A 459824-nucleotide genomic window follows, 5' to 3' on the forward strand; every position below is an offset into this window, starting at 1 on the left:
AGGGAAATCGCGAAGAATCCGCGCATCTATCTGCTGGCGATCGCGTACTTCTGCATCATCTTCCCGATCTACGCGATCAGCTTCTGGTTGCCGACGCTCATCAAGGAGCAAGGCGTGAGCGACACGATGCATCTCGGCTGGTACGCCGCGATTCCCTATGTCGCCGCCGCGATCGCGATGTACGCGGCAGCACGACGCTCCGACAAGGTCGGCGAGCGCCGCTATCACAGCGCGCTGCCCGCGCTCGCCGCCGCCGCGCTGCTGGTGATGACGCCGTATGCATCGGGCAATCTCGTCGCCACGCTCACGCTGCTCACGCTCGCCACGGCCTGTATGTGGATGGCCTACACGGTCTTCTGGGCGATTCCGTCCGAAACGATTTCCGGCCCGGCCGCGGCGGGCGGCATCGCGCTCATCAACACGATCGGCCTGTCGGGCGGCTTCTGGGGGCCGGCGATGATCGGCTGGGTGAAGTCGGCGACCGGGAGCACGAACGGCGGCCTCGTCGTGATGGCGTGCATGGCGGCGCTCTCATGCGTGCTGATTCTCTCGAACAGGCGCAGGGTCGCAGCGGCCGAGGCGCGCACTGCCTGAACATCAACCGACACTTTCAAGGACAACGATCATGAAGATTTTGATCGCAGGATTCCAGCACGAAACGAACACCTTTGCGCCGACGAAGGCGAGCTATCAGAGCTTCATCCAGGGCGAAGGATTTCCGCCGATGGCCCACGGCGACGATGTGCTGAAGCTGCGCGACGTGAACGTGCCGATCGGCGGTTTCATTCAGTGGGCCGAGGCGAATGGGCACGAACTGATTCCCGTGATCTGGGCGGGCGCGAGCGCATCGGCGCATGTGACGGAAGATGCGTACGAGCGCATCGCGGGCGCGATCGTCGATCGAATTCGCGCGGGCGGCTTCGATGCGATCTATCTCGATCTGCACGGCGCGATGGTCACCGAGCATCTCGACGACGGCGAAGGCGAGTTGCTGGCGCGCGTGCGCGGCATCGTCGGCGATGACATGCCGCTCGTCGTGTCGCTCGATCTTCATGCGAACGTCACCGCGCGCATGGTCGAACTCGCGGATGCGCTCGTCGCGTATCGCACGTATCCGCACGTCGATATGGCGGAAACCGGCCTGCGCGCGGCGCATCTTTTGGCAAAGCGAATCGAACATGCGAGGCCGTTCAAGCGCGCGATGCGTCGCGTCCCCTTCCTGATTCCGGTGAACGGCATGTGCACGCTCGTCGAGCCGGCGCGCGGCATGTACGGCACGCTCGAATCGCTCGAAAGGGATGATGTCGTGTCGCTGTCGTTCGCGCCGGGCTTTCCCGCGTCGGACTTCGACGAATGCGGCCCGGTGTTCTGGGGCTACGCGCTCGATCAGCAAGCCGCCGACGCAGCCGTCGATGCGCTCTACACGACGCTCGTGAACGACGAAGCCCGCTGGGACGTGCCGTTTCTTTCGCCCGACGAAGCCGCGCGCGAAGCGATCGATGCGAGCCGCGACGCGACGAAGCCCGTGATCATTGCGGATACGCAGGACAACCCCGGCGTCGGCGGCGACTCGAACACGATGGGCATGGTCCGCGCGCTATTGCGCAACGACGCGCGCGACGCTGCGGTGGGCGTGATCTGGGACGAGCAGGCGGCGCGGGCTGCACATCGCGCGGGCGTCGGCGCGCGTATCGCGCTCGCGCTCGGCGGCGGCTCGAACGTGCCGGGCGACGCGCCGCTTGAAGGCGAGTTCGAAGTCGAGTATCTGTCGGATGGGCGCTTTCGCTTCGATGGCCCGATGCTCAACGGCATGTCGGGCGAACTCGGGCCGACCGCGTGCCTGCGCATCGGTGGCGTGCGCATCGCGGTGAGCAGCATCAAGATGCAGGTGTTCGACCGCAATCTCTTTCGCGTCGCGGGCATCGAGCCAGAACGCATGAAGATTCTGGTGAACAAGAGCTCGGTGCATTTTCGCGCCGATTTCGAACCGATCGCGGCGCGCATACTCGTCGCGAAGTCGCCCGGTCCGATGGCCGCCGATCCGGCCGATCTGCCGTGGCGCAATCTCGATGCGCGCATGCGCGTGCGCCCGCTCGGACCGACGCTTGCCGCGTTGCGCGCATCGGCCGCATGATCGATCGCGCTAATTTCCGCTCATTGAATACGTCGAAGAAAGGAGAATCCCACTATGCCGGATGATCAGATCAACACATGGCGCCGCCGTTTTCTCGGCACGACGATCGCGAGCGTCGGCGTCATGCAGCTCGGGTTGAGCGACCTCGTTCATGCCCAGACCGCCGCACCCGCGAAGCCGCCTGCCGGCTTCGCCCAGATCCGCCAGATCGATGCGGGCGCGCTCAACGTCGGCTATGCGGAAGCGGGCCCGGCGAACGGTCCCGTGGTGATCCTCGTGCACGGCTGGCCGTACGACATCTACAGCTTCGCCGAAGTCACGCAGTTGCTCGCCGCGCAGGGTTATCGCGTGATCGTGCCGTATCTGCGCGGCTACGGATCGACGCGCTTTCTCTCCGCCGACACGCCGCGCAACGGCCAGCAAGCGGTGATCGCGGTGGACATCATCGCGCTGATGGACGCGCTCAAGATTCAGCAAGCGACGTTCGGCGCGTTCGACTGGGGCGCGCGCACCGCGAACATCATCGCGGCGCTGTGGCCCGAGCGCGTCAAGGCGATGGTCTCCGTGAGCGGCTATCTGATCGGCAGCCAGCAGGCGAATCGCGCGCCGCTGCCGCCGAAGGCCGAGTTCGCGTGGTGGTATCAGTTCTACTTCGCGACGGATCGCGGCCAGGCGGGTTACGAAGCGAACCGTCACGATTTCAACAAGCTCATCTGGCAACTCGCATCGCCGAAATGGAAATTCGATGACGCGACCTATGACCGCTCGGCGAAATCGTTCGAGAATCCCGATCACGTCGCGGTGGTGATTCACAACTATCGCTGGCGTCTCGGGCTCGTGCAGGGCGAGGCGCAATACGACGCGCTGGAGCAGCGTCTCGCGACCGCGCCGACCATCGGCGTGCCGACGATCACGATGGAAGGCGACGCCAACGGCGCGCCGCATCCCGATCCGTCGGCGTATGCGAAGAAGTTCACCGGCAAGTACAAGCATCGGAATGTCGCGGGCGGCATCGGCCACAATCTGCCGCAGGAAGCGCCCAAGGCTTTCGCGGATGCGGTGATCGAAGCCGACCGGATGTGAGCGCGGCGCCGCGTTTCTGACTGTGCGGGCGGGCGCGGCGCGGCCGCCCGCGACCTCGAATCGAACCTTCCCACGCTTTCAGGCAATAAACCAAACAATTACATCAGCCTGTCAAACGCATTTCACATTCATTTCCTAAAGTAGCGCGTCAACCGGCGCATCAGGCCGCAATGGCCTGAAGCAGGGACTTTCATCGCCGGTACAAACCCACAATCAAGGACTTGAAACCACACATGGCGCAGCGACTCGACCTTTCCCGCCGCAAAGCCCTCAAGATTCTCGCCGGCGCGCCGATGCTGCCGCTCGGCGGCGCGGCCACCGCTTCGCTGCTCGCCACCGCATGCGGCGGCAGCGACAGCAACGCAGCCACGCCCGCGACCGCACCCGCGCCGACAGCCGCCTTCACCACGGCGACGTTCACCGGCATGGCCGCGCCGACGCTCGCGGATCCCAGCGCGATGGCCAAGACCACGGTTGCCTCGACGATGACCGTGAACTTCAGCGACGGCAGCAACCGCGCGTACAAGCTCGCGTATCAGCCGTTCTTCATGACGGGCGATGTCGTGCCGAACACGACCGGCGGAACAATCGTCGCGGGCGGCTACTTCGATATCGCCAATCAGCCGATCATCGACCGCTCGACGCCGGGCAAGGAGCGCCAGTTCTTCTCGGATTGTCCGGACGGGACGTCGCTCATCAAAATCGACAATCCGACGGTGAAGGGCGTGAAGGGCAACGCCGTGTTCGCGGTCGTGCAGTTCGAATACACGACGCGCGATCAGAGCGCGGCCAGCATGTACGGGCGCCTGCCGTCGCCGATCGCCGTGCTCACGCTCGATCAGGATCCGGCGACCGGCAAGCTCTCGCTCGTGAGCTACGCGAACGTCGATACGTCGAAGGCGAATGGCCTGTGGATCACGTGCGGCGCGAGCCTGTCGCCGTGGAACACGCATCTGTCGAGCGAAGAGTACGAGCCGGATGCGGCGATTTCATCGACGGATGCGCAGCTCAAGGCCTACAGCAAGAATCTCTACGGCGACGAGACGAAAGCGCGCCCGTATCACTACGGCCATGTGCCCGAAGTGACCGTGCATCCCGACGGCACCGGCACGATCAAGAAGCACTATTGCCTCGGCCGCATCTCGCACGAACTGATTCAGGTGCTCCCCGACAAGCGCACCGTGATGATGGGCGACGACGCCACCAACGGCGGCGTCTTCATGTTCGTCGCCGACAAGGAGGCCGATCTTTCCGCGGGCACGCTGTACGTCGCGAAGTGCGCGCAGACGTCGTCGGCGGGCGCGGGTTCGGCCACGCTCACGTGGCTCAACCTCGGTCACGCAACCAGCGACGAGATCGAGAATCTCGCCAACACGCTGACGATCGCCGACATCATGGACGTCGTCAACGACGAAAAGGTCGGCCCGACGCTGGATGCGAGCTACACGCGCATCCACTTCGGCGGCAAGTTCAACTGGATTCGCATCAAGCCCGGCATGGAGAAGGCGGCCGCGTTCCTGGAGACGCACCGCTACGCCGCGCTGCGCGGCGCGAGCATGTGCTTCACGAAGCTCGAAGGCACGACGGTCAACGCGAAGGACAAGATCGTCTATTCGGCGATGTCGCAGATCGTCAAGTCGATGGTGAAGGGCGACGCGCATTCGACGGACATCGCCGTCGATCGCGCCATCACCGCCGGGGCAGTCTACGCGTTCAACCTGAAGGCTGGACAGCGCGATCTCGGCGGCGCGGCGATCGACAGCGAATGGGTGCCGGTCGATATGGCCGCGCCCGCTGCGCTCGTCGGCGAGGATATTTCGTCCGATACGCTCGGCAATCTCGCGAACCCGGAGCGCGTCGCGAATCCGGACAACGTCAAGTTCTCGGAGAAGCTGCGCACGCTATTCATCGGCGAGGACAGCGGCGCGCACGTCAACAATTTCCTGTGGGCGTACAACGTCGATACGAAAACGCTGTCGCGGATTCTGTCCGCGCCTTCGGGAGCTGAATCGACGGGTCTGCACGCGGTCGACGAGATCAACGGCTGGACCTACATCATGAGCAACTTCCAGCACGCGGGCGACTGGGAAGCGGCGCTGCATGGCAAGGTTCAGGCGACGCTCGATCCGCTTATCCGCGCGAACTACAAGGATCGCTTCGGCGCGGCAGTCGGTTATCTGACCGCCGATCCGGCGTCGATCAAGCTGAGCTGATAAAAAGCAAACGCCGCGATCGGTGGTCGCGGCGTTGTCGTTTTGGCCGAGCGAAAGCGCGCGGGCGCGCGCTTCGCGTGAAATCAGCAGCGCTGATCGCAGTCGATATATTCGAAGCCCGCCGCGATCGCGAAGCGGATCGCTTCTTCCACGTTGGGAAACTCGCCCGGCAGGCGCACGGAACGCTCCATTCCGTTCAAATCCTGGATGCGCGCCGTCGCGGCAAACACATTGCCCTGCCGAACCGCTGCCGGCGTGACCATCATGTCCCTGTAGCTGAAGACCATTCTCTCTCTGCCCGATGTTGTCGGCCCGCGCAGTGCGGCTGCGGGACACTCGTCTTAAATGTCGAAAGGCCCGAACGATCGTCCGGCACCTTCTGTTACAGGTTATCGGCACGGGTAAACGTTTCTTTACGGGGAGCGTTCAAGACTCGCTGGAGGAAGGCCTCGAACCGCTGACCTGGTGTCCGGGGAACGGCGCGAACGCCCGGCCGCAATCGACCGGCGCGGCGCTCGCCGAGCCCGCGGCGGCGCGCGTGACGCTCACGCCGCCGCCCGGCGCGAAGGGCAGCGATGTGCCGCCATCGCCGATGCTGACGAGCGCATCCGCGACCGTGAAGCTCGACGGCGCGACATCGGCGACGACGTTATTCAGCGAGATCGTCAACGGATTGACGACGGGCGGATTCGGCCAGCCGGCCGCACCCTGCAAAACCGGACTCGCGGAATCGAAGCCCTGAAACGTAAAACCCGACGCATTGACGATGCGCACGCCATCGAGCGCGATATTCTGGAAGCTCGGATAGAGCGCGCCGTTCTTCGTCGCGCTGTAGTACGGCGAGAAGATCAGCGCTTGCGGCGCACCGTCCGACGACGACTGCGGCATGCGGATGCACACGTTCGAATAACGGATGTTCGACACCAGCCCGCCGCGGCTCCAGTCCGACTTGATGCGAAGACCGTTGTCGGCGCCATCGATCACGAGATCGTAGACGTTGACATTGCTCAGGCTTGGCAGGATGCCGTTCACCGGCGTGACGTCCGGATTCGCCGCGCCGTTGTCCGTGCCCGCCGTCTCGCTGCCGATCGACATGCCGTGCCCGGAATAGAAGCGGCTATGCGCGACGGTGATGTCGTAAGTGCGGCCGTTTGTCGTGCCGGTGCCGCCCTTGATCGCCATGTTGTCGTCGCCGGTGCGGATCGACGTGTACGCGATCAGCATGTTGCTCGCATCGCCCGTCAGCTTGCCCGGATTGCCCGGATTGCTCGTGATCGGGCCGGAGCTGCCGGGATCGATGCCGTCGGTGTTCTTCGCCGTCTCCGGGCTGTAGGGCATGCCGAGATAGTTGTTCATCGCTTCATAGGCGGCGGTCGGCGTGTAGATCTTGACGCCCCACGCCGTGAAACCTTCGACGCCGCTCGGCACGACGTGAAACTTGGGCGCGTTCTGCAGCGTCACGCGATACAGCGTGAAGTTGCGGCCATTGCTGATCTGGATGAGGCGCGGATTGTTCTGCGCCTGGTTCAGCACCTTGTTCGCCATCCAGCCGATATCCCACCAGCTCATCGTGCCGTTGCCGTCGGGGCGCTTCATCAGATTCGGATCGTTCGCGACGCTGCTGATCAGCGGACTGCCGCCGCGTCCATCGATGACGCCATCGCCGACCACCGCGCCGTTCGCGATCTTGCTCGCGTTGATGAGCGCGAGACAGCCGTTGTCGCTCGGCGTGATGATGCCGCAACTCGCGGTGCCCTTGACCTTGTCGTACTGGCGCGGATCGCGCGAGGCGAACAGCGTGACGCCCGTGTCGATCCAGAGCGTCACGCCGCCGGGCAGATTCAGCGCCCCGGCGATGAACGCGTTCGCGCCGTTCGGGCCGGTCACGAGCCGCACGGCCTTGTTGGTCGCGAGACCGGTGCTCGATGGGTTCCTGCACGCGTCGAGCGCCGTCTGGATGCGTGCGGTGTCGGGCGCGGTGTCGGTGGCGTCGGCGCTATCGGGCAGAAGACCGTTCGCTTGCGCCGTCAGCGCGGCGGGCAAGGTCGCGCAGATCTGCGGCGCGAGCGGCAGCGCGGGCTCGGGCGGCAATGCGGCGTCATAGGTCGTCGCACCGACCGGAAATCCCGAGGGCGCATCGGACTTCTGTACCGACGCGGGTGACGCATCGGCGCCGCCGTCGCCGCAAGCGTTGAGCGTCAACGCGATCGAAGCGGCGGTGAGCCAGGCGACGCCGGCTCGGGCCAGCGCGGAAAGAGCGGGGTTCTTGTTCAATTAGTCAGCCTCTTGAAAGCGATCGAATCATCGATGTCGTATGACATCGTTCGAATATTAGGCATCCGAATGAAAATGCCGATACTTGGTGTTCGCCCTTAAGCCATTTCGACAACCGATGCGGCACTGATTTCTGCCGACTTCATCGGATGGTGCTAAGGTGCAGCCAATCGTTTTCTCTCAACCGGGCAGGGCCAACATGGAGTTCAGTCGGCCATGAAAGTTCGTCTCTGGAAAGCGGCAGGCCTTCTTCTCGTCACCTCGGGCGCATGGGCGCAAACGAGCGTCACGATGTACGGGCGTATCGATGGCGGCATCGAATATCTGAATCACATCGCGAACGGCACGGGCGGCAGCGCCTCGCGATGGAGCGCCGAAGGTGGCGACTGGGGCACCAGCATGTGGGGCCTCAAGGGCAACGAAGATCTCGGCGCCGGCCTGAGCGCGGTCTTCGACCTCGAAACAGCCATCCAGATCATGAACGGCACCACCGGCGGCGGACGCCTGTGGTCGCGCCGTGCCTATGTCGGACTGAACTCGAAGACGTGGGGCCAGTTGCAGGCGGGCCGCAACCTCTTCATCGACAGCGACGGCGTGTGGGAATTCGATCCCTTCGTGCAACAGGCGGTGTCGTCGGCGTCGCTCGTGCGCGGGCGCAACTGGCAGCAGACGAGCAATAACGTCGAGTACCACAGCCCCGTGTTTCATGGCTTCGACGTGCAGGGGCAGTATGCGTTCGGCAATCAGGCGGGCGCGTTCAATTCGGGCGCGCAGGGCGAGTTCGGCCGCTCAGAAGGCATCATGCTGACTTATCATTCGCCGGTGCTCGACGTGCGCGGCATCTACGACGAACTGCGCAGCCAGGACGGCAAGCTCGACAACATTTTTCAGGCGTCGCGCGAGTACTTCGTCGGCGCGAACCTGAAGGTGGACAAGTGGAAGGTGCAGGCCGCCTACACGCACTACGCCGCGCCGGATTCTCCCGCGGGCGTGGCCGACAGCGCCGATCACTACTGGCTCGGCGCGACGTATCAGGCCACACCCGCCTGGGCCGTCACCGCGGCGGGCTTCTATATCCACGTGGGTCAGGGCGCGGGCGACGCGGCGCACGATCCCGCGAGCCACGCGATGCTCTACGCGCTCGGCACGACCTACAACTTCACCAAGCGCACCTTCCTGTACGGCACGGTGGCATACGTGCGCAACAGCGCGAACGGCACGTTCTCGGTCTTCGCGACGCCGCGCGACGCCGAACCCAGTACGAGTCCGATAGCAGGCGAGTCGCAGACCGGCGCGTACATCGGGATGATGCACGTGTTTTGAAACGCCTCGCGCCGATTACGCCCGCGCCTGCTTCAGCCAGTCCGCGAGCGCGGTGTTTCCACGGCGCGCAACGCCGGTCGGCACGAGCGAGTCTTCGACGATGGTGCCGCCGAAGTACGTCGCTTTCGGATCGACGACGATCTCGCGCGCATCGGCCCGTGCCTTCAGATACTGGCCGACGATCCGATGCAGCGGCGCACGCTCCGGCCCCGCGATATCGACAATGCCATTCGACGGCGGCGCGAGCCCGACATCGGCGACGATGGCCGCGACGTCATCCGCCGCGATCGGCTGGAACTGTCCTGTCGAGAGATGCACGCGGCCGTCCTGCGTGCCCGCATCGGCGATGCCGCCGAGGAACTCCATGAACTGCGTCGCGCGAATGATGGAATACGGCACGCCCGATTCCGCGATCAACTGCTCCTGTGCGACCTTCGCGCGGAAATAGCCGTTGTCCGGCATGCGGTCCGTGCCGACGACCGACAGCGCGACATGATGCTGCACGCCCGCCGCGACTTCGGCCTTCACGAGATTCGTGGTGGACGTGCGGAAGAACGCCATCACGTCGTCGGGCGCCCATGAAGGCGCGTTCGATACATCGATTACGACTTGCGCGCCGCGAAGCGCTTCATTCAATCCTGCGCCGGTCACCGAATCCACGCCGTTGCGCGGCGACGCGGCGATCGCCTCGTGACCCTTCGCACGCAGAATCGCGACGGTTTTCGCGCCGATCAAACCCGAACCGCCAATGACGACGATCTTCATGATGCACCTCTCGGTCAAGTGAAAGTGAAGTCATTGTGTGACAATGATGGCTTAGCAGAAAGGGACAAGAATCATCGATTGGACTAGTCCATGCCGCAAACCAGAAATGCACTGACGATAGCAATCGACCGGCAGGAAGCATCGCCAATTTATCTGCAGATTTGCGAGCGCTTCAAGGCCGCGATCGCGGCGGGTCATCTGAAGCCGGGAGATCGGGTGCCCGCGTTGCGCGGCCTCGCGACGCAACTGAATACGGCGCGCGGCACCGTCGAGATGGCGTATAACATTCTCGTCGATGAAGGCTACTTGCAGATGCGCGGCGCGGCGGGCACGTTCGTGTCGTCGTCACTGCCAGGCGCGGTTACGCGGTCCGCCACGCGCAAGAGCCGCGAGCGCGCGGATGCGCCGCGCGCGAGACGCGTCGAGCCCGCCGCCGATATCGGCAACGATGCGAAGCCCTTGCGCCCCGGCCTGCCCGCGCTCGATGCGTTTCCGCGCAAGGTATGGAGCAGGCTCGTCGCGTATCGGGCACGCAGCGGCGATCTCGCCGCACTCACGTATCCCGACCCTTCCGGTTATCGCCCGTTGCGCGAGCGCATCGCGACGTATCTCGGCCTGTCGCGCGGCGTGGAGTGCGTGCCGGAGCAGGTGTTCGTGACGAACGGCTATCGCTCGACGCTCGAACTCATTCTGCGCAGTCTCGCGAAGCCCGAAGACCGCGCGTGGTTCGAAGAGCCGGGCTATCTGCTCGCGCGTAACTTTCTCGTCGAAGCAGGCGTGCGGCTCGTGCCGGTGCCGATCGATCACGAAGGGCTCGACGTCGATGCGGGCATCGCGCTCGATGCCGATGCGCGCTTCGCGTTCGTCACGCCATCGCATCACAGTCCGCTCGGGGTCACGCTGACGCTTTCCCGACGCATGAAGCTGCTCGACTGGGCGAGCCGTGCGGGGAGCTGGATCGTCGAGGACGACTACGACAGCGAGTTTCGCTATGTCGGCCGTCCGCTGCCCGCGCTGAAAAGCCTCGATCGCGACGATCGCGTGATCTATTGCGGCACGTTCAGCAAGGTGCTGTTTCCGGGCCTTCGTCTGTCTTATGTGGTGGCGCCCGAGCGGGCCGTCGCGCGCTTCGGGCAGCTCACGAAGAGCATGAATGCGGGATCGCCTTATCTGTTGCAGGCGGCGGTGGCGGACTTCATCGCGCAAGGGCATTTCGCGCGGCATCTGAAGCGCATGCGCGCGCTGTACGCCGAGCGGCGGATGCTGCTCGCGAATGCGATTCTGAAGGCGTTCGGCGATGACGTGACCATCGACCTGCCGACCGGCGGCATGCATCTCGTCGCGCTCTTCCGCAAGGGACGCGCTGGTCCCATCGACGACTTGGCGATGGCCGCACGCGCGCGCGAAGCCGGGCTCGCGGTGCTGGCGCTGTCGGCGTGGTATCTGAACGGGCGAACGAAGCATACGTTGCGCGGGATCGTCGTCGGCTTCGCGAATGTCGCCGATGCCGCCGAAGCAACGCGACTCGCGCGCATGCTTCGACGGGCCTACGACGGTTAGAGCGTGATGGCGTCGTCAGAAGCAAAAAGCGCGTGCCGCGCGATCTCATCGCGTGCGCATTGCAGCGCTTCGGCCACGGCTTCATCGCCGCGCACGAGTCCTTGCAGCAGGAGAAAGTGCAGGCTTCGCAAGCCGATCGAGCCGAGCGCGTAACGCAGATACGGCGTGAGGAAATCCGGCTGACGCGCGTGCTCGCCGCAATGAAAGCCGCCCGATCCGACGATCACGAACGCGGGCCGGTCGCGCATCAGACCGACCTTGCCTTCGGGCGTGGCCGCGAATGTGCGATGAATGCGCAGCACGTAGTCGATCCACAGCTTCAACGCGGCGGGCACGGTGAAGTTGTGCATCGGCGTGTTGATGATGAGGGCATCCGTGGTTTCGATCTCGCGGACCAGTTGCTCGGATATGTCGAACGCGCTTGTTTCCGGATGACGCGACGTGACCGCGCGCGCATAGTCCCGCGTGACGGGCGGCAACGGCTTCGCGGCGAGATCGCGTTCGACGATTTCCACGCGCGCGGTCTTCTGCAACATCTCGATCATCTCCAGCGCGAGCCGGTAGCCGTTGCTCGCGTCGCCGTGCGGGCTTGCGTTGACGAATAGCACTTTCATCGCGCAGCCTCCTTGCCGTTGCCGGCGAGCGCCTCGACGAAATGCATGCCCTTAGCGAGCAGGCCATTGCGATAGTAGAAGCGCTGCGCGAGCGCCATGTGCAGGCCGGTATCGAGCACGAAATGCGCGCAGCGCGAATGAAGCGCGATCTCGCGGACCTTGCCGAGCAATTGCTTGCCGATGCCGCTGCGTTGCAGCCGCGCCGTGACGACGAGATCGTCGAGATAGACGAAACGTCCGTACAGCGTGTTCGTTTGCGTTCGATAGCCCGCGAGACCGAGGATCGCCCCATCTTCGTCGCATGCGGCGAGCAAACGATAACTTTCTTCGCGTTGACGGCGCATTTGCGCGGCGAACGCGTGCGCGTCGGTGAGATGCGGGCGCAGTTCCTTCATGACGTCGAAGGCGCGCGTCCAGTCGTCGGGCGTGTCGAGATGCCGAAAGGCGATCGAGGTGTCCATGCGTGTTCTCCACGTTGCATGACACCTACGATATCCGCGCGATGACCCAGGCTGAAGGGCCAAGAAACGATCTTTCGACCAGGCCATCCATTTACGCCAGCAGCCGCGCGATCAGGTCTTGCGTCGCTCGCGCGCCGTATTTGCGCAGCAGGCTCGCGCGATGGATATCGACCGTGCGCGGACTGATGTTCAGCTCCTTGCCGATCTCCTTGCTCGTCATGCCGTGAACGAGCAGGGCGGCGACGTCGCGCTCGCGTTCGGTCAACGTGTTGGCGTTATCGGATTGCTTCGTGCCCTGCGACAAGTCCGTGAAGGTCCAGACCGCCAGTTCGAAAGGCCGCTTCGGGTTATATCCGAAGCCGCAGACGGTGACCCAGAAATGCGTGCCGTCGATGCGCCGCATGATGCGGTCGTCGCTGAAGAACTCATGCTTGGCGAGCAGCGGCGCGAGACGACGGCCGGTGGTGGAAAAGTCCTTGCGCTGCGGATAGAGCTTCGAGAACGATTGATCGATGATGTCGCCGCGTGTCGCCCTGAAGAGTTCCAGCGCCCTCGAATTGCAATCCACCATGACCCGCTCTCTCGCAACGATGACGGCAACGGGCAAATGCCGGAACAAATCCTCGTAGTCGAGTTTGGGCGTCGGGTCGGTCATGTCGGGAAGCTTGCCGCGTCTGGCGAAAAGTTATCGTAACACCGAGGTCAGATAACTTTTCGCACTGTCGGCGCCGACGCGAATCAGACGTTCCACACTTCGCCGAATACGCGCAGCCAGTTCTCGCCCATCACTTTCTTTATGCGCGATTCGCTCCAGCCCGCCTTCTCCATCGCGGCGGTGAGATTCGGGAATTCGCCGATCGTGCGGATGCCTTCCGGATTCACGACCTTGCCGAAGTCCGTCAGACGGCGATAGCGGCCCTTGTCGTGCGTGATCCAGTCGAAGAATTCGGTGCTGTAACCTTGCGTGAAGTCGGTGCCGATGCCGACCTTGTCTTCGCCGATCAGATCGATCGTGTACTCGATCGCTTCGAGATAGTCGTCGACGGTCGCGTCCGCGCCTCTTCTCAGGAACGGCATGAACATCGTCACGCCGACGAAGCCGTTCGCATCGGCAATCTCTTTCAACTGCTCGTCCGTCTTGTTGCGCGGATGCTCTTTCAAACCAGAAGGGCAGCAGTGCGAGTACGTGACAGGCTTTTTCGAGCAGGCGATCGCATCGGAAGAAGTCTTCGCGCCGACATGCGAAAGATCCACCATGATGCCGACACGATTCATCTCCTGAATCACTTCGCGGCCATATCCGGACAAGCCGCCATCGGGTTCATAAGAGCCGGTGCCCACGAGATTCTGCGTGTTATAGCAAAGCTGAACCACGTTGACGCCGAGTTCCTTGAATACCTCGATATAACCGAGGTTATCCTCGAACGCATACGAGTTCTGAAAGCCGAAGATGATGCCGGTCTTGTTCTCTTTCTTCGCGCGCAGGATATCGTCGGTGGTGCGCACGAGCGTGAGAATCTCGCTGTACTCGCGGATCTGCTGCTTCATTTCCGCGATATTGTCGATGGTCTTCTGAAAGTCGTCCCACACCGACACGGTGCAGTTGACCGCCGTGACGCCGCCCTTTCTCATGTCCTCGAATACGGAGCGCTCGAACTTCGAGATGTTCAGTCCGTCGATGATGATGCTCGAATCGTGAAGGCTACTCATTGCGTCGATCCCTTCGGTATCGTGGTTGAGCGCGCCGCAGCGCTTGCGCCTGCGCTTGCATGGCCTGCTTCCTCGAGCGCGGTCTTCGATGTCTCGCGCAACGAGAGGCCGCCGATCATCGCGAAGATCGACACGGCGATCAGGTAATACGCCGGCGAGAGATTCGTTCCCGTCGCGGAGATCAGCCACGTCGCGACGAGCGGCGCGGTGCCGCCGAAGATCGTGTACGCGAGGTTGTAGGTGATGGCCGAGGCGGTGTATCGAGTCTTGGTGGCGAATACTTCCGACAGCAGCGGAGCCGTCACGACGCCCGAGAGCACGGCGCCCACGGCGAGCAGCGCGACGCCGAGCAGTGAGCGCGACAGTTCGCCCGATCCGCCGAGCGTGAAGGCGGGATAGACCGAGACGATGATGAAGATGCAGGTGGTCGCGATCGTCGTGCGTCGGCCGACGCGGTCGGAGAAAAGACCGGCCAGCGGGCACAGCGCCGCGGCGAAGAAGAGTGCGAGCACGGTCACGAGCAGTGAGGTTCCGCGAGACAAGTGCCCCGCCACCTGCATATAGGTCGCGAAATACGTGGTGAACGTATAGAAGGACAGCGCCGTGACCGAGACGAACGCGCCGAGTCTCAGGATGTTCCCGGACTGCGAATGCAGCGTTTCCATCAAGGGCGCATGAGCGACTTCCTTGTTGCCTTCGAGCGCCTTGAATGCGGGCGTCTCATGCAGATTCACGCGCAGATAGACGCCGATGAGACCGACCGGAGCCGCGATCAGAAACGGGATGCGCCAGCCCCAGTCGACCATCGCCGCGGGCGACAGCGAAGATTCGAGCGCATAAGCGACGACCGCCGCGCACGCGAACGACGAGAATGTCGAAACCGGAACGAAGCTGCCGAAGAACGCGCGACGGCGGCGCGGCGCATGTTCCATCACGTAGGCGCAGGCGCCCGCATACTCGCCGCCGGCGGAGAAGCCTTGCACGCAGCGGATGATCGTGAGCAGCAGCGGCGCCCAGTAGCCGATGCTCGCGTACGTCGGCAGCAGCCCGATCAGCGTGGTGGCGCCCGCCATCATCAGGATGGTGAAAGCGAGGGTCCGCTTGCGGCCGATCCGGTCCCCGACGACGCCGAAGAAGAGGCCGCCCAGCGGCCGGAACGCGAAGGCAACCGCAAAGACCGCGAACGTCTTCAGAAGCCCGACCGTCGGGTCGCCGCTCGGAAAGAACTCGCGAGTCAGGATGGTCGCGAGAAATCCATACGCGGCGAAATCGAACCATTCGACGAAGTTGCCGATGGAAGCCGCGGCTATGACGCGTCTGAGCGTTCTGGTATCGACCTCTTGGGCTGCTTGATTCGGCATGGCGCTTGACCCCTTTCTCTTGTCGGATTCCTTCCGAGTTGAAAAAGAGCGTAAGCGCTCAAATTACTTAGGTCCATACGTGTCAATTACCTAGGTAATCGGTCAGCCGCGTCACGGTCGGCGCGGCCGGACGCTTTACTGCTGGAGCCACGCCTGCACTTTCTCGGGATGCGCATCGACGAACTTCTTCGCCGCCACGTTCCAGTCGTTCGTGGCATTGCCGTCGAGTTCGATCGCTTCGACATCCGCGAGCGTCAGCTTGAAGTGCCGGACGAAGACATTGGCGCGAGGAAATTTCTGCGCGAACTGCTTCGACCCGAAACCGTGAATCTGCTCGTCGCCACCCAGTACGCCTTTGGGATCCTTCAGATACCGCATCTTGTACTTCTGCCACAGCCAGTGCGGGCTCCAGACGGTCGCAACGATCCAGTTCTTCGCCGGATAAGCACGCGACACAGCCGTCAGCATGCCGGCCTCGCTCGCCCTGACCAGGTTATAACCGGCGAGGTCGTACTCCTTGAGCGCTTTCTCCGAGGCGACCATCTCGCCCGCACCCGGCTCGATGCCCTGAATCGTGCTGTTCAGCTTCGTCTTGACATCGGGCTTGTTGAGATCGGCGATCGAGGCCACCTCGCTCTCGGGCACGTAGTCCGGAACCGCCCATCCGATCTTCGCCCCCGAGTAGATGGTGCCCAGATCCTCGATGTCGTTCTTGTAGCGAGCGAAGTAAGCCGCGTGCGTGACCGGAAGCCAGGCGCCCAGCATCAGATCCACATCGCCGCGGGCGAGGCCCTGAAACTGAATGCCGATATCCGCGTTGACCAGCGTAACGGGCTGTTGCAGCTTGGTTTCCAGAACGTACTTCGCGGTGTAGACGACCGCCTGGGTATCGGCCCAGTTGGTTAGCGTGATCTTGAGCGGGTCCGCGGAATGCGCGGACATGGCGAACGTGACCGCGGACACGGCGGCGGCAGCCTTCATGACGAAGCGTACGGACAAGGCATTCTTCATTCTACGTTCCTTGTATCGGGTGGGTTTGATGAAGACCGGGTGCGCTAAAGTCTCCTGACGAATACGCATCGCTGCAAGCGACGCCCTCCAGTCGGCAGTATTCGGGCGCATTAACCCGCCGTCAATGCTCTTCGACTCGCCGGGCGCATCGAATCACTCGTGCACGGGGTGATGTGCGAGAGGGTTTACATGTAGAAAAGCGGGTCGATGTTTTGCTAAGCAGCGAGGGGATATGTCAGCGCGCATCCACGCTGTGCTGCTTGCAAAAGATGATCGCGCAAACGATCAGACACATCGTCGTATTGCCGACGTTGAGCCAGAACATCGCTTCAGGTACGCCGTCGTTTCGTTCGAGCAGCATCAGCGCGAATGTCCCGTTGCTCAGCACCCAGCATAGCCAGGTCAACAGGCTATGACTTCGCGCGTCGGTCGGCGCGCAGACGAGTCTGACGATCGTGGGAACGTAGGTCAGCACGCGAGCGGCGTTCCAGAAAAGGAACATGCCCGTCAGGATGTTCATGTAAAGATCGTGACCCATCGCGCGCACCCGGAACGACAGCCTCATCCGGAAGAACGAATCAGCACGCGCGGATTGAACGGGGCTGCGACCGCCCAGCTTCCGAATGCATGCGTCGCGCGCAATCGCGTGCGGACCTTTCCCGCGCCTTCCCGGGAGATTTCAGCAGCGTTCCAGATCCCTCGAAAAGCCGGCCATTTGCAAGGCTGATCGGCCATGCCCGCGTGGGTCGCCGCAAAGCCACGAATAGTCGCCTCTTTGGCGCTCTTCTCGGGCTTTTGTCCGCGCCGGCCATCGATACACTTTCCGACGTAATTTCGAACTCAAAGCAAAAACAAGGAACGGCGATGGCCGACGCTGTGGATCATTACTTCGTGGGCCTCACGCAGCAGGCCTCGGCCGGCGGGCTCGCGCGTCTGCGCGGTCATGGCGCGACGACGATTCCGGCATCGCGCGTGTATCCGGTCGGCGCGCGCTTCAAGGCGTTCGTGCATCCGCTCGTCACGTTGTTGAGCGACGACGAACGCGTGAGGGACATCGTGCTGCGCCCCGTGCTCGGGCGTTATGGATCGAGCCAGGAACTCTCGGTCGGTCTCGAAGTGAAGGCGGCAATCGGCTTCGATGCGGCCGCGCTCGCCGCCGCCGTGTTCTCGCTCGCCGATGCCGCCGCGCAAACCGATGCCTTCGTCGGCCGCGTGCTGCCGCCCGGCGAATGGACCGACAACGCGCGGCCCGGTCTCACCGTGATGTTCCGCGAGCCGCGGCGCATCGCGGATACGGTCGAGCTGGTGCGCCGGATCGTCGAGTTTCCCGGCGAAGGCTGGGCCATCGACGGCTTCACGATGATTCCCTCGGTGCACAGCCGGATCGGCATCGTGCAGGGGCTGCGCTATATCTTTCTCCCCGAAATCAGCATTCGCTGGGACGTCGATTTGCGCGAACGCCTCGGCTCGGACGAGCACGAGATCGACGTGATCCTGCTCGATCAGGCGACGCGCATCGGACGGCTGTGCAAGGAGCTGCAGCAGAACCCGACGATCTCCGCCGCGTGGCTGAGCTGGTTCGACATCATGGTCGCGGGCATCGAGGATTACCGCGAGGTCATCGGCGTATTGAAGGCGGAGCAGGGCGCGCGCATCGTCGATCCGAAGTCGATGACCCGCATGGTCTTCTCCGAAATCCTTCAGTTGACGAGTTCCGGCGTGCTGCAAAAGCGCCTCGAACAGCTCGGCTACGCCGGCACGCGCGAGGCACGCGCGGGCAGCGTCGCGGCCTGAGCGGGTGATTCGCCATGACCACAATCCGCATCAACGTTAAACGAAAGAGCGTATGTCCGATCTGACGGCGGCCTTGTTCGCCCGCTACAACCGTGTGATGCGCATCGCGTTCGTGGGCGTGCTCATCGTCGCGTGCGCGCTCGTTTATCTGCAATACACGATGACGCTCGCGGCGCAAACGTCGAGCGTCAGTCAGCGCATGCAGGAACAGGCGATCGCGCTCGATGCGCTCGTGCGAAGCAGCACCGACGCCGTCAACTCGATGCGCATTCAGGGCGAGACATGGTTGCGCCTGCATCCGCAAGGCGCGGCCGATTCGCCGTTGCTCGCCGCGCTGCGGCCGGGCAAGGAGCCGGACAGCATCCAGCTCGACGCGTTGCCTGCACCGTGGACCGCCGCCGATGCCGGCAATCTCACGGGCCTCGTCGGTGCGCGCACGCCCGCGCTCGATCGCGAGCTCGAGATGGCGCTGAGCCTGAACGGCACGTTCAAGACGATCATGGCCAACCTGCCGGGCGCGACGTGGGTCTACTACACGTCCGCGCGACGCTTCATCAATATCTATCCGTGGGTCGCGTCGAAAGACTTCTTCTACGCGGACTCGCTCAAGCAAAAGGAATTTTTCACGGAAGTGCAAACGGCCACCGATCCCGATCACGCCGTCGTGTGGACGCCCGTTTATGTCGATGAAGCGGGCAAGGGCGTGATGGTCACCGCATCGGCGGGCGTGTTCGATGCGGGCCAGTTTCGCGGCTCGGTGTCGCTCGATCTGACGCTCGGCTGGCTCAACCAGTTCGTGCGCACCTGGCCGCCGGGACTGGGCCGCATGTTCATCGTCAACGATCGCGGGCAGTTGCTCGCGGACCCGGAACTGGTGCGCGATGGCGCACAGCAGGTGCGATCGGCCGAGGAAGCCTTTCCGCCTTCATTGCGTAGCGACCTGCAAAGCGTGCTGAACGATGCGGACGGGCGTCTTTCGATTCGCGACGGCTATTACATCGAGGCGGTCGGCATCCGGCATGCGCCGTTTCGCCTCGTGCTGCTGCTGCCGCGCTGGAACCTTCAGCGCGTGGCGCTGGAGACCGGCGTGCCGAGCGTGCTGGTGCTCGTGCTGAGCCTGACGCTGATGCTCATGATCGCAAGCCGGATGACGTACCGGGATGCGATCGTGCCCGCGCAGAAGCTGGTGCGTTACATCCAGGACGAAGACCGCGGCTCCGTCAAGTCGATTCCGGATATTCCGCAGGCATGGCGTCCGTGGTTCCTCACGATCCAGAACGTGTTCAACGCGCATACGAAGCTCGTGTCGATCCAGCAGGAACTCGACGTCGCACGACGCATGCAGCAATCGATCGTGCCGACGCGCTTTCCATCGCGGCCCGACTTGCAGATGTTCGCGCGCATGATTCCGGCGCGGGAAGTCGGCGGCGACTTCTACGATTACTTCTGGCTGTCCGATCAGAAGATCGGCATGGTGATCGCCGATGTGTCGGGCAAGGGCGTGCCCGCCGCATTGTTCATGGCGGTGGCGCGCACGCTGTTGCGCGCGATCGCGCCGAGCGCCGCGAGCCCGGGCGCGTGTCTCGCGCTCGCCAACGATCTGCTCGCGCAGGACAATGAAGCGACGATGTTCGTGACGCTCTTCTACGGCATCCTCGATACGGCGACGGGCGAACTCGAATACGCGAACGGCGGGCATAATCCGCCTTATCTGATCGGTCCGGACGGCGAGGTGTCGCAATTGCCGGGCACGGGCGGCATGGCGCTGGGCGTCATCGAAGGCACGCCGTTCAAGGAAGGGCGCGCGCATCTCGAAGCCGGTTCGACGCTGCTGCTCTATACCGACGGCGTCACCGAGGCGTTCAATCCCGCCGACGAGGAATACGGCGAACTGCGCCTCGCGCGGCATCTCGCGGGGTCCAATGGCGCGGATGTCGAAGTGCTGCTCAAGCGTCTCTTCGACAGCGTCAATCAGTTCGCCGACGGCGCGCCGCAATCCGACGACATCACCTGCCTTGCGGTTCACTACGGGGCTTCCGGGTCGAAGACAGCATGAACGCGACCGACACGCTCGACACGCAACTGGATCCGAAAGCGCCCGACATCGATGCGCTGGTGAATCGCTTGCAAGCGCTCTTCGATGCGCGCGGCCTGCCGCCCGCGCTGTTCCAGAGCTTCGCGATGGCCTTCGACGAAGTCATCTCGAACATCGCGGCGTACGGTTCGGCGCACGGCGCGATCCGCGTTCACGTGACGATCGGCGCGGACGAAGTGCATGCCGAAGTCATCGACGACGGCGTTGCCTTCGATCCGTTGACGCTGCCCGATCCCGATGTGACGAGCGAACTCGACGATCGCGCGATCGGCGGGCTCGGCGTCTATCTCGTGCGCAAGATGATGGATCGCGTGGCTTATGAGCGTCGTGAAGAATTGAACTGCCTGAGCTTTCACAAGCGCATCGCCGCGAAGCCGGACGCTTGAAGATCTACCGAGGAAACCGATGAATATCAACGAAACGCATGAAGGCGAAGTACTGGTCATCGCCGTGGATGGACGCATCGACAGCACGACCTCCCGGCAACTCGAAGACGTGTTGCCCGAGCGTGTTCAGGCGACGCCGCGCGTGCTGCTCGATATGAGCGACGTGCAATACGTCAGTTCGGCCGGCCTGCGCGTCTTGCTGAAGGCGGCGAAGAGCGCGCGCAGCACGGGGCATGATCTGGTGCTGACGGGACTTTTACCGCAGGTTCATGAAGTGTTTCAGGTGATCGGCTTCGATTCGCTGTTTCGCATTCTTCCCGATCGCGCCGCCGCGATGGCCGCGCTGACGGCGTGACGATTCGGTGTTGCATCGCGATAAGCCATCCGAAGCAATCGGGGATCTCTGTCTGCTATGCCACACAACCGCGCCGGTTCTGGTTTCGTATCGTGTGAGCGCCACCTATTCTGAAGCGTTCCGAAGCCGCGGGAGATGCACATGCCGACGATTGCATACGATGCAAGACGTGTTGCCCTGTACTCGCCGCAAAACGATGACACGATCTTCGATGATCGTGTCGAGTACAAGGCTTCGGCGCTCGCTGCGGAATTCGCACGACTCGCCTATGTCCATGCCGAAGACGCCCAACCTCAACTCGACCGGCTACGGCAGGCACTCTCGAAGGTGCGATTCGGCGAACCCAAGCTGTTCGATAACCCGGACACCGACACTCAGGGTTTCGGGGCACTCCGCGAAGCAGACGGCCTGGCCGTCGTGTCGTTTCGCGGAACCGAACCCGCGGAACTCACGGATATCGCGGTCGATCTCGTAGCGAGCCTGACGCCCTGGAACGAAACCTCAGGGCGGGTTCACGATGGCTTCGCTGCCGCGACGAGAAGTATTCTTCCCGCCGTGCTGCAATGGCTGGATGAGACGAAGAACGCGAGAAAGCGGCTCGTGCTCACGGGCCATAGTCTCGGCGCCGCGATTGCGACGCTGGCCGCGAGCGTATGCCGCCCGGACGAGCTCATTACGTTCGGATCGCCGCGAGTCGGAAATGCGGACTTCGCCGCGACGCTGGCCGAGACCGCCATCAAGCGATTCGTCGATTGCTGCGACCTCGTCACCGAATTGCCTCCCGAACTGGGCGGATACGTCCATGCGGGGTCCATGACGTTCATCGACGCCGACGGCACGCTGCATGCTGCGCCCGAGCCGTCGTTCGTGCAGGCCGACCGCGAGGCGGCGCGCATCGCTTATCTTCGCGAGTATGCGTGGAAGAAGGGCACCGTCATGATCAGGGATCTCGCCGACCATGCGCCGATAAACTATATCCGGAGCCTCATTCCCTGATAAGCCGACGAGCGCCGCAACGCGTCAGGACTTCGGCGCGAGCCACGAATCTTCGGCTTCGATGCCGTCCGGCTCATACGTCCACGTGATCTTCTCGTACGTGAACGACACGTCTTCCATGTGGCCCATCTGCTTGTTGTCCGGCGACAGGCAGTTCGGCGTCCACGACTTCATGTTCGTCAGAATCGCATTCGACAGCTTCACGGTGTAGTACTTCTCTTCCGTGCCCTTCGGCGAAATGCGATAGAACTCCAGCGACACGTCCTTCATCTGCTCGCCGGAAGTCAGCGCCTGATACAGCTTCGGCGAGGACTTGTCGATTTCCTTCGTGAGCGTCATCGCCTGGTGCACGCGCTTGCCGGTCGGCAGACCCGTTTGCGGGCTCTTCGGGATTTCGATGGTGTGATCGACAGCCTGAACGAGGATCTTTCCTTCATGACCCTGAACCTTGGTCGAGCCTTCGATCTTCCCTTGATTCTGGCCTTCGAGTGAGAGGTAGCACGGCATCGGCATGATTTTTTTCTCCGGTTGTTTGGCGCAGTTCGTTCTGCGCATGGGATGAATTCTCGGCGCGCGCCGTTACGGCCGCGTTTCAGAAAAACGGGCTCAGGTTACAAACGAAACATGAGGCTTACGCCACCTCGTTGAAGCGCCCGAGCGCGGACGCGCGGGTGTCGGTGACGTTGAGAATGTTGAGAAATCCGCTGACTTCGAACACTTCGCGGATCTGGTCGTGCATGCCGCACAGGACGAGCCGTCCCGCGGATTGTTTGAGGCGCTTCGCGGCGATGAGCACGACGCGCAATCCCGCGCTGGAGATATAGCCGAGCGCGCTCAGATCGAACAAGACCTGGTTGGTGCCCTGATCGAGACGGCGCTGGATTTCGGCCTCGACCTGCGCCGAGTTCGTGCTGTTCAGCGCGCCTTCGAGGCTCACGATGAGCACGTCGCCCTGGACTTCATACTGGTTTGCCACAATGGTCTCTCACGCAATGGCGATGCCGCTGTCCGCCTGGCTTCAGAAGTTCTCGAAGCATTAACGGCAGAAATCAAAAGAACCTTATGGATCGGTGAAGCGCATTGCCGCATTTCGGGCGCCCTAAAAACAGCTTCAAGAATCCGAAAGCGCGGTCGTTAATGCCCTGAGCGACAGGAAGTTCAGCGTAGCACGCAGGCCATGCGCCCAATGCGCGAAAAGAGCCCGGAATCCGGTTCTCTTTGCGGCAATGACCCGCTATACGCCGTGAGATCGTTCCGTGTCGCCAGCAGCATGCAATGAATGAGCGGCGACGGCATTCGCGCACGATCGTGCTGACGCTGTTCAAAGCGGCTTGAATATTTCATCAACACTTTTGGTATTGGGTTAGGGGGTAGGCATGGCATCTGACGGTTCAGTCGCTCCTAAGGAGCGGGTCAATATTGTGTATCGTCCGGCCACCGGAGATGCCAAGGCGGAAGTCGAACTGCCGCTGAAATTGCTCGTGCTCGGCGACTTCACTTTGCGCGACGACGACACGCCGATCGAAGACATGAAGCCGGTCAACGTCGACAAGGACAACTTCAACGAAGTGCTCAAGGGGCAGAAGCTCTCGCTCGATCTCGCGGTGCCGAACCGCCTCGACGCGAACGCCGATCCGGAAGCGCAGATCGCGATGAACCTGAAGTTCGAGTCCGTCGACGATTTCTCGCCGGATGCGATCGTCGAGAAAGTCCCCGAGTTGCGCCAGATGATCGCCTTGCGCGACGCGCTCAAGGCGCTGAAGGGCCCGCTCGGCAACATTCCGGATTTCCGCAAGCGCGTTCAGGAACTGATCGAAGACGAAGGCGTGCGTGCGCGTCTGATGAGCGAACTCGGCATCGAGGAAAAGTGACATGAGCGACATGGAAAAGCAACAGACAGCGACAGCCGCACCCGAATCCGACGCAAGTCTCTCGCTGCTCGATTCCCTGATCGAGTCGGCGCGCATCAAGCCGGGCGACGAAGCCTATTCGATCACGCGTCAGGGCATCCAGGCTTTCATCTCGCAACTGCTGGAGCCGCAGAACGCAGTCGAGCGCATCACGCAGGCGACGGTCGACAGCATGATCGCCGACCTCGACCAGAAGCTGTGCGCGCAGGTCGATGCGATCCTGCATCACGCCGACTTCCAGAAGATGGAGTCGGCATGGCGCTCGCTCAAGTTCCTCGTGGACCGCACGAATTTTCGCGAGAACGTCAAGATTCAGTTGCTGAGCGTAAGCAAGGGCAAGCTGCTCGAAGACTTCGAGGACGCGGCGGATATCACCAAGTCGGGTCTCTACAAGAATCTCTACACGGCTGAATACGGCCAGTTCGGCGGCCAGCCGTTCGGCGCGATCGTCGCGAACTACGAGTTCGGTCCGGGCACGCAGGACGTGAAGCTGCTGCAGAACGTGGCGAGCGTATCGGCGATGAGCCATGCGCCGTTCATCGCCGCGGCGGGCCCGCATTTCTTCGGCGTCGATACCTATGATCAGTTGCCGAACCTGAAGGACCTTTCGTCGATTTTCGAAGGCCCGCAATTCGTCAAGTGGAATGCGTTCCGCGAATCGGAAGACGCGCGTTACGTCGGTCTCACGTTGCCGCACTTCCTGCTGCGCGTGCCGTACGGCGCGGATACCGTGCCGGCCAAGAAGTTCAACTACAAGGAAGACGTGTCGGGCGGCAACAGCCAGTTCCTGTGGGGCAACGCGGCGTTCGCATTCGCCTCGCGCCTGACGTCGAGCTTCGCCGATTACCGCTGGTGCGCCAACGTGATCGGACCGCAGGGCGGCGGCACGGTGGGCGACCTGCCGGTGTACACGTACGAGTCGATGGGCGAGCTGCAAAACAAGATTCCGACCGAGGTGCTCATCTCCGAGCGCCGCGAGTTCGAGCTTGCGGAGCAGGGCTTCATCGCGCTGACGATGCGCAAGAACAGCGACAACGCCGCGTTCTTCTCGGCGAACTCGGCGCAAAAGCCGAAGTTCTTCGGCAACACCAAGGAAGGCAAGGAAGCCGAGCTGAACTACAAGCTCAGCACGCAACTGCCGTACATGTTCGTCGTGAGCCGTCTCGCGCATTACATCAAGGTGATCCAGCGCGAGAACATCGGCACGTGGAAAGAGCGCGTCGATCTGGAAAGCGAACTCAACACATGGATTCGCCAGTACGTCGCGGACATGGACAACCCCGCCGAAGGCGTGCGCAGCCGTCGTCCGCTGCGTCAGGCGGAAATCGTCGTGGCCGATGTCGAAGGCGATCCGGGCTGGTATCGCGTGGATCTGAAGGTGCGCCCGCACTTCAAGTACATGGGCGCGTCGTTCACGTTGTCCCTGGTCGGCAAGCTGGACAAGAAGTAAGCGGCGCATCGCCGGAAAGCGCGCCGTGTTTCATCTGTAACGCAACGCGGGAGAACTGAAACCGACCGGTAACGGGCCTCCTGCAACATGTGAAACATGCGCAGCACACAAGAGCTGAGCGAAACGCCGGGGCCGCGAGGGCCCGGCGAAACAACCGAAACCCAAACACAGTTTGCTACCCAACAGGGGAATTATCATGCCGATGCCGTGCTACCTCACTCTCGAAGGCCAGAACCAGGGCAAGATCGAAGGCTCGACCAAGGTTCAGGGTCATGAAGGAAAGATTCTCGTCCAGGCTGTCGATCACACCATCGAAATTCCGAAGAGCCCGCAAACGGGCCTGCCGACCGGCAAGCGCGTGCATCTGCCGATGACGCTCACCAAGGAAATCGACAAGTCGTCGCCGAAGCTGTTCCAGGCGCTGACCTCGGGCGAGCAGATGAAGAACGTCACGCTGGAGTTCTACCGCATCTCGCCGAAGGGCACGGAAGAGAAGTACTACACCGTGAAGCTGTCGAACGCGATTCTGACGAACATGAAGTCGTGGACGCCGAACTGCCTGTCGCCGGAAAACAAGCAGATGGGTCACATGGAAGATATCTCGTTCACGTACGAGAAGATCACGTGGACCTTCGATCCGGACGGCATCGAAGCCGAAGATTCGTGGCTCGCGCCGAAGTCCTGATTCGCCTCTGAGCGGGAGCAATCGTGAGAGAGCGCCGGCTGCTGGAACGGATCGCGAGCTGGAGCGCGGGTGAAGCGCGCACCAACGAGACCCAGGTGGATGTGCTCGTCGATTCCGTGATGGGCCATCTGAGCCGGCTGCTCAACACGCGGCAAGGCAGCGTGCAGATCGATCCGCAATTCGGCGTGCCCGATTTCACGAACCTTGCCGGCACCACCGCGATGGGCTCCACGCGCGAGATCGAAGAGGAGATTCGCCGCATGGTCCTGCGCTACGAGCCCCGCATCAAGTCGCCGCGCGTCACGCTCAATCGCGAGGAAACCGATGTGCTGTCGATCCGCTTCGCGCTCGAAGGCTCGCTCGAAGTGGACGACCGCGAGATTCCGCTGCGCATCTCGACGACCGTGGGCGCGAATGGGCGCGTCAGCGTCGACTGATTTCACGCCGTCACTCTCTTTCTTATCCGGATTCAGCCGAGTCGGTCACGCATGTTCAATCGATACTATCAGGATGAGCTGAACAAGCTGAAAGGCCTGGCCGCCGAATTCGCCCGCGCGAATCCGGCGATCGCGCCGATGCTCTCGGGCACGTCCGCCGATCCGGATGTCGAGCGCCTGCTCGAAGGCGTCGCGTTTCTCACGGGCCTCACGCGCCAGAAGCTCGACGACCAGTTTCCCGAGTTCGTTCAGGAACTCACCAATCTGCTGTTTCCGCATTATCTGCGGCCCGTTCCGGCCTCGACGCTGATCGGCTTTGCGGCCAAAGGTCCGCGCACGCAGGCGTCGCGCGTGGCCGCGGGCACCGAGCTCGCGTCCGTGCCGGTGGATGGCACGTCGTGCCGCTTTCGCACCGCCTGGGATCTCGATGTCGAGCCGTTGCGCATCGCCGAAGTCAATCTGCTGAGCCACGCGGGCGCGGCGCCCGTGCTGATGATCGACTTCGAAATGGACGGCGGCGCGAGCATCGCGCAATGGAACGGCGATTCGATTCGGCTCTTCCTGAACGGCGGTCATGTCGATGCCTCCAAGCTGCTCTTGCTGTTGATGAATCACGTCACCGACGTGCGCATCGCGAGCGGCGGCGAGCGCCTGTCGCTCGGCGCGAAAAGCCTGCGCACGAGCGGCTTCGACGCCGGCTTGCTGACTTATCCGGGCCACGCGTCGAGCGGCTATCGCACGATCCAGGAATTCTTCGCGCAGCCGGAAAAGTTTCTCTTCATCGACATCACGGGAATCAGGCGCTGGACCGCGAACGCGAACGGCACGAGCTTCAGCATCGTGATGACGCTCGATGCGCTGCACGACTGGATGCCCGAGATCGACGCCGAAAGCTTCATGCTCAACGTGGTCCCGGCGATCAACGTGTTCGCGCATGTCGCGGACCCGATCACGCACGATCATCGGGCGACGGAATATCGCGTGATTCCCGAAGGCCGCGATCGCCGTCACTATCAGGTGTATTCGGTCGATCAGGTGCTGGGCTATCAGCAGGGCCGCGCGCAGGAGCGCGTGTATCAGCCGTTCAGCATGTTTCGTCACGACGGGCGCGGCGCGCAACTGAGCTACCGCACGACGCTGAAAAGCGCGAACGTCGAGCGCGGCAGCGACGTGTATCTGTCGCTCAACTATCCGCCTTCGGAGACGCCGCTGCCGGAGACGCTGTCGATCCGCGTCACCTGCACGAACCGCGCGTTGCCGGAAGGCCTGAAACCGGGCGACATCAACGTGCCGACCAGCTCGTCGCCCGATCAGATGAGCTTCACCAATATCCGCGCGATCACGCCCGCGCAGGACCCGCCCGCAGGCGAGGAACTGCTGTGGTGCCTGCTGTCGCACGTATCGCTGAATCTGCTGTCGCTCGCCAGCGCCGACAACCTGCGCAAGCTCCTCGGCCTTTACGTGTTCGCCGGGCGGCAGGGCCAGGAGCTGTCGAACCGGCGTCGTATCGAAGGCATCGTCGATGTGACGGTCACGCGCGAAACGCGGCTCGTCGGCCGTGGCGGCATGCAGCGCGGCCAGTTGATCCGCATCCGTTGCCGCGAGGACCATTACGCCGGGATCGGCGATCTGTATCTGTTCGGTTGCATGCTCGAGCGATTTCTCGGCGATTACGCCGGCATCAATTCCTATACGCGCGTCGAGCTCGAAGACACGCTCTCAGGGAAAGTTTTCAAATGGCCGCCGAGACTCGGACAACAACCGATGCTGTGAAGGCGCTGCTTCTCACCAACGGCGAGAAGTATTCCTACTTCCAGGCGATCCGGCTGCTGCGGCTCTACGACCGTCACACGGGTCTGAACCAGGAGAACCTGCGGGTGCGGCCGCGGCTCGGGCTCGGCTTTCCCGAGAACGATATCGACCGCATCGAGGCGATGCCCGAAGGCGGTTATCGCATCACGGCGAACTTCTTCGGCCTGTACGGCGTGGCATCGCCGCTGCCGACGTACTACACCGAAGACCTCTTCGAGGAAGAGCGCGAAGGGCATCACGTCACGCGCGATTTCCTCGATATCGTGCATCACGCGCTGTATCCGCTGCTCTTCGACGGATGGGCGAAATATCGCGTCGAGCAGCGCATCGTCGAGGATCGGCACGAGGCGTCGCTCAATCAGTTGTATGCGTTCGTCGGTCTGCACGATCCCGATCTGCGCGTCGATCTGTTGCCGGGCAGCGCCGAACTGCTGCGTTACGCGGGCCTGTTCAACCAGCGGCCGCGCTCGGCGCTCGGCCTGAAAACCCTGCTCGCCGATGCCTTCGCCCCCGCCGATGTGAACGTGGTGTGCGGCGTGCTGCGCGTGGTGCCGATTCCCGCCGATCAGCGCTGGCAACTCGGGCGTCAGCAAAGCTGTCTGGGCGAGGACGCATGGCTCGGCTCGGAGATCGACGATTACGAAAGCGCGATCCGCATCGAATTCGCGAACGTGCCGCATGCGCTTTTTCATCAGATGCTGCCGGGCGGGACCGCCCATGCGCGCCTGCGCTTTTTCACGCGTTTCTATCTGACCGATCCGCTCGATGTCGAAGTCGGGCTGCAACTGCGCGATGACGAAGCAGGCGCGGCGCGCACGGGGCGCGGCGCGTGGTCGCGGCTCGGTTTCGATACATGGCTCAACCCCGGCGAGGCGAAGCTGCCGACGCGGGTTCACTACGCTCTTTAAACCCACTGCTGGCCGTTGCTGGAAAGACTAAGAGGAAAACTAACATGCTGCTGGTCGAACTGAAGCCCCTGGTGGGCCGCCTCAACGGCTTTTGCAAACAGGCGCTCGAAGATGGCGTCGGGTTGTGCGTGTCGCGCGGTCATTACGAGATCACGGTCGAGCATCTGCTCGTCAAGCTGTTCGACGATCAACAGGCCGATATCGCGCTCCTGCTGCGTCAGCACGACGTCGAGGCGGCGCTGGTGCAACGCTCGATCAACCTGTCCCTCGAACAGATGAGGACGGGCAACGCGGGGCGTCCCGCGTTCTCGCCGCTCCTGCTCGAACTGCTGCAGGACGCGTGGCTGATCGCATCGGTGGACTTGCAGGAGCCGCGCATCCGCTCGGGCGCGGTGCTGCTCGCGTTCCTCGCGCGCCCGACCTATTACGCGACCGGCGACTACGCCGCGCCGTTGCGCGCGCTGAATCGCGAAACGCTGATCCGTTCGTTCGACGCGGTGTGCGGCGGTTCCGTCGAAGCGGGCACGCGCGAGGCGCTCGGCGACGGCGCGAGCGATGCGTCCGCGCCCGCCGGCGGCGACGGCAGCGCGATCGCGCGCTTCTGCGAAAACTTCACCGAGAAGGCGCGTGCGGGCAAGCTCGATCCGGTGTTCGGCCGCGATGCCGAGATTCGCCAGATGGTCGATATTCTCGCGCGACGCCGCAAGAACAACCCGATTTGCGTCGGTGATCCGGGCGTCGGCAAGACGGCGGTCGTCGAAGGGCTGGCGCTGCGCGTGGTCGAAGGCGACGTGCCCGATTCGCTCAGGGACGTGACGATCCTCGGTCTCGACATGGGCCTGCTGCAAGCAGGCGCGAGCGTGAAGGGCGAGTTCGAGAATCGCTTGAAGGGTGTCATCACCGAGGTGAAGGCGTCGGCGAAACCGATCATTCTCTTCATCGACGAAGCGCACACGCTGATCGGCGCGGGCGGTCAGGCCGGTACGTCGGACGCGGCCAATCTGCTGAAACCGGCGCTCGCACGCGGCGAGCTGCGCACGATCGCCGCGACGACGTGGGCCGAATACAAGAAGTACTTCGAAAAGGACGCGGCGCTCGCGCGGCGCTTCCAGCTCGTCAAGCTCGACGAACCGGATCTCGATACCGCCGTGCTGATCCTGCGCGGCCTGAAGGAGAAGTACGAGGACGTGCACAAGGTCGTGCTGCGCGACGACGCGATCGTCGCGGCGGCCGAGTTGTCGAGCCGCTACATCATGGGCCGCCAGTTGCCGGACAAGGCCGTCGATCTGCTCGATACCGCCTGCGCGCGCGTGAAGGTGCTGCAAAGCGCGAAGCCCGACGTGCTGGAGAACACGGAGCGCCGCATCCAGGCATTGCAGCGCGAGAAGAGCGGACTCGAACGCGATGCGGACAACCAGCAGCCCGTCGACCTCGCGCGTCTTCGCGAGATCGACGAGGAATTGCCGAAGCTCGGCGCGCAAGCCGAAGAACTCCGCGCCTTCTGGCAACGCCAACGCGACGCCGCCCGCGCGTTGCTCGATGCGCGCGCGGCGCGTCACGAGGCGAAGGCTGCCGGCGCGCCCGCCGACACGCTGGAGGCGCTGTCACGCGACATCGCTTCCGCGGCCGACGCGTTCAAGGCGGCGCAGGGCGATCAGCCGCTGGTTCATATCGATGTCGATCCGGATGTGGTCGCGCGTGTGATCTCGGACTGGACCGGCATTCCGGCGGGCAAGATGCTGCGCGATCAGGCGCAGAGCGTGATGCGCATGGCCGACACGCTGAAGGCGCGCATCCGCGGCCAGGACCACGCGATGGAGCAGATCGCCGAAGTGCTGAAGACCGCCAAGTCGGGCCTGAAGGACCCGGATCAGCCGATGGGCGTGTTCCTGCTCGCGGGCCCGTCGGGCGTCGGCAAGACGGAGACGGCGCTGTCGGTGGCGGACATCATGTTCGGCGACGAAAAATCGACCACCGTCATCAACATGAGCGAGTTCCAGGAGAAGCACAACGTGAGCCGGCTGATCGGCTCGCCGCCGGGATACGTCGGTTATGGCGAGGGCGGCGTGCTGACCGAAGCGGTGCGCCAGCGTCCGTATTCGGTCGTGCTGCTCGACGAAGTGGAAAAGGCGCATCTCGACGTGATGAACCTGTTCTATCAGGTGTTCGACAAGGGCATGCTGTCGGACGGCGAGGGCAAGGAGATCGACTTCTCGAACACGGTGATCTTCCTCACGTCGAACCTCGCGACCGATGTCATCACCGAAATGACCGCGGGCGATGACAAGCCCGACGCGGCGACGCTGCTTTCCGCGGTGCGGCCGATCCTGTCGAATCACTTCAAGCCCGCGCTGCTCGCGCGCATGACCGTGATTCCGTACTTCGCGCTGGCCACCGACGCCCTCGCGGGCATCGTGCGCCTCAAGCTCGACAAGATCGTGCGGCGCGTCGCGCACAACAACAAGATGCGTTTCACCTATACCGACGCGGTGGTCGCGCAGATCGCGGCGCGCTGCACGGAAGTCGAAACGGGCGCGCGCAACATCGATTTCATTCTGCGCGGCACGGTGCTGCCGCTGATGTCGCAGGAAATCCTCACGCGCATGGGCGAGGGCATCGCGCTGCCGGAAGTGGCGCTCGACGTGAACGAGAGCGGCGATTTCGCCGTGACGTTTCCCGGCGCGCCGGCCTGAGGTTTCAAACGTAACGCGGCTGAAATCATGCGGTGACCGCGCGCCGCAAGAATAACGAGCATCACCTGTACGGAGATTCAAACATGAACGCACTGTCCGACCGGATTCTCGCCAACAAGCGCTTCGATTTCACGTCCGAAGCGTTCGGCGCGGACAAGTTCGCGGTCGTCGTAATGGAAGGCTTCGAGGCGATCTCGCAGCCGTTCCGCTTTGTCCTCACGCTGGTGTCGGACGATGCATCGATCGATTTCGACACGATGCTGAGCCATCGCGCGTCGTTCGTGATCTACGGTCCGGAAGGCGGCATCCGCGCGCCGTATCACGGCATCCTCGCCGAGTTCGAGCAACTGCATCGCGCGGACGGTTATGTGTTCTATCGCGCCGTGCTGGTGCCGCGCCTGTGGCGGCTGTCGCTCTTTCGCATCTCCGAGGTGTATCTCGACGAACGCCCGATCACCGATACCGTGCGCGGCGTGCTCGAAACCGGCCGCCTGAATTCCGCCGATTATGAATTCCGGCTCACCGGCGATTACCGGCCGCGCACCTTCGTCTGCCAGTATCAGGAGACGTATCTCGACTTCGTGTCGCGCTGGCTGGAGAAGGAGGGCGTGTACTACTACTTCGACCATGCAGGCGACGCGGACAAGCTCGTCGTGATCGATGACAAGATCATGCACGCGGCGGACGCGCTCCCCGTCGCGTACCGTCCCGACGATTCCCTCGACACCGGTCTCGCCGCCGATTCGGTGCGCGACTTCGTGTGCCGGCAAAAACCGCTGCCGCATGAAGTGGTTTTGCAGGACTACAACTATCGCAAGGCGACGGTGCAGTTGAAGGCTCGCGCGACCGTGTCGGATGCGGGTATCGGCGAAGTCATGCTGTACGGCGAGAACTTCCGCGACCAGCAGGAAGGCGACCGCTATGCGAAGCTGCGCGCGCAGGAGCTCGTCTGCGGCGGCAAGGTGTATTCGGGCGAAGGCACCGCGCTCGGCTTGCGCAGCGGCTTTTTCTTCACGCTCGGATTTCACTATCGCGACGACTTCAACGGCCGTTATCTCGTTACCGAAGTGCATCATCAGGGCTCGCAGGCGGGCGCGCTGCTCAACGGCGTGACGAGCCCGTACAGCGAGGGCGCGCGCGGCGGCGAGATCGTCTACCGCAACAGCTTCCGTGCAATCCCGGCCGCGACGCAGTTCCGTCCCGAGCGCACGACGGCCAAGCCGCGCGTGGCCGGCACGATGAACGCGACCATCGACAGCGAAGGCAGCGGCGAGTACGCCGAGCTCGACGAGTACGGCCAGTACAAGGTGCAACTGCCGTTCGACAAGACCGACAAGAACGCCAACAAGAGTTCCGCGCGTCTGCGCATGGCGTCGCCGTACGCGGGCACGGACCACGGCATGCATTTCCCGCTGCACAAGGATGCGGAAGTGCTGCTGTCGTTCATCGACGGCGATCCGGATCAGCCGGTGATCGTCGGCAGCCTGGCGAATTCGGAGAACAGCAACGTCGTCACGCAGCAGAACGCACAGGCGAACCGCATCGCGACGGCGGGCGGCAATCAGTTGCACATGACCGACAGCAAGGGCAAGGAAGCCGTGTGGCTGCATTCGCCGTTTCACAACAGCACGATCGGCATCGGCTCGACCGACGTGAACGGCGGCGGCAGCCTGTGGACCAGCACGGCGGGCAGCTCGGAAAGCGTGACGGTCGGCGTCAGCAACTCGCTGTTCGCGGGGACGAAGAATTCGCTCACGTTGTCGTACGAAGGCTCGCTGTCGGCGTCGATGACCACGAAGGCGTCGTTCGGCGCGAACGTGTCGTTCGGTCTCAGCACCAACGTGAGCTGGAACAAGGGCAAGAGCATCACCGTGGACGATTCCGACACGGTCTCGCTCAAGACCTCCGGCAAGCTGCAGGGCGCGGAAACGGTGCTGATCTCGGGCGGTCAGGACCCGATCATCAAGACGACGGTCGATGGCGTGAAGGACTCGATCAAGGGAGCCGTCGCGCTGAGTCTCGCGGTGAACGCGGTGATCGCGGCGGAAGCGGGCCTCGCGATCAGTGCGGCCGACGACGCCGGCGGCGGCTCGGGCAAGGTCGCGCCGTGGACGCCGGGCAGCTACGGCGTCACGGCGGCGCAGACCGCATTGGGCGGCGCGCTCACGTCGATCCTCGCGCACAAGGTGCTGTTCGACGGCGCGAAGGCGATCGCCGCCGCGAGCGAGGCCAAGCCGCTCTATGCCAGCAACATCGAGCTCGGCATTTCGGGCATCAAGGCGACTGTATTGCCGTTGCCCGGCATCGGCTCGACGCTGAACATGTCGCAGTTCGGCAGCGAGCTGTCCGTGGCGAGCGGGCCGGGGGTGTCATCGAGCGTGGAGGTCGATAGCCTGCAAGTGGTGCTCAAGGCCGGCGGCGCCAATACGACTTGGGTCGATGGCGACGGCGCCGGCACGCGCGCCGCGACCATCAAGATGACGGCCGTGTCGAACCTGACGGCCACTGCCGGCGCGGACCTCGGCCTCAAGGCGACCGGCGCGCTCTCGGCGCAGGCAGCCGGCAACGTATCGATCAAGGGCGCGCAGGTGACCATCGACGGACTGGACAAGGTCGCGACCATCTCCACGAACGTGAACGTGGAAGCCGCCAACGCATTCAGCGTGACGGCCTCGCAGGTGAAGTTCAACGGCTCGACGGTGAAGTTCAACAGCGCGCTGATCCAGTTGGGATGACGGCATGAAGATCCTCAAGCCCGACAATCTCGCGCTCGTCTATCGCGGCCTGCGGCTCGCGCGGCGCGACGTGCTCTCCATCGGCATGATTGCCGGCTTTCGCTTCGACGACGCCGGTCTCGATGGACTGATGCCCGAACCCGACGTGTGGGCCGCTGTCGCCGGCGCGCTCGGCAAGAACGCGATCCTCGACGAAGGCTATCCGAAGCCCGTCGGCGAATATCTCATCCACGGCGCGGCGCATGCGCCGGCGGGCACGCAGGTCGTGCAGCAGTGGGTCAGCGCGCGGATCGGCGTGCTCGGCAAGTCGCTCGTGGTCAGCGGCGAACGCCGGTTCAATGCGCTCGGCCTGATCTCGGCGGCCACGCCTTATACGCAGATGCCGATCGAACCCGCGACCGCATTCGGCGGCACGGGCTGCGCCGACAATCCGGCCGGCAAGGGTTACGCGGAAATCGACGACGCCGACGGCACGCGCATCTGGCCGCTGCCGAACGTCGAGAGCGAAACGCGGCGCATCGCGAGCCGTGGCGACCGTGCGGCACCGGCGGGCTTCTGGGGATTCGGTAGCGACGCGCCCTTGCGCCGGCAGCATCTGGGCGCGTGCGACGAGCGCTGGCTCAAGAGCGAGTGGCCGCATCTGCCGTCGGACACGCGGCCCGAGTTCTTTCTGAGCGCGCCGTCCGATCAGCGTCTGCCCGGCTATTTCATCGGCGACGAGCGCTTCGAGATCGTCAACATGCATCCGCGTGCGAGCGTGCTTCAGGGCGTGCTGCCGCGTTTGCGGGCGCGCTGCTTCGTCAACGCGAACGATACGCTGACCGAAGTGGCCGCCCATGCGGAGACGCTCTGGCTCTTTCCCGAGCTGGAATGTGGCGTGGTGCTGTACCGCGCGCTCGCCAATATCGCCGATACCGACGCGAGCCAGGTGACGCACGTGATGGCCGAATGGGAGCGTCAGGGCGATGCGCCGCTGCCGTTCGAGCATTACCGCGATGTGTTCCGCGAGCGGATCGCCGTGGCGGTGCCGGCGCGCGCGGCGGCTGCCGTCGAACCGGCCGAGGCTGCTGCGCCTGTCGCGATGCCGCTAGCTGCGGTGGCACCGCAGGCGGCGGCGGTTTCGTTCGACGCCTCCGCGCTGTCGGCCGTACAGACGCAGACCGCGGCATTGAACAGCGAGAGCCGCGCGCTGATGGCGAAGTTCGGCAAGACCGACGCCGATATCGCGCCGTATCTGAAGGACGCCGCGCCGGAACGCGTGCCGACGCTGGCCGAGGTGAAGGCGAGCGTCGCCGAACTGAACGCGGAAACCCGCGCGCTGATGCAGAAGTACGGCGTGAAAGATGCCGACGCGGCGCGCTATCTGAACCAGCCCGAAGCCGACGCCAGCGCCGCCGATCTGCCCGGCATGCTCGCGCGGCTTCAGGCGGAAACGCAGCAGCGCCTGCGCGACGCCGGGTTGTCGGAGGCGGATGTGCGTCGTCAGCTGGCGAGCCGTCCCGAACTGGCCGAAACGTTGCAGCATCTCGCGCCGCCGGGCGTCGTGTCGGCAGCCGATTTCGCCGCGCTCGCCGCGCTGGCCGCGAAGCCGCCCGCGCCCGCCATCGAGATGCCCGCCATCGACATGCCCGAGGCCGAAGCGCCCGCCGTCGTCCAATTGACGCGCGAAGAGGTGATCGCGCGGCACGCTGCGCGCGCGAGCCTCGCGGGTTACGACCTGGGCGGCGTCGATCTCTCGAAGCTCGATCTGTCCGGCGCGGATTTCTCCGGCGCGGTGCTCGACAAGACCTCGTTCGCGGGCAGCCGTCTCGCCGACGCCGATTTCACGCGAGCGCTGCTGCACGGCGCCGACCTGAGCGAAACCGATCTGCAACGCGCGCAATTCACGCAATCGAGCGCGGCGGCGAGCACGTTCGCCAAAGCGGACCTGCGCGGCGCGCAACTCGCCGACGCCGACTTCACGGGCGCGGATTGCTCCGCGTCGAAGTTGAACCAAGCCGATCTGAGCGGCGCGATCTTCGATCAGTCGAAGCTCGCTGGCGCCGATTTGTCGGCGTGCCGCGCGCACCACGCGAGCTTCACCGATGCCGACCTGAGCGGCGCGAAGTTCATCGGCGCCGATCTCGTCGCGGCGAGCTTCAGCGGCAGCCGTCTTGCGGGCTGCGATTTCTCGGCATCGGCGTGCCGTCAGGCGGAGTTCTACGGCGCGCAGGCGCAGCAAGCCGTCTTCACCGATGCCGACCTGAGCCAGTCTCGCGCCGACGCGAAGACGTGTTTCGACGACGCACGCTTCACGCGCACGCGCCTCGTCCGCGCCGCATGGGACGGCGTGCAGATTCGCCGCGCGAGCTTCGAGCGCGCCGTCATCGATCACGCCGATCTCGGCAATGCGCAGGCGCAGGCGGCACGCTTCGGCGCGTCGTCGGCGAAGGGCGCGCGCTTCGACAAGGCCGACCTGAGCGGCGCCGATCTCGATGCCGTCAACCTGTTCGGCGGCTCGCTGCGCAAGTCGAACCTCAAGGGCACGCTGCTGCGCCACGCGAATTTGTACGGCGTGGACTTCGACGGCGCGCAGCCGACTATCGCGAGCCTCGAAGGCTCGAACATCGATCGCACCATTCTTCAATTCAGGCCGCCCGTCATATGAGCACGACGACTCCCGCCACCCGCATGCGCATGAGCGCCGACGAAGCGCGCGCGACGCTCGCCGCGCAGCGTCTGCTCGCCGACGCCGATCTGTCCGGCGCCGATTTTTCGGGCATCGATCTGTCCGGATGCCGGCTGCAAAACGTCGCGTTCGCAGAAGCCAATCTGACGAACGCCGTGTTCGCCGATGCCGATTTCCAGGACGTGTCGTTCGCGCGCGCAAAGCTCGATGGCCTGCGCGCGCAGCAGACGCGCTTCGAGAACGCCGACTTCGGCGGCGCGAGCGTGCGCGACGCGGACTGCGCGTTCGCCGCGTTCGACCGCTGCGACTTCGGCGGCGCATCGTTCGCGGGCGCGAGCTTCGTGCGCGCCGACGCGCACGGCTGCCGCTACGCCCAGACCGACTTCACCGGCGCGAACCTGCATCGCTTCACCGCGATGGACGCGGACCTCACGAGCGCGCGTCTGACCGGCGCATCGCTTGCGCAAGCGTATCTGCGCGGCGCCGACCTGAGCGGCCAGGATTTGCGCGGCTGCGATCTGACGATGACGATCCTCGACGGCGCATCGCTGCGAAAGGCCGACCTGTCCGGCATCGCGCTCGATCGCACGAGCTTCGTCGGCGCGCAGTTGCAGGACGCGACGCTACGCGGCGTGCGCGCGAGCTTCGCGGCGCTGCTGAACGCCGTTTTCGAACGCGCCGATCTCACCGACGCGGTCTGCGAGATGGTCAACGCGAGCGAGGCGAACTTCGCCGCCGCGCGCGCCGATGCGTCGCGCTGGAATCAGTCGGTGCTGGGCGCGAGCGTCTGGCAGCGGGCATCGCTGAAAGCCGCGCGCTTTGCGTACTGCGATCTCTCGCACGCGGACCTGTCCGGCGCGGATTGCACGCGCGCGGACTTCGGCGGCGCCAATCTGCATGCGCTCATCGATCAGGGCGCGCAACTGAGCGGCGCGTCGTTCGACGGCGCGCGCCGCACCGATCCCGCGCTCGCGCGCGCCGAGCAATGGCAGCCGCGCGTCTGACATGAACCTCATCCAAGGAAACACGGCCATGAACCGTACGCTCGTCACGATCGCCCGGCCCGGCGACGATCCCGCCGTCCAGCTCACCTACGCGACCGTGACCGGCCGCGCCGACCGCTGGTTTCTGTTCGACGCCGCCGGGCGCGCGCCGCTGCGCGCGTTGCGCGCGGAAAGCTGTCTCGTCGAGCCGGAGTGCGGCGATACCGTGCTCGTCGCCGCGAGCGGCGCGAACGCGATTTCGTACGTGCTGGCGGTGCTCGCGCGGGCGCAGCCATCGTGCGCGGCGCTCGTGCTGCCCGGCGATGTCGCGCTGCACACGGATCGCGGCGCGCTGCGCGTGGAAGCCGACAGCGTCGATATGAAAGCCGCGCGCAGCCTGACGATGCAGGCGCCCGAAATCGCGATGACGGGCGTGCGCGGCGAGATCACGTTCCATCGCATGGAGGCGGCGATCCAGCAGTTGCAGGGCCGCTTCGGCGCGGTAAGCACGGTCGCGCAGCAGATCACGAGCACGGTCGGACGCCTGATCCAGCGCGCGCGCGACAGCGTTCGCCGGATCGACAACGCCGACGAGACGCACGCCGGCCGCGTGCGCATGCACGTCGAGGAGCGCATGCACATTTCCGCCCGCCACGCGACGATTCTGGCCGAAGGCCAGGTGAAGATCGACGCCGACAAGATCGATCTCGGATAGGAGCCGACATGTTCGCAGTCACCAAAGCGGGCGGCCAGTGCATGGCGATGCCCGATGTATGCAAGACGCCCGCGCCGCCCGCGCCGCCGATTCCGATTCCGTATCCGAACATCGGCATGCCGCCGATGGGCAACCCCGCGACCGTCAAGGTGCTCGTCGGCGGCATGCCGGCGCTCACCAAGTCGTCGGAGATTCCGCTGAGCTCGGGCGACGAGGCGGGCGTCGCGGGCGGCGTCGTGTCGGGGAAGATGATGGGCAAGGTCCAGTTCATGATGGGCAGTGTCACCGTGAAGTTCGAAGGCTCGCCCGCCGTGCGGCTCAGCGATCCGACCCAGCACAACGAAGGCAACATGGTCGGCGCGGTGCTCGCGCCGAGCCAGTCCGTCGTGATGGTCATGAGTTGAACGAGAGGAAAAAACCATCATGAAAACTGTCTGGATCACCGCGTTCGACAAGGAAAAGGACGCCGCGCGCGTCGCCGCCGTGTCGCAGTTGCTCAAACGTTACGGCCTCGCGACGCAAGGCCACTTCTGGGTCGATGAACCCGCGAAGCTCGCATGGCGCGCCGGCCTCGACGCGCTGAACGCCGCGCGCGCCGATCTCTGGCTGATCCTCGCCGACGATGCCGCGCTCGCGAAGCCGTCGATCCGCTACGGCCTGTCGCTGTTCGCCGCGAGCCTGCGCGAGGCGCGCGGACTCGGCTTTCCGATGGTGCTGTCGGGCGCGGCGGGCATCGAGAGCATGCCGGCGCTGCTCGGCGGCGCGACCGTGCTGGTCGAGAACCATCCGTCATGGCCGGCGAAGATCGTCGCGCGCGCGAATCTCGCGAAGGCGGGCGATCCGCAGGATCACCGCTTCGAGGTGGTCGGCGAGGAGCAGCTCGGGCAATGGTTCGCCATCGGGCCGCGCGGGGGCGAATGGCAGGGCGTCGTGTTCGGCGTTCATGGCGGCGGCGCGACGATCGATTTTCAGGCGGTCGGCCCGCGCGGCAAGCTGCCGGAGAAAACCGTGCTGGAGTTCGCGCAGGAAGGGCTGACGCTGCAGGTCGGCGAGCGCGAATTCACGGCGTGGGCGGTGCGCAACCGCCTCGGCGCGGACGATGTCTATTACGCCCGCGTAAAGGGTACGCCCGAATCCATCCTCTTCATGCCGTACACCGAAGACAGCGAAGCCAGCGCGACGATCCTGCCGCTCGTCTGACGCCGTTTTCCCGGCAGCCTTCGAATAAGGCCGGAAAACCGCCTTTTTTCGCCGCATGAGCGCGACGCAATATCCGGAGAATGGGTGGCAGTGGGTAATGCTCGACGGCACATGAAAGAGGCACCGGCAATGGCTGTGGCTGTTATGAAAAACGATGCCGCGACGCGCGGCAAAAATCGCGGGCGCGCAATGCGGCGGATGGCGTCGCTGGCATGCGCGGCGGCCGTGCTCGCGCTGACGGGATGCAGCAGCGCGCCGCCGAAAGACCCGCTCGCCGACGTCACCTGGAGCTACGCGACCGACGCGGTGATGTTCGAGATCACCGCCGATCCGGGCCTCAACCAGTACGACGGCCAGTCGCACACGCTTCTGCTGGGCGTCTACGAGACCGGCGATGCGCAGGCGTTCCGCAATCTCTCCGCCGACCCGAACGCGCTCGCCGAAACGATGGCGACGGGCAAGGTGCCGCAGACTTTCTCGCAGTTCTCGCGCTATGTGGTCGCGCCGGGCCAGCATTCGTATCTGATTCTCGATCGCGCGCAGAGCACGCGCTCGATCGGCCTCGTCGCGGGCTACGCGCAGTTTGGCGTGGCCAACGCGGCGCGCCAGTTCGACGTTCCCGTTGTCACGAAGACCTCGGGCTTCATCTTCCGCACGCATACCAAGCTGCCGGGGCCGCTCGTCGTGCGCCTCAACCTCGGCGCCCAAGGCATCCTCAACGCCGAAGTGCAGCCCGGCGGCCCGGATGCCGCGACGCTGCAGCGCGCGCAGCAGCTCGAAGGCGGCGGCAAGGAAATCCGTTTGAGCGACAAACCGGCGGGCCAGGACGGCTCCGGCGCCACGACCGGCGTCGTGGGCGCGGCCAGTTCGCAGGACACACCCTTGCGCAAGCTCAGCAACTAGACATCGATCCCATCGCATGGACCATAACAAGGGCATCTACTGGCATCAGGGCATGTTCATGCAGCCCCAGCACTTTCAGCTGGCGTCGCTGCACGAGCAGTTCCGCAACAAGCCGGTCGTCGAGACGGGGCTGCCGCATTTCTGGGGCGCGGGCGCGCTCGATATCGCGACGGGCGCCATCGCGAGTCAGACCATCGAAGTGCGGGCGGCCAGGCTGATCTTTCCGGATCGCACGTATGTCGAGTTTCCCGGCAACGCGGTGCTCGCGCCGCGTTCGTTCGACGCGAGCACGATCGGCGAGGGACGCGCGCTGACGGTCTATCTCGGCGTGCGCAAGTTCGCCGCCGAAGGCAACAACGTGACGATGTGCGCATCGCCCGATGACGCCGCCGCCGCGCCGACCCGCTACGCGAGCCTCGAACGCCCCGCCGACGTGCCCGATCTGCATTCGAACGGACCGGCCGCGCCGGTGCATACGCTGCTGCACGTGCTGAAGGTGTTCTTCGAGGGCGAGACCGCCAATCTCGGCCAGTACGACCTGATTCCGATTGCGCAACTCGCGCGCATCGGCGATACGGTGACGCTGTCGGAGCGCTTCATCCCGCCCGCCTACGCGCTTGCCGGCTCCGACGCGCTGCTGCGCATCGTGCGCGAGATTCGCGACGATGTCGTCGGCCGCGCGCATCATCTTCAGGAGTTCAAGAATCCGCGCGAGCTGCAGAAAGCCGAGTTCGATCCCGGCTTCATGATGCTGCTGCTCGCGATGCGCACGCTGTCGCGCGCCGCGCCGAACCTCGTGCATCTGACGCAGACGCCGACGCTGCATCCGTGGCATCTGTACGGCGAACTGCGCAATCTCGTCGGCGAGCTGAGCGCGTTTTCCGAGCGCTTCGACATGCTCGGCGAGGCGCAGGACGGCACGCCGGGCCTGCCCGCCTACGATCACGCCGATCTCTACAACTGCTTCTCGCGCGCGCAGGCGCTGATCGGTTTTCTGCTCGGCGAGATCGCGATCGGACCGGAGCATCTCGCGGTGCTCGACTATCGCGACGGCATGTTCGCGGGCGATTTGCCGCGCGCGTTCTTCGACCGGCGCAACCGCTTCTATCTCGTGCTGCGCACGGAGCAGGCGGCGGCGCAGGTCGTCGATGGCGCGCTCTACGATGCGCGTCTCGCCAATGCCGCCGATGTCACGCGGCTCGTCGCGCACGCGCTGCCGGGGCTGGAGCTGATCCATCTGCCGAACGCGCCGCAGGGCATGCCGCGCCGCGCGTCGTCGAACTACTTCCGGATCGAGCAGGTGAGCGAACTTTGGGACGCCGTCGAGCGCGACGAGAACATCGCGCTGCAATGGCCGGACGCGCCGCAGGATCTGCGCGCCGAAATCGTCGTGCTGCGGAGATAGCATGACGCTCGCCGATACCCTCATCCCCCTTTTCGCGCAGGTCCGGGCGTTCTCGCGCTCGCCGATGGGCGATGCCGCGAGCCTGACCGCGCAGCTCGACGGCGCGATCGCGGCCGCGCGGTTGCGCGCGCACGACGCGGACTTTTCGCAGACCGACATCGACGAGGCGCTGTTCGCCTTCAACGCGTGGGCCGACGAACTGCTGCTCACCACGCGCTGGGACGGCGCGGCGCAGTGGCAGCGTCATCTGCTGCAACGCCGTTACTCGAATGTGAGCAATGCCGGCGTGGTGTTCTACGAGCGCCTCGCGCAACTCACGCCTTCGCAGTTGGCGGTGCGCGAAGTGTTCTATCTGTGTCTCGCGCTCGGCTTCGGCGGGCGCTATGCGTACGACCGCAACCAGAAGACGCTCACCGATATCCGCCGCACCAATCTCGCGATGTTGCTGCCCGACGCCGAACAGCTCGGCGCATCGGCGCGCGCGTTCCTGTTTCCGGACGGCTATCACGTCGCGGGCGATGACGCCGCGGCCCGCAAGCCGACCGCGCGCGCGCGTTTCGCCACGCGCCTCACGCGCGGCAAGGTGACCGCCATCCTGTTACCGCTCTTCCTGCTGGCGCTGCTGTATGGCGTGTATCACACCGTCGTCGCGCAGTCCGTCGATACGCTTCTCGCGCAGATCCATCTATGAAAACGCTGGGCATCGCATTGCTGTGGCTGTTGACGCTGATCGTCGTGGCGCTGGTCGGCTGGGGCGTCGTCCTCTATTTCGGCTGGCCGCTGTGGGTCGCGCTCGCGATCTTCGTCGGCGTGTTCGCGCTGTACTTCTTCATCGCGTTCGCGCGCCGCATGATCGTGATGATGCGTTCGCGCAGCCGGCTCGCGGCTCAGAGCGCCGCCATCCATGTCGAAGCGCCGGCCGCGTCGCCGGAAACGCTCCTGCGGCGCAAGTGGAAGACGGCCGTCGCCACGCTGCGCCAGTCGAACTTGCGCAGCAAGGGCGATCCGCTCTACGCGCTGCCGTGGTTCATGGTCGTGGGGCAATCGGGCACCGGCAAGACCACCGCGCTCACGCGCGCGCGGCTTTCGTCGCCGATCCAGAAGATCAGCCAGCAGGCGAACATCGGCCAGACGGCCAATTGCGACTGGTGGTATTTCGATCGCGCTGTCGTGATCGATTGCGCGGGCCGTTATGTGCAGGCGGAGGACGTCGAGCAGGATCGGCGCGAATGGGAAGTCGGTCTCGATCTGCTCGGACGCTACCGGCCGCGCGAAGGCCTCGACGGACTCGTGCTCGCGGTCAGCGCGGACCGGCTGATGGCGCCCGACGCCGATACCTTCGCCGATGAAGGACGCATCGTGCGGGCGCGCATCGAGCAGTTGATACGCATGTTCGGCAAGCGCTTTCCGGTGTATGTGCTGGTCACCAAGTGCGACCGTCTCTACGGCTTCGAGGAATGGGCGAAGACGCTGCCCGCCGATGCCCTCGATCAGGCGATGGGCTATCTCGCCGAAGAGAGCGAGGCGGGCGTGGCGGGCGCATCGGGCGAAAGCGCGTTCGTCGCGCGCGCATTCGAATCGATCGGCGCGCGGCTGCAGGCGCTGCGTCTCGCGCTGGTATCGCGCGAAGCGCAGGCGTCGCCCGAACTGCTGATGTTCCCGAACGAACTGGCGCAGTTGCGAAACGGCCTCACGATGTTCCTCGGCACCTGCCTCGCCGATAGTCCGTATCTCGAACGGCCGCTGTTGCGCGGCATCTTCTTCAGCAGCGGCCAGCAGGAAGGCGGCGCGATGTCCGCGCTGATGGGCTCGCTGTTGCCGGCGTCGCCGTCGCATGCGGGCGACACGGCGGGCGTGTTCCTGCACGACTTCTTCGGCCGCATCCTGCCGCAGGACCGCAACGCCGCGAAGCCGACCTTGCTCGTGCATCACTGGCGGCGCGTCACGCAGAGCGTGGGCGTCGTCGCGTGGGTGCTCCTGCTCGCGATGTTCGGCATCCTGCTGTCGGTGTCGTTCGCCGGGAACAGGCAGACGCTCGCACTGGTGCAGAGCGCGCGGCCCGACAAGGTTTCGCTCAATGGCAACCTGTTCCACGACGCCGCCGCGCTCACCTATTCCAACGACGTGCTGACGCAGGTCGCGCAGAACGACCGGCGCTGGATGTCGGGCCTGCTCGGCAACGGCGCGGGCCTCGCCGCGCTCGAAGCGCGTCTGCATGACGTGTTCGTGCAGCAATATCGGCAGGCGATCCAGCCCGCGGCCGACCAGAGCCAGCAGACCTCGCTCGCGTCATCGGGAGGCCAGGCGGGGCAGCCGGTCGAAGCGGCGCGGCAGGTGCTGAATCTGGCGCGCTCGATCGCGCTGTTGCGCGCGCGGCTCGACGGCGCGGATCGCGCGACGCTCGAAGCGATGCCGCAGCCGGTCGCCTCGCCGCTCTATCCGGCGCAACTGAACGCGCAGCTCAATCCGCTCACGATCTCGTATCTCGTCTGGTCGCCGAAGGACGCAAGCTATCTGCGCGATCGGCTGAAGGATCAACGCGCGCTGCTCGATCAGGCGGTCGCCGCCGATCCGCAGATGTCGTGGCTCGTCGGTCTCGTGCCGGACGGCGGCGATGTCGCGCCCGTGCGTGCCGCCGATTTCTGGGGCGGCAGCGCGCAATCCGCGACCACGAGCATGCAAACGGCGAACGGCAGCGTGATGGGTGCCACCGCGGGCGCCAGCGCGGGTGCGAGCGCCACGAACATGACCGGCGCGACCGTGCCCGCCGTGTACACCGTCGCGGGCCGCAAATCGCTCGACGATCTCGCGAAGCAGATTCGCGCGGCGCTCGTCGATCCCGCGCAATTCGACCGGCAGCGCGCGGCGTTCGACGACTGGTATCGCACCCAGCGCGTGATGGCATGGCAGAACTTCGTCGAGGCATTCACGAGCAACGCGACGCCGTATTCGGGCGAAGCGGGCTGGCGCTCCGCGCTCGGCATCGTGAGTGGGCCGGCGAGTCCGTACTTCCGTCTCATCGCACGGCTCAACGAGGAATTCGACGGCGAACGCGCCGATGCGCCGCTGCCCGGCTGGATCGTCCTCGCGCGGCAATTCCAGCAGTTGCGCGAGCAGACGACCCGCACGGGCGCGGCGAATCAGGCGGTCAGGATGGCGGGCGCGATCAATGCGGTCGGGGCATCGGCGATCAAGGACGTGCTCGCGGGCGCGCCGCAACGCGGCAGCCAGACTGTCGCCAACAACCTCGGCGCGGTCGATGCGCTGACGCAGTATCTGTCGGGACTGAACAAGCTCGCGATGGACAGCAGCGCGGGCAGCGGCAAGAGCTATCAGCTCGCGGCGGACTTCGCTCAACTGGCGACGAGCGCACAGCCGCAGCCGTCCGAGATGATGAACGCGCTGCAGCCGCTCACGCAGTTGCGCACGCTCATCGGCACCGGCGATGGCTCAGACATGCTGACGTGGCGTCTGATCCGCGGTCCGTTCGATTTTCTCGCGGCCTATATCGAGCAGCAGGCGTCGTGCGAATTGCAGCGCGGCTGGGAATCGGGCGTGGTGTTTCCGTTGCAGGGCGCGACCGACAAGAGCGCCGCGATCGATCAGCTTTTCGGCGCGAAGGGCGCGGTCTGGGCGTTCGCGGACGGCGCGGCCAAGCCGTTTCTGACGCGCAATGCGAGCCGCTACGGCATCGTCGAGACGCAGGGTTTCAGCGTGCCGTTCACGTCGGGTTTTGTGCCGATGCTCAATGGCGCGTTCGGACGTCAGCTCGCGCAACAGCAATCCGCCGCGCGCAGCGCTGCCGACAAGCAGGCACAGCAGCTTCAGGCGCAGAAGGCGCAACTGGACGCGCAACAGGCGCTCGATCAGCTCGACCGCACGCTCGCGACGGCGAAGCAGCAGGCCGATGCGGCCCGCGCGCTGTCGGTGCCGCTCACGCTCACGGCGCAGCCGACCAACGTCAACGCCGATGCGCAGGCGAAGCCCTACGCGACGATTCTCACCGTGCAATGCGCGGCGGGCGTTCAGACGCTGAACAACTACAACTTTCCGGTCAGCACGAGCTTTGCATGGACGGCGGGACAATGCGGCGATGCGCGTCTGCAGATCAAGATCGGCAATCTGACCTTGAATCGCAGCTATGCGGGGCCGCTGGGCGTCGCGGCGTTCCTGAAGGATTTCGCGGACGGCCAGCGTCAGTTCACGCCCGCCGATTTTCCGGCGAGCGAGTCGGCGCTCAAAGCGCTCAACGTGCAGTCGCTGACGGTGAGCTTCTCGGTGACGGGCGGCGATCAGGTGACCGATGCCGCGCACAGGATCGAGCTTTACGAGACCTTGCAGAAGACGACGGCGCAACAGAAGCAGCAGATCCAGGACGCGCAGACGCAGCGTCAGCAGATGAACATCGTCGATCAGCTCGCGGTGATGAGTCCCGGCATGCCGCCGCTGCCGGCCATCGTGCCGACGGTGGCGAGCACGCCGGTGACGCTGGCCGAACTGGGCTTGCCGGCGACGATCGGCGCGTGCTGGCGCGGTCAGACGCCGTCGATGATGATGACGGGGCTTTGAGGGCGGCGGTTTGAAAGAAATCGCGCGAGATGTGAGTCGCGCATATCCATATCGAATCGTTGCCTGTCGTCGCGTGAACCCTGCTCAATGACGATGAGTTTCCTACCTGCTCACTTTGAACAGAGCGAGTTTGGTTAGTACGGAACCAGTTGTTCCAATGACTCGGATTGATCCGAAAATCTCTCTCGTCGTAGTTGGGTGTGGTTCTACATTGAGGAAATCGAAGCACTATCGACGGCCCAGCACGATTTATATTGTTCGTTGTACTTTAAATACTCGATCGACCTGGCGATAATCAGGCGCTCCTACGCGCAGCCGTTGATTCATGATTATTAGCCCACCATTCCTTCCAGCCACAGGCCTGATCGCTGGCGACAATGCGGCCGATCCGCCGAAGCCCGATCCCATGATGGATCTGGTCGACACATTTGAACTTGCTCACGGCATCTATCCGATAGCGTTCGATCGGCGCTGGCACTGCGGCGTGCATCTGATGCCATCGACACAAAACGAGAAGGTTCACGCCATCGCCGATGGCGACGTCGTAGCCTATCGCGTATGTCAGAAGGCCTACGACGGCGGCGACGGCGCACGCGACAGCCACGCGGGCTTCGTGCTGCTCAGGCATACGACCGAGACCGGCGAAGGCCGCACGATCGCGTTCTATTCGCTCTACATGCATCTGCTGGACCTGAGCAGCTATACGTCGATGAGCGCGGACGGGAACCTGCTCCCGGAGTTTTTGCGCATGTCGTCGCCCGGTGGCGACTTCGATCCAGCGCCTGCGCAGACGGGCGGTAGTTTCAAAGTGCGCCGAAAGGATGTGCTCGGCTGGATCGGTGGATGTCATGGTCAGCGGCATTTGCACTTCGAAATATTCATGACTGAAGCGGATCACGACGCGTATTTCGGACGGACTCAGCTTGGTCGTTCAACGGCGAGCATGGCCACGGGCGGCGATTGCTGGGGGCATAGTTATTTTGTGATTCCTGCAGGCAAATTGTTTTTGAGATTACCGGATGGCGCTGGGCCGGATGGCAAGCTCAAAGGCATCGCCTTCGACTCACTACAAGCAGGGCAGAACGCCGGGCCACTTTTTGTGGAGATGTTCTTCCACAAAGGCAGCAAGTACACGAATGCCTGGACGGTGGCGAGCGACGGCAAGCGCACTTTACTGACGTCGACGCCGGTGAAGGAACAAGACTACGAATACGACATGTACAAGCGGGCTACGGCTCTTTATCCCGCATGTGCAAGCGACGGATATGAATTGCTGCGCTTCGGGCGGATTCTGTCGATGCCAGTTACGCTAGGTACGGCTGCGGCGCGCGCAACCTGGATGCGCGTGACCTTCGCGGCCCGTCAAGAGGGTTACATCGACGTGAGCGATGACGGCATCTTGAAGCTGTCCGACGCGGATTTCTCGACATTCACGGGCTGGCAGAAGATCGCCGAGGGCAACACGCCTTTCAGCGCAGACGGCTTGTGTGATATCGACGCGCTAAAGAAGATCATCAAAGACGTGAAAGATCATCAGACGCAAGAGGATGCGGCGCTGAAGCAGGAGTACAAGAAAGAGGATGTACTTGCGCAGTACGTCAAGTCGAATGCATCCGTGCGCGAGCAATTGCGGGGGTTTATCTGCGAGGCGCCGAGCGAATGGGACAGCTCGCAGAACGAGGCCCGGTACAGCAAACTTAAGGACGAAGGTGAGTTCTACCATGGCGACGAGGCGGGCTATGCCGCGTTCATGAAGCGGCTGAAGTCGTTTCAGTTTTGGGATAAGACGGGACTCGCCTCGGAGCAGAAGCTTTGGTTTTTTCATCCGCTGGCGTTTATTCGTCAATTCAGAAAGTGTGGGTGGCTCAGCAAAGCGGAGTTCTCACACGTCTACCCTGATCAACTGTATTCGAGAAAAGAGACACCTGAACCCGGTGTGAAGAGAGAACAGTATCGCGCTTTCATTAATCAAACGACGCGGAAACATTTGGTGAATACGGCGAGAAGGATGGCGCACTTTTTTGGTCAAGGCGCGGTGGAGTCGTTCATGCTCGCTCGTATGATGGAAGCATCGGCAACACATTTCAATGCGAGCCTTAAGCCGGAAGCTGAGGGCTATTACGATGATAAGAGCGATCGTTACTATAGTTATCTCGACGGGCGTCTTGGAAACATTGATAGCGGCGATGGAATCAAATTCCGTGGTCGTGGTTTTAAACAGCTTACGGGCCGAGAAAATTACGCGAAATATTGGGTCTATCGTGGATGGTTAAGTTCGTCATCTTATGATCTTTACTGGTGGACGGACAAAAAACGCCGTCGTCCAGAAATAACTGAACCGCAGAAGCTCAGCACAATTCCATTTAATTGCATCGATGCGGGTGGGTGGTACTGGGAGGCAGGTGCTCAACCCAACGGGTTTAGAACCATTAACACGATTGCAACAACAGCATCTGTCTCAGAGATCGATGTGAAGAAAATCACGTTTGCAATTAATGGTGGTTACAATGGCCTGGCTGAAAGAATAAAACATACGCAACGCATCTGGAAAATACTCAATGATGAAGCGAATTGAATCATTTATATGTCACATAGCGGTTTTCGTGCTTGCCGGGTTTTGCAATGATACATTCGGCAGGGTTTTCGAAACTGAGCACTTTAGCGCGTGGGTGCCTGATTCATGGCGAGCCTTTGAAGGTAACGATTTTAGCTCTTTCGATAAGCTGCCGACACAATGTAAGTATTTTAAAAATCCAAAAAACAAATATCAAAGCATAGCAATCTCGTTGTGCGTGGTAAACATGAATCCAGCCGAGATATTGCATCGTATCGGATTCCGGAGAATCAATGATGATATTGTTCGGGTCGGCTCAATGGATTCGCAGGTGGCTCGTATCGAATATCGATCAAATTATCTAATGATTTCGGCAGCCGCATCATGCGGGATCACAGATAATGCGGGATTTCACGCTGCGAAAGGTAATTGCTATTCGGCAGCGATTTTTGGTAGGGATTATGACGTTGCAGTTGAAACGGACGGCACCGAGCCATTGGCCGTGGTGCGTAGGGTGACTAACTCAATGACCCTTCACACGCCTGCGGGCAATAAAATGTCGAGAAAAGAATTAGAAACCGTTAATCTTGACGAAACCAACAATGAGTTGCCTCATCGATGAGTTGATGTTCGGCCACACCAGTCGCGAATCTGGTGTGAGTCCGCATTAATTGCTTTCGTTGTTCGAATCTGACAAATCGTACTTAGACAACCCCGGTCACGTAATCAACCGCACCGCGATCGCCACATCCAGCGGTGCGATACGCGCGAGCAGCGCCGCCGTCTCCGCTTCGTTCTGATCGTTGCGGCTCAGGATCGCGAAGGCGGCGCGCAATGCGTCGGCGGTGAGTTCCGGATCCCACGACGCCACGCCGTATCGATCCACTTCCGCCACGAGCGCGCGCGCGAATGCATCGAGGCGCGCGCCCGGTCGATGCTCCAGCAGCAGATCGCACAAAGCCGTCCGCAGACGCAGGCGCGTGCCGACCGCGGCGGTTTTGTCGATGGCGTCCTGCAGACATTGCGCGGCGGCGCCGAGATCGTTGTCCGCGGCGAGCGCACGCGCACGCGAGAGCACCGCGACGAGCGGATCCGGCGCGGCGGCCGCGCCCGCATCGCCACCCGACGACGCCAGCGAGCCCAGCCATTGCACCGTGTCGGCGTTTGCGAACGGCACGCCGTTGGCGAATTTCAGACGCTCGATGCCTTCCATCCGCGAGACGAATTTTGCAGTCTCGTTGCAGACTTCGCGGCGCGCGGCACTCCACGCATCGCCGAGCTGGGCGAGGGCCATCGCGGCGGCATGGTTCAGATCGAGCCAGAACGGATACGTCAGCACCTGCGTTTCGGCAAAACCGACGATATCCATGTGCGCCGCACGCGACTGCAAATTGCGCAAGGCATCCTGCAACGGTGCGATCGGGCCGGGAAGCCGCGTCTCCGAGCCCTGGGCGTTCGGCGCGTGCTCGACGCCGGCCCACACGCCCACGCGCCGCAACCTGAAGCCGAGCGCGCTCGACGGCTCGTTCTGCGCGTACCAGTTGCCGATGGCCGCGAGCCGCTCGAGCGTTTCGTCGGTGGCGTGGACGGCGCTGTCGGATGAATCGACGGCGAGCGGCGCGAGCGGATCGGCCTGGATCGCGGGCGCGGCGGCGGGCGCTGGCCGGGGCGCAGGAGCAGGAGCAGAAGCCGCAACGACAGGCTCCGGCTCGACCACAGGCTCGACGACAGCCACAGGCTCCGGCTCAGCAACCTGCACGGTGCCGAGCAGCGCCCGCAGCGGCTGCATCGAAGGCGCGTCGGCGTCCTTGTCGGCGAGCACGCTGTCGATGCCCGCGAGCGCCGCGCGCAGAGCATCGACGAGCGCGGCATCCTGCGGCGGCCAGCTCGACCAGTCATGCTCCTCGCCATGCGCGCGCACGCGGTCGATCAGCCATTGAATCGCGTTGCGCCGCGCGCGCAGCCGCGCGACCGGCGGATAGAGCTGATCCCAATGCGTGGCGAGCAGTGCTTCGAGCATCTGCGCGCCGTCGTTCAGACCGGGCAATCCGCGCGTGATCAGGAGCGCGCCCGTCAGATAGCTCGCGACGAGAATGTCCTTGCCCTTGCCCGCCAGCAGCCCCGACGACAGCTTCACCACCTGTTCCCAGTCCGGCGCGCCGCTCGCGGCCGGATTGGTCAGTTTGGCGATTTCGTTTTGCAGCAGATCGAAGTCCGGATCGTCGCGCACGTCGACGCCGCAGGGCTGCGCGTCGCTGATGGGTTGCAAGCCAAGGCTCTTGAAGTCGGTCACGGCGTTCATTGCAGGCTGATGAGAGTGAAGGGACGCGTTCAGGTCCACAGATGTTCGATATCGGTATCGAAGATATAGCCCGCGCCGCGCTCGGTGCGCAACAGCGCCGGCTTCTTCGGATCGGTCTCGATCTTGCGCCGCAGCCGCAGAATCTGCACATCGATGGCGCGATCATAGATGTCATCGAAGGCGCGCGTGCTTTCGAGCAGCTTTTCGCGCGTGATGATGCGGCCCGGCGCGTTCAGAAACGTGACCAGCAGATTGAACTCGGAATTGGTGAGCGGCACCGTCGATTGATCCGAGGCGCTCAGGCGGCGCGTGTTCAGATTCAGCGTCCATCCCGCGAAGCGATACGCGTTCGGCAGCTTGCCGCGCGTGAGCGGCGCGGCGGTCGTCGCGCCCGCGCGACGCATCACCGCGCGCATGCGTGCGAGCACTTCGCGCAGCGAAAACGGCTTCACGATGTAATCGTCCGCGCCGAGTTCGAGTCCCATCACGAGATCGGCTTCGTCCTTGCGGCCCGTGATGTACATGATCGGCACTTGCCCCTGCGTTTGCATCTGCTCGCGCCAGCGGCGCGCGAGGTCGGTGCCGTCGCCATCGGGCAGGCCGAGATCGAGCAGCACGAGGTCGTAGCGTTTCGCGGCGTACATGCCGATCGCCTCCTGCGCGCTCGCGGCGCCGTCGGCCTTGTAGCCGTGTCCGGAGAGATATTCGATCAGCAGGATACGCATCGAATGATCGTCGTCGACGACGAGGATGCTGTGTTGCGGCTGCAGGGTCATGAGAAGTCCTTCAGGGCTGATGCGGCGGCGCGTGCGAGCGAGTCGCGGTCGATGGGCCGGCTCAGGACGACGACACGCGCGGCGAATGCGATTTCGTTCGCGGGCAGGCTGTCGGCGGCGGCGATCACGAGCGCGAGGTCGTCGTCGGCGTGGGCGTCTGCGTCGAACGCTTCGTGCGCGTCGGCGTAACCGATCGGCTCGAAGCCCATTTCGGCGAGCCAGTCCTCGCAGCGTTCGCGCGAGCCGGGATCGGCGTCGATCAGCATGACGCGTTCGCCATTGCCGAGCGGTTCGGGGGTTTCGTGACTTTCGTGCGAAGGCGAGGGCACAGGCGCCTTCGTCAACAGCGGCAGCACGAGCCGAAAGCGCGTGCCGTCCGGTCCCGTCGCGATGGCGACGCCGCCCTGATGCTCGCACGCGACGCCCGCGACGATCGCGAGGCCGAGGCCCGAGCCGCCGCCTTTCGCGCGCACCGAAAAGAAAGGCTCGAAGAGATGCTGCAGATGTTCGGCGGGAATGCCGGGGCCGTCGTCTGCGACGTCCACCCATGCGATCGCGCCCGGCGGCGCATCGCCGATGGCGAGCGGCTCGTCCATTGCGAACGCGCTGCCGACGCGCAGCACCACGCGCGAGCGCGCCGCGAGGCTGGCGTTGCTCGCGAGGTTCAGCACGGCGCGCACGAGCTGGCCGCCGTGCGCCGCGACGAACAGGCGCGAATCGGCGCCCTCGAACTCGATGACGACACTATTGCGGCACAGCGGCCGCGCAAGCGTGACGCTTTCACGCACGATCGCCATCAGATCGAGTGATTCGCGCACGCGATCCCCGCGCCGCGCCGCCAGCAGGATTTCCTCGGTGAGTTCGTAGCCGCGTGCCGATGCGGCCTGCACCTCGCGCAGCGGCTTGCGGGCGGCGGAGTCGTGCGCGAGACGGTCGCGGGCGATTTCGGCGTAACCGTCGACGGCCGCGAGGATGTTCTTGAAGTCGTGCGCGACGCCGCCCGCGAGCAGCCCGAGCGATTCCATCCGTCGTCCGCGCTCGAGGCGCAGCGCGAGCTGCCTGCGCTCGCGCACGGTGACGGCCACGAAGAACGTGAGGATCGCGAGCCCGGCCATGTCGATCTGCAGGTTCCACGCGCTTTCGGCGTTCTCGTAGTGATACGGGCCGAGCTTCATCAGCGTCAGTCCGACGCCGAGCACCGCGGCCGTGCCGAGCGTCGTCGCGGCGGCGGCCAGTCCGCCGTAGAGGGCGGTGCCGGCGAGCAGCAGCGAGACGACCGCGCGCTGCACCTGTTCCGACACATGCAGCGCCGCCGCGCCGAGCAGCAACGCGACGACCGCGACGCTGCACGCGAGCGCGAAGAGCGGCTCGGCATGGCGCGCGTTGCCCGTGTCCGCCGGTGAGCGCGCGCGCCACGCGAGCACCGCCGGCACGAGCACCAGCACCGCGACGCCGTTGCCGACGAAGAGCGTGCGCCATTCGCGCCACCAGCCGTCGTGACCGAGGTCGCTGGCGAGCGTCGCGCCGAGCATCGACGTGACGCCGATGCCCGCGAGCGGAAGCAGCAGCAGGAAGCGCATCAGGCTCGTGGTGGTGACGATCGTGCCGCCGGCATCGACATAACGCCGGCCGAGCCACGCGCACAGCGCCACTTCGAGCACGTTCAGCACGCAGAAGCCGAGATCGCTGCGCCATGACGTGCTGCTGAAATCGCCCGTCGCAGCGATCGCGATGAACACCGCGAGCAGGTGGATGGGCCAGCGTCGCGGAGCCATCGGCCAGAGTATCGCGATGGCGATGGCAGGCGCCGGCCACGCGATCGCGGCGAGCGTGCCCGCGCTTTCCAGATGCGCGACGGGCCGCGCGAGCAGATAGCAGAGTATGCCGAGCACGACGGGATCGGCGAACGTGCGCAGCGTGCTCGTCGACGGAGCGGGAGCCGGTGTCGGGCGAGGCATGTGCGGATCGCGCCCGCTGGTTCCGCGAAAGAGATTCGCTAGAAAGTTCTGCCGGATGGAGAGTGACATGAGCAGTGAACGAGCGGGCAGGGGCGATGTTTTACGTCGATGAAGGCTTCATCGAATGACGATTCCTCCGTGATTATTTCGGCAGAAACAGGAGGAACTTGAATGGGTAGTTACCGCGCCGGCGACGCTTGCAATTCACCCGACCGTCGGATAAGGTCACCAGCGCCTTCGCTCAGGACCGCCTGGGCGAGTCGGAAAACAGCGCCGCATCGCGCGAGCGAAACATCCCGCGCCGACGCAATGAAAACGGCACATGCGTTCGAACAAGTCATCACCTTCGATGGAAAAAAACGCGATGAACGATTCGACCCGCCCGCCGGCGACCGCGATCACGACGAACATCACGTTGCGCGCGGGCATGGAAGAGCCGTTCGCCGCCTGGCAATCCCGTTTCACGCACACGGCCACGCAGGCAGCGGGATTTCTCGCGCTCGATATCGCGCCGGCGTTCGCCGGTTCATACGACTGGCGGATCATCCAGCGATTCCGCTCGCCCGAGGCGCTCGAAGGCTGGCGCACGTCCGTGCTGCGCGCGCATCTGTTCGCCGAACTCGTGCCGATGCGCGATCCCGCGGCCGCCGCATTCGACGACGAAACCGTGCACTCGCTCGATCCGCTCTCCTGCGTCACGGAAGTCATCATGACCGTCGTGGAACCGGGCAAGGAAGGGGTTTTTCGGGCGTGGGCGGAAACCATCCAGGCGAACCAGTCGAACTTCCCCGGCTACATGGGAACGCTGGTTCAGGCGCCGGTATCGGACGAGATGCAGTACTGGACGACGCTCGTGCGCTTCTCCACGCCCGCGCAACTCGATGCGTGGCTCGGCTGTCCCGCCCGCAAGCGGTTGCTCGAACAGGTCGAACCGCATATTGCCAAGTGGAAAAGCTACCGGATGGCAAGCCCTTTCGCCGGCTGGTTTCCGGAGACGGGCAAGCGGTCGCCGGCGGCCTGGAAACAGTCGGCGCTCGTGCTGCTGGTGCTGTTTCCCGTCGTGATGCTCGAAATCAAGTTCCTGAGCCCGCTGCTCGCGGGGCAGCATGTGGCGATCGCCACGTTCATCGCTAATGCGATCAGCGTGTCGCTCGTGTCGTGGCCGCTCATGAAGATCGCAGTCCTTTGCATGGGCTGGTGGCTGCGTCCATCGCCTGCGCGGCGCTGGCGTCGCGAAGCGCTCGGCGCCTGCACCATGCTCGCGCTCTATATCATCGAACTGGCGATATTCATGCTCGTGTTCTGAAGCGTACTGAGACTCGAACGTCTACTGCTGCTGACGTTTGATGTAGATGCGGCGGTAGATGATCGTCCAGACCGTCAGTCCGCCATACACGACGTACCGCACCCACGTGGAGAGCCGGCCCGCGTCCGGCTCGGTCAGCGCGAGCGTGATCCACAGACGGGCCAGATTCTCCCCGACGAGGCCGATGCCCCACACGACCGTCATCAGCCGGATGGATCTGGCGAGCGCCGGGCGCGATTGCCATCGCGCGTCGAATTCCGCCTCGCCGCCCTGCTTTTCGCGCGACATCGTCGAGCGCGCGAGATAGAACACGAGCGGCCGCTCCAGAAAGAGCGAAAGCAGAAACAGCACGCCGATGATCCCGCTCACGGCGGGGTCGCGCGCTTCGCCCATCCAGCGCGACGCGCCGGACAGCAGCACCATCAGCGACATGGCGACGCCCGCCAGCACCAAAGCGCTCAGCGCATCGAAGTGCCGGTAGCGCACGACATCGATGATCATCCACACGACGAGCGGCGCGGCCGAGGCGATGAGCGCGTCCACCACGCCGTAACGGCCGATCGTGATCCGGTAAGCGAGCGCCGGCAATGCCACGTTCACGACGAACGCGAGCGCATAACGTGCGGACGGAATCATCATCGACCTCTCCCGGTCATGCCGTTTCTTCCGACGGATCATCGATACGTCCCTGATCCGGGATCGTGTTGCGGTATCGGCGCGAACGACTATGCTTAGCGATGCATCTCCCCCGACGTTTTCGTGGCATTCCCAGCTCACGTCAAGAAGGAAACGATCATGTCCACGCAGGCTTTTGGCTACGATATTCTGCACAATCCCCGGCTCAATCAGGGTTCCGCTTTCTCGCAGGAGGAGCGCCGGAAATACCGCCTTGAAGGATTGCTGCCGCCCGGCGTGACTTCGCTGGAGATTCAGATCGCGCGCACGCATGCGCAACTGTCGAATCTCGACAACGACCTGCAACGATACCTGTTCCTGTCCGACCTGCAGGCGCGCAACGAGACGCTTTTCTATGCGCTGCTCATGTCCGACCCGGCGGCGTTCATGCCGATCGTCTATACGCCGACGGTCGGCGAAGCGTGCCAGAAGTTCGATCATGTGTTCAGGGCCACGCGCGGCCTTTATGTTCCGATCGACGCGCGCGGCCGCGTGAAGGAATTGTTGCGCAACTGGCCGGAACAGGATGTCCGGTTCATCGTCGTGACGGACGGCGAGCGCATTCTCGGACTGGGCGATCTCGGCGTCGGCGGCATGGGCATTCCTATCGGCAAGCTCGCGCTGTACACCGCCTGCGCGGGCGTGCCGCCATCGGTGTGCCTGCCCGTCACGCTGGACGTCGGCACGAACAACGCGTCCCTGCTCGACGATCCGCTCTATCTCGGCCTGCGGCACGAACGCGTGCGCGGCGACGACTACACCGCTTTCGTCGATGAATTCGTGGAGGCGGTGCAGGCGCTCTATCCGAAGTGCTGCATCCAGTGGGAGGACTTCGCCAACTTCAACGCGGTGCCTCTGCTCGCGCGCTTCAAGGACAAGGTGTGCACCTATAACGACGATATTCAGGGCACCGCCGCCGTGGCGCTCGCGGGCATCTACGGCGCGCTGCGCATCTCGAAGCAGAAGCTGACCGACCAGCGCTTTCTGTTTCTCGGTGGAGGATCGGCGGCGACGGGTATCGCCGAACTGATCAGCGCGGCCATGGCGCTGGAGGGTCTGGATATCGACTCGGCTCGCAAGCGCAACAGTCTCTTCGACATCAACGGGCTGATGGTGCAGTCACGCACCGATCTCGCCGATTTTCAGAAGGTCTTCGCGATCGATCACGCGCCGATCGACAGCTTCGTCGATGCGGTCCGGACGCTGAAGCCGACGGGCATCATCGGCGTGAGCACGGTGCCGAAGCTCTTCAGTCAGGCGGTGATCGAAGCAATGAGCGAAATCAACGAGCGCCCGATCATCTTTCCCTATTCCAATCCGACGTCGCGTTCCGAGTGCACGGCGGAAGAGGCGTACCGATGGTCCAACGGCCGCGCGATCTTCGCGAGCGGCAGCCCGTTCGAACCCGTGCAGATAGAAGGCCAGCAGTTCGTGCCGGGGCAGGGCAACAACGTCTATATCTTTCCCGCGATGGGCATGGCGGTCTTCGCCACGGAGGCCACGCGCGTGACGGAGGACATGTTCATCGTCGCGGCGAAGGCGGTGGCCGAGCAGGTCAGCGACGAGAGCCTCGACAAGGGCCTCATCTATCCGCCGCAAAGCCGCATCCTGGAGGCGTCGATGCACGTCGCGGCATCGGTGGCGGCGTACATCTTCGATCATGGCTTCGCGCGGGTCGAGCGGCCCGCCGATCTCGCCGCGCATATCAAGTCGGCCGCGTATGCGCCGGCTTACCGGCCGCTCTAGCCGGAGCGTGCGAATCAGCGATTCGGCAGCGCGGCTGTTGCGATCTCGCTCGCGCTGTCCAGTTGCTCGACATGCCAGCACTTGTCGATCAGCGCGCGCGTCTGCTGCTGCGTGAGAATGCCGTCCGCCAGATCCGAGAACTTCGTTTCGAGCTGCTGATCGGTCATCGGCACCTGTGTGCTGCCGATCGCGTGCTCGATGTACTTATGCAGCTTGCGCCCGTCCTTCAACGTGATGGTCATGTCGACCTGTTCCGGCTTGATGTTCGGATCGACGATCGCATTCACCTTGTCGCGCAGTTCGACGGTCTTCGGGTCGCGCACCTTGGCGTCGCTGAACTGCTTCTCGCCGGCGGCGCCGTCGATGATGGCGATCGCTACCGCGTGATAGATGCTGAACTTGCCTTCGAGACCGATCTGCGGCGTCTTCTTGCCCGTCAACTCGATGACGAGCGGATGCACGCGAAGATCGATGCGCTCGATCTGATCCGCGCTCAGATGCTCCTGATTGCGTAGCTGGATCGCCGCATCGATCGACGGATGAATGACGATGCCGCACGCGAACGGCTTGTACGTGTTCAGCGTCGATTCCCAGTGCGAGCCGAGAGAGTCTGTGATCTCGCGGTAGTCCTGCTTCGTGCTGATGGTGTTGGCCCAGCCGCGTTTCGCTTCGATCATGCCGTCCGAGCTTGTATAGTTCTGGGCTGCGAGCAAAGCCGCGAAGATGCCGTTCGCGGCGGCGCGCCCCGGATTGAAGCTCTTGTTCATCGAACCGAAGGACTCGCGCAGGCCCACCGGCTGCGACGCGGCGAGGCCGAGCGCCCACACCATCTGTTCGACGCTCAGTCCCATCAGTTTGCCCGTCGCCGCAGCGGAGCCGAACACGCCGCATGTGCCGGTGATATGCCAGCCGACATCGTAATGATTCGGATACACCGCATTGCCGATGCGCAGTTCCGTTTCGACGCCCAGCACGAGCGCGTTCAGAAAGTCCTTTCCCGTGACCGGGCGATATTGCGAGTACGCCAGAATCGCCGATGCGACCGGTCCCGCCGGATGAATGATGGTCTTCAGATGCGTGTCGTCGTAGTCGAAGATATGACTGCTCACGCCGTTGATGAACGCCGCGTTCATGATGTCGAAGCGCTCGGTGCGGCCCAGCAGATTCGCCTGCGGCGGACCGGAGAACGGCGTGAGCGCGGCGACCGCGCGATTCACGGTCTCGTCATGCGATCCGCCGACAGCGACGCCGACCCAGTTCATCAAGGTCCGCACGCCTTCCTTGCGCACTGGCGCGGGCAGGTCCCGATAAGCGGTTTTGACGATGAATTCCGCGAGGATGCGCGTGACTCTGGGTGGCCGTGCATTCGCGCCGCCGCCGGAGGATGCGGGCGAGGCGGCGGCGTTGCTTGCCTGCGCAAACGCCGCGTTGCCGGCCGCCGCCGACGCGAATGCGCCCGCGGCGCTCGTCACGAGAAAGCCACGGCGATCGATGATGGGCATGGGATATATCTCCTTGTGCGGGCAGTCCGCCGGAGCGGAAGATGTGATCCGCGAGCAAGTATCATTCCGCGCGACGACAGGCATCGAGGGTTTTCCCCGACGCCCGCCCGTGTCGATTAACACTGCGATGCATCGTCGTAGAGATGTGTCCAGTTTCCCACGTCGAAGGAGAACCCAGCATGACTACCGGCACCATCCGACTTCACCGTGTCTTGCGCACGACGCCCGAACGCCTCTATCGCGCGTTCCTGGAACCCGATGCGATCGCAAGGTGGCTTCCGCCTTATGGCTTCACCTGTCAGGTCCATCATATGGATGCACGCCAGGGCGGAACTCACAAGATGTCGTTCCGCAATTTCGGCACGGGCAATGCTCATTCGTTCGGCGGCGAGTATCTCGAACTGGTGCCCTTCGAAAGGATCCGCTACACGGACCGCTTCGATGACCCGAATCTGCCCGGAGAGATGCAGGTCACCGTCTCGTTGCGGCAGGTATCGTGCGGAACGGAACTGAGCATCGTGCAGGAGGGCGTGCCCGAAGTCATTCCGGTGGAGATGTGCTATCTCGGCTGGCAGGAGTCGCTGGTGCAACTCGCAAGGCTCGTCGAGCCCGAGATTCCCGACTGACGACGACTGCGACCGATCGGCTAAGATACTGCGCCCCGCATCATCAATTCATAACGTGGAGTGCTTTCCGTGATCCAGCCGAACAACGTATTCAAGGACAACCTGGCCCAGATGCCCGCCATCGATGGCATCGAGCGTATCGATCTGGTCGACGGCAAGGGCGAAGTGGCCGCGAGCATCGAAAACAAGCCGGGCAAGCAGGGCTCGCTCGCGGTCTACAACTATCTGAAGCAGACGTTCGGCGCGCTCGACGCGAAGGCCGCGGCGCACGGTCTCGCCGTGTTCGCCGAACATACCGCCGATGCGCGCAATCGTCCGGGCGCGCATCCGAATGTCGATCGCCTGCTCGCGGTCGCCGATGGCGGCGAAGCGCTGCGTATCGACGTGATTCAGGCGAAGTAAAGATCAGGCCCGTTCCGCCATCGACGGAACGGGCCTTTCAAACGAATCAGACGCGCAACTCGACGCGCTTGATGTCCTTCACGATCACGAGATAACTGAACACCGTGATCAGCGCATTGATGCCGACGAACGCCAGCGCGCCGTTGAACGAACCCGACTGCGCGACGAGATAGCCGATCACGATCGGCGTCACGATGCCCGCGACATTGCCGAACATGTTGAAGATCGATCCCGAAAGCCCGATGGCTTCCTTCGGCGACGTATCCGCGACCACCGCCCAGCCCAGCGCGCCGATGCCCTTACCGAAGAACGCGAGCGACATCAACGCGACCACGACCCAGTCCGTATCGACATAATTGCAGCCGATGATGCACGACGACAGCAGCATGCCGCCGACGATCGGCGCCTTGCGCGCCAGCGTGAGCGAGCATCCGCGCCGGATGAGGCCATCGGAGATGACGCCGCCGAGCACGCCGCCCGTGAAGCCGCAGATGGCCGGCAGCGAGGCGACGAAGCCCGCCTGCAGGATCGTCATGTGGCGCGCCTGCACGAGGTAGATCGGGAACCACGTCAGGAAGAAGTACGTGAGCACGTTGATGCAGTACTGCGCGAGATACACGCCGAGCAGCATGCGGTTCGTGAGCAACTGCTTCACGACCGGCCAGCCCACGCTGTTCGATGCCGCCGCCGATGTGGCGCCCGCGCGCCGGTGACCGCGCACGAGACCGCCGCCTTCCTCGATGTACTCCAGTTCCTGCCTGTTCACACGCGGATGGTCCGCCGGGTTCTTCATCACGGAGAGCCACGTGAGCGCGAGCACCAGACCCGCGATACCCATCACGATATACACCTGATGCCAGCCGAACGCGTGCGTGAGCCACGCCATCAGCGGCGTGAAGATGACCGCCGCGAAATACTGCGCGGAGTTGAAGATCGCCGATGCCGTGCCGCGTTCCTTCGTCGGGAACCAGCTCGCGACGACCTTCGCATTGGCCGGGAACGCGGGCGCTTCCGCCGCGCCCATCGCGAAACGCAGCACGAAGAGCGCCGTCACGGCGGTCGCCGCGCTGCCGAGCAGGCCGATGGAGCTTTGCAGCAAGGTGAAGAGCGACCACAGGAAGATGCTCGCCGCGTACACGCGCCGCGCGCCGAAGCGATCGAGCAGCCAGCCCGCGGGCATTTGCGAGAGCACATACGCCCAGCTGAAGGCCGAGAAGATGTAACCCATGCGGATCGCATCGAAACCGAATTCGGCGCGCATCGCCGAGCCGGTCACGGACAGCGTCGCGCGGTCCGCGTAGTTGAACGTCGTGATCACGAAGATCAGCAACAGAATGAGATAGCGCACGCGGGTGCGCTTCATGACGTCCGCGGGATTCGCGGTGCGGCTCAGCGACATGGACTTCCCCTTCATTTCGATCGTGCCGATGCACGGAGGGCCGCGTGTGCGGCCCTCATGTGCGAAGCGGTTTCCGCGCTTCGCCTGTCTCCTGCGTGCCGCTTACTGCGCGCCGAGCTTCTTGATCAGCACGTCGAGCTGTTCGAGCTCTTCTTCGGTCAGATCGGTCAGCGGCGCGCGCACCGGACCCGCGTCGTGGCCGACGAGCTTCGCGCCCGCCTTGACGATCGACACGGCATAGCCCGCCTTGCGGTTACGGATCTTCAGGTACGGCAGGAAGAAATCGTCGATCAGACGGCCGGTGGTCGCGTGGTCTTCCGCGGCGATCGCGCGGTAGAACTCCATCGCCGTCTTCGGGATGAAGTTGAACACCGCCGACGAGTACACCGGCACGCCCAGCGCCTTGTAGGCGGCTGCGTAGACTTCGGCTGTCGGCAGGCCGCCGAGGTACGAGAAACGCTCGCCGAGACGGCGGCGGATCGTCACCATGTTTTCGATCTCGCCGACGCCGTCCTTGAAGCCGATCAGGTTCGGGCAGCTATCCGCCAGTTGCTCCAGCATGTCGGCGTTGAGCTTCGAGTTCGCGCGGTTGTAGATGATCACGCCCATGTTCGGCACGGCCTTGCACACTTCCTCGGCGTGCGCGCGGATGCCGTCCTGCGACGCTTCGGTCAGATAGTGCGGCATCAGCAGCACGCCTTGCGCGCCTTGCTTCTCGGCTTCCTGCGCGAACGCGATGGCCGTGCGGGTCGGGCCGCCCGCGCCCGCGAGAATCGGCACCTTGCCGCGGCACACTTCGGTGGCCGTCTTCACGATCTGCGAATATTCGGGTTGCGTCAGCGAGAAGAACTCGCCCGTGCCGCCCGCGACGAACAACGCTGAAGCACCGTACGGAGCGAGCCATTCGAGGCGTTCCGCGTAGGTGTCTGCGCGGAAGTTGCCTTGCTGGTCGAAGTCCGTCACGGGGAAGGAGAGCAGGCCTTCGGAAACGATTTGCTTCAGTTCTTGCGGTGTCGTCATGATGTGAGTGTCTCGTTGGTCAGCGACCGGCGATTGCCGAGCTTATAGGTCATCGTACAACATGAGATGACATCGGACAACTGTTTTAAGCCAATAGAATCAACGGATACGGGTAAATACTAGCCAAATGTGACCGGCTATGTTGTAGGATGACATAACTCCAGCCGCAGCCGCGCGGTGCGTTCGCTCAAGGATTCGTCAGAATGAACCAGTCCCCTCTCTATATTCGCGTCCACCCGGACGACAACGTCGCGATCGTCGTCAATGACGGCGGGCTCGACGAAGGCGCCACTTTCTCCGATGGCCTCGTGCTGCGCGAGCGCGTGCCGCAGGGCCACAAGGTCGCGCTGAAGGATCTCGCGGAAGGCGACGCGGTGATGCGCTACAACGTGGTGATCGGCTACGCGACCAAAGCGTTGCCGAAGGGAAGCTGGGTGAACGAGCACGTGACGCGCATGCCGGCGTCGCCCGAGCTGCACGACTTGCCCATCGCGACGATCAAGGCGCCCGACGAGTCGCCGCTGGAAGGCTTCACGTTCGAGGGTTATCGCAACGCGGACGGCTCGGTCGGCACGCGCAATATCCTCGCGATCACGACGACCGTGCAGTGCGTCGCCGATGTCGTGCAGCACGCGGTCACGCGCATCAAGGCCGAATTGCTGCCGCAATATCCGAATGTCGATGATGTCGTGAGCCTCGGCCACACTTACGGCTGCGGCGTGGCGATCGACGCCCCCGACGCGATGGTGCCGATCCGCACCGTGCGCAACATCGCGCTGAACCCGAACTTCGGCGGCGAAGTGATGATGGTGAGTCTCGGCTGCGAGAAACTGCAGCCCGAGCGCCTGATGCCGCCGGGCACCATTCCGATCGCGGCTGCATCGGCGCAAATGGAAGACGTGGCCGATATCGGCGACAACACGCACGACGACAACGGCGGCGCGGTCGTGCTGCAGGACGAGGCGCACGTCGGCTTCGGCTCGATGATCGATTCGATCATGCGCATGGCCGACACGCATCTGAGGCGGCTGAACAATCGCCGTCGCGAGACGTGTCCGGCGGCGGATCTCGTCGTCGGCGTGCAATGCGGCGGCAGCGATGCGTTCTCAGGTCTGACGGCGAATCCGGCGGTCGGCTTCGCGACGGATCTCATCGTGCGCGCGGGCGGGACGGTGATGTTCTCGGAAGTCACGGAAGTGCGCGATGGCGTCGCGCAACTCACGGCGCGCGCAGCGAACGGCGAGGTGGCGCAGGCGATCATTCGCGAGATGCAGTGGTACGACGATTATCTGAAGCGCGGCGGCGCGGACCGCAGCGCGAACACGACGCCGGGCAACAAGAAGGGCGGGCTGTCGAACATCGTCGAGAAGGCGATGGGGTCGATCGTCAAGTCGGGCAGCTCGGCCATTTCAGGCGTGCTGTCGCCGGGCGAGAAGGTGAAGCAGAAGGGCTTGATCTACGCGTCGACGCCCGCGAGCGATTTCATCTGCGGCACGCTGCAACTGGCGTCGGGCATCAATCTGCATGTGTTCACGACGGGGCGCGGCACGCCTTATAGCCTCGCGGAAGTGCCGGTGCTCAAGGTCGCGACGCGTTCGGATCTCGCGCGCCGCTGGCACGATCTGATGGACGTGAACGCGGGCACCATCGCGACGGGCGAAGCGACCATCGCCGATGTGGGCTGGGAGTTGTTCCGGCTGATGCTGGATGTCGCGAGCGGGAAGAAGCAGACGAAGGCCGAGGCGCTCAAGCTGCATAACGCGCTCGTGCTGTTCAATCCGGCGCCGGTGACGTGATCATCGGAGCCCGCGTCGCAGCGATGGTCGGCCTGGCGTGCCGTCGAGGCCGATTCACCGCATGCGCTCCAACTCGTTTACAACGCGCTCAAGAACCTCATTCCAGTTCCCGCGTTCCTTCTGCGTGAAGATGCGCACGCTCGGATACCACGGACTGTCGTCGCGGTTGCGCAGCCATCGCCAGCAGCCGGCGAAGCGATTTAGCAGCCACACCGGTTTGCCCATCGCAGCGGCGAGATGAACGACGGATGTGTCGACCGAGATGACGAGATCGAGACTTGCGATGAGCGCGGCCGTGTCGGCGAAGTCCTTCATCTCGTCCATCCAGTCGATAACCTTCGCGCGTTGCTCAGGCTTGAGACGCTTCTCGTCGTTCTCCGGCTTTTGCAGGCTCACCCAGCACGCATGAGGCCAGTCGATGAGTGGACTCAGTTGGTCCGGGGGAATGCTTCTCCATTGATCGTAAGCCAGCTCCGAGTGTCCGCCCGCCCATACGAGTCCGATGCGGGGCAACGATGGGCATCCGAGCTTTTTCAAACGAGGTATGAATCGCTGCGTGGCGCGTGGCTCCGCCGACAAATAGGGAATCGTCGCGGGTATGGTTTCGAGATCAGTTCGGAAAGCCATGGGCATCGACATAAGGGGGATGTGCCGATCCCACTCCCAGAAGTCCTTCGGTACCTCTTCGTACAGAACCAGATTTGACCAGCGCGTACCCAGCGACTGAGCGAGCAACCGGTGCAACGGCCGAGGACAGGCGAATCCGACTCTGGCGAATCGCTCCAGGACCATCGGAAGGTAGCGACAGAACTGCAATGTGTCGCCTAACCCTTGCTCGGGAGTCACGAGCAGATGCTGACCGCTGCTATTCTCGAACGTTCCTTCCCACCGTCGAATGGGTATCGCCGGTTTCGAGGTCATATACTGCCCCGACGGAAGCATCGTGAGTGACCAGCGATGCTCGAAGTGAGGCCACGCTTCTTCGAAGCGACCCGCAACCAGCAAGCCGTAGCCCAGAGCTGCGCCCCTTGCGGGAATATTTGGATCGAGCCTTGCAGCATGTTCAAGATGTTCGATTGCCGCGTCGACCTGATCCAGAATTCGCAGGATGCATGCGAGGTGTTGGTGCGCGGCGCCATGATCGGGCGTCAGGCTGATCACGTTCCGAAACGCTTCCGCCGCTTCTTCGTAGTTTTGAGTGTGCCGCAGCGCTTGTCCCAGAGAATCGAACAGCGCCGATACTGTCATCAGCGACGTTTCTTCGGTGGACAAAGCAAACCCCGCGCGCGCCTCCGTTGCGGCGCGTTCGAATTCGCCGCAGCTTAAGAGTGCGAAAGACAGGGCCATATAAGACTCAGGACTGGGGAGGATGTGCGTGAGTTCCTCAAAACATGTCTTGGCTTCTCCGTCGCGCTTCAACTCGTGCGCGATCATCCCTTTAAGCAGTAGTGCGAGGCCGCGCTCCTCGATACCGATGCACTCTGCGACGCACAAGTCGATGTGCGCCATTGCCACTTGCCACGATTTCTTCTGAACCGCGTCAACAGACCGCATGTAGTGGTCGCGACTATTTTCACTGAAACAATCTAAAACGCTCATACATTGACAGGTCGCGGGGGTGATATGGAGTCGCGACATCGCGCGCCGGGTACCGCGAATTTTAGGCAATATTCGCCAAGTAAGTGTGGTAAACAGCCGCAATGCATCCGAAATTCAGTGTTGCGCCGCTTCCTACTGTCCGTGAACCAAGATGCATCTCGCCGCATGGCACGATGGAGCCGATCCAGCCAATGACATCCCGCCCCACCTCGTCCCAACTATCCTCGGCGCTCTAGCTTCCACATAGAAGTTCAGCGGTTGCAAAGCAGTTCGCCGCGTTTCCGCGTCATTTGGCGGGGAATCGCGGCGAAAGAAAGAACTGCCCGACTTGCTGAGACCTCCGATGATTTAACTGTCGAAATCTCCCCGAAAATCGCGGCGCTTCAACTCATTCAAGACTTGCTCAAGAACCTCACTCCAGTTCCCGCGTTCCTTTTGCGTGAAAATACGCATCGTCGGATACCACGGACTGTCGTCGCGGTTGCGCAGCCATCGCCAGCAGCCGGCGAAGCGATTTAGCAGCCACACCGGCTTACCCATCGCAGCGGCGAGATGAGCGACGGATGTGTCGACCGAGATGACGAGATCGAGACTTGCGATGAGCGCGGCCGTGTCGGCGAAGTCCTTCATCTCGTCCATCCAGTCGATAACCTTCGCGCGTTGCTCAGGCTTGAGACGCTTCTCGTCGTTCTCCGGCTTTTGCAGGCTCACCCAGCACGCGTGAGGCCAGTCGATGAGCGGATTCAGTTGGTCCGGAGGAATGCTTCTCCATTGATCGACACCCAGGCCCGCGTGTCCGCCCGCCCATACGAGTCCGATCCGAGGCAACGATGGGCATCCGAGCTTTTTCAAACGAGGTATGAATCGCTGCGTGGCGCGTGGCTCCGCCGACAAATAGGGAAGCGTCGCGGGTATGGTTTCCAGGTTGGTCTGGAACGCCATGGGCATCGACATCAGCAGAATATACGAATCCCACTCCCAGAATTCCTTCGGTTCGTCGTCGAGCAAGATGAGGTTAGGCCAGTGTCTACCCAGCGAGTGTGCGAGCAACCGCCGCAATGGCTTCGGGCATACGAAGCCTACCTTGGCGAACCGTTCCAATACCATTGGAAGGTAGCGACAAAACTGCAACGTGTCGCCTAGACCTTGCTCGGCAACCACGAGCAAGTGCTGATCGCTGGTATTGTCGAACGTTCCCTCCCACCGTCGAATGGGCAAAGCCGGTCTTGATGTCATGCGCTGCCTTGACGTGGATAGCAGGCTTACCCAACGATGCTCGAAATGAGGCCACGCTTCTACGAATCGACTTGCCGACAATAACGCATAGGCCAGATTCGACCGCTTCAAGAGATCATTTGGATCAAGATTCAGCGCTTGCTCATAGTGTTCGATTGCCGCGTCAATCTGATCGTGAAAGTGCAGGATGTATCCAAGGTTGTGGTGCGCGGCGCTATGCCCGGGCATCAAGCTGATCACCTGCCGATACGCCTCGGCCGCTTCTTCATACTTTCGATCGTGCCGCAGCGCATCGCCCAGGTTATTGAACAGCAATGTTGCTTCCGCAGGGGATATCTGCCCGGTCGACAATGCGAGACCCGCACGCGCCTGCGTCGCGGCGCGTTCGAATTCGCCACAGCGTCTGAGTGCTTCGGACAAGAGTGAATAAGACGTGGGACTTGGGAAGATCTGCGTGGCTTCCTCGAAGCATGCCGCCGCTTCCGCGTTGCGCTTCATCTCCCGCGCGATGATTCCCTTGAGCAATAAGGCCTGACAGCGCTCTTCAATTTCGATGCAGTGCGAAAGGCACGCTTCCACGTGCGCCATCGCAGAATCCCACGCTTGCTTCTGGTATGCCTCGACGGAGCGTGTGTAGTGCATACGACTATGTTCATTGAAACGATCTAGAACGCTCATACATTGACAAGTCGCGGGGGTGATCTGGAGTCGCGACATCGCGCGCCGGGTACCGCGAATTTTAGGCAATATTCACGAAGTAAGTGTGGTAAACAGCCGCAATGCATCCGAAATTCAGTGTTGCGCCGCTTCCCTCTGTCCGTGAATCAGGATGCATCTCGCCGCATGGCACGATGGAGCCGATCCAGCCAATGACATCCCGCCCCACCTCGTCCCGACCATCCCCCATCCCTCGCACAATCTGGGCGCTCGGCTTCGTCAGCCTGTTCATGGATCTGTCGTCCGAACTGGTGCATGCACTGCTGCCGATCTACCTCGTCACCAGCATGGGGATGAGCGTCGCCGCGCTCGGCGCGCTCGAAGGCGCAGCCGAAGCGACCGCAATGATCGTGAAGGTCTTTTCGGGATCGTTGAGCGACTGGCTCGGACGCCGCAAGGAACTGCTGCTTTTCGGCTACGGTCTCGCCGCATTGACGAAGCCGCTGTTCCCGCTCGCCGATACCCCCGCGATGGTCGTGACGGCGCGTCTCATCGACCGTTTCGGCAAGGGAATACGTGGCGCGCCGCGCGATGCGCTCGTCGCCGATATCGCGCCGCCTGCCATTCGCGGCGCGTGCTTCGGTCTGCGGCAATCGATGGACACGATCGGCGCGTTCGCCGGACCGCTCGCCGCCATCGTGCTGATGCTGGCGTTCTCCGATCACATCCGCACGGTGCTTTGGTTCGCAACGGTGCCGGCGTTCATCGCCATCGTCATCATTCTGTTCGGTGTTCGGGAGCCCGAACGTGCTCCCGTGAAAGGCGCATTCCGCACGCCGCTGCACTGGCGGTCGATGCGCGAATTTTCCGGGCGCTACTGGTATGTCGTCGGCATCGGCGCGACGTTCACGCTCGCGCGTTTCAGCGAAGCGTTTCTGGTGCTGCGCGCCCAGCAAACCGGACTCGACATCGCCTGGATTCCCGGCGTGATGGTGGTGATGAGTCTCACGTATTCGCTGAGCGCGTATCCCGCGGGCGTGTTGTCGGACCGCTGGGACCGGCGTGCGCTGCTCGCGTGCGGCCTCGTTCTCCTGATCGCAGCCGACGTGCTGCTCGGCGCGGGATCATCGATGCTCACGCTGTTCGCGGGCGTCGCCGTCTGGGGGCTTCACATGGGCTTCACGCAGGGCATTCTCGCGGCGATGGTCGCCGAATTCGCGCCGCCGTCGCTGCGCGGCACCGCATTCGGCGTGTTCAATCTCGCGAGCGGCGTCTGCATGCTGCTGTCGAGCGCGATCGCGGGCTGGCTCTGGGATCGCAGCGGCGCGCCGACGACGTTCTTCGCGGGCGCGGCCATCGCCGTGATACCGCTCGTCATGTGCGTGCTCGCGCCGCGCTCCGAATGACGCGTCAGGCGGCGTAACGCGCAGCCGGCGTGTCCGTGGACAACTCCGGCGCCATCGCCTGCCGCGCGGCTTCATACGCATCCCACTTCGCGCCGTCGTGCAGCGATGGAATCGTCACGAACTCGCCGCGATCGAAGCCGACGAGCGCCGCATCGACCATATCGCTTGCGGACATGACGATCGCCTTGTCGAGATTCTCCAGCGGCAGGCCGCCCGTTTCCCAGAAGTCGGTGGCCGTTGCGCCCGGCAGCACCGCCTGAACGTGCACGCCCTTGTCCGCCAGTTCGCGCTTCAGCGACTGGCTGAACGCGAGCACGAAAGCCTTGGTGCCGCCGTACACGCCGTTGAGAATCTCCGGCGCGATGCTGACGATCGACGCGATATTGATGACCGCGCCCTTGCCGCGCGCAACGAAGCCGGGCACCGCCGCATAAGTGAGGCGCGTGAGCGCGGTCACGTTCAGATCGATCATGCGCGTCATCGCGTCGACGTCGCTGTCGAGCAAGGGCGTATGCGTGCCGATGCCCGCGTTGTTCACGAGCAGCGTGATGCTCGCGTCTTCCTTCAGCTTCGCTTCGACGGCGGCGAGGGCGTCGCGGTCGTTCAGGTCGGCATCGAGAATCTCGACGCTGCGGCGCGTCTCGTTCGTGATGCGCCCGGCGAGCGTCGCGAGGCGATCGCGATTGCGGGCGACCAGAATCAGGTCGTAGCCGCGCCGCGCGAGCCGTTCCGCATAAACCGCGCCGATGCCGGAAGACGCGCCCGTGACGAGCGCCGTGCCGAGATGTGTCTGCGTCATGATTTCACTCCGTCAGAAAACTGGTTGGATTGCGTGAGTGAATTCTGAGCCCGTTTGACGGTGGCGCAAATGACGTATAAGGTATGGATTCAGGACATCGGACGGACAAACGGACATGCATCGCGTCGGCTATTTGTTGAGCGAAGGCTTTCAGGTGATGGCGCTCGCGTCGCAATCGGTGTTCGAGTACGCGAACATCACCGCGGGCGAAGCGTTCTACCGCATCGAAAATCATTCGATCACGGGCGGCGAAGTGCGCTCGTCGCTCGGCATGAAGATCGACACAAGGCTGGTCAGCACGCGCATCGCCGTGGACACGTGGATCGCGGCGGGCGTCAACGACCCGCTCGACACGCCGACGCCCGCCGACATGCTCGCGTTCCTGCGCCGGTCGGCCGGGCGCGCGCGGCGCATCGCGGGCATCTGTACGGGCGGCTTCGTGCTGGCCGAAGCGGGCCTGCTCGCGAACCGGCGCGCGACCACGCACTGGGCCTACGCGCGCGAGATGCAGCAGCGTTTTCCGGATGTGCGCGTGGAGGAAGACCGCATCTTCATCGTCGATGGTCCGGTCTGGACCTCGGCGGGCATGACGGCCGGCCTCGATCTCGCGCTCGCGATGGTCGAAAAGGATCTCGGCGCGGAGATCGCGCGCTCGGTCGCGCACAAGCTCGTGATGCATCAGCGGCGCGCGGGCGGCCAGTCGCAGCATTCGGAAATGCTGGATCTCGCGCCGAAGTCGGATCGCATCCAGAACGCGCTGAACTTCGCGCGCAAGAACCTCAACCGTCCATTGACGGTCGAGGAACTCGCGGGCGAGGCGCATCTGAGCCCGCGTCAGTTCAGCCGCGTGTTCGCGCTGGAGACGGGGCAGTCGCCGGCGAAGGCGGTCGAGGGCTTGCGGCTGGAAGCGGCGCGCCTCCTGATCGAAAAGAGCCGCCATTCGCTCGAAACGATTGCGCAGGAAACGGGTTTCAGAGACCGGCGGCACATGCGCGAGGCGTTCATGCGCGGCTTCGGCGTGCCGCCGCAGGAAGTGCGGCGCGAGGCGCGGACGGAGGGCTGATGCGCCGCTTTTACAGGCACTACAACGTCGAGGACAAGCCGTGTTGAAGATCGACCCCGAGCGCCTGCTAGGCGACCTCAAACATCTGCGCACGTTCGGCGCGACGGGGCCGGGCGTCGTGCGCCTGTCGCTGTCGCCGGTCGATATGGCCGCGCGCCGCTGGCTCGCCGGTCGCATGAGCGACGCAGGCCTCAACGCATCGATCGATGGCGTCGGCACCGTGTTCGGTCGCTCGGGCAACGCGGGTCCGGCGCTCCTGATCGGCTCGCACACCGACACGCAGCCGACGGGCGGCTGGCTCGACGGCGCGCTCGGCGTCGTCTACGGTCTGGAGATCGCACGCGCGCTCGCCGAATGCGACGAGACGCGCCATTTCGCGGTGGACGTCGCATCGTGGATCGACGAAGAGGGCACGTTCTCGGGCTTTCTCGGCAGCCGCAGTTTCGTCGGCGAAAACGTCGATGAAGCCGTGCGCGGCGCGCGCAATCGCGATGGCCTGCTGCTCGGCGATGCGCTCGAGCAAGCGGGACTCGCGCAAGCCGCGCGAGTGCGCATCGACAAAACGCGGCACAAGGCGTATCTGGAGCCGCACATCGAGCAGGGCGGGCGGCTGGAGGCGCACGGCAAGTCGATCGGCGTGGTGACGACGATCGTCGGCATACGCGAGCTGAAGCTGCATTTCACCGGCCAGCGCAATCATGCCGGCACGACGCCGATGTCGATTCGCCGCGATGCGGGCGCGGCGCTCGTCGCGTTCATCGCGCGCATGGACGAAGCGTTCCGCCAGCTCGCCGATGCCGATACCGTGTGGACGGTCGGGCGCATCGAGCTCGATCCGGGTTCGTTCAGCGTGGTGCCGGGCGCGGCGGACCTCTATCTGCAATTCCGCGACGCCAGCGCCGCCCGTCTGCACGCGATGGAAGCCGCGCTCGCCGCGCTGATCCGCGACTTCAACGCCGAAGGCCGGGCGAGCGTCGTGATGACGGACAGCGAGCCGCCCGAAGAACCCGTGACGATGGACACCGCATTGCAGGCGCATCTCGCGAACGCGGCCGAAGCGCTCGCGCCGGGCCAGTGGGAGCGCATGCCGAGCGGCGCGTCACACGATGCGCAGGTCATCGCGCATCATGTGCCGGCGTGCATGCTGTTCGTGCCGAGCATCGGCGGCGTCAGTCACGACTTCATCGAAGATACGACCGAGGCGCATATCGTGCTCGGTTGCGAAGTGGCGGCGCGGGCCGCGGCGGACATCCTGCGGGACCTGCTCAGCCGATCTCCGCGATGAACCGCTCGGCATCGCGCCATACGCCGAATCCCGACGCCGGGTTCATGTGCCCGACCTTGCCGAGATCGACGAGCCGCGCGCCCCAGTCGCGCGCCATGCCTTCGACGCGCTCGAAACGCGCAAGAGGATCGTCCTGGCTTGCCGCGACGACGCACGGAAACGGCAGGCGCTCGCGCGGACTCGGAAGCCATCCGTTCGCACGAAGCTCATCGAGCGTCGGATAGCCTTCGGGCAGCGGCGCATCGAAATCGGGCGGCGTGACGAAGAGCGCGCCCTGAATCTCGCGCCGCTGGCGCTGCGCCCAGTGCACGGTGATCATCACGCCCGCGCTGTGCGCGACGAGCACGACCGGCCCCGTGATATGCGACAGCTCCGCGTCGAGCGCGGCGACGCGCGCGCTGCGATCGAGCTTGTCGCGTTGCAGCGGCGGTACGGTGCGCACGTTCGGATGCGCCTTCGCGAAATGCGTCTGCCAGTGATCCTCGACGTGATCGCGCAGGCCAGGAACCATGAGAATCGTCGGCGCGTTCGGTGATGCGTTCATGCGATGAATATCCTTGTCGGTCACGAAATTGGTGCTGCGTTTCAGCGCGCGTTTTCTGCGAGCGCGCTCCAGTCTTCGTCGCGCAGATAACGGCGCGCAGCGGGCAGCACGACGCCTTCGATGCGTCCCATGCGTTCCCACGCGAACTGCGCGCACGCATGCAGGGTGTGGTCGACGGGCTCGTCGTTCATGATGGATTTCGCGACGCGCGCGAGCATGTCGGCTTCGCGCCCGGCGAGGCGTGTGAGTTCGTCCAGTTCGGCATCGAGCGACGAGGTCCGCTCGCGCAATGCCATCGTGAGCGCGTGCTCTTCGCCATGTGCTTCGCGAAGACGTTCGATGGCGCGTGTATCGGGCCGCGCCGTGCGCAGCGCATCGTCGTAAGCATCCGAGCGCGTGCGATGCACGTCGAGCAATGCGCCAAGCGCTTTCGCGACCATCGGGCGCGCGTCGCGCGGGCACACGAGCACGGCGACGCCGGGCACGGGCGGCACCGCGCCGCCGTGCGCGATACACACGAGGTCGTACTCGCGCGCAGATTGGCTGCCGCCGCCTTCGGAGGTCGCGCCGCCGAGCGCCGCCAGCACCGACGCCGGCACGCCCTGCGCGCGGGCCGCCGCTTCGGCGCGGGCCAGCAGCGAAGCGGCTTGCCGATGCTGCGCCGCATCGTCGTTTGCGCCCGCCTGCGGGCAAAAGAACGTGATGCGGGCGCCGAGCGATCGTGCGAGCTCGGCCGCATGGCCGATCGCCTCGACGCACGCGTCGCTGCGTTCGATGGGCACGAGCAGATGTCGGTACATGGTGAATCCTTCGGCTTGCGGTTGCACTGATGAATGCATCGTAGTGCGGGCATCGCTCGCGCGCCCCTCCCGTGTCGGGAGGGGGCTTGACGCGTGTGCGCCATCCGAACCATGCTAGGCTGATCACAAAAATTATCCGATGCCCACCGACTCCCCATCCACCGAACTCGTATTGAAGACTATGGCGCCGCGCGCGCCGTCGGGCCTGCTCGCGCGCGCGCGTCTGAACGCGGAAAGCGCCCGCAGCCAGATCGTGCTCGTGCAGGCGGGCGCGGGGTACGGCAAGACCTCGCTGCTCGCGCAATGGCGGCGCGAGTTTCTGGCGCGCGGCGCGGCCGTCGCGTGGCTGCTCGCCGACGATCGCGACGACGCCGAACGCTTTCTGCGCGCGCTCGTCCACGCGATCCGCACGGGCTGCGCGCGTCCCGGCTTCGGGCGGCTCATCACCGAAGGCGCGGGCGCGCCCGGCCCGTTCGATCTCGCCACCGCCTGGCTCGCCGAGCTCGCGCAGTTGTCGCTCGATGTCGTGCTGATCGTCGATGAAGCGGACCGGCTGCCCGCCTCGGGCGCGCGCATGCTCGATTACGTGATGCACAACGCGCCGCAGAATCTGCGCATCGTGGCGGCGGGGCGGCAGGGGCTCGACAAACCGGCGGCGGAATTGCTCGCATACGGGCAGGCGGAACTCATCGGTCCGGAGGCGCTGCGCTTTCGCGTCGACGACACCATCGCGCTCGTCACGCAGCGTTTCGGCGCGCGCGTGGATGCCGATGCCTGCGCGCGCCTCTTCGAAATCACCGATGGCTGGCCGCTCGGCCTGCAACTCGCGCTCACCGCGATGGCGCGCGCGCAGGACCCGCGCGCGGCGCTCGATAACCTCGCGGCGGGGCCGCGCGGCCTGCGCGAGCCGCTCGTCGCGGCGCTGCTCAGCGAACTGTCATCGGACGACGAACGCTTTCTGGTCGAGATCAGTGTCGTGGACGTGCTGCATCCCGAGCTGTGCGCGGAGCTGACCGACGCCGCCGATGCGCCGCAGCGCCTGGCGCGGCTCGTGCGCGACACGCCCGTCTTCGTCACGGCGGAGGAAAGCGACTGGTGCCGTCTGCATCCGCTCGCGCGCGACGTGCTGCAGACGCGGCTCGGCGCGCTCGCGGACGACGAGCGCGCGGCGCTGCACCGGCGCGCGGCGCGCTGGCTCGGCGCGCGCGGCATGCTCGAACAGGCGGCGCGTCACGCGCATGCGGCGGGCGAGCGCGAGCACGCCTACGAACTCGCGGAGCGCTCGCTGCACGATGCCGTGAAGCAGGGCCAGCTCGGCACCGTGCTCGACTGGCTGGAGCGTCTGCCGGAAGACGAGCTGGAACAGCGCCCGCGCCTGTGCCTCGCCGTCGCGTGGGCGCTCGCGCTGGGCGAACGTCATCGCGAGGCGGAGCGGCAGGTGCAGCGCGTGCTCGCATCGCCCGGCGCCGACGACGCCCTGCGCTACGAATGCGCGCTGATCACGAGCGCGGCCGCCTGGTACGCCGACGATCCCGACCGTTTCGTGGCGATCTTCGAGCCGTGGGCGCAAAGGCCGCCCGCCAAGGATTCATGGCTCTCGCAGGCGCACGCGAACCGACTCGCCGCGCGCGCGATGCTGCTCGGCGAACCCGCGCAGGCGCGCAGGCTCCAGCAGGCCGTGACGCGCGCGCAGATCGGCAAGGGACTCGGTTATGTGGTGCGCTGGGGCGATCACATGGTCGGCCTGACGTGGCTGCAGGAAGGGCAGGTGAAGCTCGCCGAAAGCGTGCTGCTGCCCGCGCTTGCGAGCGCCGAAGAGGATCTCGGCCGGCGTCATCCGCTGACGTGCATGTTCGCGGCGACGTGCGCGTCGATCGCCTACGAGGACGATCGCATCGACGAGGCCGGCGCGCTGCTCGCCAATCGCCTCGACGTGCTCGAACACGCGGCGATGCCGGAGACGGTGATGCTCGCGTATCGCACGGCGGCGCGCATCGCGGCCTTGCGCGGCGACGAGCATCGCGCGCTCGATCTGCTCGAAATGCTTCACGCGATGGGCGTCGCGCGCAACCTGCCGCGTTTGTGCGCGACGAGCCTTGCCGAGCAGGTGAGCGCGCATGCGGGCCGCTACCGCGCACAGACCTGCGACGCGCTGGTCGAGCGCATCGATGCGATCGTCGATGAACATGCGCCCGCGCGCGGACCGATCTGGCGCCGCTCGATGCACATGCTCCAGTCGATGGCGCACGGCGGCGCGGCGCTCGCGCGTCAGGACTGGCAGGCTGCGATCGAACCGCTCGCGCAGGCCGAGCAGATCGCCGTGGCGATGAAGCTCGGCCGCCAGCGCATCGAACTGATGGCCTTGCGCGCGTTCGCGCAGGAACGCGCGAGCGGCGACGGACACGCGCCGTTTCTCGAAGCATTGAACCTCGCGCGCACGTATCACCTTGGGCGCGTGCTGATCGACGCGCACCCGGCGCTCGCCGACTGGGCGCGCCGCCTGAGCGAAGCCGGCGACATGAATCCGGGCGAGCGGCCGGTCGTGCCGCCGCATGTCGTGCGCGTGCCGCCGCGCTCCGGGGAGGGCGGCCCGCGCGCGTTGCCGAGCGTGATCCTCACGCCGAAGGAGCGCGAGATTCTCGAACTGCTCGCGCGCAACCTGAGCAACAAGGAGATCGCGCTCGCGGCGGCGGTCGGCGAAGGCACCGTCAAGTGGCATCTGAAGAATCTCTTCGGCAAGCTCGACGCGAGTTCGCGCAAGCATGCGGTGCGTCGCGCGCTCGCGCTCGGGCTGCTCGAAGGCGTGCAATAGCGCTGCGCGGCGTGTCGATTGCGCAAATGGAAACAATGAGACGTTCGACGCCTGTGGATGCAACGGACGTGCGCCGCTTGTAATCCCCGCCGCCTAACATATTCTTGCTCAGTGTGATGACCCTAACCGGGGAGCGACCATGAGCGATGTACCCGCATTCGATGCAGGCGCGAACGTCAGAGCCGCCGCGAGCGACGTACCCGGCTATGCGTTCCAGCATGACGTCGTGAGGAATCTCATCTGCCGTCAGGCGCGCTATCCGGACATCGCGACGCAGCAGGACTGGTACATGGCGCTCGCCTATAGCGTGCGGGACCGGATGCTCGCGCGCTGGGCCGCGTCGATGAAGACCTATGCGGCGAAGGACATCAAGGTCGCCTGCTATCTTTCGGCGGAATTCCTGATCGGCCCGCAGCTCGGCAATAACCTGCTCAATCTCGACATGGAAGCCGAAGCGCGCGAAGCGATGCACGCGCTCGGCCACGATCTCGACAGCCTGCTCGCCATCGAAGAAGAGCCGGGGCTCGGCAACGGCGGCCTCGGACGGCTTGCCGCGTGCTATCTGGACTCGCTCGCGACGCTGCAGATTCCCGCAATCGGTTACGGGATACGCTACGAGTTCGGCATCTTCGATCAGGAGATCCGCGACGGCTGGCAGGCCGAGACCACCGACAAGTGGCTGCAAAAGGGCAATCCGTGGGAAATCGTGCGCCCCGATGTCAGCTACTACGTTTCCTTCGCCGGACACACGGAAAGCGAAACGGATGCCGATGGCCGGCTGCGCGTGCGCTGGATTCCGAGGCGGCAGGTAAAGGGCGTCGCGTGCGACATGCCGATGCAGGGTTATCGCGTCGATACCTGCAACATCCTGCGCCTGTGGAAGAGCGAGGCGGTCGAGTCGTTCGACTTTCAGGACTTCAACGCGGGCGAATACTACGAGGCCGTGGAGGAGAAGGTCATCTCGGAGACGCTGTCGAAAGTGCTTTATCCGAACGATGAGCCCGAAGCCGGCAAGCGCCTGCGTCTCGCCCAGCAGTACTTCTTCGTCTCATGCTCGCTTCAGGACATGCTGCGCATGATGGATGCGAAGGGCACGTCGATCGACCGCTTCGCGGACCTTTTCGCCGCGCAGCTCAACGATACGCATCCTTCCGTCGCGGTGGCGGAGCTGATGCGTCTGCTCATCGACGAGCGTGGACTTTCATGGGATGCCGCGTGGGACATCACGCGGCGCACGCTTGCTTATACGAATCACACGCTTCTTCCCGAAGCGCTCGAAACATGGGGCTTGCCGCTCTTTCAGAGCCTGTTGCCGCGCCCGCTCGAAATCATCTACGAAATCAATCGCCGCTTTCTCGACGATGTGCGCCGCAAGTATCCCGGCGACGATGCGCGCGTCAAGCGCATGTCGCTGATCGACGAAACCGGCGACAAGAAAGTGCGCATGGCGAATCTCGCGACGGTCGGCAGTCATGCGGTCAACGGTGTGGCGGCGCTGCATTCGGACTTGCTGAAGCAAACCGTGCTGCGCGATTTCGCCGACATGTTCCCGGAGCATTTCCTTAACGTGACGAACGGCGTCACGCCGCGCCGATTTCTGATGCTGAGCAATCCGGGACTCGCGCGTCTGCTCGACAAGACCATCGGCGATGGCTGGCGCAACGATCTCGCACGTCTCGATGCGCTTGCTGCGCACGCCGACGATGCCGCCTTCCAGGAGGCATGGCGCGCGATACGGCGCGACAACAAGACCGCGCTCGCGGCGCGCATCAGAACCTCGACCCGCATCGACGTCGATCCGGCTGCGCTTTTCGATATCCAGGTGAAACGCATCCACGAATACAAGCGTCAGCATCTGAATGCGCTTTACATCATCACGCTGTATAGACGCCTGTGCCGTGATCCCGATTCCGATACGGCCTCGCGCTGCTTCATCTTCGGCGGAAAGGCCGCGCCGGGCTATGCGATGGCGAAACTCATCATCCGCCTGATCAACGGCATCGCGGAAGTCGTGAACAACGATGCGAGCATCAAAGGCCGCATGAAAGTGGTCTTTTATCCGGACTTCAACGTGAAGAACGGGCACTGGATCTACCCCGCCGCGGACCTCTCCGAGCAGATATCGACGGCGGGCAAGGAAGCATCGGGCACCGGCAACATGAAGTTCATGATCAACGGCGCGCTGACGATCGGCACGCTGGACGGCGCGAACGTGGAGATTCGCGAGGAAGCGGGCGCGGAGAACTTCTTCCTCTTCGGCCTCACCGCGCAACAAGTGGACGAGTTGAAACGCACCGGATATCGCCCCACGGATTACGCGCAACAGAACGACGACCTGCGCGATGCGCTCGATCAGATCGCGCAAGGCCGCTTCTCGCGCGGCGACAAGGACATGTTCCGCCCTCTGCTCGATAACCTGCTGCACCACGATCCTTTCCTCGTGCTCCCCGATTTCGCCGATTACGTCGCGTGTCAGGATCGCGTGAGCGAGGCATGGCGCGACGCGCGGCAATGGACGCGCATGTCGATCATGAATACGGCGCGCTCGGGCAAGTTCTCGTCGGACCGCGCGATCGGCGAGTATTGCGAGCGCATCTGGAAGACGCGTCCCGTGAGGATCGATCTTGCCCAGTCCTGACGCGCACGCCCGGAAAAGCTATCGCACGCAGCCGGGCTCGCGCTTTCCGCTCGGCGCCACGGTCGTGCCGGGCGGCGTGAACTTCTGCGCGTTCTGCCGGCGTGCGACGCGTGTGGAACTGCTGCTGTACGCATCGGAGGAGAGCGCCGAGCCGTTTCAGGTCGTCGCGCTGACGAGCGAGGCGAACCGCACGTATCTCTTCTGGCATGTGTTCGTCGAGGATCTTCCGTTGCGCTGCTGCTATACGTGGCGCGCATATGGCCCGCTCGGCGTGCCGCAGATGAGCGACGAGCACGCGAGCCGCAAGGAACTGCTCGATCCGCACGCGCGCGGCGTGAGCGACCGCTTCTATCGCCGTCAGCATGCCGCCGATGCGCACGCGGCCGGTCACGCATCGCTCAGGGGCATCGTCACGGCGCCGCTCGACCGGGCCGACGACGACATCGAAATCCGCACGCTCGACGACGCGATCATCTACGAGCTGCATGTGGGCGGCTTCACGCGGCATCCGTCGAGCGGCGTGCGCCATCCCGGCACGTTCGCGGGTCTCATCGAGAAAATCCCTTATCTGAAGGCGCTCGGCGTCACGCACGTCGAACTCTTGCCGGTGATGGCCTTCGATGAACAGGACATTCCGCCGTTCGCCGCGGCCCGTGGCCTCAGCAACTACTGGGGCTACAGCACGCACAGCTTCTACAGTCCGCATCCGCGCTATTGCGTGGAGCCCGCGCGAGCGCCGCAGGAGTTCCGCGAATTCGTCGATGCCTTGCACGCGGCGGGCATTCGCGTATTGCTCGATGTCGTGTTCAATCACACGTCCGAGGCGGGCAAGAACGGACCGGTGATCCATTTCAAGGTCTTCGCCAACGAGGCGTTCTATCAGATCGATTCGAACGATGCGCGGCTTTATCGCGACTACACCGGCTGCGGCAATACGCTCAACTGCAATCATCCGCTGGTGTCGGCGTTCATCATGCGCTGCCTCGAATACTGGGTTCGCGAGCTCGATGTCGATGGATTCCGCTTCGATCTCGCAAGCGTATTCGTGCGCGGCGAGCATGGGGAGTTGCTGCGCACACCGCCTTTGCCGTGGGCGATGGAGGCATCGCCGGTGCTCGCGCGCGTGCCGTTGATCGCGGAAGCATGGGACGCGGGCGGCCTCTATCACGTCGGCTCGTTTCCGGGCATGACGTGGGCCGAATGGAACGGGCGTTACCGCGATGTGATCCGGCGCTTCGTGCGCGGCGATCCGGGCATCGTGGGCGAGGTGTGCACGTGCATCGCGGGCAGCGCGGATCTCTATCAGAACGATGGCCGGCTGCCTGCGAACAGCATCAACTTCGTGACCTGTCACGATGGCTTCACGCTGAGCGATCTCGTCAGCTACGAGGCGAAGCATAACGAAGCGAACGGCGAGGACAACCGCGACGGCAGCAACGACAATCTGTCGTGGAATTGCGGCGCGGAAGGCGAGACCGACGACCCGGCGATCATCGGCCTGCGGCTTCGACAGGCGCGCAACTTCATGGCGATCCTGCTCCTGAGCCAGGGCGTGCCGATGCTGCTCGCCGGCGACGAAATCCTGCGCAGCCAGCGCGGCAACAACAACGCGTTCTGTCAGGACAACGCGCTCTCGTGGATCGACTGGCAACTCTCCGGCGACGCCCTCGACATGCTGCGCTTCGTGCGCGAGATGATCGCGCTGCGCAAGCGTCACGCGAGTCTGCGCCGCCGGCGCTTTCTGACGGGGCAGCCGTCGAACGGGCAGACCCACGCCGATGTAGCATGGCATGGCGAACGGCTCGATGCGCCCGCGTGGCACGATCCCGGCGCGCGCCTCGTGGCTTTAACGCTCGCCGGCCAGACGGCGGGCGAGCCGATGCTGCACATCGTCTTCAACATGAACGACGACGCACGTGATATTGCTCTTCCTGTGGTCGATAGCGGAAGCTGGCGGCGTATCGTGGACACGGCGGCGCAAGCACCGGGGGATATCGTTGCCGATGTCGACAGGGCATCGATCGAACGCGGTGCATGCCGTGTCGGCGCGCGCAGCGTCGTCGTGCTCGAATCGCGTTGATGTAAGGTGTTGCTGGACTGCGCGGAGTAAAGCGCCTTTAATGTTCGTGTACTGCTGAGTTGCTTTGTCCACCCACAGGAGGCGGCATGGATGCAGTCAGGGCCTTTCTCGAGAATCAGTCGCTGTTCGCGCTCTTCCTGACGATCGCGCTCGGGTATCTGATCGGCGAGATCAATGTCAAGGGCGTGGCGCTCGGTTCCGGCGCGGTGCTGTTCGTGGGGCTCGCGATCGGCGCATTTGCGCCGAAGTCCGCGCCGCCGCCCTTGCTCGGCACACTCGGGCTGCTGCTGTTTCTCTATGGCATCGGCATTCAATACGGCGCGCAGTTCTTTCGCGGGCTCACCAGCCGCGATGGCGTGAAGGCGAACCTGGCCGCATGCATCGGCGTGGTCGTCTCGGGCCTCGTCGCCTGCGGCCTCATTCACTTCGGCATCTCGCTCGCCGATGCGCTCGGCATGTTCGCCGGCAGCGGCACCAGCACGGCGAGTTTGCAGGTCGCGATCGCATCGATGAAAAGCAACGATGCCGCCGTGGCCTACAGCATCTCGTATCCGTTCGGTGTCGCCGGTCCGATCCTCTTCATTTACCTGCTCAACGTCACGCTGAAGGTGAAAATCCAGAAGCCGCCGGCGAAGCTGATCGAAACGGCGGAGATCGCGCTGAGAAACGCGAGCCTCTTCGGTCTGAAGCTCTCGGAGCTTGCGAGCCGCCTGCCTTCCGGCGTGGTGATCGCCGCGGTGCGGCGCGCGCATCACAATCAGTTGCCCACGGCCGACTTCACGCTGCGGGCCGACGACGTGCTCCTCGCGACCGCCACCGACCGGCGTCTGCTCGACGAAGCCACCGCGCTGTGCGGCGAATTGCAGCCGGGACGCATGGCGAGCCATCGCGAAGACCTCGACTACATGCGCGTGTTCGCGTCGAATCCGGCGGTCGTCGGCATGGCGCTCGGCGATATCCGCTTCCCCGACGGCGTGAACTGCGCGGTCGCGCACGTGCGCCGAGGCGACGCCGACATGGTCTCGACGCCCGATCTGATCCTCGAAGCGGGCGACCGGGTCGGCCTGCTCGTCAATCGTGCGCATCAGGCGACGATGCGCACGTTCTTCGGCGATTCGATCAAGGGCACGGCCGACCTGAGCTTCATCTGCCTCGGGATCGGCGCGGCGCTGGGCCTGCTCGTCGGCGCGATTCCGCTGCCGGTTCCCGGCATCGGCGCGTTCAGCCTCGGGCTCGCCGCGTTGCTGCTGGTCGCGCTGTGTCTCGGCAAGGCGCGGCGCAACGGGCCGTTCGTCTGGGTGATGCCGCTGTCGGCGAATCTCGTGCTGCGCAACCTCGGCCTCACGATCTTCCTCGCGCAAGTGGGCATTTCCTGCGGGCCGAAGTTCGTCGCGACCGTGGCCACGGCCGGGCCGATCCTGCTGGTCTACGGTGTGATCACGCTGCTGGTTCTCGTGAGCGTCACGGCGGCGTGCTGCCTATGGATCTTCAAGCTGCCCTTCGATACGTCGATCGGCGTGATCTGCGGCGCGACCGGCAATCCGGCGATCCTCGCGTTCGCCAATCGCGTCGCGCCGACGGATCAGCCCGACATCATGTACGCGATGATTTTCCCGTCGATGACCATCGTCAAAGTGCTTTTCGTGCAGATTGCCATATCGCTTGCCGCGGGTTAGACCTTGCGTCACCATGCCATCAAAATCTGAAGGAGCGCATCATGGAAGTGGCGATCTACAGCTCGACGCCCTACGAGCGGGAGTATCTCGACGAAGCAAACAAGATCGAGAAGCATAAGCTCAGATACCACGACATGTCGCTCGATATGGACACGGTCGAGCTCGCGGCGGGCTATGGCGCCGTCTGCATCTTTGTCAATGACAAGGCGGACGCCGAGGTGCTCGAAGCGCTGCACAAGGGCGGCACGCGTCTGGTCGCGCTGCGCTGCACGGGCTTCAACAATGTCGATCTCGCGGCCGCCGCGAAGCTCGGCATCAGGGTCGTTCGCGTCGTCAATTATTCGCCGAACTCGGTGGCGGAGCACGCGGTTGCGCTCTTGCTCGCGATCAATCGCAAGGTGCATCGCGCGTACAACCGCACGCGCGATTCGAACTTCTCGCTCGACGGCCTCATCGGCTTCGATCTGTACGGCAAGACGGTGGCTGTCGTGGGCACGGGCAAGATCGGCTGCGTCTTCGCGAAGATCATGCAGGGCTTCGGCTGCAACGTGATCGGCTACGATCCGTATCCGTCGAAGCAATTCGAGGCGCTGGGGCTGCATTATGCGACGCCCGGCGAGATCGGCGAGCGCGCGGATATCGTCGCGCTGTTCTGTCCGCTGACGCCGCAGACGCATCACATCATCAATTCGGAGTCACTCAGGCGTGCAAAGCGCGGCGCGTTGCTCGTCAACACGAGCCGCGGCGCGCTGATCGACACGGAAGCCGTCATCGAGGCGCTGAAGACCGGCCAGCTCGGCGGTCTCGCGATCGATGTCTACGAACAGGAAGCGGATCTTTTCTTCCGCGATCTGTCGAGCGAAATCATCACCGACGACATTTTCCAGCGGCTCGTCTCGTTTCCGAATGTCATCGTGACGGGACATCAGGCTTACCTGACCCGCGAAGCATTGACGACGATCTGCGAAACCACGCTGCAGAGCATTACGGCTTTCGAAAAGAACGCGCCTCTGGAAAACGAGGTGAAGGTCAAATAGCGGCGCGTGCCGATGGACACCGGAGAGTCGCCGAAAGAACGCGCGCGCGAGCCCGTGCTCGACACCGTCGATCGCGTGTCGGAGCTATGCTTCGGCCTGTTCATGGCGTTGACGTTCGTCGGCACGGTATCGGCGGCGACGGGCGGCGAGGCCGCGGGGCACAAGATGCTGTACACGGCCATCGGCTGCAATCTCGCGTGGGGTCTCGCCGATGCCGTCATGTATCTCGTGCGCACGATCGCGAACCGCGCGCGCAGGCATGCGCTCGCGCTCGCCATACATCGCGAGCGCGATGCGGCGGCGGGCGTGCGCGCGTTGCGCGAGCGCCTGTCCGCGGCGCTCGACCCGTTCGTCTCCGACGCCGATCTCGAATCCATCCGCAAACGTATCGCCGCAAGCGGCAGCCTGCCCGAGCATGCGCGTTTCGTGCGCGACGACTTTCTCGCGGCGCTCGGCATTTTCATCATCATCGTGCTGTCGACTTTTCCTGTCGCCGCGCCTTTTGTGCTCGTCAGGCATGTGCCTACGGCCTTGCTGATTTCGCGCGTGCTGACGCTCGCGATGCTGTTTTTCTGCGGCTTCGCGCTGGGCGGCTATGCGGGCTGGAAGGGCTGGAAAGCAGGGCTTTCGATGATGGCGCTGGGCGTGCTCCTGACGATGGCGATCATCGCTTTAGGCGGGTAGTTAATAGCGCGAAGTGTGCGACGAATGATCGAAATAAACACCTACGCCACCATTCTTGCAATCGATGAAAGGTTCGCATATCTTCGAGAAGTCAATCGATTCCCAAGGCCGGAATCGCCGCCGCCGAATCCCGAAGTCGTCCACACCGCAGCACAGCCTGTCGACAGGCGTATTTCACATCCTCACGAAACACGGAAAGCATGCGAGAGCCGCTTTCGCGATGACATTCATTGCGAACAACCACGGTGTCGTGTATCAAAAGAATTGCGGTGCGTCCGCGCAACCGCTCGCGAATCCGATCCGACGCATGCTCTCGAATCGCCCGAACCAAAGCAAGGAGTCGCCATGAATGCAAACAGATTGCGTGCGGGTTGCGCCATCGTGATCGCCGTGATGGCGCTCGATGCCGTTGCGCAGAGCAAGCCGATCGCTTACCCGTCCAAAGGTCAGAGTGCGCAGCAACAGCAAAACGACGACGGCGCGTGCTATAGCTGGGCGAAGAGCAACACGGGCATCGACCCGGCGACCGCATCGGCGGCGCCGCCACCGCAAGGCGGCGCCGCCGTGGGCGGCGGCCAGCGCGTGGGCGGCGCGGCGCGCGGCGCGGCGGGCGGTGCGGCGATCGGCGCGATCGCGGGCGATGCGGGCAAGGGCGCGGCCATCGGCGCGGTAACGGGCACGATGGCGGGCGGCGCGCGTGCGCGACAGGAGAAACGCGCGCAGCAGTCGAATGCGCAAGCGCAGAGCCAGGGCGCGATGTCCACGTACTATCGTGCGTGGGCGGCGTGCATGCAGGGACGCGGTTACTCGATTCAGTAACGTCGTGGGGCGCAACTAGAACAAGGAGCGCGATCATGAAGCGCATGAGCTTCGTTGTCTTGTCGTGCCTTGCGATCTCCGCAAGCGCGCTATCCGCCGAGCCCGAAAACGACGTGACCGTCACGCGCGATGCGAACAGCGCCACGGTGCAGGGCGTCGTGAAGGTCACGGCGACGATCGTCGGCATCGATCCGGCGACGCGCACCGTCACGCTGAAAACGCAGGCGGGCAAGGTGATCGAGCTCGAAGTGACGAACGAGGCGCGCAACTTCGATCAGCTCGCGCTCGGCGATGTCGTGACGACGCAGTATCGCGAATCCCTGACGCTGAGTCTCGTCGACAAGAAGACACAGCCGTCGCGCTCGGAGAACGACACCGCCGAACGTGCGCCGCGCGGTGCGAAGCCGGGCGGCGAGTTAGGCCGCGAGGTGACGGTCATCGCGGATGTGATCGCCGTCGATCGTCAAGCGAAGATCGTCACGTTGCGCGGGCCGCGCGGCCAAATCGTGGACTTGCACGTGCAGGACCCGGAACGCCTGAAGCGCGTGAAAAAGGGCGATCAGGTGAAGGCGGTCTATACGGAAGCGCTCGCGATCTCCGTGGAGCCCGCCACGACGAAATAAGCGCAAACGCGGGAGAGACCCAATGAAAAGACGCGTCGCATTCACGTTGACGCAGGGCGTGTGCATCGTCGCCGTCGCACTCGCCGGCTGCGCGCAGCCCGAACAGCGCGTGCAGCCCGGCATGGACCAGCAGGCGATCGTCGCGAAGCTCGGACCGCCCAAGGAAACCTACGACCTGCCCAACGGCGGCAAGCGCCTCATGTGGCCCACGCAGCCGATGGGATCGACGACCACCGCCGTGGATCTCGATGCGGCCGGCAATACGGTCAGTGTTCGGCAAGTGCTTCAGGAAAACGAGTTCTACCGGGCCGAAGTCAACAAATGGACGCGCAACGACGTGCTGATCGCATTCGGCCGTCCGTTCGAGACAGCGTATTTCAAGCGCATGGATCGGGAGGTGTGGTCGTATCGGTACACGCAGAACAATATCGACCACATGCTGTTTCATTTTTATTTCGACGCTCAGGGCGTCCTCAGGCAGACGCAGAAGCAGCCGGACCCGAAATACGATCCGAGCCAGCGCAACGTGCTGTGACGCGGCGCGCTAGAAGCTGACGGCGAAGCCGAACGACACGCCGTGCACGTTGTGGCCGAACACGTAGCGCACCATCGCCCGCGTGCGCGTGATGACGACGGGATATCTGCTGCTGTCGAGTTCGAGGCCCACGCCGAGCGACGTCAGATCGTTGAAGCCGAGCACGCCGGCGCTGTCGCCGAAGTAATGCGAGTACGCGGTTTCGAGCACGTAGCGCACCGGCCGGTCGAGCGCGGCAAAGCCCGTGGGCGCACGCCAGCGCGCCCACAGGCTGAATTGCTGCGCGGTCGCCGATCCCTGCACCGCGTCGGACGAGCTGCCGAAACTGCGCAGATAGATATCGGTTGCGCGGAGTTCGACATCGATCTCGTAGTGCTCGCGGTAATGCTCCAGATCGAGCATCAGCGAGCCGCCGAGACCGTACGCGTTGAGCGCGCCGTCTTCGAGGAACTGCAGATTGGTGTTGGCGACATGATTGAACACGGTCTGCGCGACACGCAGATCGCTCGCCACCCGGCCGACCATGCCGTTGAGGATCGGCCGCAGGCGCAGCTCGTCGGTGATCGGGAAATCCCAGCCGATGCCGATGGTCGTGCTCAGCGTGTTCCATTTCGCCGGCACCGGGCGTTGCTGATTGCCGTCGGTCGCGATGAAGGTCGGATCGTAGCGGCTGTACGCGACGGTGCCTTCGAGATAGAGCGGAAACGACCGGCTGAGGGTAAAGCCGCCGCCGAGCTGCGTCTGGCCGAAACCCGGATTGCCGCTCGCGCCGCTGTTGATGGAGAGCGAACTCGTCGTGACGTCCGGCACCGCGGTGTACGACATGATCGCGAGCACGGCGTTCGCGTAGTTCTTGACGTTGGTGCCGACGACGGCTCTTTCCGGCGCGGCCTGCGCGTGCGCGATGGCAGGCGCGACGGCGAGCAGGACGAGCGCCGCAAAGTTGCGCAACCGGCTCGAAGACAGGATCGGCTTTCGCATGTGCGCAGCGCCCGGACGTTGAACGGCTGGTTGGTCGTACGTTGCATTCGGCCGCTCCGCCGATGCGTCATTGCATGCGCGGAGCCGTTGACCGATCCCACGGTCACAAGCAGAGAATGTAGTCTAACGATGGCCGCGCGCCAAGCCCGATGCATACGCGCGCGTACATACGTCCTAAACTGAAATCATTCCGCGCAATGTATCGGGAGACATCGATGAGACTGAACGAGCCGCGCATGGTGGTTGCCTCGATCGGCGTGTTCATCTGGCTCGCCGGCCTCTACTTCACGATGCACGGCGTGCTGTATGACATCAAGCCCGAATTCCGCTACGGCATGTGGGCGCTCGGCATCGGCATCGTGATCTTCGTGGTCGCGTTGAATCCGCTCGCGCAGCGCAGATCGGGAAAGCGCGATCGATCGACCTGATCGGCCGTTCGTGTACTAGGCTATAGAAGCATCACAGAACTCAACGGAGAACTTTGCAATGGGTGACCTCTGGATAGGCAATGTAGACGAGTCCACGACCGACGACGAAATTCGGCAGTTTCTCTGCAATTACGGCTTTCCTCCGTACGATTCGATTCAGCGCGTGCCCGGCACCGGAGAACATCCGGCCGCGGTCGTGACTTTCGATAAGGTCGAGCCGCACGTGCTGCGCACGTTTCAGCCGCGCATCCACAACATGTTCTGGAAAAATCGCACGCTCATGGTGCAGGTTGTGCCCGAGCGCAACGAAACCTGATGGACCACATGGGGAGCCAGCATTGAAAGAAGACAAGGCTGTCAGCGAAACGCGGGGCGTGCGCGAAGGCGCGAGCGTGCATGAGCGCCTGAGCCGGAAACAGTACGACAAGGAGCTTGCGCGTCTGCACGCCGAGCTCGTCAGGCTGCAGGAATGGGCCGTCTATACGGGCGCGAAGGTCTGTATCGTGTTCGAAGGGCGCGACGGCGCGGGCAAGGGCGGCACGATCAAGGCGATCACCGAGCGCGTGAGCCCGCGCATCTTCCGCGTGATCGCGCTGCCCGCGCCGACCGAGCGCGAGAAGTCGCAGATGTACGTGCAGCGCTATCTGCCGCATCTGCCCGCGGCGGGCGAAATCACGCTGTTCGACCGGAGCTGGTACAACCGCGCGGGCGTCGAACGCGTGATGGGCTTCTGCACCGACGAGCAGGCGACCACCTTCCTGAAAGGCGTGCCGCTCGTGGAACGCGCGATCATCGACTCGGGCATCATCCTGCTCAAATACTGGCTCGAAGTCGGCCAGGACGAACAGACGCGGCGTCTCGAAGAGCGCATCCACGACGAGCGCAAGATCTGGAAGCTCTCGCCGATGGACCTGCGCTCGTACAGCCGCTGGTACGACTATTCGCGCGCCCGCGACGACATGTTCGAAGCCACCGACACCGATCTCGCGCCGTGGTACGTCGTGCGTTCCGACGACAAGCGCCGTGCGCGCCTCAACCTGATCAGCCACTTGCTCGCGAGCATTCCCTACACGGCGGTGCCGCGGGAAAAGGTGAAGCTGCCCAAGCGCCAGAAGGCGGAAGGCTATCGCGAGAGCGACCGGCCGCTGCGTTACGTGCCCGAGCGCTTCTGAGCGCGATATCGGCGCACGGATATCGACATGCCGCCACGCGCGCCCATCGCTGCCGAATGGCTGTTTCATTACGAGAAACGATGGGCGCGCGCCGATACGCTCGCGGGTCTGACGGCGGCGGCCGTCGTCATTCCGAAGGCGCTCGCCTACGCGACGATCGCCGGCCTCCCGGTTCAGGTCGGTCTCTATACGGCATGCGTGCCGATGATCGTCTACGCGTTCACCGGATCGTCGCGCGCGCTTTCCGTCAGCACGACGACCACGCTCGCGATTCTCGCCGCGAACGCGCTGAGCATGACGGTCGGGAGCGACGACGCGCACGCGCTCGCCGTCGCCAGCGCCACGCTCACGATGCTCGTCGGCGCGATGCTCGTCGCGGCGGCGTGCCTGCGCCTCGGCTTCGTCGCGAACTTCATTTCCGAGCCGGTGCTCGTCGGCTTCAAGGCGGGCGTGGCGATCGTCATTGTCATGGATCAGTTGCCGAAGCTGTTCGGCATCCACTATCCAAAAGGGTCGTTCTTTCATAACGCGGGTGCGTTCGTCGCGGGCTTGCCGCATCTCTCGGCGAGCACGCTCGTGCTCGCATTGCTGACGCTCGCCGCGCTGGTGCTGCTCGAACGCTTCGCGCCGCGCGCGCCGGCGCCGTTGTTCGTCGTCGCGGCGGCGATCATCGCGGTGGCCGTCCTCGATCTGCGCGCGCATGGCGTCGAAACGGTCGGCGCGGTGCCCGCGGGTTTGCCGTCGTGGACAAAGCCGGATCTGGCGCTCGCGCTGAAGCTGTGGCCGGACGCGCTCGGCATCGCGCTGATGAGCTTCACCGAGAGCATCGCGGCGGCACGCGCTTTCGCGCGCAACGACGAGCCGGTGCCCGACGCCAACCGCGAACTGCTCGCGACCGGTCTCGCGAACGCGGGCGGCGCATTGCTCGGCGCGATGGTCGCGGGCGGCGGCACGAGCCAGACGGCCGTGAACCGGCAGGCGGGCGCGCGCACGCAACTCGCGGGACTCGTGACGGCGCTGATCGCGCTCGCGGTGATGCTGCTGTTCGCGCCGCTGATGGCGTTGATGCCGCACGCGACGCTCGCCGCCGTCGTCGTGTTCTATTCCATCGGGCTTTTCAGCCCCGCCGAGTTCCGCGCGATCCTGAAGATTCGCCGCACCGAGTTCGTCTGGGCGCTGACGGCATGCGCGGGCGTCGTGCTGCTGGGCACGCTGGAAGGCATCGTGGTCGCGATCGTCGTGTCGCTCTTCGCGCTCGCGCATCAGGTGTCGAATCCGCCGGTGTATGCGCTCAGGCGGATGCCGGGCACGAACGTGTTCCGCCGCGATTCGTCGAAACATCCCGACGACGAAGCGTTTCCCGGCATGTTGCTGCTGCGTCCGGAAGGACGGATATTCTTCGCCAATGCGCAACGCGTCGCCGAAAAGATCCGGCCGCTCGTGCGCGAGTCGGGCGCGAAAATCGTCGTGCTGGACCTGAGCCGCGTCTTCGATGTCGAATACACCGCGCTCAAGATGATGATCGAAGCGGACGAGCGCCTCGCCGCGAGCGGCACCACGCTGTGGCTCGCGGGCCTGAATCCGGGCGTGCTCGCGGCGGTGCGGCGCTCGCCGCTCGGTGAACGGCTCGGCGAAGCGCGCATGTTCTACAACCTCGAACATGTTGTGATGAAGTATCAGGAGATTGCTTCATCCGATGGCGACGCCGGCGCGCGACGTTGAGTCGCCCCTATTTGCCACTTCCCTGTCGCACATTGCGCATATATTTTAATGATGGTATTCAAGTCTTCGGTCCATGCTTTCATCTTGCCGGCCGATGCATCCGCTTTCAGCGCCATCCCTTGCACGTTCTCTTCGCGGAGGTCACGTCATGCCGTATGCAGATCAACTGGCGCGCAGCCAGGAAATCGCGGATAAAGTCGCGCGCGTGTTCCAGAAGCGCGCTGAACTGGCGCAACAGCAGTTCAGCGAGCGCGCACACGATGCCGGCACGCGTCTTGTCGGCAACGGCAACGCGGATCATTTCAACGGCTACGGCTACGCGCTCGATCTCATGCAGCGCTCGATTCTCTTCTGGGACACGCTGCGTCAGCGCGGCAACAATTTCATCGAGCAGACGAAGCGCGGTCTCGAACCGGTGCTGCATTTCGCTCATGAAATGCTGATCGATGGCCGCACCTTCGCGCGGCCCGTGAACTATGCGCTCTTGCGCATCGTGCCGCCCGAGGGCGTGATCATCGATCCGCTGAAGCGTCCCTATCTCATCATCGATCCGCGCGCGGGGCACGGTCCCGGCATCGGCGGCTTCAAGGACGATTCGCAGGTGGGCGTCGCATTGCGCGCGGGTCATCCGGTGTACTTCGTCACGTTCTTCCGCGACCCGCAGCCCGGCCAGACGCTGCTCGACGTATGCGCGGCCGAGCAGCAGTTCGTCAGGCACGTGCGCGAGCTGCATCCCGACAGCGCGAAGCCCGCGATCGTCGGCAACTGTCAGGGCGGCTGGGCCGCGATGATGCTCGCAAGCTCGCAGCCCGACGATACCGGCCCGCTCGTCATCAACGGCGCGCCGATGTCGTACTGGAGCGGCGCATGGAGCGAAGGCGAGGGCGACAACCCGATGCGCTATTCGGGCGGCATGCTGGGCGGCACCTGGCTCGCGTCGCTGACGGCGGACCTCGGCAACGGCAAGTTCGACGGCGCGTATCTCGTCGAGAACTTCGAGAACCTGAATCCCGCGAACAGCTTCTGGGACAAGTACTACACCCTGTTCGCCAACATCGACACCGAGCCTCCGCGCTTTCTCGACTTCGAACGCTGGTGGGGCGGCTATTACCTGATGAACCGCGAAGAGATCGAATGGATCACGCGCAATCTTTTCGTCGGCAACAAGCTATGGTCGGGTGAAGTGAGCGGCGTGTCGGGCGCATCCTTCGATCTGCGCGCGATCAAGTCGCCGATCATTCTCTTCGCTTCGATGGGCGACAACATCACGCCGCCGCAACAGGCGTTCAACTGGGTCGCGGATATCTACGGCAGCACGGACGAGATCAAGGCGCGCGGACAGGTGATCGTCGGGCTGATGCACAAGAGCATCGGGCACTTGGGCATCTTCGTGAGCGGCAAGGTCGCGAAGAAGGAATACACGCAGATCGCATCGGTGCTGGAGGCGATCGAGTCGTTTCCGCCGGGCCTGTACGGCATGGAGATCGCGGAACGCAAGGGCGAAGGCGGCAAGACCGAATACGACGTGAGCTTTCACGAGCGCCGCCTGGAAGACGTGACGGCGCGCTTCAACCGCTTCGAACGCGTGGACGAGTTGCCGTTCGAAGCGGTGAAGCAGGTATCGGATTTCAATCAGCGCGCCTATGAACTGTTCGCGCAGCCCTTCGTGCAGGCGATGGCCAACGACACCACCGCGAGCATGCTGCGCGCGTTTCATCCATTGCGCGCGCAACGCTGGATGTTCTCGGATTACAACCCGTGGCTCGCATGGCTCGGCCCCGCGGCGGATGCGGTCAGAGCTGTGCGCAAGCCCGCCGCCGCAGACGAACCGCTGCGCCGTGCGGAGCATTGCGGCTCCGACATGATCAGTGCGGGTCTCGACTTCTATCGGGCGATGCGCGATGCGGCGACCGAAGCGATGTTCTTCTCCGTCTACGGCAACATGTTCTCGGCGCATCCCGCGCAACAGCACGAGCCCCGCGAGCATGTCGCCGATCCGCGCGAACTGCCTTTCGTCCAGGAAGCGCTCGCATCGATCGGGCACGGCGGATATGCGGAGGCCGTCGCGCGCGTCGCGTGTCTGCTGATGCGGCATGACGAGCCGCTGCCGCTCACGCGCATGGTCCTGCGTCAGACGCTCGCGGCCGACTACGCGGAATATCTGCCGCAGATGCCGCGCGATGAATGGCGGCGTATTCGCGGCGAACAGGAAATCGTCGTGCGCTACGAGCCGGAACAGGCGCTCTCGACCTTGCCCGATCTGCTCGACGATAACGACGACCGCAAGAAGCTCCTCACCCTGTTCGACAAGCTGCACGCGGATAGCCGCATGCAAGGCTTCGAGCCGACGGCGGCGCAGCACGAGATGCTCGCGCGCATTCGCGCGGCGCTGCCCGTGAAGGCCGCGCGCGCGCCGAGACGTTCCGCGCCCGCGCACTGAGGCTTGGGCGGCGCATCGCACGTTCACACGGAGGCGGTATGAATCATACGCACGAGAAGTATGAACGGCTCATCGAGGTTTGCAGGACGCTGCCGCCGCTCGTGGTGGCGGTTGTGCATCCGTGCGACCGGACATCGCTGGAAAGCGCGGTCAAGGCGCACGAGATGGGCCTGATCTCGCCGCTTCTCGTCGGGCCGCGCGAGCGCATCCGCGAGGTCGCGGAGGAATGCGGGCTGAACATCGCGGGCTTGCCGATCGTCGATGCGCCGCACAGTCACGCGTCCGCGGAAAAGGCGGTGGAACTCGTGCGCGAGGCGAAAGCAGAAGCGCTCATGAAAGGCAGCCTGCATACCGACGAAGTCATGGCCGCCGTCGTGAAACGCGAAGGCGGCCTGCGCACGCAGCGGCGCGTGTCGCACTGCTTCATCATGGATGTGCCGGGCCACGAGAACGTGCTCATCATCAGCGACGCCGCGATCAATATCGCGCCGACGCTCGCCGACAAGGTCGACATCGTGCAGAACGCGATCGATCTCGGCCACGCGCTGCGTCTCGAGGAGGTCCGGGTCGCGATCCTCTCGGCGATGGAAACGGTGAACCCGAAAGTGCCGTCGACGCTGGAGGCAGCCGCGCTCTGCAAGATGGTGGATCGCCATCAGATCACCGGCGCGCTCGTCGATGGTCCGCTCGCGCTCGACAACGCGATCGATCTCGAAGCGGCGAAGACGAAGAAGATCGATTCGCCCGTCGCGGGGCGCGCGAACGTGCTGATCGTGCCGGATCTCGAAGCGGGCAACATGCTCGCGAAGAGCCTCTCGTTTCTGGCGGGCGCGGATGCGGCGGGCATCGTGCTCGGCGCGCGCGTGCCGATCATCCTGACGAGCCGCGCCGATTCGCTGCAATCGCGGCTCGCGTCGTGCGCCATCGCATCGCTCGTGGCGTCGAAACGCCGCGAAGAAGCGCAGGTGGCGGGGTAAATCATGGCCGACGTCATTCTGGTTCTCAACGCGGGTTCATCGAGCATCAAGTTCAGCGCGTTCGATGTCGAAGGCAAGGCGCTCGAACTCGTCATGCACGGACAAGTGGAAGGGCTCTTCAGCTCGCCGCATTTCGTCGCGTTCAATGCGAACGGCGAAAAGACCGGCGAGCATGCGTGGGGCGAAGGCGTCAGGCTCGAACATGCCGAAGCCATCGCGCATCTCGGCGCGTTCCTGCGCGGGCATGGCGCGGGGCATCATCTGATCGGCGTGGGGCATCGCGTCGTGCACGGCGGCGCGCATTTCACGAAGCCGGTGCTGACGAGCCCCGAAGTGCTCGACGAACTCGACAAGCTCACGCCGCTCGCGCCGCTGCATCAGCCGCACAACATCAAGCCGATTCGCATCATCGCCGAGCGCAATCCGGGCCTGCCGCAAGTCGCCTGCTTCGATACGGCGTTTCACGCGACGCAGGCGCCGCTCGCGCAGGCGTTCGCGCTGCCGGAATCGATCACGAAGAACGGCGTGCGGCGCTATGGCTTTCATGGCCTCTCGTACGAATACATCGCGAACGCGCTGCCGGATATCGCGCCCGATGCGGCGAGCGGACGCACGGTCGTCGCGCATCTGGGCAACGGCGCGAGCCTGTGCGCGATGCACGCGGGCAAGAGCGTCGCGAGCACGATGGGCTTCACCGCCGTCGATGGCCTCATGATGGGCACGCGCTGCGGCAATCTCGATCCGGGCGTGATCCTGTATCTGCTCGACGAACTCGGCATGAACGCACGCGAGATCGAAGACCTGCTGTATCGCCGCTCGGGCTTGCTGGGCGTATCCGGCATCTCGGGCGACATGCGTGCGCTCCTCGCGAGCAGCGACGAACGCGCGCGTTTCGCCGTCGATCTCTACGTGTATCGCATCGCCCGCGAGATCGGCTCGATGAGCGCCGCGCTGCAAGGGCTCGATGCCGTCGTGTTCACGGCGGGCATCGGCGAGCATTCGAAAGAGATACGTCAACGCGTGTGCGAGCAGGCGGCATGGTGGGGCATCGGACTCGATGCGCAAGCCAACGAGAGCGGCGGCCCGCGCATCAGCGCGGCGTCGAGCAAGGTGAGCGCGTGGGTGATTCCGACCAACGAGGAACTGATGATCGCGCGTCACGCATTGACGTTGATCGAAGGAGCATCCGCATGACGCTCACCGTGCCACAGCCCGTGCTGAAGGGCGCGAAGGCGCTCGTCACCGGAATCGCCAACGAGCATTCCATCGCGTATGGCTGCGCGAAGGCGTTCCGCGAACTGGGCGCCGATCTCGCCATCACCTACGCCGACGACAAGGCGCGGCCGTATGTCGAGCCGCTCGCGAAGGATCTCGAAGCGCCGATCTTCATGCCGCTCAACGCATCGAGCGAGGCCGAACTCGACGCGGTGTTCGAGCGCATCGCGAGCGAGTGGGGCACGCTCGATATCCTCGTGCATTCGATCGCGTGGGCGCCGAAGGACGATTTGCAAGGCGGCTTGCTGAACTGCTCGGCGGACGGCTTCGCGAAGGCGATGGACATCTCCTGCCATTCGTTCGTGCGGATGGCGCGGCTTGCGGCGCCGCTCATGAAAAACGGCGGCGCGATGTTCACGATGAGCTATCACGGCGCGAACAAGGTCGTACCCAATTACAACGTGATGGGCCCGGTGAAAGCCGCGCTCGAAGCGTGCGCGCGCTATCTCGCCTACGAGCTCGGGCCGCAGGGCATTCGCGTGCATGCAATCTCGCCGGGCCCGCTCAAGACGCGCGCGGCGTCGGGGTTGAAGGACTTCGACCTGCTGCTGACCGAAGCCGCGGAGCGCGCGCCGCTCGGCGAACTGGTGGACATCATGGACGTCGGCTTCACCTGCGCGTTTCTCGCGACGCCTTTCGCGCGGCGGATGTCGGGCGAAACGCTCTATGTGGACGGCGGCGTGCACATCATGGGATGAAGCATGTTCAACTGGCTGTTCAGGCGCGAGGACACCACATCGCGCGAGGACGTCCGGCAGGCGCTCGATCGCATCGTCGCGGTCGCGCCTCAGGTGAAGCTCGCGAATCGCTACGAGTCGCGGATCAAATCGGTCATCGGCAAGACGCTCGACCATGCGCATGAACTCGTCGCCGCGCTGCCCGCGCCGCGCGATGCGACGCCCGGCGCATGGGCGGACGATCCTTATCTGCGCGCGAAGTTCGCGACGCCCGACGACATCACGACGGTCATCGGCGAGTCCCGCGACGTGCGCGACTGGTTCGACGGCAACATCGCCGCCGACTACGCCTTCGCGGTGCTGGGCGCGACGCTCGTCGAACGAAGCGTGCTCGTCTCGGCCGTCGAGAACGGCGCGATGCGCTCGGATGTCGCGCGCACGGCGGTGAGCTTCGAAGACAAGCGCATGCGCTTTTGCAGCGACACGGACGCAGCGCTCAGGCAGGAACTCGTGCAGCGGATCGTCGAGCAGTTCGCGCTCGAAGCGATGTCGCGCGTCGCCGGTCAGGAGGCGCGGCGCGACGCGCTGCAGGAACATCGCGCGCTGCTGAGCGCGCGCATGCACATGCTCGGCCGGCGCGGCGCGGGCATGAGCCGCCTGACCGCCGCCGCCGATGTTGCGGGCGACGCCACGCGGCTCCAGCGCGATTTCGAGGAAAACGAAGCCGCGCTCTCCGCGCTGGGCTCGCCCGCCGATTCCATCGAGACGCAGCTTCAGACGATCGTCGATCTGCTCGCCGATCCGGCGGCGCTCATCTCCATCGCGCACCGCGAGCTGTGCCTGAACCAGATGAATCTGCTGATGGACGCGCGCTGCGACGAACCTCATGCGGATATCGCGATCATGCTCGCGCGCCTGCCGACGCAGCCGCCGCAGACGCGTGCGGTGGAGATCGTGCGCATCGCGCGGCGCGATGTGCCGCCCGCCAGCGCCGCGTTCGACGAGGCCGCGCGTTTCGTGCTGTGACACCCCGGATTTACTGAGGCATGCCGCCCAGAATCGCCTTCGCGATGTCGCGGCTCACGCTCGCGAGCGCGCGGCTATGCGCCGCCACGAGCGCATTCCAGTCGCCGCCGCTGACGGGTTCGCGCACGAGCGAGCGGCCCGTTAGCGCGTTGTCGTCGCCGAAGCGGCGCACGGACCAGTGCGCGTCGACCGTGACGGCATCGCCGGGAACGGATTCGAACTGCTGGATATCGACGCGCACGCGCCAGGCCTGCGGGTCCGCCAGCGCACGCGAAGCCGGCGCCACGCGATCGGAGCCGAGCAGCAGCGTGAGATCGCCGGCGATGGCATCCGCGATGCCGCTGTTGAGCGGCGCGCCCCAGCGCGCGTATTCGTTGAACGCGACTTCGTTGTTCGTATTGCGCGTGACGATCTGCGGCCGGTCGACGAGCTCGGGCACCGTCACCGGCCCGACGATCACGGGCCGCGAGTTCGTGCGCGCGGCCGTCGCGGCGAGCGAGGGATCGGCGCTCAGCCGGTAGAAGCTCGCTTGCGGCGAGGCGCATGCCGCGAGCAGAACCGCGAGAAAGAGAGAGAGCAGAGCGGGCCGCATCACTTTTTGTCCTCCGGCTTGCCGCGCAGCAATGCTTCCGGATGCTGCTGCAGATAGTCCGCGAGACTGCGGAACGAGGCCGCCGTGCGCGTCAGTTCGCGAACCGCTTCCGCCGTGTCTTGCTGCAGGCCAGAATCGGGCATGAGCGTCGAATGCGCCGCATCGAGCGCGGCGCGCGCGGCGGCGAGCGTGGTCGCGGCTTGCGGCACGACTTGCGTGTTGAGGCCCTGCATCAGCGCGGTCGTGCTGTTGAGCGTCTGCCGTGCGCTCGCGGTGAGTTCCTCGATCGGCAGCTTGTCGATGCGCGTCATGATGCGGTTCATCGAATCCTGCAGCGATTCGAGGCCGCTCGGGGTCGTCGGCAATTCGGGCGGCGTGCGGTTCCAGTCGATGCTCGCCTTCTTCGCGGTCGGGAAGAAATCGAGCGAAACATACAACTGGCCGGTGAGCAGGCTGCCCGTGCGCAACTGCCCGCGCAGGCCGCGCGACACGAGCACGTCCGCAAGCGCGCGCCGGTCGGACACGACGCGTCCGCTCTTCGGCTCGACCGCGAAGCGCGACGTGAAGCGCTCCGGATAGAGCCTGATTTCGACCGGTATGCTGATGCGCTTCGTGACCGGATCGAAGCGCGTGTTGATGGCCGCCACCTCGCCGATCTGGATGCCGCGGAATTCCACCGGCGCGCCCACGGCGAGCCCGCGCACCGAGCCTTCGAAGTTGAACACGTAGGTGTCGACGATGCGCTCCTGCACGCGCAGCGCTTCGGCGCGCGTCGGAAACAGGTTGAAGGTCGTGTCGGGCGGCGCCTCGGACCAGCTGAGCGACACCGCGGGTGTCTCGAACGCGAGCCCGCCGATCAGGATCGACACGAGCGATTGTGTGTTGACCTTGAGGCCGTCGGTGCCGAGCGTCACGTCGATGCCGCCCGCCTGCCAGAAGCGCGAGTCCGCGTTCACGTAACGGTCGTAGGGCGCGTTGACGAATATATGCAGCGTGACGCCGCTGCCGTCCTTGTCGAGCTCGAAGGCCGTCACCTGGCCGACCTGCAGGCGGCGGAAATACACCGGCGTGCCGACATCGACCGAGCCCAGATCCGTCGCTTTCAGGACGAACTGCCGTCCGGGAACATCGCTCGCGAACACCGGCGGTGTTTCGAGGCCGGTGTAATCGCGCCGGTCCTGCTTCGCGTGGCCGATATCCATGCCGATATACGCGCCCGACAGCAGCGTGCCGATGCCCGACACCGAGCCGCCCGCCACGCGCGGCCGGACGACCCAGAAGCGCGTGTCGTCGACGAGCATGTTGGTCGCGTCGCGCGTCAGCTCGGCCGTGGCGACCACGTGCTTGTAATCCTTCGAGAGCGCGACCGACTTCACGAGGCCGATGTCCACGTCCTTGAACTTGATCTTGGTCTTGCCGGCTTCGATGCCTTCGCCCGTCTTGAAGGTGATCGTGACGGTCGGGCCCTGTTCGAGCACGGCTTTCGCGGCGAGCCAGACGCCGATCACCACCGCGATGGCCGGCACGACCCACACCCAGGGAATGCGCCAGCGCTTTTTCGGCGCGACTTCCGCATCGGGGATATCGCCGGGCGTGTTCATCGTCGTTCATCCCGAGGCGGCGCGAAGTCCCAGATGAGGCGCGGATCGAACGACATCGCCGCGAACATCGTCAGCACGACGACCGCGCCGAACGCGATCGCCGCCGGACCGGCCTCGATCGTCGCCATCGCGCTGAACTGCACGAGCGCGACGAGCACGGCGATCACGTAGATATCGAGCATCGACCAGCGGCCCACCAGCTCGACGATGCGGTAGATGCGCGCGCGCCGCAGACCTTGCTGCGTCATGCGCAGATTCGCGGTCGCGGCGAGATAGCCGATCGCGAGAATCTTGAGCATCGGCACGGCGATGCTCGCGATGAACACGATGATCGCGAGCGGCCACGATCCCGAATGCCACAGATACGCGACGCCGCTCATGATCGTGTCCTTCTGCGCGCCGAAGAGCGAGCTCGTGTTCATCACCGGCAGCAGGTTCGCGGGGATGTAGAGGATCGCCGCGGAAATCAGGTACGCCCACGTGCGCGACAGGCTCGCGGGCTTGCGCAGATGCAGGTGCGCGCCGCAGCGCGGGCAGCACAGATGGTCATGACGCAGCGTGCCGCGCGTGGAGAGCCCGCAATCGTGACAGACGCAGATGCCGCTCGCCGCCGCCGTGCGCCCGTGAAGCGGCGTGTCGGCGGGCATGCCGGGCGGCGCGCCTTCGATGCGCATCCACATCGCGCGCTCGTCGAACGCGGACGTCGCCGCGACGAGCAGCAGCATCAGCGCCGCGAGCGACCACAGCGCCGGCCCCGTGACCACCGACGCGATATGCGCGAGCTTCACGACCGCGACGAGAAGGCCGAGCATCAGCACTTCGGTCATGCCCCAGTTGCGCGCGACGCGCAGCAGACGGAAGACGGCGTCGGCGTGCCACGGCCTGCGGTTCAGATAGAGCGGCAGCAGCAGCCACACCATGCCGAGCGCCTGCAGCGCGGGCATCAGGATCGTCGTGATGAAGATGAGGCCGGCGAGCGGCCACATGCCGTCGCGATAGAGCACGCGCACCGCGCCGATCAGCGTCGTTTCGACGACATCGCCGTTCACCGCAAGGCCGACGATCGGAAACGCGTTCGAGATCAGCCACAGCACGAAGGCGGCGAGCGCAAAGGCGAGCGCGCGGTCGAAACCGCGTCCGCGGCGGCGATAGAGCACGGCGCGGCAACGGCAGCAGCGCAGCGTGCCGCCGGGCGGCACGACGCCTTCGCGCTGCATCAGATCGCATTCGTGGCACGCAATGAGCGGCCGCGCTGCGCGATCGTCGGATGTGACCGTGTTCATTGCACTGTCTGGGAAGCGGGCTGGTCCGGCTTGGCCGTATCGGCGGATGGCGTCGCGGATTGTTGCTGCGTCGTCATCTTGTCGGCCGCGACGACCCAGCCGCCGCCCATCACCTTGTAGAGCGTGACGAACGACACGAGCGCGGCGGCCTGCGTCTGCGCCTGCGAAAGCTCGGCGTTGAAGAGGCTGCGCTCGGCGTCGAGCACTTCGATATAGCTCGTGTAGCCGCCTTCGTAGCGCGCCCGCGCGAGCCGCGAATACGTGGCGAGCGCGGTGACCTGGCGGCCCTGCACTTCGAGCTGCTCGTGCAGTTTCTGCGACGCGATCAGCGCATCATCGACTTCCTGGAACGCGACCTGGATCGACTTCTGATACGTGAGCAACGCCGCCTGCTGCTGCGCTTCGGCCGACTGCACCTGGCCGGAGATATTGCCCGCCGTGAAGATCGGCTGCGTGATCTGCCCCGCGAACGCCCACACGCGCGCCGGCCCCGTGAAGAGCGACGAGAACTGGCCGCTCGCGGTGCCGAAGAGGCCGGTCAGCGAAATCTGCGGGAAGTAGAGCGCGCGCGCCGCGCCGATGAGCGCATTGGCCGCGACCAGATCCTGTTCCGCCTGACGCAGATCGGGACGCCGCTCCAGCAGGTCCGATGGCAAGCCCGCCGGGATCACCGGCGTCGCGAGTTCGTTGAGCGTCCGGCCGCGCACGATCGGCCCCGGATTCGCGCCGAGCAGCACCGAGAGCGCGTCTTCCTGCTGCGCGATCTGGGTTTCGAGTTGCGGAATCACTGCGAGCGAGGCTTCGTATTCGGACTGGCTTTGCGCGAGTTCCATCTGCGAGACTTCGCCGCCTTCGAAGCGCAGCGTGAACACGTGCACCGATTCGGCGCGGCTCTGCGTCGTCGCCTTGGCGATTTCGAGCTGTTTGTCGAAGCTGCGCAGATTCAGATACGCCGACGCCACCGACGCCACCAGCGACAGAATGGTCGCGCGCCGTCCTTCCTCGCTCGACAGCAGGTTCGCGCGCGCGGCCTCGGTGAGCCGCCGGTTGCGGCCAAAGAGATCGAGTTCCCACGACGCCGACACCGACGCCTGGAAGTCGTTGTAGACCGGCCCGAAGCCGTTGAGCGGCTGCGGCCCCGCCGCCGACGCGCGCTGCCTCGCCGCCGACGCCCCCGCCGATATCTGCGGGAACAGCGCGGCGCGGGTCGTCACGAACTGGCCCATGAACTGATCGACGCGCGCCGCCGCGATCTTCACGTCCTTGTTGTTCGCGAGCGCCGTCGAGATCAGCTCGTTGAGCACCGGGTCCTGAAACTCCTGCCACCATTCGGTGTTCGCGGTATCGGCGACTTCGGCTGTGGCGAAGCGAAACGTCGCCGGCGTATCGACCGGCTGACGCGAATAATTCGGACCGAGCAGGCAGCCGGAGAGCGCTAGCGCGGCGGCGAAGCTGGCGAAAGTGCGCCGCATGTCAGTCTCCCTTGTCCGGGGCGGACGGCGAGGCATTCGAACCGCTTCCCGATGCGTTCTGGGACGGCTTCGCATCGGTGGCGGCGGGCGCTTCGTCGGCTTTCTTTTTCTTCGAACGCGAGGACATCGTTTCCAGTCCCCAGAAGAACATCGGGATGAAGAACACGGCGATGACCGTCGCGCCGAGCATCCCGCCGATCACGCCCGTGCCGATGGAATGCCGGCTGTTCGCGGACGCGCCCGTCGCGATCGCGAGCGGCACGCAGCCGAGAATGAACGCGAGCGAGGTCATCACGATCGGGCGCAGGCGCTCTTCGGCGGCGGTCATCGCAGCGTCGTAGACGGACGCGCCCGCCTCGCGGTTCAGCACGGCGAACTCGAAGATGAGAATCGCGTTCTTCGCGGCGAGCGCGACGAGCATCGTCAGGCCGATCTGGAAGTACACGTCGTTGTTGAGGCCGCGCAGGAGAATGGCGAGCAGCGCGCCGAAGATCGCGAACGGCACCGCCATCAGCACGCCGAACGGCAGGCTCCACTTCTCGTATTGCGCCGCGAGAATCAGGAACACCATGATCAGGCCGAACACGAAGACGAGCGCCGACGAACTGCCCGACTGCTTCGCTTCGTAGGCCTCGCCGCTCCACCCGACGCCGTAGTCCGTTGGCAAGCCCCGTGCGATATCTTCCAGCGCGTCGATGACCTGTCCGGACGCGTACCCTGGCGCGGCGTTCGCCGTGATCTTCACCGCGGGGAAGTTGTTGAAACGCGTGATGAGATCGGGGCCCGTCACATAGCGCGTCGTGACCATCGCCTTGAGCGGCACCATCTCGCCGGACTTGCTCTTCACGAAAATCTGCGTGAGATCGTCCGGCTTCAGCCGGTATTGCGGCTCCGCCTGCAAGATCACCTGCCAGAGCCGGCTCGACCGGTTGAACTGCGACACGTAGAGCGAGCCGAACATCGTCTGCATCGCGCTATAGACGTCCTCGACGGGTACGCCGAGCGTTTCGGCCTTGTCGCGATCGACATTGGCGAGCATCTGCTGCGACGACGCGTTGAAGGTCGAGGTGACGCCCGTCAGTTCCGGGCGCGCCTTGGCCTTGGCGACGAAATCGTCCACGATGGCGGCGAACTGGCCGATGGTCGCATCGCCCTTGCTCTGAATCCACATCTCGGTGCCGCCGGTCGTGCCGAGACCCGGAATCGACGGCGGATTCAGCGGCACGACGATGCCTTCCCTGATCTGCGACAAGTGCTTGTACGCATCGACGAGCACCGCGCGCGCGTTCTGCGTGCGAATATTGGCCGACTTGTAGCGTTCCTCGAAACTCTTGAAGCCGACGAAGAACGTCGACGAGTTGTTCTTGTTCTGGCTATCGAGAATGCTGAAGCCATCGACGGTCGTAATGCTGCCGACCGCCGGCTGCTTCATGAAGTACTCGGTCACGCGATCGGACACCGCGCCGGTGCGGTCGAGCGACGCGGCATCGGGCATGATCACCGCGCCGAGCAGATAGCCCTGATCCTCGGGCGGCAGGAACGCGGTCGGTATGTCGCGCATCATGACGACGGCGAGCGCGATCATGCCGATGAAGAGCAGCAGCGCAATCGCGAAACGCTTGATGATGAGCCGCACGACGCTCGTGTAGCCATGCGTCATGCGCAGGAACTGGGCGTCGAACCAGCGGAAAAAGCCTTTTTTCTCGTGATGCCCGGGTTTGAGCAGCAGCGCGGCGAGCGCGGGCGACAAGGTCAGCGCGACGATGCCCGAGATCACCACCGAGATCGCGATTGTGATGGCGAACTGCTTGTACATCTGCCCCGTGATGCCGGAGAGGAACGCCACCGGCACGAACACCGCGCACAGCACGAGCACGATGGCAACGACCGGCCCGGCCACTTCGTCCATCGCCTTCTTGGCGGCGGTCTTCGGATCGAGCTTGTGCACGGTCATGTTGCGCTCGACGTTCTCGATCACCACGATCGCATCGTCCACGACAATCCCGATCGCGAGCACCATGCCGAACAAGGTCAGCATGTTGATCGAGAAGCCGAGGGCCTCCATGCCCATGAACGTGCCGACGATCGACACCGGCACCGCGATCACCGGAATCAGCGTGGCGCGCAGGCTTTGCAGGAACACGAACACGACGATCACGACCAGCACGACCGCTTCGAAGAACGTATGCACCACGTCGGAGATGGACGCGCGCGTGAACTCCGTCGTGTCCATCGCGACTTCGTAGTCGATGCCCTGTGGGAACGTCTTCTTCATCTCGGCGAGCGACGCGCGTACCTGCTTCGCCACGTCGAGCGCGTTCGCGCCCGGCTGCTGATAGACAGCGAGCACCGTCGCCGATTTGCCCTGGAAGCGGCTGCGGATCGAATAGTCTTTCTGCCCGAGCTCGGCGCGGCCCACGTCTTTAAGGCGCACGATCGCGGCGCCGCCAGATTGCGCGCGGATGATGATGTTCTCGAACTCGGAGGGCTCGGTGAGCCGCCCGGTCGTCGTCACCGCGAAGGACTGCTCGACGGCAGCGCCGGTCGGCGATTGTCCGAGACGGCCCACGGCGAACTGCTGGTTCTGGTTCGCGACCGCGCGCTGCACGTCCGCGGCGGTGATGCCGAGCTGCGCCATGCGATCGGGTTTGAGCCAGATGCGCATCGCGTAATCGGGCGTGCCGAAGATACTCGTCTGGTTCGCGCCGGGAATGCGCTTGAGCGCGTCGAGGACATACACGTTCGCGTAGTTCGCAATGTACGTCGCGTCATAGCGTTCGTCGGGCGAATAGATGGCGATGACCATCATGAAAGCCTGCGACTTCTTCTGCACCTGCACGCCCTGCGCGGTCACCGATTGCGGCAGTTGCGGCAGCGCGAGATTCACGCGGTTCTGCACGTCGACCTGCGCGAGCTCCGGGTTGGTGCCGATCTGGAAGTAGGCGTTGATCGTCAGATTGCCCGTCGACGAACTCGACGAGCTCATGTAGATCATGTTGTCCGCGCCGTTGACCTGCTGCTCGATCGGCGCGGCGACGTTGTTCGCGACCACGTCCGCGCTCGCGCCCGGATAGGTCGCGGAGATCGTGATCTGCGGCGGCGTGATGTCGGGATACTGCGCGGTGGGCAGCGCAAGCATGCACAGCGCGCCGCCCAGCGTGATGACGATCGATATGACCGACGCGAAAATCGGACGGTCAATGCAGAAATGTGAAATGTTCATTGGCCTCTTCCGCGCGACATGCTTCCGATAGACGTCAGATCAAATCACTTTTCGCCTGCGCTCTTCGTTTGCCCGGCCGACGCCTCCTGCGCGCCCGACGCCGGCGCCGCGGGTGCGGCCGAAACGCGAATCTGCGAATCCGCGCTGACCCGGATCGCGCCATCGACGATGACGCGCTCGCCCGCCTTCAGGCCGCTCGTGATGAACCAGTCGTCGCCGTGCCATTCGCCGACTTCGACCACACGCTGGTGCGGCTTCGATTGGTCGTCGAGCACCCACACGAAGTGGCTCTTCGCGCCCTGCAGCACGGCGCGTTGCGGCAGGAGAATGGCGTTGGGCCGCACCGCGCCCACAACGCGCGCCTTCACGAACTGCCCGGGCCGCAGCGTGCCCTGCGGATTCGCGAATACCGCGCGCACGAGGAACGTGCCCGTCTCCGTGCTGAACGCCGGATTCGTGAAGTCGATACGGCCAGTCTGCGGAAAGACCGAGCCATCGGCCTGAATGACGACCACATCGAACTTGTTGTCGGGCGGAAAGTGCAACTGGCCTGTCTTGATCTGCTCGCGATACTTCAGCAACTCGTTCTCCGAGATGCTGAAGTTCACCCACATCGGGTCGAGCTGATAGACGGAGGTGAGCAGGCCCGATTGCGTCGGCGTCACGTAGCTGCCTTCCTGCACGTGCGCGAAGCTGGACAGGCCCTTGAGCGGCGAGCGGATCGTCGTGTAGCTCAGATTGAGCTCCGCGGTCTGCACCTCGCCTTTCGCGGCGATGACGGCGGCCTGCGCGCTCTTCTCGTTGCCGACGGCGTCGTCGAGATCTTTCTTGCTCAACGCGTTCATCGCGGCGAGCGGCTTCACGCGCGAGAGATTCTGCTGGGTGACGAGGAGCCGCGCATCCTGCTGCGCGAGCGAACCCTTCGCGGTCTGCAGCGCGGCTTCGAAGGGGCGTTTGTCCATGAGGAACATCACCTGTCCGGCCTGGACGAGCGAGCCTTCCGTGTACATGCGCTTTTCCAGGAAGCCGTCGACGCGTGCGCGTATCTCGACCTCGCGCGAACTCTGCGTCTGCGCGGTGAATTCGAATTCGACGGGCGTCGACTGCGCGGCGACGGTCACGACAGTGACATCGACGGCGGGCTTCTGCGCTTCGGGCGGCGGCTTCTTGCACGCCACGAGCGCAAGCGACGCCATCGTGGCGACAGCGACGAGACGCAACGCGCGCATCGGGCGCGACGGTTGAGCGAACGAGCAGCAGTCCAGCATCTGTTCCGACACGAACGCCATAGGCGCCTCCCTCTTGGGATGGCCGATCGTTGATGAGCGAGCGCGCCCGGGAAGGCGCCTCGCCACGACATGCTCGCGGTTGCGTTTCAGCGAAGGCGTGCCTTCGCCGTGCGATGAAATCGCGGGACAGGAATCTTTGGCGACGTCAGCGAGCGCGAGCCTGATGCTTTTGATGTGTCGTAGCTGCCTCCGGTTTTGGCGGTCGAGTTATAGCCAGAGATGCTCATTGTTTCGCCACTGTGTTGCGTGACGTGTCTACTAATAGCCGAATACGGATGAAAACGCTATAGCGTTTAATGCCATTTCGACTGAGGCGGCGGATCGGGACGCGCAGCAATTACTGCTGGCTTTGGTTTGCAGGCCGACGGGATCGCCGGCTGCGGCGGGAAGCTATGGATTGCTTGGCAGTCTGTCGAACGGGCGTGCCGGAATTTGGCCGGCGTGCTGCTTGTCACAGGTGCCCGAACAGCGCCCGCGGCCGGTCCCTCAACGTACCCGCCAGCATTCTCAACCCGCTGACGAGCTGATCGCGGCTTTCGGCGCACGCGAGATTGATGCGCACGCCATGCTCGATCTCCGAGCGGTCCACCGCGAACGCCGACGACGGCATCACCACCACGCCGCGCGCCTTCGCGTTCGCCGCGAAATCGTCGGCGCGCCACGGCAGCGGCAGCTTCAGCCAGACGAACATGCAGGCCGGATCGGACTGCAGGAGATCCTGCGGCAGCAACTCGCGCGCGAGATCATGCCGCGCGCGAATTTCGGCGAGCTGCGCATTCATGATGTGCTGCGCGGTGCCATCCTCCATCCAGACGGCGGCAATCAGCATCGATAGCGGAGCGGGCATCCATGCCGTCGTGCGCACGGCCTCCGCACAAAGCGCCGAATTGTCCTGCGGGCTCAGCAGATAGCCGAGCCGCAAGCCGGGCGCGAGTATCTTCGATGTCGCCGAGATATGAAACGTCAGCTCGGGGCACAGGCTCGCGAGCGTCGGCAGGCGTTGCGCGACGAGCGGGCCGTACACATCGTCCTCGATGATCGCCACGCCATGCCGCCGCGCGACATCGACGAGCGCCATGCGCCGCTCCAGGCTCATGGTCGTGACGGTGGGATTCTGCAGATTCGGCACCGTGAAGATCGCCTTCACCTGCACGCGTTTGCACACGCGCTCGACCTCGTCGATGAGCAGGCCGTCGCGGTCGCTCGGAATGCCCACGATCTCGAACTGGAACACCGGCGCGAGCGCTTTCAGCCCGTAATACGTGAGCTGATCCGCGAGGATCACGCCATCCGTGCCGATCAGGCTGTTGAGCACCGCGTACAGGCCGTGCTGCGCGCCGCTCGTGACGACGACCTGATCCGCGGTGGGCGCGAAGCCCGGCGCGCTCATCCAGCGCGCGCCGGCGGCGCGCGCCCACGAAGGGCCCTGCGGCGGCTGATATTCCTGCAACTGCGCGAAGCGCGGATCGCGCGGCAACTCGCCCAGCGTGCGCGCGAGGCACGCCAGGAATTCGCCGGTCGCGGGCCGGTTCACCGTCAGGTCGATGACCGCGCTGCCCGAGCTCGCGGGCGGCGTCTCGACGCTCGGCATCGCGCCGCCGGTCACGAGCGAGCCGCGCCGCTTGCTGCCGATCACGAGGCCGCGTAACTGCAATTCCTTGTACGCGCGCGACACCGTGGACACATTGATGCCCAGGTCGCTCGCCAGTTGCCGTTGCGGCGGCAGACGGCTGCCGGGCGGATAAATGCCGCTGCGGATTTCCTTCTCGATGGAGCTGGATACCTCGATGTAGGTCGATCGCTTGGTCGCGCCGTCGCCTTCGCCGTTCGCGGTCAGCGTCTGATCCTTGTCGGAAGCCATGAATCTCTGTCTCCATACAAACGATGCTTTGTCCGCGATTTGTGCGGAAGTCAGGCGATTCTAACCCAGAGTGGCCGCGATGCAATGCTTGCGTAAGCGCCAACGCGTGTTGAAGCGTGTTGGAGCGCTTCTGCAAGACCCGCTCCAGCCGCACTCAGGGAAAATCCCATCACCACACAATAGCGTTTTTAATTGCACACAAAAAAATCTTGTGTGATTCTAGTATCAGAGTTTGTCTGGTGTGCGCTGTGTTTTTGCATCAGCCGCGCGTCCGATTCATCCGATCTTTGTCCGCAGGAGATTTCCCCGATGTCCTTGCCTCAAACCTCTCAACCCAAGCTCGGCGCGGCGCTGCGCCAGCGTCACGTCACGATGATCGCGCTCGGCGGCATCATCGGCGCCGGGCTGTTCGTCGGCAGCAGCGCGACGCTCGCGACAGTCGGCCCGGCGGCGTGCGTGTCCTATCTCGTCGCCGGCATCGTCGTGCTGATGGTCATGCGCATGCTCGGTGAAATGGCGCTCGCCGTGCCCGGCGTCGGCTCGTTCACCGAATACGCGCGCATCGGCCTCGGCAACTGGGCCGGCTTCACGAGCGGCTGGCTCTACTGGTACTTCTGGGTCATCGTCGTCGCGGTGGAGGCCGTCGCGGGCGCCGCGATATTGCAGCGCTGGATACCGGCGCCGGTCTGGGTCATCGGCCTCGTGCTCTTGTCCGTGATGACCGTGATCAACCTGCTCTCGGTCAAGTCGTACGGCGAATTCGAGTTCTGGTTCGCGTCGATCAAGGTCGCGGCGATCATCGTGTTCATCGCGATCGGCGCGGGCTATCTGCTCGGCTTCGGGCACACGGGCGGCGCGGTTACGCATCTCACCGGCAATCGCGGCTTTCTCCCGTTCGGCCCGATGTCCGTGTTCGCCGCCGTGCCGACCGTGATCTTCGCGGTCGGCGGCGCGGAAATCGCGACCATCGCCGCTGCCGAATCCGACGATCCCGCGAAGAGCGTCGCCGCCATGACGCGCTCGGTGATCCTGCGCGTCATCACGTTCTATGTCGGCTCGCTGTTCCTGATCGCGTGCATCGTGCCGTGGGGCAGCATCGTGACGGGGCATTCGCCGTTCGTCGCCGCACTGGAGACGATGCGCATTCCCTACGCCGCCGACATCATGAACGCGATCGTGCTCGTCGCCGTGTTGTCCGCGCTGAACTCGGGCCTGTATGTGTCGTCGCGCATTCTGTTCCGCCTCGCCGAACGCGGCGATGCGCCGAAGTCGCTGCTCAGGCTCACGCCGCAGAAGGTGCCGCGTCTCGCGGTGCTGCTGTCGAGCGTGGTCGGCTATGTCGCGATCGTCGCGGCGATCGTGTCGCCGCAGGGCGTGTTCCTGTTCCTCGTGAACGCATCGGGCGCGGTGATGCTGTTCGTCTATCTCGCGACGGCGCTCGCGCAGATCCGCATCCGCCGACGCATCCAGAAAGAAGCGCCCGAGCGTCTCACGCTCAAGATGTGGCTCTTTCCGTGGCTGTCGTATGCGGTGGTCATCGCGATCGTCGGCGTGCTCGCGGCGATGGGCGCGGACCGCGAACTGCGTCCGCAACTGATGGCGAGCCTCGCGAGTCTCGCGGTGGCCTCGGCGGCTTACCTGTTCGCGGCGAAGCATCATCGTCGTCAGGAAGAGAGCGAGTCGGCGACGGGCTTCCTGTCGCATGAAGGCGAGCTTGCATGGAAGGGGCGTGACTGATGTCGAACGTGGCGATCATCGGCGCGGGGTTCATCGGCATGGCGAGCGCCGCCTGGCTCATGCGCGACGGTCACGGCGTCACGCTGTTCGATCCGTTGGGCGTGGCGCAGGGCGCGTCGTTCGGCAATGCGGGGACCTTCGCGCCGTACGGATGCGTGCCGGTGAACAATCCGTCCGTGTTCCGCGATATCCCGCGCTTTTTGTTATCGAACGACAGTCCGTTCAGATTGCGCTGGAGCTATCTGCCGCAACTGGCACCGTGGCTCGCGCGCTTTCTGATGAGCTCGCGGCGCGCGAACTTCGAAGCGAGTGCGCAGGCGCTGGCGGCGCTGCTCTCTCGTGCGCAGGAAGGCTATGCGCCCTTGCTCGAAGAAGACGGTCTCGCGCGTTTCGTGAAGCCGCGCGAGTGTCTGTATCTCTACTCGAGCGCCGCATCGTTCGATGCATCGCGCGATTCGCTCAGCCTTCGCGAACGGCTCGGCGTGAGCTTCGACGTGCTCGAAAGCGGCGCGATCCGCGAACTCGAACCGCAGCTTGCGCCGATCTTCGCGCGCGGCGTGCTGTTTCGCGATAGCTGGCATTTCACCGATCCCGCCGGCTTTCTGGAGGCCTTGTATGAACGGCTTGCCGCGCGCGGTGCACAACTGGAGCGCGCGAAGGTGGACGCGATAGTACCGGACGCGCAGGGCGTTTCATTGCGTGTGAACGGCGATGCGCGCCGCTTCGATCATGTCGTCGTCGCGACGGGCGCGCGCTCGCGCGAGTTCGCGCATCAATGCGGCGACGACGTTCCGCTCGATACCGAGCGCGGTTATCACGTTCGTTATGCGTCGGCGTCGAACCTGATATCGCGGCCGTGCGGCTGGGCGGAGCGCGGCTTCTACATGACGCCGATGAGCGATGGCATCCGCGTAGCGGGCACGGTCGAGCTCGCGGGCTTCACCGAGACGCGCAACCGCGCGCTGCTCGATCTCGTGACCGTGTCGTCCAAGCGCGCGTTGCCCGCGCTCGGCGCGCCCGATCGCGAATGGCTCGGCTTTCGTCCGACATTGCCCGATGGCGTGCCGGTGATCGGCGCGTCGAAGGCGAGCGAGCGCGTCGTGTATGCGTTCGGGCATCAGCATCTCGGGTTGACGCTCGCGGGCGTGAGCGGACGCATCGTCGCCGATCTGATCGCGCGGCGCGCACCGCCGCTCGATCTCGCGAGCTATCGCGCGTCGCGCTTTCACTGAGCGCGGCACGCATTCGCATGAGACCTGTTCGCGGTGTCGCGCCGCGAGCGGGCCGTATGAAAACTGGCGCGACGTCCAACCATGTGGAGCACGAACATGAACCGCCGCTTTTTGCTTTCGAGCCTTGCCGCAGGCGTGCTTGCCGCGTATATGCCGATGTCGTGGGCCGCCGATCCCGAAGTCGTGAAGATCGGCTTCGTCGGGCCGTTGACGGGGCCGGTCGCGCGCGTCGGCAAGGATTTGCAGTACGGTGCGCAACTCGCGATCGATGAAGAGAACGCGAAGCATCCGACCGTCGGCGGCAAGCCCGTCAAGTTCGAACTGGAGGTGTACGACGATCAGGCCGATCCGCGCGTCGCGATTCAGGTCGCGCAGAAAGCGGTCGATAGCGGCATCGTCGGCGTGATCGGGCATTACAACTCCGGTTGCAGCATTCCGGCGTCGACGGTCTATCATCAGGCGAATGTCGCGATGATCACGCCCGGCTCGACGAACCCGCAACTCACGAAGCAGGGCTTCAAGAACGTGTTCCGCACGATGGGCCATGACGGCGTGGGCGGCGTGGTGGCGGGGCGCTTCGTCGTGGAGCAGATGAAGCCGAAGCGCATCGGCATCATCGACGATCGCACCGCGTTCGGGCAAGGTCTCGCCGATTCGTTCGAGAAAGGCGTGAAGGAGGCGAACGGCAAGGTCGTCGCGCGTGAATACACCAACGACAAGGCCGTGGACTTCCGCGCCATTCTCACGACGATGAAGAGCCAGAACGTCGATCTGATTTTCTTCGGCGGTCTCGACGAACAAGGCGCGATGCTCGTCAAGCAGATGCGCTCGCTCGGCATGACGACGCAACTCTTCGGCGCGGGCGCGCTGAAGAGCAATGCGTTCCTGCAAATCGCGGGCACGTCGGGCAACGGCACGCAGGATCTCGAACCCGGTCCCGCGCTCGACAAGCTGCCGTCCGCGCAGGAGTTCGGCAAGCGCTACAAGGCGCGCTTCAATCAGGATGTGGAGCTGTATGCGCCTTTCGCCTACGATGCCGCGCTCGCGATGATCAAGGCCATCCACGATGCGAATTCGCTCGATCGCGGCAAGATCGTCGAGGCGCTCGCGAAGGTCAACGTGACGGGCGTGACCGGCAAGATATCGTTCGACCCGTACGGCGATCTGATCAAGCCGCCCTATACGCTCTTTCAGGTCGAGCAGGGCCAATGGAAGAGTTTGAAGACAGTCGGCGGAAGCGGCGTATGAGCTTCAGCGAAACCGTAGGCGTTCGCACGTATCGTTTCGACGATCTCGCGACGCTCCTCGCGAAGGCGAGTCCGCGACGTTCCGGCGATGAACTCGCGGGCATCGCCGCGGCGACGGAAGAAGAGCGCGCGGCGGCGAAGCTGGCCTTGTCGGCGGTGCCGCTGCGCGCGTTCATCGAAGAAGCGTTGATCCCGTACGAAGACGACGAAGTCACGCGCCTCATCATCGATGAACATTCGAAGGATGCATTCGCCGCCGTGTCGCATCTCACGGTCGGCGAGTTCCGCGAATGGCTGCTGGCCGATTCGACCGATACGGCCGCGCTCGTCGCGGTGTCGCAGGGACTCACGCCGGAGATGGTCGCGGCGGTATCGAAGCTGATGCGCAATCAGGACCTCATCCTCGCCGCGAAGAAGCGCCCGGTCGTCACGCGTTTCAGGAACACGGTCGGCTTGCCCGGACACATGTCGGTGCGCCTTCAGCCGAATCATCCGACCGACGATGTGCAGGGCATCGCCGCATCGATGATCGACGGCCTCATGTACGGCTGCGGCGACGCGATGATCGGCATCAATCCCGCGTCGGACTCGCCGCAGGCCATCGGCAAATTGCTCGCGATGATGGACGCGTTTCGCGAACGCTACGACGTGCCGACGCAGACCTGCGTGCTGACCCACGTGACCAACACGCTCGCGGCGATGGAACAGGGCGCGCCGGTCGATCTCGTGTTTCAGTCGATCGCGGGCACGCAGAAGGCGAACGCATCGTTCGGCATCTCCATCGCGTTGCTGCAGGAAGCGTATGAGGCGGGATTGTCGTTGAAGCGCGGGACCGTCGGCGAGAATCTCATGTACTTCGAGACGGGGCAGGGCAGCGCGTTGTCCGCGAACGCGCATCACGGCGTGGATCAGCAGACGTGCGAAGCGCGCGCCTACGCGGTGGCGCGCAGGTTCAATCCGTTTCTCGTGAATACGGTGGTCGGCTTCATCGGTCCGGAGTATCTCTACGACGGCAAGCAGATCATTCGCGCGGGCCTCGAAGATCATTTTTGCGCGAAGCTGCTCGGCGTGCCGATGGGCTGCGACGTGTGCTATACGAATCACGCGGAAGCCGATCAGGACGACATGGACACGCTGCTCACGCTGCTCGGCGCGGCCAACGTGAACTTCATCATGGGCGTGCCCGGCGCCGACGACGTGATGCTGAACTATCAGAGCACTTCGTTTCATGACGCGCTCTATGTGCGCGATGTGCTCGGCCTGAAACGCGCGCCCGAATTCGAAGCATGGCTGCAGGCGATCCAGATCACGAATGCGCGCGGCATGCTGAGGGAACAGACGCAATGGCCCGCGCTGATCGACTGGATGAGGGCGTGATGAAAGTCAGCGCGAATCCGTGGGAAGCGTTGCGCCGCTTCACCGATGCGCGTATCGCGCTCGGACGCGCGGGCAGCAGCGTGCCGACCGCGCCGCTGCTCGCGTTCAATCTCGCGCACGCGCAGGCGCGCGACGCGGTGCATCGGCCGCTCGATGTCCGGGCGTTGGAGGAAGAACTGACGTCGAAGGGATTCGAGAGCGCCACGGTTTGCAGCGCCGCGCCTTCGCGCGATGTCTACCTGCGGCGTCCCGATCTCGGACGCCGCCTGAACGAGACGAGCGCGACACAGCTCGAATCGCACACGAAGGACACGGACCTCGTGTTCGTCATCGCCGATGGACTGTCGTCGAACGCGGCATCGACACACGCGATCGCGCTCATCGAAAGAACCGTCGCGCGGCTCGACGGCTGGCGCATCGGTCCTGTCGTCATCGCGACGCAGGCACGCGTGGCGCTCGGCGATTGCATCGGGTCGATGCTGAAAGCGCGCATCGTTGCCGTGCTGATCGGCGAAAGACCGGGGCTCAGTTCTCCGGCGAGTCTCGGCGTGTATGTCACCTACGATCCGCTTCAGAGTCGCAGCGATGCGGAGCGCAACTGCATATCGAACGTGCGCCCCGAAGGACTGGCCTACGATGCAGCCGCGTTCAAGCTCGCCTGGCTCCTGAATGAAGCGCGCTCGCGCAAGCTGACGGGCGTCGGCCTGAAGGACGACAGCGCGATAATCCTGCCCGGGCGAACGATCGATCGCCTGTCGCGCGCATGACTGCGCACCCGATGCTTCGCGTAAACCCCGTCGAAAGAAAGTGCCCCGCGTAAGAAACGGGTAAGCGGACGCTTTTACCTTAGTCTCCAGCGCATCGAAAGCAAAAACTCGCCTGAAAAGTATGCGCGAGGGCATTGCACGACGTCCCCGTCCGGGGATGTTCTTATTCATACGCATCGCTGACCGTTCGCGCGCCGCGCCGAACGCGGGCGTTTTCGCACGCAGAAAAGAGACATTCATGCAGGAGACGGAAATGGATCTCAAGATCGTAGAAAAAATCAAGTCGAGCGCCGCGTACGGCGAACTGGTGCGAAAACGCTCGAAGCTCGGCTGGACGCTGACGGCCCTCGTGCTGGTCGTGTACTACGGCTACGTGTTGCTGATCGCGTTCGACAAGGATCTGCTGGCCGCGAAGATGGGCGCGGGCGTGATGACCTGGGGCATGCCGATCGGCCTGTTCGTGATCGTCTTCACGGTCGTGATAACGGGTCTCTACGTGCGCCATGCCAACAGCACGTACGACGAACTCACGGACAAGATCAAGCGGGAGGCCGCATGAAGCCGCAACATATCCTCGCATCGGGCGCGCTTGTCGCGGCTTCCACCAGCGCCTTCGCCGCAGGCGGCGATCTCGGTCAGGCGGTGAAGCAGGCGACCAACTGGACCGCGATCTGCATGTTCATCGCGTTCGTGATCGCGACGCTCTTCATCACCAAATGGGCCGCGAAGAAAACGCGCTCGGCCGCCGAGTTCTACACCGCGGGCGGCGGAATCACCGGCTTTCAGAACGGCCTTGCGATCGCGGGCGATTTCATGTCGGCGGCCTCGTTTCTTGGCATTTCGGCGGCGGTCTACAGCAATGGTTACGACGGCCTCATCTATTCGATCGGCTTTCTCGTCGGCTGGCCGATCATCACGTTCCTGATGGCCGAGCGCCTGCGCAATCTCGGCCGCTTCACCTTCGCCGATGTCGCTGCATACCGCTTCAAGCAGACGCCGATTCGCGCGTTCGCCGCGTCGGGCACGCTCGTCGTCGTGGCGTTCTATCTGATCGCGCAGATGGTCGGCGCGGGACAACTCATCAAGCTCTTGTTCGGCCTCGAATACTGGATCGCGGTGGTGATCGTCGGCGCGCTGATGATGGTGTACGTGCTCTTCGGCGGCATGACGGCGACGACGTGGGTGCAGATCATCAAGGCGTGTCTGCTGCTCGCGGGCGCTTCGTTCATGGCGTTCATGGTGCTGTGGCAATTCCACTTCAGCCCCGAGGCGCTCTTTGCGAAGGCAGTCGAGGTGCACGAGAAGAAGGAATCGATCATGGGTCCGGGCAACTTCATCAAGGACCCGATCTCGGCGATCTCCTTCGGCATTGCGCTGATGTTCGGCACGGCCGGTCTGCCGCACATCCTGATGCGCTTCTTCACCGTGCCGAACGCGAAGGAAGCGCGCAAGTCGGTGTTCTGGGCGACGACGTGGATCGGCTACTTCTACATTCTCACGTTCATCATCGGCTTCGGCGCGATCGTGCTGGTGAGCACCAACCCGATGTTCAAGGATGCGGGCGGCAAGCTGCTCGGCGGCACGAACATGGCGGCGGTGCATCTTGCTAATGCGGTCGGCGGCAACGTGTTCCTCGGCTTCATCTCGGCAGTGGCGTTTGCAACCATTCTCGCGGTCGTCGCGGGGCTGACGCTCGCGGGCGCGTCGGCGGTGTCGCATGATCTCTATGCGACCGTGTTCAAGAAGGGTCAGGCGTCGAGCAAGAGCGAGCTGAAGGTGTCGCGTATCACGACGATCGTGCTCGGCATCGTCGCGGTGGTGCTCGGCATCGTGTTCGAGAAGCAGAACATCGCGTTCATGGTGTCGCTCGCGTTCGCGGTGGCGGCGTCGGCCAACTTCCCGGTGCTGTTCATGTCGGTCCTGTGGCGCGGCTGCACGACGCGCGGCGCGGCGATCGGCGGCTTCCTCGGCCTGTTCTCGGCGGTCGCGATGACGGTGCTCTCGAAGGCCGTGTGGGTCGATGTGTTCCACTACGCGAGCGCGCCGTTCCCGTATGCGTCGCCCGCGCTGTTCTCGATGGCGATCGGCTTCATCGGCATCTGGCTCTTCTCGGTGACCGACAAATCCGCGCGTTCGCGTATCGACAAGGCCGGCTTCGAAGCGCAGACGGTGCGTTCCGAAACGGGCATCGGCGCGGTGGAGGGCGCGAGCCACTGAAGTCCTGACGGCGGCGCGTTCTCCGATGCGCCGCCGCCGGCGCGATTCGTATACCGGAGATGCCGGGCGCGTCGCGAATGGCGAGTAAAAAATGCGTTAAGCTCGATGCAACTGAAAGCACGAAGCTTCTTACGCATTGGAGCGAGCCATGGAATTGCAGTGCCCCAGTCTTTTCGAGCAATCGGCGTATATCGGCGGCGCGTGGGTAGACAGTACTTCGCTGCCGCGCGTGCCCGTCACCAATCCTTCCACCGGCGAGATCATCGGCACCGTGCCGCAAGTCACGGCGGAGCAGGTGACCGAGGCCATCGACTGCGCGAACGCGGCCTTGCAGGACTGGCGCAACTGGAGCAGCCGCGAGCGCGCGTCGGTGCTGAGGGAATGGGCGCGGCTCGTCGAACATCATCGCGACGATCTCGCCATCATCCTGTCCACCGAGCAAGGCAAGCCGCTGCACGAAGCGCGTTCCGAAATCACGCAGGCCGCCAACTATCTCGACTGGTTCGCCGAAGAAGCGCGCCGCATCTACGGCGACAACATTCCCGCGCCGCGCCGCAATCAGCGTATCCGCGTGCTGCATCAGCCGGTAGGCGTGTGCGGCGCGATCACGTCATGGACGTTTCCCTCTTCGATGGTCGCGCGACGCGTCGGCGCCGCGCTCGCGGCGGGCTGCACGGTCATTCATCATCCGGATCCACAGACGCCGTACTCCGCGCTCGCGCTGTGCGCGCTCGGCGAGAACGCGGGCTTGCCGCGCGGCGTGCTGTCCGTGCTGACGGGCGAGGGCGAGCCGATCAGAAGCACGCTGCTCGCGAGCCCCGGCGTGCGGAAAGTGTCCTTCACCGGTTCCATCGACGAAGGCAAGCGGCTGATGACCTTGTGCGCATCCACCGTGAAGAAGATGTCGCTCGAACTGGGCGCGAACTGCCCTTTCATCGTGTTCGACGATGCGGACATCGACCTTGCCGTGAAAGGCGCGCTCGATGCGCGATTCCGTCACTCGGGTCAGGCGGCGATGTGCGCGAACCGCTTTTTCGTGCATGAGGACGTGTACGAGACCTTCGTCGCGAAGCTCGTTTCGAAGGTCGCGCTGCTCAAGGTGAGCGACGGACTGGACGAAGGCGCGCAGATCGGTCCGCTCATCGATGACGCGGCGGTGGTGCGCATCGAAAATCTCGTCGATGAAGCGGTGAGGCTCGGCGCGAAGATCGCGGCGGGCGGATCGCGTGTCGCGCCCGGATCGAACTTTTTCAGGCCGACGGTCCTAACGGGCGTCGATCCGTCAATGGGCGTGTGCGGCGACGAAGTTCTCGGGCCGATAGCGAGCGTGCTCCAGTTTCGGGAAGAGGACGACGTCATCACGCTCGCGAACGATACGCGCACCGGGCTCGCGTCTTACTTCTACACGGCGGATATCAGCCGCGCGTTCCGCGTGATGGAGGCGCTCGAATGCGGTGTCGTCGGCGTGAACGATAGTCTCGTGTTCAACGAGGTCGCGCCGTTCGGCGGCATCAAGGAATCGGGGATGGGGCGCGAGGGGGCGTCGTCGGGCGTGGAGGAGTATCTGGAGGCGAAGTATGTTTGTTTCGGGAATCTGGAGGGCTGAAGTCTCGACCCGCCATCACTCCGGCGGCCTCACCACCAGAATCGGCAGATGACTATGCGTCAGCACCTTCTGCGTCTCGCTTCCGAGCAATAGCCCGCGAATTCCGCCGTGACCGTGCGAGGCCATCACGATGAGATCGCAGTGCCGCGTCTTCGCCGTATCGAGGATCACTTCATAGGGATGCGATCCCGTGGGCGCTTCGGTATCGCACTCCACGCCCGCCTGTACCGCGATATTCCGGAGATTTTCGAGGTACACGCGAGCGCGCGCCTGATCGGCGGCCTGAACCTCGTCCTGATTCGCGCCCGCCATCTCGGCGCTATAAACGGTCATATGAAACGGCCGCATCATATAAAGACCGGTGATGCGCGCGCTGTTCTCCTTGGCGAGCGCAACGGCCATGCGCACCGCCGCCTCCGATAGCGCGGACCCGTCCGTTGGAACCAGCAAATGGTTGAACATGATGACGTCCTCCGGTTCTCTGGGGACACGAAAGAGAGAGTCGAATCGACGATTCCAGTATAGGCGAGTTCTAGCGCCCCATCGCCGCGATAGCCTCCTCGTCCAGACGCACGGACATGACGGGCGCTTCGGGCCCCACGTGCGACAACTTCATCAGACGCGGCTGCAGCAGCAACGCCACGAGACCGCTCCATCCCGTCTGATGCGAAGCGCCGACACCGCGCCCGCTGTCGCCATGAAAGTACTCGTGAAAGAGGATGAGATCCTGCGAGCGCGGATCGGCTTGCAGCATCGGATACGCGGCCATCACGGGACGCTTGCCCTCGGCGTCTTTCAGGAAGAGCGTGCTGACGCGCCGCGAGAGGTCGTCGGCAATCTCGCTCAGCGAATGCATCTTGCCCGAGCCCGTCGGATGCTCGACGCGAAATTCATCGCCATAGTAGCGATGAAACTCGTAGAGCGATTCGATCAGCAGATAGTTGACCGGCATCCAGATCGGTCCACGCCAATTGGAATTGCCGCCGAATACACGCGAATCCGATTCAGCAGGCAGGTACCTGATGCAGACCTTCACGCCATCGTGGTCGAAGATATAAGGTTTCTCGCAATGCACGCGGGACAATGCGCGCACGCCATAGTCGGAAAGGAATTCGCACTGATCGAGCGTGCGCCGCAAGAGCGCTTTCATGCGATGTCCGCGCAATAGCGAAAGCAGGGTGGTGTTGCCCTTGCCCGGCTCCGTCCAGCGCGAGACGAGCTTCGCGAGATTCGGCCGATGATCGAGAAACCACGCGAGCCTTTCGCGCAGTCCCGGCAAATCGCCGTACACGCGCTCTTCGAGCACATGCACCGCGAAGAGCGGTATCAGGCCGACGATGGATCGAATGCGCATGGGCACGCGCGTGCCGTCCGGCAGATGCAGCACGTCATAGAAGAATTCGTCGCTGCGGTCCCACAAGCCCGTGTTGCAGCCTTCGCCGCAACTCACCGCTTCCGCGATATACAGGAAGTGCTCGAAGAACTTCACCGCGATCTCGACATACGATTCGTTGGCCATCGCGAGTTCGAGACCGATCTGCATGAGGTCGAGCGCATACGAGGCCATCCACGCGGTGCCATCGGCCTGATCGATGCGTCCGCCCGTCGGCAGCGGCTGCGAGCGGTCGAAGATGCCGATGTTGTCGAGCCCGAGAAAACCGCCCTGAAAGATGTTGCGGTCGTCGGCGTCCTTGCGGTTGACCCACCAGGCGAAGTTGAGCAGCAGCTTGTGGAACATCACTTCGAGGAAAGCGTGATCGCCGATGCCGGTCATCTCGCGATCGAGCTCGAATACGCGCCATGTCGCCCACGCGTGAACGGGCGGATTCGCGTCGCCGAATGCCCACTCATAGGCGGGCAATTGCCCGTTCGGATGCATGTAGCGTTCTTTCACGAGCAGCGATAACTGCTTCTTCGCGAAGTCCGGATCGATCGTCGCGAACGCGACCGCATGGAACGCGAGATCCCACGACGCGTACCACGGGTACTCCCATTTGTCGGGCATCGATACGATGTCGCCGTTGCACATGTGCCGCCAGTCCGCATTGCGGCCCTGTCGGCGTCCTTTCGGCGGGATGGGCTGGCCCGGATCGCCGTCGTGCCAGCGCGTGACGTCGAACTGGTAATACTGCTTCGTCCATAACATGCCCGCGAGCGCCTGACGCTGCACGAGACGCGCATCGGCTTCATCGATATCGTGTTGCAGCGTCGCGTAGAACTCGTCGGCTTCCGCCAGGCGTTGCGCGAAAAGCTGTGCCATGTCGAGCGGCGGATCATCCGAAACCGATGCCGGACGCCAGCGCAGATACATCACGGAGCGTTCATGCGGTCCGAGTTGCAGACACGCATGCGCGGCGCTGCGCGTGCCATGATCGCGCCGGATAGCGTGATCGTCGCCTTCGACGAGATAGTCGTTGAAGCCGTCCTTGAAGGGGCCCGCGCCCTCGATGCCGAAGATGCGACGAACGTTCGTTTCGTTCTCGCAAAAGAGCCATTCGACGGGCGTTTCCGCCGAGGCCGTCACCAGCATCGCGCCTTGCGACGGATTGTGCGCGACGACGCGCGCGCCTTCCCGCGCATCCTGTTCCAGCGTCAGCGAAGGCTTGCCCCATTTGCTCGACCACGACCAGCGGTTGCGCGCCCAGAACTGCGGCAGCACATGAAGCGTCGCGGCCTCGTCCGCGCGATTTTCGACGGTCACGCGCATCACGACGTCATCGGCCGTGTGCTTCGCATACTCGACGCAGACATCGAAGTATCGATCGTTGTCGAAGACGCCGGTATCGAGCACTTCGTATTCGGGAAGCTCGGGGCCGCGCCGCTTGTTTTCGTCGATGAGTTGCTGATACGGATACGCATCGTGCGGATACTTGTACAGCATCTTCATGTACGAATGCGTCGGCGTGCCGTCGAGATAGAAGTACAGCTCCTTCACATCCTCGCCGTGATTGCCCTGCTCGTTCGTGAGGCCGAAGAGCCGTTCCTTGATGATCGGATCACGCCCGTTCCACAGCGCGAGCGACACGCACCAGTCGAGCGGGTCGTTGCCGAATCCGGCGATACCGTCCTCCCCCCAGCGATACATGCGGCTGCGCGCATGGTCGTGCGGAAAGTAATCCCAGGCGGTACCGCATTCGCTGTAATCCTCGCGGACCGTGCCCCATTGACGCTCGCTCAGATACGGTCCCCAGCGTCGCCACCGGTCGAGATCGGCGCCATGCAGGCGAGAGCCTTCCCTGGTTTGCAGCAAATGGATTGCGCGTAGCGGTGGCATGCGACCTCCGGTCCGGATGACCATCCAATATGTTCGATGCGCGGCTTTCCGATGATAAGCGAAGTGAAAAAAAGCGCGGCGATTGCCGCGCTGCAAAAACTCATCGTGCTCATTTCATCGCGTTCCCGCGCTTCTCAGCGAGATTCCGTCCGGATGAGGATTCGCGTCGTTCATGTCTTCCGGAAGGAGATTGCCGTCCGCGAGCCGCCGGTCCGCTTCCGCGATCTCCGGATAACGCTCCGGATAGAGATGCCGTTCACTGACGGCGGCATCGAAGGTGCGCGACCATTTGGCGATCACGACGGTCGCGAGACTGTTGCCGATGGTGTTGCACGTCGCGATCGCCATCGACATGAAGCGGTACACGCCGAAGATCAGCGCGAGGCCTTCGACCGGAAGGATGCCCGTCGACGTGACGGTCGCGGCGAACACCACGAACGATCCGCCCGAGACCGTGGCCGCGCCCTTCGACGTCAGCAGCATCAGCAACAGAATGCCGATCTGATGGTCCAGCGTGATCGGCACGCCGTACGCATGCGCGATGAACATCACGCCCATCGACATGAAGATCGACGTGCCGTCGAGATTGAACGCATAGCCCGTAGGCAGCACGAGACCGACGGTCTGCTTCGCGCAGCCGAGCCGTTCGAGCTTGATCAAGAGACGCGGCAATGCGCTTTCCGAAGACGCCGTGCCGAGCACGATGAAGATTTCGTCCTTGATATAGCGCAGAAAGCGCCAGAGGCTGAAGCCCGCGAGCTTCGCGATGATGCCCATCACCACGACGATGAACAGCGCCACCACCGCATAGAAGCTCACCACGAGTTGTGCGAGCGCGACCAGCACGGCCGTGCCGTTGCTGCCCACCGAATACGCGACCGCGCCCAACGTACCGAGCGGCGCGAGCTTCATCACGAGGTTGATGAACGAGAACAGCACCTCGGAAACGAGATCGAGCCCTTCGTTGATGCGCACGCGGCGGCGCTCGGGAATGGCGAGAATGCCGATGCCGACCATCACCGCGAGCACGACCACCTGCAACAGCTCGCCCTTCGCGAACGCGCCGATGAAGTTGTCCGGCACCACATGCATCACGAACTCGGTGAAGCCTTGCGGCGCAGCCTTTGCGGCCGTCGCGGGCACGGCGCCGACAGCGACGGAAGTCATCGCCTTGCCCGTTTGCAGCAGATTGCCCGCGAGCAGGCCGACCGCGAGTGCGATCGTCGATACGACTTCGAAGTAGACGATCGCTCTCCAGCCGACGCGCCCCGCGCTCTTCACATCGCCCGCCGACGCGATGCCGTGCACGATCGTGAGAAACACGAGCGGCGCGACGCCGGCCTTGATGAGCGCGAGAAAGATATCGCCGAGCACCTTCAGTTGCGCGCCGAACTTCGGAAAGACGAGACCGACCGCAATGCCGATCGCGAGCGACAAAAGCACCTGCATGCCGAGCTTGCGATACCACGGCAGCTTCTTCGGCGGGGCGACGGTCGTGTCGTCGTGTGATGCGGGTTCGTTATGCATCGCATGCTCCTCCATGTTCTTTACGTTCAGACTTCGCTCGACAGCGCGATGGCGCGATCCACCATCTGCGGCGCGAGACCGAGATAGTTCGCGGGATCGGTCATGCGATCGATCGCGGCGCGGTCGAAGTGCTTCGTTACGTCGGGCAATGCCGCGAGCGCTTCCGCGAGCGTGCCGCCTTGTTCGTTCACCGTGCGGCATGCGTCATACACGATGTCGTGCGCCTGCTGACGTCCGGTGTAAGGGGCCATGCCCATCATCACGGCTTCCGCCACGATCAGGCCGCGGCTGATGCCGAGGTTGTGCTTCATGCGCGCTTCATCGACGATCAGACCGCCGAGCATGAACTTCGCCTGATGCAGCGCACCCGACGTGAGAATGAAGCTCTCGGGAATCGCGATCCATTCCGCGTGCCACGGGCCGGTGGCGCGCTCGAAGTCCTGGATCATCGCGTCGACCATCAGGCCCGCGTGCTGGCGCACCGCTTTTGCCGCGGCCAGCATGAGCTCGCTCGAAATCGGATTGCGCTTTTGCGGCATGGTGCTGCTCGCGCCGCGTCCTTTCACGAAGGGCTCGTACACTTCCGCGAATTCCGTCGACGCCATGATCATGATGTCGATCGCGATCTTGCCAAGCGAGCCCGTGACGAGCGCGAGCAGGTTCACCGCTTCGGCAAAACCGTCGCGCGCGACATGCCAGGTGGTTGCGGGTACGCCGAGCTTCAGTTCTTCGGCGAGCGCTTTCTGCACCGCGAAGCCCTTGTCGCCGAGCGATGCCAGCGTGCCCGCCGCGCCCGCGAATTCGACGACGGCCACGCGCTCGCGCATCTGCGCGATGCGTTCCTGATGGCGATCGAACATCGCGAGCCAGATCGCGACCTTGTAGCCGAACGTCACGGGCAGCGCCTGCTGCAAATGGGTGCGGCCGGCCATCGGCGTATCGCGGTGCTTCTTCGCCAGGTCCGCGAGAATCGCCCGCAATTCGCGTATATCGCCGTCGATGGATTCGAGCGCATCGCGCACTTGCAGCGCGACGGCGGTATCCATGATGTCCTGAGTCGTCGCGCCCCAATGAACGTAACGTCCGGCGTCGCCGCACATGGCGACCATCTGATGCACGAGCGGCAGGATCGGATAGCCGACGATGTCCGTTTCCTCGCGCATGTGATCGAAGTCGATGCGCTCGATCTTCGATTCACGCGCGATCACTTCGGCGGCTTCGGCCGGAATCACGCCCGCGCGCGCCTCGGCTTTCGCGAGCGCCACTTCGACATCGATATAACGCTGCACCAGCGCGTGATCCGAGAACAGCGCGCGCATTTTCGCGGTGCCGAACGCGTCGCGAAACAGCACGGAATCGAACACGGTGCTGGCCAGGGGAGAAACGGAACTCGTCATGTTGACCTCTTGCGGAAGCGAAATTGATCGGGGCAGGACAGGCAAATATGTCCGGACATATTCAGACTAATATGTTCGAACATATCGGGCAAGCTATGATTTACCCTGACCACCGAAAAACACCGCCAGAGCAGCAATGAACAGACCGCATTTCGCCGATATCGCGCGCGAGCTGACCGAAGGCATCGCGTCGGGCCGCTTTCCCGTCGGCTCCTATCTGCCGACCGAACTGGAACTTCGCGACCACTATCAGACGAGCCGGCATACCGTGCGCGCCGCGCTGCACGAGTTGCAGCAACTGGGCCTCGTGTCGCGGCGCAAGAATGCGGGCACGCGTGTCGAGTCGATGCAGCCGCGCAACGACTTCCGTCCCTCGCTCGCGTCCGTCGACGATCTCGTGCAGTTCGGCTCCGAGCACTTGCGTCTCGTGCAATCGACGCAGCATATCGAGGCCTCGGCGAAACTCGCGAAGACCTTGCGTTGCGCGCAGGGCACGCCGTGGCTGCGCGTATCGAGCCTGCGTATCGATGGCGACAAGGACAGCCCGCCCGTCGGCTGGACGGACGTGTATATCGATCCTGCATACGACGACGTCGCCGAAGCCGCGAAGGAGAATCCGGATACGCTCATCAGCTCGCTGATCGAAGCGCGCTATGGGCGCTGTATCGACGAGATTCAGCAGGACGTGCGCGCCATCAACGTGTCGGCGGACATGGCGAGGCGTCTGCGCGTGGAGGCGGGCACGGCGGCGCTGGAGATCGTGCGCCGCTATCTCGATGCGAGTGGCGCGACATTCGAGGTGTCGGTGACGGTGCATCCGGCGGAGCGCTTCTGCGTGTCGATGCGGCTCAAGCGCTCGCCTGCCTGAGCGCATCCTCCGCGATCCGGGAACGCCGTCTTTCGACGTGACATCCAAGCCGGTATCCAGAACGGAATGCCGGGAGACGTCACATGAAACTCATCCACGCCGCATTGAGCGCGATAGTCGCATTCGCAGGCATCGCGGCTCATGCGCAAAATGCCGGACCGACCGATCCGCAGATCGCGGCTATCGTCGTGACGGCCAATCAGGTCGATATCGACGCGGGAAAGCTCGCCGAATCGAAGACGAAATCGAGCGACGTGAAGGCGTTCGCGCAGCAAATGGTCACGGACCATAGCGGCGTCAACAAGGCCGCGACCGATCTCGTGAAGAAGCTCAACGTCACGCCCGAGGACAACCCGACGAGCCAGAGCCTGAAGCAAGGCGGAGACGCGAATCTCGCGAGGCTCAAAGCGCTTTCAGGCGGGAGCTTCGACCGGTCGTACATCGATCACGAGGTCGCCTATCATGAAAGCGTGCTCGATGCGCTCGACAAGACCTTGATACCTGGCGCGCAAAGCGAAGAACTGAAGGCGCTGCTCGTCAAGGTGCGGCCCGCATTCGTCGCACATCTCGAACATGCACGGCATGTGCAGGCGGAACTGAAAAAGAGCGGAGCGTGAGATGCGCTGGCTTCTTTGCGTAGGCGCGCTCGTTTTGTGCGGCGAGGCGAGCGCCGCGACGTATGTCGTCGTGATCGAGCAAATGCGTTTCGAGCCGCCTGTGTTGACCGTTGCGCCCGGCGATCGCATCGTGTGGGTGAACAAGGATTTGTTTCCGCACACCGCGACCGCCGATAAAGCGGCCTTCGATTCGCACGATATTTCGCCCGATGCGTCGTGGAGTTACGTCGCGCGCGAGGCGGGAAGCTATGCGTATTCGTGCAGGCTGCATCCGACGATGCACGCGACACTGAACGTTCGATAGAGACGACGATGAGCGACACCGCACAAACCCTCATAGCCGACGATGATCTGAGCATTGCACGGCGCATCGTCGCGGGCGATCGCGCGGCGTTCGAATTGCTGATGCGTCGGCATAACCGGCGTCTGTATCGCCTCGCGCGCGCGACCTTGCGCAATGATGCTGAAGCCGAGGACGCATTGCAGGACGCTTATTTGCACGCGTATCGGTCGATGAGCCAGTTTCGCGGCGACGCGCAGCTTTCCACGTGGTTATCGCGACTCGTGCTCAATGAGTGTTTCGCGCGCATCCGGCGTTCGGCGCGGCGTCAGAACGTGATTCCCATCGTGGATGCGCCCGATTGGGTCGAACAGGCTGAAGCAATGACCTCGCACGACAATTCCGCGCCCGACGATGCGCTCGCGCGTTCGCAGGTTCGGGCACTGCTCGAACGCAAGCTCGACGCATTGCCGGAGCTATTTCGCATTGTGTTCGTGCTGCGTTCGATCGAGGAGATGACGGTCGAAGAGACGGCGCAGTGTCTGAACATTCCCGAGGCGACGGTGCGCAGCCGGCATTTTCGCGCGCGCGGCATGTTGCGTGAATCGCTGGCGCAGTCGTTCGATCTCGCCGAACGCGACGTGTTCGAATTTGGCGGCGCGCGGTGCGATCGGATTGTCGAGCGGGTGCTATTGAAACTAGACGATGGCGGCGTTTGATGACAATAAACAGGGCGGCTGCTCGCGCAATAGCGGGAATCGTCATGCTGGCGGGCATTTCGGGCGCTGAGGCAAGGACGATCAAGGTCATATCCGGAACTTATGGCGCGAATTGCGGCGCCGCGAACGGCAACGCGACGCGCGATCTGACGTTTCAGTGCGATGGCCTCGATACGTGTCAGTACGTGCCGGACAGAAAGCGCATCGGCGATGCGACACGCGCTTGCAGCAAGGATCTTCAGGCCGACTGGCGCTGCACGGACAGCGAATTCCATACCGCGATGCTCAGCCCCGAAGCGGGCATGAACAGCACGCTCGTGCTGAGCTGCGTCGAACAAAACGGACCAGGGCACTGAGCGGTCCTAGGTTGAGCCTATGACCGGCAAAGTTATCTGATATTTGCGCGCTTTCCGGACAGGCATTCAAATAGAGGTTAGGCCCTAGCCTCTTTCTGAGAGCTTGTCATTATTCGGAGACGCAAGTGAAGATTCTTGTCCCAGTCAAGCGCGTGGTCGATTACAACGTGAAGGTCCGAGTGAAGTCGGATAACACGGGCGTCGATATCGCCAATGTGAAAATGTCGATGAATCCATTCGACGAAATCGCCGTCGAAGAAGCGGTGCGGTTGAAGGAAGCGGGCGTTGCGGCGGAAGTAATTGCCGTGTCGTGCGGTGTGACGGCGTGTCAGGAAACGTTGCGTACCGCGCTGGCCATCGGCGCGGATCGTGCTGTGCTGATGGAAACGTCGGAAGAGTTGCAGCCTTTGGCCGTCGCGAAGTTGTTGAAGGCGCTGGTCGATCAGGAGAAAGCTGATTTGATCATCCTCGGCAAGCAGGCTATCGACGACGATTCGAATCAAACCGGCCAGATGCTTGCTGCATTGGCAGGTCTGCCGCAGGCGACGTTCGCATCGAAAGTCGTGGTCGCGGATGGCAAGGCGACTGTTTCGCGTGAAGTCGATGGCGGCGCGGAAACGCTTTCTTTGAAGCTTCCCGCTGTGGTCACGACTGACCTGCGCCTGAACGAGCCGCGCTATGTGACGCTGCCGAACATCATGAAGGCGAAGAAGAAACCTTTGACGACGATGAAGCCCGCTGATGTGGGCGTCGATGTCGCGCCGCGTCTGAAGACGCTGAAAGTTGTCGAGCCGCCGAAGCGCAGCGCGGGCATTACGGTTCCCGACGTGAAGGCATTGGTAGAAAAGCTGAAGAACGAAGCGAAGGTAATCTGATGACGACTCTTGTTATTGCGGAACACGACAATGCGTCGATCAAGGCAGCGACGTTGAATACGATTGCGGCTGCGGCGAAGATCGGTGGCGATGTGCATGTGCTGATCGCCGGTTCGAACGCGCAGGGCGCGGCGGATGCGGCGGCGAAGATCGCGGGCGTCGCAAAGGTACTGCTCGCCGATGCGCCTCAACTCGCAGAAGGTCTTGCGGAAAATGTCGAAGCGACGGTACTGAACATCGCGAAAGATTATTCGCACATCTTCGCGCCCGCGACGGCTTACGGTAAGAACATCGCGCCGCGCATCGCTGCACATCTCGATGTCGCGCAAATCAGCGATATCACCGCCGTCGATAGCGCCGACACGTTCGAGCGTCCGATCTATGCAGGCAATGCGATCGCAACGGTGCAATCGAGCGATCCGATCAAGGTGATCACGGTGCGCGCGACGGGTTTCGATCCGGTTGCGGCCGAAGGCGGTAACGCTCAAGTCGAAAAGATCGAAGCCGCAGCCGACGCGGGCATCTCGCAGTTCGTGAGCCGTGAAGTGACGAAGCTGGATCGTCCGGAACTGACGAGCGCAAATATCATCGTGTCGGGCGGACGTGGCCTCGGCAGCGGCGAGAACTATACGAAGACGCTCGAACCGCTCGCGGACAAACTCAACGCGGCGCTGGGCGCATCGCGCGCGGCAGTCGATGCTGGCTATGTCCCGAACGATTATCAGGTCGGTCAAACCGGCAAGATCGTCGCGCCGCAACTGTACGTGGCAGTCGGCATCTCGGGCGCGATTCAGCACTTGGCCGGCATGAAGGACTCGAAGGTCATCGTCGCGATCAACAAGGACCCGGAAGCGCCGATCTTCAGCGTGGCCGATTACGGCCTCGTCGGCGATCTGTTCACGATGGTCCCCGAACTGGTCAACGAACTGTGATGCGAACGCCCGCCAAAACGAACGCCGATCGATATCGTTCGTTCCTGTTCGTGCCGGGCAATCGCCCCGAGCGTTTCGCGAAGGCGCTGGACAGCGGCGCCGACGCGATCATCATCGATCTGGAAGATGCCGTCGCGCCCGCGAGCAAGGACGAGGCGCGCGATGTCGTGGCCGCATGGCTCTCGCCCGAGCGTCCCGTGCTGATTCGCGTGAACGCGCGCGATACGCCGTGGTTCGATCGCGATGCGCAACTAGGCAAACTGCGCGGCGTGGCGGGCATCGTGTTGCCGAAGGCGGAAAGCGCTGCGGATATCATCGCACTCGTCTCGCGCACGAAGAGCAGAATGCCGGTGTTTCCGTTGATCGAAAGCGCGAAGGGCATGTTCAACGCGCTAGAGATCGCGAAAGCACCGTACGTGCATCAGTTGATGTTCGGCACGCTCGATTTCTGCGCCGACATGAACATGGCCACCGACGACGATGTTCTCGATCCATTCCGCGCGAATCTCGCGATGATATCGAGGGTCGCAGGCATCGGTGCGCCAATCGACGGCGTGACGCCCGCGATCGACGACGAACACGCGTTGAAGCACGAAACGCTCAATGGAAAGCGCCGCGGCTTCGCGGGGAAGCTGTGCATTCATCCGAAGCAGGTTCGGACGATCAACGAATGTTATGCGCCGAGCGAATCCGAACTCGCGTGGGCGAAGCGCATACTCGATGCGTTTTCGAATGCGAACGGCGCGGCCATCGCCGTCGATGGAAAAATGGTGGACCGGCCAGTCGTGCTTCGCGCGCAAACAATACTCGAAGGCACGCGCGCATAGTTCATGTGGACCCGCGAGTTATAGAATAGGCGACCGGCGCCGGACATTCACGCGCGCGCCTGTCATCGACTCTCGCCATTCCACATGGACGTCCGCCAGCTTCGCTACTTCGTCAGCATCGTCGATTACGGCAGTCTCGGCAAGGCGGCGGAAAAGCTATTCGTCGCGCAGCCTTCGCTCAGCCAGCAAATGGCGCGGCTCGAAGAAGAACTCGGCGTCACGCTCCTTCTGCGCAGCAATCACGGCGTCACGCCGACCGCCGAAGGCGATGCCCTCTATCGCCATGCGCGTCTCGTGCTGCGGCAGATGGAACAACTCAAGCAGGAAGTGACCAAGGGCGCGGGCGCCGAATCCGGCACGGTGGCGGTCGGCTTGCCGACGACGATGGCCTCCGTGCTCGCGGTCCCGCTATTCGAGCGCATCCAGGATCAATACCCCGGCATTCGCCTGCAATTCTTCGAAAGCATGAGCGGCTATCTGAACGAGCTGCTCGCCAATGGCCGGCTCGATCTCGGCATCCTGTTTCGCGAATCGGATACACCCGGCATCACGGCCTTGCCCGTGCTCGATGAAACGCTTTATCTGTTGGGCGATCCGGGCGGCGAAATCTCGCCGCGCGCATCGACATGCCCGCTCGCCAAGCTTGCGGGCGTCAAGCTCGTCGCGCCCGGTGCGTCGAACGGCTTGCGTCTTCTGATCGAGCGCACGTTTGCGAGCGAGAAGGTCGAATTGAATATCGTCGCGGATATCGACTCGTTGCCCGCGCTCTTGCTGATCGCGAATTCGGGCCGTGCCTGCACGATTCTTCCTTCATCGGCAATCGCGCAATGGAACGAGGCGCTCTTGCCGAAGATGCGAAGAATCGTCGAGCCGACGATCAGGCGGCCAGCGAGCATCTGCTGGCCCAATGGCGCGCCGATGAATTCGGCGACGGTCGCGGTGCGCGAGACGCTGATCGAGTTGATCGCGGAGCATATTGAACACGATAGCTGGCAAGGCGTGACGATGCGCAAGCGGGGACCGCAAAACTAGATCGCATTCGCGGCGCGCAAGCGCCCGATGGCGTTATCGTCGAGACCGAGTTCACGCAAGACCGCATCGGTGTGCTGGCCGAGCGCGGGCACGGCGTCCATGCGCGGTTCATCGGCGCTGCCGAGTCCCGGCGGATAGAGCGCGGGAATCGCACCGGCCGGCGTTTCGACGCGTGTCCAGCGATGCCGCGCTTCGAGTTGTTCGTGTTTCCACACATCGTGCATGTCGTTCATGCGCGCATTCGCGATGCCCGCTTCCTCCAGCCGCTCGATGACTTGCGCGGCGGTCAGCGAAGCGAACGCTTCGACGATGATGTGCGTCAACGCTTCGCGATGCTGCGTGCGACGGCTGTTCGCGCAGAAGCGTTCGTCGTCCTGAAGCGCGGGCTGGCGAATCACGATCTCGCAGAACTTCTTCCATTCGCGCTCGTTTTGCAGACCGAGCATGACGGTCTTGCCGTCTCCTGCCTGGAACGGGCCATAAGGAAAGATCGTCGCGTGCGATGCGCCCGCCTGACGCGGCGGCGTCTGCCCGTCGATCGCGTAGTAGAGCGGATAGCTCATCCACTCGACCATGCTTTCTAGCATGGAGATGTCGATGCGCTTGCCGCGCCCCGTCTGCCCACGCTCGATGAGCGCCGCGAGGATATTGGTGTAGCCGTACATGCCGGCGGCAATATCGGCGATCGAGCAGCCTGCCTTCGCGGGTTCGCCTTCCGAACCCGTGATGCTCAGAAAGCCCGATTCGCTTTGAATCAGCAGATCGTAGGCTTTCTTGTCGCGCATCGGGCCATCCGAACCGTAGCCCGAGATATCGCACACGATGAGGCGCGGATAACGCACCTTCAACGTGTCGTAGTCGAGCCCGAGCCGTTGCGTCGCGCCGGGCGCGAGGTTCTGCACGAATACATCGGCATCGGAGAGCAGCTTGTGCACGACATCGAGCGCTTCAGGATGCTTGACGTCGAGCGTCACGCTCTCCTTCGAGCGGTTCGTCCACACGAAATGCGATGCGAGCCCGGACACGCGTTCGTCGTAGTTGCGAGCGAAATCGCCTGTTCCCGGACGCTCGATCTTGATCACGCGCGCGCCCAGATCGGCGAGCTGACGCGTGCAGAAGGGCGCGGCTATGGCATGCTCGAACGTGACGACCTTGATGCCTTGCAGTGGACGCATGATCGGCCTCCTTCAGAACGAGCGCGGCAGGCCGAGGATATGCTCGGCGACATACGAGAGAATCAGGTTGGTCGAGATCGGCGCGACCTGATAAAGACGCGTCTCGCGGAACTTGCGTTCGACATCGTATTCCGCCGCGAAGCCGAATCCGCCGTGGAATTGCAGACATGCGTTGGCCGCTTCCCATGAAGCATCGGCGGCGAGGAGCTTCGCCATATTGGCCTGCGCGCCGCAATGCTGGTGCGAATCGAAGAGCTCGCACGCCTTGAAGCGCATCAGGTTCGCCGCTTCGACATTGACATAGGCGCGCGCAATCGGAAACTGCACGCCCTGATTCTGGCCGATGGGACGCCCGAACACGACGCGATCCTTCACATACTGCGAAACCTTGTCGATGAACCAGTAGCCATCACCGATGCACTCCGCGGCGATCAGCGTGCGCTCCGCGTTCAGGCCGTCGAGGATGTACTTGAAGCCCTTGCCTTCCTCGCCGATCAGATTCTCGGCGGGAATCTCGAGATTGTCGAAGAACAACTCGTTGGTCTCGTGATTCACCATGTTGAGGATCGGCTGCACCGTGAGGCCGTGGCCGATCGCCTCGCGCAGATCGACGATGAAGATCGACATGCCTTCGCTCTTCTTCTTCACATCCGCGACAGGCGTGGTGCGCGCGAGCAGGATCATGAGATCCGAATGCTGCACGCGCGAGATCCATACCTTCTGACCGTTGATCACATAACGATCGCCCTTCTTTTCGGCGGTCGTCTTGATCTTGGTCGTATCGGTGCCGGTGGTCGGCTCGGTCACGCCCATCGATTGCAGACGCAATTCGCCCGATGCGATCTTCGGCAGATAGCGCTTCTTCTGTTCCGCCGAGCCATGACGCAGCAGCGTGCCCATGTTGTACATCTGGCCGTGACACGCGCCCGAGTTGCCGCCCGAGCGATTGATCTCTTCCATGATGACCGACGCTTCGGTCAGCCCGAGACCCGAGCCGCCGTACTCTTGCGGAATCAGCGCGGCGAGCCAGCCCGCTTTCGTGAGGGCATCGACGAATGCTTCGGGATAGCCGCGCGCTTCGTCGATCTTGCGAAAGTATTCGCCGGAGAACTGACCGCAAAGATCACGCACGGCTTCGCGGATGTCCTGATAAGCGTCGGGAGTGGATTCGATCATGATGTGCTTGGCTATTGGGTTCGTATCGTCAAACGAGTCAAACGTGTCAGGCGAGCGTGGCGCGCGCGGTCATGCCGAGCCAGCCTTCGTGATCTTTCGACCACAGCTCGACGGTCTTGCCGTCCGCCGATGGCTGGCCGCACAGATGCAGCGTATTGCCGGCGAAACACGGACGCTGCGCCTTGAAAGAGAAGTCGATGACAGTCGCATCGGGCAACTGGCGGCGCAGCAGATCCATCAGCAACGTCGCGATGAGCGGCCCGTGCACGACGAGGCCCGGATAGCCTTCGACCTGCGTCACGTAAGGCTTGTCGTAGTGGATGCGATGCGCGTTGAAGGTCAACGCCGAATAGCGCAGAAGCAGCGTTTCGTCGGGCACGATATCGCGTTGCCATTGCGCGTCCCGGGGCGCGGGAGTCGGGGCCGGCGCGGGTGCGCCGGGCGCGGCCGGTTCGCGATACACGATGTCGTGCTCCTCCTCGATCGCGGTGACATCGCCGCAGCAAATGCGATGCCCGACCGTCACGAAACCGAGCTTGCCCGTGCGGCCTTGCTTTTCGCTGACATCGAGAATGGTCGATTCGCGCGTGATGCGTTCACCGACGACCACCGGCGCCGGAAAGCGCAGACGCCCGCCGGCCCACATGCGTCGCGGCAGGCCGAGGTCGGGCAGAAAGCTGCCTTTCTGCGGATGCCCGTCCGCCGCGATGAGCGACTGCCTCGCGATCGGCCTGAAGAATATCCAGTGCCACAAGGGCGGAAGCGCGTCGCCTTCGTTCGGCGCGGCATCGTAATCGAGCGTGGCGGCGAGCGCCGCGACGGAGGTGGGCGCGACGATATCGGCGGCGCTTTCCGTTTGCATGGTGTCGTCTCCGTTGCTGGACCGGCCAGCGAATCCTGGTTGGATAAGGAGACTTTAAGGAAATGTTCCGTGGAGTGGAAATACCAGTTTCATGTGCCGGGCATAGGGCGAACCTATTGCGCTCGTGCGGTGCGATCAATGACGCCGGATCATCAATCCAATAACCCGCGAGTCATTTGTCGCGGACAGTCCGCGCCCTAACATGCAATCCATCGCAGGCAGACGAATTGCACAAGGAGTCGGACCATGTATGTCATCACTGGAATCACAGGGCAAGTCGGCGGGGCGCTCGCAAACGCGCTGTTGAAAGCGGGGAAACCCGTTCGCGCCGTCGTGCGTGATGAGAAGAAGGGCGCGGTCTGGGCGGCGCGCGGTTGCGAGATCGCCCTCGCCACCATGACCGATGCCAACGCACTCGCGCACGCCTTCGAAGGCGCCGAAGCCGTTTTCATTCTTCCGCCGCCCGAATTCGATCCCGCGCCGGGCTTTCCGGAAGCGCGCGAAGTCATCGATACGATCGTCGCGGCCGTGGCGCGTTCGAAGCCGCGCAGGATCGTGTGTCTGTCGACAATCGGCGCGCAGGCCGCGCAGACCAATCTTCTGACGCAGCGCTCGCTGCTGGAAGAAGCGCTTCGCAAGCAAGCGATCCCGGTCACGTTTCTGCGTCCGGGCTGGTTCATGGAGAATTGCGCATGGGATGTCGACTCTGCGCGCAACGAAGGCATCGTTCGATCGTTTCTGCAACCGCTCGATCGCGCGATTCCGATGATCGCCACCGACGACATCGGCGAACTCGCGGCGACGCTCATGCAGGAGCGCTGGCCGGGCGTGCGCATCGTCGAACTGGAAGGGCCGGGTCGCACGAGCCCGGACGATATTGCCGCCGCATTCGCGCAAGTGCTCGGCAAGCCGGTGCGCGCGCAGGCGGTTGCACGCGACACATGGGAAGCGCTGTTCGTGAGTCAGGGCATGAAGCATCCGACGCCGCGCATTCAAATGCTCGACGGCTTCAACGAAGGCTGGATCGACTTCGAACGGCAGCGCGAACATATCGTCAAAGGCGCGACGCCGCTCGTCGATGTAATCCGCAAGCTCGTCGCGCGTTGAGCGGAATGCTTCAGGCTATGTTGCTGATGTGCGGAATCATCGCCGCTTGGCCGCGATAGACGCCGTCCCGATCGAACATTTGCCACACGGTCGCGCGTTCGATCCAGAAGCGCTCGCCCGATTTCGTGACACGAACGCCGCGATAGCCATCCACATAGCCATCGCGCGTCACCTGTTCGAGAAACGCCTGACGTTCGCTGCGCTCGGGCGCTTCGGCCGACAAACGCGACGGCAACGCGGTCAGCTCGTTCCATGTATAGCCGAAAAGACGTTGCGCGCGCAGGTTGCCGTAGACGAAGATGGGATCATCTTGGGTATCGTGCGCGAGGACGCCGAAGGGCGCGTCTTCGTAAAGCCAGCGCGCGGCTTCAGCGGGCGTCAGTTCTTCATCGGGAACCAGCGGCTTGCCCAGCAGGCGCGCATAACTTTCGCCAAGAAGCGTGAAGAAGTCGGGATTGGTTGGCTGCATCGTGCGGAGTGTCTTGAATGAGCGGAAAACAGCACCTTACTCGTTCGCTTCCGTTTGCGCACGTTCGAGCTCGGCATGGGCTTCATCGACCTTGTGCTGGCGCTCCGCGATCTTCTTCGCGCTCTTGCCTTCGTCCTTTGCTTTCTGCAAGTCGTGCTCGCGTTCGGCCAGCTTCTTTTGCGCCGCCGTGACCTTACGCTGGCTCTCGCTTCGCAGCGACGCATCCGTGCAGTTCGCGTTCAGCCGCGCGAGCGCGGTTTCCAGTCCATCGACGCGATTTGCGTTGCCATGCGCACGCGCATAGGCAATTTCCTGTTCGATCGAACTGCGCTTCGCATCGCATCCCTTCGATTGAGCCACGCAATAGAGGGGACTTGCGATCGAAACGAGCAGCAGTGCCTTGAATGCGAGTTTCATGTGTGGCCTCACGAAAGTCCATGCAGGACGATTCATTCGATGGACACAGCATACTTTACAGGCACTGACTGCGCTGACGGCAAGTCATATCGACTTGACTTCGCCTCCGTCCATTCTCAGCGTGCTGCCCGTCATCCATTTCGCGGCGGGCGACACGAGGAACGCCATCAACTCGGCGATCTCTTCCGGCGTGCCGTAACGCGCGATGCCCGCTTCGACAGGGAAACGCGCGGTCGCTTCCTCCACTGTCATATCGTGCAACGGCGCCCAGTGCTCCAGATACGAACGCCGTCGGCCCGTCATCACAGGACCGGGCAACACGCTGTTGACCTGCACGCCATCCGCGATGCCGCGATCGGAAAATGCCTTCGCCAAGGCGACAATCGCAGCGTTGATCGTGCCGACCGCCGCGTAGGGCGCTTTGGGGAACAGCGCCGAATTGCCCGACATCAGCACGACCGATCCCGATGTCGCTTTGAGCGAAGGCCACGCCGCGACCGTCAGGCGGCGCGCACCGTGAAGCTTCAGCGCGAGGCCCGCGTCCCATTGTTCGTCGGTCATGTCGAACAGATCGATTTGCGGCACCGCGCCCGCGATGTTCAACAACGCGTCGATGCGGCCGAACGCTGCGAGCGCGCCATCGACGACCTCTTGCGCGGCGTCGGGTTGCGAGAGATCGACATCGAGCGTCAGCGTTTTTGCGCCGGCTTGCTCGACCATCGATGCGGTTTCTTCGAGATTCGCGCGATTGCGTGCAACGAGCACGATCGAATCGAAATCGCGTGCGAGGCGGATTGCGGTGGAACGTCCGATGCCCTGGCTCGCGCCCGTGACGATCGCTACTTTCGTGGACATGTCATGTCTCCAGTTCAATGAACGACGACCATCTTTCCGTTGGCTTCATTCGCTTCCATCACGCGATGCGCTTCGTGAATGTCGTCGAACGAAAACACGCGGGAAGGCTTCACGTTGAAACGTCCCGCGGCGATATCGGCGGCGATTGCTTGCAGCGGCACATCGGAAAGCGGAAAGGCGGGCGTGCCGAAAACGAAGCTGCCGAAGAAGGTCAGATTCACGCCGCTGGGCATCTGCAGCAGGGGATTGAAATCCGCGATCGGCGCGAGGCCGCCGAGCCAACCCGCGAGGCACGCGCGGCCGCCGCGACGCAGCATCGCGAGCGAATCGAGGATCGTGCTGTTGCCGACGAGATCGAGCACCGCATCGATCTCTTTCGTTTCCGCGATGCGCTTGCTCAAGTCCGGTCCTTCGACTTCGACACGCGACACGCCCAACGCTTCGAGCTTCGCGAAGCGATCGCGATTGCGCGTCGTCGCGATGACCTTCGCGCCCGCGTTCACCGCGAGATTCACCGCTGCCTGTCCGAACGACGACGTCGCGCCGCGAATCACGATCGTCTGTCCTGCTTCGATCTCGAGATTGCGAAAGACGCACGTCCATGCTGTCGCATAAGTTTCGGGAATGGCCGCCAGTTCGGCCCACGACAGATCGGATTCGATCAGCGCAACATTCGACACCGGCGCGCGCGTGAATTGCGCATAACTTCCGTTGATCGTGCGCCCGAGGCCGCCCATCAATGCAGCCACTTTCGCGCCGACGGGAAACTCGCCGCCCGGACACGACTTCACGATGCCCACGCATTCGATGCCGCTCACTCTCGCGGCTTCGGCCCATTCACCGCGCCGCATATGCATCTCCGCATGGTTGATGCCGAACGCCTTGATCTCGATGACGACATGTCCCTCCAGCGGTTCCGGCTCCGGAATCTCGGTATAGACGAGGCTGTCGATTCCGCCGAACTTGTCGAGCACGATTGCACGCATGATGTTTCTCCTGTGATGGATGAGCGCGGTGATGGTCCGCGTTTTATTGAGCGAGGAATTCGGTGATGGCCGCCGCGATCTGCGTCGCGTGCGTTTCGAGTGCGAAGTGGCCTGTATCGAAGAAGTGCACGTCCGCATGCGGGATATCGCGCTTGAATGCTTCCGCGCCCGGCGGAAGGAAAAACGGATCGTTCTTGCCCCACACGGCGAGGAACTTCGGCTGATGCTCGCGGAAGTACGCCTGAAACGCCGGGTACAGCGCGACGTTGTTGCGGTAGTCGCCGAAGAGATCGAGCTGCACTTCATGCGCGCCGGGGCGATTCAGGTAGTAGTCGTCGAGCGTATAGCCATCGGGCGAAATCGCGGATGCGTCGGGCACGCCGTGCGTGTATTGCCACTTCGTCGTGTCCTTCGTGAGCATCGCGCGCAATGCATCGCGGTTCGCTTGCGTGGGCGCTTGCCAGTACGCGCGGATCGGATTCCAGCCGTCGCTCAATCCCTCTTCATACGCGTTGCCGTTTTGCGAAACGATCGCCGTGATGCGCTCGGGATGCTTGAGCGCGAGTCGAAAGCCGGTCGGCGCGCCGTAGTCGAAGACATAGACCGCATAGCGATCGAAGCCGATCACTTCGGTAAAGCGATCGATCACGTTCGCGATGTTCTCGAACGTGTACGAGAACGCATCGCGGCTCGGCATATCGGACAGGCCGAAGCCGGGAAGATCGGGGGCGACGATATGAAAACGCCCGGCGAGCAGCGGAATCAGATCGCGGAACATGTGGCTCGAACTCGGAAAGCCATGCAGCAACAGAAGCTTGGGGCCGTCGGCCGGACCGGCTTCGCGATAGAACACATTGAAGCCGTCGACGTCGATATGACGATGCGCAATGGTGGACATGGGCGTTTCTCCGCTGGTTGAGGGGGAAATCTGTGTAACCGTTAAAAGCATGTGAAGCAGGTTACAAACTGATCGTGTAACTTGTCAAGATGTTTTTTAGCGGTTACGATGAAGCTATCGTAGAAACATGTCTGGATTGCAAAATGGACTACCGCCCGATACCGGCGATCTTCGTGGCCGACGCGCCCGGCCTCGATTTCCTTAACTCGATCGCGACGCCGGTCGATGAACCCGTCGACTGGATCGGCGATGGCGAAGGCTTGCTGTCATGGCTGGAACAGGCGCAACTGGTGCCCGCCGACGTGCTGGCGCACATGCGTTCGCAAACCGCGCCTGCCGAACTGGACGAAGTCGCGGCGAAGGCGCGCGGACTGCGCGAATGGTTTCGTGCGTTCGTGCGGAAGAGGAAGGGACGGCCGTTATCGGCGAAGGATCTGGCCGAGCTCGAACCGCTGAATGGCGTGTTGCAGCGCGACGAGCAACATGCGGTGATCGTCGCCGATGCGAATGCCGCGAGCGGTCTTGCGTTCGCGATGCAGCGACGCTGGCCGAACGCCGAATCGCTGTTGATGCCGATTGTCGAAGCGCTCGCGAAGCTCGTCTGCGAAGAGGACTTTACTTACGTGAAGGCGTGCGAAGGTCCGAAATGCACGCTGCTGTTCGCGGATCACACGCGCGGACATGCGCGTCGCTGGTGCAGCATGGCGATCTGCGGGAATCGCGCGAAGGTGGCCGCGCACCGGGCGCGGCTCAAGGAAGGAAAGTTGTAATCGCGCGGCGGGGCGTTATTCCGCGCTCTCGGCTCGCGATGCGCACATGCGCCACGATGAAGCCGCCTTCGGCGCATCGGCCACTTCGCGCCACCAGCGCTCGCCGCGCTGCGGCGCTTCGAGATCCAGCCGCTCACCCATGCGCGGCGTCGCGACTGCAACGCCGCGTGCGAGCGCCAGCCCCGTCACGCGCTCGAACGGCTCCTGCCACGGATGCATCGCGAGATCGAATGTGCCGTTGTGAATCGGCGCGAGCCAGCGTCCGCGCAGATCGATATGCGCCTGCACCGTTTCCTCGGGCTGCATGTGGACATACGGCCATTGCGCATCGTAGGCGCCGGTTTCGATCAGCGTGACGTCGAATGGGCCGAGGCGTTCGCCGATCGTCCTGAAGCCGTCGAAATAACCCGTGTCGCCGCTGAAGAACACGCGCAGCTCATCGTCGATGATCACCCACGAAGCCCACAACGTGCTGTTGCCATCGAAGAGGCTGCGGCCGGAGAAATGCTGCGCGGGCGTCGCGGTAAAGAGAAGGCCGCCGACTCGCGCGCTTTGCCACCAGTCGAGCTGACGCACCTTCGATGCATCGATGCCCCATTCGATCAGCCTGTCGCCGACGCCGAGCGGCGTGAGAAAGACTTCGGTCGTCGCGGCGAGCGCGAGCACGGTATCGCGGTCGAGATGATCGTAGTGGTCGTGCGACAGGATCACGCCACGCAATGGCGGAAGATCGCCGAGTGCGATGGGCGGCGCGTGAAAACGCTTCGGTCCCATGCGTCTGAACGGCGACGCGCGCTCGCCGAAAACCGGGTCCGTCAGCCAGTATTCGCCGCGCAGCTTGAAGAGGATCGTCGAATGGCCGAGCCGATAGAGACTGCGATCGGGCGCGGCGTCGAGTTGCGCGCGCGTGAGCGTATCGACGAGGGGCGGCTGCGTCGGCACGGTATTGCGCGGCTTGTTGAACAGCACGTTCCAGATGATGCGCAAGGTCTTGCCGAGTCCTTCTTCCGGACGTGGCTTCACATTGCGAAAGCGCGCGCCGTCATGTTGCGGCGACGCGTTCGACAACGCGCGGCCGCGTTCCGCGGCGGCAAAACCCAGGGCACGGCTGATGCGATCGGTGAACGAAGTCATAGGGCGTGACGGGTCGCGAGCCCGAAGCGGAAAGTAGACTGTACAGTGTAGTTTAATTTTGAGAAAAAAGTAAACCGGACGGTGTAAAATATAGGGATGGATTCGAGCGATATGAACGACCTTCCCCAGCGGCTGACCGACCGCAAGCGCGCCGCGATCGTGGATGCAGCGGTGGCGGAGTTTATTGCGGCGGGCTACGACGCGACCAGCATGGACCGCATCGCCGCGCGCGCGGGCGTGTCCAAGCGCACGGTCTATAACCACTTCGAGAGCAAGGAAGCGCTTTTCGCCGCGATCCTGCATCGCTTGTGGGATGCGAGCGAAACCGGCGACGCGCCCGTCTATAGCGCCGATGAACCGCTGCGCGCGCAACTGCTCGCGCTGCTCACGCGCAAGCTGCGGCTCATGACCGACGAGGCATTTCTATCGCTCGCGCGCGTGGCGATCGCGGCGGGCATTCATTCGCCGGATCGCGCGCGGGACATGGTGGCGCGCATCGGCGAGCGTGAGGAAGACGTGACGGCGTGGATCAGAAAAGCCGCCGCCGATGGCCGTCTCGCGGTCGCCGACCCGGTCTTCGCCGGGCAGCAACTGCATGGCATCGTGAAGGGTTTCGCGTTCTGGCCTCAGGTCACGATGGGCCAGCCGCCGCTTTCGAAGCACGAGCAAAAAAAAGTAGCGGAAGCGGCCGCCGACATGTTCCTCGCGCGCTATGAACGCGCCGCGCCGAAGCGCTCATAAAACGGCTTCCGCGACGAGCTGCAACGCCGGCGCGAGCTTCACGCAATCTTCGGGGCGCTCCAGCGCATAAGCCAGATTCCGCTGCGCGATCTGCACGTGCTCGGTCGCGAGCGCCTGCGCGCGCGTGCCTTCGCCGCGTTCCAGCGCATCCACGAGACTGTGATGCTGCTGATGCGCGATGAAGAGCCATTGCCGTCCTTCATCGATGGCCGATTGCATCGGCAGCATCGCGCTCGCGGCGGCGAACGGCAACCGATTGTTCATGTCGATGGCGCGCATCAGCGCCGCATTGCCGGACCCGTCGACGATCAGCTTGTGGAAGCGATTGTTCATGTCGGTGTAGGCGGCGTAGTCGTCGAGATCGAGCTCGGATTTCGCGAGCAGGCGGTCGCCCGCGCGTAGACATTCGGCGAGCGCATTCGACAACTGGCGCGGCACGCCATGCTCCGCGACGAGACGCGCGGCCATGCCTTCGAGATGACCGCGCACCGCGATGGCATCGGCGATTTCGGCGGCCGTGATGCGCCGCATCACGTATCCGCCCGCCGGCGACGGCTCGACGAGACCTTCCTGTTCGAGCGTCGTGAGCGCGAGCCGGACCGGCGTGCGCGACGCCTTTAGCCGCTCCGCGAGCGCGACTTCGCCCAGGCGCTCGCCCGGCGCGAATTCGCCTTTCAGGATCAGATCGCGCAGATAGACCAACACGCGTTCTTGCTGGGATTCCATGGTTTTCTCCGCTTGCCGTTGTGGGCGATTCTAGGCCAACGGCTGCTTGCTGTGCTCGAAAATCGGACATCGCTTCCTAGAATGTTTTTCGATGTATGCAACGAGGCTAAAAATGGCTGAGTAGGATCGATAAGGGTAAATCCTTATAAATTCAGGAAAACGTATATATAACAGTAAGATAAATGAGCTTAACAAATCGCAGGCCAGTGGATCCGCACAGGCGTGCTGCATACATCGTTTGTACATTTGAGTTCGAAAAGCTATTCTCCGTCTCAAGAACACGTCGCGCTGCATGCAATCAGCCGACGTCTGAATTCAACGAACCGGAGACATCGCCATGATGAGTTCGCAGCAAAATGAGACCATTACCCGCGTCGGCAAGGGCACGCCCGCCGGCCAGTTGCTGCGCCGGTACTGGCAGCCCGTCGCGCTCGTCGAGGAGTTGCCCGCCGAACGCCCCGTCAAGGCGGTGCGCCTGATGGGGCAGGACTTCGTCGTGTTCAAGGACGAACAAGGCCGCTACGGGATGCTGGATCGCGATTGCCCGCATCGTGGCGCCGATCTCGCGGCGGGGCGTCTCGAAGGCGGCGGACTGCGTTGCGCCTTTCACGGCTGGCTCTTCGATGCCAGCGGACGTTGCCTCTCGACGCCGGGCGAACCCGTCGGCAGCACGCTGTGCAACAAGGTGCGCCAGTCGGCGTATCCCATCATCGAGAAGGCCGGCGTGCTGTTCGGCTATATCGGCAAGGACGAGCCGCCCGCGTTCCCCAACTTCGATTGCTTCGCCGCGCCCGATGCCTACACGTTCGCATTCAAGGGACTCTTCGAATGCAACTGGCTACAGGCGCTCGAAGTCGGTATCGATCCGGCGCACGCGTCGTTTCTGCATCGCTTCTTCGAGGATGAAGACGTGAGCGAAAGCTATGGCAAGCAGTTTCGCGGCGCGTCGGCGGATTCGAACATGCCGATCACGAAAGTGCTGCGCGAATTCGAATCGCCGGAAATTCTCGTGAGCCCGGCGGATTACGGCCTGCGTCTCATCGCGAAACGCACGCTCGACGAAGCGCATACGCATGTGCGTGTGACCAATGTCGTGTTCCCGCAAGCGTTCGTGATTCCGATGAGCTCGGAGATGACGATCACGCAATGGCACGTGCCCGTCGATGATGAAAACTGCTACTGGTATGCGATTTTCACGAGTTTCGGCGCGCCGACCGACAAGGCGCAGATGCGCGAGCAGCGGCTCGAACTGTATGAACTGCCCGATTACACGTCACGCAAGAACAAGCGCAACAACTACGGCTTCGATCCGCGCGAGCAACTGAGCGAAACCTACACGGGCATGGGCTTCGACATCAATGTGCACGATCAATGGGCGGTCGAATCGCAGGGCGCGATACAGGACCGCACGCGCGAGCATTTGGGCACGACCGACAAGGGCATCATCGCGTATCGCCGCCTGCTCGTCGATGCGATCGAGAAGACGCAGGCGGGCGAGAAGACGCTGATGCTGATTGACGAGAGCGAAGCCGCGAACTTCACGGGCCCCGCATCGATCGACGGAATCGGACCGGCGGACCGCTGGGACGAGTACTGGAAAGAGTCCGACGTGAAGCGCCGCGTAAGCGCGCCGTGGCCCGCGCCCAAAGCCTGAAAACACCGACCCGCAACCTGAATGGAGCGCGCGGCGCATGATGCTGCCGCGCGGAACGCACATGTCTTTTGTAGAGACTCATGGTTTGTGGACGGACGCGCAGCACGCTGCGTATGCCGAACTCGTCGAGCGGATGAAGCAAAGCGATGTGAAGGTCGTGCGCTTTTCGTTTCCCGATCAGCATGGCTTGCTGCGTGGCAAGACGCTCGTCGTCGATGAAGCGATCAAGGCGATGAAAAGCGGCGTCACGCTGACGACGACGCTCTTCGCCAAGGACACATCGCATCGCACGGTGTTTCCCGTGTTCACGGCGGGCGGCGGCTTCGACATGCCCGAGATGCAGGGCGCATGCGACACGCTGATGATCGCCGATCCCGAAACGTTTCGCGTGCTGCCGTGGGCGCCGCATACGGGATGGGTGCTGTGCGACGTGCACTTCGCCAACGGCGCGCCGGTGCCGTTCGCCACGCGGCATCTGTTTCACCGCGCGCTGAATCAACTGTCGAATCACGGTTATGAATTCGTATCGGGACTCGAAGTGGAGTTTCATGTCTTCAAGGTGACGGACCCTCACATGAAGCCCGAGCATTCGGGACAACCCGGCTTGCCGCCCGATGTCGAGTTGCTGTCGCATGGCTATCAGTATCTGACGGAGTTGCGCTACGACGCGGTCGATGACGTGATGGAAATGCTTCGGCGCAATATCGAAGGGCTTAACCTCGACGTGCGTTCGCTCGAAGTCGAATACGGCCCGAGCCAGTTCGAGTTCACGTTCGCGCCGACAAAAGGCATCAAGAGCGCCGACGACATGATCCTCTTTCGCAGCGCGGTGAAGCAGATCTGTCAGCGCAATGGTTATCACGCGACCTTCATGTGCCGCCCGCGCATTCCGAATGTCGTGTCGAGCGGATGGCATCTGCATCAATCGCTCGTGCATGCGGGCGAGGGCACGAACGCCTTCATGCCCTCCGATGCATCCGAGCCCTTGTCGATCACCGGTCAACGCTATCTCGCGGGCCTGCTCGCGCACGCGAAAGGCGCGACTTCATTGTCGACGCCGACGATCAACGGTTACCGGCGCTATCGGCCGTATTCGAACGCGCCCGATCGCGCGATCTGGGGGCGCGACAATCGCGGCGTGATGCTGCGCGTGCTCGGCGGCGTGAACGATCCCGCGAGCCGCATCGAGAATCGCGTGGGCGAGCCGACTGCGAATCCGTATCTGTATTTCGGCTCGCAGGTGATCTCGGGTCTCGACGGCATCCGTCGCAAGCTCGAACTCCCGCCTTCCGCCGATACGCCTTATGAAACGCAGGCGGAAGCACTGCCGCGCAGCTTGAGCGATGCACTCGATGCGCTGCGCACCGACGAATGCCTGCGCGAAGGCTTCGGCAGCGCGTTCATCGATTACTTCTGCAAGCTGAAGCAGGCGGAGATCGACCGCTTCAATCTCGAAGTCACCGAGTGGGAACACCGCGAATATTTCGAAGCGTTCTGACGGCGCGCTCACAGAGGAGAACTGTCATGCCTATGGTTACCTATATCCTGCGCGACGGCGCGCGCCGCGACATCGACGTGCCCGATGGCACGAGCGTGATGGAGGCCGCGATCCACAACAACGTGCGCGGCATCGACGCCGAATGCGGCGGCTGCTTGTCATGCGCGACGTGTCATGTTTATATCGATGCATCGTCGACGGCGGATCTGCCATCGCCCGACGAATCGGAACTGGAACTGCTCGACGGCGTCGCAGCGGAGCGGCGTCCCGAAAGCCGGCTCAGTTGCCAGCTCGTGATGAGCGCCGCGATGAACGGCCTCGTCGTGCAGATTCCGCAAGCACAGGGATAAGACCATGCATAGCACGCTCGTGATCGTCGGCGCATCGTACGCGGGTGTTCAGCTCGCGGCGGCTGCGCGCGAAACCGGCTTCGAAGGACGCATCGTGCTCATCGGCGACGAAGCCGATGCGCCTTATCAGCGTCCGCCGCTTTCGAAGGGATTTCTCACCGGAAGCTTCAGCGAAGCGCGCCTGCCTTTGCGCTCGCAAGCCTTCTTCGACGAAGAGAAGATCGAATGGCTGCCCTCGATGCGCGCAACGCATATCGATCGCGAGCGTCGTGAAGTCGGGTTGCAGGATGGCTCGCGCATCGCATACGACCATCTCGCGCTGACGACGGGCGCGCGCGTGCGCAAACTCGACTGCCCCGGCGCGACGCTCGATGCCGTGCATTACCTGCGCGATCTGCGCGATGCGCGGCGTCTCGCGCAAACGGCGAGCACGGCGCGGCGCGCGGTCGTGATCGGCGGCGGTTATATCGGTCTCGAAGCGGCGGCCTCGCTGCGTCAGAAGGGCATCGATGTAACGGTTGTCGAAACGGAGCCACGCCTGCTTGCGCGCGTCGCATCGCCGTGGATGTCGGCATTCATGCAGGATGCGCACGCACGGAACGGCGTCGCCTTCGAGTTCGGTCGCAAGGTGATCGAGTTGAAGCAAACCGGGGATGCGGTGTCCGTCGTGCTCGACGATGACACGCATCTGTCGTGCGATCTCGTCGTGGTCGGCATCGGCGTGATACCGAATACGGAGCTGGCGGCGGAATGCGGACTGACGGTGGCGGGCGGCATCGTCGTCGATGAATGCGCGCGCACGAGCGATCCGGCGATCGTCGCCGCGGGCGATTGCGCCGCGTTCGTGCCGCACTGGGCGCCGAGCGATTCACGCGCGTGCCGCATCGAGTCGGTGCAGAACGCGAACGATATGGCGAAAGTCGCGGCGCTCGCGATTGCGGGCCGGCCGCAGCCGTATCGGACGGTGCCGTGGTTCTGGTCCGATCAATACGATCTCAAGCTGCAGATGGCGGGCATTCATTCGGGATTCACGCATCATGCGTTGCGCGGTGCCGTGGACGAAAGGAAGTTCTCCCTCTTCTACTTCCGGGACGAAGCATTGATCGCGGTGGATAGCATCAATCGTCCGCAGGAACACATGCTCGCGCGCAAGCTGCTTGCGAACGGCGTGCATCTGTCGGCGCGCGATGCGGAAGATCCCGCGTTCGATCTGAAAGGAGCGGTGCAATGAGGCCGCTCGTCGGTGTCGTGTGCGACCGGTTTTTCGTCGGCGATCACGATCTGCATAGTGCAAAACAAAGCTATGTCCGCGCGTTGATGACGTGCGCGCAGTTAAGCCCGGTGCTGATTCCGGCGTCGCGCGATGTCGAATCGGTCGCGGACTATCTCGATGGCGTGAGCGGGCTGTTGTTTCCCGGCGGCGCATCGAATGTCGAATCGCACCTGTACGGTGGTGTGAGCGATGCCGCGATGCTCGTCGATCCCGACCGCGATCATGTCGCGCTCGCGCTGATGCGCGGTGCGGCGGCGCGCGGCATGCCGTTTCTCGGCATTTGCCGCGGCTTTCAAGAGATGAATGTCGCGTTCGGCGGAACCCTGCACGCCGATATCCATGCGTCGGGGCATTCGGAAGATCATCTCGAAGACCTGAGCGAGGATTTGCTTGCGCGCTATCGCTATCGGCATGAAATCGCGCTGACCGACGGCGGCATGTTATCGACGCTCGCGGGCGGCGTGCAGCATGTGCGTGTGAACTCGCTGCATCGTCAGGGCGTGGCGCAGCTTGCATCGCGTCTTGCCGTCGAGGCGCGCGCGCCGGATGGTCTTGTCGAAGCGATTCGTCTCGATGAACATCCGTTCGCGCTCGGCGTGCAATGGCATCCCGAAGCGATGGTCACGAGCGACGCGCTTTCGCGTGCGCTGTTCGAATCGTTTGGCGCGAGCTGCAGGCGCTACGCGACGCGCGACGAAGGTTGATGTCATGTCGGCCGACCGCATCGATCTCAATCTGCTGCGCGTTTTCGACGCGATTTTCGAGGACCGCAATCTCGCGCTCGCGGGCAAGCGCCTGAATCTCAGTCAATCGGCGATCAGCCATGCGCTCGGACGCATGCGCGACGTGCTCGGCGACGATCTCTTCGTGCGCACCGGGCGCGGCATGGAACCGACCGTGCGCGCACTCGCGATGGCGACGCAGGTGCGCGGCGCGCTCGCACAGATCAAGGCGGCGCTGGGCGTCGACAAGTTCGATCCGGCCATCGCGCGACGCACCTTCGTGCTGGCCGCGAACGATTACATCACGGCGCTGCTGCTCGGGCGGCTCAGTCAGCGCCTGCGCGCGGAAGCGCCGCTCGTGGATATCGTCGTGAGACCGTCGACGCGGCTCGATCTCGCGGGGCAGATCGATGTCGGCCGTATCGATGTCGCGATCGGCATTTTCGCGGATGTGCCGCGCCGTTTTCACTCGGTGAGTCTCTGGGAGCAAACCGACGTGTTGTTGTTGCATCGCGAGCATCCGCTCACCGACCGGCCGCTTGCGCGCGAGGACTTGCTGAACTATCCGCTCGTCGCGGTCTCGCAGGGCGGCGAGGAAGAGGGCGCGGTGAGCGGCTTCATCGTCGAACGCGGGCTCGCGCGGCAATCGGAGATGTTCGATCGCGAGGCGCTCGATCGCGGTTTCGCCGGCAGCGACGAAGCGCCGCGCGTTCGCATGGCCGTGGCGCATTCGCTTGCGATTCCCGCGCTCTTGCGTCATAGCGACATGCTCGCGCTGGTGCCGTCGTCGCTCGGCCGCGAACTCTCGCGCGACGGCGAACTGACGATGCGTCCGACGCCCTATGCATGTCCCGACGTCACCGTGCGCGCCGTCTGGCACGAACGCAACGATCTCGATCCTGGGCTGCAATGGCTCAGACAGCAACTCATCGACGTATCCCGGCAGGTGCGATGCCGCTGATGCGCGGCATTCAAGCTCGTCATGCAGAAGATTCACTGCGTTCGCAGCGCTGAAGGCGAACGCGTGAACATCGTCGAAAGTCCCTGAAACAAGGGCTTTTTCAATAGAAAAGGTGACATCGCGCGCGACGTCGAAAGACAGTCGCGGCCGATGCGCGCCTCGCGTTCGTAACTTACCCGGTTGTTTGCCCGCATGCGCGCTCTTAATCTGGGCGCCCGTCGATCAGAGAGGATGCAATGGAAGAGACAAAGGTTATCGATGTACAGGCGCTCGTCAACGCGCACCCGTTTTCACGCTATCAATGGCTCGTGTTCGCGATGTGCTTCGTGATCGTACTGATGGATGGCTTCGACACGGCCGCGATCGGGTTCATCGCGCCATCGCTCGTCGGCGAATGGCATTTGAGCAGAGCGGCCCTCGCACCGGTGTTGAGCGCCGCGCTCTTCGGGCTCGCGTGCGGCGCGCTGTCGTCGGGGCCGCTGGCGGATCGCTGGGGCAGGCGCGGCGTGCTGATCGCGGCCGTGCTGATATTCGGCCTCGCGTGTCTGGCTTCGGGCTTCGCGAGCAATCTCACGGAGCTGACCGCGCTGCGCTTCGTCACCGGCGTCGGTCTGGGCGCGGCGATGCCCAACGCCGTCACATTGATGAGCGAGTTCTGTCCGAACAGCCGCCGCGCGACCATCGTTAATCTGATGTTCTGCGGCTTTCCGCTGGGCGCCGCGTTCGGCGGATTCCTCGCGGCATGGATGATTCCGCAGTTCGGCTGGCGCGGCGTGCTGCACTTCGGCGGCGCGGTGCCGTTGGTGCTGACCGCAGTGCTCGTGATCGCGTTGCCGGAATCGGTTCAGTACATGGTGTCGAAGAAGAAGCCTGTCGAACGCATTCGGAAGGTGATGGCGCGCATCGCGCCGGAAGCGGCATCGGCGGAATCGTTCGTGATGCGCGAAGCCACCGTGCGCGATACGAACGGCGGCGGCGCGCGCATCGTGCTGTCGCGCGGCTATGTCTTCGGTTCGCTGATGCTGTGGCTGTGCTACTTCATGGGCCTCGTCATCTTCTACGGCCTGATCAACTGGATGCCGGTGCTGTTGAAGGACGCGGGCCTGAGTCCGCAACGCGCCGCGCTGATTTCCGCGCTCTTTCCGCTCGGCGGCGCGGGCACGGTGCTGTGCGGCATGCTGATGGATCGCTTCAATCCGAACGGCGTCGTGGCGGCCGCGTATGCGCTCGGCGCGGTGAGCGTGATTGCGATCGGACAGGCGATCGGCAATGTCGGCCTGCTGGTGTGTGCGGTCTTCGTCGCGGGCCTGCTCGTGAATACGGCGCAGGCGTCGATGCCCGCACTCGCCGCCGCGTTCTATCCGACAGCGGGACGCGGCACCGGCGTCGCGTGGATGCTCGGCGTCGGGCGCTTCGGCGGCATTGCGGGGTCCTTTCTCGTCGCGGAGCTGTCGCGGCAGCGGATGAGCTTGCCGGGCATCTTCACCGTGGTGGCGATGGCCGGCGCGGCATCATGCGTCGCGTTGTTGCTCAAGCAGATGGCGAGCCCGCGTATCGTGGCGGACGTCGCGGATGGGCAGCCGGTCGCACATTAGCGCGCGAATCAAGATTCGGCCGAACGTTCATGCGACGCGACGAGCATCGGATTTAACTTCGCGTCGGCTTGGGTATATGTTTGATATGTGCGCAGATTCTTGCGCACCTGGTTCACCTGGCGGTTGGTTCGTCAGGCAGCGGTAAGTCTTCGTTGAAGGAGAACATCATGAAGACCTTCCTCGTTACGACCACGCTAGTGGCCGCGTTTTCACTCGGAAACCTGACTCAGGCACAGGAACCCACCGATACCCTGCAGTCCATCCCCGCACCCCGTCAACAAGAGGCCCAGACTGCGCCACCTTCCGGCGACACCGCTTATGGCGGCGCGGCAATGGGCCAGAGCGCGAGCGGGAGAACGTCGAACTGGGCCGGGAGCATGTCGAACAACTGTGCTCCGCGACCCTTCTGCAACATCTATTCGGGCGGGCAGTAAGCGCAACGCCGGCGAGGCGGTCTTTTCGGTTTTGGATGCCTGTCCGATGAGGCCGCCGCCGCCCGCAACGAGGTCGTCACCGGAGGCTGTTAAAATCCGGATACGTTTTCTACGGGCACGATGTGATGGGCTTCGAACAACTCGCCGGACTGAAAGAGCAACTCGCAAAACAGGCTGCAAGCAACGCAGCGAAGAAAAAGGCGCCGCGCGTGCGGCGTCCCGCGCCGGCGGCCGCGTCGAAGCCGGCTGAACCTGCTAAATCGGCCAAACCGGCCCAATCCGCCAAACCCGCGGTTCCATCGAAACCGGTGGATCCTGTCGTGCATACGATCGGAAAGCTGCAGAAGCGTTTTCCTCTCGCATTTCCGAAGAATCCCGCGCCCAAGGTTCCCTTGAAGGTCGGTATTTTCGAGGATCTGATGAAGCACGCGGAGGAGCTCAAGCTCAACGAGAAGGAACTGCGCAGCGCGATCAAGGTATGGTGCCGCGGCAACCGCTACTGGACCTGCCTCGTGCAGGGCGCGTCGCGAATCGATCTCGCGGGCGAAAAAGCAGGTGAAGTGTCGACGGCCGATGCGGAACGCGCCGTGTATCTGGAGACGAATCGCCTGGCGCGATCGGCTCCGGCTCCGGCTCCGGCTCCGAAGGCCGCGGAAGCCGCCGAATAACGCGACTCACCGCGCGTTTTGATGTCCAAGTGCTTCAATGCGCGGGCGCTTGGATGTCGTACGCGATTCGCCCCGCAGGCAGAAAGAACAGTGCGATCACCGCGCCGCCCTTCGCTTCCGGATAGTGATGGCTGCCCGGCGCGGGCGCTGTCCATCCGCCATGACACCATCCGTTGGGACCAGCGAGCGCCGCGCCTTCGTCGAGCGGCACGACCATGTTGAACTCGCCATACGGGTGCGCGTGATAGTCGCCACGGAAGCTGTCTTCCGGATTGTTCTGCTCGTTGCCGGTGCTGTCCATCAACACAGCCGTGATGCTGAAAAAGAACGTCTCCGGACAGGGCGCGACAAGACGTGCGCGTCGATATCGCGGTCCGGAGATTTCGACATCCGCCGCCCATCCTTCTTCGACGCCGAGCCTGATCAGCCGCGCCAGAACCTTGTAGAGCGCGCTATCCACGCCGTATTTCGTATTGAGCCATTGCTCGACGTTCGGGTCCGTTGTCATGTTCCTGACCTCTTCGAGAAAGGGCAGGCATCGCGCGACGAGTTCTTCCTTGCTGGTTTGCTTCGGGGACATGGGTTCGTTTCCTTCGCTTGATTGAAGATCGATAGGTGAAGTCAAAGATGCCATATCGACTTGCGCGCCAGAAGCGAAGTAGTTGCAAGTGAAACATGAATGCCATGCAACTCGCGCGACGCCGAAATGAGCACGGCATCGATCCGTCTCGTTCAAGAAAGGCTTGAACATATTTCATCCCCATGAACGCAGCGCCATTCCTGCAATTTTTCTTGCGATTCGAGTCGCAGAAGAAAAGAGAATGCGTGCAGTCGAGCGCTTCATGGAAACAAAACGCTTCGCTTCACTTTTCGACGCCGGCGCTTCCGTCGTCCGCCCCGTTGCCGATATCGGCCTCAATCCCTAAGCTCGCCACGATGGTTTCATTCATCGGCATAAGATTCGTCATCCGAACGAATATATGGAGACACGGGAGAGTTCATGAGATTTGGCCGAATCGCGGTATCGATCGCAATGTTATTCAGTGTTTCTGCGTTCGCGCAGAGCAGCGTCACGTTGTATGGCGTGATGGACACGGGCGTCGAGTACGTGTCGCACGCAAACGCCGCGGGCGATCATGTCGTGCGCATGCCGGGCATCACTGGCGAAGTGCCATCGCGCTGGGGCATGCGCGGCGTGGAAGATCTCGGCGCGGAGCTCAAGGCCGTATTCGTGCTCGAAAGCGGCTTCAACGTACGCGCGGGCGATTCAGGGCAGGGCGGGCGGCTCTTCGGCAGGCAGGCGCTCGTCGGGCTGGAAGGTCCGTGGGGCACGCTGTCGTTCGGGCGGCAATACACGATGACCTACTGGGCCATGCTCGACGCCGACATCCTCGGGCCGGACATCTACGGCATCGGCGCGCTGGATGCGTTCATCCCGAACGGACGTAGCGACAACACCGTCGCCTATAAGGGCAAGTTCCACGGCGTCACGGTGGGCGCGTCGTACTCGTTCGGTCGCGACAGCGCGGGCACGGGCAACTCGCCAGGGCAGGGCACATGCTTCGGACCCGTGCCGGGCGACGCGAGCCAATGCCGCGAATGGAGCGCGATGTTGAAGTACGACAGCACCTACTTCGGCGTCGCCACCGCTTACGACGAGCAGCATGGCGGCACGAATGCCGCAGCGAATTTTTTCGATGGCGTGGCGCCCTTTCCGATCGCATCGAGCGGCGACAAGGACGCGCGCCTGCAGGCGAACGGCTATGTCAACGTGATGGGCGTGAAGCTCGGCGGCGGCTGGGTCGGACGCCGCGTGGAATCGGACGGGCCCGGTGGCAGCGTGCGTTCCAATCTCTTCTATCTCGGCGCGCAATACTTCGTGACGCCGGCATTCGCGCTCGATGGCGAGGGCTATCGCGTGATCGTCCAGCAACACGATACGCGCGCGACGATGGCAAGCCTGCGCGCCACCTATTTCCTGTCGAAGCGAACGGCCGTCTACGGCAACGTCGCTTACTTGTGGAACAGCGCGAAGGCGCGCTATTCGGTGAGCGCGGGCGGCGGCGGCACGACACCCGGCGCGGGCATGGGACAACTGGGCGCGATCGTCGGCGTGAGGCACTCGTTCTGACTGGCGCATGTCAGGCAATGCCGGCGGGCCTACGGTGCCTATGGAATGGATGAAAAAAAGCGCGATGCCGCTGCGGCATCGCGCTTTCATCGAATCAGACTTCGATCAGAACTTGTGACGCAGACCGACGCGCGTCACGAGCTGCGTGTTCGCGCCCGCATTGCCGATGAACGACGACGACGAGCCGATCTCCGCCTGCACCGGCACGCCGCGGTTGCTGCCCGACGCCTTCTGATATGCGCCGATCACATAGACATCGGTACGCTTCGACAGCGCGTAATCCACCACGCCGTTGATCTGATGCCACTTGCCGTCGAAGTTGCCGCTCAGGTCCGAGAACGTGTAGCCGACGCCCGCGCTCAATGCCGGCGTGAACGTGTACTTGCCGCCGATTTCATAGTTGTTCAGCGTCGACGATCCGGTCGTGATCTGATGGAACATCGTGTGCGTCCAGTTTGCCCAGATCACGGCGGCGGCGATCGAGTAACGCGCGCCGACGCCATAGGTTTCGAGGTCGTGCAGACCGAGCGTGTTCACGTTGGCGATGCTCACGCTGAAGGCCGGCGTCGCGGCGTTCGGATAGCGCAGCTTGGTGTACGCCGCGCCGATGCCGAGCGGCCCTTGCGCGTAGTTCAAACCGAAGCTATACGCGCTCGACGAGCCTTGCACCGCAGTCGCGCCGGTTCCGGTCGTGGGCGAGCCCGCGAAGTTCGTCGAGTTCGAGAAGCCGTACATCGCGCCGAACGTGAGGCCGTAGAAATTGGCGCTGCTGAACTTGACCGCGTTGTTGATACGGCTCGACGTCAACTGGTCCAGATCGTTGATGTGATACGCGTAGTTGCCGGCGGGCGTCTGGCTGCCCATCGTGTAGCTGCCGCCGAGATAATCGGTGGAGAACGAGTATTGACGACCGAACGTGAGCGAGCCGTATTCGTTCTTCGCGAGACCGACATACGCCTGACGGCCGAACAGCGCGCCGCCCTGGCCGAGGGTGCCGTCGCCGCTGTTGAAGCCGCTTTCGAGCACGAAGATCGCCTTGAGACCGCCGCCCAGATCTTCCGTGCCGCGCAGGCCCCAGCGGCTGCCTTGCGCGACGCCGTCGCCGTACTTCACGAGGCTGTCGTGGCCGCCGGGCACCGCGACCTTGTTCGCGTACGTGATACCGGCGTCGATGATCCCGTACAGCGTGACGCTGCTTTGCGCGTGCGCCGCGATGCCGAACATGCCGAGTGCCGCAGCCGCTACGATGTGCTTCTTCATTTTTCTTTTCCCAGGTGTTGTCCGCATGACGCGGATGCCGCTCGACGCGGCCCGATCGAGGGACGGCGCAGCGCTTTTAAAGGCGCGAACGCGGCCATCCCGGCTTCGCGAGTAACCGCGCGAAGGTCGAGTCGTGCGTGATGTCATTGAAGCCACTTCTTGCGAGAGAAGTGGCAAGAGGTCCCACCGCGATGAAGCCGCAGAACGCCGCTTCACGTTATAGCGATGGGAATATAGCGTGTCGTCAGGGATTGGTAAATTTCCGTTGCGTTATTTGTAGCATTTCTCCCACATTACGGTCGTGCTTAACGCAACTAACTGTCGATCCTCGCCGCGTACTTTGATCAGGCGCAGTCATTGCATATAACGAAAAAACGCAAAGGAGATGCCATGCCGGAAAACCGCCATCCAGACGCTTGCAGAATTGGCGTCGCTTTCATCGAAGCGCAACTGACGACGCTCCATGCCTATGCGAGCCTGCTGTCCGACTGGATCGAGCGCGGCGCGCCGCCGCCCGATTTCGCGAAAGCGCAGCCGTTACTCGCGCGCAAGCATTCGCACCCTGAAGCGCATACGCATAGCGAAGACGGCACGCCGATGAAAAGCTCGCCGCCGGAGAACGCGCCGTCGTGGCCGTCGTTTGACACTACCGAGAAGCGCATCGCTTTCGCGCTGACCGTGCCGTGCACGAATGCGATTCTCGCGGTCGCCGAATACTTCGATATTCATCGGCTTTCCGCATCGCGCGCGCCGGAAGTGCAATTCCTCATGCGTCTGCGCGATGCCGTCGCGAACGGCAACACGTTCAGCCTCGCCGCCGACGAATACAGGCCGCACGCCGCGTATGCCGGCCTGATCGTCGATCACGCGCTTGACGGCACGCTGCTCTTCAGCGATGGCGTCGAGCCCGGTTTTATCGAATTCGGCGATACGGTCGGCTTGCTTCGCTATCTCGCGAAGCTATTGAAGAGCATGCAATCGGCGATCAGCGCGGGCGATGCCGGATAACCTCGCGATGACTTTCATCGCGTCTAGCTCGCGGCGCGCTCCTGTCCAGGCGTTTTTGCAAAGCATTGCTTGTAGCAGCGCCCGAGATGCGACGCGCTCGCGAAGCCGCACTGCATCGCGACATCGAGTAAAGAAAGCGACGATTCGCGGATCAGCTTTTGCGCGGCCTTGAGCCGAAGCTCCAGATAAAACTGCGACGGCCGCACGTTGAAGTGCTTGATCCACATGCGCTCGAACGTGCGCGGCGAGATGCCCGCGAGCGATGCGATCGTCTTCATCGGGATGGGACGCTCGATGTTCTGCTCCATCAGCGTGACCGCATGCACGATGCGGCGATCTTCCACGCCGTAGCGCCATTGAATCGCCATCTTCTGGCTTTCCTGCGCGGTGCGCATGCGCGTGTGAATGAACTGATCGGCGACTTCCGCCGCGAGCTGATGCCCATGCTGACGCGCGATCAGATCGAGCATCATGTCGATGGCGGCGGTCCCGCCGCTGCATGTCATGCGATCGCCTTCGATGCAATAGAGATCGCGGCTCACGTCGAGCGTCGGAAATTCGTCGGCGAGTTCCTTCAGTGCTTCCCAGTGAATCGTGCAACGGCGCTTGTCGAGCAATCCCGCGCGCGCGAGGATCATCGTGCCGAGACTGATGCCGCCGAGCGTCGATCCCTTCGCGGCATAGCGCCGCAAAAAATCGAAGACCTGTGCATTGCGATAGTTCGACACGCCGATACTCGCGACGACGAACACATGACTCAATTCCGGCGACGACGTGATCGCGAAGTCGGGCAGCAGCGCGAAGCCCGAGCTCGAAGAGACAGGCTCGCCGTCCGCGCTGATCAGGTGCCAGCTATAGAGCGCCTTGCCGCTCACGCGATTGGCCGCGCGCAATGGCTCGGTGACGGAGCTGAGCGCCATCATCGAGAAGTGCGGCACGAGAAAGAAGCCCATGCGCTGGGTTTTCGTCTCTCCATCGACGATGGACGCAGGCGCGCGCACGGCCCTGATCGAGCGTGTGGTCGGCGGGATGTCGTTCGCGTTCATGCGCTAGACGCGAATCGATTCAAGCACGAGATCGAGCAGGGGCGTCACATCGTCTGAGTCCAGCGAGTCAACGGTGCGTTCCAGTTCGCGCGCCCTGTTCGCGCCGCACGCGGGCTCGGCGAACGCGCGGAACTTGGCGCGGATCGCGTTCGCGTCGAGCGGCAAGTCGGGATCGCCCAGCGCTTGCGTCGCACCGGAATCGAAACGCCTGCCATCGAATAGTTCGATGCTCACTTCGGCGAAGCGCTCGCCCGGAAAACGGGACGTGTACTCCGCGCCTTCCTTGACGCGAATGAGATGGCTCAGACGAAGGACTTGCTGATCGCGAAGGGCATCGCCGTGAAGCGCGTCGAAGCGCACTGCGCCATGTTTCAACGCGACCGCGACGGGAAAGAGCAGACTGTACTGCGCCTCTTCAGTCGATGCCGGCGCGGCGTGCGCGAGGCGCGTCGCATGATGGAACGTGCGCACGTTCACCGCGCGAATCTGCTCGCTCGTGAAGCCGTGTTCCGACTTGAGCGCGAGCGCCGCATCGATAGCGGGATGCGCCCATCGGCAGACGGGTTGCGGTTTGAAATATTGCTCCATGATGCGCCAGCGTTCGCCCAGATCGCTCCATATACCGCGGGTTTCGTCCTGCTCGATGGTGATCGCCGGCGCGCCGGTAAAGCCGCGCTGCGCGAGAAACGCGGCGGAGAGACCCGCCATGCAGCCCCAGCCGGAACCGTCCTTCACCATCGTCGGGTGATCGATGCAGCGCATCATCTGACTGCGCGGCCCGTGATACTCCGCGATGCCGAGCGCCTCGCGCGTTTGCGGCATGTCGAGCGGCAGCACGCGCGCGGCGAGCGCCGCCGCAGCCAGGGCATTCCATGCGCCCGACGTATGATAATCGCAGGCGCTCGCGTGCAGCGCAATGCCCGCGCGCGTGCCGAGCTCATAGCCGAGCACGACGCATGCAAGAAACTCGCGGCCGCTCATGCCGGGCCGCATGTCGGCGAGCGCGAGCAGCGCGGGCAGCACGGTCACGCCGACATGGCCTTTGGTCTGCGCGTGGCCGTCGTGGCCGTCGCAGCTATCGATGGTCATCGCGCCTGCGAGACCCGCGCCGATCGGGCTGGCGGCGCGGCCATCGAACAACATGCGCGAGCGCAGCGCGCCGGGCGCGAAGAACTCGAAGGCGTGATCGCTCGCGATACGCGACAACTCGGTCTTTCGTCCGGCAAGCGCGACGCCGAGCAAATCGAGCACGCATAGTTTGGCCTGTTCGATGACGCGCTCAGGCAAGACATCGAACGTCAGTTCATGAATGAACGCGATGGCGGATGTGCCCATCCATCAGTCTCCGGTATAGGAGGGCGCGCGGCGCTCGAACGTGGCGGCGATCGCCTCGCGATGATCCGCCGTGCGATGCGCGATGCCCTGAAACGCCGCCGACATTTCCAGCAGGCTCGGCAGGTCCATGCGTTGACCTTCGCGCACGAGGCGCTTCGACATGCGCAGGATATCGGGCGCATTGCTCGCGATCTCGCGTGCGAGCGTGAGCGCCGTTTCCATCAGTTCCGCATCGGGCACGACGCGCGACACGAGTCCCCATGCCTCGGCGCATTTCGCGTCAATCGCCTTGCCGGTAAAGATCATTTCATTGGCGCGCGACAGTCCGACCGCACGCGGCAACAGCCACGCGCCGCCATCGCCGGGAATGATGCCGACCTTCGCGAAGCTCTCGGCGAACAACGCGCTTTCGCCCGCGAGACGGATATCGCACATCAGCGCGAGATCGCAGCCGGCGCCATGCGCGGGACCGTTGACGGCGGCGATGCACGGCACGTCGAGTTCATGAAACGCACGCGGGATGCGCTGAATGCCGCGCCGATAGTTCTCACGAATATGCGCCGACGTTCCCGAAAACGTGCCGACTTCATCGCGCATATGCTTGATGTTGCCGCCCGACGAGAACGCCGGACCCGAACCCGTCAGCACGATCGCGCGCACGGACATGTCGCCTTGCGCGCGCTCCAGACACGCGATGATCGCATCGACGACTTCTTTTTCGGTAATGGCGTTGCGCGTTTCGGGGCGGTTCAGCGTCATCGTGACGACGTGGCCGTCCTGTTCGTACAGTACGGGTTCGCTCATTGCGAGGCTCCTGAAAGCATGCTTTGATAAACGGGTCCGGCGAGTTCGTGACGCAGCACCTTGCCGCTCGGATTCAGCGGCAGCTTATCGACGAAGAAGACCTTCTTGGGACGCTTGTAGGGCGCGAGATCGTCGCCGGTTTTGCAGAACGCGACGACATCGTCTTCGGTCAGCGTCGATACGCTGCGCACGATAAAGGCGGTCACCGCTTGCCCCCACTTTTCGTCGGGCACGCCGATCACCGCGGCTTCCTGCACGCCGGGGCAGTGATACAGCACTTCCTCGATCTCGCGCGGATAGATGTTCTCGCCACCCGACACGATCATGTCGTCGGCGCGGCCCTGAAAGTGGAAGTAACCTGCTTCGTCGATGCTGAAAAGATCGCCCGTATAAAGCCAGCCCGACTTGAATTTCTTGTCGGTCTCGACAGGGTTATTCCAGTAGCCCGATGCAAGCTGCGGTCCCTTGACGATCAACTGGCCGACTTCGCCCGCCTCGACGGTTTCGCTCGGCGTCACGACGCGCTCCGGATCATTGCGGATCACGCGACAGGTGCTGATGAGCGTGGGCTTGCCGCACGAGCCGAGATACGTGAGCGCATCGCGCGGATGCAGCAGCAGCGTGAGGCTTGCTTCGGTCATGCCATAGCCGTTGAAGATGCTCGGGCAGAACTCGTCGATCACGCGCCGCATCGTTTTCGCGGGAATCGCCGCGCCGCCGGTCGTGATCATGCGCAGGCTGTGCGTATCGATGGATGCGAAGTCCGGATGAAACAGCATGTCCTGTATCTGCGTCGGCACGGCGAAGAGCGTCGTGATGCCGTAATGCGCGATGGCTTGCAGCGTCGCGTGCGGCTCGTAACGCGGCAGGATCACGTTATGCGCGCCGACCATCAGATGCGGCACGAAATACGCCTGCATGCCGCCGACGTGATAGAGCGGCGCGATATGCAAGGCCGCATCCGTGCTCGTGAGGCTGTACTCCATCACGCAGTTCGTCGCGATGGAAACATCGTTGCCGTGCGTGTGGATCGCGCCCTTCGGACGCCCCGTGGTGCCGGACGTGTAGACGAGCGCCGAGATATCGTCAGGCTTGAGGCGCGGCAGCGGCGCATCGAATTGCTCTACGCGCGCGATCAACGCTTCGAACGCGTGATGGTGCGCGGGCATGTCGGAGCCATTGTTCACGCACACATAGGTGCGCAGATCCGGCAGCGACTGCTCGATCTTCGCGACCACCGGCAACATCGAGTCGTCGTAAATCAAAGCCCGCGCGCCCGCGTCGCGCAGAATGAACGCGGCTTCGTTGGCGGAGAGACGGAAGTTCATCGGCACCGCGATCGCGCCGAGCAACTGGCACGCCATGTACGCAGTGGGCGTCGCGTCGGAGGTCTTTTGCAGAATCGCGACGCGGTCCATCTGGCGCACGCCCAGATCGAAGAGCGCCTGTGCGAGACGGCGCACGCGCGCATTCCATTGCGCATACGTGAGTGAAACGGCGCCGCAGGTCAGCGCGGGACGGTCCGGATATTTGGCGACCGTGTTTTCGAAAAGCGACGTGATCGTGAGCATGATGCGTGTTGCTCTCTAGAGAGTGATCCGGATGTCGGGAAGATCGCGACCCGCGATCAGATACTTGGCGACTTCTGACGTGCCGCCGACGATGGTGAGCGCCCGCGCATCGCGATAGAGCTGCTCGGCGCGACCGTATTCCTTCGTGAGGCCGTCGCCGCCGAGAATCTGCACGGTCTCGTCGGCGCAATAGTTCGCGGTTTCGGTCGCGACGAGCTTGGCCATCGCGGCTTCCTTCATCAGCGCCTTGCCGTCGGCGCCCGCGTCGTACATCTTGGTCGCGCGATAGGTGATGAGCTCCGATGCGTCGATGCGCCAGCTCATCTGCGCGATCTTGTCCCAGATGAGTTGCTTGCAGCCGAGCGCCTGACCGAAGGATTTGCGCGTCTGCGCGTGCGCCGTCGCGATATCGAATGCGCTGCGCGCGACGCCGAGACCCGAGCCGCCGAGGATCGCACGCTCGAAGTTGAACATGCCGCGCATGATGCGAAAGCCGCCGCCTTTGTCGCCGAGCAGATGATCGGCAGGCACGCGGCAATTCTCGAACCTCACCTCGCCGACGATGCAGCCGCGACGCCCCATGAACGTATAGTTGCGAGGGAAACTGATGCCCTTCGCACTCTTCGGCACCGCAACCGCCGTCATGCCGTCGCCGGTCAGTCCATAGACGATATAGACGTCCGCGACGGATGCATTCGAGATATAGCGCTTGAAACCGTTGATGACCCATTCGTCGCGCGTTTCATCGAAGTCGATGCGCGTCTCCATGCCCGCCGAATCGCTGCCGACGTTCGGTTCGGTCACACAGATTGCGCCGATGGCCGTGCCTTCGAGTATCGGCGTGAGATAGGTATCGCGCAGGCGCTCGCTCGCATGACGATGCAGCGGATACGCGCATGACAGGGCAGTCGCGATGGTCGTCTCGAACGCGTAGTTGATGTACGACGCTTCTTCGGAAAGGATCGTCGCGTGCGTGAGGCCGGGGTGTTCGAGCTTGCCTTTGTACAGATCGGGGAACATCAGCTTGAGATAGCCCGCCGCCCCGAGTGCGCGGACTACATGCCTGACCGCATCCCAGCTCTGACGGTCTTCGATATCTGCTGCGCGCGGTGCAAGCTCGCGTTGCAGGAAGTCGCGGACTTCGGCGCGAAAGGCCCGGTCCGCATCGTCTAAAAGAAAATCGCGCATGATCGTGGTGTAGGTTCGTTCAGATTCGCTGCGCATAGACGCGTGCGTCGCGCACGGTCGGCAGAAGAAAGCGGGCGCGGCGGATCGCTTCGTAATCGATCTCGCCGACGACGAGGCATTCCGCTTCGCCTTCTGCCTGCGCGATGGTTTTGCCGAAAGGATCGAGGATGCGCGAGCCGCCCCAGAAGGTCATCATGCCCTCCGTGCCGACGCGATTCGCCATGACGATCGGCACGCCGTACGTGAGCGCGTAGAAGCGCAGATTGAGGTCCCATCCCGATGGATTGTCGAAGCCTTCGCCCACGGCCTCGCGCGCGGAGCTGATCGGTGCTGCGAGCAGCGTGACGCCGTCGCACATGAGTCCGTGCACCACCGCCGGATTCCACAGATCGTTGCAGATGGGCGTCGCGACGCGCCATGCGTCATCGATCGAATAGCTCTCCGGCTTCGGACCGGCGGCGAAGTAAAGGCCGTCGCGCAGCTTGCCGTAGGTCGCCAGCATCGTCTTTCGATGTACGTGAATCAGCTTGCCGTTCGCGACCGTCGCCTGGCTGTTGTAGAACTGCCCGCCCGGCGCCTCCTCGATGAAGCCGAAGACCACATGCATGCCAGCGCTCGCTTCGGCGAGTTGCCGGATCGCGGGATCGTCGCGCGTCATCGCGAGACGCAGCGCATCCTTGCCGCCGCTATGGCCGTGCAGCGAAAGCTCGGGGAAGACGAGCAGACGCACGCTGCGCTTCTTCGCATCGCCGATATGATCGAGATGACGAGCGAGGTTCGCGTGCACGTCGCCGTATGCCGTATCGGTTTGCGCAGCGGCCACTTTGATCGTGGTCATGAGGTCGATCCTTTGCATTTGCGCGGCCAGATTTCAGATCAGCCCGGACTCTTTGAGGAACTGATTCGCGACATCGGAGAAGGACTTCTTCTGTACGTCGACGCTCGCGTTCAGGCGGGCCATCGTGGGCGCATCCAGTTTCGCCGACAGCGCGTTGAGCAGCGGCCCGAGCGTGGGGTTCGCATCGAGCGTCGCCTTGCGGACCACCGGCGTGAGCGCATAGGACGGGAAGTAGCCCTTGTCGTCCTTCAGCAAGACGAAGTTGAACGCGGGCACGCGGCCATCGGTGGCGAAGACGAGCGCGACATCCACCTGATGATCCTTGAGCGCCTGATACGTGAGGCCCGTATCCATGCGCTTGACATCGCCCTGGCTGAACTCGAAGCCATATTGCTTTTGCAGCGGACGCAGACCGTCAGGACGCGCATAGAACTCGGAGTTGCACGCGAACGTGAGTTCCTTGCCGCCCTTGATCGCCTTCGCGAGATCGCTCATCGTGACGATGCCGAGCTTCTTCGCTTCGTCCTGATTCATCGCGAACGCATAGGTGTTGTTCGCCTTCGACGGGTTCAGCCACACGAGGCCCTTCGCCGCATCCAGTTCCTTGACCTTCTTGTAGGTGTCGTCGGGCGAGAGGCGGTCATTGACCTTGTTGTAGGTGATGAGCGACGTGCCCGTGTATTCCCAGTACACATCGACCTGACCGTTCTCCTGCGCCTGACGCAGCACGGCGCTGCCCATGCCGTCCTTCTTCGTCACGGTGAAGCCCTTCGCTTCGAGATAGCGCGAGGTCATCTCGGCCATCAACTGCTGCTCGGTGAAGTTCTTGCCGCCGACCACCACCGATGCGGCGCTCGCTGTGAAGCTTGCAAACATCGAAATAAGGATGCCGAACGATACGGAGAATAACTTTTTCATGGTCTCTCTCATTGTTGCGAATGCGGGTTGATGAGTCAGGTTTGCGGATTCACGCCGCGCGATACCATCAGTCGTTGCATCTGGCCGATGAACGCGTCGGTGAAAATCGCAAGCAGCGCGGTCGGGACGGCGCCCGCGAGCAGCATGCCGAAGTCGTTCAGGTCGATACCGGTGAAGATCAGTTCGCCGAGGCCGCCGCCGCCGATCAGAAACGCGAGCGGAGCCGTGCCGACCGTGATCGCCAATGCCGTGCGAATGCCCGCGAAGATCACATAGAGCGCGTTGGGAAGCTCGACGCGCCAGAGAATCTGCCAGGGCGTCATGCCCATGCCGGTCGCGGCTTCGATCAACGTGGGCGGCACCGCGCGCAGGCCTTCGTATGTGTTCAGCGCAATGGGCAGCAGCGTAGCGACCCACAAGCCGAAGATCGCGGGCACCGCGCCGATGCCCATCACGCTCATTGCGAGTGCGAGCAGGGCGAGCTTCGGCACGGCCTGTCCCGCGTTGAGCGACTGCATCACGACGGCCGCGCCGCGTTTCTGCGACGGACGGCTCAGATAGACGCCCGCCGGAATCGCGACGATGATCGCGAGCACGCCCGCCACGGCGACCATCATCATCATGTGCAGCCCTTGATACACGATGTCGCTGCGATACTGATCGATGCTCGCCCACCAGCTATCGGCGTGCGCCTGCGTGCTCAGCGCAGCAAGGAGCGCGGCTGACAATACGCGTTTCATGCGTGTTCTCCGGCGGGCAGCTTCAACATGTCGACGATGCGCTCCTGGCTCACATAGCCGACGAAGCGGCCGTCGTCATCGACGGTGGGCAGCCATGAAGCGCCGTTCGCGAGCATCGTCGATACGACGGTGCGCAGATCGTCCTTCTGGCTCGCGGTGGCCTGAACGGGAAGCGCATGCGCCGCGGTGACCGGGCCTTCGACATTCAGCAAGCGGTCGATCGTGAGACAGCCGTGCGGCTTGTCGGCGGCATCGACGAGCACGATCCGGTCGACGCCGTGCTTCTCCATCATCGCTCTGGCGCGCGCACTGTCTTCGCCGACGCGCACGATGCAATCGCATGCGGAAAGCGCATCGCGGGCGCGCAATAGACGCAGACGCTTCAATGCGCGATCCGTGCCGACGAAACCCGCGATGAACGGCGTGGCGGGACGCGCGAGAATGTTGTCCGGCGAATCGAACTGTTCGAGATGACCGTTGCGGAAGATCGCGATCTTGTCGGCCATCTTCACGGCTTCGTCGATGTCGTGGCTCACGAACATGATCGTCTTCTTCACCTGCTTCTGAATGCGCAGGAATTCGTCCTGAATCAGTTCGCGATTGATCGGATCGATCGCGCCGAACGGTTCGTCCATCAGCATGACGGGCGGATCGGTGGCGAGCGCGCGCGCCACGCCGACACGTTGCGCCTGGCCGCCCGACAGATCCTTCGGATAGCGCGTGAGATAGGTTGCGGGATCGAGCGCGACGATCTCGAGCAGTTCCGCCGCGCGGCGGCGCGTCTTCGCCTTGTCCCAGCCGAGCAGCGTCGGCACGACGCTGATGTTTTCCTCGACCGTCATGTTCGGAAAGAGGCCGATCTGCTGAATCACATAACCGATGCGGCGGCGCAGTTCGACGACTTCGAACTCGTCCGTATCGCGCCCTTCGAGATAGATCTTGCCCGACGTGGGACGCACGAGACGGTTGATCATCTTGAGCGTCGTAGTCTTGCCGCATCCCGACGGCCCGAGCAGCACGCAGATTTCGCCCGCGCCCACTTCCATGTTGATGCCGTCGACGACCGGGCTCGCCGCGCCGTCGTATCGCTTGGTAAGGTTGGAGAGCTTGATCATGATTTATTGCGCGTGTCCGGTTTGTTTGCGAAAGCCCGTCATGGCGGTGAGGCGCAGCGCGAGGCTGGCTGCGCGCGAAGGAGCGCGAAGTCCCTTCGGCGTGAGCCAGCGCTGCACCCACGAGAGACCGATATCGGCGGCGATGGCGAGCACGCTCACGAGAATCGCGCCCGCGATCAACTGGCGCGGGTCCGACTGCGAAATGCCGCGGCTGATGAGCTTGCCGAGACCGCCCGCGCCGATATACGCCGCGATCGCCGCGATGCCGACGTTGATCACCACCGCCATGCGCACGCCGGCCATGATGATCGGCAGCGCAATGGGAATCTCGACCTTGCGCAGACGCTCGCCGGTGGTCATGCCCATGCCGCGTGCTGCTTCGCGCAAGGCCGGATCGATGTTGGTGATCGCGGTATAGGTGTTGCGTACGATCGGCAACTGCGAATAGAGGAAAAGCGCGATGACCGTCGGCAGAAAGCCGATGCCCTGGCCAATCACGGAGAGGACGGGAATCATCAGGCCAAACAGCGCGACCGAGGGAATCGTCATGATGATCGCCGCGACATACAGCACGATCTTCGCGAGGCGTTCGTTGATCGTGATCGCGATGCCGAGCGGCACGCCGGTCAGGATCGCGAGCCCGACGCCCACGCCGACGATCTCGATGTGCTCGCCGGTCATCCTGGCGATGCTCGCCAGGTTGTCCCAGATGAAGGCAAGGGTTTCCACTATGTCTCCTGAGCTCCTTCGTTGAAGAGCCGTGTCTATGTTTGGGTCCTGCTATGGCCTAAACGATAGAGCGGAGTGGGGACATAGGGCTACCATCGACCCGACATTGTTTGTCACGAAAACGCCATGGCGGGCGCGTGACCTCTTTTTTTCTTTTTAAATCAGTTGCATACGAAACTACGTCGGCTGTACGGTCTGGTCATTGCGATGCTGCATTGCGGCGAGCACCGATACTCCGCCATGCGAGCGCCGCAAGCGAAGCGGTGACGAACAGCGCGAACAGATAGATGCCCGCGGGGCCGACGCGACTCATCACGAACGAAGCCGCAATCGGGCCGATGCTTCCGCCCAGCGCGAAGGTCAGCAACAGTCCGGCGCTGACGGCTACGCGCTGACGCGGCGCGATCCAGTCGTTCGCATGCGCGACCGATACGCCATAGATCGTGAAGATGAGACTCACGTAGAGATACGCAACGGGCTGAACGAAGGCCGCGCCATGAAAGACGAAAAGCGTCGCGCTCGCGAGCGTCAGCGCCGAAGCAATCGCGCAGATCACGCGCTTGCGGTCGAACCTGTCCGACAGATACGCAAGCGGCCATTGCGGCAGCAGCGCCGCGATCAGCGCGACGCCCATGAAGCTCGATACTTCTTCAACGGCGTATCCCGCGCCCCGCATGTAGACCGGATAGAGCGCATAGAACGTGCTGTTGAGCAGGCCCGATGCGAAGCATCCCCATAACGCGAGAGGGGCATCGCGCCAGAGCGTCGGCAATGCCTTGAGCTTTGTCTTTGGCGGCGCTTCGAGCGGACCGGCCGGCTCGGGGCGTTCATCGATATCGGCGACGGACACGCGCGCGAGACTCGCCGGTACGAGCGACAACGCGAACAGCGCGGCCACGAGACTGAACAGTTCGAAGCCGTTCGAATTCGCCACGCCGATCAGAAACTGCCCCGCGCCGACACACAGATACGTGGTGATGGAATAGACGGAGAACACGCGTCCGCGAAAGGGATTGGGCGCAACGCCGTTGAGCCAGCTTTCCATCACGGCGAAGATGCCGACGAGCGAGAAGCCCGTCATGAAGCGCAGCGCCATCCAGACGGCCGCTTGGGACGTGACCGCATAGCCGAGCGCGCTGCACGCGGCGAGCGCCGCGAAAGCCGCGAACGCGCGATGATGCCCGACGCGCGCGATGATCGCCGAGCCGCGCCACGCGCCGAGCATGAAGCCGGTGTAATAGGCGGCCTGCACGAAGCCGATCGTCGCGGATGGGAAATTCGCGTGCACCATGCGCAACGCGACGAGCGTGCCCAGCAGGCCGTTGCCCATGACGAGCAGGGCGAAGCCGAGCAAAAGACTGGCGATGGACGAAACGATGCGGCCAAAAGGAAGCCCGGCGTCGATGCGCTGATCGCATTCCCCCGCCGGACTCATACTGCCCAGTTCTTCTGTGCTCACGCTTTCGCCTCGAATGAATGCGCGCCGGATCGACGGCTCACTATAAGGACGGAGCGGGGCGGGCGTGTAGCACGGCAGCGACATCGGCTTGCACGCACGCGGCATTGTGCGGCGTGCGCGGTCAGGCGCGCGGTTTGCTCAGGAATCGGTGACATCATCCTGTCATACGGAAATGGACCAATCACTGAAATGCCTGAGGGACAGAATCGCGAAGCAGATCGCGGAGCGTGAGGCGGCGCTCGTGCCGTTGCGCGAGAGTGCGCAGGAAGCGCCCACGAAACACGATCGCGAACGCATTCTTCTGACGCTCGCGGTGCTCGAAGACGAGCTCGCCGGGTGGAAGAAAATCGCGACGCGCATCGAACAAGCGGTTTTGTTCGAGCCGCGGAATCATCGCGCGATCCGTATGCCCGCGTTACGATAACTCCACGTATCCGTCTTTCGAACCCTCCGACACACGCGTGCGCATTCCGGTCAAAATGATTGGGTGCGCGCGTTTTCCATGGAGAACCACATGTCCGCATCCAACGGCAACAACGACACGCCCGTCTGGTTCATCACCGGCTGCTCGACCGGCTTCGGCCGCGAACTCGCCTGCGCCGTGATCGACAAGGGCTGGCGCGCTGTCGTCGCCGCGCGAGATCCCGCGAGCGTCACCGATATCGTCGAACGCGCCGAAGGCCGCGCAATCGCGGTGCGTCTGGACGTCACGAACGCCGATGAGATCAAGTCCGCCATCGACGATGCCCACGCCGCGTTCGGTCATATCGACGTGCTCGTGAACAACGCGGGTTTCGGCTATCTCTCGGCCGTCGAGGAGGGCGAAGACGATGAAGTGCGCGCGATGTTCGAAGCGAACTTCTTCGGCGCAGCCGCGATGATCCGGGCCGTGCTGCCGCGCATGCGCGAGCGCCGTTCGGGGCATGTCGTCAACATCACGTCGGTGGGCGGTCTCGTCGGCAATCCGGGCAGCGGCTATTACGCGGCGACGAAGTTCGCGCTGGAGGGGCTCGGCGAAGCGCTCGCGCGCGAAACCGAAGGGCTCGGCATCAAGGTCACGGCGGTCGAGCCGGGCCCGTTCCGCACGGACTGGGCGGGCCGGTCGCTCAAGCAAACGCGCAAGCCGATCGACGATTACGCGCAGACCTCGGGCACCCGGCGCGCGGCCATCGCGGAGCGCAGCGGCAGGCAACCGGGCGATCCGGCGCGCGCCGCGCAGGTCATCATCGAAGCGGTCACGTCGCCTGAGCCGCCGGGACATCTCGTGCTCGGCGGCCCCGGGCTGGAACTCGTGCGCGCCAAACTGGCGAAGCTGACCGCCGAGATCGATGCGTGGCAGACGCGCAGCGAATGGACCGATCATCCGGGACAATGATCATGAAGCGGCTTCGCGTGGAGGAGCAACACATCCTTTCGCTCGTCGCCGCCGATGCCGCCGCGCTGCACGTCACGCCGCCGCATGTGCGCTTCGTGACGGGCTGCGCCGGGCCTTGCTACGAAGCCCTGTTCAATCGCATCGAAGTCGATCGCGCCACGCTGGCGCTGCCGGAGCCGTTGCTTCGAATCGTCGTCGCGCATGAAGTCGGGCACGCGACGCAACGCAGAACGATGCTGCTCGATTTCGCATGGACGGTGCTGTCGGTGATGGCGCTGCTGTCGATACCCTGCATCGTTTTCGCGACCTCATCCGATGAAGACTTCTGGCGCGTGAGCGTCCCCGGATTCGCGTTCGTGGTGGCGTTTTTCGCGTGCGGGAAAATCTGGCGAATGCGTAGCGCCAAACGTTCGGCCGCCTTCGAACTCGATGCGGACGCGAAAGCCGCGGCGCTTTGTGGCGCGGCGTCCGCCCTCGCGGCGCTCGAAGTCATGGCGACGCGCGGCCATATCGACGCGGCGCGTCTCGACGCCATGCGGGCGCGTCTCGAAGCGGCCTGATTTCGCGCCGGGCGGCGCCAAAAGAAATGCACGGGCGTCCGTAACCGGATGCCCGTGCATTTTTATGAGCAGTGTCGCGTGATTGCCGCGTTATTGCGTTTGCGAGGCGGGCGGCGTCGTAGTCGACTTCTTGTGATGCTTCTGGCCTTTCTTGTGATACGCGGGGCGCGGCTTGTTGTTCGGGTAGTCCGCCGCCGCGAACGACAGCGTCGGGGCCGCGAAAGCCGCCAGCACCAGAAGCACGAGGGATTTCTTCAAAGACTTTTTCATCGGAGACTCGCTTGGAGGAGATGGCCTTAAAAAGGGCAAAGCAACACGTGGGCCGCCGCTTCGCACCGTAAGAAATATAAAGACTCGATATTCCGGTGCAACTAGGGGAAAACCGGCTCGATCATGCTCATGCGTTTGTGATTCAGGCCGCGGCGGCGCGGTTCCTCCGCGCCGGGCGCTGCTGAGGCAACAGTATATTGCACAAAAAAGTGCAATTCACTGATGCGCGCGCATAAGACGTTGACGCAACGGGATTTTTGTCGATTTGCACTGCTTCGACAGATGTGCATCTGCTGCCTATGGTCCGCGACAAATGTCATCGACTGCATCTACTATCGTGCCTGCTCTCAACTCAGGGACGATCCAGTGAAAGAAGACGACATCCGCAGGAATGCCTTCGCCATGCCTGTGCACAATCCCGCTTACCCGCGTCCGCCGTTCCGCTTTCTCAATCGCGAGTACTTCATCATCTCTTACGAGACCGATCTCGACGCGTTGCGCGCCGTGGTCCCCGAGCCGCTCGAAGTCGACAACGGCCTCGTGCATTACGAATTCATTCGCATGCCGGATTCGTCCGGCTTCGGCGACTACACCGAAAGCGGCCAGGTGATCTCGGTCATCGATCCGGATGGCAGGAAGGGCAGCTATACCCATGCGATGTATCTCGACGACGAAGGCCCGATCGCGGGCGGCCGCGAGATCTGGGGCTTTCCGAAGAAGCTGGCGTCGCCGCGCTTGGCCGTCGATGGCAAGGACACGCTGCTCGGCACGCTCGACTACGGCTCGCAGCGTATAGCGACGGGCACGATGGGCTACAAGTATCGTCCGCTCGATCTCGAAGCGGAGCGCAAGAAGCTCGCCGATACGCCGAACTATCTGCTGAAGGTGTTGCCGCATGTCGATGGCACCGCGCGCGTGTGCGAACTCGTCCGCTTCTTTCTGCGCGATGTGAGCGTTCTCGGCGCGTGGGAAGGCCCCGCCGCGCTGGAACTGCATGCGCATGCACTCGCGCCCGTCGCGGATCTGCCGGTGCGCAAGGTGGTCGGCGCGCGGCATGTCATCGCGAATCTCACGCTCGATATCGGCGAAGTCGCCTACGACTATCTCGCGCCGCCGGACGAACTCAGGCTCGCCGTCAATCAATAACTCCGCATCACTTCGACAAGGGAACAACACATGGCACTGCAAGGAAAAGTCGCGCTCGTCACGGGCGCAGCGAGCGGCATCGGCGAAGAGACGGCGCGCAAGCTCGCGGCCGATGGCGCGGCGGTCGTCATCGCCGATCTGAATCTCGCGAATGCGCAGAAGGTTGCGGACAGCATCGTCGCGGCGGGCGGCAAGGCGATCGCCGTATCGATGGACGTGACGAGCGAAGACGCGGTGAACGCCGGCATCGAAGAGGCGGTGGCGAAGCTGGGCGGCATCGACGTGCTGGTGTCGAACGCGGGCATTCAGATCGTCGCGCCGATCGAAGAGTATGCGTACGCCGACTGGAAGAAGATGCTCGCGATCCATCTCGACGGCGCGTTCCTCACGACGAAGGCTGCGATCAAGCACATGTACGCGTCGGGCAAGGGCGGCTCGATCATCTACATGGGATCGGTGCACTCGCATGAGGCGTCGAAACTGAAGTCGGCCTATGTCACGGCGAAGCATGGCTTGCTGGGACTCGCGCGCGTCGTCGCGAAGGAAGGCGGACCGCGCGGCGTGCGCGCCAATGTGGTGTGCCCGGGTTTCGTGCGCACGCCGCTCGTCGAGAAGCAGATTCCCGAGCAGGCGAAGGCGCTCGGCATTTCGGAAGAAGAAGTCGTGAAGAACGTGATGCTGAAGGAAACGGTCGATGGAGAATTCACGACCGTCGCCGATGTCGCGAACACGGTCGCATTCCTCGCGGGCTTCGAATCGAATGCGCTGACGGGGCAGTCGGTCGTCGTGAGCCACGGCTGGTTCATGCAATAAGGAGAATCCATGCGCCGCAGTCAACGCAACACACTCATGCAGGCGAACCACGTCGCGCTGCCGGATTACGATGACGTTTGCCTCGTGCTGCAAGGCGGCGGCGCGCTGGGCTCCTATCAGGCCGGCGTGTTCGAAGGGCTCGCGGAAGTCGGCGTCGATCCGACATGGACGTCGGGCATTTCCATCGGCGCGCTGAATACCGCGATCATCGCGGGCAATGCGCCCGAGCACCGCGTGGCTGCGCTGCGCGGATTCTGGAATACGATCTGCCAGCCCGCCGATCTGATCGGACATGTCGGGGCGTTTGTGCCCGCGGCGTTCGGCTTCGCCAACATCGGCCGCAAGTTTTCGAGCATGTGGGCGGCGGCGCGCGCGCTGACCGAAGGGCAGAGGGGCTTCTTTTCGCCGCGCTTGCATGTGCCCGAACTCGGTCCGGGCACGAAGAGCAAGCGCCCGAACGAGGTGAGCTACTACGACACGTCCGCGTTGCGCGCGACGCTCCTGCAGTTCGCGGATTTCGACCGTATCAACGATGGCGTCATGCGTGTGTCGGTCGGAGCCGTCAATGTGCGCACGGGCAACCTCGTCTACTTCGACAATACGAAGATGCGTCTCGCGCCTGAGCACTTCATGGCGTCGGGCGCGTTGCCGCCGGGATTTCCCGCTGTCGAGATCGATGGCGAGTTCTACTGGGACGGCGGTCTCGTATCGAATACGCCGTTGACGGAGATCATCCGCGAAAGCCAGCACAAGGACACGCTCGTGTTTCAGGTGGATCTGTGGAGCGCGCGCGGCACATTGCCGGGCGATTTTCTCGACGTGAGCGAGCGCACGAAGGACATTCAGTATTCGAGCCGCACGCGCGCCATCACCGATTTCGTTTCGCATAACCAGAAGCATGCGCGGCTCATCAAGGAACTGCTGGAGCATATTCCCGAGAAGACGCGGCGCTCGCATCCGCTGTTGCGCGAGGCGCAGAAAGTCGCGGATGGCGGCGCGGTGAACGTCGTGCATCTCATCTACAAGAACAAGTTCTTCGAAGGGCACTACAAGGACTACGAGTTCAGCAACGACACGATGGACGAGCACTGGGCGAGCGGGCTGGAAGATATTCGCCGCTCGTTCGCGCATCCGGAGTGGTTCGAGGTGCCGAGTCATGATCTGGGCTTCGTGACGCATGACGTGCATCGGTATGAGCCCGCGCCGCAAGCGACGGCAGAGATGCCGAAGGCGGTGGCAAAGAAGCTGGTCGATGTGGATGAGGTGGAAGGCGTTTGAAGCCGGCGCGGGTTTCCATTAACCTGATCAGCCTCGTCACGATGAATCGAGGCATCTCATGACCGACTGGAAACCCGCAACCTACCCCTCCATCAGCCCGTATCTCATCTGCGAAAACGCTGACGCGATCATCACCTTCCTGCAAAGCGTCTTCGAAGCCGAACTGGTCCGCCGCTTCGACCGTCCCGATGGCTCGCTGATGCACGCCGAAGTGCGCATCGACGACAGCATCGTGATGATCGGCGGCGGCGCGACGGATCAGCAAGCCCCGGGGCCACATATCCACGTCTATGTGCGTGACGCTCAAGCCGTCTACGACCGCGCGATGCAGAACGGCGCGCAAAGCGTGCAAGCGCCCACGCGCAAACGCACCGACGACGACTTCAGAGGCGGCTTTCGCGATGCCGCCGGCACGACGTGGTGGGTCGCCACGCAATGACCGGTCAACGCTTTTTCCTCTTTGCGCGCGCCGCGGATGCGCCCAGACTGTCGCGCAACGCGTTCGTCAGCGTTTTCAGGAACTGATCGACCGCGGGCGGCAGACGGCGCTCGCGCATCACCGTGACCTGCAACAGGCGCTCGTTGAGCAAGGGCTCGTCGATTGGCGTGGCGACGAGCGTCGGCGGGCCGGGATCGCCTTCGAGCGCGACCGCGCTGCCGAGTGTGATCGCGCCCGTGAGCGCGGCGAAATGATGCATCGCGCTCGAATTGTTGCTCGTCAGGACCGGCTCCAGATGCACGCCGCGCGCCGAGCAGCACCAGTCGATCAACTGGCGCACGGTGGTGCCGCGATCGAGCACCGCGGTGGGATACTGAAGCACGTCGTCGAGCGTGATGCTCGTTTTGCCCGCCAATGGATGCGTCGGCGGCAGCAGCGCGCAGACCGGCGCCTTCACGCTGTATTCGATGCTCAACGCCGTCGATGTCGATGTCGAGAACGCGAGCCCCACATCGACTTCTCCGCTCGTCACCCAATGCTCGACCTGCACGGGCGTACCTGATCGCATCACGAAGCGCGTGCGCGGATGCTCGCGATAATGCGTCGCCATCACGCTCGGCAGAAAGCAGCGCGTGAAACCCTCCGTGCAGCCGATGCGCACGATCCCGAGCCCGAGCGCATGCATCTCCGATATCTCGGCGAGCACCGCGTCGCCATCCATCAACGCGCGGCGCGCGTGCTGCACGAGCAATTCGCCCGCTTCGGTCAGGATCATGCCGCGCGCCATGCGCTCGAATAGCGGCGTGCCCGCCTGTTCCTCCAGCTTCGCGATCTGCCGGCTGATTGCCGACACCGCGACGTGAAGCTGTTCCGACGCCGCCGCGAGCGAGCCCGCGCGCGCGACTTCCACGAAGTATTTGAGTGCGATGCCATGCAGCACGGCGTTCCCCGAGCGTTGCCTTTTTGGCAATGCTAGTCGCAAATATTGAAATTGTCGCGAATTTTTGATGTTCCTAGACTGGCCGGAATCGCAATGAACATTTTTCCGGAGACGTCGTGAAAGAACCTCAGAACATGCGCGAAAACGCGATCGCCATCGCTTGCAGGACATTCGATTCGGGCGCGTTTTTCGCGGATTTGCAGCGCCGCGTCGCGTTCCGCACGGAGAGCCAGAACGGACGCAATTCCGCGCTAAACGCCTATTTGACCGACGAAATCAGCGACACGCTCGCGCGCCTCGGCTTCACGGCGCAGGTCGTCGGGAATCCCGTCGCGGGTGGGCCGCCGTTCCTGATCGCGGAGCGCCATGAATCCGATGACCTGCCGACCGTGCTGACCTACGGCCACGGCGATGTCGTGCGCGGCTACGACGAGCAATGGCGCGCGGGCCTGAAGCCGTGGGAGATCGTCGTCGACGAAGACCGCTGGTACGGCCGCGGCACCGCCGACAACAAAGGCCAGCATTCGGTCAACTTCGCGGCGCTCGCTTCGGTCCTTGAGGCGCGCGGGGGCAAGCTCGGCTACAACGTGAAGGTGATCTTCGAGACCGGCGAGGAGATCGGCTCGCCGGGCCTCGATGAAGTCTGCGCCGCGCACAAGGACGCGCTCGCGGCGGATGTGTTCATCGCTTCCGACGGGCCGCGCGTATCGGCGGAACGTCCGACGCTCTTTCTCGGCTCGCGCGGCGGCGTGCCGTTCGAGCTGACGGTCGATTTGCGCGAAGGCGGCCATCACTCGGGCAACTGGGGCGGCGTGCTGCGTAATCCGGCCGTCGTGCTGTCGCATGCGATCGCGAGTCTCGTCGATCGCAACGGGCGCATCGCCGTCGAAGGATTGCGGCCGCCGCCGATTTCCGATGCGGTGCGCGAAGCGCTCGCCGATATCGAGCTGGGCCGCGACGAAAGCTCGCCCGAAATCGATCCGACCTGGGGCGAGCCGGGCCTTACGCCGACCGAACGCGTGATCGGCTGGAACGCGCTCGAAGTGCTCGCGATGAAATCCGGCAACGCCGATGCCCCCGTCAACGCAATTCCGCCGTTCGCGAAAGCGGTGTGCCAGTTGCGCTTCGTCGTCGGCACGGACTGGCAGAACCTGCAAACGCATCTCGAACGCCACTTCGCGGAGCATGGCTTCACCGACGTCAAAGTGAACGCGACGCGCGGCACGCCCGCGACGCGTCTCGATCTCGACGATCCCTGGGTGCACTGGGCGCTCGATTCGATGCGCGCGACGACCGGCAAGAAGCCCGCGCTGCTGCCGAACCTCGGCGGCACCGTGCCCAACGACGTCTTCGCGACCACGCTCGGCCTGCCGACGCTGTGGGTGCCGCACTCGTATCCCGCGTGCAATCAGCACGCGCCGAACGAACACGTGCTCGCGCCCGTGATGCGCGAATCGCTCGGGCTGATGGCGGGCCTCTGGTGGGATCTCGGCGAGATGGGCGCGGCGATCGTCGCCGCGCGCAACGCCCGTTGACAAGCCACTTCACAACCACGCGGACATCATGAAGAAAAAGCCTCTGAGCCTGACACAGATCGTGCTCGCGACTTCGGTCGGCAATGCGCTCGAATGGTTCGATATCGCGATCTATGCGTTCTTCGCGGTGTATATCGCGAAGAACTTCTTCCCCGCCGCGAACGAGACGGCGTCGATGCTGCTCACGTTCGGCTCGTTCGGCGCGTCCTATCTGGTTCGGCCCGTCGGCGGCATGGTGCTCGGCGCGTATGCGGACAGGCGCGGGCGCAAGGCGGCGCTGATGATGTCGGTCGGGCTGATGATGATCGGCACGGCGATCATCGCGGTGATTCCGCCTTACGCGTCGATCGGTCTGATCGCGCCTGCGGGCGTGTTTATCGCGCGACTGATTCAGGGCTTCTCGGCGGGCGGCGAGTTCGGCGCCTCGACGGCGATGCTGATCGAGCACGCACCCGAGCGGCGCGGCCTGCTCGCGAGCTGGCAGTTCGCGACGCAAGGGCTTGCGACCTTGCTCGCGTCGATCTTCGGCTTCGCGCTCGCCAAGCTGATGCCCGCCGCGGAACTCGCCGCGTGGGGCTGGCGCATTCCGTTCTTCTTCGGCTTGCTGATCGGGCCGGCGGGCTTGTACCTGCGACGCTATCTGGAAGACGCGACAGATTACACCGAGGCCAAGCACACGGCCACGCCCGTCCGCGATGTCTTCACGCAGCAAAAGGCGTTGCTGCTCGTGTCGATCGGCGCGCTGACGGTATCGACGGCCGTGAACTACTTGTTGCAATACGTGCCGACGTTCGCGATCCGCGAGTTGCACCTCGATGCCTCGACGGGTTTCGCGGCGAGCACCGTCGCGGGCCTGATGCTGACCGTCGTCACGCCGTTCGCGGGGCATCTGTCGGACAGGATCGGCCGCGTGAAGCAGATGTCGACGGCGGCGCTGCTGCTCTTCGTGACGGGCTATCCGGCGTTCGCGTATGTCGTGTCGCACGTGTCGGTGCCTGCGTTGTTCGCGCTCGTCGCGTGGCTGGCGTTGCTCAAGGCGATCTATTTCGGCGCGCTGCCTGCGCTGATGTCGGAGATCTTTCCGGTGTCGACGCGCGCGACGGGCATGTCGATCGGCTACAACATCGGCGTGACGGTGTTCGGCGGATTCACGCCCGCGATCATCATCTGGCTGCTGAGCGCGACGGGCAGCAAGGCTGCGCCGAGTTTCTACATGATGTTCACGGCGGTGATCAGTCTCGCGGCGCTGGCGGCGGTGAGCCGGGGGAAAGGGGGGATGCGGGCGCTGCGCGCCGTGGCGTGAGGGCCGGCCGATTGGCTTTCGATCCGAAGATGTGAGTTTTTCGCAATCAAAACCGTTGAATGTCTCGACGAAGGAGTGAATTTATCGCGCCCTGATGTGAGAAAAAATCGACCCGTTTCGGCGTTTCCACCTATGTCTCGCGTCCCTCCCGCGATGGTCTACTCATCACACCAGTTGACCACACCCGTGCGCTACGTCTGGAGGAGACATGAACGTTGCAGAAACGCAGTCCGTCGAGCGATCGGCGATCAGAAAAGTGTCGTGGCGGCTCGTGCCGTTCGTCGCGCTGATGTTCTTCATCAACTTTCTCGACCGGACCGCGATCTCGTTCGCCGGCCCGAACGGCTTGACCAAGGATCTCGGCCTCACCGCCGCGCAGTTCGGTTTCGCGGCAGGCGTGTTCTTCATCGGCTATATCGTGCTGGAGATTCCCAGCAATCTCGCGCTGCATAAATTCGGCGCGCGCCGCTGGCTCGCGCGCATCATGGTGACGTGGGGCATCGTCGCGCTGCTCTTCACCTGGGTCAGCAGCGTGAACGGGCTCTATACGCTGCGCTTCCTGCTGGGCGTCGCCGAAGCGGGCTTCTTTCCCGGCGCGATTCTGTTCCTCAGCATGTGGGTGCCGGCGAAGCATCGCAGCCACATCCTCGCGCTCTTCTATCTCGCGCAGCCGCTCACGATCGTCATCGGCGCGCCGCTCGCCGCGCTGCTGATCGAAGCGCACGGCCTCTTCGGTCTCGCCGGCTGGCGCATCATGTTCTTCGGCGTCGCGATTCCGGCGATTCTCGTCGGCGTGATCGCGTGGTTCTATCTCGCCGACAAACCCGCCGACGCCAAATGGCTCACGACCGCCGAGCGCGACTGGCTCACGACGAGCCTCGACGAGGAAGACCGCGCGAAAGGCGCATCGGCGAGCAAGGGCCACGGCAGCCCCGTCGCCGCGCTGATGAGCGGCCGCGTCTGGCTCTTCGCGCTGATGTACTTCGGCCTGATCTACGGTCTCTACGCACTCGCTTTCTTCCTGCCGACGATCATCGGCGGTTTCGAGGCGCGCTTCGGCACGCACTTCAACGTGTTCCAGAAAGGCTTGATCACCGCGATTCCGTATCTGCCCGCCGCCTTTGCGCTGTTCCTCTGGAGCCGTGACGCAACGAAGCGTGGCGTGCGCTCGTGGCATATCGGCGTGCCGGCGCTGATCGGCGCGTTGAGCGTGCCGCTCGCGATGCAGATGGGCTCGCCCGCCGCGACCATCGCCGTGATCACCGTGACGGCCTGCGCGATCTTCTCCGCGCTGCCGAACTTCTGGGCGCTGCCGGCGCGCTTCCTGTCGGGTGCGGCGGCGGCTGCGGGCATCGCGCTCATCAACACGGTCGGCAATCTCGCGGGCTTCGTCGCGCCGTACATCACTGGCATGGCGAAGGACGCGACGGGTTCGTATCAACTGCCGATGCTGATCGTCGGCGCAATGATGCTGATGTCGGCCGCGCTCGCGTTCGCCATCGGCCGCACGAGCCAGGAACGCGCGCCCGACGCCGTCACGGCGAACGCACATTGAACACTCACCTCACACTGGAGTCATCGAAATGAAGGAAAAGATCGCGTTGTTCGGAGCAGGTGGAAAGATGGGCGTGCGCCTCTCCAGCAATCTGCTGAAGTCGGACTATCGTGTCGCGCATGTCGAGCCGGGCGCGGCCGGACAGAAGCGGCTGAAGGATGAACTCGGCATCGAATGCGTTTCCGCCGATGCCGCGCTCGACGGCGCGCAAGTCGTGATTCTCGCCGTGCCCGATACGCTTATCGGCAAGCTCTCGCACGACATCGCGCCAAAGCTGTCGCCGGGAACGATGATCATGACGCTCGATGCCGCCGCGCCTTTCGCCGGCCATCTTCCGGACCGCAAGGACCTGACGTACTTCGTCGCGCATCCGTGCCATCCGATCATCTTCAACTACGACCTCGACGAGAAGTCGCTGCACGATCACTTCGGCGGCGCGCACGCGAAACAGTCGATCGTCAGCGCGCTGATGCAGGGGCCGGAGGAAGCGTTCGATCTCGGCGAAGCCGTCGCGAAGGCGATCTACGCGCCGATCCTGCGTTCGTATCGCCTGAGCGTCGATCAGATGGCGATCCTGGAGCCGGGTCTCTCGGAAACCATCTGCGCGACGCTGCTCTACGTGATGCGCGAGGCGATGGACGAGACCATCGCGCGCGGCGTGCCCGCACAGGCGGCGCGCGATTTCCTGCTCGGCCACATGAACATCCTCGGCGCGGTGATCTTCAACGAAATTCCCGGCGCGTTCTCCGATGCCTGCAACAAGGCGATCGAGTTCGGCAAGCCGCGCCTGATGCGCGACGACTGGAAGAAGGTGTTCGACCGCGAGGAAATCGCGGAGAGCATTCGGCGCATCACCTGAAGCGAGGAACTGACCGTGAGCGAACGCATCCACGCAACTTACTGGCTCGAAACCGGCGTCGATCCGCGCATTGCCGCCGAGACCATCGCGGGCGAGCAGTCGAGCGGCACCTTCATCGCGCTGCCCAACGAGACGCCCGAACTCAAGGCGCGCTCGGGCGCGCGCGTCGAACGGCTCGACGTGCTGGACTACAGCGAGACGCCGAGCCTGCCGGGCGGCGCGGCTTCGAAGTGCTACACGCAATGCGTGCTCGAACTTTCGTGGCCGATCGAAAATTTCGGGCCGTCGCTGCCGAATCTGATGTTGACGATCGCGGGCAATCTTTTCGAATTGCGCCAGGTGTCGGGCTTGCGTCTGACCGGCCTGCGCCTGCCCAAGTCGTTCGCGGCGGCGTATCCGGGGCCGGCGTTCGGCATCGAGGGCACGCGCAGGCTGTCGGGCGTGACGCACGGGCCGCTCATCGGCACGATCATCAAGCCGAGCGTCGGGCTTTCGCCGGAGGAAACCGCCGGGCAGGTGAAGGAACTGGTCGCGGGCGGCATCGACTTCATCAAGGATGACGAACTGCAAGGCGACGGCTCGCATTGCCCGTTCGACGAACGCGTGCGCGCGGTGATGCGCGTCGTGAACGATCACGCCGAGCGCACCGGCAAGAAGGTGATGGTCGCGTTCAACGTGACGGGCGATCTCGATCAGATGAAGCGCCGCCACGATCTCGTGCTCGAACAGGGCGGCACGTGCGTGATGGCGGTGCTCAATTCGATCGGTCTCGTCGGCATGACCGAGTTGCGCAAGCACAGTCAGTTGCCGATTCACGCGCATCGCGCGGGCTGGGGCTATCTGACGCGCGCCGAAGCGCTCGGCTGGGACTATGCGCCGTGGCAGATGCTGTGGCGTCTCGCGGGCGCGGATCATCTGCACGTGAACGGCCTGCGCAACAAGTTCAGCGAATCCGACGAAAGCGTGATCGCGGCGGCGCGCGCGGTTTTGTCGCCGGTGATGGACGAAGCGCCGTTGACCGCGATGCCCGTCTTCAGCTCGGGTCAGACCGGCTTGCAGGCGGCGGACACGTACGCCGCGATCGGCTGCGCGGATCTGATTCACACCGCGGGCGGCGGCATCTTCGGGCATCCGGGCGGCGTGGCGGCGGGCGTCGAGGCGTTGCGCGAGGCGTGGGTCGCGGCGATGGAAGGCGTGCCGCTCGCGCGTCATGCCGAACGCAATCCCGCATTGAAGCGTGCACTGGAGTTCTGGAAATGAGCACGCAATGGCCCGACGGCCTGCTGCTCGCGTACTACGGCGACGACTTCACCGGTTCCACCGACGCGATGGAAGCGATGACCGCCGCCGGCGTGCCGACGCTCCTCTGCTTGCAGACGCCCACGCCCGAACTGCTCGCGCGCTTTCCCGACGTGCGTTGCGTCGGGCTCGCGGGATCGTCGCGCGGGCGCAGTCCGCAGTGGATGGACGACGAGTTGCCGCACGCCTTCGCGAGCCTCGCCGCACTGGGCGCGCCGATCCTGCAATACAAGGTCTGCTCGACCTTCGATTCGTCGCCGCAGACGGGTTCGATCGGCCGCGCGATCGATATCGGCGTGAGACACATGCGCGGCCGGTGGTCGCCGATGATCGTCGGCGCGCCGCGTCTGAAGCGCTATCAGGCGTTCGGCAATCTGTTCGCTTCGGTGGACGGCGAGGGTCATCGGCTCGATCGTCATCCGACGATGTCGCGTCATCCCGTCACGCCGATGAGCGAAGCGGATTTGCGCGTGCATCTGCGCGGGCAGACCGAGCGGCGCATCGGCCTGATCGATTTCGTGCAGTTGCGTTCGCCGGATGTTCGCGAGCGCCTGAACGCGCTGACGAGCGACGATGCGCCCGTCGTCATGATCGACGTGCTCGATGAAGAGACGCTCGCCGCCGCCGGAAAGCTCGTCTGGGAAGGGCGCGGCGAAGGTGTGTTCACGGCGTCGTCGTCGGGATTGCAGTATGCGCTCGCGGCGCACTGGCGCGCGAACGGGCTCGTGCCGCAGACGCCGGGCCTGCCGGTTGCATCGCCCGTCGATGTGATCGCGGCCGTCAGCGGAAGCTGCTCGCCGGTAACGGCGGGGCAGATCCGCTGGGCGCGCGACAATGGCTTTCGCGTCGAGCGGCTGGACTTGCTTCGCGCACTGGATGCGCAGTCGCGCGAAGCCGAAATCGAACGTGTGGTCGGCGTCGCTGTGCGCGCCGTGAGCGATGGCCGAAGCCCGCTCGTCTTCAGCGCCGAAGGCCCCGACGATCCCGCCGTGCTCGCGTTCGACGACATCGCGTCGCAAGCCGGACTGAGCCGCGCGGAAGCGGCGCGCCGCGTGGGCGAAACGCTCGCCGATGTGATGCGCCGGCTGCTCGATCGCGCGCCGTTGCGCCGCGTCGTCGTCGCGGGCGGCGACAGTTCGGGCGAAGTGGCGGGCAAGCTCGGCATCACGGCATTGAGCGTCGCGGCGGGCATGGCGCCGGGCGCGCCGCTGTGCCGCGCGTGGTCCGCCGATGCCGCCCGCGACGGGCTCGAAATCGTGCTGAAAGGCGGGCAGATCGGCGGCGTGTCGTTCTTCGGTAACGTACGGGACGGCGCTTCGTGAGCGGAGGCTTCGTGATAAGGTCGTCGGCGGGATTCATCGAAGACAGGCATTTCCGATGGCTGACATCATTCAGCGGCGCAAGCTGTATCAGGACGTACTCGACCGGTTGATGGCGCGTATCCGCTCGGGCGAGATCGCGCCCGGCGCGCAACTGCCTTCCGAGCGCGAGCTGATGGAAGCGTATGGCGTCGGGCGGCCCGCGATCCGCGAGGCGTTGCAGACGCTGGAGCGCTCCGGCATCGTCGAGATCGCGCACGGCGAACGCGCGCGCGTGGTCGTGCCGACGGCGCAGAGCCTCATCGCGCAAATCGCGATCGGGACCATGCATCTGCTGCGCACGCAGCCCGACATGCTGGAGCATCTGAAGGCGGCGCGGCTCTTTCTCGAAACGGGCACAGCGCGCATGGCGGCCGAAAAGGCATCGGAGGAAGACATCGCGCGGCTCGTCGAGTGCGTCGAGGCGCAGCGCGCGGCAGTCGATGACCGCGAGGCGTTTCTCGCCTGCGACATGGCGTTTCATCGCGAGATCGCGCGGATCACGGGCAATCCGATCTATCCGTCGATCGTCGAATCGATCTTCAACTGGGCCGCCGAATACTATCGGCCGATGGTGCGCGCGCCCGGCGCCGAATCGTTGACGCTCGCGGAACACGAACGCATCGTCGAGGCGATCGCCGCGCACGATGGCGACGCCGCCGCCGACGCGATGCACGCGCATCTCTCGCGTGCGAGCGCGCTCTACGGCACGCTCATCAAGTCCTGAGCGCTTCGTCGTCGCGCGTGCGCAGGAACGCGGTCATCTCCTTCAGGCTTTCGTTCATCTCTTCGATCAGCCAGCGTTCCAGTTGCGCGACGTCGGCATGCGCGCGCAGATGCGGCGCGACCCACAGCACGAGCTGGCGCGGACCCGGCGCGAAGCCGAACGGCGCGACGAGCTTGCCGGACATGAGATCGTTCATCACGAGCAACTGCGGCACGAGCGCCACGCCCAGGCCGCACACGGCCGCCTGGATCAGCAGATAGAAGTGATCGTAGGCATCCGCGCCCGCGCCGGCGAGCGGCGCGAGGTTCGTTGCGCGATACCAGTCGGTCCACGCTTCGGGGCGCGTGCGGGTGGAGAGCAGCTTCGCGCGCGCGAGATCGGCGGGGCTCGTAAGTCCGATCGACTGCGCGTACTCCGGCGAGCACACCGGCCCGATCCATTCGTCGATGAGCGTGCGTGTGATCGCGTCCCTCGGCGGTTCGATCGTGTTCGCGCGAATCGCGACGCTGATCTTGTCGCGCACGAAATCGATCTGGTCGTAGTTCATGTTGAACTTGAGCCCGGTCTGCGGATAGCGCCGATGAAACCCCGCGATCCGCGGAATCAGCCAGTTCATCATGATGGTCGCGGAGCACGACAGCGTGAGCGGCTCCGGCTTCAATTGTTCGATGCTCGCGTCGATGAGATTGAACGCCGTCGTAAGGCCTTCGGCGAGGCGTCTGCCTTCGGGCGTCGGATCGGACGATTGCGCCGAACGCACGAGCAGCGTCAGGCCGAGCGTATCCTCCAGCGCCTTCACCTGCCGGCTGATCGCGCCATGCGTGACGCACAGCTCCTGAGCGGCGAGCGTCATGCTGCGCAGGCGCGCCACGGCTTCGAACGCGCGCAGGGCGTTCAGCGAAGGGCGCGGGGTCTGCATGGTCTCCTCCCGGTATGGTGCCGATTATTTCCCGTTTCGATACGGGCAAGCCGATTGTAGACGGCACGGCGTCTTTGTATCGCACTGTATCCGCACTGAACGCCGACACACGGCGTTTCATAATCCGCTTTTTGCGAAACAAGCCAGATACGTCCGCCGGTTTAAATACCTCCAAGCCCGAACGATTCGCAACACACGGCGGATCGACAAGACGGACTTCCATTACATTCTCTGGAGGTAAATCATGAAAGTCATTCAATCGCTCATCGTCGCTGCCGCTGTCGCGCTTCCGGCTTTCTCGTTTGCGCAGTCGAACCAGCCGATCACCCGTGCGGAAGTGCGCGCGCAACTCGTCGAATTGCAAAAGGCCGGCTACGATCCGGCGAGCGACCAGACCCAATATCCGCAGAACATCCAGGCCGCCGAGGCGCGCATCGCGGCCGCGAAGGGCCTGAGCGCATACGGCGCGCCGGCGAGCGGCAACGCCGAGTCGGGCGCGCGTTCGGATACGAGCGTCATCGGTCTCGGTCCGGTTTTCGCGAAGCCGTAAGCGCGCGGATTTAGCTGGTTTCAGGAGCCCGGACGGAACGCACGTCCGGGCTCGATGCGTTTCCGTGAATAACGCATCACGTCTCGAAATTACCGCCTCGCAGGCGATACACTCTCGCTTCAAAATCCCGATTTCGCCGGCATGTGACGTGCTGCGGAATGGCGGACGCGGAAAATGGGTATCATCCCTTTCCGCCCCGACGCGGATTAAGCCGAATGTAACAACGTATCGCAATTTTTCGAGTGCGACGCCACTGATTTTCGAGGCGCATATGCCCACAGACGTAGACATCATCACCGACGAACAGATCGCGTCGATCGCCGATCGCCTGACGCAAGAAGGCCGCAAGGTCACCCCCGTGTCCGTTTGGACGGAGGCCGGGCGCGGCTCGGTCGTCGCCATCGCGGCGGGCCTGCAGCGCTGGCGCGACGCGCATTCCCCGGACATGCCGCAGCAGGCGCCGACCGGCCTCCCCGACGACCTCGCCGAGACGCTCGTGAACGTCGCGCGGCGGCTCTGGACCGTCTCGCGCGACGAAACCGAACGGATGTCCGGTCAGCGCCTGTCCGTGGTGAGCCAGCGGCTTTCGACCGCGCTCGCGGAGCGCGACGAGGCGCTCGCCGAGTTCCAGAAGACCGGCGACGAGGCCGCGAAAAACCGCCAGCAGACGACCGAGACGCTGAGCGCGTTGCGGGCATCGGAAGACTCGGTCGCGCGGTTGCGCCAGGAGTTCGAGGCAGCCACGGCGCGCGCGCAGACGGCCGAGTCGCGCGTCGAGGAAGCGCAGCAGCGCGCATCGGAGGAACAGGCTCGACTGGAAGCGCTGAATACGTCGCTCGACGAAGAGCGGCGCGCGAAGGGCGCGCTGAACGAAGACATCGCGCGTATCGTGCAGGAGCGCGATCAGGCGCGGCAGGACCATACGGAACTGCATGCGTCGATGTCGGGCAAGGACGAAGCGCTCGCGCGTATCGCCGAAGAACTCGATCAGGCGCGCCAGCAGCACGGCAATCTGCACGCGTCGCTCGTGGGCAAGGATGAGGAACTCGCGCGCATCGCCGACGAGCGCAATCAGGCCCGGCAGCAGCACGAACAGTTGAGCGCATCGCTCGCGGACAAGGACGAAACGCTCGCGCGTATCGCGCAGGAACGCGACCAGGCGCGTCAGGATCACGCGGAACTGCACGCGCTGATGGCGGGCAAGGACGACGAGCTCGCGCGCATCGCACAAGAGCGCGATCAGGTGCGGCAGCAGCATGAAGCGTTGAGCCTCGCAGCGCAGGAAAAATCGGCTGAAGCCGAACGCTGGTCGCAGGATGCGAACGCCGCGCATGCGCGCGCGCAGACTGCCGAAGCGCAGGCAAGCGAAAGCCTCGCGCGCGTCGCCGCACTGGAAGCGGAGTTGAACGAAGTACGCGGTGCGCTCGCGGCCGAGCGTGAGAACGCGGCTACGCTGAAGACGGAAATTTCGGCGCATCGCGATCACGCGGGCCGTGTCGGCGGCGAACTGGACGAAGCCCGCAAGCAGATCAGCGTGCTGATGGAACAGAAGGCCGAGCAGGGCGCGGAACTCGCGCGCGTGTCGAACGATGTCAACGCGTTGCGCGAGCGCGCCGAGACCGCCGAAAAGAACGCGACCGATCTCGCGAAGCGCCTGGTGGAGAAGGAGCAGGGCGAAGAGTCGGAGCTTGCGTCGCTTCAGCGCCAGATTTCGGCGCAGGCGAAGGCGCATTCGAAGGCCTACGACGATCTTCGCGCCAACGCCGAGCAGTGGGTCACCTACGCGAAGGACTTGCGCCAGCGTCTCGATGTGGCCAACGAAAAGATTCTTTTCATCGATGCCCGCAGCACCGGCGAAGTCGCGCTGATGCGCAGGCTTGCGGTCGAGCTGGAGCGCATGAAGCCGGATCACGAACTCGTGCTGCGCGAGGCGCAGCAGAAGCTGATCGGAGACAAGATGACGCAGCAGCTCGCGCAGAAGGGCTATCGCTACGATCCGGCCACGGCGGTGATGTCGAAGATCGAAACGTGATCCTCGTGTGACGATGGAAACGCAGACTCTCACCGTTACGATCGATCGCGACTGGCGCGAGCTCTACGACGCGATCTGGCGTCCGGAAGTCTTTCCGACGTGGGCGTCGGGACTTGCGCAATCGACGCTCGACGACATGGGCGATCACTGGCGCGCCCGCGGTCCCGAAGGCGACGTGACGATCCGCTTCACCGGTCACAATGCGCTCGGCGTGATGGATCATCGCGTCGGCCTGCCGAACGGTGACGAGGTCTACGTGCCGTTGCGCGTCTATCAGAACGGCGCGGGCGCTGAAGTGGCGCTCACGCTGTTCCGCCAGCCGGGCATGTCCGACGAGCAATTCGCCGCCGATGCCGACTGGGTCCGCCGCGACCTCGCCGCGCTCGCGGCGCGTTACGGCTAACATCCGATATCGCCTTCAACGAAATGCCGGGAGCGGCAGTCGAGATGAACGAGCGCAAGAAGGGAACCGCGTCGGACTGGGTGAAACGCGCCGAGCCGACCGAAGGCATCGAGCGCATCGAAGCCTGGTTCGGCGGCAAGGCATACGGCCTGCACCGCCACGACACCTATGCGATCGGCCGCACGCTCGCGGGCGTCCAAAGCTTCAACTACCGCCGCACGCTTCGCCATAGCGTGCCAGGCCAGACGATGGTCCTGCATCCCGACGAACTTCATGACGGGCAAGCGGGCACCGGCGAAGGTTTCCGCTATCGCATGCTGTATGTCGAACCCGCGCTGATTCAGGCGATTCTCGGTGGCCGCGCGCTGCCTTTCGTCGAAGGCGGCGTGACGACCGATGCGCGCGTCTGCCGCGCGACGGAAGCGCTGCTGCAGCGCACGGAAGGCGCGCTGCCGCCGCTCGAACCACTCGAACAACACGACGCGCTGACCGAACTGGCGCTCGCGCTCGCGCAAGCGTCCGGCGCGCAAATGGTCGCCGATAGCGGCGACTATGCGAGCGCCGCGCGCGCACAGGAATTTCTCCACGCGAATTGCGACCGCATCATCACGCTGGACGAGCTTGAACGCGTGACGGGCCGCGACCGGTTCGCTCTGTCGCGCGATTTCCGCAAGTTCTACGGCACGAGCCCGTATCGCTATCTGACGATGCGTCGCCTCGATCTCGTGCGCCGTCTCATGCTGACCGGCGCATCGCTCGCGGATGTCGCGGCCCATGCGGGTTTCGCCGATCAGAGTCACATGACGCGCCAGTTCACGCGCGCGTTCGGCATGCCGCCCGCGCGCTGGCGGGCGATCGCGCGCGGCGCGGAGTCGCGCTGAGTCGCGCTGAACCACGCACGATCGTTCAAGACGTGCGCGATGTGCGGGCGTTAGCCTCGGGCTGATTCATCGTCCAGGTCAAGGAGCTTCGCCATGACATCCACACCCGTTTCACGCGGTCAGCGTATCGCGATCGATCCGCTCGACAAGGCGCGCAAGATCGAAGGCTTCTGGCAGCAGCGCGTGATCGCCGAAATGAACGACTACCAGTTCAAGGTTGCGCGTCTCGAAGGCGATTTCGTCTGGCATCGTCACGCGGATACCGACGAGACTTTCATCGTTCTCGAAGGCGAATTGCGCATCGACTTTCGCGACGGCGCGATGCATCTGCGTGCGGGCGAAATCGGCATCGTGCCGAAGGGCGTCGAGCACAAACCCTATGCGGCGCGCGAAGTGAAGATCATGCTCATCGAGCCGCGCGGCGTCGTGAATACGGGCGAAGACCACAACGAGCGCACCGCGCCGAACGATCTCTGGATCTGATGCCGGGAAGCGGCAGTGAGCATGCTTGAAAGCGAGTCCCGTCGGGACTAGGCTTGGGCGATGGTCCGTCACTTGCATTCGGACCGTTCACTCGCGCGAGGCCCGTATGACCGCGAACGCTGCGCCATTCGATACCGAGTTGACCCGTGTGCTCGGCTGCCGTTATCCGATCGTCTCCGCGGGCATGGGCGGACCCGCGCGCGCGGAACTCGCGTCGGCGGTGTCGAATGCAGGTGGCTTCGGACTGCTCGGCATGGTGCGCGAATCGCCCGAGACGATCGCGAGCGAAGTCGCCGCCGTGCGCGCCGCGACGGATCGGCCATTCGGCGTCAATCTCATTCCGGCGGGCACGAAGCCCGGCCTGCTGGCCGCCGAACTCGACGCATGCCTCGAATTGCGCGTCCCGGCGATGTGCTTTTTCTGGGACGTGTACCCTGATATCGTCGCGCGTGCGAAAGACGGCGGCGCGCTCGTGCTGTATCAGGTCGGCTCGCTCGAAGACGCGTTGCGCGCGGAAAAGGCGGGTGCGGACGTGATCGTGGCGCAAGGCGTCGAGGCCGGCGGGCATGTGCGCGGCTCGACCGGCATCATGACGCTGCTGCCCGAAATCGCCGCGCATATCGGCGTGCCGGTGGTCGCATCGGGCGGCATCGCGACGGGCGCGGGGCTCGTCGCGGCGCTGGCGCTCGGCGCGAGCGGCGTACATTGCGGCACCGTCTTTCTGCCGACGCACGAATCCTACGCGCACGACTATCACAAACAACGCGTGATCGATGCGCGCGCGGGCGACACGGTCCACACCGACATCTACGCGATCAACTGGCCCGCCGGCTCGCCGGTGCGCGTGCTCGCGAACAGCGTGACGGATGCGGCGCGCGATCATCTCTTCGGCAACGATCCCTATGCGCTGCCGCGCGAGGTCATCGCGCATGACGAATGGGGGCCGGTCGAAAAATACAGCACGATTTCGCCGCTGCGCTCGACCACCGGCGATATGGAAAAGATGGCGCTCTTCGCGGGCGAGTCGTCGGCGCTGGTGAACGAGCGGACATCGGCGGGCGAAGTCATCGAACGTCTGATGCGCGAGGCGAACGAGGCGCTCGACGATCTGCTCGCGCGGCGCGACAAGAGCCTGAACATCGGCGGCGGCGAGTGACGAACGGCCATCGGCCCGACAAGCTATCATGTGCGCATTCCAAAACATGCCGCACGGGCTGGAGAATCATATGGCTGGACCTCAGGAAAGCGTCAGCATGGCGTTGTTCTGCGACTTCGAAAATGTCGCGCTCGGCGTTCGCGATGCGAAGTACGAGAAATTCGATATCCGGCCGGTGCTCGAACGCCTGCTGCTGAAGGGAAGCATCGTCGTGAAGAAGGCCTATTGCGACTGGGATCGCTACAAGGGCTTCAAGTCGGCGATGCACGAGGCCAGCTTCGAAATGATCGAGATTCCGCACGTGCGCCAGTCGGGCAAGAACTCGGCCGACATTCGCCTCGTCGTCGATGCGCTCGATCTCTGCTACACGAAATCGCATGTCGATACGTTCGTCATCATCAGCGGCGACTCCGACTTCTCGCCGCTCGTGTCGAAGCTGCGCGAGAACGCGAAGAAGGTGATCGGCGTGGGCGTGAAGCAATCGACGTCCGACCTGCTGGTCGCGAACTGCGACGAGTTCATCTTCTACGACGACCTCGTGCGCGAGCAGCAACGCGCGATCGCCAAGCGCGAGCAGCGCGAATCGAAGCGCACGCCCGATGAGGAACGGCATCCGAAGCAGGAGACGGAATCGCGCAAGTCGCAGGCAATCGCGATCACCGTCGAGACTTTCGAGGCGCTCGCATCGGAGCGCGGCGAGAGCGGCAAGATCTGGGCGTCGGTGTTGAAGAGCGCGATCAAGCGCCGCAAGCCGGGCTTCAGCGAAACGCAATACGGCTTTCGCGCGTTCGGCAATCTGCTCGACGAAGCGCAGTCGCGCGGTCTGCTCGAAGTCGGCCGCGACGATAAATCCGGCGCGTTCGTGTTTCGCTCCGCGCAGTCCTCTCAGGTCGCGGCGGTGGATGTGAGGCAGGCCGAAGCGCAGGCCGCCCCGAAAGAACACGAAAGCGCGGGAAACAGCAGGCGACGCGAGAAACGCGGCGCGCGGAAAGCCGAGTTCGTGGCCGCGCCGGAGCCGGTCGTGTTCGAGGAAGAAGTATCGACGCCGGTCGTTCCGAAAGAGCACGAAGGTTCGGCCAACAGCCGGCGCAGAGAACGACGAGGCGCACGGAAAGCGGCTCAGGCAGCCGCGCAGGAGGACGCCGTGTTGGTGGAAGAAGCGCCGGCGCCGGTCGAACGCGAGCTGTTCGAACCGCAGGCCGAATCTGCGCCCGAGCCCGCACCTGCACCCGCGCCGAAAAAACCCGCTACGCCGCGTCGTGCGCGCAAGACCGCTGCGAAGCAGAGCGACGCCGATGCATCGAACGAAGGCGTCACGACGGTTGCCGAAGCGCAGAAGCCGCCGCGCAAATCGTCGTCGCGCGGCAGCCGTTCGCGCAAGGCCGTCGTCGAGTAACTCGACATCGCTTCAACCGGTACGCTGCTCCGCCGATACCGACGCCTCTCCTTGCTCACGCGCCGCCGCATGTTCTTCGGCGCGCCAGCGCTGCCGCGAGCGATACATCGTCGCGACCGCGATGCGCGCCATCTTCACCCAGCCCGAGTGGCGCGGGTCCGCGAGCATGCTGAGCGCGCGTGCGTAATCGAGCGTGAGGCCCGGTGTCCAGGCCATCGTGGCGGCGCGCTTTCGCACTTGCGCCGCGACCCATAGCTCGGGCGTCGCCATGATGCGCACGAGCGGCTTCCATCCGCCGCCCTTGCCCCATACGCGCGCCGACGCGCCCTCGATCGCCGCTTCCAGCGCACGCGCCACGGAGCTCGAACAATTGCGATAAGTGAGGTTGTACGTCGTGTCGCGCTGATACGTCTGCCAGAAGCGCGCGAGCCTCACCGGATCGTAATTGCGGATGCGCACCTGCTGCGTCGACGGACACCACGCTTTCGACTCGGTCTCGTAGTCGGGCTGAAAGAGGCCGGGCACGTCGTTCTCGCGTGTCGCGCGCAGCGTGCGGGTAAATTCGTTCGGCGAGCGGTCGATCTCGACCGCGGGATACAGGCTGATGTACACGCCTTCGGGCGTCTCCAGCGCCGCGTGGCCGGTCGAGATGGTGCCGTTCCTGTCGATGGCGGCGATATAGCGATCGACGATCAACTGCCGCTTCGTCTGCGATTTCGCCGTGCCGACCGGCGTCCACACGTGCACGGTCAGCGCGGCTTCATCGGGCGCGGGCGGGCCGTCCCAGACCGCGCCGGCGAACGAGGGCGCGGCGGACGCCGGTTCTTCCTGCGCAGTCGCACTCGCTTCGCCGTCGACGGCGGGATTCGCCGCCATGCGCCGCACGCGCGCCGCGAGCAGGATCATGTTCCAGCCGCCGAAGAAGAGGCCGAACGCGACGCAATAGGCGACCGTTCCCGCGTAGTGATCGGGATAAGGCTGATAGAAAAAGATTGCGATGGCGATTTCGAGCACGCCGCCTGCCATCGCGAGGCGCCACTTTCGAAAGCGGACCACGCGCGCGGAGACGATCTGCAAGGCGCCATCGACGAGAAAGAGCGTGCCGAAGATGAGCGACAGCACGAAGTTGCCGTGCTCGCCGCCGAACAGCACGAGCAGCGCCGACAGGCAGAACGTCGTGCCTTTCACATAACGCAGCTTGCGCTGGCCGCCCATGCCGGTCCATGCGACGGCGAGCGTGGCGAGGCCCTCGAACAGCATCATCAGCGCGAAGGGCACGATGGGAAAGTAGAGCGAACCGTCGAGCGCATCGGTGAAGATGACGCCGCCGAGCGCGATGCTGAGCAGCCCGAGCGTCAGCACCGTGCGCCATCGCGTGCGCAGATAGTCGACGCCGAGGAGAATCATCACGAGCCGAACCATCGATTCCTCCGTCTGATCATTCGATGCCTTGTGCGGGACATGCGCAGCCACACACTATATAAGGCATTGACGGCGAAAGCGGCAAGAACGGGAAAACCACAGACGAAAGCGCGCGGCTGCCGCGCAGGAACACGACAGCCGCGCGCGGTCACATCATTTACTGCACCGCATGCTTCGCGGCTTCTTCGATCACCGCCGCGACCTGCTGCGGCTTCGATTCGTACACGGAATGGCTCGCGCCCGGAATGACCGTCACGTGACTATGCGCGCGCTCGTAGTACCAGCGTTCGAGATCCGGATTGATGATCTTGTCGCTGCCGGCCACGATGCCCCAGCTCGGCTTCGACGTCCACGCCGCGGCCGTCAGCGGCGTCGTGAAGACTTGCGCCGCCGTCAGAATCTGCGAGTGCGATTCGAACCGGGCTTGCCTGAGCGGCAGATCCGCGGCGAAGTCTTTCGGGAAGACGGCGGGATTCAGGTACGTGTAGCCATCCGCTGTCTTTTCTACGGCGTCCGTCTGCTTCGCGAGGAAGCTGGGCGTTTTCTTTCCAAGCGCGCCTTCATCCTCGCCCACGTTCGGCGCATGCGCCGCGACATAGACGAGGCCCGCGACCTTCGGATGCACGCCCGCTTCCGTGATGACCGATCCGCCATAACTATGGCCGACCAGGATCGCCGGACCGTTCTGCAGGTCGAGCACGCGTTTGGTCGCGGCGACGTCGCCTTCGAGCGATGTCAGCGGTTCCTGGACCATCGTGACGTGATAGCCGTCGCGGGTCAGGATGTCGTAGACCGGCTTCCATCCCGAGCCGTCGACCCACGCGCCGTGAACGAGAACGATGTTTTTGACGGGCGCATGGGCATCGGCGGCCGGGGTGGCATCCTGAGCCATTGCGCCGGTCGATGCGAACATACCGGCCGACAGCGCCAGCATCGACGCTGCTTGAAAGATTCGCTTCATGAAAGACTCCGCTTGTGCGAATGAGAGATCGTCGATCCGGACGCGCGGATCAGCTACCGAAGAACGGCTGGCAGAAGTCGATCGGCCCGACGCACGTGTTGTTCATCGATGCATGCTTCGGCGCGCTCGATGCGCTCGTGCCGGTTTGCACGCCGCCGTAGGCCTGCACTGCGCCGGCATGTTGCGTGGCGACCTTCGCTTCCGCTGCCTGAATGTCCGACGGGTAGTACGGATCGCTCGCGAGCGCCGGGTTATAGCCTGCCTTTTCGACGGCGACGAGATCGGCGCGGACCTGTGCACGCGTGACGGGAGCGTTCGATTGCGCGAATGCGAGAGCGGGCGCAGCGAGCGTGGCGGCAACAAGGGTGAAGCTGACGAGATACTTTTTCATGTTCGACTCCTGGTGGATGATGATGTATTTAATCGGGTATCCGAAATAAATATTGTTTTCGGTTTCCCTTGATAAGGCCGTTGGTCCGTGTTCATGCCGCGACCTTGACGACACTTTATCGACCGGACCGCACCTCGACTACACCTACGAAGGAGCGTGCCTGCAGCCGTTATCGGTGTATCGGCTAAACGTTCGGATGGCGCGCGCAGCAGCGCTTCAATCGTGCGGCTGCATTACATGCGACGTCCGGATGAGCCGTCTCATCCGCGCGTGTTAGGCGCTCATACGAAGGTGTTATCGCTTCGCCGATATCAAACCTTGATATAGGTTGACTCAACCATCAGGCGATGTCGTCAACCGTATGTACGGCTAGGCGCGTGGTTTCCGTTTGATTAACTTGGAGTCGTCGCGATGCCGGTCATCGATCGGCCGCACAGGCTTCAGTCAAGCAACGGACCTATCATGAATCTCAATCTCCTTTCGCATTCCGCGACGCCCGCGCGAGCGCCATTGATCGAACTGGAAGACCGATGGCGCAGCCCGGCCGCCGTCCAGCCCGCGCGGCGAATCACGATGGCGCGCTGGCTGCATCATGGCGAATCGCCGCTCGAAGTGTCCAGCGACGGCAACGGCGCGTTTCATTGCGTCAGCCTGAATCTGAAGTGCGCGTCGCTGATCTTTCACCATGCGGGCCGCAAGCTGCTGCACGGGCGCGTGCCCGCGGGCGTCGTGCAGGTCACCGCGCCCGCGACACGCGTGAGCGCGGTGTTCCAGTCGGCGATGGATGTCCTGCATCTTTTCGTGCCGCAGGAAGCTTTGGCGGAGTGCCATGACGATCTCTTTCATCGTCCTCACGCGGGCGATATCGTTCTCGACGATCCGAAGCTGATTCGCGATCCCGCGCTCGAACGGCTCGGTCAGACGCTCGCCGTGTGCAAGACCGAAGGCGCGGCGCTCGGCAGCATGTTCATCGAAAGCATCGGTCTCGCGATCGTGTCGCGGCTCGTCGCGCGTCATTTCGCGACGCCCGTTGCGCGCGGACGCGAGCCTTCGGCGTTGCCGCAATGGCGCATCAATCGTGTATCCGAATTTGTCGATGCGCATCTTGCCGAGAACATCAGCCTCGCGGATATCGCGTCGAGCACCGGCCTCACGCGCATGCACTTCGCCGCGCAGTTCCGCCGCGCGACAGGCATGCGTCCGCACGAGTATCTGCTGCAAAAGCGCATCGAGCGCGCGCAGCAACTGCTGCGCACATCCAGGCACAGCATGCTCGATGTCGCGCTCTGCTGCGGCTTTCGCTCGCAGGCGCATTTCACGACGGTCTTCAAGCGACTTGTCGGCGCTACGCCGAAACACTGGCAGACGAACACGCTCGACGCCGCGTGAGCGGATCGATCAACGACATTCTTCGATAAGGAGCCGGACATGGCTGAAGCTGCAATCGCGCTCGATCCGTGGGCGCAAACGATCTTTCAACTCACGTCGCTGAATGACGGCGTGAACTTCGGGACGACTTCGGCAAGGCGTCCCTTCACGCAAACGGGCGAGCGCCGCGTGACCGTGAAGCTGATCGAACGTCCGTCGACCACGACGGCGACGATCGAATGGCGCGACTCGACGCGCTGCTGCTACGGCGATCAGGTGTGGCGTGCGATGCGCGCGCGCACTGCTGGCGTGTGCGCGATGAGCGGCCGCGAGATTCGTCCGGGGGACCATGTCTACGGGCCGAATCCGCGGCCGGTTCCGAGCAATGCGGGCGCGATGATTCTGGCGTCGGTGCTGGATCAGGCGACTTCGTTATGAATCGCTTGCGCTGCATGGAAAAACACCGCCTGCGAGGCGGTGTTTTCTTATGCGCGCTGCCGCGAACGACCGGTCATTCGCCCGCGTGCGCGCTGCCTGCAAGCTTGCCGCGAAAGACGTGGTACTGATAAAGGTTGTAGCCGATCATCACCGGGAACACGAGACCGATACCGATCAGCATGAACGCGAGCGTCGGTGCATCGGATGCGGCTTCGAGAATGCCGAGCTTGCCCGGAATGAAATCGGGGAAGAGACTGATCGCGAGCCCTGTGAACGAGAACACGAACAGCGCCACCGATGCGCGAAACGGCACACGCGAACTGCCGAGATACAGCGACGCCATGATGAACGCGAACGCAAGCACCGACGCGAGGCCGAGCGCGATCAGCACATGCATCACGGCCGGATGCGTCCAGCGCGCATGACCGATATCGCTGGAGAACCACGTCGCGAGCGTCAGCAACGCCGCGGCAACGACAGTGAACATCGCGCTCAGCAGTGAAATTCGCCGCGCCCATTGCTCGACCATGCCCGAGGTCTTCCTGACGAGATACGTCGCGCCGAGCAGGCAATATCCCGCGACGACACCGATCGCCGCAACGACGATGAACGCGAAGGCCGCCTTGCCCGGCGCGAGACCCGTGAGCACTTTTCCGAGCACGACGCCTTGCGAGAGCGCCGCAACGAGGCTGCCGATGCCGAACACCTTGTCCCACACCGGCCCGTGATCGACGCTATGACGAAACTCGATCGCCGCGCCGCGCATGATCAATCCCGCGATGAGCGCCATCACCGGCAGATAGAGATGCTCCATCAGGAGCGCGTAAGCCGACGGAAACGCGCCGAAGAGCGCGCCGCCCATCACGACGAGCCACGTTTCGTTCGCGTCCCACACATGACCGATCGATCGAACCATCACGTCGCGGTCCGACGACTTGCGGCGAAAGAGCGTGAGAATGCCGACGCCGAGATCGAAGCCGTCGGTGACGACATAGAAGACCAGCATCAGGCCGATCAGGCCGAACCATGTATCGGCGAGCATCGTGTGAACAGCGCTATTCATGAGTCGAGCTCCAAAGGCCGGTAACCTGCGACGTTCGCGGGCGGCATGCTGGTGAGGTCGGGGCCGGCGTTCAGCCAGCGTCGCGCGAGCACGAAGAATGTGACGAGCAGCACGACATGGAACGCGAGGAACATCGCGATGCTCAAGGACACCGACGAAGCCGGAATCGTCGACACGGCATCGCGCGTGCGCAACAAGCCGTAGACGACCCACGGCTGACGTCCCACTTCGCGCACGATCCATCCCGCTTCCACGGCGACATACGGCAACGGAATACAGAGCACCCACGCGAGCAGAAGCTTGCGTCTTGCGAGCAGCGCTTCGAGATGGCCGCGTGTTTTGCGCAACGCATACGCGGTCCAGAACGCGAGCATCGTGAACGCGAAGCCGATGCCCGCCATCACGCGAAACGCGTAATAGAGCAGCGCGATTGCGGGTGGCTGATCGTCGCGTGGGAAATCGGTGAGGCCCTTCACTTGTCCATGCAGCGTGTGCGTGCCGAGCACGCTCAACATGCCGGGCACGTCGATGGACCAGTCGTTGCGCTGCGCCTTCTGATCGGGCCACGCGAGCAAGGACCACGATGCGCCCGTTCCCGGTGCGTTCGTCGTCCAGTGGCCTTCGATTGCGGCGCCCTTGGCGGGCTGCGTTTCGAACACGCTCACGCCGCTCGAATCGCCGAGCCAGATCTGCAAGGGCGCGACGAACACGAGCACCACGAGCGCAAGGCGGAAAGAACGCGCGAAGAACTCGGGATGACGCCGGCGATACAGATTCCACGCGGAAATGCCCGCGATCACGAACATGCCGGTTTCGATCGCGGCGATCCACATGTGCGAGACGCCCCACACCATGTCGGGATTGAAGATGGCGGCGAAATAGTTCGTCACGACGATCCTGCCATCGACGACGGCGTAGCCCGCGGGCGTCTGCATCCACGAGTTCGCGACCATGATCCAGAACGCGGAGAGGCTGGAGCCGAGCGCGACCATCGATGTGGCGAACAGATGCACGCCGCGCGACACGCGTCCCCAGCCGAACAGCATCACGCCGACGAAGCCCGCTTCGAGCATGAAGGCCATCGCGCCTTCGAAGCCCAGAATGTTGCCGATGAACTGGCCGCTGTACCGTGAGAAGGCGGCCCAGTTGGTGCCGAACTGAAACTCCATCGGAATGCCGCTCACGACGCCGACCGCGAAGTTCAGCACCAGCAGCTTGCTCCAGAAGCGCGCATGCCGGTAGTACGCGACATCGCCGGTGCGCATCCACAGCGCTTCGACGAGCACGAGAAACGCCGACAGACTGATGGTCAGGATCGGCCAGAGAATATGAAAGATCGCGGTCATCGCAAACTGCGCGCGCGACAGGTCGAGTACGTGATCAGGCATATTGGACGTCTTCGCGTTGAGGCTCGGCGACCGTGTGCACGACTCTCACGGGCACGGACTTGTACGATGGCGTGCGGCTCTGCGGATCGAATGCGTAGAGCGGCACGAGCGGATTCACTTCCGGGTAGTACGCGCCGCAGCAGCCATCGGGCAGCGAGTATTCGACGGCCTTGAAGTTACGGATCACGCGCTCGATGCCGTCATCGGCGATCGCGAAGATATCGACGCGATCGCCCGCATTCAGTCCGCGCTTCTTCAGCTCGCACGGATTCATGAAGATCACGTCGCGCTGGCCGAACACGCCGCGATAGCGGTCCGAATGCGAATAGAGCGTGGTGTTGTACTGATCGTGGCTGCGCATCGTCGTGAGCGAGAGCGCGTCGGGATCGTTCGGAGCGGGGTCTTCGTCGAGCCCGTCGAAGACGAGAAAGTTCGCGCGGCCGGTGTCCGTGTTCCATACGCGTTCGCGCGCGGACGACGTCAGATGAAAGCCGCCCGGCACGCGAATGCGCGCGTTATACGCCTGGAAGATCGGGAACACGATCTCGATTGCATCGCGGATGCGGTCGTAACTCGCGACGAGATGTTCCCACGGCACGCGCGACTTTGCGCCGAGCGTCGCGCGCGCGATGCCAGCGACGATGGCCGGCTCGCTCAGCAGATGTGGCGACGCGGGCTCGTTGCGCCCGGCGGACGCATGCACCATCGACATCGAATCCTCGACGGTGATCGATTGCGGGCCATCCGCCTGAATATCGATTTCGGTGCGGCCGAGGCACGGCAGAATCAGCGCGTCCCGGCCATGCACGAGATGGCTTCTGTTGAGCTTCGTCGCGATATGCACGGTGAGGTCGAGCTTGCGCATCGCATCCTGCATGCGCGCCCAGTCGGGAATCGCGGCCGCGAAGTTGCCGCCGAGCGCCACGAATACTTTCGCTTCGCCGCGCATCATCGATTCGAGCGTGGCGACCACATCGTTGCCATGCTTCGCTGGCGGCGTGAAGCCGAACGCGCGCTCGATGCCCGCGATGAGCTGCGCATTCGGCTTTTCCGTGATGCCGACCGTGCGATTGCCCTGCACGTTCGAATGCCCGCGCACCGGACAGATGCCCGCGCCCGGCCGTCCGACGTTGCCGCGCAAGAGCGCGAGATTCGCGATCTGCTGCACGGCTTCGGTGCCGCCACGATGCTGCGTGATGCCCATGCCGTACACGAGAATCGCATTGTCGGCGCGCATGTAGATGTTCGCGGCATTCGTGAGCGCGTCGCGCGTGAGGCCGGAATGCCGCTCGATCGCGTCCCAGGGTGTAGCGCGCAAATCCGCGAGCAATGCGTCGATGCCGTGCGTATGGCCTTCGATGAACGCGATGTCCAGCACGCGCGGCGCGTCGGCGAGCATGGCTTCATCGTCCGCTTCGACGATCGCCTTCATCATGCCCTTCAGCGCGGCCACGTCGCCGCCCACGCGCACCTGATAGAGAAACGAGCTGATGTTCGTGAAGCCGAGCGTCGCCATTTCCACGGGGTTTTGCGGCGACGCGAAGCGTTCAAGCGCGCGTTCGCGAAACGGATTGAACGATACGATCTTCGCACCGCGCCGCGACGCCGAATGCAGATCGCTCATCATGCGCGGGCTGTTCGTGCCGGGATTCTGGCCGAAGATGAAGATCGCGTCTGCATGTTCGAAGTCTTCGAGCAGCACCGTTCCCTTGCCGACGCCGATCGATTGCGGCAAGCCCACGCTCGTCGCTTCATGACACATGTTCGAGCAGTCGGGAAAGTTGTTGGTGCCGAACTCGCGCACGAAGAGCTGATACAGAAACGCCGCTTCGTTCGATGCGCGCCCGGACGTATAGAAGTCCGCGCGATCGGGATGATCGAGCGCATTCAGATGACGCCCGACGAGTGCGAATGCCTCGTCCCATTCGATCGGCACGTATCGGTCGGAAGCGGCTTCATAGACCATCGGATGCGTGAGACGGCCCGCCATTTCGAGGTCGTAGTCGTTCCATGCGGCAAGCTCGGACACGCTATGTTGCGCGAAGAACTCGGGCGTGCAGCGCATGGCAGTCGCTTCCCATGCGACGGCCTTCGCGCCGTTCTCGCAGAATTCGAACGACGACGTATGTTTCGGATCGGGCCACGCGCAGCCGGGACAATCGAAGCCTTGCGGCTGATTCATGTGCAGGAGCGTTTTCGCGCCGGACACGGGAATGCCCTGGATCTTCAGTGCTTCGCCCGTGGCCTTCAGCGCGCCCCAGCCGCCGGCGGGTTCGCTATAGATGCGGATAACTTTGTTCTCGCTCATGTCCTTCGCCTCGCAAACGATGCAATTCGGTGATTGCGATGATCGCCGTTCGGCGCGAGGCGGCTTTGCGTAATCGCGCGCCTCATTTGCGAAGCGCACGGGCGAAAGAGATGCGTCGGCGCGGTTCCGTACGAACGTGCCGACGGCCGCGCTGGCATAAAGTTTCCCGCCCCCGGGCCGATAGCGCATAAGGAACCAGGCGCAGCGCACCGTCGCGGCACGGGCCACAGCCGAGTCGGGGCGCACGAAAAAGCAGTCGCAAAAGACTGATACGAAACGAGAGAGAGCCGATGACTGGTGTCTACAATCCGCTGCTGGTCTGTCTGTCGCTCGTGGTCGCGTTTCTCGCGTCCTACACGGCGATGGAGCTGTCCGGCGGCCTGAATGCGCTCGCGAGCGCGAAACGCCGCCCGGCGTGGCTCGCCGGCGGCGCGGTGTCGATGGGCGTCGGCATCTGGTCGATGCACTTCATCGGCATGCTCGCGTTCTCCCTGCCGATCGCCGTCGGCTACGATTTTTCGATCACCGCGGCGTCGCTCGTTCTCGCAATCGGCGTGTCGTTCATCGCGCTCGCCACCGCGAGCCGGGGCGCGCTATCGAGCTCGCGCCTCGTCGTGGCCGGCACGATCATGGGCGTGGGCGTCGCCGCGATGCACTTCACCGGCATGCACGCGATGCAGATGTCGCCGGGCATCGACTACACCGTATGGAAGCTCGTGCTCTCCGTGGCGGTCGCGATCGTCGCGTCGATGGCGGCGCTCTGGCTCGCGTTCACGCTGCGCGCATCGGACCTGGAGAACCTCGTCGTCAAGCGGCTCGGCGCGGCCGTCATCATGGCCATTGCGATCACGGGCATGCACTATCTGGGCATGGACGCGGCCAACTTCGCCTCGGGCAGCCTGTGCCTCGCCGACGCCAAGCTCGATGCGAACTGGCTCGCGCTCGTCGTCACGGCGATGTCATTCACGGTGCTCGTCGGCACGCTCGCCTTGCTCGGCTTTCATACGAGCAGCCTGTCGATTTCACTGAAGCGCGCAAACCGGCAACTGCATTATCTCGGCACGCACGATGCTCTGACGAACCTGCCGAATCGCCAGCAGCTTTCCTTGCGCATCGCGCAGGCAGTCGCCGACAGCGCGCGCCGCGCGTCACCCTTCGCGGTGCTGTTCATCGATCTCGACGGATTCAAGTCGATCAACGATTCGCTCGGCCACGGCGTGGGCGACGACCTGCTCCAGGTATGCGCCGAACGCTTGCGCCAGGACCTCCGCCACACCGATATGGTCGCGCGGCTCGGCGGCGACGAATTCGTGATCGTCGTGGAGAACGCGGCGGAGATATCGTCCGCCGTCGCGGTCGCCAATGGCGTGTTGCGGCGGCTGTCGCAGGAGATCGTCGTCAACGGCTTGCCGCTGCGCGTGAGCGCGAGCATCGGCATCGCGTTTCATCCGCGCGACGGGGCCAATGCCGAAGAAGTGCTGCATAGCGCGGACGCCGCCATGTACGCCGCCAAGCAGAGCGGACGCAACACGTTCCGCGTGTTCGAGCCGCAAATGAATCACACCGCGCTCAGGTCGCTGATCCTGCAGCGCGACCTGCATCGCGCGTTGAGCGACGACGAATTGAGCCTGTCGTTCCAGCCGAAGTTCAGCGTCGCATCGCAATCGGTGACGGGCGTCGAGGCGCTGATTCGCTGGCGTCATCCGGAGCTCGGCGAGATCGCGCCGCTCGAATTCATACCGATCGCGGAGCGCTCGGGCCTCATCGTCGAGATCGGCGACTGGGTGTTGCGCGAAGTGTGCCGCAACATCGCGCGATGGGATGCCGATGGACTGCCCGCGATTCCCGTGTCGGTGAATCTGTCGCCGATCCAGTTCAACGTGCCCGATCTCGTCGCGCGCATCGACGCTCTGATCGGCGCCGCGGGCGTCGAACCGTCGCGCCTGATGTTCGAGATCACCGAAACGACGGCGATGCAGAACGTCGAAAAGACGAGTCATACGATCGAGGCGCTGCAGACGCGCGGCTATGCCGTGGCCGTCGACGATTTCGGCACCGGCTATTCGAGCCTCGGTTATCTGCAGCGCTTTCGCTTCGACCAGATCAAGATCGACGGCTCGTTCGTGCGCGATCTCGATGCCGCGGGCAAGCGCGGCAGCGCGTTGCTGTCGGCGGTCGTGACGCTGGCGCGCGCGTTGCAGATCGAGGTCGTCGCGGAAGGCGTGGAGACGGAGTCGCAATTCCGCACGCTCGGCGAACTCGAATGCGATCAGATGCAAGGCTTCTTGCTGAGCCGACCGCTGCCCGCGGCGGAACTTCCGGGGTTCTTGAGCGGGATGGCGGGACGTATCGTCGGGGCGGGGCGCGTGTGCGTCGCGCCTGCCGTGTAAGCCGCGATCTCCTCGGCCAGTTCGCGTGTCAGCGCGGTGAGTTCCGTGTTCTGCCGCAGCAACGTCTCGATCTGCGCCGCCTGATGCGCGAGCGCCTTGTCGCGCCGCTCGGCCGCGAGCGCGAGCGCTTCCCGGTGCCGCGCATCGGCATCGGAGAATGCCTTGTCGCGATCCGCCTGACGCGTCTGCGCGAGGAGAATCATCGGCGCGGCATAAGCGGACTGAAGACTGAACGCCAGATTCAGCAACACGAACGGATACGGATCGAAGTGCATCAGATGCGCCACGTTCAACGCGATCCATGCGAGGACGATCAACGTCTGCGTCACCAGAAACGTGGGCGTGCCGAAGAAGCGCGCGAAAGCCTCGGCCTTCAGCGCGAACCAGTCGTTGCCGAACGCGCTCGCCAGATGCAGATGCGGCAACTGAAAGCGCAGATGATCGGTTGCTGAATCACGTTGGTCCTGTTCGATCTTCATGATGGTGATGAAAAGAGTGGGCGTGTGCGCATCGCACTCTACGTTCTCGCGCGCGCGAAGCGTTTGAAAAACGCACGCCGCCATACGGTGCAGCACGGCGCAAGTCCGTGAATCAGTCCGCCGTGCGTACGCTAAAACACCGGTCGCATCGACAAGACCCGCATTCGATCGCCATGAATACTCCTTCCATACGCGACACATCCGCCGCGTTAAGCGCCGCGCCGTGCATGAACGGCGCCGCCTGATCCAGCATCTCGAAGGAGTCAAAGCAATGGCCACATTCACACTTAAAGACGGTACCGAACTGTTTTACAAGGACTGGGGCTCGGGCCAGCCCGTCGTCTTCTCTCACGGCTGGCCGCTCAACGCGGACGCGTGGGATTCGCAAATGATGTATCTCGCGGAACGCGGCTATCGCGTGATCGCGCATGACCGGCGCGGCCACGGCCGTTCCAGCCAGCCGTGGGACGGCAACGACATGAGCCGCTATGCGGACGATCTCGCCGAACTCGTCGATCATCTCGACGTGAAGGATGCCGTGTTCGTCGGCCATTCGACGGGCGGCGGCGAAGTCGCGCGCTATATCGGCCGTCATGGCACGAAGCGCGTGAAGAAGGCGGTGCTGATCTCGGCGGTGCCGCCGCTGATGCTCAAGACCGAAGCCAACCCCGGCGGCCTGCCGCTTTCCGTGTTCGACGATATCCGCAAGGGCGTCATCGGCAATCGCTCGCAGTTCTTCAATGATCTTGCGACGCCGTTCTTCGGCTTCAATCGCGAAGGCGCGAAGGTGTCGCAAGGCACGATCGACTGGTTCTGGCTCGCCGGCATGCAATGCTCGATCAAGAGCGCGTACGACTGCATCAAGGCTTTCTCGGAAACGGACTTTACCGACGACCTGAAGAAGATGACGATCCCGACGCTCGTGCTGCAGGGAGACGCCGACCAGATCGTGCCGATCGACGATTCCGGCAAGCTCTCCGCGAAGATCGTCCCCGACGGCTCGCTCACGATCATTCCCGGCGCGCCGCACGGCATGTGCACGACCCACGCCGATACGGTCAACGAGCATCTTCTCGGGTTCATCCGCAAGTGAAGGAGCGCGTCATGGTCAATACTTCGGAGTCTCGTCCGCCGTTTCCTCCGTTCTCGCGCGAGACGGCGATCGAGAAAGTGCGTCAGGCCGAGGACGGCTGGAATTCGCGCGATCCCGAGCGCGTGTCGCAAGTCTATTCTCGCGATACGCAATGGCGCAATCGCGCGGAGTTCGTCCACGGACGCGAGGACGTGCGCGCGTTTCTGGATCGAAAGTGGCGCAATGAACTCGACTATCGGCTCATCAAGGAGCTATGGGCTTTCGGCGGAAACCGCATCGCGGTTCGCTTCGCCTATGAGTGGCGCGATGACGCGGGCAACTGGTTCCGTTCCTACGGCAACGAGAACTGGGAGTTCGGTCTCGACGGCCTGATGAATCATCGACACGCGAGCATCAACGATGTGCCGATCAAGGAAAGCGAGCGCAAGTTTCATTGGCCGCTCGGGCGAAGGCCGGACGATCATCCGGGCCTGAGCGAGCTTGGACTTTGATATCGCAAAGGACACGCTGCACGTATCGACGTGCAGCGTGTCATTGCATCGCGTCTTCCACCAGTTCGATCCAGTGACGCACGCCGGTGCGTCCCGCTCCCGCGAGATGCGTCTGACAGCCGATGTTCGCCGTGACGATCATCTCGGGCGCGCCGCTTTCGAGCGCGTCCAGCTTGCGGTCGCGCAGTTGCATCGATAGTTCGGGCTGAGTGATCGAGTAAGTGCCCGCCGAGCCGCAGCACAGATGCGCATCGGGGACGGCGGTCAGATCGTAGCCGAGACGCGTGAGAATTGCTTCCACCGCGCCGCCGAGCTTTTGCGCATGCTGCAGCGTGCAGGGACAATGAAACGCGATGCGGCGTCGCTCCGCGGACCTGAGCGCATCGAGCGGCTCCGCGCCCAGCACTTCGACGAGATCGCGCGCCAGTTCGCTCACGCGCGCAGCCTTCGCCGCGTAGCGCGGATCGTCGCGCAGCAAGTGACCGTATTCCTTGATGAACGCGCCGCATCCGCTCGCAGTCTGCACGATGGCTTCCGCGCCCGCTTCGATCGCGGGCCACCATGCGTCGATATTGCGCCGCGCGCGCATCAGTCCCGCTTCCTGCGCGTTGAGGTGATAGTCGGTTGCGCCGCAACAGCCCGCGCGTGGCGCATCGATCACGCTGATGCCGAGACGATCGAGCACACGTGCGGTCGCCGCGTTGGTGTTCGGCGACAGGGAAGGCTGCACGCAGCCTTCGAGCATCAGCACGCGGCGCGTGTGACGAGCGGCCGGCCGCGACTTGGCCGCGATGGTCTTCGCGGGAATCTTCTGGCGCAGCGTGGCCGGCATCAGCGGACGCGCGATACGGCCCGCCTTCAGCAGCGCATCGAACACGGCGGGGCGCGGTATCACATGACGCAGGCCGTGACGCAACATGCGCTCGCGTGCGGGACGCGGCACGCGACGCTCGAGTTCCGCACGGCCGATATCGAGCAGCGCGTGATACGTGACGCCCGAAGGGCAAGTCGTTTCGCAGTTGCGGCACGTGAGGCAGCGGTCGAGATGCAACTGCGTTTTGTCGGTGACGGGCTCGCCTTCGAGCATCTGCTTGATGAGGTAGATGCGCCCGCGCGGACCGTCCAGTTCGTTGCCCAGCAACTGATACGTCGGGCACGTCGCGTTGCAGAAGCCGCAATGCACGCACGAACGAAGTATGTCTTCCGCTTCCTTCGCGCGCGCGAGTGTCTTTGCTTCGTCGCTGAGATTCGTTTGCATATCGATGCCTGTCGATAACGTCAGTAGTCGGCGTACATGCGGCCGGGATTGAACACGCCGTGCGGGTCGAGGCGTTGCTTCACTTGCCGGTGAAAGCGCATGAGCGGCGCGGCGAGCGGATGAAACGGATCGGCTGCGGCGCCCGGCGTGAAGCACGTCGCGTGTCCGCCCGCCGCGCTCGCGATGCCGCGAATGACATTGGCGCTCGCATCGCTCTTGAGCCAGCGTTGCGCGCCGCCCCAGTCGAGCATCACCGCGCCGGGCAACTCGATAAGCGGCGTATCGTTCGGCAAGGACAAGCGCCAGAGCGGACGTTCGTCGCTGAAGAAGGGCAGACGCTGATCGCGCAGAGCGGACCAGAACTGCGCGTCGAGATGTTCTCCGCCGATGCGATCCGCCGCCGCGCGCACCGAGCCCGCACCGCCCTCCAGGCGCACATGCAGGCGGCCATCGACATGACATGCGCCGCTCACGGGCAACGCCGCCTTGCGCCATGAAGCAAGCTCGCGCATCGCCTCGGCCGCATCGAGCGCGAGCGACAGACACCGCGTTTCACGTGCCTTCGGCAGCACTTTCAACGACACTTCCGTGATGAGACCGAGACAGCCGAAGCTGCCGCTCATCAAACGCGAGACGTCGTAACCGGCGACGTTCTTCATCACCTGTCCGCCGAAACGCAGATGCTTGCCTTCGCCGGTTACGATGCGGCAGCCGAGCATGAAGTCGCGCACCGAACCGGCCCACGGCCGGCGCGGGCCCGACAATCCCGCAGCGACAGCACCGCCGATGGTCGCGGCTTCGTCGAAGGCGGGCGGCTCGCACGGCAGCATCTGGCCGGCTTCGTCGAGTATCGCGTTCAATTCGGCAAGCGGCGTGCCCGCGCGTGCGGTGACGACGAGTTCGCTCGGGTCATAGCTGACGATGCCGCGATGCGAGCGCGTGTCGATCTCGTCGCCGTGCGCGGGCCTGCCGAGGTGCGCCTTGCTGTCGCCGCCGCGAATACGCAGTGACCGCTTTCGTGCAATCGCGTCTTGCACTTGATCGACGAGCCGCGCGCTGTCGTCGATGGAAATGAGGTCGCGTCGCATCAGAAGCGCTCCAGTTCGGGATGAGGCAGCGCGCCATGATGCACGTGCATCGCGCCGAACTCCGCGCAGCGATGCAGCGTCGGCACGTTCTTGCCGGGATTCAGAAGCCCCGAAGGATCGAATGCGGCTTTCACGGCATGAAAGAACGTGAGTTCGTCGCCGTTGAACTGGGCGCACATCTGATTGATCTTCTCGCGGCCGACGCCATGCTCGCCCGTGATGCTGCCGCCGACTTCGACGCACAGTTCCAGAATGCGCGCGCCGATCGCTTCGGCTCTGTCCATTTCGCCGGGCGCGTTGGCATCGAAGAGAATGAGCGGATGCATGTTGCCGTCGCCCGCATGGAACACGTTGGCGACGCGCAGTCCGTATTGCGCCGACAGATCCGCGATGCCGCGCAGCACGCGCGACAACTCGCGGCGCGGGATCGTGCCGTCCATGCAGTAGTAATCGGGCGAGATGCGGCCCACTGCCGGGAATGCGTTCTTGCGGCCCGCCCAGAAGCGCTGGCGTTCGGCCTCGTTCGCGGCGAGGCGGATTTCCGTCGCGCCCGCCGTGCGCAGCAATGCTTCGACACGCGCGCAATCTTCGGCGACATCGGATTCCGCGCCATCGACTTCGCATAAGAGCAGCGCTTGTGCATCCACGGGATAGCCCGCGTGGATGAAGTCCTCGGCGGCGCGGATCGCGAGGTTGTCCATCATTTCGAGCCCGCCGGGAATCACGCCTGCCGCGATGATCTGCGCGACGGCATCGCCCGCTTTCTCGATGTCGTCGAAGCTGGCGAGCAGGACCTTCGCGCTCTGCGGCTTCGTCAATAGCTTGACGGTCACTTCGACCACGACGCCGAGCATGCCTTCCGAACCGGTGATGAGCGCGAGCAGATCGAAGCCGGGCGCATCGAGCGCTTCGGAGCCGAGCGTGAGACGTTCGCCGTCGATCGTCACGATTTCCACGCGCAGGATGTTATGGACCGTCAACCCGTACTTGAGGCAATGCACGCCGCCCGCGTTCTCCGCGACGTTGCCGCCGATCGAGCATGCAATCTGCGACGACGGATCGGGCGCGTAATAGAGGCCGTGCGGCGCGGCGGCCTGCGAGATCGCGAGATTGCGCACGCCGGGTTGCACGCGTGCGATGCAGGCTTGCGCGTCGACTTCGAGGATGCGGTTGAATCGCGACATCACGAGCAGGATGCCTTTTTCGAGCGGCAACGCGCCGCCCGAGAGACCCGTGCCCGCGCCGCGTGCGACCACCGGCACGCCGTGCGCGTTCGCGTACTTGAGCAGCGTCTGAACCTCGTCGATGGTGCCGGGGAGCGCAACGAGCATCGGCGTGATGCGATAGGCGGAGAGACCGTCGCATTCGAATGGACGCAGGTCTTCCTTCGCGTGCAGCAGTTGAAGATCGGGAAGCAGCGCTTGCAGATCGCGCACGATCGCGGCTTTGTCGTGATCGGCGAGCGGCCCGTCGAGCCTTTCGTCGTAAGCGTAGGTCATGCGGTGTCTCCTGTGGGACGCGGGTTCGTGCCCACGTGTGCTTTGTGGCGATTCTTCCGGGTCTGCGACATCATGTCGATGGATTTTCCACTGGTATTACCAGTTTTTGTGATGCACCGATTTATCGCGGATCGACGAAAGGTAGGCCATGAAACAGCGCAAGGCAGGCAGATGGCCGAGCGCCGTGCTACGATTTCGCAGTGGTAATACCAGTGGTGAGGGCGATGAAAGAAGCGGAAGAAAGCAAGCGAAAGCTGGCGGACGTGGTAGTCGAACGCATCGAAGCCTTGATCGTCGATGGCGTGCTGAAGGTCGGGCAGACGTTGCCGTCCGAGCGGCGGCTGACCGAGAAGCTCGGCGTCTCACGCACGGCGCTACGCGAAGGGCTGAAGATTCTGCGCGCGAGGGGATTGATCGAAACCTCGCAGGGCAAGGGCTCGTTCGTCGCGAAGCTCACGGCCGAGCCCGCGCAATCGCCGATGATGCATCTGCTCGGATCGCAACCGCGCACGCTCTACGATCTGCTGGAAGTGCGCGAAATGCTGGAAGCGGAGGCGGCGCGGCTCGCCGCATTGCGAGGCACGCAGGCCGATCACATCATGATCCGGCGTCGCTACGAAGAACTCGTCGCCGCCGATACGCACGACACCGACGCCTCCACTCATGCACGGCTTGATCACGCGTTTCATCTCGCGATTTGCGAGGCGTCGCACAACGCGGTGCTCGTGCATACGCTCGGCATGCTGAACGATCTGATGCTGAGCGCGGTGTTCGCGTCGGTGAACAATCTCTATCATCGCGAGCCGCAGAAGCGTCAGATCGATCGCCAGCATGCGCGTTTGTACAACGCCGTTACCGGCAAGCTGCCGGAGCAGGCGCGCCGTGCGGCGAGTCTGCATGTCAAGAGCGTGCGTGAGAGTCTTGCCGAGATCGAGCAGGAGGAAGAGCGGCTGGTGCGCTCGACGTTGCGGCTGGAGGGATGGGCGTGATGGCGTCGGGGATCGTAGCGGGCGAACCTTATATGAGACGTAGTTGAGCGGGATACTCGTCTCAACGCTCCGCCTCATCATGCTCCACCCCCACGAGCCGCGCCCCGAGCCGCCTCGCAAGCGCCTCGCCGCCCCGCTGCATCACGTAATCGTGATTCCACTTGAAGACCGGCCGCGCGATGGGCGCCAGCAGATTCATCCATCCGCGCCCGGTGCGCACGCGCCATTCGTATCGCACGATAGTGACATCATCCCACGATGAAAAGCGCCATTGCCCGGAACCTTCGACATCGCCGCTCGCTTCTCCTTCGAGCGAGACGAGCGGCTCGACGCGCGTGACACGCATGTCGAAGCGCACGCGATACGGCAGGCGCCCCTTCCATGTATATCGATGCAACGCACCGACGCCATCGTGCGCGCCTTTCTCCACTTCGATCACACGTTCGACACACGCCCACCATTGCGGCCACGCCGCCGGATCGTGGATGGCGTCCCATACGGACTGAAGCGGCGCCGCGATCTTCCAGACGGTAACGAATCGATATTCGCTCGCGCGCACGATCGCCTCATTTTCCCTTCGAGTTCTGCGCGATCGCTTCGTCGGTTTCCCAGCCGCCGCCGAGCGCGCGGAACAGGTTCACCTGATCGATCGCGACCTGTCCTTCGGCGGCCGCGACCTGTGCCGCGACACCGGTCAATGTGCGCGTCGCGTCGAGATCGTTGAGAAAGGACTCGCGGCCCGCGCGATACAACTGGTTGGTTTCATCGGCCGACTGGATCGCGGATTTATACGCGGTGCGCAATGCATCGGCACGTGTGGTGTCGGATGCGTAGGTCGCGAGGCTGCTCTGCGTTTCCTCCAGCGCCTTCAGCACGACGCCGTCGAAACGTGCGAGCGCACCGCTCGTCGACGCTTCGGCCTGATGCACGCGGGCGCGCTGGCCGTTGATCGGAAAGCTCCAGCTGATGAGCGGACCGAACGCCCAGCGATTCGTATTCGCGCCGAACAGGTCTTCCACGACGCCGACCGAACCCACCGACGCACCCAGACTCACCGACGGATACAAGGCCGCCGTGGCAACGCCGATGCGCGCCGTGGATGATGCAAGCTGCCGCTCGGCCTGACGCACGTCGGGGCGACGCTTGAGCAGCGCCGCGCCATCGCCGACAGGAATCGGCGCGCGCAGTTTCGGCAGCTTCTTGCACGCGAGGGCGGCCTTCGGCAAGTCGGAAGGCGCACGCGCGAGCAGCATCGCCAGCCGATATTGCGCGACACGGCGGCGCGCGACGAAGCGCGGAATGTCGGCGGCGAGCGTATCGGCCTGAGTCTGTCCGCGCGTGACTTCCGACTGATTGCCACGGCCCGCGTCGCGCAGACGCTGCGTGAGCTTCACGCGCTGCTTCTGCAAGTCGAGCGACTTTCGTGCGATATCCAGCTCTTCGGCCGCCGAGCACGATTCGACATACGCGCGCACGACATCCGCGACCACCGTGACGCGCGCAAGGTCCTGCGCGGCTTCGACGGCTTCATCGTCCGCGTTCGCCGCTTCGACGCCGCGCCTGAGCTTGCCGAAGAGATCGATCTCATACGAAATGGAAAGATCGAGCGCGCCTTCGTTGACGACCGGAATCTTCTCCGTCAACAGATACTGCTCCGCCGATTCCTGCGCGCGCTGAAACGCCGCCGATGTCTTGCCCGAGAACCCGCCTTGCTGATTCGCGAATTCGACTTCGGCGCGCGAGCGTGCGAGATTCGCGGCGGCCACGCGCAGATCGGTGTTCGATGCGAGCGCGGCGGTCACGAGTTGATCGACGACGGGATCGTCATAGAGGCGCCACCATTTGGCGGGCACTTCGCCTTGCGTGACGGGCGCCTGATTCGCGCCATCGATGGCGGAGTTCGCATAGGGCGCGTTGACCGCGGCGTTCCCCGGCAGCGTGTAGTTCGGTCCGACCGTCGTGCAGCCGACGAGCACGATGGCCGACGAAGCGGCGAGGGCGATCGCTTTCATTGCGACGCGCCCGACACGCTCGAAGTCGGCGCAGGCGCGGAAGCAGGCGACGTTTCCGACGCCGCGCGCTTGCCGATCTTCGGACCGATGCCGCGCACCGACACCGTCGCGGTGCGGCCCGCGATCATGCGAAAGTCCGCAGGAATTTCATCGAGCGTCACGCGCACCGGAATGCGCTGCGCGAGACGCACCCAGCTGAAGGCGGGATTCACGTTCGGCAGAAGACTGGAGCTTTGCTGACGGTCGCGATCCTCGATCGCCGCGACGATGCTCTGTACATGTCCGCGCAGGATGCCGGTCTCGCCCATCACCTTGATATCGACAGGCTGGCCGATATCGATGCCGCCCAGCTTCGTTTCCTCGAAGTAGCCATCGACGCGGAACGAATGCATGTCGACCACCGACAGCACCGCGCGTCCCGACGCCACGTATTCGCCCACGCGCGGCGCGCGATCGTTGAGATAACCGTCGACGGGACTGAGAATCTCCGTGCGTTGCAGATTGAGGCGCGCCGTATCGATCGCGACTTCGGCATCGGCGAGCGCGGCGGTTGCCTGCTCGACGCGCGAATGCGTTTCCTCGACCACTTCCCGCGCGACGAGATTGCCGAGCGCGCGATTGCGCGTATCTTCGCGGCGCGCCTGATCGAGCGTCGCGCGCCGTTGCTGCGCGGTCGCCTGCGCGTTGCGCAGCGCGAGCGTGTAGCGCGCCTGATCGATCACGAAGAGGACATCGCCTTTTTTGACCTGCTGGTTGTCCACGACCTTCACTTCGGTGATGAGGCCGGACACGTCGGGCGCGACCTGGATCACGTCGGCGCGCACGTGACCGTCGCGCGTCCACGGCGCGAACATGTAGTAATCGACGAGCTTCCACAACACGACGCACGCAATCGCGACGACGATGAGCGTAAGCAGAATCTGCCCGAGAGAGAACCAGGTTTTTTTCACGAGATGAGCCGCTGCGAAACGATGACGACAAAGCCCAGCACCAGAACATAGATGCCGAGATCGAAAATGGAACGGTGCCACACGAAGCGATAGAAGCCGACGCGCGCAAGCACGGTGCGGATCGCCAGATTCAGAAGATAGGCGATGAACATCAGCACGAGCACGGCGGGCACGAACACGCCGAGAATGTCGATTTCGCCGATCATGTGTGGCGTTCCGATGAAAGTGAAAGGGCGAAGATCATGCCGGCTCCTCGCGCGGCGGCACGCCGGTCGCGGCGTCGGGCTGCGTCTGCGTCGCGGGCGGATGCAGCGAAAGGCGCATGCCGACCAGCGCGTGCAACGTTTCGCGCAGCCATTTCTCCGCGGCGACATCCTGCGACTGCGTGATCGCGTGTGACGTGACCTGAGCGCTCGTCGCATCGATGCTGCGAATGAGTTCGACAGGCACCGGCTGACGCTCCCGGCGTGCGATGCAAAGCTCGAAGTAATGGCGCAATGCATCCAGCACCGAGTCTACCGACGTCTGCAATTCGGCCGGCAGCTTGCGGCGCGTGCGGCGCAGATCGAGCGCATTCAGCGCGACGCGGAAATCGCGAAAGCTTTCGATCGACGGGTGACGATGCGAGTCCGTCGCGGCATGACGCGGCAGGAGTTGCATCAGCCTGTCGAGCATGCGCGCATAGAGATCGCGCTGATCCGCGATGACTACCGTCGGCGACGCGCTCACCACGATATCCGCCCAGGCCGATTGCGTGAGCCGCGCGGCGGCGAGTTCCGCGCCGAAAGGGCGCGTCATGCGCGTCCAGATGAACGCGAAGAGCAGGCCCGCGACACCCGCGAGATTGCTGTTGATGAACACGAAGAAGTTCGCTTCGTAGGCGCTCTGAATGCTGATGAACGTCGCGGTATTCACGGCGGTGAGCATCGTCACGAGCGTGAAGCGCGGCCGCGGAATGAGCGTGCCGATGATGAGAAAGGGCACCGCGAAGATCAGCACGAGCATCGGGAAGTCGTGTACTTTCGGCAGAACGGCGAACACATAAAGGCCGGCGAGCACGACGCTCAGGCAGGTCGCGAGAAAGAACGTGAACACTTGCGGCGCGGGCTCGTCGAGCGCGGCGAAGAAGCAGCACGCGACGGCGGCGAGCGTCACGGCGCCGGCGCCATCGTTCCAGCCCGATTCGATCCACAGCCCGCACGCGACGATGATCGCGCTCACCGCGACGCCCGTCGAAAAGAGCATCATGCCGCGATCGAAAAAGCGCGCCGTGCCGCCGAGACGCCAGTGACGAAAGTGCGGGCGCCATTCGCTCGTCTCGTTGAGAATCGCCGCACGGAGCGCGCGAATATCCTGCCATACGTCGATGACCTGACCGAGACGCCACAGCGCATTCGAGAGCAGCGCGCCGTCCGCGCTCGCCAGCGCTTCGACGGACGGCCGCATCGCCTGGATGCGTTCGCGCAGCGCATCGGGCTCGCGCTCGTCTTCGACATCCTGTTCCGCGCGCGGCATGGGCTTCCCGACCCATGCGGCCACATCCTTCAGGAGTTGTTCCAGGCCTTCGGGATGCGCGCCGTGCTTGTCGATCAGTTCGATGAGCGGATCGGCCATCGACGAAATCAGCGGCAGAAAGATTTGCATGCGGCCCTGCAACGCGCGCGCGCGGCGAATGATATCGGGCCGCGTGTGATCGTAGGTCAGCTGGCTCAGCAGGAGTTCGAGGCCGTTGACGGTTGCCGCGAGCCGCTGGCGCGCCGCCGATATCGATGCGCCCGCGATATGTCCCGAGAGCGTCTCGCAGGCATAGAACGCGGCATCGCGGAACCATGCGTCCGTTCGTTCGATGAGCGTCGGCGCGAGCCGGCTCGGAAACACCGCGCTGCCCACGATGCTCGCCGTCACGATGCCGAGCAGAATCTCTTCGGTGCGGGTGATCGCGAGATCGAAGACGGTCGTCGGGTTGGTGACGGCGGGCAGCGCGATCAGCGGCAGCGTGTAGCCCGCGAGCAGGAAGACATAGCTGCGCGCGCTGCGGTCGAACATGGAGAGATAGAGCAGCGTGCCCGTCCATAACGCGACGATCACGCTGAAAAGGAACGGCGACTCGACGAAAGGCGGCACGATCAGCACCGCGCCCGCCGCGCCGATCATCGTGCCGAGCGCGCGATAGAGCGCCTTCGAGCGCGTCGCGCCGACGAACGGATTCGACACGATATAGACGGTCGCCATCGCCCAGTACGGACGCGGCAATTCGAGCGCGAGGCCGATGTACAGCGCGATCATCGCGGCGGCGAAGGTCTTGGCGGAAAAGAGCCACTCGCGCGCGGAAGGAAAGGCCATGGCGCTATGCTCCGCGCTTCGCCGCCGGGCGGGCCGGCCTGGTGGTGTCGTCGAGCGCTTCGAGCGCGGCGAGCAGCTTCGCATCCGGCGACGTGCTGAACGCGTTGAGCACACGCAGCGTCGTTTCGAGATCCTCGCGGCTCACGCCTTTCAGAAGCCGCGCGCGCAGCGTGACGAGGCGCTCTTCCATGCGCGCGGTGACCGCGCGGCCTTCATCGGTGAGCGTGATGGTATTCGCGCGCTTGTCTTCCGGATCTTCGTCGCGTCGCACGAGGCCGGCCGCGCAAAGCTGATCGAGCAGCCGCACGAGCGATGGCCCCTCGATGCCGACATGCTCCGCGAGCGTCACCTGCCGCACCGCCTCGCCGAGCCGGTTGGCCGTAAGCAGCGGCACGGCGCATGCTTCGGACACGCCGTACGAGGCGAGCACGCCGTGGCTCGTGCGGCGCCAGCGTCGCGCGGCAAGCACGAGCGTGCTGCTCACGGAGCGGCGCAGAATGTCGAGTTGGGTCATGCGGCCGGATTATAGCGAGAAGTATATTCGTTAGCATGCTATCGACTTATGTTTTTTCTTTCAGATTGCGTACGCTTAATCGATGACTGGGCACGCAAATTGTCGTGCTATCTTTTCGGCTCGACCCTTTCGCCCGCGCCGCCATGCCGATCGCCTATCTCCGGGGCCTGACGTCCCCCAGCCGCACCGATTCCGCCAACCGGCGCCTGGGCTGCGCGCTCGCCTTCGTTGCGGGCGCGGCGAATGCAGGCGGCTTTCTCGCGGTCGGGCAATACACGTCGCATATGTCGGGACTCGTGTCTTCCATCGCCGATAACCTCGTGCTCGGTCAGGTCGCGTTCGTCTTTTCCGCGATCGGCGCGGTCGGCGCATTTCTGAGCGGCGCAGCGACCTCGGCGGTGCTCATCAACTGGGGACGGCAGCGGCGCGCGCATAGCGTGTTCGCCACGCCGCTACTGCTCGAAGCTGCGCTCCTGCTCGTGTTCGGCATGCTCGGCGCGAATCTGGAGACGCATCGCGTGTGGGACGTGCCGTTGACGGTGGCGCTGCTGTGCTTCGTGATGGGCCTGCAGAACGCGATGATCACGAAAATCTCGAAGGCCGAAATCCGCACGACGCACGTGACGGGTCTCGTCACCGACATCGGCATCGAGATCGGCAAGAGCCTGTACTGGAACCGCGGCATCGCGCGCGACGATGCCGGTTATGTGCGCGCGAATCACGGGCGGCTCGTGCTGCTGAGCTCGCTCTTCGCGATGTTCATCTTCGGCGGCTTCGCGGGCGCGATCGGCTTCGCGCATCTCGGTTTCGCCACGACCGTGCCGCTCGCCGCGTTGCTCTTGCTGTTCTCCTCCGTGCCGCTCGCGGACGATCTCGCCGCGGGCAGGCGTCGCGCGCGGCGTTAAAGCGCCGTCACGGCGCTTCGGCAGCCTGCGCGACGATCCAGTCGCGAAAGAGCCGCATGCCGTGCGAAAGCCGCCGCGATTTGAGCCAGGTGAGCCAGTAGCCGCCGGTCTTCACTTCGATATCGAACGGCTGCACGAGCAGTCCCGCCTGCAACTCGCGCACGAACATGCGCGGCGGCGCGAGCGCGACGCCCGCGCCCTGCACCGCGGCTTCCACCATCAGACGCGAGGAATCGAAGACGGGGCCGTTCATCGTCCATGCATCGAGGCCGGCGGCGTCGAACCAGTTGGTCCAGTCGTCGGCGCGATAGGAACGCAGCAGCACTTCGTTCGCGAGATCGGATGGCTTGCCAAGGCGCCGCGCGATATCGGGTGCGCACAGAACGGCGAGCGGCGCATCGAGAAGCAGCGCGTTGTGCGTCGCGGGCCAGATGCCCGCCCCGAAGCGGATCGCGAAGTCGAGCCCTTCCGACGCCGGATCGACGAGATTGTTATGCGTGAGCAACCGCAACTCGACGAACGGATGCGTCTCGCGGAACGCCTTGAGCCGCGGCATCAGCCAGCCGACCGCGAACGTCCCGACGACGCCCACCGTCAGCACTTCATGAAAGTGCCCGCCTTCGAATTGCTTGAGCACGGCTTCGATGCGGCCGAACGCATCGCTCAGCACGGGCAGCAGCGCGCGGCCTTCGTCGGTGACGTTCAGGCCGCGCGGCAGGCGTCTGAAGAGCGGCGTGCCGAGCCGTTCCTCGAGCGCGCGCACTTGCTGGCTGACGGCTGCCTGCGTCACGTTCAGTTCCTGCGCGGCACGCGTGAAGCTCAGGTGCCGCGCCGATGCTTCGAACGCGCGCAGCGCATTCAGGGGAAGATGAGGGCGCATGGTTCGCATAAGATTTTCTATTGCGTGCGGCAAATTATCCTCGATTGTCGAAGCGCGAAAAAGAGCGGATATTTCGCTTCGTTCCAGACAAGCAAACCAGAACGAAGGATCAAGACGATGAAGTTTCGTGCGCTGAGTCTTTTGGCGACAGCCATTTTTTCTTTCGGCGCGATGTCCGGCGCCGCGTTCGCAGCCGATAGCGATACCGCGAAGATCAGGCACACGGTCGATGAAACGATCAGGCCGCTGATGGCGCTCAATGGCATCGCGGGCATGGCGGTGGGCGTCGTCGTGGACGGCAGGCCGTACGTGTTCGATTACGGCGTGGCGTCGAAGGCGACGAAGCAGCCCGTCACGCGCGATACGCTCTTCGAACTCGGCTCGGTCAGCAAGACGTTCACCGCGACGCTCGCGTCCTACGCGCAGATCGAAGGCGACCTTTCGCTGAACGATCCGGTGAGCAAACATCTGCCGTCGCTCGATGGCACGGCGTTCGGCAAGGTGACGCTGTTGAATCTCGGCACGCATACGCCGGGCGGTCTGCCGCTGCAAGTGCCCGACGAGATTCACGACAATGCGCAATTGATGCAGTACTTCAGGACGTGGCGTCCGGCTCAGCCGCCCGGCACGATCCGCACGTATGCGAATCCGGGCATCGGCACGCTCGGGCTCATCACGGCGAAGAGCATGAACGCGGACTTCGACACGCTGATGCAAACGCGCCTCTTTCCCGCGCTCGGGCTTACGCACAGTTATATCGACGTGCCCGCTTCGAAGCAGCGCGATTATGCGCAAGGCTATGCGAAGGACGACGCGCCGATCCGCATGAAAGGCGGCGTGCTGTCTTCCGAGGCCTACGGCGTGAGATCGACGGCCGCGGACATGACGCGCTTCCTGCAGATCAACATGAACATGGTCCACATCGATCCGGCGTACCAGCGCGCCGTCGATGCGACGCACACGGGCTATTTCCAGGCCGGTCCGATGACGCAGGATCTCATCTGGGAGCAGTATCCGTATCCGGTCGCATTGCAGTCTCTGCTCGACGGAAACGCAGCGGCGATGATCATGAACGCGACGCCCGTCACCCGCATCGATCCGGCGCACGCCCCGCGCGATGACGTTTGGATCAACAAGACAGGCTCGACCAACGGCTTCGGCACCTACATCGCGTTCGTGCCGAAAGAGCGCGTGGGCATCGTGATGCTGGCGAACCGCAACATCCCGAACGAAGAGCGCGTGAAGGCCGCGTACGCGATCATCACGTCGCTCGTCAATGGCCGATAGCCGATAGGCCATGCGCTGATTCGTCCATGCAGTAAAACGTGCGGCGTGTCTCCGGCGATCAGGCAATGTGCGACCGCACATCGAAATAGCCCGCAACACATGCATCCGGCTTTTTCTTCGCGCCGTATGTAGCTTTGGACGCCGCACCCTCATGCCTTCGAACAGGTCTTTCGATTCGGCCTCCGCTTGCATATCGCCAGCGTGAGCGCATCGTCGGACGGCATCTTTGGCCTTTCGCCCGCGCCTTATTCGATTCATCCGAAAGTTATGGGAGAAAGGTCATGCCGAATGCGAAGCTTCTTATCGACACACTGGATCGCCGCGTCGAGCGGCGCGAGCATCGCCGTCAATTTTTCAGGAACGCGGGAGGGCTGGGGTTGGGACTGGTCGGCGGCACGTTGATCAGCGCATGCGGCGGCGGCTCGGGCAATAACGCGAACGCGAGTCCTGCCGCGCCCACCGACGCCGAGATCCTCAACTTCGCGCTCAATCTCGAATACCTGGAATCGCAGTTCTATTCGTTCGCGACGACGGGAGCGGGCTTGCCCGCAAGCATGACGGCCGGCGTCGGGACCGCGGGAACGGTCATCGGCGGACAGCAAGTGCCGTTTCAGGACCCGGTCGTGAAAGCCTATGCGAACGAGATCGCGAAGGACGAGCTCGAACACGTGACGTTCCTGCGTACTGCTCTCGGCGGCTCGGCGGTCGCGCAGCCTGCGATCGATGTCGGCGGGACCGATCCGAACGGCGCGTTCTCGATGGCCGCGCGCGCGGCGGGTCTGGTCGGCGCGGGCGTCGCGTTCAATCCTTATCAGAACGACAACAACTTTCTGCTCGGCGCGTTCATCTTCGAGGATGTCGGCGTGACCGCGTACAAAGGCGCTGCGCCGCTCATCAGCAACAAGACCTATCTCGAGGCGGCCGCCGGCATTCTGGCCGCCGAGGCTTATCACGCGGGTCTCGTGCGCACCGTGCTCTATGCAAAAGGTATCGAGATGGCCGGCCTCGTCGCGGGCGCCAATGCGATATCGAAAGCGCGCGGCAGTCTCGATCATGTCGGCACCGACGATCAGGGCATCACCGGCGCGACGCCGGGCACGTCCAATATCGTGCCGCTCGACGGCAACGGCCTCGCGTTCAGCCGCAACTATGCCAACGTGCTCAATATCGTGTATCTGACGAGCACGTCGGCGACCAAGGGCGGCTTCTTCCCGAATGGCGTCAACGGCACGTTGCAGATGAGCGCGTAGCGCGAAGGAGCGGGGCGTGTCCCCGCCGATGCATCGTGATTCGCAACGGCCCATGACATACTTCGCCATTGGCCTTTGCATGTCACGCGAATGCGGATCGATCCCTACAGTCTCGAACTCTTCATCTCGGTCGTCGAGGAAGGATCGATCGCGCGCGCGGCGAGCCGCAGTCACATCGCACCGTCGGCATTGAGCAGGCGCATCGCGGATCTCGAAGCGGCCATCGGCGTCGCGCTCCTGATCCGCTCGCCCGCGGGCGTGCAACTGACCGAGGCGGGGCAGCATGCCTATGCGAGCGCGCGTTCCATTCACGGCCAGCTCGAAGGCATGGCGCGCGAAGTGCGCTCGATGAGCGGCCAGATCGCGGGCGTCGTGCGCCTGCACGCGAATGCATCGGCGATCGTGGGTTTTTTGCCCGAGCGGCTGACGCTGTTCAAGACGCGCTATCCGCTCGTCGAGATCGCGCTGACGGAACAGATCAGCGACGAAGTGATTCGCGCGTGTCTCGACGATCGCGCGGACGTCGGCATATCGGCGAGCACGAAGACGCATGCGGGACTCGACACGTGGCACTTCGCCGACGATCCGCTGATGGTCGTCCTGCCGCCCGCTCACGAACTCGCGCAAGCGCAGCGCCTGAGCTTCGCCGAAGTGGCGCGCTTTCCGCTCGTCGCGTTGCAGGCGGGCGGATCGCTCGATCAGACATTGAAGGAACACGCCGATGCCGCGCGCGTGCCGCTCAACGTGACCGTCACCGTTAACAGCTTCGACGCGCAATGCCGCATGGTCGAGGCGGGTCTCGGTATCGGCATCGTGCCGACGAGCGCGGCTTCCGCCTTCGCGGGTTCGCGCAACTTCGTGCGTGTGCCGCTCGCCGAAAGCTGGGGAAGCGGCCGCTGCCTGCATGTGCATGCGCCGCGCAAATCCACACGCCTGAAGGCCGTGCAGGCGCTCATCGATACGCTCGTCGAGTTCGAGGGTTAACACGGACATCGCATCTCGCGATGCCCCCTGTGCCGAACCAACACTTCGCAAACGCGCATGAGTGCGTCTAGATTGGCATCGGAGGAGAATGCGATGGCCAATCTGGATGTAAGCGGGCGAATGCTGTTTCTTTGCGCGGACCCGGCGAAGATCGACCGGCAAATCGCGGGCGAAGATCTGACGCCCGATGAAGCAGGCGCGCTGCGCGACGACGTTTCCACCGACGAGATCACGCCGATCAGCGTGCTCACGCGTTTCGACGAGCGTCTCGGCCAGTGTCCTTACGTCGGTTTTCATGCGGGCGGACGCAATCCTGTCGGCATCGATGGCGTGCGCGCAGGCGGCTTTCAGGTGACCGTGGCGGGCACGCGCTACGGCAAGGGTTCATCGCGCGAACATAGCCCGCTCGCGGAATATCACGCAGGCATTCGGCTCGTGATCGCGCGCAGCTTCGAGCGGATTTATCGGCAGAACGCGGACAATCTCGGGCTTTTCACATCGACGGATTTCGGTTTGATCGAGCGCATCCGGCGCGGCGAGGCGATCGATATCGATGAACTCGTCGCCAATCGCGATCCGCTGGCGGCGGCGATCCTGAAGAGCGGCGGGTTGCTGCGCTATGGAAAGCTGCACATGCAGCGGGTTAGCGTCGGCGAACTATCGAACCATGACACGCCGCGCACGCTCGTCGAAAAGATTCTCGCGCGCCATGCCTTGACGACCGATGTGACGAGCGCGTCGCTGGAACCGGGCAACGGCATTTTCGTGCGCGCCGACTGGCGTTTCATCCACGAGTACTACACCGGCATGGCCGCGCACATGCTCCACGCGACCTTCGGGCGTCCGCTCGCGCTGCACGACTCGCGAAGCATGCTCGCGTTCGAGGATCATCTATCGTATTCGCATCGCAGCGAGCTGCATGTGCGTAACGGCCTGCTGCCGAACGTGCGCGAGCTGTCCGACGCGCATCGCGCTTTCGCGCACGACTACGATGTGCGCAATCACGGCTATCTGAACGAAGCGAACAGCGCTATCGACGAAGGCTCGGAAGGCATCTCGCACGCGATGATGGCCGAGCGTTACGCGTTGCCGGGACAGGTCGTCGTCGGAACGGATTCGCATACGCCGCATAGCGGCGCGCTGGGCTGCGTCGCGTTCGGCGTCGGCACGACGGACATGGCGAACGCGTTCGTCACCGGCGCGGTCCGCATGACCGTGCCGCAATCCTTGCGTATCGATCTGCATGGTCCGATTCCCCCGGGCGTGACGGCAAAGGACATCGTGCTTCATCTGCTCGCGGACGCACGCATTCGCGCGGGCGCGGGCGTCGGCAAGGTGTTCGAATTCGCTGGCACGGCCATCGCGAGCCTGTCCACCGACGAGCGCACGACGCTCACCAACATGACCGCCGAACTCGGCGGCTTCACCGGCATCGTCGCCCCCGACGACGAAACCGTACGCTTCCTGAAGGAACGTCGTGGCATCGACTTCACGATCGAACCGTGGATGAAGAGCGATGAAGGCGCGCGCTACGTCGATGTCATCGCGATCGATTGCGCGCGTCTCTCGCCGATGCTCGCCGCGCCGGGCGATCCGGGCAATGGCATCGCGCTTGCCGCGCTCGATGAACGGCCATGCGTCGATATCGCTTACGGCGGTTCATGCACGGCGGGCAAGCGCGAGGACTTCGATCACTATCACGACGTGCTCTCGTGGGCGGCAAAGCGCGGCCTGCGCGTGCCCGATAAGGTGAAGCTCTATTTGCAGTTCGGCACGCAGGACGTGCGAGACTATTGCGTCGCGCAAGGCTATGTCGATGCGTTCGAACGCGTCGGCGCGATTCTGCTTCAGCCGTCGTGCGGTGCGTGCGCGAACTGCGGGCCGGGTTCATCGACACAGGCGGAGCAAGTCACCATCAGCGCGATCAATCGAAATTTTCCGGGCCGGTCCGGTCCGGGTAAGGTGTGGCTCGCGAGCCCGCCGACGGTCGCGGCGAGCGCGTTGCTCGGCCGCATCGCATCGTTCGCGGAGTTGCAGCAGCGCTTCACGAAGTAGGCACGATCGAGCCGCCATCGATGCGGCATCAAAATACATACAGGAGACGACAATGGCCATCATGCAGGGCACCTCGGGCCTGCCCGACGCCGCGGGCCACGCGCTATCGAATGCGCCCGCCATCGCGGATACGGCGGGCATCTCGGCGCGCCTCGACCGGCTTCCCGCGACGCGCGCGATATGGAAGCTCATCTTCCTCCTGAGCCTCGGCTTCTTCTTCGAGCTCTACGATCTGCTCTTCACGGGCTATATCGCGCCGGGTCTCGTGAAGAGCGGCATCCTGACCGCGACGACCGCGGGCCTGTTCGGCACGACGGGCGTCGCGAGCTTCATCGCGGCGCTGTTCTGCGGGCTTTTCATCGGCACGATCGCTTGCGGCTTTCTCGCGGACCGTTATGGACGTCGCGCGATCTTCACGTATTCGCTGCTCTGGTATGTTGCCGCGAATACCGTGATGGCGTTTCAGGACACGGCGCTCTGGCTCAACTTCTGGCGCTTCGTGTCGGGACTGGGCATCGGCGTGGAGCTGGTGACCATCGGGACATACCTGTCGGAGCTTTCGCCGAAGCATTTGCGCGGCAGGGCGTTCGCGGTGTGTCAGGCCGTCGGCTTTTCAGCGGTGCCGGTCGTCGCGTTTCTTTCGTATCTGCTCGTGCCGCGCGCGCCGTTCGGCTTCGACGGCTGGCGCTGGGTCGCGCTGGTCGGCGGCGTGAGCGCGCTCTTCGTGTGGTATTTCCGGCGCAATCTGCCGGAAAGCCCGCGCTGGCTTGCGAGCAAGGGACGTTTCGACGAAGCCGATGAAGTCCTGCGCCGCCTCGAAGACAAGGTCTCGCTTCAGTACGGCAAGCCATTGCCCGAACCGGGCCCGTCCGACCCGATCGCGAAGAAGGCCGGCTTCGCGGACATGTGGAATCCGCCCTACCGCAAGCGCACGCTGATGCTGATCGTGTTTCATATCTTCCAGACGGTCGGCTTCTACGGCTTCGCGAACTGGGTGCCGACCTTGCTCGTCAAGCAGGGCGTGACGGTCACATCGAGCCTGCTCTATACCACCGTGATCGGACTCGCCGCACCCATCGGGCCATTGCTCGGTTACTGGATCGCCGATCGTTTCGAGCGCAAGCATGTGATCGTGTTCATGGCGGGCGTGAACATCGTCGCGGGGCTTCTGTTCAGTCAGGCGTCGGCGGCCGTGATGATCGTCACGCTCGGCGTCTTGCTCACGCTCGCGGGCAACATCATCTCCTTCACCTATCACACGTATCAGCAGGAGCTTTATCCGACGGCGATCCGTGCCCGTGCGGTCGGCTTCGTGTATTCGTGGAGCAGGCTGTCCGCGGTGTTCAGTTCGTTCGTGATCGCGTTCGTGCTCAAAGAGGCGGGCGTGACCGGCGTGTTCGGCTTCATCGCGGGCGCAATGCTGCTCGTGATGCTGTCCATCGGATTGATGGGACCGCGCACGCTCGGACGATCGCTCGAAAGCATCTCTCACTGAGCGCATCGCGATTGCATCAAGCGCCGCACGCGTGAATCAGGAACTGCTGCACGGCGGTCGAAGGGGCGCTCAAGGTCGCGCCCTTGCGCCAGATCATGCCCGCTTCCATGTGAGGAATGGCGTCGTTCACGGGCCGCGCCTCGATGCGCTTGCCTTCGAGCGACCACGGCCGAAACACCATGTCCGACAGCACGGTGACCCCGAAGCCGTGCGCCACCAGTCCGCGCAGCGCCTCCATCGAACTCGTGCGAAACGCGATGTTCGGTTCGAGGCGCTTCTTGTGCCAGTAGCGCATCGTCGATTGCTCGCCTTCATCGACGGTGATGAGAATATAAGGATGCGCGGCGATATCTTTCAGCGATACCGCCTGCTGCTGCGCGAGCGGATGCGAAGGCGCGACCCATAACTGCCGGCGCGAGCGCATCAGCACCTGAGTGTCGAAGCGATTCGGCCGCTGCAGATTCGATAGCAGCACGACGCCGATATCGACATCGCCGTTCGCCACCGCTTCCTCGATCTGCGGCCGCTCCATGTCGCGCAGATCGAAATCGATGAACGGATACGTCGCACGAAAGCGCGCGAGCAACTCCGGCAAAAAATACCCGAGCACCGTATACGACGCCGCAATGCGCGCGACGCCGCGCATATCGTGCGCGCGAAACGGCGGCATGTGCATCGCGTCGCGGGCGGCTTCGAGCACGCGGCGCGCGTGGTTATGGAAGTCCTGGCCATCGGGCGTCAGCGCCACGCCTTGCGGCATGCGCTCGAACAGCTTCGTGCCGAGCGCGCTTTCCAGCGCCAGCACCGCGTTGGTGATCGCCGATTGCGATACGTGCTCGTTGGCCGCCGCCATCGAGAACTGGCCGGTTTGCGCGGCGGCCACGAAATAGCGCAATTGCCGGAGCGTGAGATCGAAGGCCATCTGATTTTCAGATACCAGAGTTGTTTATTCGTGATTTTACGATGTCGAATCGGCTTTCTATACTCGGCAAAAAACAAAATTCCCTATCCCGGAGACGAGCCCCGATGAATGCACCCGACCGCGCCGCGCTAGAAGCCGCGACCATTTCCCTGGACGACAAATACACGCTGGAGAAAGGCCGCATCTATATCAGCGGCACGCAGGCGCTCGTGCGTCTGCCGATGCTGCAAAAGGCGCGCGATCGCAAAGCCGGGCTGAATACGGCGGGCTTCATTTCGGGCTATCGCGGCTCGCCGCTCGGCGCGCTCGATCAGTCGCTGTGGAAGGCGAAGCAGCATCTGAAGGACAACGATATCGTGTTCCAGCCGGGCGTGAACGAGGATCTCGCCGCCACTTCGATCTGGGGCACGCAGCAGGTCAATCTTTGGCCGGGCGCGACGCGCGATGGCGTGTTCGGCATGTGGTACGGCAAGGGCCCCGGCGTCGACCGCACCGGCGACGTCTTCAAGCACGCGAATTCCGCGGGCTCCGACAAGCACGGCGGCGTGCTCGTGCTCGCGGGCGACGATCACGCGGCGAAGTCTTCGTCGGTTGCGCATCAATCGGATCACGCGTTCATCGCGGCGGGCATTCCGGTGCTGTATCCGTCGAACGTGCAGGAATATCTCGACTACGGCCTGCACGGCTGGGCGATGAGCCGTTATTCGGGTCTGTGGGTCGCGATGAAATGCGTGACCGACGTGGTCGAATCCACCGCATCGATCGATCTCGATCCGGACCGCGTGGAGATCGTCACGCCGGCCGACTACGCGATGCCCGAAGGCGGCCTCAACATCCGCTGGCCGGATTCGCCGCTCGCGCAGGAAGCGCGTCTGCTCGACGAAAAGTGGTACGCGGCGCTGGCCTACGTGCGCGCGAACAAGCTCAATCGCGTCGTGATCGATTCGGACAAGCCGCGCTTCGGCATCATCACCGCGGGCAAGGCGTATCTCGACGTGCGTCAGGCGCTCGTCGATCTCGGTCTCGACGATGAAACCTGCGCGCAGATCGGCCTGCGTGTGCTGAAAGTAGGCTGCGTGTGGCCGCTCGACGCGCAGGACGCACGCGCATTCGCGACCGGTCTCGAAGAGATTCTCGTCGTCGAAGAGAAGCGGCAGATTCTGGAATATGCGCTCAAGGAAGAGCTGTATAACTGGCGCGAGGACGTGCGTCCGCGCATCTACGGCAAGTTCGACGAGCGCGACAACGAAGGCGGCGAATGGTCCGTGCCGCGCGGCGACTGGCTGCTGCCCGCGCATTACGAGCTATCGCCGGCGCTGATCGCGAAGGCTATCGCGCGACGTCTTGCGCGCGCCGATCTTCCCGCCGATGTGCGCGCCCGCATGCTGTCGCGCGTCGAAACGATCGAAGCGAAGGAGCGCGAGGCGATCAAGCCGCGCGTCGATGTCGAGCGCAAGCCGTGGTTCTGCTCGGGCTGTCCGCACAATACGTCGACGCGCGTGCCCGAAGGTTCGCGCGCGCTCGCGGGCATCGGCTGCCACTACATGTCGATGTGGATGGACCGCAAGACCGAGACCTTCAGCCAGATGGGCGGCGAGGGCGTCGCGTGGATCGGCCAGATGCATTTCTCCGGCGATAAACACGTGTTCGTCAATCTCGGCGACGGCACGTATTTCCATTCGGGCCTGCTCGCGGTGCGCGCGGCTATCGCGGCGAACGCGAACATCACGTACAAGATTCTTTATAACGACGCGGTCGCGATGACCGGCGGCCAGCCCGTCGACGGCGTCTTGACGGTGCCGCAGATCGCGCATCAGGTCTTCGCGGAAGGCGCGAAGCGTATCGTCATCGTGACGGACGAGCCGCAGAAATACGATGCGAATGTCGCGTTGCCTCAGGGCGTGAGCGTGCATCATCGCGACGAGCTCGATCGCATTCAGCGCGAGCTGCGCGATACGCAAGGCACGACCATTCTGATCTACGACCAGACCTGCGCGACGGAAAAGCGCCGCCGGCGCAAGCGCGGCACGTATCCCGATCCCGCACGCCGCGCGTTCATCAACGACGCCGTGTGCGAAGGCTGCGGCGATTGCTCGGTGCAATCGAACTGCCTGTCCGTCGAGCCGATGGACACGCCGCTCGGCACCAAGCGCAAGATCAATCAATCGTCGTGCAACAAGGACTTTTCGTGCGTGAAGGGCTTTTGCCCGAGCTTCGTTACCGCGGAAGGCGCGCAGGTTCGCAAGCCGAAAGCGGCAGGCGGCGCGAAGCCCGATTTCGATAGCTTGCCGTTGCCGGCATTGCCCGCACTGTCGAAGCCTTACGGCATTCTCGTGACGGGTGTCGGCGGAACGGGCGTCGTGACGATCGGCGGATTGATCGGCATGGCGGCGCACATCGAACGAAAGGGCGTCACGGTGCTCGACATGGCCGGTCTCGCACAGAAGGGCGGCGCGGTGCTGAGCCACGTGCAGATCGCGCCGGAGCCGCGGGCGCTGCATGCGACGCGCATCGCGACGGGCGAAGCGCGGCTCGTGATCGGCTGCGATGCGATCGTGTCGGCATCGAACGACGTGCTTTCGCGCACGCGGCATGGCATCACGCAGGCCGCCATCAACAGCGGCGCGACGCCGACCGCGGCCTTCGTCACCGATGCGCAATGGACCTTTCCCGCAGCGCAGACGGAGCAGGCGCTATCGGACAGCATCGGCGCGGGCTGCGCATTCATCGATGCCAACGCGCTCGCGCTGAAACTGCTCGGCGACACGATCTATTCGAATCCGCTGTTGCTCGGCTTCGCATGGCAGAAGGGCTGGTTGCCGCTCGAACTGGCGAGCCTCAAACGCGCGATCGAACTGAACGGCGTCGCGGTCGAGAAGAACTGGCTCGCGTTCGACTGGGGCCGCTACGTTGCGCAACACGGCGCGGGCGATCTGCTCAAGTCCACGCAACACGCGATCGTCGTGAAGATGCCCGAGTCGCTCGAAAACGTGATCGCAACGCGCGAAGCCTTGCTGACCGCGTATCAAGGCGAAGCGTATGCGCGCTCGTATCGCAGTGTCGTCGAGCGCATGCGTGAGAAGGAAAAGGCCTTGAACGCTAAGCTGCCGCTCACGCGCGCGGTCGCCGTGAATCTCGCGAAACTCATGGCTTACAAGGACGAATACGAAGTCGCGCGTCTCTACGCCGATCCCGCGTATCTCGACAAGCTGCGCGCGCAGTTCGAAGGCGAACCGGGCCGCGATTACAAGCTGATGTTCCATCTCGCGCCGCCGCTCTTCGCGAAGCGCGACGAGCACGGTCATCTCGTGAAGAAGACGTTCGGCGCGTGGATGCTGCCCGCGTTCCGCGTGCTGGCGAAGATGAAAGGCTTGCGCGGCACATCGCTCGATGTATTCGGCAAGACGGCCGAGCGCCGCACGGAGCGCAAGATGATCGCGGACTACCTCGCGCTCGTCGATGAATTCTGCGCGACGCTCGATGAAGACCGCCTCGACGCCGCGCTGCAACTCGCGAAGCTGCCCGATGAAATCCGTGGCTTCGGCCATGTGAAGGAGCGCAACATGGCGGCCGTTGCGACGAAGCGCGAGCGTTTGATCGAGCGTTATCGGGCGACGATGAAGATGGCCGCGACGGCCTGATCGGGAGCGATAGGGTATCTTTACGCTCGGGGACACACTCGAAGCGTAAGGAGACATCGCATGAATGGAGTATGCAAGCTCGCTGTCGTCGGCATCGGCAAGATCGCGCGGGATCAGCACCTGCCCGCGATCGCCGCGCAGCCAGGATTCGAACTCGTCGCGTGCGCGAGCCGCAATGCGAGCGTCGATGGGGTGCGCAACTATCGGGATATCGGCGAGCTGCTCGCCGCCGAGCCCTCGATCGATGCCGTGTCGCTCTGCGCGCCGCCGCAGGTCCGTTACGAGCAGGCGCTGGCCGCGCTCGAAGCGGGCAAGCACGTCATGCTGGAAAAGCCGCCCGGCGCCAGCGTGAGCGAAGTCGCCGCCCTGGATGAGATCGCGCGGGCGCGCGGCTGCACGCTGTTCGCGTCGTGGCATTCGCGTGCGGCGAGCGCAGTCGAACCGGCGCGCGAATGGCTCGCGAAGAATGCTGACGCGATTCGGTCCGTCGAAGTGCGCTGGAAGGAAGACGTGCGCCGCTGGCATCCGGGACAGCAATGGATCTGGGAACCTGGCGGCCTCGGCGTGTTCGATCCGGGCATCAACGCGCTGTCGATCGTCACGCGCATCCTGCCGCATGAGGTCGCGTTGCGCGGGGCCACTCTCACCGTGCCGAGCGATACGTCCACACCGATCGCGGCGGAACTCGATTGCATCGCGACGAACGGCGCGCCGGTGCGCGCAGTGTTCGACTGGCGTCACGGTCCCGTCGAGGAATGGGATATCGACATCGACACGGACGCGGGCCGCCTGTCGATGCGCGAAGGCGGCAAGCGCCTCTCCATCGCGGGCAAGGAGATCGATCTCGGACGCGAGCGCGAATATCCCGCGCTATACGAGCACTTTCACGCGCTCATCGAAACGAAGACGAGCGATGTCGATGTGCGTCCGCTGCGTCTCGTCGCCGATGCGTTTCTCAACGGCAGGCGTGTCGAAACCGAAGCATTCGGGCGCTAGGCGGCGCGATATGCCGCGCTTCTTATCGCATTGATCGCGGACACATCGCCCTCGGGCGCGGCGCTCACGTTCGCGTGCCGCGCAACGAGCGAAATGCGCCGCGTGCTGCCCGGCGCGAGATGGAACCAGTCGGTGCGCGCGAAGTAGTTGGGATCGACCACATGCACCCAGCGCGCAAGCTGCGCCGTTTCGACGACGAGACTCCAGCCTTCACCGTCTTTCTCGACGGTCGCATTCAGGCCGATATCGCGACGCTCGCCGATCGACGGATCGGGAAAGTGGAACGCTTCCGACAGCACGTCGCCCGTGTCGATATCGCGCAGGACGACATGCGTTGCGTCATGCGCTCGCGGACCGAAGCGGTATGCATACGCGATATCGAAGAACGCGCCGATCAGCGCATTCGACGACACGCGCTGCACGCTGCGCGCCTGCAATACGACATCGCATGAACCGCCCACGACCTTGACCGCGCCTTCACGCAGGCAGGTCAGTTCGACGCGCGCCCGAATCTCGCGCGCGGTCTCGTTGACGAGATGCACGTCGAGGCCGTCGAGTCCTTCGTCGAGGATCAGCGCCTGCACCGGTTGCAGCACGCGCGCGAGTCCATGCAGCGCGCTCTTCGGCGCACCGAGCACGTCGATGACGCCCCAGCCCGCACCCGGGCGCACATCGAGCAGATTCCATACGATGCCGCCCGCACACGTCGATCCTTCGCGACGCCACTCCGAGAAAACCGCACCGATCACATCGGCGACGACGGCGCGCGATAGCTCCAGATAACGCTCGGGGTTTTCATAGCGCAAGCGCGGCACGTCCATGCGATAAAGCGATTGCATGTAGTGCTCGCGCACGTCGTCGAAGTCCCACGCCGAGCCGGGATCGCGCGGCACGCCCGTTTTCCAGCGCGGTTCATGCGCGCGCGGGTTCGGCATGGCGTGTAGCGCGACATCGTCGGGGACGTTGGCGAATGCGAGACATTCCGATGCGAAGCGCACTTGCGCGCGGCGCACGTCATCGAAGGAACGCTGATACGCGGGCACGCCGTAGTAATGCGTGATGCCGCCGCGCGTGCCGAACGGCATCGATACCGTATCGCCGGGCGCCGCGCTCGGCGAGTTCACGACGTAGGCGACATCGGGCCGTTGCATTGCAACTGCGTTCGGCAAGAGTTCGTTGAAAAGGCGCTGCTGATACGCGCCGAAGGGAAGGCCGAGCATGGCCGCCTGCTGATGCACTTCGCTTCCCCCGCACAGCACCGCGAGCGACGCGAAGCGCCGCGTGCGCGCGAGGAACTGTTCGGCTTCGCGTTGCACGCTGGCGCGAAACGCTTCGTCGTCGGGATAGTCGAAGTTCGCGAACGCGAAGTCCTGCCACACGAGGACGCCGTGTTTGTCGGCGAGTTCGTAGAAGGTGTCGGATTCGTAAAGCGTGATGCCGCTCACGCGAACGATGTTGAGTCCCGCATCGCGAACTAGCCCGAAAATCTTGTCGAGTTTCTCGCGCGGCGCATCGAGCGCAACGATATCCGCCGACGTCCAGCACGCGCCGCGCGCGAACACGGGCACGCCGTTCACGACGAGCTGAAAGCCCTGCTTGTCCGCGCCGCGATCGACTTCGATCGTGCGAAAGCCGACTTCGCCGAGCGCGATATCACCGAGCTTGACGGCATAACGTGACGGCTCGCCATGTGTATGCGGATACCACAAGCGCACGTCCGGCACGCGCAACCGGCCCGTGAGCGTGTGCGCGTCCTGCCATTGCATCGTGGCTTGCGCTTCGCCGCATCCGAGCCGAACCGGATTTTGCTCCTGCGCATGAAAGTAGCGCACGGTGACATCGAGAACGCCATCGGTGCCATCGACACGCGTGCGCATGTCCACGTTGTCGATGCAGGCGCGCGATTCGCCGATCACTTCGATCGCGCGCCACGGTCCCGCCGGTTGAACCGTCGGGCACCATCCGGACATATGCCCGAGCAGCGTCGTGCGCACGTTGCGCAGCGTGGCGGGTTGCGCGAGCTTCGGACGCCAGCGCGCGCGTCCGCGTTTCGCCGCCAGCGCAGGCGCGATCGAGCGAAAGCACAGATGAAGCGTGTGCTCGCCGTCGAGATCGACATCGAGATCATGCGCGACGAACATCGAATCCGATTCGAGCAGCTTGCGATCGTCGAGCCATATTTCGGCGATGGTCGCGAGCCCGTTGAAGCGCAAACGCCGCCTGCCGTTGCCGCTCAGCTTCACGCGATACCAGTGATCCGAATGCGCGAACGGCTGCGCGAGCGCTTCGTCGCTAACGCCGCTCGCGCGCAAGGCGGACGCGATCGTGCCGGGCACGGGCGCGTCGATCCACTGCGTGAACGTATCGAGCGATGCGGGTGTCGTGCATGCACCCGCGGGCGTGCTCACGCACTGCCAGCCTTCGGAGAGACGCCGCGGCGCGTGCGCGGACAGGACGTGCATGTGCCTACCTCGTCGATGGGATTCGAAAGAGAGCGACGCCAAAGCCGCGCGATTGACCGCGCGGCCTTGGCGTTCAGAGGAAGCGCGCGGCGAGCGGCTCGATGACCTTGTCGTACGAAGCCTGCATCGAATCGAGGCAATCTTCGCACGCGTCGGTGCGCGAGCGCATGCGGGCGCGCGCGAGACGGAACTGCATGACCATCGCTTCGCTCGCGAGTGCCTGCGCGCTCGTCTGGATGTCGCTCGGGACGTCCACGCCGTGACACTTCAGCCAGCCGAGATACTTCGACAGCAGTTCGAAGTTCGAGCCGAGCTGACGCATCACGTTGAACGTGTAGAGGTGATAGTACGCGGGATCACGTTCGAGCAACGCACGCAAATGCTCGGGGAATGCGGCGCGCCATTGCGCGACCGGGTTCGTCGCAGGACGATCCGCGAGCCGCAATGCGAGCAGTTCGACCGAGCGTTGCACCATCGCATCGCCTTCGAGCGGAGCACGCGCGCGCTTCACGAACTCGACGTACGGGAAGAGCGCGTGCACGTCGCTGGCGAGACCCGGCATCAGACGGAACACGCCATCGTAGTCCTCGCCCGATAACGCGAAATAGCCCGCGTTATGGAAGTACGTGATGCGCTTCGCGTCGGTGTCGATGGCATCGATGGCGATGGTCGTCTTCGTATGCGTCTGCCGATACGCGGTCGCGCGCGTATCGGGCAGATAGTACGAATCCATTTCGACCACCACCATCTGACCGCGCCGCGTCTGCTCGCGCACATGCGCTTCCAGCGTGTCGTAGATCGCGAGCTCCTGTGCCTGCAGGCCATAGAGCCGCGATATATCGTCGAGCGAGAACTTCGGGAACGTGAACTGATCGCCCTCGAACGCCTGCGTCACCGTGAAGCCGAGCGCCGCATGCGGATCGCAACCGTAGTGATGCAGCAACTCGATCCACAAGTCGACATAACAGTTGGTCTCCAGCCACACGCGCTCTTCACGATGCAGCAGGTGCTGGCGGTACGCGCCGTCCGCGGACGCGGACGGTGCGGTCACGGCTTCTGCCGGCGAGCGTGCGTTCATGTCTGGCTTCCCAGATTCGCGAGGCCTTCTTCGATGAGCGGCGCCTTGTCGCCCCACAGCAACTGACGCACTTTCTCGGGCCACGCCTTGACATCGAGACCGTGGTGACGGAAGAGCGCGAGCGTCGTGCGTTCCATGCCGAAGCCGACGCATGCGGTATGCGCAACCTGCTCGTCCGCCTGACGAATGTGCCAGAGCTCGCCGAAATGGTCCTGGTGATAGTTGAACGACAGGCACGCGGTCGGACGGTCGGGCGTCGCCACCGGCACGAGCAGTTCGAACTTGAGTTGCTGCGCGCGCTGGCTATCCGCGACGATCATGCCGCCGCGCCCGAAGAACGGATCGTTGGCGAGGTCGATCTCGAAGGGCAGTTCGAGCAGGTTCACGAGCAGCGAGCCGCGCTCGATCCACTTCTGACGGAACGCCATCACCTGCTCGGGGCTGCCGACGCGAATGTACTCGCGCATGCGGAACATCTGCATGCGGCCCGGATCGATGGACGGCTCGTGACGGAAGCAGTACGAGAACGCATCGAAGGTCGCGCCGCCTTCAGCGAGATTGCCGCGCTTCGCGACGAGCGGATAGATCGGATAGCATGCGGCCGGCGTGAGCACGAGGCGCGTGGGCTTTTGCTGATCCATCCATTCATCGGAACGCTCTTCTTCCTCGCCGATATGCACGACCTTGTCGAGCGCTTCGAGCAGGCGATGATGCCCGCGATCGTTGCCCTGAAACGAGTGAATCGTGCCCGCGAGATTCGGGAAGCTCTTCAGATACTCGCTGTCCTCGAAATCGCGGCGGCGCATCGCGGGCGGAAAGCGCAGCACTTCCGCGTGCTGGTCCGCGCCGAGCATCGTGATCGCCTGATTGAGGCGCTCTACGACGTCCTCGAACACTTCGCTGCGGCCGTAAAGACCGTCTTCGCCCGTGTCGAGCAGAATGCCCGCTTCGATCAGGCGATCGCGCAAGGTCAAGTCCGATTTGTCGTAAGGTGCCTGAGTCTCTTGTGCTTGTGCTTGTGCTTCGGCCTGCATCATGGCGGCCTGTTCCGTCGGCATGTTCATATCGTCAAAGGGTCCCCGTTGCGGCGCGCTGCGCAAGCAGCAGATTCGCCGTGTTCAATTCGATGCGATCGTTGCTGATCATGAGCGGCGCCGAGTGCAGATCGCGCAGATGGCGCCCCACGCTGAACGGCGTGTCGTTCTTGTAGCCCGCCATGCCGCAGATCATCAGCGTTTCCTGCACGACGTGCACCGCCGATTGCGAAATCGCCAGCTTGAGCATGTTCAGGTCGGCATTGATGCCGATCGACGCGGTGAGCGGCGCGTCGTCGTCGTTGCTCTGGCTTGCCTTGCGCAGCGCGCGCTCGGCCTGAGCCGCTTCGACATTGGCGAGCGATTCGCGCAGACGCGCCTGCATCATCTTGATGAGCGTGAGCACTTGCGAAAGCCGCGCGGCCGATGGCGGCAATGCGGGCTTGCCGCGCGCCTGATTGCGGAAGAACTGATGCGCGCGATTGGCCGCGTCGCTCGCGATGCCGCACCATACCGACGACCACAAGGTATGCGACACGGGCAGCATGCTTTCGTCGGCGATGCGCGAGAACGGCGCCGGCAGGATCTGCTCGGCGATACCGCTCGCGACGAGACGATGTCCTTCGCTGCACGTGCCGCGCATGCCGAGCGTGTCCCACGTGCCGCGCTGCTCCAGCGTGAACGTATCGCGCGGTGCGACGATCAGCACCTGATCGGAGGGCGGCGCATCCGGATGACGGCGCGCCGTCACGAGAATGCAGTCGGAATACTTGCCGTACGAGATGGTCGGCGCGAGCTTCTCGATGCTGAATGCGTTGTCGACGAGATCGACCGCGCATGCGCTCGTGCGCATGTTGCCGCCGATGTTCTCTTCCGAGGTCGCCGATGCGAGCAGCAACTGCTCGCTGACCATGCGCGCAAGGAAGTCGCGCTGCCAGGGCACATTCGCGCCATGATCGACGATGCACACGACCTGGCTCTGATGCATCGCATAGATCATCGCGGAGGACGCGCAGCCTTGCGCCAGGGCCTCGCACAAACGCGCGACGCTGGTCAGCGTGAGGCCGTCGCCGCCGTACATCTTCGGGATCATCGCGGAGAAGAGGCGCTCTTCCCGCATCGCAGCAACGGCTTCGGCGGGAAAGCGCGCTTCGCGATCGACCGCATCGGCGTGCTTTGCCGCGACGGCCGCCACGCGCTTCGCGGCTTCGATCAACTCGCTTTCGCTGCGCGCGCTCGCGCTTTGCGCGAGCTCGGCGATTTCAAGCTCCTGAGCCGGCGCGTTCATGCGGCCGCCTTCGAACGACGCAGTCCGTCGACGGCCGATGCGAGCGAATCGACGCTCGAGAAGAGCCGGCGCGTGAGCATGTTATCGGGAATCTCGATGCCGAATTCGTCTTCGATCGCGAGCATCACGTGGACCGTGGCGAGCGATGAGAGACCGGCGGCGTAGAGATCGTCGTTGTCGGCAAGCGTGTCGATAGGCACGTCGAGACGAGCGGACTCGGCGAGGATGCGACGCAATTCAGTTTTCATTTTCTGTGTTTTCCCTTGTACCCGGCCATTGGCGCAATAAATCCGGATTGCGACGATGAGTTCTTATCGAATGTCGCTAACTCCGGGGCGAATCGGCAGCGGTGTTGTTATGTCTCGTGAAGACGATTCCACGAGCGCCCTCGCACGCACTGTCTTCTTATGAATTTTGTTTGATCGTATTTAACGAATTTGCGGCCATATGCGTCCGTGCGATGGCGCACGGAGGGCCTCGAAGACAAATCGGCGCTCTGTGCGATAACGAGCATGTCTCTGTCCGGTGCGATGATTCAAACTCGACGCCAGCCGCGCATGTACGGTGAGCAGGTAACTACTGCGCATAGTCGATTGAGAACGCTGCAAAAACTATGCGCGCCCGAAAGCTTTTTGAAAAACAAGGAACGGGGTGAGGTAATTGGTACTGATCTCTTTGCTGGCGATATTCGTTGCGCTTTTCGTCGTCTGGAAAAGACGGCGCAGTGCGATCCTGCTCGTTGCGGTTATCGTGTTCTGGTTGCTCGGCAGTGTGCTTCCCGGGCCGCTCGTGCGGCTCGCGAACGACACGTATGCGTCGATGAAAGACCCGAGCTTCGGCCCACGCATGGCGATCGTCGTGCTCGGCGGTGGGACGTCGTACGATCGCGAGCGGCGTCTGGTGCCCAAGGGCGACGCGACAACGCGCATCGATCTCGCGGCATCGCTCTACAAGCGCTGCGAGGAGATGGAGAAGGCGTGCTTCGTCATCGTGAGCGGGGGCAATCCACAGCATCACGAGCAAAGCGAAGCGGATGTGTATGGCGTTCTGCTGCTAGACGCCGGCGTCGCGCGAAAGGATCTGATCCTCGAAAACCAGAGCCTGGATACCTACGAGAACGCGCGCAATACCGAGAAAATACTACGTGCGCGGCAATACGATACATCGGTGCTGATTACGTCGTCGCTTCATATGCGCCGTGCGATGCTCGCGTTCGATGCGTTCGATCTGCATCCGCAGCCCGCGGTTGCATACATACGTCCGGCATTGACATGGTGGCTGCCGCGCCGCAAAGGATGGTTCGATTCGAACAGCGCATTGCATGAACTGGTCGGCATCGCGCGTTTTTACGTGTGGCGATGGATCGGGCTGTATTGACATGGAGGGCGTTCGCGCGGCGCATATACTTTTCTTATTCGCCGCACAGGAGACCATCCAATGAATCAACTGATCCGGGCCATCGCATTTGCTGCGGACAAACATCGCAATCAGCGCCGCAAGGACGCGGAGGCGTCGCCGTATATCAATCATCCGATCGCGCTTGCCAACGTGCTCGCCAATGAAGGCGGCATCGATGACGAGCGCGTGCTGCTCGCGGCCGTTCTGCACGACACGATCGAGGATACGGACACATCGCACGACGAACTCGTTCAATGGTTCGGCGAGGAAGTCGCGCGCATCGTCGCCGAAGTGACGGACGACAAGTCCTTGCCGAAGGCCGAGAGAAAGCGCCTGCAGATCGAACATGCGGCGCATATCAGTCATGCCGCGCAGCTCGTGAAGCTCGCGGACAAGATCTGCAATCTGCGCGATATTCTCGCCATGCCGCCTGCGAACTGGAGCGAGGAAAGAAAGCGCGAGTACTTCGAGTGGGCCAGGCGTGTCGTCGATGGTTTGCGCGGCGCGCACACCGGACTCGAAGCCGCGTTCGACGAGACGTATCGCAAACGCGTGGCTTCAGGGCACGCGGTCGCCTGAACCGAGCGCCTCCGTCAGATAACGCGCCGTGCGGCTCGCGGCATGGTCGGCGATGCGTTGCGGCGTGCCCGTCACGACGATCCGGCCGCCATCCTCGCCGGCGCCCGGACCGATATCGATGACCCAGTCGGAGAGCGAGGCGACGCGCATGTCGTGCTCCACGACGACGACCGTGTTGCCCGCATCGACGAGGCCCTGCAGTTGCGCCATCAGCCGGTCGACGTCGGCGGGGTGCAGGCCGGTCGTCGGTTCGTCGAGGATATAGAGCGTGTCGCCACGATGCGCGCGCTGCAATTCCGTCGCGAGCTTGATGCGCTGCGCCTCGCCGCCCGACAGTTCCGTCGCGGGTTGCCCGAGCCGCAGATAACCGAGGCCGATGTCGCGCAGCACGGCGAGCGCGCGCATCACGTTCGGTTCATCGGCGAAGAACTCGCATGCGCTATCGACGGTCATGTCGAGCACATCCGCGATGTTCTTGTCGCGCCATGTGATCTCCAGCGTTTGCGGGTTGTAACGCGAGCCGTGACAGGTCGCGCACGACGTATAGACGCTCGGCAGGAACAGCAGCTCGACGCTCACGAAGCCTTCGCCCTCGCATGTCGGGCAGCGCCCTTGCGCGACGTTGAACGAGAAACGTCCCGCGCCATAGCGGCGCTTGCGCGCGGCGGGCGTGTCGGCGAACAGCTTGCGTACGTGATCGAAGAGGCCGGTGTAAGTGGCGAGGTTCGAGCGCGGCGTGCGGCCGATCGGCTTCTGATCGACGCGCACGAGACGGCGGATCGTCTCCATGCCTTCGACGATGCGTCCGCCAGCCGATGTGTCCGCTTGAGCGAAGAGCGGGTCCTGCTCGTCTTCGCTGGCTTCGTCGAGTGCGCGCCCGAGCCGCTCTGCGATGAGTTCCGGCAACGCCTGACTCACGAGGCTCGACTTGCCCGAGCCTGAAATGCCGGTGACGGTCGTAAAGGCGCCGAGCGGAAACGCGGCATCGATGCCATGCAGGTTGTTGCGCGTGATGCCTTCGAGCCGCAGCCAGCCGCGCGGCTCGCGCGCCGTGCGCTCGATCGTTTGTGCCGGCGCGAAGAGATGCTTGCGCGTCTGCGATGCCTCGATCGATGCGAGGCCTTCGGGCGGTCCGCTATAGAGCACGTGTCCGCCTTGTTCGCCCGCGGCCGGACCGACATCGACGAGCCAGTCCGCGCGTCGCATCGTGTTCAGATCGTGTTCGATGACGAAGAGTGAATTGCCCGCGGCCTTCAGGCGCTGCAATGCGGCAAAAAGTGCTTCGTTGTCGGCGGGATGCAGGCCCGCGGACGGTTCATCGAGCACGTACACGACGCCGAACAGTTGCGATGCGAGTTGCGTCGCGAGCCGCAAGCGCTGCAGTTCGCCGGAGGAGAGCGTGGGCGTCGCGCGATCGAGCGACAGATAGCCCAGGCCGAGATCGATGAGCGTGCCGAGCCGCTCCAGCAAGTCGGCGGCGATGCGTTCGGCGGCGGCGCGTTTCTCGTCGGAGAGATTGGCCGTGCGGCGCACATCGGGCGCGGCCTTGTGCGCGGAGCCGCCTGCCGCTACCCGCTTCGCCGTCGCCGCGATCCGGTCTTTCTTCGCGAGCGCGGGACTCGGCGCGTCGTCGTGCGAAGGCCACTCTCCGCGTGCGATGGGTGCGAGCAGATCGGCGAGACGGCTCAGCGGAAGCCGCGCGAATTCGGCGATGTCGAGCCCCGCGAACGTCACCGACAGCGCTTCCTTCTTGAGCCGCTTGCCGTGGCATGTGTGGCAATCGCTGCCGACCATGAAGCGCGACACACGCTTTTTCATGAGCGCGCTTTGCGTGTGCGCGAAGGTATGCAGCACGTAGCGGCGCGCGCCGGTGAAGGTACCCTGATAGCTGGGCTCGGCGCCGCGCTTCAGGGCGGCCTGCGTCTCTTTCGGCGTGAGGCCGGCATACACCGGCACGGTCGGCTGCTCTTCGGTGAAGAGAATCCAGTCGCGATCCTTCTTCGGCAGGTCGCGCCACGGTGTATCGACGTCATAGCCGAGGGTGACGAGAATGTCCCGCAGATTCTGCCCGTGCCACGCGGGCGGCCACGCTGCGACGGCGCGCTCGCGGATCGTGAGCGAGTCGTCGGGCACCATCGACTTTTCCGTGACTTCGTAGACGCGCCCGAGGCCGTGACACACGGGGCACGCGCCCTGGACCGTGTTGGGCGAAAAATCTTCCGCGTAGAGCATCGGCTGCTTCGGCGGATAGCTGCCGGTGCGCGAATACAACATGCGCACGAGGCTCGACAGGGTCGTCACGCTGCCGACCGACGAGCGCGCATTCGGTGCGCCGCGCTGCTGCTGCAGGGCGACGGCCGGCGGCAAGCCTTCGATCGAGTCCACTTGCGGCACGCCGACCTGTTCGATGAGCCGCCGCGCATACGGCGCGACCGATTCGAAATAGCGCCGCTGCGCTTCGGCGTAAAGCGTACCGAATGCAAGCGACGATTTACCGGAACCCGACACGCCGGTGAAGACGACGAGCGCATCGCGCGGCACGTCGACATCGACATTTTTCAGGTTGTGCTCACGCGCGCCGCGAACGCGCACGAAACCTGCTCTCGATGCAGATGCGGCGTCGTCGCGTTCGGCTGACTTGCGGGTGGTTTTGCGGACATCCATGAGTAAGGAGGGCGAATTTGATGGCCGTACGCGGCAATGGAACACAAAGGGCGAGCATGCAGCATGCCATATACCAGATGGCATTTTGCGTTACGCATCTTGAATGCGAAATGCGCGCCGACCGGTGATGAACCTGATCGACGAGGGAAAAAATGAGGACGACTGGATTGAGGCTTTTGATCGCGCTGACGGCGGGCGCAACGATAGGCGTGACGGGCGCGGCAATGGCGCAGTCAGGCGGCGGCAATGGCAATGGCGGTTCGGGCGGCGGCAACGCCCACGGAGCGGCGACGGCCGGACCGACCGTCGGCGGGGACAACACGTCCGCGGCCGGCAGCACGCACCAGGGCGGCTATCACTTCAAGCACAAGAAGAAAGCGAAGCCCGCGACGACGACGACGCAGTGACGCGACGATACGAGCCTCGCGCGTCGCGGATCAGGCCGCGGCGCCTTCCACGTCGATATCGTCGGTGCCGAGGCGAGAGAAGATGTCGCATACGGCGCGCATCTCCGCTTCGTCGCGAATGCTTACGATCACGCGCGTGACGCTGCAAGCGAGGTCCGCGTCGCCGCCATCCGCGCCGAACGAGGGAAGGATGTCGTCGCTCGAAGCGTCCAGCCCGTACGGGTAGTCATGCGTGTCGACCACGCCCAGATGCTCCCCGTGCCCCGCGTATTCCGCCGCGATCCACTGCGTCTGCGCGTTGTTGCTCTGTATCTGCGAAGCGTGGAAATCGGCGAAACCGCTCATGCTCGCCACGCGCACGCGATCGGCCGCGATGCCTTCCGCGCGCAAGTCTTCAAGTGCTTCATCCAGCTTACGGGAGCCGTGGAACGCTCCGATTACTTCACGCATCATTTGCTCGTCTCCTTGCCTGCCAACCTCGATGCCGCGCATCAGTATCGCCGCGAAATCTGCGATTGTGAATACGGATGTGCACCGGCTTTCGCCTGATCGATGAGCGAGACGCGCGAGAGGCGCAAGGCGCGTGGTGTAACGCATAGACACGCGCGGCGACGAGCCGGTGAACCGCTGTAATCAGGCTCGCGACTGCGCGAGATGATGGCGAATCCAACGGATGCGGCATGGATTCGCGAGCCTTGTTTCAAAACGATCGCGCCGCCGACGCGCGGCTGACGCCGCCTGGCTGGCGCGATTTCACTTCATGCGGTACTTGAACTTTACGCCGCAACAGACGGTTTATCAACGCTTTGTTTTGGCCCTAATCGCATGATTTTGATGGGGTTTTCCATCATGGCCGGCGCGGCGTCGAATGCGCCTTGCGCGAATCGGCATTTGGTTCTCATTAAAGCGAGTCCTGCGTCTAGTGCTGCGCGCAGCGATGCAGCGCGAGTCAATAGTCATCGTACAAGCTGTTCCGCGCGCCCTATAATGACCCATCGAGCACACAAAGACCGGCCTTTCAATGTCCCAAGCCCTCGCGTCCGGCGCGCTTCGCCGCTCCCGCAACCTCACCGAGGAAGTCGTCGCCGAGTTGTCGGAACGGATTCGCAGCGGCGCGCTTCAACCCGGCGACAAGCTGCCGACTGAATCGGAAATCATGGCGCAGCTTGGCGTGAGCCGCACGGTCGTGCGCGAGTCGATCTCGCGGTTGCAGGCGGGACGGCTCGTGCAGACGCGGCACGGCATCGGCACGTTCGTGCTCGAAGCGAGCGACCAGGACCGTTTCCAGATCGAGGCCGCGGGCGATCTCACCGTGCGCGATGTGATGGCGATTCTCGAACTGCGCATCAGTCTCGAAGCGGAGGCGGCGGGTCTCGCCGCCATGCGCCGCACGGATGAAAATCTCGCGCAGATGCGTCGCGCGCTCGACGACTTCGAGCGGCTTATCGAAGCGGGCGAGGGCAACGCCGTCGCCGCGGACGTCGCGTTTCATCTCGAACTCGCGAAGGCCACGGGCAACCGCTACTTCCACAGCATCCTGAGCCAGCTTGGCAACACCATCATCCCGCGCACGCGCGTGAATTCGGCGGCGCTCGCGCACAACGATCCCGCCGGGTATCTCGATCGCGTGAATCGCGAGCACGAAGATATTTACGATGCGATCGAACGTCGCGATCCGGAAGCGGCGCGCGCGGCGATGCGCATGCATTTGTCGAATAGCCGCGAGCGGTTGAGGCGAGCGCAGGAGGCGTCGGCGAAGGCGCAGGACGCGGGTTGACTCGCGCGGCCGATGCTGCTTCAACCTCGATGCGCGCGCACGAAAGCGGCGATCGCATCGTTCACTTCATCGGTCGCATCGCGATGCGGTGAGTGCCGGCACTGCGTCAGCTTGACGAGCTGCGCGTGATCGACAGCCGCCTTGATCTTATCGATTTGCAGCATCGACGCATATTCGTCGTCATAGCCTTGAATGGCGAGCAACGGCCGCCTGATCGACGATAACTCTTCCGTGATATCCCAATGCAGAAACGCGGGATTAAGCCACGCATCGTTCCATCCGTAGAAGGCTGAATCGACATCGTCGTGATAAGCCTGAAGTTTGTCTCTGAACGATGTCGTTTCGTACGTGCTGCGCGCTTTTTCGATGCCTTCGACCGTCATCGGTTCCACGAACAAATGCGGCGCCATGACGGCGAGGCCGGCGAGCGCTTCGGGAAACGCGCTTGCGTAAAGAAGGGCGATCGTGCCGCCATCGCTATGCCCGATGAGCCACATGCGCGAGCGTTCTTCAGCGTCGACGCCGAGTGCATCGAGGAATGCGGGCAACACCTCTTGCGCCTGCCGATGCAGAAACTCGACCGGCCATCGTTCGCCGGATCGACGTGGCGTGGAGCGTCCATATCCGGGCCTTGAATACACGAGACCACGGCAATTCAGGCGATCGCAAAGCTGCTGCGGCCAGCCTTTCCATAACGCGATCGAGCCCAGCCCTTCATGCAGGAACAACGCGACGGGCGCATCGACACGTTCCGGATTCACCCATTGATACTCGATCCGTACGGGATAAGCGCCGCCGTTGCATTCGATGAAACGTGTCGTGTCGATGCTTGCTGCTGAATCGGTCATGTGTTCGCGAAAGCTGAATCTGAAGCGCTCAAGGTTATCAGACGTCGCGCACCGAAGCGTTGAACAAAACGTGAGATTCATATCGTCATATTTTTTTCTCTGGACGCCGCTGAACTTTTTCTGCGAAAGTTATTCGTAAGGAACTCGCTGCACTGCAACGTAGATGCGGCCCTTTTCGATTCTTTGCGTCATGCACCAAAGACGCGCCTGTTCTGGAGAGAAATGCATGAATCGACCGAAACGAATGTTGTTGGAAAACATTGCCTGGGCACACGAGACCGCGCACGCCGATGCGCAATTCTTCCCCCGTCTCGCGCAGGGCCAAAGCCCGAAGGTGTTGTGGATCGGTTGCGCGGATAGCCGCGTGCCGGCCGAGACGGTGACGAACGCCAATCCTGGCGATCTGTTCGTTCATCGCAACATCGCGAACCTGTTCTCTGCTTCCGATGACAACACGATGAGCGTGCTGGAATACGCGGTGCGCGTGCTGAAAGTCGATCACGTGATCGTATGCGGGCATTACGGATGCGGCGGCGTGCGCGCCTCGCTCCTGCCGCAGTCGAGCGACTTGCCGCACGTGAATCGCCGGATCGCGCCGCTGTGCGCACTGGGGGAGCGGCATCGGCACGAACTCGATGCATTCGATGAACTCGATGCGCGCGCGAACCGCCTCGCCGAGCTGAACGTGCTCGAACAAGTGCGTCTCTTGCGGCAGCACGCAATCGTTTTCGAGCGAGACGAGCCACCGCTCGTTCACGGCTGGATCTTCGGCCTTCACGACGGCCTTATTAACGTCCTCGCGTCCGGCTATGCGGACGAAGGCGAAACGCGGGCCACTGCGCGCGCGCAGGTCACATCGCTGCGGGCCGCTTAAGCCCGCTCTTTTCCAATCGATCGCCTGACGATGCGATGTCGCTTTTGCGACGTTCGCAGGCCCCAACTCGTTCCAAGAAAAATCATGAACTCTGGTAATCGTATCGCCACTTTCCCGCGCGACATGTTCGCGGGCACTGTCGTGTTTCTGGTCGCGATGCCGCTATGCCTCGGCATTGCCAATGCATCCGGCGTCGAACCATTCGCGGGGCTGCTGTCGGGCATCATCGGCGGACTCGTCGTGGCATTGCTGAGCGGCTCGCAATTGAGCGTGAGCGGTCCGGCTGCGGGCCTGATCGTGATCGTCGTCGATGGCATCGCCGGGCTCGGCAGCTTCTCCGCGTTCCTGCTCGCCGTGCTGCTCTCGGGCGCGATCCAGTTCGGCTTCGGCATGTTGAAGGCGGGGCGCTTCGCGGCCTATGTGCCTTCATCGGTCATCAAGGGCATGCTCGCCGCGATCGGCCTGCTGCTCGTCATCAAGCAGCTTCCGCTCGCCGCGGGCTTCGCCAATGAAGGCGCGCCGGCCGCGAGCGGGCCCGGCATGCTCGGTACGCCTTTCGGTCCTGTCTCCGCGGCGGCGTGCATCGTTGCCGTCGTATCGCTCGCGATGCTCGCAGGCTGGGAAACGCGCGCGATGCGCCGCTTCACGCTCGTGCGCGCCGTGCCCGCGCCGCTCGCGGTGGTCGCGTTCGGCATCGGCGCGACGGTGTTGCTCGACCTGTTCGCGCCGGGTTTCGCACCGCCCGCGCAACATCGGGTCGCGTTGCCGTCGCTCGAATCGTTCGCCGCGTTCACCCATGCGCTCGCGTTGCCGAACTTCTCGCAGTTCGTGAATCCCGATGTATGGCGGCTCGCCTTCACGCTCGCCATCGTTGCGAGTCTCGAAACGTTGCTGAGTCTCGAAGCCGTCGAGCAGCTCGATCCGAAGAAACGCACGGCGCATCCCGATCGTGAGCTGAAAGCGCAAGGCATCGGCAACATGATGGCCGGTGCGATCGGCGCGTTGCCCATCACGTCGGTCATCGTGCGCAGTTCGGCGAACGTACATGCGGGCGCGCAGACGCGCTGGTCGTCGTTCGTGCATGGCGCGCTGTTGCTCGTGAGCGTGTTCGCGTTGACGAGCGTGATCAACCTGATTCCGCTCGCCTGTCTCGCGGCGATCCTGATCTTCACGGGCTTGAAGCTCGCCAAGCCTTCGTTGTTCGCGGCCGTCGCGAAGCAGGGCATCGAACGCTTTGCGCCGTTCATCGTGACGATTGCCGGCGTGTTGCTGACGGACCTGCTGATGGGCATTCTGCTCGGTATCGGGTGCAGTCTCCTGCTCGCGATCCGCGCGAACCTCAAGCGCCCGATCACGATGACGCAGCACGACGATCATTACCTGGTGTCGTTCCGCAAGGACGTTTCGTTTCTCGGCAAGGTCACACTGAAGCATCATCTGCGCACCATCCCCGATGGCGCGACCGTGATCTTCGATGCATCGCGCGCGGACTATGTCGATCCCGACGTGCGCGAGGAAATCGACAAGTTCGTGGCGGCCGCGTCTTCGCGCGGCATGCATGTCGAATGCAGAAAACTGCCGCCTGTGTCATCGCAAACGGGCATGGCTGCGATGCGCGGCAGATGGCCCGGTCTGAGCAGGCAAGAGATCCCTTCCGAGTAAGCGATCAGCCCGGCGTCGATGGCGTCAGTTGCGCGTACACATCGTGGGCGAGTTCGAGCATCACCTTGCGGTCGATGCCGCCCGATACCGCGTAACCGAAATCGCCATCGATCCAGTAGAACACGTTCACGGGCCCGTCCCGATACAGCTTGAACGCGGTGGTATTGGTGCTTGTCTTGCGACGCGCGATGCAGAGCGTCACGCGTTCGCCTTTGGCGTCGCGATACATGAATTGCGCGGTCGGGCCGTTGTCGCCGGGCAGAATGCGTCCACCCATCAGTTCGAAGCCGCTTTTCGTGAGCAGCGGCGGATGCACGTCGGTGCCAAGCTTATTCGACAGATACTGAACGAAGTCCTGCTCGCGGTCCTTGCCGATATCGTCGGGACGATCGACGGCGGGCATGTACACGACATGCGCGAGCGCGGCCTGACGCGCCATCGCTTCCATGCCTTCGGCGCTCACGTCGCGCGTATTCGCTGCACTCGATGCGCTCGTGCCCGGCAGCGACAGCGCATCGCGGCCCATGTTCGTGCCGATGCCAATGCCGATGCCTGCGACGAGCGCCGCCGCCATACCCGCGAATCGCGGCCAGTTCGCCGCGCCGAGCCAGCGCGCTTTCTTCAGCGTGCGCAAACGCGCGGGGATGGGTTCGTTGAGCACGCGATCGTAGCGCTCATGGAACATGTTATTGAGCGAGAAGTAGTCGCTCACGCGCGCGGCCAGAGCGGGATTCAGTTCGATGGCGCGCTCGACCTGTTCGCGGCGTCCGGCCGAAAGCGCGCCATCGACGTAAGCGTGCAGATCTTCTTCGCTGATCGGAGTCTGTGGGTCGTTCATCGCACCACCTTCAACTTCGCACTGGGTTGCGTGCCGGCCATCAACGCGCGCAGGCGTTCGCGTCCGCGCGACAGGCGCGACATCACGGTGCCGATGGGAATATCGAGCGCGGTCGCCACCTCCGCATAACTCATTTCTTCGAGCCCGACGAGCAGCACGACTTCACGTTGTTCGGCGGGCAGACGCTGCAAGGCGTAGTCGAGATCGCGCACTTCGAGCGAGCGGATCTGGCCGCCCGGTATCGCGAACTCGCGCTCGCTCAAGTCTTCATCGTCGACGGACACGTGGATCGCACGCGCCGACGCCTTGCTTACCTGATTCACGAATACGTTGTGCATGATCGTGAAAAGCCATGCGCGCAGATCGGTGCCCGCTTCGAATCCTTGCGCGCGCGACAAGGCGCGCTCGATCGTATCCTGCACGAGATCGTCCGCGAGCTCCCGATTGTTCAGCAACGCGCGCGCATAGCGGCGCAGTCTCGGGAGGTGTTCCGTCAAGTCGTCGCGGATGTCCATTTATTCCGCCTCTCGCGCCGTCAGCGTCAAGGCGTCGGCGGCGCGCATGACGCCGCGCGTGCCCGCCTGTCCCGCGAGCACATAGCGCGTGCCGCCGATAACCCATGTCAGCAGGCGGATTTCGCCGACGCGCCGCGCGCTCCAGTGCGGCGCATCGCTCGTGAATGGCGCGGACGCGATCAGAAGAACGACGCTCTCGCCTTCCGCGTTGCGATAGTCGTATTCGTCGATATGCGCGAACTTGCCGCCGCGTCGCGTCCGGGTCGCGATGAGTTCGAGGCCGACCGGCGTCAGTTCGATGAAGTGCGGATCGTGCGACACGAGCGGACGCACGTTCGTGCCGCGCTGGTTCGAAGTCTCCATTAAGGCCATCACGGCGGTGGCATCGAGCATATCCGCAGAGACGTGCGTTGCAGCGCACCAGCCGGCGACGGCCATAGCGATGCACAAGGCGACGAATGCGTGGCGCAAGACGCTTCTCGTACGCGTGGGTTCGTGCGATGCGGCGCGATCGATGGCACGTTGCAAGCGCCGATTCACCGGCCGCGCGCCGAGATATCGGCCGACGCGCGCCGCCCTCGCGGACGACAGCACGCCATCCGCGAAGGCTTGAATGTCTGGTTCGGTGATCGGCTCGTCCATGTCGGCGCATCGATTTTTTTGGGCTCTCGATGCGCTAACCTTCTAAACGAGCGTTTTATTCCAACAGTTGCCTGGAATATTTGCCAGCGGATTGCCGAAGCCGCCGATCACGACACGATCGAAAGCGAGAATCCGTCCCATCCCTTGCTGCCGACCGTCTGAATTGCGGTAGAGGAGACGTGCGCGTCCGCGGCGAGCATATCCAGGAACGCGCGCACGCCGATCACGTCGGGGTCGCTGCTGCCCGCATCCGCGACGCGACCCTGACGAATCACGTTGTCCGCGACGATCACGGTGCCCGGGCGGCTCAGACGCAACACGAGTTGCAGATACGTGGGATAGCTCTGTTTGTCCGCATCGAGAAAGATGAAATCGAAAGGCGGGATGCCATCGCGCACGAAGCCTTCGAGCGTATCGGCGGCATCGCCCACGAAGATCGACACCACGCCCGACAAGCCCGCGCGTTCGATATTCTTTCGCGCGACGTCCGCATGATGCTCGACGGCTTCGAGCGTGAGCAATGTGCCATCGGCAGGCAAGGCACGCGCAAGCCAGATCGTGCTGTATCCGCCGAGCGTGCCGAGTTCGAGAATGCGGCGCGCGCCGCGCAGACGCGCGAGCATTTGCAGCAGCTTGCCCTGATTCGGCGCGACGTTGATCGCGGGTAGTCCCGCTTCCACGCTGGACTTGAGGGCCGCGTCGAGCGCTTCGTCCGGCGTTTGCGTCCGGTCGCACAGGTACTCGTCCATCGCAATCCATTGCTGCTCGTCCATTGCTTCTCCCTGTTCGTTGCAGTGATCGCGCTAACGGCACCATGAAATGTTATCGCGATAAACGATTTAGATGACCAGGCTATCAGCCGACGGTTCTGACGATGCGGGGCGATTCGCGGCGCAGTTCATGCCCGAGCTGATCGACGGTCAGGCGGATCGCATCGATCAACGCGCGTGCCGCCGGCGATGGCGTGCCGCCCGCGCGCATCGTGAGTCCGATTTCGCGCCGCGTGTTGTGCAGAGGAATGTCCATCACCACGAGTTGCCCCGATTCGCACTCGTAGTGCAACTGCTGAGCGGATACGGCGGCGAGCATATCCGTATGCATCAAAAGACCGCGAATGACCGCGAGATCGGCGGTCTCGACGGTCGGCATCGGCGGCTTGAGCTTCCCTCGCTTGAACTGCGCTTCGAACATCCCGCGCGCGGGCGCCTGACTGCGCGGCAGGATCCATTGCGCGGAAATCAGATCCTTGAGCGTCAATCCGCTTTCACTCGCGAGCGGATGCCCGCGACGCGCGAGCACGACAATGTCTTCCGACATCATGCGCTCATTGACAAGACCGCTCGACGCATCGTTCTGACGCAGTGCGCCGAGCACGAAATCGATATCGCCCGCCCGCAGTCCCGCGACGAGTGTTTCGTAAGCGCTTTCGTCGGTCACGATGCGCACGCCGGGATATTGCGCGGCGACGCGCGCGATCGCGCCCGGCAAGATCAGCGTTCTGCCGAGCGGCAGCGCGCCGACCGTGACATAACCCTGAATCGTGCCGCGCAATGCCGCGAGATCATCGGGAATATGGCGCAGCTCGTTCAGCGCGCGGCGCACGTGCAGGACGAAGGTTTCGCCTTCGCTCGTGAGCAGCAGCCCGCGCGGGCTGCGATAGAACAGTTGCATGCCCGCGCCCGTCTCCATGATGCGGATCGCGCTGCTGACGGCCGGCTGACTGAGGCCCAGGGTCTGCGCCGCGCTCGGCATATGACGATGACGTGCGAGCGCGGAGAACAATTGCAGCCGCCGCGTGTTGAGCAGAAAGGCGGGAAGCGTGCCGTCCGACGCGGTACGACGGCGCGACTGTCGCGTCGCGCACCATTGGGCCAGCTCCTCCAGTTCCGCGAAGATGCGCTGGCAGCGCAACAGCACGGCGCGCCCGGCGGGGGTAGGCAGCATGCCCGACGGACGGCGCTCCAGCAAGGTCTCGCCGACGGCCGCTTCGAGTTCCTGCAACGAACGCGTGACCGCCGATTGCGCGCGGAACAGCGCGGCGGCGGCGCGCGTGGCGCTGCCCGTCTGCGCGACGAGACGGAACGCGCGCAGGTACGCGAGGTTGAGCAGTTCGCGATTGTCCATGATGAAAGGTAAATGGATGCCATCAGTTTGATTTATCGCATCGTAACGTCTTCCGAAGCGCGCGCTCAGTTTGCGCTAATTGTCGGCGCCGATCATGACGTCATGAATGAACGACGGCCGCCCGCAAACGGCGCTGTCCAATGATCGGAGGGTTGCGCCATGAACCAGCATATTCTCGTCGCCGTGGGACCGAACTTCAGCGAAGCCGCCTTGTCGGCCGCCATTGCACGCTCGCGTGAAAGCGACGCGCGTCTGACCGTGCTGCATGTGATCGAGTCGGTTCCGTCGTGGGCGGGCTGGCAGATGGAATGTCTTTGCGACATGCCCGCGCTCGTCAATCAGCTCGCGCTCGTGATTCGCCGCAATAGCGAAAAGATGCTTGCGCGCGCGGGCATCGAAGCGGACTGGCAAACGCGCACGCTGCCCGAAGACGGCCGCCGCATCGGGCGCGTGATCGCCGATGAAGCCGAGCGCCTCGATGCGGACCTCATCGTGCTCGGCGCAAGAAAGCCCGGCCTCTTGAACTGGGGCGTGAACCACGTGCGCAACGTGGTGTGCCGCCATACGAATCGAGAGGTGTTGATCGCAACTACGAGCGTCGCGCGGAAGGCGCCGGTGATCGTCTTGCGCGAAACGGCCTTGCACGCTTCGTGATCAGACGTCCAGAATCCGGAAGCGTTGCAGCGCTTCGATTTGCATCTGAAGATTGCGCGCGCGATTCTCGCGGCATAGCGCCTGCGCCGCCGACACATCGCCTTGCCGCAGCGCTTCGATGATCGCGCGCAGATCGCGCGCTTGCGATTCGTCGGGATCGATCAGCCGCAGCGTCAATTCGCGCACGCGGCGCACCTGATCCGAGCATTCGCCGACGATCTGCGTGAGTCGCGGGTTATCGCTCATGTCGACGAGCCGCGCGTAGAACGCTTCACGCGCCGCCGACCATGCTTCGCGATCGTTCTTCGCGAAGGCGCGCTCCATTTCCGTGCACGCTTTCTCCAGCGCTTTCAGTTCTCGCGCGCCCGGTTTGCGCGCGGCGACGGTCGAAGCCGCTGTCGCTTCGAGACTCGTCTGCACCTGAAAGACTTCTTCGATATCCGTCATCGACACATTGCGCACGCGCACGCCGTGGCGCGGAATAATCTGCACGAGATGTTCGTTCTGTAGACGGATGAGCGCTTCACGCACCGGCGTACGGCTCACTCCGAACAGTTGTACGAGTTCCTGTTCGAGCATCTGCGTGCCGGGGCGCAGTTCATTGCTGAGGATCTTTTCGCGCAGCGCCTGATAAACCGTGTCGGTCGATTTCTCGCGCGTTCTGGTAATCGCTTCGGCGGTCGGGGCTGGAGCCATGATGGGCATTCCGAAAACGTTGCCGTCGATGCACGGACGATATATCCGCCGGGCCAGACGCAGGCGGATGGAATGCCTTCATTATATGAAAAGAAATTCGGCGTATTGCTCAACGTATACGTTAGCGCACGATAAAAAGAAGCCGCCCCGATGAAGGGCGGCTCGAACGGACTTGCGCGCCTGCCGTGCGACCGACAGAGGATCGATCACTTGTCCCAGACTTCTTCCGGCAGCGGCAAGCCCCCGAGGTCGTCCGCCGTCAAGGGACGATCGATCGTCACGCCGTCGCTCTCCAGCATCAACATGACTTGCCGCGTGTGTTGCGCGCTATGCCATGCGGTGCGTTCGAGCACTTCGTGCATCGAGCGGCGGCCATAGTAGGTCGGCACGTCATACGAGAGCGTGCGGTCGGATTCATTCGCCCAGCAGTCGAGAAGCTTCTCCCGCACGCTTTCGCCCCAGCGCGCGATATCTTCCGCCTGCCATTCCTCCGGCGGCTGATCGTCGAAGCCTTCGAAGCGCAATTCGATCTGATGCGCGGCCTGAACGCCCATTTCAGCCACGCGAAACACATGAAACGTCAGACCGGCGGGCGTGCGATTGCGATTGCGAAAAGGCTTGCGAAAGTAATCGGCGCCGAATTGACGCGTGTAGCGCGCATTGGATTCGAGCACATGCGCGAGCTTGCCGACGAGCTCGGCGGGCGGCAAGGGCGGCGTCGGCGTGGTCTTGAGATCGAGGAAGCGGATCACATCGTTGATCGACTGGCATAGCGTGTATTTCGATCCCAACGCGACCACGGGCACGCTGCGCGCGCCGAGCGCCGCGAGCGCGGCGCGGCCCTCGGGATCGTTGTGCACGTCGATCGATTCGAACTCTATGCCCTGGCGTGCAAGAAATTCCTTCGTGCGCAGGCACGACGAACATCCCGGTTGCCAGAACACGCGGATTCGGGTTGCGGCGGCGGCTTCCTGCATGGCGGTTCCCCTCGCGAGTGCCTGATTCAAGGCATTTTCCGCGCGCCGGGTGATGTGGCAAAGCTATGCTTCGTCATGCCGCCATCGCCGTCTGCGATGGCAAGCGTTCTTTAAGTACACTGCGGACGTGTCTTACGAGAGAAGCCGCCTTCCATGCCGCCGATCGATCCGCTTTCGCTGAGACTGTTCCTCGCCGTCGTCGATGCAGGCACGATCGCCGCAGCCGCTCATCGCGAACATATCGCGGCCGCGGCGGTGAGCAGGCGTATCAGCGAGATCGAAGCCATGTTCGGCGTGCCGTTATTGCGTCGCACGAATAAAGGCGTCGAGCCGACCGAAGCGGGCGAACGGCTAGCGGCGCTCGCGCATCGTGCATTGCATCAATTCGACGACATCGCCATTCAGATGCGCGACTTCGCGAGCGGCACGAGCGGCATCGTGCGCATTGCCGCGAACATATCGTCGATCGTTCAGTTTCTGCCACGCGACATTCAATCGTTCGCGGCGCGCCATCCGAACGTGCGCATCGTGCTCGATGAAAAGCCGAGCGCGCAAGTGGTGCGCGCCGTGGCGGACAACGCGGCGGATATCGGCGTGTTCACGTCCGTCCCTCACGGTCATGCGATTCACGCGATTCCGTATCGCACCGACAACCTCGTGCTCGCGACACCGCCGGGACACGCGTTGGCGCAGGCGCGATCGATTGCGTTCACCGATTCGCTCGATGAAGAGTTCGTCGCATTGCCGGCCGATACCGCGATCAGCCAGTGCCTCACGCGCGCGGCGAACGAACTCGGACGCCCGGTGCGCGTGCGCATTCAGGTGTCGAGCTATGACGCGCAATGTCTGATGATCGAAGCGGGATTGGGTCTCGGCGTGATGCCCGAGGCAGTGGCGAAGCAACACGCGCTCGCCGTCGTCGCTTTGACCGATGCATGGGCCGCGCGCGAGTTGCTGATCGGCGTGCGTTCGCTCGATGCGTTGCCCGAGGCATGCCGCAAGCTCGTCGCGCATCTCACCAGCGTTTGACGCGGTGTTACCATCGGCGCAAGACGGAGATTCATCGGGGAGTTCAGGCATGGCCGCTTCATTGAACGACAAATCCATCGAGAGCGCGAGACCCGCGAGACGCAACACGACCGAGCTTGCTTATCGCGAACTGCGCCGGCGAATCATCGAAAGCGAACTGACGCCGGGTTCGTATCTGCTCGAACAGGAACTGGGGCTGATGCTCGGCTTCAGCCGCACGCCGATTCGCGAGGCGGCGCTGCGTCTGCAAGGCGAAGGCCTCGTGCAGATCGTGCCGCGTCACGGCATCCGCATCGTGCCGACGTCCATCTCCGATATCAAACACATCTATCAGGTGCTGATCAGCCTGGAGTCGACGGCGGCGGCGCTCGTCGCGTCGAGAAAGGACATAGAACTCGCGCCGCTTGTTCACTCATGCGAGGCCATGACCGCCGCACTCGAACGCGGCGACATGCTTGCGTGGGCGGCGGCGGACGAGGTCTTTCACGAGACGCTCATCGCGTTGAGCGGCAATGCGCGGCTTCACGGCATCGTCATGAATTGCCGCGATCAGGTGCATCGCGTGCGCCGCTTCACGCAGATGGTGAAGGCGCATCCCCAGCCGTCGAAGTCGATACAGGAGCATTACGACATCATCGACGCGATGCGTTGCGGCGATGCAGCGAAAGCGAGCGAGCTGTATCGCGCTCATCGCGAGCGCGGCTGGCGCGACCAGACCAACGTGCTGCAGCAATACGGCATCCAGCAAGCCTGAAACAAGAGTTGCGCCCGATGCGACGAGGGTATGTACGCCCTCGGCGAGTCTGGACTTTCGCGCGTTTAATGCATACATTAACTTGCACGGTTATTCAGCAATCAGCACGTCCAGAGCAGGTCCGTAAAACCACAGTGCGGCCGCATGCGCCGAGCACGCTGCGAGACCGCCGATCATGGATGGAGACCCTACATGTTTGCGCTTGGAAAAATCGGGAGCTTCGCGCGCGGTGCCTGTCTCATGTCTTTCACCGCCGCCTGCGTTTGCGGCGCCAATGTGCGCGCCGCGCCACTCACCGTCACGCACTGGGGCGACGGCATGTACGGCGTGCCCTTCGCGGTCGCGATGGAGAAGGGCTTCTTCAAGGAAGAAGGCGTGGACGTGTCGGGCTTCATCACGTCGGAAGGCGGCGGCACCACGGTGCGCAACGCGATGGCCTCCGAGATTCCTTATGGCGAAGTCGCATTGCCCGCGGCGATCTCCGCGGTGAAGCAGGGTGTCGATCTGACCATCGTGCATGGCGGCGTGCAAAGCCTCGCCGATCTCGTCTGGGTCGAAAAGAAGGACGGCACCATCACCGGTATCCAGCAGATGAAAGGCAAGACGATCGGCTATAGCAGCCCGAAATCGACGACCGATACCATCGTCACGATCGCGCTCGATCGCGCAGGATTGACGGGGCAAGTGCAGCGCAAGCCCGTCGGCAGTTCGAGCGGCATGCTCACGTCATTGCAGCAGGGCGCGGTCGATGTCGCTTACATGACGGAGCCTTCGTACAGCGCGAAGAAGGATCAGTTGCGCATCGCGTTTCGTTCGACCGATATCGTGCCCAATGAAACGCAGACGGTCGGCATCGTGCGAACCGATTATCTGAAGACGCATCCCGAAGTGATCAAGGGGATCATCAAGGCGCGCCGCAAGGCTGTGCAATACATGGCCGCGCATCGCGACGAGTCCGCGCAGATTCTGGCGAAGCAGTACAAGATGGATCCGGCGGTGGCGGCTTCCGCGCTGAACAACGTGCTGGAGTCCGATCCGAAGTACTGGAGCGAAGGCAGCTTCGATCGCAAGGGCATGGACGAAGTGCTGAAGGGGTTGATACTCGTGAAGGCGATTCCGGAAGGCCCGTTCGACTGGTCGAAGATCGTCGACGAATCGCTTCTTCCCGCCGATCTGCAAACGAAGAAGTGAGGCCGCGATGAGCGTGTTGTCACGTCGCACGAAGATATCGGTCGTATCGCGCGATCCCGCCGCGCAGGACACGGAGCGCGTGCAGGCGCGTCTCACCGATGTCACGCGCATCTATCCCGGCATCGCGGGCAAGCCGCCGTTTCATGCGCTCGGCCCCGTGAGTCTCGAATTGCGCGCGGGCGAATTCTTTTCGGTCGTGGGCCCTTCGGGATGCGGCAAGTCCACCTTGCTCGACGTGCTCGCGGGTCTGAATCCGGCGAGCGGCGGCACGGTCGAGTTCGAAGGGCAACCGGTGGGACGCGAAGTGCCCGACGGAGTCGCGGTCGTGTTTCAGGAAGACGCGAGCTTTCCGTGGCTCAACGTGTTCGACAATGCCGCGTTCGCCGCGCGCCGCGCAGGCGTGGCGGAAACAGAAGTGCGCGAGCGAGTGGATCACGCGTTGTCGTTCATGGGCCTGAAGTCGTTTGCACGCGCGTATCCGGCGCAGCTTTCGGGCGGCATGCGTCAGCGTGTCTGCATCGCGCGCGCGATGGTCGTGCGTCCGCGTCTCATGCTGCTCGACGAACCCTTCGGCGCGCTCGATCAGCAAACGCGTCTCCTGATGGGCGATGAAACGCTGAAGCTCTGGCGCGATACCGGCGCGACCGTGATGCTCATCACGCATTCGATCGATGAAGCCGTGCTGCTGTCGGATCGTATCGGCGTGATGTCGGCGTGTCCGGGCCGTTTCATCGCGACGATCGAAACAGGCTGGCCGCGTCTGCGCGACAGCAAAATCGCACTCGATGCGCGCTTCGGCGAACTCACGGCGCAAGTGTGGGGTCTGCTGCGCGACGAAGCCTTGAAAGCGCTCGGGAGCCAGCCGTGAACGAGGCGGCGCGCTGGCGCATCGGACTGGTCGTCGGGCTGATCGCGCTATTGGAAATCGCCACGCGGCTTGCGTGGATCAATCCCGTATCGTTCATTCCGCCTTCACGCATGGCGGTGAGCGCGTGGGACATTCTCACGTCGGGGCAATTCACCCTCGATATCGTGCAGACACTCGGCAGCGCGCTGGCCGCAGTGGCGCTCGCCGTGATAGTCGGATTCGTCGGCGGCGTGCTGCTCTACCGTTTGCCGCGACTGCGCCGTGTGCTCGATCCCTTGCTGCTCTCGTACTATGCGGTGCCCGTGTTCGTGTTGTATCCGATTCTCATCGTGATCTTCGGGCTGAATCGATGGCCGCTCATCGGCATCGGCTTTCTGTTCGCGGTCGTCGCGATGGCCGTGAACACGCTCAACGGCCTCGAACGTGTGCCGCGCGTACTGCTGCGCACCGCGCGCGTATGCCGTCTCAGCACGCTCGACGAGATTCGCCTGATCACGTTGCCAGCAAGTCTGCCGTTCGTCTTCACGGGCATCAAGCTGACCGTGGTGTATGCGTTCATCGCGGTCGTCGCGGGCGAGTTCGTGTTGTCGGGATCGGGCTTCGGCTATCAGATCGCGTTCGCATACAACGCATTCGACAACCCGACGATGTACGGTCTCATGGTCCTGATGCTGGTCTTCGTCACGACGATCAACGGCTTGCTGCGACAAGCCGAAAGGCGTCTTTACCGGCGCATCAGAAGGGAGGCGGCATGAGCACCGTCGTCATCACGCACGGAACGAGGACGCGGCACGCGCAGCGCTGGACCGATGCGCTCGTGCTGATCGTCGTGCTCGTCGCGCTATGGCAGATCCTGAGCGAAGTGCTCGGGCCCGATGTGCTGACCACGCCCATGCATACCGTGCAGCGCGCGGTGCATATCGTGAGCGATGCGGATTTTCCGGCGAGTCTTTATGTGACCTCGCTCGCGTTCGCATCGGCGTTCGCGATATCGGCTATCGCAGGCGTATGCCTCGGCTTGCTGCTCGGCGCGCGGCGCATGGCCGGCGACGTGATGGAACCGCTGATGATGGGCTTCTACTCGATCCCCAAGGTCACGCTCTATCCCGTCGTGCTGCTCGCGTGCGGACTCGGCCTGTGGGCGAAGATCGTCTTCGGCGTGATGCATGGCATCGTGCCGATCACGCTCTTCACGATGAATGCGGTGCGCAACATGCCTCCGATCTACGCGCGCGCAGCCAGAACGTATCGCATGAGCCCGGGCGATTTCGCGCGTCACGTGCTGCTCCCCGCGTGCGTGCCGGAAGTGGTTTCAGGCTTGCGAATAGGCTTTTCGTTGACGTTGCTCGGCACGCTGATCGGCGAGATGTTCGCTTCTCAAAGCGGCATCGGACGCTTGCTGATGATCGCGATGAACCGCAACGAAACCAGCACGATCATGGCGCTCGCGCTGATGCTCTTCGTGTTCGCGACGCTCGTCAACATGCTGTTCCTCGCCTGGCAGCGCCATCTCACGCATAGCGACTGAAACATGAAAACGCTCTTCGACAAGCTGTGGGACAGTCACGCGATCGCGCATCTCGCTGGCGGCATCGATCTTCTGCAAGTGGATCGACATCTGATGCACGAGCTTACGGGCGTCGAAGCGGTTCGCGTGCTCGAACGGCGCGGTCTGCAAGTAGACAGTCCCGCGCTGACGTTCGCAACGCTGGATCACGTGATCTCGACTATGCCGGGCCGAAGTGCAGGCGACGCCGACTGGAGCACCGAAATGGTCGACGCGATGCGCACGCAAATGACGCATCATGCGATCCCCATCTTCGATATCGGCAAGGATGGCCAGCAAGGCATCGTGCATGTGATCGGGCCGGAACTCGGGCTGTCGCTGCCGGGCACATCGATCGTGTGCGCGGACAGCCACACCTGTACGCACGGCGCAATGGGCGCGCTCGCATTCGGCATCGGTTCGACGGAAGTGGTGCATGTGCTTGCGACGCAAACCATTCGCCAGAAGCGGCCGAAGACGATGCGCGTGCGCTTCGACGGCCGCGTGCGCGAAGGCGTGAGTGCAAAAGACATGATCCTGTATGTGATCGGCAGGATCGGCGCGGCGGGCGGCACCGGGTATGCAGTCGAATATGCGGGCGATGCGATCGAAGAACTGTCGATGGAAGGGCGCCTCACGCTGTGCAACCTGAGCATCGAACTGGGCGCCAAGTTCGGGCTGATCGCGCCCGACGAGACGACCTTTGCGTATCTGCGAGACAAACCATATGCACCGCGCGGCGCGCAATTCGATGCCGCGCTCGCGGACTGGAAAGCGCTCGCGACGGATGAAGGCGCGCACTTCGATCGCGAAGTGATCGTCGATGCATCCGCGATACGCGTGCAGGTCACATGGGGCACGAGCCCCGAGCATGTGATCGCACTCGACGACACGATTCCCGATCCTGCGTCGCTCGCGGACGAATCGCGTCGACAGGCCGCGCAGGACGCGATCGACTATATGGGCGTCCGTGCGGGACAGCATCTCGATGAACTCGCCGTGGATCGCGTGTTCATCGGCTCGTGCACGAACAGCCGCATCGAGGATTTGCGCACGGCCGCGCGCATCGTCGATGGCCGTCATGTGGCGGGCAACGTGAAGGCGTGGGTCGTGCCGGGTTCGCTCACGGTCGCACGTCAGGCGCATGAAGAAGGCCTCGACGATATCTTTCGCGCGGCGGGCTTCGAATGGCGCGAGCCGGGATGCTCGATGTGCGTCGGTGCGAATGGCGATGTCGTCGGGCGTGGCGAGCGTTGCGTATCGACGTCGAATCGCAATTTCATCGGCAGGCAGGGACCGGGTGCGCGCACGCATCTCGCGAGTCCCGCAGTCGCGGCGGCAAGCGCGATCGCAGGGCATATCGCCGCGCCGCAAACGGGAGCATCGCGATGAAAGCCGTCACGACGATCATCGGTCCGGCCGCGCCGCTCCTGCGCGATAACGTCGATACAGATCTCATCATTCGCATCGAACGCATTTCGCAACTGAAGCGCGGTCAGCTCGGACCTTATTTGCTGGAGACCTTGCGCTATCGCGGCAATGGACCGGAAAGCGGCGAGCGCGAAGACTTCGTGCTGAATCAGCCGGCGTTTCGTCATGCGTGCACGATGCTCGGCGGAAAGAACTTCGGTTGCGGCAGCTCGCGCGAAATGGCCGTGTGGGCGCTGGAGGAAGCGGGCATTCGCTGCGTGATCGCGCCATCGTTCGGCGATATCTTCTATAACAACTGCCTGCAGAACGGCTTGCTGGCGGTGCGGCTCGATGCAGAAGTTATCGAGCGTATCGCGACGGCTTCGCGCGATGGAGCGAATGTCGAAGTCGATTTGCGTGCGCTCGAAATACGCGCGCCAGGAATCGATGCGATTCGCTTCGAGTTCGACGAAGCGCCACGCGCGGCGCTGCTCGAAGGACTGGATGAAATCGACCAGACGCGACGCATGAGCGAACAGATCGCGCAATTTCGCGCCGACGATCGCAAGGCGCGCGGCTGGGCTTATCTTGCCTGACTTCCGGAGACTCATCTTGACCCGTTCCGCACGCTTTCGCGAGTTGTTCAAGGAAGGTCCATTCGTTTGCATGGGCGCGCATGACGCCATCACCGCGATGCTCGCCGAGCAGGCCGGCGCGAAGTCCATCTATGTATCGGGCTTCGTCGCGTCGGGTGTCGTCGCGGGACAGCCCGATGTCGGCGTGCTGTCGCAGACGGAAATGTTCGAGCACATTCGCCGCATATGCCGCGTGACCTCGGTGCCGATCTTCGCGGATGCTGACACGGGCTACGGCGGCATTCTCGACGTGCAGCGCACGATGCGTCTCTGGGAAGAAGCGGGCGCATCGGTGCTGCATCTGGAAGATCAGGCGCTGCCGAAGAAGTGCGGGCACTATGCGGGCAAGCAACTCGTGTCGAAGGAAGAGATGGTGCTCAAGCTGCGCGCGATGATCGAAGCGCGGCGAGATCCGGATTTCTTTATCGTGGCGCGCACGGATGCGATCGCGGTCACGGGCATCGAGGACGCTATCGCGCGGCTCGAAGCCTATGCGCAAGCGGGCGCGGACGGGCTCTATGCCGACGCGCCCGAAAGCATCGAGCATATGCGCGAACTCACGCGCCGTTTGAAGCCGCTCGGCAAGCCGATTCTCTTCAATCAGGCACGCACCGGAAAGAGTCCTTATGTGTCGATGAAAGAGGCCTACGAGATGGGCTTCGATTACACGTTGAGCCCGATCGAGCCGATGCTCGCGATGCACAAGGCTGTGAAGGACATGCTTGAGGTGTTCATGCGGGAAGGTTCGACGGATGCCATCGCCGATCGTCTGACGCCGTTCGACGAGTACAACCGCTTCGTCGGGCTCGATAAAGCGGTGGATGTCGAAAAGCGCTTCGGCGGCCGTTAAGGACGCGATGTGTCGTCGCGTGAGAGGGTGTCGATAGTCAAGTAAAGACTTCGTAAGCGCAGCAAGCGTCGGCGCTATACTGACCATCCCTCCACCGCATCCCGATCCGCCGGGCCATCCGGCGGCGCACGTCAATAAATTGGCTGAACACGACCTAGAAAAACTCAAAATCGACCGGGGACCGTCCGCCGCGATGCCGCGACGCCGGCGCAACTGGCTTCGCTATGTGGTCATCGCGGCGATCCTCGTTGCGCTCATCGCCGTGGCGTTTCGTCTCGCTGGCCCGCAGGCTGTCGAGACCGCCACTGTCACGTCCGTCTACCCGTCGCAGAGCTATACGCTTCTGAACGCTACCGGCTATGTCGTGCCGCAGCGCAAGGCGGCGGTGGCGTCGAAGGGGCAGGGGCGCGTCGAATGGCTCGGCGTGCTGGAGGGCACGCCGGTGAAGGAAGGCCAGATCATCGCGCGGCTGGAAAGCAATGACGTGGCCGCGTCGCTCTTGCAGGCGCAGGCGCAGGTCAAGGTCGCGCGGGCCAATCTGGAGCTCCAGCGCGCCGAGCTGAAGAACGCGGAAGTGGATCTCAGGCGCTACAGGATTCTCGCCCCGCAAGGCGCGATTCCGGCGACGCAGTACGACGCGGCGCTCGCCCGCTTCGACAAGGCCAACGCGTCCATCAACAGCGACGAAGCCGCGATCGCGTCGGCGCAAGCCAACGCGCAGGCCGCGCAAGTGGCCGTCGATCAGACCGTGATCCGCGCGCCCTTCGACGGCGTCGTGCTGGAGAAACACGCGAACGTCGGCGACAACATCACGCCGTTCTCGTCGGCGTCGGATAGCAAGGGCGCGGTCGTCACCATCGCCGACATGAAAACGCTCGAAGTCGAAGCCGATGTCGCCGAGTCGAACATCTCGCGCATCGCCGTCGAACAGCCGTGCGAGATCCAGCTCGACGCGCTGCCCGACGTGCGCTTCGCGGGCCGCGTGTCGCGCATCGTGCCGACGGTCGATCGCTCCAAGGCCACCGTGCTCGTGAAAGTGCGTTTCGTCGATCGCGACGCGCGCGTGCTGCCCGAGATGTCCGCGAAGGTCGCGTTCCTGTCGAAGCCCGTGCCGCCCGAAGAGAAGAAGGCGGTCGTCGCGGTACAGCCAACGGCGGTCGTCACGCGCGACGGCAAGAAGGTGGTCTACGCCGTCGAGCACGACACCGCGCGCGAAGTGCCCGTGACGACGGGCGAGCGCATCGGCGATCTGTTGGCCGTGCAGGGCGTGAAGCCAGGCGACGTGCTCGTGCTCGCGCCCGGCGACAAGATCAAGGACGGCGCGAAAGTCACGCTGGCGAAGAAATAGCGTGAGCACGACGCCTCTCGTTCAGATCAGCCACGTCGCAAAGTCGTATCGGCGCGGCGTGCAGACGGTGCCGGTGCTGACCGACATCACGTTATCCATCGCGGAAGGGAATTTCGTCGCGTTGATGGGGCCGTCGGGTTCGGGCAAGAGCACGCTGCTCAACCTGATCGCGGGCATCGACCGGCCCGACAGCGGCGAGCTGCTCGTCGGCGGGCTCGATATCACGCGCCTGCCCGAAGCCGCGCTCGCCAACTGGCGCGCGGCGAACGTCGGCTTCATCTTCCAGTTCTATAACCTGATGCCGGTGCTGTCCGCATTCGAGAACGTCGAATTGCCGCTGATGCTGACGCGCCTCACGCGCCACGAACGGCGCGAGCGCGTCGCGATGGTGCTCGACATGGTCAACATGGCCGACCGCATGAGCCACTATCCGTCGGAGCTGTCGGGGGGGCAGCAGCAGCGCGTCGCGATTGCGCGGGCGCTGATCACGGACCCGAAGCTGATCGTCGCCGACGAGCCGACCGGCGACCTCGACCGCAACTCCGCCGCCGATGTCCTCACGATGCTGCAACGCCTGAACGACAAGCTCGGCAAGACGATTATCATGGTGACGCACGATGCTCACGCGGCGGGCGCGGCGAAGGCGCTCGTGCATCTGGAGAAAGGCGAGCTGATCGATGGAACCAGGCCCTGAACCATCATGTTCGTGCTCAAGCTGATCCTGCGCAACGCGCTGCGGCACAAACTGCGCACCACGCTGACGGTGCTCGGCCTCACCATCGCGGTGCTTGCCTACGGCCTGCTGCATACGGTCGTCGATGCCTGGTACGCGGGCGCGGCGGCGGCGTCGAACGCGCGGCTCGTCACGCGCAATGCGATCTCGCTCGTGTTTCCCTTGCCGCTCGCATACGAGAACCGTATTCGCGGCGTCGATGGCGTGACGCTCGTCGCGCGCTCGAACTGGTTCGGCGGCGTCTATCGCGATCCGAAGAACTTCTTCGCGCAGTTCGCGGTGTCGGACAACTATCTCGATCTCTATCCGGAGTTCATCGTGCCGGACCAGCAACGCGCCGATTATCAGCGCGATCGCAAGGGCGCGCTCATCGGCCGGCAACTCGCGGATCAATACGGCTTCAAGGTCGGCGACGTCATTCCGCTCAAGGGCACGATCTATCCGGGCACGTGGGACTTCGTCGTGCGCGGGATCATGGAAGGACGCGATGAATCGACCATCACGCGGCAACTGATCTTTCACTACGACTATCTGAACGAGACGATCCGCAAGACGACCAAACGCACCGTCGATCAGGTCGGCGTGTATGTGGTCGGCATCAAGGACCCCGACGACGCCGCCGTCGTCTCGCGCAACATCGACAACGTCTTCAAGAACTCGCTCGCCGAAACGCTCACCGAAACGGAACAGGCGTTTCAGCTCGGCTTCGTCGCGATGTCCAATCAGATCATCGCGGCGATACGCGTCGTGTCCTACGTGGTCATCCTCATCATCATGGCCGTGATGGCGAACGCCATGGCCATGAGCGCGCGCGAACGCACCACCGAATATGCGACGCTGAAGGCGCTCGGCTTCGGCGCGGGCTTTCTCTCGATGCTCGTGTTCGGCGAATCGATGGCGATCTGCGCGATCGGCGGCGGCATCGGCATTCTGGCGACGCCGCCGATGGCCGAAGTCTTCAAGCACGCGACGGGCGGCGTGTTCCCGGTCTTCATGGTGTCGCACGAGACCATGCTCTTGCAGGCCGCGTGCGCGTTCGTGGTGGCGATGGCGGCGGCGATCGTGCCGGCGGTGCAGGCGAGCCGCGTGCGCATCGTCGAAGGCCTGCGGGCGATCGGCTGAGGACGCGCGATGGCCATTCCCGTTTCCTACGTCGCACGCAATCTCTGGGCGCGCCGTCTCACGACGATGCTGACCGCGGGCGGCCTCGCGCTCGTCGTGTTCGTGTTCGCGACCGTGCTGATGCTCGATGCGGGCCTCAAGAAGACGCTCGTCTCGACCGGCGAAGCGGACAACGTCGTCGTGATCCGCAAGGGCGCGGAGACGGAGATACAGAGCGCGATCGACCGCAATCAGGCCAACGTGATGGCGATGCATCCTTCGGTCGCGATGAACGGCGATGGCGCGCCGCTCGCATCGAAGGAAACCGTGGTGCTGATCTCCCTCACCAAGCTCGGCACGAACACGCCCGCGAACGTCGTGATTCGCGGCGTCTCGCCGATGGGCGTGCAACTGCGTCCGCAAGTGCAGCTCACGGCGGGGCGCATGTTCAGGCGCGGGTCGTCGGAGATTATCGTCGGGAGCAGCATCGCGAAGGGATTCGGCGGCACGCGTATCGGCGATCATCTGCGTTTCGCGCAGCGCGACTGGACCGTCGTCGGTCATTTCGATGCGGGCGGCAGCGGCTTCGATTCGGAAATCTGGGGCGATGTCGATCAGTTGATGCAATCGTTCCGGCGCACGAGCTTTTCGTCGATGGTCGTGCGGCTCGCGCGCAGCGACGCGTTCGAGCGCTTCAGAGCCGATATCGACGTGGACCCGCGTCTCGCCGACGAAGCGAAGCGCGAACGGATTTTCTACGGCGATCAGTCGAAGGCGCTATCGACGTTCATCAATATTCTCGGCTTCACGCTGTCGATCATCTTTTCCATCGCCGCGATGATCGGCGCGATGATCACGATGTACGCGTCGGTGGCAAATCGCGTCGCGGAGATCGGCACCTTGCGCGCGCTCGGGTTCAAGCGCTTCGATGTGCTCGGCGCGTTCCTGCTCGAAGCGTTGCTGCTCGGATTCGTCGGCGGTGTCGCGGGACTGTGCTGCGCGGCGCTGATGCAGTTCGCTTCGTTCTCGACGACCAATTTCCAGACCTTCGCGGATTTGTCGTTTCGATTCATTCTCACGCCTTCGGTCATCGCGAAGACGCTCGGGTTCTCGCTCGTGATGGGACTGGTCGGCGGCTTCCTGCCGGCAATGCGGGCCTCGCGGATGAACATCGTCGACGCCTTGCGGGCGCGATGATCCGGTTTCCCCGAACGGTCGATGCAGAACTATTGAATTTTCAGCATTCATAGTGCGGCGTAGAGTGAATGCATTATTCATCGCTTTCGATCCGAAAGGAGAACCCTCATGCCGCTCGTCAGAATCTCGCTCGTGAAAGGCAAGCCGCGCGACCATATCCGCGCGATCTCGAACAGCGTCCACGAAGCGCTCGTCGAAGCGTTCAAGGTCCCCGCCGACGACCGCTTCCAGTTGATTCAGGAACACGACCGCGACGACTTCATCTACGATCCCGGATATCTCGGCGTCGAACGCAGCGACGACCTCGTGTTCATCCACATCACCGCGAGCGACTGGCGCGACACGCCGACCAAGAAGGCGTTCTACAAGACGCTGGCCACGAAGCTCGCGACATCGCCCGGCTTGCGCCCCGAGGACGTGCTGATCGTGCTCGCGCCGAATCGACGCGAGGACTGGTCGTTCGGACGCGGACTCGCGCAGTACGTGGAGGACGCGGCCTGAACGGAAACCGTAAGGGAGACACAGCAACGATGACTCCGACGACCCTCAAAGGCGCGTGCCATTGCGGCGCGGTGACCTTCGAAGTTGAGACGCCACCCGAGCCGGCCGTGCGCTGCAACTGCAGCTTTTGCCGGCGGCGCGGCGCGGTGATGTCGCCGCCGTTCACGAGGGACAAGCTGCGCATCCTTTCAGGCGAAAGCGAACTCGCGCTCTATCAGTTCAATACGCAAGTCGCCAGGCACTTCTTCTGCAAGCACTGTGGAATTTATACATTCCATCAGACGCGCTCGAATCCCGACCACTGGCGCGTGAACCTCGGCTGCATCGATGGCGTCGATGCCTATTCGCTCGACGCGCCCGTCGCGAACGGCGCGAGCCACTCGGTAGTCGGAAAACCATAACGGCGCGGCCATGTGAGTGAGGGCGCCGGGAACGCCATGTGCTAAACCCCGGCACCCACAAGCCGTTCGCGTTCGATGTCCCGATGCGCAACCGGGTTTGCAAACGAACGGCGTTCGATAAAAACACTCACATGGTGCGCCGTCATGGCTCAGAAACCCTCGAACCAACCCGACGCGGTACGCCGCCGCCTGCTCGCCGCGCTCGCCGGCACAGCCATGCTGTCCGCATGCGGCGGCGGTGGCAGCGACGACAACTCCGGCACCATCACGCCGACGAGTCCCATCGGCAACATTCCGCCGGATCGCGCTAACCTGCCGCGTCCCGCGTTGCCCGCGCCGGCGACATCGGGCATCGATCACATCGTGCTCGTGACGATGGAGAACCGCTCCTTCGATCACATGCTCGGCTGGGTGCCGGGCGTCGAAGGCGTGCAGGCCGGCACGCAGTTCACCGATGCATTCGGCGAGGCGCACCCGACGTTTTCGTTGTCCGCCAACCCGGCCTTCGGCTTTCAGAGCTGCCAGTTCGCGGACCCCGATCACGAATACGACGCGGGCCGCACGCATCTCGCGAACGGCGCGATGAACGGCTTCCTGCTCACGCCCGACACGAACAAGACGCGCGGCGATCTGCTGCCGATCGGTTACTTCACGGGCAGCGATCTCGACTTCTATCGACAGGCGGTGTCGCAGTACACCGTCTGCGACTATTACATGAGCGGCATTCTCGCCGATACGTTTCCGAACCGCGTCTATCTGCATAGCGGCGAGACGGACCGTCTGAGCGACACGCTCGACACGTCGTCGCTATCGACGATCTGGGACCGGCTCGACGCGAAGAACGTGTCGTCGAAGTACTACTTCCACGACGTGCCGTTCACGGCGCTCTACGGAACGCGTTATGTCGGCCGCTCGAAGCTCTTTGCGGACTTCCTTTCCGATGCGACCGGGGGCAATCTGCCGTCGTTCTGCATGGTCGATCCGAGCTTCGGCGGCGAGGCGAACGGCACTTCGAACGACGATCATCCGCATGCCGATGTGCGCAACGGCCAGGCGCTGCTCGGGCAAATCTACGAAGCGCTGCGCACGAGTCCGAACTGGAGCACGACGCTCATGATCGTCGTCTATGACGAGTGGGGCGGGTTCTTCGAGCATGTCGCGCCGCCGGTCAGGTCGCTGTCGTCGACGGAACAGAAACTCGGCAACGATGGCCGCCTCGGCTTTCGCGTGCCCTGCATGCTGCTCGGGCCGCGCGTGCGCGCGAACAATGTGGCGCGTTATCCGTTCGATCCGAGCTCGATTCATCAACTGCTCGCGTGGCGCTTCGGGCTCGATCCGCTGGGCGCGCGCGGCAGCGATCCGACCACGTTCAACATGGCCTACGCGCTCGATCTGAGCGACGCGCCGCGCACCGACGCGCCGGCGCTCACGGTGGCGCAAGGGCCGTTCGGCCTCGCTTGTTCGAACACGCCGGCCACCGGAACGGGCATCGGCACCGTCGATAAATCGCAGACGGCGAAAGCCGCGGAGGGCGCATCGCAGACGCCGACGCCGGGCGGCCGCTTCGCCGACTTGCGCACCAAAGCGACGACGCTGGGATTTCCTTCGGAATGAAGCGAAGCGCTGGCAGCGGCATCGACACTGATAGCCGCCGAATACGGCGTTATCCGCAACGATCGGAAAACCAATTCTTGAACGAGAAATGGACTGAATTTCTTTAGGTGAATTCAAGCTCGTAGTCAAGCAGGCTCGCGATGAGCCTGTCGCGTCGCGTGCGCCTTTACAAAGCCGCTGGATTCCGATATTCCTGTCACCGCCCAAGAAAGGACGAGACCCGCTCTTCGACCTACGACAGAGGGAACACGGCCATGACCCGTCTGACTCGAAAGATCGCGTGCCTCGCCGCGCTGGCATTGCTCTCGACATCGCTCGCGCTTGCGTGCACGCGTGCACTTTATGTCGGCGACAAAGGTCTCGTGATCACAGGCCGCACGATGGACTGGTCCGAGGACATGCGCTCGAATCTCTGGGTGATGCCCGCGGGCATCGAGCGCGATGGCAACGCCGGGCCGCGATCGATCAAATGGAAATCGAAGTACGGCAGCGTGGTGGTGTCGGGTTACGAGATCGGCACGGTGGATGGCATGAACGAACGCGGGCTCGTCGCCAATGCGCTCTATCTCGCGGAAACCGATTACGGCAAGCCGGACCCGAAGCGCGATCCGATGTCGATCAGTCTGTGGGCGCAATATGCGCTCGATAACTTCGCGACCGTCGGGCAGGCGGTGTATGTGCTTTCGCGTGAGCCGTTCCAGATCATCGCGCCGCCGCTGCCCAACGGCAAGCCGCTGACGATACATCTCTCGCTATCGGATGCGCGCGGCGATTCGGCCATCTTCGAATACATCAATGGCAAGCTTCTCATCCATCAGGGCAAGAAGTACAAGGTGATGACCAACTCGCCGATCTACGACGAACAGCTTGCCATCGATACCTACTGGAAGAGCGTCGGCGGTCTGGGCTTCCTGCCGGGCACGAACCGCGCGGCCGACCGTTTCGTGCGCGCATCCTTCCTGCTCGATGCGATTCCGAAGCAGGCCGATCCGAACTACATGGCGGGCGTGCCGCAGAAGTCGTACGCGTTTCAGGCGGTGGCGAGCGTGATGAGCGTGATGCGTTCCGTGAGCGTGCCGCTCGGCATCAGCACGCCGGAGCAGCCCAATCTTTCATCGACGATATGGCGCACCGTATCGGACCAGCAGAACCTGATCTATTACTTCGATTCCGCGACGCGGCCCGATACGTTCTGGGTTTCGCTGAAAAAACTCAACCTGAATCCCGGCGCGCCGGTGATGAAGCTGACCATCGACGCGGGCCAGGTTTTCTCGGGCGAGACGGCGGCCAGCTTCGTCGCCGCGCAGCCGTTCGCGTTCATGCCCGCGAAGGCGCCCTGACGCGGCGTTTGCAGCCGCGTTGCATCGAATCGACAAGAAACGGGGCAGCGACTTCGCCCGCACAGGTAAAATAGTGTCCTTTTTGCCCCCGGTGATACTGTGCAAGGCTTGAAACGCACGGCATTCAGCGGCCCGGCGCTCGTTCGGCTGCTGGCACATTTTGCCGATCTCGAAGTTCACGAACCCGCTCAATCGCTCGCGGACCGCCTGAGTCAATGGCTCGGCTGGACCGATGCGATCGCGCTGTCCACCGCGCTCGCGACCGATCCGCCCGCCATGTCCGGCGCGCGATCCGCGCCCCGCGACGTGGAGGAAGAGTGCGCGCGCGTGCGGTCCTCGCTCGCCGGCGCGTTCGCACGCGAGGAAGCGGCCGCGCGCCGCAGGCATCGCGCGCACGTAAAGCCGTCGCCGGACGATCCGCCGGCCGATTACGCGGATTTTCGCCAGCGCTATGTGTCGCTGCAACAGTCGATGGAATCCGACATCGGCGCGCTGCGCACGCGTTTGAGATCGATGCTCGCGGCGCGATCGCCGGACATGGCGCGGCTCGCCGTCGTCGATGCCGTCATGGAACAGGCTCTGAGCGCGCGCGAACGCAGTCTGCTCGCAAGCGTCCCCACCTTGCTCGGCAAGCATTTCGAGCGCCTGAAAAGCGCCCACGCTGCGGTGGAAACATCGGCGGCCAACGCGTGGCTCGACGTGTTTCGCAAGGATCTGCAAAGCGTGCTGCTCGCCGAACTGGATGTTCGTTTTCAACCGATCGAAGGCTTGCTCGCGGCTCTTCGCCCCCGCTAACTGGCTCGCTATGCCCCGAAATCTTTTGAACATCGTTGTCTTCTCGATTGGCCTCGCCGCGGTGCTGGGCATCGGCATCGCGTATGTCGCATCGAATGCGATCGCGTTCGCCGTCACGCTCGTGATCGCCGGATGCTATCTCGCGGGCGCGGCGGAATTGCGCCGCTATCAACAGATCACCGACTCGCTCGCACAGGCCGTCGCGCAACTGGCAACCGCGCCGCGCAGCTTCGCCGTGTGGCTCGACAGCCTGCATCCGAGTCTGCGCAATGCGGTGCGTCTGCGCGTCGAGGGTGAGCGCGCGGCGTTGCCCGGTCCCGTGCTCGCGCCGTATCTCGTCGGCCTGCTCGTGTTGCTCGGCATGCTCGGCACGCTGCTCGGCATGGTCGCGACATTGCGCGGCACCGGCACCGCGTTGCAAAGCGCATCGGATCTCACGGCGATCCGCGCGTCGCTTTCCGCGCCGGTGACGGGCCTCGGCTTTGCGTTCGGCACGTCGATCGCGGGTGTCGCGACCTCCGCGATGCTCGGCCTGTTGTCCGCGCTATGCCGCAGCGAGCGCCTGCATGTCACGCAGCAACTCGACGTGAAGATCGCGACGACGCTGCGCGCTTTCACGCAGGCGCATCAGCGCGAGGAGACGTTCAAACTGCTGCAGCTTCAGACCGAACTGATGCCGAAGCTCGTCGATCGTCTTCAGTCGATGACCATCGCAATCGAGCAGCAAAGCCTCGCGGCGAGCGAACGCCAGATCGCCGGTCAGGATGCGTTTCATGCGAAAGCGGAGACGTCGTATAGGCGGCTCGCGACATCGGTGGAACTGTCGCTGAAGCAGAGCGTCGCCGACAGCGCGCGTGCCGCGAGCGCCGCATTGCAGCCCGTCATGCAGGCGACGATGGACGGCATCGCGCGCGAAGTCACCGCCTTGCACGGCAGCGTCGAGCACGCGGTCGCGCGTCAACTGGAAGGCTTGTCGAGCGGCTTCCAGGCATCGTCGGCGAAGGTCGCGGAGATCTGGAGCGAGTCGCTCTCGAAGCACGCGCAATCGAGCGCGGCGCTCGTGGGCGAGATGGGCGTATCGCTCGATCGCTTCACACAAGCGTTCGATGAGCGCGCGACGCATCTCGTCGAAGGCGTGTCCGCGCACATGGACCGCGTGTCGGGCGGACTGGAAGCGTCGGTCGCGAAGCACGAGCAATCGAGCGATGCGCTCGTCGCACGCATGGACGCATCGATGGCGCAATTTGCGCAGACCTTCGAAGCGCGTTCTACCGGTCTGATCGACGATGTTTCCGCGCGCCTCGAAACCGCTACGGGCAACATGTCGCAAACATGGAGCGATGCGCTCGCACAGCACGCGCGCGCCAGCGAGCAAAGCGCCGCGCAGAACCAGAACGCATTGACGACCGCGGCCGCCAGCTTCGAACGACATGCGGCATCGCTCGTGCAATCGGTCGATCGATCGCATGCCGATCTGCGCGTAGAACTCGCACAACACGCGCAAGAGCGTCTTGCGACATGGAGCGGTACGCTCGACACGATCGCCGTCTCGTTGCGCGAGCAATGGCAGCAGACGAGCGCGGTGGCGGCGGATCGTCAGAAGGACATTTGCGACGCGCTCGCGCAGACCGCGCACGACATGTCCGCGCAATCGCAGGCGCACGCGAGCGCGACCATCGCGGAGATCGAGCGTCTTGTTCAGGCGGCGTCGGAAGCACCGAAGGCGGCCGCTGAAGTCGTCGCCGAAATGCGTCAGAAGCTCTCCGATTCGATGGTCCGCGACACAGCGATGCTCGACGAACGCAGCCGTCTGCTCGCCACGGTCGAAACACTGCTCGATGCCGTGAATCACGCATCGAACGAGCAACGCGCCGCGATCGACGCACTGGTGGATACATCGGCGACGCTGCTGCAACGCGTCGGCGCACAGTTCACGGGCACCGTCGAAACCGAAGCCGGCAAGCTCGGCGCGATGGCCGCGCAAGTGACGACGAGCGCCGTCGAAATGGCGAGCCTGTCCGACGCGTTCGGTGCAGCCGTGCAGTCCTTCGGCGCATCGAACGACAAGCTCGTCGCGCATCTCGAACGGATCGAAACCGCGCTCGACAAGTCGCTCGCACGCAGCGACGAGCAACTCGCGTATTACGTCGCTCAGGCGAAGGAAGTGATTGATCTCAGCATGATGTCGCAGAAGCAGATCGTCGAGGACTTGCAGCATATCGCGGGTCAGCGCGTGGCCGGAGCGCGGGCGGCATGAACGAGGAAATCGACGGCGGCGCGGAACACGCCGCGCCGATCTGGGCTGCGTTCGCCGACTTGATGTCGGTGCTGCTGGGCGCGTTCGTGCTGATACTCGTCGGTGTGATCGGCGTGCAGTTGCAACTCGAGAACAAGCTCGACGAAGAAGTGAAGCATCGTCAGGAAGAAACGCAGCGCCGCAAGACGCTGGAACAGGCGCTCGCGGGGCCGCTCGCGTCGGGACGCGTGACGCTCGTGAACGGGCGCATCGGCATCAGCGGCAGCGTACTCTTCGCGCTCAATTCCGATCAGTTGCAGCCGCAGGGCCGCGATGTGCTGAAGAGCCTCGCCGGGCCGCTTGCGTCGTATTTGCACGCGCATGAGGAGATTCTCATGGTGAGCGGTTTCGCCGACGATCAGCAGGTGCACGAAGGCAACCGGCGCTTCGCGGACAACTGGGAGCTCTCCGCGAAACGCGCGTTGACTGTCACGCGCGCGTTGATCGATGCGGGCGTGCCGTCGTCGTCGGTGTTCGCAGCCGCGTTCGGTTCCGAGCAGCCCGTGAGTTCCAACGCCGATGAAATCGGGCGCGCGAAGAATCGTCGCGTGGAGATTTCCGCTGTGCCGCGGTCATCGGATGGCGCGGTGAAGGCGCATGAATAACGCGGCGCCTGCACGCGCGACGCTCGACGCATGGCGCGCGAATGGCGACGATCGTGCGAATCCCGTGCGCTTTCATCTCATCGATGCGCTCGACAAACGCGCGGCTGCTTACGACGGTGAAGCGCGTCGCATGCTCGATGCGCGCGTCGCGCAGTTGCTCGATCTTTATCGAAGCGATATCGAAGGTGCCGCGTCGCAGCGCGCCGCATTTCAGAACGACGAAGAACGCGGACCGCTTGCCACGCTCGTCGAAGACATCGCGAATTCGTCATCGGCACACACGACATCGCATGCGGAGTTGCTCGAATACTTCCGCGCGGTGTGGTCGAAAGTCAGCGCGGAAAAGCAGTTGCGCGATTCGCTCGCGCAAGTGCCGAGGAATGCGGGACCGCTCAATTCGAGCAGTCTCGTGCATCGTGCGTTGTCGCTCATGCGCGAAGTATCGCCGGGCTATTTCCAGCAATTCCTCGCTTACGCCGATGCACTCTCGTGGATCGAAGCGATGAATGGTCCGGGCGTGGTCGTCGCGAAAGATGCGGCGGGCGCGAAGAAAAGCGGGCGCAAGAAGAAGTGACAGAGGGCCGCGCGATTCATCGAACCGCGCGGCGCAGACGTATTACGCGAGCCAACCTTTGATGGTGCTCGACATCACATTGGTCGAAATGCCATAGCGATCGTGCAGAGTCGGCAGCGCGCCCGCATCGAGGAACGCATCGGGCAGCGCGATCTGACGATATGTCGGCGTGACGCCGGCGGTCAGCAGGGCAGTCGCCACCGCTTCGCCCAGTCCGCCGATCGTCGTGTGGTTTTCGGCCACCACCACGAGACGGCCCGAACGCTTCGCCTCGCGGATGATCGTCTCGGTATCGAGCGGCTTGATCGTCGGCACGTGAAGCACCGCCACATCGACGCTATCGGCCTGCAATGCCTTGGCGGTTTCGAGCGCGCGCATCGTCATGATGCCGGACGAGATGACGAGCACATCGCGGCCATCGCGAAGAAGCTTCGCCTTGCCCAATTCGAACTGGTAATCGTATTCGTCGAGCACGGCGGGCACGTTGCCGCGCAACAGACGCGCATACACCGGGCCTTTATGTGCAGCGATGGCGGGCACCATCTGCTCGATATCGAGCGCATCGCACGGATCGATCACGGTCATGTTCGGCATCGCGCGCATCAGCGCGAGGTCTTCGGCGGCTTGGTGGCTCGGGCCGTAACCAGTCGTCAAACCCGGCAGCGCGGCGACGATCTTCACGTCGAGATTGTCTTCCGCGATCGTCTGATGGATGAAGTCGTAAGCACGGCGCGTCGCGAACACCGCATAGGTCGTGACGAACGGCTGCGCGCCTTCATGCGCGAAGCCCGACGCCGCGCCCATCAGCAATTGCTCGGCCATGCCCATCTGGTAATAGCGTTCGGGAAACTCCTTTCCGAAGATATGCAGGTCGGTGTATTTGCCGAGATCGGCCGTCATGCCGATGACGTTCGGTTTCGAACGCGCCAGTTCGACGAGCGCATGACCGAAGGGCGCGGAACGCGTGAGCTGTCCTTCGCTTGCAATCGACGCGATCATCGCGGAAGTTTTCAGACGGGTGCTCATGCTTGTCTCCCTGCTTCGAGTGCTTGAAGCGCCAGTTGCCATTCATGGGCATCGACGCGGATGAAATGGTTTTTCTCGCGTTGTTCGAGGAACGGCACGCCACAGCCCATCTTCGTATCGCACACGATGATGCGCGGCTTCGCGTCCTTCAAGTTGCGCGCGTTGTCGAAGGCCTGCTTCACGGCGTCGATATCGTTGCCGTCGATGCGTTGCACGTACCAGCCGAACGCTTCGAGCTTTTCGACGAGCGGCTCGAACGCCATGATCTGCGTCGAAGGGCCATCGGCTTGCTGGTTATTCACATCGACCATCGCGATGAGGTTGTCGAGCTTCCAGTGCGCTGCGGACATGAGGCCTTCCCAGACGGAACCTTCGTCGAGTTCGCCATCGGAAAAGAGCGTGTAGACGAAGGACTTCGAGCCCTTGCGCTTCAGGCCGAGACAACGGCCTACTGCAATCGTGAGTCCTTGCCCGAGCGATCCGCCCGACATCTCCATGCCCGGCGTGTAGCTCGCCATGCCGGACATCGGCAGACGGCTGTCGTCGCTGCCGTAGGTTTCGAGTTCTTCCTGCGGCAGGATGCCCGCTTCGAAAAGCGCGGCGTACAGCGCGATCGCATAGTGGCCGTTCGAGAGCAGGAAGCGGTCGCGTTCTTCCCAGTCGGGGTCTTCCGGACGGTAGTTCATCGCGCCGAAGTAAGCGACGGCCAGCACATCGGCGATATCGAGCGCCTGGCCGATATAGCCCTGGCCCTGCACTTCGCCCATCAGCAGGGCATTGCGGCGGATACGGTAGGCACGCTCGGCGAGCGTGACTTCCTCGATGACGGGAGTACTCATGTGTTGTCTCCTTGATTGAACTGGTTTCAGCGATTGACGGTCTTGGCGGGTACGAAGAACACGAGCACTGCGCCCAGCACGATTGCGATCGAAATAAAGATCAGGCCCGCTGTCGATTTGCCGGTGAAGTCGTTGAGCCAGCCGACGATCGCAGGCGAGAAGAAGCCCGCGAGATTGGCGAAGCAGTTGACCGCGGCGATGCCCGCCGCCGCCGACATGCCGCCGAGCACCGCGGTGGGCAGCGACCAGAATTGCGACGACGATGCGAGAATGCCGGCCGCCGCGATGCTCACGCAGACGATCGACGCACCCACGCTGCCGAGCATCGGCAAGGTGGCGAAACCGGCTGCGGATACGAGCATCGGAATGGCGAGATGCAGGCGGCGTTCGCGGCGCTTGTCGGCGCTCGCACCGATCAGCGGCAGCGCGATGATCGCGCAGAGATACGGAATCGCGGTGAGAATGCCGACCCACAGCGGGTCCGCTACACCTGTGCGGCGGATGATCGTCGGCAGCCAGAACGTCAGGCCGTATTGACCCATCACGACGCAGAAGTAGATCGCGGCCATCAGCCACAGACGACGATCGCCGATGAACGCGCGGATCGATACATGCTTCACGGTTTGCGCGTTGTCCTTTTCGACATTGCGCTTGAGCAGGGCCTTCTCTTCGTCGGTGAGCCACTTCGCGCCGGCGATGCCGTTGTCGAGATAGAACAGGATCGCGATGCCGAGGAAGAGCGAGGGCAGCGCTTCGAGCATGAAGAGCCACTTCCATCCGGCGAGCCCGTGCATACCCTGGAACGCATGCATGATGTAGCCCGAGAGCGGACCGCCGACGATGCCGGCGAGCGGAATCGCCATGAAGAAAAGCGAGAGCGCCTTGGCGCGTCGTGCGGCGGGGAACCAGTACGTGAGATAGAGAATCACGCCGGGCGCGAAACCCGCTTCGGCGACGCCGAGCAGAAAGCGCAGGACATAGAAGGTCGTCGGCGATTTGACGAAGACGAAGCTCGCGGAGATCACGGCCCACGTCAGCATGATGCGCGCGAGCCAGTTGCGCGCGCCTACTTTATGCAGGATGACGTTGCTGGGCACTTCGAACAGAAAGTACCCGAGAAAGAAAATACCCGCGCCGATGCCGTAGATGGTTTCGGAAAAGCGCAGATCGTTGAGCATCTGCAGCTTGGCGAAGCCCACATTCACGCGGTCAAGATACGCGCCGAGATAACACAGCATCAGAAAGGGGATCAGGCGACGTCCGACCTTGGCATAGGTCTTCGCCTCGAAGCTGCTCGTGCTCGCATCATCGGATGACGCGAATGCAGCCGTTGCCGACGATGCGGCCAGTTTGGATTTCATAGATGTCTCCAGCCATGTTTGACGCCCCGGTTATCCGGGTGCGCCGTTATGTGCGATCAGTGAATCAACATGCCGCCGTTCACATCGAGCGTCACGCCGGTGAGATACGACGACATATCGCTTGCAAGAAAGAGGCATGCATTGGCGATATCCGCCGCATCGCCGAGACGCGCGAGCGGAATGCCCTTGATGATGTCCGCGCGCATCTCGGGCGTGAGCTTGCCGCCGGTGATATCGGTTTGAATCAGGCCTGGCGTGATCGAATTCACGCGGATGCCGTCGCCGCCGAATTCGCGCGCCATCGCCTTTGCAAGACCCAGCACGCCGGCCTTCGCCGCGCTGTAATGCGGTCCGCCGAAGATGCCGCCGCCACGTTGCGCCGACACCGACGACATGCACACGATGCTGCCGCTCTTCTGCTTCTTCATTTGCGGAATCACGGCCTGCGACATATAAAGCGTACCGAGCAGATTCACGCCGATGACGGCATCGAAGTTATCCGCGCCGATCTCCAGCGTCTTGATCGGCTGCGTGATGCCCGCGTTGTTGATGAGCACGTCGATGCGCCCGTACTTGTCGATCGTCGCACTGGCGGCGGCGACGCACGCGGCCTTGTCGGTGACATCGCAGGCGAGGCCGAGATGGCCATCGCCCAGATCGTTCGCGGCGCTTTGCGCGTCCGCTTCCTTCAGGTCCAGCACGACGATGCGCGCGCCCTGTGCCGCGAGCGCCTTCGCCGTCGCCTTGCCGATTCCGCGCGCCGAAGCCGCGCCCGTGACGATCACTACCTGCTTGTCGAGCAACATCGCTGTCTCCGTTGGTTGTCTGGTGTAGGCGCAGTTTCCGCGCCTTTGACCTGACGATCAACGCAGTTTGATTCAACTATTGCTGAGAAATTTTCAGGTATTGGCGCGACGCTCGATTTGCTGATCCATCCACAGCAGGAACTTGGCCACGCGCGGCAATCCGGCGTTCTGGCTCGGGTAAACCAGATGATGCGCGCCGACTTCGACGGCGTATTCCTTGCCGAACACGGGGACGAGCGAGCCGCGTTCGAGATGATTCGACGCGAGCATCGTGCTCTCCAGCGCGATGCCGTGACCGAGCGCCGCCGCTTCGAGCGACATGTACGAGCGATCGAAAGCGAAATCGAACGCCTTGCGCTTCGTCGCGACGCCGAATTTGCCGAACCACTGCTGCCACTGCACGAGCGGCGATTCGGAAAAGATCAGGCGACGGTCGAGCAGATCGTCGGGCGAAGAAACCGGAAAGCGTTCGAGATACGTGCGCGACGCGAGCGGCGCGATGGTCTCATGACGCAGCGTCTTCACTTCGACATCGGTCCAGTGCGCATAGCCGTGACGCACGTCGATATCGTAATAACCCGAGGTGAACGACACGTCCTCATACGAGCACGCGAGATTCATCTGGATGTCGCCGTTGGCTTCCTGAAACGCGGCGAGACGCGGCAGCAGCCACATCAGACCGAAGCTCGGGCTCGAATGAATCCGCAATATCTCGACCGATGTCTCGCTCGACGCACGCTCGGTTGCGCGGTTCAGCTCGGCGAGCGCGCCGGTGACATCCGAGAGATATTGCGAGCCGGTCGGCGTGAGCACGAGGCCACGGCCCAGACGCGTGAACAGCGGACGCCCGACGATGTTCTCCAGATTCGCGAGCTGGTGGCTGACGGCGGAGGGCGTGAGGCCGAGTTCGTCGGCGGCGCGGTTCACGCTCTTCGTTCGCGCGACGCTCTCGAACGCGATGATGGACTTAAGCGGAGGGAGGCGCATGGCTTCTTATTTCGGCTCTTTCGGCACACGCCCCATCAGAAAGAATTCATCGTTGGGGCGCATCGAAATCACGTTCGCCATGCGATTCGACAAGCCGAAGAACGCCGTGATCGCCGCGATATCCCATGCGTCTTCATCGCTGAAACCATGCGCATGCAAGGCGGCGAAATCGGCGTCGTCCACGGTGCCCGACGCGCGGCATACCTTCAGCGCGAAATCGAGCATGGCCTTCTGACGCGGCGTGATATCCGCCTTGCGATGATTCACCGCGACCTGATCCGCGACGAGCGGGCTCTTTTCATAGATGCGCAGAATCGCACCGTGCGCGACGACGCAATAGAGGCAATCGTTCACCGCGCTCGTCGCGACGACGATCATCTCGCGCTCGCCCTTGCTGAGACCGCCGTCCTTCAGCATCAGCGCATCGTGATAGGCGAAGAACGCGCGGAACTCGTCGGGCCGATGAGCGAGCGTGAGGAACACGTTCGGCACGAAGCCCGCTTTCTCCTGGACCTCGAGAATGCGCGCGCGGATATCGTCGGGCCAGTCTTGCGGATCGGGAACGGGATAGCGGCTGATGGGCTTTGACGTCATGACGTCCTCGAAGGCGTTGATCGAACGCCCATTGTAGAGCGGCGCCCTTCAACGCGTGACGGTCAGCGACAACAGCAGCTTCAGCAGGCTCTCGACATTCACCGGCTTCACGAAGTGATAATCGAAGCCCGCCGATTGCGCGCGCAAGCGGTCTTCCGCCTGTCCATAACCCGTGATCGCGATCAGCAAAGGCGTCGTGTCGCCCTTGCGGCGCAGGCGTCGCGCGAGCTCGTAGCCGTCGATGTCGGGCAGGCCGATATCGAGCAGCGCCACATCGGGTTGCAACTTCGGCGCGGCTTCCAATGCTTCCGCCGACGAATACGCGACACGCGCGACATGTCCCTCCGATTCGCACAGCATCGCGAGAGAGTCGGCGGCATCGCGGTTATCGTCGACGACGAGAATGCGCAGCGCAGCACGCGTCTCGCGCATGCTCGTCTCCGAGAGCGCGAGCGCCGAATGTCTTTCGTGATGATGCAAACGCGGCAGCCGCACCGTGACGGTCGTGCCCAGACCCGGTCCGGGGCTTTGCACGGTGATCGTGCCTTTATGCATCTCGACGAGCTTCTTGACGAGCGACAGTCCGATGCCGAGGCCGCCGTTCGAACGGTCGAGCGTGCGCTCGCCTTGCGAGAACAGCTCGAACACTTTCGGCAGGAGGTCGGCCGAAATGCCGGTGCCCGTATCGGCGATGATGATCGATACCCATCCGTCATCGGCCTGCACGCTCACGGTGATGCGCCCTTGCTCGGGCGTGTACTTGCTCGCGTTGTTGAGCACGTTGACGAGGATCTGCGAGAGCCGCGTGGGATCGCCGCAGACCCAGGTGGTGGCATCGGACACATCGACGTGAATGGTCTGCGAGCGCGACTCGACCATGCCCGCGATCGCCTCGACCGCGTGATACACGGCCGTGCCGACAAGAATCGGTTCGAGTTGCAGCGCGATGCGTCCCTGCGTGATGCGCGAGACTTCGAGCAGGTCGTCGACGATGCGCGTCATATGCTCGACCTGCCTGCGCATCAGGTCGATCAGATCGCGCAGATGCGCGTCGCCATCCTGATCCTTCTGCAATAGCGCGATCGCCGTGCGCAACGGCGCAAGCGGATTGCGCAGCTCATGCGCGAGCATCGCGAGAAACTCGTCCTTGCGGCGTCCCGCCTCGCGCAGCATCAGCTCCATGTGCTTGCGCTCGGTGATATCGATTACGCTACCGATAATGCGAAGCGGCTCGCCGTCCTTGCTGCGCTGAAGCAGCGCGCTGCCTTGCATCCATTGTTCGCCGTGCAGATTGCGCACGCGAAACTCGAAGTGGCCTTCGGGGTTTTCGCCGGCCGCGATGCTGCGCATATAGCGATCGAGCGTCGCGCTGTCGTCGGGATGCACGCGTGCGAGTGCCGCGTCGTAGCTGAGCGTTTCGGTGATCTGGCGCTCGCCGCCGGTTTCGAGAAAGAGCGTCCACGTCGCGAGTTCGAGCGATGCGATATGGATCTTCGCGGCCTGCATCGCCACCGTGAGACGCAGGCTGCGGGCTTCGATCGCGGCCTGCGCTTCATAGCGCGGCGTGACGTCGGTCGTGGTGCCGAACCATTCCTGCAGGTTGCCCTTCTCGTCGTAGAGCGGCGCGGCATGCGCCTGCACCATGCGATAGACGCCATCGCGCCGGTACATGCGAAAGGTGAGCGTGCGCGCGGCGCCTTCGCGCAATGCTTCGAGCCATGCCTGATGCGTGCGTTCGCGATCGTCCGGATGGATATAGTCGAGCCAGCCCCAGCCCGACAGCACGTCCGGCGAGGTGCCCGTGAACTGTTCCCATTCGCCGCCCGAAGGCCGGATCTCGCCGTTTGCATCGGCGGACCAGACGAGCGCGCCCGTCGTTTCGACGAGTGCGCGATAGCGCCGCTCCGAGAGGCTCAGGCGTTCCTCGTCGGCACGTTGCGCGCTGATGTCGAAGCTCACGCCGTAGACGCGCGCGAGCACGCCGTGACGGTCGAACTCGGGATGTCCGCGCATGCGCAGCCAGCGTCGCTGGCCCTGATCGCCATCGAGCACGAAGTCGAACTCGAATGGTCCGCCTTCACGCAACGCTTCGGTCAGTTCGCGCTGAAACAGCTCGCGATATTCAGGGGCGACGCGGTCCCACACTTCCGCAAGCAGAACCGATTCGGTGCCGGGCGGAAAAGAGTAGAGCGCGGCGAGTTGCGCGGTCATGCGCACGACGCGCGTCTTCATGTCCCATTCCCATGCGCCCATGCGCGCGCCCGCGAATGCGGCCTGAAGCCGCCGCTCGCTTGCTTCGTACAGCGCCCAGGCGTGACGGCATTCATGGATGTCGATCGCGACGCCGACCGTATCGCTGATCTGTCCTTCCTCGTCGCGGCGCGCCTGAAGATGCAGCGTGTGCCAGCGAAATGCGCCATCGTTACGCAGAAGACGCACATCGGCGTTGCGCAGCAGCGTGCCGTCGCGCATTTGCCGCAGTGCGTCGAGGACCGGAGGAATGTCGTCGGCGTGGACAAAAGCATTCCAGTGCCGTCCGACCAGTTCCGGAAATGGAATGCCGAGATAACGGCACGCCCACGGATTGGCGTACTGGATCACCCCGTCTCGCGTCGCGCGCCACACGAACGACGGCAGAAAATGAGCAGGATCGTGCATGGGCGTCTTGCTTCCTTATTCCGGCGAGACGCGTCGCCGGGCGCGGCATCGAACGCTGCGATAGCTTAGGGATACCATACAACAAAAGCAATCCGGAACGCCGCGCGCCGGCGTCACGGTTAGCATCGCGCGAGTGCCTCGTATGTAATTTGTACGTGCTAAAGATCTATTCATCTAAGGAATCGCACGCCAACCCCGCCATGCGCGAGGACGGCGTGCGCAACTGCGGCGGCTAACCCGCTTCGCCGACATCCTTCGGATTCGGCAGCTTGCTTTCCTTGTCTTTATCGACGGGCTTGGGCGCTTCGGGCTCGTTGGTCATCGCACGCTTTTGTTCGTCGGACAGACGGCGATCCGCCACGTTCGGGTCTTCGGGAGTCTGTTTCGGCGGCGTCGGACGGTCGGCTGGTTCGTTCATGAGAGGCTCCTTGTCGTCATCATCGATCGAATGGAATGAGCGATGAAGGTTCGCAGGGTGCGTGCCCGGCCTGCGTCAGGCATAAGCGATGCTGCCCGACGCTGCGATGTTCTCCATGCCGGGCCGCATCGAACGAACTTTCTTTCACGTCGCTTATGCCGGACACCAAACGAACGCTCATCCGTTTTGCCGCTCTTGCATGCGCGATGTTCTCGCCCTGTGGCTTCGCCGCGACGCTCGCTTCCACGTCCTATGGCGCGACGCAACAAGGGCAAGCGGTCGCGCAATACACGCTCTCCAATGCGCGTGGCGTAACAATGAGCTGCATTACATACGGCGGTATCGTTACGCGCCTCGATGTGCCCGACAGGCGCGGGCGTCGCGCGGACATCGTGCTCGGCTTCGGGTCGCTCGGCGACTACGAGAAGTACAACGGCAAGATTCACTTCGGCGGTCTTATCGGGCGCTATGCGAACCGCATCGCCGATGGACGTTTCGAACTGGACGGGCGCAGCTACAAGCTGCCCGTCAACGAGCCGCCGAACACGTTGCACGGCGGCCCGCACAGCTTCGACGAAAAAGTGTGGACCGTGGTGAGGACGTTTCAGGGCGCGCAGGGCGCGGGCGTGCAACTGCGCTATGTGAGTCCCGATGGCGAGAACGGCTTTCCCGGCACGCTGACCGTCGATGTGACGTACACGCTCACGGACGACAACGAAGTGCGCATCGACTATCGCGCGAAGACGGACAAGCCCACTGTCGTGAACCTCACGAACCATAGCTATTTCAATCTCGCGGGCGAGGGCAGCGGCGGTGTCGAAGGGCAACTCGTCATGATCGCGGCATCGAGCTATACGCCGGTGCGCGCCGATTCGATTCCAACCGGCGAAACAGCGAGCGTCGAGAACACGCCACTCGATTTACGCGCGCTGACGCCGATCGGCGCGCGACTGCGTTCGTCGAATCAGCAGATGCGTTATGCGCACGGCTACGATCACAACTGGAAGCTCAACAGAAACGGCCAGCGCAATGGCGAGCCGGGCTTCGCGGCGCGCGCCTACGATCCGTCGAGCGGTCGCGTGCTCGATGTCTACACGACGCAGCAAGGCTTGCAGTTCTACACGGGCAATGGTCTCGATGGCAGCGCCATCGGCACGTCGGGCACGGCGTATCGGCAGACCGATGGCTTCGCGCTCGAGGCGGAGCATTTCCCGGATTCGCCGAATCGTCCGGCGTTTCCGTCGACCGAGCTTCGGCCCGGCGACGAGTATCACGAAGTCACGGTCTGGAAATTCGGCGTGCGTTAGCGTCAGAGCCGGGGCAGATCGGTCGGGTCCACTTGCGCGCCCGGCACGCCCTTCGTGTGCGCGCTGATTGCGAGTTCATGCTGCAAGGCCGCGCGGCGCTCCGTCGATGGCTGCGCGTGATGCGGATTGTCGAGTGCGGGAATCACATAGTCGTTCACCATGTGCCGGAACGTCTGGAGATTCTTCGCATCGCGCAGGCCGCCATCGACGGACATGACGCTCGTCATCACGATCACCGTATTGCGCTCGGGCAGCACCGTGATGAATTGCCCCTTGAAGCCCATCGCGTCGAATTCCGGCTCTTTCTCTTTCTGCACGATGTTGTTGATCCACCAGTAGTAGCCGAAGTAGGGCGCGACGCCGGGCGACGTCATCTGCGCGATCCATGCCTGCGGCACGATCTGGCGTCCTTGCCAGCGGCCATGATCGAGCACGAGCATGCCGATCTTCGCCATGTCGACAGCGCGCAGACGCAAGCCCCATCCCGCCGACACGAGCCCCGAACGGTCCGCGCGCGCCCATACCGCGTGCTTCATGCCGAGCGGTCCGAAAAGATTGGCCTGCGCGTAGCGTTCGACGGGCTCGTGCGCCGCGGCGCTCAGCATCGCGGCGGCGAGGATCGGGTTGATGTCGGTGTATTCGAACTCGGAGCCGGGCGCGGTCTTGGGGTTCGTTTCTGCCGCGAGCTTCAGCCGATCGGGCGCGGCGTAGTAGATCGGATCGTCCTTCGGCTTGAAGTCGTAATGCAGGCCGCTCGACATCGAGAGCACGTGCTTCAGTTCGACGTTGCGCTTGTCGGCGAAATCGGCGCGCAGGTCGGGACGCCACGCGGCGAGCTTCGTCGCGACGGAATCGTCGAGACTGATCTTGCCTTGGCCGATGAGCATACCCGCGACCATCGACGTCACCGACTTCGTGACCGAGTACAGCTCGTAGTTCGAATCGCGCGATGCACCCGCTCCATAGCGCTCGAAAATCAGCTTGCCGTCCTTCACGACGAGCAGGCTGTACACATCGAGCTTCTGCTCGCGAATCCATTGCGACAGACGCACGAGCTCGCGAGAATCGACGCCCGCATCTTCCGGCGATGCCTGCGTGAGTCCCGCCTCACGCAGCGGCGCGGCTGCATGAGCGTTCGAGATCGACATCGCGACGATGGCCGGCGCGATGCACTTGAGCAGCAAACGTAGTGTCATGGATCAGGTCTCGGGTGCGTCGTTGAATGCGGCCGCCGTGCCGGGCACGCCCTGCGTCTTGTTGCTGCGTTCGAGTTCTTCCTTCAGCGCTTCGGTCTTCGCGGCCGTCGCGACGGGGCGCACCGCCGGCGTCAACGCGGGCAGGATGAAGTCGTTCACCATGCGGCGGTATTGGTTCAGATACGTGGCGTCGCGCAAGCCGCCATCGGTCGGCAGGAGGCTCGTCATCACTACGACCGCATGTTGCTTCGGCAGCACCGTGATGAATTGCCCCTTGAAGCCCATCGCGCCGAATTCGGGCTGACCTTTCTCCACGATATGCTGAATCCAGCAGTAGTAGCCGTAATCTGCGGCGGCGGGCGAGGGCGTCGTCATCTGCTTGATCCACGTGCGCGGCACGACTTGCCTGCCTTGCCAGCGGCCGTCGTCGAGCATCAGCATGCCGATTTTCGCCATGTCGACGGCGCGCAGCCGCAAGCCCCAGCCTCCCGCGACCGCGCCGGTTTCATCGACGCCGGTCCAGCGGTAATGCGACATGCCGAGCGGTTCGAACAGTTTCTTCTGCGCGAAGCGATCCTCGCGTTCGTGTGCGGCGACGCTCACGGCCGTGCCGACGAGCACCGGATTCACGTCGATGTAATCGAAGTCCGTGCCCGGCGTCTTCGCGGCTTTCGCCGTCACCGCGACACGCAGACGATCCGGCGCGCCGTAGTAGAGCGGATCGGTGCCTTCGCGCGTCTGATAACTGAGGCCGCTCGACATCGACATCAGATGACGCAGCTCGATGTTCTCCTTGTCGGCGAGTTGCGCGGCGAGATCGGGCCGCGCTTTCGCAATGAGCGGCGCGACCTTCGTCGATGGATTCAGCTTGCCTTCGCCTTCGAGCACGCCGACGAGCAAGGACGTGATCGTCTTCGTGACCGAATACAGCTCGTAGTTGTTATCGCGCGTGAGGCCGTCGCCATAGCGCTCGAACACGATCTTGCCGTCCTTCACGATGACGAGACTGCGCACATCCATCTTGTCCGCGCGTATCCACTCCGACATGCGCACGAGCGGCGCCGAATCGACGCCGACCGATTCCGGCACGACGTTCGGCATATCTTTTTCCGCGGCGTGCGCCGTCATGCAGAACATCGCGGCGGTCAGTGACAACAAAGGCAGCTTCATCGCTTGCACCTTCATTCCAGATTGGGTTTGCCGGCGGGCAGAAAGCGTCCGCGTCCGCTCTTCACGTTCAGAAGTCTGCCGTCTTCGACGAGCAGTTCGCCGCGCGAGAAGCAATGACGCGGCCATCCCGTCACTTCGATGCCTTCATAAGGCGTGTAATCGACCGCGTGATGCAGCGACGCGTTCGCGATGGTCACGCGCTTTTCCGGGTCCCACACGACGATGTCCGCATCCGCGCCCACCGCGATCGTGCCTTTCCTCGGATACAGCCCGTAGAGCTTCGCGGGCGCGAGCGACGTGAGTTCGACGAACCGGTGCAGCGAGATGCGTCCTTCCTTCACGCCCTTGAACAGCAGCGGCAAGCGCGTTTCGAGGCCGGGAATGCCGTTCGGAATGTGATCGAACGACACTTCCTTGCCGCCCGGTTTCTTGCCTTGCGGATCGTCATAAGAGAAGGGCGCGTGATCGGAAGAGACGAGCGAAAACACACCCTGGCGCAATGCTTTCCACACCGCCTGCTGATTCGCGGGATCGCGCGGCGGCGGGCTGCATACGCATTTCGCGCCTTCGTATTCGCCGTGGCCGAGATCGTCGGCGGTCAAGTACATGTATTGCGGACACGTCTCCGCGAGAATCGGCAAACCGCGCGACTGGCCCCAGCGAATCTGCTCGATGGCATCCGCGCCCGATACATGCACGATCAGGATCGGCACATCGACGAGCTCCGCGAACGCGATCGCGCGATGCGTCGCCTCGCGTTCGACCACGGCGGGCCGCGCGAGCGCATGCGCGTGCGGCGCATGCAGGCCTTTCCCTAGCAAACGTTCGGTCAGCCAGCCGATGCAGTCCGAGTTCTCCGCATGCACCATCACGAGCGCGCCGTGCTCGCGTGCGACGGTGAGCACGTCCAGCATCTGACGGTCATCGAGCTTGAGATCGTCGTAGGTCATGTAGACCTTGAACGACGTATAGCCGTTTCTGATCAGACGCGGCAACTCTTCCGCGAGCACATGCGGCGTCGGATCGGCGACGATCAGATGAAAGCCGTAGTCGATCAGCGCACGGCCTTCCGCGCGGCTGTGATAGTCGTCGACGGCCGCTTGCAGCGATTGTCCCTTGGCCTGCGCGGCGAACGGAATCACCGTGGTCGTGCCGCCGCATAGCGCGGAGCGCGTGCCGCTGAGAAAGTCGTCGGCCATGCGCAGGCCGTCGGGCATCGGCTGATCGAGATGACAGTGGCCGTCGACGCCTCCCGGCAACACCAGCATCCCGCTCGCATCGAGTTCGCGCGGCGCGTCGGGCAGTCCTTGTCCGAGCATCGCCACGCGGCCGTCGCGAATGCCGATGTCGCACGAAAACCGGTCCGACGCGGTGACGACGTCGGCGTGACGGATCACGAAATCGAGTTCGTTCGACATGGCCCTTCCCCTTAGATGACTTCGCTGAAGAGACGTCCCCAGCCCTTGACGCTGCGCGTGTCGTAATCGGCGAGCTGCAGCGATTTCCATACGACGGTCGTGATCGTGTCGTAGATCGGAATGCCGGTTTCTTCTTCGAGCTCGGGCACGAGATGCGCGGCGTTCAGGTTGGTGCAGAAGATCGAGATCGCGCGCGGCTTGTCCTTCGCCACTTCACGCACCATGCGGCGGATTTCATCGGGCTGAACTTCCGAGAACGAGAAGTTGACCTTCAGGTTCAGATGCCGCTCGGCGATGCAGTTCAATCCAACGCTGCGATAGTTCGCGATGATCTTCTCCTGCACGTCGTCGAGATAAGGCGTGACGAGACCGAATTCGCGCGCATCGGTCTTCTTCAGGATTTCGTTCAGCGCGAGCACGGAGGTCGTCGCGGGAATGCCCGTCGCTTCCGTGATGCGCCGGCACAGACGCTCGTCGGCCTCGAAGCCGAGCCAGCCCGACGACGTGCCGTTCCATGCGATCACGTCCACTTTCGCATCGGCGAGCAATTGCGCCGCCTGCAGGATCTTCGAATCGTCGAACTGGCCGAGCGCCTGATCGGAGAGCGAGATCTCCGTCACCGGAAAGCGCGCGAAATGCGCGGAGACGCCGGGCAGGTTCGAAACCATCGCGCTCGTCAGCGGTTCGAGCGACGTGTTGGACGAAGGCGTGAGCATGCCGAGCAAGGTGCGTTTTTTCATCGTGATGTCTCTTGTGTGAATTGAGCGAAGCGTTGCTGCGTGAACTTGCTATCCCGTTCAGACGGGAATCTTCTTTTCGTAATCGATGGCGCTGGAGCACACGAGCAAGCCGATGCCGGCCGCCGCGAAGAACATCAGCGCGAGGAAGTAGGAGTGCGTGAACTGCACGATCGCGCCGACGATGATCGGCACCGCCACGCCGCCGATATTGCCGCCGAGATTCATGAAGCCGCCGAGAAAGCCGATCTTGTTGCGCGTGCCGAGCGACGACGGAATGCACCAGTAAAGACCGCACCAGCGCAGGAAGAAGAGCGTTGTCGAAAGCAGGGCGACGACCGCGACCGCATTCGTCACATAGGCCACCGAGAAGATCGACACGGTCGCGATGACCGCCGCGATGCCGAAGAGCGTGCGCATCACGACATTCGGACGCCCGCCCGCGGCCTTCCACTTGTCCGCGATCCATCCGCCGATCAGTTCGCCGATGAAGCCGCTGAAAAAGATGATGAAGCTGGAGCCGCCCATCTGCTTGATGTCGAAGCCGTGGACCATGTGCAGGTAATTGGGCATCCACGTGAGCAGGCCGTAGAACACGCTGTTGAAGCACATCCAGCCGAAGAACATGCACCACACCGAGCGGTACTTGAAGAAATCGCGCGTGCGGCCCGAGAGCGTGGACGGCTCGGCGGCGGCGTCGCGGGCATGCGATTCCTCGATGTAGGCCGCTTCGAGCTCGTTCACGCCCGGATGCTCGCGTGGTGTATTGCGTACATAAAACCAGGCGAGGACGCCCGCGAGCACCGTGCCGACGCCGGCCACCGCGAATGCGAGCCGCCACGATCCGAGCGTCGCGATGAGTCCGGTGATCAGAATCGCGCCGAGCGCCGCGCCGAGCGGTGCGCCGCCGTCGAGCAGCGTTGCGCCGCGGCCGCGCTCGGTCTGCGTCATCCAGATCGCGTTGAGCTTGCCGCCCGCCGGATAGATCGGCGCTTCCGATGCGCCGAGTCCGAGACGCGTGAGCAGCAGGCCCGGCGCGTTCGTGCAGACCGCCGCGATCGCCTGGAAGAAACCCCAGAACACGGTCGCGGCTGCGATCACGATGCGCGGCTTGAAACGGTCGGCGAGCATGCCGCCGGGAATCTGCATCACCGCGTAGGTCCAGAAGAAGGAGGAGAGGATGAGCCCCTCCATCGCCGGGCCGATATCGAACTCCTTGGAAATGAGCGGCATCGCGACGGACAGCGACGCGCGGTCGATGTAGTTGATCGCGATGAGGCTCAGCATGACGACGAAAATCTTCCAGCGAACGGTGGATTTGCCCACCGTCAATGCGGCAACACCGGATGTTGAAGACATGTACGGGCTCCTGGATAGGCGGATGTTTTCGTGACGTCGCGCAACGTTGAACAGAGTATAAGATTAGAAATTTATAATTACAAACAGTGTAAACGCTTGGTTTTATTGAAATTTAAAGTGCACGATGACGGTGCAGGGTTTTCACCAAGTTCGTGATAAGCTTGCACTGCGATGAACCAGACCACCAAAAGCCCCCTCCTTTTGCGCACGCGCGGCATGGCCGCGGAGATCGCCGCGCGCCTGCGCGACATGATCGACGAGGGCGAGTTGCCGCCCGGCGCGCGCATCGACGAAAAAGAATTGAGCAGCGCGTTCGACGTCTCGAAGACGCCCTTGCGCGAGGCGCTGAAGGTGCTGGTGTCGGAGGGGCGCGTGACGCACCGGCAGTACATCGGATATCGCGTCGCGGAGATCGATCTCGACGATCTCGCCGCCACGTTCGAGTTGCTTCACGGACTCGAAGCGATGGCGGGTGGCCTGGTGCAGCAGCGCATCACCAATACGCAAATCGCGGCGATCGCGGCGAAGCACCGGCGCATGGTGGAATGTCACGACGCCGGCAAGCGCGTCGAGTATTTCAAGCTGAATCAGCAGATCCACCAGATGATCGTCGATGCCGCCGACAATCCCGTGCTCGCGAGCGTCTATTCGACGTTGATGTCGAAGGTGCATCGGGCGCGCGGCGCGGCGAATGCCGACACGCTGCGCTGGGCCGAATCGGCGAGCGAGCATGAAGCCATTCTGGCCGCGCTCGAAAATCCCGCGCGCGAAGGTTTGCCCGCGATCCTGCGCGAGCATTCGGAGAACACCGCGCGCGAAGTGCTCGCCGTGCTAGAGCGCGCAAAGGGCGATGCGCCCGCTGCGCGCATCGGCGATCTCGCACGCGAGGAAGCGTCGGGCTGAACACCTGAACGTCGTTACGTCAGCACGCTCCACAACGCGAGCGTCAGCACGAGTCCCACCACCGAGACGATCGTCTGCAACACGGACCACACCGCGACCGTGCGCTTGAGCGTGAGCCCGAAGTACTCGCGCACCATCCAGAAACCCGCGTCGCGTGCCCACGAGAATGGACAGGAACGGCGCGAGCTTGAGCACGATGATGATCGCGAGGCCGAGCGCGCAGGCGATCAGCAATTGAGTGTCGTGGGCCGACCAGGGAGTCAGGCTTGTGGGATTCACGGTGACCTTGAGCTGACGCGCATCGCTTTGAATGCCGATGCGATTACGAGGAGCTTTCGTGTCCCGCGCATGACCTCGCGTGTTCGTGGCGAACCATGCGCGGGACGCGAAGCCCCGTCGTAATAGCACTTTTCGACGCGACGGTCAAAATCGACCGCGCGTCGATCGTGCTCTCTCAGGCCGGCCTTGCAATCGGCTTGCCAGTGATTACTGGCATTTTTCGTTTTGCATTCGGAATGCCTCTTTGCGTTTTGCATTCCGCATGCGTGTTCAGTGGATGACTACGCGGCGGCCTTGTCGGGGCCGGCGGCGTGATCCTGTGCGAGAAGATCGAACAGCCGCAGTACGCGAGCGCGTTGCGTGGACACGAGATCGCTTTCGTCGCCGAGTGCGGCGAGCCGTCTTTTCCAGTAGGCGCGATCGAGACAGGCGAACGCCTTCTGATTGCCCGCGACTGCAAGCGAACGGATCATGTGCTCGAGATGATCGAGCTGCGCGTCCGCGATGCGCGCAGGCTTGAGCGCCGCTCGCGTGCTTTGCGCGGCGCGGCTGGCTTGCGATACTTTCGACTTTTCCATGTTGACGCCCCAAACGCCCTTTTTGCTGCATGCGGCTGTGTATTTGTTCTTAGTCAGCCGTAAACCAATGAGTGGGAGACAGCGATGTGACAGCGGGGTGACGGCAAGGAATCGCCGACCTGAACCGCCCGCGACGCCGCACACGCTGCTCCTCGTTCAGCACGATATACCTGCATTTCGAATTCGCTTTACCATGCGTCTCATTTGCCGGCGCGCATCGTGTGCGCCACTGCTCTAAAGGACTATTTGAACCGACATTGATTCCATGCCCGCCGATTCCGATCCACGCACGCTATTCACCCGCTTCTCGACGCAGGCACTGCCGCGCGAGCGCCAGTTGCTCGCATGGCGCGATCGCGTCGGGCATGTGGTGGATGTTCTTCCCGATAACGATCGCATCGCGCGCGGCTTTGCGGGCAGCATCGATCTGCATGCGGCCGGCGGCCTCGTGTTCACGGAGGCGCGCACCGAAGCGCTGGTGCTCGAGCGATCGATCGCACGCGTCTCGACCGACACGCGTCGCGATTTCGCGTTTCACGTGTATGTGGAAGGTGAGTCCGGCCATGTCAGCGGCCCGAGCGTGAAGCGCACTGCGCCGGGTTCAATGCGCGGCATCGTCGCGTTCGATCTGAATCAGCGCTTTCGCGTCGAACGTCCGGCGTGCCGCGTGCTGACGATGTTCGTCCCGCGCTCGGTCGTCGCCGCGCATATCGATGACTGCGATGCGCTGCACGGCCGCGTCGTGCCTGATGACGCGCCGCTCGCGCGCTTCGTCTTCCAGCATTTCGATGCCACCGCTCGCGCACTGCCGACGCTGGAACGTCCCGATGCCATCGACGCCCTCGATGCCGGCGCGCAACTCCTGCTCGCGGCATTCGCCGAAAAACCGCATGCATTGCACGACTCGCGCGCCGCGCTGCAAACGGCGGTGAAGGGCCAGGTGAAGCGTTATGTCGAGACGCATCTCCATGAAGCCGATCTCACGCCGATGAAGATCGTCGATGCACTCGGTCTGAAGCGCGCCACCATCTACCGATGGTTCGAGCAGGAAGGCGGCCTCGGCGCGTACATTCGACATCGCCGCCTGCGCGAAGCAGCCGATGAACTCGCGCGGTTTCCGAACCTGCAGATCGCCGATATCGCATTCGGTCTCGGCTTCAAGAGCGCATCGGATTTCACGCGCGCGTTCCGTCGCGCGTTCGATGTGAGCCCGCTGGAAATGCGACTGCGTGCGCTCGACCTCTTGCGCGCGGCGGACAGCGATCCCGTCATGCGCATGCACGCCGCGCACTCGAGGGGCGTTCGGGGAAGCGGCTGAGTGCGAAGAGCGTCACGCAGTTCGCGGCGAGCAGATACCACGCGGGCGTCATCACATTGCCGGTCGCGCCGATGAGCCATGCGACCGCGAGCGGAGAGAAGCCGCCGAAGATGACGACGCCGAACGTGTAGATCACCGAGAGACTTGCTGCGCGCCGATGCTTCGGGAAGGCTTCGAGCATGAGCACCGAGCCCGCGCCCGCGTTGTTCAGCGCGATGGCGACATAGAGCAGGATGATCACGAGCGCGAGCATGTCCGGTGCGCCCCGCGTGAGCGCATAGAACGCGGGATATGCCGTCGCGAGCGCGCCGACGAGCGATGCGTATTGCAGCGTCTTGCGGCTCATCAGGCGATCGGCGGCGAGCGCGACGAGCGGCGTGACGACGAGAATCACTAGACCGGAAAGCGACGCGATCATGAAGCTGATCGCCGGTTGCCGCTGCAACGTATGCGTCAGATAGCTCGGCATGTACAGCACGGCGATGTAGATGCTCGACGAAGGCGCGGCCATCATCAGGATGCCGCATGCGAGCGGGCGCGCATGTTCGCGAAGCACGATCGAAAGCGGCGTGTGCGCGGGACGCGCCTTCGACGCCCATGCGTCGCCCGGCACGCGGCGCAGAAACCAGCCGAGCGGCGCGATCAATCCGCCGATGACGAAAGGCACACGCCATCCCCATTGCACGAGTTGCTCGTGCGACAGCAACGCGGACGTGCACGCGCCGACGAGCGCCGCCGCGCATGCGGCCGCGCCCTGGCTCGCACCGCGCCAGCTGACCATGAAGCAGCGTCGTTCATAAGGCACGGACTCCATCAGCAGCGCGGATGCCGGGCCGATCTCGCCGCCCGCCGCGAGCCCTTGCAGAAGCCGCGCGAACACGATCAGCACGGTCGCGCTCGCGCCGATCGCCGCATGCGTCGGCAGGCATGCGATCAGCCAGGTGCCCGCCGCCATCGACGCGATCGATAGCCGCATGCCGGCCTCGCGGCCGTGCCGGTCCGCGTATCGTCCGATCAGCATCGCGCCGAGCGGACGCATCACGAAGCCCGCGCCGAATGTCGCGAGCGAGAGCAACAGCGACGCAGCGGCATCGTGCGCGGGAAAAAAGAGCTGTCCGATGATCGCCGCGGAGAAGCCGTACACGGTGAAGTCATAGGCGACGAAGCCGTTGCTGATCACCGTCGCGACGATGATGCGCGTCAGACTCCCAGACGTTTTTTGTTGTTCGGTTTGAGTCATGAATGAACGGAGATGGATGCATTCGAATCCGGCTTCCGATATTAACGGCCGCATTGCTCATATTATTAATGCTTCGTCGTAATCGTCACGAAGACAAGGCGAGTAATATACGATCACCTTTCAGATTCGCTGGCTTCGTAGTTCGCTTACGAACGAGGAATCGTCTTCATGGATGACGCCACGCGCGAGTTCGACCGGCTGCGCCCTCGCTTGCAGGGCATCGCCTATCGCATGCTCGGTTCGGTCGCCGAGGCGGAAGACATCGTGCAGGACGTATGGCTTCGCTGGCACGCGGCTGCGCGCGAAGCTATCGAGAATGCCGAAGCCTGGCTCGTCGCCGTCACGACGCGACATTCGATCGACCGGCTGCGCGCCGCGAAATTGCAGCGCGAGCATTACACGGGCATCTGGCTGCCCGAGCCGCAAATCACCGAGCCGCCCGCGACGCCCGAAGAAGTCACGGAGCGCGCGGACGATGTGTCGGTCGCGTTTCTGATGCTGCTCGAACGCCTGACGCCCGAAGCACGCGCGGCGTTCTTGCTGCGCGAAGTTTTCGATGCCGATTATCCGGAGGTCGCGAGCATCATCGGGAAGACGGAGGCCGCGTGCCGGCAGCTCGTGAGTCGCGCGAAGGCACAACTGCGCGAAGAACGTCCGCGCCGTTCGGTGCCGCGCGAAATCCACAGGCGTTTGCTGCACGCATTCGCACATGCGATCGAACACGGCGATTTCGCGGCCATTCACGCGATGCTCGCGGACGACGCGACGCTCGTCGGCGATGGCGGCGGCCACGTGCAGAGCTTCCCGGAGCCGCTACTCGGCGGCAAGCGCATCGCGCAGCTTTTCTATGCGGCATTCCTGCGTTACGGAAAGGGCGTGCGCATCGAACTCGTGATGCTCAATGACCAATGGGCGCTCTTGCGCTTCATCGACGGCAAGCTCGAATCGGCCCAGACCTACGATATCGAAGACGAGCACATCGTGCGTATTCAGGTGCAGCGCAACCCGGAGAAGCTCGAACGCATCGCAGCGCGTTACGGGAACGCGTGATGGATTGCCTTTGCGATTGATGCGCGCGGAGCAATAGCGTGCGCACGTTCGCGCGTCTACCGCGAGAAGGCGCGCAAACTTACGATGACATCCATGCCGGCCATGGAGCGCCGGCGGTATCTTCAACCAGGCATGGAGTCATCATGACGCAGCGAATCAACTACGTTCAACAATCGCCCGAACTGTTCAAGAAGTTCTATGAATTCAGCCAGGTCCTGCAGGAGTGCTCGATCGAGCGGACAACCCGCGACCTGGTGACGCTTCGCGCATCGCAGATGAATGGCTGCGCCTTTTGCGTCGATATGCATGTGAAGGAAGCGAAGATTCACGGCGAGCGCGAACTGCGCACGCATCACGTGGCGATCTGGCGCGAGTCGACGCTGTTCTCGCCGCGCGAACGCGCCGCGCTCGCGTGGACCGAAGTGCTGACGCGCATTCCCGAACATGGCGTGTCCGACGAGCTCTATGGACGCGTGCGCGAGCAGTTTTCGGAGAAGGAGCTATCCGACCTGACCTACGCCGTCATGGCGATCAACGGATGGAATCGTGCGAATGTCGCATTCCAGACGGTGCCGGGTTCGTCCGACAAGGCTTTCGGCCTCGACAAGGCAAACCTGTCGTGATGTGTTCGCGCCGTCATTCGATCATGGGAGAACGGATCATGCACAGCATCAAACGCGTGGGACTCACGCTCGTCTTCGGATGCGCGGCGCTTGCGGCGAACACGGCGCAGGCCGCGCCGGAGGCCATCGTCAAGGAGCTGATGACGAAGCCGCTGCCCGAATATCCCGGCAAGGAAGCACTGATGATCAGCGTCGAATATCCACCGGGCTCGGTCGATCCGGTGCATCGGCATGACGCGCATGCATTCGTGTATGTGCTCGAAGGCACGATCATCATGCAGCTTCAGGGCGGCAAGGCCGTGACGCTCAAAGCCGGCGATACTTTCTATGAAGGCCCTGAAGATATTCACACGGTGGGCCGCAACGCCAGCAAGACGAAGCGCGCGAAGTTCATCGTGCTGCTTCTCAAAGACAAGGGCAAACCGGTTCTGACGCCGGTGAAATAAAAGAAATCGAGCATGGCGTGTCACAAAGTGCAGGGCGTGAACGTCTAGTGAGACAGAGCCACTACGTTTCGTGCCGCCATGCCATCAGATCTTGCGTGTCATTCCGACGATTCGCTCGCCTATAGCTTCGTGACCAGTTATGCGGGCGTCGTTTCGTTTCTTGCGGTCGCCAATGAAGGCAGCTTCGCGAAAGCGAGCGATCGCCTGGGTATCGGCCGTTCCGCCGTCAGCCGCAACGTGCAGAAGCTGGAAGCACAGCTCGATGCGCGTCTCTTTCTTCGCACCACGCGCAGCACGTCGCTCACCCGCGAGGGCGAGCTCTTCTACAAGAACTGTCAGCCGGGCGTGGAGCGCATCGTGCAGGCGCTCGAAGACATGCGCGAACTGCGCAATGGGCCGCCGCGCGGACACTTGCGCATCGCGTCCGCGCCGGGTTTCGGCCGCAGGGTCGTCGCGCCGCTTCTGTCCGGCTTCCATGCGCGTTATCCGGATATCGCACTGGAACTCGTGCTCAACGATCGTCCGTGCGATTTCACGGCCGACCGTGTCGATGTCGCATTTCGCGACGGTCATATGGAAGACAGCGAGGTCGTCGCGAAGCAGTTGATTCCGATGCAGATGGTCGTGTGCGCATCGCCGGAGTATGCGTGCCAGCACGGCTTGCCGCGTCGTGTCGATGAGCTCGACAAACATCGCTGCATCAATTTCCGTACGTCGGCGGGGCGTATCGCCGACTGGGAGTTCAAGGTCGATGGCCTGCCGCACAAGCGCTCGCTCGCCGCGAAGCAGACGTTCAACGACATCGACCTGATGCTGCGAGCGGTGCTCGACGGGCAGGGCATCGCGCAACTGCCTGCCTATCTCGTGTGCGATGCGCTCAAGGCCGGGCGCCTCGTCATATGTCTCGCTCAACATGCGCCCGACGACGGCGGTCACTATCTCTGCTATCTCAGCCGCAAGCAACTGCCCGCACGGGTGCGTGTATTCGTCGATTACATGACCGAGCATACGCGCGCGCTCGATCTGCATTGCCTGACGACCCATATGACGAACAGGAGCGATGTGACGGTCGTGATCGCCGATTGATGCATCGAAGGCAACACCGCGCGTCCGCTGAAGGCGCTACCGGATGCGTGCGCGTCCACCTACGATGCATCACGCACGACAGATTCAGCGAGCGCGACACCATGCGCGCATCGCTTCAAAGGAGAACATCATGAAGATCGTAGTGATAGGCGGAAGCGGACTCATCGGCAGCAAGGTCGTGAAGAACCTGCGTGCGCGCGGACATGAAGTGATCGCAGCGTCGCCTGCATCGGGCGTCGATACGATGACGGGCAAGGGCCTGAAAGAAGCGCTGAAGGATGCGCGCGTGGTCGTCGATGTGGCCAACTCGCCTTCGTTCGAAGACAAGGCCGTGCTCGAATTCTTCGAAACGTCGGGACGCAATCTCTTCGCTGCGGAGAAGGCCGCCGGCGTCGCGCATCATGTGGCGCTTTCGGTCGTCGGCACGGATCGCCTCGCACAAAGCGGCTATTTTCGCGGCAAGATCGCGCAGGAGAAGCTGATCCGCGAATCGGGCGTGCCGTACACGATCGTTCAGTCGACGCAGTTCTTCGAGTTTCTCGGCGGCATTGCGAAAGCGAGCGCCAATGAAAACGCGGTGCATCTTTCGGATGCGTACATTCAGCCGATCGCCTCGGGCGACGTAGCGAGCGCCGTTGCGGATCGCGCCGTCAATGCACCGGTCAATGGTGTGGTCGAGATTGCGGGCACGGAGAAGTCGCGTCTCTCCGATCTGATGCAGCGCTATTTCAAAGCGACGGGCGACGCAAGGACGGTCGTCGTCGACGAGAACGCGCTCTACTTCGGCGCACAGCTCGCAGCGGACACGCTCTTGCCAGGCGCACAAGCGCATCTCGGCGCGGTGAATTTCGATGCGTGGTTCGAAGAGACCCGGAGCGAGGTTCAAGCGGCGCGTTGAACGATTTGTAGAAGGGGCCGTCATGGAGCCGCTCCATCCGCCGCCCGTCAGCCTGCTCGACAAGTATGAAGGTCGCGACGTGCAGCCGTTGTATTCGACGACCGTCACCGTCACGGGCGGCGATGCGGGCCACGGCCGCGCCTCAGGTGTGGCCCGCTCCGACGACGGCAATCTCGAACTCGACCTGCGTATGCCGCAAGCGCTCGGCGGGCCCGGCGGCGGCACGAACCCCGAACAGTTGTTCGCCGCGGGCTATGCCGCGTGCTTTCATGGCGCGCTGGTCTTGCTCGCCGCGCGCGCGGGTATCGTGGCCGAGGGCGCAAGCGTGTCCGTTACGGTCGAATTCGGCCGCGATCCGATAGACGGCCTCTTCGTGCTCACCGCGCACACGCGCGTTCAGATGCCTGGCATCGAACGCGCGGCAGCGGAAGAACTCGTGCGCAACACCGAACGCTTTTGCCCTTATACGAAGATGGCGCGCAAGGGCATCGTCAATATCGTTTCGCTTGCAGCCAATAGCGATGCTACGGATCATTCGGCAGGCACACGCGCAGTCTGATCGAGTTGCTTTGCTTGATGCAATGCATCGCGCCTGCTCAACGCGCCCAGTGCGAACGCCGCAATGAACGCGGGAATCGCGAGCAGCGTGAAGACCGCGCTGAATTGCAGCCCCATGCTCATGAGAAGTCCGCCGGTCATCGCGCCCGCCACCGCGCCCATGCGCCCGATGCCGAGCATCCATGCAACGCCCGTTGCGCGGCTTCGCGTCGGATAGAACGATGCCGCGAGCGCCGACATCGACGTGACCGCGCTCGTCACGGCCGTTCCCGTCAGGAAGATGAGCACCGCGAGCCAGAACTGATCCGCGACGCCGCGTCCGATCGTCAGCACCAGCGCCGCTGCGAGCACGTACGCGCACGCGTTCACGCGTCGCGGATTGGTCTTGTCCATCACCCAGCCGAGACACAGGTTGCCGAGAATGCCGCCGAGCGGAAAGAGCGACGTCGTGAGGGCGGCGCGTTCGGCGGAGAAGCCGGCGTCCTTGAAAAGCGTGGGAAGCCAGTTGGTCAGCAGATAGAAGATCAACAGGCCCATGAAGTACGCGAGCCATAACATCGATGTGCCGAAACGATAGGGACGCGAGACGATGAGTCCGAGCGCGGACTTGTCCGCGCCGCCCGTGCGCGTATCGGCGGCAGTGAACGCGATGCGTGCACCTTCGGCGAGACGCGCATCGTTGGAGACGCGTCGCAGCACGCGGGCGATCTTTTGCGCGGAATGTTTTCTCAGGACCATGAACTGCGCCGACTCGGGCAGCAGAAAGAGCAGCAGCACCGTGAGCACGATCGGGCCGATGCCGCCGGCGACGAGCACGCTCGGCCAGCCGAAATGCGGGATGAGCCACGCGGCGCACAATCCGCCTATCGAAAGGCCCACTGAGAAGCCGCAGAACATCGTGTTGACGACGACGGCACGAATGCGCGCGGGTGCATACTCCGACATCAGCGTGACGGCGTTGGGCATCGCCGCGCCGAGGCCCAGGCCGGTGAGAAAGCGCCACGCGGTCAGCGTTTCGACCGAGCTTGCCTGTGCCGACGCGAGACTCCACACGCCGAAGAAGAACACGGAAAGCGCGAGCACCGCCTTGCGTCCGATGCGGTCGGCAGCCGGTCCCGCCGCTAACGCGCCGATGCCGAGCCCGACGAGCGCCGCGCTCATCACGGGACCCAATGCTGCTCGCGTGATGCCCCAGTCGCCGATCAGCGACGGCGCGATGAATCCGACTGCCGCCGTATCGAAGCCATCGGCCGCGACGACGAGAAAGCACAGGATCAGGATGACCCATTGATACGGCGAGAAGCGCTCGCCGTCGATGAAGCTCTGGACCTCGATGGTCCCGAAGTTCTTTTCCATGCCGGTATGTCTCCATTCGTTTATCTAAAAGCTATCGCAAGGATGCGGCCTTCTTCGTGCCGCTATGCCGGGCTCTAACGCACCGCGGGCGAAAGGCTCCTGAACTCGACGCGCCTGATGATGCGGCTCTCCTGCGCGACGATCAGATGCGCCGATGCCTGTAGATATGCGGGCCATTCCGGATCGTTGTCGCGCGCGGTGCGTCGCTGGTCGTAATCCCCGATGCTCTCGTAGCCCCACAGATGCACGACCTGATTCAATGCGCCGATATCGCTCATATAAAAGCCGACGGGCGCGCCGAGATACTTGAGTTGTATCGGCATCGCGAGACGATCGAATACGTCGATGAATTCCGCCATGCCGCGCGGCTTGATCGTGTAGATACGATGATCGATGAATGGCTTGCTCATGCTGCGCTCCTCAATTCGCTGGAATTCGCGCGCGCGTCGATACGGCCCGCGAGATGTAGCCCGGTGAGATACCCGAATGTCATGATCGGGCCGAGCGTGATGCCTGCGCCGGGATAGTTGCCGCCCATGACGCTCGCGCGATCGTTGCCGACTGCATAGAGCCCGGGAATCGGCTCGCTGCCTTTGAGTACTTGTCCGTGCGGATTCGTTGCAATGCCGTCGAAGGTGCCGAGGTCGCCCATCACGACCTTGAGCGCGTAGTACGGGCCATCGCCGATTGGCGCGACGCAAGGATTCGGCTTGTGCGCGGGATCGCCGAGATAGCGGTTGAATGAAGTCGTGCCGCGGCCGAATGCATTGTCCTTGCCTTCCACGGCGTCGCGGTTGTATTCGCGCACGGTCGCGTCCAGCGCGCTCGCGTCGATGCCTGCGTGCCGCGCGAGTTCTGCAAGCGTGCGGCCTTTGACGAGATAGCCGCTTTTCAGATGGGACTTGAGCGGAATCGGCGCGGGCTTTGCGAAGCCGAGGCCGTATTTGCGGATCGTCTCGTGATCGCAAACGAGCCACATCGCTGTTTCCTTTTCATCACGGCACGCTTCGATCATCGCGGCACCGACATCGTGATAAGAATTCGATTCGTTGGTGAAGCGCACGCCGCCGCGTGTCACGCCGATCACGCCCGGCTTGTAGCGATCGAGCAGATGCGGAAACACGCCGTATTTCCCGTCTTTCAGCGGCACGCGCGAGACCGGCATCCATGCGGCAGGCTGCGGATAGCGGATATCGACGCGGCCGCCCACGCGTTCGGCCATGCGTGCGCCATCGCCGGTATTGCCTGCGGGCACCGGCGATACATGCTCGCCGCCGCGCCGCACATGAGGATATGCCTTCGCAATGCGTGCGACATCATGCGAGAAGCCGCCGCACGCGAGCACTACGCCACGCCGCGCGGTGATGCGGGTTTCGCGTCCTTCCGCGATCACGATCGCGCCCGTCACGCGGCCCTTCACCGTAGTGAGTTCCTTCGCGCCCGTGTTCGTATGAATCGGAATGCCGAGATCGAGTGCGGACTTGGCGAGGCGCGCGGCGAGGGCATTGCCGCTCGTGATCTGCACGCCGCGCTTATAGAGCGCGAGTTCTCCGATATGACTCGCAAGCCGCTTTGCGACATACCACGCCGACGCAAGCGATTTCGTCGCGTTGAAGAAGTGCTTGAGATCCGCGCTCGACGAATTGAACATCATGCCGATGAACGTGATCGTCTTGAGCGGCGGGCGCAGGCGCGCGATGTCTTTGCCCAGTGCGCGCGCATCGAAGGGCTTTGCGACGACAGAGCGTCCCACATCGACACCGCCCGGCGCATCGGGATGATAGTCGGGGTACAGCGTCGGCAGGAATTCGACTGAGGTCTCGCGCTCGAAGAAGTCGATCATGCGCGGGCCGTTGTCGAGAAACGCATCGACTGCTGCTTCGTCGTACATCGCGTCCGTTTCGCCACGCATGTATTGAATCGCGGCTTCACGCGTATCCTGAACCCCGGCTTCTTTCGCGTGGCGATTGCCGGGTATCCACAGCACGCCGCCCGAGAATGCGGTCGTGCCGCCGAAGTATTGTTCCTTCTCGACGACGATCACGTCGAGCCCTTGCTTCTTCGCTGTAATGGCCGTCGAAAGGCCGCCGGCGCCCGAGCCGATCACGAGCACATCGCAAGCGAGATCGGACGACCGCGTTACGGTAGTCATGATGATGTCCTTTGATTGGAAGCGGGCGCGTTGCGCACCCGTGAGAGGGAAGGCCGCTTTTCAGGCGGTGCGCGGCGCTTCGAAGCCGGGACGCGGAACGAGGTCCATCAACATGCATTCGAAGCCGCCATCGACGGCAAGCTCCGCGCCGTTCACATACGCCGCGCGCTGGCTCGCGAGAAACGCTACGACTTCCGCGATATCGCGCGGCTCGCCGATACGCCTGCTCGCGGTCATCGCGCTGCGGCGCGCTTCGACATCGCCTTGCTCATAGAACGCTTTCGAGAGCGGCGTGCGGATCATGCCGGGGCAGACCGTATTGCTGCGCACGCCACGCGCGCCCCATTCGGCGGCAATCTGGCGCGACAGCATCGCGATGCCGGCCTTGCTCGGGCTATATGCGCCGCTCCAGGTTTGCGGATGATGCGCCGCCACCGATGCGATATGCACGATGCTGCCCGCGCCACGCGTCAGCATGCCGCGTCCGAATGCTTGTGCGCATAACATATAACCCGTGAGATTGACGGCGAGCATCGCATTCCACGCATCGAGGCCGATATCTTCGATGCCGCCGGCTCTCAACAAACCGGCATTGTTCACGAGTACATCGACATGGCCGAACTTTCGCTCGACCTGATCGCGTGCGCGGTTCACGCTGGCCGCATCGGCGATATCGCAGGCAATGGCAATCGCATCGATGCCGCTTGCGCGCAGCGTTTCGGCCGCTTCGTTGCAACCCGCTTCATCGCGATCGAGCAATGCGAGGCGAGCCCCCGCATCCGCGAATGTCGATGCAATGGCGCGGCCGATGCCGCCCGCCGCACCCGTCACCACACACACGCTCGATTCGAGCCCGAGCCAATGCGGCGCGGTCTGATCCCGCGCGACCTGATTAGTCATCCTTGTCTCCTGAGTCCATTCGATGCGAAGGCGCGATAGCCTTGCCCGTGAAAAAAGTATATTCACGGCCTTGCACAAAAAATTGGACAAAGGCGGCAGACGACAGGACAATTTGTGCATCAGGAGACGCGCGACATGAGGAAAATCCCTAACTACAACCTGTACGGAGAATCGGCGCGTCCGCCGTGGTATGACGCGTTCAACTTCGAGTGGATCGCCGAGCGCAGCGCGCCGAACGACTGGCATATCGACGCGCATCGTCATGACGCGCTCTTGCAATTTCTGTACATTCGCGGCGGCGGCGGCCAAGTGCTGATCGAGAACCGCATGATCGATATCCTGCCGCCGTGCGTCATCGTGCTGCCTGCTCAGACGGTGCATGGATTCAACTTCGCGCCGGACGTCGATGGTCTGGTCGTGACCGTCGCGCAAAGATCGATCGAGGCGCTCGCATCGATCGCGGCGCCGGGGCTCATTCCCGTGCTGCAACGCGCGGGGCTTTCGCGTATCAGCGCCCAGTCCGTGAAGGAAAGCGCGTTCATGCCGATCCTCGAATTGCTGGAGCGCGAGTTTCGCGCGACGAATCGAGGACACATGGCGGCGGGGATGTCGCTGCTGATTGCACTTTTCGTGCATGTCGCGCGGCTATGCGAGAGTGCGTCCGCGCCGAGTGTCGCATCGACGGAAAGGCGCGTGCAACAGATCAAGCGCTTCAGGGAACTGGTGGCCGCGCACTTTCGCGAGCATCAGCCCGTGGATTTCTACGCGCAAAAGCTCGGCATGACGGTCACGCAACTCGGACGCATTTGCCGCGAGGAGATATCGAGCTCGCCGCTTGCGATGATCAACGAGCATCTCGTACGTGAGGCGCAGCGCGATCTCGTTTATTCGAGCATGTCGGTCAAGCAGATCGCGCATGGATTGGGCTTTGCCGACATCGCATATTTCAGCCGCTATTTCCGCAAGCAGACCGGCGTCACCCCGACGCAATTTCAGTCCGAAGCGCATAAGGCGCTAGCTATCCAATAGCCTGTTCGCACTGATGTCGGAGGGTTGCCACCGTCATGCAGGCGTGCGATGCTTCGCCGTGCTGCGAATCAATCAAAACAAAAACGGCCCGAGCGAGACCAGTCCGGTTCACTGATCCTTTTGAGGAGGGAGCATGATCGCACTGTTATCGCATCGCGCGGCGCACGAGGCGTCGCGGCGTTTCCAGTTCAAGGCACGCGGAGTGCTATGCGGCTGGCTCGTCATGAGCGCGGCTGCAAACCTCGCGTATGCGGACGCGCAAATCGGTTATACGCTGCCGCCTCCGCCGAGCGAGTTATACGGCGATCTTTTCGTCGCCGTGCAGACGCAAGGCATTTATCCCGATCAAAAGACCTTCGTCGACGCGACACCCAAGATCGATCCCGCGCAGATCGTGCAGGCCTATCATCAGCAGATGTCGGTGCCGGGCTTTTCGCTGAAGACGTTCGTCGCGCAGTACTTCACGCCGCCGACCGATCAGGTCATCACGCCGCCGCCGAACCAGTCGCTGCGCGAACATATCGACTGGCTTTGGCCGGAACTCACGCGTCTTACTACGACCGCCAACGTACCGCCCAACAGTTCGCTGATTCCGATGCCCAAGCAATACGTCGTGCCGGGCGGGCGCTTTCGCGAAGGTTACTACTGGGACACGTATTTCACGATGCTGGGTCTTCAGGAAGCGGGCCGTGAAGATCTCGTTGACGACATGCTCGATAACTTCGCGTATCTGATCGACACGATCGGACATATTCCAAACGGCAATCGCACGTACTACGTGAGCCGGTCGCAACCGCCGTTCTTCTCCTATATGGTCGAACTTGCCGCGCACAAGGAAGGCGGGCGGGTCTATCAGAAGTATTTGCCGCAATTGCGCAAGGAACATAGCTACTGGATGCAGGGCGCGAATACGTTGCAGCCCGGCGACGCAGTGCGCAATGTCGTGATGCTGCCGGACAAGACCGTGCTCAATCGCTATTGGGACGAGCGCGACACGCCGCGCGACGAGTCTTATTCGGAAGACGTCGCCACCGCCAAACAGGTCACGAATCGCCCGGCGAACGAGGTTTATCGCGATCTGCGCGCGGCGGCCGAAAGCGGCTGGGACTTCAGTTCGCGCTGGTTCGACGACAACATGACGCTCGCCACGATCCGCACGACATCGATCGTTCCCGTCGATCTGAATAGCCTGATGTTCCACCTCGAAACGACGATTGCTATCGGTTGCGGCGAGGCGCGCGATTTCGGTTGCGTCGGCGAGTTCATCGGACGCGCGGCGAAGCGTGCCGTCGGCATCAACAAGTATCTCTGGAACAAGAACGGCTATTACGGCGACTACGACTGGAAGCTCGGACAACCGCGCAATAACCCGTCGGCGGCCATGCTTTATCCGCTCTTCGCCAACGCGGCGTGGCCGGATCGCGCGCACAAGACAGCGGAGACGGTCGAAGCGATGCTGCTGAAGCCTGGCGGCCTCACGACGACGACCTATAACACGACGCAGCAGTGGGACGCGCCGAACGGCTGGGCGCCATTGCACTGGATCGCGGTGCAAGGTCTGAAGCGATACGGGCGCAGCGATCTCGCGCAGCAGATCGGCACGCGCTTTCTCGCCGACGTGAATAACGTCTACAAGACGCAGCAGAAGCTCGTGGAGAAGTACATCGTGGAAGGCGAGGGAACGGGCGGCGGAGGCGGCGGCGAATATCCGTTGCAGGATGGCTTCGGCTGGACCAATGGCGTCACGCTGAAGCTGCTCGACCTCTACGCACCGGGTCAATAAGACAGAGAAACGAAGGCATCGCCGTGATCCTTCATGCGGCGATGCCGTAGTATCGACTTTACTTCGCCTGCTTCTGCCGACGATACTCCTGCACCGGCAAACCGCCCACGCCCCAGTTCTCCATTTCCACTTCTTCGATCACGACGAACGTGGCGTCGAGCGGCTTGTTCAACACGTCGAGCAACAACTGGCTCACGCCTTTGATGAGCTGCGCTTTCTCATCGGCGGTGACAGCACTCGTGCCGGGCTTGCTGCCTTCGCGTGTCACCTGAATCGTAACCATCGGCATGGCGATCTCCTCGAATGGGAACTACGAAGCGCCCGCGAAGGGCGCATCCGCAACCGGTGAAGAATCGGTCAATCAATGTCCCGCGCTTTGACCGCCGTCGACGTGGAGGATCTCGCCCGTCACGAACGGCGCGGAATCAAGATACAGCACGGCGTTCACGATGTCGCTCATTTCACCCATGTGTCCCATCGGATGCAGCGCGCCGAGTGCTTCGTGCGTTTCGGGCGCGTGCATCGGCGACTTGATGATGCCGGGCGACACCGCATTCGCGCGAATGCCGGACTTCGCATATTCGATTGCCAGTGACTTCGTCGCGGCATTCAGGCCGCCTTTGGTCAGCGACGCCAGCACCGAAGGCACGCCGCTCACCGCATGATCGACGAGCGTCGTCGTGATGCTGACGACATGCCCGCTCTTGTTCTTCTCCATCTGCTCGACAGCGAGTTGCGTGATGTTGAAGAAGCCGTTCAGGTTCACGTTCAGGAACGCCGCATAGTCTTCCTGCGTATATTGCGTGAAGGGCTTGGCGATGAAGATGCCGGCGTTGTTGACGAGCGTATCGATGCGGCCGAACTTTGCGATCGCCGCATCGACTACGCGTTGCGCGGTGGCGCGATCGCCGATATCGCCCGCGACGGCTATCACGTTCGGATCGTCCGGCTGCGTAACGGAACGGGCGGTCGCAACGACGCGATAACCTTTCGCGCGAAAAGCGTTGACGATCTCAGCGCCGATGCCTTGCGACGCGCCGGTGACGATAGCGACTTTGTTTGCGTTGCTCATGATGAACCTCGATAGATGTTGATTTGGGCCTGTTGCGGATCGGACCGACGGCTCCGATGGCTCGTAATTTATGCCCTTCGAGATTCGTTGCGTACACACGCGATGGACAATCAGTCTTGCACGCGAGGAACAAATGCGTCGCGGGCGAATCGATCAGACGAATCATTCAATGGGAGATACACGTGACCTTGCGCAACGTGAAAGCATTCGTATTCGATGTATTCGGCACGGTCGTGGACTGGCGCGGCGGCGTCGCGCGCGAGGCCGCGCCGTTCCTGCAACGCCACGGCGCAACGGGCGCTGCGCCTGAAGCCTTCGCGGATGCATGGCGCAGCCGCTATGTGCCCGCGATGCGCAAGATCATCGGCGGCGAGCGATCGTTCGTGCGGCTCGATGTGCTGCATCGCGAGAATCTGGTGGATGTCTTGCCGGAGTTCGGCATCGATCCGAAAGCTGTTCCCTCCGAGACGCTCGACGAACTCAATCTCGCGTGGCATCGACTCGACCCGTGGCCGGATTCGATAGCGGGCCTGCAACGGCTCAAGGCGCGCCATATCATCGCGCCGCTTTCGAACGGCAATATCAGGCTGATGGTGGATATGGCGAAGCGTGCCGGACTGCCCTGGGATGCGATTCTCGGCGCGGAGATCGCGCAGATTTACAAGCCGGATCCGCAAGCCTATTTGCGCACGGCGGATGTGTTGATGCTGAAGCCGGAAGAGGTCTGTCTCGTCGCCGCGCATAACGACGATCTCGCTGCGGCAAGAAAGTGCGGCTTGCGCACTGCGTTCATCGCGCGTCCGTATGAGCGCGGACCGGGCCAGAAAGTGGATCTGAAAGCAGAGAGCGATTGGGATGTCGTCGCGAACGACATGAACGAACTGGCCGATGCCGTGGGCGCCTGAGCGCCGATAACATCGGCCGATGAAGCGACTTTAAGCGCCGTTAAGCGCCTTCGACGACGCGGAAGTCGCGCACCACGGAATCGCCCAGCACTTCCAGCGCGTGCTGATAAGTCGCGCTGTTATAAGCGGCGACGGCTGCATCGAGAGAATCGAATTCGATGACCACCGTGCGCTCGATCGCGCCTTCACCCTGCGCCATCGCCGCGACGCCGCGAACGAGGGGACGGCCGCCGCCTTCCGCGATGGCTTGCGTTGCGATCTTCGCGTATTCAGCGGCTTGCTCGGGCTTCATGATCTTCTTGTACACGCTGACCCAATATCCTTTTGCCATCTGTATCTCCAGTGTTTGACGGGCGCTTTGCGCCATGAGGCGAACGCAATGCGCGATTGCGTTCAGTCCGGCGGCCAGCATAGCAAATTCTCGAATGCGAATGCCCGCGCCGTCCGCGCGCTCGATTCTGCGTGTTTCCGTGAAAGGTGCTTTCTTGCGCTAGGGGTTAACCCGTGAAGACCAGCGTCATAGACTGCCATTACTGCTTTCGAACGACATCCCGTTCGAAGCCAGGCACCTCATAACACTGGAGTTTCATCATGAAGTCGATCATTCGCGCAGCCGTCGTCGCAACCGTTCTTGTCGTTCCTGTCGCTTCGTTTGCTCAAAGCCAGATCACGCGGGCTCAGGTCCGTGCGGAACTCGCCGAATTGCAGAGCGTGGGTTATCACGTTGGCGACGGCGATCAGGCTCACTATCCGGAAGCGATTCAGGCAGCCGAAGCGAAGCTCGCCGCACGCGATGGCGCGACGGCTTATGGCGGTGCGGCTAACGGCACGGCGCAATCGGGCGGTGCGCGCGTGTCGCAATCGGACTGGAACGCGATGTACTCGCGATAAGCCGTTACTTCAGGCGAAGGACTCAGTCCGCGGCATATTTGCGATCGAGTTCGTCGAAGAGCGGCTTGTTCACGAGACGTTGACGTTCGGCGAACGGCGTGACGACTGCCGGATCTTCATCGAGCCGTCCTTGCGATTTCAATGCGCCGAGCGCGGTCTGCATGCCGCGCACGGCACTTTGCAAGGCGGCATTCGCATACAGCACGAGACTGAAACCCAGGCGCGCCAGATCGGCCTGATCCGTTACGGGCGTCTTACCGCCAATCACGATATTGATAAGCTGCGGTGCATCGAGCAGCTTCGGCAGCGATGCGATCTGCTCCGGCGTTTCGATAGCTTCGACAAAGAGAATGTCGGCGCCCGCTTCGACGAATGCGCGCGCGCGCTCGATCGCCGCATCGAAGCCTTCCACCGCGCACGCATCGGTGCGCGCGATGATCTGGAAGTTATCGTCTTCGCGCGCATCGACCGCCGCGCGTATCTTCCCTGCCATTTCATTCGTCGAGATCACGGCCTTGCCCGCGAAATGGCCGCACTTCTTTGGCATCACCTGATCTTCGAGTTGAATCGCATCGGCGCCCGCGCGTTCCAGCGTGCGCACTGCATGACGCACGTTGAGCGCATTGCCGAAGCCCGTGTCCGCATCGACGATGAGCGGCACGTCCACTGCATCGCGAATGCGCGACGTATGCTCCGCAATTTCCGCGAGGCCGATGAAGCCGAGGTCCGGCATGCCGAGCGACATGTTCGTCACGCCCGCACCGGTGATGTAGATCGCTTCGAAACCCAGATCGGCCGCGACGCGCGCGCTCATCGCATTGAACGCGCCGGGCAGGAGCAGGGCGCTGCGTGCGTTGACCCGTTCGCGAAAGGCGGCACGGCGGCGTGAAGAGGAAGTGGTCATGGCTTCGGGTCCGGAAAGTGAGTTCATGTTCGGCGTCTGCAATGCTAACCCGCGATGCGCTTCGGCGCTCGCGTGGCTATCACGCGAAGCGAAACAGGGCGCGCGCCGAATCGCGCAACACGATGGTACGCAGCGATGCGTCCGGAATCCAGCGGTCGAGCGCATCGCGGGAGGCGTCGTAGTCGATCAGCCTTTGATGCTGCGTATGCGGCCAGTCGCTGCCCCATACGAGCCGCGCCGCGCCGAAGGAATCGAGCAAGGCTGACGTGAGCGCTTGGCCGATCGCGACGCCGCTTTCGCCGCGGACGCTGCGATAAGCCGCCGATAGCTTGACCCACACGCGCCCGCTCCTTGCCGTCGTCAGAAGATAGCGAAAGCCCGGATCGTCGACGCCGAATGCGGGATCGGGTCGGCCGAAATGATCGACCACGATCGTGCAACCTTGTTCGAGCAGCGGCGTAATGAGCATCGGCAAATCGACCGCATCGCGATGAATCTCGACGTGCCAGCCGAGCGCATTGATGCGTCTGAATAACTCGCGCCAATGAGATTCGCGCAGATCGGGCAGCGCAAGGCCGATCAGATTCAGCCGCATGCCGACGACACCATGCGCCGCGAGATGCCGCAATTCATCATCGCTGATGGAAGAATCGATGACGGCTACGCCACGAAAGCGTTGCGGAAAGCGCTGCAGCACATCGAGGAAAAATGAATTGTCCGTACCCAGAAAGCTCGGCTGCACGAGCACCGAATGCGATATGCCGTTCGCGCGCAAATGATCCGCGTAGGCATCGAGCGTCGCATCGTAGTCGGGTGCATGACGGCGATGCGGTGCGAGCGGAAGGCCGCGCACGAAGACATGCGCGTGACTGTCGATGGCTTCGATTGCCGCGGGCGTCGTTGCGAGCCATTGCTCGTCGGCGAGTGTGGAGTGGAGTGTATGCATCATGGATAGATCAGACATGCGTGGGCGATCGCTCGCTCGATGCAGCTTGAGCGGGCACGGTCGCAATGCGACGGCCTTTCGTTTCGGGCAACAGCAACGCAGCCACGACGACGAGTCCATATGCGATGCCGGCATCGATGCCGAGCGCTTGTCCAAGCGGCATCGAATTGCCCATGTGCCCGACGAGCACCGGAAACACAGCGGACACCACGCGCCCGAAGTTGTAGCAAAAGCCGACGCCCGTGCCGCGCACGCCTTGCGGATACAGCTCGTTGAAGAGCGCGCCGAGCGTCGCCGGAATGCCCGCGGAGAAGAGCCCGAGCGGGAAGCTCAGCATCAGCATTGCAACATCGCCGATAGGCAGAAACACATACACGTTGACCGTGACCGCGCAGCAGATCGCGAAGAGAATCACGTTTTTCCGGCGACCGATCTTGTCCTGCAACCACGCGCTGACAAAACATCCGATGATGAACGCGGTAATCACGACGGCCAGATAGCCGCCCGTGCCGAGTACGGACAAGTGACGTTCGGTTTTGAGGTAAGTCGGGAGCCATGTCGTAATGGCGTGATAACCGCCATGCGCGCCGAGTCCGATCAATCCGCCGACGATCGTCGTGCGCAATACCGACGGATGAAAGATGCCGGCGAGAATAGCGAACGTGCCTCGAGGTTGCTCATCACCTTGTTCGACAGGTTTCGATTCGCGCGGCGGCTCTACGATATTGCGGCGCATATAGACCACGAGCAACGCGGGTAATAGACCGACCGCGAACAGCACACGCCAGGCCCAATCGGGTGAAACGTATGAGAACACGATGGTATAGAGCAATACCGCGCCGGCCCAGCCGAAGCCCCATGCGCTTTGCACGATGCCCATAGCCTTGCCGCGATGTTTCGCGCGAATCGTTTCGCTGAGCAATACCGCGCCCGCCGTCCACTCGCCGCCGAAGCCCAGACCCTGAAGCGACTTGAGCACGAGCAATTGCTCGAAGTTCTGCGCGAAGGCGCTGAGAAACGTGAAGAGCGAAAACCAGAGAACCGTCACCTGCAATGCCTTGACGCGCCCGATGCGATCGGAGAGCACGCCCGCGAGCAGTCCGCCCAATGCGCCCGCGACGAGCGTCGCGCCGCCGATCAGACCCGCCTGTCCCTTGCCGATGCCCCAGGTCGCGATGAGCGTCGGGATAACGAGGCTGAATACCTGCGTATCGACGCCATCGAGCGCCCAGCCTGCGAAGCATCCCCATAGCGTGCGTTTTTCCGCCGTGGAAATCTCACGGTACCAATTCATCTTGCGTCTCCTGTGCTGGCGCCGGGCCGGCTCTTGTTCAATATGTCACTGCATTCTAGAAACGAATCGCGGCCTCGCATACTATGGATACGTTCGTTTTTCATAACATTTTGATATGCTCGCGACATGGAGACGCGCAACCTCAAATACTTCCTCGCCGTGGTCGATGCAGGCAGCGTGACACGCGCGGCCGAGGTGCTCGATATCGCGCAACCCGCGTTGAGCCAGGCCCTTTCGCGCATGGAACGCGATCTGGGCGTGAAACTCTTCGAGCGCACGCGCCGTGGCGCGCAATTGACGCCGGCAGGCGAAGCGATCGTCGAAGACATACGATTGAGCGTGGCGCGTATCGATGCCGCATCGCACCGCGCACGGGAAATCGGCGCGCAGCGTGGCGGGCGGCTCACGATCGGCTTTGCATCGGCGGCGCTTTTCAGTCTCTTGCCTCGCGCAATTGCGGCGCTGCGTGAGGAAGTGCCCAATGTCGAACTCATGCTCAGGGAAATGAGCAATGCGGAGCAGGCGAGCGCGCTGGAGAAAGGCACGATCGATATCGGTTTGCTGCATACGCCCGTCGCGGTGGGAGGGCGCATGCGCGAGAAGATGATCGCAAGAGAACGCTTGCTGGCCGTGCTGCCGCTCTCGTTTGCTATCGGCGACGATGGAAAAGTCGGCCTGAAGGATCTTTCCGATGCGGGCCTCGTGTGGTTTCCCAGCGATCAGTTACCGGTCGTACGCGCGGGCATCCTGAGTGCTTTTCGTAAGGCAGGTTGTGAAGCGAACGTCGTGCAGGACGCGAATCGCTCGCTGACCGTACTCGCTTGCGTCGCGGCGGGATGCGGCGCATCGCTTTTGCCGCAATCGGTGACGGCGCTGCAATTCGCTGGCGTGCGCTTTTGCGATGTGCGCGACGGCGATAACCTGCCACCCTTCGAACTCAGTGCAATATGGCCGATGCGCTCGCGGCCCACACTCGCGGATCGCTTCGCGGCCTTGCTCGAAGCATGAGGAGACATGCATGAATGAAATTTCGAACGATCTGCCTTTGCCGGAGGGCATTCGCGCGCGCATGATCGACAACGGCAACGGACTTTCGATGCATGTGCTCGAAGCCGGATTCGATGCACCTGAAAGGCCTTGCATCGTGCTCTTGCACGGCTTTCCCGAGCTCGCCTATAGCTGGCGCAAGATCATGATACCGCTGGCGGATGCGGGCTTTTATGTCGTCGCACCCGATCAGCGAGGTTATGGACGCACGGTCGGCGGCGCTGCTCTATTCGATACCGATCTCGACGCGTTCAACTTTCCGAACCTCGTGCGCGATGTGCTGGGCCTCGTCTCGGCGCTGGGTTATCGCAGAGTTGCATCGGTCATCGGTCATGACTTCGGCTCGCCTGTGGCCGCGTGGTGTGCGTTGATTCGCCCCGATGTGTTCGCGTCCGTCGTGATGATGAGCGCGACTTTCGCGGGGCCGCCCGCATTCGCGTTCAATACCGCGAAGGACGATGCGAGCCTCGCGCGTATCGAAACTGCTCCATCGGTCATGGCGGAGGCAGTGGCGGGGCTTCAATCGCTCGATCCGCCGCGCAAGCATTATCAATGGTATTACTCGGGCGCGCAGGCCAACGACGATATGTGGCACGCGCCGCAAGGGCTCGCCGCGTTCTTCCGCGCGTATTACCACGTCAAGAGCGCGGACTGGCCGGGCAATCATCCTCATCCGCTTGCATCCGTCACGCCCGATCAACTCGCGATGCTGCCCACGTACTACGTGATGAATGCGGATGCGACGATGCCGCAGACCGTTGCGGAGCATATGCCCGCCGCCGATAAGATCGCCGCATGCGCATGGCTTTCCGATCGGGATTTGAACGTGTATGAGAGCGAGTACACGCGCACCGGATTTCAGGGCGGATTGAACTGGTATCGCTGCGGCACAGACCCGCACTATGCGGCCGAATTACGGCTTTGGTCGGCATGCACGATCGACGTGCCGTCATGTTTCATCGCGGGCGCGAGCGACTGGGGCTATTACCAGCGCCCAGGCGATTTCGAAGCGATGCGCGTACTGGCCTGCACCAATTTCCGCGCGACGCATCTTATCGAAGGCGCGGGGCACTGGGTGCAGCAGGAGCAGCCGAGTACCGTCGTCAGCCGCATCCTGCGGTTTCTGAGGCAGGATGCGCCCGCGATCTAGCGAGTGCACGAAGAGTTGTATCAAGAAGTGTATGAAGTTTCCTCTTGTAAGAGTTGCCGGTGCATCGGCATTCGCAGGAACTTCACCGAAAGCGCCAGTGTCCACCAGCCTCGCGGCCTTCGAAGGTCGGCATCAACCGCGAGGAGAGTATCGATGGATAAAGGACGTGTTGCCGCGCTCGACGCAGGCCGGGCGCTCGCGATCGTCGGGGTAGTTGCAGTACACCTGTCGTTTCAATTCCCCAATCTGCCCGGCGCCGTGACGCTCATCGCGCGCATGGGTCAATACGGCGTGCAGCTTTTCTTCGTGATCAGCGCGATCACGATCTTCATGACGCTCGAAATGGATCACGCGCGCTGCGCGGATGCGCGTCATGTCACGTTGCGCTTCTACATCAAACGATTCTTTCGCATAGCGCCGTTGTATTACGCGGCGATCGCGGTCTATGGCCTCATCAGCTATGGCGCGATGCGTTCGGGTATCGAGCGGGCATGGATTCTCGGCGCGCATGGCCCGATGGACGTTCTGCTCAACATGCTCTTTCTGCATGCGTTTTCACCGACCGCGATCAATAACGTCGTGCCGGGAGGATGGTCGATCGGTGTCGAGATGCTGTTCTATCTGATCGCGCCGCTGCTGTTCTTCCTCGCGATGAATCGCGCGCGTCTGCTGCTCGCTACGGCTCTGCTGCTGGCTCTCTCTTATGCAACGATGTCGATGAGCGACTGCAACGGCAGCCTCGATTGCAATGTCGCCAATAACACGTTCAGTTACTTCTGGCCGCCTGTGCAAGGGCCGTGCTTCATCATCGGCATGTGGGCGTGGTATGCATTCCGCTCGCATTTGCTCGGCGCGTCCGATGTCACGAGGCGCATATCGTGGCTCTATTTTTCGCTCGCATTGGGCTTTGCACTCGCGACCGCCGCGCTCGGCGTATGGCTCGACAAGGCGCATGCACTTGCGCCCGTGTTTGCCGCATGCAGCGCCGTGGCGTTTCTGCTGTTCGTGTGTTCGCATCACGCTCGAAGACGCCGCGATAGCGCGCGAGCGGCGCCGCGCGCCACGTTCGTCCGACGTTGCGCCGCCGCGCTCGGCCGCGAAAGTTATGGCATTTATCTCTGGCACTTCATCTGCGTCTATGCGACGTTTCATTTCTTCGATCACACATTCGGAGAAAAGAACGGTGAGACTTCTCTCGCGCTATTCGGCGCGACACTGATCGTGGTGCTGGTCGTTTCTTATGCGCTTTCGCGCGTGTCGGACCGTCTGATTCAAGGGCGTGCGACGCGCTTGTCGAGACGCCTGCTCGCATCGGTGGACAGACGTTTTCACCTGACGCGTGACGCTTAGCCGCGAGGATTCGCTTGAGCCGTGAACGTCACCGCCATATCGATGCGCCGACCGCGCGTGCGATACAAAACGATGCTCACGGCCAGCGTCGCCAGTTCGGTGATGGCGACGGTCATCCAGATGCCGTTCGGCCCGAGCCATTCGGTGAGAAGCCACAGCATCGCCAGCAGCAACATCCAGCTACGCAGCAGCGCGACGATCATCGACGCGAGCGGCGCCTCGATGGCGGTCAGATAGCCGCTGATCGCGACATTGATTGCGGCCGGCAGGAACGCGAGCGCGCACCACGGCAACGCGTCGCGCAGGAGCGCTTGCGCCGCCGCACTGTCGGGCACGAAGAGCGCGCCCAGCGGTTGTGCGAGCGTGAGAATCGCGAAGGCGGCAGCTAGCGCGAAGCCGGCCGTGACCATGATGCCGATCGAAAACGCGCGCGACACGGCATGCGCATTGCCCGCGCCGCGCTGATAGCTCACGATCGGCTGCATGCTTTGCACGAGCGCGACCATCGTGACCGACGCGATCATCGTCATGTATTCGACGACCGCGAACGCAACGAGACCCGTGTCGCCGAGCCAGCGCAGCACCGCGTGATTGAACGCGAAGAGCGTGACGCTCGGCGCGATCTCACCGAGAAACTCGGATACGCCGTTGTAGGCCATGCGCCACGCGTGATCGAGCCGTGCGAAGGCATGCGCGACGGGACGAACGTGTCGGGCCCTGACGAAGTGATAGGCCAGCATCGGGACGCAGGCGAGTGCCTGACTGATGCCCGACGCGAGCGCCGCGCCGCGCATGCCCCATTGCATGTGACTGACCATCCACCATGTCAACGCGACGTCGGCGACGCCGCCCGCGATCAGGCATACGAGGCCGAACTTGGCCGCGCCTTCGATGCGCAGGAAGAGTTCGAGTGCATAACATGCGGTCGGAAACAGGACGAACGGCGCATAGGCATGCAGGAAATCTTTTGCGAGGCGCGCGAGTTCACCGCGAGCGCCTGTCCATTGCACGAAGGTATCGGCATAGAAATAAATGGCGAGTGAGAACGCCACGCCGCATAAGCCGAGCAGCCAAAGCGCTTGCGTGAATGCTTCGGCGGCTTCGCGTTCGCGCCGCTCGCCGAGCAGGCGTGAGACGAGCGTCGATCCGCCGACGCCGATCATCACGCTGAATGCATAGGGCAGATAAAGCAGGGGGACGAGCAGATTCAACGCGGCAAGCGCATCGGCGCCGACATGGCGTCCGATAAAGATGCCGCTGATGACGGAGTGCATGCAGTACACCCATGCCGCGAGCACGGTAGGCACGGCGTAGTTCGAGAATTGACGAACGAGGGATACGTTTTTGTTGAGCGAAACCATGACTGACAACCCGAGATTACTCGCTAGCACGCCAATACCAGCACGCGACGCATTCGACGTGCGAGTCAAGGTTATGGCATGCGAATGAGCGCTGTATGAGCGCGCCGAAAAAACTCGGGCGGGCTGCATATGAATGAAACGAGACTGCGTAGCGCGTGGCTGGCGGCGCGAGAATACGCCAGCGGGCTATAAGAGGAAAGGCGTGACGAGGCTAACGGCGCATGATGCGCGAATGCCGCTTCAGGCTTTCACGATGCATCGATTGCGATGCGGTGATTGGAGTGCCGAGCACGAACAAAGGTTCCTTCGCGCGCTTTTAAGCGAATCATGATTCACGCACGAGATCATTAAGCGCTAGCCGCCCGACGCCTCCAGAGGGCGGTCCGGTTTCACGCGCAAACCATACGCAGTCAGCATGCGATACAGCGTGACACGAGAGATACCCAGTTCATCAGCAGCTTCACCGAGACGGCCGCGATGACGCAGCAGCGCCACTTCGATAGCCTGCCGCTCGGCGGCCTCGCGTGCTTGCGCAAGTGTCATCGGCGCGGCTTCGGCATATTCGCCCAGTTCCAGATCGGCTGCGAGAATCTGCCGTCCTTCCGACATGACGATTGCGCGGCGCACGCGATTGATCAATTCGCGCACATTGCCGGGCCAGCCATAGTTATGAAGCGCCGCGATCGCGCACGGTGAAAAGCCGCGCAGCCGGCGGCTCGCATCCTTTCTGAAGCGATCGAGCATGTGATTCGCGAGCAGTTCGATATCCTTGCCGCGCACGCGCAGCGGCGGCTCGTCGATCTGCAATACGCACAGACGATGGTACAAGTCCGCACGGAAACGTCCTTCGATCATCGCCGACTGCATATCGACGTGCGTCGCTGAAATGATGCGCACATCGACATCCGTAGACCCTTGTCCGCCCAGACGCTCGATCTTGCGCTCCTGCAGGAAGCGCAACAGGCTTGCCTGGCTTTCGAGCGGCAAATCGCCGATTTCATCGAGAAAGAGCGTGCCGCCGTCGGCTGCTTCCACGCGTCCGATCTTGCGTTGATTCGCGCCCGTGAACGCGCCGCGCTCATAGCCGAAGAGTTCCGATTGCAGCAGATGCGCGGGTATCGCGCCGCAATTGATCGCGACGAACGGCTGATCGCGGCGCACCGAACGCTCGTGAATCGCGACCGCCGTGAGTTCCTTACCCGTACCCGATTCGCCGGAGATGAAAACGGGCGCATCGGTCATCGCGACTTTGCGAATCGAGCGATACAGCGCCTGCATCGCATCGCAGGAGCCGACCATGCTGCCTTCCTTGCAATCGTCTTTGCGGGGATCGTTGCTGGCGGTGTCATGCAGCGACACCATGCCGTACGCATGCCCGACTGCATCGACGATACGGTCCGCCGAAGAGGGCACCGTCACATAGTCGAAACAGAAATCGCGAATCAGCCGGCAAATCTCGGGGTTATCGACATGCTCGGCGTCCACGGTCGCGACCCAGCCGATCTGATAGCTTGCGAGCATCGCGGTAAGCGTGGCCGCTTCGGCGGCGAAGCCGCGGCTCGTCAGATCGACGATCCCTGCGGCGGCGCGCTTGCCGTGCTTGGCGGATTTGGGCGGCTTTGCCGGATCGATGCGCTCGATGGCCCAGCCGCGATCATGCAAACGCCCGGACAAATCGTCCGATACGGCCCGACCAACGAAATAGAGCGTTCTGGCTTCCCCGTACATGGCTTTTCCCGGCTTTTTTTAGGTGTAGCGGCAAGTATGCGCCCGGTTGCCGCAATGTAAAACGTCTCGCAAACGATAACCAGATTTTGATTGTTTACATTGATCGGCGGAATCGATTAAGTACGTGAGAGTAATCTTTGCATTACGTTCGTGCAGAAATTAAATGCACGCATGTGCTTTAGGGCGCTCAACCATATGCTGGGAGGCTTTCGTCCGAGGAGATATGGCGGAACAAATTACTTATTCACTTATGAATATGATTTGTCCAGCATGTATCTGCATAGCTGAAAGTGGCCGGCGCTGAAATGTCAGATAATTGGTAGCTCATGCATTTTTGTGGCGCTGCCATTGCGAGCGTAGAGTTCGTAAACGCGTCCGTCTGATGAATACCCGTTCGAACATGGAAAATCCAGAGAATCGCACTTCAACCTATCAGCCGCGTTTGCTTCTGGTCGACGACGATCCGGCGATGATCCGCGTCATCGGCGAAATGCTTGCGGAATTTCCCAACCAGCGCTTTGCTCTCACGGGCGAGGCCGCGCTGGCCCTGGCGCGCGAGTCGACGCCGGACCTCATTCTTCTCGATGCCAATCTGCCCAACATGACGGGCTTCGATGTCTGCGAGATTCTCAAGAGCGACGCGAAGCTCGCGCGTGTGCCGGTCATTTTCATCACGAGTCACGACGCGCCCGCGCTCGAAGTCGATGCGTTTCGCATGGGCGCCGCCGATTACGTGATCAAGCCGCTCGTCGCGCCACGCTTGCGCGCGCGCGTGCGGGCGCAGCTCCGTTTGCGGCATCGCGTGATGGAGGCACAGGCAGCGAAGCCCGCGGTGACGAAACCCACGGGCGTGCGCGTGCTCGGCATCCTTTCTGACGACATGGTCGAGGCGCATCGCCATGCGCTCGAAGCCATCGGCGCACTCGACGTGGTGAAGGATTGCGAAGCCGCTGTGCGTCTCGCTCAAAGCAAGGAGCCGGATGCAATCGTGCTGGATGCGCGTTGCTGCGATTACCCTTGCGAAGCCGTGCGTACGTTGCTGGCGGAACTGGCTCACGTGCCCATCGTCGTGCTGGCCGATGCGCGCGATATCGAAACGGAGCAATGCACGCTCGATGCCGGCGCAGCGGATGTCATCGCGAGTCCGGCGAGGTCAGCAGTGTTGCAGGCGCGTGTGCAAGGCGCGTTGACTTCGGCGCGGCAAGCACGGGAAGAATTGCGCGCGCAGCTCGAATCAGCGAGGGGCGCGAGCGTTCATCCGTTTCCGGTGTTCGCTCGCGATACACGCGCCGGCTAGGTTATAGCGTTTCCTTCATTTCAAACCTGCTCAAGCATATCGCGCGCGATCTCCGATGCGCGCGCGAAATCGAGCGCTCGCACGCGTGCGAGAAACTGCTCGAAGTCCTCGCGGTATGCGCCCGGCGCGTGAGGCGACAGGTTCTCGGACAGAGAGATCGCCTGCAGATTCGATGCATCGAGCAATTCGATGATCGCAGCGAGCCGAGCACGCCAGTCTTCATCATCGAGCGGTGACTTGCTGGTCTCCGAGTTCACGGACGACGACGGCCGGCCGAATTCATCGACGAGCCGTGTCACGCTCGACGCAAGCAATTCCCGCATGCGCGGCAGCTTCGCGCGCGTTGCTTCGAGCACTTGCGTATCGGTTTCGAGCGTGCTTGCGAGCTTCGCGAGCGCCGCCGCGCCGACCGTGCCCGCGCTTCCCTTGATTGCATGCAGCATCGATGCGGCGCTTTGCATATCGTGTGCAACAAGCGCCGAGTCGAGCCGCGCCAGTTGCCTGTCGGTCTGTGGGCTGAAGCGGTCGATTGCATTACGGATCAAATCGACATTTCCACCGAAGCGCGCGACGATCGAATCGCGCGGCTCGATGATCGCCTCGGCATCAATGTCCTGGGTATCGACGTGCGCGCGCAGCACCGCGACCAGCCGCTCGACATCGATCGGCTTGCCCACGTGATCGTTCATGCCGGCCTGCAAACAGGCATCGCGATCCGTGCCCGACGCGTTGGCCGTCATCGCGATGATCGGCAGCGCGGCGAAACGGCCATCCGCGCGAATCAGACGTGTCGCTTCGAGGCCGTCGAGATCGGGCATCTGCACGTCCATCAGCACGGCATCGAAATGGGCATTGGCTGTCACGATCCGATCGACGCCTTCGCGGCCGCCATCCGCAAGCGTCACGGACGCGCCTTCAGCCAGGAGCAGGCCTTCCGCGACCTGGCGGTTGAGTTCGTTGTCCTCGACCACGAGTAACGCAAGTCCCGCAAGGCGGGCTTTCTTCGGCAGCGGCTGCATCGTCGTTGGCATCGCCTTGCTAGCGCGAGGCAGCGCGGCGCGAATCGCGGCGGCGAGCTGCTTCGGTGTCACGGGCTTCGTCAGAAAAGCGGCGAAGGGCGCAGCGCCGCCGTCCTGCGACTCTCGCAAAACCTCGCGTCCGAAAGCAGTGACCAGCAGCACGAGAGGCGGGGTCGCGCGGCCCTTCATCGCGTTGATCTGCCTTGCAGCGTTCAGGCCGTCGAGTCCCGGCATGCGCCAGTCGAGCAGGGCGATAGCGTAGGGCGCTTCGCTCAATGCAGCGTCGCCGATGCGCTTGACCGCCTCGGCCCCGCTCGTCACGACATCCGCCTGCCAGCCGAGCGAGCGCACCGTGCGCACCATGATCTCGCCCGCGATCGCGTTGTCGTCGGCGATGAGAATCCGCGCGCCATGTTCAGGGATCGCGACGTCGTCAAGCATGAGCGCACCGGACGTGTCCACGCCGAGCGTGATGTCGAACCAGAAGCGGCTGCCTTCACCGACGTGGCTTTCGACTTCGAGCTGGCTACCCATCATCGCGAGGAGCCGTTTGCTGATGACGAGGCCGAGGCCGGAGCCTCCATAGCGCCGCGAGGTCGATGCTTCGGCCTGTGTGAAGCCCTCGAAGATGCGCCCGAGCTGTTCCTCGCTGATGCCGATGCCGCTGTCGCTCACCGCGACGCGCACGCGCACCGCGTCGCCCGCTGACTCGTTCGCGTCTTCGCATCGATGCACGCTCACGACGATTTGCCCCTTCGACGTGAACTTGAGCGCATTGCCCGCGAGATTGGTGAGCACCTGCTGAAGCCGGAAGCTGTCGCCGATCAGCACGGCCGGCAAGGACGCATCGAGATCGAACAGCACTTCGACATCTTTCGTGCCCTGATTGCCCGACAACACAATGCCGAGCTCCTGCATCAGCTTCTCCGGCTCGAACGGATGGCTGTCGATTTCCAGCTTGCCTGCCTCGATCTTCGAGTAATCGAGGATGTCGTTGAGCAGGTTCAGCAGCGATTTCGCCGCCGTTTCGGCCTTGCTCACATAGTCCTGCTGGCGCGCGTTGAGCGTCGTCAGTTGCACGAGATGCAGCATGCCGAGCACCGCGTTCATCGGGGTGCGGATTTCATGGCTCATGTTCGCGAGAAACGACGACTTCGCCGCGCTCGCGGCATCCGCCTGTTCCTTCGCGTTGCGCAGATGAAATTCCAGCTCGTATTGGTCGGTGATGTCGTAATTCACGCCGGTCATCACGACAGCCGCGCCGCTCGCGTTGCGTTGCGTGCGCAGGCCAGCCTGGATGCGCCGCGTCGTGCCGTCCGGCAGGACGATGCGAAACGGCGGCAAAGTCTCGGTCTCGCCTGCCGCGACCGCGCGCAGGTCGCTCATGATCGCGTCGTGATCTTCGGGATGAACGCGCAGGCGCCAGTGCTCGAAATGCAGACCGTTGTCGAGTAGTTCCGGCGGGTATTGATAGAGCTCGAACATGCGCGCATTCCAGTGCACCTTGCCGGTCGCGATATCCCAGGACCAGATGCCCAGCTCGGCGATGTCGGCGGCAAGCAGAAGCTGGTCGCGCGCCTGAGCCAGCTCGGTCCGCTCCTTTCTCTGCCGGGAAATATCCGTAATGACAGATACAAAATGCAAAACGCCATCGAGCCGCATCGCGCCCGTGGAAACGTGCGCGGGAAACGATGTGCCGTCCTTCCGCTGCCCGGCAAGTTCGCAATCGGCGGTTGCCACGCCGTTCTCGCCCTTGAATTGCATTATGTATTCGTTATACGCATCCAGATGCGGCGGCGGCACCAGCATCCGGATGTTCTGCCCGATGACCTCGTCGGCCTTGTACCCGAACACCTTTTCGCCCGCCGAGTTGAACGAGCGGACGGCGCCGCGCTCGTCCACGGTGATGATCGGGCTGATCGCGGTATCGAGCACGGTTTGCGTCGTCGCGAGGCTGCGGGCGAGTTCCTGCTCGATGCGCGTGCGCGCGGTGACCTGGCGCACGAGCCGCGCGCCGAACATCGCCAGCACAAGCGCGAGCACGGTCGTGACCGACGCGTGCCAGAGCGTGTCGCGCCACCACGGCCCGAGGATTTCGTCTTCCGAGAGCGCCGCCGCGACGAAGAGCGGGTAGTCCTGCAATTCGCGCAGGCTGTTCAGGCGCTTGATGTGGTCCTGCGAAGAGCGCGTCGTGAACACGCCGGAGCGGCCCTGTTCCAGGTGCGAGCGAAAGAGCGCCGTATCGATCACGTTCTTGCCGACGAAACGGTCCTCGAACGGACGGCGCACCACCATCACGCCAGAATTCAGGACGAGCGCCGCAGCGCCCGACTGGCCGAGATCGAGGCTGTCGTAGAAGCGCGAGAAGAAGTCGATGTCGATGGTCGCGAGCGCGACTCCCGCGAAGCTGCCGTCGGGCGCATCGATGCGACGCGATATCGGCACGACCCACTTGCCCGTCGAGCGGCTTCTGAACGGCGGCCCGATATGCGAATTCTGATCCGTACGTGTACGGTGATAGTCGAAGTATTCGCGGTCCGAGTTGTTGAAGCGCGAATCGAGTTTGGGCTGCGAGTTGACGAGCCACGCGCCCGTCTTGTCGTAGATGAAGAGGCCGTTCAGTTGCGGCAGTTGCTCGACGCGCGAGACGAGCGAGCGATGCAGCCGCGCGAGCGCCTGCGGCGAGGTGCCGTCTTCCTCGACGCGTTCCACCATGCCGATGAGCGTCGTGTCGGCTTCCTTGAAGGTGTCGTTCGCGTGCTGCGCCATCGCGCGCGCTAGGTTCGATGTCGCCGTCGTCATCTCGTCGATCTGCACGCGGCGCGCGGCGACGCTGCGCCCGATATCGGTGCCGATCAGGAGCATGCAGACGATGACGATGAACACCGTCATCCTGAACGTGAGCGAGTGGCGACTGAGCACGCCGTGTCTCCGAATGAGCGATTGCAGGGCGCCGGATCGGGCGCTGCCGTATCTTATCGCGCCGTCCGGGGCGTTCGTCAGACGGCCCAGCGAGGCAATGCCGCGGTTTGCGCGGCCATCAATCTGTCTACGGCGCGGCGGCGCAAAAACTTGACCCCGCACGACGGGAATATTTTCGCGGTTTTATCCGTATCGCAAGCATGGCTTCGGCTTCGGACATGTTCGAAGTCCGCCGTCTTTCAGAACGGAAAGCGTTGGCTCGCGCCCGACACTCGTGTCGCCCGGCGTGCGGTCGAGTTCGCGCCGAGCCTTGTGGCACAAGGGATTCGCATAACTGGCACGGTGGCTGCATTACATGTCGCCACCGCCGCCTCAGCGACTCTCCGGGTTAACCCGTTTTAACGATCGCTCAGCGGCATCTCATCAAGGAACGTGCTGGTGCACGTGGAGCGAATCATGTTCGGATACCTAATCAATGTAGGAAAGGACTTCATGCTGCCGCATCTGATCTGCTGGACCGGGATCCTGCTGAACCGTGCGGAGCATGGCCGCCGCGATGCCTATCTCGGATCGTGCGCGGATATCGGTGAACTCGAGCGCCGCATGCGCGCGTGCGACAGCGACAGCGAAACCTGATCAATCACGAGGCGAGAACGAACGATGATGGCTTTGAACGACGAACACACCGGCGCGCCGGTCATCGCGCTGCATTGCTCGGGCGCGGGCGCGAGTCAATGGCGTCTCTTGGGCGACACCCTCGACGCGCTCAATACCGACGACACGCGCTATTCGCTGATCGCGCCGGAGCATTACGGCTGCGACAGCGTCGGACCGTGGAGCGGCGAGCGGGCCTTCACGCTCGCGGACGAAGCCGCGCGCACCGTCGAGATCATCGATCGATCGCGCGGCAAGGTGCATCTCGTCGGACATTCATATGGCGGCGGCGTCGCGCTGCGTGCGGCGCTCGAGCGGCCGCGCGGCGTTGCGAGCATCACGCTGTACGAGCCATCGGCGTTTCATCTCTTGAAGGGCATGGGCGCGCACGGCGCGGCGGCATTCGCGGAGATTCTCGCGATCGCGGCGCGCACGGCCGAGGGCGTCGTCGCGGGCGATCTGCGTGGCGCGGCGCGCTCGTTCGTCGACTATTGGGGCGGGCATGGCGCGTGGACCGCGCTGCGGCCGTCCGTCCAGGCGATGCTCACGCGCTGGGTGCCGAAAGCGCCGCTCGATTTTCGCGCGCTGATACACGAGCCCACGCCGGCGAGCGCGTATGCGAAGCTGCGCATTCCGACGCTCGTGATGCGCGGCGAACATGCGCCCGCGCCGACGCGGCTGATCGCGGAGTCGTTACCCGATCTGATGCCGGCGGCGAAGCTGATCATCGTGCCCGAAGCGGGGCACATGGGGCCGATTACGCATGCGCAGGCGGTGAACGAGGCGATCGCACAGCATATCGCCACGTGCGATGCGCGGCCCGTCAGCTAGCCCGTCGGTTAGCCCAATAGCCCGTCGCGCGACGGCTCGCTTTTTCCCTGACGCTGAATGAGCCGCGCGCGAAACCAGAATGTCCACGCGAGCAATCCGCCGTAGATCGCATAACTCACGACGGGCGACACGACGAGATAGCGCTCGACGGGCCACGTCCACGCGAACCAGAAGCGCAGCACGGTTTCGACCGACAGGCCGACGCCCCACACCAGCGTCATGAGCCGCAACGATGCGCGCAGCGACGCGCTTTCGCTCCAGTACGCCTCGAAGCGCTCGGCGCCGTTTTCCTGCTCGCGCGTGACGGTTGCGCGGGCGAGATAGAAGATGAGCGGACGCTGGAAGAAAAGCGAGATCAGGAAAACGATGCCCGTCGCGCCCGCCGCGAGCGATTCGCGTACGAGCAGGATGCGCGGGCTGCCGCCCATCGCGAGCATCACGATCGACAGCGCAATGCCGAACAGCACGAGCGCGGAAAGCGCATCGACGCGCCGCGAACGCGCAAATTCGGCAATGCTCCACACGAGCGGCGGCGCCGCCGATGCGTAGAGTGCGCCGACATCGCCCCAATACGGCAGTGCAAGCCGATACGCCAGCCACGGAAGCAGCAGATTGGCGGCAAGTTCGAGCACGAGACCGGGCTTGATTTTTTTCATGGACTCACGAGTGTGCACTTAAACGCGGAACCGTGAGCCAAGTATAAAAGATCAAATGTGCGCGAATGTACGCATACGCGCGTGCCGAATCGGCAAGGGAAAACGAGAAAGCGAAGCCGTCTGCCCGATCCGGCAGGCGGCATCGCATCGGTTACTTCTTCTGGCCCGCACCCGCGGCGGTGGCACTGGGATTCACGCCATTTGCGGCGTTTGCAGCGTTAGGGTTATAGGTGGAATTCGCGTTGTAATTCGGGTTGGTCGTGGCGGCGTTCGGCGTGTTGGTGGTCGCCGCGGGCGGCTTGAGTGGCTTGGGCTGGAGCGTCTGGTTGATGACGCCCATCTGACCCATCTTCTTCGCGGCCTGACTGTCCGCGCTGGCTGCCGTGGCGAAGCACATACCGGCAGCGCCGGCGATCAACGCAATTTGCAGGGCGCGACGTTGCGCGCGATTGCGGCTCTTCTTCATGACGGCCTCCCTTGGGCATCACACTCGCCGCGCGGATGCACGGCGGCATTCTCATTGTGTGCAAGGACGGTGCCCGGAAGTAGGAGGGTTTTGCCTAGGTGCATTTCATGCGCTCTGCGACGTTACGGCACAGCCGCGCTTGATAAATGTCTAACAAATGGATTCGCCCGGTCGGTACTATGTACTTCGAAGTATTTACGACGAACGCACCGGAGGATCACCGCATGTTTCCCGAGTATCGCGATCTCATCTCGCGTCTGAAAACCGAGGACGCCCATTTCTCGCGGCTGTTTGAGCGCCACAACGAGCTCGATCATCAGATCGCCAACATGGAGACGGGCGTCGCGCCTGCCAGTTCGTTCGCCATCGAATCGCTGAAAAAGGAAAAGCTGTTGTTGAAGGACAAGCTGTATGCGGTGTTGAGAAAGGCGCACGAAGCCGCGTGAAGCAGGGAAGACAATGAAGAGGAAGGCATGAAGTTGATATCGCCAGAAAAGGCAGCTGAATCGAATGATGGCGACATCGCGGCAGGCGCGGTTCCGGTCTGCATCGAACAGGAAGAAGCAGGCCGCGCGGTCGAAGCGGCGCATGAGCTGCTGACGAGTAGCGTCGGCGACATTCTTCAAGGCTTCGACCCGCACGACCACAAACAAACGAAATCGCTGGTCGATACCGTGAGAACCCTGATCGGCGGAATGTCGCCGGATGAAGTCGCCATGCTGCGCGCCCATCTTTTGGATGGCGACGCCGTGCTTCGAACGGGCAGCGGATCGGCCGATCCGGACGACGAACTCTCGCCGTCGTGGCGCGAGGGCAGTTATCCGTATCGGAATCTGATGTCGCGGCGCGCGTACGAGAAGCAGAAGTACCGGCTTCAGGTCGAGTTGCTGAAGTTGCAGGCCTGGGTGCGTGACACCGGCCAGCGTCTCGTGATCGTCTTCGAAGGACGCGATGCGGCGGGCAAGGGCGGCACCATCAAACGTTTCATGGAGCATCTCAATCCGCGCGGCGCGCGCGTGGTCGCACTGGAAAAGCCGTCCGAGCGCGAGCGGGGTCAATGGTACTTTCAGCGCTACGTCGGCCACTTGCCGACGGCGGGCGAGATCGTCCTGTTCGACCGCTCGTGGTACAACCGCGCGGGCGTCGAGCGCGTGATGGGCTTTTGCACGCCGCGCGAATACGACGAATTCATGCAGCAGGTGCCCGCGTTCGAGCGGCATCTGTCGCAGGGCGGCACGCACGTCATCAAGCTATGGTTTTCGGTGAGCCGCGCCGAGCAGCGCCGCCGCTTCAGGGAGCGCGAGATTCATCCGCTCAAGCAGTGGAAGCTGAGCCCGGTCGATCTCGCGTCGCTCGACAAGTGGGACGCCTATACCGAAGCCAAGGAAGCGATGTTCGCGCACACCGATACCGCCGACACGCCCTGGACCGTCGTGCGCTCCGATTGCAAGAAGCGCGCGAGGCTCAACGCGATGCGCTACGTGCTGCACAGGCTGCCGTATGCGAATCGCGATCTCAAGGCGATCGGCGCGGTCGATCCGTTCATCGTCGGGCGGCCGTTCTAGCTCGCGTTCGCGCCGTCCATCAAGGTCTCGGCGAGCAGGCGCGCGTGTGGCGTGAGCGCGTCGAAGTCGCGGGCGCACAGATGCAGGCGGCGCGTCGCCCACGGCTCCGAGAGCGGCACGATGGCGAGTTCCGGCCGCTCCAGCATGCGCGCCGACGCCTCCGACAAAATCACCAACCCGATGCCCGCCTCGACCAGCATGCCGACGTTGTCGATGCTGCGCATGCGGATGCGATAGCTGATCTGCTTGCCGAGCCGTGAAGCGCGTTCGGCCAGATGCAATTCGAGCGCGGCATCCGATAAGCCCACGAAGGCCTCGCCGACGATCTCCGCGAACGCCACCGCGCGTTCCCCCGCGATGCGATGCGCGCGGTTCGCCACGACCACCAGTTGATCCTGCGCGAGCAGATGCGTCTGTAGTTGTCCGAGGTCCGCGGTGTCCGACACGACGCCCAGATCGGCGCGGCTTTCCGCAACCGCCAGCACGATATCGACGCTCGGGCGCTCGTCGAGATCGATCGAAAGATCCGGATGCACGGCGAGAAAATGCGAGAGCCTCGGCGGCAGGAAGGCGGCCAGCGCGGCCGTGTTCGACATCATCCGGATTCGGCCCTTGAGGCCCGTCGCGAACGAGCGCAGTTCGCCGCGCATCTGCTCGACCTGACCGAGTATCGCGCGCGCGTGACGCACGAAGGCATCGCCGGCGGCGGTCGCCTGCACGCCGCGCCGGTTGCGTTCGAGCAGCGGCGCGCCGAGCGCGGCCTCCATCCCGGCGATGCGCTCGCTCGCAGAAGCCAGCGCGAGATGCATCGCCTGCGCGCCCGCCGTGATGCTGCCGCGCTCGACCACGGTCAGGAAAAGCCGCATGTCGGTCAGATCGAAACGCATGCTCCATCCTTCGGTTTAGCCGAAGCCTCGCATTGGAAATGCCAGATTGTAAGGGCCGCGCGGCCTCGTTAGCATCTGTCGCATGGAACCCTTTATTCTCGTCATCGGCGCCGGTTTTCTCGCGGGCGCGATGAACGCACTCGCTGGCGGCGGCTCGTTCGTGAGCCTGCCCGCGATGATCGCCGCCGGCTTGCCACCGGTTCAGGCGAACGCTTCGAGCACCGTCGCGCTCTTTCCCGGCGGCGTGGTGAGCGCGTGGGCGTATCGCGACGGGCTCGGTCCCGTCGGCTCGGTGTCGATCCGCAAGATGCTCGTGACGACGCTCATCGGCGGCTTCGTCGGCGCGGCGCTCCTGCTGTCGACGTCGTCGAAAACGTTTTCCTTCGTGCTGCCGTGGCTCCTCCTGTGCGCGAGCTTCACGCTCGCGTTCGGCCGCAAGCTCGGCGAGGTGTTGCGGCGGCGCTGGCATATCGGCGTGGCGGCGGTGCTGTCGATCCAGTTCCTGCTCGGCGTGTATGGCGGGTACTTCGGCGGCGCGGTCGGCATCATGATGATGGCCGTCTGGGGCCTGCTCGATTCGCGCGACCTGAAAAGCCTGAACGCGCCGCGCACGCTGCTCGTGAGCGCGGCGAACTCGGTCGCGGTGCTGACCTTCGCGGCGGCGCAGGCCGTGCGCTGGCCGGAAACGATCGCGATGCTGCTCGCAGCGATCGCGGGCGGTTACAGCGGCGCGCAAATCGGCCGGCGCGCGCCGCCGCACTGGATTCGCGCGGGCACGCTGGTCGTCAGCGCCGGCATCACGATTGCATTTTTCGTCAAGACCTACGGGCCGATGCTGTCGCATCGATGATGCGCGTGAATCGCGCGAGGGGAGACCATCATGATTCCCGCGTTGCTCGAAACCATCGGTGCGCTTTCGCTGCTCGTGAGCGTCGCGGCGAAGATCGCGTTGCTGCGTGGAATGTGCGACGAAGCCGGGCCCGCCGCGCCGGAAGCCGTGTCGGCCGGGCATGTCCGGGCCGCATGCGCCAGTCGCCCAGAGCGGCACGAAGCGCGTCGCGAAAGCCGCGCGCGCGTGCCGCTCAATGCGCGTTGCGTGCGAGCGGGGGCAGGCCGAGCGGCACTCTCGCGGCCTCGTAGGCACGGATGAAGCGCGGATCGTCGTCGAGTTCGCGCGCCATCCACTTCGAGAGGTCCGCACCACAGCCGGGATCGGCGATGTCGCGAAAGCACGGCGAATTCGCGGGCATCATGCTCGCGGCCCAATAGAAGCCGAAGAGCGCCTGCTTTTCGGCGGGTTCCATGGCGATTGCCTGCGGATCGGTTCCAGAGAACCAGTGATCGAGCCGGGACGCGAGGGACGCTTCCGTTTCGTGGCTATCGTAGGAGAAGACATAACCGCCGCCCGCCTGCGCCGTGTGGAAGTCGTCCATCACGACTTCCGTGACGAAGCGCGCCGCCTTCTGGTTAGCCGCGAACGATTGCGCGTGCGCATCGCAAGTCAGGATCCACATGGAGACGAGCAATGCCTTTGTTTTATGCCGAACGAAGGCACGGCATTTTTTCCGATTGCTTGTCGAGTTCACGCAGGTGAGTGGAAATAAATTCGCGTCTTCGCGAATGGGTATGGCCTGAATAAGATGACGATTCTACTGATCTATTTATATCTCGCTTGTCCGATCGAACCCGTCGAAGACAAGCTTATTCGCGCACCAATGCAAAACGGCCCGGATGGGCCGTTTTGTGCCTTAAGGCGACAGCGCCGAACTTACAGCGGCTGGATCGTCGAAGCTTGCTTGCCCTTCGGGCCTTGCTTGACTTCGAAGCTCACCTTCTGGTTCTCCTGGAGCGACTTGAAACCCTTGGACTGGATTTCGGAGAAATGTGCAAACAGGTCCTCACCGCCGTCGTCCGGCGTGATGAAACCAAAACCCTTCGCATCGTTGAACCACTTGACAGTACCTGTTGCCATTTTTTCCGAACCCTATTGAGACGATTAAACGTTGAAGTTGCGCTTCGAATTTCGAGCGACACAGAGTTTTACCATGCCAGAATGCGGAGTTCAAATAAGCGTTTCTGCTAAGAGACACAACATAAGCGCGTCATACTTCACGCGGCCAGCGCCGGTTTTGCGGAAATCTTTTTGATCGGACATTATCCGTCCGCCCGGTCGATTATTCTCGACATTTCGGTCAGCCAGATGACCAAAGGCACACTCATATGGCTCATACGCTTTCGAATGCCACGCAACGCGCCACAACCGTTTCCGCCCGGCTCGACGCCCCCGAGATCGCCGAGGTGCGCCGCCAGCTTGCCGCCTGTTTTCGGCTCGCGGCGCTGCACGGCTTCGAAGAGGGTGTCTGCAATCACTTTTCCGCGATGGTGCCGGGCCACGACGATCTGTTCTTCGTGAACCCCTATGGTTATGCGTTCAGCGAGATCACGGCGTCGCGTCTGCTGATCTGCGACTTCGACGGCAATGTCATCGACGGCGAAGGCGAGCCCGAGGCGACTGCATTCTTTATTCACGCGCGGGTGCACAAGCTGATGCCGCGCGTGAAGGCCGCTTTTCATACGCATATGCCGAACGCGACCGCGCTATGCCTGCTCGACGGGCCGCCGCTTTTGTGGCTCGGGCAGACGTCGCTCAAGTTCTACGGCCGCACGGCGGTCGACGAGCACTACAACGGTCTTGCGCTCGACGATGCCGAGGGCGATCGCATCGCCGGTGCGATGGGCGACGCCGATATCCTCTTCCTCAAGAATCACGGCGTGATGGTTGCGGGTGCGACGATCGCCGAGGCGTGGGACGATCTCTACTATCTGGAGCGCGCGGCGGAAGTGCAATTGCGCGCGATGAGCGCGAACCGTCCGCTCAAGCCGGTGCCGCACGACATCGCGCAACGCACGTATGAGCAGATGCGCGCGGGCGATGCCGAGAGCGCGCGGGCGCATCTCGCAAGCGGCATGCGGCAGTTGCGCGCGCGGAATATCGATTTCGAGTCGTGATTACTTTCGCGTGCCGAAGCGCCTGAACCATCCGCGCTTGCCCATATCCGTCTGTTGAAGGAACACGGCGATAACAATGATCAATCCCTTCAGCACGAGTTGCGTATTGCTGTCGATATCGTTGAGCAGCAGGATATTGCTCAGAAAGCCGAAGATCAGCACGCCGGCGACCGTGCCCGACACGCGCCCGACGCCGCCAGAAAGGCTCGTGCCGCCGATCACCACGGCGGCGATCGCATCGAGCTCCCAGCCCATGCCGGCATCCGCCTTGCCCTGGCGATACTGCGCCGCGTAAAGCACGCCGACGAGCGCGGACAAGAGCCCCGAGATCGCATACGCCGCCATCTTGTGACGCGCGACATCGAGCCCCGACACGACCGCGCATTTCTCGTTTCCGCCGATCGCATACAGATACTTGCCGAACACCGTGCGATTCATCACGAAGCCGACGACCACGGCGATCGCGAGAAAGAAGAGCGCGGGCACGGGCACCACGTTGAAGAGCAGCGCGCGCAGTGCTTCGATATCGGAGGTCGCATTGGTGCCGCTATAGATCGAATAGACGGCCGTGTCCTGGCCCGCGATCAGGCGAGCGGCGCCGAGCACGCCGACCATCGCGGCGAGCGTCACGATGAAGGGCTGCATGCGCCCGCGCGTGATGATCCAGCCGTTGAGCGCGCCGAGCGTGAAGCCCGCGAGCGGCACGATCCACATCACGGCGAGCAAGGGCATGCGATGCCCGCCGTGCAGCGCGATATACGCGCACGCCGACGCCGCGACGAGCAACGCAACGCCCGCCTGCATGGCAACGGATGAACGGTCCGCGACGCGCACCGTCTGCGTATCGCGGGCGCGCATGATGCCGCGCACGACGCCGAGCGCGGCGAACACGATCGCGAACATGGCGATCGCATCGAGCACGAGCGATGCATACGTCGCGCGATTCCAGCCATCGGTCGTGAGCAGCATGGCGGTGAGCACGCTGCCGAGACCCATGATCGCGCCGACCGAGAGATCGATGCCCGCCGTGATGATCACGAGCGTCATGCCGATGGAGATCACGCCGACGTTCGCCACCTGACGGAACACGTCGGAGATATTCGCGCTCGACAGAAAGATGTTGCCGCCATCGGCCGCGTGCGGCGATGTCAGCGCGCCGACCACCAGCAGCACGATGAGCCCCAGGTAATACTTCAGATACGTGAGGAACGTGCTCAGGTGTCGCTGGCGGGCGTTGGCCGCGGGCTCGGCGAGTTGGTCCTGCGCGTGCAGCATGGTGTGAGTCTCCGGTTCTTCCTTCAGGGCGAGGCCATCTTGATGAGCACATCGCCCGAGAATTGTTCTCGTGCCAGCACGCCGCGTGCGTGTCCTTCGCACATCACGAGGATCCGATCGGAAAGCAGCATCAGCTCGTCGATCTCCGAGCTCGCGACGATCACCGTGACGCCCTCGCGCGCGGCCGCGAGTATCTGCCGATAGATCTCCGCCTTCGCGGCGACATCGACGCCGCGCGTGGGTTCATCGAGCAGAAGAATGCGCGGCTTCGTCATCAGCCATTTGCCGATGATGAGTTTCTGCTGATTGCCGCCGGATAACGTGCTCGCATCCTGCGCGAGACTGCGATGCTTGACGTTCGATGCCCGCGCCTGCGAAGCGGCCCACGTGTGCATGCGTGCGCGCCGATAGAACGGAAAGCCCGGCGCACGCGAGAGCGACGGCAACAGCAGATTCGCTTCGAGCGACTGATCCAGCACGAGCCCGTCTTTCTTGCGGTCCTCGGTGACGAACGCGAGTCCTGCGGCGGCCGCGCGATCGGGTGAATCGATCGTGCGCGCATGATGCGCGACGCGTATTTCGCCTTCACGCCGATACGGCGAAACACCGAAGATCGCCTCCAGTATCTCCGTCTTGCCCGCGCCGAGCAGCCCCGAGATGCCGAAGACTTCGCCCTGCTGCACCGAGAACGAGACATCCGACACGAGCGCGCGCGCCGGCCCGGACAAAGTGAGTCCGCGCACGGTCACCGCGAGCGGGCGTTCTTGCGGCGCTTCGGCTTCGGTGCGTTCGGGCGGCGCGAAGTCCTTGCCGATCATCATCGAGACGAGCGCCTCCGACGATTCCACTTGCCGCATCTGCAAGGTCGCGATGCGTCGGCCATCGCGCAACACGGTGACGCGATCGGCGACCGCGAACACTTCGCCCAGACGATGGCTGATGAGCACGATGCCGATGCCTTGCGCGCGCAAGTCCTTCGTGAGTGCGAGCAGCGCGTGCGTTTCGGTGTCGGAGAGGGCGGATGTCGGCTCGTCCATGATGAGCACGCGCGCATCGGCGAGCAATGCCTTCGCGATCTCGACCAGTTGCTTCTCGCCGACGCGCAGCGTGCCCACGAGCGTCTCGGGCTGCAGGCGAAAGCCCAGTTGAGCCAGCACTTTCGCGGCGGCGGCGCGCATCGCGCGGCGATCGGGAAAGCCCATGCGCGTGCGTATTTCCTTGCCGAGAAAGATGTTATCGACGGCGGAGAGCGTGTCGACGAGATTCAACTCCTGATGAATGATCGCGATGCCCGCGCGCGTGGCGTCGTTCACGCTCGTCATGCGCGTCGGCTCGCCGCGCACGCGGATGCTGCCCGCATCGGGCGAATAGAGGCCGCCCAGAATCTTCATCAGACTCGACTTGCCCGCGCCGTTCTCGCCGACGAGCGCATGGACCTCGCCCGCCGCGACATCGAAGTCGACGTCCGACAGCGCGGCGCTCCCGTTGAACGAGATCGACAGGCCCGCGGCTTCGATGAGCGGCGCGGTGACGGTTGCCATCGCGTGTCTCCGTTGCGTTCAATGACTCGCGATGTACTGCTTCGCGTTGTCGACGAAGATGCCTTGCGTCGGCAGCGTGACCTTCTTCGGCACCTTGTCGCCATGCAATACCTTGAGCGACTGGCGGATGCCTTCCGCGCCCGGCGTCGGGTACATGAACGTGCCCGCGAGCAGGCCTTGTTCGACCCATGTCGCGCCTTCCTGCGGCAAGCCGTCGATGCCCACGAACTTGATGCTCTTCTCGCGGCCCGCATCCTTCGCGGCGAGATACGCGCCATAGGCCATCGGGTCGTTGTGCGCATAGACCACGTCGATCTTCGGCTGCACGCGCAGCACGGTCTTCATATAGTCGTAGGCCTTGTCCTGCTTCCAGTCGCAATCCACCCGTTCGCCCACGCGCTTGATGCCTTTCTCCTTGGCGATGGCCTTGTCCGCGCCGTCGTGACGATCGTGCGCGGGCTGCGCGCCGAAGCCGCCCCAGATCTCGACGAGATTGCCTTGCGCCTTGCCCGGCCCGCCCGTCAGCTTGACGATGAAGTTGCCCGCTTCCTCGCCGATCTGTACGTTGTCGCCGCCGATGAACTGCGTGAACTGGTCGCCGTTGACTTCACGATCCAGCACGAACACGGGAATGCCTGCTTTGAAGGCCTTTTCCACGACGCCCGTGAGTCCCGCCGACTCCTTGGGCGAGATAAAGATCGCGTCCATCTTCTGCGTGATGAAGTTCTCCATGTCGGCATTCTGCTTGTCGGTGCGGTCGCCTGCATCGGCGATGATCAGCTCGACCTCGGGATGCTTCGCGGCCTCGGCCTTCATGTCCTTGTTGAACTGCACGCGCCACGGCTCGACGGTCGTGACCTGCGAGAACCCGAAGCGATACTTCTTCTGCTGCGCGAACGCCGGTTGCGCGATGAGTGCGGATAACGAGCCGATCGCGCCGGCCAGCGGTGCGGCGATGAGACTCGCGGTGATGATGCGTCGTTTGCTGTCCATTGCGTCTCTCCTGTTTTGGTTGCCAGCTTCGGGTCTGGTTTTCAGGGCTTGCTGATGCTCTCGCTGGTTCTGATCTTCGATAAAAAATAAAACGTTATAGCGCCGTCAGCGATCCGCGAGGGCGGCGCGCTTGCGGGTTTCCCTGGTCATGGTCTTGCTCGGCGGCGCGGTGCTTTCACGCACGCGCAAATCGGCTTTCATGCGGAGATGCACCGGCTCCGATGATTCGCCTTGCAGCTGCTTGTGCAGCAATTGCCAGATCGCGCGCCCCACGGCTTCCACGGGCTGATGGATCGAACTGATGCGCGGATGCAGCACCGACATCCACGGCGCATCGTCGAAGGAAAGCAGCGAGACGTCGTCGGGCAGGCGCAGTTCGGCGTCGCGTATCGCGCGCAATGCACCGAGTGTCGCCACGTTCGCGCCCGTGAACAACGCGGTCGGCCGATCGCGTTCCGACAGCAGCCCGAGCGTGGCCGCATGGCTTTCCGTATCCGTCATCCCGCACACGACGACGCGCGCATGACGCGCGAGCCCCGCGCGCTTCATCGCGTCGAGATAGCCGTCCGCGCGCTCGCGGCTGTTGACGAGATCGAGCGCATTGACGATGAACGTGATGCGCTTGTGCCCGAGCGCGATCAGATGATCGGTGCCGTCGCTCGCGGCGCGCCGGCTATCGGTGGTGACGGTATCGGCGGGAAAGCTGTTGTCGACGCGATCCGCCATGACGAGCGGCACGTCGCATTCGCGCAGCTCTTCTATCGCGTGATCGTAGCCATGACACGGAATGATGATCATGCCCGCCACCTGCCGCGAGAGCACGAAGCGGATGCGTTCGGCTTCGCGCGCGGGATCTTCCTGCGCATGCGCGAGCAGCAGTCGATAACCGCTCGCGAGCGCATGATCCTCGACCACGCATAGCAACTCGATGAAGAACGAGTTGGTCAGATCGGGCACGACGAAACCGATGGACGTCGAACGACTGCTGCGCAATTCCGCTGCAAGACTGTTGCGCCGGTAGCCGAGCTTGCGGGCCGCGTCCCGGACCTGCTGCCGCCGTGCGGGACTCACGCCTTCCGCGCCCGCCATGACCTTCGACGCGGTGCCGAGCGAGACGCCCGCCGCGTTGGCGACGTCCTTCAACGTGCGGGCCGGTTTTTTTCGTGAGTCCAAGGCGCGATGTCGTCGATATTTTGAAACGTTTCAAAATATTAGGAAGCTCAGGCGAACGGAGCAAGTGAGTGTTTTTACCGAGCCCGCGTGCGCCGCTTCACATCGAGACGTCGTGCAGGTCCTTCACGATGGGCGGGCCGATCCTGAAGTCTGAGAAGCGCACGTTGAGACCGCCGCGCTCAGGCGTGCAGCACATCGGGCCGACGAGCCAGCGCGCAGTCGCACCGCCCGGCGCGAAAGGCGCGAGGCGCATGAGGGTCCAGTTGCGTTCATCGGTGCTGCATTGCACTTTGAGGACGCCTTGCGCGATCGTCATGCGCAGCCGGAAGCGGTTCGTATCGGCGCGCGAGCTGAGCGACCAGTCGGAGAGATCGTTCGTGAGTACAGTGCTGAAGCTGAGCGCGCCGTCGCTGTATTCGGCGCCCGCCTTGATCCAGCGCTCGGCGCTTTCGCGCACCATGAGGCCGGCCTGGTCGTATAGCGAGGAGAAATCGCCATCGACAGCGACTTCGGCCGTGAAATCGCCGTCCACGCTCGCCGCCAGAACGTGGCCGTTATCGCGCACGAAGCCATAGTGAGTCTTGCACCAGAAGTCGGTGTGCGTGTCGGTGGTGACGAAGAGCGTGTCGTTCTCGACACGCCATTGCGCGGGCTCGTTGATCCATCGGCATTGCTCGAACATGGCGTCTCCGTCGCGTGAGGATGGGCAGCGCCAGTATGTCACGGCGCATTCGTGATGCGGTGCAGCGCATTCGAACGATCGTACGATAGGGTTCGCTGCGCCGACTGCACTAACATGTACCGGCACTTACCGTCATTTTTTGGAAAGAGAGAACGATGGTCAAGCTGATGATGATCCTGCTGGGCGTGGACTACTTGCGCAATCGCTGGCGCAGCCTGCTGGTGATCGGCTGGCTGTTGCTCGTTATCGGCATCGGCGTGTTCATCGATGCGCTCGACGGCGCGCTGGGCTTTCCGATCGCCTTCGTCGGCTGGTTGCTGCTGATCGAGGCCGCGCTTACGCTGGCTGTCGCGTGGGCTGGTGTCGGCGGTCAGCGCAGGTTGCGCTACGCGAAGGGCATCGCGTTCGCGCTCACGGCGGCACTTATCTTCGAAGGCAATCATCACGGCCACTTCATTCTCTCGATACTGATCGGCCTTGCGTTCCTCTTCGATGGTCTGTTGCAAGCGACGTCGGCGCTCGTCGTGCGCTACCGGCGCTATCGTGTCGCGTTCGGCTTCGCGATCTTCGAGATCGCTCTCGGCGTCTTCATGATTCAACCGTTTCCGACGCACTATAAAGGCACGGTGCCGTATTGCATCGGTGCGTTCTTTATCTTCGCGGGATGGAATCTCATCATGATCGCGACGCGCGTGCGCAAGCTGACGAGCAACCCCGCCGTATGGGGCGATGCGAGCGCGGAAGCGGCGAGCGTTGCGGGCAAGGGACATGAATTGCAGGCCAGAGAGTGGGACGGCCCGCCCGCCGACGATGAACCAGCGCTCACGGTGCATGTATGGACGCCGGTGGGATCGTCGAAGGCAGAGACGCAGTGGCATCCGATCGTCGATCGTTATATCGCCGCGGTGGATCGCAATGGCGTGATCTCGACAGGCCATGCCGCGCTCGAATCGCCGGAAGGCATTTATGTGAGTCTCTATCCCGCAGTGGAAATCGACCGCTCACCCGATGACTTCGCGCGCCTCTTGCGCGCCACGCGCGAGAACGACGTGCCGGGCACGTTTCAACCGAGCTATGCGATCGAATCGAAGGCATGGTGCCCATCGACCGTGCGCGTGCGCATTCGCAATTATGATCCCGCGCGGCTCGATAGCTTCTGGCGCAACTATCGCGAGGATACGACGTATAACCTCACGCACCGCAATTGTTCGAGCAGCGTGTCGCGCGCGCTCGATGCCGCGCTGGAAGGCGCGGCAGGGCGCTTGTACGGTGCGCGCGCGGGCTGGGGCGCGCTCTTCAGGATGATCGTCACGCCGGAACTGTGGGTCGCGGCGCAGGTGCGCAAGCGCGCGGTGACGATGGCCTGGACGCCCGGCCTCACGCTCGACTATGCGCGCGCGCTCAGCATGGTCGCCGATCCGCGTCCTTATGGCTGGCTCAAGGTCGCGCGCATGGCGCTCACGAAGATGCGCGAATCGCGGCGTGCATGGCGCGAGGAAGGGACGCTTGCGCCACGCGGCGGATCGAACGTCGATCCGCCCGCGCGCGTTTGATGAGGCGTCCCGCCGCTAAAGATCGAGGTCGTCGGCTTCCTTGCGCGCGCGGCGTTCCTCGTTCGCGCGGCGCGCGCGCAAGCGCTGACGCGACAACTGGGCGATCACTTCGCCAGTCGATGCGCCTGCCGGGATTTCATTGCGGATGACCTTGGGCACCATCGGCAATCCCATGCGCTGCCGGCGCAGCGCGCGGGCGATGGCGGTGCGGCATTCCTGCCCGTGACAATCCCATTCGTCACGGGTTCGCTCACAGTAGGGACATTTTTCCATTCCTAAAGTCTACCGCGAAACAGTGACCGCTTTTGTGCACCTATGCGCACCAGACGCCGCTTGCCGCGGTTCGCGCCGCATAGTCCTCGAAGGAGCGGGCTTCGCGATTCAGGGCGGCGCGCACGCCATCGGCAGGCTGCTCATTGCGGCCATCGAGCACGGTGGTGAAGAGATAGAGGATCAGATCGGTTTCCTCGTTCGATACGCCCGCTTCGAGCAGGCCGGCGCGAAACGCATCGGCGGGTACGGGCGCGAGATTCAGGTCGCGCCGCGACGCCTTCGCGATACATCCGAGCGCTTCGGCGAAAGAGATCGCGCGAGGGCCGGTGAGTTCGTAGAGCCTGTTTTCATGACCCGGCTGCGTGAGTGCCGCGACGGCTGCGTCGGCGATATCTTCCGCATCGACGAAAGGCTCCTTGATATCGCCGACAGGCAGCGCGAGCGTGCCCTCGCGAATCGGATCGAGCAAAAAGCTCTCGCTGAAGTTCTGCATGAACCAGCTGCAACGCAGGATGGTCCAGTTCGCGCCCGAGCGTTGCAGCGCTTCTTCGGCGGCTTGCGCTTCCTCCTCGCCGCGCCCCGAGAGGAGCACGATTCGTTCGGCGCCGCTTGCCAGCGCTGTGTCGAAGAATGCGCTGACCGTATCGAGCGCGCCTGGTATAGCCAGATCCGGCTGATACGTGACATACGCGCGTTTTACGCCTTCGAGCGCCGCGCGCCACGTCGCGCGATCGTTCCAGTCGAAGCGGGGCTGCGTGGAGCGCGCGCACGCGCGAACCGCGAGTCCCTGTGTGCGTAGCCGCTCCGCCACGCGTCGTCCCGTCTTGCCGTTGGCGCCCAGAACGAGGATGGGCGCGGCGTCGAAGTCCGATTGAGCCATGACTGTCTCCTGAGTTTAAAACGTGAGAGTTGCTCACGTTTTAAACATGATAGATACTCACATTTGACTGTCAAGCATTTTCGAGCCTGCTTTCATGCGGCGAAGGAGTCACCATGCAGGAGAAGCCGCCACGTATCGCAGCGAAGGGAAGCGTCGCGCGCAGAAAGCCCGCGCAGCAGCGCAGCCGCGAACGCCTGGATCGCATCCTCGAGGTTGCGCAGCAACTGATTGCGGAGAAGGGTAGCGAGCACGTGAAGATGAGCGAGATCGCCGAGCTTGCGGAGATATCGATCGGCTCGCTCTATCAGTATTTCCCCGACAAGCGGGCGATCGTGCGCACGCTCGCGGAGCTGTACGCGGACGAAAGCCGCCGATGCGTGCGAGAAGCGCTCGATGCCGTGCAGAACAAGGCGCAACTGCTCGACGCGTTCGCCTCGCTGGTCGACCAGTACTACGAGATCGTGATGGACAAGCCCGTGATGCGCGACATTTCGTCGGCGCTACGCTCGGACAAGGAATTGATGAACATCGAGATTGCGGAGAGCCGCGCATGCGGCGCGTTGCTCGCAGCGGCGATCCGGCGCGTGGCGCCGCGCGCGGACAGCAAGCGCGTCAGCGCGCTCGCGTTCCTGATCTGGCAACTAGGAGAAGAGACGATGCGCCTCGCCGTCGCGCACAAGCGCAGCGAAGGCGCCATGCTCGTCGATGCCTACAAGCGAATGAGCCTGCGGGCGATCGACGAGGCATGAAAGCGACGCGCGCTTATCCGCTCAACTGATTCGAGGTGCTCGGGCGCCGTTCGCGCTGATGATGATCGAGGCTGCGCCTCAATACTTTCTTGACGAGCCCCTTGAGGAAGTGGATCGAGCGGTCGGCGCGCACGTTCAGATCGAAAGGTGCAAGCTCGACGACTTCGCGCCCGCCGTGCGCGGTGAGTTTCTCGCGCATCTTGCGATGATCGACGGCCATGGCCGTGAGCGTCTCGGATGCCTGTTTGAACGACGCACGATCGACGCGCGCGCAAACATGGCATGCGCGATGGAAGAGCTTGTCGAATACGGTGAGCCAGTAATCGTCCGTCTCGCTGCCGTCGCAACGCGCGAGCGCCTCCTGGCCGGACACGCGCAGATTCAGCATATCGCTCAGCTTGGCGGTCTGCGTGATGCTGCCGAAGCGCCGGCGATAGCCGATCAGCGCCTTGGGAATACGATAGATGCTGTTCGCGCGAAGATAGGTCGCGGGCACGAGCGCCATGTCCTCGTAGTTTCGTCCGACGGGAAACGGCGCTTCGTCGAAGAGGTCCGTGCGATAGGTGCGCGCCCATGCGAACGTATGGAATCGATCCGCGAATTGCTTCAGGGCCGCGCGATCCATCGGGTGGCCGCCGCTCGTCGCGTCGTCGGCGATTTCGATTTCGTCGAGCTCGCGCCCGTTATCGTCGATGATCTTGACGTTGTATTCGACCACATCCCATTTGCGCTCGGCGAGCACGGGAATGATCGCGTCGGTGAAACCCTTCAGATAAATATCGTCGCCGTCCAGGAAGCCGACATACGGCGTGCGCACCGCTGCGAGGCCCGTATTGCGCGCGGCGCTCAGCCCGCGGTTTTCCTGATGCAACAGTTCGACGTGCACGCCGCGATCGCGCTCCACGATGGCGCGCGCTGCCGCATAGGTCTCGTCGCGAGAACCGTCATCGACCACGATGATCTTCATCGCATCGATATGAGGTTGGGATAAGAGGGATTCGAGCGCTTCCTCGATATATCCCTCGATGTTATACGCCGCCACGACGATGCTGAGCAGCGGACCGGTGTCTCGCAATGAGTCACTCTCAAACGGCATAGATGACGCTCTCCGTCGATGATTGGGTTTCCGTGTGCCACGCGCGTGAATCGCGGCACGATGAGACATGCAGTTGGTCTGATGGCGACGCAAGGGACGCGTTGTTGTTGGAGCATGTCACGTCATATGGCGGGCCCCGGATGTCCCCGCCTGATGTGCATGTCGATGGAAAACACGTTAATAGAGCAGATCGGAGGGGTTACGTTCCCCGACGGTCTGCAAGTTGATCCTTCAGAAATACTAGTAGAAAAACGAGGACGTGACGCCCGCGAATCTGGAATGCCATCTGAAGTGGCTCGCAAACGTTATCGTCCGGACTCGTTGCATCGTCCTCCGTGCGTTTGGACACATGCGAAGTTCATTCGAAGTAAGGAAGCGTGACAAACCGTTTCATGTTGCAGGCAATATTGGAAACGTGAGTACATTTTTCTTCTTTCACATGTAAAGCAGAAAAAAGTTCATGTCCGGATGCCGCGCTTCCACTCGCTTCAATGATGTATGTAGAGCGATTGCCCGAGCGCTTGCGGCGAAGGCTGCGTCGTCCAGCCGCTTTGAACGCTGCCCTCTATGCCGGGTCCGTAATCTGAATTGGCCTTATGCGACTGTTCGCTCTGCGCTTCGGTGTCGCCACGTCTGGCCGGCGCGGGCGTTTGCGCATAGGAAAGCATCGGCACCATGACGGAGGCTGCGAGCAGCGCGACTGCGAGTTTCTTCATGATCATTCTCCTTGAATGAGTGGACCTCGATAAGGAGACTAAGCGCGAAGAATTAGCCGATCGTGAGTGCTTCGCCAACGCTCAGACATTCTCCGGCGTGTAGAGCTGCGCTGGCAGTGGATACTGGCTCGCTTGCGCGGCTTCGCCCGGCAGCGCCTGCAAACTCCGCAGCATCGCCTGAATGGCCGTTTCAGCGATGCGCTGAAGCGGCGTGTCGATCACGAGGTCGATGACGCCTTCGACGAGCGCCTCGTATCGGTCCGGCATCAGATCACTGCACACGGTAACGATGCGTCGTCCCGCGCCTTCTTCGCGCAGCGCGCGAATCACGCCGCCCACGCCGCCGCCGGGAATATAGAGGCCGGCGAGATCGGCATGGCGAGCAAGCATCGCGAGCGTTGCTTCATAGGCGAGTTGCTTGTCTTCGAGATTGATCTGCGTGTCGAGCACGCGCAATCCCGGCGCGTGCTCGCGCAGGTACGAGCGAAAGCTGATCTCGCAGCTTTCCTGACCGAGATAGCGCGGCGTGCCGACGAATACGCCGACCGTGCCTTCGTCGCGACGCGTGAGACGGCTCACGGCCCACGCTGCTGTGCGTCCGCTCTTGCGCGGATCCACGCCGATATAACCTGCACGCAACGGCGCGCTCAAATCCGACAATAATGTGACCGTCGGTTTTCCCTGTGCGTGAAGCGTTTCGACGGCGGCGGTCACATGCGGATGATCCACCGCAACGACGCCGAGCGCCTGCGCTTGTTCGCCGAGCGAAAGCAGCGTGCGCGCAATCGACGCCGGGTCCAGTTCATCCATGTATTCGATGACGGCGGTGCAATGCTCGGGTTCATGACGCGCGGCCGCGTCCGTCAGGATGCGCGCGAAGGTCTGATAGAAAGGATCGGCGCGCTTTTGCAGACAAAAGCCCAGCGTGTATCGCTCATGACGTTCGCCGCGTTGCGCGCGCAGGCGATCGCGCATCAGTCCGGCGCCGTGATAACCGATACGCTCGGCCGCTTCGATCACGCGCAACGCCGTGCCTTCGCGCACGCTGATGCGGCTATTGAACACGCGATCGACGGTTGCGGGACTCACCCCGGCAGCTTCGGCCACTGACTGAAGAGTGGGACGCTTGCTCATCGTTGATGTAAATGATGGATTTTCAGATCGCGCGATGATGCCTAAAGATAGCAAATGCGCGCGAAGATTGCACAGCCGATGCTTCCGCTCCTATCATCGATCCAATAATAAGCAATGATGTAATTCAATCATCGGATGAGGTGACATGATGGAATCCGGGCAAGGGCATCGCGCGGGCGAGCGGGACGGCTATCGCGATTACCAGCTGATTGGCGGCGCGGGCGAGCGTGCGAAAGCCGCGGGCCTCGTCAATGCCGAGTGGTACAAGTGCGCGGTGCCGCGCCCTGTGATGAAGAGCCTGATGCAGCGCGGTGACGCACGCGCCATCCGCGACACGTTGCTGTGGTACGCGGCGATCATCGCGAGTGGCGTACTTGCATGGTTTGCGTGGCAAGCGCATTCGCTCTGGGCGATTCCGGCATTCCTTCTCTACGGCGCGCTCTACTGCGGTCCCGCGGATTCGCGCTGGCATGAAAGCGGTCATGGCACTGCATTCAAGACAGCGTGGATGAACAAGGCGCTCTATCAGGTCGCGTCGTTTCAGGTGTTTCGCCGGCCGACGATATGGCGCTGGAGCCACGCTCGGCATCACACCGATACGCTCGTCGTAGGGCGAGATCGCGAGATCGCGGTGCCGCTGCCCACGGACTGGCTGAGCCTCGCGCTCAACGTGTTCGCGCTGAAGCACGCGGCGGCTGAAGTGCCGAAGATCGTCTCGTCTGCGTTCGGCAATATCGGCGAAGAGGAAAAGACCTACGTACCGGAGTCGGAGTGGCCGAAGGTGATTCTGGAGGCGCGCATCACGCTCGCGATCTATGCCGTGGTGGTCGGCTCGTGCCTCGTTTTTCATTCGATCCTGCCGCTGCTCTATATCGGCTTGCCGAGCCTCTATGGCGCGTGGCTTTATCTCTTCTTCGGCCTCACGCAGCATGCGGGCATGCCCGAGAACGTGCTCGATCATCGCAAGAATTGCCGCACCGTGATGATGAATCCCGTGTTCCGCTTTCTCTATCTGAACATGAACTATCACGTCGAACATCATATGTTTCCGATGGTGCCTTATCATGCGCTGCCGCGATTGCACGAAGCGGTGAAGGACGACATGCCGCCACCTTATACGAGCACGATCGCGGCCTATGCGGAGATCATTCCGGCGCTTGCGCGTCAGAGACGCGACCCGTCGTATCACGTCGAGCGGCCCATGCCCGCCTCGACCGCAACCCAGGCTTGAACCGGCATAACGACATCGAGAGAAAGGAGACGAACCGCCATGACGCAATGGATCGATGCAGCCCAGATGGACGATATCGAAGACGAAGACGTGATGCGCTTCGATCACGATGGCCGCACCTTCGCGATCTATCGCGTGAACGATGAGGTGTATGCGAGCGATGGCCTTTGCACGCACGAGCATGTCCATCTGAGCGACGGGTTCGTGATGGACCATGTCATCGAATGTCCGAAGCACAATGGGCGCTTCGATATCCGCGACGGCCGGCCGCTATGCGCGCCCGTTTGCGAAAAGCTGCGGACGTATCCCGCGAAAGTGGAGGGCGGCCGCATCTTCATCGAGATCTGACGTCGTGATCTGGCGAGCACGCGGATCATCATACGGAGAACAATGATGACTCAGTTCGAAGGCAAGGTGGCGGTCATCACCGGTGGCGCGCAAGGTCTGGGCGCGGCCGTGGCGGCGCTCTTCGCGGAACGCGGCGCACAGGGCATCGTGATTTGCGCGCGTTCGAAGGACAAGGGCGAAAAGAAAGCGCGCGAGCTTGCTGAAGCGAGCGGGGCGCAAGTGCGCTTCGTCGCGGCGGATCTCGCGCGTGTGGACGATTGCCGCGCGGTCATCGCCGCCGCCGACGAGCAATTCGGCCGCATCGATGTGCTGGTCAATGCGGCCGCAACGACGGATCGCGGCACGATCCTCGATACCGATCCCGAGCTCTTCGATCGCATGTTCGCGACGAACGTCCGCGCGCCTTTCTTCCTGATGCAGGACACCATCCGCATCATGAAGCGCGAAGGAACGGAGGGAGCGATCGTCAATATCTGCTCGATGTCGGCGATGGCGGGGCAGCCGTTCATCGCTGCATATTGCGCATCGAAAGGCGCGCTCGCCACGCTCACGCAGAACACGGCTTATGCGCTGCTGCGCAATCGTATTCGCGTGAACGGGCTGAATCTAGGCTGGATGGCGAGCGAGGGCGAGGACCGCATTCAGCGCACGCATCATGGCGCGGACGACGACTGGCTCGAACGCGCCGCGGCCGCGCAGCCCTTCGGACGCTTGATCAATACGAACGAAGCGGCGCGCGCGGTCGCCTATCTCGCGAGCGCTGAGTCAGGGCTCATGACGGGATCGATGATCAACTTCGATCAATCGGTATGGGGCGCGTATGACGACGCGCCGCATCCGCAAGAGCCGCTTTGAATCGCCGATGACTCAAACGCGAAACATGCTGACAGCGCGTTCGAGACGTTCGGCCTGATCCCGCAGTTCGGCAGCGGCGTGCTCGGCTTCCCCCACGAGCGCCGCATTCTGCTGCGTCGCTTCGCCGATCAGCATGACCGCGCTGTTCACCTGCTCGATGCCCGATGTCTGCTCGCGCGACGCGACGCCGATTTCATCGACGATCGCATTCACGCGCGACACGCGCTCGACGATACCGCCCATCGTGCTGCTGGCATGCTCGGCGATCTTGTAGCCCTGCGAGACCTTCGCGGCCGATTCGGCGATCAGCGCTTCGATCTCTTTTACTGCGCCCGCGCTGCGTTGCGCGAGCGCCCGCACTTCCGACGCGACGACCGCGAAGCCCTTGCCATGCTCGCCCGCGCGCGCCGCTTCGACGGCCGCGTTCAAGGCGAGGATGTTGGTCTGGAACGCGATGCCTTCGATGGTCGCGGTGATATCGGCGATGCGGCGTGCCGATGCATCGATCTCGCTCATCGTCGCCACGACGCGTCCCACGGCGTCGCCGCCCGCGCGCGCCGCCTCCGAAGCCGATGCGACGAGCGTACCGGCCTGCGCGGTGTTGGCCGCGTTCTGCTGCACGGTGCTCGTGATCTGTTCCATGCTCGCGGCGGTTTCTTCGACGCTCGCCGCCTGCGTGGCGATGCGCGTCGCGATATCGCTGCTGCCCGACGCGATGCGCGCCGTGCCATCGTTCATGTCCGCCGATGCGCTGCGCACTTGCGCGACGATGCCCGCGAGCCCACGCGCAATGCCATCGATCGCACGCATCAGGCGGCCGATATCGTCCTCGCGCGTGCTGTCGATGCGCACGGTGAGATCGCCCGCGGCGATGCGTTCCGAGGCGCGCGTGACGTCGTCGATGGGACGGCCCACGAGCTTCGTCACCGCGAAGATCAGCACGCCGACGAGCAGCGCGACCACGACGAGGCCGAGCATCAGAAAGCGGTTGCGGCTCTCGTGGACGTCCGCGAGCAGTTCGTCGCGATAGGCGATGCCGCCGATCATCCATTGCCACTGTGGCACCGTCATGAAGACGATTTCCTTCGTTCCGCCATGCACGCGCGCATCCGCACCCGCGATATCGGCGCCGTCGAACGTGAGCTGGCCTTCGTGCGATTCGAGCATCTGCCTGAAGGGGGCGACGCGTTCATCGGCCAGTTCGTTTTTCGAGCCGGGATGCACGAGCAGCTTGCCGCGATTCGCGCCATTCGATGCATCGACGACGAAGTGATAGCCGCTCGCACCGATGACGAGTTTCGCGATTCCGTCTTGCAGCGCGGCGAATTCGGAGGTTACGTCCACGCCCACGAAGAGCGCGCCGATCACGCGGCCCGATGCATCGGTGACGGGCTTGTACTCGGTGATGTACTGCTTGCCGAAGAGCGTCGCGATGCCGATATACGGCTTGCCCGCGATCATCGGCGCATACGCGGGGCCCTTGCGGTCGAGCAGCGTGCCGATCGCGCGCGTGCCGTCCTGCTTCTTGAGCGATGTGGTCACGCGCACGAAATCATCGCCGGTGCGGGCGAAGATCGTCGCGATCGCGCCGCTTTCGTCGAGAAACGCATCGGGGATCGCGAAGTCGTTGTTCAGCGGCTTGTCGCCTGCGAGGAAGCTCGGTGTCGCAACGCCGCCGATGTCCACGGTGCGCGTTTCGTCGAGCGTGAAACTGGCGGGCAGGCGGTGCGCGAAGATCGTCATGAAGCGCGTGACTTCCGCGCTGACGGCTTTGTCGAAGAGTCCGATCATCGTCGCGATCGAGCGATTCTCACTTTCGACGCGTGCGAGCGCGTGCTCGTCGACCTGCTCGCCCGCGCTTCGGGTGACGGCGATGGTGAAGAAGGCAACGACGACGGCCGTGAGCGCGCAGGCGAGCACGGCGAATTTGGTCCCGACGTTCATGCGGGCCAGAGTATTACGAAGCATGGGGGAATGACTGAACGATAAGAGTTGTACTGCCACTTATCGGCACGTCCTTGTCAGGTCTTTAATTTTTCGTCAGGGCGTGAGTTACCGGCGTTGCCTCATGGCGAGCGCGACGCCCGAGAGCGTGAGCGCCATCGCGATCGCCTCGCGCGCGCCGAGCGGCTCGCCAATCGTGAGCGCCGCCGCGACGATACCCATGATCGGCACGAGCAGCATGCCGATGGACGCGACCTCGGCGGGCAGGCGGCGCAACGTTGCGAACCATGCGAGATAGCACACGGCCATCGGCACGAGGCTCATGTAGACGAGCACGGCCCAGCCGTCGAGCCCGAGCGCAGAAAAAACCGGATGCTCGATATAGAGGCCGAGCACGATCATCGGCGCACAGCCGATGCTCACTTGCCACGCGACGAGCGTGATGGGCGGGATGGGCATCGGCCCGTGCGTGATCACCGTGCCGAGCGCAAACAGCAGCGCGGCCGAAAGCGCGAACCCGATGCCGGCGAGCTTGCCGCCATCGAACGAAAGGCCGTGCGCGGACAGCAGCACGACCACGCCCGCGAGTCCCAGCGCAAGGGCGCAGAAGCCCGCGACCGACGGCTTGCGCTTCGCGATGGGCCACGCGAGCAGCATCGCCCAGATCGGCATCGTGTAGACGAGCAGCGCGCCTTCGCTCACCGATAGCCATTTCATCGAGAGCGTGGAGAAGCCCATCCACGCGAAGACATTGATCGCCGATGCGAGCAGCAGCCTCGGCACCAGCGCGCGCGGTACGCGCATGTTCTCGCCTGCCAGTTTTGCGATGACGCCGAGCAGCACGGCGGCCGCGATGCCGGCGATGCCGCGCGAGAAGAGCGGCGGCCACTCGCGCAGCAGGATTTTCATGGCGGGCCAGTTCAGCGCCCAGCCGGTGGCGGTGACGAGCAGATACAGGAGCCCCGTCAGTCGAGCAGGCATGGAAGGCGTTTGTCGTTGTTGTCGATTGGGGTTCGATCATACAGGCGCGTCGGTGGGTTCGAAGGTCTCAGGGTCGGCATTTTGTATGCATGAGGCGGCATGCAAAACGCCAAAGTGCATGCGAAACGCCGGATGCAAGCGCGTCCGTAGCGGCAGAAATAGGAAATTTATAGAAAACGATTAACTACCCTCGTCGATCAAATCCTGCTCGACGATAAGGCGCGCAACCCCTTTGCGCCGACGCTTCGGCTTGGATTAGGGCAAATACCAGGATAGTCAGTCGAGAACAAACCCACTATCCTTCGAAAAACGTTTTCCAAAACCCAGGCCGGCTTGCGGCTTCACCACCTACGCAAGCCATCGCCACGGCGCTCGTCGCCGGTCATGCAACAAAGAACGCGGCACGACGAGCGCCGCCGCGTCCGGAGACTTTCATGAACACTGTCGTTGCCGGCGTCGTGCGTACCGCCAGCCGCTATCGCTGGACCGTGTGCGCGCTGCTCTTCTTCGCCACGGTCATCAACTACATGGACCGGCAGATCCTCGGTCTGCTCGCCCCGATGCTGCAGCACGACATCGGCTGGACGCAGATCCAGTACGGCCGCATCGTGATCGCGTTCTCGGCGTTTTATGCGATCGGTCTGCTTTGCTTCGGGCGTATCGTCGACTGGCTCGGCACGCGTATCTCCTATGCGCTCGCGATGTTCGTATGGAGCATCGCCGCGATGCTGCACGCGGCCGTCGGCTCCGTGATGGGCTTCGCGATGGTCCGCGCACTGCTCGGCATCGGCGAGGGCGGCAACTTCCCGGCCGCCATCAAGACGACCGCCGAATGGTTCCCGCGCAGCGAGCGCGCGCTCGCGACCGGCATCTTCAACTCCGGCGCGAACATCGGTGCGGTGTTCGCACCCGCGCTCATTCCCGCCATCGCGGTGGCCTTCGGCTGGCGCGCGGCATTCGTGATCGTCGGCGCGGTCGGTCTTATTTGGCTCGTCGTGTGGTTCTTCATGTATCGCCAGCCGGACGGCAGCGCGCAAGAGGACGATCTCGCGAATGAAGGCGACGAAACCCGTTCCGCCGATGCCGCCAACGCGAAAGCAGGCGCGCCGGGCTTCAAGGTGCTCATCAAGCAGCGCGAGACGTGGGCGTTCATCGTCGGCAAGTTCCTGACGGACCCGGTGTGGTGGTTCTATCTGTTCTGGCTGCCGAAGTGGCTCAACGAATCGCGCGGCATGGACATGCAGCACATTGGTTTGCCGCTCGTCGTGATCTACGCGATCACCACCATCGGCAGCATTGGCGGCGGCTGGATTTCGTCGGCGCTGTTGCGTGCGGGCTGGACCGTGAATGCGGCGCGCAAGACCGCGATGCTGATCTGCGCATGCGCCGTGTTGCCGATCGCGTTTGTCTCGCAGGCCGATAATCTGTGGGTCGCGGTGGCGATCGTCGGTCTCGCGGCGGCCGCGCACCAGGGCTGGTCGGCGAACCTCTTCACGACGGCATCGGACCTGTTCCCGCGTCGTGCAGTGGGCGCGGTGGTCGGTATCGGCGGCATGGCCGGTTCGATCGGCGGCGTGCTGTTCTCGGAAGTGATCGGCCAGGTTCTGCAGCGCACGGGTCACTACTGGGTGCTGTTCGCGATCGGCGCATCGGCGTATCTCATCGCCTTCGCGATCATGCACATGCTCACGCCGAAGATGACGCCGGCGAAGCTCCCGGTCTGATCGCTAATTATTACTAGTCAGAAAATGCGCCGCGCCGCCAGCACTCGTAATCAGCAGGCGGCGCGGCGCGAATCACGCGGCCGCAGCAGTCGATTCACGCACGATGAGCCGCGGCTCGAACATGGAGTTGCCGGGGTCGGGATGACCGGCGAGCGCATCGATGAGCTTTTGCATCGCCAGCTCGCCCATTTTCTCGCTCTGGATGTCGACGGTCGTGAGGCCCGGTGCAGCGTATGCGCCATAAGGAACGTTGTCGATGCCGGTCACCGACACGTCCTTCGGCACGCGAATGCCGAGCGACGCGGCTTCCTTCATGAAGCCGAGCGCAATGAGATCGTTGTAGCAGATCACCGCTTGCGGCCGCTTCGGTCCGAGCATCACGCGCGAGCAGGCCTGTTCGCCCGCAAGCGCAGTCGGCGCGTGCGCTTCGTAGATGTCGAGTTCGAGGCCCGCTTCGGCAAGACAATCGCGTGCGCCGCGAATCCGCTCATCGTTGATGCGCGCATGCTCGAAGCCGAGATACGCGATGCGGCGATGGCCGAGATCGAGCAGATGGCGCGCGAGCATGTAGGTAGCGAGGCGGCTGTTGATGCCGACGCTCGGAATCGGCAGTTCCGCATTGCGCAGAAGCACGACGGGCTTGTCGAGGTCGAGCATCCATTGCGCGTTTTCGTCGGCGAGACGCGAGCTGACAAGCAGCCCGTCGACGCGCTGCGCGAGGGCTTCGATGAGCGGACGTTCACGCGCCTGGTTCTCGTCGATATCGACGAGCAAAAGCGTGTAGTCGTGGCGCAGCGCAATGCGGTTCGCGCCCTTCACGACGTTGGTGAAGTGCGGATTGCTGATGTCGAGGATCGTGAGGCCGATGGTGCGCGTCTTGCCCGTGATCATCGAGCGCGCGAGCGGGTTCGACCGGTAACCGAGCGTATCGATGGCTTCCTTGAGCTTGGCTTCGACCGGCGCGGAGAAGCGTTGCGCGCCGTTGATGTACTTTGAGACGGTCGCGACGGACACGCCCGCTGCGGCGGCGACGTCGCGAATGGTCGGGGAAATTTTCTTCATTCGGAAGGTAACGTTTTCGCAATGTTTACGGATTGTCGCAGAAAACCGGGAAACAATGACGTGCATCATGCATTTTGCATGCAGCGTTATGAATGCCGAACGGCGATTGACGGCCGTTCTGCCCCGCCGCTATAGTCCCGAAAACGTTTTCTTCATTTTTGCTTTCAACGCATTACCACGTATTGGACAGGAGTCTCGATGAATCAGCCAAACGCAGCGGGCAAACCGTTCAAGCGCCTGCTTTTGACCGGCGCCGCCGGCAATCTGGGCCGTCAGTTGCGCGGCGCGCTCGCGCAATGGGCCGACGTCGTGCGGCTCTCCGACATCGCGCCGCTCGACGATGCGGCGAGCCACGAAGAAATCAGCGCCGTCGATCTCGCGGACCGCGAGAAGGTGATGCAACTCGTCGAAGGTGTCGATGCGATCGTGCATCTCGGCGGCATCTCGATCGACGCGCCGTTCGACGATCTGATCGAGGCGAATATCCGCGGCACGTACAACATCTATGAAGCTGCGCGCCGCTACGGCGTGAAGCGCATCGTGTTCGCGAGCTCGAACCATGCAATCGGCTTTCATCCGGTCACCGAGGTGATCGATACGGATGCACCGCATCGTCCGGACAGCCTCTACGGCGTGACGAAGTGCTTCGGCGAATCGCTGTCGCGCTATTACTTCGACCGCTTCGGCATCGAGACGGTGAACCTGCGCATCGGTTCGTCGTTCGAGGAGCCGAAAAATCCGCGCATGCTTGTCACGTACCTGAGCTACCGCGATTTCATCGAGCTCGTGCGCTGCTCGCTGTTCACGAATCGCGTCGGGCACGCCGTGGTGTATGGCGCGTCGGACAATCCCGTGAAGTGGTGGGACAACGCGAAGGCCGGCTTCCTCGGCTTCAATCCGAAGGACAGCTCCGCGCAGTTCGACGGGCTTTTTCCGGCGACCGGGCCGACCGCCGAACGCGACGACCCCGCGCAACGCTTCCAGGGCGGCGCGTTCGTGCTGGGCGAGCCGATGGAGCGCAAGCGATGAGCGCATCCGTTCGCGCCGAACGGCTCGACGCGGGCGGCCGTGCGACGGTCGGCGAATGTCCGGTATGGCGCGCGCAGGAGGGCGCGCTGTATTGGGTCGATATTCCCGCGCGCCGTATCGTTCGGCTCGAAGTCGACAGCGCGCGCCGCACGGAATGGGCGTTTGCCGAGCAGGTTGCGTGCTTTGCGTTCGATGAAGCGAGGCGGGTCGTCGCGGGCATGGAGACCGGCATGTTCGCCGTGACGCTCTCGGGTGCGGGCGAGGCGAACGAAGGACGCGCCGCGAAGCTCGCCGCGCCAGCGTTTCCCGCGACGGGCATGCGCTTCAACGATGGCCGCTGCGACAGGCAAGGGCGCTTCTGGGCCGGAACGATGGTGCAGGACATGTCGCTCGCGAGTCCTGCGGGCGCGCTGTATCGCTACGACGAGCACGGCACGCTCTCCGCGCCGCTTGTCGATGGTTTGATCACCCAGAACGGTCTCGCGTGGTCGCCGGATGGCAGAACGATGTATCTGTCCGACTCGCACCCGCAACGCCGCCTCGTGTGGGCATTCGACTTCGATCCCGATACGGGCACGCCCGGCGCGCAGCGTGTGTTCGCCGATCTGCATCACTACGCGGGCCGCCCGGACGGCGCCGCTGTCGATGCCGACGGTTGCTACTGGACCTGCGCGAACGACGCGGGACGCTTGCTGCGCTTCACGCCGCAGGGCAAGCTGGATCGCGAGATCGCGCTGCCCGCGAGCAAGCCGTCGATGTGCGCATTCGGCGGGACCGATCTGAAGACGCTCTATGTGACGACAATTCGTCCGGCAACGAACGCCGCTGACGACGACGGCTATGTGTTCGCCATGAACCCCGGCGTGCAAGGCTTACCGGAACCGGATTACGCCGGATTGTTACCGGTCGCATGATCGTCGCGAAACGGGGCGAATCGCATGCCCCGTTCGCAATTTTTACGCATACTTTGGGACGCAAACGATTCGATGCACCGCATTGGCGCGCATCGAATCGACAGACACGTACCGCTTCGGAACCGATACCAAGAACAAACACCAATGCTGTAGTTCCTCCGTAAAGAGTAGTCTCCGCAGGTACCTCAAGTACCAGCGATCTACCCGATTCTCTTATCCGGAGGAGACCTAGATGGACCTAGAAGCTCGCACCATGAAGCGCGTGATGGTTCGCCTCGTGCCGTTCCTGATCTTGTGTTACTTCATCGCGTATCTCGATCGCGTCAACGTCGGCTTCGCGGCGTTGCAGATGAACAAGGCGCTCGGCTTTACCGCCAGCATGTTCGGCTTCGGTGCCGGCATTTTCTTTATCGCCTATTTCTTTTTCGAAGTGCCGTCCAATCTGCTGCTCGAACGATTCGGCGCGCGTCGCTGGATCGCGCGGATCATGTTCACGTGGGGCATTCTCGCGGCGGCAATGGCCTACATTCCGCACATCGCGCAGGCGACGGGTCTGTCGAACGCCTACGTGTTCTATGGCTTGCGCATTCTGCTCGGCATCGCGGAAGCGGGCTTCTTTCCCGGCATCATCTTTCTGCTGACCTTGTGGTTTCCGGCGAAGTATCGAGGCCGTGTGGTCGGATACTTCATGGCGGCGATTCCGCTGTCCACCGTGATCGGAGGGCCCATCTCCGGCGCGCTGCTGCAGATGGACGGCATCAACGGCATGCAGGGCTGGCAATGGCTGTATCTGATCGAAGCGATTCCCGCGCTCCTGCTTGCGTTCGTCGTGTATTTCTACCTGACCGACAGGCCTTCCGATGCGCACTGGCTCGCGAAGGAAGAGCGTGACTGGCTCGTGAATCGCCAGGCGCAGGAACGGGCGCATCGTGAATCGGTGCATGCGTTCAGCGTGAAGGAGGCCATTTTCAATCCGCGCGTGCTGGCCATCGCGTTGATCTACTTCGGCGCGAATGCGACCAACTATGGCCTGAGCTTCTTCCTGCCGCAGATCGTCAAGGCGTTCGGCCTGACCAACCTGCAGACGGGCTTCGTCACGTCATTGCCTTATGTCGTCGGCGTGATCAGCATGGTGCTGTGGGGCCGGCATTCGGATCGCAAGCTCGAGCGCCGCTGGCACGTCGCGATTGCGCTGATGGTGGCGGCGGGCGGCATCGCGGCTTCTGCTGGGCTGGATAACCCGGTGATGAAGATGATCGCGCTGTCGATCGCGGGCTTCGGCATCTTCGGCTGCCTGCCTGTGATCTGGACGCTGCCGGCTTCGTTCCTGTCGGGGGCTGCTGCTGCGGGCGGTATCGCCGCGATCAACTCGCTCGGCAACCTCGCGGGCTTCTTCGGCCCCTATGCGATGGGCTGGATCAAGGACAGCACGGGCGGCTTCGGCGCGGGCCTGCTGTGCCTCGCAGGGGCGGGCATGGTCGGCGTGGCGGCCGTGCTGCTGCTGCATCACGATTCGTCGATGGAGACGATTTCGGGCGCGCACGATATCGAGGATGGAGAGCCGAACATGGCTCGCTGAAGCCGTCGTACCTGCGGCAAGGATCGCTCGATACGCGGTCCTTGCCGCGCTTCACGCAGACGTTGCCTGCGCCCGCCGCAGTCTTTCCCGGCTATTGATCAAATGCAGACGCATCGCGGTGCGCGCGGAATCCGCGTCGCCGCGTTCGATGGCGTCCGCAATCTGCTCGTGCTCGCGATTCACGCGCATCAGATACTCGGCGTATTGCTCGCGCGGAATGGGCGTGGCCGTGATGCGCGTGCGCGGAATCATCCGCGTGCCGAGATGCTCCATGATCTCGACGAAATAGCGATTGCCCGTCGCATGCGCGATCTCCATGTGAAACCGCAAATCGGGCGCCACCGTATCCGATGCCGCGCCCACGCTCTTTGAGAAATCCGCGAGCGCCGAGCGCATCGTCGCGAGGCGGGCTGCATCGCAACGCATCGCTGCGAGCCCCGCGCTTTCCGTTTCGAGGCTGATGCGCAATTCGAGGATGGCCAATGCATCGATGGACCCCGCGACATCGGCGGGATCGAGATGCAATAGCGGCGACGTGCCCGCTTCGCACACGAACGTGCCGATGCCATGTCGCGTCTCCACGAACCCCGCCGCCTGCAGACGCGATAACGCCTCACGCACAACAGTGCGGCTCACGCCGAAACGCTGCACCATCTCCGCTTCGGTCGCGAGGCGGGCGCCGGCCTTCAACTCCTTCGCATCGATTTGCGCGCGCAATGCATCGACCAGTTGCGCGGTGAGGCTGCGCCGCGCGCCGGGCAGCGCGATGGATGCATCGGTAGAGGAGGGATGATGCGTGTCGGCATGCGGATCGGGCGATAGCGTCACGGCGTTCTCATTGGAGTGGGTTTTACACACATTGACAAATCGGTCGGCAAATGATGATATGCGTGATGCGGTGATATGACAACGTACAAGGAGGCGCGTGCCGGGTAATCCCTAGCGACGACAGCCTTCAGGAGACACAGTTCGATGGAACAACAAAACAGCACGCCGTCCACGGGTAACGCCGCGCGATTCGATCGCCTTCTGCTGACGGGCGCCGCGGGCGGAATCGGGCGGGCGATCCGGCATCGTGTCGCCGAATTCGCGCGACACGTGCGCATCTCCGATTTGCCCGGCGTGCTGCCGGACGATGCGGCGCCTCACGAGGAACGCGTTCCTTGCGATCTGGCCGACCGCCAGGCCGTCGATGCGCTCGCCGCCGATTGCGACGCGATCATCCATCTCGGCGGCGTGTCGGTGGAGCGGCCGTTCGAGGAGATTCTCGAAGCCAACATCAAGGGCGTGTTCAACCTCTACGAAGCAGCCCGCCGACAGGGCGTCGGGCGCATCGTGTTCGCGAGCTCGAATCACGTCACGGGTTTCTATCGGCAGGACGAACGAATCGATGCCACGGCGCGCAAACGCCCCGACGGTTACTACGGCTTGTCCAAGTCCTTCGGCGAAGACATGGCGCAGATGTATTTCGACCGCTACGGCATCGAGACCGTGAGCATCCGCATTGGCTCCGTGTTTCCCGAGCCGAAGGACCGCCGCATGATGGCGAGCTGGATGAGCTACGACGATTTTCACGACCTCTTGCGCCGCAGCCTTTTCACGAAGGACGTCGGCCATACGATCGTGTTCGGCATGTCCGCGAATGCGCACACCTGGTGGGACAACCGCTGCGCGGCGCATCTGGGCTTCGTGCCACGCGACTCGTCGGAGCAGTTCCGCGAGAAGATCGAGGCGACGCCGCCGCCCGCGCCGACCGATCCCGTGGCCGTGCTGCAAGGCGGCGCGTTCACGACGACAGGCCCGTTCGACCCGGTTTAATGCATGCAACATGCAGTATCACGACATTCGTAGTATGTCGTCATACATCCAGCGCCGGCCGCATTGAGCACGACGCCCGGACATCACAGGGACATTTGCCGCCATGTTTTCTCTCGATTTTTCACCGCTGCTGCCGTACTGGCCGACGTTCCTGCTGGGCGCCTGGCTCACACTCAAGATGACGTGCGTGGCCGTGTTCTTTGGCCTGATTCTCGGCATGCTCGTCGCGTTCGCCAAGCGCGCGAAGGTGCCGGTGCTCACGCGCATCTGCATCGTCTATATCGAGACCGTGCGCAATACGCCGTTTCTCGTGCAGATCTTCCTTCTGTACTTCGGTCTCGCGAGCATCGGCTTGCGCATGCCGACCTTTGCGGCCGCCGCGCTCGCGATGACGATCAACATCGGCGCCTACGCGGCCGAGATCATTCGCGCCGGTCTGGAATCGGTGCCACGCGGACAGATCGAAGCGGCCGAGTGTCTTGGGCTTTCGAAGTGGCGCATCGGCTGGCACGTGATGCTGCAACCGTCGATCGAAAAGGTCTATCCCGCGCTGACGAGCCAGTTCCTGCTGATGATGCAGGCCTCGGCGATCGCGTCGCAGATTTCGGCGGAAGAACTCACGGCGGTCGCCAACACCGTGCAGTCCGATACGTTCCGCTCGCTCGAAACATACATCGTGGTGGCGGCGCTGTATCTCGTGCTGTCGTTGATCATCAAGCTGATCGCGTGGGCGGTGGGCGAGCATCTCTTCAAGCGGCGCCGCGCGATTCGACTCGCCGCGAAACGCGCCGGCAAGACGCCGCCCGATTCGCAGCGTATCGATACGGTCATTCCCGGAGGTGCGGCATGAGCGGCGGATTCACGTCATCGCACCTCGTCTATCTGGTGCAATCGATCGGCTGGACGCTCGTGCTCTCGTTGCTCGCGTTCGTGCTCGGCGGTATCGGCGGATTTTGTGTGATGCTCGCGCGCATTTCGCCGCGCGCCTGGTTATCGCGCGCCGCGATCGTCTATATCGAAGCGATTCAGGGCATTCCGCTGCTGATCCTGCTCTTCATCGTGTACTTCGGTTTGTCGGTGTATGGCTATCAGGTGCCCGCGCTCGTCGCGGCCGGCCTCGCGCTGATGGTCTATTCGAGCGCATATCTCGGCGACATCTGGCGCGGCTGCATCGAAGCGATGCCGAAGCCGCAATGGGAAGCGTCGGAGTGTCTGTCGCTCACGCGCTGGCAAACGCTGCGTCTCGTGATCATCCCGCAGGCGATGCGACTCGCGCTGCCTCCAACGGTCGGCTTTCTCGTGCAACTCATCAAGATGACATCGCTCGCTTCGGTGATCGGCTTCGTCGAACTGACGCGCGCGGGGCAGATCATCAACAACTCGATCTTCCAGCCGTTCCTCATTTTCGGACTGGTCGGCGCTTTCTATTTCGTCCTGTGCTACCCGCTTTCGCGCTGGAGCCAATCGATGGAGAACAAGCTCAATGTCAGCAATCGTTAAGGTCGGCGATATTCACAAGAGCTTCGGCTCCAATCATGTTCTCAAAGGCGTGTCCTTCGAAGTCAACAAGGGCGAGATGATTGCCATGATTGGCGCGAGCGGCTCGGGCAAGAGCACGGCGCTGCGCTGCATCGACAGGCTGGAGACGATCGACCAGGGGCAGATTGAAGTGTGCGGTATTCGCGTTGACGATCCGAAAGTCGATCTGCATCTGTTGCGCCGCGAAGTGGGCATCGTATTTCAAAGCTATAACCTCTTTCCGCACCTGACCGTGGAAGAGAACATCATGCTCGCGCTGCGTCACGTGAAGAAGATGTCGAGCGATGAAGCGCGGCGCATCGCGATTAACGTGCTGGAGCAGGTCGGACTCGCACAGAAGGCCGACGCGTATCCCGAACAATTGTCAGGCGGGCAGCAGCAGCGCGTGGCGATTGCGCGCTCGCTCGCGATGTCGCCGAAGGTGATGCTGTTCGACGAAGTGACCTCGGCGCTCGATCCGCAACTGACGGGCGAAGTGCTGCGCGTGATGGAAGACCTCGCGGCAGACGGCATGACGATGCTGCTCGTCACGCACGAGATGGCCTTCGCCAAGCGCGTCGCGGACCGCATCATCTACATGCATCAGGGCAAGGTGTGGGAAGTGGGCGACGGCGGCATGCTCGATGCGCCGCGCACGCCCGAATTGCGCGCATTTCTCGATAACGGACTTTGATATTCGCAGCATCTTATCCAGCAGCATCCAGCAACATCAATAACGACGGAGACTCGACTTGAAAGCGAAGACAATCATTGCACGCGCGGCCCTTGCAACCTTGATGATGGCAGGCGCGGTGCACAGCGCAATGGCCGATCAGCTCGACGACATCAAGAAGGCGGGCGTCGTGCGCGTCGCCATCGCGATCGGCACGCCGCTCTTCAGCTATGCGGATCAGAATCTGAAGCCCGCGGGATCGGACGTCGATACCGCAAACGCGCTCGCGAAAGATCTCGGCGTGAAGCTCGAACTCGTGCAGATCACCAACGCCGCACGCATTCCGACGCTGCAGGCGAAGCGCGCGGACCTCGTGATCTCGTCGCTGTCGGTTACGCCGGAGCGCGCGAAGGTGGTCGATTTCTCGAACCCGTATGCGGTTATCTCGATCATCGTCGGCGGCGTGAAGACGATCAAGGTGAAGGATTACGCGGACCTCGACGGCAAGACCATCGGTCTCACGCGCGCCACGGTGAACGACACGCTCACGACGCAACAGGCGAAGGGCGCGCAGATCCAGCGCTATGAGGACGACGCGACGCTCATCACGTCGATGGTCACGGGCCAGGTCGAAATCTTCTCCAGCACGCCTTCAAACCTGAAGGAAATGCAGGATCGCGCGCCGCAACGCAACATCGAGATGAAGTTCGAACAGAAGACCTTCGATCTCGGCATCGCGATGAACAAGGATCAGCCGCGCCTGAAGGAATGGGTGAACAACTGGGTCGGCACGAACATGAAGAACGGGAATCTGAACACGATCTACAAGAAGTACCACGGACGCGATTTGCCGGATACCGTGCGCAAGGGCGCCTGAGCTTCAATCAGGTGCGAGCCACGCGGGATCTTCGAGCGGCCCGTGTGACATGCCCGACGGATCGGCTTCATCGTGCAGATCGAGCGGCCGAGCGTGAAGCAGGGCGATCCGACAATCAGAGCAAAGAGCGGGGCGGAGTCGGTCGACTCGGCCCCGTTTGTCGTTTGAATTCGGCATACAAGATTCGTCGGCGAATAATGCATTCGAAATGCCGCTATCGCCGTGCCCGTAAGCCCTTAGCACACCACGCTGCATCACGGCGCCATGAGGCGTCGGCACCGTTCGAGACAAGCCGCGGCGCTCCGGCGTACACTCGCTTTGCGTTTTGAATCCTGCATGCATTGAGCCATTCCGAATTCGCGGCCGCGCTCAGGCCGCGGATTCGCCACTCATTGGACTCCCTCTCTTCATCACAGGAAGCATCATGGCAAAGAACACGATTGCGGACTATCTGGCGAAGACGCTTGCGGCAGCGGGCGTGGAACGCATCTGGGGCGTAACGGGCGACAGCCTGAACGGGCTTGCATTCAGCCTCGATCGCGTGGGCTCGATCCGCTGGATGCATACGCGCCACGAGGAGGCGGCCGCCTTCGCGGCGGGCGCGGATGCTGCCACCACGGGCAAGCTCGCCGTGTGCGCCGGAAGTTGCGGGCCGGGCAATCTGCATCTCATCAACGGGCTCTACGACTGTCATCGCAATCATCAGCCCGTGCTCGCCATCGCCGCGCATATCCCGTCGACCGAGATCGGGCTGGGTTACTTTCAGGAAACGCATCCGCAGGAGTTGTTCAAGGAATGCAGCCACTTCGTGGAACTGGTGTCGAATGCATCGCAGTTTCCACGCGTGCTCGAGCGTGCGATGCGCGCGGCGCTCGATCAGCGCGGCGTCGCGGTCATCGTGTTGCCGGGCGATGTCGCATTGAGCGAGGGTCCGAGCGTGGAACCGCGCTGGACTGCGAGCGCGCCGGGCGCGATCGTGCCGGCCGATGTGGACCTCGGCAGACTCGCCGACCTTCTGAACGGCTGCGAAGCGGTGACGATCATGTGCGGCAGCGGCGTCGCCGGCTCGCATGACGAAGTCGTCGCGCTTGCCGATACGCTCGGCGCGCCCATCGTGCATGCGCTGCGCGGCAAGCAGTTCATCGAGTACGACAATCCGTTCGATGTCGGCATGACGGGGCTCATCGGTTTCAGTTCGGGCTATCACGCGATGATGTCCTGCGACACGCTGCTCCTGCTCGGCTGCGATTTTCCGTATCGCCCGTTCTATCCGCCGCAGGCGAAGATCGTGCAGATCGACTGGCGCGGCTCGCAACTGGGTCGTCGCGCGTCGCTGGAAATGGGGCTCGTCGGCACGATCAAGGAAACGTTGGCGGCGCTCTTGCCCAAGCTTCAGCGCAAGGACGAGCGGCGCTTTCTGGAGAACGCGCTCAAGCACTATGCGACCGCGCGCAAGGACCTCGACGATCTCGCGACGCCGTCCGCGCCGGGACGTCCGATCCATCCGCAATACCTCACGAAGCTCGTCGATGAAATCGCCACCGAAGACGCGATCTTTACCGTGGACGTCGGCACGCCGACGCTCTGGGCCGCGCGCTATCTGACGATGAACGGCAAGCGCCAGTTGCACGGCTCGTTCAATCACGGCTCGATGGCCAACGCGATGCCGCAGGCGCTCGGCGTGCAGGCCGCGCAACCGCAACGGCAAGTGGTGTCGCTATCGGGCGATGGCGGCCTGTCGATGTTGCTCGGCGATCTGCTGTCCGCCGTGCAGCTCGAATTGCCGATCAAGGTCGTCGTGTTCAACAACAGCCTGCTCGGTTTCGTGTCGATGGAATTGAAGGCGGGCGGCTATCTCGACACCAATGTCGATCTGAGCAAGACCGATTTCTCGCAGATCGCGAAGGGCGCGGGCATCTGGTCGGTGCGCGTGGAAGAGTCGGAGCAACTGGAGAACGCGTTGCGGGAAGCGTTCGCGCACAAGGGGCCGGCGCTCGTCGATGTCGTCACGTCGAAGCATGAACTCGCGATGCCGCCGACCATCGAGCTATCGCAGGCGAAAGGCTTCAGCCTCTATATGTTGCGAGCGATTCTGAGCGGCCGCGGCGATGAAATCGTCGAACTCGCGCGCACGAACCTGCGTTGAGCGGGACAGCGCCATGAGCGAAGCGAAAGACGGCTTGCCGCTCGATCAGGTGTTCGACTTCGAAGGGCAGGCCGTGCGCTACGGCGTGATCGGCGAGGGTGCGCCGCTCGTGCTGGTGCACGGTACGCCGTTTTCATCGCAGGTATGGCGGCGTATCGCGCCGATTGCGGCCCGTTCGCGGCGCGTGCATTACTTCGATCTGCTGGGCTATGGCGCTTCGGAAATGCGCGACGATCAGGATGTTTCGCTCGGCGTGCAGAACCGTGTGCTCGCGTCGCTGATTGCCCATTGGCGCGCCGACTGGAACGGCGCATTGCCCGACGTGCTCGCGCACGACTTCGGCGGCGCGACGTCGCTCAGGGCGGCATTGCTGAACGGCTGCGCCTATCGTTCGCTGATGCTCGTCGATCCGGTTGCCGTGGCGCCTTGGGGATCGCCTTTCGTGCGTCATGTGCGTCAACATGAAGCCGCGTTCGCAGGCGTGCCGCCGTACATGCATCAAGCGATGCTCGATGCGTACCTGCAAGGCGCGGCGTATCGAAAGTTATCGGAAGAGACATTGCGAATCTATACGCGGCCTTGGACGGGCGAGAAAGGACAGGCCGCGTTTTATCGACAGATTGCACAGATGGATCAGCGCTATACCGATGAAATGCAATCGCGCTATGGCGAATTGACATGTCCCGTGTCGATTCTATGGGGCGAGGAAGACGAGTGGATACCTGTCGAGCGCGGTGTCGAACTCGCGTCGCTGATTCCGCAGGCGCGCTTCACGCGTGTGCCCGGATCAGGACATCTGATGCAGGAAGACGCGCCCGAGGTTATCGTCGGCGAATGGCTGACGTTCATGCACACGCAGCGCCCTTAACTAAACTTCACCCCTTGTTTTTAGCACTTTCGGCGCGAAATGCCGCTTCGCCCGCGTCGGATATTTCCACCCATTTCCGGTCGGGCGGTGCATCGTCGACATAACTATCGTGCCAGTTCCACCACTTGTAGGTCTGCGTCTGCGGATAGCCTTCGGGCGAATCTTCCCATAGCTCCTGACGTCCAAGCGGCGTGATGTCGAGATAGTTCCAGGTATTGCCCATCTGCTCGTCGCCGCGGTTGTTGAGGAAATACGTGCGGAAGACCTGATCTTTATCGCGGAAGAACACGTTCGTGCCGTGCCATTCCTCGACGCCGAAGTCGGCATCGAAACGATCCGTCAGCGTGAACCACGGAATGTTCCAGCCCATGCGTTCCTTTAGCCGAGCGATGTCCTGCTGCGGCGCACGCGATACGAAAACGAGCGTGGTGTCACGTGCATTCAGATGCGCAACATGAGCGACCTGATCGGCGACCAGCGAACAGCCCCGGCACGCATGCTCGGGCCAGCCGAACACGCCGGGCTCATAAAACGCGCGATAGACGATCAACTGACGCCTTCCGTTGAACAGATCGAGAAAGCCGATCTTGCCGTCGGGACCATCGAACACATAGTCCGTCTTCACGGCCATCCACGGCATGCGGCGACGCTCGGCGGCGAGCGCGTCGCGGGCGCGCGTGTGGGCCTTTTCCTTCACGAGCAACTCCTGACGCGCCGCTTCCCACGCTTGTTCCGACACCACGGGCGGCGTGCGCATCTCAGTCTGTTCGCTCGTCGTTCCTTTTTCGTCTGATGTAGTCATGGCTTTGCAACCTCCTGAGTTGAACTCTTGCTCGTTGTTCGCCGTGAACCAGTCTGCACCCGAATGCGGCTGACGGGGAGTAACAAGTGTGACGGCATTTTCCGGAGGTTGCGCGCAGACCAATCAGGCCCACGAGGCGCGCAGCGCGTGCATCGTTTTCCAGTACGTGAAGAAGCGTCCGGCGAACATGCCCGCGACGACACCCGATACCGCAGCGTCGATCACGCCATACGTCACGAGTGCCGACAGGTTCGTCACGGTTGCCATCTCGAAGCCGAGCCAGAACTTCGCGATGAACGTGGCGGCGATCAGCAGCAAGGGCACGAATGAACCCGGCAGCATCACGGTGCGAGCGATCGGATCGACGATGAAGCGGCTCCGGCTCGCGTTGAACACGCCGGCCATGACGCCCACCCCGAGCGTGAGGATCCACGCGGCGACAGCGGCCACGCCCGTGAGCGGCGACGAAATCAGATGCGCGATGCCCATGCCCGCAAAAACGAGCGGGATGATCGCGAGTTTCGAAATCGGCGTGGTGCTGGCCTGCATGGCCTTGATGCCGCGATACAGCAGGAATGCGAGCAGCACCCAGACCCATGTCGGCGTGCCTTGGATGATGGCGATTGGTGTCATGTTCATCTCCTTCAGACCGGTTGTTTGATGCGCATGATGCCGCCGCAGAATTAGCTGCGAATGAGTCGAACGAACCGGGCGATTGCATCGCGTGTATTAAGCGCTCCCCGAAACTCGGCCGCGCGACGGGTAAAATGCGGCCTGCCCGCCGTTCGGCCGGAGATGCGTGTGACCCGCGCATTGACGGCATTGCGGGCCGCGTCCGCCTCACGAAGGCAAACTTCCTTCCGTCTGCGTCCGTCCGGTCATCCCGCGCACCGCCGCTTTCGCTGAACCACACACGCTACGCAACGACATTCGAGGATTGTTTTCATGCTTGCCCGCATCACCCGACTTTTCCCGCTCTGGGCCGTGCTGGTTTCCGTCGCAGCCTATTGCGCGCCTTCTTCCGTGACGGGCATCGCGCCGCACGTCACGACGCTTCTGACGGTCATCATGCTGTCGATGGGCGTCACGCTTTCCATCGACGACTTCAGGCGCGTCTTCACACGGCCCGCGCCGGTCATCGCGGGCATCGTCCTGCATTACCTCGTGATGCCGCTCGCCGCATGGGCGATCGCGAAAGCGCTGCGCATGCCGCCCGATCTGACGGCGGGCATGGTGCTCGTCGGCAGCGTCGCGAGCGGCACCGCTTCGAACGTGATGATCTATCTCGCGCGTGGCGATGTGGCGCTGTCCGTCACGATCAGCGCGTTGTCGACGCTCGTCGGCGTGTTCGCGACGCCGCTGCTCACGCGTCTTTATGTCGATGCATCGATTGCCGTCGATGTGCACGGCATGCTGATGAGCATCGTGCAGATCGTCGCGCTGCCGATCGTCATCGGCCTCGTCGTGAATCATCTGTTCGGCAAGCTCGTGCGCAAGATCGAATGGATGCTGCCGCTCGTGTCGATGGTGTCGATCCTGCTGATCATCGCGGCGGTCGTCGGCGGCACGCAGAAGAGCATCGCGTCGGTGGGCATGGTCGTCGCGGTGGGCGTAGTGCTGCACAACGGCATCGGTCTTTTGGGCGGCTACTGGGGCGGCCGTCTGCTCGGCTTCGACGAGGCCGTCTGCCGCACACTCGCGATCGAAGTCGGCATGCAGAACTCGGGCCTCGCCGCGACGCTCGGCAAGCTCTATTTCACGCCGATCGCGGCCTTGCCCGGCGCGCTGTTCTCGGTGTGGCACAACTTGTCGGGATCGATGCTCGCGGGCTATTGGGCGGGGCGCCCGGCGAAAGGCTCGACGCGCGATACCGATGCACAAGGCGTCGTCGCGCGGCAGAGTTGAGCGTGCGCACGCAATCGAGTAAAAGAAAACGCGCCCATGCCGGCGCGTTTTTTTCATTTCACTCCAAGCAGCCCGCGAATCGTTTCCTCAGTCTGCGCATAGCGTCCTTCGCCGAAATGCGTGTACACGATCTTCCCGTTCTGATCGATCAGATAGAGCGCGGGCCAGTACTGGTTGTTATACGCATTCCACGTTGCGTATCGATTGTCCTGCGCGACCGGATATTCGATTCCATATTTCGCGATAGCTTTCTTCAGATTGCCAGTGTCGCGCTCGAACGAGTATTCGGGCGTATGCACGCCGACTACAACAAGTCCTTTATCCCGATAGCGCGCGTACCAGTCCTTCACGTGCGGCAGCGTATGCGCGCAGTTGATGCAATCGAAGGTCCAGAAGTCCACGAGCACGACCTTGCCGCGCAACTGCGCGAGATCGAGTGGCGCGCTGTTGATCCAGTTATCGATGCCGGCGAAATCGGGGGCTTGCGCGCCGGTCTGCTGCATCGCTTTCATGCCGGCCGCAGAGTCGGTCGATGAAAAAGCGGTGAGCGCCGCGACGGCGCCGAGCGCTGCGATCATGGCAGTGCCGACGGCGGCGATCTTGAGTCGGGCAAACATGGCGGGTTCTCCTTTCGGTTTGGCGGTAAAGCGTATTGAAGCGCGCGGATGTATCGGGCGCGTGTCCCGTTTGTATCGCCATGTATCCGGCGGCGCGGCCGATACATGGCGTTGCACGGCGGCCCGTTTCTGAAATTCCCGCGATACATGAAGGCGCTGAAATACGTCACATGGCCTGATGTGCCGTTTCCCCGGCGTCCGATGCCGGTCCGTCCAACCGATTTCCACGGAACACCGATCTCATGTCACTCATCGTCATCGCATTCTTCGGCGGCGTGTTCACCGTGCTGAGCCCCTGCATCCTGCCGGTCGTGCCGTTCGTGTTCGCGCGCTCGGACAAGCCCTTCGTCACCGACCGCCTGCCGCTTCTCATCGGGCTCGCGGGCACGTTCGCGCTCGTGACCGGCATCGGCGTCGCGGGTCTCGCGGGCGCCGCCCAATTGAACGAATACGGCCGCTGGATCGCGCTCGCGACGCTCGGGCTGTTCGGCGCGGCGCTGCTGTTTCCGTCGATTGCCGAGCGGCTCACGCGTCCGTTATCGGCGCTCGCGGACCGCATCGTCGCGCGTTCGCAGACGCAGGGCACGACGCGTCGCATCGCTTCGTCGATGCTGCTGGGCGCGGCGACCGGGCTGCTGTGGGCGCCGTGCGCGGGGCCGATCCTCGGCGTGATTCTCACGAGCGCGGCCTTGCATGGCGCGAACTGGCACACGGCCGCGGCGCTCGCCGCGTATGGCATCGGCGCGGCGAGTTCGCTGGCAATAGCATCGAGCCTCGGCAAGCGCGCGCTGGACATGCTCAAGCGTTCGTTCGGCGTAGGCGAGCATCTGCGCCGCGCAACGGGCGCGCTCGTCGTATTGACCGTGGCCGCGATCGCGACGGGCCTCGACACGCGCGTGCTCGCGCATATCCCCGGCGCGCCGACGAACGGCATCGAGAGCAAGCTCGTCGGCGTGCTGAAGGCGAAACAGACGTCGCACGATGCACGACAGGGCGCACGCATCATGCGCGTATCGACGACGGCCGCGCTGCCGGTTCAGGGCAAGTTGCCATCGCTCGACCGCGCGACGACCTGGCTCAATTCCGCGCCGCTTTCCGCCGATGCATTGCGCGGCAAGGTCGTCGTCGTCAACTTCTGGACGTATTCGTGCATCAACTGTCTGCGTACGCTGCCGTATCTCAAGACATGGGCGCAACGTTATGGCGATGACGGGCTCGTCGTGGTCGGCGTGCATACGCCCGAGTTCGGCTTCGAGCGCGACACGGCAAACGTGAAGCGCGCGCTTGCGAATCTGAACATCAAGTACCCCGTTGCCGTCGATAACGACTACGGCATCTGGCGTGCGTTCGGCAATCAGTACTGGCCGGCGTTCTATATCGTCGATGCGCAAGGGCGCGTGCGTTTTCATCACTTCGGCGAAGGCGGATACAGCGAGACGGAGAACGCGATTCGCCAGCTACTCGCCGATAACGGCGCGTCGATGACCGCCCGCGATGCGCAAACCGTGCAGGGCAGCGGCGCGCAGGCGGCGGCCGACCCCGCGGACATCGGTTCGGACGAGACCTATGTGGGCTACCGGCAGGCGCAAGGCTTCGCGTCGCCGCAACGTGTGATGCCCGATGCCATCGAAACCTACACGCTGCCCGCGCGACTCTCGCTCAACGACTGGGCGCTCGATGGAAAGTGGAACGTCGGCGCAGAGGCGGCGCATCTCGTGCTCGGGCCATCGCCGGATGGCAAGCCGGTGCGCTTTCGCGTGACGATCGATGGCGCGGCGCCGGGCGCGTCACACGGCGCGGATATCGCCGCCGACGGCAGCGGTGTCGTGACGAACGCGCGTCTTTATCAGCTCGTGCGTCAGACGGGCGTGGTCGTCGATCGCACTTTCGAAATCGAATTTCTCGATTCTGGCGCACAAGCGTATAGCTTCACTTTCGGCTAACTCGCTTGCTGACTTTCCCCTTCGACGCCGCGCCGATGCGCGGCGTTTTTTCGTCTTTACCACCAGAAAAAGTCATCCGGACGGCTCCGGCTAGGTGCATTCCCTAGCGTCTCTTTTGAAAGATCGCGTGGCGCGCTTCGCCCACGCGCACACCCTGTCGCCGCAAAGCCGCGCCGGCTCTGGTTCAGCGGCCCACGCGCAACGCCGCACCATGCTCGAGCAGCTTCTGCACTGCCCGCATGCATTACCAGAAGTATCGGAAAGTGCTCAGAAAATGTCGGTGGGTGATCGAAATTGGCCATGTACGCTTCATTCACCGCAAAGAACGCCGAGATGTTCCGGCAGCGACAAATCCCTTTCTCGAACTTGCCAGGTGACTGAACCGATGATTCCCAACCTGACTCTCGCACCGAACGACGTCACGAATCCGGCTCCCTCGCAGTCGGGAACCGTATCGCCGGCACGATCGGTTGCGGCGTCCCAGACCGAGATCCTCACGGTCAAAAACCTTTCGAAGATCTTCGGCGCGAAGCCGGACCGCGCTCAGGAGTTATTGAACCAGGGCCTCGGCCGCAACGAAATCTTCGCGCAGACCGGCAATATGGTCGCCGTCGACGATGTGAGCCTTGCCGTCAACGCGGGCGAGATCTTCGTCATCATGGGTCTTTCCGGCTCGGGCAAATCGACGCTCGTGCGTCTGCTCAACCGCCTCATCGAGCCGACCTCGGGACAAGTGATTCTCGAAGGCCGCGACATCGCGCCGATGAGCACGCCCGAACTGCGCGCCGTGCGCCGCGAAAAAATGGCGATGGTGTTCCAGTCTTTTGCGCTGCTGCCGAATCGCTCCGTCATCGACAACATTGCTTACGGCCTCGAAGTCGCGGGCAAGAAGAAGGCGGATCGTTATGAAGTCGCACGCGCCGCACTGACGCGCGTGGGCCTCGCTTCCTACGAGAAGCTGTTGCCGAGCGAACTGTCGGGCGGCATGCAGCAGCGCGTCGGTCTTGCTCGCGCGCTGGCGGTGAATCCTTCCGTGCTGCTGATGGACGAAGCGTTCTCCGCACTCGATCCGCTCATCCGCTTCGAGATGCAGAACGAACTCTTGCGCCTGCAGAAGGAAGAACAGCGCACGATCGTGTTCATCTCGCACGATATCGAAGAAGCGGTGAAGATCGGCGGGCGCATCGGCATCATGAAAGACGGCCGCCTGATTCAGGTGGGCACGCCGGCAGAACTCATCCAGTCGCCCGCCGACGATTACGTGCGCGACTTCTTCCGCAATGTCGACGTATCGCGCTTTCTCGAAGCATCGAGCCTGATGACGAAGGTCGAGCGCGGTCTCATCGCGTGCAACACGAGCGCGCCGTCGGAGCGCTATCTGAACGGCCTGATCGACAGCGGCGCCGAATGCGGCTACGTCTGCGACGAGGCAGGGCGCTATCAGGGCTGCGTGACGCCTGCATCGCTGCACAAGAACGGCAACCGGCCGATCAGCGACGCGTTGCTGCGCGATGTCGCGGCGGTCCCGCTGACAGCCGATCTGCATCAACTCGCGACCATTGCGCTCGGCCAGGAGCACGACGTGCCGGTCACCGATGAACAGGGCAGACTCGCGGGCGTGGTGTCGTGCCGCACGATTCTCAAGCAGGTCATGGAGCGGAGAGCAGCATGAATTCCTCGATTTTTGGAAAGGTCGCCGAAGACGCAGTCAACTTTCTTTTCTCGCATTTTCGCGGCGGTTTCGACGCATTCTCGGCCGCGCTCGGCGCGGTCATCAAGCTGCTCGAAGATGGCCTCGGCGCGGTGCCGTTCATCGTGATGCTCGTGATTCTCATGGCCCTCGCGCTGTGGAGAAGAGGTGTGGTGTTCGCGGTGTTCGTCGGCGCGGCGCTCTATGTGATCAACTATATGGGCCTCTGGGCGCAGACCACTTCGACACTCGCGCTCGTCGTCGCGGCGACCTTCTTCAGTCTCGTGATCGGCGTGCCGCTCGGCATCTGGGGTGCGCGCAACAGGCGTGTGGAAGTCGTGCTGCGTTCGCTGCTCGATTTCATGCAGACGATGCCCGCGTTCGTCTATCTGATTCCCGCGGTCATCCTGTTCGGTCTCGGACGTGTGCCCGCGGTGATCGCGACGATCGTCTTCGCCATGCCGCCGGTCGTGCGCCTGACGACGCTCGGCATTCGCCAGGTGCGTGAGGAATTGCTCGAAGCGGGACGCTCGTTCGGCAGCACGGATGCGCAACTGCTCTGGAAGATTCAGTTGCCGAATGCATTGCCTTCGATCATGGCGGGCGTGAACCAGACGATCATGATGGCGCTGTCGATGGTGGTGGTCGCATCGATGATCGGTGCGGGCGGGCTCGGCGAATACGTGCTGAGCGGCATTCAGCGGCTCGATATCGGCATCGGCTTCGAAGGCGGCCTCGGCGTGGTGCTGCTCGCGATCATTCTCGATCGGCTGACGGAGAGTTTCGGCGTGAAGTCGAAGAAGAAAAAGAAGGTCGTCTCCACGCCAGTCAAGCCTGCTCCTGCCGCAAACACTGCTCAAACCTGAGCAACACAGCGTCGCCAATATCTCAAATCCTGAACCGCAAGATACGGAGTCCGAAATGAATAACAGCTTCATAAAATCCCTGATAATCAAGATCGTGACGCCGGCCATCGTGGCGTTCGGGGCCGGTGCGAATCCGGCGATCTCGGCCGAGCTTCTCAAAGTCGCCGTGACGAACTGGGCCGACGTGCTCGCGGTCGCCAATGTCGCGAAGTACGTGCTCGAGACGAAGCTCCAGCAGCCGGTGCAGTTCGTTCAGGCGGATATCGGCATCCAGTATCAGGGCGTGTCGCGCGGGGATCTCGACATCATGGTCGGCGGATGGCTGCCGGTGACGCACGGCCAGTATGTCGCGCGCTACAAGGACACGCTCGACGACGTCGGCATCATCTACACGGGCGGCAAGAATGGCTGGGCCGTGCCCGCGTATGTGCCCGAGTCGCAGCTTTCATCGATCGAAGACCTGAAGAAGCCCGAGGTGCAGAAGCAGCTCAACGGCGTGATCCAGGGCATCGAGCCGGGCGGCGGTCTGATGCAGGCATCGGAGAAGACCATCAAGGCGTATGACCTGTCGGGCTACAAGCTGCAATCGGCGAGCGAGGCCGGCATGCTCGCGTCGATTCAGCGCGCATATGGATCGAAGCAATGGATCGTCGCGACCGTATGGAGCCCGCACTGGCTGTTCCAGAAATGGCAGATGCGCTATCTGAAAGACCCGAAAGGCACGCTGGGTGGCGAGGAGCAGGTTCACGCTTTCGCATCGAAGCAGTTCGCGACCAAGTTTCCGCGTGCGGATGTATTCTTCAAGCATTTCAAGCTGACGCTCGCGGATGTCGAGTCGATCGAATTCGAAGGCAATTCGACCAACGACTACGCGACGGCCGCGAAGAAGTTCGTCGACGCGCATCCGGACGAGGTGAAGGCGTGGCTCGCGCAGTGAACACGGGCATGCAGGCGGAGAAGGCGCTGGAGCGCGCAGGCATCGCGTGCAACAAGAACAACATTCCCTTCGATACCGAGAACCCGACTGTGACCTCAGACATCCGCCTCGGGACGCCCGCGGCGACGACGCGCGGCTTCGGCGTCGCGCAGTTCGAGCAGGTTGGCGCAATGATTCTCGACGTGCTGGCCGCGCTCGAACATGCGCGCAATGGCGACGAGCACGTGGAGCGCTCGGTTCGCGCCCGCGTGCGCGAGTTGTGCGGCACGTACCCGCTTTATTCACATGCGGAAGCGCTCGTCTGACGCGCATCGCGCATGACCACACACTATCTTTTCATCAGAGAGACACGATCATGAGCTTCGAAGGCGTTCATACTCCGCTCGTCACCCCGTTCAAGGACGACGGCGAAATCGATCACGAGATGCTCGGCAAACACGCCGCCAGTCTCGTGGGCCGCGTGTCGGGCATGGGGGTCGGCGGCACCACCGGCGAATACTATGCGCTCAGTTTCGACGAGCGCGTGAAGACGTTCGACACGGTGGCGTCGGCGGTCGGCGGAAAGACGTACCTCACCGCGGGCATCAACGCGACCACGACGAAGGAAGTCGTGCGTATCGGGCAGGAAGCGAAGCGCGCGGGCTATGACGCGTTGCTCGTCGCGGCGCCGTATTACACGCAACCGACGCAGGACGAGTTGCTCGCTCACCTGCTGAAGGTCGATGACGCGCTCGACATGCCGATCATGCTCTACAACTTTCCGGCACGCACCGGCACGGCGATCGGCGACGAAGTCCTCGACAAGCTGCTCGCGCGCCCCAACTTCGCAGCGATGAAGGAAAGCACGGGCGATATCGCGCATCTGCATCATCTCGCGACGCATCTGCCGGAGCGCTTCGTCCTCAGTTGCGGCATGGACGATCAGGCGCTCGAGTTCTTCGCGTGGGGCGTGCGAAGCTGGGTTGCGGGCGCTTCGAACTTCCTGCCCGAAGCGCATACCGATCTGCTCGAAGCATGCGTGAAGCGTGGCGATTTCATCGCGGGCCGCAAGCTGATGACGCAATTGCTTCCGGTGCTCGAACTGCTGGAGCGCAGCGGCAAGTTCATCCAGTATGTGCGGTATGGATGTGAACTCGCGGGCACGCGCGTCGGCAATGCGCGCGCGCCGCTCGGCACGCTCAACGACGAAGAGCGCAGTGCCTTCGCCAAGATCGTTCAACCCTTGCTGCGCAACGCTCAGTAACGTGAATGGCCTCGAAACTGGATTTCATGCGGTTTCCCGCACCCGATGGCGTGAACGGCTGGTGGGAAAGTCTGCCGCCCGCCGCGCCCGCGAACAGCGTGACAGGCGAGCAGCGCTTCGACTTCGTGGTGGTCGGCGGCGGCATCACCGGCTTGTGCGCGGCGCGGCGGCTTGCCGAACTCGCGCCGGATGCATCCATTGCGCTCGTGGAAGCGGATCGCGTCGGGCGCTCGACAGCGGGGCGCAATTCCGGCTTTTTCGTCGATTTGCCGCATGACATCAGCAGCGAAAGTTATTCGCGCAGTGTCGAGGCCGACAAGGCGGACGTGCGCCTGCAACGGCATGGCATCGACTATGTGCGCAGCACGGTGAAGGCGCATGGCATCGAATGCGACTGGCGCGACGACGGGAAGTATCACGCGTCGGTGAACAAGAAGGGCCATTCGGCACTGACTCATTTCGCGGATGGACTCGCGCGCATCGGCGAGCCGTGCGAGTGGCTCGACGAAGCCGCGATCGCCAAGGTGACGGGCACGCGCTTCTATCAGAGCGCGCTCTTCACGCCGGGATGCAGCACGGTTCAGCCGGCGGCGCTCATGCGCGGCCTCGCCGCGACGCAGCCGTCGAACGTGACGGTCTTCGAAATGAGCGCTGTGAAGGGCATGGAAACGCGCGGGCAGACGAAGCTGCTCGGCTTCGCGAACGGCAGCATCGAGGCGAAGCGCGTCGTGTTGTGCACCAACGCGTATGCGGCGACCTTCGGCGGCCATCCTAACGGCTTGCTGCCGGTCTATACGTTCGCGTCGATGTCGCGCGTCATGACCGGCGACGAGATCGCAAGACTCGGCGGGACGAACTCGTGGGCGCTCATTCCCGCCGATCCGATGGGCACCACCGTGCGCCGTCTCGCGACGAACCGTATCTGCGTGCGCAACCATTTCGCGTTCCGGCCGAATCTCTCGGTATCCGAAGGCGATCTCGCGAAAGCGAAGCATCTGCATCAGCGTTCGTTCGACCGTCGCTTTCCGATGCTCAAGGATGTCGAGCTGCAATACACATGGGGCGGCGCGTTGTGCCTCTCGGCGAACAATGGCGCGCTCTTCGGGCAACGCGAGGACGGCGTATTCGAAGCTGTCGGCTGCAATGGCCTCGGCCTGAGCCGCGGATCGGCGGCGGGCAAGCTCATCGCCGAACACGCGCTCGGGCAATCGAACGAGCTGATCAATCAGTTGCTGAAACAGCCGCATCCGCGTTCGCTGCCGATTCGGCCGATCGCGGACGTCGCGGTATCGGCGGCTATCTGGGTGAAGGAATTCTCGGCGGGCGCCGAACTTTGAATCTGTGAGGACATGACATGACGACGCATCAGGATTGGAAACGTCAGGCCGAGCATCTGTCGCTCGACGGCCGCGCATTTATCGCGGGAGCACGCTGCAACGCTGCATCGAATGAAACGTTCGACACGCTGAATCCGTCGACCGGCAAGGTGCTTGCTGAAGTCGCGAAGTGCGACGCGAAGGACATCGACCGCGCGGTCGTCGCGGCGCGCGAGGCGTTCGAATCGGGCGTGTGGTCGAAGGCCGCGCCAGCGCAGAGAAAGGCGGTCCTGCAGCGCCTCGCACAATTGATCGACGACAACGCCGAAGAGCTCGCGCTGCTCGAAGCGCTCGAAGCGGGCAAGCCGATCAGCGAATGCATGGGGCTCGACATTCCCGAGTCGGCGGCGTGCATCCGCTGGCATGCCGAGGTGACGGACAAGCGTTACGACGCGCTGTCGCCGTCCGGTCCGAGCGTCGTGAGCATGATCACGCGCGAGCCGATCGGTGTCGTCGGCGCGGTGCTGCCGTGGAATTTTCCGGCGCTGATGCTGGCGTGGAAGATCGGGCCGGCGCTGTCGGTGGGCAATAGCGTCATCGTGAAGCCTGCGGAGCAGACCTCGCTCTCGACGCTGCGCATCGCGGACCTCGCACTTGAAGCGGGTCTGCCGCCCGGCGTGTTCAGCGTCGTGACGGGCTTCGGCGAAAGCGCGGGACAGGCGCTCGGCACGCACGCGGATGTCGATCTCATCGCGTTCACGGGCTCGACCGAAACCGGCAAGCGCTTCCTGCGCTATTCCGCCGATACGAACCTGAAGCGCGTCGTGCTCGAATGCGGCGGGAAGAATCCGCAAGTCGTCTTGCCCGATGTCGCCAATCTCGACGCCGTCGCGGAGCAGGCCGTCGCCGCCGCGTTCTGGAACATGGGCGAGAACTGCAGCGCGGGCTCGCGGATTCTGGTGCACAAGAGCCAGAAGGCCGAACTGCTGCAAAAGGTCCAGGCCGTGCTCGAAGGCTGGAAGGTCGGCGATCCGCTCGATCCCGATGTCAAGCTCGGCTCGCTCATCGAGGAAGCGCATTACCGGAAGGTGCTCGGTCATATCGAGAAGGCGAAGGCGGAAGGCGCGCGTGTCGCGAGCGGCGGCAACGCGACGCTTGCGGAAACGGGCGGCTGGTTCGTCGAGCCGACCATCTTCGATAACGTCACGCCCGAGATGAGCATCGCGCGCGACGAGGTCTTCGGCCCGGTCGTGTGCTTTATCGAATATGCTGACGTCGACGAGGCCGTGCGCATCGCGAACGATACGTGCTACGGACTCGCGGCATCGCTGTGGACCGACAACGTGAATCAGGCGCATAAAGTCGCGGCGCGCATCCGCGCGGGCACCGTGACCGTGAACTGCTTCGGCGAGGGCGATCTCTCGACACCCTTCGGCGGCTTCAAGCAGTCCGGTTTCGGCGGACGCGACAAGTCGGTCTACGCACACGACCAATACTGCGAGCTGAAGACGACCTGGCTGAAGCTCGACTGATCATCGGACGAGGCAACATGCGCATTGGCTTCATCGGTACCGGCACGATCACGGAGGCGGTCGTGACCGGCATGATCCGCTTCGGCATGTCTTTCGAGCGCGTGGCGCTATCGCCGCGCAACGCGAAGATCGCGGCGCGGCTGGCCGCGCTCGATGCGCGTATCGAAGTCTGCGAAAGCAATCAGGACGTGCTCGATACGTCGGATGTCGTGTGTCTTGCGGTCGTGCCGCAGATCGCGGCGGACGTCCTGAGCGAACTGACCTTCGATGCGCGGCATCACGTCATCAGCTTCATCGCGGGGAAGTCGCTCGATCAGATCGGGGCGTTCGTGCGCCGTTCGGCCAAGGTCGTGCGCGCGGTGCCGCTGCCCGCCGTCGCGGCAGGCAAGGGCAGCACGGCGATCTGCCCGCGCGACGACATCGCGCGGGCGCTGTTCGCGCCGCTCGGCGAAGCCGTCGAAGTCGACGACGAGCATCAGTTCGACGCCTTGTCCGCCGCGACCGCGACGATGGCCGCCTTCTTCGCGCTGCTTGAGGAACAGGCGTCGTGGCTCGTCGCGCAAGGCGTGCCGTATGCGTCGGCCCGGTCGTTTTTGTCGGGCTATCATGTGGGGCTTGCTCATGAAGCGACGTCAGGCACGGAGCCTTTCTCCGCGATGATCGGGCACGCGAGCACGCCCGGCGGTCTCAACGAGCAGCTCAACCGCGAGCTTACGGAGCGGGGCACGTACACGCACTACGCAGAGGCGCTCGACAACATCATGCGCCGCGTGCAAGGGCGTGGATAACGACGAACAAACGACACTCGCGCCCCTCGGAAGGTGATTCACATGCAGAAGAAACAGCAGTTCGCGGACCGGCTTCTCGCCCAGATGCCGTCGCTGCGCGCGCTCCGGTGTTTCGTCACCGCGGCGCGTTACGAAAGCTTCACGCAGGCCGCGGAAGTGCTGTGCGTCACGCAGGCGGCCGTGAGCCGGCAGATCAAGGAACTCGAAGACACGCTCGAAGTCGCGCTGTTCGAGCGCACCGGAAGACACATCGCGCTGACCGACGCGGGCCGCATTCTCTACAACGCGTCGTATCTGTCGATCATGAACATCGCGGAGGCGGCGCAGGCAGTGCGGCGCGTCGATCGTCACGCACTGACGCTCTGCATCTCTCATACGTTTTCGGCGCTCTGGCTTTCGTTGAGGCTGCCCGCGTTTCGCCAGCGCTTTCCGAATATCCGCCTGCACGTGATGGTGACCGAGCACTTCATGGAGCTCGACGACCTCATGGAGCCCGATGTCATCATCACGAAGAATCCGCCGCGCGAGGCGGAGTATGAGGTCGAGCCGCTTTTTCACGACATCGTTTATCCGGTATGCAGCGTTCCGTTTTATGAGCGCTATTTTCACGGGCGCACGTTGAAGCCGCTCGATCTGCTCGCGCATCCCACGCTTAGCCTGTCGCTGCTCGGACGCGCGCAAGTGTGCGAGCACGTCGACTGGCGCGTGTGGAAAAACTGGTATCAGCAAGGCGATGGTTCCGAGCGCCTCGATCAGCATGACGATCTCGAAAGCAACGACTATCGGTTGCTCGTCGCGCAGGCCGAAGCGGGCGAGGGGACGCTGCTCGGCTGGCATCATCTCGTGCATCGGCAGGTCGAGCAGAAAAAACTGGTTCGTCCCGTCGACGATGCGCTCGTGTTCCATGATCGTCATCACTACGTGATCACGCATCGCAATGCAAAGTCCCGCCCGGAATACGTTCAGTTTCGCCAATGGCTCGACGAGGAGATCGCCACGATGATGCAGGGATGGCCCGCGGCCGAATCGAAGGCCGTTCTCTGAGCGCCGCATGAAACCGGCGACCGAAAAACCGAAGGGGTATCGGCGGCTCATTCCGTCGGTGACCGCGCTGGTCGAGTTCGAAGCCGTCGCGCGCCTCGGCAGCTTCACGCTCGCGGCGCATGAACTGGGCGTCACGCAGGCCGCCGTGAGCCGGCAGGTCCGGTTCCTCGAAGAAACGCTCGGCACGCGGCTTTTTCGCCGGCTGCATCGCGCGATCGAACTGACCGGAGAAGGCGAGGCGCTGTACCGCGTCGTCGCGGAATCGATGCAGAAGATCGCGAGCGTGTTCGACCGCATCGCGCGCGGCCCCGTGCAGCAGGAGCTCGTGCTGGCCGCGACTTCCGCGTTCTCGCACTTCCGTTTGTTGCCGCGGCTCGCATCGCTCAAGGCCGTGCAGCCCGATTTGCAACTGCGGCTGTCCACCCAGATGTTCACGGCGGATTTGCGGCACAAGGAAATCGATGTCGCGGTGCGCTTCGGCAGCGGCGTGTGGCCGGACGGCACGGCGACGCTGCTCTTCGACGAGGAAGTGTTTCCGGTCTGTTCCCCTTCATGGCTCCAGGCGCAGGCCGCGCCGGCGTCGCTGGAGGAGCTCGCGGGCTGCGTGCTGGTCGAATCGGATTCGACATCCGAAGGCTGGATGGGCTGGGAAGAGTGGTTCCATGCGGTCGGATTCCGGCCGATGCGTCTGAATTTCTCGCTGCGTTGCAGCCTCTACACCGATGCTATCCAGGCCGCGCGTTACGGCCAGGGCGTCGCGCTCGGCTGGGGCCGGCTCGTTCACGATTTTCTCGAAGGCGGCGAGTTGGTGAGACTGCACGTGGCATCGTTCAGGCCGGGCGATTCGTACTTTGCCGTGGTGCCGCACGGCCGCGCCATCACGCCCGCCATCGCCGCTCTGATCGAGTGGCTGCGCGACGACGCGCACGCATAATCCAAAGTAATCCGAGATCGAAAATAAAGCGCATTGACGCTAATTTCTAGCGATCCAATACTCGGGTTATCGCGGGACCACTCGAAGTCCCGATCCCTGAACGATGGAGAGCGACGATGTCCGAAGTGCAATTCAAGACTCATGGCGAACTGATCCGCAGCCGCGAGCCCGGCCACGGATTGCCCGGCGAGCTGTTCGGGCGGCAGGACGTGTTCGAGACGGACGTCGAGGTCTTTTTCCATAAGCACTGGATTCTGGTCGGTGTGATGGCGGACGTGCCCGAGCCGGGCGATGTCTCGACGGTGGATATCGGCCGGGCTTCGATCATCATCGTTCGCGACGACGACGAAAATATCCGCACCTATCGGAACGTCTGCCGGCATCGGGGCGCGCGGCTGAAGGAGCCGGGGAAATCGACCGTCGGCATGCTGGTGTGCCCGTATCACCAGTGGACCTACGACCTCGACGGCAGCCTGCGCCACGCCGCGCACATGGGCCGTGATTTCGATCCGAAGTGCCGCAGTTTGCTGCCGGTGCATACGCGCATCGTCGGCACGCATATCTTCGTGTGCCTCGCCGACGAACCGCCGGCGGATATCTCGAAGCTCGAAGACACGATGGCGCCGCGATTCGCGCCCTACGATATGCGGAACACGAAGATCGCGTTCGAATCGGAGATCATCGAGAACGGCAACTGGAAGCTCGTGATCGAAAATAATCGCGAGTGCTATCACTGCGCCGCGACGCATCCGGAACTGACCGCTTCGTTTCTGCCCGAGGATTTCGGCTTCTGTCCCGAGAATCTTCCCGAGGAAGCGCTGCGCGAAATCGAGGCCTACAAGGAACGCAACGCCGCGTGTCAGGCGAGCTGGGAGCGCGATGGCTTCACGAGCGCGACCGTCGAATGGCTGGACGAGGATGCCGTCACGCAGTTCAGAACGCAGCAACTCGTCATCGCAGGGCATGGCGAGTCGCAGACCATCAGCACGAAGGTCGCAAGCGAAAAGCTGCTCGGCGATCTGCAGCGGCGCGATCTGGGCGACACGCATCTCTGGACGCACAACTCATGGACGCATGTGATGAGCGACCATGCGGTCGTTTCGTACATCATTCCGCTTGCGCCGGATAAGACGCTCGTGCGATCGAAATGGCTCGTGCATGCGGATGCGGTGGAAGGTGTCGATTATCAGATTCAGGATCTGACGGAAGTGTGGGTCGCGACCAATGCGCAGGACAAGCATCTTGTCGAGATTACGCATGAGGGTACGCAGGATCCGGCTTTTCGGCCCGCTGTGTTCTCGCCGTTCACGGAGGGTTATGTGGAGCAGTTTTCGCGTTGGTATGTCGCTCGGCTGGGGGCGCATGGTGTTTAGGGGGGTCTTGGCGAGAGCTTTCGATGCGTTGCTTGATTGTCGCCGGATCCCGATTTCTTTTTGGTTTATTAGCACTGCCCCTCCCCGGGGCGGGGGTCACTTTCTTTGCTGCTGCAAAGAAAGTAACCAAAGAAAGCAGCTCGTTTAAGCCCGCGGTCACACGCAGTTTGGCCATGCTTGCCAGCCCGCGGTGGCTCTCGCCTAAGTGTCGCCCTCGAAGGCCCAATCGGGCTTGGCTCGCGCACGGTCTGACGCGCTATAAGTTATAGCGCGCTGGTTCAGCACCAAATAGCTTCGGCACAGCGCTACGCGCTGCCGTCGGGTCTGCAAGGGAAACCATCGAAGAAGCCCGCGCGCACCCGATTGACCCATCGGCCGCGAAGCGGGCCGGAGCTATTTGGTGCTGAACAGCGCGCTCAAGGTTATGGCTCGTCAGACCGTGCGCGGTCCAAGCCCCGCGAGACCTACGAGGGCACTCGCTACTGCCGGGCCATTAGGCCAATCGCCTGTGCCGCGGCCGGTGTGAAGTGCTTAGGCTGGGGATAGCTGTTTCTTTGGTTACTTTCTTTGCAGCAGCAAAGAAAGTGACTGCCGCCCCGCACAGGGGCAGTGCTAATAAACCGACGCGAAAACGGGATCCGGCGAAAACCTGAACCACGCCCAACGCCAAGCAAAACAATCCCCGCTTTCAATGATCAGTCACAAAAGTCGGATGCCGCGTACGAATCTCGTCCACCTGACTAAGCGTACCCGACAGATGCTTACGCAACGCGGCATCCGCCGCATCGGGATCACCCTTTTCGATAGCATCGACGATCTCGGTGTGATCTCGCACCACCGCCATCGTCTTGCCCTCGACCGGCAAATGCAAACGGCGCAGCCGGTCGATATGGCCGCTCAATCTGCGCACCAGATCCCAGAGTTGCGGCACACCCGCAGCCTCATACATCTGCCGATGAAAAGTCTGATCGAGCAATGAAAACTGCTCGACGTCCTTCGGATCCAGCCACTCCGTCTGTTCCGCGATCGTCGCGCGAAGCCGTGCGACCAGCGACGCCTTGTGCTCCCGCGCCAGCGTGCGCACGACTTCGAGTTCAATCGAACGGCGCAGAAAATGCGCCTGCATCGCCGATGCCACGCTGATCTGGCTCACGACCGTCGCGTGCTGCGGAAAGATATCGACGAGTCCTTCCTCACCGAGCTTCATCAGCGCATCGCGCACGGGCGTCTGGCTGAGGCCGTAACGCGTCGCCAGTTCGATCCGCGACAGCACCGTGCCGGGCTCGAGTTCGAGCGACAGGATCATTTCGCGCAGCCGTTCGAAAACCTGCGGCGCGGCGTGGCGGGAGCGGTCCAGGCGATGGACCGAAGCGGAAGCGGCGTTTTTCATGTCAGACGGAAAGCGATAGGCGACTGAAACATTAGTACTATAGCCGCGCTCAGCCACATGCGGCACGGAAAGAGCGAAAACAACGATCCGCGTATACCCGACTGACACACTAATACATTAGTGCTTTACCATTCGGCTACTCTCGCTACTTCCGGACGTCCGACATGACCCGCGACATCGCCATCACCCAGGTTCGAATCACGCCGATCGCCTTTCGCGACGGCCCGTTGCTCAACGCCGCGGGCATCCACGAGCCGTGGGCGTTGCGCGCCATCGTCGAGCTGGAGACGAGCGACGGGCGTGTCGGCATCTCCGAAACCTATGGCGACGAGCCGATGCTGCGCGTGCTCGATCAGGCGAAAGACCTCGTGATCGGCCTGTCGCCGTTCGACCTGAACCAGATGGAAGAGCGCGTGCGCGCGACGATCAAGGCGACGCCCGGCGCCGTCGAATTCGAACTCGCGCCCGGCTCGCATGCCGCGAAAAATGCGCCCAAGGTCATCAGCACGTTCGAAGTGGCGATGCTCGATCTGCAAGGGCAGGTCGTCGGCGCGCCGGTCGTCGATCTTCTGGGCGGCAAGGTCCGCGATGCCGTGCCGTACAGCGCGTATCTGTTTTTCAAGTACGCGGAACATATCGACAAGCCCTATGCGCCCGATGCGTGGGGCGAGGGCATCAGCCCCGAGCAGATCGTCGCGCAGGCGCAGCGCATGATCGACCTGTACGGTTTCCAGAGCATCAAGCTGAAGGGCGGCGTGTTCGAGCCCGCGCATGAAATCGCCTGCATGAAGGCGCTCGCGAAGGCGTTTCCCGGCATGCCGCTGCGCCTCGATCCGAACGCGAACTGGACGCTCAAGACGAGCATCGAGGCCGCGCCAGAGCTCGACGAAATCCTCGAATACTACGAAGACCCGTGCCCCGGCCTCGAAGGCATGGCCGAACTGCAGAAGCACACGAAGCTGCCGCTCGCGACCAACATGGTCATCACGACCATGGACGACTTCCGTCGCGGCTGCAACATGGGCTCGATCAAGGTGCTGCTCTCCGATCACCACTACTGGGGCGGCCTGCGCGCCACGCAGACGCTCGCGCGCATGGCGCGGCTGTGGGGCTTCGGCATGTCGATGCATTCGAACTCGCACCTCGGCATCAGCCTCATGGCGATGACGCATGTCGCGGCAAGCGTGCCGAATCTCACGTATGCGTGCGATACACACTACCCGTGGCAGGAAGAAGAAGTGATCAAGGGAGGCCGCGTCATATTCGATAACGGCGCGGTGCGCGTGCCGACGACGCCGGGTCTCGGTGTCGAACTCGATCGCGAGCAACTCGCCGCATTGCATGAGCAATACCTGACGTGCGGCGTGCGCAATCGCGACGACCTCACGCAAATGCGCAAGTATCAGCCCGAGTTCACCGGCAAGAACCCGCGCTTCTGAGTCATCGAACAAGTACACGCGCATTCCAGGAGACAATCTCATGAGCAGTTCCAGCGCGCTGTCGAGCGCCGTTCGCAAGATCAAGTGGCATGTGCTGCCGCTTTTCGTCGTGATGTTCATCGTCAATTACATCGACCGCGTGAACATCGGTTTCGTGCGCCAGCACTTGAGCGCGGATCTCGGCATCGGCGCGGCGGCTTACGGGCTCGGCGCGGGCTTGTTCTTCGTGAGCTACGCGGTGTTCGAAGTGCCGTCGAACATGCTGATGCAGCGCTTCGGCGCGAAGGCGTGGCTCACGCGCATCATGATCACGTGGGGGCTGGCGGCCGTGGGCATGGCCTTCGTGAAGGGCGAGACCTCGTTCTACGCGATGCGGCTCGTACTCGGCGCGGCCGAAGCGGGCTTCTTCCCGGGCGTCGTGTTCTATTTCACGCAATGGCTGCCGCGCGATGAACGCGGCAAGGCGATGGCCATCTTCCTGAGCGGCTCGGCGCTGGCTTCAGTGTTCTCAGGACCGATCTCAGGCGGCTTGATGCTGATCGAAGGCGTGGGCCTGCACGGCTGGCAGTGGATGTTCATCATCGAGGGCATGGCGTCGGTCGTGCTCGCGGGCTTCGTGTGGTTCTGGCTCGATTCGAAGCCGCGCGACGCGAAGTGGCTCACGCGCGCCGAGCAGGATGCGGTCGTCGCCGAAATCGAGGACGAGCAGCGCCGCCGCGATGCCGTGCACGCGAAGAAGCCGACGTCGTGGAGCCTCTTGCGCGATCCGCAGATTCTGATCTTCTGCCTGATCTATTTCTCGGTCTCGCTGACGATCTACGGCGCGACGTTCTGGCTGCCAAGCATCATCCGCAAGATGGGGCATCTCAACGATTTCCAGGTCGGACTTTTCAACTCGATTCCGTGGCTCATTTCCATCGTCGCGATGTATCTGTTCGCGGCACTCGCGGCGCGCTTCAAGTTTCAGCAGGCGTGGGTTGCGTGCGTGTTGCTGATCGCGGCGGCCGGCATGTACGCCGCGGGTCTCGGCAGTCCGGTCTTCTCGTTTGTCGCGATCTGCTTTGCGGCGATCGGTTTCAAGGCCGCATCGTCATTGTTCTGGCCGATTCCACAAGGCTATCTCGATGCGCGCATCGCGGCGCCCGTGCTCGCACTGATCAATTCGCTCGGCAATCTCGGCGGCTTCGTCGCGCCTGCGACGTTCGGCTTCCTCGAACAGAAGACGGGTTCGATTCAGGGCGGGTTGACGGGGCTCGCGGTGATGTCGGTCGTGGCCGCCGGTGTCGTGTTTTTCGCGCGCATGGCGCCTCGGGCCGGGCGCGATGTACCGGTGCTGCAACCGGGCGTGCAGAAGTAATCGCGCATCTCTCCGCGGCACGTTGCAGCATGAGAAAGGGGAACTCTACGACGACGCATTTTTAGTGAAGCAGAACGATATACCCATGATGCCTCCTCGCCGTGTTACGGTGTTTGCTGAGATCGTCGGGATTTCGCGCTACCGTGCTTTTATGACACGACACTCATCGTTCACGCGTTAGTCCACAACCGTCAAATTGAATCAAATGACAGTTGCATCGGAAGCGTAGCGGCACGACACTTGCACGTCCGTGGGTTCACTTTCAAAGGAGATGTCATGAGTATCTTTTCAAATATCCTGAACAAAATCTTTCACCACGACAGTGCGCCGGCCAGCGCAAGCCCGGGCGCAGCGCCTGCCGCCGCACCGGCCACCACGACGGCTGCCACGCCTGACCAGCCTGCCGCAGCACCGATGCAGGAAGTCGATGTCGAAGCAGTGCTGACGCAAATGCAAGCGAGTCAGGGCGCGCAACTCAACTGGCGTACCTCGATCGTCGATCTGATGAAGCTGCTCGGCCTCGACAGCAGCCTGTCCGCGCGCAAGGAACTGGCGTCGGAGTTGCACTACACCGGCAATACGGAAGATTCGGCCTCGATGAATATCTGGCTTCACAAGCAGGTCATGCAGAAGCTCGCGGAAAACGGCGGCAAGGTGCCCGACGATCTCAAGTAAGAAGTAAAAATCGCGGAAGGCGATCCGGAGACGGTTTGCCTTCGCCGCGTCTCACTACGGTCCGGATCATCTTCCGCGACTGCCCGTATGAAATAACCACCGATTCTCATCGACTGCACGCATCGCTGGCATGCGCACTGCTCTCCATTCTGGCAAGGCACTCCGTCTTGACTGAAACCTCGCTGGGGAAGCAACGATGACAATCCAGAGAAAGATCGCCAACTGGCGCAGGATCGGCCATTTCTGCACGAGACGCCTCGTCGATTATGGCGAGCTGATTCCCATCGAACTCGCTGAGACCAAGAAGCGCGTGCTGCATGAAGTAGTCGCGCTCGTCGCGCTCACGATCGGTGCTTTGTTCACGTTATCTTTCGTGTCGATCGCGGTGATCGTGACCTCGGTCGGCACGCCGTACCTCGTGCTGACGGCGTGGTGCGTGGCGGGCGCGTGGCTTGCCGTCGCAGTGATCGCCGTCATCGTCATGATGTCGCGCAAGCCCGCGCAACCTTTTCAGTTGCTGCGCGAAGAGTTGCGACGCGACATGGATGCCATCAGGGAGGCAGCGCAATGAAGCATGCCGAAGCTCAGGGAGCGGTGCTCGCGCGCATGGCGGAGTCGCGCGCGGAATTGATCGCCGCGCATATTGCCGATGAACCTTTGCGTGTTACGCGTGCGCCGCGGGTGCCGCGCGCGTTGCCGGCAACGCGACCCGCGCCGTGGTTCCTGCGCACGCCCAATGCCGAGTTGATTGCGCTCGCGCTCGTCGGCATCGCGATTCTCGGCGTGCGCCGCACGGTGCAGACGGCCGTCGGCGCGGGATTGAGCGCGTCGACACATCGGGCGTTCTCCGATGTGCTCAACGCGCTGCGTGGATGACTGCCGGTTGCCGAGCGCCTAGCGCCGCGTGCGCCGCTTCTTCGGCTTGGGCGGCGTGAGCGCTGCCGTCCAGAACGCCGAAGCTTGCCGTTTCGCTTGGGCGGTGGCGCGGCCTCGCGTCGAACCGATGACGGCATTCGCGCCGGACAGCCACATGCTGAGGAACGGATTCTTCTTCACCCAAGGGTTTTTCATGCTTCGGCTCCGGTAGACGTCGATGTGGATCAATGCAGGCGCATCGTGTTGTCGCCGGCATCTTTCGGGATCTTCGCCTCCAGTTGTTCCTTGCGCTGCATCAGCTTCTTGCCGAGCGCATTCATATCCGCGCTCGACTTGCGCAGCTTGGGGAAGAGATCCGATTCTTCCTCTTCGATGTGATGCTGCACCATCTCGCTCATGACCTTGAAGGTCGCGTCGAAGCCGGGTTGGCCCGCTCTGAGCGTAGTGAACTTTTCGATCAGCACCTTCACGAGAAAGTGCTCGACATAAGCCTCGTCGACATCGGGCCGGTCGTCTTCGTCCAGCGCTTCCTGCGCCGCCGGATACAGCAACTCTTCCTCGATCATCGCGTGGACCGTCAGTTCTTCACACGCGCGTCGCACGAGCGTGGTTTTCGCGTCGAGATCGTCGTCCTTTGTTTTCTCGAACGCATCGAACAGCTTTTTAACGGCACGATGATCGTCCATCAGCACTTCAATGGCGTCCTGGCTCGGCGTGGCGCGGGAAGCGGCAGCGGTTTCAGCCTGTGTGGGGGTCGGGCGGGGCATCGTGTCCTCTGTTTCAAAAAGTGGGTGGTCACGATATAGAGCAATGCGCGGTCCCGGCTGCCACGTAGCGGCCATCGACCGCCTACGAACTTTCCCTATGTTACGATCCTCACATCGATGTTATAAACTGAGATCAATCTATCAAAAACTGTTGTGCGTCGCACAAGACGCCGGCATACCGATCTCATGCTGGAAACTGCATCGAAGTCCATCGTCGCCTGGCCCGCAAAGGCGCAAGTTCACGCCAGCGCCCGCAATCCGGGCGTGCCGTTCGATCTTTCGTGGCTCGACGGGCTGCGCGTCAATCAATCGGCGGTGACGCGCCGCGCATCGACGCTCGGCACGCGCCGCGCCGTCAAGAAAGATGCGCAGGCCGCGTGGCTGCTCAAGGCGATCACCTGCATCGACCTCACGACGCTCAGCGGCGACGACACGCACGGCCGCGTCGAACGCCTGTGCGCGAAGGCGCGCCGTCCGTTGCGCGACGATCTGCTCGACGCGCTCGGCATGGCCCCCGCGTCGATAAAAACAGGCGCGGTGTGCGTTTATCACCGTTACGTGAAAACCGCCGTGAACGCGCTCGAAGGCAGCGGCATTCCGGTCGCAGCCGTATCGACGGGCTTTCCCGCCGGACTCAATCCGCACGATCTCAAGCTGCGCGAGATCGAGGCGTCGGTGCGAGACGGCGCGTCGGAGATCGATATCGTCGTCACGCGCGAGCACGTGCTCACGGGCAACTGGCAGGCGCTCTACGACGAGATGCGCGATTTCCGCGCTGCATGCGGCGATGCGCACGTGAAGGCGATTCTCGCGACCGGCGATATCCGCACGCTGTCGAACGTCGCGAAGGCGTCGATGATCTGCATGATGGCCGGCGCCGACTTCATCAAGACATCGACGGGCAAGGAGAGCGTCAACGCGACGCTCGACGTATCGCTCGTGATGGTGCGCATGATTCGCGAATATCTCGCGCGCACCGGCGTTGCGATCGGCTTCAAGCCTGCCGGCGGCGTGTCCACCGCGAAATCGGTGCTCGAATATCAGATCCTCATGAAGGAAGAGCTCGGGCGCGAATGGCTCGAAGCGGACCTGTTCCGTGTCGGCGCATCGAGCCTGCTCGCGGATATCGAACGCCAGCTCGAACATCATGTGAGCGGACGCTACTCGGCGTTCAACCGTCATCCCGTCGCCTGATCCACCTTAAATACACAGCCTCATGAGCGTTGCCGAATACTTCTCCTCGATGGAATACGGACCCGCACCGGAAGACGATCGCGCTGCGCGCGCATGGCTCGATCAGCACGACGGGCGCTTCGGTCACTTCATCAATGGCGCATGGCGCGATAGCGACGACGCCGACCGCTTCGATTCGCGCGAACCCGCCACGGGCCGCGCGCTCGCATCGATCGCGCAAGGCACGCAAGCCGATGTCGACGCCGCCGTGGAAGCCGCGCATGCCGCCCTCGAAGGCTGGCAGGCGATCGGCGGAGCGGGGCGCGCTCGGCATCTCTATGCGCTTTCGCGCATGGTGCAGCGGCACAGCCGGCTCTTCGCCGTGCTCGAATCGCTCGACAACGGCAAGCCGATTCGCGAGTCGCGCGATATCGATATACCTCTTGTGGCAAGGCACTTTCTGCATCACGCGGGATGGGCGCAGTTGCAGGACAAGGAGTTCGCCGACTGGGCGCCGCTCGGCGTGATCGGGCAGATCGTGCCGTGGAATTTTCCGCTGCTGATGCTTGCGTGGAAGATCGCGCCCGCGCTCGCGCTCGGCAATACGGTCGTCCTGAAGCCCGCCGAATTCACGCCGCTGACCGCGCTGCTGTTCGCCGAACTCGCGCATCGCGCGGGCTTGCCCAAGGGCGTGCTCAACGTCGTCACCGGCGACGGAAGCACGGGCGCGGCGCTCGTCGAGCATAAGCGCGTCGCGAAGATCGCGTTCACGGGCTCGACCGAAGTGGGTCGCCAGATTCGCGCGACGACAGCCGGCTCCGGCAAATCGCTGACGCTCGAACTCGGCGGCAAGTCGCCCTTCATCGTGTTCGACGATGCCGATCTCGACAGCGCCGTCGAAGGCGTCGTCGATGCGATCTGGTTCAATCAGGGACAAGTGTGCTGCGCGGGCTCGCGTCTTCTCGTGCAGGAAGGCATCGAAACGCGCTTCGTCGAGAAGCTCAAGCGCCGCATGGACACGCTGCGCGTCGGGACCTCGCTCGACAAGGGCATCGACATGAGCGCGGTCGTCGATGACGTGCAGCTCGAACGCATTCGCGCGCTCGTCGACAAGGGCGAAAGCGAAGGCTGCGAAATCTATCAGTCGCCGCGTGCCACGTTGCCCGAGCACGGCGCGTTTTTTCCGCCGACGCTCGTCACCAATGTCGCGCCGGCATCGACGCTCGCGCAGGAAGAAATCTTCGGGCCGGTGCTCGTGACGATGAGCTTCCGCACGCCGGAAGAAGCCGTCGCGCTCGCGAACAACACGCGCTACGGCCTTGCCGCGAGCGTGTGGAGCGAGAACATCAGCCGCGCGCTCGACGTCGCGCCGCGCCTGCAATGCGGCGTCGTGTGGATCAACGCGACCAATCTCTTCGATGCGGCCGTCGGCTTCGGCGGCTATCGCGAATCCGGCTTCGGGCGCGAAGGCGGACGCGAGGGCATTTACGAATATCTGAAGCCGCGCGCGTGGACCAGACTCCCGGTTCGCGGCGAATCGAAGCCGTTGCAGGCGCAACCCGATTCGCTCGTCGATGCAGGCAAGGTCAGCGCGCTCGATCGCACCGCGAAGCTCTTCATCGGCGGCAAGCAGGCGCGGCCCGACAGCGGCTATTCGCGGCTCGTGCATTCGCCCGCCGGCGAGATCGTCGGTGAAGTGGGCGAGGGCAGCCGCAAGGACATTCGCAATGCGGTGGCCGCCGCGCGCGGCATGAGCAAGTGGTCGTCGGCGAGCGCGCACAACCGCGCGCAAGTGCTGTACTACCTCGCGGAAAATCTGAGCGCGCGCGCCGATGAGTTCGCGAAGCAGCTCGTCGCGCGCGCGGGTTCGAACGAACGCGATGCGAAGCGCGAAGTGGATGCGTCCATCGCGCGCTTCTTCACCTACGCCGCGTGGGCCGACAAGTACGATGGCGTGGTGCATGCGCCGCCGTTGCATGGCGTCGCGCTCGCGATGCACGAGCCGCTCGGCGTGATCGGCATCGTGTGCCCGGACGAAGCGCCGCTGCTCGGCTTCGTATCGCTCGTCGCGCCCGCGCTTGCGCTGGGCAATCGCGTGGTCGTGGTGCCGAGCGAGACGTGCCCGTTGATGGCGACGGACTTCTATCAGGTCGTCGAGACATCGGATGTGCCGGGCGGCGCGCTGAACATCGTCACCGGCGATGCGCGTTCTCTGGCGCAGACGCTCGCGCAACACGACGATGTCGATGCGCTCTGGTGCTTCCACGGCGCGTCGCTTTCGGCGATGGCCGAGCGTGAATCGACCGGCAACCTGAAGCGCACGTTCGTCGATCAGGGCCGCGTGTTCGACTGGCACGATGCCGCAAGCGAAGGACTGCCGTTCCTTCGCCAGGCCGTGCAGGTCAAGAACATCTGGGTGCCGTACGGAGACTGACTGAAGCATTGAACGGGCGCAGATCTCGACACGAGACACGCCCACGCATGGAGGAGACGCTGTGCTGAAGAACATCGATCCGCTCTTGAACGCCGATATCCTGTACGCGCTTGCCGCGATGGGTCACGGCGACGAAGTGGTGATCTGCGACGCCCATTTCCCCGCCGATTCCGTCGCGCGGCAAACGGTGCTGGGCAAGCTGCTGCGCGTGGACGGCGCGAACGCGCCGCGTGCGGTGCGCGCGGTGCTGTCGGTGCTGCCGCTCGACACGTTCGTCGACGATCCGGCGGGCCGCATGGAGATAGTCGGCGATGCATCGACCTTGCCGGCCGTGCAGCGCGAAGCGCAACGCGAAGTGGACGACGCGGAAGGCCGCGAGACGCCGTTTGCGCCGATCGAACGTTTCGCATTCTACGAGCGCGCGAAGCAGGCCTATTGCGTAATCGCGACGGGCGAAGCGCGCGGCTACGGCTGCTTCATCTTCAAGAAAGGCGTGCAGCTCGCACCTGATGCACCGGAAGGAGGTACGCGATGAAAAGCGTCGTCATTCTCGGCATCTATGTGACGGACCTCGCGTTCCGCGCAGCGCGCATGCCGCTGCTCGGCGAAACGGTCGCGGGCTCGGCGTTCAAGATGGGACCGGGCGGCAAGGGCTCGAATCAGGCGGTGGCCGCCGCACGCGCGGGCGCGAACGTGATCTTCTGCACGCGCATCGGCGCCGATGCGTTTGGCGAGATCGCGCAGGCGACCTGGGCTGCCGAAGGCATCACATCGCGCGCAACCGTGATGAACGACGTTGCAACGGGCGCCGCGCATATCTATGTCGATGAGAACACGGGCGGCAATGCGATCATCGTCGCGGCGGGTGCTGCGGGCGCGCTCGCTCCCGAAGACGTCGATGCAATCGAGGACGATATCGCGCGCGCGGGCGTCTTCGTCACGCAACTCGAACAGCCGATTCCGGCTGCGCGCCGCGGTCTGGAACTCGCGCGCAAGCATGGCGTGACGACCGTGTTCAATCCGGCACCCGCCATACCGCTCACCGACGATATCTATCCGCTGTGCGACTACATCACGCCGAACGAAACGGAAGCGACGGCGCTGACGGGCGTGCCTATCGCCAATGTCGATGACGCGCGCCGCGCCGCCGACGTGTTGCTGAAGAAGGGTGCACGCGCGGTGATCGTCACGTTGGGCGAAGCAGGCGCGCTGCTGCATACGCCGAACGAATCGACGCTCGTGCCTGCATTCGATTGCGGCCGCGTCGTCGAAACGGCCGGCGCGGGCGATGGCTTCACCGGCGGCTTCGCGGCCGCGCTCGCACGAGGCGAAAGCCCGGCCGATGCGGTGCGCTTCGGCTGCGCGCTCGCGAGCATCTCCGTGACGCGTCCGGGCACCGCGCCATCGATGCCGCGTCTCGACGAGATCAACGCGCTGCTCGAACAAGGGAGCGTCACGCAATGAAAGCGTCGAAGTGGCTCGCCGACCGCCAGTTCAACTTCCTTATCGCCGTGAACGTGCTCGTCGTGATCGTCGCGACGTGGATGTCGCACGGCCAGTTCCTCGATATCGACAATCTCCAGTCGATGGGCGGCCAGTTGCCCGAGCTGGGCCTGCTCGCGCTCGGCATCATGCTGTCGATGGTGTCGGGCAACGGCGGCATCGATCTGTCGGGCGTCGGGCTTGCGAATCTCTCCGGCATGGTCGCGGCGATGCTCTTGCCGCACATGGTTTCCGCCGACGATTCGCCCGCGCTCTATACGGCGGTGTTCATCTGCATCGTTGTGGCGATGGGCGCGATCGGCGGACTGCTGAACGGCGTCGTGATCGCGAAGCTGAAACTCACGCCAATTCTCTGCACGCTCGGCACGCAACTGCTCTTCACCGGCATCGCGGTCGTGCTGAGCAACGGCGCATCGGTGCGCGTGGAATATGTCGATCCGCTGTCGAACATCGGCAACGGCACCTTCCTGCAAGTGCCGATTTCATTGTGGATCTTCATTGCCGCCGTGCTGCTGCTCGGCTGGGTGCTCAAGCGCACGCCGTTCGGCCTGCGTCTCTATCTGATGGGCACGAACCCGAAAGCCGCCTTCTATGCGGGGATTCCGCGCGCGCGCATGCTGATTCTCACGTACGGGATGTGCGGCGTGCTCGCGTCGCTCGCGGGTCTCATCAGCGCGACGCATACGTCGAGCGCGAAGTGGGATTACGGCAATTCGTATTTGCTGATCGCGATCCTGATCGCGGTGATGGGCGGCGTGAATCCGGCGGGCGGGTATGGACGCATCGTCTGCGTGTTTCTCGCCGCGACCGTGCTGCAGTTTCTGTCGAGCCTGTTCAACCTGCTCGGCGTATCGCAGTTCTTCGGCGATTGCGCGTGGGGCTTTCTGCTGCTCGCATCGCTCGCATTCGCGGGTGGCGATCGCGTGCGCGCGATCTTCGGTATCGGCGGGGCCGCGCCCAAAAGCAATGTTCCGCCGCCGCCCGCATCGACGGGACGTTAGTGTTGCGTGTGATTCATCAAAGAGACCAATCGAAATAAAGGAGACAAGCAATGAAGCTCAACAGATTCGGCACCGCGCTCACGGCGATCGCACTCGCAGCGGGCGCGATCGCGGCGGCGCAAGCCGCGACGAACGAAACCATCGTGACGGTCGTGAAGGTGACCGGCATCAACTGGTTCAATCGCATGGACGAGGGCGTGAAGGAGTTCGGCAAGGAGAACCCGAACATCAACGCATATCAGACGGGACCGGGCCGCGCCGACGCCGCGCAGCAACTGAAGATCATCGAAGACCTGATCGCGAAGAAGGTCACGGCGATTGCCGTGGTTCCGTACGATCCGCCGACGCTCGAACCCGCGCTCAAGAAAGCGATGGATCGCGGCATCAAGGTCGTCACGCATGAAGCGGACAACGCCAAGAACACGATGGTCGATATCGAAGCCTTCGACAACACCGCATACGGCGCGGGGCTGAACGAGCGCCTCTCGAAGTGCATGGGTCAGCAGGGCAAGTGGGCGGTGCTGGTCGGCTCGCTCGGTTCGCGCTCGCAGGTTCAATGGGCCGACGGCGGCATCGGCAATGCGAAGGCCAAGTATCCGAAGATGGATCTCGTCGAGCCGAAACTCGAAACCAACAACGACGGCGAACGCGCGTATCAGGTCGCGAAGGAAGTGCTGCGCAAGCACCCGGATCTGACGGGCTTTCAAGGGTCGTCGTCGCTGGATGTGATCGGCATCGGCCGCGCGGTCGAGGAAGCGGGCAAGGTCGGCAAGATCTGCGTGTACGGCACGGGCCTGCCGACGGAAGCGGGCAAGTTCCTGGAGAGCGGCGCGATCAACGGCATCGCGTTCTGGGATCCGAAGCTCGCCGGTCTCGCGATGAACAAGGTCGCGCAGATGCTCGTGGACGGCAAGGAAGTGCAGAACGGTGCGGACCTCGGCATTACCGGCTACAACAAGGTCAGCGTGACGAAAGGCCCGGGCAAGGGCGTGATCGTGCGCGGCACCGGCTGGGTCGACGTCGACAAGACGAACTACAAGCAATACAACTTCTGATGTGACGCGCGCGGCGCGCTTTTAAAAGAGCGCGCCGCTTGCCCTGGACAGACATGACCACAACGACACCGCTCCTCGAAGTCGTCGATATTCACAAGCGCTTCACCGGCGTCTATGCGCTGCGCGGCGTGAGCCTCGCGTTCGAGCGCGGCCAGATTTATCACTTGCTCGGCGAGAACGGCTGCGGCAAGAGCACGCTCATCAAGATCATTTCGGGCGCGCAGCCACCCGATGAAGGCGAGCTCGTGATCGAAGGCGTGCGTCACAAGAAGCTCTCGCCGCTCGAATCACTTTCGGCGGGCATCGAAACGGTCTATCAGGACTTGTCGTTGCTGCCGAACATGAGCGTCGCGGAGAATGTCGCGCTGACGTCCGAACTCGCGGAGCATGCGGGCAAGCTCGCGCGCACCTTCGATCGCCGGGCGCTAGGCGAAACCGCCGCGCGCGCGCTCGAAGCAGTCGGCTTGCCGGGCGACGCGGATTTTCAGAAGACGCTCATCGAGCAGTTGCCGCTCGCGACGCGTCAGCTCGTCGCGATCGCGCGGGCCATTGCGAGCGAGGCGAAGTTCGTCATCATGGACGAGCCGACGACATCGCTCACGCAGAAGGAAGTCGATAACCTCATCGCCGTGCTCGCACGTTTGCGCGCGGACGGCGTGGCCGTGCTGTTCGTGAGCCACAAGCTCGACGAATGTTATGCGATCGGCGGCGAAGTGATCGTGCTGCGCGACGGCCAGAAGATGGCGCAGGGACCGATCGAAAACTACACGAAGGCGCAGATCAGCGAGCTCATGACGGGCAAGCATCTGTCGACGGAACGGTATCGCGCGCAAGGGGAAGAAGGTGCATCGCAGGTCGTGCTCGATGTGCAAGGTCTCGGCCGCAAGGGCCAGTTCGCCGATGTGTCGTTCAAGCTGCACAAGGGCGAAATTCTCGGCGTGACCGGTCTGCTCGATTCGGGCCGCAACGAACTCGCGCGTGCGCTTGCGGGTGTCGCGCCCGCCGACATGGGCGCCGTGACGCTCGACGGCATGCGCGTGCGCCTGCATTCGCCGGCGGATGCCAAAGCGCAGCGCATCGGCTATGTGCCGGAAGACCGCCTGAACGAAGGGCTTTTTCTCGACAAGCCGATTCGCGACAATGTCGTGACCGCGATGATCGCGAGCCTGCGCGACCGCTTCGGCCAGATCGACCGCAAGCGCGCGCAGGAGCTTGCCGAGCGCACCGTGAAGGACTTGCAGATCGCGACACCCGATGTCGACAAGCCCGTGCAATCGCTTTCGGGCGGCAACCAGCAGCGCGTGCTGATCGGCCGCTGGCTCGCGATCGATCCGCGCGTCTTGATTCTGCATGGCCCGACGGTCGGCGTCGACGTGGGATCGAAGGACATCATTTATCGGATCATGCAGCGGCTATCGAAGGAAGGCATCGGGATCATCCTGATCAGCGACGACTTGCCCGAGTTGCTGCAGAACTGCGACCGCATTCTGATGATGAAGAAGGGCCGCGTCGCGAACGAATATCGCGCGGACCGGTTGAACGAGGCCGATCTTTATCACGCGCTACTTTCAGAGGCAGCATGAGCATGAGCGAATCCATCCGCCGCACGGGAAGCGAGACGATGCCGCAGCACGCGGCCGAGATCGCGCCGCGTGTGCGCAAGGGCAACCTGTACGCGCAACTGATGCGCAATCCCGAGTGGTTCACGCTCGGGCTGATCCTGGTGACGTGTCTGGTCGTGGGCAGCATCAACCCGCGCTTTTTCCAGTTCGCCACGCTGTTCGACCTGCTGCATTCCGCGACGACGGTCTCGCTATTCGCGCTCGGCACGCTCGTCGTGCTGGCGTCGGGCGGCATCGACGTGTCGTTCACGGCGATTGCCGCGCTGACGATGTACTCGATCACCAAAGCCGTGTTCGCGTGGTGGCCCGAGTGCCCGTTCGTGCTGATCCTGCTTGCGGGCGCGATCGGCGGCGTGGCGCTCGGCGTGATCAACGGGATGCTCGTGCACCGGCTGAAGGCGCCTTCGCTGATCGTCACCATCGGCACGCAATATCTGTATCGCGGCTTGTTGCTGACTTTCGTCGGCACGCAGTTCTTCATGAACATTCCGCATAGCATGGATACCTTCGGGCGCCTGCCGCTGTTCTTCTATCACACGCCGGATGGCTTGCGCGCCGTGTTGCCCGTCTCCGTGCTCGCGCTCGTGATCGCGGCGGTCGTGACATGGTGGCTGCTCAATCGCACGATGATGGGCCGCGGCGTCTATGCGATGGGCGGCTCGCTCGCCATCGCCGAACGGCTCGGCTACAACCTGCGCGCGATTCACTTGTTCGTGTTCGGCTATACCGGCTTGCTGGCGGGCGTCGCAGGCATTCTGCATGTATCGACCAACCGGCTTGCGAATCCGTTCGATCTCGTCGGCACCGAGCTCGACGTGATCGCCGCCGTGATTCTCGGTGGCGCGCGCATCACCGGCGGCACGGGAACGGTAGTGGGCACGCTGTTGGGCGTCGTGCTGGTGACGCTCATCAATAGCGTGCTGATTCTCGTCGGCGTGCCGAGCACCTGGCAGAAGGTGATCATCGGCGCGTTCATTCTGGTCGCGGGGACGTTGTTCGCGTTGGGACGCAGGCAGTAACGTTCTAAAAAAGCGGAACAAAAAAGGCTCGTTCAAATCCTGAACGAGCCTTTCTGTTTTTAAGCGGAACGAATCAGGCGCGTTTTTTAAGCGTCTGGCCTTGCTCCGTGATCACCGAATCGAACTCCGAAATCTGCGAGAACCGCACCGCCTTCACCTTGCCGAACTTGCTCGCATCGACGACGAGATGCCGTTCCACCGCGCTCGCCATCGCCGCCTGCTTGATGGCGACTTCATGAAAGTTCCAGCACGTGACGCCACGCGCTTCATCGACACCGCCCGCCGACATGAACGCCTTGTTGATGCCCATACGCCGCAGCGTTTCGACGCTTTCGTCGCTGGCGAATGATTCCGACGACGGCACGTACACGCCGCCGAGCAGGATCATGCGCACATTCGGCTTGCGCCGCAAAATCTCCGCGACATTGAGCGAATAGCACACGACCGTCAGATGCATCTCGGCGGGAATCTGCCGCGCGAGCGTCGTCAGGGTCGTGCCGCAATCGATGAAGATGGTTTCGTTATCGACGAGCAGACGCGCCGCGTGATTCGATGCGATCGCCTTCGCCTGCGCGAAATGATCCTTTTCTTCCTCGATGGTGTAGCCCGCGTTGGGCACATCGGCTGCGCTGACGATATAGCCGCCGAGATAAGTGAACTGGCCGGGATGCGCGGCGATATCGCGGCGCACCGTCATCTCCGATACGCCGAGCAATGCGGCCGCATCGCGCAGACGCATGACGCTCTGTTTTTCGAGCGCACCGGAGAGGGCGCGCAGGCGTTCGTTCTTGGCCATCGGGATGGCGCGACGAGGCGCGCTCTTGGTGGCGGCGTGTCGCGCGAGTTGTGTTAGGTTTTGGTCGTTCGATGAAAGGATTATAACAATGCAAGCCGCATTTTTAGCGTCTTGCCGGGCGCGGCGCGGGTAAATCCCGAGACGTCAGGACTTGCGTGTGTAGCGCAGCCAGACAACGTCGTGTTCCAGTTTTTCGATCGATTCGAGCTTGAGATAAGTGGGCGTTTGCCACTGGTCCATCGCGACTTCGAATGACGACGTATGCGCTTCGCGTCCATCGACGAGGGGAATCACGAGGACGCTGACCTCATCGGCGAGCTGTGCATTCACGAACGCGCCCGAGACATGTCCGCCGCCTTCGACGATCAGCTTGCCGATCTCCAGTTCGCGCGCGAGCGTATCGACGACGCGCTTCAGTTCGATATCGTCCTTGCCGCCGAACACATACGACGCGCCTATCGATTGCAGATACGCGAGGTAGTCGTCCTCGACGCTTTCGGCGAGCACTTCGACGATGTGCGAGTCGAGCGCCGTGTTGCTCTTCCACGCGACGCGTCCCTTCGGATCGATGGAAATCGCGTACTGGCTCGCATCGCGTTTGGCGAAATGATCGGTGCGCGGAATCGGGCTTTTCGCGAGTCCGCGCGGATAGTCGCGATCCTTGCCGTGCGAGATTTCCTGCATCGTGACGCGGCCGCATGCCCACGCGTCGGCCTTGAAGCGTGCGGCGGTGTCTTCGTAGATGGGCGATGCGAAATCGAGATTCCAGTTATCGGTGAGGCTGCGGCCGTCGATCGACGACATCATGTGACAGACGATATGCATGGTCTACTCCGGGCGTGAAGAGTTTCGATGCATCGGCGGCGCAAGGGCCGTGCCGCCGGAGAGAGCGAAGGCGAGCGCCGCTGACGCGCGATGATCGCGATGTGCGAAAATCGTCGATATGAAAAAGAACACCTTGCTCATCGTTCCGGCCTTGCTGATGGCGCTCAGCCCGATCGCGCATGCGAGCGTCGAATCGGGCGCGCATCAGTTCAAGGAAGATGTCAAATCGGCGGGACGTCAGACTGGCCACGCGGCTCGCGATGCCGCGCACGCGATTGGCGACGGCGCGAAATCGGCGGGTCACGCTATCGCGGACACTTCGAAGCGCGGCTATCACGCCACCAAAAAATGGGTGACCGGCGAAGAGTAAGCCGGTCCCGCCACACGCTCATCTTCCATATTCCGATGCGCCGGAAGGCGCATCGCGTCTTCCCCGCGCGTAATCACCTGGTTTTAAGCGCCGCTTGACAAGTTTGCCCTGAGTTATTGATAATTATTATCATTTACGTCAGGCATTTCTTCAGGCGCGCCGGCTCCCGCATCCATCGATGCGCACGTTCCTCCGGCCAAACCATTCGCAGACCAATCAGTGGAAACACAAGACGCGGCGACGCGCATCCGATCAATGAGCACGATCGTCAGGCACGGCCCGCTCGCCTCTCGAATCGTCGCGGCGATCTTCGGTGGCTATGCGCTTGCCGCACTCGCAAGCGTGGCAGCACTTGCGCTGCCGATGAGCAAGCCGCAAGCCGTGCTGACCGGCATGCTCGCGAGCTTTATCGTCTACGCGTGCGCGGTGATCTGGGTGTTCGCGGTTCGTAGCGCGCGGCGCGCTTGGACAGGTCTCGTGATCGTCGCCGTGCCGCTGTTGCTGGCCGCGTCGAGCGTATGGGCGGGAGGGCGCATCTCGTGAAACGCGCGCGCGATCCCGAACCGAAAGCCCGCGGCATTCGCCAGAGCATGTCCGACCTGCACACGTGGGCGGGCCTGCTCGCCGGCTGGATTCTCTACGCGATGTTCCTGACCGGCACCGTCAGCTACTTCAAGGACGAAACCTCGCAATGGATGCGGCCGGAGCAGCCGCATCAGCGCGACATGCCGGATGCCGCGCGCGTCGCGCAACGCGTCACGGCGACGCTCGGCACGATCGCCGCGGGCAGTTCGCAATGGAGCTTCGACTTGCCCGACGAGCGCACGAGCGTCATCGGTTCGTTCTGGCGCACGCCGGGCGCGGCGGCAGGCAAGCGCACATTCGAATCGGCGAGCTTCGATCCGGTAACGGGCCAGCGCACGAGCGCGCGCGAGACGCTCGGCGGCGAATTTTTTTATCGCTTCCATTTTCAGTTTTTTTATATGCCGGTGCTGTGGGGCCGCTGGCTCGCGGGACTGTGCGCGATGTTCATGCTCGTCGCGATCGTGAGCGGCGTCATCACGCACAAGAAAATCTTCGCCGATTTCTTCACGTTCCGGTGGGGGAAGGGGCAGCGCTCGTGGCTCGATGCGCATAACGCACTGTCGGTGTTCGGCTTGCCGTTTCACGCGATGATCACCTACACCGGTCTCGTCACGTTGATGACGATGTACATGCCGTGGGGCGCGCAGACTGCGTTCAGGACGCCCGCCGAACGCGAGGCGATGACATCGCAACTGAGCGCGTTCATTCAGCCCGGCAAGCCTTCCGGACAGAAGGCCAGCCTCGCGCCCGTCGATGCGATGGTGCGCGAAGCGCAGGCGCGCTGGGGCCGCGACAAGGCGGGCCGCGTGACGATCACGAATCCAGGCGATACCACCGCGCGCGTGGCCGTCTCGCGCGGCGAGGCGTCACGCGTATCGATGAGCCCGCAATACATGCTCTTCGATGGCGTGACGGGCAAGCTCATCGACGTGAAGGACCGTGTCGGCGGCGCGGCGGAAGCGCGCGGCGTGTTGTATGCGCTGCATCTCGGACGCTTCAGCGATCTGCAGTTGCGCTGGCTGTACTTCATCGTCAGTCTCGCGGGCACGGCGATGGTCGGCACCGGTCTCGTGATGTGGACAGTCAAGCGCCGTCAGAAACTGCCCGATCCCGCGCGGCCTCATGTCGGCTTCTGGCTTGTCGAGCGTTTGAATATCGCGAGCATCGCGGGGCTCTCCGTCGCGATGACGAGCTTTCTGTGGGCCAATCGTCTGCTGCCGCTCGGAATCGCCGCGCGCGATAACGCCGAGATCAACGTGTTCTTCGCGGTGTGGGGCGCGACCTTGCTCCATGCGTTCCTGCGTCCGGCGAAGCGCGCGTGGATCGAATCGTTGTGGCTCGCGACGGCGCTGCTCGCGCTCCTGCCCGTGCTCAACGCGTTGACTACCGACCGGCCTTTGTGGCGCAGCATCGAGCAAGGCGATTGGGTCTTCGCGGGCTTCGATCTGATGATGTGGGCATTCGCCGCGCTGCATGCGGCCATGGCATTGCGCGTGACCCGGCATCGTCCGCGCGTGAAGCCCGCGGGCAAGGGCGTGGGCGCGCGCGTTGCGATGCCCGAGCGTGAGAAGGAAAGCGCATGACGCATCTCCTGAGCATCGTTTTCTGCGTGATGGCGTTCGCTTTTCTGGCTGTCTCGAGTGACCGCCATCAGATGGCCTTGTTCGGGCGCGCGCTTCGCGCCGGACAATCGCGCGGGTTTCGCATCGCGGGGTGGTGCGGTCTCGCGCTCGCGTTGCGCTTCATCGTCGGCAATGAAGGATGGGCGCTCGGCCTCGTCGCCTATAGCGGCTGCACGAGTCTCGCGGCCGGGCTCGTATATGGCGGACTCATCGCTTATGAGCGGCTTTTCGCGGCGTGACGTGCAGAAAAATGCCCGGCGCGTTCAGGCGATCGGTCCTTCGGGAATCTTGCGCTGCCACGCAACGGCGATCGCGCTGCCGACGATCAACGCGATGCCCGCGAGCGACAGCGGCGTAATGGTCTCGCCCCACGCGATGTAGGCGAACAATGCCGCCCACACGATGCTCGTGTAGTTGAACGGCGCGAGCGTGCCGGCGTCGGCGCGCCGGAAGGCGACGGTCATCAGAATCTGCCCGACGGTCGCCAATGCGCCGAGGAGTGCCATGAGCAAGAGCGCGTCGGGCATCGGCGTCTTCCAGCTAAAAGGGAGCGTGCTCGCGCTGACGACAGTTCCCACTGCCGTGAAGAACAGCACCGTGGTGCGCGAATCGTCGGTCGGGCGAATGCGTTTTATCTGGATGATCGAGAGTGCGCCGCACAACGCGCTGAGCAGCAACAACACCGGCCCGAGCCAGTTCGACTCGCCACCACCCGGACGCACGACGAGCAGCACGCCGATAAAGCCGATGAGCGCGGCCACCGCCGAGCGAGCCGTGAGCCGTTCCTTCAGGATGAACGGTGCAAGCACGACGACGAGCAGCGTCTCCGAATACGCGATCGCCACCGCCTCGCCGAGCGGCATATAAGGCAGACCCGCGAAGAAGAAGCCGGACGCGCCGAGCAGCGTGAGCGCGCGCCACGTCTGTCCTTTGATGTCGAGTCGCTTCACGCGATCGATCAGCGATCGTTTGCCGACACAGCACGCGGCAATCGCCGGAACGAGGCCGAACAGCATGCGAAAGAACGTGAGCTCGTTTGCCGGATAGTGCAGCGCGACCGCTTTGGCCAGCGTGTCGACGATCGCGAAGCACAGCATCGACGCAAGGATGAAGCCGATGCTGGCTAGCGGCAAGTGACTCGTGCGCGTGACGGCGGTGGAAGGCATGTCGCGAGAATATCGTGGCGGAGCCTCGAATCATCGCATAGCCGCGCGCGCATGCCGAATCGACGGCCGCGCATCGATACGGGACCGTCGATCGAACGTGCCTGATTCACCGCATCGCGCCCGCGAGATTTTCCGCTTCCAGCCCGACGATCAGATCGACTTCGCCATTGGCAAGCACTTGCGTCGCGGGCACGCCGGCTGCCTTCAACGCGGCGCCGTCGAGACGCGATGCATCGCCGAGCGCGACGCGCAATCGCGTGGCCGCGAGCGGTTCGAGCTTCAGGATATTGGCCGCGCCGCCCAGCGCCGCGCGAATCTTTTCCGCGCGTGCCTTCTGCTGCGCCGTGTCCTGCGCGGCAACCGCAGCCGGCGCGCGCGCAGCTTCCGTCGCGGCGGTGGTCACGCCGGCCACCGGCAGATCGGCATCGCTGCCCGCGGACTTCAGGTATTCCTGCATGTCGGTCTTCATGTTTTCCGACAGCGGCCCGAAGATCGCCTGCACGCCGTTGCCGACGCGCACGACGCCCGCTGCGCCGAGCGCTTTCAACCGTGCATCGTCGACGAGCGATGGATCGTTCACCGAGATCCGCAAGCGCGTGATGCACGCATCGAGACTCTTGATGTTCGAGCGACCGCCGAACGCCAGCACGAGATCGCGCGAGCGTCCGCCCGGGCCCGTGCTCAGCGCCGCGGTCGCCACCGTATCGTCCTCGCGTCCCGGCGTCTTCATGTTGAAACGCGTGATCACGAAACGGAACACGCAGTAGTAGATCGCCGCGTAGATCGGCCCGAGAATGAACACGTACCACGCGTGCGTCGCCTTGTTGCCGATCAGGTTGAACATCAGAAAGTCGATCGCGCCTTGCGAGAAGGTGAAGCCCATGTGCATGTTCAGCGTATTGGCGACGAACTGCGCCGACGCCGCGAGACACGCGTGAATGAAATACAGCACGGGCGCGACGAACAGGAACGCGAACTCGATCGGCTCGGTGATGCCGGTGAGAAACGACGTCAGCGCCGCCGACACCATCATGCCGCCGACCGCGACTTTCTTCTCCGGCTTCGCGCAATGCCAGATCGCGATGGCCGCGGCAGGCAGGCCGAACATCTTGAACAGGAACGCGCCGGACAGAATGCCCGCGGTGGGATCGCCGGCGAAGAAGCGGTTGATGTCGCCATGAACGACCTTGCCGGTCGTCGGATCGAGGAAGCTGCCCGCTTCGAAGAAAAACGGAACGTTCCAGATATGGTGCAGGCCGAACGGAATCAGCAGACGTTCGACGAAGCCGTAGACCGTTGCCGCCGTGCGCGGATCGGAGACCGCCGCCCATTGCGAGAACGCCTTGATCACGCCGCCGATCGGAGGCCACACGACCGACAACACCGCGCCGAGCACGATCGAACCGATGGCCGTCACGATCGGCACGAAGCGCTTGCCCGCGAAGAAGCCGAGATACGCCGGCAGCGAAATGCGGTAATAGCGATTGAACATCCAAGCCGCGAGACCGCCTGCGAGAATGCCGCCGAACACGCCGGTCTGGATCGATGGAATGCCCATGATCAGACTGGTCTCGACGCCTTCGACCTTTGCGATCACGCCGAGCGTCGCCGTCATCACGAGATAGCCGATGGTCGCCGCGATGCCCGATACGCCGTCGTTCTCCGTGAAGCCGAGCGCGACGCCGATCGCGAAGATGAGCGGCAGATTGCCGAAGATCACATCGCCCGCGTTCTTCATCAACTCCAGGATGATCGCGGGCACGTAGCCGTGGAAATCGGTCGCGCCGAGGCCGAGCAGCAAACCCGCGACCGGCAGCACCGCGACCGGCAGCATCAACGACTTGCCGACTTTCTGCACCACGCCGAATGCATTCTTGAACATGAAAAGTCTCCGCTTATTCTGCGTAGGGCGCGAGGAGGGCGCGCACTTCCTCGGCCGTGCCGAGCGTGATGACTTTCGCTGCGAGCGTGCGCGCTTCGTCCATCGTGAGGCGCGCGAGTTGCGCCTTGATCGAGCCGACGGCGGGCACGCTGACCGATAGCTCGTCGATGCCGAGCCCGACGAGCACCGGCACGGCCATCGCATCCGATGCGATGCCGCCGCACACGCCGACCCATTTGCCGTGCTTGTGCGCGCCCTCGACCGTCATGCCGATGAGACGCAGCACCGCCGGATGCAGCGCATCGGCCTGCTTCGCGAGCTTCGGATGCCCGCGATCCATCGCGAGCGTGTATTGCGTCAGATCGTTGGTGCCGATAGAAAAGAAATCGACTTCGCGCGCGAGCGGCTCGGCGATGAGCGCGGCGGACGGCACTTCGATCATCACGCCGACCTTCACGTCGCCGATGCGATCGCCGGCTTCTTCCTGAAGAATCCGCCTCGCCGCGCGCACTTCCTCGATCGCGGCGACCATCGGAAACATGATGTGCAGATTGCCGATCGATGCGGCCCGCAGAATGGCGCGCAATTGCGTGCGGAACATGTCGGGACGATCGAGACTCACGCGCACGCCGCGCAGCCCGAGAAACGGATTGTCTTCCTTCGGCAGCGGCATGTAGGAGAGCGGCTTGTCGCCGCCGACATCGAGCGTGCGCACGACGAGCGGACGCTCGCGGCCGAGCGCTTCGGCGACCGCGCAATATTCGGCGGCCTGTTCGTCTTCCGACGGCGCGGTGTCGCGGTTATCGAACAGGAACTCAGAGCGCAGCAGCCCGACGCCTTCCGCGCCCGCCGCGACCGCGTCGCGCGCTTCCTGCGCATTGCGGATGTTCGCGACCACTTCGACGCGATGACCATCGGCCGTGACGGCGCGCTTGCCTGCGGCGACTTTTTCTTCTTCGCGCTTCTTCGTCTGACGCTCGATGCGTTCGCGCGCCTTCGCGAGTTCGTCCGCGCTCGGATTGCGGCGCAGGCTGCCGTGCGAGCCATCGAGCACGACGAGCGTGCCGTCGGGCAATTGCAGCGCATCCTCGTCGATGCCGCAGATCGCCGGAATGCCGAGCGAGCGCGCGAGGATCGCCACATGACTCGTCGCGCCGCCGGTCGTCGTGCAGAAGCCGAGGACCTTGCTGCGATCGAGCGATGCGGTATCGGAAGGGGACAACTCCTCCGCGATCAGGATCGATTCGCCGGGCACATCGATATGCGCCTGCTTCACGCCCGCGAGCAGCGCCAGCACGCGGCGGCCGACATCGCGGATATCGCCCGCGCGCTCGCGCAGCAACGCGTTGTCGACCTTCTCCAGATTGTTCGCCTGCGCCTCGAACGCGGCGCGCCATGCGAAGCCCGCGCTTTTGCCTTCGCTGATGCCGCCGATGGCCGTGTCGTTGAGACCGGGATCGTCGAGCAGTTCCAGATGCGCATCGAGAATCTGCGCCTTCGACGGATCGGTCAGCTTCGCCTTCAGCGCCTCGATTTGCTGGCGCGCTTCATGATGCGCCGCGTCGAGCCGTGCGCGCTCGCGTTGCGGCGATTCACCGGCTTCGGCCACGTCGATGACTTCCTGGCGGAACTGCACGATCTTGCCGACCGCGAGCCCCGGCGACGCCGATACGCCGGTGAATTCGTTCGCATCGGCGGGCGCGGCGGGTTTCGGCGCGACCGCTTCGGCTGCGGGCGCGGCGGGCGCGGGCGCATCGCCGGGCTTCTCGCCCGAACCCGACGCGAGCAGACGCGCGAGCGCTGCCGCGGCTTCGCCTGCATCGGGGCCGGCGGCCTCGACACGCACCGTGTCGCCGAACTTCGTCGCGAGCGTCATCAGCGCGACGACGGACTTCGCATTCGCGCTATCGCTGCCGCGCAGGAGGCGGATATCGGATTTGTACTTTTTCGCTTCGGCCGCGAACACCGCCGCGGGCCGCGCATGCAGTCCCTGGGGATTCGGCAGCGTGACTTCGTCGGACCGGATCGCGTCGGCCGCGCCGACGCCGGCATCTTCAAGCGCGCCGCCGACGAACTCGACCGCCAGCGCAACGTCCTTGCCTGCGGTGACGAGGCCCGTCGCGGGCATATAGCGCGTGACGAGTTCTTCGCCATTCGCGATGACCATCTGCGTGAGCAGACTCACGGCTCGCGCGCCGACGATGAGCGGATCGAAACGGATCAGCGGCTGGCCGGTCGTGACGGAGTCGCCTTCCTTGACGAGCGGCGTGAAGCCTTCGCCGCGCAGCATCACCGTATCGAGGCCGATATGTATCAGTACCTGGAGGCCGTTTTCTCCCGTCACCGTGACCGCATGTGCCGCGCGATGCAGTTGCGTGATCGTGCCGGGAAGGGGGGCGAGCAATTCGTCGGATGTCGGATCGATCGACACGCCGTCGCCGACCATCTTTTGTGCGAAAACCGGATCGGGCACGGTGTCGAGTTGCACCATCACGCCGGAGAGCGGCGCCATCAACTCGATTCGTGCCAAACGTTGAGGAGCTTTCACGTGAACGACTCCTTTTCCTTGACGATATGAGCTGAAACCGGCCTGAGGTAAATCATAGGCAACGGCTTCGTGATTCGCTGACCGAATGAATGCGCGTTCGCAAAAGCACGCTGTTTGTGGGGCGATGCGCGCATTGATTCGGATTCTGAAACGCCGCGTTCTCGTTCCGAGAGCAATGACGGCGAAAATCGCGCTATTGTTTCGCAGCGCATCGGTGGTTTCTAGAGACCATGCTCCAATCGCGGCGATCCGCCGCAGGCCGCGCGCCCGCATCGCATTAATCTAGTTAACTAGTAAATGCAAGCAAAAGGAGCGCGCATCATGATCTACCGCAACAAAAACGAAGCCTATTGGGAGCCGCTGTTGACGATCGCACGCGACGAGCTTGGCATTCAATCATTCGATCCGATGGGCAAGCCCAGCGCCGACATACGCATGTGCCGTGTCGAGGACATCGGGCGCGCGCTCGAACGCGCTTATGATTTCGGGCTGCTCGTCGGACATACGGTGACGCGCGCCGAGCGCGCGAAGGGACATTGCGCGTGAATTAGGTGTGCGCTATTTGTGCGGGCGGATAGCGCCGCATGCAGCGGTCCGTGCTTCGGTCCGCTGCATTCGTCTTGGCTAGAAGCGGACATTAGGATATTGCCGCTACAAACAAAAGTGCGCTAATTTATATTATGTCAATTAAAGCATCCGCAGCGCCGATTGCATCTGAACAACGGCGCCGCCCAACGACTCAAAGATACTCGACATTCCCGTCGACACTGATCGACTGTCCAGTGATATTACGGGCAGCCGGCGAAGCAAGAAAAAGCGCCGTGGCCGCGATGTCCTGCATCGTCACCATACGACGCAATGAGATCTTCTTCAGGTAGTTATCCCGCATCGCATCTACCGTGATCCCAAGCGATTCCGCCCGCGCGGCGATCACGCGATCCATCCGCTCTCCCTGCACGACGCCCGGCAAAATGGCGTTGACGCGAATATCGCTGGGCCCCAACTCGATGGCCAGCGATTTGGTGAGCCCCACGAGCGCCCACTTCGTCGCCGCATAGGGCGTGCGGAACGCATAACCGAGCCGTCCCGCGACAGACGACATCGTGATGATGCTCGCACTCCGCGATGTCTCCTTCATGAGCGGCACCGCTCTGCGCAGGAATTTGAACTGCCCGTTCAAATTGGTCGTGACCGTTTGCTCCCACTGTTGCTCGTCGATATCTTCGATGGCCCCTGTCGGTCCTGCAATCCCGGCGTTGTTGATCAACAGATCGAGGCCCCCCAACGTGCGTTCGGTTGCCTCGACGACCTGATCGACCTGGCTCGAGTCACTCACGTCCGCGACGCAGCCATGTAACGACGTGCTCGTCGATGTAAATGCTTCGACGGCCTTAGCATCGATGTCGCAGATGACGACGTGCGCGTCGGCCTGAACGAACGCCTGCGCCATCGCGGCGCCGATGCCCGAGGCCGCGCCGGTGATCAACACCCGCAGACCAGGCTGCGGCTTCAACAGTTCAAAAGTATTCATATCGGCAAAGTTGGACTTTCGATATCGAGGAAGTCAGAGCGTCATGCCGCCGGACACTTCGATCACGGCACCATTGATGTAGCTCGCCTCGTCGCTCGCCAGAAACGCGTAGACGCTGGCGACCTCTTCCGGCGCGCCAAGGCGGCCGAGCGGCACCTGTTCGCGCATCTTGTGCAGAACGTCTTCGGGAATCGTCGACAGTATCGACGTGTCGATGAACCCCGGAGCGACCGCGTTGACGCGAATGCCCTTGGGCCCAAGCTCCCGGCTCCATGTCTTCGTGAACCCGATCACACCGAATTTGGATGCTGCGTAGTTGGTTTGACCGAAGTTCCCATAGATGCCAACGACAGAGCTCGCGTTCAGGATGACGCCCGAGCCTCGCGCGACCATCCCTTCCACGACGGCCTGGCTCGCATGGAAGACGGCTCGCAGATTGACGTCGATCACTGCGTCGAATTGATCGAGCGTCATCTTCTGCAGACGCGCGTCGCGCGTAATGCCTGCGTTATTCACCAGCACGTCGATGCGGCCGAAGCGCCTGATCACGCTCGTGACCACTTCGTCCACACTTAGCCTGTCGGTCATGTCGATGCAGTATCCCGCTGTTTCCGCACCTGCTTTCCTGCACGTCTCGGTCACTTCCTCGAGCGACGCCTCATTGACGTCGCACGCAACGACCGTCGCACCTTCCTGTGCGAACTTGCGAGCGGTGGCGGCGCCGATGCCCTGCCCCGCGCCCGTGATCAGCGTTACTTTTTCTTTTAGTCTCATCTTTTCCATTTTTTTATCGATCGTTCAGGACTGCATTCCGGCGGCACTGCCGTTGCCAGGCGACACCAGCGCTTCGGTCTCGCGGCGTATCGCCTTTGCAAACAATGGCACGAGCAGCAAGCCGAGCAACGATGCCACGAGAATGATGTAAAAGCCGGAATCGCTACGTCCTGTGAAGGTTTCCGCCAATCCAAACAGGTAAGGTCCGACGAACCCGCCGATCAGCCCGATCGTATTGATGAACGCGAGACCTGCCGCCGCCTGAATGCCGTGCAGTCGCTTCATCGCAATGGCCCAGTACGACGGCAACACGCCCCCCGCAAAAAAAGCGGTGACCGCAAGCAGCGTCATGCGCGCTGCCGGGGTGGAAGTCGCGATGAACGCGCACGCGCCGGCAATGAGTCCCACCGTGAGAATGCCGAGGAACGCGCAGTCATTGCCGTAGCGCCGATGAATCCGCGGAAGGATCAGCACGCCCAACAAAAAGCCAAGGCCGACGCTCGCGGCAAGCACGCCGACGAGCAGTGGCGACTTGACGTGCATCTGCTGGATCATCGACGGTGCAAAGAAGTACAGTCCGACGAACGCCACCTGGTTGAGGAAGTAGATCAGGCCCATCAGAACGGTCGTGGGACGCTTCAACGCGGCCATCCAGTCGGAAGACGTGAGCTCCGGATGTCCTTGCGCATCGGCGGCTGCGCGCGACTCCAGCGCTTGCGCCTCTTCGACGGACAGCCAGCGGGCGTCGCGCGGACGCTCCGGCATTTTGAAAAAAAGCAGAATGCCGACGAGCACGCTGGGAATGCCTTCGATCATGAACATCCATTGCCAGCCATGAAGGCCAGAGAGGCCGTTCAGTTGCATCAACGCTCCGCCGAGCGGACTGCCGAGCATCAGTGCAAGCGCAGGCGCAATGTAGATCCATCCCACGACGACAGGCTTGTCATTCGGTGCGAACCACAGCGTGACCATGTACATGAGCGCCGGGAAAAGCCCTGCCTCGGCGATGCCGAGCAACACGCGCAGAACGTAGAACGACCACTCGCCCTGAACGAACATCATCGCGGTGGAAAGAATGCCCCACGTCACCGCGATTCTCGCGATCCACCGACGCGGCCCGACGCGATGCGCAGCCAGATTGCTGGGCACTTCGAGCAAGGCATAGCCGATGAAGAAAATGCCTGAACCCAATCCGTATGCGGCAGCGCTGATGCCCACATCGATTGCCAGTTGAGCTTTGGCCAGAGCCACGTTCGTGCGATCCAGGAACGACATGAAGTAGATCGCGCACATGAGTGGAATGAGTCGCCGCATCGCTTTGTGCGTGGCGATGCGGTGCAGCTTGTCGAGTTCGTCGGTGATGTTCATTTTGTCTCCGGGATGGGTCTTCGCCCCGTCTATGAATATTGAAGGTCTTACGGTGTAATCTTGTCGCGCCCCTTCAGTCCCAGCATCGCGCGCGCTTCGTCCGGCGACGCTATTTCGAACGAAAGATCTTCGAGGATTCGGCGGATCTTGCGCACCTGCTGCGCATTCGACTCGGCCTTGACGCCCTTTGCGATGTACACGCTGTCTTCCAGCCCGACGCGGACGTTGCCGCCGAGAATGGCGCTCATCGTAACCAGCGGCATCTGGTGACGGCCCGCGCCGAGCACGGAGAAGTGATAGTTCTCGCGTCCGAAGAGGCGGTCTGCCGTTGCGCGCATCACGGTCATGTTCTCGGGGTCCGCGCCCATGCCGCCCAGAATGCCGAACACCGATTGAATGAAGAACGGCGGCTTGATCAAGCCTTGATCCACGAAATGCGCGAGATTGTAGAGATGCCCCAGGTCATAGCATTCGAACTCGAAGCGCGTCCCTTTACCGCCCAGTTCGAGAAGGATGTGCTTGATATCCCTGAAGGTGTTGCGGAAGATCATGTCCTCCATACCCTCGACATACCCCTTCTCCCATTCGTAGCGCCATGACGACACTTTCGACGCAAGCGGATGGATCGAGAAGTTCATCGATCCCATATTGAGCGAGCACATCTCGGGCGCCGCGCGCAGCGGATAAGCGAGCCGCTCTTCCAGCGTCATGCGCGTGCTGCCGCCCGTCGTGATGTTGATGACCGCATCGGTTGCCTCCGCGATGGCGGGCACGAACTGTTGGAAGATGTCCGGGTTGGGCGTCGGACGGCCGTCGTTGGGGTCGCGTGCGTGGAGATGGATGATCGCCGCGCCCGCTTCGGCGGCCTGGATCGCCTCGTCGCGAATTTGTGCGGGCGTGATCGGCAGATGCTCCGACATCGTCGGAACATGCGTGGCGCCGGTGACAGCGCACGAAATAATGACCTTGCGGGTTGAATCGCTCATCGAGATCCCTCGTCTCCGTTTCTGTTCGACGCAATTCCTGGTCGGAACGGCGCCTTGTGACTGAGATCTTATTGAGATAGTATTTTCCGGAAAAGGTCTTTTTCGGACACTCGCGAGTCCTCACGGGACAATAGAAACATGGCCACCCTCCGACCTCCGCTGAACGAACGCATGTTCGCGCCTTACAAGATCGCCGCGCTCGTCGAAGTGCTTGCGGAACAGGGAATCGCGCCTGAGGACAGCCTGAGCGGCTCGGACGTCACGGTCGCCGATCTGCAGGACGCGTCGGTGCTCACGTCCGTCGGACAGTACGCAACGGTCTGCCGGAACGCCGTGTCGCTTGGCTGCGAGCCGGATACGCCGTTCAGGGTCGGACGCAAGCTGCATCTGTCCGCCTACGGCATGTATGGCTATGCGCTGATGTCGTGTCTGTCGTTGCGTGACTACTTCAAACTCGGCGTGAAGTATCACAGGCTCGCCACGCCGACCGTCGCAATCGAATGGACGGAGTGTCCGGATCGCATGGTCTGGACATTTCCCGACGCGTTCGTCTCAAGCCCGTCGCGCGAACTGCGCGAGTTCATCATCGAGCAGCAATACACGCAGCATGTGACGCATCTTCAGGACGTCGCCGGCGGTGTCTGTCCGCCGATGAAGGCGTGCTTCTCGTATCCCGCGCCCGCGCACGCGGCCATCTACCCGGACTATCTCGGCTGCGAATGTCTCTTCGATCAGGAGCAATGCGAACTGATCTACGACAGCGCGATTCTCGACCGCAAGCCGCAACTCGCCCACCCGCTCACGACGACGTTGCTGCAAGAGACCTGCGATCGTCTGATCGGACAGGCGAAGACATCGAGCGGCGTCTCGGGCGAGGTGTATCAATGCCTGATGGCCACGCCCGGATCGTTTCCCGACATGGAGACCGTTGCCAGGTCGATGCATCTCACCTCACGCACCCTGAGGCGGCGACTCGACGAAGAAGGCTCGTCGTTTCAGGCGATCGTGGATGACGTCAAACGCTCGCTCGCGCTCGAATATCTGAAAACGACGAAGATGAGCACCGAGGACGTCGCGATGCTGCTCGGCTTCAGCGATGCCGCGAATTTCCGCCGCGCGCTCAAACGCTGGACGGGCAAAGGAACCGAGGAACTGCGTCATTGAGAGGCGCGTGTCTTCAAAGACGCAATCCCCGGCTCTTCAGGCGATAAACGAGTTGCGGCCGCGTGATGCCGAGCGTACGAGCCGCCGCCGAGAGGTTGCCGTCCGCCCGCTGCACCGCGCTTTTCAGCAACGCGGTTTCGATGTCATCGAGCGACGTGGGCTCCACGTCGCCGCCGATGCCCAGCAGCAGACTATTCACCTTGCGCGTCACGCGATCGACTTCGTCGCCACCCGTTTCGCCCGCTTGCGCGAGCAAGGAACGCGAAGCCGTCAGCGAGCCATCGTCGCCGATACCGAATGTCCCGGTCTCGATGCTCTCGCCGCTCGTGAAGAGATGGCCGATATCGATCGCGCCGTCATGGTTCGCGAGGATCACGCCCCGCTCCACGATATTCTCGAGCTCGCGGATATTGCCCGGCCAGCCATAGTTCAGGAGCGCATCGAGCGCGCGCGGCGTGAAGCCGGTGACATTGCGCTCGTGCCGCTCGCGATACTTGCGCAGCATGTGATTGAGCAGCACGGGCAGGTCCTCGCGCCGCTCGCGCAGTGACGGCACGCGAATTGGAAACACGTTCAGACGAAAGTACAGGTCTTCGCGGAAGCGCCCCGCGCGAATCTCGTCGCGCAGATCGAGATTGGTCGCGGCGACCACGCGCACATCCACGCGCCGCGTCTCGGTGCCGCCCACGCGCTCGATCTCGCCTTCCTGCAACGCGCGCAGCAGCTTGCCTTGCGCGGTCATGCTGAGAATGCCGATCTCGTCGAGAAAAAGCGTGCCGCCATGCGCGCGTTCGAAGCGTCCGGGACGGCTCTGCGTGGCATCGGTGAAGCCGCCCTTGTCGACACCGAAGAGCTCCGATTCGACGAGCGCTTCGGGAATCGCGGCGCAGTTCACGGCGACGAACGGGCCATCGCTGCGCTTGCTGATCCTGTGCAAGGTGCGCGCGCACACTTCCTTGCCGACGCCGCTCTCGCCGAGGAACAGCACGGTCGCGCGCGTGCCCGCGACGCGCCTGATCATGTGGCACACCGCGTTGAATCCGGGCGACGCGCCGACCATGTTCTCGTCGCCGAACGCGCCCTGACCGCCCGCGCTGTTCGCCGATAGCCCCTGCGTGAAGGCCTGCGCCTGCATGAAGCGCAGATCGTCGGCGGCTTCCTCGCCCCACTCCTCCACCGGCTTGCCGATGATCCGGCAATGCGCCTGCCCGAGCGCGCGGCATTCCACTTCGCGATAGAGAATCGGGCGACCCATGAACACGCTCGTGTAGCCCGCCGCATAGCCGAGCTGTGTCCAGCAAACCGGCTCCGCGCCGATGCCGTAGATGCGCACGTGCTCCTCGTCTTCCGCGCAGTTCTTCCAGATGAATTCGCCGTAGTACTGGCCGCGCTCGACATCGATTTCGAGGCGCACCGGCTCCACCACCGTCATGCCTTCGAGCATGTGCAACTGCGGCCCGACCGCGAACATCTCGGTGATGCTGTTCTCCGGGCGCACGCGACGCGCGAGTTCGGCATCGCGTGCGCCGGAGTTGTAGCCCATGCGTGTGAGCAGGCCGCGCGCGGCATCGATCCCGAGGCTCTCGATCAGCTCGCGGCGCATCGAGCCCATCGCGCCGGTATGCACGAGCAGCATGCGCTGTTCGTCGAGCCAGATGCGGCCGTCGCCGGGAGAGAAGTGCAGCCGCGACATCAGATCGGCGATGTCGGGATAGCGAAGGCTGTCGACCGGGGCGCCCTTGGGCGCGACCATCGACATGCCTTCCTGCGCGTTCACAGACGCTTTCTCGCGGCGTGGCATTGCGGTTGTCTCCTGCTGTCTGCTCGTTTTCATGGCACCACGATAGGCGATGTGCGTGTGGCGCGCAATGCTCTGCCACCCGGTTCGCGGACGGCGGCGGCGGCGCTATCGGGGCGTTCCCTGATACGGATTTGATGAACCCGCCACGCAGCCAATCACGCGCGTTTCGAGCATTTGATCGACTCGGGAAAGTGCGCCGACGGGCAGGAAAGCGCGCATCGAAAAGATGCTTCGATGTCTCGCGCGCCCGCCGCACAAGGCTCGCGCCATCGCGCGACGACGCTATCGCTCCGTCTGCATTCCACGATTGGCACACGTGTTGCCTTATAGGGTGCGCACGCCGGTTCCCGATCAAATCATCGATGAAAGGCCGGCCACGTAGACGAAAACCAAGGAGACAGCGATGTCACTGCCCGCTTATGCGCGGCCTCCGCGCGCGTTCGACATCACCCGGCGCTATGTGCGCTTCAGGGAGCAGAGGGACGACGGCTTCGTCGAGTTCGACTTTTCGATCGGCGATCCTGAACTGAGCGTCGAGCTCGTGATGCCCCTGCGCGAATTTCAGTCGTTCTGCCGCGCGAATCGCGTGACCTATCTGACGCGCGACGAAGGCGCGCAGCTCGACATCGATCAAGCGAAGTGGCGCTACGGCCAGCCCGGACTCTCCGAATGATCCCCCACCAAGTCAAACCAGAGGAGTGAGGAATGCAGATCGACATCAAGACGTCGGCCGTCGAGCAGGTACGGCAGACTTTCTCGCACGTCGCGCGGCGGCTCGGCGCGGACAAGCCCGCGTCGCGCTATCAGGATGCGACTTTCGACCTGCAACCCGAGGTCAACTTTCACTATCGTCCGCTGTGGGAGCCGGAGTTCGAGCTCTACGACAAAGGCCGCACGGCCATCGCGATGAACGACTGGTATGTGTTCAAGGACCCGCGTCAGTACTACTACGGTGCGTACACCATCGCCCGGTCAAGGCAGCAGGAAGCGATGGAGAAGAACTTCGAGTTCGTCGCGAGGCGGCGTCTCCTCTCCGATCTCTCCGATGAAGCGAAGGCGCACATCGCGTCGCTCATGGTGCCGCTTCGTCACGTCGAATGGGCGGCCAACACGAACAACTGCTTCGTGACCGGCTACGGCTGGGGCACGGCCATCACGCAGGCGACGATGTTCCATTGCATGGACCGGCTCGGCATCGCGCAATACCTGTCGCGCATCGGGCTCGCGCTGGACGGCAATCAGGGCACGTCGCTCGTCGAAGGCAAGGCGCGCTGGCTCGACGATCCGATGTGGCAGGGACTGCGGCGCGTCGTGGAGGACACGATGGTCGTGCGCGACTGGTTCGAGACTTTCGTCGCGCAGAACGTCGTGCTCGACGGCCTGCTGTATCCGCTCGTGTACCGGCACATCGACGAGCGCATCACGCGTCTGCACGGTCCGGGCCTTGGCATGCTCAACGAGTTCGCGAGCAGCTGGTTCGATGAAACGAGCCGCTGGGTCGACGCGACCATCAAGACCGCGGCCGCGGAGTCGCCCGCCAATGCGGCATTGCTCGGGCAATGGATCGCGAAGTGGCGGGCCGCGGTTATCGAGGCACTCAAGCCGTTCGCGATCGCGGCGCTGGACGACGACGCGCACCACGCGCTCGAAGCCATCGCACAGGCGTTCGATGCGCGCATCGCGAAACAGGGCGTGGAGGTGAGTCATGGCTGATTCCGTATTCATCGCGTTTCAGGCGAACGACGATTCGCGGCCGATCATCGAGGCGATTCAGGCGGACAACCCGCATGCGGTCGTCAACGCGTTTCCGGCGATGGTCAAGATCGACGCCGTCGGCAGGCTCGTCATCCGGCGCGAATCGATCGAAGCGCTGATCGGCCGCGACTTCGACCTGCGCGAACTGCAACTGAACCTGATTTCGCTCGGCGGCAACATCGACGAAACCGACGACGAATTCATCCTCGAATGGAAAGCCTGAGCGGCAACACAAGGGAGACACGCAAATGAGCACACCACAATCCGCGCCGAAGAAGCTGAGCATCAAGGAAAACTACGCGATGCTCACACGCGGCCTCGGCTGGGACACCACCTATCAGCCGATGGACGAGGTCTTTCCCTATGACCGCTTCGAAGGCATCAAGGTGCACGACTGGGACAAGTGGGAAGACCCGTTCCGCCTCACGATGGACGCCTACTGGAAGTATCAGGGCGAGAAGGAGCGCAAGCTCTACGCGATCATCGACGCCTTCCAGCAGAACAACGGCCAGTTCAACGTCACGGACCCGCGCTACATCAACGCGCTCAAGCTCTTCCTGACCGGCGTGAGCCCGCTCGAATACGCGGCGCATCGCGGCTTCGCGCTCGCGGGGCGCAACTTTCGCGGCGCGGGTGCGCGTATCGCGTGCCAGATGCAGGCGATCGACGAGTTGCGTCATGCGCAGACGCAGGTGCATACGATCAGCCACTACAACAAGTACTTCAACGGCTTTCACGACTTCAGGCACATGCATGATCGCGTGTGGTATCTGTCGGTGCCGAAGTCGTACTTCGAGGACGCGATGAGCGCCGGCCCGTTCGAGTTCGTCACCGCCATCTCGTTCTCGTTCGAATACGTGCTGACGAACCTGCTCTTCATGCCGTTCATGTCCGGCGCGGCCTTCAACGGCGACATGGCGACGGTCACCTTCGGCTTCTCCGCGCAGTCCGACGAATCGCGCCACATGACGCTCGGGCTCGAAGTCGTGAAGTTCCTGCTAGAGCAGGACCCGGGCAATGTGCCGATCATCCAGAAGTGGATCGACAAGTGGTTCTGGCGCGGCTATCGCCTTCTCACGCTGGTCGCGATGATGATGGACTACATGCTCCCCAAGCGCATCATGTCGTGGCAGGAGGCGTGGGAAACCTACTTCGAGAAGAACGGCGGCGCCCTCTTTCACGATCTCGAACGCTACGGCATCCGCATGCCGAAGTATCACGACGTGGCGATGAAGGAGAAGGACCGGCTTTCGCACGAGGCGTGGGGCATCTTCTACAACTACACGCACGCCGCCGCGATGCATACGTGGATTCCGTCCGAAGACGAGATGCAGTGGCTCGCGGAAAAATATCCGGACACCTTCGACCGGCTCTATCGCCCGCGCCTCGAACACTGGCGCGAAGAGCAACAGGCGGGCAGACGCTTCTACAACATGACCCTGCCGATGCTGTGCCAGACCTGCCAGATTCCGATGGCGTTCACCGAGCCCGACGACCCGACGAAGATCTGCTACCGCGAGAGCGATTACCTCGGCAACAAGTTTCACTTCTGCTCGGACGGCTGCAAGGACATCTTCGACAACGAGCCGGAGAAGTACGTGCAGGCATGGATGCCGGTGCAGCAGATCTATCAGGGCAACTGCTTCGCCGAAGACGCCGACCCAGGCGCGCCCGGTTTCGATCCGATGCTCGAAGTCCTGCGCTACTACCACATCAACGTGGGCGAGGACGGCCACGAGTTCGAGGACTCGCCCGACCGCAGGAACTGGCTGCGCTGGACCGGCAAGCCGAGCCACGGTGGCGAAGAAGCGCCCGAGGCGCATCGGGACGCCGCGTAAAGACACCACACAGGAGACGAATCATGTCAGTCATCGCGCTGAAGGAAGGCTATACGGGCGAGATCAGGGACCGCGTCGAGAACTATCGCGGCAAGCAATTGCTCTTCGTCGGCTGGGAGGATCATCTGATGTTCTGCGCGCCGCACTGCATTCCCGTGGAAGCGGCGACGCCGTTCAGGGCGCTCATCGACGAAGTGCTTCCGGCGATGTACTCCTCGCATCCGGACTGGCCAAAGGTCGATGTTCGGGCCATCGAATGGTTCAGGTCCGGCGAGGCGTTCACGCCCGATTTCGACAGGAGCATCGGCGAAAACGGACTCGGTCACAAGGCGGTCATTCGCTTCCGCACGCCGCGTCTGACGGGCATCGGCGGATCGTGCAGCTAGAACGGAGACGATGATGAGCTACCAACTGACCATCGAGCCGATCGGGCAGACGATCGAGATCGAAGAGGAGCAGACCATCCTCGACGCGTGCATGCGCGCCGGCGTGTGGCTGCCGCACGCCTGCTGTCACGGCCTGTGCGCGACGTGCAAGGTGCAGGTGCTGGACGGCGAGATCGAGCACGGACATGCCTCGCCGTTCGCGCTGATGGACTTCGAGCGCGACGAGCAGAAGTGCCTCGCGTGCTGCGCGACGGCGCAATCGGACCTGACGATCGAAGCCGACATCGACGAAGACGAGGACGCGCGCCACTTCCCCGTGCGCGACTACACCGGCCGCGTGAAGCAGATGATCGATCTCACACCGACGATCAAGGGCATTTTCGTCGAACTGGACGGCGATGGCATCGAGTTTCAGGCGGGGCAGTACGTGAACGTGCATATCCCCGGCGAGGACATGCCGCGTGCGTTCTCGCTCGCGGACAAACCGGCGTCACGCACGGTCATCGAACTGAATGTGCGGCGCGTGCCCGGCGGCAAGGGCACGGGTTATCTGCACGAAGAAATCAGGTCCGGCGACGAGATCCGCTTCAGCGGTCCTTATGGGCGATTCTTCGTGCGCAAGTCGGACCCGCAGCCGGTGATCCTGATCGCGGGCGGCTCGGGCCTGTCGAGCCCGAAGTCGATGCTGATCGATCTGCTCGAAGAGAACGACGCGCGGCGGATCACGCTCGTGTACGGCGCGCGCAATCGCGCCGAGCTTTACTACCACGAGCTTTTTCTGCAGCTCGCAAGCGCGCACGCGAACTTCACGTATGTGCCGGCGCTCTCCGACGAAGCGGCGGACTCGTCCTGGGAAGGCTTTCGCGGTTTCGTGCACGACGCAGCGAAAGCGCATTTCGACGGTGTGTTCCGCGGACACAAGGCGTATCTGTGCGGCCCACCCGTGATGATCGAAGCCGCGATCCGCACGCTGATGCAAGGCCAGCTTTTCGAGCGCGACATCTACACGGAAAAGTTCCTCACCAGCGCGGACGGCGCCGATGCGCTTGCGAAGAGCCCCTTGTTCAAATCGATCTGAAGACCAATGGAGACACGCCATGAACCACGATACGATCGACACGCTCCTGCAAAAGATCAACGACAGCGCGACGAGCGAAGGCAATCCGCGCACGAAGGCGATTGTGAACCGCATCGTGCGGGATCTTTTTTATACGATCGAGGATCTCGACATCACGCCGGATGAATTTTGGACCGCGCTCAATTTCCTGACCGAGACGGGACAGCGCGGCGAATTCGGGCTGATTGCTGCGGGACTCGGCTTCGAACATTTTCTCGATCTGCGCCTCGATGAAGCGGAACAGAAAGCGGGCCTCGAAGGCGGCACGCCGCGCACGATCGAAGGGCCGCTGTATGTCGCCGGTGCGCCGGAGTCGCCGGGCCATGCGCGCATCGACGACGGCAACGATCCCGGTCAGACGCTCGTGATGCGCGGCCGTGTGCTCGGCGACGACGGCAAGCCGCTCGCGAACGCGCTGGTCGAAGTGTGGCACGCGAACCATCTGGGAAATTACTCGCACTTCGACAAGTCACAGCCCGCGTTCAACCTGCGCGGCTCGATCCGGACGGACTCGCAAGGCGGCTATAGTTTTCGCAGCGTCGTGCCGGTGGGCTACAGCGTGCCGCCGGGCGGCAAGACGGAGCAACTTCTCGATCAGCTCGGCAGGCATGGTCACCGGCCCGCGCATATTCACTTCTTCGTCTCGTCGCCGGGTTATCGCAAGCTCACGACGCAGATCAACATCGAAGGCGATCCGTATCTGTGGGACGACTTCGCGTTCGCCACACGTGCGGGACTCGTGCCGGAACTGAAGAAGGCCGAAGGCGCGGAAGGCAAACGGTACGGCGTGGCTGGCAACTTCGCGCTGATCGATTTCGACTTCACGCTCTCGCGCGAACGAGACGACGTGCCGACAACGGAGGTGATACGGGCGCGCGCCGTTGCGTGATCTTCAGCGCGCGCCGCGTGGAGCTGGCTGTCAGTGCGAGGGAATTCGAAAGCGGATGTGAAAGTTGCTGCCATTCAGCAGGTCGGCTGAGATTGACGAGCGGTCATCCATGATCGACCGATTGCCACACATTATCGGGATCGTGGTGGCAAACTGCCCGCAGACCGGCGCGCGTCGCAACTCGCACTTTCGCGCCTGAATCGCACAAGCCGCCCCACGTCCCGATGAATACACGCCTGCTCAGTCTCACACGGATCCCGTTCTTTCTGCCGCTCTCCGGCGCGACGCTGATGCTCGGTGTCGCGATGTCGTTCACCGCACCGTATCTGTCGTTGTTCAGCGTCGAGCAGGCGGACATGAGTCCGCTGCGGCTCGGCGTCTTCATGACGGTCATCGCCGCGAGCGGCGTCGTGGCGAGCGCATTCGCCGGCAAATGGTCCGACAGGCACGGTCATCATCGGGAATTGCTGCTCGCGGCGCTCATCGCGTCGTCGCTCGGCTTCCTGCTGCTGTGTCTGGTGCGCAATTACGCCGCGCTGGTGGCGATCGGCGTCATGTTTCTCGGCGCGGGCGGCTCGGCCATGTCGCTCGTGTTTTCCTTTGCGCGCGCCGCCCTGCCCGTCGATGACGCCGCCGAGCGGGCCCTCGCACTCGCGACGCTGAGAACCGTGCTCTCGATGGCATGGGTATTCGGGCCTTCCGTCGGCGCGCTGGTGCTCGCCGCGGCCGGTTTCTACGGCCTGTTCCTGTTCGCGGCTGCGTGTTTCATCGCGTGCGGCGCGATCGTCTGGCGCATGCACGATTCGCCCAAGGGCGACCCGCACAGCGCGCCCGCGCACTATGCAGGCGATCCGTCATCGCTGCTCGAAGTGACCGCGCCCGACACCGATGAACTCGTGCCGCCGCACGCCGGCGTATCGCACTCGCGCGCGGAGATATGGCGCGCCACGGTCGCGATGACGCTCATCGGACTCGCGGCGAGCGCGACCATGATCGTCCTGCCGCTTTACGTCGTACACGGCATGCACGGCTCGCGCATCGACGTGTCCGTCATGCTCGGGCTCGGCGCGCTCCTCGAAATTCCGATGATGCTCGCGCTCGGCGCACGCGGCTCGCGCCTCGACAAGCAGCGCTGGCTCGCGTCGTCCGCGGCCGTGCACACGATCTACTTCATCGCGGTCGCTGCATCGCAAAGCGTCCAGTTCCTGATCCCGATGCAGGCGTTCAACGCGTTCGTCGTGTCGGTGATTTCGTGTCTCGGCATGACCTACATGCAGGACCTCATGCCCCGCACGCCGGGCGCGGCGACGGCGCTGTTCTTCAACGCATCGCGCGTCGGCTCGATTCTTTCCGGCGTGTTGTCCGGCGCGCTCGTCGCGGCGCTCGGCTATCGCGGCACGTTTCTCGTTTGCGGCGCCATCGCGCTGGGCGCGGCGGTGCTGTTCGCCAATCCGCCGTTCGGGGTCATGGCGCAGCGTTCGCTCGCCTGGTGGAAGGCGCGGCGTCAGCGAGCCCGCTGACAGCCCCTCCCGCGACGATGGCAATATAGACGCACACCTCGTCGATCCCGCACGCCAACATGCCCCAGCGCCTTCCGCCGCTCAACGCCCTGCGTCTCTTCGAAGCCGCCGCGCGCCATCGCAGTTTCAAGCTCGCCGCCGCCGAACTCAACGTGACGCCCGGCGCGGTGAGCCACGGCATCGGCGCGCTGGAGAAGGTGCTCGGCGTCGAGCTTTTCGTGCGCGAGCCGCGCGGACTTTCGCTGAGCGCGGCGGCCGAGCACTATCTGCCGTACATCGCCGAAGCGTTCTCGCTCATCGCGATCGGCACGCAGACGCTGCCCGGCAAACGCACGCGCCGCGCTATCGCCGTCACCTGCGCGCCCACGCTCGCCGCTCGCTGGCTCGTTCCGCGCCTCCCGGATTTCCGCGCGCGCTGGCCCAACATCGACGTGACCATCGACACTTCGCGCCGTCAGGCGGGCTTTCCCGTCGATGGCTTCGATTTCGGCCTGCGTCTCTCGCGCGGCCCGGTGGATGGCGCGTCGTGGCAACGTCTCTTCGGCGAGCGGCTCGTGCCCCTGTGCAGTCCGGCGTATCGCGCCGGGCTGACGGGCGCCGACGGCATCCCCGATCTCGCGCGCGCCGCGCTCATTCACGTCGATACCGCGAGCCAGGACTGGCAGGCGTGGATGGACGGCGCGGGCATCGACGGCCTCGATCTCCAGGGCGGCCTGCGTTTCGATACCGTGCAGCTCGCGTTCGATGCCGCCGCGGCCGGGCTCGGCGTCGTCATCGGCCGGCGTCCGCTCGTCGATCGCGAACTGGTCGCAGGCACGCTCGTCGAAGCGTCCGCGACGAGCGTCGAGACGCAGACCGCCTACTGGCTCTGCGAGACGCCGCAAGCGAGCGCCCGCGCGGATCTCGTCGCGTTCCGCGACTGGCTGATCGCACAGGCGGCGGAGTTCGTCGACGACCACAAAGGCGACGAAGCGAAGCATCGCGGTTGAACTGCGCTCATCCGTCAGCGAAAACTTTTCGTTTGTCAGCACGGACGTTCGCCTGCGAGGATGGCCGCAAGGAGGAATAGCGCCATGTCGTCACTATCGAGCACTACCGGCACGAACCGCGCAACGACGTGGGCGCTCATCGGCGCGGCCGCGCTGATCCTGAGCGCCGCGATGGGCGTGCGTCAGACTTTCGGGCTTTTCATCGGGCCGTTTTCCTTCGATCGCGGTCTGCCCGTCACGCTGATCGCCTTCGCGATCGCACTGCACAATCTGGTCTGGGGCTTCGCGCAGCCGTTCGCAGGCGCCGCCGCCGACCGGTACGGCGCCGCGCCCGTCGTCGCGATGGGCGCGGCCACGTTCGCTGCGGGCCTCGCGCTCGCGGCGGCCGCGACTTCCGGCTGGATGCTCGTGATAGGCCTCGGGCTGCTCGTCGGCATTGGCATCAGTTGCACGAGCTTCGGTGTCGTGCTCGCGACGGTCGGACGCGTCGCATCGCCGCAAACGCGCAGCGTCGCGATGGGTCTCGCCAGCGCGGGCGGCTCGCTCGGACAAGTGCTGATGGTGCCGTTCGCGCAGGAAATGCGCGTGCATGCGGGCGTGGCGGCGTCGCTCTATGGCCTCGCCTTCGTGTTGCTGCTCGCCGCGCCCTTGGGCATCGTGCTCGATCGCGCGAGCCGCCGGAGCAAGGCGTCGGTGGCGGTGGCGGCATCACAGGAAACACACGCGATGCCGCTGCGCGAGACGCTCGCGTATGCGTCGCGTCATCGTGGCTACCGGCTCCTGACGCTCGGCTTTTTCACATGCGGTTTTCAGCTCGCGTTCATCGCGACGCATCTGCCGGGTTATCTGATGCTCTGCCACATGCCGGTCGGGCTCGGCGCGACGGCGCTCGCCGTGATCGGCCTCTTCAACATGATCGGCAGCTGGGGATGCGGATGGCTCGGCGGACGCTGGCGGCAGCATCACGTGCTCGCGTGGCTCTATCTGATTCGCGGCGGCACGATCGCCCTCTTCGTGCTGCTGCCGACGACGAGCGTATCCGTCGTCATCTTCGCCGCCGTCATGGGGCTGACGTGGCTCGGCACGGTGCCGCTCACCAACGGGCTCATCGCGAAGGTATTCGGCACGCGGCATCTGGGCACGCTGTTCGGCGTCGTGTTTCTAAGCCATCAGCTCGGATCGTTTCTCGGCGCGTGGCTCGGCGGCTATGTGTTCGACACGACCGGTTCGTACTCGCTGATCTGGGGTGCGACGGCCGTCGCGGGTCTCGTCGCGGCGCTGCTGCACTTTCCTATCGATGATCGGCCTGTTGACGAGGCATCGCTTGCGGGCATGCGTGCATGACTTATCGCTTCAACAACCAACTCCGCAGCTTCACCGCATCCTGAAAGTGCGCGTGCTCGCCCGGCGCGCCGAGAATCACGAAGAGCGTCGGCCGCCCATGCACCTGCGCGACGACGATGAGGCAATGCCCCGCCTCGTTCGTGAAACCCGTCTTCTGCAATCCCACGTCCCACGCCGCGCGATAGACCAGCGGATCCGTGTTGCGATACATCAGCGGCCCCGCGCCGCCGAGCACGAGCTTGTGATGTGAAGTCGCGTATTCGCGAATCGTCGGATAGCGATACGCCGCGCGCGCGAGCTTCGTGAGATCGCGCGCGGTCGATACGTTGTGCGGCGAGAGACCGGTCGGATCGACGAAATGGCTGCGATTCATATGCAGGCGCTTCGCGGTGCGGTTCATCGCATGCACGAAGCCCGCGCGGCCGCCGGGATAATCGCGGCTCAACGCGAAGGCGGCGCGATTCTCCGACGACATCAGCGCGATATGCAGCATCGTCTTGCGCAACAGAAGCGAGCCGACGGGCAGGCGCGAGCGCGACCACTTGAGGCGATCGACGTCGGCATCGGTGATGCGCGCGGGCTTGAGCAGCGAGCGCTTTGAGTCGAGCACGACCATCGCGGTGAGAAGCTTGGTGAGCGATGCGATCGGCACGCGCGCGTCGGCGTGCTTCGCGTAGAGCGTGCGTCCTGTGGAGAGATCGACGGCGATCGCGGCGCGCGCCTGCAACACCGGTTCGGCAGCGACGACGCGTTTCGCGTGCGCGATGAGCGGCACGAGACTCGCGACAATGAAGACGATGAAGAAGAGATGGACTTTGAGCATGACGCGATCAGATGCGCGTCATCGAAAAGAGTAGCGGCGGCATGAGGCAGCGACAGGCAAAAGAGTCCGCTACCGTAAGTTGCGCGGCTTAAGTGAAACTTAAACCGCGCAACGCGGGCTAGCGCGTGCGCGCCCAGTGCGCGAGTCCCGCGCACGCAATCAGCAGGCTTCCCGTCACGAAGAACACCGAGTGCAAACCGAGCAGCACGCCGATCTGACCGCCGATCAGCGGCCCGACGACCTGCCCGCTGAACTGCGCCGATTGCAGATAACCGAGCATCTGTCCGCTGCTGTTTTCGCTGACGGCGCTGCGCGCAAGCTTCGCGATGGAAGGCAGCAAGCCGGCGAGCGTCATGCCCATCAGCATGCGCAATGCGGCGAGCTGCCACCACTGATGCACGAACGCCTGCGGAATCATCGCGATGCCGGTCAGCACGAGGCACCCGACGATCACGTTCCAGCTTCCGATGCGGTCCGCCAGCGCGCCGAGTCGCGCCGCGGTCAGCATGCTGCCGAGCGCCGAGCACGCCATGACGACGCCCGCGATGCGCGCCACGTTATCGGCCTTCACGCCGAGGCCGCCGATGTAGACGGTGATGATCGGTTCGATCGACATGTTCGCGAGCAGCACCATCATCGCGGTCATGAGCAGCGCGGCGACCACGACGTAATTCGTGCGATGCGCCTGCGTCGAATCCGTGTGCGACGCGCGCTTTTTCGCATCGTCCGGATGAAAGTCCTCCTTCACCAGAAAGATCGTGGCGAGCGCGGCCACCGCGATCATCCCCGCGCCCGCGAAGAAGGTTCCGCGAATGCCGATCAGTCCCGGCAACATGCCGCCGATCAGCGGCCCGGCGAGATTGCCCGCGAGCGCGCCCGTCGACAATATGCCGAGCGCCCAGCCGGCCCGTTCGCGCGGCGCCTGCGTGCCGATCATCACCGTCGATGCCGACGCGTAACCGCCGATCAACCCCGCGAGCAGACGCAGCGCGACCAGTTGATGCACCGAATGCGCGACGCCGATCAGCGACATCACGATGGCCATGCCGACCGCCGCGCGCACGAGCATCGGCTTGCGGCCGTAGCGATCGGCGAGACGCCCCCAGATCGGCGCGGTGACCGCGGTGCCGAGGAACGTCGCGCTGAACGCGACGCCCGACCATTCGATCACCGCCGACTGCGACCCCACGCCGAGCTGCCGCACATACAGCGGCAGAAACGGCAGCAGCATGCTGAGACTCACGAGCGTCGTGAACGAACCGAACACGCAGACGGCGAGATTGCGCCGCCAGTACTGTCCGTTGCGTTCGGCATAGCCGAGCGGGATGGATGCTGAAATAACCTGGCTCATTTCGACCTCAACGCGGTAAGCAGATCGATGGCAAGCGCAACCGCAAGCGCGAGCGCGCCGATCACGAACAACAAGCGGTAATCGCCGCCGCTGTTCGAAAACAGAAACGAAAGACCGTAAGCCGCGAGCGCCTGGAGCACGGCGAATCCCGTGGTCGCGGTGCGCCACGCGCCCTTCTGCGCGGCCGGATGATGTCCGAGCAGTTCGTTCACGCGTCCGAGCACGAGCGGCACGATGCCCGGCGTGAACGCGCCGACCAGCACGCTCGACACCATCAGCAAGCCCGAATTCGACGACACCGCGGGCAATGCGACCGCCACGAGCTGAAGCAGATACGCGACGCGCAATGCAGGCCCGAAGCCGGCGCGATCGGCGAGATGTCCCGCGAGGAGCGGCCCGGCGATCGCGCCGAGTCCGTACAGCACCCAGAATTCCGCGCCCGCATCGACACCCTTGCCGAGACCGCGCGCGACGAAATCGACGAGAAAAATCATGTGCGGCACGAGACCGACCGCATTGAGCGCGTACTCGACGAACAACGCGCGCAACGCGGGCGGCGACGGCGCCTTCGCGTGCCTGTGTGGCGTCTCTTGCGCAGGCGCGGGCGCATCCTGCGACGGCCATCCGTGCCACGCGACGATCGTCAGCAACGACGACACCACCGCGAGCCCGAGCCAGGTCTGCGTGAGGCCTTGCCGAAGCAGCAGCGGCACGATCGTCCCCGACGCCGCGATGCCGAGCCCGATGCCGGTGAAGATCGCGCCGCTCGCGAATCCGCGACGCGACGGCGCAACATGCGCGATGATCGTCGGGGCGGCGAGCACCATTAACGCGCCGCCGGAAATGCCCGACAGGAACCGCCACACGAAGAACCAGAGAAACGAAACGGGAAACGCGCACGCGACGAACGCGATGGTGGCGAGCACCATCATCGCGCGCAGGACCGTCGCGGCGCGTGCGTGGCGCGCGAGCCAGCCCGCCGCGAGCGCGCCCGCGAGATAGCCGCCGAGATTGGCCGCGCCGAGATACGCCGCCGTCGATGCGGGAAACCAGTGCGCGCCGATGATCGCCGGCAGGAGCGGCGTATAGGCAAACCGTGCAAGCCCGATGCCGATCAGACTCGCGCTGGCGCCGGCCAGCACGCCACGCCAAAGCTGGAACGACCCGCGTTCCGGCTGGTTCAAGACTGCGTATCGCATAGTGCCTCCACTACGGCTTCGGGCGCGCTCTGCGCGCCCTTTCATGAAGGCCAGTCTATATTCGATCGCATCAAGAGAGAATCGACGCCGATCGGAAGATAATCTTCCGTTATGCGGTTGAATCGAGTTGCGATTGCTTGAAGTGACGCCGCAGACGCGGGGTCGCGAAATCGACGAACGCCCGCACCTTCGGCACCGAAAGCCTTCCGTGCGGCGTCAGCAGATGCACCGGCAACGGCGCATGTTCGCTGTCCGGCAGCACGATCTGCAGCGTCTTGTCCTTCACTTCCTTCGCGACGTGATACGAAAAGAGCCGCGTGAGCCCGTGCCCGTCGACGGCGGATGCCACGGCCGCCCGCACCGTGTTGACGATGAAACGCGGCGCGAACTGCACGACTTGCGGAATCGTCGAGCCGCCGGAAGTCGGAAAGCTCCACGAATCGAGGCCGAAGTGCGTCATCGAGATGATCTGATGCTGCGCGAGATCGGCGGGCTGTCCGATGCGCGGATGCTTCGCGAGATAGCGCGGCGACGCGGCCACGACGCGCCGCACTTCGCCCACGGGAATCGCGATCAGCGTCGAGTCCGACAGATGCGCGATGCGCAGCGCCACATCGATGCCTTCGTCGATCAGGCTCACGGGCCGGTCGAGCATTTGCAGGCGCAACGAAACGGCGGGAAAGCGCGCGATGAAATCGTCGAGCATCGGACGCAGGAAGTCTTCGCCCGCGGCGACGGGCGCGGTGATCGTCAGCAGGCCGCGCGGCGCGGATCGCTCGTGCGCGATCAGCAAGTCGGCTTCTTCGAGATCGATGAGGATGCGGCGGCACGCGGCGGCGTAACGCTCGCCGGCTTCGGACAGCTTGATGGTGCGCGTCGTGCGATGGAGCAGCGCGGTGCCGGTGTGCTCTTCGAGAAAGGCGATCGCCCGGCTCACGGCGGCGGGCGAGCGGCCGAGCCGCCGCCCCGCGCCCGCCAGACTGCCCTCGTCCAGCGTGGCGATGAAAACCTTCATCGCGTCGATTCGGTCCATGTCGGCTCGGTGCTTCGCTTGATCGATGAAGCGCCAAGTCTACCGGACCCAATCGCCGCAGCGCGCCGGTGAAACGCGTCAGACCACCGTGATCGTCACGTCGATGTTGCTCTTCAGCGCCTTCGAGTACGGGCAGGTCTGATGCGCCAGGTTGGCGATTTCCTCGGCCACCGCGCGCTCGATGCCCGGCAGGGTCACGTTCAGCCGCGCGCGCAGCAGGTACGCTTCGCCCCCCATGCCGAGATCCACTTCCGCATCGACGGCGGTGTCGGCGGGCAGGCGGACCTTCAGTTTCGCGGCGGCATTTCCCATCGCGCCGATGAAACACGCGGACCAGCCCGCGGCGAGCATCTGCTCGGGATTGGTGCCCGCGCCCGTCGATCCGGGCGGCGAGAGTTTCACGTCGAGACGGCCATCGGTGCTCTTCGCATGGCCTTCGCGGCCTCCGACGACGCGGGTTTTGCCGGTGTACAGGACGGTGTCGATCTGGGTCATGATGCGTTCCTCTGTGTGTTCAAAAGTTGAATGGTTTAGTGATGCGCGAAGAGTCTGGCCACGTCGTTCGCCGACGTGCCGCGCGCGCCCGATTGCGAGATCGTGTCGGTCATGCCGCCGTACGCCTGCATCGGCATTGCGGCGCTTTCATTGGCGATGGTCTGCACGCTCACGCCGCGTTGCGAGGCGGGCGCGCCCGCGAGCGGGTCATAGTGCGGCGCGGGGCCGTAGCCGCTGCTGGCGAAGGCGGAACCGGCGGCGACGGCGCTGACGGCGATGACTGCGGCGGTGACGAATTGCTTGATCATGATTGGCTCTCTATGAGTAATGTCGGTCGATATTTGGTAATAACGAATCAGCTACCTTGATACAGGCTGCGCAGCGCGGCGATCTGACCATCGCGCTGTGCCTGAACCAGTTCGCGCTTCACTTCGGCGCGGGTCTTGCCCGCATTGTTCTGGCTCGCAACGGTTTGCTGGCTCTGCACGTTCACCGGGTTGGCCGGCACGGCGGCATGAGCAACACCTGCAACAGCGCTGGCGACGAGAGCGAAAGCAACGATCGTGGATTTCATGGTGTTTCTCCTTGGCGGATCAATCGGTCGGTTGTATGAGTTACGGCACTCGGGCGTCGCGGTGTTCGTCTTGCGTTTCACTCGTGAGCCGTCGTTGTGTGTATTTGAAGCCCCGCAGGTATCTGGCTTGTGTCCGGTAAGCGGGTCTTGTGCAATGTTTTGTATCGCGCACGTTCCAGATACATTGCGATACGAAACCCGGCTTAGCGCTCGGCCAGCAGCTTCTGGATCGCCGCTTCGGTCTGCGCGTAATCGCCCTCGCCGACGTGCGTGTAGGCCACCTGCCCGTGCTTGTCGATCAGATAGAACGCCGGCCAGTACTGATTGCCGTACGCGGCCCAGGTCGCATAGCGGTTGTCCTGCGCGACGGGATACGTGATACCGAAGCGCTCGATCGCGCGCTTCACATTGTTCGTGTCCTGCTCGAACGGAAACTCGGGCGTATGCACGCCGATGACGACAAGCCCCTTGTCCGCGTACTTCTGATGCCACGACTTCACGGACGGCAGCGTGTTGACGCAGTTGCCGCACGCGAAGGTCCAGAAATCGACGAGCACGACCTTGCCGCGCAATTGCGCGAGCGTGAGCGGCGCGCTGTTGAGCCATGTGTCGATGCCGGCGAATTCCGGCGCGGCGTTGGAATGCGTGTTGGCGCTTGCGGGCGCGGCGGCGTGTACGGGCGTGATGGCCGCGCAGGCGGCCAGTCCGGCGCACGCGGCAGCGTTCTTGATGGCGGCGAGCATGTGGAAGTCCTCTGAATGCGGTAAAAAAACGGGGCGGCTCGATATGAGCCTTTGGCCCCGGCAGGCCGACGTATTCATCGGCATGACCGCATTGGACTGCTCGCGCGTATCCCGCTTGTGTCGGAAAAAGGCGCGCTGCGCAATGTTATGTATCGTGCGACATGCGGGATACACTGCGATACAAAACTTCCGCCGAAGCGCGCTATAACGCAGACATCGCATCATCAGCGGGAGCTTCGAATGAAACGCATGCTGGCGGTTCTCGCCTTTCTCGTAGGCGGGATCGCGACGGAAATGGCCCATCCGGTTCAGTGTCTGCTGGTCAGCCCGAGCCGGGTGCAACTCAAGCGTCAACGACAACGATCCATCGATGGAAACCACTGATCACGTATTGATCGTCGACGACGATCGCGGCATTCGCGAACTGCTCGCCACTTACCTCGAAAAGAACGGCATGCGCGTGTCGCTCGCGGCGAACGGCCGGCAGATGCGCGCCGTGCTCGAGCAGCAAGGCGCGCCGGATCTGATCGTGCTCGATCTGATGCTGCCCGGCGAAGACGGTCTCGTGCTGTGCCGCGAACTGCGCGCGGGCAAGTACCGCGACGTGCCGGTGCTGATGCTCACCGCGCGCAACGAGGAAGCGGATCGCATTCTCGGTCTCGAAATGGGCGCCGACGATTACCTGCCGAAACCCTTCGCCGTGCGCGAACTGCTCGCGCGCATCCGCTCGGTGCTGCGCCGCACGCGCATGTTGCCGCCGGGAATGGAAGTGAGCGAATCCGCGCCGATGCTCGCATTCGGCGACTGGCGGCTCGACACGACCGCGCGTCATCTGCTCGATGCCGAAGGCACGATGGTTGCGCTGTCCGGCGCGGAATACCGGCTGCTGCGCGTGTTTCTCGACAACGCGCAGCGCGTGCTCACGCGCGATCAACTCCTGAACCTGACGCAAGGACGCCAGGCCGATGCGTTCGACCGCTCCATCGACCTGCTCGTGTCGCGACTGCGCCAGCGCCTGCGCGACACCGCCCGCGAGCCGCGCTACATCAAGACGCTGCGCAGCGAAGGCTACGTGTTTTCGGCCGAGGTCAAACCGATCGAGTCTTCTCAATGAGCACGGTAACGCCCGCTTCCCTGCTGCACTGGCCGCGCACGCTGTTCGCGCGGCTCGCGCTGATTCTCGTCGTCGGACTGGCGCTCGCGCAGACCTTCTCGTTCCTCCTGACGATGCGCGAGCGCGACGATTCGATGACACACATGATGGTGGGCTACGTCGAGCGCGAAGTGGCGAGCTCGGTCGCGCTGCTCGATCATCTGCCGCCGGACGAGCGCGCGGCGTGGCTGCCGCGTCTCGCGCGCCGCAGCTACACGTTCATTCTCGGACCCGGCGAGACGGGCGCGCCGCTGGATGCCGCGCTGTCGGAGCGCTTTGCGCGCTCGATCGGCGAAGGCATCGGCAAGCGCTATCCGCTGACGGTCAACGCCGTGCCCGGCGACAGGGAGCGCTTTCAGGTGCATCTGCGGCTGTCGGACGGCTCGCCGCTCACCATCGACATGCGTCCGATGGTCGGCACGCCGCTGTCCGGCTGGCTGCCGCTGGTGCTGGTGCTGCAACTGATCGTGCTCGGCGGGTGCTGCTGGCTCGCGGTGCGCCTCGCGACGGGCCCGCTCAAGCGCCTCGCCAATGCCGCCGATACGCTCGGTCCCGATCTCAAGGCCGAGCGCCTGCCCGAATCCGGGCCGGAGGAAGTCGCGCGCGCGGCGAAGGCGTTCAACGCGATGCAGGACCGCGTCTCGACGTACATGACCCAGCGCATGCAGATTCTCGCGGCGATCACGCACGACCTGCAGACGCCGATCACACGCATGCGCCTGCGCGTCGACGTGATGGACGACGAGGCGGCCGGCGCGAAGCTTCAGCAGGACCTGAAGGAAATGGAGTCGCTCGTGAAGGAAGGCGTGACCTACGCGCGCACGCTGCACGGCACGAACGAAGCGCCGCGCCGCATCGATCCGGACGCGCTGTTCGAGAGCATCGTCGATGACTATCTCGATGCCGGGCAATCGGTGACCTTGCGCGGCAATATCGCCGGCGCGCTGATGGCGCCTCCGCAGGCGTTGAAGCGCGTCGTGGGCAATCTCGTCGATAACGCGATCAAGTATTCCGGCGCGGCGGAGATCGAAGTCGCCACGCGCGACGATGGCCGCGCCGTCATCGCCGTGCTCGATCGCGGTCCGGGCATTCCCGACGAATCGCTGGAGGCGGTGTTCGAGCCGTTCGTGCGGCTGGAAGGCTCGCGCAACCGGCAGACCGGCGGCACGGGTCTGGGGCTCGCCATCGCGCGGCAACTCACGCTCGCGATGGACGCGTCGCTCACGCTGCATCATCGCGAGGGCGGCGGGCTGGAAGCGCGTCTCGTCCTAAAAAAGGCGACGTAACATACGACGTCTCATATCAAACGTGGACTACACGTTAGCCCCGCTTGACGTTGTATAGCGATCTCCGCTAACGTTTGCTCCATGACGCGCGGCCCCACGCGCGCACCGGACATCGCTGGAGACGCCATGCCCCGCCGCGCTGATGTTGTACGACATCGTTTGTTTTATCCCTCGCAGCCTTCCGGCTGACGCCCGCTTCGCCCTTCCCTTCGAATCTCAGACCGGACGCCGCACCGTGCGTCCGTGCGCTTCGCGCGCGCTCAAAAAATCCGCATCGAGGAGACTTTCATGAAGCAACCGAAACATGCGTCGGCGGTGCGATCCGTCGCGCGCCGCACGTTCGTCAAATTCGCGGGCATTTCGGCGGGCGCGCCGCTCATCGGTGCGATGGGCGCGCTCGGCACGCTCGCGGGCTGCGGCGGCCACGACGACTCGAATTCAGGCTCCGGCTCGACGCCGCCGCCCGCCGCACCGGACCCGATCTGGGGCGCGTCCGGTTCGGCGACGCAGATCGTGAACGCGCTGCAAAGCGTATCGACGTCGATGTTTCCGAGCCGCCAGTTCCTCGTCACCGATTACGGCGCGAAACCCTGCGCGGTCGTCGCGGCGGCGAATCCGTACACCGATCCGACGAAATCGCCGTTGAGCACGGGCGCCGATCAGACCAACGCGTCCGGCTCCTTCGACTCGCGTCCGGCGTTTCTCGCGGCCATCGCGGCTTGCAACGCGGCCGGCGGCGGCCATGTCGTCGTGCCGGCGGGCGCGTGGTATTGCGCCGGCCCGATCGTGCTGCTCTCCAACGTCGACTTCCATCTGTCAGCGAACTGCACGGTCTATTTCAGCCCGAATCCGGCCGACTACGCGAAGGACGGACCGATCGACTGCGGTCCGAACGGCAAGCTCTTCTACAGCCGCTGGCAGGCGAACGACTGCCTCAACTACGGCCCGCCGGTCTACGCGCGCAACCAGAAGAACATCGCGGTCACGGGCGAAGGCGATACATCGGTGCTCAACGGCCAGGCGATGACGCCCTTCGCCGGCAGCGGCAACACCGCGACGTGCTGGTGGACATGGAAAGGCAACAACGGCGTCTACGGCTGCGTGAATTCGTCGACGCCTTCGCAGGCATCGAGCAACGCGAACAACGTCGATCTAAAAACCGCCGTGCCCGGCATCCCCGATGCGCTCTACGCCAAACTCACCGATCCCGCCACACCCTGGCAGCAGGACCAGAACTATCTGCCCGCGCTATCGGAGGCGGGCGTCGCGATCGAGAAGCGCATCTTCGGCATCGGCCATTATCTGCGGCCCTGCATGGTGGAATTCATCGGCTGCACGAACGTGTTGATGGAAAGCTATCGCACGAACAACACGCCGTTCTGGCAGCACCATCCGACCGATTGCCAGAACGTCGTGATGCGCAGCGTGACCGTGGACAGCATCGGCCCGAACAACGACGGTTTCGATCCCGACGCCTGCGACATGGTGCTGTGCGAGAACGTCACGTTTAACACCGGCGACGACTGCATCGCGATCAAGTCGGGCAAGGATCTCGACACGCAGTACGGCCCGGCGCAAAACCACGTCATCCAGAATTGCACGATGAACAGCGGCCACGGCGGCATCACGCTCGGCAGCGAGATGGGCGGCGGCGTGCAGCAGATCTATGCGCGCAATTTGCAAATGCTCAACAAATTCTGGGCGACGAATTCGCTGAACATCGCGATTCGCATCAAGACGAACATGAATCGCGGCGGCTTCGTGAAGGATTTCTACGTGGACAACGTGACGCTGCCCAACGGCGTGAGCCTCACGCCTTCCGGCTACGGCAGCAGTCTGCTCGCGGGCAGCCCGATCAACGCGACGGTGCCGCTCGGCGTGGCGACGGCGGCGGCGGCGAATCCATCGGCGGCGCAGGGCGGCATCATCACGTTCGACTGCGACTATCAGCCGTCGAAGGACGCGATCCGCACGCGGCCCGCGCTCGTGCAGAACGTGAACATCTCGAACGTGAAGGCGAGCAATGTGTCGCTGAATGGCGTGACCGGTTCGTGCTTTCAGGCGATCGTCGCGCAAGGCCCGGTCGCGTTTGATTACAACGGCCCCGCGCCGACGCCCGCGATTCCGGCGATCACCGGCGTGACGATCACGGATTGCGATTTCGGCACGCCGGTCGCGGCCGGTCCCGCCACCGCGACGACGCCCGGCCCGATCTACGCGTACAACGTGCACGACATCGTGTTGAAGAATACGGCGATCGCGGGCGTGACGATGAACTCGACGGTCAGCGATCCGCGCTGATCATCGTCCGGACAGGCGTCTCGCGATGAGCAAGGGCAAGCGCAGCACGAAGCCGAAAAGAAGCCGCGCGTGCATCCATGTGAGCAGCGCGTTGTCGCGGCCATAGCGGAAATGCGAGACGCCGCCCTCTTCCGGTTTGAAATAGCGCACGGGGGCGTCGAGGTTGATCGGGCGCACGCCGCGCCAGCAGAGGCGCACCACTGCTTCGGGATCGAAGTCGAAACGGCGCATCCAGGTGGCTTTGCGCATCAGCGCGGCGAGGGGTGCGATCGGATAGACGCGAAAGCCGTACAGCGAATCGCCGATGCCCATCCAGAGCGTCTCCAGATTCGCCCAGCCGTTCGAGATGCGCCGGCCCTGAACGCGCAGTTGCGGCGCGCTTGCGTCGAATGTCGGGCGGCCGAGGATCATCGCGTCGGGCGCGCGCATCGACGTTTGCATGAAAGCGCCGATCAATGCGGCGGGATGCTGGCCGTCGGAGTCCATCGTCAGGGCGTGAGTGAAGCCGAGTTTCGCGGCTTCGTCGATGCCGGCGAGAATCGCCGCGCCTTTGCCGCGGTTCTCTGGTAGCACGATCACGTGCAGGCCCAGGTCGGTTTTGGCCATGTTCAGCAGGCGCTCGGCGCTGCCGTCCGTGCTGCCATCGACTACGACCCATACCGGGTTCCACTGTTCCCGCGCGCCGCGCACGGTTTCGTCGACTTTCTCGCCAGGGTCGTAGCTTGGGATGAGGACGAGATGCGTGGACGATGCGCGTGGTGATGGCATTGAGAAAAGCGACGAGCGGGAGGGATGTGGTGGATTTTAACTTCTGTGGGGGGAGGTGCTTTGGGGTTTTGCTGGATCCCGTATTCGTGTCGGTTTATTAGCACTGCCCCTCCCCGGGGCGGGGGTCACTTTCTTTGCTGCTGCAAAGAAAGTAACCAAAGAAAGCAGCTCGCTTAAGCCCGCGGTCACACGCAGTTTGGCCATGCTTGCCAGCCGGAAGTGGCACTCGCCTAAGTGTCGCCCTCGAAGGTCCAATCGGGCTCGGCTCGCGCACGGTCTGCCGCCCCAGACGTTTCAGGGTGCTGGTTCAGCACCAAATAGCTTCGGCACAGCGCTACGCGCTGCCGTTGGGTATGCGAGGGAAACCGTCGAGAAGAAGCACATGCAAACCCGATTGACCCATCGGCCGCGAAGCGGGACGGAGCCATTTCGTGCTGAACCAGTGACGCAAGCGGCGCGATGTGTCAGACCGTGCGCGAGCCAAGCCCGGTTAGTCCTTCGAGGGCGACACTTAGGCGAGTGCCACCGGCGGCTGGCAAGCATGGCTAAGTTGCGTGTGACCGCGGGCTTAAACGAGCTGTTTCTTTGGTTACTTTCTTTGCAGCAGCAAAGAAAGTGACTGCCGCCCCGCACAGGGGCAGTGCCAATAGACCGCCACGAAAACGGGATCCGGCGAAAAAAACCCCAAACCACCCCTACCCCAAGATCGCATCCCGCAAGGTCAAAGTCCCGAACCCCCGATCCGCCGCCGCCCGCAAGACCGTATCGAGCGCAGCCAACACAACGGGTACGCCATGCACATCCCTCGCACCGTGCCCATCATGAACGAGCAGGATATCGCCCGCAGCGAACCCATCGAGCAAACGCCGCGCAACTAGCGCCGCATCGCCCGTGCGCGTGTCGAAGCCGCGTCGCGTCCAGCTCGCGAGATGAAGCCCCAGACCGCACAGCACCGGTTCGAGAAACGGATTGCGCAATCCCGCCGGCGCGCGAAAGAACAGCGGCCGCGTGCCCGCGATATCGCCGAGCGTCGTTTGCGCCGCGTCGATTTCACGCCGCATCGCGCCCGGCCCCATCAGCGAAAAATTGTGCCGATGCCGCTGGCTGTGATTCTCCACCGCATGTCCACGCGCGACGATCGCCTCGACGATGCGCGGATGTTCCCGCGCGCGCTCCCCGATGCAGAAAAACGTCGCGCGTGCGCGATGCGCGTCGAGCAGATCGAGCACGCGCGGGGTGACGTTGGGGTCGGGACCGTCATCGATCGTGATCGCGATGGACGCGCCCGCCGATTCCGGCAGCGTCGTCCAGTTGTGGCCGAGCAGCGCGCTGCGCGGCCAGAGTCCCGCCGCCGTCAGCGCACAGTGCGACGCGATCACGCCGCCCGCCGCCCACGGCCACGTCGCGGGCGATACGGCGAGCGCCGCGAGCGCGCCCGCGTGCACGGCTGCCGCGCCGCCGATCAAAGGCGTCGGGGTCCATCGACGCGGTTGGCCGGGCGCGTTCATCGCGAAAATCCGGAACGCGGCGCGAGGATCGCCGAGAACAGCAGCGCGAGAATCGCGCCGGGGCCGATCGTCAGTCCGAAGGTCTTGAGCATCGGCACACTCGAAAGCGCGAGCAGCCCGAAACCGAGCACGGTCGCGAGATTCGCGATCACGAGCGATACGAGCGTTTGCGGGGAAATCGCGTTGTCTTCGGCGTGCGCGCGATAGTTGAAGAAGAGCGCGTAGTTCGAGCCGACCGCGACGATCAGCAGCATGCCGATCAGATGCAGAATCGTCAGCGACTTGCCCGCGAGCGCGAGCCCCGCGATCACGACGATCACCGCCGCGACGAGCGGCGCGAGCGTGCGCGCCGCGCGCACCGGCGAGCGCAGCGCGAGCACGAGCAGCACGACGATCGCGGCGAATCCGCCGAGCGACAGGCGAATGTCCTCGTGCACGTAGTTCTGATAGAGACGGTCGGCCTCGGCTTTCATATCGACGAACAGCGCGTCCGGCACCTGCGACGCCGTCACCGCCGCGCGAATCTTCTGCGCCTCCACGTCCGAGCCTTCGGCCGCGCGCAAGGGCAGCATCGCCGTCCAGTGGCCGTCGCGTTGCGTGAGCAGCGAATCGACGGCGAGCGCCATCGACGTGCCCTGCAAATCGGCGCGACGCAGCAACGGCCGTGTGCGGGCCGCTTCGGCATCGGCGATGAACGGCTCGAAGACTTCGGGCTTCACGCGGATCGTCTGATCGCGCAGCGCGACGGCGAGACGCGTGCGCAATTCCCCGGCCGAAGGCAGGCTCGCGAGACGCGCGCGCTGTGCGGCGTCGCTCGGCAGATAGCGCGCCGGACTTTCATAACCGGCGATCACGTGCGCATCGACGAGCGGCTGCAACCGACGCGCGACCGCTTCCGCCCGTTCGAGCGCGGCCTGCTCGTTCGCCGCCGACACCACGACGAGATAGCGCACGTCCGGCGCACCGACGTCGGCGCGCAGACGTTCATCGAGATCCTGGCTCGCCTTTGGAACGGGACTCAACGCGGACAATTCCTGACTCCAGAGCCCGTGTCTGTGCATGAACAAGGTGGCGACCGCCGCCAACAACAACACCAAGAGCGCCGCGCGCAAACGCGACGCATGGCCGGCGACGCGCGCGAGCCGATTGCCGAGGCGCGAGACGTCGCGGATCGCAAAGCCTTGCGGCAACGCATGCGGCAGCACGAAACGCGTGACGATGCCCGCCGTCGACAAACCGACGATCGAATACAGCCCGAGTTGCACGAGGCCCGGAAAGCCGGAGAAGAGCATCGAGGCGAAGCCGCAGATCGACGTCAGCACGCCGAGGCGGATCGTCGGCCAGAAGCTCGCGACCCAGTCCTTCAGCGATTCGCGCCGCGCGACGCCCGCCGACTGCACGAAGAGATAGATCGAATAATCGACGGCCTCGCCGATCAGCGTCGTGCCGAATCCGAGCGTGAGTCCATGCACGGTGCCGAACGCGAGGCTCACGGCGGCGACGCCCGCCGCGACGCCGGACAGCACCGGCAACAGACCGAGCAGCAAAGTGGGCACCGAGCGATACACCGCCAGCAGCAGCACGACGATCAGCACGATGCTCGCCGCCGACAGCCAGCGTACGTCGTGCATGATCGTGTCGCGTGTTTCCACGGCGAATACGCCCGGTCCCGTCATCAGCAACCGATACGCCGATGCGCCCGGCGCGGCTTGCGCAAACGCATCGCGGATCGCGGCCATCGCGCTGGCTTGCGCATCGGTGTCGGAACCGGCGCTCGCGGTCTGCGCGAGCAGCACGGCGCGCTGGCCGTCGCGCGATGCCCATACGCCATCCTGCATCGAAGGCTGCGCGCCGCTGTCCAGCTGACTGACGAGCGCGGTGACTTCGCCGGTCGGATCGTGCGGCAGCAAGTCCTTCGTCATCATCCCGGCGGACGAGCTCAGCAGATCGAGGCTGTCGGCGAGCGCGTCTTTCAGGCCGGCGACGCTGAAGCGCTCGGGCGTCACCGCGGGACTCAACTGATAGCGATGCTCGAAAACGAAACGCTCGTCGCGCGCCGCTCCGACCGGCTCGCCGTTGTTGATCGCGGAGAAGCGCTTGTCCGCGCGCAACTTGGCCGCGACCTTGCGCGAGACATCGGCGCGGCCGTTCGCATCGCCGCCTTCGATGCCGACGAGAATCAGCCGCGAAACGAGCCCGTCGCGCAGTTGCTCGACGAGCACGCGTTGTTGTTCGCTGGGCGAGCGCGGCAGGAAAGCGGAGAGATCGGCGGAAAAGTTCGTACGCGCGATGACGCCCAGGCACACCGCGAGAAAGCACAGCCAGACGATGACCGCAGGCTGACGAAGGACAGCGCGCATGCCGGGTTCAGTGCGCCGACGCGTCTTGCAGGCGCATGAGCGAGCGGTCGCCATCGGCCTGCTTGATCTCGACGCGCGCGAGCGCCGCGCCGCTGCCCGCGAGCGTGATCGAGCTGACTTTCTGCTTCATGCGCGAATCGATCGGCACGAGGGTCATCGTCCAGTCGTTGCCCTTGCCGTCGATCGACACCTTGTACGCGTTCTCCAGCGCGAAACGGTTGCCCGCGAGCGTCGCGCGGATGCTCTCGATGAACGCGCCCAGTTCCGGATAGTTGCGCAGCGGAATCGTCACCTTGCGGCCGTTGCGATCGACGGTGAGCATGTCGCCATCGACGACGAGATTCTCAGGCTTCGGGCTTACCGTATGCTTTTCCAGATGATCGGGCGCGACGAACACGAGTTCGCCCGACGATTCGAGCGGCTCCTGCGCGATCTTCAGATAGCGCGTTTCGGTGAACTGCGCGCGCCCGGATTTTTTCGCGCCGAGCGTGTTCATCAGGCGATCGAGCGTCCAGGGCGCATCGGCGGCAAAAGTCGGTGCCGACATGACGCACAGCACGGCGGCGGTCAGCACCGCGGAGAAAACTCGCATAAGCTCAGGAATCCTTCGTGACTTCTCGCAGACGGGCGCCGGCCGCGCGCGCTTGCGCCGGTTCCTGCACGGCGTTCGCCTGCCAGAAGTCGAAATAGTTGAACCAGTTGTACGGCGCCGCGCGGCAGTATTTTTCGAGCAGCGCGACGTAGCGCGTGAGTGCGGCATCGACGGCGGCGGCGCGCTCGCCGCGCCCGGTCTTCGAAAAATCCGCGAGGGTTTCGAAGTGGATATCGTAGCGGTTGCCGCCGAGATACAGCCCCGTCATGAAGACGACCGGACGCCGCAACACCGCCGCCATATGCAGCGGCCCGAGCGGAAACGCGGCGGGCGCGCCGAGAAATTCGCGTTCCTTCAGCGCGTCGCCTGCCTGACGCAGCGTGCGATCCGCGAGAATGCCGACGAGCGTGCCCGCATCGAGCCGTTCGCGCACCTTCAGCATCGCATCGACCTTGCCGAGCCCGATCACGTCGTGATGCGCGGCCGGATTCACGGCGGCGAGAATCGCGTTGATCTTGCGCGCGTTTTCTTCGTACATGGTGATCGCGATGCGGATATGCGGCTGCGCCCGCCCGATCGCGCGCACCACCTCGAAGCTGCCGAGATGCGCGCCCATCAGGAACGCGCCGTGGCCGTCGGCGAGCGCGGCCTCGACATCCTCGACGCCATGCGTGCGGATATCGAACAGATCGAAGCGTTCGTTGAGCAGATAGATGCGGTCGTGAATCGTCGACGCGAACGAGAACACATGTCGATAACCATCGCGCCAGCCTGCATGCCGGCCGAGCGCGCGATTCAGATAAGAACGCGATGCACGCCGCGCGCGCGGCGCGAACACCACGAAGTACGCGGCGATGATCCGCAGCAACACGCGCCCGATGCGCCGCCCGAAGCGCAGCGACACCCACGTCATGAAGCGCAGCAACGCGAGGTTGCTGCGTTCCTGGCGCTCGGCCCAGTCGTCGCGGTTGCGCGGCTCGTTCACGATGCTTGCGTGCCGTTGTCGATCATGCCGACCGCGCCGCTCGCCACCGCGCGAACACCCGCGCGAATCGTGAAGCGGATCGCGCCGCTCGCGGATGTTTCGTACGTGATGTCGAGCGCTTCGCCGGGAGCGGCCGGGCTCAGGAATTTCGCCGATTCGATCCTGCATGCGCCGAAGTTCTTTCCGAGCGCGGAACCGATCGCGTCGAGCGCGTGATCGAGCAGCACGACGCCCGGCACGATCGGGCGTCCGGGGAAATGTCCGGCGAGCGCGGGATGCTCTGGCGGCACGGTGAAGCTCAGCGCGGCGCGGCGGCTGCGTTCCTGTTCGATCAGTTGCGTCAGCACTTCGCGCGGCAGCTTGCCGGTCGCGTTGCGCGGCAGCGAATCGACGAACAGCAGCGGACGCGGCATGAACGCGGCGTCGATGCGCTCGCGCAATGCGCGCTGCAAGTCCGCCGCCGTAAGCTCCGGCGCCACGACGAGCGCCATCAGACGGCGCACGGTTTCACTGTCGGCGGGGCTTTCGTCGGGCATGTAGAACACGCCGTCGATCACACCGGGCACCGCGTTCAACTGATGATTCAGATACGCGAGCGACGTGCGCTTGCCCGCGATATTGATGAGATCGGCCTTGCGCCCGTGCAGCAGAAAATGCGTGCCGTCGATGAGTTCGAGCGCGTCGCCCATCGGCACCGGCACTTCGACGTGGCCGCCGGATGCCCACATCGTCGGTTCGCCGGAATCGTCGGCGCGCGGCGTCAGGGCGATGTCCGGAAACAGTTCCCACGCGGCGGTGTGCGCGGTACGGCGCGTCGCGATCTGGCCGGTTTCGGTGCTGCCGTAGATTTCCATCAGCGGCGCGTCGAGGCGCGCTTCGGCGTCGAGCGCGAGCTTTTCCGCGAGCGGCGCGGTCGCCGACAGCAACAGCGACGCGCGCGGCAACGCTTCCTCGTTCGCGAACAGCGCACGCAGATGAATCGGCGAACTGACGAGCACGCGCGGCTCGGGCACGGCGGCGAGTTCCGCGCGGATATCGACGGGATAGAACGGCTGGCGGTTGCTGAACGCGAGGCCGCCGAGCAGCGCGAGCAGCACCGTCGATTCGAAGCCGTACATGTGCTGCGGCGGCACGGTGCCGATGAGCGTCGCGCGTGCCTCGCCGAGCAGGCCGAGACGCGCCGCCGCCGCGCGCACGTTCTTCACCAGAAAGCCCCACGTCTTGCGATGCGGCACCGGCACACCCGTCGAACCCGACGTGAACACGTAAGCGACCACGCGCGCGCCGTCGATGTGCGGGACATGCGCTTCGCCCGTCATGCGGGACGCCGCGCCAAGCGGATACCGGAAGCGCGGCAGGTCGATCGCGCAATCGTCGTTGTCGTGCAGGCAAAACGCGTCCGGCGCGAACGAGGCGAGGGCGCGCACCATTTCGGGCGTATGCGTCGAGGGCAACAGGCTCGTCTTGCCCGCGACGAGCGTCGCGCACAGGCTCACCGTGAAGCGATAGCGGTCCGTGCAGACGTTGAATACATGTCCGCCTTCGGGCAGCGCATCGGCGAGCGCCTGCACGTCGGCAAGAAACTCGCGCACGGTGACGGGCACGCCGTCGCGCCAGGCGATCGTCTGATCCGGCGACGAATGGAAAACCAGCGGAAAGGTCTGCATGGGCGATGAATTCGACGACATTACTGCGCCCCGCCGCGACGCATCTGCATCGACTGCGTGTAGGCGCGCACGGCGTCCATGATGCTCGACGGCTCCATGTCGGGCAGCGCGATGCGGCGGCACGCGTACTCGGCGACGAACATCAGCCCGACGAGCGGCAGCGCGAGATAGTTGGCGAACGTGGACCACGCGACGATCGATGCGCACGCGAACAGCACCGTCGACACGAACGCCGTCGCGACGAAAAAGAGCGTCCACGCCAGCGTGACGTGCCGCGTATAGCGCACGACGCGCGCTTCGATCTGGCCGTGGACCATTGTCGCGAACTGGGTGCAAAGCGGTTCGCGGCCATGAACGAGCGTGCGGCCGAACATCCACGCGAGCGCGAGGTTGAAGCTCGCGTGTTCGAGCCACAGGCCCCAGCCGAAATGCGCGGTGAGCGGCGCGCGCCCGAGCCACAACGCGACGCACGCGAGCGCCCACAGCGGCAGCAGCCAGCCACGCGCGGGCGAACGCACGACGGCGTTCAGCGCGATGAGCAGAATCGGCGCGAGGACGAGCGCGAGCCCGAGACCGTGCGCGCCCGGCGTGGACGCGGCATGATGCGCGGCAAGCTGGTAAGCGGCGATCGCACCGACGCCGCTCGCCGCGCGAAAAAAGCGCGCTGCGTTCATCGGCGTGCTCCGCTTGCGCGCGGTGCGCCTGAAAGAAGGAAAAAGGTACGCAACATGGAATGCGGCTGCGGCGTTCTTCAGAACGCTCCGTAATTGAACAAAAACCCGGCAGTCGCCCGCCTGACGATCATTTTCCCGCGCGCCTGCGCGCCCGGTCTGTAACCGATTGTTCGATGATCTTACATTCGTCAGACCGGCGGATTTTACCCTACGCACGCAGGGGTCCCGCCCAGCGGCGAAACCGCTGATTTTTCTCAGAAATATCGCGGTCCGGCGCATCTTCCGACCGGTTACCTTTCCTACTAGGCGTCCCAGAGGGCTTCGTCTAGAATTTCGCCACTAGCAATTATCTCGATAACAGGCAGCCGGTGGCGTGCGGGGTACGCGGGGCGCACGTCTTACGAGCCGCCCTTGCGCGCGTTTCTGGCTGGTCTGCACATACGATGAACGAACTGGAAAGAGAGCTCGCCGAGCTGATCGTCGCCGAATTGAATCTCGAGGACGTCGATCCCAAGGCCGTCTCGGCCGATACGCGTTTGTACGAAGAAGGTTTCGGGCTCGATTCCATCGACATCCTGGAGATAGCGCTCCTGATTTCGAAGAAATACGGCTTCGAGCTGCGCTCGGACAATCCGGACAATCAGAAGATCTTCGCGAGTCTCGGCGCGCTCGCCGCGCACGTCGCGGCGCATCGCACCCGATAACGCGCGGCGTCAGCCCCGACAGCCGCTGTCATGCAAGTGAAATCCGCCGCATCGAGACTGAACGACGCGCACGCTCGTGCGCTCGCCGATGCGGCCGCGCAACACGGAATACGGACTGGCGCAATGCAATCGATGACGGAAACCAGGCCATGCGCGCGCTCGTGACGGGCGGCAGCGGCGCGATCGGACAAGCTGTCGGCCGCTCGCTGGGCGCGGCCGGACACGAAGTCTGGATTCACGCGAACGGCGGCATCGAACGCGCTGAAAGCTGCGCGCAAGCAATTCGCGCGGCGGGCGGCACGGCGCATGCAATCGCCTTCGACGTGACCGATCCCGACGCCACCGACGCCGCGATCGCGCGCATCCTGGCCGACGGCCCGGTGCAGATTCTGGTGAACAACGCGGGCATCCACGACGATGCGCCGATGGCCGGCATGACGCGCCAGCAATGGAAACGCGTGCTCGACGTGACGCTCGACGGTTTTTTCAACGTCACGCAGCCGCTTCTCATGCCGATGATCCGCACGCGCTGGGGCCGTATCGTCAACATGTCGTCGCTGTCGGGGCTGATGGGCAATCGCGGGCAGGTGAATTACGCGGCCGCCAAGGCGGGCCTGATCGGCGCGACGCGCGCGCTCGCGCAGGAACTCGCGTCGCGCGGCATCACGGTGAACGCGGTGGCGCCGGGCGTCATCGATTCGCCGATGCTCGGTAACGCTTTTCCGCCCGAGCGCATCAAGCAGCTGGTGCCGGCGCAGCGCGCGGGCACGGCGGAGGAAATCGCGGGCATGGTCGCGTATCTGGTGTCGGACGCGGCGGCTTATGTCACAGGGCAGGTTCTGTCGATCAACGGCGGAATCGCTTGAATCGGATCGAAAGGAGTGGGATGAGCGAAGCGACGCAAACCTGGGACGTCGCGGTGATCGGCGGCGGACCTGCCGGATCGACCGCGGCGACGCTGCTCGCGGACCGCGGCTATCGCGTGCGGGTGCTGGAGAAGGCGCGGCATCCGCGCTTTCATATCGGCGAATCGCTTTTGCCGGCAAATCTGCGGCTCTTCGAACGGCTCGGCGTCGCCGATGAAGTGCGCGAGATCGGCATGGTCAAGCTCGCGGCCGAGTTCGTGTCGCCGCAGCACGACAATCGCATGCAGCGCTTTCTTTTCGCCGATGCCTGGGACAAGTCGATGCCGAGCGCGTATCAGGTGCGCCGCTCCGAACTCGACGAAATCCTGCTGCGCAACGCGGCGAAACACGGCGCGCACGTGAGCGAAGGCTGCCGCGCGCGCGATGTCGTGTTCGCGGCGGATGGCGCCAGCGCGACGATCGCCGCCGAGCACGACGATGGCCGCATCGAGGAAGTGCGCGCGCGTTTCGTCGTCGATGCATCGGGGCGCGACACGCTGCTCGCGAATCATTTCAAGACCAAGCGCCGCAACGAGCGCCACAATTCGTCGGCGCTGTACGGCCATTTCAGGAATGCTCGCCGCAACGACGGCCAGAACGAAGGCAACATCACCGTGTTCTGGTTCGAGCACGGCTGGTTCTGGTTCATCCCGCTCGCGGACGGCGCGACGAGCATCGGCGCGGTCGTGTGGCCCGCGTATCTGAAGCGGCGTCCGAAGGGCACGTCGCTCGAAACGTTCTTCCGCGAGACCATCGCGCTGTGTGCGCCGCTCGCCGAGCGCCTGAAAGATGCCGAACTGATCAGCGAAGTCCACGCGACGGGCAACTATGCGTACACCGGCGACATGACGCACGGACGCAACTTCCTCTTGCTCGGCGATGCGTTCGCGTTCATCGACCCGGTGTTCTCGTCGGGCGTGATGCTCGCGATGCAGAGCGCGTTCGCGGGCGCGGAAGCGATCGACGCGGCGCTTTCGAATCCCGCCGATGCGCCTGCCGCGCTCGCGAAGTTCGACCGCGACGTGCGTCACGGTCCGCGCGAATTTTCGTGGTTCATCTACCGCATGACCTCGCCGACGATGCGCGATCTCTTCATGGGCCCGAGAAACCCGCTGCGCATGAAGGAAGCGCTCTTGTCGCTGCTCGCGGGCGATATCTTCGGCACGACGCCGATCTGGCGTTCGCTGCGCGCGTTCAAGGGCATCTATTACATTACGGCCGCGCTCGACTGGCGCAATTCGCTGCGCGCATACCGCCAGCGACGCCGCAATCTGAGCGACGCGAAACGCGCGGAGCTATCGGCCAATTGATCACGATGCCGGGATTTCGCTCGTCGCGCCTTGCGCCCCTGATGTTGCTCGCCGCGAGTACGGTTGCGTGCGCCGATGACGCGCCGCCACCGAGCAAGCCGTTGTGGGAGGTCGGCGTCGGCATGGGCGTGGCGGGCTTTCCGCACTATCCGGGCTCGGACCAGACGCGCGCGTGGGTCTTTCCGTTTCCCTACGTGATCTATCGCGGCAAGTTCTTCCGCGCCGATCGCGACGGCGTGCGCGGCCAGTTGCTCGACACCGATCGCATCAACTTCAATATCAGCCTGCTCGGTTCGCTGCCCGTTTCCAGCCGCGACGACAACGCGCGCGCCGGCATGCCCGATCTCAAGCCGACGATCGAAATCGGTCCGTCGATGGAAGTGCACCTGTGGCGCTCGCCGTCGCGCGACACGCTGCTCGATCTGCGCCTGCCGGTGCGCATGGGCATCACGCTGGAATCGTCGCCGAAGACGGTCGGCTGGCAGTTCGAGCCGAACCTGAATCTCGATCTGATCGATGTCGCGGGCGTATCGGGACTGCGCGTCGGCATGCTCGCCGGACCGATGTTCGCCGACGGCAAGTACAGCGACCACTACTACACGGTCGCACCGCAATATGCGACGCCCGGCCGTCCCGCGTTCCAGGCGAACGGCGGCTACGCGGGCACGCAGGCGCTCGTGTCGATGTCGCGGCGCTTCAGCCGTTACTGGGTCGGCGCGTTCATGCGCTATGCGAACCTCGCCGGCGCGAGCTTCGCCGACAGCCCGCTCGTGCGGCAAAAGAGCGTGCTCTCGGGCGGCGTGGCGGTGGCGTGGGTGTTCGGACAGTCGTCGAAAATGGTGGCGAGCGATGAGTGACGCCCATCGGAAAATCGGCGGTGCAGGCGAACGGATTTCGCTGGGCCGCGCGCTCGAATCCGCGTGGCAATGCGTGGCGTTCTATTTCGCGCTCGTCGTGCTGGCGCTCGTGTGCCTCGCGTGGTTTCCGTTCGCGTGGATCCTGCGGCGCGTGCTTTCCGCCGATGCCGGGCGGCGCGTCGGACGCAGCGTCGTGCAGCGCGTGTGGCAGGGTTATTTCGTGCTCCTGCGCACGCTCGGCGCGTGCCGCTTCGATCTCTCCGAACTCGATTCGCTCGCGAGTCAGTCCGCGATGATCCTCGCGCCGAATCATCCTTGCCTGCTCGATGCGTTGCTGATCGCGTCGCGCGTACCCGATACGTGTTGCGTGATGAAAGGCGATGTCGCCGGGAACGTGTTTCTCGGGCCGGGCGCGCTGCTCGCGGGGTATATCGTCAACGATACGCCGGTCGGGTTGATTCGCGCTGCGGTTGCCGAACTGGAGCGGGGCTCGCCGCTTTTGCTGTTTCCCGAAGGCACGCGCACGGAGCATGCGTCGGTGAATCCGCTGAAGGGTGGCATCGCGCTGATCGCGGGGCGCGCGCAGGTGCCGGTGCAGACGCTCATCATCGAGACGGATTCGGGCTTTCTTGGCAAAGGCTGGCAGATTTTTAGAAAGCCTGCGCTGCCTATTACTTATCGCGTGACGCTTGGGCGCCGGTTTGCGCCGCCGGGGCGGGATCATGCTGCGCTGCAAGCGTTTATCGGTGAATTGCAGCGGTTTTATGCTGGGGAAGTTGATACGCTTCGGGCGCGGGATTGAGTGGGGTTGAAGGGCTTGCCTAGGCTTTCGGTGGAACTCGTGTTCGTGTCGGTCTATTAGCACTGCCCCTGTGCGGGGAGGGGCAACGCTAATAAACCAAAAACAAACCGGGATCCGGCAAAAGCCTAAAATTCACGAGCATCCCCTCGCCCCACCCCCATGCTCCCACCCGAACTCATCGAAACCGCCAGCCTCCCCTACCGCGCCGCAGGCCGCTTCGCATGGCACTTCGCGTCGGCGAAACTGCGTCACGATCCGTTCTTCGCCCACATCCTCGCGCACGGTCTGATCCCCGATGGCGCGCGCATCCTCGATCTCGGCAGCGGCCAAGGTTTGCTCGCCGCGTGCCTGGTCGGCGCGCACGCATGGCATCGCGATGACGCTGCTCACGCGTGGCCCGCACTCTGGCCCGCCCCGCCCGTGCCGCAATCGATCCACGGCATCGACCTGACGCCGCGCGACATCGATTGGGCGCGCATCGCGTTGAAGGCGCACGCGCCGCGCATTCGCTTCGTTTGCGACGACATTCGCATCGCGCCGTTTCCGCAGGCGGATCTCGTCGTCGCGTGCGATGTGCTGCATTACGTCGATGCGAACGCACAGGAAGCCGTGCTGCGCCGCGTGCGCGCAAGTCTCGCCGCGGATGGCTTGCTCCTGCTGCGCGTCAGCGATGCCGCCGCAGGCTGGCGCGCGAGCGTCGATCGCGCCGTCGATTTCGGCATGCAGATCGCCCGGTCGGGACGCACGAATGCACTCACGGTGCGCAGCGAAGCGCAATGGCTCGCGCTGCTCGGCGATCTGCGCTTTCAAGTGACCATCGGTCCGATGGGCAACGGCGCGCACACGGCCAATCGTCTGATTATTGCGCGACCTGTGGACTGAGGCGTGCGCGGCCCGAAAGGCCCGTTTGTTACAATTCATCGTATTCGAACACCATCGGACTTTGGGAATCTAGCCCGTAGTGAACCCCCTTCTGCTTACGCATTTCACCGCCACGAGTTGCGCGGGCCGCGGACTCGACGCGACGCTCGACGCGCTCTCGGCAGCACGCAGCGGACTAGCGCCGTGCGATTTCGAAGGCGCCGCGCTGCACACGTTCACGGGCCGCGTCGCTGGCATCGAGGACGCGCCGGTACGCGCCGATTTCGCCGAATTCGACTGCCGCAACAACCGCCTCGCGCAACTGGCGATGACGCAGGACGGCTTCGACGAGCGCGTGCGCGAAGCGATCGGGCGTTACGGCGCGCAACGCGTCGGCGTGTTCATGGGCACGAGCACGGCGGGCATTCTCGAAACCGAACTCGCCTACCAGCGGCGCGATGCTCAAACCGGCGCGCTGCCCACCGACTTCAACTACGCGACCACGCACAATCCCTATTCGCTCGCCGGTTTCGTGCGCGCGTACTTCGGGTTGCGCGGGCCGGCGGTGTCGGTGTCGTCGGCGTGTTCGTCGGGGGCGAAGGTGTTCGGGTCGGCGCGGCGCATGCTGGAAACCGGTCTGATCGATGCGGCCGTGGTCGGCGGCGTCGATACGCTCTGTCTCACGACGCTCTACGGCTTCAACTCGCTCGAACTGCTCGCGCCGGGGCCGTGCAAGCCGTTCGATGTGAAGCGCAACGGCATTTCGATCGGCGAGGCGGCGGCGTTCGCGGTGCTCGAACGCGACTCGGCCAGCCACGCCGATGACGACGCGATCCGCCTGCTCGGCATCGGCGAATCGAGCGATGCGTATCACATGTCCTCGCCGCATCCCGAAGGACTCGGCGCGCGCATGGCGATGCAGCAGGCGCTCGCGAGCGCCGGACTCGACGCGCGCGATATCGGCTACGTCAACCTGCACGGCACCGCGACGCCCAGCAACGACGCCGCCGAAAGCCGCGCGCTCACGAGCCTGTTCGACCGCGTGCCGTGCAGTTCGACCAAGGGCGCGACGGGTCATACGCTGGGCGCGGCGGGCGCGCTCGAAGCGGTGATCGCCGCGCTCGCGTTGCGGCACCAGATGATCCCGGCGGGCGCCAACACGAGCGAGCCGGACCCCGCGCTCGGCCTCGACTACGTGCTCGCATCGCGCGGCGCGCCGTTGCGCGCGGTGCTGTCCAACTCTTTCGGCTTCGGCGGGACGAATTGCAGTCTCGTGTTCGGACGCAAGGGAGCGGGCCCGGCATGATTCCATTGCGTGCATTTATCGAAGGCGTCGGCGTCATCGGGCCGGGACTCGCCGGCTGGCCTCATACCGCCGACGTACTGACGCGGCGCGCCTCGCGGACAGCCGCGCAGACCGTGCTGCCCGCGCCCGCCGGTTTGCCTTCCGCCGAACGCCGCCGCACCGGGCCGGTCGTGCGCGCGGCGCTCGCGGCTGCGCACGAAGCGGTCGCGCAAAGCGGCCGCGATGCCGCGACGCTCGCCGCCGTGTTCGCGGCATCCGGCGGCGATGGCGGGAATTTTCATGCGATCTGCGAAACGCTCGCGAGCGACGATCCGCAAATCTCACCGACGCGCTTCCATAACTCCGTCCACAACGCGCCCGCAGGCTACTGGAGCATCGCGACACGCGCGATGGCCGCATCGAATGTGCTGTGCGCGTACGACGGCAGCTTCTCGGCGGGCCTGCTGGAAAGCCTCGCGCAAGTGAGCGTCGATGGCGCCGCGACGCTGCTCGTCGCGTATGACACGGAATATCCGGAGCCGTTGCACCACGTTCGCCCGATCGCGGATGCGTTCGGCGTCGCGCTGGTGCTCGCGCCGCAAAAGAGCGATCGCACGCTCGCGCGCATCGACGTGCATCTCACCGATGCGAACGCGTTCACCTTCACCGATGCCGATTTCGAAGCGCTGCGCCTGTCGAATCCCGCCGCGCGCGCGTTGCCGTTGCTCGAAGCGCTGGCGTGCGGGAAAGCATCGAATGTCGTGCTCGATTATCTCGATGGCACGCACCTCGCCGTGGATATCGACCCGTCATGACGGCTGCGCAGATGCTCGATCACGACTGGATCGCCGCGCGCATTCCGCATGGCGGCGCGATGTGTCTGCTGGATGCCGTCGTCGCGTGGGATGCGCAACGCATCCGCTGCGAAGCGACGAGCCATCTTCGCCCCGACAATCCGCTGCGGTCGAAAGGCCGGCTCGCGTCGGTGTGCGGCATCGAATACGCCGCGCAGGCGATGGCGGTGCATGGCGCGCTCGTCGGCCAGGAAGGCACACGTCCGCGCGTCGGCATGCTGACGAGCGTGCGCGGCGTTCAGATCCACGTCGATAGTCTCGACACGCTCGACGCCCCGCTCGATATCGAAGCCGAGCGCATGGGCGGCGACGACATCACCGTGCTATACCGCTTCACCATTCACTGCGCGGGACGATTGCTGCTGAGCGGCCGCGCCGCCGTGATTCTCGACGCGGCTCAGGCCGCCGGTTTCGTCGCGCAATAAGCGGAGAAGATGCCGAGTTCGACATCGCGGCGCACGTTCGCAAAGCCCGCGCGTTCGATGGCGGCGATCACGGTGTCGGGCGGCACGCAGGCCTCGATCGTGTCCCAGTAGTAGCGCATCAGTTCGACGCTTTCCCCTTTCTTTCCGACGATGCGGGCGATCATCGGCACGACGCCGCGCATGTAGAACTTCAGCGCCGCGACGCCCATGCCATGCGCGGGCCGCGTGATCTCCAGCACGCAGAGCCGTCCGCCGGGCGCGAGTACTCGGAAGTATTCATCGAAGGCTTTCGCGAGATCGCTCACGTGGCGCAGCGCGAAACCCATGCTGAGGAAATCGTAGGCGGCGCTGTCGCACGGCAGATTTTCCGCGGTGCCGATGCGCGTCTCCACGCCCATCGGCAGATGCGCCTCGCTGACCATGCCCGGGCTCGGATCGACGCCGGTGACGAGCGCCGCATCGCCCGTGATCGCGACCGCTTCCTTCGTGACGAGGCCCGTGCCCATGCCGACGTCGAGCACGCGCATGCCGCGCGCGAGACCCGCTAAACGCAACGCGCGGTTGCGATACCACGAGCCGGAGCCGAAGGCCATCGCGCGCTCGATCGCGTCGTAATCGGAGGCGGTGCGATCGAAGATGCCGCGCAGCCAGAGACGTCTGGCGGGTTCGTCGGAGTAGTAGGAGGTGAGCGGCTCGTGCGGGGCTTTGTGGTCGATCGTGTCGATTGCGTTGATTTCGTCGATCTCGTCGCGCCGGGGGGAAGTCATCGCATCTCCTGTGACTATTCGTGTGCCTGCAAGCCGCCGTGGCACGTTTTTATCACAGGGAGATCGATGACGTCACCCTCGCCCGCGCGCGCGAAATCAGCTCAATTCGACAACGGCCTCTCGCGGCACGGCGGTCTCGGGCGCGGGCAACGCCAGGGTCATCGCCTTGCGCGCGCGCATCAGCGAGTTGCGCACGCGCCGCTCCGGGCGGCTGAACATGCCGCCGCCCACGAGTGCGACGAACGACGCGATGAGCGGCACCGCGAGCAGCATCGTCGCTAACTTGAAGAGACCGAGTTTCAGCGGGCTGCGCGACGCCCATGCGGACCACGCAAGCGCGAATCCCATATAGGCGATGCCCGCGGGCGCGCCCGCCAGTTCGGGCATGCCGATACGTTGCGCGAGCGGCATCGGGAAAATCAGAACGAAGAGCACGATGCTCGACATCGCGTGAACGAGTAGCGCGCGCCGCTGCTTAAGGAGCCCCGTGACCGACCAGAACGCCAGCGCGAGCACGAACGGCGGACATGCGGCCACCACGGCCGCGAGCGCGAGATAGACCACGACGCCGCTCATCAGATTGCGCAGATAGCCTTCCGACGACACGTAATACACCATGTATCCCGCCGCGATCGCCGCCACGCACGCGACGAACGCGAGGATGCCGCGCTGACCGTCCGGCGAAACGAAGAGTCTCAGCATCAGGAGACTCGTGAAGCCGACCAGATAAACCAGGAACCGCACAACCGAAAAACGCTGTTTCATACCTCACCCCATTCCCCTGACGGTGCGAGCGGTCGCCGGTGCGGTCGCTCTGCCGCGCGCCGTGTGGTGGCGCGCCGCAGAAGACCTTATGGGACCTGTCCTCGCCCATCTATCGCCCGCGTCCGAATTCGAATGACGGATCGCGTGCTCAAAAAGCGCCGCCGCGAATAGCCTTTCGGTCTTTCGCGGTCGACGTCTCTTTATCGACGGGGAAACGGGAAATCTTTAGCCCTTGTGTGCGGGCCGGAGCGGAATGAACGTCAGCGCGTGAGCGGCTTCGCTTGTTCCATCGACGATGCGCGCACGAACTTGCCCGCACCCAGATGGTGAATCGTGTGCAGCGGCTGATTCGACTCGTCGATGAACCAGTGACCATCGGCGAACACACGCTCGTCGGCTGCCGCCGCGACGACTTCCGCGAAACAGGTGTCGTAGGCGTCTTCCGTGTGCTTCTCGTCGATGAGCTTGCATTCGAGCCACGCCGCGCAGTTCGTCTCGATGAGCGGCAGGCCGAGCACCGGCCCTTCGACCGTCTCGATGCCGAAGGCTTCGAACTTGTCGATCTCGCGCCCGCTCGTCGTGCCGACCGCGTAAGCGAGATCGATCATCGCCGCGCCCGGCACGATGAGGCCGAACGTGCCGCTCGCTGCGGCCAGCTCGCGCGTATAGGTGTGCTTGTCGATCACGACGGCGATACGCGGCGGCGTGAACTCCACCGGCATCGACCAGGCGGCGGCCATCACGTTGCGGCGTCCGCCATGCGCGCTGGTGACGAGGACGGTCGGACCGTGGTTGATGAGACGGCTGGCGTGCTCCAGCCTTACAGGACGAAAGTGGCTCATGGTTTTATGGATGCAAAGGACAATTCGCGTGATTGTATGCGGTGTTCAAAATGCACGCGCCGACGCACGGCGGCATTCACTGTCCGATCGCCGGTGTCTCGCAGTCTGCGAATCGTGCTTGACAGACGCTCTTACGATATATATCTTTAGATATGTTTTACGACATATCTGGAGTGTTCCTATGAAATCCCGTTGCTTTCAACGCGCGCGTGAAGCCGGTTTCCGCGCATTCGGATCTGCATTTCCCTTCGACGCCCCCGAGTGGGCCGAGCGCTCGATCTTCGAACGCTGGGGCATGATCGGCCGTCATCGGCATGGTGGCGGCGGCCGCTTCGGCGGCGGTCCGGGTGGAATGGGCGGCATGGGTGGATTCGGCGGTGAAGACGGCATGCCGCGCGGCCGCAAGTTCTCGTCCGACGATCTGCAACTGCTGCTGCTCGCGATGCTCGCCGAAGCGCCGCGTCACGGTTATGAACTCATCAAGGCGCTGGAAGACCGCTCGAACGGTTTTTACGCGCCGAGCCCCGGCATGGTCTATCCGGCGCTCACGTATCTGGAAGAGCTGGGCTATGCGACCGTCGAACTGGAAGGCAATCGCAAGCGCTATGCGCTCTCGGATGCGGGCCGCGACTATCTCGCATCGAACCGCGAACGCGTGGACATCATGCTCGCGAAGCTCACGCATTTCGCACGCAAAATGGATCTCGTGCGCCGCGCCTATATGGGCGAGGAAGTCGATGACACCGCCGCCGACAGCGGCTGGGCGCCCGAACTGATCGCCGCGCGCCGTGCGCTGAAGAAAGCGCTTCTCTTGCGCACCGACGCATCGCAGGACGAGCAACGCCGCATCGCCGCGATCCTTGCGCGCGCGACGGCCGAAATCGAACAGAACCCCGCGCCGAAGCAGGCGTAAGCAGGAGCCATACACGATGACAGATTCCATTCTGCAAGACCGGCCCGATCTCGAAGTCACGCGCGTACGCCACCCGCTCAAGTTTCGCCTGGTGCAAGTCACGCGCGTAGAGGCGCTCAATCCGTATCTCGTGCGCATGACCTTCACGGGCGACTCGCTCGAAGATTTCGTCAGCGCCTCTTTCGACGATCACGTAAAGCTGTTCTTCCCGCAGCCCGGCGAGGCGATGCCCGCGCTCCCGCAAGCCGGTCCCGACGGTCCCACGTTCGATCCTTCAAAGCCGCGTCCGATTGCGCGCGATTTCACGCCACGCCGCTTCGACCGTGAAGCGCGCGAGCTCGATATCGAATTCGCGCTGCACGAAGCCGGCCCCGCGACGGCATGGGCCGCGCAAGCCGCGCCGGGTCAGTATCTCGGCATCGGCGGACCGCGTGGGTCGTTCGTGATTCCGACGCAGTTCGACTGGCATCTGATGATCGGCGATGAAACCGCGCTGCCAGCCATCGCGCGGCGTCTGGAAGAACTGCCCGAAGGCACGCGCGTCGCGACGCTGATCGAAGTCGCCGATCAGTCCGCGCGCATCGAATTCAATACGCGCGCGGACCTCTACGCGCAATGGCGCTATCGCAACGAGAGCGAGCATCCCGGCGGCGCGCTGCTGCTCGCCTTGCGCGAAACCTATGTGCCCGATGGCGAAGGCTATGTGTGGGCCGCGGGCGAAGCCACGCTGATGCGCGCGGTCCGCAAGCTGCTATGCGATGAACGCGGCGTCGACAAGAAGCGCATTCGTGCTTCCGCTTACTGGAAGCGCGGCGAGCAAGGCGTTCACGAGACGATCGACGGTTGATCTCAGGCGATGCGCTTCCATCGGCCATACTTCGCGACTTCTTTCTCGTCGAACGAGAAGCCGAGACCAGGCGCATCGTGCAGCTTCACGCGGCCATTGCTATGCGATAACTGCCGGTCGATCAGCCTGCGGAAGTTCAGCACCTGATCGTCCCAGAAGAATTCGACATAGCGCGCATTCGGCGTCGCGGCGACGAGCGGCGCATGCAGATCGTGGAACCAGTGCGGGCACATCACGACGCCATGGCTCGCAGCCGTCGCCGCGATCTTGCGCCATTCGGTAATGCCGCCGCACACGGCCGCATCCGTTTGCAGAATCGCGGCCGCGCCCTTGTCGAGCAGTTCCTTGTGATACCAGCGGCCATAGCCGATCTCGCCCGTCGCGATCGGAATGCGCGTCGCTTTGGCGAGACGCGCATGATTGTCGACATCGTCGGGCGAGAAAGGCTCTTCGATGAAGTACGGATCGTATTGCTCGAAGCGCCTCACGTGTTGCAGCGCCTGCGTGACATCGGTCCAGCCGTTGTTCATGTCGATCATGAGTTCGACGTCCGGCCCCACTGCTTCGCGCGCGGCCTTCACGCGACGTTCCTCTTCCTGCGGCGAGAGTCTGCCGCCCTTCATCTTCACCGCGCGAAAACCCTTCTCGACATAGCTCGCCATTTCCTCGCCGAGTTTCTCCGGCGTCTTGCCTTCCAGGTAATAACCGCCGCTCGCATAAGCGGGCACCGTGTCGAGTTGATGTGCGCCGAGATACTTGTGCAGCGCCAGTTCGTGCGTGCGCGCGTTCAAATCCCAAAGCGCGATATCGAGAATGCTCAGCGCGCGCATTACGGTGCCGGCGCGACCTTGCAGAAGCGCTTCGTCGTACATCGCCTGCCACAGCCCTTCGACCGCGTACGAGTCCTTGCCGATCAACACCGGCGCCAGCAATTGCTCGACGGCCACCGTCAGCAACTCGCCCGCCGCGCTGCCGATATAGCAAAAGCCGATGCCTTCGACGCCATCCGTCGAGCGGACCTTGACAAGACCATAGTGGCGCGTCGAAACAGTGCGAGTGGAAAACGACGTGACGCGATCGAGCGGCACTACGGCCGCGCAAACCGTAATCGATTCGATGATGGGCATAACTTCGTCTCCGTGATTTTTAAGTCATTGCGATTGCAATCAGTTTGATGGCACGCATGCGCAAGAGGAAGTATCCTTTGGCTTCTTCAAACCCAAATATTTTTATCGATGGACTCGCGCTATCTGCAGAGTTTCGTGTTCGTCGTCGAGCTCGGCTCCATTGCCGAAGCGGCGCGCAGACTCGATCTCACGCCGGCCGCCGTCGCTCAACGGGTGAAGATGCTGGAAGCCGAACTCGGCACGACACTCGTGCGCCGCTCGGGCCGCACGGTCGGTGCGACGGAGGCTGGCGAGCGCATTCTGGCGCGTGCGCGAGCCGTGCTGCACGATATCCGCGACCTGCGCGCGGACATCGACAATACGGAACAACTGGGCGGTCAATTGCGTCTCGGCGGCATGGCGACGATGATGGCGGGCCTCATCCCCGATGCGCTCGCGGTGCTGCTGAATCGTCATCCGCAGATGGACTTTTATCTGGAGCCGGGCACATCGCTCGACCTCTATCGCAAAGTGACGAGCGGCGATCTCGACGCCGCCGTGATCGCCCAACCGCTTTTCAATCTCCCGAAGAGTTGCGAATGGCATACGTTCAGAAAGGAAGCGCTGGTTCTTCTGACGCCCGCTTCGATGCACGTTACCGATGTGCATGCCACGCTGCAAACAGAGCCGTTCGTGCGTTATGACCGCAATGTCGTCGGCGGACAGCTTGCGGATGCTTATCTGCGGCAACATGGCATCAAGCCACATCAACGTTGCGAGCTGGATGGCCTCGCCGCCATTGCGACGCTGGTCGATCGCGGGCTTGGCGTATCGCTGATACCGGATTGGGCATCGCACGAATCGGGCGGACTATCCTTGAAGAAGTGGACGTTGCCGCATGCCGCGCCCAGGCGTCTCGTCGGTTTGCTGTGGGGACGATCGTCCGCGCGACTGCGCCTCGTGCAGGCGTTTCTTGCTGCCGCCGAGTCTATCGGACGGCATTGAAAACGCGATGAACCATCAGCGCCGGTTGCTTCCGGAAACAAATATTTCTATGGTTTGAAGGAAGCGCCACACGCAATCAAAGCCCGCGTAAAGCCGCGATAATCGAAGCGCGGATACATTCAACGCTCATCAAACGGTAGTGCGACCATGACCGACACGTTCAAGAAAAAAGCCAGCGAAGAACCCGCGCAACCGAAGGGTCTGCGCAAATCGCTGACGAGCTATGGAGACAACGGCTTCTCGCTGTTCCTGCGCAAAGCGTTCATCAAGGGCGCGGGTTATACAGATAGCGCGCTCGATCGCCCGGTGATCGGCATCGTCAACACGGGCAGCGCGTATAACCCGTGTCACGGCAATGCACCGCAACTGATCGAAGCTATAAAGCGCGGCGTGTTGCTGGCTGGCGGCTTGCCGATGGATTTTCCGACGATATCGATCGCCGAATCGTTCTCGCAACCGACGAGCATGTACTTGCGCAATCTGATGTCGATCGACACGGAAGAGATGATTCGCGCCCAGCCGATGGACGCGGTCGTGCTGATCGGCGGATGCGACAAGACCGTGCCCGCGCAGCTGATGGGCGCGGCATCGGCCGGCATTCCCGCGATTCAACTCATCACGGGCTCGATGCTCACGGGCGCGCATCGCGGTGAGCGCGTCGGCGCATGCACCGATTGCCGCCGCTACTGGGGCCGTTTTCGTGCGGAAGAAATCGACGAAGCGGAAATCGCGGCCGTAAACAATCAGCTCGTCGCGAGCGTGGGCACCTGTTCCGTGATGGGCACGGCGAGCACGATGGCGTGTATCGCCGAAGCGCTCGGCATGACCATGCCCGGCGGTGCATCGCCGCCGGCGGTCACATCGGATCGCATGCGCATCGCCGAACTCACGGGCACGCAAGCGGTGCAGATGGCGCGCGATAACCTCACCATCGACAAGATCCTCACGAACGAGGCATTCGAAAACGCGATGCGCGTGCTGCTCGCGATCGGCGGCTCGACGAACGGCATCGTGCATCTCACCGCGATCGCCGGACGCATGGGCTATGACGTCGATCTGAAGGCACTCGATCGCATGGGACGCGAGACGCCTGTGCTCGTCGATCTGAAGCCGTCAGGGTCGCATTACATGGAGGACTTTCACAAGGCCGGGGGCATGGCCACGCTTTTGCGCGAGTTGAAACCGCTTCTGAATCTGAATACATTGACGGTAACCGGGCGCACGCTCGGGGAAGAAATCGAAGCGGCGGGTCCGGCATTCGAGCAGGACGTCGTGCGTGCCTTCGACAAGCCGATCTATCCGCAAGGCGGCATCGCGGTGCT

The 459824-nt window shown here is 63.5% G+C and carries 424 protein-coding genes and 3 pseudogenes (2 of these 427 cut by a window edge); 249 read left to right on the top strand and 178 right to left on the bottom strand.

Annotated elements, in window-relative coordinates:
• The 4 genes from IAG25_RS05460 to IAG25_RS05475 all read left to right on the top strand — a co-directional run.
• Positions 1–594, top strand: the final stretch of a protein-coding gene (locus tag IAG25_RS05460) for an MFS transporter (RefSeq protein WP_187603938.1). It extends 720 nt beyond the left edge of the window; the window shows 594 of its 1314 coding nt (coding positions 721–1314); its start codon lies beyond the left edge, outside the window; it ends in the stop codon at positions 592–594.
• Positions 595–625: 31 nt separating this feature from the next.
• Positions 626–2134 carry a M81 family metallopeptidase gene (locus tag IAG25_RS05465; protein ID WP_187603939.1) on the top strand — a complete coding sequence of 503 codons (1509 nt, stop codon included), beginning with the start codon at positions 626–628 and terminating at the stop codon, positions 2132–2134.
• A gap of 54 nt (positions 2135–2188) precedes the next feature.
• Positions 2189–3217, top strand: a complete 1029-nt coding sequence (locus IAG25_RS05470; RefSeq protein WP_187603940.1) for an alpha/beta fold hydrolase — start codon at positions 2189–2191, stop codon at positions 3215–3217.
• A 233-nt stretch (positions 3218–3450) separates the two neighbouring features.
• Positions 3451–5430 (top strand): PhoX family protein, encoded by a 1980-nt coding sequence (locus IAG25_RS05475; RefSeq protein ID WP_187603941.1) that lies wholly within the window; start codon positions 3451–3453, stop codon positions 5428–5430.
• An 83-nt stretch (positions 5431–5513) separates the two neighbouring features.
• Here IAG25_RS05475 and IAG25_RS05480 read toward each other — a convergent pair whose 3' ends face one another.
• Positions 5514–5717 (bottom strand): hypothetical protein, encoded by a 204-nt coding sequence (locus IAG25_RS05480; RefSeq protein WP_035501235.1) that lies wholly within the window; start codon positions 5715–5717, stop codon positions 5514–5516.
• A 139-nt stretch (positions 5718–5856) separates the two neighbouring features.
• On the bottom strand, positions 5857–7704 hold the full coding sequence (locus tag IAG25_RS05485) for a glycoside hydrolase family 28 protein (RefSeq protein WP_187603942.1): 1848 nt from the start codon (positions 7702–7704) through the stop codon (positions 5857–5859).
• Positions 7705–7920: 216 nt separating this feature from the next.
• Here IAG25_RS05485 and IAG25_RS05490 point away from each other — a divergent pair, with 216 nt between their 5' ends.
• Positions 7921–9027, top strand: coding sequence for a porin (locus tag IAG25_RS05490; protein WP_187603943.1), 1107 nt, complete (start codon positions 7921–7923; stop codon positions 9025–9027).
• 15 nt (positions 9028–9042) lie between these two features.
• Here IAG25_RS05490 and IAG25_RS05495 read toward each other — a convergent pair whose 3' ends face one another.
• Positions 9043–9792 carry an SDR family oxidoreductase gene (locus tag IAG25_RS05495; protein ID WP_187603944.1) on the bottom strand — a complete coding sequence of 250 codons (750 nt, stop codon included), beginning with the start codon at positions 9790–9792 and terminating at the stop codon, positions 9043–9045.
• A gap of 90 nt (positions 9793–9882) precedes the next feature.
• Here IAG25_RS05495 and pdxR point away from each other — a divergent pair, with 90 nt between their 5' ends.
• The gene (pdxR, locus tag IAG25_RS05500; protein ID WP_187603945.1) at positions 9883–11352 is read left to right on the top strand and encodes a MocR-like pyridoxine biosynthesis transcription factor PdxR; all 1470 of its coding nucleotides are present in this window, start codon (positions 9883–9885) and stop codon (positions 11350–11352) included.
• On the opposite strand, the gene IAG25_RS05505 is transcribed toward pdxR, so the two are convergent.
• From IAG25_RS05505 to IAG25_RS05535, 7 genes are all read right to left on the bottom strand, one after another.
• Positions 11349–11966: an FMN-dependent NADH-azoreductase gene (locus IAG25_RS05505; protein WP_187603946.1), complete on the bottom strand. Its 618-nt coding sequence runs from the start codon at positions 11964–11966 to the stop codon at positions 11349–11351. The genes pdxR and IAG25_RS05505 overlap by 4 nt on opposite strands.
• Positions 11963–12427, bottom strand: coding sequence for a GNAT family N-acetyltransferase (locus tag IAG25_RS05510; RefSeq protein ID WP_187603947.1), 465 nt, complete (start codon positions 12425–12427; stop codon positions 11963–11965). The genes IAG25_RS05505 and IAG25_RS05510 overlap by 4 nt, the downstream gene beginning before the upstream one ends.
• A gap of 91 nt (positions 12428–12518) precedes the next feature.
• Positions 12519–13082 carry a PAS and helix-turn-helix domain-containing protein gene (locus IAG25_RS05515; RefSeq protein ID WP_187603948.1) on the bottom strand — a complete coding sequence of 188 codons (564 nt, stop codon included), beginning with the start codon at positions 13080–13082 and terminating at the stop codon, positions 12519–12521.
• An 83-nt stretch (positions 13083–13165) separates the two neighbouring features.
• Positions 13166–14137 (bottom strand): dipeptidase, encoded by a 972-nt coding sequence (locus IAG25_RS05520; RefSeq protein ID WP_187603949.1) that lies wholly within the window; start codon positions 14135–14137, stop codon positions 13166–13168.
• Complete coding sequence (locus tag IAG25_RS05525; RefSeq protein WP_187603950.1) at positions 14134–15498, bottom strand: MFS transporter; 1365 nt, start codon at positions 15496–15498, stop codon at positions 14134–14136. The genes IAG25_RS05520 and IAG25_RS05525 overlap by 4 nt, the downstream gene beginning before the upstream one ends.
• A 135-nt stretch (positions 15499–15633) precedes the next feature.
• Positions 15634–16509, bottom strand: a complete 876-nt coding sequence (locus IAG25_RS05530; RefSeq protein WP_187603951.1) for a glycine betaine ABC transporter substrate-binding protein — start codon at positions 16507–16509, stop codon at positions 15634–15636.
• Between the two features lie 235 nt (positions 16510–16744).
• A complete protein-coding gene (locus IAG25_RS05535; protein WP_187603952.1) occupies positions 16745–17029 on the bottom strand; it encodes a hypothetical protein in 285 nt (94 codons plus the stop codon).
• Between the two features lie 344 nt (positions 17030–17373).
• Between IAG25_RS05535 and IAG25_RS05540 the strand changes: the two genes are divergently transcribed.
• The 5 genes from IAG25_RS05540 (at position 17374) to IAG25_RS05560 (ending at position 22135) form a co-directional block, all read left to right on the top strand.
• Positions 17374–18303 (top strand): hypothetical protein, encoded by a 930-nt coding sequence (locus IAG25_RS05540; RefSeq protein ID WP_187603953.1) that lies wholly within the window; start codon positions 17374–17376, stop codon positions 18301–18303.
• A gap of 52 nt (positions 18304–18355) precedes the next feature.
• Positions 18356–20359, top strand: coding sequence for a SpoIIE family protein phosphatase (locus IAG25_RS05545; RefSeq protein ID WP_187603954.1), 2004 nt, complete (start codon positions 18356–18358; stop codon positions 20357–20359).
• The gene (locus IAG25_RS05550) at positions 20356–20784 is read left to right on the top strand and encodes an ATP-binding protein (RefSeq protein ID WP_187603955.1); all 429 of its coding nucleotides are present in this window, start codon (positions 20356–20358) and stop codon (positions 20782–20784) included. The genes IAG25_RS05545 and IAG25_RS05550 overlap by 4 nt, the downstream gene beginning before the upstream one ends.
• A 19-nt stretch (positions 20785–20803) precedes the next feature.
• Positions 20804–21139, top strand: coding sequence for an STAS domain-containing protein (locus tag IAG25_RS05555; RefSeq protein ID WP_187603956.1), 336 nt, complete (start codon positions 20804–20806; stop codon positions 21137–21139).
• A 141-nt stretch (positions 21140–21280) separates the two neighbouring features.
• Positions 21281–22135, top strand: coding sequence for a lipase family protein (locus IAG25_RS05560; RefSeq protein WP_187603957.1), 855 nt, complete (start codon positions 21281–21283; stop codon positions 22133–22135).
• 24 nt (positions 22136–22159) lie between these two features.
• Here IAG25_RS05560 and IAG25_RS05565 read toward each other — a convergent pair whose 3' ends face one another.
• A complete protein-coding gene (locus IAG25_RS05565; RefSeq protein ID WP_035501372.1) occupies positions 22160–22648 on the bottom strand; it encodes an Hcp family type VI secretion system effector in 489 nt (162 codons plus the stop codon).
• 118 nt (positions 22649–22766) lie between these two features.
• Positions 22767–23111, bottom strand: a complete 345-nt coding sequence (locus IAG25_RS05570) for an STAS domain-containing protein (RefSeq protein ID WP_035501261.1) — start codon at positions 23109–23111, stop codon at positions 22767–22769.
• 400 nt (positions 23112–23511) lie between these two features.
• Between IAG25_RS05570 and tssB the strand changes: the two genes are divergently transcribed.
• The 19 genes from tssB to IAG25_RS05665 all read left to right on the top strand — a co-directional run bounded on the left by tssB (position 23512) and on the right by IAG25_RS05665 (position 50384).
• Complete coding sequence (gene tssB, locus IAG25_RS05575; protein WP_035501262.1) at positions 23512–24006, top strand: type VI secretion system contractile sheath small subunit; 495 nt, start codon at positions 23512–23514, stop codon at positions 24004–24006.
• A gap of 1 nt (position 24007) precedes the next feature.
• Entirely contained in the window at positions 24008–25495 is a 1488-nt protein-coding gene (gene tssC, locus IAG25_RS05580) for a type VI secretion system contractile sheath large subunit (protein WP_035501264.1), read from the top strand.
• 196 nt (positions 25496–25691) lie between these two features.
• Complete coding sequence (locus IAG25_RS05585; RefSeq protein WP_014192977.1) at positions 25692–26180, top strand: Hcp family type VI secretion system effector; 489 nt, start codon at positions 25692–25694, stop codon at positions 26178–26180.
• Positions 26181–26203: 23 nt separating this feature from the next.
• On the top strand, positions 26204–26617 hold the full coding sequence (gene tssE / locus IAG25_RS05590) for a type VI secretion system baseplate subunit TssE (RefSeq protein WP_187603958.1): 414 nt from the start codon (positions 26204–26206) through the stop codon (positions 26615–26617).
• A gap of 51 nt (positions 26618–26668) precedes the next feature.
• Positions 26669–28390 (top strand): type VI secretion system baseplate subunit TssF, encoded by a 1722-nt coding sequence (gene tssF / locus IAG25_RS05595; protein WP_035501267.1) that lies wholly within the window; start codon positions 26669–26671, stop codon positions 28388–28390.
• Positions 28354–29337 (top strand): type VI secretion system baseplate subunit TssG, encoded by a 984-nt coding sequence (gene tssG, locus IAG25_RS05600; protein ID WP_187603959.1) that lies wholly within the window; start codon positions 28354–28356, stop codon positions 29335–29337. The genes tssF and tssG overlap by 37 nt, the downstream gene beginning before the upstream one ends.
• Before the next feature lie 44 nt (positions 29338–29381).
• Positions 29382–32030 (top strand): type VI secretion system ATPase TssH, encoded by a 2649-nt coding sequence (tssH, locus tag IAG25_RS05605; RefSeq protein WP_187603960.1) that lies wholly within the window; start codon positions 29382–29384, stop codon positions 32028–32030.
• Between the two features lie 83 nt (positions 32031–32113).
• Positions 32114–34765: a type VI secretion system Vgr family protein gene (locus tag IAG25_RS05610; protein WP_187603961.1), complete on the top strand. Its 2652-nt coding sequence runs from the start codon at positions 32114–32116 to the stop codon at positions 34763–34765.
• Positions 34766–34769: 4 nt separating this feature from the next.
• A complete protein-coding gene (locus tag IAG25_RS05615) occupies positions 34770–37412 on the top strand; it encodes a DUF2169 family type VI secretion system accessory protein (RefSeq protein WP_187603962.1) in 2643 nt (880 codons plus the stop codon).
• Positions 37409–38437: a pentapeptide repeat-containing protein gene (locus tag IAG25_RS05620; protein WP_255503544.1), complete on the top strand. Its 1029-nt coding sequence runs from the start codon at positions 37409–37411 to the stop codon at positions 38435–38437. The genes IAG25_RS05615 and IAG25_RS05620 overlap by 4 nt, the downstream gene beginning before the upstream one ends.
• A 28-nt stretch (positions 38438–38465) precedes the next feature.
• Positions 38466–39131 (top strand): DUF3540 domain-containing protein, encoded by a 666-nt coding sequence (locus IAG25_RS05625; protein ID WP_255503545.1) that lies wholly within the window; start codon positions 38466–38468, stop codon positions 39129–39131.
• Between the two features lie 8 nt (positions 39132–39139).
• Positions 39140–39535, top strand: coding sequence for a DUF4150 domain-containing protein (locus IAG25_RS05630; RefSeq protein WP_035501275.1), 396 nt, complete (start codon positions 39140–39142; stop codon positions 39533–39535).
• 19 nt (positions 39536–39554) lie between these two features.
• On the top strand, positions 39555–40331 hold the full coding sequence (locus tag IAG25_RS05635) for a hypothetical protein (RefSeq protein ID WP_187603964.1): 777 nt from the start codon (positions 39555–39557) through the stop codon (positions 40329–40331).
• Positions 40332–40460: 129 nt separating this feature from the next.
• Positions 40461–41234, top strand: coding sequence for a type VI secretion system lipoprotein TssJ (tssJ, locus tag IAG25_RS05640; protein ID WP_187603965.1), 774 nt, complete (start codon positions 40461–40463; stop codon positions 41232–41234).
• Positions 41235–41250: 16 nt separating this feature from the next.
• Positions 41251–42639, top strand: a complete 1389-nt coding sequence (gene tssK, locus IAG25_RS05645) for a type VI secretion system baseplate subunit TssK (RefSeq protein WP_187603966.1) — start codon at positions 41251–41253, stop codon at positions 42637–42639.
• Position 42640: 1 nt separating this feature from the next.
• Positions 42641–43330, top strand: a complete 690-nt coding sequence (locus tag IAG25_RS05650; RefSeq protein WP_187603967.1) for a DotU family type IV/VI secretion system protein — start codon at positions 42641–42643, stop codon at positions 43328–43330.
• Positions 43327–47208 (top strand): type VI secretion protein IcmF/TssM N-terminal domain-containing protein, encoded by a 3882-nt coding sequence (locus IAG25_RS05655; protein WP_187603968.1) that lies wholly within the window; start codon positions 43327–43329, stop codon positions 47206–47208. Before IAG25_RS05650 ends, IAG25_RS05655 begins: the two co-directional genes overlap by 4 nt.
• Positions 47209–47533: 325 nt before the next feature.
• On the top strand, positions 47534–49783 hold the full coding sequence (locus IAG25_RS05660) for a peptidase M23 (RefSeq protein ID WP_187603969.1): 2250 nt from the start codon (positions 47534–47536) through the stop codon (positions 49781–49783).
• Entirely contained in the window at positions 49767–50384 is a 618-nt protein-coding gene (locus IAG25_RS05665) for a hypothetical protein (protein WP_187603970.1), read from the top strand. Before IAG25_RS05660 ends, IAG25_RS05665 begins: the two co-directional genes overlap by 17 nt.
• Before the next feature lie 96 nt (positions 50385–50480).
• Here IAG25_RS05665 and tssA read toward each other — a convergent pair whose 3' ends face one another.
• Genes tssA through IAG25_RS05680 form a run of 3 tightly spaced genes read right to left on the bottom strand, consistent with a single transcriptional unit; the run spans position 50481 to position 54798 of the window.
• Complete coding sequence (gene tssA / locus IAG25_RS05670; RefSeq protein WP_222946398.1) at positions 50481–52064, bottom strand: type VI secretion system protein TssA; 1584 nt, start codon at positions 52062–52064, stop codon at positions 50481–50483.
• A gap of 29 nt (positions 52065–52093) precedes the next feature.
• Positions 52094–52840, bottom strand: a complete 747-nt coding sequence (locus IAG25_RS05675; protein ID WP_187603971.1) for a response regulator transcription factor — start codon at positions 52838–52840, stop codon at positions 52094–52096.
• Complete coding sequence (locus tag IAG25_RS05680) at positions 52837–54798, bottom strand: ATP-binding protein (RefSeq protein WP_255503546.1); 1962 nt, start codon at positions 54796–54798, stop codon at positions 52837–52839. Before IAG25_RS05680 ends, IAG25_RS05675 begins: the two co-directional genes overlap by 4 nt.
• Before the next feature lie 364 nt (positions 54799–55162).
• Here IAG25_RS05680 and IAG25_RS05685 point away from each other — a divergent pair, with 364 nt between their 5' ends.
• Positions 55163–56104 carry an antibiotic biosynthesis monooxygenase gene (locus IAG25_RS05685; protein ID WP_187603972.1) on the top strand — a complete coding sequence of 314 codons (942 nt, stop codon included), beginning with the start codon at positions 55163–55165 and terminating at the stop codon, positions 56102–56104.
• A gap of 21 nt (positions 56105–56125) precedes the next feature.
• On the opposite strand, the gene IAG25_RS05690 is transcribed toward IAG25_RS05685, so the two are convergent.
• Positions 56126–56743, bottom strand: coding sequence for a VC0807 family protein (locus tag IAG25_RS05690; RefSeq protein WP_187603973.1), 618 nt, complete (start codon positions 56741–56743; stop codon positions 56126–56128).
• A gap of 120 nt (positions 56744–56863) precedes the next feature.
• Here IAG25_RS05690 and IAG25_RS05695 point away from each other — a divergent pair, with 120 nt between their 5' ends.
• Complete coding sequence (locus tag IAG25_RS05695) at positions 56864–58525, top strand: NAD-dependent malic enzyme (protein ID WP_375336500.1); 1662 nt, start codon at positions 56864–56866, stop codon at positions 58523–58525.
• 14 nt (positions 58526–58539) lie between these two features.
• Here IAG25_RS05695 and IAG25_RS05700 read toward each other — a convergent pair whose 3' ends face one another.
• Entirely contained in the window at positions 58540–60027 is a 1488-nt protein-coding gene (locus IAG25_RS05700; protein WP_187603975.1) for an MmgE/PrpD family protein, read from the bottom strand.
• Positions 60028–60206: 179 nt separating this feature from the next.
• On the opposite strand from IAG25_RS05700, the gene IAG25_RS05705 reads away from it, so the two are divergent.
• On the top strand, positions 60207–60653 hold the full coding sequence (locus tag IAG25_RS05705; protein ID WP_187603976.1) for an SRPBCC family protein: 447 nt from the start codon (positions 60207–60209) through the stop codon (positions 60651–60653).
• A gap of 69 nt (positions 60654–60722) precedes the next feature.
• Positions 60723–61055, top strand: coding sequence for a DUF2322 family protein (locus tag IAG25_RS05710; protein ID WP_187603977.1), 333 nt, complete (start codon positions 60723–60725; stop codon positions 61053–61055).
• Positions 61056–61101: 46 nt separating this feature from the next.
• Here IAG25_RS05710 and IAG25_RS05715 read toward each other — a convergent pair whose 3' ends face one another.
• Together IAG25_RS05715 and kdgD are read right to left on the bottom strand one after the other, a co-directional pair.
• Positions 61102–62454: an MFS transporter gene (locus IAG25_RS05715; RefSeq protein WP_187603978.1), complete on the bottom strand. Its 1353-nt coding sequence runs from the start codon at positions 62452–62454 to the stop codon at positions 61102–61104.
• Positions 62455–62556: 102 nt separating this feature from the next.
• On the bottom strand, positions 62557–63474 hold the full coding sequence (kdgD, locus tag IAG25_RS05720; protein WP_035501290.1) for a 5-dehydro-4-deoxyglucarate dehydratase: 918 nt from the start codon (positions 63472–63474) through the stop codon (positions 62557–62559).
• Between the two features lie 203 nt (positions 63475–63677).
• Between kdgD and garD the strand changes: the two genes are divergently transcribed.
• The gene (gene garD / locus IAG25_RS05725) at positions 63678–65270 is read left to right on the top strand and encodes a galactarate dehydratase (protein ID WP_187603979.1); all 1593 of its coding nucleotides are present in this window, start codon (positions 63678–63680) and stop codon (positions 65268–65270) included.
• A gap of 54 nt (positions 65271–65324) precedes the next feature.
• Here garD and IAG25_RS05730 read toward each other — a convergent pair whose 3' ends face one another.
• Both IAG25_RS05730 and IAG25_RS05735 read right to left on the bottom strand, forming a co-directional pair.
• Positions 65325–66779, bottom strand: coding sequence for a tetratricopeptide repeat protein (locus IAG25_RS05730; protein ID WP_187603980.1), 1455 nt, complete (start codon positions 66777–66779; stop codon positions 65325–65327).
• Positions 66780–67217: 438 nt separating this feature from the next.
• Positions 67218–68693 (bottom strand): tetratricopeptide repeat protein, encoded by a 1476-nt coding sequence (locus IAG25_RS05735; protein WP_187603981.1) that lies wholly within the window; start codon positions 68691–68693, stop codon positions 67218–67220.
• 263 nt (positions 68694–68956) lie between these two features.
• On the opposite strand from IAG25_RS05735, the gene IAG25_RS05740 reads away from it, so the two are divergent.
• Positions 68957–70168 (top strand): MFS transporter, encoded by a 1212-nt coding sequence (locus IAG25_RS05740; protein WP_375336501.1) that lies wholly within the window; start codon positions 68957–68959, stop codon positions 70166–70168.
• A 4-nt stretch (positions 70169–70172) separates the two neighbouring features.
• On the opposite strand, the gene IAG25_RS05745 is transcribed toward IAG25_RS05740, so the two are convergent.
• Positions 70173–70967 (bottom strand): SDR family NAD(P)-dependent oxidoreductase, encoded by a 795-nt coding sequence (locus tag IAG25_RS05745; RefSeq protein WP_187603983.1) that lies wholly within the window; start codon positions 70965–70967, stop codon positions 70173–70175.
• Positions 70968–71082: 115 nt separating this feature from the next.
• Here IAG25_RS05745 and IAG25_RS05750 point away from each other — a divergent pair, with 115 nt between their 5' ends.
• Together IAG25_RS05750 and IAG25_RS05755 are read left to right on the top strand one after the other, a co-directional pair.
• Positions 71083–72030: a GlxA family transcriptional regulator gene (locus IAG25_RS05750; RefSeq protein WP_187603984.1), complete on the top strand. Its 948-nt coding sequence runs from the start codon at positions 71083–71085 to the stop codon at positions 72028–72030.
• Between the two features lie 40 nt (positions 72031–72070).
• Complete coding sequence (locus IAG25_RS05755) at positions 72071–73315, top strand: Zn-dependent hydrolase (RefSeq protein WP_187603985.1); 1245 nt, start codon at positions 72071–72073, stop codon at positions 73313–73315.
• Here the strand turns inward: IAG25_RS05755 and IAG25_RS05760 are convergent.
• Together IAG25_RS05760 and IAG25_RS05765 are read right to left on the bottom strand one after the other, a co-directional pair.
• Positions 73296–73859: an RBBP9/YdeN family alpha/beta hydrolase gene (locus tag IAG25_RS05760; protein WP_187603986.1), complete on the bottom strand. Its 564-nt coding sequence runs from the start codon at positions 73857–73859 to the stop codon at positions 73296–73298. The two genes, IAG25_RS05755 and IAG25_RS05760, sit on opposite strands and share 20 nt — an antisense overlap.
• Before the next feature lie 41 nt (positions 73860–73900).
• Entirely contained in the window at positions 73901–74659 is a 759-nt protein-coding gene (locus IAG25_RS05765) for a universal stress protein (protein ID WP_187603987.1), read from the bottom strand.
• Positions 74660–74798: 139 nt separating this feature from the next.
• Here IAG25_RS05765 and IAG25_RS05770 point away from each other — a divergent pair, with 139 nt between their 5' ends.
• From IAG25_RS05770 to IAG25_RS05810, 9 genes are all read left to right on the top strand, one after another.
• Positions 74799–77471: a LuxR C-terminal-related transcriptional regulator gene (locus IAG25_RS05770; protein WP_187603988.1), complete on the top strand. Its 2673-nt coding sequence runs from the start codon at positions 74799–74801 to the stop codon at positions 77469–77471.
• A gap of 139 nt (positions 77472–77610) precedes the next feature.
• Positions 77611–80109, top strand: coding sequence for a glycogen/starch/alpha-glucan phosphorylase (locus tag IAG25_RS05775; protein WP_187603989.1), 2499 nt, complete (start codon positions 77611–77613; stop codon positions 80107–80109).
• The gene (gene glgX, locus IAG25_RS05780) at positions 80093–82189 is read left to right on the top strand and encodes a glycogen debranching protein GlgX (RefSeq protein ID WP_375336506.1); all 2097 of its coding nucleotides are present in this window, start codon (positions 80093–80095) and stop codon (positions 82187–82189) included. The genes IAG25_RS05775 and glgX overlap by 17 nt, the downstream gene beginning before the upstream one ends.
• An 86-nt stretch (positions 82190–82275) precedes the next feature.
• Positions 82276–83865: an aspartate:alanine exchanger family transporter gene (locus IAG25_RS05785; protein ID WP_187603991.1), complete on the top strand. Its 1590-nt coding sequence runs from the start codon at positions 82276–82278 to the stop codon at positions 83863–83865.
• Positions 83866–83906: 41 nt separating this feature from the next.
• The gene (locus tag IAG25_RS05790; protein ID WP_035501306.1) at positions 83907–84902 is read left to right on the top strand and encodes a 2-hydroxyacid dehydrogenase; all 996 of its coding nucleotides are present in this window, start codon (positions 83907–83909) and stop codon (positions 84900–84902) included.
• A gap of 12 nt (positions 84903–84914) precedes the next feature.
• On the top strand, positions 84915–85586 hold the full coding sequence (locus tag IAG25_RS05795) for a hypothetical protein (RefSeq protein ID WP_187603992.1): 672 nt from the start codon (positions 84915–84917) through the stop codon (positions 85584–85586).
• 345 nt (positions 85587–85931) lie between these two features.
• Positions 85932–86405, top strand: coding sequence for a glycine zipper family protein (locus IAG25_RS05800; RefSeq protein WP_187603993.1), 474 nt, complete (start codon positions 85932–85934; stop codon positions 86403–86405).
• Between the two features lie 35 nt (positions 86406–86440).
• The gene (locus IAG25_RS05805; RefSeq protein ID WP_187603994.1) at positions 86441–87028 is read left to right on the top strand and encodes a hypothetical protein; all 588 of its coding nucleotides are present in this window, start codon (positions 86441–86443) and stop codon (positions 87026–87028) included.
• Positions 87029–87050: 22 nt separating this feature from the next.
• Positions 87051–87563 carry a hypothetical protein gene (locus IAG25_RS05810; RefSeq protein WP_187603995.1) on the top strand — a complete coding sequence of 171 codons (513 nt, stop codon included), beginning with the start codon at positions 87051–87053 and terminating at the stop codon, positions 87561–87563.
• 9 nt (positions 87564–87572) lie between these two features.
• Here IAG25_RS05810 and IAG25_RS05815 read toward each other — a convergent pair whose 3' ends face one another.
• On the bottom strand, positions 87573–88544 hold the full coding sequence (locus tag IAG25_RS05815; protein ID WP_187603996.1) for a hypothetical protein: 972 nt from the start codon (positions 88542–88544) through the stop codon (positions 87573–87575).
• 215 nt (positions 88545–88759) lie between these two features.
• On the opposite strand from IAG25_RS05815, the gene IAG25_RS05820 reads away from it, so the two are divergent.
• The 9 genes from IAG25_RS05820 (at position 88760) to IAG25_RS05860 (ending at position 98261) form a co-directional block, all read left to right on the top strand.
• Positions 88760–88972 carry a DUF2964 family protein gene (locus IAG25_RS05820; RefSeq protein ID WP_035501314.1) on the top strand — a complete coding sequence of 71 codons (213 nt, stop codon included), beginning with the start codon at positions 88760–88762 and terminating at the stop codon, positions 88970–88972.
• Between the two features lie 58 nt (positions 88973–89030).
• On the top strand, positions 89031–89288 hold the full coding sequence (locus IAG25_RS05825) for an RNA recognition motif domain-containing protein (protein WP_187603997.1): 258 nt from the start codon (positions 89031–89033) through the stop codon (positions 89286–89288).
• A gap of 22 nt (positions 89289–89310) precedes the next feature.
• Positions 89311–90144 carry a polyphosphate kinase 2 gene (gene ppk2 / locus IAG25_RS05830; protein WP_187603998.1) on the top strand — a complete coding sequence of 278 codons (834 nt, stop codon included), beginning with the start codon at positions 89311–89313 and terminating at the stop codon, positions 90142–90144.
• Between the two features lie 27 nt (positions 90145–90171).
• A complete protein-coding gene (locus tag IAG25_RS05835; protein ID WP_187603999.1) occupies positions 90172–91866 on the top strand; it encodes a SulP family inorganic anion transporter in 1695 nt (564 codons plus the stop codon).
• 148 nt (positions 91867–92014) lie between these two features.
• Positions 92015–94306 carry a DUF3141 domain-containing protein gene (locus IAG25_RS05840; RefSeq protein WP_187604000.1) on the top strand — a complete coding sequence of 764 codons (2292 nt, stop codon included), beginning with the start codon at positions 92015–92017 and terminating at the stop codon, positions 94304–94306.
• Positions 94307–94344: 38 nt separating this feature from the next.
• Positions 94345–95283 carry a phosphate acetyltransferase gene (locus IAG25_RS05845; protein WP_187604001.1) on the top strand — a complete coding sequence of 313 codons (939 nt, stop codon included), beginning with the start codon at positions 94345–94347 and terminating at the stop codon, positions 95281–95283.
• 3 nt (positions 95284–95286) lie between these two features.
• Positions 95287–96477 carry an acetate/propionate family kinase gene (locus tag IAG25_RS05850; protein ID WP_187604002.1) on the top strand — a complete coding sequence of 397 codons (1191 nt, stop codon included), beginning with the start codon at positions 95287–95289 and terminating at the stop codon, positions 96475–96477.
• Complete coding sequence (gene fabI, locus IAG25_RS05855; RefSeq protein ID WP_035501325.1) at positions 96474–97256, top strand: enoyl-ACP reductase FabI; 783 nt, start codon at positions 96474–96476, stop codon at positions 97254–97256. Before IAG25_RS05850 ends, fabI begins: the two co-directional genes overlap by 4 nt.
• A 3-nt stretch (positions 97257–97259) precedes the next feature.
• Positions 97260–98261 carry a hypothetical protein gene (locus IAG25_RS05860; RefSeq protein ID WP_187604003.1) on the top strand — a complete coding sequence of 334 codons (1002 nt, stop codon included), beginning with the start codon at positions 97260–97262 and terminating at the stop codon, positions 98259–98261.
• A gap of 10 nt (positions 98262–98271) precedes the next feature.
• Here the strand turns inward: IAG25_RS05860 and IAG25_RS05865 are convergent, their stop codons facing one another.
• The 7 genes from IAG25_RS05865 to IAG25_RS05895 all read right to left on the bottom strand — a co-directional run bounded on the left by IAG25_RS05865 (position 98272) and on the right by IAG25_RS05895 (position 109582).
• Positions 98272–98853 (bottom strand): PqiC family protein, encoded by a 582-nt coding sequence (locus IAG25_RS05865; protein WP_187604488.1) that lies wholly within the window; start codon positions 98851–98853, stop codon positions 98272–98274.
• Positions 98853–100454, bottom strand: coding sequence for a PqiB family protein (locus tag IAG25_RS05870; protein ID WP_187604004.1), 1602 nt, complete (start codon positions 100452–100454; stop codon positions 98853–98855). The genes IAG25_RS05865 and IAG25_RS05870 overlap by 1 nt, the downstream gene beginning before the upstream one ends.
• The gene (locus IAG25_RS05875; protein WP_187604005.1) at positions 100451–101737 is read right to left on the bottom strand and encodes a paraquat-inducible protein A; all 1287 of its coding nucleotides are present in this window, start codon (positions 101735–101737) and stop codon (positions 100451–100453) included. Before IAG25_RS05875 ends, IAG25_RS05870 begins: the two co-directional genes overlap by 4 nt.
• Positions 101734–103209, bottom strand: coding sequence for an efflux transporter outer membrane subunit (locus IAG25_RS05880; protein WP_187604006.1), 1476 nt, complete (start codon positions 103207–103209; stop codon positions 101734–101736). The genes IAG25_RS05875 and IAG25_RS05880 overlap by 4 nt, the downstream gene beginning before the upstream one ends.
• A 1-nt stretch (position 103210) precedes the next feature.
• Positions 103211–106432: an efflux RND transporter permease subunit gene (locus IAG25_RS05885; RefSeq protein ID WP_187604007.1), complete on the bottom strand. Its 3222-nt coding sequence runs from the start codon at positions 106430–106432 to the stop codon at positions 103211–103213.
• A 44-nt stretch (positions 106433–106476) separates the two neighbouring features.
• Positions 106477–107721, bottom strand: coding sequence for an efflux RND transporter periplasmic adaptor subunit (locus IAG25_RS05890; RefSeq protein WP_187604008.1), 1245 nt, complete (start codon positions 107719–107721; stop codon positions 106477–106479).
• 451 nt (positions 107722–108172) lie between these two features.
• Positions 108173–109582, bottom strand: coding sequence for an aminotransferase-like domain-containing protein (locus IAG25_RS05895; protein WP_187604009.1), 1410 nt, complete (start codon positions 109580–109582; stop codon positions 108173–108175).
• Between the two features lie 309 nt (positions 109583–109891).
• On the opposite strand from IAG25_RS05895, the gene IAG25_RS05900 reads away from it, so the two are divergent.
• From IAG25_RS05900 to IAG25_RS05935, 8 genes are all read left to right on the top strand, one after another.
• Positions 109892–111319 (top strand): amino acid permease, encoded by a 1428-nt coding sequence (locus IAG25_RS05900; RefSeq protein WP_187604010.1) that lies wholly within the window; start codon positions 109892–109894, stop codon positions 111317–111319.
• A complete protein-coding gene (locus tag IAG25_RS05905; protein WP_187604011.1) occupies positions 111319–112551 on the top strand; it encodes an NAD(P)/FAD-dependent oxidoreductase in 1233 nt (410 codons plus the stop codon). Before IAG25_RS05900 ends, IAG25_RS05905 begins: the two co-directional genes overlap by 1 nt.
• A gap of 96 nt (positions 112552–112647) precedes the next feature.
• The gene (locus tag IAG25_RS05910) at positions 112648–113799 is read left to right on the top strand and encodes a branched-chain amino acid ABC transporter substrate-binding protein (protein ID WP_187604012.1); all 1152 of its coding nucleotides are present in this window, start codon (positions 112648–112650) and stop codon (positions 113797–113799) included.
• Positions 113796–115175, top strand: a complete 1380-nt coding sequence (locus tag IAG25_RS05915; protein ID WP_187604013.1) for an ethanolamine ammonia-lyase subunit EutB — start codon at positions 113796–113798, stop codon at positions 115173–115175. Before IAG25_RS05910 ends, IAG25_RS05915 begins: the two co-directional genes overlap by 4 nt.
• Complete coding sequence (gene eutC / locus IAG25_RS05920) at positions 115175–115942, top strand: ethanolamine ammonia-lyase subunit EutC (RefSeq protein WP_187604489.1); 768 nt, start codon at positions 115175–115177, stop codon at positions 115940–115942. The genes IAG25_RS05915 and eutC overlap by 1 nt, the downstream gene beginning before the upstream one ends.
• 253 nt (positions 115943–116195) lie before the next feature.
• On the top strand, positions 116196–116501 hold the full coding sequence (locus IAG25_RS05925) for a DUF485 domain-containing protein (RefSeq protein ID WP_035501389.1): 306 nt from the start codon (positions 116196–116198) through the stop codon (positions 116499–116501).
• Positions 116498–118159 carry a cation acetate symporter gene (locus tag IAG25_RS05930; protein WP_187604014.1) on the top strand — a complete coding sequence of 554 codons (1662 nt, stop codon included), beginning with the start codon at positions 116498–116500 and terminating at the stop codon, positions 118157–118159. The genes IAG25_RS05925 and IAG25_RS05930 overlap by 4 nt, the downstream gene beginning before the upstream one ends.
• A 148-nt stretch (positions 118160–118307) precedes the next feature.
• Positions 118308–119765: an NAD-dependent succinate-semialdehyde dehydrogenase gene (locus tag IAG25_RS05935; protein ID WP_187604015.1), complete on the top strand. Its 1458-nt coding sequence runs from the start codon at positions 118308–118310 to the stop codon at positions 119763–119765.
• 15 nt (positions 119766–119780) lie between these two features.
• Here IAG25_RS05935 and IAG25_RS05940 read toward each other — a convergent pair whose 3' ends face one another.
• From IAG25_RS05940 to IAG25_RS05955, 4 genes are all read right to left on the bottom strand, one after another.
• Positions 119781–120227, bottom strand: a complete 447-nt coding sequence (locus IAG25_RS05940) for a universal stress protein (RefSeq protein WP_187604016.1) — start codon at positions 120225–120227, stop codon at positions 119781–119783.
• A gap of 70 nt (positions 120228–120297) precedes the next feature.
• Positions 120298–123039 (bottom strand): MGH1-like glycoside hydrolase domain-containing protein, encoded by a 2742-nt coding sequence (locus IAG25_RS05945; protein WP_187604017.1) that lies wholly within the window; start codon positions 123037–123039, stop codon positions 120298–120300.
• A gap of 114 nt (positions 123040–123153) precedes the next feature.
• Positions 123154–124566: a cation:dicarboxylate symporter family transporter gene (locus IAG25_RS05950; protein ID WP_187604018.1), complete on the bottom strand. Its 1413-nt coding sequence runs from the start codon at positions 124564–124566 to the stop codon at positions 123154–123156.
• 26 nt (positions 124567–124592) lie between these two features.
• Positions 124593–125963 carry a class-II fumarase/aspartase family protein gene (locus IAG25_RS05955; RefSeq protein ID WP_187604019.1) on the bottom strand — a complete coding sequence of 457 codons (1371 nt, stop codon included), beginning with the start codon at positions 125961–125963 and terminating at the stop codon, positions 124593–124595.
• Between the two features lie 136 nt (positions 125964–126099).
• On the opposite strand from IAG25_RS05955, the gene IAG25_RS05960 reads away from it, so the two are divergent.
• The 9 genes from IAG25_RS05960 (at position 126100) to IAG25_RS06000 (ending at position 132469) form a co-directional block, all read left to right on the top strand.
• On the top strand, positions 126100–126831 hold the full coding sequence (locus IAG25_RS05960; protein ID WP_187604020.1) for a GntR family transcriptional regulator: 732 nt from the start codon (positions 126100–126102) through the stop codon (positions 126829–126831).
• 83 nt (positions 126832–126914) lie between these two features.
• On the top strand, positions 126915–127448 hold the full coding sequence (locus tag IAG25_RS05965; protein ID WP_187604021.1) for a DUF4142 domain-containing protein: 534 nt from the start codon (positions 126915–126917) through the stop codon (positions 127446–127448).
• A gap of 1 nt (position 127449) precedes the next feature.
• The gene (locus IAG25_RS05970) at positions 127450–127752 is read left to right on the top strand and encodes a cupredoxin domain-containing protein (RefSeq protein ID WP_187604022.1); all 303 of its coding nucleotides are present in this window, start codon (positions 127450–127452) and stop codon (positions 127750–127752) included.
• 8 nt (positions 127753–127760) lie between these two features.
• Positions 127761–128447: an RNA polymerase sigma factor gene (locus IAG25_RS05975; RefSeq protein WP_187604023.1), complete on the top strand. Its 687-nt coding sequence runs from the start codon at positions 127761–127763 to the stop codon at positions 128445–128447.
• A 44-nt stretch (positions 128448–128491) separates the two neighbouring features.
• Entirely contained in the window at positions 128492–128803 is a 312-nt protein-coding gene (locus IAG25_RS05980; protein ID WP_255503548.1) for a hypothetical protein, read from the top strand.
• Between the two features lie 125 nt (positions 128804–128928).
• Positions 128929–129678, top strand: a complete 750-nt coding sequence (locus tag IAG25_RS05985) for an electron transfer flavoprotein subunit beta/FixA family protein (RefSeq protein WP_187604025.1) — start codon at positions 128929–128931, stop codon at positions 129676–129678.
• Positions 129678–130610 (top strand): electron transfer flavoprotein subunit alpha/FixB family protein, encoded by a 933-nt coding sequence (locus tag IAG25_RS05990; protein ID WP_187604026.1) that lies wholly within the window; start codon positions 129678–129680, stop codon positions 130608–130610. Before IAG25_RS05985 ends, IAG25_RS05990 begins: the two co-directional genes overlap by 1 nt.
• Entirely contained in the window at positions 130610–131437 is an 828-nt protein-coding gene (locus tag IAG25_RS05995; RefSeq protein ID WP_187604027.1) for an HpcH/HpaI aldolase/citrate lyase family protein, read from the top strand. The genes IAG25_RS05990 and IAG25_RS05995 overlap by 1 nt, the downstream gene beginning before the upstream one ends.
• An 84-nt stretch (positions 131438–131521) precedes the next feature.
• Positions 131522–132469, top strand: coding sequence for a LysR substrate-binding domain-containing protein (locus tag IAG25_RS06000; RefSeq protein ID WP_187604028.1), 948 nt, complete (start codon positions 131522–131524; stop codon positions 132467–132469).
• Here IAG25_RS06000 and IAG25_RS06005 read toward each other — a convergent pair.
• The 3 genes from IAG25_RS06005 to IAG25_RS06015 are packed head-to-tail and all read right to left on the bottom strand — an operon-like array spanning position 132466 to position 135682.
• The gene (locus tag IAG25_RS06005; RefSeq protein WP_187604029.1) at positions 132466–133644 is read right to left on the bottom strand and encodes a CaiB/BaiF CoA transferase family protein; all 1179 of its coding nucleotides are present in this window, start codon (positions 133642–133644) and stop codon (positions 132466–132468) included. The two genes, IAG25_RS06000 and IAG25_RS06005, sit on opposite strands and share 4 nt — an antisense overlap.
• 12 nt (positions 133645–133656) lie before the next feature.
• Complete coding sequence (locus tag IAG25_RS06010; RefSeq protein ID WP_187604030.1) at positions 133657–134820, bottom strand: acyl-CoA dehydrogenase family protein; 1164 nt, start codon at positions 134818–134820, stop codon at positions 133657–133659.
• A gap of 46 nt (positions 134821–134866) precedes the next feature.
• Positions 134867–135682, bottom strand: coding sequence for an FAS1-like dehydratase domain-containing protein (locus tag IAG25_RS06015; protein WP_187604031.1), 816 nt, complete (start codon positions 135680–135682; stop codon positions 134867–134869).
• A gap of 246 nt (positions 135683–135928) precedes the next feature.
• Here IAG25_RS06015 and IAG25_RS06020 point away from each other — a divergent pair, with 246 nt between their 5' ends.
• A complete protein-coding gene (locus tag IAG25_RS06020) occupies positions 135929–136789 on the top strand; it encodes an NmrA family NAD(P)-binding protein (protein WP_187604032.1) in 861 nt (286 codons plus the stop codon).
• A 10-nt stretch (positions 136790–136799) separates the two neighbouring features.
• Here the strand turns inward: IAG25_RS06020 and IAG25_RS06025 are convergent, their stop codons facing one another.
• From IAG25_RS06025 to IAG25_RS06045, 5 genes are all read right to left on the bottom strand, one after another.
• Positions 136800–137258, bottom strand: coding sequence for an MEKHLA domain-containing protein (locus IAG25_RS06025; protein ID WP_187604033.1), 459 nt, complete (start codon positions 137256–137258; stop codon positions 136800–136802).
• A gap of 36 nt (positions 137259–137294) precedes the next feature.
• Positions 137295–137675 carry a DUF1090 domain-containing protein gene (locus IAG25_RS06030; protein WP_187604034.1) on the bottom strand — a complete coding sequence of 127 codons (381 nt, stop codon included), beginning with the start codon at positions 137673–137675 and terminating at the stop codon, positions 137295–137297.
• A gap of 84 nt (positions 137676–137759) precedes the next feature.
• Complete coding sequence (locus IAG25_RS06035; protein WP_187604035.1) at positions 137760–138530, bottom strand: SDR family oxidoreductase; 771 nt, start codon at positions 138528–138530, stop codon at positions 137760–137762.
• 14 nt (positions 138531–138544) lie between these two features.
• The gene (locus tag IAG25_RS06040; RefSeq protein ID WP_187604036.1) at positions 138545–139516 is read right to left on the bottom strand and encodes a zinc-binding alcohol dehydrogenase family protein; all 972 of its coding nucleotides are present in this window, start codon (positions 139514–139516) and stop codon (positions 138545–138547) included.
• Between the two features lie 43 nt (positions 139517–139559).
• The gene (locus tag IAG25_RS06045; RefSeq protein ID WP_187604037.1) at positions 139560–140414 is read right to left on the bottom strand and encodes an alpha/beta fold hydrolase; all 855 of its coding nucleotides are present in this window, start codon (positions 140412–140414) and stop codon (positions 139560–139562) included.
• Between the two features lie 143 nt (positions 140415–140557).
• On the opposite strand from IAG25_RS06045, the gene IAG25_RS06050 reads away from it, so the two are divergent.
• Positions 140558–141184 carry a CGNR zinc finger domain-containing protein gene (locus IAG25_RS06050; protein WP_187604038.1) on the top strand — a complete coding sequence of 209 codons (627 nt, stop codon included), beginning with the start codon at positions 140558–140560 and terminating at the stop codon, positions 141182–141184.
• Positions 141185–141199: 15 nt separating this feature from the next.
• Here the strand turns inward: IAG25_RS06050 and IAG25_RS06055 are convergent, their stop codons facing one another.
• The gene (locus IAG25_RS06055) at positions 141200–142318 is read right to left on the bottom strand and encodes an MBL fold metallo-hydrolase (protein ID WP_187604039.1); all 1119 of its coding nucleotides are present in this window, start codon (positions 142316–142318) and stop codon (positions 141200–141202) included.
• Positions 142319–142429: 111 nt separating this feature from the next.
• Here IAG25_RS06055 and IAG25_RS06060 point away from each other — a divergent pair, with 111 nt between their 5' ends.
• The gene (locus tag IAG25_RS06060; protein WP_238288774.1) at positions 142430–143059 is read left to right on the top strand and encodes a TetR/AcrR family transcriptional regulator; all 630 of its coding nucleotides are present in this window, start codon (positions 142430–142432) and stop codon (positions 143057–143059) included.
• Here IAG25_RS06060 and IAG25_RS06065 read toward each other — a convergent pair.
• On the bottom strand, positions 143054–143785 hold the full coding sequence (locus IAG25_RS06065) for a GntR family transcriptional regulator (protein ID WP_035505778.1): 732 nt from the start codon (positions 143783–143785) through the stop codon (positions 143054–143056). The genes IAG25_RS06060 and IAG25_RS06065 overlap by 6 nt on opposite strands.
• 337 nt (positions 143786–144122) lie before the next feature.
• Between IAG25_RS06065 and IAG25_RS06070 the strand changes: the two genes are divergently transcribed.
• The 9 genes from IAG25_RS06070 to IAG25_RS42105 all read left to right on the top strand — a co-directional run bounded on the left by IAG25_RS06070 (position 144123) and on the right by IAG25_RS42105 (position 152940).
• Positions 144123–145439: an aromatic ring-hydroxylating dioxygenase subunit alpha gene (locus IAG25_RS06070; RefSeq protein WP_187604041.1), complete on the top strand. Its 1317-nt coding sequence runs from the start codon at positions 144123–144125 to the stop codon at positions 145437–145439.
• 61 nt (positions 145440–145500) lie between these two features.
• Complete coding sequence (locus IAG25_RS06075) at positions 145501–146937, top strand: glutamine synthetase family protein (RefSeq protein WP_187604042.1); 1437 nt, start codon at positions 145501–145503, stop codon at positions 146935–146937.
• A gap of 26 nt (positions 146938–146963) precedes the next feature.
• Positions 146964–147287 (top strand): 2Fe-2S iron-sulfur cluster-binding protein, encoded by a 324-nt coding sequence (locus IAG25_RS06080; RefSeq protein WP_187604043.1) that lies wholly within the window; start codon positions 146964–146966, stop codon positions 147285–147287.
• Positions 147288–147291: 4 nt separating this feature from the next.
• Entirely contained in the window at positions 147292–148518 is a 1227-nt protein-coding gene (locus tag IAG25_RS06085) for an NAD(P)/FAD-dependent oxidoreductase (protein ID WP_187604044.1), read from the top strand.
• The gene (locus IAG25_RS06090) at positions 148515–149264 is read left to right on the top strand and encodes a gamma-glutamyl-gamma-aminobutyrate hydrolase family protein (protein ID WP_187604045.1); all 750 of its coding nucleotides are present in this window, start codon (positions 148515–148517) and stop codon (positions 149262–149264) included. The genes IAG25_RS06085 and IAG25_RS06090 overlap by 4 nt, the downstream gene beginning before the upstream one ends.
• Positions 149265–149268: 4 nt before the next feature.
• Positions 149269–150243 carry a LysR substrate-binding domain-containing protein gene (locus tag IAG25_RS06095; RefSeq protein WP_187604046.1) on the top strand — a complete coding sequence of 325 codons (975 nt, stop codon included), beginning with the start codon at positions 149269–149271 and terminating at the stop codon, positions 150241–150243.
• A 236-nt stretch (positions 150244–150479) separates the two neighbouring features.
• Positions 150480–151838, top strand: coding sequence for an MFS transporter (locus IAG25_RS06100; RefSeq protein ID WP_187604047.1), 1359 nt, complete (start codon positions 150480–150482; stop codon positions 151836–151838).
• 167 nt (positions 151839–152005) lie between these two features.
• Complete coding sequence (locus tag IAG25_RS06105) at positions 152006–152272, top strand: hypothetical protein (protein WP_187604048.1); 267 nt, start codon at positions 152006–152008, stop codon at positions 152270–152272.
• A 320-nt stretch (positions 152273–152592) separates the two neighbouring features.
• Positions 152593–152940: a ProQ/FinO family protein gene (locus IAG25_RS42105; RefSeq protein ID WP_309243922.1), complete on the top strand. Its 348-nt coding sequence runs from the start codon at positions 152593–152595 to the stop codon at positions 152938–152940.
• Positions 152941–152974: 34 nt separating this feature from the next.
• Here IAG25_RS42105 and IAG25_RS06115 read toward each other — a convergent pair whose 3' ends face one another.
• On the bottom strand, positions 152975–153520 hold the full coding sequence (locus IAG25_RS06115) for a 4-hydroxylaminobenzoate lyase (RefSeq protein WP_187604050.1): 546 nt from the start codon (positions 153518–153520) through the stop codon (positions 152975–152977).
• Positions 153521–153683: 163 nt separating this feature from the next.
• On the opposite strand from IAG25_RS06115, the gene IAG25_RS06120 reads away from it, so the two are divergent.
• Together IAG25_RS06120 and IAG25_RS06125 are read left to right on the top strand one after the other, a co-directional pair.
• Positions 153684–153866, top strand: a complete 183-nt coding sequence (locus IAG25_RS06120) for a hypothetical protein (protein ID WP_187604051.1) — start codon at positions 153684–153686, stop codon at positions 153864–153866.
• Positions 153867–153940: 74 nt separating this feature from the next.
• Positions 153941–155071 carry a porin gene (locus tag IAG25_RS06125; RefSeq protein WP_187604052.1) on the top strand — a complete coding sequence of 377 codons (1131 nt, stop codon included), beginning with the start codon at positions 153941–153943 and terminating at the stop codon, positions 155069–155071.
• 105 nt (positions 155072–155176) lie between these two features.
• On the opposite strand, the gene IAG25_RS06130 is transcribed toward IAG25_RS06125, so the two are convergent.
• Entirely contained in the window at positions 155177–156331 is a 1155-nt protein-coding gene (locus tag IAG25_RS06130; protein WP_187604053.1) for a porin, read from the bottom strand.
• A gap of 390 nt (positions 156332–156721) precedes the next feature.
• Between IAG25_RS06130 and IAG25_RS06135 the strand changes: the two genes are divergently transcribed.
• Positions 156722–157339: a hypothetical protein gene (locus IAG25_RS06135; protein ID WP_187604054.1), complete on the top strand. Its 618-nt coding sequence runs from the start codon at positions 156722–156724 to the stop codon at positions 157337–157339.
• A 23-nt stretch (positions 157340–157362) separates the two neighbouring features.
• On the opposite strand, the gene IAG25_RS06140 is transcribed toward IAG25_RS06135, so the two are convergent.
• The 11 genes from IAG25_RS06140 to IAG25_RS06190 form a co-directional block, all read right to left on the bottom strand.
• Positions 157363–158385, bottom strand: coding sequence for a GlxA family transcriptional regulator (locus IAG25_RS06140; protein WP_187604055.1), 1023 nt, complete (start codon positions 158383–158385; stop codon positions 157363–157365).
• A 3-nt stretch (positions 158386–158388) separates the two neighbouring features.
• On the bottom strand, positions 158389–159720 hold the full coding sequence (locus IAG25_RS06145; RefSeq protein WP_187604056.1) for an MmgE/PrpD family protein: 1332 nt from the start codon (positions 159718–159720) through the stop codon (positions 158389–158391).
• A 3-nt stretch (positions 159721–159723) separates the two neighbouring features.
• Positions 159724–160524: a crotonase/enoyl-CoA hydratase family protein gene (locus tag IAG25_RS06150; RefSeq protein WP_187604057.1), complete on the bottom strand. Its 801-nt coding sequence runs from the start codon at positions 160522–160524 to the stop codon at positions 159724–159726.
• A complete protein-coding gene (locus IAG25_RS06155; protein WP_187604058.1) occupies positions 160521–162095 on the bottom strand; it encodes a class I adenylate-forming enzyme family protein in 1575 nt (524 codons plus the stop codon). Before IAG25_RS06155 ends, IAG25_RS06150 begins: the two co-directional genes overlap by 4 nt.
• 15 nt (positions 162096–162110) lie before the next feature.
• A complete protein-coding gene (locus IAG25_RS06160; RefSeq protein ID WP_255503551.1) occupies positions 162111–163319 on the bottom strand; it encodes an acyl-CoA dehydrogenase family protein in 1209 nt (402 codons plus the stop codon).
• Positions 163303–164121, bottom strand: a complete 819-nt coding sequence (locus tag IAG25_RS06165) for a nitrilase-related carbon-nitrogen hydrolase (protein WP_187604059.1) — start codon at positions 164119–164121, stop codon at positions 163303–163305. The genes IAG25_RS06160 and IAG25_RS06165 overlap by 17 nt, the downstream gene beginning before the upstream one ends.
• Before the next feature lie 33 nt (positions 164122–164154).
• Positions 164155–165039, bottom strand: coding sequence for a glycine betaine ABC transporter substrate-binding protein (locus tag IAG25_RS06170; RefSeq protein WP_035505815.1), 885 nt, complete (start codon positions 165037–165039; stop codon positions 164155–164157).
• Between the two features lie 35 nt (positions 165040–165074).
• Complete coding sequence (locus IAG25_RS06175) at positions 165075–165779, bottom strand: ABC transporter permease (RefSeq protein WP_187604060.1); 705 nt, start codon at positions 165777–165779, stop codon at positions 165075–165077.
• Positions 165776–166894: an ABC transporter ATP-binding protein gene (locus tag IAG25_RS06180; protein WP_187604061.1), complete on the bottom strand. Its 1119-nt coding sequence runs from the start codon at positions 166892–166894 to the stop codon at positions 165776–165778. The genes IAG25_RS06175 and IAG25_RS06180 overlap by 4 nt, the downstream gene beginning before the upstream one ends.
• 3 nt (positions 166895–166897) lie before the next feature.
• Positions 166898–167623: an ABC transporter permease gene (locus tag IAG25_RS06185; protein ID WP_035505821.1), complete on the bottom strand. Its 726-nt coding sequence runs from the start codon at positions 167621–167623 to the stop codon at positions 166898–166900.
• Positions 167624–167822: 199 nt separating this feature from the next.
• Positions 167823–169082, bottom strand: coding sequence for an MFS transporter (locus tag IAG25_RS06190; RefSeq protein WP_187604062.1), 1260 nt, complete (start codon positions 169080–169082; stop codon positions 167823–167825).
• Positions 169083–169254: 172 nt separating this feature from the next.
• Between IAG25_RS06190 and IAG25_RS06195 the strand changes: the two genes are divergently transcribed.
• From IAG25_RS06195 to IAG25_RS06205, 3 genes are all read left to right on the top strand, one after another.
• The gene (locus IAG25_RS06195) at positions 169255–169506 is read left to right on the top strand and encodes a hypothetical protein (protein WP_187604063.1); all 252 of its coding nucleotides are present in this window, start codon (positions 169255–169257) and stop codon (positions 169504–169506) included.
• A 90-nt stretch (positions 169507–169596) separates the two neighbouring features.
• On the top strand, positions 169597–170457 hold the full coding sequence (locus IAG25_RS06200; protein WP_187604064.1) for an oxidoreductase: 861 nt from the start codon (positions 169597–169599) through the stop codon (positions 170455–170457).
• 2 nt (positions 170458–170459) lie between these two features.
• On the top strand, positions 170460–171017 hold the full coding sequence (locus IAG25_RS06205; RefSeq protein ID WP_255503552.1) for a M48 family metalloprotease: 558 nt from the start codon (positions 170460–170462) through the stop codon (positions 171015–171017).
• A gap of 90 nt (positions 171018–171107) precedes the next feature.
• Here the strand turns inward: IAG25_RS06205 and IAG25_RS06210 are convergent, their stop codons facing one another.
• Complete coding sequence (locus IAG25_RS06210) at positions 171108–171287, bottom strand: hypothetical protein (protein ID WP_187604531.1); 180 nt, start codon at positions 171285–171287, stop codon at positions 171108–171110.
• Positions 171288–171653: 366 nt separating this feature from the next.
• Between IAG25_RS06210 and IAG25_RS06215 the strand changes: the two genes are divergently transcribed.
• From IAG25_RS06215 to IAG25_RS06230, 4 genes are read left to right on the top strand one after another with little or no spacing between them, the layout of a single operon-like run.
• Positions 171654–172433 (top strand): acetoacetate decarboxylase, encoded by a 780-nt coding sequence (locus tag IAG25_RS06215; protein WP_187604065.1) that lies wholly within the window; start codon positions 171654–171656, stop codon positions 172431–172433.
• A 30-nt stretch (positions 172434–172463) separates the two neighbouring features.
• Complete coding sequence (locus IAG25_RS06220; protein ID WP_187604066.1) at positions 172464–173246, top strand: 3-hydroxybutyrate dehydrogenase; 783 nt, start codon at positions 172464–172466, stop codon at positions 173244–173246.
• A 9-nt stretch (positions 173247–173255) separates the two neighbouring features.
• The gene (locus IAG25_RS06225) at positions 173256–174524 is read left to right on the top strand and encodes a DUF3734 domain-containing protein (RefSeq protein WP_187604067.1); all 1269 of its coding nucleotides are present in this window, start codon (positions 173256–173258) and stop codon (positions 174522–174524) included.
• Positions 174525–174582: 58 nt separating this feature from the next.
• A complete protein-coding gene (locus IAG25_RS06230) occupies positions 174583–174963 on the top strand; it encodes a VOC family protein (protein WP_187604068.1) in 381 nt (126 codons plus the stop codon).
• 4 nt (positions 174964–174967) lie between these two features.
• Here the strand turns inward: IAG25_RS06230 and IAG25_RS06235 are convergent, their stop codons facing one another.
• A complete protein-coding gene (locus tag IAG25_RS06235) occupies positions 174968–175903 on the bottom strand; it encodes a LysR family transcriptional regulator (RefSeq protein WP_187604492.1) in 936 nt (311 codons plus the stop codon).
• A gap of 116 nt (positions 175904–176019) precedes the next feature.
• Here IAG25_RS06235 and IAG25_RS06240 point away from each other — a divergent pair, with 116 nt between their 5' ends.
• The 7 genes from IAG25_RS06240 to nanR all read left to right on the top strand — a co-directional run bounded on the left by IAG25_RS06240 (position 176020) and on the right by nanR (position 184539).
• A complete protein-coding gene (locus tag IAG25_RS06240) occupies positions 176020–177438 on the top strand; it encodes a M20 family metallopeptidase (protein WP_187604069.1) in 1419 nt (472 codons plus the stop codon).
• Between the two features lie 25 nt (positions 177439–177463).
• Positions 177464–178741, top strand: a complete 1278-nt coding sequence (locus IAG25_RS06245) for an MFS transporter (RefSeq protein ID WP_187604493.1) — start codon at positions 177464–177466, stop codon at positions 178739–178741.
• A 208-nt stretch (positions 178742–178949) separates the two neighbouring features.
• On the top strand, positions 178950–180296 hold the full coding sequence (locus IAG25_RS06250; protein WP_187604070.1) for an MFS transporter: 1347 nt from the start codon (positions 178950–178952) through the stop codon (positions 180294–180296).
• 28 nt (positions 180297–180324) lie between these two features.
• Positions 180325–181155 carry a phosphogluconate dehydrogenase C-terminal domain-containing protein gene (locus IAG25_RS06255; protein ID WP_187604071.1) on the top strand — a complete coding sequence of 277 codons (831 nt, stop codon included), beginning with the start codon at positions 180325–180327 and terminating at the stop codon, positions 181153–181155.
• A 15-nt stretch (positions 181156–181170) separates the two neighbouring features.
• A complete protein-coding gene (locus IAG25_RS06260) occupies positions 181171–182415 on the top strand; it encodes a ribulose-bisphosphate carboxylase large subunit family protein (protein ID WP_187604072.1) in 1245 nt (414 codons plus the stop codon).
• Positions 182412–183776 (top strand): 3-oxo-isoapionate kinase OiaK, encoded by a 1365-nt coding sequence (gene oiaK / locus IAG25_RS06265; RefSeq protein ID WP_187604073.1) that lies wholly within the window; start codon positions 182412–182414, stop codon positions 183774–183776. The genes IAG25_RS06260 and oiaK overlap by 4 nt, the downstream gene beginning before the upstream one ends.
• A 55-nt stretch (positions 183777–183831) precedes the next feature.
• The gene (nanR, locus tag IAG25_RS06270; protein WP_187604074.1) at positions 183832–184539 is read left to right on the top strand and encodes a transcriptional regulator NanR; all 708 of its coding nucleotides are present in this window, start codon (positions 183832–183834) and stop codon (positions 184537–184539) included.
• Here nanR and IAG25_RS06275 read toward each other — a convergent pair.
• Positions 184529–185458 carry a LysR substrate-binding domain-containing protein gene (locus tag IAG25_RS06275; RefSeq protein ID WP_187604075.1) on the bottom strand — a complete coding sequence of 310 codons (930 nt, stop codon included), beginning with the start codon at positions 185456–185458 and terminating at the stop codon, positions 184529–184531. The genes nanR and IAG25_RS06275 overlap by 11 nt on opposite strands.
• A 244-nt stretch (positions 185459–185702) precedes the next feature.
• Here IAG25_RS06275 and IAG25_RS06280 point away from each other — a divergent pair, with 244 nt between their 5' ends.
• The 7 genes from IAG25_RS06280 (at position 185703) to IAG25_RS06310 (ending at position 192359) form a co-directional block, all read left to right on the top strand.
• A complete protein-coding gene (locus IAG25_RS06280) occupies positions 185703–186008 on the top strand; it encodes a DUF4148 domain-containing protein (protein WP_187604076.1) in 306 nt (101 codons plus the stop codon).
• A 271-nt stretch (positions 186009–186279) separates the two neighbouring features.
• Positions 186280–188040: a DNA-binding protein gene (locus tag IAG25_RS06285; protein WP_187604077.1), complete on the top strand. Its 1761-nt coding sequence runs from the start codon at positions 186280–186282 to the stop codon at positions 188038–188040.
• Positions 188041–188053: 13 nt separating this feature from the next.
• Positions 188054–188443, top strand: coding sequence for a polyketide cyclase (locus tag IAG25_RS06290; protein WP_187604078.1), 390 nt, complete (start codon positions 188054–188056; stop codon positions 188441–188443).
• Between the two features lie 44 nt (positions 188444–188487).
• Positions 188488–189324 (top strand): helix-turn-helix domain-containing protein, encoded by an 837-nt coding sequence (locus tag IAG25_RS06295; protein WP_187604079.1) that lies wholly within the window; start codon positions 188488–188490, stop codon positions 189322–189324.
• Positions 189325–189417: 93 nt separating this feature from the next.
• A complete protein-coding gene (locus IAG25_RS06300; protein ID WP_187604080.1) occupies positions 189418–189807 on the top strand; it encodes a cupin domain-containing protein in 390 nt (129 codons plus the stop codon).
• Positions 189808–189913: 106 nt separating this feature from the next.
• Positions 189914–190963: an NAD(P)H-dependent flavin oxidoreductase gene (locus tag IAG25_RS06305; protein WP_187604081.1), complete on the top strand. Its 1050-nt coding sequence runs from the start codon at positions 189914–189916 to the stop codon at positions 190961–190963.
• Positions 190964–191033: 70 nt separating this feature from the next.
• The gene (locus IAG25_RS06310) at positions 191034–192359 is read left to right on the top strand and encodes an NYN domain-containing protein (protein ID WP_187604082.1); all 1326 of its coding nucleotides are present in this window, start codon (positions 191034–191036) and stop codon (positions 192357–192359) included.
• 12 nt (positions 192360–192371) lie between these two features.
• On the opposite strand, the gene IAG25_RS06315 is transcribed toward IAG25_RS06310, so the two are convergent.
• The 3 genes from IAG25_RS06315 to IAG25_RS06325 form a co-directional block, all read right to left on the bottom strand.
• Complete coding sequence (locus tag IAG25_RS06315; RefSeq protein WP_187604083.1) at positions 192372–193781, bottom strand: HdeD family acid-resistance protein; 1410 nt, start codon at positions 193779–193781, stop codon at positions 192372–192374.
• A gap of 157 nt (positions 193782–193938) precedes the next feature.
• Positions 193939–194742: an alpha/beta hydrolase gene (locus tag IAG25_RS06320; protein WP_187604084.1), complete on the bottom strand. Its 804-nt coding sequence runs from the start codon at positions 194740–194742 to the stop codon at positions 193939–193941.
• 49 nt (positions 194743–194791) lie between these two features.
• Positions 194792–195133 (bottom strand): DUF4148 domain-containing protein, encoded by a 342-nt coding sequence (locus IAG25_RS06325; RefSeq protein WP_187604085.1) that lies wholly within the window; start codon positions 195131–195133, stop codon positions 194792–194794.
• A gap of 462 nt (positions 195134–195595) precedes the next feature.
• Here IAG25_RS06325 and IAG25_RS06330 point away from each other — a divergent pair, with 462 nt between their 5' ends.
• Together IAG25_RS06330 and IAG25_RS06335 are read left to right on the top strand one after the other, a co-directional pair.
• Positions 195596–196522 (top strand): helix-turn-helix domain-containing protein, encoded by a 927-nt coding sequence (locus IAG25_RS06330; RefSeq protein ID WP_187604086.1) that lies wholly within the window; start codon positions 195596–195598, stop codon positions 196520–196522.
• Positions 196523–196561: 39 nt separating this feature from the next.
• A complete protein-coding gene (locus tag IAG25_RS06335) occupies positions 196562–196939 on the top strand; it encodes a DUF3331 domain-containing protein (RefSeq protein ID WP_187604087.1) in 378 nt (125 codons plus the stop codon).
• 73 nt (positions 196940–197012) lie between these two features.
• Here the strand turns inward: IAG25_RS06335 and IAG25_RS06340 are convergent, their stop codons facing one another.
• The 3 genes from IAG25_RS06340 to IAG25_RS06350 are packed head-to-tail and all read right to left on the bottom strand — an operon-like array spanning position 197013 to position 201698.
• Complete coding sequence (locus IAG25_RS06340) at positions 197013–198002, bottom strand: cytochrome d ubiquinol oxidase subunit II (protein ID WP_187604088.1); 990 nt, start codon at positions 198000–198002, stop codon at positions 197013–197015.
• Positions 197999–199390, bottom strand: a complete 1392-nt coding sequence (locus tag IAG25_RS06345; RefSeq protein ID WP_187604089.1) for a cytochrome ubiquinol oxidase subunit I — start codon at positions 199388–199390, stop codon at positions 197999–198001. The genes IAG25_RS06340 and IAG25_RS06345 overlap by 4 nt, the downstream gene beginning before the upstream one ends.
• On the bottom strand, positions 199383–201698 hold the full coding sequence (locus IAG25_RS06350; RefSeq protein WP_187604090.1) for an FdhF/YdeP family oxidoreductase: 2316 nt from the start codon (positions 201696–201698) through the stop codon (positions 199383–199385). The genes IAG25_RS06345 and IAG25_RS06350 overlap by 8 nt, the downstream gene beginning before the upstream one ends.
• 290 nt (positions 201699–201988) lie before the next feature.
• Between IAG25_RS06350 and IAG25_RS06355 the strand changes: the two genes are divergently transcribed.
• Positions 201989–204088, top strand: a complete 2100-nt coding sequence (locus IAG25_RS06355; protein ID WP_187604091.1) for a putative bifunctional diguanylate cyclase/phosphodiesterase — start codon at positions 201989–201991, stop codon at positions 204086–204088.
• A gap of 74 nt (positions 204089–204162) precedes the next feature.
• On the opposite strand, the pseudogene IAG25_RS41410 reads toward IAG25_RS06355, so the two are convergent.
• Positions 204163–204768, bottom strand: a pseudogene (locus IAG25_RS41410) (DUF1003 domain-containing protein); the annotation flags it as partial.
• Between the two features lie 70 nt (positions 204769–204838).
• On the opposite strand from IAG25_RS41410, the gene IAG25_RS06360 reads away from it, so the two are divergent.
• Positions 204839–205660 (top strand): alpha/beta fold hydrolase, encoded by an 822-nt coding sequence (locus IAG25_RS06360; protein WP_187604092.1) that lies wholly within the window; start codon positions 204839–204841, stop codon positions 205658–205660.
• Between the two features lie 11 nt (positions 205661–205671).
• On the top strand, positions 205672–206151 hold the full coding sequence (locus tag IAG25_RS06365; protein ID WP_187604093.1) for a nuclear transport factor 2 family protein: 480 nt from the start codon (positions 205672–205674) through the stop codon (positions 206149–206151).
• 40 nt (positions 206152–206191) lie between these two features.
• Here IAG25_RS06365 and glcF read toward each other — a convergent pair whose 3' ends face one another.
• The 3 genes from glcF to glcD are packed head-to-tail and all read right to left on the bottom strand — an operon-like array spanning position 206192 to position 209996.
• The gene (gene glcF / locus IAG25_RS06370) at positions 206192–207409 is read right to left on the bottom strand and encodes a glycolate oxidase subunit GlcF (RefSeq protein WP_187604094.1); all 1218 of its coding nucleotides are present in this window, start codon (positions 207407–207409) and stop codon (positions 206192–206194) included.
• A 20-nt stretch (positions 207410–207429) separates the two neighbouring features.
• The gene (gene glcE / locus IAG25_RS06375) at positions 207430–208497 is read right to left on the bottom strand and encodes a glycolate oxidase subunit GlcE (protein ID WP_187604095.1); all 1068 of its coding nucleotides are present in this window, start codon (positions 208495–208497) and stop codon (positions 207430–207432) included.
• Positions 208497–209996 (bottom strand): glycolate oxidase subunit GlcD, encoded by a 1500-nt coding sequence (glcD, locus tag IAG25_RS06380; protein WP_187604096.1) that lies wholly within the window; start codon positions 209994–209996, stop codon positions 208497–208499. Before glcD ends, glcE begins: the two co-directional genes overlap by 1 nt.
• Positions 209997–210220: 224 nt before the next feature.
• Between glcD and glcC the strand changes: the two genes are divergently transcribed.
• A complete protein-coding gene (glcC, locus tag IAG25_RS06385) occupies positions 210221–210985 on the top strand; it encodes a transcriptional regulator GlcC (RefSeq protein WP_187604097.1) in 765 nt (254 codons plus the stop codon).
• Between the two features lie 61 nt (positions 210986–211046).
• Here glcC and IAG25_RS06390 read toward each other — a convergent pair whose 3' ends face one another.
• From IAG25_RS06390 to IAG25_RS06415, 6 genes are read right to left on the bottom strand one after another with little or no spacing between them, the layout of a single operon-like run.
• On the bottom strand, positions 211047–211544 hold the full coding sequence (locus IAG25_RS06390) for an SRPBCC family protein (protein WP_187604098.1): 498 nt from the start codon (positions 211542–211544) through the stop codon (positions 211047–211049).
• Positions 211545–211551: 7 nt separating this feature from the next.
• A complete protein-coding gene (locus tag IAG25_RS06395) occupies positions 211552–212997 on the bottom strand; it encodes an efflux transporter outer membrane subunit (RefSeq protein ID WP_187604099.1) in 1446 nt (481 codons plus the stop codon).
• Positions 212994–213947, bottom strand: a complete 954-nt coding sequence (locus IAG25_RS06400) for an efflux RND transporter periplasmic adaptor subunit (protein ID WP_187604100.1) — start codon at positions 213945–213947, stop codon at positions 212994–212996. Before IAG25_RS06400 ends, IAG25_RS06395 begins: the two co-directional genes overlap by 4 nt.
• On the bottom strand, positions 213944–214153 hold the full coding sequence (locus tag IAG25_RS06405; protein ID WP_035503993.1) for a DUF1656 domain-containing protein: 210 nt from the start codon (positions 214151–214153) through the stop codon (positions 213944–213946). Before IAG25_RS06405 ends, IAG25_RS06400 begins: the two co-directional genes overlap by 4 nt.
• A gap of 34 nt (positions 214154–214187) precedes the next feature.
• Positions 214188–216290: an FUSC family protein gene (locus IAG25_RS06410; protein ID WP_187604101.1), complete on the bottom strand. Its 2103-nt coding sequence runs from the start codon at positions 216288–216290 to the stop codon at positions 214188–214190.
• A 4-nt stretch (positions 216291–216294) separates the two neighbouring features.
• Positions 216295–216804 carry a MarR family winged helix-turn-helix transcriptional regulator gene (locus IAG25_RS06415; RefSeq protein ID WP_187604102.1) on the bottom strand — a complete coding sequence of 170 codons (510 nt, stop codon included), beginning with the start codon at positions 216802–216804 and terminating at the stop codon, positions 216295–216297.
• A gap of 143 nt (positions 216805–216947) precedes the next feature.
• Between IAG25_RS06415 and IAG25_RS06420 the strand changes: the two genes are divergently transcribed.
• The gene (locus IAG25_RS06420) at positions 216948–217709 is read left to right on the top strand and encodes a YoaK family protein (protein ID WP_187604103.1); all 762 of its coding nucleotides are present in this window, start codon (positions 216948–216950) and stop codon (positions 217707–217709) included.
• Positions 217710–217716: 7 nt separating this feature from the next.
• Here the strand turns inward: IAG25_RS06420 and IAG25_RS06425 are convergent, their stop codons facing one another.
• Complete coding sequence (locus IAG25_RS06425; protein WP_187604104.1) at positions 217717–218598, bottom strand: LysR family transcriptional regulator; 882 nt, start codon at positions 218596–218598, stop codon at positions 217717–217719.
• 108 nt (positions 218599–218706) lie between these two features.
• On the opposite strand from IAG25_RS06425, the gene ampC reads away from it, so the two are divergent.
• The 5 genes from ampC (at position 218707) to IAG25_RS06450 (ending at position 225660) form a co-directional block, all read left to right on the top strand.
• Positions 218707–219876 carry a class C beta-lactamase gene (gene ampC / locus IAG25_RS06430; protein WP_187604105.1) on the top strand — a complete coding sequence of 390 codons (1170 nt, stop codon included), beginning with the start codon at positions 218707–218709 and terminating at the stop codon, positions 219874–219876.
• A gap of 281 nt (positions 219877–220157) precedes the next feature.
• The gene (locus IAG25_RS06435; RefSeq protein WP_187604106.1) at positions 220158–221126 is read left to right on the top strand and encodes a ferritin-like domain-containing protein; all 969 of its coding nucleotides are present in this window, start codon (positions 220158–220160) and stop codon (positions 221124–221126) included.
• Between the two features lie 90 nt (positions 221127–221216).
• Positions 221217–222110: a LysR family transcriptional regulator gene (locus IAG25_RS06440; RefSeq protein ID WP_035504001.1), complete on the top strand. Its 894-nt coding sequence runs from the start codon at positions 221217–221219 to the stop codon at positions 222108–222110.
• Positions 222111–222203: 93 nt separating this feature from the next.
• A complete protein-coding gene (locus IAG25_RS06445) occupies positions 222204–224165 on the top strand; it encodes an aconitase family protein (protein WP_187604107.1) in 1962 nt (653 codons plus the stop codon).
• A 52-nt stretch (positions 224166–224217) separates the two neighbouring features.
• Positions 224218–225660: an MFS transporter gene (locus tag IAG25_RS06450; RefSeq protein ID WP_187604108.1), complete on the top strand. Its 1443-nt coding sequence runs from the start codon at positions 224218–224220 to the stop codon at positions 225658–225660.
• A gap of 16 nt (positions 225661–225676) precedes the next feature.
• On the opposite strand, the gene IAG25_RS06455 is transcribed toward IAG25_RS06450, so the two are convergent.
• Positions 225677–226582 carry a LysR family transcriptional regulator gene (locus IAG25_RS06455; RefSeq protein WP_187604109.1) on the bottom strand — a complete coding sequence of 302 codons (906 nt, stop codon included), beginning with the start codon at positions 226580–226582 and terminating at the stop codon, positions 225677–225679.
• Between the two features lie 104 nt (positions 226583–226686).
• On the opposite strand from IAG25_RS06455, the gene IAG25_RS06460 reads away from it, so the two are divergent.
• Positions 226687–230223 (top strand): indolepyruvate ferredoxin oxidoreductase family protein, encoded by a 3537-nt coding sequence (locus tag IAG25_RS06460; RefSeq protein ID WP_187604110.1) that lies wholly within the window; start codon positions 226687–226689, stop codon positions 230221–230223.
• 60 nt (positions 230224–230283) lie between these two features.
• On the top strand, positions 230284–231219 hold the full coding sequence (locus IAG25_RS06465) for a Gfo/Idh/MocA family protein (protein ID WP_187604111.1): 936 nt from the start codon (positions 230284–230286) through the stop codon (positions 231217–231219).
• Here IAG25_RS06465 and IAG25_RS06470 read toward each other — a convergent pair.
• The 5 genes from IAG25_RS06470 to IAG25_RS06490 all read right to left on the bottom strand — a co-directional run bounded on the left by IAG25_RS06470 (position 231216) and on the right by IAG25_RS06490 (position 237329).
• Positions 231216–233681, bottom strand: a complete 2466-nt coding sequence (locus IAG25_RS06470) for a glycosyl hydrolase 2 galactose-binding domain-containing protein (RefSeq protein WP_187604112.1) — start codon at positions 233679–233681, stop codon at positions 231216–231218. The genes IAG25_RS06465 and IAG25_RS06470 overlap by 4 nt on opposite strands.
• Positions 233682–233754: 73 nt before the next feature.
• Positions 233755–234759, bottom strand: coding sequence for a DUF1839 family protein (locus tag IAG25_RS06475; protein WP_187604113.1), 1005 nt, complete (start codon positions 234757–234759; stop codon positions 233755–233757).
• Positions 234756–235823: an amino acid--[acyl-carrier-protein] ligase gene (locus tag IAG25_RS06480; RefSeq protein ID WP_187604114.1), complete on the bottom strand. Its 1068-nt coding sequence runs from the start codon at positions 235821–235823 to the stop codon at positions 234756–234758. Before IAG25_RS06480 ends, IAG25_RS06475 begins: the two co-directional genes overlap by 4 nt.
• Before the next feature lie 4 nt (positions 235824–235827).
• Complete coding sequence (locus tag IAG25_RS06485) at positions 235828–237081, bottom strand: acyl-CoA dehydrogenase family protein (RefSeq protein ID WP_035504018.1); 1254 nt, start codon at positions 237079–237081, stop codon at positions 235828–235830.
• Positions 237078–237329 carry an acyl carrier protein gene (locus tag IAG25_RS06490; protein ID WP_187604115.1) on the bottom strand — a complete coding sequence of 84 codons (252 nt, stop codon included), beginning with the start codon at positions 237327–237329 and terminating at the stop codon, positions 237078–237080. Before IAG25_RS06490 ends, IAG25_RS06485 begins: the two co-directional genes overlap by 4 nt.
• Positions 237330–237741: 412 nt before the next feature.
• Between IAG25_RS06490 and IAG25_RS06495 the strand changes: the two genes are divergently transcribed.
• Both IAG25_RS06495 and IAG25_RS06500 read left to right on the top strand, forming a co-directional pair.
• A complete protein-coding gene (locus IAG25_RS06495; RefSeq protein ID WP_187604116.1) occupies positions 237742–238458 on the top strand; it encodes a YdcF family protein in 717 nt (238 codons plus the stop codon).
• Between the two features lie 60 nt (positions 238459–238518).
• Positions 238519–239058 carry an HD domain-containing protein gene (locus tag IAG25_RS06500; protein ID WP_187604117.1) on the top strand — a complete coding sequence of 180 codons (540 nt, stop codon included), beginning with the start codon at positions 238519–238521 and terminating at the stop codon, positions 239056–239058.
• Here IAG25_RS06500 and IAG25_RS06505 read toward each other — a convergent pair.
• A complete protein-coding gene (locus tag IAG25_RS06505; protein WP_187604118.1) occupies positions 239038–241722 on the bottom strand; it encodes an excinuclease ABC subunit UvrA in 2685 nt (894 codons plus the stop codon). The two genes, IAG25_RS06500 and IAG25_RS06505, sit on opposite strands and share 21 nt — an antisense overlap.
• 152 nt (positions 241723–241874) lie before the next feature.
• Here IAG25_RS06505 and IAG25_RS06510 point away from each other — a divergent pair, with 152 nt between their 5' ends.
• A complete protein-coding gene (locus IAG25_RS06510) occupies positions 241875–242129 on the top strand; it encodes a hypothetical protein (protein ID WP_187604532.1) in 255 nt (84 codons plus the stop codon).
• A gap of 30 nt (positions 242130–242159) precedes the next feature.
• Here the strand turns inward: IAG25_RS06510 and IAG25_RS06515 are convergent, their stop codons facing one another.
• Positions 242160–242582: a hypothetical protein gene (locus IAG25_RS06515; protein ID WP_187604119.1), complete on the bottom strand. Its 423-nt coding sequence runs from the start codon at positions 242580–242582 to the stop codon at positions 242160–242162.
• 568 nt (positions 242583–243150) lie between these two features.
• Here IAG25_RS06515 and IAG25_RS06520 point away from each other — a divergent pair.
• Entirely contained in the window at positions 243151–243906 is a 756-nt protein-coding gene (locus IAG25_RS06520) for a FadR/GntR family transcriptional regulator (RefSeq protein WP_187604120.1), read from the top strand.
• A gap of 20 nt (positions 243907–243926) precedes the next feature.
• Here the strand turns inward: IAG25_RS06520 and IAG25_RS06525 are convergent, their stop codons facing one another.
• Positions 243927–244754 carry an alpha/beta fold hydrolase gene (locus IAG25_RS06525; protein WP_187604121.1) on the bottom strand — a complete coding sequence of 276 codons (828 nt, stop codon included), beginning with the start codon at positions 244752–244754 and terminating at the stop codon, positions 243927–243929.
• Positions 244755–244980: 226 nt separating this feature from the next.
• On the opposite strand from IAG25_RS06525, the gene IAG25_RS06530 reads away from it, so the two are divergent.
• Together IAG25_RS06530 and IAG25_RS06535 are read left to right on the top strand one after the other, a co-directional pair.
• Complete coding sequence (locus tag IAG25_RS06530) at positions 244981–245628, top strand: carbonic anhydrase (protein ID WP_187604122.1); 648 nt, start codon at positions 244981–244983, stop codon at positions 245626–245628.
• An 84-nt stretch (positions 245629–245712) separates the two neighbouring features.
• Positions 245713–247290: a SulP family inorganic anion transporter gene (locus IAG25_RS06535; protein ID WP_255503553.1), complete on the top strand. Its 1578-nt coding sequence runs from the start codon at positions 245713–245715 to the stop codon at positions 247288–247290.
• Positions 247291–247294: 4 nt separating this feature from the next.
• Here the strand turns inward: IAG25_RS06535 and IAG25_RS06540 are convergent, their stop codons facing one another.
• The 5 genes from IAG25_RS06540 to IAG25_RS06560 form a co-directional block, all read right to left on the bottom strand.
• Positions 247295–248128, bottom strand: a complete 834-nt coding sequence (locus tag IAG25_RS06540) for an anti-sigma factor family protein (protein ID WP_187604123.1) — start codon at positions 248126–248128, stop codon at positions 247295–247297.
• Positions 248125–248643, bottom strand: coding sequence for an RNA polymerase sigma factor (locus tag IAG25_RS06545; RefSeq protein ID WP_187604124.1), 519 nt, complete (start codon positions 248641–248643; stop codon positions 248125–248127). The genes IAG25_RS06540 and IAG25_RS06545 overlap by 4 nt, the downstream gene beginning before the upstream one ends.
• Positions 248644–249285 (bottom strand): anti-sigma factor, encoded by a 642-nt coding sequence (locus tag IAG25_RS06550; RefSeq protein WP_187604125.1) that lies wholly within the window; start codon positions 249283–249285, stop codon positions 248644–248646.
• A 107-nt stretch (positions 249286–249392) separates the two neighbouring features.
• On the bottom strand, positions 249393–250058 hold the full coding sequence (locus IAG25_RS06555) for an O-methyltransferase (RefSeq protein WP_187604126.1): 666 nt from the start codon (positions 250056–250058) through the stop codon (positions 249393–249395).
• 82 nt (positions 250059–250140) lie between these two features.
• Positions 250141–251409, bottom strand: coding sequence for a LysR family transcriptional regulator (locus IAG25_RS06560; RefSeq protein WP_187604127.1), 1269 nt, complete (start codon positions 251407–251409; stop codon positions 250141–250143).
• A gap of 159 nt (positions 251410–251568) precedes the next feature.
• Between IAG25_RS06560 and IAG25_RS06565 the strand changes: the two genes are divergently transcribed.
• Positions 251569–252063 (top strand): universal stress protein, encoded by a 495-nt coding sequence (locus tag IAG25_RS06565; protein ID WP_187604128.1) that lies wholly within the window; start codon positions 251569–251571, stop codon positions 252061–252063.
• On the opposite strand, the gene IAG25_RS06570 is transcribed toward IAG25_RS06565, so the two are convergent.
• Both IAG25_RS06570 and IAG25_RS06575 read right to left on the bottom strand, forming a co-directional pair.
• Positions 252064–252759: a GntR family transcriptional regulator gene (locus IAG25_RS06570; protein WP_222946402.1), complete on the bottom strand. Its 696-nt coding sequence runs from the start codon at positions 252757–252759 to the stop codon at positions 252064–252066.
• A gap of 206 nt (positions 252760–252965) precedes the next feature.
• On the bottom strand, positions 252966–253766 hold the full coding sequence (locus IAG25_RS06575) for a glutaredoxin domain-containing protein (protein ID WP_255503554.1): 801 nt from the start codon (positions 253764–253766) through the stop codon (positions 252966–252968).
• 123 nt (positions 253767–253889) lie between these two features.
• Between IAG25_RS06575 and IAG25_RS06580 the strand changes: the two genes are divergently transcribed.
• The 21 genes from IAG25_RS06580 (at position 253890) to IAG25_RS06680 (ending at position 274524) form a co-directional block, all read left to right on the top strand.
• Positions 253890–254765 carry a LysR family transcriptional regulator gene (locus tag IAG25_RS06580; protein WP_187604129.1) on the top strand — a complete coding sequence of 292 codons (876 nt, stop codon included), beginning with the start codon at positions 253890–253892 and terminating at the stop codon, positions 254763–254765.
• Positions 254766–254814: 49 nt separating this feature from the next.
• On the top strand, positions 254815–255519 hold the full coding sequence (locus IAG25_RS06585) for a GntR family transcriptional regulator (RefSeq protein ID WP_187604130.1): 705 nt from the start codon (positions 254815–254817) through the stop codon (positions 255517–255519).
• A 240-nt stretch (positions 255520–255759) separates the two neighbouring features.
• A complete protein-coding gene (locus IAG25_RS06590; RefSeq protein ID WP_222946403.1) occupies positions 255760–256710 on the top strand; it encodes an ABC transporter substrate-binding protein in 951 nt (316 codons plus the stop codon).
• Between the two features lie 7 nt (positions 256711–256717).
• Complete coding sequence (locus IAG25_RS06595; protein ID WP_187604131.1) at positions 256718–257578, top strand: ABC transporter ATP-binding protein; 861 nt, start codon at positions 256718–256720, stop codon at positions 257576–257578.
• Positions 257575–258333, top strand: a complete 759-nt coding sequence (locus tag IAG25_RS06600) for an ABC transporter permease (protein WP_187604132.1) — start codon at positions 257575–257577, stop codon at positions 258331–258333. Before IAG25_RS06595 ends, IAG25_RS06600 begins: the two co-directional genes overlap by 4 nt.
• Positions 258330–259106, top strand: coding sequence for an ABC transporter permease (locus IAG25_RS06605; protein WP_035504057.1), 777 nt, complete (start codon positions 258330–258332; stop codon positions 259104–259106). Before IAG25_RS06600 ends, IAG25_RS06605 begins: the two co-directional genes overlap by 4 nt.
• Positions 259107–259109: 3 nt before the next feature.
• On the top strand, positions 259110–260516 hold the full coding sequence (gene leuC / locus IAG25_RS06610; protein ID WP_187604133.1) for a 3-isopropylmalate dehydratase large subunit: 1407 nt from the start codon (positions 259110–259112) through the stop codon (positions 260514–260516).
• A complete protein-coding gene (gene leuD, locus IAG25_RS06615; RefSeq protein WP_187604134.1) occupies positions 260513–261130 on the top strand; it encodes a 3-isopropylmalate dehydratase small subunit in 618 nt (205 codons plus the stop codon). The genes leuC and leuD overlap by 4 nt, the downstream gene beginning before the upstream one ends.
• 16 nt (positions 261131–261146) lie before the next feature.
• The gene (locus tag IAG25_RS06620; protein ID WP_187604135.1) at positions 261147–262019 is read left to right on the top strand and encodes an isocitrate lyase/PEP mutase family protein; all 873 of its coding nucleotides are present in this window, start codon (positions 261147–261149) and stop codon (positions 262017–262019) included.
• A gap of 193 nt (positions 262020–262212) precedes the next feature.
• Positions 262213–263367, top strand: coding sequence for an efflux RND transporter periplasmic adaptor subunit (locus IAG25_RS06625; protein ID WP_255503556.1), 1155 nt, complete (start codon positions 262213–262215; stop codon positions 263365–263367).
• A 1-nt stretch (position 263368) separates the two neighbouring features.
• Complete coding sequence (locus IAG25_RS06630) at positions 263369–264061, top strand: ABC transporter ATP-binding protein (protein WP_187604137.1); 693 nt, start codon at positions 263369–263371, stop codon at positions 264059–264061.
• Between the two features lie 6 nt (positions 264062–264067).
• Positions 264068–265222, top strand: a complete 1155-nt coding sequence (locus IAG25_RS06635) for an ABC transporter permease (RefSeq protein ID WP_187604138.1) — start codon at positions 264068–264070, stop codon at positions 265220–265222.
• A 9-nt stretch (positions 265223–265231) separates the two neighbouring features.
• Positions 265232–266398 (top strand): ABC transporter permease, encoded by a 1167-nt coding sequence (locus IAG25_RS06640; protein ID WP_187604139.1) that lies wholly within the window; start codon positions 265232–265234, stop codon positions 266396–266398.
• A 108-nt stretch (positions 266399–266506) separates the two neighbouring features.
• Positions 266507–266899: a tautomerase family protein gene (locus IAG25_RS06645; RefSeq protein WP_187604140.1), complete on the top strand. Its 393-nt coding sequence runs from the start codon at positions 266507–266509 to the stop codon at positions 266897–266899.
• 29 nt (positions 266900–266928) lie between these two features.
• Positions 266929–267300, top strand: coding sequence for a GFA family protein (locus IAG25_RS06650; RefSeq protein WP_187604141.1), 372 nt, complete (start codon positions 266929–266931; stop codon positions 267298–267300).
• 144 nt (positions 267301–267444) lie between these two features.
• A complete protein-coding gene (locus tag IAG25_RS06655; RefSeq protein WP_187604142.1) occupies positions 267445–268914 on the top strand; it encodes an alkaline phosphatase family protein in 1470 nt (489 codons plus the stop codon).
• A gap of 254 nt (positions 268915–269168) precedes the next feature.
• Positions 269169–270254 carry a linear amide C-N hydrolase gene (locus IAG25_RS06660; protein WP_187604143.1) on the top strand — a complete coding sequence of 362 codons (1086 nt, stop codon included), beginning with the start codon at positions 269169–269171 and terminating at the stop codon, positions 270252–270254.
• Between the two features lie 99 nt (positions 270255–270353).
• Entirely contained in the window at positions 270354–271049 is a 696-nt protein-coding gene (locus IAG25_RS06665) for a DUF3348 domain-containing protein (protein ID WP_187604144.1), read from the top strand.
• Between the two features lie 10 nt (positions 271050–271059).
• Positions 271060–273306 (top strand): DUF802 domain-containing protein, encoded by a 2247-nt coding sequence (locus IAG25_RS06670; RefSeq protein ID WP_187604145.1) that lies wholly within the window; start codon positions 271060–271062, stop codon positions 273304–273306.
• Complete coding sequence (locus tag IAG25_RS06675) at positions 273303–273950, top strand: OmpA family protein (protein ID WP_187604146.1); 648 nt, start codon at positions 273303–273305, stop codon at positions 273948–273950. The genes IAG25_RS06670 and IAG25_RS06675 overlap by 4 nt, the downstream gene beginning before the upstream one ends.
• The gene (locus IAG25_RS06680) at positions 273943–274524 is read left to right on the top strand and encodes a DUF2894 domain-containing protein (protein ID WP_187604147.1); all 582 of its coding nucleotides are present in this window, start codon (positions 273943–273945) and stop codon (positions 274522–274524) included. Before IAG25_RS06675 ends, IAG25_RS06680 begins: the two co-directional genes overlap by 8 nt.
• 42 nt (positions 274525–274566) lie before the next feature.
• Here IAG25_RS06680 and IAG25_RS06685 read toward each other — a convergent pair whose 3' ends face one another.
• The 8 genes from IAG25_RS06685 to IAG25_RS06720 form a co-directional block, all read right to left on the bottom strand.
• Positions 274567–275550, bottom strand: coding sequence for a transketolase family protein (locus IAG25_RS06685; RefSeq protein WP_187604148.1), 984 nt, complete (start codon positions 275548–275550; stop codon positions 274567–274569).
• Positions 275547–276389: a transketolase gene (locus IAG25_RS06690; protein WP_187604149.1), complete on the bottom strand. Its 843-nt coding sequence runs from the start codon at positions 276387–276389 to the stop codon at positions 275547–275549. The genes IAG25_RS06685 and IAG25_RS06690 overlap by 4 nt, the downstream gene beginning before the upstream one ends.
• Before the next feature lie 26 nt (positions 276390–276415).
• Positions 276416–277750: an MFS transporter gene (locus IAG25_RS06695; RefSeq protein ID WP_187604150.1), complete on the bottom strand. Its 1335-nt coding sequence runs from the start codon at positions 277748–277750 to the stop codon at positions 276416–276418.
• Between the two features lie 56 nt (positions 277751–277806).
• Complete coding sequence (locus IAG25_RS06700) at positions 277807–278556, bottom strand: SDR family NAD(P)-dependent oxidoreductase (RefSeq protein ID WP_187604151.1); 750 nt, start codon at positions 278554–278556, stop codon at positions 277807–277809.
• Between the two features lie 93 nt (positions 278557–278649).
• On the bottom strand, positions 278650–279543 hold the full coding sequence (locus IAG25_RS06705; protein WP_187604152.1) for a LysR substrate-binding domain-containing protein: 894 nt from the start codon (positions 279541–279543) through the stop codon (positions 278650–278652).
• A gap of 6 nt (positions 279544–279549) precedes the next feature.
• The gene (locus IAG25_RS06710) at positions 279550–280137 is read right to left on the bottom strand and encodes a peroxidase-related enzyme (protein WP_187604153.1); all 588 of its coding nucleotides are present in this window, start codon (positions 280135–280137) and stop codon (positions 279550–279552) included.
• Between the two features lie 48 nt (positions 280138–280185).
• A complete protein-coding gene (locus IAG25_RS06715; RefSeq protein WP_187604154.1) occupies positions 280186–282795 on the bottom strand; it encodes a PAS domain-containing hybrid sensor histidine kinase/response regulator in 2610 nt (869 codons plus the stop codon).
• A 232-nt stretch (positions 282796–283027) separates the two neighbouring features.
• Entirely contained in the window at positions 283028–283213 is a 186-nt protein-coding gene (locus tag IAG25_RS06720) for a hypothetical protein (protein WP_187604155.1), read from the bottom strand.
• A gap of 206 nt (positions 283214–283419) precedes the next feature.
• Between IAG25_RS06720 and IAG25_RS06725 the strand changes: the two genes are divergently transcribed.
• Positions 283420–284520, top strand: coding sequence for an aldose epimerase family protein (locus IAG25_RS06725; protein WP_255503558.1), 1101 nt, complete (start codon positions 283420–283422; stop codon positions 284518–284520).
• Between the two features lie 2 nt (positions 284521–284522).
• On the opposite strand, the gene IAG25_RS06730 is transcribed toward IAG25_RS06725, so the two are convergent.
• From IAG25_RS06730 to IAG25_RS06750, 5 genes are read right to left on the bottom strand one after another with little or no spacing between them, the layout of a single operon-like run.
• Complete coding sequence (locus tag IAG25_RS06730) at positions 284523–285716, bottom strand: serine hydrolase domain-containing protein (protein WP_255503559.1); 1194 nt, start codon at positions 285714–285716, stop codon at positions 284523–284525.
• A 3-nt stretch (positions 285717–285719) separates the two neighbouring features.
• On the bottom strand, positions 285720–286886 hold the full coding sequence (locus tag IAG25_RS06735; RefSeq protein WP_187604157.1) for a serine hydrolase domain-containing protein: 1167 nt from the start codon (positions 286884–286886) through the stop codon (positions 285720–285722).
• An 11-nt stretch (positions 286887–286897) separates the two neighbouring features.
• The gene (gene hydA, locus IAG25_RS06740; protein WP_187604158.1) at positions 286898–288304 is read right to left on the bottom strand and encodes a dihydropyrimidinase; all 1407 of its coding nucleotides are present in this window, start codon (positions 288302–288304) and stop codon (positions 286898–286900) included.
• Between the two features lie 11 nt (positions 288305–288315).
• Positions 288316–289044, bottom strand: coding sequence for a maleate cis-trans isomerase family protein (locus IAG25_RS06745; protein ID WP_187604159.1), 729 nt, complete (start codon positions 289042–289044; stop codon positions 288316–288318).
• A gap of 57 nt (positions 289045–289101) precedes the next feature.
• Positions 289102–290400 (bottom strand): MFS transporter, encoded by a 1299-nt coding sequence (locus IAG25_RS06750; protein WP_187604160.1) that lies wholly within the window; start codon positions 290398–290400, stop codon positions 289102–289104.
• Positions 290401–290571: 171 nt separating this feature from the next.
• Here IAG25_RS06750 and IAG25_RS06755 point away from each other — a divergent pair, with 171 nt between their 5' ends.
• The gene (locus IAG25_RS06755) at positions 290572–291303 is read left to right on the top strand and encodes a GntR family transcriptional regulator (RefSeq protein WP_255503561.1); all 732 of its coding nucleotides are present in this window, start codon (positions 290572–290574) and stop codon (positions 291301–291303) included.
• Between the two features lie 14 nt (positions 291304–291317).
• Here IAG25_RS06755 and IAG25_RS06760 read toward each other — a convergent pair.
• Positions 291318–291470: pseudogene (locus IAG25_RS06760) on the bottom strand (GntT/GntP/DsdX family permease); the annotation flags it as partial.
• Positions 291471–291863: 393 nt separating this feature from the next.
• Complete coding sequence (locus IAG25_RS06765) at positions 291864–292160, bottom strand: hypothetical protein (RefSeq protein WP_187604161.1); 297 nt, start codon at positions 292158–292160, stop codon at positions 291864–291866.
• Positions 292161–292425: 265 nt separating this feature from the next.
• Between IAG25_RS06765 and IAG25_RS06770 the strand changes: the two genes are divergently transcribed.
• A complete protein-coding gene (locus IAG25_RS06770; RefSeq protein ID WP_187604162.1) occupies positions 292426–293478 on the top strand; it encodes a helix-turn-helix domain-containing protein in 1053 nt (350 codons plus the stop codon).
• On the opposite strand, the gene IAG25_RS06775 is transcribed toward IAG25_RS06770, so the two are convergent.
• Positions 293429–294718 (bottom strand): MFS transporter, encoded by a 1290-nt coding sequence (locus tag IAG25_RS06775; RefSeq protein WP_187604163.1) that lies wholly within the window; start codon positions 294716–294718, stop codon positions 293429–293431. The two genes, IAG25_RS06770 and IAG25_RS06775, sit on opposite strands and share 50 nt — an antisense overlap.
• A gap of 168 nt (positions 294719–294886) precedes the next feature.
• On the opposite strand from IAG25_RS06775, the gene IAG25_RS06780 reads away from it, so the two are divergent.
• The 6 genes from IAG25_RS06780 to IAG25_RS06805 all read left to right on the top strand — a co-directional run bounded on the left by IAG25_RS06780 (position 294887) and on the right by IAG25_RS06805 (position 299380).
• Positions 294887–295768 carry an RNA polymerase sigma-70 factor gene (locus IAG25_RS06780; RefSeq protein WP_187604164.1) on the top strand — a complete coding sequence of 294 codons (882 nt, stop codon included), beginning with the start codon at positions 294887–294889 and terminating at the stop codon, positions 295766–295768.
• A 143-nt stretch (positions 295769–295911) separates the two neighbouring features.
• The gene (locus IAG25_RS06785; protein ID WP_187604165.1) at positions 295912–296391 is read left to right on the top strand and encodes a carboxymuconolactone decarboxylase family protein; all 480 of its coding nucleotides are present in this window, start codon (positions 295912–295914) and stop codon (positions 296389–296391) included.
• Positions 296392–296429: 38 nt separating this feature from the next.
• Entirely contained in the window at positions 296430–296837 is a 408-nt protein-coding gene (locus IAG25_RS06790) for a cupin domain-containing protein (RefSeq protein ID WP_187604166.1), read from the top strand.
• 78 nt (positions 296838–296915) lie between these two features.
• Entirely contained in the window at positions 296916–297923 is a 1008-nt protein-coding gene (locus IAG25_RS06795; RefSeq protein WP_187604167.1) for a LysR family transcriptional regulator, read from the top strand.
• A 130-nt stretch (positions 297924–298053) separates the two neighbouring features.
• Complete coding sequence (locus IAG25_RS06800) at positions 298054–298821, top strand: SDR family oxidoreductase (RefSeq protein ID WP_187604168.1); 768 nt, start codon at positions 298054–298056, stop codon at positions 298819–298821.
• Positions 298822–298843: 22 nt separating this feature from the next.
• Complete coding sequence (locus tag IAG25_RS06805; RefSeq protein WP_187604169.1) at positions 298844–299380, top strand: Ohr family peroxiredoxin; 537 nt, start codon at positions 298844–298846, stop codon at positions 299378–299380.
• Here IAG25_RS06805 and IAG25_RS06810 read toward each other — a convergent pair.
• The 4 genes from IAG25_RS06810 to IAG25_RS06825 all read right to left on the bottom strand — a co-directional run bounded on the left by IAG25_RS06810 (position 299353) and on the right by IAG25_RS06825 (position 303787).
• Positions 299353–300735, bottom strand: a complete 1383-nt coding sequence (locus tag IAG25_RS06810) for an MFS transporter (RefSeq protein ID WP_187604170.1) — start codon at positions 300733–300735, stop codon at positions 299353–299355. The two genes, IAG25_RS06805 and IAG25_RS06810, sit on opposite strands and share 28 nt — an antisense overlap.
• 74 nt (positions 300736–300809) lie before the next feature.
• Complete coding sequence (locus IAG25_RS06815) at positions 300810–301145, bottom strand: NIPSNAP family protein (protein WP_187604171.1); 336 nt, start codon at positions 301143–301145, stop codon at positions 300810–300812.
• Positions 301142–302887 (bottom strand): FAD-dependent oxidoreductase, encoded by a 1746-nt coding sequence (locus IAG25_RS06820; protein ID WP_187604172.1) that lies wholly within the window; start codon positions 302885–302887, stop codon positions 301142–301144. The genes IAG25_RS06815 and IAG25_RS06820 overlap by 4 nt, the downstream gene beginning before the upstream one ends.
• A 60-nt stretch (positions 302888–302947) precedes the next feature.
• Positions 302948–303787 carry an SDR family NAD(P)-dependent oxidoreductase gene (locus IAG25_RS06825; RefSeq protein ID WP_187604173.1) on the bottom strand — a complete coding sequence of 280 codons (840 nt, stop codon included), beginning with the start codon at positions 303785–303787 and terminating at the stop codon, positions 302948–302950.
• A gap of 135 nt (positions 303788–303922) precedes the next feature.
• On the opposite strand from IAG25_RS06825, the gene IAG25_RS06830 reads away from it, so the two are divergent.
• Positions 303923–304816, top strand: a complete 894-nt coding sequence (locus tag IAG25_RS06830) for a helix-turn-helix domain-containing protein (RefSeq protein WP_187604174.1) — start codon at positions 303923–303925, stop codon at positions 304814–304816.
• 133 nt (positions 304817–304949) lie between these two features.
• Positions 304950–306599, top strand: coding sequence for an alpha,alpha-trehalase TreA (treA, locus tag IAG25_RS06835; RefSeq protein ID WP_187604175.1), 1650 nt, complete (start codon positions 304950–304952; stop codon positions 306597–306599).
• 58 nt (positions 306600–306657) lie between these two features.
• Here the strand turns inward: treA and IAG25_RS06840 are convergent, their stop codons facing one another.
• Positions 306658–306888: a tautomerase family protein gene (locus IAG25_RS06840; RefSeq protein ID WP_035499705.1), complete on the bottom strand. Its 231-nt coding sequence runs from the start codon at positions 306886–306888 to the stop codon at positions 306658–306660.
• A 72-nt stretch (positions 306889–306960) separates the two neighbouring features.
• A complete protein-coding gene (locus tag IAG25_RS06845; protein ID WP_187604176.1) occupies positions 306961–307671 on the bottom strand; it encodes an SDR family NAD(P)-dependent oxidoreductase in 711 nt (236 codons plus the stop codon).
• A gap of 182 nt (positions 307672–307853) precedes the next feature.
• Between IAG25_RS06845 and IAG25_RS06850 the strand changes: the two genes are divergently transcribed.
• On the top strand, positions 307854–308576 hold the full coding sequence (locus IAG25_RS06850; RefSeq protein ID WP_187604177.1) for a haloacid dehalogenase type II: 723 nt from the start codon (positions 307854–307856) through the stop codon (positions 308574–308576).
• Positions 308577–308616: 40 nt separating this feature from the next.
• On the opposite strand, the gene IAG25_RS06855 is transcribed toward IAG25_RS06850, so the two are convergent.
• Positions 308617–308907 carry a DUF1330 domain-containing protein gene (locus IAG25_RS06855; RefSeq protein WP_035499900.1) on the bottom strand — a complete coding sequence of 97 codons (291 nt, stop codon included), beginning with the start codon at positions 308905–308907 and terminating at the stop codon, positions 308617–308619.
• Between the two features lie 260 nt (positions 308908–309167).
• Between IAG25_RS06855 and IAG25_RS06860 the strand changes: the two genes are divergently transcribed.
• Positions 309168–309467, top strand: a complete 300-nt coding sequence (locus tag IAG25_RS06860) for a DUF4148 domain-containing protein (protein ID WP_187604178.1) — start codon at positions 309168–309170, stop codon at positions 309465–309467.
• A 22-nt stretch (positions 309468–309489) separates the two neighbouring features.
• On the opposite strand, the gene IAG25_RS06865 is transcribed toward IAG25_RS06860, so the two are convergent.
• The 3 genes from IAG25_RS06865 to IAG25_RS06875 form a co-directional block, all read right to left on the bottom strand.
• On the bottom strand, positions 309490–310371 hold the full coding sequence (locus tag IAG25_RS06865) for an isocitrate lyase/PEP mutase family protein (RefSeq protein ID WP_187604179.1): 882 nt from the start codon (positions 310369–310371) through the stop codon (positions 309490–309492).
• 79 nt (positions 310372–310450) lie between these two features.
• The gene (locus tag IAG25_RS06870) at positions 310451–311320 is read right to left on the bottom strand and encodes an amidohydrolase family protein (protein WP_375336502.1); all 870 of its coding nucleotides are present in this window, start codon (positions 311318–311320) and stop codon (positions 310451–310453) included.
• Positions 311321–311327: 7 nt separating this feature from the next.
• Positions 311328–312611: an MFS transporter gene (locus IAG25_RS06875; RefSeq protein WP_187604181.1), complete on the bottom strand. Its 1284-nt coding sequence runs from the start codon at positions 312609–312611 to the stop codon at positions 311328–311330.
• A 126-nt stretch (positions 312612–312737) separates the two neighbouring features.
• Here IAG25_RS06875 and IAG25_RS06880 point away from each other — a divergent pair, with 126 nt between their 5' ends.
• The 3 genes from IAG25_RS06880 (at position 312738) to IAG25_RS06890 (ending at position 316158) form a co-directional block, all read left to right on the top strand.
• The gene (locus tag IAG25_RS06880; protein WP_035499714.1) at positions 312738–313619 is read left to right on the top strand and encodes a LysR family transcriptional regulator; all 882 of its coding nucleotides are present in this window, start codon (positions 312738–312740) and stop codon (positions 313617–313619) included.
• 10 nt (positions 313620–313629) lie between these two features.
• Positions 313630–314808, top strand: a complete 1179-nt coding sequence (locus IAG25_RS06885; RefSeq protein WP_187604182.1) for an alpha/beta hydrolase — start codon at positions 313630–313632, stop codon at positions 314806–314808.
• A 153-nt stretch (positions 314809–314961) separates the two neighbouring features.
• On the top strand, positions 314962–316158 hold the full coding sequence (locus IAG25_RS06890; protein ID WP_187604183.1) for an acyltransferase family protein: 1197 nt from the start codon (positions 314962–314964) through the stop codon (positions 316156–316158).
• Here the strand turns inward: IAG25_RS06890 and IAG25_RS06895 are convergent.
• Positions 316155–317465: an MATE family efflux transporter gene (locus tag IAG25_RS06895; RefSeq protein ID WP_309243923.1), complete on the bottom strand. Its 1311-nt coding sequence runs from the start codon at positions 317463–317465 to the stop codon at positions 316155–316157. The two genes, IAG25_RS06890 and IAG25_RS06895, sit on opposite strands and share 4 nt — an antisense overlap.
• A 408-nt stretch (positions 317466–317873) precedes the next feature.
• Entirely contained in the window at positions 317874–319247 is a 1374-nt protein-coding gene (locus IAG25_RS06900) for a sigma-54 dependent transcriptional regulator (protein ID WP_187604185.1), read from the bottom strand.
• Between the two features lie 382 nt (positions 319248–319629).
• Between IAG25_RS06900 and IAG25_RS06905 the strand changes: the two genes are divergently transcribed.
• Positions 319630–320544 carry a response regulator gene (locus tag IAG25_RS06905; protein ID WP_255503563.1) on the top strand — a complete coding sequence of 305 codons (915 nt, stop codon included), beginning with the start codon at positions 319630–319632 and terminating at the stop codon, positions 320542–320544.
• Positions 320545–320564: 20 nt separating this feature from the next.
• On the opposite strand, the gene IAG25_RS06910 is transcribed toward IAG25_RS06905, so the two are convergent.
• Entirely contained in the window at positions 320565–324485 is a 3921-nt protein-coding gene (locus tag IAG25_RS06910) for a response regulator (RefSeq protein WP_309243924.1), read from the bottom strand.
• Between the two features lie 456 nt (positions 324486–324941).
• Between IAG25_RS06910 and IAG25_RS06915 the strand changes: the two genes are divergently transcribed.
• Complete coding sequence (locus IAG25_RS06915; protein ID WP_238211352.1) at positions 324942–325121, top strand: DUF3563 family protein; 180 nt, start codon at positions 324942–324944, stop codon at positions 325119–325121.
• 24 nt (positions 325122–325145) lie between these two features.
• Complete coding sequence (locus IAG25_RS06920) at positions 325146–325970, top strand: alpha/beta fold hydrolase (RefSeq protein ID WP_187604186.1); 825 nt, start codon at positions 325146–325148, stop codon at positions 325968–325970.
• Positions 325971–325978: 8 nt separating this feature from the next.
• Here IAG25_RS06920 and IAG25_RS06925 read toward each other — a convergent pair whose 3' ends face one another.
• Together IAG25_RS06925 and IAG25_RS06930 are read right to left on the bottom strand one after the other, a co-directional pair.
• A complete protein-coding gene (locus IAG25_RS06925) occupies positions 325979–326626 on the bottom strand; it encodes a VC0807 family protein (RefSeq protein WP_035499727.1) in 648 nt (215 codons plus the stop codon).
• Between the two features lie 151 nt (positions 326627–326777).
• Entirely contained in the window at positions 326778–327092 is a 315-nt protein-coding gene (locus IAG25_RS06930) for a hypothetical protein (RefSeq protein ID WP_187604187.1), read from the bottom strand.
• A gap of 224 nt (positions 327093–327316) precedes the next feature.
• Between IAG25_RS06930 and IAG25_RS06935 the strand changes: the two genes are divergently transcribed.
• Both IAG25_RS06935 and ppk2 (IAG25_RS06940) read left to right on the top strand, forming a co-directional pair.
• A complete protein-coding gene (locus IAG25_RS06935; protein ID WP_187604503.1) occupies positions 327317–327538 on the top strand; it encodes a YdcH family protein in 222 nt (73 codons plus the stop codon).
• Between the two features lie 27 nt (positions 327539–327565).
• A complete protein-coding gene (gene ppk2 / locus IAG25_RS06940) occupies positions 327566–328657 on the top strand; it encodes a polyphosphate kinase 2 (protein ID WP_187604188.1) in 1092 nt (363 codons plus the stop codon).
• On the opposite strand, the gene IAG25_RS06945 is transcribed toward ppk2 (IAG25_RS06940), so the two are convergent.
• Entirely contained in the window at positions 328654–329544 is an 891-nt protein-coding gene (locus IAG25_RS06945) for a LysR family transcriptional regulator (protein WP_187604189.1), read from the bottom strand. The genes ppk2 (IAG25_RS06940) and IAG25_RS06945 overlap by 4 nt on opposite strands.
• 82 nt (positions 329545–329626) lie before the next feature.
• On the opposite strand from IAG25_RS06945, the gene IAG25_RS06950 reads away from it, so the two are divergent.
• Positions 329627–330394: a sulfite exporter TauE/SafE family protein gene (locus tag IAG25_RS06950; protein WP_035499736.1), complete on the top strand. Its 768-nt coding sequence runs from the start codon at positions 329627–329629 to the stop codon at positions 330392–330394.
• Positions 330395–330626: 232 nt separating this feature from the next.
• On the opposite strand, the gene IAG25_RS06955 is transcribed toward IAG25_RS06950, so the two are convergent.
• Together IAG25_RS06955 and IAG25_RS06960 are read right to left on the bottom strand one after the other, a co-directional pair.
• The gene (locus tag IAG25_RS06955) at positions 330627–331058 is read right to left on the bottom strand and encodes a hypothetical protein (protein WP_255503564.1); all 432 of its coding nucleotides are present in this window, start codon (positions 331056–331058) and stop codon (positions 330627–330629) included.
• A gap of 254 nt (positions 331059–331312) precedes the next feature.
• On the bottom strand, positions 331313–331516 hold the full coding sequence (locus IAG25_RS06960) for a cold-shock protein (RefSeq protein WP_008347993.1): 204 nt from the start codon (positions 331514–331516) through the stop codon (positions 331313–331315).
• 248 nt (positions 331517–331764) lie between these two features.
• On the opposite strand from IAG25_RS06960, the gene IAG25_RS06965 reads away from it, so the two are divergent.
• Positions 331765–332553 carry an aldolase gene (locus tag IAG25_RS06965; RefSeq protein ID WP_187604191.1) on the top strand — a complete coding sequence of 263 codons (789 nt, stop codon included), beginning with the start codon at positions 331765–331767 and terminating at the stop codon, positions 332551–332553.
• Here the strand turns inward: IAG25_RS06965 and IAG25_RS06970 are convergent, their stop codons facing one another.
• The 5 genes from IAG25_RS06970 to IAG25_RS06990 all read right to left on the bottom strand — a co-directional run bounded on the left by IAG25_RS06970 (position 332554) and on the right by IAG25_RS06990 (position 338217).
• Positions 332554–333828 (bottom strand): ABC transporter permease, encoded by a 1275-nt coding sequence (locus IAG25_RS06970; RefSeq protein ID WP_187604192.1) that lies wholly within the window; start codon positions 333826–333828, stop codon positions 332554–332556. It abuts the gene before it with no gap.
• Between the two features lie 23 nt (positions 333829–333851).
• Positions 333852–335369 (bottom strand): sugar ABC transporter ATP-binding protein, encoded by a 1518-nt coding sequence (locus IAG25_RS06975; protein ID WP_187604193.1) that lies wholly within the window; start codon positions 335367–335369, stop codon positions 333852–333854.
• Positions 335370–335387: 18 nt separating this feature from the next.
• Complete coding sequence (locus IAG25_RS06980; protein ID WP_035499743.1) at positions 335388–336362, bottom strand: substrate-binding domain-containing protein; 975 nt, start codon at positions 336360–336362, stop codon at positions 335388–335390.
• 105 nt (positions 336363–336467) lie between these two features.
• A complete protein-coding gene (locus IAG25_RS06985; protein WP_187604194.1) occupies positions 336468–337535 on the bottom strand; it encodes a LacI family DNA-binding transcriptional regulator in 1068 nt (355 codons plus the stop codon).
• A gap of 97 nt (positions 337536–337632) precedes the next feature.
• Positions 337633–338217 carry a DUF1349 domain-containing protein gene (locus IAG25_RS06990; protein WP_187604195.1) on the bottom strand — a complete coding sequence of 195 codons (585 nt, stop codon included), beginning with the start codon at positions 338215–338217 and terminating at the stop codon, positions 337633–337635.
• A 155-nt stretch (positions 338218–338372) separates the two neighbouring features.
• On the opposite strand from IAG25_RS06990, the gene IAG25_RS06995 reads away from it, so the two are divergent.
• Positions 338373–339770, top strand: a complete 1398-nt coding sequence (locus IAG25_RS06995) for an HdeD family acid-resistance protein (RefSeq protein WP_187604196.1) — start codon at positions 338373–338375, stop codon at positions 339768–339770.
• Positions 339771–339785: 15 nt separating this feature from the next.
• Here the strand turns inward: IAG25_RS06995 and IAG25_RS07000 are convergent, their stop codons facing one another.
• Both IAG25_RS07000 and IAG25_RS07005 read right to left on the bottom strand, forming a co-directional pair.
• Entirely contained in the window at positions 339786–340043 is a 258-nt protein-coding gene (locus IAG25_RS07000) for a hypothetical protein (protein ID WP_187604197.1), read from the bottom strand.
• Positions 340044–340083: 40 nt separating this feature from the next.
• Positions 340084–340923 (bottom strand): NAD(P)H-binding protein, encoded by an 840-nt coding sequence (locus IAG25_RS07005; RefSeq protein ID WP_187604198.1) that lies wholly within the window; start codon positions 340921–340923, stop codon positions 340084–340086.
• A 113-nt stretch (positions 340924–341036) separates the two neighbouring features.
• Here IAG25_RS07005 and IAG25_RS07010 point away from each other — a divergent pair, with 113 nt between their 5' ends.
• Positions 341037–341672 carry a TetR/AcrR family transcriptional regulator gene (locus tag IAG25_RS07010; RefSeq protein WP_187604199.1) on the top strand — a complete coding sequence of 212 codons (636 nt, stop codon included), beginning with the start codon at positions 341037–341039 and terminating at the stop codon, positions 341670–341672.
• A 13-nt stretch (positions 341673–341685) separates the two neighbouring features.
• Here IAG25_RS07010 and IAG25_RS07015 read toward each other — a convergent pair whose 3' ends face one another.
• The 3 genes from IAG25_RS07015 to IAG25_RS07025 all read right to left on the bottom strand — a co-directional run bounded on the left by IAG25_RS07015 (position 341686) and on the right by IAG25_RS07025 (position 344618).
• Positions 341686–342768 carry a glycosyltransferase family 2 protein gene (locus IAG25_RS07015; protein WP_187604200.1) on the bottom strand — a complete coding sequence of 361 codons (1083 nt, stop codon included), beginning with the start codon at positions 342766–342768 and terminating at the stop codon, positions 341686–341688.
• A 488-nt stretch (positions 342769–343256) separates the two neighbouring features.
• Positions 343257–343484 carry a hypothetical protein gene (locus IAG25_RS07020; protein WP_187604201.1) on the bottom strand — a complete coding sequence of 76 codons (228 nt, stop codon included), beginning with the start codon at positions 343482–343484 and terminating at the stop codon, positions 343257–343259.
• 81 nt (positions 343485–343565) lie between these two features.
• Positions 343566–344618 (bottom strand): LacI family DNA-binding transcriptional regulator, encoded by a 1053-nt coding sequence (locus IAG25_RS07025; RefSeq protein ID WP_187604202.1) that lies wholly within the window; start codon positions 344616–344618, stop codon positions 343566–343568.
• A 145-nt stretch (positions 344619–344763) separates the two neighbouring features.
• Between IAG25_RS07025 and IAG25_RS07030 the strand changes: the two genes are divergently transcribed.
• Genes IAG25_RS07030 through IAG25_RS07040 form a run of 3 tightly spaced genes read left to right on the top strand, consistent with a single transcriptional unit; the run spans position 344764 to position 347052 of the window.
• A complete protein-coding gene (locus IAG25_RS07030) occupies positions 344764–345849 on the top strand; it encodes a fatty acid desaturase family protein (protein ID WP_187604203.1) in 1086 nt (361 codons plus the stop codon).
• Between the two features lie 39 nt (positions 345850–345888).
• A complete protein-coding gene (locus tag IAG25_RS07035) occupies positions 345889–346197 on the top strand; it encodes a non-heme iron oxygenase ferredoxin subunit (protein WP_187604204.1) in 309 nt (102 codons plus the stop codon).
• Positions 346198–346239: 42 nt separating this feature from the next.
• Positions 346240–347052 carry an SDR family oxidoreductase gene (locus tag IAG25_RS07040; protein WP_255503568.1) on the top strand — a complete coding sequence of 271 codons (813 nt, stop codon included), beginning with the start codon at positions 346240–346242 and terminating at the stop codon, positions 347050–347052.
• Positions 347053–347064: 12 nt separating this feature from the next.
• On the opposite strand, the gene IAG25_RS07045 is transcribed toward IAG25_RS07040, so the two are convergent.
• Complete coding sequence (locus tag IAG25_RS07045; RefSeq protein ID WP_187604205.1) at positions 347065–349020, bottom strand: methyl-accepting chemotaxis protein; 1956 nt, start codon at positions 349018–349020, stop codon at positions 347065–347067.
• An 84-nt stretch (positions 349021–349104) separates the two neighbouring features.
• Positions 349105–349977, bottom strand: coding sequence for a DMT family transporter (locus IAG25_RS07050; protein ID WP_187604206.1), 873 nt, complete (start codon positions 349975–349977; stop codon positions 349105–349107).
• Between the two features lie 434 nt (positions 349978–350411).
• On the opposite strand from IAG25_RS07050, the gene IAG25_RS07055 reads away from it, so the two are divergent.
• Positions 350412–351701: an MFS transporter gene (locus tag IAG25_RS07055; RefSeq protein WP_187604207.1), complete on the top strand. Its 1290-nt coding sequence runs from the start codon at positions 350412–350414 to the stop codon at positions 351699–351701.
• A gap of 72 nt (positions 351702–351773) precedes the next feature.
• On the opposite strand, the gene IAG25_RS07060 is transcribed toward IAG25_RS07055, so the two are convergent.
• Entirely contained in the window at positions 351774–352763 is a 990-nt protein-coding gene (locus tag IAG25_RS07060; protein ID WP_187604208.1) for a LacI family DNA-binding transcriptional regulator, read from the bottom strand.
• 198 nt (positions 352764–352961) lie between these two features.
• Between IAG25_RS07060 and IAG25_RS07065 the strand changes: the two genes are divergently transcribed.
• The 3 genes from IAG25_RS07065 (at position 352962) to IAG25_RS07075 (ending at position 356285) form a co-directional block, all read left to right on the top strand.
• Complete coding sequence (locus tag IAG25_RS07065) at positions 352962–353792, top strand: NAD-dependent epimerase/dehydratase family protein (RefSeq protein ID WP_187604209.1); 831 nt, start codon at positions 352962–352964, stop codon at positions 353790–353792.
• On the top strand, positions 353789–354706 hold the full coding sequence (locus IAG25_RS07070) for an SMP-30/gluconolactonase/LRE family protein (RefSeq protein WP_187604210.1): 918 nt from the start codon (positions 353789–353791) through the stop codon (positions 354704–354706). The genes IAG25_RS07065 and IAG25_RS07070 overlap by 4 nt, the downstream gene beginning before the upstream one ends.
• A 232-nt stretch (positions 354707–354938) precedes the next feature.
• Entirely contained in the window at positions 354939–356285 is a 1347-nt protein-coding gene (locus IAG25_RS07075) for an MFS transporter (RefSeq protein ID WP_187604211.1), read from the top strand.
• A gap of 51 nt (positions 356286–356336) precedes the next feature.
• Here the strand turns inward: IAG25_RS07075 and IAG25_RS07080 are convergent, their stop codons facing one another.
• Positions 356337–357113, bottom strand: coding sequence for a FadR/GntR family transcriptional regulator (locus tag IAG25_RS07080; RefSeq protein ID WP_187604212.1), 777 nt, complete (start codon positions 357111–357113; stop codon positions 356337–356339).
• Positions 357114–357257: 144 nt separating this feature from the next.
• Between IAG25_RS07080 and IAG25_RS07085 the strand changes: the two genes are divergently transcribed.
• From IAG25_RS07085 to IAG25_RS07115, 7 genes are all read left to right on the top strand, one after another.
• Positions 357258–358103: an NAD-dependent epimerase/dehydratase family protein gene (locus IAG25_RS07085; RefSeq protein WP_187604213.1), complete on the top strand. Its 846-nt coding sequence runs from the start codon at positions 357258–357260 to the stop codon at positions 358101–358103.
• 103 nt (positions 358104–358206) lie between these two features.
• The gene (locus tag IAG25_RS07090; RefSeq protein ID WP_187604214.1) at positions 358207–358953 is read left to right on the top strand and encodes an amino acid ABC transporter permease; all 747 of its coding nucleotides are present in this window, start codon (positions 358207–358209) and stop codon (positions 358951–358953) included.
• Complete coding sequence (locus IAG25_RS07095) at positions 358950–359603, top strand: amino acid ABC transporter permease (RefSeq protein ID WP_187604215.1); 654 nt, start codon at positions 358950–358952, stop codon at positions 359601–359603. The genes IAG25_RS07090 and IAG25_RS07095 overlap by 4 nt, the downstream gene beginning before the upstream one ends.
• On the top strand, positions 359587–360315 hold the full coding sequence (locus IAG25_RS07100) for an amino acid ABC transporter ATP-binding protein (protein WP_187604216.1): 729 nt from the start codon (positions 359587–359589) through the stop codon (positions 360313–360315). The genes IAG25_RS07095 and IAG25_RS07100 overlap by 17 nt, the downstream gene beginning before the upstream one ends.
• A 58-nt stretch (positions 360316–360373) precedes the next feature.
• Positions 360374–361171 carry a transporter substrate-binding domain-containing protein gene (locus IAG25_RS07105; RefSeq protein ID WP_187604217.1) on the top strand — a complete coding sequence of 266 codons (798 nt, stop codon included), beginning with the start codon at positions 360374–360376 and terminating at the stop codon, positions 361169–361171.
• 424 nt (positions 361172–361595) lie between these two features.
• Positions 361596–363317: a ubiquinone-dependent pyruvate dehydrogenase gene (poxB, locus tag IAG25_RS07110; RefSeq protein ID WP_187604218.1), complete on the top strand. Its 1722-nt coding sequence runs from the start codon at positions 361596–361598 to the stop codon at positions 363315–363317.
• A gap of 13 nt (positions 363318–363330) precedes the next feature.
• Positions 363331–364185 (top strand): alpha/beta fold hydrolase, encoded by an 855-nt coding sequence (locus IAG25_RS07115; protein ID WP_187604219.1) that lies wholly within the window; start codon positions 363331–363333, stop codon positions 364183–364185.
• A gap of 7 nt (positions 364186–364192) precedes the next feature.
• Here the strand turns inward: IAG25_RS07115 and IAG25_RS07120 are convergent, their stop codons facing one another.
• Together IAG25_RS07120 and IAG25_RS07125 are read right to left on the bottom strand one after the other, a co-directional pair.
• Entirely contained in the window at positions 364193–364987 is a 795-nt protein-coding gene (locus tag IAG25_RS07120; protein WP_187604220.1) for a DUF899 domain-containing protein, read from the bottom strand.
• Positions 364988–365110: 123 nt separating this feature from the next.
• Positions 365111–365620, bottom strand: coding sequence for a DUF6622 family protein (locus IAG25_RS07125; RefSeq protein WP_187604221.1), 510 nt, complete (start codon positions 365618–365620; stop codon positions 365111–365113).
• A gap of 312 nt (positions 365621–365932) precedes the next feature.
• Here IAG25_RS07125 and panS point away from each other — a divergent pair, with 312 nt between their 5' ends.
• On the top strand, positions 365933–366892 hold the full coding sequence (gene panS / locus IAG25_RS07130) for a ketopantoate/pantoate/pantothenate transporter PanS (protein WP_187604222.1): 960 nt from the start codon (positions 365933–365935) through the stop codon (positions 366890–366892).
• A gap of 53 nt (positions 366893–366945) precedes the next feature.
• On the opposite strand, the gene IAG25_RS07135 is transcribed toward panS, so the two are convergent.
• Positions 366946–367509, bottom strand: coding sequence for a thioredoxin family protein (locus tag IAG25_RS07135; RefSeq protein WP_187604223.1), 564 nt, complete (start codon positions 367507–367509; stop codon positions 366946–366948).
• Positions 367510–367751: 242 nt separating this feature from the next.
• On the opposite strand from IAG25_RS07135, the gene IAG25_RS07140 reads away from it, so the two are divergent.
• The 12 genes and pseudogenes from IAG25_RS07140 to IAG25_RS07195 all read left to right on the top strand — a co-directional run bounded on the left by IAG25_RS07140 (position 367752) and on the right by IAG25_RS07195 (position 381175).
• Positions 367752–369452, top strand: a complete 1701-nt coding sequence (locus IAG25_RS07140) for a cytochrome c biogenesis protein DipZ (RefSeq protein WP_187604224.1) — start codon at positions 367752–367754, stop codon at positions 369450–369452.
• Positions 369453–369837: 385 nt separating this feature from the next.
• Entirely contained in the window at positions 369838–371124 is a 1287-nt protein-coding gene (locus IAG25_RS07145) for a quaternary amine ABC transporter ATP-binding protein (protein WP_187604505.1), read from the top strand.
• Positions 371121–372008 (top strand): ABC transporter permease, encoded by an 888-nt coding sequence (locus IAG25_RS07150; RefSeq protein ID WP_187604225.1) that lies wholly within the window; start codon positions 371121–371123, stop codon positions 372006–372008. The genes IAG25_RS07145 and IAG25_RS07150 overlap by 4 nt, the downstream gene beginning before the upstream one ends.
• Positions 372009–372063: 55 nt before the next feature.
• The gene (locus IAG25_RS07155) at positions 372064–372945 is read left to right on the top strand and encodes a glycine betaine ABC transporter substrate-binding protein (RefSeq protein ID WP_187604226.1); all 882 of its coding nucleotides are present in this window, start codon (positions 372064–372066) and stop codon (positions 372943–372945) included.
• Positions 372946–372950: 5 nt separating this feature from the next.
• A pseudogene (gene glyA, locus IAG25_RS07160) lies at positions 372951–373250 on the top strand (serine hydroxymethyltransferase); the annotation flags it as partial.
• Positions 373251–373300: 50 nt separating this feature from the next.
• Complete coding sequence (locus IAG25_RS07165) at positions 373301–374188, top strand: dihydrodipicolinate synthase family protein (protein WP_187604227.1); 888 nt, start codon at positions 373301–373303, stop codon at positions 374186–374188.
• A gap of 5 nt (positions 374189–374193) precedes the next feature.
• Positions 374194–375525 carry an NAD(P)/FAD-dependent oxidoreductase gene (locus IAG25_RS07170; protein WP_187604228.1) on the top strand — a complete coding sequence of 444 codons (1332 nt, stop codon included), beginning with the start codon at positions 374194–374196 and terminating at the stop codon, positions 375523–375525.
• A 17-nt stretch (positions 375526–375542) separates the two neighbouring features.
• Complete coding sequence (locus IAG25_RS07175; RefSeq protein ID WP_187604229.1) at positions 375543–377036, top strand: aldehyde dehydrogenase; 1494 nt, start codon at positions 375543–375545, stop codon at positions 377034–377036.
• 17 nt (positions 377037–377053) lie between these two features.
• On the top strand, positions 377054–377824 hold the full coding sequence (locus tag IAG25_RS07180) for a pyrroline-5-carboxylate reductase (RefSeq protein WP_187604230.1): 771 nt from the start codon (positions 377054–377056) through the stop codon (positions 377822–377824).
• Between the two features lie 42 nt (positions 377825–377866).
• Positions 377867–378868, top strand: a complete 1002-nt coding sequence (locus tag IAG25_RS07185) for a LysR family transcriptional regulator (protein WP_187604231.1) — start codon at positions 377867–377869, stop codon at positions 378866–378868.
• 7 nt (positions 378869–378875) lie between these two features.
• Positions 378876–379802: a LysR substrate-binding domain-containing protein gene (locus IAG25_RS07190; RefSeq protein WP_187604232.1), complete on the top strand. Its 927-nt coding sequence runs from the start codon at positions 378876–378878 to the stop codon at positions 379800–379802.
• Positions 379803–379918: 116 nt separating this feature from the next.
• Complete coding sequence (locus IAG25_RS07195; RefSeq protein WP_187604233.1) at positions 379919–381175, top strand: aromatic ring-hydroxylating oxygenase subunit alpha; 1257 nt, start codon at positions 379919–379921, stop codon at positions 381173–381175.
• A gap of 688 nt (positions 381176–381863) precedes the next feature.
• On the opposite strand, the gene IAG25_RS07200 is transcribed toward IAG25_RS07195, so the two are convergent.
• Entirely contained in the window at positions 381864–382565 is a 702-nt protein-coding gene (locus IAG25_RS07200) for a GntR family transcriptional regulator (protein WP_187604234.1), read from the bottom strand.
• A 164-nt stretch (positions 382566–382729) separates the two neighbouring features.
• Here IAG25_RS07200 and IAG25_RS07205 point away from each other — a divergent pair, with 164 nt between their 5' ends.
• The 5 genes from IAG25_RS07205 (at position 382730) to IAG25_RS07225 (ending at position 386912) form a co-directional block, all read left to right on the top strand.
• Entirely contained in the window at positions 382730–384004 is a 1275-nt protein-coding gene (locus IAG25_RS07205; RefSeq protein ID WP_187604235.1) for a glucarate dehydratase family protein, read from the top strand.
• 40 nt (positions 384005–384044) lie between these two features.
• Complete coding sequence (locus tag IAG25_RS07210) at positions 384045–385361, top strand: MFS transporter (RefSeq protein ID WP_187604236.1); 1317 nt, start codon at positions 384045–384047, stop codon at positions 385359–385361.
• 276 nt (positions 385362–385637) lie between these two features.
• Positions 385638–386036, top strand: coding sequence for a DUF3597 domain-containing protein (locus tag IAG25_RS07215; RefSeq protein WP_035499864.1), 399 nt, complete (start codon positions 385638–385640; stop codon positions 386034–386036).
• A 196-nt stretch (positions 386037–386232) separates the two neighbouring features.
• Positions 386233–386607 carry a phage holin family protein gene (locus tag IAG25_RS07220; protein WP_187604237.1) on the top strand — a complete coding sequence of 125 codons (375 nt, stop codon included), beginning with the start codon at positions 386233–386235 and terminating at the stop codon, positions 386605–386607.
• Positions 386604–386912, top strand: coding sequence for a hypothetical protein (locus tag IAG25_RS07225; protein ID WP_187604238.1), 309 nt, complete (start codon positions 386604–386606; stop codon positions 386910–386912). The genes IAG25_RS07220 and IAG25_RS07225 overlap by 4 nt, the downstream gene beginning before the upstream one ends.
• A gap of 18 nt (positions 386913–386930) precedes the next feature.
• On the opposite strand, the gene IAG25_RS07230 is transcribed toward IAG25_RS07225, so the two are convergent.
• Together IAG25_RS07230 and IAG25_RS07235 are read right to left on the bottom strand one after the other, a co-directional pair.
• Positions 386931–387107, bottom strand: a complete 177-nt coding sequence (locus IAG25_RS07230) for a hypothetical protein (protein WP_187604239.1) — start codon at positions 387105–387107, stop codon at positions 386931–386933.
• A 29-nt stretch (positions 387108–387136) separates the two neighbouring features.
• Positions 387137–387679: a hemerythrin domain-containing protein gene (locus IAG25_RS07235; protein ID WP_187604240.1), complete on the bottom strand. Its 543-nt coding sequence runs from the start codon at positions 387677–387679 to the stop codon at positions 387137–387139.
• 186 nt (positions 387680–387865) lie between these two features.
• On the opposite strand from IAG25_RS07235, the gene deoC reads away from it, so the two are divergent.
• The 8 genes from deoC (at position 387866) to IAG25_RS07275 (ending at position 397486) form a co-directional block, all read left to right on the top strand.
• Positions 387866–388873 (top strand): deoxyribose-phosphate aldolase, encoded by a 1008-nt coding sequence (gene deoC / locus IAG25_RS07240; RefSeq protein ID WP_187604241.1) that lies wholly within the window; start codon positions 387866–387868, stop codon positions 388871–388873.
• A gap of 22 nt (positions 388874–388895) precedes the next feature.
• Positions 388896–391286 carry an aldehyde dehydrogenase family protein gene (locus tag IAG25_RS07245; protein ID WP_187604242.1) on the top strand — a complete coding sequence of 797 codons (2391 nt, stop codon included), beginning with the start codon at positions 388896–388898 and terminating at the stop codon, positions 391284–391286.
• Between the two features lie 61 nt (positions 391287–391347).
• A complete protein-coding gene (locus tag IAG25_RS07250; RefSeq protein WP_187604243.1) occupies positions 391348–391821 on the top strand; it encodes an RbsD/FucU family protein in 474 nt (157 codons plus the stop codon).
• Positions 391818–392750, top strand: coding sequence for a ribokinase (rbsK, locus tag IAG25_RS07255; protein WP_187604244.1), 933 nt, complete (start codon positions 391818–391820; stop codon positions 392748–392750). The genes IAG25_RS07250 and rbsK overlap by 4 nt, the downstream gene beginning before the upstream one ends.
• On the top strand, positions 392747–393790 hold the full coding sequence (locus IAG25_RS07260; RefSeq protein ID WP_187604245.1) for an ABC transporter permease: 1044 nt from the start codon (positions 392747–392749) through the stop codon (positions 393788–393790). The genes rbsK and IAG25_RS07260 overlap by 4 nt, the downstream gene beginning before the upstream one ends.
• A gap of 50 nt (positions 393791–393840) precedes the next feature.
• Positions 393841–394845, top strand: a complete 1005-nt coding sequence (locus tag IAG25_RS07265; RefSeq protein ID WP_187604246.1) for a substrate-binding domain-containing protein — start codon at positions 393841–393843, stop codon at positions 394843–394845.
• A 53-nt stretch (positions 394846–394898) separates the two neighbouring features.
• The gene (locus IAG25_RS07270) at positions 394899–396428 is read left to right on the top strand and encodes a sugar ABC transporter ATP-binding protein (RefSeq protein ID WP_035499852.1); all 1530 of its coding nucleotides are present in this window, start codon (positions 394899–394901) and stop codon (positions 396426–396428) included.
• Positions 396425–397486 carry an ABC transporter permease gene (locus IAG25_RS07275; protein ID WP_187604247.1) on the top strand — a complete coding sequence of 354 codons (1062 nt, stop codon included), beginning with the start codon at positions 396425–396427 and terminating at the stop codon, positions 397484–397486. The genes IAG25_RS07270 and IAG25_RS07275 overlap by 4 nt, the downstream gene beginning before the upstream one ends.
• A 73-nt stretch (positions 397487–397559) precedes the next feature.
• Here IAG25_RS07275 and IAG25_RS07280 read toward each other — a convergent pair whose 3' ends face one another.
• Both IAG25_RS07280 and IAG25_RS07285 read right to left on the bottom strand, forming a co-directional pair.
• Complete coding sequence (locus IAG25_RS07280) at positions 397560–398282, bottom strand: DeoR/GlpR family DNA-binding transcription regulator (protein WP_187604248.1); 723 nt, start codon at positions 398280–398282, stop codon at positions 397560–397562.
• Positions 398283–398426: 144 nt separating this feature from the next.
• Entirely contained in the window at positions 398427–399107 is a 681-nt protein-coding gene (locus tag IAG25_RS07285; RefSeq protein WP_187604249.1) for a dihydrofolate reductase family protein, read from the bottom strand.
• Positions 399108–399225: 118 nt separating this feature from the next.
• On the opposite strand from IAG25_RS07285, the gene IAG25_RS07290 reads away from it, so the two are divergent.
• From IAG25_RS07290 to IAG25_RS07305, 4 genes are all read left to right on the top strand, one after another.
• Positions 399226–399477 (top strand): hypothetical protein, encoded by a 252-nt coding sequence (locus IAG25_RS07290; RefSeq protein ID WP_187604250.1) that lies wholly within the window; start codon positions 399226–399228, stop codon positions 399475–399477.
• Positions 399478–399732: 255 nt separating this feature from the next.
• Positions 399733–400020 carry a DUF3649 domain-containing protein gene (locus tag IAG25_RS07295; RefSeq protein WP_187604251.1) on the top strand — a complete coding sequence of 96 codons (288 nt, stop codon included), beginning with the start codon at positions 399733–399735 and terminating at the stop codon, positions 400018–400020.
• Positions 400021–400067: 47 nt separating this feature from the next.
• Positions 400068–401645 (top strand): PepSY-associated TM helix domain-containing protein, encoded by a 1578-nt coding sequence (locus IAG25_RS07300; RefSeq protein ID WP_375336507.1) that lies wholly within the window; start codon positions 400068–400070, stop codon positions 401643–401645.
• Complete coding sequence (locus IAG25_RS07305; protein ID WP_187604253.1) at positions 401642–401923, top strand: DUF3325 domain-containing protein; 282 nt, start codon at positions 401642–401644, stop codon at positions 401921–401923. Before IAG25_RS07300 ends, IAG25_RS07305 begins: the two co-directional genes overlap by 4 nt.
• 24 nt (positions 401924–401947) lie before the next feature.
• Here IAG25_RS07305 and IAG25_RS07310 read toward each other — a convergent pair whose 3' ends face one another.
• The 3 genes from IAG25_RS07310 to ptsP form a co-directional block, all read right to left on the bottom strand.
• Positions 401948–402850 carry a DMT family transporter gene (locus IAG25_RS07310; RefSeq protein ID WP_187604254.1) on the bottom strand — a complete coding sequence of 301 codons (903 nt, stop codon included), beginning with the start codon at positions 402848–402850 and terminating at the stop codon, positions 401948–401950.
• Positions 402851–402956: 106 nt separating this feature from the next.
• Positions 402957–404732: a PTS glucose transporter subunit IIBC gene (gene ptsG, locus IAG25_RS07315; RefSeq protein WP_187604255.1), complete on the bottom strand. Its 1776-nt coding sequence runs from the start codon at positions 404730–404732 to the stop codon at positions 402957–402959.
• A gap of 13 nt (positions 404733–404745) precedes the next feature.
• Complete coding sequence (ptsP, locus tag IAG25_RS07320; RefSeq protein WP_187604256.1) at positions 404746–407280, bottom strand: phosphoenolpyruvate--protein phosphotransferase; 2535 nt, start codon at positions 407278–407280, stop codon at positions 404746–404748.
• A 321-nt stretch (positions 407281–407601) separates the two neighbouring features.
• Between ptsP and IAG25_RS07325 the strand changes: the two genes are divergently transcribed.
• Positions 407602–407826 (top strand): DUF6900 domain-containing protein, encoded by a 225-nt coding sequence (locus tag IAG25_RS07325; protein WP_035499921.1) that lies wholly within the window; start codon positions 407602–407604, stop codon positions 407824–407826.
• Between the two features lie 193 nt (positions 407827–408019).
• Here IAG25_RS07325 and IAG25_RS07330 read toward each other — a convergent pair whose 3' ends face one another.
• Genes IAG25_RS07330 through IAG25_RS07345 form a run of 4 tightly spaced genes read right to left on the bottom strand, consistent with a single transcriptional unit; the run spans position 408020 to position 411939 of the window.
• The gene (locus IAG25_RS07330) at positions 408020–408811 is read right to left on the bottom strand and encodes an SDR family oxidoreductase (RefSeq protein ID WP_187604257.1); all 792 of its coding nucleotides are present in this window, start codon (positions 408809–408811) and stop codon (positions 408020–408022) included.
• A 33-nt stretch (positions 408812–408844) separates the two neighbouring features.
• Positions 408845–409585 (bottom strand): 3-oxoacyl-[acyl-carrier-protein] reductase, encoded by a 741-nt coding sequence (gene fabG / locus IAG25_RS07335; protein WP_187604258.1) that lies wholly within the window; start codon positions 409583–409585, stop codon positions 408845–408847.
• A gap of 24 nt (positions 409586–409609) precedes the next feature.
• Positions 409610–410953 (bottom strand): MFS transporter, encoded by a 1344-nt coding sequence (locus tag IAG25_RS07340; protein ID WP_187604259.1) that lies wholly within the window; start codon positions 410951–410953, stop codon positions 409610–409612.
• A 47-nt stretch (positions 410954–411000) separates the two neighbouring features.
• Positions 411001–411939, bottom strand: coding sequence for a 3-keto-5-aminohexanoate cleavage protein (locus IAG25_RS07345; protein WP_187604260.1), 939 nt, complete (start codon positions 411937–411939; stop codon positions 411001–411003).
• A gap of 138 nt (positions 411940–412077) precedes the next feature.
• Here IAG25_RS07345 and IAG25_RS07350 point away from each other — a divergent pair, with 138 nt between their 5' ends.
• Entirely contained in the window at positions 412078–413103 is a 1026-nt protein-coding gene (locus IAG25_RS07350) for an AraC family transcriptional regulator (RefSeq protein WP_187604261.1), read from the top strand.
• Between the two features lie 13 nt (positions 413104–413116).
• Here IAG25_RS07350 and IAG25_RS07355 read toward each other — a convergent pair whose 3' ends face one another.
• Complete coding sequence (locus tag IAG25_RS07355; RefSeq protein WP_187604507.1) at positions 413117–414856, bottom strand: sigma-54-dependent Fis family transcriptional regulator; 1740 nt, start codon at positions 414854–414856, stop codon at positions 413117–413119.
• Positions 414857–415307: 451 nt separating this feature from the next.
• On the opposite strand from IAG25_RS07355, the gene IAG25_RS07360 reads away from it, so the two are divergent.
• The 10 genes from IAG25_RS07360 to IAG25_RS07405 all read left to right on the top strand — a co-directional run bounded on the left by IAG25_RS07360 (position 415308) and on the right by IAG25_RS07405 (position 424742).
• Positions 415308–415577 carry a phenol hydroxylase subunit gene (locus IAG25_RS07360; protein ID WP_187604262.1) on the top strand — a complete coding sequence of 90 codons (270 nt, stop codon included), beginning with the start codon at positions 415308–415310 and terminating at the stop codon, positions 415575–415577.
• Positions 415578–415609: 32 nt separating this feature from the next.
• Positions 415610–416617 (top strand): aromatic/alkene monooxygenase hydroxylase subunit beta, encoded by a 1008-nt coding sequence (locus IAG25_RS07365; RefSeq protein ID WP_187604263.1) that lies wholly within the window; start codon positions 415610–415612, stop codon positions 416615–416617.
• Positions 416610–416882 (top strand): MmoB/DmpM family protein, encoded by a 273-nt coding sequence (locus IAG25_RS07370; protein WP_035499831.1) that lies wholly within the window; start codon positions 416610–416612, stop codon positions 416880–416882. The genes IAG25_RS07365 and IAG25_RS07370 overlap by 8 nt, the downstream gene beginning before the upstream one ends.
• Before the next feature lie 25 nt (positions 416883–416907).
• Positions 416908–418497, top strand: coding sequence for an aromatic/alkene/methane monooxygenase hydroxylase/oxygenase subunit alpha (locus IAG25_RS07375; protein ID WP_187604264.1), 1590 nt, complete (start codon positions 416908–416910; stop codon positions 418495–418497).
• A gap of 23 nt (positions 418498–418520) precedes the next feature.
• Positions 418521–418883, top strand: coding sequence for a phenol hydroxylase subunit P4 (locus IAG25_RS07380; protein WP_187604265.1), 363 nt, complete (start codon positions 418521–418523; stop codon positions 418881–418883).
• Between the two features lie 13 nt (positions 418884–418896).
• Positions 418897–419961 carry an NADH:ubiquinone reductase (Na(+)-transporting) subunit F gene (locus IAG25_RS07385; RefSeq protein ID WP_187604508.1) on the top strand — a complete coding sequence of 355 codons (1065 nt, stop codon included), beginning with the start codon at positions 418897–418899 and terminating at the stop codon, positions 419959–419961.
• A gap of 19 nt (positions 419962–419980) precedes the next feature.
• Positions 419981–420889, top strand: coding sequence for a catechol 1,2-dioxygenase (gene catA, locus IAG25_RS07390; RefSeq protein WP_187604266.1), 909 nt, complete (start codon positions 419981–419983; stop codon positions 420887–420889).
• A gap of 224 nt (positions 420890–421113) precedes the next feature.
• Complete coding sequence (locus tag IAG25_RS07395) at positions 421114–422409, top strand: sugar efflux transporter (RefSeq protein ID WP_187604267.1); 1296 nt, start codon at positions 421114–421116, stop codon at positions 422407–422409.
• Between the two features lie 59 nt (positions 422410–422468).
• Positions 422469–423398, top strand: a complete 930-nt coding sequence (locus IAG25_RS07400) for a LysR substrate-binding domain-containing protein (protein ID WP_187604268.1) — start codon at positions 422469–422471, stop codon at positions 423396–423398.
• A gap of 84 nt (positions 423399–423482) precedes the next feature.
• Complete coding sequence (locus tag IAG25_RS07405) at positions 423483–424742, top strand: MFS transporter (RefSeq protein ID WP_187604269.1); 1260 nt, start codon at positions 423483–423485, stop codon at positions 424740–424742.
• Position 424743: 1 nt separating this feature from the next.
• Here the strand turns inward: IAG25_RS07405 and IAG25_RS07410 are convergent, their stop codons facing one another.
• The 8 genes from IAG25_RS07410 to IAG25_RS07445 form a co-directional block, all read right to left on the bottom strand.
• Entirely contained in the window at positions 424744–425565 is an 822-nt protein-coding gene (locus IAG25_RS07410) for a serine hydrolase (RefSeq protein ID WP_187604270.1), read from the bottom strand.
• Positions 425566–425683: 118 nt separating this feature from the next.
• Positions 425684–426916 (bottom strand): MFS transporter, encoded by a 1233-nt coding sequence (locus IAG25_RS07415; RefSeq protein WP_187604271.1) that lies wholly within the window; start codon positions 426914–426916, stop codon positions 425684–425686.
• A complete protein-coding gene (locus IAG25_RS07420) occupies positions 426913–428115 on the bottom strand; it encodes a YbfB/YjiJ family MFS transporter (protein WP_187604272.1) in 1203 nt (400 codons plus the stop codon). The genes IAG25_RS07415 and IAG25_RS07420 overlap by 4 nt, the downstream gene beginning before the upstream one ends.
• Before the next feature lie 109 nt (positions 428116–428224).
• Positions 428225–429148, bottom strand: a complete 924-nt coding sequence (locus IAG25_RS07425) for a LysR family transcriptional regulator (RefSeq protein WP_187604273.1) — start codon at positions 429146–429148, stop codon at positions 428225–428227.
• A gap of 78 nt (positions 429149–429226) precedes the next feature.
• Entirely contained in the window at positions 429227–429643 is a 417-nt protein-coding gene (locus IAG25_RS07430) for an organic hydroperoxide resistance protein (protein WP_187604274.1), read from the bottom strand.
• Between the two features lie 35 nt (positions 429644–429678).
• On the bottom strand, positions 429679–429951 hold the full coding sequence (locus IAG25_RS07435) for a hypothetical protein (protein ID WP_187604275.1): 273 nt from the start codon (positions 429949–429951) through the stop codon (positions 429679–429681).
• Between the two features lie 47 nt (positions 429952–429998).
• Positions 429999–430217, bottom strand: coding sequence for a DUF4148 domain-containing protein (locus IAG25_RS07440; protein WP_035499810.1), 219 nt, complete (start codon positions 430215–430217; stop codon positions 429999–430001).
• A 203-nt stretch (positions 430218–430420) separates the two neighbouring features.
• Entirely contained in the window at positions 430421–430960 is a 540-nt protein-coding gene (locus IAG25_RS07445; RefSeq protein WP_035499914.1) for a thioredoxin family protein, read from the bottom strand.
• 240 nt (positions 430961–431200) lie between these two features.
• Here IAG25_RS07445 and IAG25_RS07450 point away from each other — a divergent pair, with 240 nt between their 5' ends.
• The 4 genes from IAG25_RS07450 (at position 431201) to IAG25_RS07465 (ending at position 435700) form a co-directional block, all read left to right on the top strand.
• Positions 431201–431344, top strand: a complete 144-nt coding sequence (locus tag IAG25_RS07450) for a hypothetical protein (RefSeq protein WP_167390430.1) — start codon at positions 431201–431203, stop codon at positions 431342–431344.
• Complete coding sequence (locus IAG25_RS07455) at positions 431331–432074, top strand: response regulator (RefSeq protein ID WP_035499809.1); 744 nt, start codon at positions 431331–431333, stop codon at positions 432072–432074. Before IAG25_RS07450 ends, IAG25_RS07455 begins: the two co-directional genes overlap by 14 nt.
• Positions 432071–433399, top strand: a complete 1329-nt coding sequence (locus tag IAG25_RS07460; RefSeq protein WP_187604276.1) for a HAMP domain-containing sensor histidine kinase — start codon at positions 432071–432073, stop codon at positions 433397–433399. Before IAG25_RS07455 ends, IAG25_RS07460 begins: the two co-directional genes overlap by 4 nt.
• Positions 433400–433687: 288 nt before the next feature.
• Positions 433688–435700: a glycoside hydrolase family 28 protein gene (locus tag IAG25_RS07465; RefSeq protein ID WP_187604277.1), complete on the top strand. Its 2013-nt coding sequence runs from the start codon at positions 433688–433690 to the stop codon at positions 435698–435700.
• Here the strand turns inward: IAG25_RS07465 and IAG25_RS07470 are convergent, their stop codons facing one another.
• From IAG25_RS07470 to IAG25_RS07500, 7 genes are all read right to left on the bottom strand, one after another.
• Entirely contained in the window at positions 435701–436468 is a 768-nt protein-coding gene (locus IAG25_RS07470) for a glycosyltransferase family 2 protein (protein ID WP_187604278.1), read from the bottom strand. It abuts the gene before it with no gap.
• Between the two features lie 695 nt (positions 436469–437163).
• On the bottom strand, positions 437164–437976 hold the full coding sequence (locus IAG25_RS07475; protein ID WP_187604279.1) for a polysaccharide deacetylase family protein: 813 nt from the start codon (positions 437974–437976) through the stop codon (positions 437164–437166).
• Positions 437973–440336 carry an MMPL family transporter gene (locus IAG25_RS07480; RefSeq protein WP_187604280.1) on the bottom strand — a complete coding sequence of 788 codons (2364 nt, stop codon included), beginning with the start codon at positions 440334–440336 and terminating at the stop codon, positions 437973–437975. The genes IAG25_RS07475 and IAG25_RS07480 overlap by 4 nt, the downstream gene beginning before the upstream one ends.
• Before the next feature lie 7 nt (positions 440337–440343).
• Positions 440344–440928, bottom strand: coding sequence for a LolA family protein (locus IAG25_RS07485; protein WP_187604281.1), 585 nt, complete (start codon positions 440926–440928; stop codon positions 440344–440346).
• Positions 440929–440932: 4 nt separating this feature from the next.
• On the bottom strand, positions 440933–441841 hold the full coding sequence (locus IAG25_RS07490; RefSeq protein WP_255503604.1) for an LpxL/LpxP family acyltransferase: 909 nt from the start codon (positions 441839–441841) through the stop codon (positions 440933–440935).
• Positions 441842–441909: 68 nt separating this feature from the next.
• Positions 441910–443580: an AMP-binding protein gene (locus IAG25_RS07495; RefSeq protein ID WP_187604283.1), complete on the bottom strand. Its 1671-nt coding sequence runs from the start codon at positions 443578–443580 to the stop codon at positions 441910–441912.
• A 20-nt stretch (positions 443581–443600) separates the two neighbouring features.
• Positions 443601–444254, bottom strand: a complete 654-nt coding sequence (locus tag IAG25_RS07500) for a hypothetical protein (protein WP_187604284.1) — start codon at positions 444252–444254, stop codon at positions 443601–443603.
• 443 nt (positions 444255–444697) lie between these two features.
• On the opposite strand from IAG25_RS07500, the gene IAG25_RS07505 reads away from it, so the two are divergent.
• The 9 genes from IAG25_RS07505 (at position 444698) to IAG25_RS07545 (ending at position 452257) form a co-directional block, all read left to right on the top strand.
• Positions 444698–444958, top strand: coding sequence for a phosphopantetheine-binding protein (locus IAG25_RS07505; protein WP_008348277.1), 261 nt, complete (start codon positions 444698–444700; stop codon positions 444956–444958).
• Positions 444959–445107: 149 nt separating this feature from the next.
• Positions 445108–445824, top strand: a complete 717-nt coding sequence (gene fabG / locus IAG25_RS07510; RefSeq protein WP_187604285.1) for a 3-oxoacyl-ACP reductase FabG — start codon at positions 445108–445110, stop codon at positions 445822–445824.
• 20 nt (positions 445825–445844) lie between these two features.
• Positions 445845–447173 (top strand): NAD(P)/FAD-dependent oxidoreductase, encoded by a 1329-nt coding sequence (locus tag IAG25_RS07515; RefSeq protein WP_187604286.1) that lies wholly within the window; start codon positions 445845–445847, stop codon positions 447171–447173.
• Positions 447174–447178: 5 nt separating this feature from the next.
• Positions 447179–448030, top strand: coding sequence for a MipA/OmpV family protein (locus IAG25_RS07520; protein WP_222946438.1), 852 nt, complete (start codon positions 447179–447181; stop codon positions 448028–448030).
• Positions 448023–448832: a lysophospholipid acyltransferase family protein gene (locus IAG25_RS07525; protein ID WP_187604287.1), complete on the top strand. Its 810-nt coding sequence runs from the start codon at positions 448023–448025 to the stop codon at positions 448830–448832. Before IAG25_RS07520 ends, IAG25_RS07525 begins: the two co-directional genes overlap by 8 nt.
• A gap of 159 nt (positions 448833–448991) precedes the next feature.
• A complete protein-coding gene (locus IAG25_RS07530; RefSeq protein ID WP_187604288.1) occupies positions 448992–449714 on the top strand; it encodes a class I SAM-dependent methyltransferase in 723 nt (240 codons plus the stop codon).
• 79 nt (positions 449715–449793) lie between these two features.
• Positions 449794–450999 (top strand): beta-ketoacyl-[acyl-carrier-protein] synthase family protein, encoded by a 1206-nt coding sequence (locus tag IAG25_RS07535; RefSeq protein WP_187604289.1) that lies wholly within the window; start codon positions 449794–449796, stop codon positions 450997–450999.
• The gene (locus IAG25_RS07540; RefSeq protein WP_187604290.1) at positions 450996–451793 is read left to right on the top strand and encodes a beta-ketoacyl synthase chain length factor; all 798 of its coding nucleotides are present in this window, start codon (positions 450996–450998) and stop codon (positions 451791–451793) included. The genes IAG25_RS07535 and IAG25_RS07540 overlap by 4 nt, the downstream gene beginning before the upstream one ends.
• Positions 451790–452257 (top strand): hotdog family protein, encoded by a 468-nt coding sequence (locus tag IAG25_RS07545; protein ID WP_187604291.1) that lies wholly within the window; start codon positions 451790–451792, stop codon positions 452255–452257. The genes IAG25_RS07540 and IAG25_RS07545 overlap by 4 nt, the downstream gene beginning before the upstream one ends.
• On the opposite strand, the gene IAG25_RS07550 is transcribed toward IAG25_RS07545, so the two are convergent.
• From IAG25_RS07550 to IAG25_RS07560, 3 genes are all read right to left on the bottom strand, one after another.
• A complete protein-coding gene (locus IAG25_RS07550; RefSeq protein ID WP_187604292.1) occupies positions 452230–453024 on the bottom strand; it encodes a class I SAM-dependent methyltransferase in 795 nt (264 codons plus the stop codon). The two genes, IAG25_RS07545 and IAG25_RS07550, sit on opposite strands and share 28 nt — an antisense overlap.
• A 96-nt stretch (positions 453025–453120) precedes the next feature.
• The gene (locus tag IAG25_RS07555) at positions 453121–453789 is read right to left on the bottom strand and encodes a hypothetical protein (protein WP_187604293.1); all 669 of its coding nucleotides are present in this window, start codon (positions 453787–453789) and stop codon (positions 453121–453123) included.
• A 260-nt stretch (positions 453790–454049) separates the two neighbouring features.
• On the bottom strand, positions 454050–454631 hold the full coding sequence (locus IAG25_RS07560) for a flavin reductase family protein (RefSeq protein ID WP_187604294.1): 582 nt from the start codon (positions 454629–454631) through the stop codon (positions 454050–454052).
• A 181-nt stretch (positions 454632–454812) separates the two neighbouring features.
• Between IAG25_RS07560 and IAG25_RS07565 the strand changes: the two genes are divergently transcribed.
• Together IAG25_RS07565 and IAG25_RS07570 are read left to right on the top strand one after the other, a co-directional pair.
• Positions 454813–455544: a PadR family transcriptional regulator gene (locus IAG25_RS07565; protein ID WP_375336503.1), complete on the top strand. Its 732-nt coding sequence runs from the start codon at positions 454813–454815 to the stop codon at positions 455542–455544.
• Positions 455545–455560: 16 nt separating this feature from the next.
• Positions 455561–456391 (top strand): siderophore-interacting protein, encoded by an 831-nt coding sequence (locus tag IAG25_RS07570; protein WP_187604295.1) that lies wholly within the window; start codon positions 455561–455563, stop codon positions 456389–456391.
• Positions 456392–456393: 2 nt separating this feature from the next.
• Here IAG25_RS07570 and IAG25_RS07575 read toward each other — a convergent pair whose 3' ends face one another.
• Positions 456394–457518, bottom strand: a complete 1125-nt coding sequence (locus tag IAG25_RS07575) for a mandelate racemase/muconate lactonizing enzyme family protein (RefSeq protein WP_187604296.1) — start codon at positions 457516–457518, stop codon at positions 456394–456396.
• A 108-nt stretch (positions 457519–457626) separates the two neighbouring features.
• Here IAG25_RS07575 and IAG25_RS07580 point away from each other — a divergent pair, with 108 nt between their 5' ends.
• Complete coding sequence (locus IAG25_RS07580) at positions 457627–458502, top strand: LysR family transcriptional regulator (protein WP_187604297.1); 876 nt, start codon at positions 457627–457629, stop codon at positions 458500–458502.
• A gap of 147 nt (positions 458503–458649) precedes the next feature.
• On the top strand, positions 458650–459824 hold the 5' portion of the coding sequence (locus IAG25_RS07585; protein ID WP_187604298.1) for an IlvD/Edd family dehydratase. It continues 583 nt past the right edge of the window; 1175 of the gene's 1758 nt are visible here — the first part of the coding sequence; the start codon lies at positions 458650–458652; its stop codon lies beyond the right edge, outside the window.

Origin of the sequence: Caballeronia sp. EK, from assembly GCF_014384845.1 — a bacterium.
Taxonomy (GTDB): Bacteria; Pseudomonadota; Gammaproteobacteria; order Burkholderiales; family Burkholderiaceae; genus Caballeronia; species Caballeronia jiangsuensis.

Coding starts and splice junctions, on each gene's coding strand:
- IAG25_RS07520 (WP_222946438.1), top strand. CDS start 447,179: ATGCCGGGATTTCGCTCGTCGCGCCTTGCGCCCCTGATGTTGCTCGCC.
- IAG25_RS07065 (WP_187604209.1), top strand. CDS start 352,962: ATGAATCAGCCAAACGCAGCGGGCAAACCGTTCAAGCGCCTGCTTTTG.
- IAG25_RS06325 (WP_187604085.1), bottom strand. CDS start 195,133: ATGAAAAAGTATCTCGTCAGCTTCACCCTTGTTGCCGCCACGCTCGCT.
- tssJ (WP_187603965.1), top strand. CDS start 40,461: ATGGCTGTGGCTGTTATGAAAAACGATGCCGCGACGCGCGGCAAAAAT.
- IAG25_RS06435 (WP_187604106.1), top strand. CDS start 220,158: ATGCCGAATGCGAAGCTTCTTATCGACACACTGGATCGCCGCGTCGAG.
- IAG25_RS07355 (WP_187604507.1), bottom strand. CDS start 414,856: ATGGTCGCGCCCAAGGGCGCCCCGGTCGACAGCCTTCGCTATCCCGAC.
- IAG25_RS07540 (WP_187604290.1), top strand. CDS start 450,996: ATGATTCCATTGCGTGCATTTATCGAAGGCGTCGGCGTCATCGGGCCG.
- IAG25_RS07085 (WP_187604213.1), top strand. CDS start 357,258: ATGGAACAACAAAACAGCACGCCGTCCACGGGTAACGCCGCGCGATTC.
- IAG25_RS06540 (WP_187604123.1), bottom strand. CDS start 248,128: ATGAACGACCCACAGACTCCGATCAGCGAAGAAGATCTGCACGCTTAC.
- IAG25_RS06545 (WP_187604124.1), bottom strand. CDS start 248,643: ATGGACATCCGCGACGACTTGACGGAACACCTCCCGAGACTGCGCCGC.
- IAG25_RS06780 (WP_187604164.1), top strand. CDS start 294,887: ATGGATGACGCCACGCGCGAGTTCGACCGGCTGCGCCCTCGCTTGCAG.
- IAG25_RS06905 (WP_255503563.1), top strand. CDS start 319,630: ATGAATACCCGTTCGAACATGGAAAATCCAGAGAATCGCACTTCAACC.
- IAG25_RS06935 (WP_187604503.1), top strand. CDS start 327,317: ATGTTTCCCGAGTATCGCGATCTCATCTCGCGTCTGAAAACCGAGGAC.
- IAG25_RS05915 (WP_187604013.1), top strand. CDS start 113,796: ATGAGCTTCAGCGAAACCGTAGGCGTTCGCACGTATCGTTTCGACGAT.
- IAG25_RS06900 (WP_187604185.1), bottom strand. CDS start 319,247: ATGTACGGGGAAGCCAGAACGCTCTATTTCGTTGGTCGGGCCGTATCG.
- IAG25_RS05865 (WP_187604488.1), bottom strand. CDS start 98,853: ATGCGGCCCGCTCTGCTCTCTCTCTTTCTCGCGGTTCTGCTCGCGGCA.
- IAG25_RS06420 (WP_187604103.1), top strand. CDS start 216,948: ATGCCGATCGCCTATCTCCGGGGCCTGACGTCCCCCAGCCGCACCGAT.
- IAG25_RS07310 (WP_187604254.1), bottom strand. CDS start 402,850: ATGCCTTCCACCGCCGTCACGCGCACGAGTCACTTGCCGCTAGCCAGC.
- IAG25_RS05940 (WP_187604016.1), bottom strand. CDS start 120,227: ATGTTCAACCATTTGCTGGTTCCAACGGACGGGTCCGCGCTATCGGAG.
- IAG25_RS05970 (WP_187604022.1), top strand. CDS start 127,450: ATGCGCTGGCTTCTTTGCGTAGGCGCGCTCGTTTTGTGCGGCGAGGCG.
- IAG25_RS05560 (WP_187603957.1), top strand. CDS start 21,281: ATGCCGACGATTGCATACGATGCAAGACGTGTTGCCCTGTACTCGCCG.
- IAG25_RS07340 (WP_187604259.1), bottom strand. CDS start 410,953: ATGAACATCACCGACGAACTCGACAAGCTGCACCGCATCGCCACGCAC.
- IAG25_RS06535 (WP_255503553.1), top strand. CDS start 245,713: ATGAACTCTGGTAATCGTATCGCCACTTTCCCGCGCGACATGTTCGCG.
- IAG25_RS06040 (WP_187604036.1), bottom strand. CDS start 139,516: ATGCGTGCAATCGTGCTCGACAAGTTCGGCGGAATCGACAGCCTCGTC.
- IAG25_RS06555 (WP_187604126.1), bottom strand. CDS start 250,058: ATGGACGAGCAGCAATGGATTGCGATGGACGAGTACCTGTGCGACCGG.
- IAG25_RS05975 (WP_187604023.1), top strand. CDS start 127,761: ATGAGCGACACCGCACAAACCCTCATAGCCGACGATGATCTGAGCATT.
- poxB (WP_187604218.1), top strand. CDS start 361,596: ATGGCAAAGAACACGATTGCGGACTATCTGGCGAAGACGCTTGCGGCA.
- IAG25_RS07490 (WP_255503604.1), bottom strand. CDS start 441,841: ATGACGTGGGTGTCGCTGCGCTTCGGGCGGCGCATCGGGCGCGTGTTG.
- IAG25_RS06155 (WP_187604058.1), bottom strand. CDS start 162,095: ATGCTCACGATCACGTCGCTTTTCGAAAACACGGTCGCCAAATATCCG.
- IAG25_RS07470 (WP_187604278.1), bottom strand. CDS start 436,468: ATGCCATCACCACGCGCATCGTCCACGCATCTCGTCCTCATCCCAAGC.
- IAG25_RS06150 (WP_187604057.1), bottom strand. CDS start 160,524: ATGAGCGAACCCGTACTGTACGAACAGGACGGCCACGTCGTCACGATG.
- IAG25_RS07095 (WP_187604215.1), top strand. CDS start 358,950: ATGAGCGGCGGATTCACGTCATCGCACCTCGTCTATCTGGTGCAATCG.
- IAG25_RS06965 (WP_187604191.1), top strand. CDS start 331,765: ATGGCTCATACGCTTTCGAATGCCACGCAACGCGCCACAACCGTTTCC.
- IAG25_RS06515 (WP_187604119.1), bottom strand. CDS start 242,582: ATGATGCGTGAAGTAATCGGAGCGTTCCACGGCTCCCGTAAGCTGGAT.
- IAG25_RS06200 (WP_187604064.1), top strand. CDS start 169,597: ATGTCCGCATCCAACGGCAACAACGACACGCCCGTCTGGTTCATCACC.
- IAG25_RS06130 (WP_187604053.1), bottom strand. CDS start 156,331: ATGAAGAAGCACATCGTAGCGGCTGCGGCACTCGGCATGTTCGGCATC.
- IAG25_RS06360 (WP_187604092.1), top strand. CDS start 204,839: ATGGCCACATTCACACTTAAAGACGGTACCGAACTGTTTTACAAGGAC.
- IAG25_RS06305 (WP_187604081.1), top strand. CDS start 189,914: ATGACCGCGAACGCTGCGCCATTCGATACCGAGTTGACCCGTGTGCTC.
- IAG25_RS07280 (WP_187604248.1), bottom strand. CDS start 398,282: ATGGCCAAGAACGAACGCCTGCGCGCCCTCTCCGGTGCGCTCGAAAAA.
- IAG25_RS06735 (WP_187604157.1), bottom strand. CDS start 286,886: ATGAAGCTGCCTTTGTTGTCACTGACCGCCGCGATGTTCTGCATGACG.
- IAG25_RS06830 (WP_187604174.1), top strand. CDS start 303,923: ATGAGGAAAATCCCTAACTACAACCTGTACGGAGAATCGGCGCGTCCG.
- IAG25_RS07525 (WP_187604287.1), top strand. CDS start 448,023: ATGAGTGACGCCCATCGGAAAATCGGCGGTGCAGGCGAACGGATTTCG.
- IAG25_RS07545 (WP_187604291.1), top strand. CDS start 451,790: ATGACGGCTGCGCAGATGCTCGATCACGACTGGATCGCCGCGCGCATT.
- IAG25_RS06790 (WP_187604166.1), top strand. CDS start 296,430: ATGCACAGCATCAAACGCGTGGGACTCACGCTCGTCTTCGGATGCGCG.
- IAG25_RS06275 (WP_187604075.1), bottom strand. CDS start 185,458: ATGCAGACCCCGCGCCCTTCGCTGAACGCCCTGCGCGCGTTCGAAGCC.
- IAG25_RS06450 (WP_187604108.1), top strand. CDS start 224,218: ATGGCCATCATGCAGGGCACCTCGGGCCTGCCCGACGCCGCGGGCCAC.
- IAG25_RS06640 (WP_187604139.1), top strand. CDS start 265,232: ATGGCCATTCCCGTTTCCTACGTCGCACGCAATCTCTGGGCGCGCCGT.
- IAG25_RS06315 (WP_187604083.1), bottom strand. CDS start 193,781: ATGGTTCGGCTCGTGATGATTCTCCTCGGCGTCGACTATCTGCGCACG.
- IAG25_RS07060 (WP_187604208.1), bottom strand. CDS start 352,763: ATGAAGAAAATTTCCCCGACCATTCGCGACGTCGCCGCCGCAGCGGGC.
- leuD (WP_187604134.1), top strand. CDS start 260,513: ATGAAAGCCGTCACGACGATCATCGGTCCGGCCGCGCCGCTCCTGCGC.
- IAG25_RS06805 (WP_187604169.1), top strand. CDS start 298,844: ATGGAGCCGCTCCATCCGCCGCCCGTCAGCCTGCTCGACAAGTATGAA.
- IAG25_RS06005 (WP_187604029.1), bottom strand. CDS start 133,644: ATGCGTCCACTGCAAGGCATCAAGGTCGTCACGTTCGAGCATGCCATA.
- IAG25_RS07120 (WP_187604220.1), bottom strand. CDS start 364,987: ATGACTACATCAGACGAAAAAGGAACGACGAGCGAACAGACTGAGATG.
- IAG25_RS06635 (WP_187604138.1), top strand. CDS start 264,068: ATGTTCGTGCTCAAGCTGATCCTGCGCAACGCGCTGCGGCACAAACTG.
- IAG25_RS07495 (WP_187604283.1), bottom strand. CDS start 443,580: ATGCAGACCTTTCCGCTGGTTTTCCATTCGTCGCCGGATCAGACGATC.
- IAG25_RS06295 (WP_187604079.1), top strand. CDS start 188,488: ATGAACGAGCGCAAGAAGGGAACCGCGTCGGACTGGGTGAAACGCGCC.
- IAG25_RS05745 (WP_187603983.1), bottom strand. CDS start 70,967: ATGACGCAGACACATCTCGGCACGGCGCTCGTCACGGGCGCGTCTTCC.
- IAG25_RS07480 (WP_187604280.1), bottom strand. CDS start 440,336: ATGCGCGCTGTCCTTCGTCAGCCTGCGGTCATCGTCTGGCTGTGCTTT.
- IAG25_RS06955 (WP_255503564.1), bottom strand. CDS start 331,058: ATGTGGATCCTGACTTGCGATGCGCACGCGCAATCGTTCGCGGCTAAC.
- IAG25_RS07125 (WP_187604221.1), bottom strand. CDS start 365,620: ATGACACCAATCGCCATCATCCAAGGCACGCCGACATGGGTCTGGGTG.
- IAG25_RS06880 (WP_035499714.1), top strand. CDS start 312,738: ATGGAGACGCGCAACCTCAAATACTTCCTCGCCGTGGTCGATGCAGGC.
- IAG25_RS07290 (WP_187604250.1), top strand. CDS start 399,226: ATGAAAAAGAACACCTTGCTCATCGTTCCGGCCTTGCTGATGGCGCTC.
- IAG25_RS07435 (WP_187604275.1), bottom strand. CDS start 429,951: ATGATCAAGCAATTCGTCACCGCCGCAGTCATCGCCGTCAGCGCCGTC.
- IAG25_RS07005 (WP_187604198.1), bottom strand. CDS start 340,923: ATGGCTCAATCGGACTTCGACGCCGCGCCCATCCTCGTTCTGGGCGCC.
- IAG25_RS06980 (WP_035499743.1), bottom strand. CDS start 336,362: ATGGACAGCAAACGACGCATCATCACCGCGAGTCTCATCGCCGCACCG.
- IAG25_RS07210 (WP_187604236.1), top strand. CDS start 384,045: ATGAGCAGTTCCAGCGCGCTGTCGAGCGCCGTTCGCAAGATCAAGTGG.
- IAG25_RS07225 (WP_187604238.1), top strand. CDS start 386,604: ATGAAGCATGCCGAAGCTCAGGGAGCGGTGCTCGCGCGCATGGCGGAG.
- IAG25_RS06765 (WP_187604161.1), bottom strand. CDS start 292,160: ATGGAAAAGTCGAAAGTATCGCAAGCCAGCCGCGCCGCGCAAAGCACG.
- IAG25_RS07505 (WP_008348277.1), top strand. CDS start 444,698: ATGAACGAACTGGAAAGAGAGCTCGCCGAGCTGATCGTCGCCGAATTG.
- IAG25_RS05965 (WP_187604021.1), top strand. CDS start 126,915: ATGAAACTCATCCACGCCGCATTGAGCGCGATAGTCGCATTCGCAGGC.
- IAG25_RS06920 (WP_187604186.1), top strand. CDS start 325,146: ATGATGGCTTTGAACGACGAACACACCGGCGCGCCGGTCATCGCGCTG.
- IAG25_RS06145 (WP_187604056.1), bottom strand. CDS start 159,720: ATGGGCACATCCGCCATCGCGTTCATTCATGAACTGACGTTCGATGTC.
- glcD (WP_187604096.1), bottom strand. CDS start 209,996: ATGACCTACGCTTACGACGAAAGGCTCGACGGGCCGCTCGCCGATCAC.
- IAG25_RS06570 (WP_222946402.1), bottom strand. CDS start 252,759: ATGGCTCCAGCCCCGACCGCCGAAGCGATTACCAGAACGCGCGAGAAA.
- IAG25_RS06095 (WP_187604046.1), top strand. CDS start 149,269: ATGTCGGCCGACCGCATCGATCTCAATCTGCTGCGCGTTTTCGACGCG.
- IAG25_RS06870 (WP_375336502.1), bottom strand. CDS start 311,320: ATGATGCATACACTCCACTCCACACTCGCCGACGAGCAATGGCTCGCA.
- IAG25_RS06105 (WP_187604048.1), top strand. CDS start 152,006: ATGAAGACCTTCCTCGTTACGACCACGCTAGTGGCCGCGTTTTCACTC.
- IAG25_RS06310 (WP_187604082.1), top strand. CDS start 191,034: ATGGCTGGACCTCAGGAAAGCGTCAGCATGGCGTTGTTCTGCGACTTC.
- IAG25_RS06335 (WP_187604087.1), top strand. CDS start 196,562: ATGGCTGAAGCTGCAATCGCGCTCGATCCGTGGGCGCAAACGATCTTT.
- IAG25_RS07515 (WP_187604286.1), top strand. CDS start 445,845: ATGAGCGAAGCGACGCAAACCTGGGACGTCGCGGTGATCGGCGGCGGA.
- IAG25_RS06225 (WP_187604067.1), top strand. CDS start 173,256: ATGCGCCGCAGTCAACGCAACACACTCATGCAGGCGAACCACGTCGCG.
- IAG25_RS06625 (WP_255503556.1), top strand. CDS start 262,213: ATGCCGCGACGCCGGCGCAACTGGCTTCGCTATGTGGTCATCGCGGCG.
- IAG25_RS05895 (WP_187604009.1), bottom strand. CDS start 109,582: ATGGCTTCCGACAAGGATCAGACGCTGACCGCGAACGGCGAAGGCGAC.
- IAG25_RS06415 (WP_187604102.1), bottom strand. CDS start 216,804: ATGACCCAACTCGACATTCTGCGCCGCTCCGTGAGCAGCACGCTCGTG.
- IAG25_RS06350 (WP_187604090.1), bottom strand. CDS start 201,698: ATGAGCGAGAACAAAGTTATCCGCATCTATAGCGAACCCGCCGGCGGC.
- IAG25_RS06775 (WP_187604163.1), bottom strand. CDS start 294,718: ATGACTCAAACCGAACAACAAAAAACGTCTGGGAGTCTGACGCGCATC.
- IAG25_RS07295 (WP_187604251.1), top strand. CDS start 399,733: ATGAGCACGATCGTCAGGCACGGCCCGCTCGCCTCTCGAATCGTCGCG.
- IAG25_RS05680 (WP_255503546.1), bottom strand. CDS start 54,798: ATGCCTCGCCCGACACCGGCTCCCGCTCCGTCGACGAGCACGCTGCGC.
- IAG25_RS05490 (WP_187603943.1), top strand. CDS start 7,921: ATGAAAGTTCGTCTCTGGAAAGCGGCAGGCCTTCTTCTCGTCACCTCG.
- IAG25_RS06440 (WP_035504001.1), top strand. CDS start 221,217: ATGCGGATCGATCCCTACAGTCTCGAACTCTTCATCTCGGTCGTCGAG.
- IAG25_RS06065 (WP_035505778.1), bottom strand. CDS start 143,785: ATGGAATCCCAGCAAGAACGCGTGTTGGTCTATCTGCGCGATCTGATC.
- IAG25_RS06100 (WP_187604047.1), top strand. CDS start 150,480: ATGGAAGAGACAAAGGTTATCGATGTACAGGCGCTCGTCAACGCGCAC.
- fabG (WP_187604258.1), bottom strand. CDS start 409,585: ATGAGACTAAAAGAAAAAGTAACGCTGATCACGGGCGCGGGGCAGGGC.
- IAG25_RS07455 (WP_035499809.1), top strand. CDS start 431,331: ATGGAAACCACTGATCACGTATTGATCGTCGACGACGATCGCGGCATT.
- fabG (WP_187604285.1), top strand. CDS start 445,108: ATGCGCGCGCTCGTGACGGGCGGCAGCGGCGCGATCGGACAAGCTGTC.
- IAG25_RS07155 (WP_187604226.1), top strand. CDS start 372,064: ATGAATAACAGCTTCATAAAATCCCTGATAATCAAGATCGTGACGCCG.
- IAG25_RS07570 (WP_187604295.1), top strand. CDS start 455,561: ATGACAGATTCCATTCTGCAAGACCGGCCCGATCTCGAAGTCACGCGC.
- IAG25_RS06705 (WP_187604152.1), bottom strand. CDS start 279,543: ATGCGCCTCCCTCCGCTTAAGTCCATCATCGCGTTCGAGAGCGTCGCG.
- IAG25_RS06725 (WP_255503558.1), top strand. CDS start 283,420: ATGTTCTCGCCCTGTGGCTTCGCCGCGACGCTCGCTTCCACGTCCTAT.
- IAG25_RS05535 (WP_187603952.1), bottom strand. CDS start 17,029: ATGAACATCCTGACGGGCATGTTCCTTTTCTGGAACGCCGCTCGCGTG.
- IAG25_RS05820 (WP_035501314.1), top strand. CDS start 88,760: ATGAGACTGAACGAGCCGCGCATGGTGGTTGCCTCGATCGGCGTGTTC.
- IAG25_RS05610 (WP_187603961.1), top strand. CDS start 32,114: ATGAACGCACTGTCCGACCGGATTCTCGCCAACAAGCGCTTCGATTTC.
- IAG25_RS06690 (WP_187604149.1), bottom strand. CDS start 276,389: ATGAGTACTCCCGTCATCGAGGAAGTCACGCTCGCCGAGCGTGCCTAC.
- IAG25_RS05800 (WP_187603993.1), top strand. CDS start 85,932: ATGAATGCAAACAGATTGCGTGCGGGTTGCGCCATCGTGATCGCCGTG.
- IAG25_RS07530 (WP_187604288.1), top strand. CDS start 448,992: ATGCTCCCACCCGAACTCATCGAAACCGCCAGCCTCCCCTACCGCGCC.
- IAG25_RS06455 (WP_187604109.1), bottom strand. CDS start 226,582: ATGGCCTTCGATCTCACGCTCCGGCAATTGCGCTATTTCGTGGCCGCC.
- IAG25_RS06045 (WP_187604037.1), bottom strand. CDS start 140,414: ATGTCCACCATTGCGCATCGTCATATCGACGTCGACGGCTTCAATGTG.
- IAG25_RS06925 (WP_035499727.1), bottom strand. CDS start 326,626: ATGAAAAAAATCAAGCCCGGTCTCGTGCTCGAACTTGCCGCCAATCTG.
- IAG25_RS06710 (WP_187604153.1), bottom strand. CDS start 280,137: ATGACGTCAAAGCCCATCAGCCGCTATCCCGTTCCCGATCCGCAAGAC.
- IAG25_RS07450 (WP_167390430.1), top strand. CDS start 431,201: ATGAAACGCATGCTGGCGGTTCTCGCCTTTCTCGTAGGCGGGATCGCG.
- IAG25_RS07580 (WP_187604297.1), top strand. CDS start 457,627: ATGGACTCGCGCTATCTGCAGAGTTTCGTGTTCGTCGTCGAGCTCGGC.
- IAG25_RS07420 (WP_187604272.1), bottom strand. CDS start 428,115: ATGCGATACGCAGTCTTGAACCAGCCGGAACGCGGGTCGTTCCAGCTT.
- IAG25_RS05545 (WP_187603954.1), top strand. CDS start 18,356: ATGTCCGATCTGACGGCGGCCTTGTTCGCCCGCTACAACCGTGTGATG.
- IAG25_RS07070 (WP_187604210.1), top strand. CDS start 353,789: ATGAGCGCATCCGTTCGCGCCGAACGGCTCGACGCGGGCGGCCGTGCG.
- IAG25_RS06405 (WP_035503993.1), bottom strand. CDS start 214,153: ATGATCGGCGAAATCGACATTCTCGGCGTGTTCGTGCCCGCCGTGCTC.
- IAG25_RS06530 (WP_187604122.1), top strand. CDS start 244,981: ATGAATCGACCGAAACGAATGTTGTTGGAAAACATTGCCTGGGCACAC.
- glcE (WP_187604095.1), bottom strand. CDS start 208,497: ATGCGACGCGACCTCATTTCCATCGACGACAGCGCGCGGCTCGTCGAT.
- IAG25_RS07375 (WP_187604264.1), top strand. CDS start 416,908: ATGAGCACACCACAATCCGCGCCGAAGAAGCTGAGCATCAAGGAAAAC.
- leuC (WP_187604133.1), top strand. CDS start 259,110: ATGAAAACGCTCTTCGACAAGCTGTGGGACAGTCACGCGATCGCGCAT.
- IAG25_RS07485 (WP_187604281.1), bottom strand. CDS start 440,928: ATGCGAGTTTTCTCCGCGGTGCTGACCGCCGCCGTGCTGTGCGTCATG.
- IAG25_RS06595 (WP_187604131.1), top strand. CDS start 256,718: ATGAGCGTGTTGTCACGTCGCACGAAGATATCGGTCGTATCGCGCGAT.
- IAG25_RS07345 (WP_187604260.1), bottom strand. CDS start 411,939: ATGAGCGATTCAACCCGCAAGGTCATTATTTCGTGCGCTGTCACCGGC.
- tssC (WP_035501264.1), top strand. CDS start 24,008: ATGAGCGACATGGAAAAGCAACAGACAGCGACAGCCGCACCCGAATCC.
- IAG25_RS05840 (WP_187604000.1), top strand. CDS start 92,015: ATGCCGTATGCAGATCAACTGGCGCGCAGCCAGGAAATCGCGGATAAA.
- IAG25_RS06165 (WP_187604059.1), bottom strand. CDS start 164,121: ATGACCACGATCAAAGTGGCCGCTGCGCAAACCGATACGGCATACGGC.
- IAG25_RS06280 (WP_187604076.1), top strand. CDS start 185,703: ATGAAAGTCATTCAATCGCTCATCGTCGCTGCCGCTGTCGCGCTTCCG.
- IAG25_RS06865 (WP_187604179.1), bottom strand. CDS start 310,371: ATGACCACTTCCTCTTCACGCCGCCGTGCCGCCTTTCGCGAACGGGTC.
- IAG25_RS06055 (WP_187604039.1), bottom strand. CDS start 142,318: ATGACTTCGTTCACCGATCGCATCAGCCGTGCCCTGGGTTTTGCCGCC.
- IAG25_RS06410 (WP_187604101.1), bottom strand. CDS start 216,290: ATGGCCTTTCCTTCCGCGCGCGAGTGGCTCTTTTCCGCCAAGACCTTC.
- IAG25_RS05635 (WP_187603964.1), top strand. CDS start 39,555: ATGAAAACTGTCTGGATCACCGCGTTCGACAAGGAAAAGGACGCCGCG.
- IAG25_RS05960 (WP_187604020.1), top strand. CDS start 126,100: ATGAACAGACCGCATTTCGCCGATATCGCGCGCGAGCTGACCGAAGGC.
- IAG25_RS05990 (WP_187604026.1), top strand. CDS start 129,678: ATGACGACTCTTGTTATTGCGGAACACGACAATGCGTCGATCAAGGCA.
- IAG25_RS07380 (WP_187604265.1), top strand. CDS start 418,521: ATGTCAGTCATCGCGCTGAAGGAAGGCTATACGGGCGAGATCAGGGAC.
- IAG25_RS06125 (WP_187604052.1), top strand. CDS start 153,941: ATGAGATTTGGCCGAATCGCGGTATCGATCGCAATGTTATTCAGTGTT.
- IAG25_RS07370 (WP_035499831.1), top strand. CDS start 416,610: ATGGCTGATTCCGTATTCATCGCGTTTCAGGCGAACGACGATTCGCGG.
- IAG25_RS07395 (WP_187604267.1), top strand. CDS start 421,114: ATGAATACACGCCTGCTCAGTCTCACACGGATCCCGTTCTTTCTGCCG.
- IAG25_RS05465 (WP_187603939.1), top strand. CDS start 626: ATGAAGATTTTGATCGCAGGATTCCAGCACGAAACGAACACCTTTGCG.
- IAG25_RS05740 (WP_375336501.1), top strand. CDS start 68,957: ATGGAGCCGATCCAGCCAATGACATCCCGCCCCACCTCGTCCCGACCA.
- IAG25_RS07205 (WP_187604235.1), top strand. CDS start 382,730: ATGACCCGCGACATCGCCATCACCCAGGTTCGAATCACGCCGATCGCC.
- IAG25_RS07045 (WP_187604205.1), bottom strand. CDS start 349,020: ATGCTTCGTAATACTCTGGCCCGCATGAACGTCGGGACCAAATTCGCC.
- IAG25_RS06585 (WP_187604130.1), top strand. CDS start 254,815: ATGGCCGCTTCATTGAACGACAAATCCATCGAGAGCGCGAGACCCGCG.
- IAG25_RS06590 (WP_222946403.1), top strand. CDS start 255,760: ATGTCTTTCACCGCCGCCTGCGTTTGCGGCGCCAATGTGCGCGCCGCG.
- IAG25_RS07330 (WP_187604257.1), bottom strand. CDS start 408,811: ATGAATACTTTTGAACTGTTGAAGCCGCAGCCTGGTCTGCGGGTGTTG.
- IAG25_RS06285 (WP_187604077.1), top strand. CDS start 186,280: ATGCCCACAGACGTAGACATCATCACCGACGAACAGATCGCGTCGATC.
- IAG25_RS06330 (WP_187604086.1), top strand. CDS start 195,596: ATGAATCTCAATCTCCTTTCGCATTCCGCGACGCCCGCGCGAGCGCCA.
- IAG25_RS06945 (WP_187604189.1), bottom strand. CDS start 329,544: ATGCGTTTCGATCTGACCGACATGCGGCTTTTCCTGACCGTGGTCGAG.
- IAG25_RS07000 (WP_187604197.1), bottom strand. CDS start 340,043: ATGGAAAAATGTCCCTACTGTGAGCGAACCCGTGACGAATGGGATTGT.
- IAG25_RS06525 (WP_187604121.1), bottom strand. CDS start 244,754: ATGACCGATTCAGCAGCAAGCATCGACACGACACGTTTCATCGAATGC.
- IAG25_RS06745 (WP_187604159.1), bottom strand. CDS start 289,044: ATGAAAAAACGCACCTTGCTCGGCATGCTCACGCCTTCGTCCAACACG.
- IAG25_RS06550 (WP_187604125.1), bottom strand. CDS start 249,285: ATGGACGAGCCGATCACCGAACCAGACATTCAAGCCTTCGCGGATGGC.
- IAG25_RS05870 (WP_187604004.1), bottom strand. CDS start 100,454: ATGAACACGCCCGGCGATATCCCCGATGCGGAAGTCGCGCCGAAAAAG.
- IAG25_RS06565 (WP_187604128.1), top strand. CDS start 251,569: ATGAACCAGCATATTCTCGTCGCCGTGGGACCGAACTTCAGCGAAGCC.
- IAG25_RS05475 (WP_187603941.1), top strand. CDS start 3,451: ATGGCGCAGCGACTCGACCTTTCCCGCCGCAAAGCCCTCAAGATTCTC.
- IAG25_RS05785 (WP_187603991.1), top strand. CDS start 82,276: ATGGATGCAGTCAGGGCCTTTCTCGAGAATCAGTCGCTGTTCGCGCTC.
- IAG25_RS05505 (WP_187603946.1), bottom strand. CDS start 11,966: ATGAAAGTGCTATTCGTCAACGCAAGCCCGCACGGCGACGCGAGCAAC.
- IAG25_RS05675 (WP_187603971.1), bottom strand. CDS start 52,840: ATGACCCTGCAGCCGCAACACAGCATCCTCGTCGTCGACGACGATCAT.
- IAG25_RS07500 (WP_187604284.1), bottom strand. CDS start 444,254: ATGAACGCAGCGCGCTTTTTTCGCGCGGCGAGCGGCGTCGGTGCGATC.
- IAG25_RS07040 (WP_255503568.1), top strand. CDS start 346,240: ATGATGACTCAGTTCGAAGGCAAGGTGGCGGTCATCACCGGTGGCGCG.
- IAG25_RS06255 (WP_187604071.1), top strand. CDS start 180,325: ATGAAGGAAAAGATCGCGTTGTTCGGAGCAGGTGGAAAGATGGGCGTG.
- IAG25_RS05715 (WP_187603978.1), bottom strand. CDS start 62,454: ATGTCGCTGAGCCGCACCGCGAATCCCGCGGACGTCATGAAGCGCACC.
- IAG25_RS06795 (WP_187604167.1), top strand. CDS start 296,916: ATGCCATCAGATCTTGCGTGTCATTCCGACGATTCGCTCGCCTATAGC.
- IAG25_RS06950 (WP_035499736.1), top strand. CDS start 329,627: ATGGAACCCTTTATTCTCGTCATCGGCGCCGGTTTTCTCGCGGGCGCG.
- IAG25_RS06175 (WP_187604060.1), bottom strand. CDS start 165,779: ATGAAACGCGTATTGTCAGCCGCGCTCCTTGCTGCGCTGAGCACGCAG.
- panS (WP_187604222.1), top strand. CDS start 365,933: ATGCTTGCCCGCATCACCCGACTTTTCCCGCTCTGGGCCGTGCTGGTT.
- IAG25_RS05510 (WP_187603947.1), bottom strand. CDS start 12,427: ATGGACACCTCGATCGCCTTTCGGCATCTCGACACGCCCGACGACTGG.
- IAG25_RS06210 (WP_187604531.1), bottom strand. CDS start 171,287: ATGAAAAAGTCTTTGAAGAAATCCCTCGTGCTTCTGGTGCTGGCGGCT.
- IAG25_RS06395 (WP_187604099.1), bottom strand. CDS start 212,997: ATGAAAGCGATCGCCCTCGCCGCTTCGTCGGCCATCGTGCTCGTCGGC.
- IAG25_RS05515 (WP_187603948.1), bottom strand. CDS start 13,082: ATGACCGACCCGACGCCCAAACTCGACTACGAGGATTTGTTCCGGCAT.
- IAG25_RS05530 (WP_187603951.1), bottom strand. CDS start 16,509: ATGAAGAATGCCTTGTCCGTACGCTTCGTCATGAAGGCTGCCGCCGCC.
- IAG25_RS06505 (WP_187604118.1), bottom strand. CDS start 241,722: ATGGATGTCCGCAAAACCACCCGCAAGTCAGCCGAACGCGACGACGCC.
- IAG25_RS05955 (WP_187604019.1), bottom strand. CDS start 125,963: ATGACGAGTTCCGTTTCTCCCCTGGCCAGCACCGTGTTCGATTCCGTG.
- IAG25_RS07425 (WP_187604273.1), bottom strand. CDS start 429,148: ATGGACCGAATCGACGCGATGAAGGTTTTCATCGCCACGCTGGACGAG.
- hydA (WP_187604158.1), bottom strand. CDS start 288,304: ATGTCGAACGAACTCGATTTCGTGATCCGTCACGCCGACGTCGTCACC.
- IAG25_RS06050 (WP_187604038.1), top strand. CDS start 140,558: ATGGACTACCGCCCGATACCGGCGATCTTCGTGGCCGACGCGCCCGGC.
- IAG25_RS07075 (WP_187604211.1), top strand. CDS start 354,939: ATGGACCTAGAAGCTCGCACCATGAAGCGCGTGATGGTTCGCCTCGTG.
- IAG25_RS07175 (WP_187604229.1), top strand. CDS start 375,543: ATGACGACGCATCAGGATTGGAAACGTCAGGCCGAGCATCTGTCGCTC.
- IAG25_RS05980 (WP_255503548.1), top strand. CDS start 128,492: ATGCTGGCGGGCATTTCGGGCGCTGAGGCAAGGACGATCAAGGTCATA.
- IAG25_RS07220 (WP_187604237.1), top strand. CDS start 386,233: ATGACAATCCAGAGAAAGATCGCCAACTGGCGCAGGATCGGCCATTTC.
- IAG25_RS07030 (WP_187604203.1), top strand. CDS start 344,764: ATGATGGAATCCGGGCAAGGGCATCGCGCGGGCGAGCGGGACGGCTAT.
- IAG25_RS06345 (WP_187604089.1), bottom strand. CDS start 199,390: ATGCCTGATCACGTACTCGACCTGTCGCGCGCGCAGTTTGCGATGACC.
- IAG25_RS05685 (WP_187603972.1), top strand. CDS start 55,163: ATGAACGATTCGACCCGCCCGCCGGCGACCGCGATCACGACGAACATC.
- IAG25_RS05665 (WP_187603970.1), top strand. CDS start 49,767: ATGATGAAGCGAATTGAATCATTTATATGTCACATAGCGGTTTTCGTG.
- IAG25_RS06445 (WP_187604107.1), top strand. CDS start 222,204: ATGGCCAATCTGGATGTAAGCGGGCGAATGCTGTTTCTTTGCGCGGAC.
- IAG25_RS06560 (WP_187604127.1), bottom strand. CDS start 251,409: ATGGACAATCGCGAACTGCTCAACCTCGCGTACCTGCGCGCGTTCCGT.
- IAG25_RS07385 (WP_187604508.1), top strand. CDS start 418,897: ATGAGCTACCAACTGACCATCGAGCCGATCGGGCAGACGATCGAGATC.
- IAG25_RS07350 (WP_187604261.1), top strand. CDS start 412,078: ATGGCCACCCTCCGACCTCCGCTGAACGAACGCATGTTCGCGCCTTAC.
- IAG25_RS06320 (WP_187604084.1), bottom strand. CDS start 194,742: ATGAAGCGAATCTTTCAAGCAGCGTCGATGCTGGCGCTGTCGGCCGGT.
- tssK (WP_187603966.1), top strand. CDS start 41,251: ATGGACCATAACAAGGGCATCTACTGGCATCAGGGCATGTTCATGCAG.
- IAG25_RS07270 (WP_035499852.1), top strand. CDS start 394,899: ATGACCACAACGACACCGCTCCTCGAAGTCGTCGATATTCACAAGCGC.
- IAG25_RS06060 (WP_238288774.1), top strand. CDS start 142,430: ATGAACGACCTTCCCCAGCGGCTGACCGACCGCAAGCGCGCCGCGATC.
- IAG25_RS05930 (WP_187604014.1), top strand. CDS start 116,498: ATGAAGCCGCAACATATCCTCGCATCGGGCGCGCTTGTCGCGGCTTCC.
- IAG25_RS06015 (WP_187604031.1), bottom strand. CDS start 135,682: ATGCAAACGGAAAGCGCCGCCGATATCGTCGCGCCCACCTCCGTCGCG.
- IAG25_RS05655 (WP_187603968.1), top strand. CDS start 43,327: ATGAAAACGCTGGGCATCGCATTGCTGTGGCTGTTGACGCTGATCGTC.
- IAG25_RS06840 (WP_035499705.1), bottom strand. CDS start 306,888: ATGCCGATGGTTACGATTCAGGTGACACGCGAAGGCAGCAAGCCCGGC.
- IAG25_RS07200 (WP_187604234.1), bottom strand. CDS start 382,565: ATGAAAAACGCCGCTTCCGCTTCGGTCCATCGCCTGGACCGCTCCCGC.
- IAG25_RS06580 (WP_187604129.1), top strand. CDS start 253,890: ATGCCGCCGATCGATCCGCTTTCGCTGAGACTGTTCCTCGCCGTCGTC.
- IAG25_RS05750 (WP_187603984.1), top strand. CDS start 71,083: ATGCATCGCGTCGGCTATTTGTTGAGCGAAGGCTTTCAGGTGATGGCG.
- glcF (WP_187604094.1), bottom strand. CDS start 207,409: ATGCAAACGAATCTCAGCGACGAAGCAAAGACACTCGCGCGCGCGAAG.
- IAG25_RS05875 (WP_187604005.1), bottom strand. CDS start 101,737: ATGAACACGGTCACATCCGACGATCGCGCAGCGCGGCCGCTCATTGCG.
- IAG25_RS06510 (WP_187604532.1), top strand. CDS start 241,875: ATGAGGACGACTGGATTGAGGCTTTTGATCGCGCTGACGGCGGGCGCA.
- IAG25_RS06475 (WP_187604113.1), bottom strand. CDS start 234,759: ATGAACGCACGCTCGCCGGCAGAAGCCGTGACCGCACCGTCCGCGTCC.
- IAG25_RS06720 (WP_187604155.1), bottom strand. CDS start 283,213: ATGAACGAACCAGCCGACCGTCCGACGCCGCCGAAACAGACTCCCGAA.
- IAG25_RS07180 (WP_187604230.1), top strand. CDS start 377,054: ATGCGCATTGGCTTCATCGGTACCGGCACGATCACGGAGGCGGTCGTG.
- IAG25_RS06470 (WP_187604112.1), bottom strand. CDS start 233,681: ATGCACGTCCTGTCCGCGCACGCGCCGCGGCGTCTCTCCGAAGGCTGG.
- IAG25_RS07055 (WP_187604207.1), top strand. CDS start 350,412: ATGAACACTGTCGTTGCCGGCGTCGTGCGTACCGCCAGCCGCTATCGC.
- IAG25_RS07460 (WP_187604276.1), top strand. CDS start 432,071: ATGAGCACGGTAACGCCCGCTTCCCTGCTGCACTGGCCGCGCACGCTG.
- IAG25_RS07565 (WP_375336503.1), top strand. CDS start 454,813: ATGAAATCCCGTTGCTTTCAACGCGCGCGTGAAGCCGGTTTCCGCGCA.
- kdgD (WP_035501290.1), bottom strand. CDS start 63,474: ATGACGACACCGCAAGAACTGAAGCAAATCGTTTCCGAAGGCCTGCTC.
- IAG25_RS07410 (WP_187604270.1), bottom strand. CDS start 425,565: ATGCTCAAAGTCCATCTCTTCTTCATCGTCTTCATTGTCGCGAGTCTC.
- IAG25_RS07150 (WP_187604225.1), top strand. CDS start 371,121: ATGAATTCCTCGATTTTTGGAAAGGTCGCCGAAGACGCAGTCAACTTT.
- IAG25_RS07170 (WP_187604228.1), top strand. CDS start 374,194: ATGGCCTCGAAACTGGATTTCATGCGGTTTCCCGCACCCGATGGCGTG.
- IAG25_RS05760 (WP_187603986.1), bottom strand. CDS start 73,859: ATGAACGCATCACCGAACGCGCCGACGATTCTCATGGTTCCTGGCCTG.
- IAG25_RS06975 (WP_187604193.1), bottom strand. CDS start 335,369: ATGGCAACCGTCACCGCGCCGCTCATCGAAGCCGCGGGCCTGTCGATC.
- IAG25_RS06160 (WP_255503551.1), bottom strand. CDS start 163,319: ATGCGCAGCGAATCTGAACGAACCTACACCACGATCATGCGCGATTTT.
- IAG25_RS06875 (WP_187604181.1), bottom strand. CDS start 312,611: ATGAATTGGTACCGTGAGATTTCCACGGCGGAAAAACGCACGCTATGG.
- IAG25_RS07020 (WP_187604201.1), bottom strand. CDS start 343,484: ATGAAGAAACTCGCAGTCGCGCTGCTCGCAGCCTCCGTCATGGTGCCG.
- IAG25_RS07440 (WP_035499810.1), bottom strand. CDS start 430,217: ATGAAATCCACGATCGTTGCTTTCGCTCTCGTCGCCAGCGCTGTTGCA.
- IAG25_RS06135 (WP_187604054.1), top strand. CDS start 156,722: ATGCCGGAAAACCGCCATCCAGACGCTTGCAGAATTGGCGTCGCTTTC.
- IAG25_RS06960 (WP_008347993.1), bottom strand. CDS start 331,516: ATGGCAACAGGTACTGTCAAGTGGTTCAACGATGCGAAGGGTTTTGGT.
- treA (WP_187604175.1), top strand. CDS start 304,950: ATGATCGCACTGTTATCGCATCGCGCGGCGCACGAGGCGTCGCGGCGT.
- fabI (WP_035501325.1), top strand. CDS start 96,474: ATGACGCTCACCGTGCCACAGCCCGTGCTGAAGGGCGCGAAGGCGCTC.
- IAG25_RS06675 (WP_187604146.1), top strand. CDS start 273,303: ATGAACGAGGAAATCGACGGCGGCGCGGAACACGCCGCGCCGATCTGG.
- IAG25_RS05585 (WP_014192977.1), top strand. CDS start 25,692: ATGCCGATGCCGTGCTACCTCACTCTCGAAGGCCAGAACCAGGGCAAG.
- IAG25_RS06090 (WP_187604045.1), top strand. CDS start 148,515: ATGAGGCCGCTCGTCGGTGTCGTGTGCGACCGGTTTTTCGTCGGCGAT.
- IAG25_RS06825 (WP_187604173.1), bottom strand. CDS start 303,787: ATGACTAATCAGGTCGCGCGGGATCAGACCGCGCCGCATTGGCTCGGG.
- IAG25_RS06715 (WP_187604154.1), bottom strand. CDS start 282,795: ATGCACGATCCTGCTCATTTTCTGCCGTCGTTCGTGTGGCGCGCGACG.
- IAG25_RS06290 (WP_187604078.1), top strand. CDS start 188,054: ATGGAAACGCAGACTCTCACCGTTACGATCGATCGCGACTGGCGCGAG.
- IAG25_RS05880 (WP_187604006.1), bottom strand. CDS start 103,209: ATGCGGCGCACTTTCGCCAGCTTCGCCGCCGCGCTAGCGCTCTCCGGC.
- IAG25_RS07575 (WP_187604296.1), bottom strand. CDS start 457,518: ATGCCCATCATCGAATCGATTACGGTTTGCGCGGCCGTAGTGCCGCTC.
- IAG25_RS06300 (WP_187604080.1), top strand. CDS start 189,418: ATGACATCCACACCCGTTTCACGCGGTCAGCGTATCGCGATCGATCCG.
- IAG25_RS05950 (WP_187604018.1), bottom strand. CDS start 124,566: ATGCATAACGAACCCGCATCACACGACGACACGACCGTCGCCCCGCCG.
- IAG25_RS06660 (WP_187604143.1), top strand. CDS start 269,169: ATGACCCGTCTGACTCGAAAGATCGCGTGCCTCGCCGCGCTGGCATTG.
- IAG25_RS05525 (WP_187603950.1), bottom strand. CDS start 15,498: ATGCCGAATCAAGCAGCCCAAGAGGTCGATACCAGAACGCTCAGACGC.
- IAG25_RS07475 (WP_187604279.1), bottom strand. CDS start 437,976: ATGAACGCGCCCGGCCAACCGCGTCGATGGACCCCGACGCCTTTGATC.
- IAG25_RS07215 (WP_035499864.1), top strand. CDS start 385,638: ATGAGTATCTTTTCAAATATCCTGAACAAAATCTTTCACCACGACAGT.
- IAG25_RS06480 (WP_187604114.1), bottom strand. CDS start 235,823: ATGAACATGCCGACGGAACAGGCCGCCATGATGCAGGCCGAAGCACAA.
- IAG25_RS06180 (WP_187604061.1), bottom strand. CDS start 166,894: ATGATCAAGCTCTCCAACCTTACCAAGCGATACGACGGCGCGGCGAGC.
- IAG25_RS07050 (WP_187604206.1), bottom strand. CDS start 349,977: ATGCCTGCTCGACTGACGGGGCTCCTGTATCTGCTCGTCACCGCCACC.
- IAG25_RS06855 (WP_035499900.1), bottom strand. CDS start 308,907: ATGGCAAAAGGATATTGGGTCAGCGTGTACAAGAAGATCATGAAGCCC.
- IAG25_RS06030 (WP_187604034.1), bottom strand. CDS start 137,675: ATGAAACTCGCATTCAAGGCACTGCTGCTCGTTTCGATCGCAAGTCCC.
- IAG25_RS06500 (WP_187604117.1), top strand. CDS start 238,519: ATGAATCAACTGATCCGGGCCATCGCATTTGCTGCGGACAAACATCGC.
- IAG25_RS06170 (WP_035505815.1), bottom strand. CDS start 165,039: ATGAAAAAGTTATTCTCCGTATCGTTCGGCATCCTTATTTCGATGTTT.
- nanR (WP_187604074.1), top strand. CDS start 183,832: ATGGCTGACATCATTCAGCGGCGCAAGCTGTATCAGGACGTACTCGAC.
- IAG25_RS07135 (WP_187604223.1), bottom strand. CDS start 367,509: ATGTTTGCCCGACTCAAGATCGCCGCCGTCGGCACTGCCATGATCGCA.
- IAG25_RS07185 (WP_187604231.1), top strand. CDS start 377,867: ATGCAGAAGAAACAGCAGTTCGCGGACCGGCTTCTCGCCCAGATGCCG.
- IAG25_RS07260 (WP_187604245.1), top strand. CDS start 392,747: ATGAAAGCGTCGAAGTGGCTCGCCGACCGCCAGTTCAACTTCCTTATC.
- IAG25_RS05660 (WP_187603969.1), top strand. CDS start 47,534: ATGATTATTAGCCCACCATTCCTTCCAGCCACAGGCCTGATCGCTGGC.
- IAG25_RS05470 (WP_187603940.1), top strand. CDS start 2,189: ATGCCGGATGATCAGATCAACACATGGCGCCGCCGTTTTCTCGGCACG.
- IAG25_RS06490 (WP_187604115.1), bottom strand. CDS start 237,329: ATGAAAACTGAATTGCGTCGCATCCTCGCCGAGTCCGCTCGTCTCGAC.
- oiaK (WP_187604073.1), top strand. CDS start 182,412: ATGAGCACGCAATGGCCCGACGGCCTGCTGCTCGCGTACTACGGCGAC.
- IAG25_RS06075 (WP_187604042.1), top strand. CDS start 145,501: ATGTCTTTTGTAGAGACTCATGGTTTGTGGACGGACGCGCAGCACGCT.
- tssB (WP_035501262.1), top strand. CDS start 23,512: ATGGCATCTGACGGTTCAGTCGCTCCTAAGGAGCGGGTCAATATTGTG.
- IAG25_RS07035 (WP_187604204.1), top strand. CDS start 345,889: ATGACGCAATGGATCGATGCAGCCCAGATGGACGATATCGAAGACGAA.
- IAG25_RS07115 (WP_187604219.1), top strand. CDS start 363,331: ATGAGCGAAGCGAAAGACGGCTTGCCGCTCGATCAGGTGTTCGACTTC.
- IAG25_RS05520 (WP_187603949.1), bottom strand. CDS start 14,137: ATGAGTAGCCTTCACGATTCGAGCATCATCATCGACGGACTGAACATC.
- IAG25_RS06685 (WP_187604148.1), bottom strand. CDS start 275,550: ATGAGCACCCGTCTGAAAACTTCCGCGATGATCGCGTCGATTGCAAGC.
- IAG25_RS06770 (WP_187604162.1), top strand. CDS start 292,426: ATGCCCGCCGATTCCGATCCACGCACGCTATTCACCCGCTTCTCGACG.
- IAG25_RS06785 (WP_187604165.1), top strand. CDS start 295,912: ATGACGCAGCGAATCAACTACGTTCAACAATCGCCCGAACTGTTCAAG.
- IAG25_RS07140 (WP_187604224.1), top strand. CDS start 367,752: ATGTCACTCATCGTCATCGCATTCTTCGGCGGCGTGTTCACCGTGCTG.
- IAG25_RS05775 (WP_187603989.1), top strand. CDS start 77,611: ATGAGCGATGTACCCGCATTCGATGCAGGCGCGAACGTCAGAGCCGCC.
- IAG25_RS06670 (WP_187604145.1), top strand. CDS start 271,060: ATGCCCCGAAATCTTTTGAACATCGTTGTCTTCTCGATTGGCCTCGCC.
- IAG25_RS05805 (WP_187603994.1), top strand. CDS start 86,441: ATGAAGCGCATGAGCTTCGTTGTCTTGTCGTGCCTTGCGATCTCCGCA.
- IAG25_RS06340 (WP_187604088.1), bottom strand. CDS start 198,002: ATGAATAGCGCTGTTCACACGATGCTCGCCGATACATGGTTCGGCCTG.
- IAG25_RS05860 (WP_187604003.1), top strand. CDS start 97,260: ATGTTCAACTGGCTGTTCAGGCGCGAGGACACCACATCGCGCGAGGAC.
- IAG25_RS06810 (WP_187604170.1), bottom strand. CDS start 300,735: ATGGAAAAGAACTTCGGGACCATCGAGGTCCAGAGCTTCATCGACGGC.
- IAG25_RS07365 (WP_187604263.1), top strand. CDS start 415,610: ATGCAGATCGACATCAAGACGTCGGCCGTCGAGCAGGTACGGCAGACT.
- IAG25_RS07090 (WP_187604214.1), top strand. CDS start 358,207: ATGTTTTCTCTCGATTTTTCACCGCTGCTGCCGTACTGGCCGACGTTC.
- IAG25_RS07285 (WP_187604249.1), bottom strand. CDS start 399,107: ATGCATATCGTCTGTCACATGATGTCGTCGATCGACGGCCGCAGCCTC.
- IAG25_RS05700 (WP_187603975.1), bottom strand. CDS start 60,027: ATGCCCATCATCGATCGCCGTGGCTTTCTCGTGACGAGCGCCGCGGGC.
- IAG25_RS07400 (WP_187604268.1), top strand. CDS start 422,469: ATGCCCCAGCGCCTTCCGCCGCTCAACGCCCTGCGTCTCTTCGAAGCC.
- IAG25_RS07100 (WP_187604216.1), top strand. CDS start 359,587: ATGTCAGCAATCGTTAAGGTCGGCGATATTCACAAGAGCTTCGGCTCC.
- IAG25_RS06800 (WP_187604168.1), top strand. CDS start 298,054: ATGAAGATCGTAGTGATAGGCGGAAGCGGACTCATCGGCAGCAAGGTC.
- IAG25_RS06885 (WP_187604182.1), top strand. CDS start 313,630: ATGAATGAAATTTCGAACGATCTGCCTTTGCCGGAGGGCATTCGCGCG.
- IAG25_RS05910 (WP_187604012.1), top strand. CDS start 112,648: ATGAACCGCCGCTTTTTGCTTTCGAGCCTTGCCGCAGGCGTGCTTGCC.
- IAG25_RS06695 (WP_187604150.1), bottom strand. CDS start 277,750: ATGAAATCCAAACTGGCCGCATCGTCGGCAACGGCTGCATTCGCGTCA.
- tssA (WP_222946398.1), bottom strand. CDS start 52,064: ATGAACGCCGTGACCGACTTCAAGAGCCTTGGCTTGCAACCCATCAGC.
- IAG25_RS05810 (WP_187603995.1), top strand. CDS start 87,051: ATGAAAAGACGCGTCGCATTCACGTTGACGCAGGGCGTGTGCATCGTC.
- IAG25_RS05770 (WP_187603988.1), top strand. CDS start 74,799: ATGCCCACCGACTCCCCATCCACCGAACTCGTATTGAAGACTATGGCG.
- IAG25_RS07550 (WP_187604292.1), bottom strand. CDS start 453,024: ATGACTTCCCCCCGGCGCGACGAGATCGACGAAATCAACGCAATCGAC.
- IAG25_RS05995 (WP_187604027.1), top strand. CDS start 130,610: ATGCGAACGCCCGCCAAAACGAACGCCGATCGATATCGTTCGTTCCTG.
- IAG25_RS05550 (WP_187603955.1), top strand. CDS start 20,356: ATGAACGCGACCGACACGCTCGACACGCAACTGGATCCGAAAGCGCCC.
- IAG25_RS06250 (WP_187604070.1), top strand. CDS start 178,950: ATGAACGTTGCAGAAACGCAGTCCGTCGAGCGATCGGCGATCAGAAAA.
- IAG25_RS06220 (WP_187604066.1), top strand. CDS start 172,464: ATGGCACTGCAAGGAAAAGTCGCGCTCGTCACGGGCGCAGCGAGCGGC.
- IAG25_RS07190 (WP_187604232.1), top strand. CDS start 378,876: ATGAAACCGGCGACCGAAAAACCGAAGGGGTATCGGCGGCTCATTCCG.
- IAG25_RS07025 (WP_187604202.1), bottom strand. CDS start 344,618: ATGAGCAAGCGTCCCACTCTTCAGTCAGTGGCCGAAGCTGCCGGGGTG.
- IAG25_RS07445 (WP_035499914.1), bottom strand. CDS start 430,960: ATGCTCGCCGCCATCAAGAACGCTGCCGCGTGCGCCGGACTGGCCGCC.
- catA (WP_187604266.1), top strand. CDS start 419,981: ATGAACCACGATACGATCGACACGCTCCTGCAAAAGATCAACGACAGC.
- IAG25_RS06815 (WP_187604171.1), bottom strand. CDS start 301,145: ATGAGCAAGCCATTCATCGATCATCGTATCTACACGATCAAGCCGCGC.
- IAG25_RS06750 (WP_187604160.1), bottom strand. CDS start 290,400: ATGTCTTCAACATCCGGTGTTGCCGCATTGACGGTGGGCAAATCCACC.
- pdxR (WP_187603945.1), top strand. CDS start 9,883: ATGCCGCAAACCAGAAATGCACTGACGATAGCAATCGACCGGCAGGAA.
- garD (WP_187603979.1), top strand. CDS start 63,678: ATGAACCAGTCCCCTCTCTATATTCGCGTCCACCCGGACGACAACGTC.
- IAG25_RS05480 (WP_035501235.1), bottom strand. CDS start 5,717: ATGGTCTTCAGCTACAGGGACATGATGGTCACGCCGGCAGCGGTTCGG.
- glcC (WP_187604097.1), top strand. CDS start 210,221: ATGAAAGAAGCGGAAGAAAGCAAGCGAAAGCTGGCGGACGTGGTAGTC.
- tssH (WP_187603960.1), top strand. CDS start 29,382: ATGCTGCTGGTCGAACTGAAGCCCCTGGTGGGCCGCCTCAACGGCTTT.
- IAG25_RS06650 (WP_187604141.1), top strand. CDS start 266,929: ATGACTCCGACGACCCTCAAAGGCGCGTGCCATTGCGGCGCGGTGACC.
- IAG25_RS06700 (WP_187604151.1), bottom strand. CDS start 278,556: ATGTTGCTCGACAAGCAGGTAGTGATCGTCACGGGCGCGGCTTCGGCG.
- IAG25_RS06460 (WP_187604110.1), top strand. CDS start 226,687: ATGAATGCACCCGACCGCGCCGCGCTAGAAGCCGCGACCATTTCCCTG.
- IAG25_RS06605 (WP_035504057.1), top strand. CDS start 258,330: ATGAGCACCGTCGTCATCACGCACGGAACGAGGACGCGGCACGCGCAG.
- IAG25_RS07145 (WP_187604505.1), top strand. CDS start 369,838: ATGATTCCCAACCTGACTCTCGCACCGAACGACGTCACGAATCCGGCT.
- IAG25_RS06230 (WP_187604068.1), top strand. CDS start 174,583: ATGACCGACTGGAAACCCGCAACCTACCCCTCCATCAGCCCGTATCTC.
- IAG25_RS05630 (WP_035501275.1), top strand. CDS start 39,140: ATGTTCGCAGTCACCAAAGCGGGCGGCCAGTGCATGGCGATGCCCGAT.
- IAG25_RS06465 (WP_187604111.1), top strand. CDS start 230,284: ATGAATGGAGTATGCAAGCTCGCTGTCGTCGGCATCGGCAAGATCGCG.
- IAG25_RS06890 (WP_187604183.1), top strand. CDS start 314,962: ATGGATAAAGGACGTGTTGCCGCGCTCGACGCAGGCCGGGCGCTCGCG.
- tssG (WP_187603959.1), top strand. CDS start 28,354: ATGGCCGCCGAGACTCGGACAACAACCGATGCTGTGAAGGCGCTGCTT.
- IAG25_RS05615 (WP_187603962.1), top strand. CDS start 34,770: ATGAAGATCCTCAAGCCCGACAATCTCGCGCTCGTCTATCGCGGCCTG.
- IAG25_RS05730 (WP_187603980.1), bottom strand. CDS start 66,779: ATGGCGCACATCGACTTGTGCGTCGCAGAGTGCATCGGTATCGAGGAG.
- IAG25_RS06680 (WP_187604147.1), top strand. CDS start 273,943: ATGAATAACGCGGCGCCTGCACGCGCGACGCTCGACGCATGGCGCGCG.
- IAG25_RS05620 (WP_255503544.1), top strand. CDS start 37,409: ATGAGCACGACGACTCCCGCCACCCGCATGCGCATGAGCGCCGACGAA.
- IAG25_RS07465 (WP_187604277.1), top strand. CDS start 433,688: ATGAAGCAACCGAAACATGCGTCGGCGGTGCGATCCGTCGCGCGCCGC.
- IAG25_RS07010 (WP_187604199.1), top strand. CDS start 341,037: ATGCAGGAGAAGCCGCCACGTATCGCAGCGAAGGGAAGCGTCGCGCGC.
- IAG25_RS05945 (WP_187604017.1), bottom strand. CDS start 123,039: ATGCCACCGCTACGCGCAATCCATTTGCTGCAAACCAGGGAAGGCTCT.
- IAG25_RS07560 (WP_187604294.1), bottom strand. CDS start 454,631: ATGAGCCACTTTCGTCCTGTAAGGCTGGAGCACGCCAGCCGTCTCATC.
- deoC (WP_187604241.1), top strand. CDS start 387,866: ATGCTGGAAACTGCATCGAAGTCCATCGTCGCCTGGCCCGCAAAGGCG.
- IAG25_RS05815 (WP_187603996.1), bottom strand. CDS start 88,544: ATGCGAAAGCCGATCCTGTCTTCGAGCCGGTTGCGCAACTTTGCGGCG.
- ptsG (WP_187604255.1), bottom strand. CDS start 404,732: ATGTTCAAGAATGCATTCGGCGTGGTGCAGAAAGTCGGCAAGTCGTTG.
- IAG25_RS05885 (WP_187604007.1), bottom strand. CDS start 106,432: ATGAACATTTCACATTTCTGCATTGACCGTCCGATTTTCGCGTCGGTC.
- IAG25_RS07555 (WP_187604293.1), bottom strand. CDS start 453,789: ATGAAACAGCGTTTTTCGGTTGTGCGGTTCCTGGTTTATCTGGTCGGC.
- IAG25_RS06115 (WP_187604050.1), bottom strand. CDS start 153,520: ATGTCCCCGAAGCAAACCAGCAAGGAAGAACTCGTCGCGCGATGCCTG.
- tssF (WP_035501267.1), top strand. CDS start 26,669: ATGTTCAATCGATACTATCAGGATGAGCTGAACAAGCTGAAAGGCCTG.
- eutC (WP_187604489.1), top strand. CDS start 115,175: ATGAAAGTCAGCGCGAATCCGTGGGAAGCGTTGCGCCGCTTCACCGAT.
- IAG25_RS06010 (WP_187604030.1), bottom strand. CDS start 134,820: ATGATCGAATCCACTCCCGACGCTTATCAGGACATCCGCGAAGCCGTG.
- IAG25_RS05555 (WP_187603956.1), top strand. CDS start 20,804: ATGAATATCAACGAAACGCATGAAGGCGAAGTACTGGTCATCGCCGTG.
- IAG25_RS05735 (WP_187603981.1), bottom strand. CDS start 68,693: ATGGCGCACGTGGAAGCGTGCCTTTCGCACTGCATCGAAATTGAAGAG.
- IAG25_RS06000 (WP_187604028.1), top strand. CDS start 131,522: ATGGACGTCCGCCAGCTTCGCTACTTCGTCAGCATCGTCGATTACGGC.
- IAG25_RS06195 (WP_187604063.1), top strand. CDS start 169,255: ATGGACCAATCACTGAAATGCCTGAGGGACAGAATCGCGAAGCAGATC.
- IAG25_RS07230 (WP_187604239.1), bottom strand. CDS start 387,107: ATGAAAAACCCTTGGGTGAAGAAGAATCCGTTCCTCAGCATGTGGCTG.
- IAG25_RS06930 (WP_187604187.1), bottom strand. CDS start 327,092: ATGAAGAAGAGCCGCAATCGCGCGCAACGTCGCGCCCTGCAAATTGCG.
- IAG25_RS06020 (WP_187604032.1), top strand. CDS start 135,929: ATGTATGTCATCACTGGAATCACAGGGCAAGTCGGCGGGGCGCTCGCA.
- IAG25_RS05690 (WP_187603973.1), bottom strand. CDS start 56,743: ATGATGATTCCGTCCGCACGTTATGCGCTCGCGTTCGTCGTGAACGTG.
- IAG25_RS05765 (WP_187603987.1), bottom strand. CDS start 74,659: ATGTACCGACATCTGCTCGTGCCCATCGAACGCAGCGACGCGTGCGTC.
- ampC (WP_187604105.1), top strand. CDS start 218,707: ATGAAGTTTCGTGCGCTGAGTCTTTTGGCGACAGCCATTTTTTCTTTC.
- IAG25_RS07165 (WP_187604227.1), top strand. CDS start 373,301: ATGAGCTTCGAAGGCGTTCATACTCCGCTCGTCACCCCGTTCAAGGAC.
- IAG25_RS05925 (WP_035501389.1), top strand. CDS start 116,196: ATGGATCTCAAGATCGTAGAAAAAATCAAGTCGAGCGCCGCGTACGGC.
- IAG25_RS05905 (WP_187604011.1), top strand. CDS start 111,319: ATGTCGAACGTGGCGATCATCGGCGCGGGGTTCATCGGCATGGCGAGC.
- IAG25_RS06425 (WP_187604104.1), bottom strand. CDS start 218,598: ATGCGAACCATGCGCCCTCATCTTCCCCTGAATGCGCTGCGCGCGTTC.
- IAG25_RS06990 (WP_187604195.1), bottom strand. CDS start 338,217: ATGTTCGAGCAATGCCGATGGATCAACGAGCCCGCGCAATGGCGTGTC.
- IAG25_RS06070 (WP_187604041.1), top strand. CDS start 144,123: ATGATGAGTTCGCAGCAAAATGAGACCATTACCCGCGTCGGCAAGGGC.
- IAG25_RS06485 (WP_035504018.1), bottom strand. CDS start 237,081: ATGAACGCGCCGGCTCAGGAGCTTGAAATCGCCGAGCTCGCGCAAAGC.
- IAG25_RS05495 (WP_187603944.1), bottom strand. CDS start 9,792: ATGAAGATCGTCGTCATTGGCGGTTCGGGTTTGATCGGCGCGAAAACC.
- IAG25_RS05540 (WP_187603953.1), top strand. CDS start 17,374: ATGGCCGACGCTGTGGATCATTACTTCGTGGGCCTCACGCAGCAGGCC.
- IAG25_RS07195 (WP_187604233.1), top strand. CDS start 379,919: ATGTCCGAAGTGCAATTCAAGACTCATGGCGAACTGATCCGCAGCCGC.
- IAG25_RS06205 (WP_255503552.1), top strand. CDS start 170,460: ATGAAGCGGCTTCGCGTGGAGGAGCAACACATCCTTTCGCTCGTCGCC.
- IAG25_RS07015 (WP_187604200.1), bottom strand. CDS start 342,768: ATGCCGTTTGAGAGTGACTCATTGCGAGACACCGGTCCGCTGCTCAGC.
- IAG25_RS07265 (WP_187604246.1), top strand. CDS start 393,841: ATGAAGCTCAACAGATTCGGCACCGCGCTCACGGCGATCGCACTCGCA.
- IAG25_RS06995 (WP_187604196.1), top strand. CDS start 338,373: ATGGTCAAGCTGATGATGATCCTGCTGGGCGTGGACTACTTGCGCAAT.
- IAG25_RS07415 (WP_187604271.1), bottom strand. CDS start 426,916: ATGAGCCAGGTTATTTCAGCATCCATCCCGCTCGGCTATGCCGAACGC.
- IAG25_RS07360 (WP_187604262.1), top strand. CDS start 415,308: ATGTCACTGCCCGCTTATGCGCGGCCTCCGCGCGCGTTCGACATCACC.
- IAG25_RS06860 (WP_187604178.1), top strand. CDS start 309,168: ATGAAGTCGATCATTCGCGCAGCCGTCGTCGCAACCGTTCTTGTCGTT.
- IAG25_RS06845 (WP_187604176.1), bottom strand. CDS start 307,671: ATGAGCAACGCAAACAAAGTCGCTATCGTCACCGGCGCGTCGCAAGGC.
- IAG25_RS07235 (WP_187604240.1), bottom strand. CDS start 387,679: ATGCCCCGCCCGACCCCCACACAGGCTGAAACCGCTGCCGCTTCCCGC.
- IAG25_RS06140 (WP_187604055.1), bottom strand. CDS start 158,385: ATGAACGCGAACGACATCCCGCCGACCACACGCTCGATCAGGGCCGTG.
- IAG25_RS05625 (WP_255503545.1), top strand. CDS start 38,466: ATGAACCGTACGCTCGTCACGATCGCCCGGCCCGGCGACGATCCCGCC.
- IAG25_RS06915 (WP_238211352.1), top strand. CDS start 324,942: ATGTTCGGATACCTAATCAATGTAGGAAAGGACTTCATGCTGCCGCAT.
- IAG25_RS06970 (WP_187604192.1), bottom strand. CDS start 333,828: ATGCTGCACGCGCAGGACCAACTCGCCGAGCCCGCGGCCAACGCCCGC.
- IAG25_RS06645 (WP_187604140.1), top strand. CDS start 266,507: ATGCCGCTCGTCAGAATCTCGCTCGTGAAAGGCAAGCCGCGCGACCAT.
- IAG25_RS05845 (WP_187604001.1), top strand. CDS start 94,345: ATGAATCATACGCACGAGAAGTATGAACGGCTCATCGAGGTTTGCAGG.
- IAG25_RS05900 (WP_187604010.1), top strand. CDS start 109,892: ATGTCCTTGCCTCAAACCTCTCAACCCAAGCTCGGCGCGGCGCTGCGC.
- IAG25_RS07305 (WP_187604253.1), top strand. CDS start 401,642: ATGACGCATCTCCTGAGCATCGTTTTCTGCGTGATGGCGTTCGCTTTT.
- IAG25_RS07300 (WP_375336507.1), top strand. CDS start 400,068: ATGTCCGACCTGCACACGTGGGCGGGCCTGCTCGCCGGCTGGATTCTC.
- IAG25_RS05825 (WP_187603997.1), top strand. CDS start 89,031: ATGGGTGACCTCTGGATAGGCAATGTAGACGAGTCCACGACCGACGAC.
- IAG25_RS05935 (WP_187604015.1), top strand. CDS start 118,308: ATGGAATTGCAGTGCCCCAGTCTTTTCGAGCAATCGGCGTATATCGGC.
- IAG25_RS06655 (WP_187604142.1), top strand. CDS start 267,445: ATGGCTCAGAAACCCTCGAACCAACCCGACGCGGTACGCCGCCGCCTG.
- IAG25_RS05650 (WP_187603967.1), top strand. CDS start 42,641: ATGACGCTCGCCGATACCCTCATCCCCCTTTTCGCGCAGGTCCGGGCG.
- IAG25_RS06085 (WP_187604044.1), top strand. CDS start 147,292: ATGCATAGCACGCTCGTGATCGTCGGCGCATCGTACGCGGGTGTTCAG.
- IAG25_RS06355 (WP_187604091.1), top strand. CDS start 201,989: ATGACTGGTGTCTACAATCCGCTGCTGGTCTGTCTGTCGCTCGTGGTC.
- rbsK (WP_187604244.1), top strand. CDS start 391,818: ATGAAAAGCGTCGTCATTCTCGGCATCTATGTGACGGACCTCGCGTTC.
- IAG25_RS06365 (WP_187604093.1), top strand. CDS start 205,672: ATGGTCAATACTTCGGAGTCTCGTCCGCCGTTTCCTCCGTTCTCGCGC.
- IAG25_RS07245 (WP_187604242.1), top strand. CDS start 388,896: ATGAGCGTTGCCGAATACTTCTCCTCGATGGAATACGGACCCGCACCG.
- IAG25_RS07325 (WP_035499921.1), top strand. CDS start 407,602: ATGATCTACCGCAACAAAAACGAAGCCTATTGGGAGCCGCTGTTGACG.
- IAG25_RS05850 (WP_187604002.1), top strand. CDS start 95,287: ATGGCCGACGTCATTCTGGTTCTCAACGCGGGTTCATCGAGCATCAAG.
- IAG25_RS06035 (WP_187604035.1), bottom strand. CDS start 138,530: ATGTCCACGAAAGTAGCGATCGTCACGGGCGCGAGCCAGGGCATCGGA.
- IAG25_RS05565 (WP_035501372.1), bottom strand. CDS start 22,648: ATGCCGATGCCGTGCTACCTCTCACTCGAAGGCCAGAATCAAGGGAAG.
- IAG25_RS06755 (WP_255503561.1), top strand. CDS start 290,572: ATGAACCAGACCACCAAAAGCCCCCTCCTTTTGCGCACGCGCGGCATG.
- IAG25_RS06820 (WP_187604172.1), bottom strand. CDS start 302,887: ATGACTACCGTAACGCGGTCGTCCGATCTCGCTTGCGATGTGCTCGTG.
- IAG25_RS05795 (WP_187603992.1), top strand. CDS start 84,915: ATGGACACCGGAGAGTCGCCGAAAGAACGCGCGCGCGAGCCCGTGCTC.
- IAG25_RS07430 (WP_187604274.1), bottom strand. CDS start 429,643: ATGACCCAGATCGACACCGTCCTGTACACCGGCAAAACCCGCGTCGTC.
- IAG25_RS05890 (WP_187604008.1), bottom strand. CDS start 107,721: ATGGCGTTCGTGTCGGAACAGATGCTGGACTGCTGCTCGTTCGCTCAA.
- IAG25_RS05790 (WP_035501306.1), top strand. CDS start 83,907: ATGGAAGTGGCGATCTACAGCTCGACGCCCTACGAGCGGGAGTATCTC.
- IAG25_RS06520 (WP_187604120.1), top strand. CDS start 243,151: ATGTCCCAAGCCCTCGCGTCCGGCGCGCTTCGCCGCTCCCGCAACCTC.
- IAG25_RS06025 (WP_187604033.1), bottom strand. CDS start 137,258: ATGCAGCCAACCAATCCCGACTTCTTCACGCTTCTTGGCGAAAGTTAT.
- IAG25_RS07405 (WP_187604269.1), top strand. CDS start 423,483: ATGTCGTCACTATCGAGCACTACCGGCACGAACCGCGCAACGACGTGG.
- IAG25_RS05835 (WP_187603999.1), top strand. CDS start 90,172: ATGCCGCCACGCGCGCCCATCGCTGCCGAATGGCTGTTTCATTACGAG.
- IAG25_RS07275 (WP_187604247.1), top strand. CDS start 396,425: ATGAGCATGAGCGAATCCATCCGCCGCACGGGAAGCGAGACGATGCCG.
- ppk2 (WP_187604188.1), top strand. CDS start 327,566: ATGAAGTTGATATCGCCAGAAAAGGCAGCTGAATCGAATGATGGCGAC.
- IAG25_RS06080 (WP_187604043.1), top strand. CDS start 146,964: ATGCCTATGGTTACCTATATCCTGCGCGACGGCGCGCGCCGCGACATC.
- IAG25_RS06730 (WP_255503559.1), bottom strand. CDS start 285,716: ATGACACTACGTTTGCTGCTCAAGTGCATCGCGCCGGCCATCGTCGCG.
- IAG25_RS05705 (WP_187603976.1), top strand. CDS start 60,207: ATGACTACCGGCACCATCCGACTTCACCGTGTCTTGCGCACGACGCCC.